The organism is Parapedobacter koreensis (genome assembly GCF_900109365.1).
In the GTDB taxonomy this organism is placed as follows: domain Bacteria; phylum Bacteroidota; class Bacteroidia; order Sphingobacteriales; family Sphingobacteriaceae; genus Parapedobacter; species Parapedobacter koreensis.
Genome location: NZ_FNZR01000001.1, coordinates 1 through 461,373, shown reverse-complemented (window position 1 = coordinate 461,373; position 461,373 = coordinate 1). Strand labels below are relative to the sequence as shown.

390 protein-coding genes, 1 tRNA gene and 2 pseudogenes (1 of these 393 only partly in view) are annotated in these 461,373 nt (G+C 48.1%); 223 read left to right on the top strand and 170 right to left on the bottom strand.

Going from position 1 to position 461,373, the window contains the following annotated elements; genetic code table 11:
* From BMW65_RS01985 to BMW65_RS01890, 20 genes are all read left to right on the top strand, one after another.
* Window positions 1-1,347, top strand: partial view of a SusD/RagB family nutrient-binding outer membrane lipoprotein gene (locus tag BMW65_RS01985; protein WP_090602348.1) — the 3' portion only. Its footprint begins 375 nt before the window's first position; only the last 1,347 of its 1,722 coding nucleotides appear in the window; the start codon falls outside the window, past its left edge; the stop codon is at window positions 1,345-1,347.
* A gap of 37 nt (window positions 1,348-1,384) precedes the next feature.
* Window positions 1,385-3,184, top strand: a complete 1,800-nt coding sequence (locus BMW65_RS01980) for a purple acid phosphatase family protein (RefSeq protein ID WP_090602347.1) — start codon at window positions 1,385-1,387, stop codon at window positions 3,182-3,184.
* Window positions 3,185-3,397: 213 nt separating this feature from the next.
* The gene (locus BMW65_RS01975) at window positions 3,398-4,576 is read left to right on the top strand and encodes a purple acid phosphatase family protein (protein WP_090602345.1); all 1,179 of its coding nucleotides are present in this window, start codon (window positions 3,398-3,400) and stop codon (window positions 4,574-4,576) included.
* A 71-nt stretch (window positions 4,577-4,647) separates the two neighbouring features.
* Complete coding sequence (locus BMW65_RS01970) at window positions 4,648-4,905, top strand: type II toxin-antitoxin system HicA family toxin (RefSeq protein WP_090602344.1); 258 nt, start codon at window positions 4,648-4,650, stop codon at window positions 4,903-4,905.
* Window positions 4,902-5,288, top strand: a complete 387-nt coding sequence (locus BMW65_RS01965; RefSeq protein ID WP_090602342.1) for a type II toxin-antitoxin system HicB family antitoxin — start codon at window positions 4,902-4,904, stop codon at window positions 5,286-5,288. The genes BMW65_RS01970 and BMW65_RS01965 overlap by 4 nt, the downstream gene beginning before the upstream one ends.
* Before the next feature lie 48 nt (window positions 5,289-5,336).
* On the top strand, window positions 5,337-5,951 hold the full coding sequence (locus BMW65_RS01960) for a sigma-70 family RNA polymerase sigma factor (RefSeq protein WP_090602341.1): 615 nt from the start codon (window positions 5,337-5,339) through the stop codon (window positions 5,949-5,951).
* Window positions 5,952-6,008: 57 nt separating this feature from the next.
* A complete protein-coding gene (locus BMW65_RS01955) occupies window positions 6,009-6,983 on the top strand; it encodes a FecR family protein (RefSeq protein WP_143053772.1) in 975 nt (324 codons plus the stop codon).
* Between the two features lie 260 nt (window positions 6,984-7,243).
* Complete coding sequence (locus tag BMW65_RS01950; RefSeq protein WP_177180953.1) at window positions 7,244-10,405, top strand: SusC/RagA family TonB-linked outer membrane protein; 3,162 nt, start codon at window positions 7,244-7,246, stop codon at window positions 10,403-10,405.
* Between the two features lie 34 nt (window positions 10,406-10,439).
* Window positions 10,440-12,104: a RagB/SusD family nutrient uptake outer membrane protein gene (locus BMW65_RS01945; protein ID WP_177180952.1), complete on the top strand. Its 1,665-nt coding sequence runs from the start codon at window positions 10,440-10,442 to the stop codon at window positions 12,102-12,104.
* Between the two features lie 12 nt (window positions 12,105-12,116).
* Window positions 12,117-13,016 (top strand): metallophosphoesterase family protein, encoded by a 900-nt coding sequence (locus tag BMW65_RS01940; RefSeq protein WP_090602335.1) that lies wholly within the window; start codon window positions 12,117-12,119, stop codon window positions 13,014-13,016.
* 126 nt (window positions 13,017-13,142) lie between these two features.
* Window positions 13,143-13,757 carry an RNA polymerase sigma factor gene (locus BMW65_RS01935; RefSeq protein WP_090602333.1) on the top strand — a complete coding sequence of 205 codons (615 nt, stop codon included), beginning with the start codon at window positions 13,143-13,145 and terminating at the stop codon, window positions 13,755-13,757.
* A 58-nt stretch (window positions 13,758-13,815) separates the two neighbouring features.
* On the top strand, window positions 13,816-14,775 hold the full coding sequence (locus tag BMW65_RS01930; RefSeq protein ID WP_090602332.1) for a FecR family protein: 960 nt from the start codon (window positions 13,816-13,818) through the stop codon (window positions 14,773-14,775).
* Window positions 14,776-14,833: 58 nt separating this feature from the next.
* The gene (locus tag BMW65_RS01925) at window positions 14,834-17,347 is read left to right on the top strand and encodes a phosphocholine-specific phospholipase C (RefSeq protein WP_090602946.1); all 2,514 of its coding nucleotides are present in this window, start codon (window positions 14,834-14,836) and stop codon (window positions 17,345-17,347) included.
* A 239-nt stretch (window positions 17,348-17,586) separates the two neighbouring features.
* Window positions 17,587-21,057, top strand: a complete 3,471-nt coding sequence (locus tag BMW65_RS01920) for a SusC/RagA family TonB-linked outer membrane protein (protein ID WP_090602330.1) — start codon at window positions 17,587-17,589, stop codon at window positions 21,055-21,057.
* An 18-nt stretch (window positions 21,058-21,075) separates the two neighbouring features.
* Window positions 21,076-22,539 (top strand): SusD/RagB family nutrient-binding outer membrane lipoprotein, encoded by a 1,464-nt coding sequence (locus tag BMW65_RS01915; protein WP_090602328.1) that lies wholly within the window; start codon window positions 21,076-21,078, stop codon window positions 22,537-22,539.
* Between the two features lie 129 nt (window positions 22,540-22,668).
* A complete protein-coding gene (locus tag BMW65_RS01910) occupies window positions 22,669-23,193 on the top strand; it encodes an RNA polymerase sigma-70 factor (protein WP_090602327.1) in 525 nt (174 codons plus the stop codon).
* A gap of 63 nt (window positions 23,194-23,256) precedes the next feature.
* Window positions 23,257-24,297 carry a FecR family protein gene (locus tag BMW65_RS01905; protein ID WP_177180951.1) on the top strand — a complete coding sequence of 347 codons (1,041 nt, stop codon included), beginning with the start codon at window positions 23,257-23,259 and terminating at the stop codon, window positions 24,295-24,297.
* Window positions 24,298-24,414: 117 nt separating this feature from the next.
* Entirely contained in the window at window positions 24,415-27,369 is a 2,955-nt protein-coding gene (locus BMW65_RS01900) for a SusC/RagA family TonB-linked outer membrane protein (protein ID WP_090602944.1), read from the top strand.
* Between the two features lie 24 nt (window positions 27,370-27,393).
* The gene (locus BMW65_RS01895; RefSeq protein ID WP_090602324.1) at window positions 27,394-28,986 is read left to right on the top strand and encodes a RagB/SusD family nutrient uptake outer membrane protein; all 1,593 of its coding nucleotides are present in this window, start codon (window positions 27,394-27,396) and stop codon (window positions 28,984-28,986) included.
* A gap of 94 nt (window positions 28,987-29,080) precedes the next feature.
* Entirely contained in the window at window positions 29,081-30,232 is a 1,152-nt protein-coding gene (locus BMW65_RS01890) for a metallophosphoesterase family protein (protein ID WP_090602322.1), read from the top strand.
* 266 nt (window positions 30,233-30,498) lie between these two features.
* Here BMW65_RS01890 and BMW65_RS01885 read toward each other — a convergent pair whose 3' ends face one another.
* The 5 genes from BMW65_RS01885 to BMW65_RS01865 form a co-directional block, all read right to left on the bottom strand.
* Window positions 30,499-31,827 (bottom strand): hypothetical protein, encoded by a 1,329-nt coding sequence (locus BMW65_RS01885; protein ID WP_090602320.1) that lies wholly within the window; start codon window positions 31,825-31,827, stop codon window positions 30,499-30,501.
* A 105-nt stretch (window positions 31,828-31,932) separates the two neighbouring features.
* Window positions 31,933-33,531 carry a SulP family inorganic anion transporter gene (locus BMW65_RS01880; RefSeq protein WP_090602943.1) on the bottom strand — a complete coding sequence of 533 codons (1,599 nt, stop codon included), beginning with the start codon at window positions 33,529-33,531 and terminating at the stop codon, window positions 31,933-31,935.
* A 42-nt stretch (window positions 33,532-33,573) separates the two neighbouring features.
* Complete coding sequence (locus BMW65_RS01875) at window positions 33,574-35,430, bottom strand: proton-conducting transporter transmembrane domain-containing protein (RefSeq protein WP_090602319.1); 1,857 nt, start codon at window positions 35,428-35,430, stop codon at window positions 33,574-33,576.
* Window positions 35,431-35,445: 15 nt separating this feature from the next.
* Window positions 35,446-37,980, bottom strand: a complete 2,535-nt coding sequence (locus tag BMW65_RS01870) for a YbcC family protein (protein WP_090602317.1) — start codon at window positions 37,978-37,980, stop codon at window positions 35,446-35,448.
* A 157-nt stretch (window positions 37,981-38,137) separates the two neighbouring features.
* Window positions 38,138-38,506, bottom strand: a complete 369-nt coding sequence (locus BMW65_RS01865) for a hypothetical protein (RefSeq protein ID WP_143053771.1) — start codon at window positions 38,504-38,506, stop codon at window positions 38,138-38,140.
* A gap of 289 nt (window positions 38,507-38,795) precedes the next feature.
* Between BMW65_RS01865 and BMW65_RS01860 the strand changes: the two genes are divergently transcribed.
* Both BMW65_RS01860 and BMW65_RS01855 read left to right on the top strand, forming a co-directional pair.
* Complete coding sequence (locus BMW65_RS01860) at window positions 38,796-40,373, top strand: calcineurin-like phosphoesterase C-terminal domain-containing protein (RefSeq protein WP_090602314.1); 1,578 nt, start codon at window positions 38,796-38,798, stop codon at window positions 40,371-40,373.
* 110 nt (window positions 40,374-40,483) lie between these two features.
* Window positions 40,484-41,467, top strand: coding sequence for a hypothetical protein (locus BMW65_RS01855; RefSeq protein WP_090602312.1), 984 nt, complete (start codon window positions 40,484-40,486; stop codon window positions 41,465-41,467).
* 35 nt (window positions 41,468-41,502) lie between these two features.
* On the opposite strand, the gene BMW65_RS01850 is transcribed toward BMW65_RS01855, so the two are convergent.
* The 10 genes from BMW65_RS01850 to BMW65_RS01805 form a co-directional block, all read right to left on the bottom strand.
* Window positions 41,503-41,964 carry a cold shock domain-containing protein gene (locus tag BMW65_RS01850; RefSeq protein WP_090602311.1) on the bottom strand — a complete coding sequence of 154 codons (462 nt, stop codon included), beginning with the start codon at window positions 41,962-41,964 and terminating at the stop codon, window positions 41,503-41,505.
* A gap of 193 nt (window positions 41,965-42,157) precedes the next feature.
* The gene (locus tag BMW65_RS01845) at window positions 42,158-42,550 is read right to left on the bottom strand and encodes a response regulator (RefSeq protein WP_090602309.1); all 393 of its coding nucleotides are present in this window, start codon (window positions 42,548-42,550) and stop codon (window positions 42,158-42,160) included.
* A gap of 123 nt (window positions 42,551-42,673) precedes the next feature.
* The gene (locus tag BMW65_RS01840) at window positions 42,674-42,865 is read right to left on the bottom strand and encodes a cold-shock protein (RefSeq protein ID WP_090602308.1); all 192 of its coding nucleotides are present in this window, start codon (window positions 42,863-42,865) and stop codon (window positions 42,674-42,676) included.
* A gap of 151 nt (window positions 42,866-43,016) precedes the next feature.
* Window positions 43,017-45,632 (bottom strand): phosphoenolpyruvate synthase, encoded by a 2,616-nt coding sequence (gene ppsA, locus BMW65_RS01835; RefSeq protein WP_090602306.1) that lies wholly within the window; start codon window positions 45,630-45,632, stop codon window positions 43,017-43,019.
* 8 nt (window positions 45,633-45,640) lie between these two features.
* Window positions 45,641-46,096 carry a MarR family winged helix-turn-helix transcriptional regulator gene (locus BMW65_RS01830; protein ID WP_090602304.1) on the bottom strand — a complete coding sequence of 152 codons (456 nt, stop codon included), beginning with the start codon at window positions 46,094-46,096 and terminating at the stop codon, window positions 45,641-45,643.
* A gap of 186 nt (window positions 46,097-46,282) precedes the next feature.
* On the bottom strand, window positions 46,283-47,263 hold the full coding sequence (locus tag BMW65_RS01825; RefSeq protein ID WP_090602303.1) for an ankyrin repeat domain-containing protein: 981 nt from the start codon (window positions 47,261-47,263) through the stop codon (window positions 46,283-46,285).
* A 126-nt stretch (window positions 47,264-47,389) separates the two neighbouring features.
* Window positions 47,390-50,329, bottom strand: a complete 2,940-nt coding sequence (locus BMW65_RS01820) for a glycoside hydrolase family 55 protein (protein WP_218145318.1) — start codon at window positions 50,327-50,329, stop codon at window positions 47,390-47,392.
* Window positions 50,330-51,016: 687 nt separating this feature from the next.
* The gene (locus tag BMW65_RS01815; protein WP_090602301.1) at window positions 51,017-52,573 is read right to left on the bottom strand and encodes a restriction endonuclease subunit S; all 1,557 of its coding nucleotides are present in this window, start codon (window positions 52,571-52,573) and stop codon (window positions 51,017-51,019) included.
* Window positions 52,567-54,591, bottom strand: a complete 2,025-nt coding sequence (locus BMW65_RS01810) for a type I restriction-modification system subunit M (protein ID WP_090602300.1) — start codon at window positions 54,589-54,591, stop codon at window positions 52,567-52,569. The genes BMW65_RS01815 and BMW65_RS01810 overlap by 7 nt, the downstream gene beginning before the upstream one ends.
* A 78-nt stretch (window positions 54,592-54,669) precedes the next feature.
* Window positions 54,670-55,083, bottom strand: coding sequence for a helix-turn-helix transcriptional regulator (locus BMW65_RS01805; RefSeq protein WP_090602298.1), 414 nt, complete (start codon window positions 55,081-55,083; stop codon window positions 54,670-54,672).
* Window positions 55,084-55,254: 171 nt separating this feature from the next.
* Here BMW65_RS01805 and BMW65_RS01800 point away from each other — a divergent pair, with 171 nt between their 5' ends.
* From BMW65_RS01800 to BMW65_RS01755, 10 genes are all read left to right on the top strand, one after another.
* A complete protein-coding gene (locus tag BMW65_RS01800) occupies window positions 55,255-55,722 on the top strand; it encodes a hypothetical protein (protein ID WP_090602296.1) in 468 nt (155 codons plus the stop codon).
* Between the two features lie 10 nt (window positions 55,723-55,732).
* Entirely contained in the window at window positions 55,733-56,386 is a 654-nt protein-coding gene (locus BMW65_RS01795; protein ID WP_143053770.1) for a GIN domain-containing protein, read from the top strand.
* A gap of 12 nt (window positions 56,387-56,398) precedes the next feature.
* Window positions 56,399-57,055, top strand: a complete 657-nt coding sequence (locus BMW65_RS01790; protein ID WP_090602293.1) for a hypothetical protein — start codon at window positions 56,399-56,401, stop codon at window positions 57,053-57,055.
* Window positions 57,056-57,061: 6 nt separating this feature from the next.
* Entirely contained in the window at window positions 57,062-57,880 is an 819-nt protein-coding gene (locus BMW65_RS01785) for a HEPN domain-containing protein (protein WP_090602291.1), read from the top strand.
* 114 nt (window positions 57,881-57,994) lie between these two features.
* Window positions 57,995-58,741: a hypothetical protein gene (locus tag BMW65_RS01780; RefSeq protein ID WP_090602289.1), complete on the top strand. Its 747-nt coding sequence runs from the start codon at window positions 57,995-57,997 to the stop codon at window positions 58,739-58,741.
* Window positions 58,742-58,766: 25 nt separating this feature from the next.
* Complete coding sequence (locus tag BMW65_RS24035; RefSeq protein WP_090602288.1) at window positions 58,767-58,958, top strand: hypothetical protein; 192 nt, start codon at window positions 58,767-58,769, stop codon at window positions 58,956-58,958.
* Window positions 58,959-59,146: 188 nt separating this feature from the next.
* On the top strand, window positions 59,147-59,422 hold the full coding sequence (locus tag BMW65_RS01770) for a helix-turn-helix domain-containing protein (RefSeq protein WP_090602939.1): 276 nt from the start codon (window positions 59,147-59,149) through the stop codon (window positions 59,420-59,422).
* Window positions 59,415-59,738, top strand: coding sequence for a hypothetical protein (locus BMW65_RS01765; RefSeq protein WP_090602286.1), 324 nt, complete (start codon window positions 59,415-59,417; stop codon window positions 59,736-59,738). Before BMW65_RS01770 ends, BMW65_RS01765 begins: the two co-directional genes overlap by 8 nt.
* Window positions 59,731-60,285, top strand: a complete 555-nt coding sequence (locus BMW65_RS01760; RefSeq protein WP_090602284.1) for a BfmA/BtgA family mobilization protein — start codon at window positions 59,731-59,733, stop codon at window positions 60,283-60,285. The genes BMW65_RS01765 and BMW65_RS01760 overlap by 8 nt, the downstream gene beginning before the upstream one ends.
* Window positions 60,286-60,293: 8 nt before the next feature.
* Window positions 60,294-61,277, top strand: a complete 984-nt coding sequence (locus BMW65_RS01755) for a DUF5712 family protein (RefSeq protein WP_090602283.1) — start codon at window positions 60,294-60,296, stop codon at window positions 61,275-61,277.
* A gap of 249 nt (window positions 61,278-61,526) precedes the next feature.
* Here BMW65_RS01755 and BMW65_RS01745 read toward each other — a convergent pair whose 3' ends face one another.
* The 3 genes from BMW65_RS01745 to BMW65_RS01735 form a co-directional block, all read right to left on the bottom strand.
* Entirely contained in the window at window positions 61,527-62,411 is an 885-nt protein-coding gene (locus tag BMW65_RS01745) for an Rpn family recombination-promoting nuclease/putative transposase (RefSeq protein WP_090602280.1), read from the bottom strand.
* A 90-nt stretch (window positions 62,412-62,501) separates the two neighbouring features.
* Window positions 62,502-63,719, bottom strand: a complete 1,218-nt coding sequence (locus BMW65_RS01740) for a site-specific integrase (protein ID WP_090602278.1) — start codon at window positions 63,717-63,719, stop codon at window positions 62,502-62,504.
* A 421-nt stretch (window positions 63,720-64,140) separates the two neighbouring features.
* Window positions 64,141-64,461, bottom strand: a complete 321-nt coding sequence (locus BMW65_RS01735) for a hypothetical protein (RefSeq protein WP_090602277.1) — start codon at window positions 64,459-64,461, stop codon at window positions 64,141-64,143.
* A 194-nt stretch (window positions 64,462-64,655) separates the two neighbouring features.
* On the opposite strand from BMW65_RS01735, the gene BMW65_RS01730 reads away from it, so the two are divergent.
* On the top strand, window positions 64,656-65,780 hold the full coding sequence (locus BMW65_RS01730; protein ID WP_090602275.1) for a HEPN domain-containing protein: 1,125 nt from the start codon (window positions 64,656-64,658) through the stop codon (window positions 65,778-65,780).
* A gap of 75 nt (window positions 65,781-65,855) precedes the next feature.
* Window positions 65,856-66,068: a hypothetical protein gene (locus tag BMW65_RS01725; protein WP_090602274.1), complete on the top strand. Its 213-nt coding sequence runs from the start codon at window positions 65,856-65,858 to the stop codon at window positions 66,066-66,068.
* A gap of 107 nt (window positions 66,069-66,175) precedes the next feature.
* Here the strand turns inward: BMW65_RS01725 and BMW65_RS01720 are convergent, their stop codons facing one another.
* Complete coding sequence (locus tag BMW65_RS01720; protein ID WP_090602272.1) at window positions 66,176-66,505, bottom strand: hypothetical protein; 330 nt, start codon at window positions 66,503-66,505, stop codon at window positions 66,176-66,178.
* A 52-nt stretch (window positions 66,506-66,557) separates the two neighbouring features.
* Between BMW65_RS01720 and BMW65_RS01715 the strand changes: the two genes are divergently transcribed.
* The 13 genes from BMW65_RS01715 to BMW65_RS24030 all read left to right on the top strand — a co-directional run bounded on the left by BMW65_RS01715 (window position 66,558) and on the right by BMW65_RS24030 (window position 78,255).
* Window positions 66,558-67,304, top strand: coding sequence for a hypothetical protein (locus BMW65_RS01715; protein ID WP_090602271.1), 747 nt, complete (start codon window positions 66,558-66,560; stop codon window positions 67,302-67,304).
* Window positions 67,305-67,412: 108 nt separating this feature from the next.
* Window positions 67,413-67,592, top strand: a complete 180-nt coding sequence (locus BMW65_RS01710; RefSeq protein ID WP_090602269.1) for a hypothetical protein — start codon at window positions 67,413-67,415, stop codon at window positions 67,590-67,592.
* A 180-nt stretch (window positions 67,593-67,772) separates the two neighbouring features.
* A complete protein-coding gene (locus BMW65_RS01705; RefSeq protein WP_090602268.1) occupies window positions 67,773-68,183 on the top strand; it encodes a mobilization protein in 411 nt (136 codons plus the stop codon).
* Window positions 68,165-69,463 carry a relaxase/mobilization nuclease domain-containing protein gene (locus BMW65_RS01700; RefSeq protein ID WP_090602266.1) on the top strand — a complete coding sequence of 433 codons (1,299 nt, stop codon included), beginning with the start codon at window positions 68,165-68,167 and terminating at the stop codon, window positions 69,461-69,463. Before BMW65_RS01705 ends, BMW65_RS01700 begins: the two co-directional genes overlap by 19 nt.
* Window positions 69,464-69,480: 17 nt before the next feature.
* Window positions 69,481-71,613, top strand: coding sequence for a conjugal transfer protein MobC (gene mobC, locus BMW65_RS01695; RefSeq protein ID WP_090602265.1), 2,133 nt, complete (start codon window positions 69,481-69,483; stop codon window positions 71,611-71,613).
* 165 nt (window positions 71,614-71,778) lie between these two features.
* Complete coding sequence (locus BMW65_RS01690; RefSeq protein WP_090602263.1) at window positions 71,779-72,366, top strand: hypothetical protein; 588 nt, start codon at window positions 71,779-71,781, stop codon at window positions 72,364-72,366.
* On the top strand, window positions 72,359-72,922 hold the full coding sequence (locus tag BMW65_RS01685) for a hypothetical protein (protein ID WP_090602262.1): 564 nt from the start codon (window positions 72,359-72,361) through the stop codon (window positions 72,920-72,922). The genes BMW65_RS01690 and BMW65_RS01685 overlap by 8 nt, the downstream gene beginning before the upstream one ends.
* A 414-nt stretch (window positions 72,923-73,336) precedes the next feature.
* On the top strand, window positions 73,337-74,209 hold the full coding sequence (locus BMW65_RS01680; protein WP_090602260.1) for a hypothetical protein: 873 nt from the start codon (window positions 73,337-73,339) through the stop codon (window positions 74,207-74,209).
* 167 nt (window positions 74,210-74,376) lie between these two features.
* A complete protein-coding gene (locus BMW65_RS01675; protein ID WP_177180950.1) occupies window positions 74,377-75,024 on the top strand; it encodes a hypothetical protein in 648 nt (215 codons plus the stop codon).
* Between the two features lie 79 nt (window positions 75,025-75,103).
* The gene (locus BMW65_RS01670) at window positions 75,104-75,784 is read left to right on the top strand and encodes a hypothetical protein (protein WP_090602257.1); all 681 of its coding nucleotides are present in this window, start codon (window positions 75,104-75,106) and stop codon (window positions 75,782-75,784) included.
* A 152-nt stretch (window positions 75,785-75,936) separates the two neighbouring features.
* Window positions 75,937-77,211, top strand: a complete 1,275-nt coding sequence (locus BMW65_RS01665; protein WP_090602256.1) for an aminotransferase class I/II-fold pyridoxal phosphate-dependent enzyme — start codon at window positions 75,937-75,939, stop codon at window positions 77,209-77,211.
* A 4-nt stretch (window positions 77,212-77,215) separates the two neighbouring features.
* The gene (locus tag BMW65_RS01660) at window positions 77,216-77,971 is read left to right on the top strand and encodes a TetR/AcrR family transcriptional regulator (protein ID WP_090602254.1); all 756 of its coding nucleotides are present in this window, start codon (window positions 77,216-77,218) and stop codon (window positions 77,969-77,971) included.
* Between the two features lie 137 nt (window positions 77,972-78,108).
* Window positions 78,109-78,255, top strand: coding sequence for a hypothetical protein (locus BMW65_RS24030; protein ID WP_177180949.1), 147 nt, complete (start codon window positions 78,109-78,111; stop codon window positions 78,253-78,255).
* Window positions 78,256-78,257: 2 nt separating this feature from the next.
* Here the strand turns inward: BMW65_RS24030 and BMW65_RS01650 are convergent, their stop codons facing one another.
* Window positions 78,258-78,527, bottom strand: a complete 270-nt coding sequence (locus BMW65_RS01650; protein ID WP_090602251.1) for a hypothetical protein — start codon at window positions 78,525-78,527, stop codon at window positions 78,258-78,260.
* 94 nt (window positions 78,528-78,621) lie between these two features.
* Here BMW65_RS01650 and BMW65_RS01645 point away from each other — a divergent pair, with 94 nt between their 5' ends.
* The 4 genes from BMW65_RS01645 to BMW65_RS01630 are packed head-to-tail and all read left to right on the top strand — an operon-like array spanning window position 78,622 to window position 81,316.
* Window positions 78,622-79,089 (top strand): LexA family protein, encoded by a 468-nt coding sequence (locus BMW65_RS01645; RefSeq protein ID WP_090602249.1) that lies wholly within the window; start codon window positions 78,622-78,624, stop codon window positions 79,087-79,089.
* Window positions 79,052-80,317: a Y-family DNA polymerase gene (locus BMW65_RS01640; RefSeq protein ID WP_090602247.1), complete on the top strand. Its 1,266-nt coding sequence runs from the start codon at window positions 79,052-79,054 to the stop codon at window positions 80,315-80,317. The genes BMW65_RS01645 and BMW65_RS01640 overlap by 38 nt, the downstream gene beginning before the upstream one ends.
* A gap of 10 nt (window positions 80,318-80,327) precedes the next feature.
* Window positions 80,328-81,032, top strand: coding sequence for an SOS response-associated peptidase (locus tag BMW65_RS01635; RefSeq protein ID WP_090602245.1), 705 nt, complete (start codon window positions 80,328-80,330; stop codon window positions 81,030-81,032).
* A gap of 5 nt (window positions 81,033-81,037) precedes the next feature.
* Window positions 81,038-81,316: a hypothetical protein gene (locus BMW65_RS01630; RefSeq protein ID WP_090602244.1), complete on the top strand. Its 279-nt coding sequence runs from the start codon at window positions 81,038-81,040 to the stop codon at window positions 81,314-81,316.
* A gap of 7 nt (window positions 81,317-81,323) precedes the next feature.
* Here the strand turns inward: BMW65_RS01630 and BMW65_RS01625 are convergent, their stop codons facing one another.
* Window positions 81,324-81,578: a hypothetical protein gene (locus BMW65_RS01625; RefSeq protein WP_090602243.1), complete on the bottom strand. Its 255-nt coding sequence runs from the start codon at window positions 81,576-81,578 to the stop codon at window positions 81,324-81,326.
* 5 nt (window positions 81,579-81,583) lie between these two features.
* Entirely contained in the window at window positions 81,584-81,853 is a 270-nt protein-coding gene (locus BMW65_RS01620) for a hypothetical protein (RefSeq protein ID WP_090602242.1), read from the bottom strand.
* Between the two features lie 84 nt (window positions 81,854-81,937).
* Between BMW65_RS01620 and BMW65_RS01615 the strand changes: the two genes are divergently transcribed.
* From BMW65_RS01615 to BMW65_RS01595, 5 genes are all read left to right on the top strand, one after another.
* The gene (locus tag BMW65_RS01615; protein WP_090602240.1) at window positions 81,938-82,147 is read left to right on the top strand and encodes a hypothetical protein; all 210 of its coding nucleotides are present in this window, start codon (window positions 81,938-81,940) and stop codon (window positions 82,145-82,147) included.
* Window positions 82,148-82,338: 191 nt separating this feature from the next.
* Complete coding sequence (locus BMW65_RS01610) at window positions 82,339-82,665, top strand: hypothetical protein (protein WP_090602239.1); 327 nt, start codon at window positions 82,339-82,341, stop codon at window positions 82,663-82,665.
* 46 nt (window positions 82,666-82,711) lie between these two features.
* On the top strand, window positions 82,712-83,596 hold the full coding sequence (locus BMW65_RS01605; RefSeq protein ID WP_090602237.1) for an RpnC/YadD family protein: 885 nt from the start codon (window positions 82,712-82,714) through the stop codon (window positions 83,594-83,596).
* Window positions 83,597-83,770: 174 nt separating this feature from the next.
* Window positions 83,771-84,508: a hypothetical protein gene (locus BMW65_RS01600; protein ID WP_090602236.1), complete on the top strand. Its 738-nt coding sequence runs from the start codon at window positions 83,771-83,773 to the stop codon at window positions 84,506-84,508.
* Between the two features lie 105 nt (window positions 84,509-84,613).
* Entirely contained in the window at window positions 84,614-84,841 is a 228-nt protein-coding gene (locus BMW65_RS01595) for a hypothetical protein (protein ID WP_090602234.1), read from the top strand.
* Between the two features lie 195 nt (window positions 84,842-85,036).
* Here the strand turns inward: BMW65_RS01595 and BMW65_RS01590 are convergent, their stop codons facing one another.
* Window positions 85,037-85,459, bottom strand: coding sequence for a helix-turn-helix domain-containing protein (locus BMW65_RS01590; protein ID WP_090602232.1), 423 nt, complete (start codon window positions 85,457-85,459; stop codon window positions 85,037-85,039).
* Window positions 85,456-85,857, bottom strand: a complete 402-nt coding sequence (locus BMW65_RS01585; protein WP_090602231.1) for a helix-turn-helix transcriptional regulator — start codon at window positions 85,855-85,857, stop codon at window positions 85,456-85,458. The genes BMW65_RS01590 and BMW65_RS01585 overlap by 4 nt, the downstream gene beginning before the upstream one ends.
* A gap of 1,008 nt (window positions 85,858-86,865) precedes the next feature.
* Here BMW65_RS01585 and BMW65_RS01580 point away from each other — a divergent pair.
* The 3 genes from BMW65_RS01580 to BMW65_RS01570 are packed head-to-tail and all read left to right on the top strand — an operon-like array spanning window position 86,866 to window position 92,962.
* Entirely contained in the window at window positions 86,866-90,024 is a 3,159-nt protein-coding gene (locus tag BMW65_RS01580) for a SusC/RagA family TonB-linked outer membrane protein (protein ID WP_090602229.1), read from the top strand.
* A 17-nt stretch (window positions 90,025-90,041) separates the two neighbouring features.
* Window positions 90,042-91,421 carry a RagB/SusD family nutrient uptake outer membrane protein gene (locus BMW65_RS01575; RefSeq protein WP_090602228.1) on the top strand — a complete coding sequence of 460 codons (1,380 nt, stop codon included), beginning with the start codon at window positions 90,042-90,044 and terminating at the stop codon, window positions 91,419-91,421.
* Window positions 91,422-91,447: 26 nt separating this feature from the next.
* Entirely contained in the window at window positions 91,448-92,962 is a 1,515-nt protein-coding gene (locus tag BMW65_RS01570; RefSeq protein WP_090602226.1) for a TlpA family protein disulfide reductase, read from the top strand.
* Between the two features lie 86 nt (window positions 92,963-93,048).
* On the opposite strand, the gene BMW65_RS01565 is transcribed toward BMW65_RS01570, so the two are convergent.
* The 3 genes from BMW65_RS01565 to BMW65_RS01555 all read right to left on the bottom strand — a co-directional run bounded on the left by BMW65_RS01565 (window position 93,049) and on the right by BMW65_RS01555 (window position 94,809).
* Window positions 93,049-93,399, bottom strand: coding sequence for a hypothetical protein (locus tag BMW65_RS01565; protein WP_090602225.1), 351 nt, complete (start codon window positions 93,397-93,399; stop codon window positions 93,049-93,051).
* 110 nt (window positions 93,400-93,509) lie between these two features.
* Entirely contained in the window at window positions 93,510-94,022 is a 513-nt protein-coding gene (locus BMW65_RS01560; RefSeq protein WP_090602223.1) for a MauE/DoxX family redox-associated membrane protein, read from the bottom strand.
* Between the two features lie 202 nt (window positions 94,023-94,224).
* A complete protein-coding gene (locus BMW65_RS01555; protein ID WP_090602222.1) occupies window positions 94,225-94,809 on the bottom strand; it encodes a cyclic nucleotide-binding domain-containing protein in 585 nt (194 codons plus the stop codon).
* A 299-nt stretch (window positions 94,810-95,108) separates the two neighbouring features.
* On the opposite strand from BMW65_RS01555, the gene BMW65_RS01550 reads away from it, so the two are divergent.
* Window positions 95,109-96,275, top strand: coding sequence for a hypothetical protein (locus BMW65_RS01550; protein ID WP_143053766.1), 1,167 nt, complete (start codon window positions 95,109-95,111; stop codon window positions 96,273-96,275).
* Window positions 96,276-96,289: 14 nt separating this feature from the next.
* Here the strand turns inward: BMW65_RS01550 and BMW65_RS23805 are convergent, their stop codons facing one another.
* Window positions 96,290-96,526, bottom strand: a complete 237-nt coding sequence (locus tag BMW65_RS23805; protein ID WP_143053765.1) for a hypothetical protein — start codon at window positions 96,524-96,526, stop codon at window positions 96,290-96,292.
* Window positions 96,527-96,830: 304 nt separating this feature from the next.
* Between BMW65_RS23805 and BMW65_RS01545 the strand changes: the two genes are divergently transcribed.
* The 23 genes from BMW65_RS01545 to BMW65_RS01430 all read left to right on the top strand — a co-directional run bounded on the left by BMW65_RS01545 (window position 96,831) and on the right by BMW65_RS01430 (window position 115,988).
* The gene (locus tag BMW65_RS01545; RefSeq protein WP_090602218.1) at window positions 96,831-97,706 is read left to right on the top strand and encodes an RteC domain-containing protein; all 876 of its coding nucleotides are present in this window, start codon (window positions 96,831-96,833) and stop codon (window positions 97,704-97,706) included.
* A 161-nt stretch (window positions 97,707-97,867) separates the two neighbouring features.
* Window positions 97,868-98,371 carry a hypothetical protein gene (locus tag BMW65_RS01540; protein WP_143053764.1) on the top strand — a complete coding sequence of 168 codons (504 nt, stop codon included), beginning with the start codon at window positions 97,868-97,870 and terminating at the stop codon, window positions 98,369-98,371.
* Between the two features lie 38 nt (window positions 98,372-98,409).
* The gene (locus tag BMW65_RS01535; RefSeq protein WP_218145317.1) at window positions 98,410-98,766 is read left to right on the top strand and encodes a DUF4134 domain-containing protein; all 357 of its coding nucleotides are present in this window, start codon (window positions 98,410-98,412) and stop codon (window positions 98,764-98,766) included.
* A 13-nt stretch (window positions 98,767-98,779) separates the two neighbouring features.
* The gene (locus BMW65_RS01530; RefSeq protein ID WP_090602216.1) at window positions 98,780-99,121 is read left to right on the top strand and encodes a hypothetical protein; all 342 of its coding nucleotides are present in this window, start codon (window positions 98,780-98,782) and stop codon (window positions 99,119-99,121) included.
* A 6-nt stretch (window positions 99,122-99,127) separates the two neighbouring features.
* A complete protein-coding gene (locus tag BMW65_RS01525) occupies window positions 99,128-99,454 on the top strand; it encodes a DUF4133 domain-containing protein (protein WP_090602214.1) in 327 nt (108 codons plus the stop codon).
* A 5-nt stretch (window positions 99,455-99,459) separates the two neighbouring features.
* Complete coding sequence (locus tag BMW65_RS01520; RefSeq protein ID WP_090602212.1) at window positions 99,460-101,916, top strand: TraG family conjugative transposon ATPase; 2,457 nt, start codon at window positions 99,460-99,462, stop codon at window positions 101,914-101,916.
* Between the two features lie 18 nt (window positions 101,917-101,934).
* A complete protein-coding gene (locus BMW65_RS01515) occupies window positions 101,935-102,627 on the top strand; it encodes a conjugal transfer protein TraI (RefSeq protein WP_090602211.1) in 693 nt (230 codons plus the stop codon).
* Window positions 102,611-103,300 carry a hypothetical protein gene (locus BMW65_RS01510; RefSeq protein WP_143053763.1) on the top strand — a complete coding sequence of 230 codons (690 nt, stop codon included), beginning with the start codon at window positions 102,611-102,613 and terminating at the stop codon, window positions 103,298-103,300. Before BMW65_RS01515 ends, BMW65_RS01510 begins: the two co-directional genes overlap by 17 nt.
* The gene (locus tag BMW65_RS01505; protein WP_090602209.1) at window positions 103,287-103,925 is read left to right on the top strand and encodes a hypothetical protein; all 639 of its coding nucleotides are present in this window, start codon (window positions 103,287-103,289) and stop codon (window positions 103,923-103,925) included. Before BMW65_RS01510 ends, BMW65_RS01505 begins: the two co-directional genes overlap by 14 nt.
* A gap of 4 nt (window positions 103,926-103,929) precedes the next feature.
* A complete protein-coding gene (traJ, locus tag BMW65_RS01500; protein WP_245747448.1) occupies window positions 103,930-105,147 on the top strand; it encodes a conjugative transposon protein TraJ in 1,218 nt (405 codons plus the stop codon).
* A gap of 21 nt (window positions 105,148-105,168) precedes the next feature.
* Window positions 105,169-105,780, top strand: coding sequence for a conjugative transposon protein TraK (traK, locus tag BMW65_RS01495; RefSeq protein WP_090602934.1), 612 nt, complete (start codon window positions 105,169-105,171; stop codon window positions 105,778-105,780).
* Window positions 105,781-105,783: 3 nt separating this feature from the next.
* Window positions 105,784-106,005: a hypothetical protein gene (locus BMW65_RS01490; protein WP_090602207.1), complete on the top strand. Its 222-nt coding sequence runs from the start codon at window positions 105,784-105,786 to the stop codon at window positions 106,003-106,005.
* Between the two features lie 33 nt (window positions 106,006-106,038).
* Window positions 106,039-107,163, top strand: coding sequence for a conjugative transposon protein TraM (gene traM, locus BMW65_RS01485; protein WP_090602206.1), 1,125 nt, complete (start codon window positions 106,039-106,041; stop codon window positions 107,161-107,163).
* 17 nt (window positions 107,164-107,180) lie between these two features.
* On the top strand, window positions 107,181-107,678 hold the full coding sequence (locus BMW65_RS01480) for a DUF4138 domain-containing protein (protein ID WP_090602204.1): 498 nt from the start codon (window positions 107,181-107,183) through the stop codon (window positions 107,676-107,678).
* A gap of 7 nt (window positions 107,679-107,685) precedes the next feature.
* Window positions 107,686-108,981, top strand: a complete 1,296-nt coding sequence (locus BMW65_RS01475) for a hypothetical protein (protein WP_090602203.1) — start codon at window positions 107,686-107,688, stop codon at window positions 108,979-108,981.
* A gap of 79 nt (window positions 108,982-109,060) precedes the next feature.
* Window positions 109,061-109,237: a histone H1 gene (locus BMW65_RS01470; protein ID WP_090602201.1), complete on the top strand. Its 177-nt coding sequence runs from the start codon at window positions 109,061-109,063 to the stop codon at window positions 109,235-109,237.
* A 106-nt stretch (window positions 109,238-109,343) separates the two neighbouring features.
* Window positions 109,344-109,790, top strand: coding sequence for a hypothetical protein (locus tag BMW65_RS01465; protein WP_090602200.1), 447 nt, complete (start codon window positions 109,344-109,346; stop codon window positions 109,788-109,790).
* Window positions 109,791-110,263: 473 nt separating this feature from the next.
* Window positions 110,264-110,821 (top strand): hypothetical protein, encoded by a 558-nt coding sequence (locus BMW65_RS01460; RefSeq protein WP_090602198.1) that lies wholly within the window; start codon window positions 110,264-110,266, stop codon window positions 110,819-110,821.
* A 241-nt stretch (window positions 110,822-111,062) separates the two neighbouring features.
* On the top strand, window positions 111,063-112,133 hold the full coding sequence (locus BMW65_RS01450) for a DUF932 domain-containing protein (protein WP_090602195.1): 1,071 nt from the start codon (window positions 111,063-111,065) through the stop codon (window positions 112,131-112,133).
* A 53-nt stretch (window positions 112,134-112,186) separates the two neighbouring features.
* Entirely contained in the window at window positions 112,187-112,972 is a 786-nt protein-coding gene (locus BMW65_RS01445; RefSeq protein WP_090602194.1) for a DUF3560 domain-containing protein, read from the top strand.
* A 52-nt stretch (window positions 112,973-113,024) separates the two neighbouring features.
* Window positions 113,025-113,402 carry a hypothetical protein gene (locus tag BMW65_RS01440; protein ID WP_090602192.1) on the top strand — a complete coding sequence of 126 codons (378 nt, stop codon included), beginning with the start codon at window positions 113,025-113,027 and terminating at the stop codon, window positions 113,400-113,402.
* Window positions 113,403-113,490: 88 nt separating this feature from the next.
* Complete coding sequence (locus tag BMW65_RS01435; protein ID WP_143053762.1) at window positions 113,491-113,871, top strand: hypothetical protein; 381 nt, start codon at window positions 113,491-113,493, stop codon at window positions 113,869-113,871.
* Between the two features lie 533 nt (window positions 113,872-114,404).
* A complete protein-coding gene (locus BMW65_RS01430) occupies window positions 114,405-115,988 on the top strand; it encodes a recombinase family protein (protein ID WP_090602933.1) in 1,584 nt (527 codons plus the stop codon).
* Here BMW65_RS01430 and BMW65_RS01425 read toward each other — a convergent pair.
* From BMW65_RS01425 to BMW65_RS01395, 7 genes are all read right to left on the bottom strand, one after another.
* Window positions 115,951-116,022, bottom strand: a tRNA-Glu gene (locus BMW65_RS01425). The two genes, BMW65_RS01430 and BMW65_RS01425, sit on opposite strands and share 38 nt — an antisense overlap.
* Window positions 116,023-116,142: 120 nt before the next feature.
* The gene (locus BMW65_RS01420; protein ID WP_090602189.1) at window positions 116,143-117,579 is read right to left on the bottom strand and encodes a TolC family protein; all 1,437 of its coding nucleotides are present in this window, start codon (window positions 117,577-117,579) and stop codon (window positions 116,143-116,145) included.
* A gap of 1 nt (window position 117,580) precedes the next feature.
* Window positions 117,581-120,799 (bottom strand): efflux RND transporter permease subunit, encoded by a 3,219-nt coding sequence (locus tag BMW65_RS01415; RefSeq protein ID WP_090602188.1) that lies wholly within the window; start codon window positions 120,797-120,799, stop codon window positions 117,581-117,583.
* 6 nt (window positions 120,800-120,805) lie between these two features.
* Entirely contained in the window at window positions 120,806-121,948 is a 1,143-nt protein-coding gene (locus BMW65_RS01410; RefSeq protein WP_090602186.1) for an efflux RND transporter periplasmic adaptor subunit, read from the bottom strand.
* Between the two features lie 180 nt (window positions 121,949-122,128).
* On the bottom strand, window positions 122,129-122,743 hold the full coding sequence (locus BMW65_RS01405; protein WP_090602185.1) for a TetR/AcrR family transcriptional regulator: 615 nt from the start codon (window positions 122,741-122,743) through the stop codon (window positions 122,129-122,131).
* Between the two features lie 96 nt (window positions 122,744-122,839).
* Window positions 122,840-123,493 carry a class I SAM-dependent methyltransferase gene (locus BMW65_RS01400; protein ID WP_090602184.1) on the bottom strand — a complete coding sequence of 218 codons (654 nt, stop codon included), beginning with the start codon at window positions 123,491-123,493 and terminating at the stop codon, window positions 122,840-122,842.
* Between the two features lie 10 nt (window positions 123,494-123,503).
* Entirely contained in the window at window positions 123,504-123,911 is a 408-nt protein-coding gene (locus BMW65_RS01395; RefSeq protein ID WP_090602182.1) for a DoxX family protein, read from the bottom strand.
* A 122-nt stretch (window positions 123,912-124,033) separates the two neighbouring features.
* On the opposite strand from BMW65_RS01395, the gene metG reads away from it, so the two are divergent.
* Complete coding sequence (gene metG, locus BMW65_RS01390) at window positions 124,034-126,109, top strand: methionine--tRNA ligase (protein WP_262497292.1); 2,076 nt, start codon at window positions 124,034-124,036, stop codon at window positions 126,107-126,109.
* Between the two features lie 6 nt (window positions 126,110-126,115).
* Here the strand turns inward: metG and folP are convergent, their stop codons facing one another.
* The 8 genes from folP to BMW65_RS01350 form a co-directional block, all read right to left on the bottom strand.
* On the bottom strand, window positions 126,116-126,922 hold the full coding sequence (gene folP / locus BMW65_RS01385) for a dihydropteroate synthase (protein WP_090602181.1): 807 nt from the start codon (window positions 126,920-126,922) through the stop codon (window positions 126,116-126,118).
* Window position 126,923: 1 nt separating this feature from the next.
* Entirely contained in the window at window positions 126,924-127,403 is a 480-nt protein-coding gene (locus BMW65_RS01380) for a DUF4920 domain-containing protein (RefSeq protein WP_090602179.1), read from the bottom strand.
* A gap of 184 nt (window positions 127,404-127,587) precedes the next feature.
* A complete protein-coding gene (locus BMW65_RS01375) occupies window positions 127,588-128,364 on the bottom strand; it encodes a leucine-rich repeat domain-containing protein (protein ID WP_143053761.1) in 777 nt (258 codons plus the stop codon).
* A gap of 28 nt (window positions 128,365-128,392) precedes the next feature.
* Complete coding sequence (locus tag BMW65_RS01370) at window positions 128,393-129,367, bottom strand: hypothetical protein (protein WP_143053760.1); 975 nt, start codon at window positions 129,365-129,367, stop codon at window positions 128,393-128,395.
* Window positions 129,368-129,477: 110 nt separating this feature from the next.
* Window positions 129,478-130,902 carry a hypothetical protein gene (locus BMW65_RS01365; RefSeq protein WP_090602174.1) on the bottom strand — a complete coding sequence of 475 codons (1,425 nt, stop codon included), beginning with the start codon at window positions 130,900-130,902 and terminating at the stop codon, window positions 129,478-129,480.
* Between the two features lie 46 nt (window positions 130,903-130,948).
* On the bottom strand, window positions 130,949-133,756 hold the full coding sequence (locus BMW65_RS01360; protein ID WP_143053759.1) for a TonB-dependent receptor: 2,808 nt from the start codon (window positions 133,754-133,756) through the stop codon (window positions 130,949-130,951).
* 200 nt (window positions 133,757-133,956) lie between these two features.
* Window positions 133,957-134,538 (bottom strand): L-threonylcarbamoyladenylate synthase, encoded by a 582-nt coding sequence (locus tag BMW65_RS01355; protein ID WP_090602171.1) that lies wholly within the window; start codon window positions 134,536-134,538, stop codon window positions 133,957-133,959.
* Window positions 134,539-134,564: 26 nt separating this feature from the next.
* A complete protein-coding gene (locus BMW65_RS01350) occupies window positions 134,565-135,383 on the bottom strand; it encodes a 2,3,4,5-tetrahydropyridine-2,6-dicarboxylate N-succinyltransferase (protein WP_090602170.1) in 819 nt (272 codons plus the stop codon).
* Between the two features lie 131 nt (window positions 135,384-135,514).
* Here BMW65_RS01350 and BMW65_RS01345 point away from each other — a divergent pair, with 131 nt between their 5' ends.
* Window positions 135,515-135,919 (top strand): RNA-binding S4 domain-containing protein, encoded by a 405-nt coding sequence (locus BMW65_RS01345; RefSeq protein ID WP_090602168.1) that lies wholly within the window; start codon window positions 135,515-135,517, stop codon window positions 135,917-135,919.
* On the opposite strand, the gene BMW65_RS01340 is transcribed toward BMW65_RS01345, so the two are convergent.
* From BMW65_RS01340 to BMW65_RS01325, 4 genes are all read right to left on the bottom strand, one after another.
* On the bottom strand, window positions 135,916-136,665 hold the full coding sequence (locus tag BMW65_RS01340) for a hypothetical protein (RefSeq protein ID WP_090602167.1): 750 nt from the start codon (window positions 136,663-136,665) through the stop codon (window positions 135,916-135,918). The two genes, BMW65_RS01345 and BMW65_RS01340, sit on opposite strands and share 4 nt — an antisense overlap.
* A gap of 227 nt (window positions 136,666-136,892) precedes the next feature.
* On the bottom strand, window positions 136,893-137,384 hold the full coding sequence (gene ribH / locus BMW65_RS01335; RefSeq protein ID WP_090602165.1) for a 6,7-dimethyl-8-ribityllumazine synthase: 492 nt from the start codon (window positions 137,382-137,384) through the stop codon (window positions 136,893-136,895).
* Between the two features lie 59 nt (window positions 137,385-137,443).
* Entirely contained in the window at window positions 137,444-138,121 is a 678-nt protein-coding gene (locus BMW65_RS01330; RefSeq protein ID WP_090602164.1) for a tetratricopeptide repeat protein, read from the bottom strand.
* 72 nt (window positions 138,122-138,193) lie between these two features.
* On the bottom strand, window positions 138,194-140,119 hold the full coding sequence (locus tag BMW65_RS01325; RefSeq protein ID WP_090602162.1) for a polysaccharide biosynthesis protein: 1,926 nt from the start codon (window positions 140,117-140,119) through the stop codon (window positions 138,194-138,196).
* A gap of 225 nt (window positions 140,120-140,344) precedes the next feature.
* On the opposite strand from BMW65_RS01325, the gene BMW65_RS01320 reads away from it, so the two are divergent.
* Together BMW65_RS01320 and BMW65_RS01315 are read left to right on the top strand one after the other, a co-directional pair.
* Window positions 140,345-141,556, top strand: coding sequence for an alanine dehydrogenase (locus BMW65_RS01320; protein WP_090602161.1), 1,212 nt, complete (start codon window positions 140,345-140,347; stop codon window positions 141,554-141,556).
* Window positions 141,557-141,607: 51 nt separating this feature from the next.
* On the top strand, window positions 141,608-142,486 hold the full coding sequence (locus BMW65_RS01315; RefSeq protein ID WP_245747446.1) for an alpha/beta hydrolase: 879 nt from the start codon (window positions 141,608-141,610) through the stop codon (window positions 142,484-142,486).
* Between the two features lie 36 nt (window positions 142,487-142,522).
* On the opposite strand, the gene BMW65_RS01310 is transcribed toward BMW65_RS01315, so the two are convergent.
* Window positions 142,523-143,500, bottom strand: coding sequence for a DUF4097 family beta strand repeat-containing protein (locus tag BMW65_RS01310; protein ID WP_090602157.1), 978 nt, complete (start codon window positions 143,498-143,500; stop codon window positions 142,523-142,525).
* 342 nt (window positions 143,501-143,842) lie between these two features.
* Between BMW65_RS01310 and BMW65_RS01305 the strand changes: the two genes are divergently transcribed.
* The gene (locus BMW65_RS01305; RefSeq protein ID WP_090602156.1) at window positions 143,843-144,679 is read left to right on the top strand and encodes a glutamate--tRNA ligase family protein; all 837 of its coding nucleotides are present in this window, start codon (window positions 143,843-143,845) and stop codon (window positions 144,677-144,679) included.
* Here the strand turns inward: BMW65_RS01305 and BMW65_RS01300 are convergent.
* Window positions 144,676-145,956: a replication-associated recombination protein A gene (locus BMW65_RS01300; protein WP_090602154.1), complete on the bottom strand. Its 1,281-nt coding sequence runs from the start codon at window positions 145,954-145,956 to the stop codon at window positions 144,676-144,678. The two genes, BMW65_RS01305 and BMW65_RS01300, sit on opposite strands and share 4 nt — an antisense overlap.
* Window positions 145,957-146,143: 187 nt before the next feature.
* Between BMW65_RS01300 and BMW65_RS01295 the strand changes: the two genes are divergently transcribed.
* Window positions 146,144-147,286, top strand: a complete 1,143-nt coding sequence (locus BMW65_RS01295) for a tetratricopeptide repeat protein (protein ID WP_143053758.1) — start codon at window positions 146,144-146,146, stop codon at window positions 147,284-147,286.
* A gap of 177 nt (window positions 147,287-147,463) precedes the next feature.
* Window positions 147,464-149,596, top strand: coding sequence for a carboxy terminal-processing peptidase (locus tag BMW65_RS01290; RefSeq protein ID WP_090602930.1), 2,133 nt, complete (start codon window positions 147,464-147,466; stop codon window positions 149,594-149,596).
* A 30-nt stretch (window positions 149,597-149,626) separates the two neighbouring features.
* Here BMW65_RS01290 and BMW65_RS01285 read toward each other — a convergent pair whose 3' ends face one another.
* Complete coding sequence (locus tag BMW65_RS01285; RefSeq protein WP_090602151.1) at window positions 149,627-150,643, bottom strand: zinc-binding alcohol dehydrogenase family protein; 1,017 nt, start codon at window positions 150,641-150,643, stop codon at window positions 149,627-149,629.
* A gap of 173 nt (window positions 150,644-150,816) precedes the next feature.
* Here BMW65_RS01285 and tpx point away from each other — a divergent pair, with 173 nt between their 5' ends.
* From tpx to BMW65_RS01185, 20 genes are all read left to right on the top strand, one after another.
* Window positions 150,817-151,314 (top strand): thiol peroxidase, encoded by a 498-nt coding sequence (tpx, locus tag BMW65_RS01280; protein WP_090602149.1) that lies wholly within the window; start codon window positions 150,817-150,819, stop codon window positions 151,312-151,314.
* Between the two features lie 511 nt (window positions 151,315-151,825).
* Window positions 151,826-153,031 (top strand): serine palmitoyltransferase, encoded by a 1,206-nt coding sequence (gene spt / locus BMW65_RS01275; protein WP_090602148.1) that lies wholly within the window; start codon window positions 151,826-151,828, stop codon window positions 153,029-153,031.
* The gene (locus BMW65_RS01270) at window positions 153,031-154,149 is read left to right on the top strand and encodes a GNAT family N-acetyltransferase (RefSeq protein ID WP_090602146.1); all 1,119 of its coding nucleotides are present in this window, start codon (window positions 153,031-153,033) and stop codon (window positions 154,147-154,149) included. Before spt ends, BMW65_RS01270 begins: the two co-directional genes overlap by 1 nt.
* On the top strand, window positions 154,146-155,147 hold the full coding sequence (locus BMW65_RS01265) for an NAD-dependent epimerase/dehydratase family protein (RefSeq protein WP_090602144.1): 1,002 nt from the start codon (window positions 154,146-154,148) through the stop codon (window positions 155,145-155,147). Before BMW65_RS01270 ends, BMW65_RS01265 begins: the two co-directional genes overlap by 4 nt.
* A gap of 27 nt (window positions 155,148-155,174) precedes the next feature.
* A complete protein-coding gene (locus tag BMW65_RS01260) occupies window positions 155,175-156,509 on the top strand; it encodes an inositol-3-phosphate synthase (RefSeq protein WP_090602143.1) in 1,335 nt (444 codons plus the stop codon).
* 153 nt (window positions 156,510-156,662) lie between these two features.
* A complete protein-coding gene (locus BMW65_RS01255) occupies window positions 156,663-159,242 on the top strand; it encodes a DUF5686 family protein (RefSeq protein WP_090602141.1) in 2,580 nt (859 codons plus the stop codon).
* A 22-nt stretch (window positions 159,243-159,264) separates the two neighbouring features.
* Window positions 159,265-159,969, top strand: coding sequence for a nucleotidyltransferase family protein (locus tag BMW65_RS01250; RefSeq protein ID WP_090602140.1), 705 nt, complete (start codon window positions 159,265-159,267; stop codon window positions 159,967-159,969).
* 29 nt (window positions 159,970-159,998) lie between these two features.
* On the top strand, window positions 159,999-160,883 hold the full coding sequence (locus BMW65_RS01245) for an ATP-grasp domain-containing protein (protein WP_090602138.1): 885 nt from the start codon (window positions 159,999-160,001) through the stop codon (window positions 160,881-160,883).
* Window positions 160,883-161,824, top strand: a complete 942-nt coding sequence (locus tag BMW65_RS01240) for a CDP-alcohol phosphatidyltransferase family protein (protein ID WP_090602137.1) — start codon at window positions 160,883-160,885, stop codon at window positions 161,822-161,824. Before BMW65_RS01245 ends, BMW65_RS01240 begins: the two co-directional genes overlap by 1 nt.
* A gap of 10 nt (window positions 161,825-161,834) precedes the next feature.
* Window positions 161,835-162,878 (top strand): lysylphosphatidylglycerol synthase transmembrane domain-containing protein, encoded by a 1,044-nt coding sequence (locus BMW65_RS01235; RefSeq protein WP_090602135.1) that lies wholly within the window; start codon window positions 161,835-161,837, stop codon window positions 162,876-162,878.
* Window positions 162,875-163,600: an HAD family hydrolase gene (locus BMW65_RS01230; RefSeq protein WP_090602134.1), complete on the top strand. Its 726-nt coding sequence runs from the start codon at window positions 162,875-162,877 to the stop codon at window positions 163,598-163,600. The genes BMW65_RS01235 and BMW65_RS01230 overlap by 4 nt, the downstream gene beginning before the upstream one ends.
* Complete coding sequence (locus tag BMW65_RS01225; RefSeq protein ID WP_090602132.1) at window positions 163,584-164,480, top strand: PfkB family carbohydrate kinase; 897 nt, start codon at window positions 163,584-163,586, stop codon at window positions 164,478-164,480. The genes BMW65_RS01230 and BMW65_RS01225 overlap by 17 nt, the downstream gene beginning before the upstream one ends.
* A gap of 7 nt (window positions 164,481-164,487) precedes the next feature.
* Window positions 164,488-165,045: a DUF4833 domain-containing protein gene (locus tag BMW65_RS01220; protein ID WP_090602131.1), complete on the top strand. Its 558-nt coding sequence runs from the start codon at window positions 164,488-164,490 to the stop codon at window positions 165,043-165,045.
* Window positions 165,046-165,049: 4 nt separating this feature from the next.
* Complete coding sequence (locus BMW65_RS01215) at window positions 165,050-165,688, top strand: sterol desaturase family protein (protein ID WP_245747444.1); 639 nt, start codon at window positions 165,050-165,052, stop codon at window positions 165,686-165,688.
* A complete protein-coding gene (locus tag BMW65_RS01210) occupies window positions 165,681-166,640 on the top strand; it encodes a helix-turn-helix domain-containing protein (RefSeq protein WP_177180948.1) in 960 nt (319 codons plus the stop codon). Before BMW65_RS01215 ends, BMW65_RS01210 begins: the two co-directional genes overlap by 8 nt.
* A gap of 230 nt (window positions 166,641-166,870) precedes the next feature.
* Window positions 166,871-168,085, top strand: a complete 1,215-nt coding sequence (locus tag BMW65_RS01205) for a Pycsar system effector family protein (protein ID WP_090602126.1) — start codon at window positions 166,871-166,873, stop codon at window positions 168,083-168,085.
* On the top strand, window positions 168,082-170,124 hold the full coding sequence (ppk1, locus tag BMW65_RS01200) for a polyphosphate kinase 1 (RefSeq protein WP_090602124.1): 2,043 nt from the start codon (window positions 168,082-168,084) through the stop codon (window positions 170,122-170,124). Before BMW65_RS01205 ends, ppk1 begins: the two co-directional genes overlap by 4 nt.
* The gene (locus BMW65_RS01195) at window positions 170,121-170,978 is read left to right on the top strand and encodes an SdiA-regulated domain-containing protein (RefSeq protein ID WP_090602123.1); all 858 of its coding nucleotides are present in this window, start codon (window positions 170,121-170,123) and stop codon (window positions 170,976-170,978) included. The genes ppk1 and BMW65_RS01195 overlap by 4 nt, the downstream gene beginning before the upstream one ends.
* Complete coding sequence (locus BMW65_RS01190) at window positions 170,975-174,601, top strand: BamA/TamA family outer membrane protein (protein ID WP_245747442.1); 3,627 nt, start codon at window positions 170,975-170,977, stop codon at window positions 174,599-174,601. Before BMW65_RS01195 ends, BMW65_RS01190 begins: the two co-directional genes overlap by 4 nt.
* A gap of 16 nt (window positions 174,602-174,617) precedes the next feature.
* The gene (locus BMW65_RS01185) at window positions 174,618-176,957 is read left to right on the top strand and encodes a hypothetical protein (protein WP_090602120.1); all 2,340 of its coding nucleotides are present in this window, start codon (window positions 174,618-174,620) and stop codon (window positions 176,955-176,957) included.
* 11 nt (window positions 176,958-176,968) lie between these two features.
* On the opposite strand, the gene BMW65_RS01180 is transcribed toward BMW65_RS01185, so the two are convergent.
* Entirely contained in the window at window positions 176,969-177,856 is an 888-nt protein-coding gene (locus tag BMW65_RS01180; protein ID WP_090602118.1) for a phosphatase PAP2 family protein, read from the bottom strand.
* A 7-nt stretch (window positions 177,857-177,863) separates the two neighbouring features.
* Window positions 177,864-179,519 (bottom strand): glucose-6-phosphate isomerase, encoded by a 1,656-nt coding sequence (gene pgi, locus BMW65_RS01175; RefSeq protein ID WP_090602117.1) that lies wholly within the window; start codon window positions 179,517-179,519, stop codon window positions 177,864-177,866.
* Between the two features lie 87 nt (window positions 179,520-179,606).
* Between pgi and prfB the strand changes: the two genes are divergently transcribed.
* Window positions 179,607-180,693, top strand: a protein-coding gene (prfB, locus tag BMW65_RS01170) for a peptide chain release factor 2 (RefSeq protein WP_143053757.1) whose coding sequence is annotated in 2 segments (ribosomal slippage) — window positions 179,607-179,666 and window positions 179,668-180,693 — 1,086 coding nt in all. Because the reading frame shifts where the segments join, the coding sequence is not laid out codon by codon here.
* On the opposite strand, the gene dcd is transcribed toward prfB, so the two are convergent.
* Window positions 180,690-181,226 (bottom strand): dCTP deaminase, encoded by a 537-nt coding sequence (gene dcd / locus BMW65_RS01165; protein WP_090602115.1) that lies wholly within the window; start codon window positions 181,224-181,226, stop codon window positions 180,690-180,692. The genes prfB and dcd overlap by 4 nt on opposite strands.
* Window positions 181,227-181,328: 102 nt before the next feature.
* On the opposite strand from dcd, the gene BMW65_RS01160 reads away from it, so the two are divergent.
* The gene (locus tag BMW65_RS01160) at window positions 181,329-181,967 is read left to right on the top strand and encodes a 4'-phosphopantetheinyl transferase family protein (protein WP_090602113.1); all 639 of its coding nucleotides are present in this window, start codon (window positions 181,329-181,331) and stop codon (window positions 181,965-181,967) included.
* Here the strand turns inward: BMW65_RS01160 and bcp are convergent, their stop codons facing one another.
* Genes bcp through BMW65_RS01145 form a run of 3 tightly spaced genes read right to left on the bottom strand, consistent with a single transcriptional unit; the run spans window position 181,968 to window position 184,771 of the window.
* Window positions 181,968-182,432 carry a thioredoxin-dependent thiol peroxidase gene (gene bcp, locus BMW65_RS01155; protein ID WP_090602112.1) on the bottom strand — a complete coding sequence of 155 codons (465 nt, stop codon included), beginning with the start codon at window positions 182,430-182,432 and terminating at the stop codon, window positions 181,968-181,970. It abuts the gene before it with no gap.
* Between the two features lie 18 nt (window positions 182,433-182,450).
* Window positions 182,451-184,151, bottom strand: coding sequence for a M23 family metallopeptidase (locus BMW65_RS01150; protein WP_090602110.1), 1,701 nt, complete (start codon window positions 184,149-184,151; stop codon window positions 182,451-182,453).
* Window positions 184,152-184,159: 8 nt separating this feature from the next.
* Window positions 184,160-184,771 carry a fumarylacetoacetate hydrolase family protein gene (locus BMW65_RS01145; protein ID WP_090602108.1) on the bottom strand — a complete coding sequence of 204 codons (612 nt, stop codon included), beginning with the start codon at window positions 184,769-184,771 and terminating at the stop codon, window positions 184,160-184,162.
* Between the two features lie 168 nt (window positions 184,772-184,939).
* On the opposite strand from BMW65_RS01145, the gene BMW65_RS01140 reads away from it, so the two are divergent.
* The 5 genes from BMW65_RS01140 to BMW65_RS01120 all read left to right on the top strand — a co-directional run bounded on the left by BMW65_RS01140 (window position 184,940) and on the right by BMW65_RS01120 (window position 195,023).
* Window positions 184,940-185,632, top strand: coding sequence for a hypothetical protein (locus BMW65_RS01140; protein ID WP_394332196.1), 693 nt, complete (start codon window positions 184,940-184,942; stop codon window positions 185,630-185,632).
* Window positions 185,633-186,072: 440 nt separating this feature from the next.
* Window positions 186,073-189,120, top strand: a complete 3,048-nt coding sequence (locus BMW65_RS01135; RefSeq protein WP_090602928.1) for a SusC/RagA family TonB-linked outer membrane protein — start codon at window positions 186,073-186,075, stop codon at window positions 189,118-189,120.
* A gap of 12 nt (window positions 189,121-189,132) precedes the next feature.
* Window positions 189,133-190,758 carry a RagB/SusD family nutrient uptake outer membrane protein gene (locus BMW65_RS01130; RefSeq protein ID WP_090602105.1) on the top strand — a complete coding sequence of 542 codons (1,626 nt, stop codon included), beginning with the start codon at window positions 189,133-189,135 and terminating at the stop codon, window positions 190,756-190,758.
* A 142-nt stretch (window positions 190,759-190,900) separates the two neighbouring features.
* Entirely contained in the window at window positions 190,901-192,346 is a 1,446-nt protein-coding gene (locus tag BMW65_RS01125; protein WP_090602104.1) for a Gfo/Idh/MocA family protein, read from the top strand.
* Between the two features lie 268 nt (window positions 192,347-192,614).
* On the top strand, window positions 192,615-195,023 hold the full coding sequence (locus BMW65_RS01120; protein WP_090602102.1) for a TonB-dependent receptor: 2,409 nt from the start codon (window positions 192,615-192,617) through the stop codon (window positions 195,021-195,023).
* 49 nt (window positions 195,024-195,072) lie between these two features.
* On the opposite strand, the gene nrdF is transcribed toward BMW65_RS01120, so the two are convergent.
* From nrdF to BMW65_RS00995, 24 genes are all read right to left on the bottom strand, one after another.
* Complete coding sequence (gene nrdF / locus BMW65_RS01115; RefSeq protein ID WP_090602101.1) at window positions 195,073-196,056, bottom strand: class 1b ribonucleoside-diphosphate reductase subunit beta; 984 nt, start codon at window positions 196,054-196,056, stop codon at window positions 195,073-195,075.
* A gap of 107 nt (window positions 196,057-196,163) precedes the next feature.
* Window positions 196,164-198,269: a class 1b ribonucleoside-diphosphate reductase subunit alpha gene (nrdE, locus tag BMW65_RS01110; RefSeq protein ID WP_090602099.1), complete on the bottom strand. Its 2,106-nt coding sequence runs from the start codon at window positions 198,267-198,269 to the stop codon at window positions 196,164-196,166.
* Window positions 198,226-198,639 carry a class Ib ribonucleoside-diphosphate reductase assembly flavoprotein NrdI gene (gene nrdI, locus BMW65_RS01105; RefSeq protein ID WP_090602098.1) on the bottom strand — a complete coding sequence of 138 codons (414 nt, stop codon included), beginning with the start codon at window positions 198,637-198,639 and terminating at the stop codon, window positions 198,226-198,228. The genes nrdE and nrdI overlap by 44 nt, the downstream gene beginning before the upstream one ends.
* A gap of 98 nt (window positions 198,640-198,737) precedes the next feature.
* Window positions 198,738-198,974 carry a glutaredoxin family protein gene (locus tag BMW65_RS01100; protein ID WP_090602096.1) on the bottom strand — a complete coding sequence of 79 codons (237 nt, stop codon included), beginning with the start codon at window positions 198,972-198,974 and terminating at the stop codon, window positions 198,738-198,740.
* Window positions 198,975-199,351: 377 nt separating this feature from the next.
* Window positions 199,352-201,037: a SusD/RagB family nutrient-binding outer membrane lipoprotein gene (locus tag BMW65_RS01095; RefSeq protein WP_090602095.1), complete on the bottom strand. Its 1,686-nt coding sequence runs from the start codon at window positions 201,035-201,037 to the stop codon at window positions 199,352-199,354.
* A gap of 13 nt (window positions 201,038-201,050) precedes the next feature.
* On the bottom strand, window positions 201,051-204,473 hold the full coding sequence (locus BMW65_RS01090; RefSeq protein WP_090602093.1) for a SusC/RagA family TonB-linked outer membrane protein: 3,423 nt from the start codon (window positions 204,471-204,473) through the stop codon (window positions 201,051-201,053).
* 161 nt (window positions 204,474-204,634) lie between these two features.
* Window positions 204,635-205,867 (bottom strand): threonine ammonia-lyase IlvA, encoded by a 1,233-nt coding sequence (gene ilvA / locus BMW65_RS01085; protein ID WP_090602091.1) that lies wholly within the window; start codon window positions 205,865-205,867, stop codon window positions 204,635-204,637.
* Window positions 205,864-206,958, bottom strand: a complete 1,095-nt coding sequence (leuB, locus tag BMW65_RS01080) for a 3-isopropylmalate dehydrogenase (RefSeq protein WP_090602090.1) — start codon at window positions 206,956-206,958, stop codon at window positions 205,864-205,866. Before leuB ends, ilvA begins: the two co-directional genes overlap by 4 nt.
* A 45-nt stretch (window positions 206,959-207,003) precedes the next feature.
* The gene (locus BMW65_RS01075; RefSeq protein WP_090602088.1) at window positions 207,004-208,590 is read right to left on the bottom strand and encodes an alpha-isopropylmalate synthase regulatory domain-containing protein; all 1,587 of its coding nucleotides are present in this window, start codon (window positions 208,588-208,590) and stop codon (window positions 207,004-207,006) included.
* A gap of 2 nt (window positions 208,591-208,592) precedes the next feature.
* Window positions 208,593-209,189, bottom strand: a complete 597-nt coding sequence (leuD, locus tag BMW65_RS01070; RefSeq protein ID WP_090602086.1) for a 3-isopropylmalate dehydratase small subunit — start codon at window positions 209,187-209,189, stop codon at window positions 208,593-208,595.
* A gap of 4 nt (window positions 209,190-209,193) precedes the next feature.
* Window positions 209,194-210,591, bottom strand: coding sequence for a 3-isopropylmalate dehydratase large subunit (gene leuC, locus BMW65_RS01065; protein WP_090602085.1), 1,398 nt, complete (start codon window positions 210,589-210,591; stop codon window positions 209,194-209,196).
* Window positions 210,592-210,632: 41 nt separating this feature from the next.
* On the bottom strand, window positions 210,633-212,141 hold the full coding sequence (locus BMW65_RS01060) for a 2-isopropylmalate synthase (RefSeq protein ID WP_090602084.1): 1,509 nt from the start codon (window positions 212,139-212,141) through the stop codon (window positions 210,633-210,635).
* Window positions 212,142-212,210: 69 nt separating this feature from the next.
* A complete protein-coding gene (gene ilvC / locus BMW65_RS01055) occupies window positions 212,211-213,269 on the bottom strand; it encodes a ketol-acid reductoisomerase (protein WP_090602082.1) in 1,059 nt (352 codons plus the stop codon).
* An 88-nt stretch (window positions 213,270-213,357) separates the two neighbouring features.
* Entirely contained in the window at window positions 213,358-213,834 is a 477-nt protein-coding gene (locus BMW65_RS01050) for a DinB family protein (RefSeq protein WP_090602081.1), read from the bottom strand.
* Window positions 213,835-213,840: 6 nt separating this feature from the next.
* Window positions 213,841-214,431, bottom strand: a complete 591-nt coding sequence (gene ilvN, locus BMW65_RS01045; protein ID WP_090602079.1) for an acetolactate synthase small subunit — start codon at window positions 214,429-214,431, stop codon at window positions 213,841-213,843.
* Window positions 214,432-214,450: 19 nt separating this feature from the next.
* Window positions 214,451-215,236 (bottom strand): class I SAM-dependent methyltransferase, encoded by a 786-nt coding sequence (locus tag BMW65_RS01040; protein ID WP_090602078.1) that lies wholly within the window; start codon window positions 215,234-215,236, stop codon window positions 214,451-214,453.
* Between the two features lie 6 nt (window positions 215,237-215,242).
* Window positions 215,243-216,991 carry a biosynthetic-type acetolactate synthase large subunit gene (ilvB, locus tag BMW65_RS01035; RefSeq protein WP_090602076.1) on the bottom strand — a complete coding sequence of 583 codons (1,749 nt, stop codon included), beginning with the start codon at window positions 216,989-216,991 and terminating at the stop codon, window positions 215,243-215,245.
* An 81-nt stretch (window positions 216,992-217,072) separates the two neighbouring features.
* Window positions 217,073-218,770, bottom strand: coding sequence for a dihydroxy-acid dehydratase (ilvD, locus tag BMW65_RS01030; RefSeq protein ID WP_090602075.1), 1,698 nt, complete (start codon window positions 218,768-218,770; stop codon window positions 217,073-217,075).
* A 2-nt stretch (window positions 218,771-218,772) separates the two neighbouring features.
* A complete protein-coding gene (gene ilvE / locus BMW65_RS01025; RefSeq protein ID WP_090602073.1) occupies window positions 218,773-219,663 on the bottom strand; it encodes a branched-chain-amino-acid transaminase in 891 nt (296 codons plus the stop codon).
* A gap of 402 nt (window positions 219,664-220,065) precedes the next feature.
* Window positions 220,066-220,314 carry an ATP synthase F1 subunit epsilon gene (atpC, locus tag BMW65_RS01020; protein ID WP_090602071.1) on the bottom strand — a complete coding sequence of 83 codons (249 nt, stop codon included), beginning with the start codon at window positions 220,312-220,314 and terminating at the stop codon, window positions 220,066-220,068.
* Window positions 220,314-221,816, bottom strand: a complete 1,503-nt coding sequence (atpD, locus tag BMW65_RS01015) for a F0F1 ATP synthase subunit beta (RefSeq protein WP_090602070.1) — start codon at window positions 221,814-221,816, stop codon at window positions 220,314-220,316. Before atpD ends, atpC begins: the two co-directional genes overlap by 1 nt.
* A 180-nt stretch (window positions 221,817-221,996) precedes the next feature.
* Window positions 221,997-223,016, bottom strand: a complete 1,020-nt coding sequence (locus tag BMW65_RS01010) for an aldo/keto reductase (RefSeq protein ID WP_090602927.1) — start codon at window positions 223,014-223,016, stop codon at window positions 221,997-221,999.
* A gap of 152 nt (window positions 223,017-223,168) precedes the next feature.
* Window positions 223,169-224,290: a redoxin family protein gene (locus tag BMW65_RS01005; protein ID WP_218145316.1), complete on the bottom strand. Its 1,122-nt coding sequence runs from the start codon at window positions 224,288-224,290 to the stop codon at window positions 223,169-223,171.
* Window positions 224,291-224,619: 329 nt separating this feature from the next.
* A complete protein-coding gene (locus BMW65_RS00995; RefSeq protein ID WP_090602067.1) occupies window positions 224,620-225,228 on the bottom strand; it encodes a hypothetical protein in 609 nt (202 codons plus the stop codon).
* Window positions 225,229-225,415: 187 nt separating this feature from the next.
* On the opposite strand from BMW65_RS00995, the gene rhaT reads away from it, so the two are divergent.
* The 8 genes from rhaT to BMW65_RS00955 all read left to right on the top strand — a co-directional run bounded on the left by rhaT (window position 225,416) and on the right by BMW65_RS00955 (window position 238,928).
* On the top strand, window positions 225,416-226,498 hold the full coding sequence (gene rhaT, locus BMW65_RS00990; protein ID WP_090602066.1) for an L-rhamnose/proton symporter RhaT: 1,083 nt from the start codon (window positions 225,416-225,418) through the stop codon (window positions 226,496-226,498).
* A 67-nt stretch (window positions 226,499-226,565) separates the two neighbouring features.
* Window positions 226,566-228,692 (top strand): bifunctional aldolase/short-chain dehydrogenase, encoded by a 2,127-nt coding sequence (locus BMW65_RS00985; protein ID WP_090602065.1) that lies wholly within the window; start codon window positions 226,566-226,568, stop codon window positions 228,690-228,692.
* Window positions 228,693-228,782: 90 nt separating this feature from the next.
* Window positions 228,783-230,057: a sugar isomerase gene (locus tag BMW65_RS00980; protein WP_090602064.1), complete on the top strand. Its 1,275-nt coding sequence runs from the start codon at window positions 228,783-228,785 to the stop codon at window positions 230,055-230,057.
* The gene (locus BMW65_RS00975; RefSeq protein ID WP_090602063.1) at window positions 230,054-231,439 is read left to right on the top strand and encodes an FGGY-family carbohydrate kinase; all 1,386 of its coding nucleotides are present in this window, start codon (window positions 230,054-230,056) and stop codon (window positions 231,437-231,439) included. The genes BMW65_RS00980 and BMW65_RS00975 overlap by 4 nt, the downstream gene beginning before the upstream one ends.
* Entirely contained in the window at window positions 231,436-232,590 is a 1,155-nt protein-coding gene (locus BMW65_RS00970) for an alpha-hydroxy acid oxidase (protein WP_090602061.1), read from the top strand. The genes BMW65_RS00975 and BMW65_RS00970 overlap by 4 nt, the downstream gene beginning before the upstream one ends.
* 215 nt (window positions 232,591-232,805) lie before the next feature.
* On the top strand, window positions 232,806-235,481 hold the full coding sequence (locus BMW65_RS00965) for an alpha-L-rhamnosidase (RefSeq protein WP_090602059.1): 2,676 nt from the start codon (window positions 232,806-232,808) through the stop codon (window positions 235,479-235,481).
* Between the two features lie 13 nt (window positions 235,482-235,494).
* Window positions 235,495-237,744, top strand: a complete 2,250-nt coding sequence (locus BMW65_RS00960; protein ID WP_090602058.1) for an alpha-L-rhamnosidase-related protein — start codon at window positions 235,495-235,497, stop codon at window positions 237,742-237,744.
* Between the two features lie 68 nt (window positions 237,745-237,812).
* Window positions 237,813-238,928 carry an NAD(P)-binding domain-containing protein gene (locus BMW65_RS00955; RefSeq protein ID WP_090602057.1) on the top strand — a complete coding sequence of 372 codons (1,116 nt, stop codon included), beginning with the start codon at window positions 237,813-237,815 and terminating at the stop codon, window positions 238,926-238,928.
* Between the two features lie 3 nt (window positions 238,929-238,931).
* Here the strand turns inward: BMW65_RS00955 and BMW65_RS00950 are convergent, their stop codons facing one another.
* From BMW65_RS00950 to BMW65_RS24795, 18 genes are all read right to left on the bottom strand, one after another.
* On the bottom strand, window positions 238,932-239,312 hold the full coding sequence (locus BMW65_RS00950; RefSeq protein WP_218145315.1) for a co-chaperone GroES: 381 nt from the start codon (window positions 239,310-239,312) through the stop codon (window positions 238,932-238,934).
* Window positions 239,313-239,392: 80 nt separating this feature from the next.
* Window positions 239,393-242,587, bottom strand: coding sequence for an efflux RND transporter permease subunit (locus BMW65_RS00945; RefSeq protein ID WP_090602055.1), 3,195 nt, complete (start codon window positions 242,585-242,587; stop codon window positions 239,393-239,395).
* A complete protein-coding gene (locus BMW65_RS00940; RefSeq protein ID WP_090602054.1) occupies window positions 242,587-244,071 on the bottom strand; it encodes a TolC family protein in 1,485 nt (494 codons plus the stop codon). The genes BMW65_RS00945 and BMW65_RS00940 overlap by 1 nt, the downstream gene beginning before the upstream one ends.
* Before the next feature lie 3 nt (window positions 244,072-244,074).
* Window positions 244,075-247,137, bottom strand: coding sequence for an efflux RND transporter permease subunit (locus BMW65_RS00935; protein ID WP_090602052.1), 3,063 nt, complete (start codon window positions 247,135-247,137; stop codon window positions 244,075-244,077).
* A 28-nt stretch (window positions 247,138-247,165) separates the two neighbouring features.
* Window positions 247,166-248,269, bottom strand: a complete 1,104-nt coding sequence (locus tag BMW65_RS00930; protein WP_218145314.1) for an efflux RND transporter periplasmic adaptor subunit — start codon at window positions 248,267-248,269, stop codon at window positions 247,166-247,168.
* Window positions 248,256-250,166, bottom strand: coding sequence for an O-antigen ligase family protein (locus tag BMW65_RS00925; RefSeq protein WP_090602050.1), 1,911 nt, complete (start codon window positions 250,164-250,166; stop codon window positions 248,256-248,258). The genes BMW65_RS00930 and BMW65_RS00925 overlap by 14 nt, the downstream gene beginning before the upstream one ends.
* A 5-nt stretch (window positions 250,167-250,171) precedes the next feature.
* Window positions 250,172-251,023: a signal peptidase I gene (gene lepB, locus BMW65_RS00920; protein ID WP_090602049.1), complete on the bottom strand. Its 852-nt coding sequence runs from the start codon at window positions 251,021-251,023 to the stop codon at window positions 250,172-250,174.
* 232 nt (window positions 251,024-251,255) lie between these two features.
* On the bottom strand, window positions 251,256-252,353 hold the full coding sequence (locus BMW65_RS00915; protein ID WP_090602047.1) for a 6-bladed beta-propeller: 1,098 nt from the start codon (window positions 252,351-252,353) through the stop codon (window positions 251,256-251,258).
* A gap of 274 nt (window positions 252,354-252,627) precedes the next feature.
* On the bottom strand, window positions 252,628-253,800 hold the full coding sequence (locus tag BMW65_RS00905) for a DUF4221 family protein (RefSeq protein ID WP_090602044.1): 1,173 nt from the start codon (window positions 253,798-253,800) through the stop codon (window positions 252,628-252,630).
* Between the two features lie 368 nt (window positions 253,801-254,168).
* On the bottom strand, window positions 254,169-255,308 hold the full coding sequence (locus tag BMW65_RS00900; RefSeq protein ID WP_090602043.1) for a 6-bladed beta-propeller: 1,140 nt from the start codon (window positions 255,306-255,308) through the stop codon (window positions 254,169-254,171).
* A 166-nt stretch (window positions 255,309-255,474) separates the two neighbouring features.
* The gene (locus BMW65_RS00895) at window positions 255,475-256,584 is read right to left on the bottom strand and encodes a TolB-like 6-bladed beta-propeller domain-containing protein (RefSeq protein WP_143053756.1); all 1,110 of its coding nucleotides are present in this window, start codon (window positions 256,582-256,584) and stop codon (window positions 255,475-255,477) included.
* Between the two features lie 118 nt (window positions 256,585-256,702).
* A complete protein-coding gene (locus BMW65_RS24805; RefSeq protein ID WP_090602040.1) occupies window positions 256,703-256,912 on the bottom strand; it encodes an NVEALA domain-containing protein in 210 nt (69 codons plus the stop codon).
* Window positions 256,913-257,178: 266 nt separating this feature from the next.
* Window positions 257,179-257,439, bottom strand: a complete 261-nt coding sequence (locus BMW65_RS24800) for a DUF4221 family protein (protein ID WP_394332194.1) — start codon at window positions 257,437-257,439, stop codon at window positions 257,179-257,181.
* 145 nt (window positions 257,440-257,584) lie between these two features.
* The gene (locus BMW65_RS00885) at window positions 257,585-258,619 is read right to left on the bottom strand and encodes a BF3164 family lipoprotein (RefSeq protein ID WP_143053755.1); all 1,035 of its coding nucleotides are present in this window, start codon (window positions 258,617-258,619) and stop codon (window positions 257,585-257,587) included.
* Between the two features lie 221 nt (window positions 258,620-258,840).
* Window positions 258,841-259,083 carry an NVEALA domain-containing protein gene (locus tag BMW65_RS00880; RefSeq protein ID WP_090602037.1) on the bottom strand — a complete coding sequence of 81 codons (243 nt, stop codon included), beginning with the start codon at window positions 259,081-259,083 and terminating at the stop codon, window positions 258,841-258,843.
* 194 nt (window positions 259,084-259,277) lie between these two features.
* Window positions 259,278-259,832 (bottom strand): hypothetical protein, encoded by a 555-nt coding sequence (locus BMW65_RS00875; protein WP_090602035.1) that lies wholly within the window; start codon window positions 259,830-259,832, stop codon window positions 259,278-259,280.
* 35 nt (window positions 259,833-259,867) lie between these two features.
* Complete coding sequence (locus BMW65_RS00870; RefSeq protein ID WP_090602034.1) at window positions 259,868-260,917, bottom strand: BF3164 family lipoprotein; 1,050 nt, start codon at window positions 260,915-260,917, stop codon at window positions 259,868-259,870.
* Between the two features lies 1 nt (window position 260,918).
* On the bottom strand, window positions 260,919-261,134 hold the full coding sequence (locus BMW65_RS24795; protein WP_177180947.1) for an NVEALA domain-containing protein: 216 nt from the start codon (window positions 261,132-261,134) through the stop codon (window positions 260,919-260,921).
* 210 nt (window positions 261,135-261,344) lie between these two features.
* Between BMW65_RS24795 and BMW65_RS00860 the strand changes: the two genes are divergently transcribed.
* Together BMW65_RS00860 and BMW65_RS00855 are read left to right on the top strand one after the other, a co-directional pair.
* Window positions 261,345-262,727 carry a sensor histidine kinase gene (locus tag BMW65_RS00860; protein ID WP_090602030.1) on the top strand — a complete coding sequence of 461 codons (1,383 nt, stop codon included), beginning with the start codon at window positions 261,345-261,347 and terminating at the stop codon, window positions 262,725-262,727.
* On the top strand, window positions 262,717-263,394 hold the full coding sequence (locus BMW65_RS00855; protein ID WP_090602029.1) for a response regulator transcription factor: 678 nt from the start codon (window positions 262,717-262,719) through the stop codon (window positions 263,392-263,394). The genes BMW65_RS00860 and BMW65_RS00855 overlap by 11 nt, the downstream gene beginning before the upstream one ends.
* A 2-nt stretch (window positions 263,395-263,396) precedes the next feature.
* On the opposite strand, the gene BMW65_RS00850 is transcribed toward BMW65_RS00855, so the two are convergent.
* Window positions 263,397-265,433, bottom strand: a complete 2,037-nt coding sequence (locus tag BMW65_RS00850) for a hypothetical protein (RefSeq protein ID WP_090602027.1) — start codon at window positions 265,431-265,433, stop codon at window positions 263,397-263,399.
* Between the two features lie 272 nt (window positions 265,434-265,705).
* Here BMW65_RS00850 and BMW65_RS00845 point away from each other — a divergent pair, with 272 nt between their 5' ends.
* The 7 genes and pseudogenes from BMW65_RS00845 to BMW65_RS00815 all read left to right on the top strand — a co-directional run.
* Complete coding sequence (locus tag BMW65_RS00845) at window positions 265,706-266,134, top strand: DUF1801 domain-containing protein (protein WP_090602921.1); 429 nt, start codon at window positions 265,706-265,708, stop codon at window positions 266,132-266,134.
* Window positions 266,135-266,192: 58 nt separating this feature from the next.
* Window positions 266,193-266,573, top strand: coding sequence for a hypothetical protein (locus tag BMW65_RS00840; protein ID WP_143053754.1), 381 nt, complete (start codon window positions 266,193-266,195; stop codon window positions 266,571-266,573).
* A 106-nt stretch (window positions 266,574-266,679) separates the two neighbouring features.
* Window positions 266,680-271,053 carry a CusA/CzcA family heavy metal efflux RND transporter gene (locus tag BMW65_RS00835; RefSeq protein ID WP_090602024.1) on the top strand — a complete coding sequence of 1,458 codons (4,374 nt, stop codon included), beginning with the start codon at window positions 266,680-266,682 and terminating at the stop codon, window positions 271,051-271,053.
* Window position 271,054: 1 nt separating this feature from the next.
* Window positions 271,055-272,218, top strand: a complete 1,164-nt coding sequence (locus tag BMW65_RS00830; RefSeq protein WP_177180946.1) for an efflux RND transporter periplasmic adaptor subunit — start codon at window positions 271,055-271,057, stop codon at window positions 272,216-272,218.
* Between the two features lie 84 nt (window positions 272,219-272,302).
* On the top strand, window positions 272,303-272,629 hold the full coding sequence (locus tag BMW65_RS00825) for a hypothetical protein (protein ID WP_090602021.1): 327 nt from the start codon (window positions 272,303-272,305) through the stop codon (window positions 272,627-272,629).
* Window positions 272,630-272,652: 23 nt separating this feature from the next.
* Entirely contained in the window at window positions 272,653-273,129 is a 477-nt protein-coding gene (locus BMW65_RS00820) for a DUF2231 domain-containing protein (protein ID WP_090602020.1), read from the top strand.
* Window positions 273,130-273,182: 53 nt separating this feature from the next.
* A pseudogene (locus BMW65_RS00815) lies at window positions 273,183-273,632 on the top strand (YceI family protein); the annotation flags it as partial.
* On the opposite strand, the gene BMW65_RS00810 reads toward BMW65_RS00815, so the two are convergent.
* The gene (locus BMW65_RS00810) at window positions 273,629-273,988 is read right to left on the bottom strand and encodes a bleomycin resistance protein (RefSeq protein WP_090602016.1); all 360 of its coding nucleotides are present in this window, start codon (window positions 273,986-273,988) and stop codon (window positions 273,629-273,631) included. The pseudogene BMW65_RS00815 and the gene BMW65_RS00810 sit on opposite strands and share 4 nt — an antisense overlap.
* A 105-nt stretch (window positions 273,989-274,093) precedes the next feature.
* Window positions 274,094-274,423: a YnfA family protein gene (locus BMW65_RS00805; protein ID WP_090602015.1), complete on the bottom strand. Its 330-nt coding sequence runs from the start codon at window positions 274,421-274,423 to the stop codon at window positions 274,094-274,096.
* A 169-nt stretch (window positions 274,424-274,592) separates the two neighbouring features.
* Here BMW65_RS00805 and BMW65_RS00800 point away from each other — a divergent pair, with 169 nt between their 5' ends.
* The 7 genes from BMW65_RS00800 to BMW65_RS00770 all read left to right on the top strand — a co-directional run bounded on the left by BMW65_RS00800 (window position 274,593) and on the right by BMW65_RS00770 (window position 280,525).
* Entirely contained in the window at window positions 274,593-274,964 is a 372-nt protein-coding gene (locus BMW65_RS00800; protein WP_090602013.1) for a hypothetical protein, read from the top strand.
* Between the two features lie 105 nt (window positions 274,965-275,069).
* Complete coding sequence (locus BMW65_RS23800) at window positions 275,070-275,459, top strand: hypothetical protein (protein WP_143053752.1); 390 nt, start codon at window positions 275,070-275,072, stop codon at window positions 275,457-275,459.
* A gap of 142 nt (window positions 275,460-275,601) precedes the next feature.
* The gene (locus BMW65_RS00790; RefSeq protein ID WP_090602010.1) at window positions 275,602-276,459 is read left to right on the top strand and encodes an MbnP family protein; all 858 of its coding nucleotides are present in this window, start codon (window positions 275,602-275,604) and stop codon (window positions 276,457-276,459) included.
* Window positions 276,460-276,472: 13 nt separating this feature from the next.
* The gene (locus tag BMW65_RS00785) at window positions 276,473-277,582 is read left to right on the top strand and encodes a cytochrome-c peroxidase (protein ID WP_245747438.1); all 1,110 of its coding nucleotides are present in this window, start codon (window positions 276,473-276,475) and stop codon (window positions 277,580-277,582) included.
* Window positions 277,583-277,606: 24 nt separating this feature from the next.
* The gene (locus BMW65_RS00780; protein ID WP_245747436.1) at window positions 277,607-278,464 is read left to right on the top strand and encodes an MbnP family protein; all 858 of its coding nucleotides are present in this window, start codon (window positions 277,607-277,609) and stop codon (window positions 278,462-278,464) included.
* A gap of 30 nt (window positions 278,465-278,494) precedes the next feature.
* Window positions 278,495-279,559, top strand: a complete 1,065-nt coding sequence (locus BMW65_RS00775; protein WP_090602007.1) for a cytochrome-c peroxidase — start codon at window positions 278,495-278,497, stop codon at window positions 279,557-279,559.
* A gap of 21 nt (window positions 279,560-279,580) precedes the next feature.
* A complete protein-coding gene (locus tag BMW65_RS00770; protein ID WP_177180945.1) occupies window positions 279,581-280,525 on the top strand; it encodes a transporter family protein in 945 nt (314 codons plus the stop codon).
* Between the two features lie 93 nt (window positions 280,526-280,618).
* Here the strand turns inward: BMW65_RS00770 and arsB are convergent, their stop codons facing one another.
* From arsB to BMW65_RS00750, 4 genes are read right to left on the bottom strand one after another with little or no spacing between them, the layout of a single operon-like run.
* Window positions 280,619-281,716, bottom strand: a complete 1,098-nt coding sequence (arsB, locus tag BMW65_RS00765) for an ACR3 family arsenite efflux transporter (RefSeq protein WP_090602006.1) — start codon at window positions 281,714-281,716, stop codon at window positions 280,619-280,621.
* 33 nt (window positions 281,717-281,749) lie between these two features.
* The gene (locus BMW65_RS00760; protein WP_090602004.1) at window positions 281,750-282,175 is read right to left on the bottom strand and encodes an arsenate reductase ArsC; all 426 of its coding nucleotides are present in this window, start codon (window positions 282,173-282,175) and stop codon (window positions 281,750-281,752) included.
* Window position 282,176: 1 nt separating this feature from the next.
* Entirely contained in the window at window positions 282,177-282,623 is a 447-nt protein-coding gene (locus tag BMW65_RS00755; RefSeq protein ID WP_090602003.1) for a DUF6428 family protein, read from the bottom strand.
* A gap of 60 nt (window positions 282,624-282,683) precedes the next feature.
* A complete protein-coding gene (locus BMW65_RS00750) occupies window positions 282,684-283,013 on the bottom strand; it encodes an ArsR/SmtB family transcription factor (protein WP_090602001.1) in 330 nt (109 codons plus the stop codon).
* A gap of 355 nt (window positions 283,014-283,368) precedes the next feature.
* On the opposite strand from BMW65_RS00750, the gene BMW65_RS00745 reads away from it, so the two are divergent.
* Window positions 283,369-283,728 (top strand): hypothetical protein, encoded by a 360-nt coding sequence (locus BMW65_RS00745; protein ID WP_090602000.1) that lies wholly within the window; start codon window positions 283,369-283,371, stop codon window positions 283,726-283,728.
* Window positions 283,725-284,747 (top strand): type II toxin-antitoxin system antitoxin SocA domain-containing protein, encoded by a 1,023-nt coding sequence (locus tag BMW65_RS00740; protein WP_090601998.1) that lies wholly within the window; start codon window positions 283,725-283,727, stop codon window positions 284,745-284,747. Before BMW65_RS00745 ends, BMW65_RS00740 begins: the two co-directional genes overlap by 4 nt.
* Window positions 284,748-284,794: 47 nt before the next feature.
* Here the strand turns inward: BMW65_RS00740 and BMW65_RS00735 are convergent, their stop codons facing one another.
* Window positions 284,795-285,694: an AraC family transcriptional regulator gene (locus BMW65_RS00735; RefSeq protein WP_090601997.1), complete on the bottom strand. Its 900-nt coding sequence runs from the start codon at window positions 285,692-285,694 to the stop codon at window positions 284,795-284,797.
* Between the two features lie 128 nt (window positions 285,695-285,822).
* On the opposite strand from BMW65_RS00735, the gene BMW65_RS00730 reads away from it, so the two are divergent.
* The 7 genes from BMW65_RS00730 to BMW65_RS00700 all read left to right on the top strand — a co-directional run bounded on the left by BMW65_RS00730 (window position 285,823) and on the right by BMW65_RS00700 (window position 296,345).
* Window positions 285,823-287,241, top strand: a complete 1,419-nt coding sequence (locus tag BMW65_RS00730) for an arabinose isomerase (protein ID WP_090601995.1) — start codon at window positions 285,823-285,825, stop codon at window positions 287,239-287,241.
* A gap of 8 nt (window positions 287,242-287,249) precedes the next feature.
* Window positions 287,250-289,883 carry a glycosyl hydrolase gene (locus BMW65_RS00725; protein WP_090601994.1) on the top strand — a complete coding sequence of 878 codons (2,634 nt, stop codon included), beginning with the start codon at window positions 287,250-287,252 and terminating at the stop codon, window positions 289,881-289,883.
* Complete coding sequence (locus BMW65_RS00720) at window positions 289,880-290,383, top strand: hypothetical protein (RefSeq protein ID WP_090601993.1); 504 nt, start codon at window positions 289,880-289,882, stop codon at window positions 290,381-290,383. Before BMW65_RS00725 ends, BMW65_RS00720 begins: the two co-directional genes overlap by 4 nt.
* 254 nt (window positions 290,384-290,637) lie before the next feature.
* Window positions 290,638-293,325, top strand: coding sequence for a c-type cytochrome (locus tag BMW65_RS00715; protein ID WP_090601991.1), 2,688 nt, complete (start codon window positions 290,638-290,640; stop codon window positions 293,323-293,325).
* 12 nt (window positions 293,326-293,337) lie between these two features.
* A complete protein-coding gene (locus BMW65_RS00710; protein WP_090601989.1) occupies window positions 293,338-294,390 on the top strand; it encodes a DUF4432 family protein in 1,053 nt (350 codons plus the stop codon).
* Between the two features lie 40 nt (window positions 294,391-294,430).
* Complete coding sequence (locus BMW65_RS00705) at window positions 294,431-295,471, top strand: ThuA domain-containing protein (RefSeq protein ID WP_090601988.1); 1,041 nt, start codon at window positions 294,431-294,433, stop codon at window positions 295,469-295,471.
* 22 nt (window positions 295,472-295,493) lie between these two features.
* Window positions 295,494-296,345: a sugar phosphate isomerase/epimerase family protein gene (locus BMW65_RS00700; RefSeq protein ID WP_090601986.1), complete on the top strand. Its 852-nt coding sequence runs from the start codon at window positions 295,494-295,496 to the stop codon at window positions 296,343-296,345.
* A gap of 80 nt (window positions 296,346-296,425) precedes the next feature.
* On the opposite strand, the gene BMW65_RS00695 is transcribed toward BMW65_RS00700, so the two are convergent.
* On the bottom strand, window positions 296,426-299,596 hold the full coding sequence (locus BMW65_RS00695; RefSeq protein WP_218145313.1) for a PVC-type heme-binding CxxCH protein: 3,171 nt from the start codon (window positions 299,594-299,596) through the stop codon (window positions 296,426-296,428).
* Between the two features lie 508 nt (window positions 299,597-300,104).
* Here BMW65_RS00695 and BMW65_RS00690 point away from each other — a divergent pair.
* The 14 genes from BMW65_RS00690 to BMW65_RS00625 all read left to right on the top strand — a co-directional run bounded on the left by BMW65_RS00690 (window position 300,105) and on the right by BMW65_RS00625 (window position 318,493).
* Window positions 300,105-301,349 carry an MFS transporter gene (locus BMW65_RS00690; protein WP_090601983.1) on the top strand — a complete coding sequence of 415 codons (1,245 nt, stop codon included), beginning with the start codon at window positions 300,105-300,107 and terminating at the stop codon, window positions 301,347-301,349.
* A gap of 269 nt (window positions 301,350-301,618) precedes the next feature.
* Window positions 301,619-304,759 (top strand): SusC/RagA family TonB-linked outer membrane protein, encoded by a 3,141-nt coding sequence (locus BMW65_RS00685; protein WP_218145312.1) that lies wholly within the window; start codon window positions 301,619-301,621, stop codon window positions 304,757-304,759.
* Window positions 304,760-304,796: 37 nt separating this feature from the next.
* Window positions 304,797-306,296, top strand: a complete 1,500-nt coding sequence (locus tag BMW65_RS00680; protein ID WP_218145311.1) for a RagB/SusD family nutrient uptake outer membrane protein — start codon at window positions 304,797-304,799, stop codon at window positions 306,294-306,296.
* Between the two features lie 41 nt (window positions 306,297-306,337).
* The gene (locus BMW65_RS00675; RefSeq protein ID WP_245747434.1) at window positions 306,338-307,591 is read left to right on the top strand and encodes a cupin domain-containing protein; all 1,254 of its coding nucleotides are present in this window, start codon (window positions 306,338-306,340) and stop codon (window positions 307,589-307,591) included.
* Window positions 307,592-307,630: 39 nt separating this feature from the next.
* Complete coding sequence (locus BMW65_RS00670) at window positions 307,631-308,665, top strand: sugar phosphate isomerase/epimerase family protein (RefSeq protein WP_090601978.1); 1,035 nt, start codon at window positions 307,631-307,633, stop codon at window positions 308,663-308,665.
* Window positions 308,666-308,695: 30 nt separating this feature from the next.
* On the top strand, window positions 308,696-309,847 hold the full coding sequence (locus tag BMW65_RS00665) for a Gfo/Idh/MocA family protein (RefSeq protein ID WP_090601977.1): 1,152 nt from the start codon (window positions 308,696-308,698) through the stop codon (window positions 309,845-309,847).
* Between the two features lies 1 nt (window position 309,848).
* A complete protein-coding gene (locus BMW65_RS00660; protein WP_090601975.1) occupies window positions 309,849-310,634 on the top strand; it encodes a 3-keto-disaccharide hydrolase in 786 nt (261 codons plus the stop codon).
* Window positions 310,635-310,653: 19 nt separating this feature from the next.
* Window positions 310,654-311,532 (top strand): EboA domain-containing protein, encoded by an 879-nt coding sequence (locus BMW65_RS00655; protein WP_090601974.1) that lies wholly within the window; start codon window positions 310,654-310,656, stop codon window positions 311,530-311,532.
* 5 nt (window positions 311,533-311,537) lie between these two features.
* Window positions 311,538-312,518 carry a TatD family hydrolase gene (locus BMW65_RS00650; RefSeq protein WP_090601972.1) on the top strand — a complete coding sequence of 327 codons (981 nt, stop codon included), beginning with the start codon at window positions 311,538-311,540 and terminating at the stop codon, window positions 312,516-312,518.
* An 8-nt stretch (window positions 312,519-312,526) separates the two neighbouring features.
* The gene (gene eboC, locus BMW65_RS00645) at window positions 312,527-313,420 is read left to right on the top strand and encodes a UbiA-like protein EboC (protein WP_090601971.1); all 894 of its coding nucleotides are present in this window, start codon (window positions 312,527-312,529) and stop codon (window positions 313,418-313,420) included.
* A 58-nt stretch (window positions 313,421-313,478) separates the two neighbouring features.
* Window positions 313,479-314,642: a 3-dehydroquinate synthase gene (locus tag BMW65_RS00640; protein ID WP_090601969.1), complete on the top strand. Its 1,164-nt coding sequence runs from the start codon at window positions 313,479-313,481 to the stop codon at window positions 314,640-314,642.
* Between the two features lie 4 nt (window positions 314,643-314,646).
* Window positions 314,647-315,864, top strand: coding sequence for a metabolite traffic protein EboE (gene eboE, locus BMW65_RS00635; RefSeq protein WP_090601967.1), 1,218 nt, complete (start codon window positions 314,647-314,649; stop codon window positions 315,862-315,864).
* The gene (locus tag BMW65_RS00630) at window positions 315,861-317,213 is read left to right on the top strand and encodes an alkaline phosphatase family protein (protein ID WP_090601966.1); all 1,353 of its coding nucleotides are present in this window, start codon (window positions 315,861-315,863) and stop codon (window positions 317,211-317,213) included. Before eboE ends, BMW65_RS00630 begins: the two co-directional genes overlap by 4 nt.
* Window positions 317,214-317,461: 248 nt before the next feature.
* Entirely contained in the window at window positions 317,462-318,493 is a 1,032-nt protein-coding gene (locus BMW65_RS00625) for a GntR family transcriptional regulator (RefSeq protein ID WP_090601965.1), read from the top strand.
* On the opposite strand, the gene BMW65_RS00620 is transcribed toward BMW65_RS00625, so the two are convergent.
* From BMW65_RS00620 to BMW65_RS00610, 3 genes are all read right to left on the bottom strand, one after another.
* Entirely contained in the window at window positions 318,490-319,071 is a 582-nt protein-coding gene (locus tag BMW65_RS00620; RefSeq protein ID WP_090601964.1) for a DUF4136 domain-containing protein, read from the bottom strand. The two genes, BMW65_RS00625 and BMW65_RS00620, sit on opposite strands and share 4 nt — an antisense overlap.
* Before the next feature lie 86 nt (window positions 319,072-319,157).
* A complete protein-coding gene (locus BMW65_RS00615; RefSeq protein WP_090601962.1) occupies window positions 319,158-320,801 on the bottom strand; it encodes an NAD+ synthase in 1,644 nt (547 codons plus the stop codon).
* A gap of 33 nt (window positions 320,802-320,834) precedes the next feature.
* Window positions 320,835-321,551, bottom strand: a complete 717-nt coding sequence (locus BMW65_RS00610) for a porin family protein (protein ID WP_090601961.1) — start codon at window positions 321,549-321,551, stop codon at window positions 320,835-320,837.
* Window positions 321,552-321,611: 60 nt separating this feature from the next.
* On the opposite strand from BMW65_RS00610, the gene gldB reads away from it, so the two are divergent.
* Window positions 321,612-322,643 carry a gliding motility lipoprotein GldB gene (gene gldB / locus BMW65_RS00605; RefSeq protein WP_090601959.1) on the top strand — a complete coding sequence of 344 codons (1,032 nt, stop codon included), beginning with the start codon at window positions 321,612-321,614 and terminating at the stop codon, window positions 322,641-322,643.
* A gap of 59 nt (window positions 322,644-322,702) precedes the next feature.
* Here gldB and BMW65_RS00600 read toward each other — a convergent pair whose 3' ends face one another.
* The 8 genes from BMW65_RS00600 to panC all read right to left on the bottom strand — a co-directional run bounded on the left by BMW65_RS00600 (window position 322,703) and on the right by panC (window position 330,095).
* On the bottom strand, window positions 322,703-323,611 hold the full coding sequence (locus BMW65_RS00600) for an FKBP-type peptidyl-prolyl cis-trans isomerase (RefSeq protein WP_177180943.1): 909 nt from the start codon (window positions 323,609-323,611) through the stop codon (window positions 322,703-322,705).
* 40 nt (window positions 323,612-323,651) lie between these two features.
* The gene (locus tag BMW65_RS00595; protein WP_090601956.1) at window positions 323,652-324,269 is read right to left on the bottom strand and encodes an FKBP-type peptidyl-prolyl cis-trans isomerase; all 618 of its coding nucleotides are present in this window, start codon (window positions 324,267-324,269) and stop codon (window positions 323,652-323,654) included.
* 203 nt (window positions 324,270-324,472) lie between these two features.
* Window positions 324,473-325,048, bottom strand: coding sequence for a CAP domain-containing protein (locus tag BMW65_RS00590; RefSeq protein ID WP_090601955.1), 576 nt, complete (start codon window positions 325,046-325,048; stop codon window positions 324,473-324,475).
* Window positions 325,049-325,108: 60 nt separating this feature from the next.
* Entirely contained in the window at window positions 325,109-325,594 is a 486-nt protein-coding gene (locus BMW65_RS00585) for a thioredoxin family protein (RefSeq protein WP_177180942.1), read from the bottom strand.
* Between the two features lie 47 nt (window positions 325,595-325,641).
* A complete protein-coding gene (locus tag BMW65_RS00580; protein WP_090601951.1) occupies window positions 325,642-327,942 on the bottom strand; it encodes a TonB-dependent receptor in 2,301 nt (766 codons plus the stop codon).
* Between the two features lie 158 nt (window positions 327,943-328,100).
* Complete coding sequence (locus BMW65_RS00575) at window positions 328,101-328,463, bottom strand: hypothetical protein (RefSeq protein ID WP_090601949.1); 363 nt, start codon at window positions 328,461-328,463, stop codon at window positions 328,101-328,103.
* A 122-nt stretch (window positions 328,464-328,585) separates the two neighbouring features.
* Window positions 328,586-328,933 carry an aspartate 1-decarboxylase gene (gene panD, locus BMW65_RS00570; protein ID WP_090601948.1) on the bottom strand — a complete coding sequence of 116 codons (348 nt, stop codon included), beginning with the start codon at window positions 328,931-328,933 and terminating at the stop codon, window positions 328,586-328,588.
* Window positions 328,934-329,228: 295 nt separating this feature from the next.
* Window positions 329,229-330,095, bottom strand: a complete 867-nt coding sequence (gene panC / locus BMW65_RS00565) for a pantoate--beta-alanine ligase (protein WP_245747432.1) — start codon at window positions 330,093-330,095, stop codon at window positions 329,229-329,231.
* A gap of 125 nt (window positions 330,096-330,220) precedes the next feature.
* Between panC and BMW65_RS00560 the strand changes: the two genes are divergently transcribed.
* The 3 genes from BMW65_RS00560 to glmS all read left to right on the top strand — a co-directional run bounded on the left by BMW65_RS00560 (window position 330,221) and on the right by glmS (window position 334,512).
* The gene (locus BMW65_RS00560) at window positions 330,221-331,051 is read left to right on the top strand and encodes a glycogen/starch synthase (protein ID WP_090601945.1); all 831 of its coding nucleotides are present in this window, start codon (window positions 330,221-330,223) and stop codon (window positions 331,049-331,051) included.
* A gap of 47 nt (window positions 331,052-331,098) precedes the next feature.
* Entirely contained in the window at window positions 331,099-332,565 is a 1,467-nt protein-coding gene (locus BMW65_RS00555; protein WP_090601944.1) for a DUF4270 family protein, read from the top strand.
* A 111-nt stretch (window positions 332,566-332,676) separates the two neighbouring features.
* Window positions 332,677-334,512: a glutamine--fructose-6-phosphate transaminase (isomerizing) gene (gene glmS / locus BMW65_RS00550; RefSeq protein WP_090601942.1), complete on the top strand. Its 1,836-nt coding sequence runs from the start codon at window positions 332,677-332,679 to the stop codon at window positions 334,510-334,512.
* Window positions 334,513-334,603: 91 nt separating this feature from the next.
* Here glmS and BMW65_RS00545 read toward each other — a convergent pair whose 3' ends face one another.
* A complete protein-coding gene (locus BMW65_RS00545) occupies window positions 334,604-336,172 on the bottom strand; it encodes an SUMF1/EgtB/PvdO family nonheme iron enzyme (protein ID WP_090601941.1) in 1,569 nt (522 codons plus the stop codon).
* A gap of 196 nt (window positions 336,173-336,368) precedes the next feature.
* On the opposite strand from BMW65_RS00545, the gene ispF reads away from it, so the two are divergent.
* Together ispF and BMW65_RS00535 are read left to right on the top strand one after the other, a co-directional pair.
* Entirely contained in the window at window positions 336,369-336,848 is a 480-nt protein-coding gene (gene ispF, locus BMW65_RS00540; protein ID WP_090601939.1) for a 2-C-methyl-D-erythritol 2,4-cyclodiphosphate synthase, read from the top strand.
* A 139-nt stretch (window positions 336,849-336,987) separates the two neighbouring features.
* Window positions 336,988-339,411, top strand: a complete 2,424-nt coding sequence (locus BMW65_RS00535) for a S9 family peptidase (protein ID WP_090601938.1) — start codon at window positions 336,988-336,990, stop codon at window positions 339,409-339,411.
* Here BMW65_RS00535 and BMW65_RS00530 read toward each other — a convergent pair.
* Both BMW65_RS00530 and BMW65_RS00525 read right to left on the bottom strand, forming a co-directional pair.
* Window positions 339,408-339,710, bottom strand: a complete 303-nt coding sequence (locus BMW65_RS00530) for a DUF2218 domain-containing protein (RefSeq protein WP_177180941.1) — start codon at window positions 339,708-339,710, stop codon at window positions 339,408-339,410. The two genes, BMW65_RS00535 and BMW65_RS00530, sit on opposite strands and share 4 nt — an antisense overlap.
* A 22-nt stretch (window positions 339,711-339,732) precedes the next feature.
* The gene (locus tag BMW65_RS00525; protein WP_090601935.1) at window positions 339,733-340,740 is read right to left on the bottom strand and encodes a helix-turn-helix transcriptional regulator; all 1,008 of its coding nucleotides are present in this window, start codon (window positions 340,738-340,740) and stop codon (window positions 339,733-339,735) included.
* A 141-nt stretch (window positions 340,741-340,881) separates the two neighbouring features.
* On the opposite strand from BMW65_RS00525, the gene BMW65_RS00520 reads away from it, so the two are divergent.
* The 4 genes from BMW65_RS00520 (at window position 340,882) to BMW65_RS00505 (ending at window position 346,004) form a co-directional block, all read left to right on the top strand.
* Entirely contained in the window at window positions 340,882-343,305 is a 2,424-nt protein-coding gene (locus BMW65_RS00520) for a TonB-dependent receptor (RefSeq protein ID WP_090601933.1), read from the top strand.
* A 25-nt stretch (window positions 343,306-343,330) separates the two neighbouring features.
* Window positions 343,331-344,593 (top strand): DUF4374 domain-containing protein, encoded by a 1,263-nt coding sequence (locus BMW65_RS00515; RefSeq protein WP_177180940.1) that lies wholly within the window; start codon window positions 343,331-343,333, stop codon window positions 344,591-344,593.
* 11 nt (window positions 344,594-344,604) lie between these two features.
* Entirely contained in the window at window positions 344,605-345,552 is a 948-nt protein-coding gene (locus BMW65_RS00510; RefSeq protein ID WP_177180939.1) for a siderophore ABC transporter substrate-binding protein, read from the top strand.
* Window positions 345,553-345,683: 131 nt separating this feature from the next.
* Window positions 345,684-346,004: a transcriptional repressor gene (locus BMW65_RS00505; RefSeq protein ID WP_090601929.1), complete on the top strand. Its 321-nt coding sequence runs from the start codon at window positions 345,684-345,686 to the stop codon at window positions 346,002-346,004.
* Here BMW65_RS00505 and BMW65_RS00500 read toward each other — a convergent pair.
* From BMW65_RS00500 to BMW65_RS00450, 11 genes are all read right to left on the bottom strand, one after another.
* Window positions 345,963-346,451 carry an anthrone oxygenase family protein gene (locus BMW65_RS00500; RefSeq protein ID WP_090601927.1) on the bottom strand — a complete coding sequence of 163 codons (489 nt, stop codon included), beginning with the start codon at window positions 346,449-346,451 and terminating at the stop codon, window positions 345,963-345,965. The genes BMW65_RS00505 and BMW65_RS00500 overlap by 42 nt on opposite strands.
* A gap of 51 nt (window positions 346,452-346,502) precedes the next feature.
* Entirely contained in the window at window positions 346,503-347,282 is a 780-nt protein-coding gene (locus BMW65_RS00495; RefSeq protein ID WP_090601925.1) for an ABC transporter ATP-binding protein, read from the bottom strand.
* A gap of 13 nt (window positions 347,283-347,295) precedes the next feature.
* Complete coding sequence (locus BMW65_RS00490; RefSeq protein WP_090601924.1) at window positions 347,296-348,342, bottom strand: FecCD family ABC transporter permease; 1,047 nt, start codon at window positions 348,340-348,342, stop codon at window positions 347,296-347,298.
* A 10-nt stretch (window positions 348,343-348,352) separates the two neighbouring features.
* Window positions 348,353-349,462 (bottom strand): ABC transporter substrate-binding protein, encoded by a 1,110-nt coding sequence (locus BMW65_RS00485; protein ID WP_090601922.1) that lies wholly within the window; start codon window positions 349,460-349,462, stop codon window positions 348,353-348,355.
* Window positions 349,463-349,499: 37 nt separating this feature from the next.
* Window positions 349,500-350,531: a YncE family protein gene (locus tag BMW65_RS00480; RefSeq protein WP_090601921.1), complete on the bottom strand. Its 1,032-nt coding sequence runs from the start codon at window positions 350,529-350,531 to the stop codon at window positions 349,500-349,502.
* A gap of 33 nt (window positions 350,532-350,564) precedes the next feature.
* Complete coding sequence (locus BMW65_RS00475) at window positions 350,565-351,617, bottom strand: YncE family protein (protein WP_090601919.1); 1,053 nt, start codon at window positions 351,615-351,617, stop codon at window positions 350,565-350,567.
* A gap of 32 nt (window positions 351,618-351,649) precedes the next feature.
* Window positions 351,650-352,837 (bottom strand): alpha/beta hydrolase, encoded by a 1,188-nt coding sequence (locus tag BMW65_RS00470; RefSeq protein ID WP_090601918.1) that lies wholly within the window; start codon window positions 352,835-352,837, stop codon window positions 351,650-351,652.
* Window positions 352,838-352,843: 6 nt separating this feature from the next.
* Window positions 352,844-354,094, bottom strand: a complete 1,251-nt coding sequence (locus BMW65_RS00465) for a hypothetical protein (RefSeq protein WP_090601916.1) — start codon at window positions 354,092-354,094, stop codon at window positions 352,844-352,846.
* Window positions 354,091-356,439, bottom strand: a complete 2,349-nt coding sequence (locus BMW65_RS00460) for a TonB-dependent receptor (protein ID WP_090601914.1) — start codon at window positions 356,437-356,439, stop codon at window positions 354,091-354,093. The genes BMW65_RS00465 and BMW65_RS00460 overlap by 4 nt, the downstream gene beginning before the upstream one ends.
* 140 nt (window positions 356,440-356,579) lie before the next feature.
* Window positions 356,580-357,764 (bottom strand): porin family protein, encoded by a 1,185-nt coding sequence (locus BMW65_RS00455; protein ID WP_090601913.1) that lies wholly within the window; start codon window positions 357,762-357,764, stop codon window positions 356,580-356,582.
* 20 nt (window positions 357,765-357,784) lie between these two features.
* Window positions 357,785-358,297 (bottom strand): RNA polymerase sigma factor, encoded by a 513-nt coding sequence (locus BMW65_RS00450; protein ID WP_262497305.1) that lies wholly within the window; start codon window positions 358,295-358,297, stop codon window positions 357,785-357,787.
* A 214-nt stretch (window positions 358,298-358,511) separates the two neighbouring features.
* Between BMW65_RS00450 and BMW65_RS00445 the strand changes: the two genes are divergently transcribed.
* From BMW65_RS00445 to BMW65_RS00430, 4 genes are read left to right on the top strand one after another with little or no spacing between them, the layout of a single operon-like run.
* Window positions 358,512-359,354 carry a hypothetical protein gene (locus BMW65_RS00445; RefSeq protein ID WP_245747429.1) on the top strand — a complete coding sequence of 281 codons (843 nt, stop codon included), beginning with the start codon at window positions 358,512-358,514 and terminating at the stop codon, window positions 359,352-359,354.
* Window positions 359,355-359,411: 57 nt separating this feature from the next.
* Window positions 359,412-359,786 (top strand): c-type cytochrome, encoded by a 375-nt coding sequence (locus BMW65_RS00440; protein ID WP_090601911.1) that lies wholly within the window; start codon window positions 359,412-359,414, stop codon window positions 359,784-359,786.
* Window positions 359,787-359,815: 29 nt separating this feature from the next.
* Entirely contained in the window at window positions 359,816-360,358 is a 543-nt protein-coding gene (locus BMW65_RS00435) for a YceI family protein (RefSeq protein ID WP_090601909.1), read from the top strand.
* Between the two features lie 12 nt (window positions 360,359-360,370).
* Window positions 360,371-361,348, top strand: coding sequence for a DUF5777 family beta-barrel protein (locus tag BMW65_RS00430; protein WP_245747427.1), 978 nt, complete (start codon window positions 360,371-360,373; stop codon window positions 361,346-361,348).
* Window positions 361,349-361,427: 79 nt separating this feature from the next.
* On the opposite strand, the gene BMW65_RS00425 is transcribed toward BMW65_RS00430, so the two are convergent.
* From BMW65_RS00425 to BMW65_RS00415, 3 genes are read right to left on the bottom strand one after another with little or no spacing between them, the layout of a single operon-like run.
* Complete coding sequence (locus tag BMW65_RS00425; RefSeq protein WP_090601907.1) at window positions 361,428-361,655, bottom strand: AtpZ/AtpI family protein; 228 nt, start codon at window positions 361,653-361,655, stop codon at window positions 361,428-361,430.
* The gene (locus BMW65_RS00420; protein ID WP_090601905.1) at window positions 361,627-362,058 is read right to left on the bottom strand and encodes a bactofilin family protein; all 432 of its coding nucleotides are present in this window, start codon (window positions 362,056-362,058) and stop codon (window positions 361,627-361,629) included. Before BMW65_RS00420 ends, BMW65_RS00425 begins: the two co-directional genes overlap by 29 nt.
* Before the next feature lie 29 nt (window positions 362,059-362,087).
* The gene (locus BMW65_RS00415; RefSeq protein ID WP_177180938.1) at window positions 362,088-362,993 is read right to left on the bottom strand and encodes a M23 family metallopeptidase; all 906 of its coding nucleotides are present in this window, start codon (window positions 362,991-362,993) and stop codon (window positions 362,088-362,090) included.
* A gap of 130 nt (window positions 362,994-363,123) precedes the next feature.
* On the opposite strand from BMW65_RS00415, the gene porW reads away from it, so the two are divergent.
* From porW to uvrC, 3 genes are read left to right on the top strand one after another with little or no spacing between them, the layout of a single operon-like run.
* On the top strand, window positions 363,124-365,991 hold the full coding sequence (gene porW / locus BMW65_RS00410) for a type IX secretion system periplasmic lipoprotein PorW/SprE (protein ID WP_177180937.1): 2,868 nt from the start codon (window positions 363,124-363,126) through the stop codon (window positions 365,989-365,991).
* A gap of 24 nt (window positions 365,992-366,015) precedes the next feature.
* Window positions 366,016-368,262 carry a transglycosylase domain-containing protein gene (locus BMW65_RS00405; protein ID WP_090601901.1) on the top strand — a complete coding sequence of 749 codons (2,247 nt, stop codon included), beginning with the start codon at window positions 366,016-366,018 and terminating at the stop codon, window positions 368,260-368,262.
* A gap of 26 nt (window positions 368,263-368,288) precedes the next feature.
* Window positions 368,289-370,097 (top strand): excinuclease ABC subunit UvrC, encoded by a 1,809-nt coding sequence (uvrC, locus tag BMW65_RS00400; RefSeq protein WP_090601899.1) that lies wholly within the window; start codon window positions 368,289-368,291, stop codon window positions 370,095-370,097.
* Here uvrC and BMW65_RS00395 read toward each other — a convergent pair.
* Window positions 370,066-371,556 carry an NAD(P)H-hydrate dehydratase gene (locus BMW65_RS00395; RefSeq protein ID WP_090601897.1) on the bottom strand — a complete coding sequence of 497 codons (1,491 nt, stop codon included), beginning with the start codon at window positions 371,554-371,556 and terminating at the stop codon, window positions 370,066-370,068. The two genes, uvrC and BMW65_RS00395, sit on opposite strands and share 32 nt — an antisense overlap.
* 118 nt (window positions 371,557-371,674) lie before the next feature.
* On the opposite strand from BMW65_RS00395, the gene BMW65_RS00390 reads away from it, so the two are divergent.
* Window positions 371,675-371,998 (top strand): iron-sulfur cluster assembly protein, encoded by a 324-nt coding sequence (locus tag BMW65_RS00390; RefSeq protein WP_317040382.1) that lies wholly within the window; start codon window positions 371,675-371,677, stop codon window positions 371,996-371,998.
* A gap of 20 nt (window positions 371,999-372,018) precedes the next feature.
* Here BMW65_RS00390 and BMW65_RS00385 read toward each other — a convergent pair whose 3' ends face one another.
* From BMW65_RS00385 to BMW65_RS00370, 3 genes are all read right to left on the bottom strand, one after another.
* Complete coding sequence (locus BMW65_RS00385) at window positions 372,019-372,624, bottom strand: hypothetical protein (RefSeq protein ID WP_143053748.1); 606 nt, start codon at window positions 372,622-372,624, stop codon at window positions 372,019-372,021.
* Window positions 372,625-372,762: 138 nt separating this feature from the next.
* A complete protein-coding gene (locus tag BMW65_RS00375; RefSeq protein ID WP_090601892.1) occupies window positions 372,763-374,001 on the bottom strand; it encodes a cation:proton antiporter in 1,239 nt (412 codons plus the stop codon).
* 25 nt (window positions 374,002-374,026) lie between these two features.
* Window positions 374,027-374,503, bottom strand: coding sequence for a cation:proton antiporter regulatory subunit (locus BMW65_RS00370; protein WP_090601890.1), 477 nt, complete (start codon window positions 374,501-374,503; stop codon window positions 374,027-374,029).
* Window positions 374,504-374,711: 208 nt separating this feature from the next.
* On the opposite strand from BMW65_RS00370, the gene BMW65_RS00365 reads away from it, so the two are divergent.
* Window positions 374,712-375,311 carry a YceI family protein gene (locus BMW65_RS00365; protein ID WP_143053747.1) on the top strand — a complete coding sequence of 200 codons (600 nt, stop codon included), beginning with the start codon at window positions 374,712-374,714 and terminating at the stop codon, window positions 375,309-375,311.
* 16 nt (window positions 375,312-375,327) lie between these two features.
* The gene (locus tag BMW65_RS00360) at window positions 375,328-375,612 is read left to right on the top strand and encodes a CBU_0592 family membrane protein (protein WP_090601887.1); all 285 of its coding nucleotides are present in this window, start codon (window positions 375,328-375,330) and stop codon (window positions 375,610-375,612) included.
* Here BMW65_RS00360 and BMW65_RS00355 read toward each other — a convergent pair.
* A complete protein-coding gene (locus tag BMW65_RS00355; RefSeq protein WP_090601886.1) occupies window positions 375,568-376,191 on the bottom strand; it encodes a TetR family transcriptional regulator in 624 nt (207 codons plus the stop codon). The two genes, BMW65_RS00360 and BMW65_RS00355, sit on opposite strands and share 45 nt — an antisense overlap.
* Window positions 376,192-376,465: 274 nt before the next feature.
* Between BMW65_RS00355 and BMW65_RS00350 the strand changes: the two genes are divergently transcribed.
* The 5 genes from BMW65_RS00350 (at window position 376,466) to BMW65_RS00330 (ending at window position 384,028) form a co-directional block, all read left to right on the top strand.
* Window positions 376,466-379,621 carry a SusC/RagA family TonB-linked outer membrane protein gene (locus tag BMW65_RS00350; RefSeq protein WP_090601884.1) on the top strand — a complete coding sequence of 1,052 codons (3,156 nt, stop codon included), beginning with the start codon at window positions 376,466-376,468 and terminating at the stop codon, window positions 379,619-379,621.
* A 19-nt stretch (window positions 379,622-379,640) separates the two neighbouring features.
* Window positions 379,641-381,098 (top strand): SusD/RagB family nutrient-binding outer membrane lipoprotein, encoded by a 1,458-nt coding sequence (locus BMW65_RS00345; protein ID WP_090601883.1) that lies wholly within the window; start codon window positions 379,641-379,643, stop codon window positions 381,096-381,098.
* Window positions 381,099-381,118: 20 nt separating this feature from the next.
* Window positions 381,119-381,985 (top strand): metallophosphoesterase family protein, encoded by an 867-nt coding sequence (locus tag BMW65_RS00340; protein WP_177180936.1) that lies wholly within the window; start codon window positions 381,119-381,121, stop codon window positions 381,983-381,985.
* Window positions 381,986-382,300: 315 nt separating this feature from the next.
* On the top strand, window positions 382,301-383,122 hold the full coding sequence (locus BMW65_RS00335; RefSeq protein ID WP_143053746.1) for a TauD/TfdA family dioxygenase: 822 nt from the start codon (window positions 382,301-382,303) through the stop codon (window positions 383,120-383,122).
* 114 nt (window positions 383,123-383,236) lie between these two features.
* On the top strand, window positions 383,237-384,028 hold the full coding sequence (locus BMW65_RS00330; protein WP_090601878.1) for a porin family protein: 792 nt from the start codon (window positions 383,237-383,239) through the stop codon (window positions 384,026-384,028).
* Window positions 384,029-384,057: 29 nt separating this feature from the next.
* On the opposite strand, the gene BMW65_RS00325 is transcribed toward BMW65_RS00330, so the two are convergent.
* Window positions 384,058-384,867, bottom strand: a complete 810-nt coding sequence (locus tag BMW65_RS00325) for a universal stress protein (protein ID WP_090601876.1) — start codon at window positions 384,865-384,867, stop codon at window positions 384,058-384,060.
* A 186-nt stretch (window positions 384,868-385,053) separates the two neighbouring features.
* Here BMW65_RS00325 and BMW65_RS00320 point away from each other — a divergent pair, with 186 nt between their 5' ends.
* From BMW65_RS00320 to BMW65_RS00300, 5 genes are all read left to right on the top strand, one after another.
* Window positions 385,054-385,680 (top strand): DinB family protein, encoded by a 627-nt coding sequence (locus BMW65_RS00320; RefSeq protein WP_090601874.1) that lies wholly within the window; start codon window positions 385,054-385,056, stop codon window positions 385,678-385,680.
* Between the two features lie 82 nt (window positions 385,681-385,762).
* Window positions 385,763-386,308, top strand: a complete 546-nt coding sequence (locus BMW65_RS00315) for a sigma-70 family RNA polymerase sigma factor (protein WP_177180935.1) — start codon at window positions 385,763-385,765, stop codon at window positions 386,306-386,308.
* Window positions 386,309-386,400: 92 nt separating this feature from the next.
* Window positions 386,401-387,072, top strand: a complete 672-nt coding sequence (locus tag BMW65_RS00310) for a hypothetical protein (protein ID WP_090601871.1) — start codon at window positions 386,401-386,403, stop codon at window positions 387,070-387,072.
* 98 nt (window positions 387,073-387,170) lie between these two features.
* Window positions 387,171-389,357, top strand: a complete 2,187-nt coding sequence (locus BMW65_RS00305) for a TonB-dependent receptor plug domain-containing protein (RefSeq protein WP_143053745.1) — start codon at window positions 387,171-387,173, stop codon at window positions 389,355-389,357.
* Between the two features lie 16 nt (window positions 389,358-389,373).
* Window positions 389,374-390,636, top strand: coding sequence for a DUF4374 domain-containing protein (locus BMW65_RS00300; protein WP_218145310.1), 1,263 nt, complete (start codon window positions 389,374-389,376; stop codon window positions 390,634-390,636).
* Window positions 390,637-390,707: 71 nt separating this feature from the next.
* Here BMW65_RS00300 and BMW65_RS00295 read toward each other — a convergent pair whose 3' ends face one another.
* Entirely contained in the window at window positions 390,708-391,088 is a 381-nt protein-coding gene (locus BMW65_RS00295; protein WP_090601868.1) for a hypothetical protein, read from the bottom strand.
* A gap of 347 nt (window positions 391,089-391,435) precedes the next feature.
* On the opposite strand from BMW65_RS00295, the gene dinB reads away from it, so the two are divergent.
* The 4 genes from dinB to BMW65_RS00275 all read left to right on the top strand — a co-directional run bounded on the left by dinB (window position 391,436) and on the right by BMW65_RS00275 (window position 401,118).
* A complete protein-coding gene (dinB, locus tag BMW65_RS00290; protein ID WP_090601866.1) occupies window positions 391,436-392,632 on the top strand; it encodes a DNA polymerase IV in 1,197 nt (398 codons plus the stop codon).
* On the top strand, window positions 392,538-395,549 hold the full coding sequence (locus BMW65_RS00285; RefSeq protein ID WP_245747425.1) for a DNA polymerase III subunit alpha: 3,012 nt from the start codon (window positions 392,538-392,540) through the stop codon (window positions 395,547-395,549). Before dinB ends, BMW65_RS00285 begins: the two co-directional genes overlap by 95 nt.
* 189 nt (window positions 395,550-395,738) lie before the next feature.
* Complete coding sequence (locus BMW65_RS00280) at window positions 395,739-400,694, top strand: hypothetical protein (RefSeq protein WP_090601863.1); 4,956 nt, start codon at window positions 395,739-395,741, stop codon at window positions 400,692-400,694.
* A gap of 13 nt (window positions 400,695-400,707) precedes the next feature.
* Complete coding sequence (locus tag BMW65_RS00275) at window positions 400,708-401,118, top strand: hypothetical protein (protein ID WP_090601861.1); 411 nt, start codon at window positions 400,708-400,710, stop codon at window positions 401,116-401,118.
* Here the strand turns inward: BMW65_RS00275 and BMW65_RS24025 are convergent.
* Window positions 401,115-401,258 carry a hypothetical protein gene (locus BMW65_RS24025; RefSeq protein WP_177180934.1) on the bottom strand — a complete coding sequence of 48 codons (144 nt, stop codon included), beginning with the start codon at window positions 401,256-401,258 and terminating at the stop codon, window positions 401,115-401,117. The genes BMW65_RS00275 and BMW65_RS24025 overlap by 4 nt on opposite strands.
* Before the next feature lie 25 nt (window positions 401,259-401,283).
* On the opposite strand from BMW65_RS24025, the gene BMW65_RS00270 reads away from it, so the two are divergent.
* Window positions 401,284-404,682 carry a hypothetical protein gene (locus BMW65_RS00270; RefSeq protein ID WP_090601860.1) on the top strand — a complete coding sequence of 1,133 codons (3,399 nt, stop codon included), beginning with the start codon at window positions 401,284-401,286 and terminating at the stop codon, window positions 404,680-404,682.
* Between the two features lie 25 nt (window positions 404,683-404,707).
* On the opposite strand, the gene BMW65_RS00265 is transcribed toward BMW65_RS00270, so the two are convergent.
* The 8 genes from BMW65_RS00265 to BMW65_RS00230 all read right to left on the bottom strand — a co-directional run bounded on the left by BMW65_RS00265 (window position 404,708) and on the right by BMW65_RS00230 (window position 418,873).
* On the bottom strand, window positions 404,708-405,724 hold the full coding sequence (locus tag BMW65_RS00265) for a nucleoside hydrolase (RefSeq protein WP_143053743.1): 1,017 nt from the start codon (window positions 405,722-405,724) through the stop codon (window positions 404,708-404,710).
* Between the two features lie 33 nt (window positions 405,725-405,757).
* Window positions 405,758-407,146 carry a glycoside hydrolase family 140 protein gene (locus tag BMW65_RS00260; RefSeq protein ID WP_090601857.1) on the bottom strand — a complete coding sequence of 463 codons (1,389 nt, stop codon included), beginning with the start codon at window positions 407,144-407,146 and terminating at the stop codon, window positions 405,758-405,760.
* 14 nt (window positions 407,147-407,160) lie between these two features.
* Complete coding sequence (locus BMW65_RS00255; protein WP_090601855.1) at window positions 407,161-409,290, bottom strand: outer membrane protein assembly factor BamB family protein; 2,130 nt, start codon at window positions 409,288-409,290, stop codon at window positions 407,161-407,163.
* Entirely contained in the window at window positions 409,290-411,512 is a 2,223-nt protein-coding gene (locus BMW65_RS00250) for a GH32 C-terminal domain-containing protein (RefSeq protein WP_143053742.1), read from the bottom strand. The genes BMW65_RS00255 and BMW65_RS00250 overlap by 1 nt, the downstream gene beginning before the upstream one ends.
* Window positions 411,513-413,285, bottom strand: a complete 1,773-nt coding sequence (locus BMW65_RS00245; RefSeq protein WP_090601853.1) for a RagB/SusD family nutrient uptake outer membrane protein — start codon at window positions 413,283-413,285, stop codon at window positions 411,513-411,515.
* A gap of 17 nt (window positions 413,286-413,302) precedes the next feature.
* On the bottom strand, window positions 413,303-416,767 hold the full coding sequence (locus BMW65_RS00240) for a SusC/RagA family TonB-linked outer membrane protein (protein WP_177180933.1): 3,465 nt from the start codon (window positions 416,765-416,767) through the stop codon (window positions 413,303-413,305).
* A gap of 211 nt (window positions 416,768-416,978) precedes the next feature.
* Window positions 416,979-418,187 carry a FecR domain-containing protein gene (locus BMW65_RS00235; protein ID WP_090601850.1) on the bottom strand — a complete coding sequence of 403 codons (1,209 nt, stop codon included), beginning with the start codon at window positions 418,185-418,187 and terminating at the stop codon, window positions 416,979-416,981.
* A 65-nt stretch (window positions 418,188-418,252) separates the two neighbouring features.
* Window positions 418,253-418,873 (bottom strand): RNA polymerase sigma factor, encoded by a 621-nt coding sequence (locus tag BMW65_RS00230; RefSeq protein ID WP_177180932.1) that lies wholly within the window; start codon window positions 418,871-418,873, stop codon window positions 418,253-418,255.
* 109 nt (window positions 418,874-418,982) lie between these two features.
* Here BMW65_RS00230 and BMW65_RS00225 point away from each other — a divergent pair, with 109 nt between their 5' ends.
* Window positions 418,983-419,300: a DUF4386 domain-containing protein gene (locus BMW65_RS00225; protein ID WP_262497288.1), complete on the top strand. Its 318-nt coding sequence runs from the start codon at window positions 418,983-418,985 to the stop codon at window positions 419,298-419,300.
* On the opposite strand, the gene BMW65_RS24790 is transcribed toward BMW65_RS00225, so the two are convergent.
* Window positions 419,269-419,505, bottom strand: coding sequence for an apiosidase-like domain-containing protein (locus BMW65_RS24790; protein ID WP_090601845.1), 237 nt, complete (start codon window positions 419,503-419,505; stop codon window positions 419,269-419,271). The two genes, BMW65_RS00225 and BMW65_RS24790, sit on opposite strands and share 32 nt — an antisense overlap.
* 128 nt (window positions 419,506-419,633) lie before the next feature.
* Between BMW65_RS24790 and BMW65_RS00215 the strand changes: the two genes are divergently transcribed.
* Window positions 419,634-422,207, top strand: a complete 2,574-nt coding sequence (locus BMW65_RS00215; protein ID WP_090601843.1) for a hypothetical protein — start codon at window positions 419,634-419,636, stop codon at window positions 422,205-422,207.
* Between the two features lie 98 nt (window positions 422,208-422,305).
* On the opposite strand, the gene BMW65_RS00210 is transcribed toward BMW65_RS00215, so the two are convergent.
* The gene (locus BMW65_RS00210) at window positions 422,306-422,854 is read right to left on the bottom strand and encodes a cupin domain-containing protein (RefSeq protein ID WP_090601842.1); all 549 of its coding nucleotides are present in this window, start codon (window positions 422,852-422,854) and stop codon (window positions 422,306-422,308) included.
* Window positions 422,855-423,154: 300 nt separating this feature from the next.
* Here BMW65_RS00210 and BMW65_RS00205 point away from each other — a divergent pair, with 300 nt between their 5' ends.
* Window positions 423,155-423,694 (top strand): lipocalin family protein, encoded by a 540-nt coding sequence (locus tag BMW65_RS00205; RefSeq protein WP_090602907.1) that lies wholly within the window; start codon window positions 423,155-423,157, stop codon window positions 423,692-423,694.
* The gene (locus BMW65_RS00200; protein WP_090601840.1) at window positions 423,694-425,040 is read left to right on the top strand and encodes a cryptochrome/photolyase family protein; all 1,347 of its coding nucleotides are present in this window, start codon (window positions 423,694-423,696) and stop codon (window positions 425,038-425,040) included. Before BMW65_RS00205 ends, BMW65_RS00200 begins: the two co-directional genes overlap by 1 nt.
* A 51-nt stretch (window positions 425,041-425,091) precedes the next feature.
* Here the strand turns inward: BMW65_RS00200 and BMW65_RS00195 are convergent, their stop codons facing one another.
* The 4 genes from BMW65_RS00195 to BMW65_RS00180 all read right to left on the bottom strand — a co-directional run bounded on the left by BMW65_RS00195 (window position 425,092) and on the right by BMW65_RS00180 (window position 430,917).
* A complete protein-coding gene (locus tag BMW65_RS00195) occupies window positions 425,092-428,316 on the bottom strand; it encodes a CHAT domain-containing tetratricopeptide repeat protein (protein ID WP_090601838.1) in 3,225 nt (1,074 codons plus the stop codon).
* A 3-nt stretch (window positions 428,317-428,319) separates the two neighbouring features.
* Window positions 428,320-429,075 (bottom strand): tetratricopeptide repeat protein, encoded by a 756-nt coding sequence (locus BMW65_RS00190; RefSeq protein WP_090601837.1) that lies wholly within the window; start codon window positions 429,073-429,075, stop codon window positions 428,320-428,322.
* Window positions 429,075-429,617 carry an RNA polymerase sigma factor gene (locus tag BMW65_RS00185; protein ID WP_177180931.1) on the bottom strand — a complete coding sequence of 181 codons (543 nt, stop codon included), beginning with the start codon at window positions 429,615-429,617 and terminating at the stop codon, window positions 429,075-429,077. Before BMW65_RS00185 ends, BMW65_RS00190 begins: the two co-directional genes overlap by 1 nt.
* Window positions 429,618-429,729: 112 nt before the next feature.
* Complete coding sequence (locus tag BMW65_RS00180; protein ID WP_090601835.1) at window positions 429,730-430,917, bottom strand: serine hydrolase domain-containing protein; 1,188 nt, start codon at window positions 430,915-430,917, stop codon at window positions 429,730-429,732.
* Between the two features lie 174 nt (window positions 430,918-431,091).
* Between BMW65_RS00180 and BMW65_RS00175 the strand changes: the two genes are divergently transcribed.
* From BMW65_RS00175 to BMW65_RS00160, 4 genes are all read left to right on the top strand, one after another.
* Complete coding sequence (locus BMW65_RS00175; protein WP_090601834.1) at window positions 431,092-431,619, top strand: hypothetical protein; 528 nt, start codon at window positions 431,092-431,094, stop codon at window positions 431,617-431,619.
* A gap of 227 nt (window positions 431,620-431,846) precedes the next feature.
* The gene (locus tag BMW65_RS24505) at window positions 431,847-432,065 is read left to right on the top strand and encodes an SDR family NAD(P)-dependent oxidoreductase (RefSeq protein ID WP_245747423.1); all 219 of its coding nucleotides are present in this window, start codon (window positions 431,847-431,849) and stop codon (window positions 432,063-432,065) included.
* Window positions 432,066-432,067: 2 nt separating this feature from the next.
* On the top strand, window positions 432,068-432,292 hold the full coding sequence (locus BMW65_RS24500; protein WP_245747420.1) for a Rossmann-fold NAD(P)-binding domain-containing protein: 225 nt from the start codon (window positions 432,068-432,070) through the stop codon (window positions 432,290-432,292).
* Window positions 432,293-432,360: 68 nt separating this feature from the next.
* Window positions 432,361-433,383, top strand: a complete 1,023-nt coding sequence (locus tag BMW65_RS00160) for an LLM class flavin-dependent oxidoreductase (protein ID WP_090601832.1) — start codon at window positions 432,361-432,363, stop codon at window positions 433,381-433,383.
* Window positions 433,384-433,480: 97 nt separating this feature from the next.
* Here BMW65_RS00160 and BMW65_RS24640 read toward each other — a convergent pair whose 3' ends face one another.
* The 5 genes from BMW65_RS24640 to BMW65_RS00140 form a co-directional block, all read right to left on the bottom strand.
* Window positions 433,481-433,603 (bottom strand): hypothetical protein, encoded by a 123-nt coding sequence (locus tag BMW65_RS24640; RefSeq protein ID WP_262497287.1) that lies wholly within the window; start codon window positions 433,601-433,603, stop codon window positions 433,481-433,483.
* A gap of 155 nt (window positions 433,604-433,758) precedes the next feature.
* Complete coding sequence (locus BMW65_RS00155; protein WP_090601831.1) at window positions 433,759-434,097, bottom strand: DUF3817 domain-containing protein; 339 nt, start codon at window positions 434,095-434,097, stop codon at window positions 433,759-433,761.
* Between the two features lie 2 nt (window positions 434,098-434,099).
* A complete protein-coding gene (locus BMW65_RS00150) occupies window positions 434,100-434,564 on the bottom strand; it encodes a hypothetical protein (protein ID WP_090601829.1) in 465 nt (154 codons plus the stop codon).
* A 74-nt stretch (window positions 434,565-434,638) separates the two neighbouring features.
* On the bottom strand, window positions 434,639-435,229 hold the full coding sequence (locus tag BMW65_RS00145) for a TetR/AcrR family transcriptional regulator (RefSeq protein WP_090601828.1): 591 nt from the start codon (window positions 435,227-435,229) through the stop codon (window positions 434,639-434,641).
* 125 nt (window positions 435,230-435,354) lie between these two features.
* Window positions 435,355-435,552, bottom strand: coding sequence for a DUF6496 domain-containing protein (locus BMW65_RS00140; RefSeq protein ID WP_090601826.1), 198 nt, complete (start codon window positions 435,550-435,552; stop codon window positions 435,355-435,357).
* 881 nt (window positions 435,553-436,433) lie between these two features.
* Here BMW65_RS00140 and BMW65_RS00135 point away from each other — a divergent pair.
* The 6 genes from BMW65_RS00135 to BMW65_RS00110 all read left to right on the top strand — a co-directional run bounded on the left by BMW65_RS00135 (window position 436,434) and on the right by BMW65_RS00110 (window position 443,793).
* The gene (locus BMW65_RS00135) at window positions 436,434-438,035 is read left to right on the top strand and encodes a hypothetical protein (RefSeq protein WP_143053741.1); all 1,602 of its coding nucleotides are present in this window, start codon (window positions 436,434-436,436) and stop codon (window positions 438,033-438,035) included.
* Window positions 438,036-438,050: 15 nt separating this feature from the next.
* On the top strand, window positions 438,051-438,602 hold the full coding sequence (locus BMW65_RS00130) for a papain-like cysteine protease family protein (protein WP_090601822.1): 552 nt from the start codon (window positions 438,051-438,053) through the stop codon (window positions 438,600-438,602).
* A gap of 11 nt (window positions 438,603-438,613) precedes the next feature.
* Entirely contained in the window at window positions 438,614-439,162 is a 549-nt protein-coding gene (locus tag BMW65_RS00125; RefSeq protein WP_090601821.1) for a hypothetical protein, read from the top strand.
* Entirely contained in the window at window positions 439,159-441,480 is a 2,322-nt protein-coding gene (locus BMW65_RS00120; protein WP_090601819.1) for a hypothetical protein, read from the top strand. The genes BMW65_RS00125 and BMW65_RS00120 overlap by 4 nt, the downstream gene beginning before the upstream one ends.
* A 275-nt stretch (window positions 441,481-441,755) precedes the next feature.
* The gene (locus BMW65_RS00115; protein WP_090601817.1) at window positions 441,756-443,006 is read left to right on the top strand and encodes a putative DNA modification/repair radical SAM protein; all 1,251 of its coding nucleotides are present in this window, start codon (window positions 441,756-441,758) and stop codon (window positions 443,004-443,006) included.
* A 1-nt stretch (window position 443,007) separates the two neighbouring features.
* Window positions 443,008-443,793 carry a TIGR03915 family putative DNA repair protein gene (locus tag BMW65_RS00110; RefSeq protein ID WP_090601816.1) on the top strand — a complete coding sequence of 262 codons (786 nt, stop codon included), beginning with the start codon at window positions 443,008-443,010 and terminating at the stop codon, window positions 443,791-443,793.
* Between the two features lie 37 nt (window positions 443,794-443,830).
* Here the strand turns inward: BMW65_RS00110 and BMW65_RS00105 are convergent, their stop codons facing one another.
* Entirely contained in the window at window positions 443,831-444,337 is a 507-nt protein-coding gene (locus BMW65_RS00105) for a pyridoxamine 5'-phosphate oxidase family protein (protein WP_090601814.1), read from the bottom strand.
* Window positions 444,338-444,533: 196 nt separating this feature from the next.
* A complete protein-coding gene (locus BMW65_RS24020) occupies window positions 444,534-444,839 on the bottom strand; it encodes a hypothetical protein (protein WP_090601813.1) in 306 nt (101 codons plus the stop codon).
* Between the two features lie 5 nt (window positions 444,840-444,844).
* On the opposite strand from BMW65_RS24020, the gene BMW65_RS00095 reads away from it, so the two are divergent.
* Complete coding sequence (locus BMW65_RS00095; RefSeq protein ID WP_177180930.1) at window positions 444,845-445,267, top strand: hypothetical protein; 423 nt, start codon at window positions 444,845-444,847, stop codon at window positions 445,265-445,267.
* 23 nt (window positions 445,268-445,290) lie between these two features.
* On the opposite strand, the gene BMW65_RS00090 is transcribed toward BMW65_RS00095, so the two are convergent.
* The 5 genes from BMW65_RS00090 to BMW65_RS00060 form a co-directional block, all read right to left on the bottom strand.
* Window positions 445,291-446,028 (bottom strand): LytR/AlgR family response regulator transcription factor, encoded by a 738-nt coding sequence (locus BMW65_RS00090; RefSeq protein WP_090601809.1) that lies wholly within the window; start codon window positions 446,026-446,028, stop codon window positions 445,291-445,293.
* Window positions 446,009-449,005, bottom strand: coding sequence for a sensor histidine kinase (locus tag BMW65_RS00085; RefSeq protein WP_090601808.1), 2,997 nt, complete (start codon window positions 449,003-449,005; stop codon window positions 446,009-446,011). Before BMW65_RS00085 ends, BMW65_RS00090 begins: the two co-directional genes overlap by 20 nt.
* A 103-nt stretch (window positions 449,006-449,108) precedes the next feature.
* A complete protein-coding gene (locus tag BMW65_RS24635; protein WP_177180929.1) occupies window positions 449,109-450,050 on the bottom strand; it encodes a collagen-like domain-containing protein in 942 nt (313 codons plus the stop codon).
* Between the two features lie 216 nt (window positions 450,051-450,266).
* On the bottom strand, window positions 450,267-450,464 hold the full coding sequence (locus BMW65_RS24010) for a hypothetical protein (RefSeq protein WP_177180928.1): 198 nt from the start codon (window positions 450,462-450,464) through the stop codon (window positions 450,267-450,269).
* A 217-nt stretch (window positions 450,465-450,681) separates the two neighbouring features.
* Window positions 450,682-451,221 carry a C40 family peptidase gene (locus tag BMW65_RS00060; protein WP_090601802.1) on the bottom strand — a complete coding sequence of 180 codons (540 nt, stop codon included), beginning with the start codon at window positions 451,219-451,221 and terminating at the stop codon, window positions 450,682-450,684.
* Between the two features lie 439 nt (window positions 451,222-451,660).
* Here BMW65_RS00060 and BMW65_RS24390 point away from each other — a divergent pair, with 439 nt between their 5' ends.
* The 4 genes from BMW65_RS24390 to BMW65_RS00040 all read left to right on the top strand — a co-directional run bounded on the left by BMW65_RS24390 (window position 451,661) and on the right by BMW65_RS00040 (window position 454,483).
* Entirely contained in the window at window positions 451,661-451,939 is a 279-nt protein-coding gene (locus BMW65_RS24390; RefSeq protein WP_218145309.1) for a VOC family protein, read from the top strand.
* A gap of 124 nt (window positions 451,940-452,063) precedes the next feature.
* Window positions 452,064-453,437 carry a serine hydrolase domain-containing protein gene (locus BMW65_RS00050; RefSeq protein ID WP_090601800.1) on the top strand — a complete coding sequence of 458 codons (1,374 nt, stop codon included), beginning with the start codon at window positions 452,064-452,066 and terminating at the stop codon, window positions 453,435-453,437.
* Between the two features lie 4 nt (window positions 453,438-453,441).
* Window positions 453,442-453,918, top strand: coding sequence for an RNA polymerase sigma factor (locus BMW65_RS00045; protein ID WP_090601799.1), 477 nt, complete (start codon window positions 453,442-453,444; stop codon window positions 453,916-453,918).
* A gap of 4 nt (window positions 453,919-453,922) precedes the next feature.
* Entirely contained in the window at window positions 453,923-454,483 is a 561-nt protein-coding gene (locus BMW65_RS00040; RefSeq protein WP_090601797.1) for a hypothetical protein, read from the top strand.
* 107 nt (window positions 454,484-454,590) lie between these two features.
* On the opposite strand, the pseudogene BMW65_RS00035 reads toward BMW65_RS00040, so the two are convergent.
* A pseudogene (locus BMW65_RS00035) lies at window positions 454,591-454,743 on the bottom strand (ORF6N domain-containing protein); the annotation flags it as partial.
* 322 nt (window positions 454,744-455,065) lie between these two features.
* Between BMW65_RS00035 and BMW65_RS00030 the strand changes: the two are divergent.
* From BMW65_RS00030 to BMW65_RS00010, 5 genes are all read left to right on the top strand, one after another.
* Window positions 455,066-455,719 (top strand): RpnC/YadD family protein, encoded by a 654-nt coding sequence (locus BMW65_RS00030; protein WP_090601793.1) that lies wholly within the window; start codon window positions 455,066-455,068, stop codon window positions 455,717-455,719.
* A gap of 95 nt (window positions 455,720-455,814) precedes the next feature.
* Complete coding sequence (locus BMW65_RS00025) at window positions 455,815-456,024, top strand: hypothetical protein (RefSeq protein ID WP_143053740.1); 210 nt, start codon at window positions 455,815-455,817, stop codon at window positions 456,022-456,024.
* A gap of 576 nt (window positions 456,025-456,600) precedes the next feature.
* Entirely contained in the window at window positions 456,601-457,764 is a 1,164-nt protein-coding gene (locus BMW65_RS00020; RefSeq protein ID WP_090601790.1) for an AAA family ATPase, read from the top strand.
* Between the two features lie 2 nt (window positions 457,765-457,766).
* On the top strand, window positions 457,767-460,361 hold the full coding sequence (locus BMW65_RS00015) for a winged-helix domain-containing protein (protein WP_177180927.1): 2,595 nt from the start codon (window positions 457,767-457,769) through the stop codon (window positions 460,359-460,361).
* A 517-nt stretch (window positions 460,362-460,878) separates the two neighbouring features.
* Entirely contained in the window at window positions 460,879-461,148 is a 270-nt protein-coding gene (locus BMW65_RS00010) for a hypothetical protein (protein WP_090601787.1), read from the top strand.
* Window positions 461,149-461,373: the final 225 nt, after the last annotated feature.

The following is a 461,373-nucleotide window of genomic DNA, read 5'->3' as shown; positions in this document are numbered from 1 at the left end:
GCCTATAATTTCGGTTATATTGCCGATTTGTGGGGCGATGCGCCTTTTTCGGAGGCGCTCCGGAACGACGAAGGAATCATGAACCCCAAATACGATTCGCAATTCGATATTTACAAGGGTATACTCGATTACCTCGATCAGGCAAATACCCTGTTGTCAAAAGACCAGGGTGCATATAACACGATCAATAACGGTCAGGATATTCTCTACGCCGGCGACGCATCTAAATGGCGTAAGTTTGCCAATTCGTTGTCGATCAGGTATAGTTTGAGACTTTCGGAAAAAGATCCGTCATTCGCCCAGGAAAATATCCGTAAAATATTGGGAGATCCTGCCACCTATCCCCTTATTTTGGAGGTTGCGGACGAAGCCGCTTTTGCCTACACCGGAAACAATCCGTCGAGTTCATGGCCCACCAACATTGTCGGAAATACCGATCTGAGCTCCGATTACCATAGAAGAAAAATGTGTGCTACGTTGGTCGAGGAGATGCGGCAATATAACGACCCCAGGTTGGGTGTATGGGCAAACCGGGTCGAGTTGCCACTGCATCTCGACGAAAGTAAAAGCGACACATACGATAATGTAGAAGATGTTGTCTTCACGATCAATGGAGAGACAACGACGGTAAGATGTCGTGTGATCGGCAAGGGAATTGTGGATGATTACATTGAAAAATACGATGAACCTGTCAACTATAACCTCGATTTTATCGGAATGCCCCCCAACTGGACAGATATTTCCCTGTTCGCCTATAACCTGAGCCCGTCAACGTATCAGGGAAGACCGAACCCCCATTGTTCGATGCTGAATGATATTTACAAACTGGCTTCTCATGAATTGTTGAAATCAAGAATGTTGTCTGCTTCCGAGGTTCACTTCGACCTTGCCGAGATCGCATTGAAAGGATGGGGCGGCAATGCCGAATCCCACTACAACGATGCGATAAGGACCTCTTTTGAAGCGTGGGGTGTGGCCGCCGATTACGCCGCCTATATTGTCCAACCCGGTGCGGCGTTTGCCAACACATTGGAACAGATCATTACACAAAAATGGGTAGCCAGTTGGAGCGCCGCATGTGAATCGTGGTTCGACTGGAGAAGAACAGGGTATCCTGTATTTGAAACCGTCGGCATGAGAGCTAAAAGGGATGTAATGCCCGTCAGATTGTATTATCCCACTAATGAAGAGACAACTAATGCTGAAAAATTAAGGGAAGCATTGCCAAATTTTGAAGATACACGTTATTCGCTCGAAGAACCTGACAACGAAGCGTTTCCTGTATTGAAAAAGAACAGTGCATGGTCAAAAATGTGGCTGTTGCAAGGTACCGGCAAGCCCTGGTAACATGTGTTTTGTAATGTTATACTAAACAAAAATTGAAATGAATACTTTTTTTCGATATCTCGCAGTTTTGATACTGCTCTCGGCGTGCAGCGCCAATGCCAATAAACAGCAAGAGGCTTTCATACCCGTTGCCGAAGTGAGGGATCAGGTATTGGAGCGTCTTATCCAACAGGAGCCGAAGGAGCGCTTAGCTAGTCTGGACGATGAGTTTGTGATGAACTTTATCACAGAGGAAGAGAAGCATGTTTTCGCCAATAATAGTTGGGTATTCACGGTCGATAAGCCTGCGATCGTGTCCATCATGCGGTTCAAGGGCCAGAAAACAGTTCCATTTTGGCTGGAAGAAAGTGGTTTTACAAATACCGGAAAAACCGTTAGTAACGATAGTTACGACTATGAGGTGTGGCAAAAACAAGTTCCTGCGGGGAAAGTAAACCTGGGAATCAATGGTTTTGACCTCCAACGAGTAGTCTATTTTGTGACGATTGGGCCCGTAGCGAAAGGCTCGGAGCTGAACATCACGGATGTCTACCCGAATCAATGGCCCGTTATCAACATGGAAAAGGGCGCATATACGTATAACGACTGGCCCAGCTTGACCCTACAGGAGCTGCCCGACGAATTGGAAGGGCACACCCTGTTTACCACCATCCGTGGTCGTGCCCGGGAAGCCAGTATGGTGAATAGCTTCCGCCCGACCATGCACCCGTCGTCCACAACTCCCGATGAGGTGGTGCTGTCGTGGGAGGGCGACCCCACTACTACGCAAGCCGTGCAATGGCGAACGAATACGGCCGTAACCGACGGGTATGTCAAGTACTGGAAGCATGGCGCATCGGAAAACAATGCACAAGAGGCAGCAGGAACTCCGCTTCGCCTTAAAGACGTTTACATCAGCAATGATATGGAGGTCAATCACTGGGGAGTCAACCTTACCGGATTGACTCCGGGTACGAAGTATGATTACAAAGTGGTGAGTAAGCAGCAGGGCACGAGCAGCGAAATGTATACATTTACAACTGCTCCTGACAAGAAAGACACACCGTTCAAATTTATTTACATTGGCGATACCCACAATGCCGATATCGTAAAGCCTACGTTGGAACAGGCTTTCAAAGCATGCCCGGATGCGGCATTCTTAACCCATACCGGCGATCACGTCAACACAGGTTTGTTCCGCAATGAATGGGATAGGCAACTTTATCTGGGCAAGGAAGTGTTCGCAAACATGTCCTATATGCCTGTGTTGGGTAATCACGACAGCCAAGATGGGCTTCCGCCGGAACTCTACACGCAGCTTTTCAGGCTGCCCGAAAATTCCGGCTGCGGCCTGACCCCCGAACGTAATTATTCATTCACTTACGGAGATGCGCGTTTCATTGTAATCGACGTTACTGGAGGAAGTGCTGAGAAAGTTAAATGTTGGCTCGACGGAGAGATGAACAAGGCAACCGAAAAATGGAAAATTGTCATGATGCATTTCCCACCGTATCATTCCGATCGTTACTCACCACAGCTTCGTGCATGGTGGGGACCGCTGTTCGACAAGTACGGGATAGATTTGGTATTATCGGGACACATCCACCAATATTTTCGCTCGTATCCCATATTTGGCAATGAGGTAATGAACACAACCGGAAAAGGGACCGTTTATGTTGCTTCGATGGTCGTGAAGGGAAACGAAAGTGAACGCGTACCGTCATCCAACTATAACGTCACGTATTCATTTAAGGGCGGGCAGTATCAGATCATTGAAATAAACGGCAATAACCTTGATTTTCTGTCGAAAAGTAACGACGGAGCGGTTATCGACAAATTTCAACTGGTAAAACCATAATCGTCTTTTGCACCATCTCCATTAATTAGTTGGAAAGCGTGAGTACGGTGCTGCACTGTACTCACGCTGTTTTCGGATAGACTTTTTCTCCTTTTTGTACGCTTCACGATTTGTTAATAGCCTGTATGCTTGGTTTTCATAGCAGATGTTTACTATTGCTAAACAAACGAATGAAACAATCTGGACGAAAAGTATTTTAATTTATTAGTGTATATGAAACGTATGATTCAATTGGTGCTATTATTGGCAACATTCCAATATGGTGTGGCCGCTGAACAACCTACCTTTGTTGTCCTCCCTTATTTGCAATGGGCTACACAGACCAGCATGGATGTCAAGTGGGAAACAGCACAGCCCACTGCCGGCTGGGTGCAGTATGGCCCTGCCGAGTTTGATGCAAAGGCACCCAATCTGTCGCTCAGGAGCGAAGCCAGCTCCGACACGGTCTTCCACACGGTACACCTGACCGGATTGCAGGTATCGACCGAATACTTCTATCGGACGGTGAGTGTGAGTCAGCAAGGAGACACCCTGTATAGCGATATTTATCCATTCAAAACTGCCGTAAAAGACGACGAACCCGTTGGCTTCATCGTTTTCACCGATTCACAGGGGCGGCCCAATCCCAATGTATGGGGCAAGATTGCTACTGTGGCCGAGGCAGAGCGGCCTAACTTTGCCATCCATGCCGGCGATCAGGTAGACAATGGGCATCGGCTTAGTGACTGGATAGGGCAGTTCCTGCCTCAGGGCCAACCCTTCATGAGCAAGTATGCCGTATATGCCACACTTGGCAACCATGAGCGCGATGCACCTGCTTTCCATAAATACCTTGGCCATCCGGAAGGGAAAAGGGTCTATGCCGTGACCTATGGCAATGTGCAGATTATCCTGTTCGATTCCAACCAGGATTTATCGGCAGGTAGTGAAAATTACAATGCATTGGAGGCCGAGTTGGCTAAGCCTTCTACTGCTAAATGGAGGATTGTGGCCCAGCACCATTGTATTTATTCTTCTGACAACGACGACCATGGCGACACCCGTGTAAGCAAATCGACCTTGGGCATCCATCGCCTCGCTCACCTGCCCGCATTGTATGATAAATATAATGTCGATTTGGTGTTTTATGGACATGTCCACACGTATGAACGGACCTGGCCACTTCGAAACAATCGGGTAGACAATCAAAACGGGACGATTTATATTCAGGTGGGAGGCAACGGCGGGGGGCTTGAGACACCCGCACCACTGCGTTCTTGGTTTACCAATAAAATCAAATACGGGCATCACTTTGGCTATGTGCGCGCAGCGGGCGATGAGTTGCATTTCCAGGCCATCGATATCGACGGTCAGGTGTTTGACCAGTTGGAGTTGAGGAAAGGCGACCGCTAATATAATCCAATGTAACTTGCATATAAACAGAACTTTATTTAAATTTGCAACTATATTATAGTCGCAAACTATTGAGCCGTTCAGAAAAAGCCATAAAACGATTTGCTGAGATTCCTAAGGATTTCACCTGGGATGAGTTCGTTAAAGTAATGGCATACTTCGGCTTCAATGAGTTAAAGACAGGAAAAACAGGCGGTTCGCGTAGAAAGTTTGTTGATGACAACAAAAATGTCATCAGCTTACACAAACCGCATCCGCAAAATATTATGAAGCGGTACGCTATTGAGGAAGCTATCGCCGTGTTAAAAAAACTGGGGCACAAATTATGAAAGACGTATTGGCATACAAAGACTATTATGGCACAGTTTCCTACAGTGCCGACGATGAGGTACTGCATGGCAAAATCATCGGAATAAACGATTTGGTCACTTACGAGGCAGCATCTACAACTGAATTAAAACAGGCATTCCATGAAGCGGTTGACGATTACATCGCTACCTGTGAGGCCATTGGAAAACAACCTCAGAAAACGTTTAAGGGAAGCTTTAATGTACGTATTCCCAGCGAGCTTCATAAAGAAGCGTCAATCGTTGCATCGCAGCGGCACATATCACTCAACGATCTGGTCAAAGCAGCTATTGCCTATGCCGTCAAACACCAGGATATGCTCTCAAGTGATAACCTGACCCAATCACCAATGCGAGAGATTTAATAATGGCTTAATGTTGTAAATCTACCTTTGTCAAGACAATCGTCTTACATGATGGATCAGACGCTGGAACTTAGGTGGTGGGAAGCCGTCCGGCAACAGGACGACAGGAAGCTGTTTGATCGGCTCTACCTTGGGCATTGGGAAAAGCTTTACGCCATCGCATGGAGCCGCACCAAGGATGAAGCCGTAGCCAAAGATATTGTGCAGGATGTCTTCGTGAGCTTCTGGGAGCGGCGGAAGGACATTACCATCCGTACAGGAGTCGGACAATACCTCACCGGAGCGTTGAAAAACCGGTTGATTGACTATTTCCAATCCGAGCAAGTCAAACAACGGGTATTTGCATATGTGCTCGGCCAGATGGAGGCCTTCCTCCGGCAGTCGGATGATGCGTGGTCGTATCAGGAAGTGGAAGACATTTTGGAAGATGAACTGGAGAAAATGCCGGACAATATGCGCAAGTCTTTCCTATTGAAGCTCGATAACCTCAGTACCCCGGACATCGCGAAACGCCTGAACCTCGCCGAACAGACCGTGAGCAACTTGCTCACCGAAGCCTCCAAGCGCCTGCGCAAAAACCTGCCTCATCGATTCCAAGACAACGCGATGCCCATCTTGATCACCTTTCTTCAGGTGATTCACGATTTGTTAACAAATAAATAACCATTTGTAGAAGTAATTCCGGCCCTTCCGGCAGACGTATCCGTAAAAGACGAATACGTGCGACCACATTTATTTAAAGGATTATTACGGAAGTATCGTGCAGGGAAAACTACCGAGCAGGAAACCAAATTAGTAGACGACTGGTATGCGTCATTCGGCGAAGTGTTTCCCGAAAAAAACGCGCAGCAGCAGAAGGCCCTCCGGAATGAATTGCACGCGCGCATCCAACGCCGGTTGTCTCCCGATGAAATGCAGCCAGCCGGTTCCGGGCGGCGGTATTTGCTGCGGGGAATGGCCGCAGCAGCTGTGGTCATGATGGCTATCGGAATTGGCGCTTGGTACCTGGCACAACGGGATGGAACATCACGGTCGCAGAAAGACAGGCAATGGGTAGCGGTGACAGCGGAACAAGGGACGCTGAAAAAAGTACAATTACCGGACAGCACCACCGTATGGCTGAATGCAGGAAGTAAGCTGGGCTTCTACACCCCATTTGGTCAGGCCGGTAGCCGGGAAGTGGTATTGGAAGAGGGAGAAGCTTTTTTTGAGGTGACGCCCGATACGGCTAAACCTTTTATCGTCCATTCCGACGTACTGAGCACACGTGTGCTGGGTACATCTTTCAATGTGAAAGCATATGCGGAACTCAATGAAATGCAGGTATCCGTATTGACTGGGCGCGTGGAAGTGTCGCAGGGAGATAGCCTTGTATTGGGGGTATTGCATCGGGGAGACGAATTGACCTACCGCAAATCAACGCAAACGGCCAGTATCCAACAGGTGGCAACTGAAAACAGCAACGGATGGATGGTAGGTAAGACAAGTCTCCGGCAAGCATCATTTGATGAACTGGCGGTGGTATTGCGCCATTCTCATGGCATGAGGCTTCGTGCGGGTGATGGTACGATCGCCAAACAACGCTATAGCATCCAATTCAGCCGGGACGTGCCCATCGATGACCTGATTAAGGCGATTTGCGAAGTTCACGGCAATCAGTATAGAAAGGAGGGGGACACGATTACGATATTTTAAGTTAAGGAAAAAATAAACCGGTAGGCGATGGCGTCGCCATACCGGTAAGGATTTGGGCCAGTAAACGTTTGGCAGCGCATCACGGGCCCTGAATAGCAATTACGTTTTAACAACTACTATTTCCATAGCAAAGATAAGACTGTCTTGCCAATAAACAAGGATGTCCTTTGGAAGTAGTTTCAATGGAAAAAGAATCAATGAATAGTTTACTACTGTATTTAAAACAGGTAATGAGAATATCCACATTAGCGGTTTTTATAATGATACTGATGACGGAAGTGCTCTCCGCAGGAGAGGCAACGGCACAGTTTCGAAAAAAGGTGAATATCCGTTTGGAGGGAGACAATGCCCTGACGGCCATCCAGCAATTGGAAAAGCAGGACGTGCAGTTTGCCTACAATGCTGAGCAATTGAAGCTCGACCAAATCCGGATAGCCGATCGGATGCTGGAAAAAACGACTGTGGAAGAGGTACTGGCGTACCTACTGGATCATACGGACGTGATGTATGAGGAAACAAATGGGTTTATCATTTTAAAACGAAAGCAGCAACCTGGCCGTCTTGTTGGCCATATCACCGATGAGCGTGGCGAACCTCTCGCTGGAGCCAGTATCCGGATTGTGGAGCTCAACCGCAGCTTCAGCACGGACGGGGATGGGTATTTTACCATTAGCCTACAGCCTGGGATATATACGGTGGAGGTAAACTACATTTCTTACCAACGGCAAACAAAGCAGGGTGTCAATGTGGGGGGAAACGGGACAGTCACCGTGGATTTCACCTTGCGGGAGTCTTTGGACGCGCTGGATGAAGTCGTAGTGGTGGGTTATGGTACGCAACGGAAAAGTGATATCACAGGGGCTGTGGCTTCGGTACCCAAAGATCGGTTGGAGATGGTGCCCAATCTCAATATTGGCCAAGCACTGCAGGGTACCGTTCCGGGCGTTGTGTTTATGCAATCCGTAGGAGGTGCTGCACCCAGCGGAGATATCATGATACGTGGCCGAAACTCCATCTTGGCGAGCAATGCTCCGCTCATCATTTTGGACGGCGTACCTTTCAATGGGCAGCTGATGGACATCAATGTAAATGACGTTGCATCGATAGAGGTGCTGAAAGACGCATCTTCTGCCGCGATTTATGGTTCGCGGGGCGCAAATGGTGTCATATTGGTCACTACCAAAAAAGGGGCCAGTGGGCAGGCCGTCATCGCATACGACGGGAAATATGCGGCCCAGAAGCCCAACATGATGCCCAGGTATATGAGCGCGGAAGAATTCTACCAATTCAAGGAGATACGCGAACCGGGGAAAGTCACAGGCAGTGAGCAAGCGCTTTATGACGCCGGGGCGTGGACGGATTGGGCTGAGTTGGCGATTCGTGATGGAAGCAGCAATCAACATAACCTGGCCGTATCGGGGACGATCAACGATACCAAATATTACTTGAGTGGAGGATATCTAAAGGTAAATGGCCAGACCATCAACAACAGTTTCGAACGCATCAGCAGCCGGGTGAACGTAGAAACTAAAGTGGCCAAATGGTTTACCATCGGTACCAATACCCAACTGACCTTTGACGACGGAGGAAATGCACCCGTCAGCTGGAGTGACCTTTTTGCTACCAATCCGCTGACAAGCGCTTACGACGAAAATGGCGATCTGACCATCTATCCATGGCCTGAATTCATTGACATTGCTAACCCACTGGCACCGTTGAACTATGAATATTTTGACAAATCCTTTCAAGTGGTAGCCAATAATTTCCTGCAAGTGGATATCCCATTTGTCCAAGGACTAAGTTATCGGCTCAACAACGGCCTGCGCAAACGCGTGGACGATTCGGGTGTATACCGGGGAAGAAATACCAGTGAGGGGCTTGCGAACAGGGGAAGTGCCAATACCAGCCGTGGGATAGGAGACAACATTTTGCTGGAAAACATCTTGACCTATCAAAAGGACATAGGCAAGCACCATATTTTTGCTACGGCACTGTACAGCTACGAAGAAAATAAGGGCACGGTAAACGGGATGGAGGCCAATGGCTTTCCCCACGATTTCTTAGGCTGGTATGCTGTGGGACAGGCGGATTTTGTGCTGCCTTCCTATGGCTACAACAAAACGGTATTGATCTCGCAAATGCTTCGATTGAACTACGCGTATGACAACCGGTACCTCCTGACGCTTACCGGACGGCGTGATGGTTATTCCGGGTTCGGGGCGGATAACAAGTGGGGATTATTCCCCTCCGTAGCCTTGGGATGGAATATCCATCGGGAGTCGTTTTTTGACCAAGATGCATGGGTCAACGAGTTGAAACTTCGGGCATCGTATGGCACGAATGGTAATCAGGCTGTTGCTGCATATGAGTCGATTTCGAGGCTGGGTGAGGAAAATTCAGTGACCGGAGGCACTTCCCTTCCGGGCTACATACCTACGAAGATTGGGCAGGGTAATTTGGGCTGGGAAACCAGCCGAACCCTGAACATTGGAATGGATTACGGCCTGTGGAAGGGGCGTGTGTCCGGCGATGTGAACCTGTACAATACCCACACGTTTGATTTGTTGCTCAACCGGACGATTTCTCCTGTACATGGCATTACATCCATCACGCAGAATATCGGCAAGACGGACAATAGAGGGGTTGAATTTTCGGTCAACGCAACGCTGATCGAAAAGAACGATTTCGGCTGGATGGCCTCGGGCAATGTGGCACTCAACCGCAATAAGATAGTCTCTTTATATGGAGAGTTGGATGCACAAGGCAATGAAATTGACGACGTGGCTAATGCTTGGTTCATTGGGCGGCCAATATTGGTCAACTACGATTTCAAGTTTGCTGGGGTATGGCAGTTGGGAGAAGAAGCCGAGGCTGAACAATGGGAGGCCCAACCCGGCTACGCCAAAATCGTGGATGTGGACGGCAGCAAATCGCGTACTGAAGCAGACCGTATGGTCATCGGGCAGCTTGACCCGAAGACGACGTGGGGGCTGACCAATACGTGGACGTATAAGGATATCGGGCTGAGTGTGTTTATGCATGGGGTGCATGGCATCACCAAGCAGAATGCGCTCTTGCAAGACGCTTCGGCAAGCTCCGAAGTGAGGCGGAATGTCATCAAGAAGAATTGGTGGACGCCTGACAATCCGACTAATGAATTTTACATGAATGCCGTGAATGTGCAGGCGGCACCCATCTATGAGAATGCGAGTTTTATCCGGATTAAGGATATCACATTGTTCTATAATTTTCCGGAACGCCTTTCAAAGACATTGGGATTGAATCGATTGCGGGTATATGCGGTAGGGCGGAACCTGTTTACGTTTACCGAATGGTCAGCCAGTGATCCCGAATTGAATTTTGGCAGGGGTAATGCCCCCCTGGCCAAGGAATTTGTCTTTGGATTGAACATTGATTTTTAACGCAAGCAACATGAATTTTTCAAAAAATAAGATAATGAAAGGCTTATATCGATTGACGGTAGTGGCATTGATGCTGGGATTCAGCATGAGCTGCTCCGATAACTATTTGGAAGAAAATCCGCCGCACCTGATTACTTCGGAAACGTTGTTTACCAGCTATTCCGGATTTGAGGCGGGCCTCAATGGTTTATATGCGTTGGTACGCCATGAACGGGAAGGGCTGGCAGGGTCGTCGTCCATGACGACAGAACTCTTTATGAACGGTACGGACAATATTGTCACGAACCATGTTGTCGGGAGTTTCAACAATGTGGCGATGTTTTGGGAAACGGAAAACAATTCCCTCGTAGGATTTTACAACGACGGTTTTTCTTGGTTATATAAGGTGGTGAATACGGCGAACACGCTGATTGTCCAAGCGGAAAAAGAAGGTGTCGATTGGGAAGGCGGCGGCCACTCCGCGGATGAGAATAAACAACTGTTGCTTGCCAATGCGCGTGCCGCGCGTGCGTGGGCATATCGGCACTTGGTGTTCGGCTGGGGGGATGTGCCCTTGAATTTGGAAGAAACTAACGGGACGACCATCAAGACCGACTGGTCAAGGACACCGATGGCCGAAGTGCGCCGACAGATGATCGCTGATTGGCGGTTTGCTGAGCAGTATGTGCCCGTAGAACCTATTCCCGGCCAAATTTCCAAAGGTGCCGTGCAGCATTACCTGGCTGAAACGTATCTCGTGCTGAATAACCTCGATAGTGCCTTGTATTGGGTAGATCAAGTGGTGAATACGCCGAATTATAAACTCGTCACCGAGCGGTACGGGGTGGATGCCGACAAGCCGGGCGTACCCTTCATGGACATGTTTAAGGGCGGTAATACTAACCGGGAAGAAGGCAATACCGAAGCGCTGTGGGTGTTCCAGTTCGAACCGCGCACCGTTGGCGGTGGAAGCAATCCCATCGAGCGCCGCCACCACATCAGCCGGTTTAGCTCGATAAATATCAACGGCGTATCGCCATTGATACTGACGGAAGAAAGGGGATATGGCCTTGGACGGATGTCATTGACGAAATGGGCCATCGAAAACTACGAGCCGCAGGACGACCGTGGATCGGAGTACGCCATCCGCAAATTCTTTATCTTGCAGGACGCTGCCCAGAATGCACCTTTCCCGGCAGACCGCCTGCCGGAAGGCTACCAGTATGGCGATACCATCTGGCTGGACTGGAGCAGTGATATCAGCTTTGAAGCCAGGGGAAGGACAAACTGGCCGTATTCCCGGAAGGTAGAGTGGAAGGATCCGACCAACGTACAAAACGACTATTCCTTTAAGGATGCCATTTATTTGCGGCTGGCCGAAACCTACTTACTGCGAGCCGAAATTTTATACCGGCTGAATCGCACCTCCGAGGCGGTCGATGTGCTCAATAGTATCCGGCGTCGCGCACACGCCAGTGAGATCGATGAAAACGATGTGGATATTGATTTCATATTGGACGAACGCTCGCGCGAACTGGTATTGGAGGAGCACCGGCGCTATACCCTGCTGCGTACGGGCAAATGGTTGGAACGCACAAGACGCTATAATCACAATGGCGGACAACGCATCGTGGAACGTGATACCTTGTTTCCCATTCCGCAGGTGGTCATCGATGCCAACCTGACAAGTCCAATGACTCAAAACCAGGGCTATAATTAAAATCTTGATCACATGAACGTTAGGCAACTCATCAGTTTTGTGCTGATTTTCTGCGGAAGTTTGGGATATGGTTTCAGCCAATCCGCCCAATCGGGAAAGACAGATTTTTCCTTTGTGTTTATGACAGACGTGCATATCCGACCGGATTCAGCCGTTGTGGCTGCGTTTAACCGGGCCATTGATACCATCAATAAGCTTGATGTGGATTTCGTGATTTCGGGTGGTGATCAGGTATATGATGTGATGCGTGGCAATAAAGCGAAAAGCGATACGCTATTCACATTGTATAAAACGCTGAGTGGGCGGATAAAGGTGCCGGTGCACAATACCGTGGGCAACCACGAATTGTTTGGTATCTACCCCGAAAGTGTAGAAGATTCCACCCATGCGGACTACAAATATGGGATGTTCAGGCGCTATTTTGGGGATACGTATTACGCATTTGACCACAAAGGCTGGCATTTTATCGTATTGAATGCATTGGATGTGGCCGACCAGAAGTATTTCGGGCAGATCGGAACGGAACAGTTGCGTTGGCTGCAACGCGACTTGGCTGCGGTATCACCTGAGACACCAATCGTAGTGACCCTGCACATCCCCTTGGTATCGGTATTCAATCAAGTGTATCCCCGGCCAGGTCAAAATAATGACGACGGCCCCGGCATCGTGGATCGGGATGAACTGCTGGCGGCTTTTAAGGGACATAAGCTCAAACTGGTCTTGCAGGGGCACTTGCATTGGCTGGAAGATCTGAACGTAGAAAGCAGGACGCATTTTATTACAGGCGGGTCCGTTGCTGGACGCCCCACATGGCGGGGAACGAATTTCGGCCCCCGTGGTTTTCTGCTTTTTGATGTCAAGGACGACCGGTTTAGCTGGGAGTATATCAAATACGAGCAACCTATGAATTAATCTGAATTTATACGGTCAAAAAAACCTGCTACAACACGTAGCAGGTTTTTTTGCATAAGCGATTATTTAACGTAAAAATAATGCCGAATAAAACCTGCTAAAAATGCAGGTGAGTAATTTTGACGCGTGAAACATGCATCGGATCAAGAGTTGCTTACTCAGGTTAGGCAAGCAAATAGCCAAGCCTTTGATGAGTTATATCAACGTTGCTGGAAACCCCTGTATGTGCATGCGTTTAAGAAAACAGGCGATAAGGACGAGGCTTTCGATTTGGTACAAGATGTTTTCGTGACATTTTGGGATAAGCGCAAACAACTTCCTGAGATTACTACCTCCCCTCAGTTTTATCTTCGTGGCATGCTGATCCACAAAATTGCCCGTTACTTTCGTGATAGGGGTTTCAAAGAAGCCCATGAAAAAAATTTTGCGGCCTTCTTGCGGCAAGAGGGAATAGCCGATCGAGAAGTGCCTGCGCTTAACAATCCCCATCTGGATATTGAAGAGACAGTGGCTGCGGTACACAGCAGCATTGAATCCATGCCCCAGCGGATGCGGAAGATTTTTCAGCTGAATAAATTTGATCACCTTTCCATAGCTGAGATTGCCGAAGCACTCAATCTATCCCCGCAAACGGTGAAAAACCAACTGGGTACCGCTATTTCCCGCATAAAAAAAGAGGTGACACTTCATCATTTTACACCTGAACAGTTATTATTGGTATACTGGTTAATAAAACCTTAACATAAATTTCACTGTAAATTTCTGGTACTTCTTGTCGGCCGTGGCACTCACTAAATGAATGGCACAGCATAACACGTTAAAAGCGCTTTTTAAGCGGATTCTCTTGGGAAGGGCCCAAGAACAGGAAAAGACATTATTCGACAGGTGGTATAATCAACTGGATCTGTCAGCAGGGGCTGCATTTGGATCACCGGAGGAGGAACAGGCGGTAATGCACCGGATGCAGGATAGCTTGCGAAAACACGCTGACGGTGTGAAACCATCCGGGCACAAGCAATCCCCATGGCGTTGGGTAGCTGCGGCAGCAATTGTCTTCCTAGCTACGGCAACTTCCCTTCTCTATTTCCTTAAAAGCACCGTACCGCAAACCATGTACACCGTCGTAGCAACGGCCGACAACACGTTGAAAAAGATTACACTGGCGGATGGTTCCATCGTGACCCTCAACAGCGGTTCGGAATTGGCGTGGGCCAAGGATGCCTTCAACCAGCGCGAACGTCGGGTACGCTTAGTGGGTGAGGGATTTTTTGAAGTAAAGCGGGATGAAATACGCCCGTTTATTGTGGAAACGGACAGCCTGGAAACCACCGTTTTGGGCACAACATTCAATATTGAATCCTATCCGGGCGAGGATCAGATCAAAGTGTCTTTGCTAGCTGGATCGGTGAAGGTGAATGCTACCGGCGAAAGTGAGCGGTCTGCATTGCTGAAACCGGGCGAGATGGCGGAATATACACGTGGCATAAGCGTAATGCAAGTCAAACCTATTGCCGCAGATCACGTTGATGTGTGGATCCGGGGCGGGCTGGTGTTTAATGAAATCGCACTGCCTTATGCGCTGGATCGGTTGGCGCAACGTTATAAGCTGGACATTGTCTACAACCGCGAACAGCTTGAGGGCAAAACAGTCACGGCATCTTTCGAGCGTGTCGGTTGGGAGGAGTCTTTGAAGGCCGTACTATTTGCGCATGGCTTGGACTATACGGTGAGCAATGGTGTCGTATATGTCAATGAATAAGCACTAAACTTAATGAACACTAAACGAGGTGGTTATCATCTTATAAACACATATGATCATGGATAATTCGCGTAGAGATTTTATCAAAAAGGCAGCACTATTGTCTGGCAGTGCTGCGCTGGCAAACGTTATGCCCCCTGTGATACAGAAAGCGCTAGCTATCCATCCGGCAGCTGGAAGTACGTTTTATGATGCCGAACACATTGTCTTTTTGATGCAGGAAAATCGGTCGTTTGACCACCTTTTCGGTACATTGCAAGGTGTACGGGGATTTAACGATCCCAGGGCAATCCAATTGCCGGATAAAAATCGTGTCTGGCTGCAATCCAATGCTATCGGTGAGACGCATGTGCCTTTCCGGCTAAATACCAAGGAAACAAAAGTACCCTGGATGGGTTCGACGCCGCACGGGTGGGCCGATCAAACAGATGCACGCAACAAAGGGAAGTATGATCGTTGGCTGGACGTGAAAAAATCCCATAACAAAGCCTATGCAGATGTACCACTCACCATGGGGTACTGCGACCGGGATGATTTCCCGTTTTATTATGCATTGGCTGACGCCTTCACGGTTTGTGACCAAAATTTCTGCTCCAGCATTACCGGAACGCATCCCAATCGCTATTATTGGTTTACGGGTACAATCCGTGAACGAAACGACCCTTCCGGCAGAGCGTATGTATGGAACAACAGCAATTGGAACCAACCGGAGCTGGATTGGAAAACCTATCCGGAACGTCTGGAAGCGGAAGGAATTTCCTGGAAGATTTACCAGAATGAGCTCACCTTCGGGTATGGACTTGGTGGGGAGGAAAGAGCTTGGTTAAGCAATTTTGGCACGAATCCGCTGGAATGGTTTAAGGCGTATAACGTGCGATTGAATGAAAGCACCATTGCCAACCTGGATATCAAGGAAACCAATATACGCCAAGAAATAGCCAGGCTGGAAAAAGAGGAACGCACGGAGGCAAATCAACAGAAGCTGGCGGCGGCCAATAAGGTTTTGGCGCTCATACGCGCAGACCGGAAGAAGTATACGGCACAGGCGTTTGAATCCTTGCCTGAATTTGCGAAGCAAATCAACCGAAAGGCGTTTACCATCAATAAAGACGACCCCGATTACCAGCAGCTCACGACGCTGCAATACAACGACCACGGCACACCACGCGAAATCAACATTCCGAAGGGAGATGTATTACATGCCTTCCGGAATGATGTGAAAAACGGCACACTGCCCCTCGTATCATGGCTTGCCCCACCTGCGAATTTCTCGGATCACCCAGGGGCACCTTGGTTTGGATCGTGGTACGTCAATGAGGTGATGGAAATTCTCACCGAAAACCCCGAGGTATGGAAAAAAACCATTTTTATACTTACCTACGATGAAAACGATGGTTTTTTTGACCATATTCCACCTTATGCCGTGCCCAACCCCTATCAGCCCGGCACCGGAAAGGTATCACCAGCTATCCGTCCCGAGCTAGATTTCGTAACGAAAGATCAGCAGGTAAATCCATCGGCTATGGAAAACCGTATCCGGGAAAGTGCCATCGGCCTTGGCTTCCGCGTGCCGATGATCATTGCTTCGCCATGGTCGCGTGGGGGCTTTGTCAATTCGCAGGTGTTTGACCATACATCGTCCCTGCAATTTCTGGAGCATTTCATTGCGAAAAAATTCAATAAACAAGTGCGTGAAGAGAATATCACAGCATGGCGGAGGGCAGTGTGTGGCGATCTGACATCGGTATTCCGGCCATATCACGGAGAGACTTTTGCCAAATTGGACGCCATTGAAAAGGATGCCTTTATCATGGATGTACACAAGGCGTTGTTTAAGGATATTCCCCGTAATTATAAGCCACTGACGCCGGATGAGATTGATCAGGTCAATGCCAACCCCAGCCAGTCGCCCTATTTTCCCCGCCAGGAAAAAGGTGTCCGGCCTGCCTGCCCGCTTCCCTATGAATTGCATGTAAATGGACGATATGACACCGAATCGGAAACCTATGCCATCCGTTTCGAAGCCGGAAACCGAGTTTTCGGAGACGAATCAGCAGGCAGCCCTTTTTTGGTCTATGCTATCAATCCCTTCGAAAACGAGGCAATGCGTACGTGGGAATATGCCGTTGTTGCTGGGGATGCCGTAGTGGATAACTGGGCGTTGCAGGCGTTTGAAAACGGTGCTTACCACTTGCGCGTTTATGCACCGAATGGATTCTACAGGGAATTTTCCGGCGACAAACACCATCCAGCTATCGAGGTTTCCTGCGCGTATGAAAGGGAACGGCAGCAGCGGGGAAAGCTTACCGGAAATGTGGTGATCATCGTGCAAAACAATGGTACGGAGCAAAAAACAGTTGAAATCAACGACAACGCCTATCATGGAGCCCTGCTCCAACGCGTGTTAGCGCCGGGTGCCCGCGAGGAGATTCTGTTGGATTTGTCCATGAGCCAAGGCTGGTACGACTTCACGGTACATACGGAGAAGGTCGGTTTTTTTGAACGTTTTGCGGGACACGTGGAGACGGGGCAAGTGTCACAGACCGACCCGTTGATGGGCGGTGTTGTCTAACAGGAAAGGAGGCATTGCTATCGGATAATAAGCATAAACGCATTTTTAAGGGACGATAAAAAGAACAAGAGGAAGGTGTATGCGGCACCCTCCTCCATTTCATAACTCGTAATAAAACAAGTATTAATTTTATGAATTACAAAACTATTAAATTTTGCATAATAAATGATGCATGCTGTCAAATAACCGGCTGGATTGTTTTTTTGGCATGCTTTCTTTTGAACTTATCTACTCCACTCATGGCGGAGCCTCAATTCAGTGGATTGGATGAAAAAATAAGTGTCCGGCTCACCAATACCAACGCTGCCACGTTGATCCGTGAATTGGGAAAACAAAGCACGTATTCATTTATCTATTCCGGCGAACAACTGGAAAAAAAGCAAATCAAGGCTGTTAATTTCCAATCGGTCGCTTTATCTACCGTGCTTCAGCAATTGGAAGAACGTGAGGGGTTTAAATTTGCTGTCCAAGCAAAAACAATTTCAGTGAAATTGTTGCATCCGCTGGATGGGGGAAATGCGGTAGGTGGCGTGCAGCAATCTGGCCGTATCGTTGGCCATGTTACCGATGCAAATGGTGCCGCATTGTCAGCAGCAAGTATCCATGTGATCGAGCTTGACCGAAATACACAAACTGATCAGGAGGGGAATTTTTCCATCGATGTCCCTCCAGGCACCTACACCGTGGAAGCCCGATATGTGTCTTTCAAAACGCAACGCGAGGAACGTATTGCGGTAGAAGCAGGGCAGCGTGCAGCATTGCGCTTTGTCCTATCGGAAGAAGAAAGCGAATTGAGCGAAGTCGTGGTGACCGCATTGGGGATAAAGCGGGCGGAGAAAGCTTTGGGCTATGCTTCGCAGCAAATTTCTGGCAATTCCATCACCAACTCCATGCCAACGAACTGGTCATCCGCGCTTGCGGGTAAAGTAGCGGGTTTAAGTGTCGTGACCGCCGGAGGACCTATATCAACCACGCGGGTGAAGCTTCGCGGCGACGTGTCTTTAAACCAGCGGGGCAACAATGCATTGATTATCCTCGATGGTGTCCCGTTGAGCAACACCATTACCAACAGCGGAAGCGCATATGCCGCTTCGGGAATGAACTCCGTGGATTATGGAAATGGTTTCGGTGACGTGAATCCGGAAGATATCGAATCCATCCAAGTGCTGAAGGGTGCCGGCGCGACGGCGCTGTACGGTACACGTGCCGCCAACGGCGTCATCATGATTACGACGAAGTCGGGCAACCAGGCGGAAAAAGGGATCGGCATTACCTTTACCAGCAGCACATCGATGGATCGTGCCTTCAACCACCCCGACTACCAATATGATTTCGGGCAGGGGATGACGCAGTCAACCGGTGGCCCCGGATCCCCTTTTGAAAACCAACGGTATTATGATTATAATGTCATGAAAATTCATGTGGCCTCCTATGGAGCGCCGTTTGTTCCGGGAGCCAGGTACATTCAATACGACCCTGTTACGCAGGCTCCCGGTACGGAACCGACAGACTGGGTGGCATATAAAGACAGCAGATTGGGGATCTTCCAGACCGGATTTACGACATCCAATACGGCGGCAGTGAACAGCAAGGGCGATCGGGGTAGTTTGCGGGCTTCGGTGACGTACGACAAAAATTCATGGATTCTTCCCAACACGGGTTTTGAGCGGCTAACGGCTACCGTGTCGGCTGCCCAGAAAGTTTCCAACTACTTGGACGTCAATTTCAGGGCCTCATACACCAATAAAGACATCCCGAATTCTCCGCTGCTGGGGTACAGCAGCAGTTCCGTGCAATACTTTTTGATTTTCCAGAATCCATCCATCAACCTGGATTGGTACCGCCCGAAGTGGTACAATGGGCAGGAACACTTGAGGCAACTGCAGCCTTTCAGCCAATATCCCGGCAATCCGTTTGTTACACTGTATGAATCTACGAATGCTTCTAAGCGAAATTCCTTGATTTCAAACCTTTCGGCTACGTTGCAGATCACACCGAAAACAAGTTTATTGCTCCGCAGTGGCATCCAGTTTTCAAATGATGAACGCGAGCAGCGCAGACCGATCAGTGATGTTGTGAAAGGGAATGGGTATTTTTCACAGCAGCCCGTTATGGAAATGGAAACGAACTCCGACGCATTATTGACCCATCGGGAGTCGTTTTCCAATGGATTGGATATGAATCTGATGGCCGGAGGAAATCTATTGTATTATCGGTACAATGCCCAGGAAGCATTTATCGAGGGGTTGGTGGTGCCGGGCATTTATAAATTATCCAATGGGAGTTCAACGCCTTTAGTGAATTCGTTGATCCAGGAAAAGGGGCTGAACAGCTTATACGGAGCTGCCAACTTCTCGTGGAAAGACAAAGTTTTTGTAGACATCACCGCCCGGAATGACTGGTCGTCGACCCTGCCGAAGGCCAATCGCTCGTTTTTCTACCCTTCTATAAACACCAGCCTCTTGGTACATGAAATGGTTCAGCTTCCACAAACCGTTTCATTCCTGAAAGTGAGGGGATCCTTGAGTCAGGTAGGAAACGATACGGAGCCGTATAAAACAGGAAAGTATTACCTCATTAGTCAATTTCCGGGGTCTGCTACCGTACCAACGACGCGGGCAAATCCGGGATTTAAACCCGAGATCTCTACCAATTACGAGGCTGGCCTCGATCTGAGGCTTTTCAATAACCGGTTAGGCATGGATTTCTCGTTTTATTACAACAAGACGCGTAATCAAATTATTGATGCACCCATGGATCCCACTACGGGATATACCCGGGCAACGATAAACGCCGGTGTCGTCCGCAACCGTGGGTACGAATTGGTTGTCAATGGCACACCTATACGGACGGATCGGTTTGTCTGGAACAGTACGTTGAACTGGTCCAGGAATGAAAACAGAATCCTCGAACTGGCTGAAGGCCTAGAAGAAAACCAGGTTATCGGCTCTGTAGGCTCGGTATCCATCATTGGCAAGGTGGGCGGTACCACCGGAGATCTATGGGGGTATAAAACCGTCAGGAATGAACACGGAGACCGCCTGATTGATCCGGATGGCAGACCAACAACAGCTACCACCATCGAGTACATTGGTACTGCCTATCCGGATTGGAAAGCTGGCTTGCACAACGAGTTTTCCTATAAAGGGGTTACGCTCGGATTTTTGGTAGATGGCCAGCTCGGTGGCATTGTGTACTCCCAATCCCACTATAAAATGATGGAACTGGGACAGCTCAACGAATCGCTGAACGGCCGCCTGCCGGGGACTGAATATTACATTGCGGGAGATGACCCCCGATTGGCGGCTGCCGGATTGCCTCCTGTGGGGGGTGTTTACATGGTGGCTCCCGGTGTTGTGCGCAACACGGATGGTAGCTATTCACCCAACACCAACCTGGTATCCATTGAAGCGTACAATACCCGGGAATTCCGGATGGCCAACATCGAGTCCAATTCTTACAGTGCCTCCTTCCTGAAATTGCGGGAAGTCCGTGTGGAATATAATGTGCCCAGCCGGTTTCTCCGAAAATTGCCATTCAATAGCCTGTCCGTGGCTTTGTATGGACGTAACCTGGCAATCTGGTCGGATTTCCCGATGTATGATCCCGAAGCTGCAGCGTTGAATGGCGGCAGCATTTTGCCGGGCATCGAAACCGGACAGTTGCCAACACCCCGCACCTTTGGATTCAATTTGAGAGTAAGTCTTTGATTTTAAACCATACTGAATATGAACACAGTCGCTTTTCGTCTTAAACTATTGAGCATACTTGGCGTATTGCTCTTTGGAGCGTGCTCCCACTTTGATGAATTGAATGTCGACCCGAACAGAATGAACATCGCTTCACCGGGCACGTTTATTAATCCTGTTTTATATAATGTGGCCTTTCACAATTGGGGGCGGGCCAATTCGTTTACCAACGATCTCATGCAGGTGACCTCGTCATCGGCCACTTCCGGCAGCATCGAACACTACGTCTATTCAGATGGGTTGGGGGACGGAACATGGAATTCCTACTATGGTAACCTGATGAATATACTGGAAATGGAAAGGCTGGCGATCGAAAGAGGTGACCGGAATTACCAGGCTATCGCCATTACACTTAAATCGTGGATGTACCATATCCTGGTTGATTGTTTTGGTAATATTCCCATGTCGGAAGCCCTACGGGCAGATGATGAGATTTTCAGGCCAAAATTTGACAACCAACAGGAGGTATATTTGGCATTGATTAATGATCTGGATAATGCCAACAGCTTGTTTGATGTACAAACGGGATTGATTTACAATAAGGAACCTGAATTATTGTTCGGGGCCAGGAATGCTGTGGATCCCATTGCCATCAACAAATGGCGGAAATTCTGCAACTCCGTGCGGCTGCGTATCTTATTGCGGGCATTGGACACGGATATCAACGCAGCGGCAGAAATCCGGGAAATGTTTGAAAACCCAGATCAATACCCCTTGATTTCCTCCAACGAGGAAGCAGCGTCCTTGGTGATCAGTGGCGTGGCACCCCAATTGGGACCCTATACGCGGCTAACCGATTTTTATATCTATGGGCGGGAAATTGCCGATTTCTTTGTAAGTTCCCTGAATACGTGGAATGATCCGCGCTGCGAAGTGTTCTGTTATCAGCAAGTAGACGATGGCAACGGAAACCTGATCTACCGCGGAAGGGAAAGCGGGCTCAATTTTGAACCGGATTACGAAACGTCAGGGATTAACCGGAATATTCCGGTAACACCATTGCGTGTAGCGCTGTTCACCTACGCGGAGATTGAGTTTATCAAAGCGGAATTGGCCTTGAAAAACATCGTCCCCTCGTTAAATTCAGCGGAGGCCTATAATAAAGGTGTGCAAGCAGCTATCGAACAATGGGGCAAAGTAATGCCTGCAGGGTACCTGGAAACACCGGGGGTAATGTTTGACGGAACGTTCGAACAGCTTATGCTACAGAAATATTATGCCCTCACTTACTGCGATTACCAACAGTGGTTTGAATATAACCGCACGGGTCTGCCGGCATTGCCCAGGGGACCAGGCGTGAGTGCAGGCAGCGAAATCGCGCATCGGTTTAAATATCCAGCCGTGATTCAACGGATGAATGCCGACAGTTATCAAGCGGCCGTAAACGCCATGGGCGGGGATGAGTTTGACATTACGCTCTTTTGGCACAAAGAAAATAACTAAGTTACCAAATTTCAATCGCCTAAATCAGAAGGGGGCAGCTCATCATAAGTGGGCTCCCCCCTGTTTATAACAATTTCATAACATCAACTTCGCGTTAACCAAATAGCTATTCCAAATTTTTGCAGTTGCATGGAAGAGGTTTTGGCTATCGTTCAAGGAGATGAGCAAGTCTTCGAAAAGGTATTCCAACAATACCATGAACGCCTTTATTACTATATCCAGAAACAGATTGGCTCGGACTTCGTCGCTGAGGAGGTGGTGCAGCTTAGCTTCATTCGCCTATGGCAACGCCGCAACAAGTTGGAACCCACCATTCCCTTGGCATCCCAGCTATTTCGTATCGCTAAATCCGTACTCGTTGATGAGCTTCGCAAGGAGCAAACCCGTTTGAAATACGCACAGGAATCGGCATATACACCGTTTACCGATAGCCTCATTGATGCGATTGAAAATAAAGATTTGCTACGCCACATCCAAGTGGCCATCGCCTCGTTGCCCTATATGCAGCAAACGATTTTTAACCTCAGCCGGGAACAGGGGCTCACCCATAAGGAGATTGCCGAGTTATTTTCCATATCACCTAAGACCGTTGAAAACCATATCGCCAAGGCGCTCCGCCACCTCAAGGAATCTTTATTGACCTTTTTGCTCTAACACGCCTGTGTTAACTAATCGTTAACCAGTAGGGGCTGGGGGGTTGGCAGCCGTATTATGGGTATGAAAGGTGAAGAACAACGGGACAACCCTGACCGGTATTCTGCAGATAAGCGGAAAAACCTGTTGCGTGCATTGCTGGATGAAAATCGGGGCCTTGCCGACCGCTTGTTGCCGGAAGATGAATGGGAAACATTCCAGCAGACGGATCGGTTGCCTGCGGTGCAACGACAGCGCATAGATGAGGCGGTAAAGCAGGGTCTGGCGGAACACCGTGGCAGGGTTTTTCAGCTTTATCTCCCCGGTTTGTATGCCATTGCGGGCATGTTGCTGGTGGTGGGCTGCCTCTCGCTCTTTTGGAAGGTGCAGAGCCACCGTTGGGCGGTACGCGAACAACAGCGCCTGGCTACCATCGAAACCTTAACCCCCTTTTGGAAAACCGTATCCAATGACACCGTCGCTGTGATGCGCGTGGTACTGGCTGATCATTCGGTGGTATCATTGCATAGGGGAAGTAATATCCGCTTTCGGGAACCGCTGGATGCCCACCGGCGCGACATCCAGCTGCAGGGGAAAGCCCGGTTCGATGTAGCTCGTGACACCACACGACCATTTACGGTATTGGTCAATGGCTTTGCTACTACGGCATTGGGTACATCGTTTACCATCGATGCTTCTGGGCATAGCCGTGTAGAAGTGTGGTTGCATAGTGGCAAAGTGAAACTGTGGCACACCGATAAGCACTATAAGGAACAATACTTGTCAATGCCGGGAGCCAAGGGGGCGTTCGAGCCGAAGCGTGGTATTACGATGCCCGCGGCAAGCAAACCGAAGCAACGTGATCCCGGACAGCCCTTCATCGAACGCAATGGAACGGTACTGTCTATCCACAACATGGCGCTGGACAACGTGATGGCGCGCCTTGCCAAGGAGTATGGTGCCCGCATTGATTGCGATCAGCAAACCTTGAGTAAGGTGTCCTATACAGGCACGATCAATATACAGCAGGAACGGCTGGAACAGGTGCTGCAGGTAATCTGTGCACTTAACCACCTCAAACTGGAACGAACAGACGAACAGCATTACCGCATAGTAAATCAATAAGCTATCCCGAATGATCGGGTGGTAAACGCCTCATTGGGGTGTATAGGGAAGATTATGGTCTATTTTTTATCATCATAAACAACGATTCGTATGCAGAAACAGCAACAAAAACGCAGTATGAGACAAATCTTTATGCTGCTCATTCTTTCGATGGCAACCCACTGGGTCTTCGCGCAACAAACCGCGGTGGTGAGTGGCATTGTACAGGACGCAACGGGCGAACCGCTCGCTGGTGTGACGGTGAGGGTCGTAAACGAGACGGCAAACATCGATCGCCAGACTTCAACAGATAAGCAGGGCCTGTTCCAGTTTGAACAACTTCCCGAAGGTGGCCCATATGCGTTTATTGTGTCTTCGCTTGGGTATGAGACGCAACGGCTTGATGGCTACCGCGTGGTCAGGGGCGAACGTATAACGCTGGCCGTAAAACTACAGGAAAGCACCACGGAGCTGGATCAAATTGTGGTAGTGGGCTATGGCAATACCAAGCGGGAAAACCTGGTAGGTGCAGTGCAATCCGTGAATGAGGAGGATTTCAACTCCGGGGTGTTCAGTTCGCCCGGGCAGCTCTTACAGGGTAAAGTAGCAGGCTTGAACATCACCAAGAGCGGCGATCCCAATAACCGGGGCGCCATCATCCTCAGGGGACCGTCTACCCTGCGTGATGGTGCACAGGAGCCGTTTTATGTGATTGATGGGGTGCCGGGGGCTTCTATTGATTTGGTCGCACCGGACGATATCGTAAGTGTGGACGTGCTGAAAGATGCTTCATCCACTGCTATCTACGGAGCGCGTGCGGCCAATGGGGTTATCATGATTACCACCAGGAAGGCCACCATGGGACAAACCCGACTTTCCTATAGTGCCTACGCAGCCACTGAGCAGGTTTCCAATGCGATTGAAATGCTCAGTGGATCGCAATTGAGGCAATACCTCGAAGCGAATGGAAGGACACTGGCTGCGAGCGACAACGACGGCAGTGACACCGATTGGCAAAAGGAAGTGAGCCGCACTGGCGTATCGCAAAACCACAACCTATCGTTCATGGGCACTTCGGCCAAGACAGCATATGGTGCGAGCATCAACTACCTGGATAATGAAGGCATCATCAAAGGTACTTCCCTGGAGCGGTTCAACCTCCGTACCAACATCCAGCATCGGCAGTTTGACGATCGCCTAAGGCTCAATTTTTCATTGGTGAACAGCATCACCAATACGGAGAATGTGCATGAGCTGGTTTATTCCAACATGCTCAAATACTTGCCCACCGTAGCGGTGAAAAGACCCGATGGCACCTACTCTGAGGATTGGTCGCGTACGCGCAATTACCTGAATCCGGTATCCCTCATTGACAACAACACGTTTGATGGCAAGGTCAAAACCCTGCTGGCAAGTGGACAGGCTGAAGTGGACATCCTCACCGGTTTGAAATATACGCTAAACATCTCAGCGCAGGATGAGCAAATCACTAACAATAACTACTATAACAGCCTATCCGGCATTTACCAAAATGCCAACGGCCGTGCCGTGCGCAACACGGTGAACAACACTAAACGGATATTAGAAACGTATTTGAATTATGATCGGCTCTTTGGTGCACATGAGGTCAAGTTGCTGGCCGGTTATTCCTGGCAGGAGGACAAGTTTGGCGATGGTTTCCAAACGTCCAATCAGGGCTTTACGAGCGACGATCTGGGGTACAACAATCCCGGATTGGGTGATCCGCCAGCTGGTGTTCCGGTAGACTACGGCAATATGCGGATACAAACCCAACGCATCATTTCATTTTACGGACGGGCAAATTATACGTTCCAAAACAAATACCTCCTGCAAGCTTCCATCCGCAGGGATGGTTCCTCTGCGTTCGGTGCAAACAACCGCTGGGGTTATTTCCCCGCCGTATCTGCGGGCTGGCTGCTGCACAATGAAGGGTTCATGCAGGGGGTCTCGGCTGTGGATTTGTTGAAATTGCGAGCTGGCTATGGCGTGTCCGGCAATTCGCAGGGATTTGATGCCTTCACGGCCACCTTGTTGTATGGTTCGGCGCAGCGGTTTTACTACAATGGCAGCTTCATCAATGCCATTGGGCCATTTCAGAATGCCAATCCCGACCTGAGGTGGGAGCGTACAGGCATGCTGAATATCGGCGTGGATTTCGGCTTGTTTAGCGGCTTGGTGTCCGGTTCGGTTGACTGGTATGACAAGCGTACATCCGATTTGATATGGACATATCCCGTATCGACGACCCAATATTTCGTCAACCAATTGACGGCCAATGCCGGGGAAGTAAAAAATACCGGCGTGGAAGTGCAGCTCAATACCGCGCCCTTGCGCAATGGCAATTTTACATGGAAAACGTCACTGAATTTCTCCCACAACACGAATGAGTTGATTTCGCTTTCGAACGACAATTTCGAGTTGCCGCTGATTTATACCGCTTACCTCGGTGGCAAGGGGCAGTCGGGCAACTCCTCGCAGATCGTACAGGAGGGCTATCCCATTGGCACGTTTTACACCTGGCGGTATGCGGGCAAGAACGAGGAAGGCGTAACGTTGATCTACGATAGGGAAGGCAATCCCACCACGGCACCGACATCGGATGATTTTACATTTGCCGGAAATGCGCAACCTAAACTTATCTACGGCTGGAACAACAGCTTCCGGTATAAAAATTTCGACTTCAACTTCTTCCTGAGGGGGGTATCGGGCAATAAAATCATGAACGCTACATTGGCCGACCTGAACAGCCCGGGTGAAGCGACATTTTCAAACATACCGGTCTTTACGTTGGATGAAGCGGCCAATGACAACAACGCCTACCTGCTGTCTGATCGGTATATCGAGAGCGGTTCGTACCTGCGGCTGGATAATGCGACGCTGGGCTATACCTTCAAATTGAAAAATGCATCCACGCTGCGTCTTTATACCTCGGGCAACAACCTTTTTGTCATCACCGATTATCGGGGTATCGATCCCGAAATCAACATGGGCGGGCTGACCCCCGGTATCGACAACGGGAATTATTATCCGAAAACCCGTTCGTTTATTTTTGGCTTGAATGTGATTTTTTAATACATAACTAAGGAGATTAATACGATGAAGAAATCGATGATAACATATGCTGCACTACTCTTGTTGGGTGTGGCTTCCTGTACGGATCTGGATGTGGCTATCGAATCGGAATATACACCGGACAACTTCCCTACCACGCCGGAGTCTTTTGTGGCGGCCACAGGCCCCATCTATACACAGCTTCGTTCGCTTTATGCGGTGGACTATTGGCGGTTGCAGGAGCACTCCACCGACGCGGCCATCATTCCGGCGAGAGGTGGCAATTATGATGACGGCGGCCGCTTCCGGACATTGCATTATCATACCTGGAACCCCGACCACATCATCGTGAAAGACGTGTGGAGCTGGGGGTTCAGCGGAATCAATACCTGTAACCGGATACTCAATCTGTTTGAATCGGCACCCGAGTCGGAGACCAAGGCAATGACGGTGGCTGAAGTACGGACGATGAAGGCCCTCTTCTACTTTTTCATGATGGATCTTTTCGGCAATATACCCATTATCCGTACATTCGGTGAAACCGATGCGCCTGCAACAGCACCCCGCGCGGAAGTATTTGCCTACATTGAAGAGGAACTTAATGCGGCACTGCCCAATTTGACCACCACGGTGGGGCAATTGACTTACGGACGCCCCACGAAGTTTGCTGCCTATGCGTTGTTGCAAAAGCTGTATTTGAATGCCGAATATTATACTGGAACTCCCCGCTATGCTGAATCAGTGGAGATAGGCGACCGTATCCTAAGCGAAGGTGGGTATAGTCTTGATGCGGACTACATGAGCATCTTTGCGCCTGAGAACGGCCCGCAAATTCAGGAAACCATCTTGGCAGTGCCTTACGATGCCAACGTGGCAGAGGGCAATCATTTCAACCGCTACGGATTGCACACATCCATTCAGGAGAAATATGAGCTGCCCTTCAGGCCCAGTATCGCATTGAGCACCATCGCCGATTATTATGCGTTGTTTAACTTGGAAGGCGATTTGCGCAATGACACGTGGCTGGCTGGCAAGCAATACAATTGGGATGGTACGCCAATCACGATCAGTGCCACAAAAAGGGGGCTGGATGAGACCTATGAAGGTGCAGATGGTACCGATGCTATTGAGTGGCACCTGGAATTTACACCGGAGATGCCGCTGCGGTTTCCAGCTACCATGGATATCGGTAATGATGTATTGGGGCAGGCACGTGGCGTACGATCCATCAAATATTATCCGGATAAAAATGCCAATCCCAGCACGCGCTATCAGAACAATGACATGCCGATATTCCGGCTGGCAGACGTGTATTTGATGAAGGCTGAGGCTATCCTGCGGGGGGCCGCCGCCACAGCGGTGAATGGCGAATTGCAGACGCCGGTGCTACTGGTCAATAAAATACGGGATCGTGTACATGCACCGTTGGTGGAAAGTATTACACTCGCTGAATTGCTGGATGAACGGGCACGGGAACTCGCATGGGAGGGCTGGCGCCGGAACGACCTGATCCGCTTCGGCAGGTTTGAAGACAGCTGGGGATATAAAACCGATAGCAACCCGAATATGCGCCTGTATCCGATACCGACGAGTGAACGGACACTTAATCCGAACCTGGAGCAAAACAATGGGTACTGATCGCGTGCAAAAATAGATACAGACGTTTAGCCGTTCGTTAACACGGGTTTAATATGCCCGTGTTAACTTTGTAATATCATGTTAACTTTGTAATATGACGAACGTGCGACGAACAGGCCCCGTTTTTTTGCGGCACATCCCGGATGATGCTCATCTATTCAAGCCGTTGCCCCACCCTACGGGCCTATACCCCTATCGATTGAATATACTTGATGTGTTGAATCATGAGCGTGAACGCTTGGCGGAGGAGATGAGTTTCCACATGATTGGTGATACCGGCAGCGTACGGCACTCGGCATTCCAATCGTTAATCGCGACAGCAATGACGCGGCAAGCTCAAGCGGATGCGCTAACCAACGAACGGCCGGCGTTTTTGTTTCACTTGGGCGATATCGTGTACAACCACGGTGAAGCCCGTGAATATGCCAAGCAGTTTTTTGTGCCTTACGAAGCCTATCCCGGACCGATATTTGCCGTAGCGGGCAACCATGACGGGGACATCAATCCGGATAGCGAACTCATCTACCAAAGCTTGGATGCATTCATGGATGTGTTTTGCGACACGTATCCGCGCAAGATTATATTTGGAAACGGTAGCAAACGGCTCAGCATGATACAGCCCAATGTGTACTGGGCTTTGGAGACCCCTATCGCCCATTTTATTGGGCTCTACGCCAATGTCACAAAACATGGCACCATTACCGCTGACCAACGGGATTGGTTTATCGAAGAACTCCGTTATGCGGACAGCCTCCGGCCCGACCGGGCGGTTATCGTCTGCATACATCATGCGCCATATTCGGCGGATACCAACCACGGTTCCAGTCCGGCAATGATTGCTTTTCTGGAAAGCGCGTTCAAAACGGCTGGGGTAAAACCAGACGTCGTCTTCAGCGGACACGTGCACAACTACCAACGGTTTACCAAGGCTTACGAAGACGGCACCCAGCTACCTTATGTGGTGGCGGGCGCAGGTGGTTATGCCGATTTGCATCCCGTTGCGCCTATTGGGGACTCACGAGTGGAAGATGTCCATCCAACTATCCATCAGGTGCGGCTGGAAAATTACTGCGACGACCGCTACGGATTCCTCAAAATCACCATCGAAAAGCAGGAACAGGGCTTACAACTGGTGGGCGAGTATTACACGCTTGCTCAGGATGCCATAACGCGGGAAGGTACAGAGGCTGCATTGTTCGAGCGGTTTGTGGTACCCCTGGGACGGATGGCGTATAGCTATTGTTGAAACAACGCAAAGGGATACCAGGGCGCCGTACCTGCTGCCAGACCGCTCCCAGACTGCTGCGCGTGGCGTTGCTGTATGCCTGCTGTGGGCTGGGTGTCTGCTGGGTGTTTGAAGCACTTTTACAGCAAGTTCACAGCACCTTGACCGCCAGCTGATCCGACCGTGATGCGGCACCTTCTGGCTACGGGTAGCCGACATATAAAATAAAAGGGGTGCCAAAATCGGCACCCCTTCCCTCATTTAATATAGCACCAACGTACAGCGCATTAGAAAAAGACCTGGTATTGGAGCAGGGCTGTGCCCTTGTGTCCGCTGCGTTCGCCGTTTCCGTTGGCAGCGGTTTCATATACCGGTCGGTTTTGGTAGGCCAGTGTCAGCTTGGAGGTTGTCCCTTTCAGCAGCCAATTGATACCGGCGTCCCAAAATAGCATGTTGTCGTTCAGCCGATCGTAATTAGCAAACTGGGCGCTGGCATAAGGCATGAGTGTAGTGCTTCCAATGAGATTTTCCTTGAATTTATACCCCACTTGAGCGTACACCAAATCGCCCGTTCCGAATGACGGATAGCCGTTGCCGCCTCCGCTGAAGGCATTGCCTGCCATGGTAGTGCCATTGGCTGGGTTCATCACAGCCTGCTGGCGGATGTATCCCGGGCCGTGATCAAAGTGGATGTAGGTGGCATAGGCACTGATGGACGGGCCGCCAGCACCTTGCAACGGTACATCATAGAATGCATCTACAGCCACGTGCTTCATGTCCGTAAGCACGGTATCGCCCGTAGCGCCGGCATGCCACATGGCATCGGGCTGGAACTGGAAGCCCACGCCCACGTTGAACACTTTTTTGGTGCCATAGTAGGAGCCGGCGCTATAGGGCGTCGTATTGTCCTCCTTGTCAAGGAAATCCCATTTGAAATATCCCTGCCATTGCATCTTGGCGGGCAGGGGTGAAAAATTGGACCGGGTGCTGATGGCATCGCTGTATCCAGCGGCCTTGTGTACGTCCATTGGGCTGCTCATGACCAACCGGTAATCCAGTCGCCCCAGTTTGCCTTTGGCATACAGGCTAAGCTTGCGGAGGAACTGGTCAGTCACGTCATTCGTGGTCTGCTCAAATAGCGGGGCATCCACCCCCAGGATGGTGGCTACGGACGGAGCGGCGAAACGCGTAAGTCCATTCCATGCCGTCAGCCCCATCCCGAAGGACAGCCGCCCTTTTACTGCTGCATATTCCCCGAGGATATCGTGGATAAAAAATCCCGCTTTGCGATCGGACAGGAAGTTGAAATTGTTCATGCCCACCTGGGTGTAGATGAATACCCGATCGGTCAGCTGACCATACGCTTGGACACGCGCCCGCCGGATGCCGATATCCGTGTAATGGTCTTTGGCGTAGCCATTGATGGTACTGCCGGGGTTGAGATCGGTACTGCGCAGCCATACCTGTGACAACAGGGTGAGTTTGAAATAGTGGCTGCCGTCGTCGTTGAGCCAAAATTTTCCGTCTTTATACGCTTGGCCATGGGAAACCGAGGCGTTGAACAGGAGTACCAACGCAAAGGCCATCCATTTGGCCCGCTGAATATATGATTTCATCTGTTTATCTTCTGTTTTTTTAGTTGTCAGATAGAACCCGATATGATTATTTTAATCATGTCGGGTTCATGCTATTTTTCTTGGGAATTCACGTATCTTATTTGTTTATGCCAATCCAACTTTTTTCCGCGCAGCGAGGTGGTGGGAAGACAACGATTTGTGCTGGTGCAGGCCAGCTAACACCACTTTGCCACCCTGCAACTCATAATCGCGCTTGAAATGGTGGAAATTTTCCATCACGCTGTGGTCAATGAGCTTGGTCTCTTCGAGGTTGATGACCACGGTGCCGCCTAATGGGATAGATTCGAGCTTGCGTTTGATGCCCAGGAAGTTGGTAAACACGGCTGCTTTGCTGATGTTGACCGTATATTGCTCTTCGGCAAAAACCACTTCGGTGGGTGCTTTGAAGATGGCTGCCAGCGGCTTGCCATGGATGGCATTGATGATGATTTCACACAGCATGCCTGCTGCGATGCCAACCAACAGGTCTTCAGCGATGGTGAAAATGATGGTTACCAAAAAGACGATGAGCTGCTCCCTCCCAATATGCAGCATGTGCTTGAATTCTTTAGGGTGAGCCAATTTGATGCCCACGGATATCAGCATCGCGGCCAGTGCGCAATTGGGGATGAGTTCGATAAATGGCGTGGCTACCAGTACAAAAGCCAAAAGGAAAAACCCGTGGAAGAAATTGGCCCAACGGGTCTTGGCACCATAGTTGACGTTGGCCGAGCTACGGGCTACTTCCGAAATCATGGGAAGGCCGCCCAGCAGACCGGCTGCAATGTTGCCGATACCCACGGCGATAAGATCTTTATTGTAATCGCTTTTGCGATGCCAAGGGTCGAGCATATCCAACGCTTTCACCGTCAGCAACGACTCCAAACTACCTACCAGTACAAACATGATCACGTATTTGACGAACAATCCGGTTTGGGCCACGCCAGCAAAACTTGCGTTCAAGGAAAGATTGCCCATAAAATTGCCGATATGAACCAAAGCGTATTCCGGCTCGGTTTCCTTGAAATTCTCGATGATTTCAGCGGGAATGGCAATGATCAGGACAATAAGCGGTGCCGGGATCTTTTTCAATACCGGATGTTTGATGAGCGGCCAAAACAGCATCAAGGCCAGCGAAACCAGTCCGATAATACCTGCTTTGGGATCCATGTTGGCAATGAAATCAGGCAACGAAGCGTACAATCCGATAACGCTTTTTCCTGCTGCCAGTTGAGGTGCGTCATTGAGGAGTACCGGAATCTGTTTGCCAATAATAATGATGCCAATGGCGGCGAGCATACCGTGTACGGCAGCCAGCGGGAAAAAATCGGTATACTTACCGAATTTGAGCAAGCCAAAGGCGATTTGGATGACGGAAGCAACGACAATGGCACCCAAGGCGAGTTTCCACCCCTGCTCACCGCCACCAAACTCGGCTACGGCCCCAGCGGCGATGACGATCAAGCCTGCAGCTGGCCCCTTGATGGTGAGCCGCGATCCGGCAAAGAAACTGACGACGATGCCACCTATGATAGCGGTAATTAATCCCATCACTGCAGGGAAATCAGATGCTTTGGCTATACCCAAGCTCAGGGGCAATGCGAGTAAGAAGACAAGCAACCCTGAGGTAGCGTCCGATTGCCAATGCGCACGTAATCCGGCAAATCCATCCTTAGGCAGTTCGCTTTGATTCGTTGTTTTCATATCGTTTACTTTTTTAAGATTCACGTTTTGTGTTTTAGCTAATTAGTAATTTACATAGGTGGGGTCTGCTGACCCCAAGAAAATCCGTGCATACATACGGATGATGGCCAACCCATTGACAACAAAGGTGAGCGCGACAAATAGCGTGAGCACCAGTTGATTGGTATGGATGTGGGTGAAGATGACATCTTCACCGATAAAGGTGGGACTGATGGGGAAGCCCGATAATCCCAGGCAACATAGCAGGAAGAGTAACGCGGTCTTGGGATAATGTGATGAATGCCCGTGGAACCGGGCTAAATCCAAGCTATTGGCCTGCTGCCTCATCCAGCGCAAGCACAGAAAGCCGATTCCGCCGGATACCACCACGCCACTCAGGTAGTAATGCACCTGGCCGAAGTCGAACGGTTCGTTGAAGGCGATGGCCAGCACGACCCAAAAATGGCTCATCATGACCATCACCCAGCTCATCGAGGCCCTGTTGCGTTCGGTAAAGGCCTTCAAAGTCAGTACCAGCCCCAACAGCGCACATAGCTCGGGTATAAAGCGGCTAATTGCATAGCTGGGTAAATAAGCCTGATTATACAAGCAGAACAACCCCACGGAGTAGGTAACCACAAACCCCCATATCGCCCGGTTGAAATTGAGGAAGTCCAGTTTCCGCCCGGCCCACTTCAGCGGGTTCCATAGTAGTCGGTATAAGTAGGAATCCAAGTTCCATTCCTTGAGGCATAGGGTGTAAATGGTGTAGGCCATTTTGCGCGGCAAGAAACGCTCTACGGTCCGATGGTGGGTCATGTCCGTGTACTGCTGCTCACGAATGAGGTAGGTGACCACCGAGGGCGAGGTGAGCAACTGGTAAGTACGCAGGCAGGCGTTGCCTACGAAATGCAGCAATGCCAAGGTCTGCCATCCGAGTGCGATTTCGATGAAGATGAGCCCAATCTGGCCAATGGAGGCATAGGCAATCTGGCTTTTGACAGCCGACTGTACGCGGGCGATGCCCGTGGCGATGACGGCACTGGCCGCTCCTATGAGCCCAATAGACAGGCGTACGGTCAATTGGTGTTCCCACATGTTGGACGTACGCATGAGCAGGAAGGCACCCATGTGTACCGATAGCGAACCATAGAAAATGGCACTGGACGGGGTGGGTCCCTCCATGGCTCTTGGTAGCCACGATGAGAATGGGAATTGGGCAGATTTAACTGCCGCAGCCAGCAAAATCATCAATGATACGAAGAGCGACACACCGCTGTGATGCTGGATATAGTTGTCTACCCAATTGTAGTCTACCAGTTTCGAAAAAGCGATGTTGTCATGCCACAGGTGGTGACTCATCCACATGGCCAGCAGGAGACCCACATCACCCATGCGGTATACCGAAAACACCTTGACCGCATTTTTCACCGGCAGATAGCGCTTACGGTAAAAGGCTATCAGCAGGAACGAAGAGATGCCCAGCATTTCCCAACCGATGAAGAGCGTCTCGAAGTTGCCCGCCAACGCGGTGAAGGTATACCCCAGGAAAAAGAATAGGATGGTATTGAAAAAACGCTTATAACCATCTTCCCGGTGGAGGTAATAGCGGCTGTAGATAGTGACCATGAAGGTAAGGAACGTGCCGAGTGATAGAAAGACGGCCGTGATCCGATCGAAATACAAGGCGATCGTGAAATGATAGCCCGGTATGCGATAGAGCGCCCAGTCACTTTCGGACAACGGTATGAAACCACCCTGTAGCCACACCCAAAAAACATAGCTCCCCATCAGCAGTTGGAGTGCCACGGAAGTAAAGGCCACCCAGGATAGGGCACCTTCATTTTTTGGAGATATCAGTAGGCTGCTGATGAAGCCAGCCAAGGGAAAGATGAATAACAAAAAAAGTGTATGATCCATAAAAAAATGAATGTCTTAATGCTTATTTTGAAGTAACATTACCGGCAGCGCATCCCGATGCTGCTCGAAGAGCGTCAGCAGATCGGGGGCGGTGGCAACAGCTTGTCCAATCGGTTCATACGGCACAAACGCATCTTCGCTGAATACATAGAACCGATGGGTACGTGGTTCGAGCGCCACAAGGTGTACCCACTCATTGCGGTACCATTCATAGACATTTTTGTCCGATTTGATGGCCTGCAATACGATTTCGGGTACCTGCTCCACCACAAAGAACATCCGGATGGGATCGTGCACCTCAATCATCTGGCTGGGCAATCCCGGCCGTAGGTCGCCGTCTGCACCATTTGCCACCCCAATAAGACCCATCACGTTGTGGGGTAACTTTGAACTGGCACCGAGCTTGTCGTTGTCTACCCGTGAGAAGTAATATTCAAGGTTTATCCCGCCGCACACAGGCGTAGCTGCACGGAGTATAGCCAGCAGCAGTGTGCCTTCCGGGTCAATGCGGTAGTCATAAGAGTTGAGGAACGAGCGCCTGTCAAGGAAGAGATCCCTGGTCAGGTAACGCCCCCCGATGACCGTCAGCGCGTTCGTGGCATGGTTCAGTTCGGGCCGGGGCTCAAATAAGGAGACCGAGCGTTTCCTCACGGCCCGGTGTACCCGCTCCGGCGACTTTTTCGTGTTGATGGATTCAAACTTGCGCGACCGCTCCTTGGCATTCAAGTCCAGTGCCCGGGTGAAGGTAGCTACATAGCTGTCATGGGATTTGCGGTTTTCGACATTGAGCAGACCCTCATCGAAGAAGACCATGTCATCCCGTGTGGTATCATGCAGTCCGCCGATGAATTGTGTCTCCGCTGGAATGTAGATACCTTTTTGTGCCAGCAATGCCCGCACTTCAGGTTTATTGGCCATGTAACTAAATACCCGGGCGTTGACAGACCCTGCACGCCCACAGCACGCGCCACAATCATATGCGGCATAGTGGGGATTATTGATACTGCTGGCGCCGTGGCCAATGACATAGACCAAGGGTGCAAACCGATAGGTGAGGCCGATGCTAAGCAACACGTTGGCCACACAGTTGGCCATTTCCGACACGGTGAATCCGACGCGCAAGCCATTTTCCATATCATCCGGATGTTCGTTTTCAATGATCAGCTCGGCAGTGGGATCCATGTGGTTCAATGAAGAAGAGGCCATAGGTGCCATGGAAGGCCTAATGATATTGTCTACCAAACGTACGGCAGACCAAAACCCCACGGTCTGTGACCATATCCATCCGCTATGGAAATTGTGCGAATGCTTGTTGAAATGGACATCCTTCTGCAATTTGATGCGCCTCTCGGATGTGCTGCGTTCCTTGATGAGGTGCCGTGGCTGTACGGGGCCGGGGGCCAATTTGGTATACGCTTGGCTTCCCTTTGGTAAGTAGTAGAACGGTACGCCGAAAAAACCCGGTGTACCAAAGGTTTCCGCATGTGGATGGCATTGCTCTACGTGGCGCCTGATGGAGCATTCCCGGTCATCGATGCAGAACAACGCCTGAAATTGGGGCGGTGTCTGGAATTGCGGGCTTTGACTTGCTGCTTCCGGGCCGTGGGAGGTCACCTTCAGTGCCGCAAGCACTTGGTCGTAATAACTCCATTCAAAAGCATCCTGCCACAGGCGGTATACTTCATCGAGCTCGGTTACTTCCATCGGATCGAAAAGCCCCAAGGATTTTCCCTGATACAGGGGAGCCAACGGAGCCCATTTGCCTTTGGTCTGGAACTCCAGGGCATCCAGTTCGAGCAGCAGCTCGAAAACGATGAGGTCATGCAGCGATACCGGCCGTTTGGCCAGCAATGTTTCCGGCTGTTGGGCGATAGCTGCTACCATACCCGACCAACCCGGATGCGCAAATTGCTGATCAAAAACGTAGCGGTCATAATACGACGTATTGCCTACCAGTTCGTCCAATAGCTGTGTGAGCGTATAAGAACCCGATCGAAACAGTTGCCTGACCTTGGTTGTACGGAAGAGGCTGCTTGCACTATTCCGCTCCAATTCGAGCAAGGCTTCCAATAAACCTGTGCACGCTACAGGAAAGCTCCAAGTGGCAATCCCCTGGTCGAGGTAATTGCTCAGCACGCGAAACAAGATGGGATGCACCAAGGCATTGAGGTCTATCTTGAGCACCTCTTTCCACAAGTTGCGAAATTGCCCGATTCGGGGTGTCTGACGGGTGTCGTATGTTTTATGTTTCATACGTTGCATCCAATCATCCACCTGTCGCGGCCCCTTTTTCTCGGCGATGATGCGGCGCAATATCCTGTCGTCAATAGTGCCTTTTTTGTACCATTGGCGGTATTCATCCAGCTCAGCGAATACTCGGTAGCCAAATACTGTACTCGCTTGGTGTATTCCCTCGAAAAAAGGCAAGTGCTGGAAGGCATGCAACGTATTGTGATGCACAAAGTCCTTTAATGGTGTTTGCGAGGGTAAATAATGTGTCAGCTGATGGAGCATTTCCTGCTCATCAAACAATAAGACTCCTGTATTCATTAAAATGAATAGTTATGGGTAAACAATAAGGTGAACTACCTAAAAAGCTTGGAAGGCTTTATCCTATAAGCTAAGCGCGCAAAAACAAAAGAAAGCAAGCCTTTTGGGCTATATGTCCCAATAAGCTATCGCTCAGATAGGATAAATATAGGGGGGATCAGATACGTAAGTTGCGCAGGGCAATGAATAGGGGCGGAAACGCTTTAGGGGCATGCCATTCTGTAAGCAGGATAGCATTCCGGGTGAATTGTGGAACAAATAAGAAAAGTAGTACCGTACACAAGATAGGGTTGGCCAGTGAATCAAATTTTTCAAGCTCTGTCCGTTCTTCTCCAAGGATTTCCATGGCTTTGTGGGAGGATGTTTGCTTTTTTATTCGTAGGAAATGACCACCGAACGCGTTTTCCAGCCGCTGTGCATTATAATCGTTGGCTGTCTGCGTGTTGTCCTCCAACGCCGCTACCATGGGGTGGTAAGTAGTCGTAAAAAGCAAAAGGCAGGTAAGTAATCTGAGAAATATTACCATTTTTCTGGTATTGGAAATTGATATTGCCTATTTATCGTGACAAATAACGGTTGCAAATATAAAATTTTGATGCAAATATTTAAAAAAAATGATTTTTTTAAGAATTGTTATATTGTTTTAATGATTTTGGGTGTAAATATGGAAATAATTTCATTTTCATCATAGAATCATTGGTTTTTCACGAAAAATGTTACATCGAATCCGACTTAACAATAATGTAGCACAGGCTTAATATTTAATTGGGTTTTACGACGTTTATTTGTCTGTCAGAAACTAAAGGGATTCAATCTTGAAAAAATTAATTGTAACTTTTCTACCGCTGGTTTGCGGCACGTTGTTGTATGGGCAGTCTGTGGTCACAGGTTATGTCTATAACGATGCCAACGGCAATGGCCAGCGTGACCGCCGCGAACAGGGCGTTGCAGGCGTGTCCGTAAGCAATGGTACACAGGTGGCGACAAGCGGCCAGGACGGGCGTTATGAATTGCCTGTGGGGCAAGACAACATCATTTTTGTCATTAAGCCGTCCGGCTATGTGGTGCCTGTAGACGAAAATAACCTACCCCAGTTTTATTATATCCATAAGCCTAATGGCTCACCTGCCCTAAAATATGGCGGAGTAGCCGCTACAGGGGCACTGCCGAAGTCAGTGGATTTTCCATTAATACAACAGGAAGAGCCTAATGACTTCACGGCGTTGATCTTTGGTGATCCCCAACCGTATACTGATGAGGATATGGAAAGCTTCAATCGCGGCGTGGTCGCCGAAGTAAAGGCTATTCAGGGTGTCGCATTCGGTTTAAGTTTGGGAGATTTGGTGGGGGACAATTTGTCTATGCACAACGCTTACTTGCGGACGGTTGCCCAGATTGGCCTTCCTTGGTACAACCTCATGGGCAACCACGATATGGACTACGATGCGACCGCTGATTCGTTGGCTGATGAGACGTTCGAAGCCAGTTTTGGTCCGGCAAATTATGCATTCAACTATGGTAATGCGCACTTCATTGTATTAGATGATATCCTATATCCCGATCCACGTGATGGTAGTGGCTATTGGGGCGGGTTCCGTAAGGAACAATTGGATTTTGTGGAAAACGATTTAAAGCAAGTCAGCAAGGACAAACTGATTGTGCTGGCATTCCACATCCCACTTTTGCATGAAAATGAAGGGTCTTTCCGTAATGCTGATCGCCAACGGCTGTTTGACTTGTTGAAAGACTTCCCTTATACGTTTTCCATGTCTGCCCATACCCACTTGCAGCGCCAGAATTTCTATGGCCGCGAAGCAGGCTGGCACCAGGACAAGCCACACCACGAATACAACGCCGGTACGACTTCAGGTGATTGGTACTCAGGTGAACTTAATGAGCAAGGAGTGCCGGTATCTACCATGCGGGACGGTACCCCCAAGGGGTATATCTTCCTCCATATCCGTGGCAATCGGTATGTCATCGATTATAAGGTAGCCAATGCGCCGAAAGAATTTCAAATCAAACTTTTCCATCCAAAAGTAGTGGCTCAGGGGCGTGGTACTTCATCAAGTATTTTTGCCAATTTTTTCATGGGACGGGAAGGGGATAAGGTAGAATACCGTGTTGACAATGACGAATGGAAGCCAATGAATCACATTGAGGAACCGGATCCCGATTTTGTATGGTCCCTATACCGTTGGGACATAACCGAGGAACTGATGCCGGGACGGCGCCCATCCAATGCGGTAACCAGCACCCACTTATGGCGGGCTAACGTTCCAACGAACTTGCCCATAGGCGTGCATCAAATTGAAGTACGTGCCACGGATATGTTCGGAAGGACGTTTACACAGCAAAGCACCTATCGGCTTGCAGAGCCGGTAACGCAATAACCGATTTAGTTAATAATCAACTTAGTACCACCCGTGTGCCTAATCGGTAGCGGGTGGTTTTTTTTTGAAATGAATGAATTACCTTTGTTTCGCAAATAACGCCTTGTCAAATGCATAACGTCTTATCCGCTTTCGCGTTGATCACATGCGTCGCAAGTGGTCTCCACGCACAGGAACATACGATTGCTATTACAGCCAATTGGAAGAAGGGAGATTACAGGAACTACGTTGTGCTGCAAGAAAAGCAAACGTTTGCCGGCGACTCACTCATCGAAACGGACACTACCCGGTATGCTGTCATGCAAATCACGGTTGCTGATTCCATCGAAAGTGTTTTTGAGCTTTCCTGTTTGACGCAGAGCGCACAACTATCCGATAAGGATGTTCGGGCGGCTAATCCTGCCTTTCAGGCCCTTATCGAGCAATATGGGCAACTTACCTATCGCTACCTTACCGATGGTACCGGTGTTTTTCTGGAGACGACCAATGCTGATGAAATTGATGCGTTCGCGGATGAACTTTTTGACCGTATTGGTGAAGGCTTGGTTGAACGGGATACCGCAGGTATCGTGGCTGAAGCCCTTGCTACATGGAAAGAAATACAGGTTGGCGGATTTGCTCAAGTTTTTACACCTGAAATCGGCCGCTTCCATTTTCCTTATGGGCGTAGGTACCAATTGGGCGATACGTTGTATTATGAAGATGAAACGTTCATTCCAGCACTTGGCACGACACTTCCTTCAAGAAGTTCTATTTGGCTCGATGGGATAGACCAGGAGAAAAAAAACTGCATCATCAAGGTTAGGATGGTGCCAGATGAGGGCGTGCTGCATGATATTTCCAGGACGGTAATCGAGGATTTTATCAAGGCGGCTGATCTCGATCAAGAAGTGGAGGATCAGCGCCTTGCAGAGATGGAGATGCAGTTGCGTGACGGATCATTGCTTACCGTGAGCAACCTTGCTGAATACGTCTTTGATTATGAAAACGGATGGCCGTTGTCCATTTCTGTCAAAATGGTGGCCACTATCCATTTTGAACAAGGAGACACGTACCGCAGTGTATTCTCAATATGCTACCAACAAATCCAGTAGCTGGTCGTTTATATTGATTATGGCTTGGCAAATCCCTAAAGCTTCCTGACCGATTCGGCCTGCCAGCCGCGTGGGCCCTTCGTTGCGGTGTATTCAACTTTGTCTCCGGCGGCCAATGTGACCTCAGGATCCGCCAGGCTTTTTACATGCACGAAAATACGTTCTTGTGACGTTGAGTTTGTGATAAATCCATATCCTTTCGATGTATCAAAGTATGATACCACGCCTGTGGGTAAGGCATCGGGGTCTGCGGGAGCCGCTCTTGGTATATCAATGACGATATCTTCTAAGGCGACTTCCTTCGCCTTCTTGGGATCCGGTGGAGTGGAAGAAAGGTTTCCATTTTCATCCACATATGCGATCATGTCGTCGAACTGTTTTCCTCTGCCAGAAGGCTCCTGTTTTTTTTCTTCCCTACGTTGTTCTTTTTCTTTTCGTTTTTGTAATTTCTTTTTTGCTCGCTCTTTTTTGTTAAATGTTTCTTGGGATTTTGCCATTGAGATTAATTAATGATTTAAAAAGTCGTGTTTTTTTGCTGCTGGACAGCTGGTTTGTGCATCCCGTCTAATGAACATTATTCGTACGGGTGGTACAAAGGTATCAAAAATTTCTTGTAATACTGCTATTCGCCGATCCTGCCATCCGAAGCTACGGATAATTGATTAAAGAAGCAAGTATTGAAATAAGATTTTAGACGGAGGATCTGGTGACACGGTCATGTAAATACCCGTCAACTTTCGTGACTAATTCCCAAATTTCAAATGGTTTGGCCACATAATTATCAGCTTTGCAATCCCTTGCTATTGATTTTATATCATGCTCTGCGGAAATTAAAATGGCAGGAAGGTATTGCAGGTATTTTTTGTCTTTTATCTCCCTGCACATTTCCGCCCCATCTTTCTCCGATCCGGCTAATCGAACGTCCAGGAGAATAAGGTCGGGATTAAGCGTGCCTACATGCTCCGTGTCAAGACTGCATCTTGACAATGCGACCTCATATCCTGAATCTTTAAAGACAATATCAAGCAGTTCGAGGATATCCTCTTCATCATCAATTATCAGTATTTTCCTTGCCCGCTCCATTCCTGATCACAAACAAATTTTAAAATTATATTAGCTTAACACGCATCTGGAAAAGTTTGTTTTAGCAAACAAAAAAAGCTGCCTTTAGGGGGCAGCTCCAAAGAGGATGGTAGCACCAATGTCCTAAATGCGTTTCACGTTTACCGCGCTTGGACCTTTCTTGCCCTGTTCGACTTCATACGATACTTTGTCGTTTTCGCGAATACGGCCGATTAAGCCGGATGAATGTACGAATACATCTTTACCACCGTCCGCTGGTGTGATAAACCCGAAACCCTTGGTTTCGTTGAAGAATTTTACTGTTCCCTGTGGCATTATAAAAATAAATTAATGATATCCGTTACTCACGAGATTGATGTCCGACGTCACACTCCGATGTCAAAAGCGAAAAGCCCGACATTTGGGATAGTCGGACTTTTCAAATCAACCTAAACCTGATTAGCTATCGACAAAAGGCATGCCAGCTTTATAAGATTTCTACATATCCCGCTGCTCCATGCACGCGAATCCGTTGCCCATCTTTGATCAATTTGGTGGCATTTTCCACACTAACGACCGCTGGTAAGCCATATTCACGTGCGATCACTGCTCCATGGGTCATCAATCCACCAACCTCGGTGACCAGGCCTTTTATGGAGACAAACAAGGGTGTCCAACTGGGGTCGGTAAAGGTGGTGACCAATATATCTCCTTCTTCCAGATTGGCATCTGCCATGTTCAAGATGACACGTGCTCGTCCCGTTACCACTCCAACGGAAACGGGTAGGCCTGCGATAGCTCCTGCAGGAAGGTACTCCCGTTTGTACGCGCCCACAATGATTTCACCGTCAGACGTGATAACACGTGGGGGAGTCAGTTTTTCGTATACGCTATGTTTGTCTTTTCGTTTAGCGATAATTCGGTAATCCAGCATATTTGTGTATACAACCTCACGGAGCTCTTCAAAAGTGAGGTAGTAGATATCTTCTTTTTTCCGAATGACGTTGGCTTGTACAAGCTGCTCAGCTTCTTTCAATAAAGCTTGCTTATAAACGAAATAGTGATTAACGATGTCGTATTTTGGATACTCACGGTAACCGGCGAGATTCCGGATCAGGTGGATCATTCTTTTGGCTTCTTTGGCTTTTTGTCTGCCATCCGGTAATGTCGCCACCCGGTCCAAAAGTTCCTGTTCTTTTTTCAACGCCTCCTGTCGCCCTTGCTCAAATTTTCGATTGCCAGCATTAGCCTCGACGTTTTTGATGTTGCTGAGGATCAGGGGGACAAGCATCGTCGGCCTTTCGATCCAGCGAGTTTTCGTGATATCGATTTCCCCGGCACATCGCATTCCGTATTTAGCAAGGTAAGCATAGATAGCATCTCTAGCTTTCTGGCCACCATTAAATTTGACCAGTTCATCCAGCAAGTCGTCATCCTTTGCATGTTTTAAATAATCAACCACTTCTGGATAAGGGCGGATCACATCTGCGACATCCAATAGCTCCAAGCCCATTTCCGAAGTAATATTGTTAGGTACCGATTGCGAAAGCGTGTTTGCTGCGTTTTTTTCACCCAACCATTCCTCCATTTTCTCATTGATCCATGATGTGGCATTCATAGCGGTCATTATCACGCCAAAACTTTGCGGATCAACCAAGCTTTTCCTTAGTAGCCCAATGTCCTCCAGAATAAACGCAATTAAATCCGGCCCCGATTTCGACTGGATATGATGCTTCAATGCTGCTATTGCGATTTGGCTACGCCTCATCAGATCAGAAACAATCGCTGGATCGTATTCGATTAGTGTTTGGAAATTCGCCATACCTTTATTGCCCTTACCATCCTGTTCTTTTTCACCATTTGGTAGTGATTTTATAAAATCCCCCCGCGCTATGATGGTCATCAACGCGTCTTTTGTGAGCGGATCGGATTTTCCCAGGACATCGATTATAACTTCTCTTCCGGCCGGCGAAGCTAAGTCTGCTGCGACGTCTACAAACAACCTTCCGCCAGCTTCATGCATGGGTCGCCCAGCTGTCAACTGCCACAGTGATATTCCCAATGGTTTCATGGCGTCGGTCATCATTTGCTGGTGCCCGACAGACACATAGACGTGGTTTTCCTGATCATTAACTTTTGGGATGGGGTATAGCGTCGTGATCGGTCGGCTTTGGACAATGTAAAATACACCATCAGCCAAGCACCATTCAATGTCCTGCGGACGGCCGAAATGTGCTTCGATGGTTCTGCCCATGTGCTCAAGCTGCAATAGCTGCTCATCCGTCAGTGCAGGGCTATACTGCCGCCCAGGCTCAATTTCCTGTGTCGCCGTGCTACCCTCTTTCAACGCATAAACAGCCAGTTTCTTAATGGCTATTTCCTTATCAGTAATCTTGCCGTTGTGCACTTTGTAATTATCGGCGTTTACCAGCCCGGAGACCAAAGTCTCACCGAGGCCGAAACAGGCATCAATGGATACCACCTTCCTCGTTGAAGTGACTGGATCAGCGGTAAACAAAACTCCTGCCACCTGTGGGAAGACCATCCGCTGGACAACCACGGACAACTGGACTTTACGGTGGTCAAAGCCGTTTTGAAGGCGGTAAATTACAGCCCGCTCGGTGAATAGCGATGCCCAGCATTTGCTGACATGTTTTAAGATGTCCGTTATTCCGATAATGTTCAAATACGTGTCCTGTTGGCCTGCAAAAGAAGCTGTCGGTAAATCCTCTGCCGTTGCACTGGATCGTACTGCATAAGCATTCTTTTCACCGAATTTGGAGAGGGTGTCGTTGATTGCTTCACTGATGTCTTGGGGGATGACTATCCCTTCGATGCTCCTGCGGATCTCATGGCTAAGTTTACTGATTTTATCCCTGTCTTCTACCTTTAGCAGCGATAACTGGTCAAGCAACTCGTTAATCGGTGGCGCTTCTCCAATGATTCTTGTGAAAGCTTCTGTGGAAATACAAAACCCATCTGGCACATGGATTCCATCGATTTTGGTAAGTTCTCCTAGGTTTGCTCCTTTGCTCCCAACGACCCCGAGTTTTGTTTTGCCAATATCCCGAATACCAAGTATGTAGGAATCTGTAGGTTTCATTTTTGCAATCATTTTTCATTGAGTTTAGTGGTTGTTTCAACCATTATTTCAATTGCTTTTGAAAAGTAGGCTTCAATGATTACAATTTCTTTGTTTGAAAATGATGCATAAAGTTTTTCTGATTTGTGTCGGAATGTTGCATAAAGCGGTTCCAAAAGCGCCATGATATTTTCAGTGTTTGGTACAATGATGACCTTTCGCCTGTCGTCTTCGGCGAATTGTCTTTTCACTAGCTTTTTCTTTTCGAATCTGTCAATTAAACCGGTAACTGCACCAGTCGTTAGACCTGTTAAATTCGAAAGTTCGCCTGCTGTCATCTGCCCTTTTTCAATTAAAAAGCCCAAATACTTATGATCAGTTCCTGAAAGTCCTGCCTTTCTGGCAACAGCTTCATGCATCTGAATGGAGGAGTATGCATAGTGTTGACTTAGTTTCCTTAGTTGTTTGACTCGATTATTACCCATATATCTTATCAGATAAATAACTTAGTCACAAAGATAGTTGTAATTTATAGGATAGCGGTGATTTTTGGTAAAAGTTGTTATATCATTGAAATAAAAAAGCCGTACTGCAACTATCCTCGGGAACAAGGGTTATGATGTTCCACATTATCAGTTTTTCTCATTACTAACGTTTTCTATTCTTTTAACTTATTTTGACCCAGCTACTATTAACGTTTCTTCAATGTCAGCAAATCCTTTTTTCTTTGCCCATGCTAGAGGCGTAGCCCATGAAGTACCGGCTTTATTGGGGTCAGCACCCTGATCGAGCAAATATTTCACCATTTCATGGCGTCCCCATCTTGCAGCCATTCCCAACGGTGTGGATTGATATTCTTCGTCAATCGGATTTAGGTCAGCACCGTATTTTATAAGTAATCCTGCCTTGTATAAATTTCCCTTTTGTGCCATGTCATGAAGGATGGTAACATGGTGCCAGCTCATGGTGTTTGGACTCATTCCTTTTTCCATCATGTAAGCCATCCCGTCGTCATGTTCAATGTAATAAAATTGCGCCCACTTTAGTATATTGGGGACTTTTGCGCCGTAAATCATCAAAAGGTCAATCATTGAACGATTGTTTTCTTTAGCAGCGAACGTTAAAATTCCTTCTCCCCAGAAATAGGTTTCATCTCTTGCAAACTCCGGATGTTGCTTCAATATGATTTCTGTTTTTGCTAAATCATTACTATCAACGGCCTTTTCAAATTCTTTTTGTAAATCGGTTCTGTCAAAAAGAATTTTTCCATTGTCACCTTTGAATAGGTGCAATAGCGGCTTAGCAGCATATTCGTTCAATAATGCAATGATTTCGCAGTTGTTCCTGTCTTGTGCAACGGTTTGCAGTGTGTCTAAAAAGGGATAAGTCCGATAGCCGGGGTCGTGCGCTCCATTGCCCAATAGGTATTTTACCAAATCCACATGTCCTTCCCGAACAGCGAAATGAATTGGCGGCGTGTAGTTATACTGGGCATAAATTAGTTCAGGACATTCAAAAACCAATTTCTTTACAGTGTCTAAATCACCATTTTTACTTGCAACTAAAATTTCCCATACTTTTATCGTGGTGGACATCACACCATTGGAAAGCTTCATTGGCAAGTTTAACTTCAATTCACCTGGACGTACCATGTCTTGGAATTCGGATCTGTTTAATGAATAAAGTTAAGACGAACGAATTGGGACTATTTGTATATGGCCCTTGCAACGCTACTGCAATAAATGCCTGGGTGCAAGTGGACTAGTTAGTTTTGGATTTCATTTCTTATCGGAAACAATATCAGATCCGTAAATCTCGCCTGATTTCGTGTTATTTTCCCTAAACCCAGAGATGTAATAGTTATTGGTGAGTTCTGTTGAGACGTTGGTCGTGTGTAGTTTCGCATGCACGTTATCCCCGTTGGCTTCCTCTGGCATTCTTTGTGCGAAGTAAGAAGAGTACACATGCGTTTTTCCGCCCCTATTGTCTATGGCGGGGGCACCGGACCGTTGGAAGTTTGCCTGTTGAAAACGTACTGTACCGCTATTGATGATAGCCCCTATGGTAGGGCTACCCCAAAATGCACTGTTATATAGGATAAGTTGAGCATCAGGATGAACTTTACTGGTGTTAGCTTCGCCGCCCATAAGAACGTATGATCGGACAGGCTCTGCTGTTCGCGTATTAACCAATTCGGAGTTGATCGCGATTAATTTGGTGTTTTTGTCGGCGTCTTCCACAAATAAAGAATACGAGCATCCGTCTGAACCGTGGCCTATAACTGTCATTTCTCCAGGATTCCTGCCGGTTATTGCATCTTTCAGGAAATGTATGCCGTAGAATGACCCGTAAACGAAATTGTTGAAAATTGTCTGATTTTTAATGTCGGCGAATTTAAGCGCGCTGCAATTTGATTGTACGAAACGTGTCAGAGAAATCTTCGGATATCCCTGTCCTCCTTGTGGAAGCCGTGATCCGTAATGCGGATTGAGCTGCATATTTCGGATAAACCCGCCTTCAGCACCTCCGCCGACCCAAATGCCCGCTCTTGCGAGTACGCCGGCAAAATAGTCAACATAATGCCTGCTCGTGTTGTATGAGGCGAGGTCTATTCCTTTATCGCCACCTCCTACGGTCACGTTAACAATATATACATCTGGACCTTGCCCTTGTATCAAGAACGGGGTCGGTCTGGGATTCTCAGCGCTATAACCATCTGAGGCTATATTAAGCTGCGAGATGGTTAATCCGCTGATACCCGCACTGGCCTCGAGTTGTATCAGCGAAGGGCCCTTTTCTCCGGTAGCGCCGCCTGTATACGTTGTAAATATACCTACACCGCCGCTTTGTGTATGGTGCTGTACATCCCATGTTCCCCGCAGTTCAACGCCCGAAGGAATTTTGATGGGATTATTCACTAAATATCTTCCTCCCGGCAGATACAGTGTACCGCCGCCGAGAGCCTTAACTTCATTAAGTGCCTTTTGCAACTGAGCCGATACATCTGCTGTCGGTTGGTCATCGTTAAAACCGGTTGCTCTCGGCAGATCAACTTTCAACACGTTGTTGGAAGCCGGTTTCGGGTGTACTTTAATATCTGTTACTACATTTTTAGGGATCGGATCAAACAGATATTCCTTGCTATTATTGATCTCAACTTTGGCCGATTTGCTGTCATTTTTGATTTCCAATTTGCCACTGTAGCCGGAGTTCACTGATTTGAGCGTATTCACGTCCGAGCCCAGAAACACGTGGCCGGCAGGTTTTTTAAATTCGCTTTGGGTGAGCAGTACATTGCCATTGTTGACTTTAAGCGCGTATTCGCTGTCGTTGCTAAACGTACAGCTTTCAAAGGATATAACCCCATCGCTGCCGTCGCTGACGACAGGTCCGGTGAAGTCTACACCGTTGAATTGGACAGAAGTTTTGAAATCGTTATCGAAATACACGGCCTTGCCATCTTTTTCAGTTCCGAATGTGGAGTTGGAAATAAGCAAGCCATATGGGTTGACGGCTTGGACATATATGCCGGTTTCGCAATTTTTGATATGAATTTCGTAAAACTGCGCATTTGGGGTATCGGAGTAGCCGGGTTCTCTACCGACCCACATGCCTGTCTTGTAATCGGATACATACAGATTAGACACATATTCCCAATCTGAGCGGTGCATATTGAATCCAGTTCCGTTTGCTTTCGTGTACCCTGCAACCTTCGCAAGGGAGGGTGAACCAGGAAGCCCTGAATTTGCCCAGTACTTCGGGTCTATTTTGACATGCTCGATACGTCCGATGTCCGTGCATACATGAACTTCGATCCCTGTATTGAGGGCGGTTATGTAGCTGTTTAAAACATAATGCAGTTCGCTGGGCGCGGAATAGAAACCGTTGTAAGAGTTTACAAGCGTGACGTTTTCAATCGTCACACAGTCGCCATCCGGCTGAAATAATGTCCATGGATAGGGTTTTACGTCGTTGATATCCTGTTCAGGATACCAAATTGACAGGTTCGTCACGCCGGTTCCCGAATTCATATCTATAAACCTGTCGGCTATACTGGTATAGGTAGTACGGAGGGCGTTGCCAGCCTGCGAGTCGTTCCACCAACTTTCAACAGTTCCGTTATAATTGGGCGCGTTTTTGCCAACGCGCACTTCAAGAATGGTTCCGAGCACTTTCCCTTTGTTTAATTCAGGATCCGCCCAGTCGCCACGGAGCTGTACACTCGATGGGATATTCAGCACATATTGGTAATTAAAATCTTTCATTACTTGTTCAGCACCCTGACGCACCCTGACGTTCCTGGTGGCAGTTTGCGTGCTGCGGAACTCATAATTACCCGTTGGTACATACACTACACCACCGCCATTGTTGTATGCGGCATCAATAGCAGCCTGGAAAGCCGATCGGTTGTCAAACCCTGGTTCGGCTTTTGCGCCAAATTCTGGATCGGTTACGACAAAATCGGATATAACCCAATCTTTCGTAGGATAAATAGTTTTTATACTTTGCTGGTCTGCTTGCTGCTCAATCCCCACTTGAGCATGAGCAGTGTTTGCAATAAATAGTACTATAATGGCGATCATAGCCATGTTGCCCAGCTTTGAAGCTGTTTTTGTAATGCTCAAATTTTCCCTATTCATATGGCATGTCAGGCTTGACCCGTTTTTGAAATGACCTTCCGTCCCTGTTACGTTGTTTGAATTACCGTGTTGCTCCATAACATTATTATTACTTTTAAAAAATTACCATTATACTGTTATGCTGTCGTTTTCGGCGTTTATTCAATAATGTAGCTCATTCTTAAAACAGCACCACTTTTGGGTATGATATAATTGGTCTAAAGTTACATTATTTTATGTCTTTCTAAATCTCGTTAGTCATTTTCTTATCCCAATACCTATTTTAGGATGAGCTATCCAATTATCCTTTCGGCCGATGGGTCGTCCAACCTGCGTCAATACGACTACTGGCAAAAAGCCAGGAGGGGAGGAGAACACACTTTATTTTAGTATGATCTGCAAATATCTAAATAACACTTAGCAGGTTGAAGGAAAAGAGGGGAAGCTATGGGGGAAACAAAACCTCTAATTTGGGCGACACTTAATGATACCCTAAAACGAAAAAAAGTTGGTGTCCAGCGGTATCGCTTTAAACCAACTTTTCTTGTTTTCTGTAGCCCGTAGGGGAATCGAACCTATTGGGCATTAATCTCTTTATCAGCATTTTACAACCATCTCTTTTCCCTACTCACCGAATCGCTCACTGGTTTGACATACGTTTTAGCTGCAATTGCTATATTAATGCTAATATAAATAATTCCATGATAATAAGAAACAAAAACTGACTACGTAACGCGAGTCAACTAACGATGAGCATTTGCGCCAATCACTACTTATTGACGCAAATCATATATTGCTGATACCATTATATCTTTTGTATCCTTGCGCGGCTTCTGCCGCCATAGAACTATGGCTGTTCGTGGTTGAATTAATAACATTTTCCATTTTCCTTACCGCCTCCTGTTCTTTTAAAAAAGCCTGGTGCCTTAATTCATTTGCTGTTAGGACCAAATTATTAATCTCATTTTGCTTCGATTGATTTTTAAGAATGGGGATTTCAATATCTGCGACATGGAAAGCTTCAATATGATCAACGACAGCACCGTAAACTAAAGATTTTAGAATAAGCTGGCCATACTCTGAATTCAGAACACAGAATAAGTAGCCTGCAATATCATTGTCTTTTGGAATTAACCTAATTAGATCGTGAGTTCCAACCCAATTTTCCCAATGCTTTGGAACTAAAACAACTTTGCCGATAGAACCAGAGCACGTGACCAGAATGGAGTTATGTTCAATTAAAAGTTGTTCTTTGATTTGTGCGGCATGCTGGTCGATAGAAAGATACTTTTTGTCAAAACCGCCCGGATTCAATTCCATGATGTGTTTCCCGGTTAGATACGGCGCTCCGTAGCTTTTATCCACATATACCCTCTTGAATCTATTGCCTGTATAGATAGTTTGAGAAATACTTTTGTCGCCGATTTTGACATTTTTTAATGAATTGGCTGTTAATGCTTTTTTGGCTAACCTTTTACGAGGCAAATGATAGGAACTGTCTAATCTTAATCCCAGTTCGCTTAATCGAGTATTATAGTTTCTCACCTCAACGGAATTGTCAAAAAAAACTTCTTTAAGCTCCTCTATTGGTTTTAGTTGCAATTCCTCGTAAAGAATCTCTTCGGCTTTGTCAATCAATTCGTTGGATTGGTCCCGTAAATCATAAGATTGGATTACCAGTTCATGTATTTCTTTTTTTAGGTGTTCCGGCGCATTAGGAATTATAACACTTTTTAAATGATCTGGTTCGATATGTTTGATAACTGCTCCATAATTATTAGATTGTAGGATATATTGGCCTGTTTCGGTCAAGAAGTAGGCATAAATATATCCCGTGTCGTGCTTCCCCTTGCCGTTTAGTCTCAACAGATCGTGGCTGAAAATTTGATCGTCGAGTTTTCTGCCCACTATAGCAACCTTCCCTATAGTGCCCGATACCGTCATCAAGAGCATGCCCTTTTTGACCTTTAAACTTTCCAAGTCCGTTTCAGTCTTGGCAGAGATGTATCTTGATGGTTTGGGATAAATTTCGGCGATCGACGATGGCTGAAAAAATGGAATTTCTTTGTGGTCAACATAGATGCGTTTAAATCGAGGTCTATGAAATGCAGATTCGACCAAACCATTTTCCGACCAGAGTTTCACCGTCCCGTATCTGTTGGCTAAGACTTTCTCGTTGGCGACTTTAGCTTCTAAATTAAAAGCATTTGCTTCTAATCTTAGTCGGTTATTTAGTACATCCGAAAGAGAAACCGATGTATACTTAAGCGGGTCAGGTAGATATGTATAGTCTATTTCCTTTTCGACCTCTTGGAACTTGTATGCCAAATTGTTCTCTACCATACTATACCTTGTTTAGTTTTCCATTTTGCAAAAATGTCTGCAACATGGACAGTTTGGTCGTTCACAATTTTTTCTTGCGTTACTTCTTTTCGCGCAACCAAATCACCGTTTACATCTTTTTCTCGAACTATTTCCTCCACTTCAAGCATGATGATATTTCCTTGTTCATCTCTCTTAAAAATTTTACCTCCACGCTTATCATGGCCAATTTGGTCAATCATGGTCATGAAAATGTCGTAATCAATAATCTCCCTTGTTTTTTCTTCCTCGTCAATCTCCGCTTGAGTCTTCTTTTGGAGAAACAGAATGGAGCATTGGGTTCCGTTGCGCGGTTGGAAGGCATCAGCGTGTAAGTCTACACTGGCTAGGATTTTCGTTTTCTTAATCAGCCAATGTCGGATGTATTCAAGACCAGGTGCGCCAAGGATAGAATCAGGAAGAACAATCGCCGTCCTACCGCCTCCCTTTAAGAGCTGTATAATGCGTTCGATAAAAAGTTGTTCCGGTGGAACACTCGACTGCAATCTGGCAGTCTTGTACCAATTGCCGTTTTCGTCCTTGTTCCAAATATATGCAAGGTCAAATTGCTCAAGTATTTGTTGATCTTTGACTGGAATTTTGGAACCGAACGGAGGATTGGTTACAATCACGTCAAAATGCCCTAAATTCCTATGATTGCGAATATCGTTGATAGAAATTCTCAAGGCTTTTGCCAACTTCCTCTTGGTCTCTTCGGGCCATTCTTGCGGTGGTAAAAGGGAGTTGAGTTGCAAAATGTTGCCGCTACCATCGTTATTCATCACCATATTCATTTTGGTGGCCTTGACAAGGTCTGGGTTGATGTCAAACCCAAAGTAGTTCTCGGAAGCAATTTCAGATATCTTTTGATTGAACAGCGAGCGAACGTCTGCACTCCATCCTTCCTTTTCACCATATTGAGCTTCAAGTTTTTTCGTAATCTTATTAATTACGACGTTCATGGCGGTCACAACAAACCCGCCCGTGCCGCAACTGCTGTCCAAAACGCGTTCGGTTTCCTTTGGATTAATCATTGCCACAGCCATTTTCATCACGTTCCTCGGTGTGAAAAACTCTCCTCTGTCACCCCTTAGATTTGAGCCGACAAGTTCTTCATAGGCCTTGCCCTTGATATCAATATCAGTAGTCAACAATGCATATTTTTGAAGTTCAGCTACCAAGTAAGTTACTGTACGTGGCAACAGTTTTATTTCGTCGTTTTTATCGAAAATTTGTCCGTGTCGCTTCTTTACTTCTTCAAAAATATTTGAGATTCGTTTGTAAACACTGGCTTGTCCGTCTTTATAGTTTCTTTCTTTGGACGTGGTGTAAAACTCAACTGGCTCAAGCAAGTTTCGTTCATCGTGAATTTTGCAAAAAATTATTTTGAGGAACTCAAAAAAGGCAGGTTGTTTTTGTAGACCCTCATTCACATAGATTATATTGTGACAAGTTCGGAACGTAAAAAGAAGATTGTCTTCGTACGCTTTTATAAGCGTATTCCTATTTGGTCGCTCCTGCTCGTCAGTTGTTCCATCTGCCGAAGGTATATCATTATATTCTTCAAAAATAGTATGGTTTTTATCGTCTTTTACTTTTCTGTAGACTGTTTTGTGAAGCCCGTTCGTCCACATTCCCCACTCACAATTGCCACAAGCAGCCATATACGATTTAAGCTGTTCCGTTCCGTTCTGTTTATCGGTCGGTTTTACCGACTCCTTTTTACATTCAATGACAATATATATATTGTGTTGATTTTTCTTTTGTTCGTCTGTGGCACCTTCTGGGAAGATAACGATGTCAGCTCTTTTTTTTCCAGAACCCATTTGAACAGCATACTCAATCTTAATTTGTTCCTTTGAATACTTATGCTCGTTTATCAGCCTTTTTTCAACAGTTTGTCTTACGTATTCTTCTGCGGTATCAATTCGGATAGTTCCATCAATATAATCCCGTAATTTCCCTTCGGGAATGGAAATGATAACCTTAGTTTCTATCATCTTTATTATTTCGACATTCGATTAGTGGATATTTTTTTGGTAAAAGCATAATAATGTTATGTGAGACTTTCTAAATAATTATTCGCTTTTGCCTTTAGTCTCTAAATAAGCAACCTTCTCCCTTTCCACCTCAATCAATCGCTCATACAGCTTTTTATTTTCCTCGTACGCTTCCATCAATTTGTCCAGAGGATTGAAGGTCATTTCACATTGATAGTTTACACCGGATGCAGAATCATGGAAAGTGCTTGAAATAATATTGATTGCCACTTCCTCATTGAAACGTTGGATAGCCTCCGGGCTTACCTTCAAAATCTTGGCCACCTGTTCCAATATATCCGCTTCGATTTTTTCCTTGGCTTCCAGTTGGGATATTTTCTTTTGTGTCCAGTCCTCACCTAATTCATAGGCAAGGGTTTCCTGCTTCATGCCGAGCATTTCCCTGAACCGTTTAATGTTTCGTCCCTCGTGTATTTGTTGTGTTCTTTCCATAATGATAAAATGATGCGACAAAGGTAGCATCGCAAGCCGCTACCGATGACGAAAATACGGAATATTTCACGGATAACATATTCCGATGGCGGGATAATTTATGCCGGCCATAGGTTTGTATATGCTTTTCCGCTTCGGGAACTTTGATAGTATAACCAAACACTGCAAGACATGAAAAAGCAAAAAACCAAGGTCAGGACGGTGGACAAGTATGAAAAGTATGCCGAAATCGGCGAAATGTATTCGTCCAAATGGAAAAAGGTAAACCTGTTCATCCCAAGCAATTTCAGGATGCTGTGCGCCATCCTCGGTGTCATGCCGAAAGACATTCTCTGCGATTTTATGCGGATGGTGTGCTATGCACCATCAGACAGGGCAACAGAAGAACAGCGAAAGGCTGCCAAGAAGTTTTTCCTTACCTGCCGATTCGGGCAACCGACATATTCGGAAAAAGACATAAACACGATGTTCAAGGAGCTAAAAGCAATGAGGGCGACCTACAACAGTACCGAAAACATGGATTGGGACGACAAAGAACTGTTTTGGAAAAACAACCATATGTATATCGAATATTGGTTCAAACGCTGGTTTGAAAAGAATAGGCGGCAGGACGATATATCCATACTTGAAAAATACTAACCACAAAACAATGAATAGCTTAACCCCTTTTCACACCATCCGCATCCTTACCCGGTGCGAGGTCTCTTTACATCAGGATAGTTCGTGTGCCATCCATGTGGATGAACCGGATGACGTTGCCGAATGGATTGATTACCACGTGGAGAACGGTGAATTAATCATCCAAACCAAGCCCATGCACTATGGTTTCCTGTTATTGCACGACAGCTACCCCAATATACAGCTTGCATGTACCCACCTAAACGGTATCCAGCTTTTTAATAGGGCAAATATTACTTCACCGGAAAGACTTCGCGTGGAGAAACTTGGTGTCATTATCCGGCAGGATGGAACGGTGGAGTTGAATGTGGATGCATTGCGTGTGGATTGCACCATACTCAAACGCGGCCACATAAAGGTTGCAGGCGAAACCATTGAAACATTCCTGCGTGTCTACCATGATGGCTGGTATGACGGCGCATCGCTCCAAGCCTCAACGGGGATGGTATATCTCACCAATAATGCCAGAGCATCCGTTTGGATAAACGGGGAAATGGAAGCCCGCATATTGGGAAGAAGCAGGTTTTCGTATCGCGGTACGCCGAGGTTTTCTTGGCTTAGTGTGGACGAGGGCTGTCGGGTCGAGCCTTTACAGGGAACAGCGGAAGAAAAACCAGCAATGTAAGGATATATGGCAATGGAAAAATACACCTATAAAGGTTTGGTCACACAGGACGACTTTAACGTGCGCTTCGGGTTCTGCCAATCGAGGATAGCCATCGGATATACACAGGAGGAAGCATCTTTCCTGATGGGCAAGCATCCCTACTTCTATGGCGAACATGAAGAGATGCGGGACGGAACCAAGTTAGCCGAATCCGAGAAAACGCTGCTCTGTTCGGTTTTCAAAACGCAGCTAAGCAGTCCAATCAATTTCGAGCGCGATGAATTCGGCTATGATTACAAACGTATCATAAAAGGCGAGCGTGAAGAAAAGCAGGGTGCTTATCATTACACGCTTAATCATCCGTGGTTGATACGTATTGAGAAAGGGGATAACGTGATAAAAAAGAATTTCCCGATTACATACAGGGAATTACCATTCCGGCTGGAAACCCAACAGCAACAGGAAGCGTTAGCTTTGTTTGATGAGGCTGTCAATTGGTTATTGCGGATTTCTTTTTTCCAGTACCCGCAATCTCCGCTACAAATCTATGAACGCATAAGGCTTACCCACCATAATCCCATTTTACGCCCCCGATACCTGAAAGAAGTACTATACCGACTAATCGCCGAAAATTGTTTTCAAATGAAAACGATAAATGGTAGTATCCATTACACCACATCAATTTAAATTCAGATGCTTTGCCCCGACACGAAAACATTCCAGCAGTTAACCGTGATTACCGAGCGGCTGGTCAATACCATTCTCGTAGACCAAATCTATTTTTCGCGGTATGAATTTCAGGGTATCTGCCATCAGGAATTTATCATTCTTCTCCCACACACGAACAAACAATTCATTACCGAGGCCAAGCCGTTGGTCGGTACGGTAATGAGCATGTATTCGCATTTCAGGCACAAACTTTACTATGCAAATGAAGTACGGCATAGTATACGAAAGGGCGGGATAGCTTTCTTTTTCCGTTGCCAGCCCGACAACCTGCTCTACATAAATTCCAAAGCAAATTATGTAGCCCTAAGTAGCAAGCTATCGCCCGAAAGGGTATTCAAACGGGCAAATGAAGCCCTCGAAATGGAAAAGCAGAAAATAAAGGCTTTCAACAATGGAGCGCAGTTTTATTTGGATAAAGGCAATTACCAGCTTTGCGCGTTTATGTTGCATCAGGTTTTTGAATTGTGCTACCGTATGGTGGAAATCGTCCTTTTTGGTAAGGAAAAGCTATCACATTCCATCCGTAACCACCATCAAATTGCGTTGGCATACCTGCCGCAGCTAAAATTGGTTTTCGACAGGAATGACGAAAACGACATGACAATTATGGAGTTGCTGGACAGCGCCTATTTGTCCGTACGATACGAAAACGGTTATTATATAACCGAAAGACAATTGCTGTACTTGGTAGACAAGTCACAGACCATACAGGAAATGGTGGAAGAGGCTTGCGGGGATATGCTTGAAGCGTTTGGGGCTGCACTCGATACGGTAACGAATTGACGTATAAAAATCGCAAATAACATAAGCGTGAAGAACGCGTTTTTAATCTTCCATCACCCCTATTTTTCCTTCGCCCGCGCCTATTCCTTATCTTTATTGGAAAAATAAGGAAGCATGGTCAAATATTTCAAAAGCAGAAAGCGCTTCGATTTTTCCCCACATCCGTTTGATGTTGGCAACATACTTGGTTTGAAGAGGGGGTATGGCAACAACCATTTTTTGCTCAAAATATATGGGTTGGACAAAACCGAATTTGTGGACTATTACACCTACCACCTGAATCATTTCCTGTCCACAGGGCAGGGTTCCGAAAAAGATTTCCTTTCCCATGTGTGGTACATCGTGCAGAAACGGATTGAACATTTCGAGCGGAAAGACCCGTTCTCATCCGAGCATCCCCGGCATTTGTTAAACATTGAGAAACTTACCGAATTCCAGCAATACCTCGGCACACGCGATAAATGGAACATCCGGCCTAACGACGTGCTGCTGAAAGAAAAAGACGGAAAGATAGCCGAACTCCAAGCCCGTATACTGGATTTGGAAGAACAGTTGAAAGCGCATACGAAATATGGGATTTCACAGAAAGTGTACGTGGAGGACGGCTACCTGCCCACGCTGATCGACCTCATCCAGCAACTGCGCGAAGCGGAACTACCAAGCGGGAGGAATCTGCTCAAAAGCGACCATCATAGCCCGTATTACAAGCTAATAGCGAAATACTTCAACCACGGCGGCAAGGAAATCCCATTGGATACGGCACGCAATTATTTCGTGGGCAAGGACGAAACCCCGATAAAGGGTTCGCAGGTGCCGGATGGCAGGAAGTTGTTCCGCATCGTCCCCGTAGACCAAGCCTAATCGTCTACCCGTTCAATCCCCGAACATGACCAAGCCGCTCCGGTTGGTCATCCATATCCCTGTCATATCCCCCAACTTTGTCCCAACGGAGCGGGTGCCGCCCGATGGAAACACCGGATATCACCCTGTTTGGCCGCAGCGCCAAACCGTGCTGTTCGCACGCTCCGCCAAATTGCCATTCCCCGATGGGAATGGAGCAAGCGGAAGTTGGGCATAGCCCTACTTGCTTGCCCCCACGCTATCGCCATGGGGGTTTCGGGTATCCTCCGGGGATACTCCAATACGCTGGCACAGCCCCAGCATAAGGTTTCGGTATACTTGGCGGTATACCACATGCTGTGTAAACGGCGCAAATCAATATCCCGCTATCGGGATATATGGATATGGAAACATAATGATAGAGATATGGAAATAGACATCGTCACACGGGAAGACCTCCGGCAGTTCAAGCGGGAAATGCTGGAGGAGTTCAAACAAATCATCGGGAGCAAGGAAAAAGACAATCTTGGCCGGGAATGGCTGAAAAGCGCAGAGGTGCGTAGACTGCTTGGCATATCGCCCGGAACATTGCAGAACCTCCGTGTCAACGGCACGTTGCCTTACCGCAAAGTGGGCGGCAGCATGTACTACCGCAGGGAGGACATCAGGAAAATGATGGAGGGAGGTAACGGCAATGGCTGAACGAATGGAATTGCCCAAGCACGCGTTCAGCGCGTTCTTTGAGCGGATTGGCGATGATAGGCGTTTACTGCCCACGCACATCGGGTTAGTGGCGGCATTGTTCTATCACCACGATTGCGACAACCCGCATGGCCATTTCCACGCCAGCCGCAGGAAGCTGATGCGCTTCTCGCGGATACGCTCCATCGCCACCTACCACAAATGCCTGTCGGAACTGGTGGCCTATGGCTACTTGGAGTACCGCCCCTCATGGCATCCGGCCAAGGGCAGCAGGTTCAGGTTCATCATCCACGGGGAGGGCGGGATAAATGGTTAGGCAGGACGAGAACACGAAATCCGTCCGTTTCCCCGAAGCGGTGGACGAGCGGCTCACGTTGCTTGCGCGGAAACTTGGCCGCACCAAGCGGGAGGTGGTCATGCAGATGGTGGATTATTTCTACAAGAGCAAAAAAGACCCCGCCGACCTGAACGATGAAGTGCTGAAAAAGGAGTTGGCAAGCGGCATCAGCCGCATCCTCTCGTTCATCCGCAAACAGGAGGGTGACATGCTGGTGCCGATGTATTCGGCGATGGAGGAACTGATGGCCATCGCCAAGATGCAAAGCCCGCTTTTGAAAAGCATCGGCAAAGGGCAGTCGGAGGCAACCATCATGGGCAGGGAAACCATCGGTTACCTGAAACTGGTGGACGGCACGCTGAAAAAGATACTTGGCAACATGCGGGAAAGGGAAACATTGAAGTCCAGGTTCCGGCAGGTACTGGACTATTACATCACCCAAAGGGAAGCCCTCGGCTGGCCTGTATCGGCGGCCAAAAAAGAAGAACTGGCTGGGCGTGCAAGGCAATCGTTGGACAACCTGTAAAGAAAGCGATGTACATCAACATCACCAAATCGGAAACGGGCGACAACAAGGGCAGCAGCGGTGCGCTGGTACACTACCTAGAAAAGGAAAACCGGATGAAGCCGGAAAATGGGATGGAGGTCAAGCCGGAGCGTTGGTTCAATGGAACGGCCAACGACATCAAACCCCACGAGGTGCGGACGGGCATCGACCGCAACGTGGCCAAGCTGGGCAGGGACGACAGCAAATTCTTCCTCATCAACGTCAGCCCCAGCCAAAAGGAACTGGCGCACCTCGTGTCCAAATACGGCGAGGACGGGGCAAGGGAAAAGTTAAAGGAATTTGCCATGAGGGTGATGGACGAATACGCCCGTAACTTCAAACGCCCCGGCATCGAAAGCCACAAAGATTTGCTTTGGTTCGGCAAGCTGGAAAACCACCGCTATTACGGCCACAACGACAGGGAAGTGAAAAGTGGGCAAAAGAGAAAAGGGGAACGCAAGGAGGGGCGGCAGATGCACGTCCAGATAATCGTGAGCCGCAAGGACATCACCAATAAAATCAAGCTAAGCCCGCAGAATACGTCACGTGGCCGGAACAAAGCCCATTCGCAGAAGCTGGGGCAGTTCGACCGCACGGCATTCAAACAGTCGGGCGAAACCCTGTTCGATGAACTGTTCGATTTCGAGCGAAACCTGGAAGACAGCCTGCAATATGCCAATACGATGAAGAACGGCACGGCACAGCAAAAGGCACAGATGCACACGCTCACGGAATTGGCGGGTCGGCATCCGCAGGGTCAGCCATTGGCAATGGAACTGGCACTCGAAGTGAGCCAAGGCATGTTCGAAAGCGTGGGCGAAATGCTGGCCACCACGGTGGGCGGTGCCGCCGAACTGCTGGGGATGCTGCTTGAACCCATCCATGAGGGCAGCCAGCAAAACCCCATTGAGGAAGAGGAAAGGCGGCGCAAGCGGAAAAAGAAAGCGCAGTCACGGGGTGTCAGGCGGTGAGTTTACAGGTGGTTGAGGACATCCGGCCTTTGCACCGCCCGGCCAAAATTACCCACGGCGTGGGAAAGGTCAAGGGTATATAAACGCCGCCGTCCGCAGGCCTTTGCCCTCCGGCGCCCTTGACCCAATTCCCCCGCCTTGCGTTCGGTGGCCTAAGCGGTGAAAATGCCTTGGTGCGTACAAGGGTGGGGGATACAAAAAAAGCCATCCGTTTTGGGGATGGCTTACTCTATAATGGTGAGCGTTCTGTTAAAGCTTTTCGATTTCCTCGATGGACAGCTTGGTAAACTTGGCAATCTGTTCAACGGAAATGCCGTCCTTTTTCATTTCGCGTGCGATTTCCATTTTTTCTTCTTGTTTGGCCTCCTTTGCTGCTTCCTTTGCCGCCTCATTTACTGCATAGTCCAACACAGCTTTGTTGTCCCATTTGCGTTTCAGACTTGTATCGTACATGGTCTTTTCCTCCTTTGTCAGATTGCTGTATTCAGCAATATTAAACAGTTTTTCAAAAATCGGTTTGCGCAGATATACCGGAATCTTATCCATGCTACTCATGTTCTTCAAAACATAGAGCCATTTGTCAAGGTCGGTATCCAGCTCCGCTTCCGTTTTTACAAATTTAATCAATTCAATGAATATATACCCCAGCCCCTCGTAAAAAACTTTACCTGTCTCCCTGTTACTTAGGCAAATATCATGCAGAAACTCTTGCTCATTACCCGCATCCAAGGAAAAATCTTCCAAGAGCGCGATGAGGTACACTTCTTTCACATTATATCCCCATTCGGAACGCTTTCCTTTGGGGGCTTGCTCGGTGACCAAGCGGCTGGTATAGAAGATTGCCCGTTGCTTGAAGTTGCCCTGTTTTCCCCGTTGTACTTCTATGATGAATTGCTCCCCATCGTTTCCGGTACAGGTTAGGTCAAATATGGCACTCCCTTCGTTTACCGTTTCGCCGGGATGCTCGTTTTTGTTGTATACCAAATCCACGATGTGTTTCCGCCCACGGAACACGCCATTGAGGAAGTCAATCAGTAAGTCCTTGTTCGGCTCGCTTCCAAAGAGCTTTTTAAATGCGAAATCGGTTAACGGGTCAATGTAAGTTCCTATTGTTGGTTGTGTTGCTTTGGACATGATTCAAATATAATGTATTTTGGGTTTATGTAATGTTTCTTATATCCGTTTGGGAAATAAGTTCCCAAACGGATATCGAGTATAGCCAGATTAAGTTCCTGCCAATTTTTGCTGTAAAGTTAGCATGTCGTTGCCTATCCGGGTATCCAGCAATTTGGCATAGTGCTGGGTGGTCTTGATGCTGGTATGCCCCAACATTTTGGAAACCGTTTCTATCGGCACGTTGTTGGCCAGTGTCACCGTGGTGGCGAATGTGTGCCGCGCCATGTGGAATGTCAGCGTCTTGGCGATGCCGCACAGGTCGGCGATCTCTTTCAGGTAGCTGTTCATCTTCTGGTTGCTCAACACGGGAAGCACCAGCCCTTTTGCCACGCATGGTGGATAGTCCGCATAGCGTCCGATGATTTCCAATGCTTGCGGCAGCAGGGGGATGTTGGAGGAAGTTTCCGTTTTCTCCCGGCTGGTCAATACCCACAACCTGCCGTCTATGCCCTTGGCGATGTCCGTCTTTTGCAATTTTCGCACATCGGCATATGACAGCCCCGTATAGCAGCAGAACACGAAGATGTCGCGCACATGGGCGAGCCTTGGTATGCCGAACTCCTTTTTCGCTACCCTGTCCAGTTCATCCGGTGTGAGAAATTCCTTTTCCCTTGGCTTGGCTTTCGTTTTGTAGAACGCAAAGGGGTTTTCCGTAATCCAACGGTGGGCGATGCACAGGTTGACGATTTTGCGCAGGTGCTTCATGTACTTGGCTGCCGACACCGCACTGCATCCCATGTCCGAGCGCAGGAAAAACTCGTAACCCGTGATAAACGCATGGTCGATGCGCCGGATGTCGATATCCGTTTCACCGAGGCATTTCGAGAGGTACGCGGTAAGATGCCCAACCGAAGTGTTGTAGCCTTTCAGTGTGTTTGGCTTGAAGCCCTTGCCCAGCAATGCTTCCATTTTCCGGTTGTGTTCGGTGAACGTTTCCATTAGGTGCCGCCGTTGCACGTCTTTGCCGAGGTATTTCAGTTTCAGCGATTCGGCGGTGATTTCCGCGCCGTCCTTTACGAGTTGCAAGTGGGCATCGGCCACCTTTCGCTCCAGCGTGTCGAGGTAGGCATTCAGGTTACGGATTTCTTCTTTCGTTCCCTTGGCACGGTTAGCCTTGGCGTTCCACCGCGCGGGGTCACACTCACGGCCAGTGGATATTTCCTTGGGTTCACCGGCCACGGTGATACGCATGTAAATGGGTTTTGCACCAACAGCATAGTTTTTTGGTTTCTTCAAGTAGAAGAGCAAGGAATAATTTGTACTCATGATAACACATCATTTAAGTGAAACAAAATTAGCCTTGCAGCCTACGGCAGTCAAGATGTTCAATGATTGAACACATTGTTTTACAATTCGTTACAACGTTTCCAGTGAGTAAAGGTATGCGGGGAATTGACTCACTGAATTACTCACTGTTTTTATGCGAATAATTGAATGAATCAGGATGCTGTAAAAAACAAAAAGCCCGCAAACATTTAATTTGCAGGCTTTTGTATGTTTTGACTTCAAGATGTGTAGGCTTTAGGGGAAGTATTACAAAACACTTCCTTGATGACTTGCGCAAATTAGCCAGTTAAAAAGTGCCTTTAAAGTCTATTTAGGACTATATAGTTGCAGTAAAATGAAATTTTTCCATCACGGTAACTTTTGTTTAAATTAATAAGTTATCCCTAATAAACTCAAAAGATTACAACGAAAGGCCGTTTAATTTACGCATCAAATCAAATATACTTTCGGCTAAGGTGATACAATCCGTTGTATCCGTTTTGCTTAAATTCTTACTGACCTCACGAGTCTCCCTGTCAATAGGATCTGTTGTTAACGATGACATTATGAAGTCCCAATCAGTCCTAAATTGCTCCGGAATATCTGAATCTCGCATTTGCAATGTCTTTAATTGGTCGTATGCCAAGGTAAGTCTACTTCTAATATCACCCGTTCCTATGGCCAATGCTTTAACTGCCATTAGAAACCGGGATTTAACATATTCAATTGTCATATCACTCATTTTGTAAAATTATAATATTTTGATCTAATCCGATAGAATAAGCATTCAAAAATTTCAGCTATCAATGGAAACGACCATTACAAAACCTCTTAAATTTTTCATTCCATTACTATAAAAGAAATCAATCACACATAACACAGGTTTAAATATTTAATACTTTTGTTGCTTGGTTCATTGAAACTTAAATAATATTTATGGCTTTTACACTCACTCACTTTATTTATCCACTTAAGGATAAAATCATACTTTCAAATTCAATGGGTTATGCTCTTGACAATCCAAGAAGCCAAGAAGAAGAAAATTTGATAAAAGAGTTTGTTATTAAAAGCGTCAATTGGGGGGGTGGTAATAACGATGATAATCCGGCGCTTGGAGTTGCTTTCGGGCTAAGAGAACTGACAGACTATCTAAAGGCAAATGATAAAACTGCGTTTGATATAATTCAAGAATACCATACCGATAATACAATAGATATAATTGTAAAAGCATGGATAATTCTACGATATCAAGATGATGGTTTCTTTGAGCAAATTTTGGAAAAGAAAACTACCCTCATACCAATTATATATGGCGGTGATAATAATCACCCATTTCTCAATTCATTTAATCAAGTCATTGGATATACAGGACTAATTTCACTTCTATTGAATAGGAATGGGCATTATTATGGGGAAAACCTAATTCCATTGAAATATCCACAGGAAATTTTCTATGAAAGTAGAGATAATGATTTGTATTATGTTTTGGAAGATTTTAAACATATTGGAATTTTTCTAAATGAGAATAAGCCAGTCCATAAGAAATGGATATGGTTCCCTTTGGTTGCTGATGATGTAAGAGATATTTCACAGCTATTAGAATCTGTTTTGACACAAACGGATGGCAATAAATCATCTAATAAAAAGCAAAGCCCAAAAGAAAAACTGTTGTTCGTCGGAAATTTGCTTAGAGTAATTCTCCATGAAACTTACGACATAAAAGTTAAATTATTACTTCTTGTCAGTATCATTGAATTTTTATTAACAAGAAACCCCGACTTTAACAGATTTAATGTTGAAGATAGTATTAGCAAACAATTTAAATTGAAAGCGACAACTTTGATATATCTTAACGATAAAACAAGGGATTTGGACGAAATTCATAATAATTTAAACTACATATATAACCAGAGATCTGATATAGCACATGGAAACTACATCAGCCATAAAGATGAGGCTACTTATTTGGAGTCTATAGATCAACTATATGATTATATAGGAGTAATTTTAATCGAATACCTTAAAGACCGAGACTTCGTGGATTATCTAAAAAGAAATTAAAACTTAGTAATCCGTTTACGGTTTCCCGTAAGAACCTAAGTTTCATGCTATGTACCTTTGAAAAAAACACAAAATATGAAAATAGTAGCGCCATCCTACGTAATCATTGCCATTTTGGAAGCAATGGAAACCAATAGCTCCGGCATAGGATTCGCCGAAACTTGCGAGTTTGACTATAAAATAGACGGTGATGAGAATTATATCGTATTCACCGCAAAAGAGGGTGTTAACTTGGAACCAAAAGACTGGTTTTGGCTCGGCTACTTTGTTCGGGAGTATGTAGAGTAATCCGTCATGTACATTTCTCTAACCCTTATTTGCCCGATTTGGGGTGTTTAGTGGGTTTTTTGTATAAATAATAATGCCGTGAATAGAACACGTGATGTAGGATATGTTTAAGATGTTGGTTTGGCTTCTTCCGTAGCTGGATCAACGGAATCCCACATCAAATTACATATAAGAGTTGCCAAATCAACGCAGGTTTCATCATCCATTTTGTCAATTACGGTTTCTCCAAAATTATCATTTTCCTTTTCGCTTTTTTTAAGATTTGAATCGATGATATTCCAACTTTCTTTTAATCGAGCTGGAAATTCTTCACTCCTTAATTTATGAAAGGTCTTGTACGCAATTTTGAGTCTACCCTTGATTTCACCTTTTCCTGTAGCTAAGTCCCTGACTACATTAAAGAGATTTATTCGGAGATTGTCCAATTGATAATTCATTTTTTTAAGTCTATATTTAGTGGTATGGAACAAAGATATTTCTTTTCTAAATATGCAAGCAATGATTTGTAAACTTTGCCTACAAGAAAAAGCGCTAATTAAAAAATCTCATATAATCCCTGATTTTATGTACAATGGACTGTTCGACCCAATCAAGCATTATGTTAACTATAAAAATCTTTCAAACGGGAGGGCAAGAAGCCTCTTTGATGGCATCTACGATAAACATATCTTATGTCAAGATTGTGATAGTAACGTTATCGGCAAGAATGAAGATTATGTTAGCAAGGTTCTCTACGGAGGAAATATTGGCAAGGAAAAACGCCCTATGTACTTTAATCAGGTCAATCAAAATGGGCTCAAATCTACTTTAATAAGCAACATTGATTATACAAAAACGAAACTCTTTTTCCTTTCCTTGCTTTGGAGGGCGCATATATCCAAACACGAGTTTTTCGAGCAAGTAGATTTAGGAAAAGAACATTCGGAAGAGATACGTAGGATGCTTCTGAACAACGACAGCAAAGAAGAAACCACCTATGAAGCATCAATGATTTACGCAAAACCTAACGACCCGCGACTTATCGATACAATAATTAGACCTTTGAAGTTTGCCAATAATAATGAGGTGGAATTTGTATTCTATATCAATGGCTTATTTTTCCATTTTAATATATCTTCAACCCATAATCATAAAATCTTTGAAGTTGCCAAGATTAAAAAAGACAATACAATGCGGATTTTTGTGTTAGAGCACGAAGTTGCCTCGGAATTTGTCAGCCGCATCCTAATTAGATAAAGAACCAACCTAATCCTAAGAGCAAACTTTAAATTTAGGTACTCCCCAAAAGTACCCAATTTCCCTCGACACGGCTGCCCAATTTTGACCCGACAAAATAGGATAGCCATGAACAACAACACACCCAAAAGGAACAAAGGCAACCGCCATCCGGCAGACAGCTTCGCCCCCCGATTCAAACGAAAGAAAGAGACACCACGGCAGCGCATCCGGCAGGTACTCCGTGCTTCTATACCGCTCACCGAGGTGGAGAGAATAGACCTAACCGACAAACCGGAACTGCCGTAGAGCAGAGCCATAAGAACAGCATTACAACGTCCGTTCCGGCACGTCCGGTAGGGAGCGGTGGCCCCCCGCGTGGGGGGAGCAAGATGTATTTTTGTCCACAAAAATTCTTGCCGACCCATTGTCGGGGGCAGCCGCTTCGAAACTTGCGACCGTCCGGAACATTCCCCAAAGGGTGAAGTTATGGGAAGGAAAAAAGCACATGACCAAGACAGTTTATTGAGGCATCTTATCCGCACACGGGTAGACGATAAGACATATAAGCGGCTCGAAAAGCTGGTCAATGACAGCGATTGCCGGAGTATCGGAGAAGTAGCCCGTAAGATCCTGTCCAATGAGCAAATAAAATGCTTTTACCGTGACGTGTCGCTAAACGGCCCAATGGAAGAACTGGCGCTAATACGCAAGGAAATAAAAGCCATCGGCATCAACATAAACCAACAGACACATAAATTCCATATTTCGGAATCGCCGACCGAGCGGGCATTCCACCACATCAAAACAACCGCAGAGTACAAACGCATCGAAGCCAAAATAGATACGCTCCTTGGCATCACCTCAAAACTTGCACAGCGATGGTTGCGAAAATCATAAGCGGTAAGGATATCGGCGGTGTGCTATACTACAACGAACACAAGGTTGAACAAGGAGAGGCACATATCATCCTTGCAAGCGGATTTGCGGGGGAAATAACGGATATGGATATGCTGCAAAAGAAGCAGCGTTTTGAAAACCTCACCATGCTCAACGGCAGGGTAAAAACCAACGCCATCCACATTTCGCTCAACTTCGACCCCACGGAGAAGTTGACCGACCAAAGGATGCAGGAGATTGCCATCGACTACATGGAGCGCATCGGTTTCGGTGACCAGCCATTCCTTGTTTACCGCCACCTCGATGCCGCCCATCCGCATATCCACATTGCGACGGTAAACATCAAGCCGGATGGCCAGCGCATCGACATCCACAATATCGGGCGTACTCTATCCGAAACGGCGCGGAAAGAAATCGAAGAAAAATACAGGCTCATCAAAGCCGAAGGCAGGGGACAGGAACAAGAGCAGGGCATCAAACCTGCAAATATCGAAGCCGCAAGCTATGGCCAATCCCCCACGAAACGGGCTATCACCAATATCGTGAATGCTATCATAAAAGAGTACAGCTTCACCAGCATCGCCGAATTGAATGCCGTCCTTAGCCAGTACAACATCGTGGCCGACCGAGGCAAAGAGGGTACGCGGATGCACGAACGCAATGGGCTGCAATATTCATTAATCGATGAAAAAGGCGAGCGGGTGGGTATCCCAATCAAGGCCAGCACCATCTATGGCAAACCCACGGTTGCCAATCTTGAAAAAAGATTCGACCGAAACACCGAAAAGCGCAAGCAGCACAAAGATGGCCTCAAACAGCGCATTGGCAACGTTATGGGAAACCACACCCAATTCACCAAAACCACCTTCATCAAGGAATTGGCAAAAGAGGGCATCCATGCAGTATTCCGGCAAAACGAACAGGGACAATTATACGGTATCACCTACGTAGACAATATCAATAAGACGGTCTTCAACGGCAGCGACTTCGGTAAAGCGTACAGCGCAAAAGCCGTCACCGACAAACTTGGTAAGCGGAACATTCCATCGGAAAAAGAGCAGCCGGCAAAAGTACTTAAACCGACCATGCGGCAAACATCCTACCTGCAACAAGCCGCAAAGGCCAAGAACTACCTGAAAATGGCTTTGGAAGCAAACCGCACACCCAAACAACGCGCAAGCGGAGACAGCCTGTTACCAAACCTGCTCAGTAAAACCGCACCCGAATATGCACCGCAGATACCCAAAAAGAAGAAAAAGCGTAAGGCAATCCACAGATAACCCCAATACAAATAACCATGAATACAGGCGAAGACATCCAAGCTCTACGAAAAATTGCGGACCTCAGCAGAATGGTTAGCATAGCCATCCTTGCGATACATGCGTACCTTACATGCTACCTTGCTTTCCGGCAATGGGGATGGACGGCAGATATCTCCGACCGCCTTTTGGCCAACCTATTGACAATGGGTTTTTTGGATGGAATGGCAAAACCGAAATTCGGGGCGCTCATATTCCTTGCCATTTCACTCATGGGAGTGAGGGGCCGCAAGGACGAAAAGATAAATTGGCGCAGCATTACCGCATACATCGTGAGCGGGCTATCCCTTTATTTCGCCAGCGCCCTCACGCTGTACCTGACCGTCGAAACCGACATGCTTGCCCTATGCTACATCGGCACAACCGCAATCGGATACCTGCTCATGGTCATCGGCGGCACCCACCTTTCACGCCTTGTCAAATTCAGCCTGCAACGAGACATATTCAATAATGACAATGAAACGTTTCCGCAGGAGGAAAGATTATTGCAAAACGAATATTCCATCAACCTACCTGCAAAGTACAACCTGAAAGGCAAACTCCGTGACAGTTGGATTAATTTCATCAATCCATTTCGCGGCCTGCTCGTGATAGGCACCCCCGGAGCGGGAAAATCCTATTTCATCATCCGGCATATCATCGACCAGCACATCAAAAAGGGCTTCGCGATGTTCGTCTACGATTTCAAATATCCCGACCTTACACACTTAGCCTACAACAAGCTATTGCAATACCGCAAAAATTACGGCATCACTCCCAAATTCTACATCATCAATTTCGACAACCTGAACCAAACACACCGTTGCAATCCGCTCGACCCCCACAGCATGACAGACATCACGGACGCGACCGAAGCAAGCCGCAGCATCATGCTCGGCCTCAACAGACAATGGTTGCAGAAAATTGGGGACTTCTTCGTGGAGTCACCAATTAGCTTCCTCACGGCCATCATTTGGTTTTTGCGGAAATACAGGGACGGCATCTATTGCACCCTACCCCACGCATTGGAGCTGATGCAGGTCGATTACGACCCACTGTTTGCAGTGCTAAGCCGAGAGGAAGAAATTAAGGCTTTAATCAGTCCCTTTTTGATGGCATTCCAAAACAACGCAAAGGAGCAACTTGAAGGGCAGATAGCATCGGCAAAAATCGGGCTTGGCCGCCTGTCCTCACCCCAACTATACTGGGTTTTGAGCGGCAGTGATTTTACGTTGGACGTGAACAACCCCGAAGACCCCAAAATCTTGGCACTTGGCAATAATCCGCAAAAGCTGCAAATCTACGGGGCGGTGTTGTCCCTGTTCGTGTCACGGATGATAAAGCTCGTCAACCAAAAGGGGAAGCAGAAATGTTCACTCATCTTCGACGAATTTCCCACGATTTATGTAGGCGGCTCGTCGGGCGTGGACGGACTTTTGGCTACCGCGAGAAGTAATTTGGTCGCTACTACCCTGGCAGTCCAAAATCAGGAACAGATCACGCGGGATTACGGCAGGGAAACCGCAGATGTCATATTCAGCGTAGTGGGCAACATCATCAGCGGACAGGCCACCGGGGAAACCGCCAAAGCACTTTCGGAGACGTTGGGGAAAATCATGCAGGAGCGAACCAGCAGCACCCTGAGCAGCAACGACACCACGTTTACCAAATCGATGCAGTTGGACTATGCTGTCCCTGCCTCAAAAATCGCCACACTTTCATCCGGCACATTCGTGGGCATGGTGGCCGACAATCCCAATGAAAAAATGGCATTAAAGATATTCCATAGCGAAATCCAAAATGACCATGAGGCCATTGCAAGCGAAGAAAGCAGATACAGACCTATTCCCTCTTTTGCGAACGTCACCGAAGACGACGTACGCGAAAACTACCTGAGAATAAAACGGGAAGTGCATGACTTAATGGTAGACGAATTACGGAAGATTGAGGCCGAAATGTCTCCTTCCGAAAACGACGAACAACCAGCGCCGACACACCACCAAAAAGCCAAGAAGCAAAAGAAACGCCGCACGGCAACTTCCCGAAATAGCGGACAACGACCCCCGATACCCCGGCAAGAGCAAAAAAACACCACAGAGCAAAGTGCAGTCAACCGCCCCACGTCCATGTGAAAATAATCGAGATTTGCCCTTTTGAGAAAGAGACAAAAGCCGCTAAAGAGACAGGATGTTTTAAAACAGGAGTTTACAAGGGAAAAATAGAAAAAACTATACTTGTATCGACAAGGTTGTTTCATATATTTGGGAGATGTAACGAACATTAACCACAACCAAAGAATGACATTAGCTTACATACTACTTCAAGCCATAAACCAAACAGCACAGCCAACCGTTACTATCTGGACAGTTATAGCAGTTGCAGCAACAATTATTTCAGCTTTCTCTGCATATCAAAGCCGAGGTTTTGCAAAAAAGTCTTACGAGTTAGCACAACAAAACTATGGTGACCGACAGGCCGATTTTAGTTTGTATTTGCATGAAGCATACAGGTGGTCAACACAAGCCGAACCTATCAAAAAAATCTTGCTATTTCATGTCGCTGTATTTAACAAGTCCGATAGCAAAAGTTCATTTAAGGCAGATTTAGAGATCGAGTATATAAGAGACGACGACTCTGTTGCCAGGGTTATCATTCACCACAATGAGAACCACAAAAGCGAAATACCTAAAGACAGTATTTCGGCATTTCCTAACGATATAAGAGTTGAAGAAAGAGGAATGATGTCAAAATGGTTGATGTTTGAACAACCTCAAAATGCTTTTGCTGGCTATAGGATTGATAAATACACTATTAAAGTAACAGATACTCAGGGTAACTGCCAAACTTCAGAATGCTCAATTATCAAAGAATTTGCAAATGGTTAGAAGGACAATCAAAGTTGTTGACCCGGTTTATAAGACAGTCGCTCAAGGAGCCTTTTCCTCAGTCGGAATAGGCGAGGGTCGAGTTATACCTGCATTAATAATTGATGTAGAGGATGACGAAAATATACCTGAGTTAATGCGGTTGCACAACGAGTTGCCCCCAGGAGATGCTAAAACTCAGTGGTCATTACCTAAAACATTTTTTGCTCCAAAGCATATTTATCTAATCGTAGAATTTCTACAACCGATGGAAATTGGCTTTGTAATCGAATTTCATTTATCATCCCAATATTCACTGGTTGATGGAATCATTCGATCGAAAGCTTTTTGTCTGATGACAGGTAAGTCAACTGATAAGGTTTCCCAAAGAATTAAAGATGGGATTGTGATTGAGGTTCCCAATTCAGAGTTTGAGAAGAAATGGAATAAATTATTGATTGATGTTTTGAAAAAGGAATTTAGGACTATGGGCGCCCCTAAAAAGGAAGTGCAGAACTTAATTCCTGAACACATAAAGTCAATGAGAGAGGTGTGGAACTTTAGGAGGGCAACATAAAAGTAGCAGCTAATAACCAACTTGATATTCTAAATAAACAGCCGATACCCCCTTTCTTTTATGTCGCCAATATTGTTTCGTAGTTCAAGTTCGTAGGGTTGTCAAATAGCCCACACCCACATCCATGTGAAAACAATCCAATTGAGTAACACAAAATTAAATTGTATAGCTTACATCGGTTTCAACAACAGAGCAATTGTGATGAGAGTATTCTTATAGCGCTTCTTGCATTACCTGTCAAAACAAGGCCAAAGAAATTATACAAAATGCGTAACAGATTAAATCTGTTAATGTTAAAACAATGCGCTTAAAAACAATTATTTATAGGGAGTAATTGAAAGACACTTGACATCCTTGCCTACAAAAGATTATTGCATATATTTGGGAGTTGCGCGTCAATATAAAGCATAAAGCATGGATAATCTTAGCGAACTTGAACAAGAAATCATTGACTACCTTATAGACGCTGACACTATTGGTGGAAATTTCGATAACGGCAAATCAGTTTGGCGCACATCTGGATTTCGTAGTCCTGACGAAAAGCCATCATTGGTACATAGGTTTACGATTAGAACTGACCCGCTCCTGATGGCCTCGCAGCACAATGATGCAAACATTGAAAATTTAATTCTAAGACTTTTTAAGCGAGACAAAGAATTAACAAATGTCGGAATAGTTATCAATGTAGATTTTGAAAAAAACGAAGCAACGATTCATCTGATGGAGAAAGAGAATGCAGACCTTTTTATAATTATCGGCAATTGGTTTGTATTCCAAAGAGTAAATTATATACTGGTGAAGGTTGCCAACTTTCTAAAACAGTTGGAAATTAATGGTTTTATCGATAAGGTTAACTTACGGAACAAATTACAGGATAGGGCTGATACATTTCCTTTTTATATCAATTGCGACAAAGACTATTTGACAACTTTAGAAATAAAAAATAAGGATGTCGTTGACAACTTCTTAAATTGTTTCAGCTATTATTATGTTCCAACGTTTAAACTTTTCGAGTTTAAAAATAATGGGTATAGTTCTCCTGAACTTTTGATAGCTAAAAATGATTTTTTAATCTCAAAACAAAATTTAAAGCTTGCAAAAGTTGGTTTATACACGGCTTTATTTAGTGCTTTGGTGTCCCTTGTTGCAATAATTCTCACGTTGTATAGTATAGGGATTCCCGCTTCTGTAAAAATCGACGAGAAGCAAATTCAGTCTATTATAGACTCAATTAAAGACGAGCGAATAAAACCTATTGTAATTGACACAGCTTTTCGAAAAGAATAGCAAACGCAAAACATACGTATTTATACAAGTGTGGCAATACGTTCTAAATTGGGCAGACGAATATAACGGCATCTGTATATTTTCAATCAGCCGGAGTGCTGCCAATCCCACACCTGTATAAATACTTAGTCGTTAGTGACAGGTATAAACAACAGAAGCCCATACAAGTGTACAGCATTACTTTACTTTCATCATTCCATAAACTCCTTGGAAAATGCAATCCCGATGAGTTGTACAAGATCATTGAGGAAATACAACCGGAAATAATATTCGAAGAGCTTTCCCCTGACACTTTTTCCTTTGTATATGCTGACGACTATATTCCAAATACAATAGAGGCAACAGCAATCAAGAAATATTTAAGGTGTTACTCTATAAAGCATTTTCCGGTTGACACTTATCCAATATATAAAACCGACCTTTTTTTTGGCGCCGATGAAATAGCAAAGCGAAGTGCTGAATACGTCAGACTGTGGAAGGAGCAGGTAGCAATGATTAAACAGGAGGGCCATAACTTTCTAAATAGTGATACCTGCTCAGAGCGTTTGGATAAAATACGTGTCGTTGAAGAAACCGTTTTATCGAGAATAAATGACCTAAAATTGCTTCGTGAACATAAATCTGAAAGTGAGCTTCATGATAAACGTGAAACTGAAATGCTTAGAAATATTTACAATTACAGCAAACAACATCTGTACAACAAAGCGATGTTTATTTGCGGAGCAGAACATAGAGAACCGATTAAAGCAAAAATACAGGAATACGAAATGGAAGGGGAATTGAAGCTGAATTGGGCATTTTACAACAACCTATGACAACAAACAGAAATTCCAAGCAGTGAGCCGTTAGCGAGCATGCAATTGACACCGTCAAAACTTCAATAAAACATCATAAATGAATTATTCCGACAATAAAAAAATCCTAAAAGCATTTTACGACAAACGAGGGCTTTCAGCATATTTTGACCAAGACTCTTTGTACTTAGAAAATGCATTTAATGAAATTACATCGATTTGGTTTGACAACTTTCAACAAATTGACAAGGTGAATTTCTTAATGATATCAGAAGCTCCGCTTTGGGGAAAAAAGAAAAAATACATCTATAATCCAAATACAAAAAACTCGCAGTTTTTCTATCGCAATGACTTAGGCGATATATTAAACAAAAACATTTTAAATAAGGAAAACTTTATCAAAGTATGTAATGATATTGGTTTTCTTATTCTTGACATTTCGCCTTTTCCTCTTAATTATAAAGACACAAAGATAAACTACGCTAAAAACAAGAATGGCAGTTTAAAACTTACTAAAAAAGAATATAGAGAATTAGTTCAACTAACAATTCCAACATTCTTTGAACAAAAAATCAAAACAATTGCCGAAAAAAAATCAACAAACATCAAAACATTCTTTCGTTATGCAAGGGTAAAAAATACCTTTGAAGACCTCGTATCAAAAGTGCTTATTGACAACAAAATTGTTAGGGATCAACAAGACATTGGTGCAATTTTCAAAAAAGGCGGAGGAATAGATAAGACAAAACTTGAAATGATAATTAAACAACAGCCTCTATAGGAATCAAGCAACCAATCGCTCCACATCCGCGTAAAAATCGGTATCTTTACATCATATTTCATGGCACTAACCTGCACGCATAAGTAGCCGATCCGTATTTCCAGTGTACTTTAAAGATGCTACTTATTTAGTTAACATCATTACACCGGATTATGGAAATAGATTTTACCAAAGCCACGTTCAAGGATTTTGAGGACATTCCCGGCCTCGATGCATTCGAGCGCGCCAAGACATTCAAACAGTTCACGGACTACATGGCCGAAAACGGCCACATGAATTACAGGCTTATCACAACCACCGGATGCGGGCCGGAAATGGACATCAAAACACCCTATGACAACAAGCCGCAACGTTGCGTTTGCTTCGTAAGCAATGACTACCTTAATTTCAGCCAGCACCCAAAAGTCAAACAAGCGGCAATAGACAGCATCGAAAAATACGGCGTAGGCAGTGGGGCGAGTCCATTGATAGGAGGTTTTTTTGAGTACCACAAAAAACTTGAAGAAAAAATAGCCGCATTCTACGGGCGCGACCCCGATGAATCGGCCACATTCACCACGGGCTATACCGCCAACAGCGCGACACTGCTATCCATGTTAAAGAAAAGTGACATTGCCATAGTGGATATGGGCGTACACGCCAGCGTCGCCGAAGGACTAAGGGGAACCAACGCAAAGACCTTTCCGCACAACAACCTCACTGCTTTGGAGCATATCCTCAAAACCGTAAAGGGCACATTCAAAACCAAGCTCGTGGTCACCGATGGCGTGTTTTCGCAGGATGGAGACGTAGCCCCGCTTGCCGAAATGTTCAAGCTCGTCAAACAGCACGGCGCATACCTCATGGTAGACGATGCCCACGGTATCGGCGTGTTGGGCCGCACAGGCCGTGGCGTGTTGGAAGATGCAGATTTGCTGGACAAGGTGGATATCATTTCCGGCACATTCAGCAAGACCCTTGGCCATATCGGGGGATACACCATTGCCAGTCCCGATGTGACCAATTTCATCCGTTTTCAATCCCGTCAGCAGATATTTTCATCGACAGCACCACCTACGGTCATGGCCATTGTCAAAGCCATCGAACTCATCGACGAGGAACCCCATTGGCGCAACAGTCTATGGCAGAATATCAACTATTTCAAAAAGGGACTGGAAGATCTTGGCATGGACACCGGAACCACTTGCAGTGCCATCATACCCGTAAAGATAGGTGATCCGCACCTCACCGGAGATGCAGGACGAATGCTGCTCAAAGCCGGAATATTCACCAATCCCATCTTGTACCCTGCCGTGCCACGGCACGATGCACGTATCCGTATGAGCGTGATGGCGACCCATACGAAAGAACACCTTGACCGAGCACTTGAAGCCTTTGCATACGTAGATAGCCAATTGAAAATCTCAAAAAAAAATAAAAAGGAGTAACGCTATGGGACCACAAAGGAAATACAACGGCCCGAAAAACAACAGCACGCGCACCATGCAAAAGTTCCTCGACGCAGTGGGAGAAATCATCACTAAATACGGGTACAGCGGATTAGTGATAAAAAATATTGCAGAAGTATCCGGATTGAGGAGAAGCCAGTTAGACCACCATTTCGGCAACATCAATAACCTCATTGAAACATACATTCGCAATAAGGATTATTGGGTAGGGTTTACTCAGCAGGTCACCGAGCTTATCAAACAACACGGCGGCAATTACGGGCGCGAGCTTGCCGAATCCATCATGATAAACCAACTGGATTATTTTTATCAGAACAGGGAAATGCAGCAGGTCATCCTTTGGCAACTGTGCGAACGGAATCCCATCCTGTTCAGGATTGGCGAGGAGAGGGAACAGCTTGGCGAGCGCCTTTTCAACATGACCGACCCGCATTTCCACGGCACCGATGTGGACATACGCGCGGTATCCGCGCTGGTCATTGCAGGGATATATCACCTCGTACTGCATAGCCAGTACAACGACAGCCTGTTCTGCGGGGTAGACATCAGCACTGACCAGGGGATGGAAAGGATAAAAAGGGCCATCAGATTGATTATGTCAAACACCTACGAATCAGCAAGAACACAAAAAGCTGAAAATAGCAACACGCAAAGTGGACGCTACCGGGCAACCAAAACGCCCGTCCGTGACCGTCGCAGACGGTCATACAGGCCATCATCGCAAATCAAAAAAAGGTGACAGAATGGACTTACCGGCCCCATCAGAACGCAAAAAGTGCCTTGCAACAGGAAAAATCTGCTTTGCTTCAAAAATGGAAGCAAGGCTTACCATCCTTAGATTACGATGGGGATTCAAAGCCTTGCACAATCGACTGGATGGCAGACGCATCAAACACCGACAGGGCAGACCCCAACAAAGGCGAGCCTATTATTGTCCCCATTGCGGAGGCTACCATCTCACCAAATGGGGCGAAAGGGATTTCAAACGATACGAAAGCAGGGAAGACCTCAGATAGTGCATAAAGTCAATCGTCAAACAACAATACCACTCCCCGCAAGTCTTCAGGAAGTATATTTTCAAGGGCATCCCTTATCACCAAAAGATTAGTCTCCTTTTCCGACAATCCGCCGCTCCACACGTTGATGCTTCCCAAATAACCCCATAAGTCAGTTATCCGCTCCGGCACGTATGTGGGATTTTCATCACACAGCCCCGATACACTGGTCAGCACGGTATAGCCCCCTGCTTCAAGCAATTGCAACAATTCGCAAGTCAGTTTTTCAAATCTCACCATCCCATCCACTACAATCAAATTGTAACATTTGTTTAAGTCATTTGCATACTAATTAATTTAGTATTTAATTTGCAGGTCTTTGAAGTTGTATTGTATGGATGTAGTATTGTATAAACGCGGTAGGTCAAGGAGTCTCATACCGCTATTCGGTGAGCGTATCCACGCAGGGTTTGAAAGCCCAGCCACAGATTATGAAGAAGAAAAAATTGATTTGAATGATTACGTCACCTCATACCCCGAAGCCACCTTTTATGCAAAGGTCACGGGCGATTGTATGGAAGGCTCCGGCATCCATGACGGTGATTTGCTTGTCGTCAATCGTTCGCTCACCCCGGCAAACGGTGATGTTGTAGTTGGGGTAATGGACGGTGATTTTATACTACGTGCATACCTGATGCATAGGAATGTTGAATATCTGATGCCGGATAATCCAGCCTACCGCCCGATCAAGCGCACGGAAACCACCCAATTCACCGTTTGGGGAGTGGTACAGCATACCATACACAATCAGCATAGGAGGAAAGATGTACGCGCTGATAGACTGCAACAACTTTTACGTTAGCTGCGAACGTGCATTTCAGCCCCAATTGCAGGACAAAGCAGGCGTAGTACTTAGCAACAACGATGGGTGTGCGATAGCCCGTAGCCAAGAGGCAAAGGATATGGGCATAAAAATGGGACATCCCTATTTTCAGTTTAGGGATACCCATCGCGATGTATGGGTACGTTCGTCCAATTATGCGTTATATCAAGACATGATGTATCGTGTTACTTCAATTATCCGCAAGTATTTTCCCGACCAAGAGATATACAGCATTGACGAGTGCTTTTGCGACCTCGCGGGTTATGCCCTGCTTGACCCGACCACATTGGCAACACGCCTACGCGGGGAGTTATTGCAATGCACAGGCATACCCGTGTGCATCGGCATCGCCCGAACGAAAACACTGGCCAAGATTGCCAACCGCATGGCCAAGAAGAAATCCAAGGATACGGGAGTCTATACCCTATCCACACCTGAGCAGGAGGCCGAGGCACTGGCTGCCACCGAAATCGGCGATGTATGGGGTATCGGCAGCCGCCATGCAACGCGGCTGGTGGATATGGGCATTACGGATGCATACAAATTCACTGCACTCCCTGCCGATTGGGTGCTAAAGCAGATGACAATAGTCGGTTTACGGATGTGGCGTGAACTCCGTGGCGAAAGCTGCATACCGATGGAGTACCACCGTAAAGCCAAGAAAGGCATAGGCACCTCACGCTCATTCGGTCGCCCCGAGACAAACCTAAAAGTCATGCTCGAAGCGTTGGCCACCTATGTGAGCATTGCAGCGGCCAAGCTACGGTCTCAGCATTGCGTCTGCAATCGTATTTATGTCTATGCGCGCACCAGCGACCACATCAAGGAGCAAGACCGTTTCGCCTGTGGATTGGAAGTGAAATTATTAACTCCGACCGCTAACGATGGGGAGCTCATACGCATTGCACAAAGCATACTACGTACCACATTCAAGCAGGGTTACCGCTACCAAAAAGTCGGTGTGATGCTATCCGACATCAGACCCGATACGCAGGTACAGCAATCACTGTTTGACACCAAACCCGATAACCGCGTCCGCATAGCAAAGGCCATACAGGCGATGGACAAGGTGAATCGTCGGGAAGGGCGTGATACTGTCCGTATGGCTGCAACGGGCAATGAAGGCCAGTGGACGATGAAGCAAGAACATCGGTCAAAAAGGTTCACCACAAAACTTTCGGAGATAATTGTTGTTGTAGCGAAATAGTCTTGACAGCATGTGTTACCATACATCCACTCCCTCTAAGAAAGCATTGAGGGAAGCATTTCCAAAATACCACGTAGATTGGGATGGAAATCTATATTCGCCGGACGAAGAATATTACCACGTAAGCGGATTTACAAGACCGTGGTTGCCTACTACGGTCAATGGAAAACCGGACGATATCGGCCTATCAAGGTGGAAGCTACTGCCCTTTTGGGTCAAGTCCGAAAGCGAAGCGGCCAAGTATGCCAACACCCTCAATGCCGAGAGTGAAAGTATTTTTCAAAAGGCCAGCTACAAAGATTACATCGGCAAGTACCGTGGCTTGCTTTACGTCAATGGTTTTTACGAACCCCACAAGGTGGCCGGACAGAAGGATACCGAAAACTATTACCTCTACCTGCCCAATAAAGAGATTTTCACCATTGGCATTGTGTACTCACCGTGGGAAGACAAGGAAACAGGCAACCGCTACAATACGTTTTCCGTCATCACCACAGCAGCCAATGAGCAATTGGAGGAAATACATAATGAGAAGAAACGCATGCCACTCATTGTACCCCCCGATAAACGGGACGATTGGCTTGCAGCCAAAGACCCCATAGAGATAAAAGAACTTATGCAACCGTGGGATGGGGAGTTTCTTACCCACCGCACGGCAAGAGTAACAGCCATGAAAGGCGATACAAATTACCCCGAAATCCAAAACGAAATATAGAAATTATGGAACCATTTGAAATAGCGCAACGCGACGACGAAACCACCATTTACGTCACCCATACCAATACAGGCAAGACCATCAAGTTTTCGCCCACGGAAGACATTCCGGAACAATTAGAGGAGCAGCAGAAATCTATCGTATACGACGACTTAGGCGGCACCTACATCGCCGAAATGGCTGACGGGACGGTGATTGACCACGATCTCATAGATATCGCTTGGGCATATTACAACCAGGATGCTTGGCGAAACGCTAATGAAAGCGACGATTCACCGGAGTAACCACCGATTATTGGATTTTCGCTTTTTCCAGTACGGTATCAAGCATCCGGTGCAGCGTGTAAACAAAATCAGCGGGCCACTTGGGTTGTTTACCAAGACCTACCCACACGTTTCTACGCTCATCGTAGAAATAGGCATGGCAACAACCCTTTTTATCCGTGAGGTGGACATTCGCTTGTCCACCGTTTTCAAAATAACTGTATGGGATGGTCTTCCGTTGACCTAAATAATCAAAATCAAGTGTACCGCTATGCCTATTCATATTGTCTATACAACTATATCCACCTTGTTTTCCGCAATACTGTTCATCATTTTCGCAATTTTATATCGCAGGTCTTCCGGCCACGTGCCAATGTCCCCCTGCAAAAGCCGCCATTTTTTTCCCACACGCATAAACTTGTACACCGCGTCATCCTTGCCAAAAAGGGTAACAGCAAGTTTACCCGCTACATACGAAGTTTCATACCTCACATGGAGATAACGGGTGAGATACCACACCCTAGCCACATTTTTCGGTTGTTCATTACTGCCAGCCATAGCAACGCAAATATATGCTAAAGTAATTAGTAAATCAAAATTATTGAACCGCCAAAATTCCCGCAATATTGTTAACTTCGCATCATGGATACCATTGAACTCATCGCATACCTGAAAGAAAAAAAATCCTCTTTCCAAGGCCCTGTCCACATAGGTGGGGGGGCTACGATCACGGTTACAGAGCAGTTCTTTAAATCCCACTTCGGGGCATTGGAAGATCCGGATATGAAGCCACAACACAAAGAGCTATATGTATTGAGGTTGCAACGTTTCTATGATTCCATCCGTAATTAAACCGTATCGCCGAACGCAGTAAAAAACCACGTCCCCAAAAACTATCCGAACGCATTATGGTGCCGCAGTCACGGATACAGAACGAATTTCGTTCAGGCTGGTTTACAGCGATTTTCATCGAGCTTTTAATTGCATATAAAAGCAACGTTGCTTAAATTTGTGTTAATTACTAACCTCAAAAGCATTAGACGATGAGAACGATTGTTTATAGTTTTCTCAAACGGCTGCCTTTTTGCTTCGTGCTTTTCGCCTCATGTCATGAAGACGAGCGGACAGGGGATGAAAATTTTTACCGCATTGCAGGAGAGTATTACCACCTCATCAATAAGTCAGAAATGGATAAATACGTGAATGACCCAACCACTGGCTGCATATATGCAATCAGCAGCGAGGAAGAACGAATACCCGTGTCAGACAATCCGAAAGTCAAACCCGTACTTATCATTTCCAAAACGCCCGACACACCGGAAATGCCGGATTGGGACTGGCAGGACAGCACTATAGGCCAAGAACGGTAGTGCGCATTAAAAGGCTGCCAACAATAATAATCCCTATCTTTGCCGCATGGCCAGTACGAAACCAACCAAACAAAACGACGAGTTACTCAAAGGGGCATTTGAAGAATGGTTCATCGAATTTCTTCGCTTCATTTATCCCAATGCAAACGACCTGTTTGACTTCGCGCGCGGATTGACCTTTATGGACAAAGAGCTTTTGGCCATCATCCCAGAGCGTGAGCGCAAAAAAGGCAAACGCGTGGCCGACCTCTTAGTAAAGGTGTATCTCAAAGACGGCGCCGAGCGGTGGATTTTGCTGCACACCGAAATAGAGGGAGGCAGCCAAGAGGATTTTGCGTTTCGCATCTTCCAATATCATTATCGGATTTTAGACCGTTATCGCGTTCCGGTTGAAACCATCGCCGTATTCACAGGTGACAAGAACCAACACAAGCCATCCGAGTACGTTCATAGGGGCATAGACACATCCATCCATTTCCGCTACCGTGCGTACCACATCTTCGACAATGACGAGGCCGAATTGCTGCAAATGGACAATGCATTTGCACTCATTGTTGTCGCTTGCCAAAAGGCGTTGCTGGAGGGCAAAGTACCGGATAAGGAATTGAGCGAGGACAGGCTCACCATCGCCAGGGCGCTGCTCCGGCACGACTATGATCACGACCGCATCATCAGCTTCTTGGTGTTCTTGAAAAATTTCTTGTATATCAAAGATTCTGAAATAAATCGTATCTTTGATGAGCATGTGATACAACTGACAGGAGGTGCAATCAATATGGGAATAATTGAAACAGTAAAAAAACAAGAAAGGCAAAAAGGCCGCCGCGAGGAGGCCATCGCCATCGCACGTGAATTGAAGAAAGAGGGGCTTTCCGTAGAATTTATTGCCAAGACCACCAAGCTCACGATTAAAGAAGTCGAAAAACTTTAATCCGTTACATTTCACCAAGGCAGAAATCGCCAAAAGTCCGTGCCTATTTTGGCAACAAGAAATAGACACTATTGCAAGATATAAGAGCAAGCCATCCGCTACGAACGGGTGGCTTTTTTAATCCCAATACCTAACCACCAACCCAAGTAAATCTATAATTTAATCTTTGATACAATGGAAAACTACAGAATCGAAGTGCGGCAGTTTTACGAAATGAAAAAAGCCGCAGGTGAATTGTCGGTAAACTTAACCTATCCATCACCGGCCAAGCTACGCAACGAGTGTCTAATCCAATTCAGAAAGAAAAAACACCACAGGGATGACGACTCAACGCTCAAATCTTTCTTCGGGCTTCTGCCCACCGAAGAATTTCATGAAATGGCCATCAAAAGGTTTGATATAGACAAATTTAAACCCCTTTGCAGTTTGTTGAAAAAAGAGTTTCGAACAGATGAAAAAAACATCGAACTCCTTGCATGGCTCATTGATTTTTGTCCACGACCCTGCGCAAAATACTGGCGTGAATCGCTCAAAAAAACACAGGCCACGGCAAATGTAGTAACAGAACCGACCACAGTTGAAAAAACCCAACAAGAATCTTGGCTACCAATGCCGAGAGTGAATAGGCCACCCCTGTCAAAGCTCTATGTGGGAGAAAGAAAAACGATGGGACGGATGGAAAGAAAGTTATACCGACTCAGCAATTATCACCGAAGCAAGCAAATCCAAGAAGAATTATTCAACGAACCGGAAATCATGGGCAATCGCCTTATGACAAGTCCGTCTTCTATCTTAGCCACCAGTGCCGTGGAAAATAAATCGAAACAAGTCACGCTTGAATATCCATCGGGCGTGAAACTTTCGGTGAATGCTCATGACATTTCACTAATCGCACAACTGGTGAAGTTATAATGCTGGTACAGGGGATACGGAAAGACTTAAAAGGGGCTTTGGATTAAAATTCAAAGCCTCTTTTTATAATTAAAACAAATCGCTTAGGCTGACTGTCACCACAATATGGAATATGAATTTAAAGATATACCTGTAGAAATTGAGGAGGGAATCCATTTCTTCAACTACCGTTATACAGAAACAAGCAAATACGGGCAAGCGTGCTATATCACTTCAGAAGGAAAAACACTTGTCATCGATGAAAATTTTGAAAAGCTTGAAAGCACCATGCCCGAAAGCTGGAAAAAACCCATTATAGATAAGTTACAGTTTCTTCTTGAGCAGAAGAAGTAAGGTTTTTTAAATGACGAAGCCGCCTAACAGGCGGCTTCTTATGCAAATTATTTGCCTTGTCAGAATCGTCTTCATGTTTTTCTCGCCCCTCATAATACCGTCAATGTCCATCCGGTGTTAGGCTTTCTGTGGATACTCATGACATTCCGCTGATTGCACAATCAGTCAAGTTATGAATGCAAAAAACCATTAAACTCATTCAGTCGGATTCGATGATGTTAAGGCAACATACTTTTCGAAATATCCTCGTAAATATTCAACTTCCTTTTGCAATTGTTCAACCAACAATTCATAACCATTAGTATGGTCATTAACAACGTATTGTTTATGGCTACTGCCAGTCGAATTTGTTTGAGTAAAATAATATATTTGAGCCAAAGCAACTTCCATAACCTGTTGCAAACTTGTGTCGAAATGATTGACTAATATTACAAGCAACTCTATTGTTAATGGATAGACACCAGCTTCAACCTTTTCCAAATCCACCGCCTTTACACCAACCGCTTTTGCAACGTCTTTTAAATCCTCGCCTTTATCGCTTCTAATTTTAGCGAGGTTTTTGCCGATGGTTTTTAGTAATTCTTCCGGTATAATTTCTTTGTTCATATTCGCTATCATGGCTTTTTCGTTGTTTCTAAATTTTTCTCAATGAAATTCCGAAGATAAGAAATTTCTGATTGAAGTTGTTTAACCAATAAATCATATCCATCAGTATGCTCATGGACAACAAACTGTTTATGGCGGTCTCCGGATTTATTCTTTTGGGTAAAATTGAAAATTTGTGAAATATCTAAATCCAGGATTTGTTCTAAACTGACTTCAAAATGATTACATAATTTTATTAGAAGGTCAAAAGTTAGGTTGTACTGACCACTTTCGATTTTGCTAACCACAGGATGAGTTACTCCAATGGATTTTGCTACACCATCCTGTGTTTCCCGCTTTGCATTTCTTATTGCAGACAGGTTTTTCCCAATGGAAATCAATAATTCGTCAATCGAAAGCCCCGTTTTCATATTTTCAATTATCAACAATAACTCGCTGCCAAGTTACCAAATTTAACATACAGGAACAAATTTTATGAGCCGTTATTTTTAAATCATTTAATGTTTGAGCATCTTTGATTACGGATAACATTGAAATTATGAAAAAAGGAAATATTCAGGATTCAACATAATTTGGTAGTTTTGTAGCCTATTAATGGGCTTAACGTCAAAGCTACTGTGGCCCTCTCCACCCAATGTTTAGGAACCTCAGTAGCGGCGAAGTGAAGCCCCCGTGTTCGCTTTTTATATTGTTATCGATATAAATATGTTTACGGCATGGGGTGCTCACTCGCTTTCCGAACCATTGGGTGGAGAGGGGGCGAGCAGAGGCCCCGTGCTATTTTAAGCCTCTCTCGCTGCATTAAAGATTTTATTAACCAGACAAAATCATGCAGCCCTTGGAAAGACATATTACAACTTTTTCCAAAAGCTTCTTAGGAAACCAAACTAACCAATCAGGCATTGGCTTTACCCCTTTTGGTGGGTGCGCGGGTAAGCGGTCGGCAACTCTCCGTTGGTCGCTTAACAATGTGCTGAAATCCCGTCTGCGCCTGCCAATAGGGGAGCCAAACCTATTCCAACTACTCAACGACCTTTCCCAAAACCGTTATCGGAATATCATCAAAGCTCCGATTTAAACTGGACGCATCCCCCCAAGATTCGGAGTAATCTTCTTTCACTAACATATAATTAACCAAACACAAAAATGAACGTTTTTTTACGTATTGGGCAGGCTATGCCCCATATCAAGCATGCAAATACAACCTACATAAAGCAATCCCGACGGTGCGATTCCGCATCACAAAAAGAGTCATGTGTGCAGACGCCGTGCGGCAGCGTTCCACGCCCGTGGAACCTGCCAACGCGGCTACCTTTTTCCATCCATACAATCGCCCCCAACCTATTTCTATTCCAAATCAAGGCCCCTCATGGGCCTTGTTTTTTTTACGTAAGTGCTAACCAGAAGGGAGGGGCACAGTGAAATACCTTTCCTTCTTATTCTTAGTCATCATCGCCTCTAACAAAGTATACGGACAACAGACCATCACCCTAAGAGGCGTTGTCAAATCTGCTACGGATGGGTCACCCCTCATCGGTGCTACCATACAGATCGTGGATAGCCCCACATCCACCAAGACAGATGATGATGGCAATTTCACCATTACCACTAACCAACAAAAAGGGCAACTCCGTATCCAGTACCTTGGCTTTAAAGTCACGGATGTGAACTTTACTTCATTTCAAACAGCACCGTTCCAAATTGATTTAGAACCCGAGGAACGTATGATTGAGGAAGTGGAAATTTCCACAGGATATCAAAGGCTTTCATCAGAAAGGACTACAGGTAGCTTCGTGCAAATTGATAACGAATTGTTAAATAGAAGCCTTTCAACTGATATACTAAGTAGACTCGATGGGGTAACAAATGGATTACTATTCGACAAAACTGCTTCATATGCTGAACCGCAATTGAGTATACGAGGGCCAAGCACAATACATGCCGATGCAAGCCCCTTAATAATATTGGACAATTTTGAATATAATGGAGACATAAGGAATATTAACCCAAATGACATTGCTAATGTCACTGTTTTGAAAGATGCCGTAGCTACTTCTATTTGGGGTGCAAGAGCAGGGAACGGGGTAATCGTAATCACCTCGAAAAGCGGACAATTTAACCAACGCCCCAATATTTCGCTAACTACAAATATCTCAGTAACCCAAAAGCCGAATCAGTTCACTCGACAACAATTAAGCAGTTCAGACTTTATCGATTTAGAGACTTTCTTATTCAGTCGGGGTCATTATTCGTATGCCTTAACGGGGCCTGAAATGCCGAGTGTAACTCCTGTCGTTTGGATGCTTGAGCAACGAAGATTGGGAAATATATCATCCGGAGATTCCTCTGCGGCAGTTGACGCTTTTAGGCAATTGGATGTCCGTAATGATATATCAAAATACTTCGATCGTAATTCGGTTGCACAACAACATGCTCTTTCCGTAAACGGAGGTGGGCAATACAACAGATACTACGCCTCAGTAGGCTGGGATAAAAATCTGAATAACAAGGTTGGTAGCGGTTTCGACCGTTTAACCATGAATTTCAATAACACTTTTTCATTTATTAATAATAAACTTGAAGTCAGCACTGGGCTTATATACACTCAATCGCAAGATGATGACAACACGCATGGCTTACTTGTTAATTATCCATATGCCCAATTAGCCGATGCAGATGGCAACAGTCTGCCCATAGCAAGGTATAGGCCGTCCTTTATAGATACTGTGGGACAAGGTAGATTACTGGATTGGAATTACCGTCCACTGGATGAATTGGGTTTTGCGGATCAGACGGTCAAAGCCACTGACTTGAAATTCAACGCCATCGCGCAATATGCGTTATTCCCTTTCCTCAAAGCCAATGTACGTTACCAATATGGTCGCGGAAACTCCAACAGGAGAAACCATCGAAGCCAGGAAACTTTCTTTACCCGTGATTTGATTAATCAATTTTCTTCAATTGCTCCTAATGGACAGGTAAGTCGACCTGTTCCCTTGGGAGGCATTTTGGACCTAAGTGCGGGTAATTACGAAGCACACCATCTTAGGGGGCAATTAGATTGGGATAAGGATTTAGGACTACATTCCATTAATGGCATTGTTGGCGCGGAATTAAGCAATATGGTTACCCAATCAAACAGCAACAGATTCTATGGCTATAATGCAGAACGTGAGACAGTAGGTAATATTGACCCAATTAATTTTTATCCAAGTATAATAACCGGTTGGAATACTCAAATCCCAACTTCGCAAAATTTGCAATATTTAACTGACCGATTCGTGTCTTTTTATGCCAATGCCAATTATACATTTAATAACAAATATAATCTCTATGGAAGCTTCCGAAGGGATGCATCCAACCTATTTGGTGTTGCTACAAATCAAAAATGGACACCACTGTGGTCAGCTGGGTTTTCATGGAAAGTCTCTGATGAAGGCTTCTATAATCTAAATTGGTTGCCCTCGCTTAAATTGCGCTCTACCTACGGTAAAAGCGGAAATGTGGATAGAAGCGTTTCGGCCTATCTAATAGCAAGTGCCATCCCCATATTTAATGATTATAATCAGCCAAATTTACGAATTGGGAGTCCAGCAAATCCAAACTTAAAATGGGAAACCATCGAAACGGTAAATGCAGCTTTAGATTTTTCAATTTTGAGATCAGGGAGGATTACGGGAAGTATAGAACAATATTGGAAATTAGGCAGCGATTTAATGGGGGATGCTGAAATGGCTCCTTCAAGTGGCAGGGTCACCTTTCGGGGTAATACAGCATCGATGGCCGGACATGGAACGGATGTGACCATAAACAGCCAAAATTTATTAACTAAACTAAAATGGACTACAACAGCATTGTACAGCTACACGTGGAATAAAGTTACACAATACTTATTAACGCCCGCTAACGTCAATAGTTACATGCTTGGCGCTTATGCCGAAGGTCGACCAATTAATGCAATTTTTGGATACAAATGGGGGGGGCTTGACGGCACTAACGGTAATCCCAATGGATACTTGGATGGCGAAATAAGCAGTGATTACACCGCTATTACCTCATCTACGGATATTAATGATTTAGTTTTCTTTGGTTCTACAAGTCCAACGCATTTTGGAAGTATTCGGAATACATTCGATTGGAAAGGTGTCTCTTTTTCATTTAATGTCCTGTTCAAATTGGGCTATTATTTCAGAAGGAATGGCTTGGACTACTCGCAGTTATTTACAGGAAACTATGCTTACGGTGATTTTGAAATGCGGTGGCGACAACCCGGCGATGAGCTTCATACAACGGTGCCTGCAATGGTATATCCAGCAATTTCTCAAAGGGAAACGTTTTACCGTTACAATGAAATACAAATATTAAATGGGAGCCATATAAGGCTACAGGATGTTAGATTAGCCTATATCATTAACCGCAACAATTTCCAAAGCATTCGTTTTAAATCGTTGCAGTTGTTTGCGATAGCAAGCAATTTAGGGTTACTATGGAATTCAAATAATAAGGGGATTGATCCCGAATCAAGAGACATTGCTGCACAATACACCGTATCCGGAGGGCTGAGGTTAGAATTTTAATACCAATTCACACAACGATGAAACTAAAAAGAATTTTTACTTTACTAATAGGCGTGATTTTTTTTTCATGCAATGACTTTCTTGACATAGTTCCCGATCGGTCACTTACCGTTGTTACCAAAATCGAGGAATATCAACAATTATTGAACTATGGATATATTTACTCTTCCGCTCCGGGTATCTCAGAATTAAGCACCGACAATGTATACCTCACGCCTGATATATGGATTTCCGGAACCGAAGTTAGACGAAATTCCTACATATGGGCCGACGACTTTTACGAAGGTAGTTCTGCTCCTTTCTCTACATTTGATTGGGTGGAACCCTATGACCGAATCTATACCGCAAATGTAGTTTTGGATGGCTTGAAGGATTTAAATGTTAGCCAATCCGAATCATTAATTTACAACGAAGTAAAAGGACAAGCACTGTTTGTTAGGGCGATATATCATTTCTTTTTACAGGAAATATATGGCATGCCATATAAACCCGAATCGATAGGTTTGGATTTAAGTATCCCCCTCAAACTTTCGTCTGACCTCACACAGTCGGTTTCGAGAGCAACTGTACAGGAGGCTTTTATTCAGATCATAGGCGATTTGGAAGAAGCTAATAATCTTTTGGCTGTTGATTACCAAGCCCAAAATAAAAACCGTGCATCTAAGGCTGCTGTACATGCATTACTAAGCAGGGTTTACTTGGCAATGCAAAATTATGAGCAATCATTGTTTCATTCAGATGAGTGTCTTAGCAAATACGATAAATTGTTAGATTTTAATCAACTAAGCCCTTCATTCAACTTACCATCACCTGATAACGGGGAGGTATTATTTAAAATTGCGCAAAACAGCCATATCTTGGCGGTGAATCCCATAATTGATGAGGCTTTGTATAATTCCTATGATGAAAATGACCTTCGGAAGAATGTTTACTTTCAGTTACACGAGGCAACAAACACACAACGAGTAAAAACCCTTTATACCGGAACAAGAACTCCATTGTCAGGCTTGGCCACTGATGAAATATATATTAACCGTGCAGAATGCCGGGCGAGATTGGGTGATATAGTTGGCGCAATGGATGACCTGAATAAATTACTTATCAATCGGTATGAAAATGGGCTTTTTGTCCCCCTTGAAACTAACTCACCCGAGGAGGCTTTGGAGCTGATACTTCGGGAACGAAGAAAAGAATTGCTTTTTAGGGGTACACGTTGGACTGACCTTAGAAGACTTAACCAAGATCCTAAATACGCGGTAACAATAAAAAGGAACCTAAATGGCGTAGAATATACGCTCCATCCTAATAGTCCGAAATATACATTCCCTATCCCACTAAATGAGGTTGCGCTAAGTGGAATACCTCAGAATGACAGGAGTACGGAAAACATCGATTAATCATCAGCTATTTAAATAAGTCGAAAATGGCAAAGCTTGCTTTATTTCCCATCATACTGATAATACTTGCTATTGAGGCAAAAACAGGATTTTCAACTGAACTTTTTAGTAACCGTGTAACAATTACTGTAAATTTTGAAGAGAAGGAGTACTTACAGGACACTTTCGTTCTTCGCTATTGGAACAGTCTTTTAGGAGTATCCGTTGCTGAATACTTACCATACGAGGAAAGTTTTGCGCTAAATGATTCAGGAAGTTTCAAGTTTACAATAAATCCCCAAAACGATTTCGGCTATTTTTGTTTAAGTAAAAAGGAGCAGGGTACTGATAAAAGCCTGCTCTATTATTATCTATTTGAACATGGAGACGACATCACGATCACCATGAAAAAAAGAGATGCTTTACTTCCGAAAGCCTATGCAAAAAGAAACCGTGAATACTTTTCAGGATTTAAAAACTTTAGCGAGTACACGCCTGAATTTAAAGGTAGGGGATTCGCAAAATATCAGTGCCGATTTAGGATGGATAGTCTCTCATACGTTTCAGAGGATTCAGGTATACTCACATCAGATTATGGGTTTTTCAAAGGGAATAGCCATGATAAAATAAAAGATGCTTGTCTCGAAATTTTATACGACTACCGACATGAGCTTTCAACGCTTGCTTATTCGCTATTGAAATCCGATATTTATGGAAAACAAGAATTGGATAAGTATTGGGAATTTAAATGGCTTGTCCTTTCAGATTCAACTATGGAAAACGGTTTTCCCAAGTTGAAAGAAATCTTCACTGAAGGATTTTCACCACTCAATGACGACTTGCTGCTACAGAACATCCAATTTCATTCCCCATTTTACTTGGAGAGCCTAATCGAATACCATAAAAACCTATTACTTATTCAAGGACTTAAAAAGCCGGAATCATTATACGATAGCATTTCAAATAAGTATTCCGCTATAGAACGCGAACGATTGCTTTGCCTACTGTTACTGACATACCGAGATAAATTTGAAAATCAATTTGCTTTTTACGACGAGATTTACTCAGGCGTCACAGATGATGGTTTGAAAGGGATTTTAAAAAATTATTCATTAAAATTCTTAAAAGGATCATCAGCATTCCCCTTTAAATTTACCGATTTGGAAGGGCATGAAATTGAATTGGGTGATTTAAAAGGTCAAGTATTGTTGATTGATTTTTGGTTTACAGGTTGCCGTGGGTGTATCACGTATTTTCAAAATACATTATCCCATGTCGAACAGTCGTTTAGGTACAATGATAAAATCAAATTCCTATCAGTATCTATTGATAAAAACGTCAATACTTGGATTAAGAGTGTAAATAGTGCCTTGTATTCTTCAAAAGAAACAATCAATGTTTTTACAAATGGAGAAGGCACATTGCACGAGTTTGTTAAGTACTACAATATAAATATATATCCAACGATTTTGATTATAGATAGCAAAGGCAATTTAGTAGGGATTTACAATGACCGACCGCCCAAAGACCAATTGATATCAATTCTTAATTCCGTAGAATAATATTCTCTAATTAAAAAGTGGCAAGAGGAAGTTAAGGTCTTCAACATCTTCTTGCCACATTACTATGCAACTTTATCGCCTTATGCTCAAGGGATAAATGGGCCAACACCATCTGTGTTGGTGACCTGACTCTTAGGGACGATAAATACTCCGGCTTCAGGCTCAGTCACAGCGGCAGTATTAACTGTACCTGTACACGGAAAGCTTGCGGTTCCATTACAGCTACTCGTTGAAACGGCTGACGGCGTAACCCGCCAATGAGTTGAGCTATAGTCTTCCAATATGCCACGGGTTTCCTGAAACGCAGCTTTTTCAGAAGGCTCTACTTTTTTAACAGGGACGACTTTTTTCACCGGTGAAAAAGCAGACAAAATAAGTCCTAATGTAAGCATGCTAACCAAAGCGAACAAATTCACTTTCTTTAATAACTTAGTCATAACATTTTTTATTAATTGAAGTATAAAATACTTCGGTTTTTTCCGTTCCGACCTTGAGACCTAATCATCACGGATATTTATAATTGTTTCTCACAGCGCAGGGGAGGTCTTTAACCCTGCATTACGTTTTTATTCAAATTCTTTTCCTCTAAATTTTTATCAGAATTTTTGTTAAACCATAGGTGTCTCATTCGTTTTGAGGGGTTCTTAGCTGCCCCGTATCTTTCAATCCAAATTCCAAGTATTGCCAATGCAATAAACAGGATATTGAGTGCCACTTGCCAGCCTAAACCAACATTGTCTAAAATTCCCCCGTAGTTGAGTTGCCCATCGACAGCTACCCTATCCATAACCAGGATTAAGTAAACATTGAAAACCACCAACAAACTGAATGAGGCCCAAAAACCAATCAACCTTGTGTGTTTGTAAACCAGTAAAATTATGGTGATAATTAGGATGGCGGGAATAAGCCAAGCCAAGATGCCAGCAGCGTTTTCCGAAAAAACATTCTTTAACTTTTCACTTAGTTTCTGTTCACTATTAAAAAGCTGAACATAGACCGCATAAAAAAACATTATGGCAATCAAGCCCGATATAATATTCAACCACGTTCCCTTTTTCATTGTCTTTTCAATTACCCTTTGATTTACATCACAAAATTAGGTTGATATTCAATCCGCAGGTATGACATATATGGCACATTTTTGGGCCAAAATTGAAAAAAAATGCATGCTGGAAGCATGTAATACCAGATAGATCAGGCATAAAAAGGAATATTTATACTGAAAATTAAACAGATGAAAAACGGAGAGGAAAATAAATGGATTAGGCTTTTTCGCGAAACACCTTTTTCTCACCGTTCTTGATGCGCATAAAATGCCGGAGACTCAGGCGAGTCGCAGAAGCAAGCACGTCATTGGGAACGCCACCGACCAATAGCTCATCATGGCCCACCACACCCCCAAACCTCGACTCCCCACGTGGCAAATGCGAAACCGATGCCCAAAATATCAATTCCTCAATGATGCAGTCATAAGACTTCATCAGCAACGATAACGAAGCACTCAGCATTTCAGGCCCAAGTGATATGACAGCATTGATGTCAAGGACATACAACTCAACGCGGGTGACTGATTCCAAAAAAATATCAGGTGGAAAACCGCCGGAGAAATTAAGCGGGGGTAGGGTTTTGCCCGGCCCCAAGACACAAAGTGTATGGTCTTCAAAACTGTGGTGGAAATAGCCGCTAAGGTATCCCGACGATATAATACCGAGATTATCCCATGAACCACGCCGAAGGGACAAATCCATGCCACGGGGCATGCGCTGTAACCTGAATAATGGCAAAAGCTGCTCGTATACAGCAGCATCACAACCAATATCGGAAAGCAGTTCCCCAAGCGTCTTCATGTTATTCAACAGGTTTTCATGGCCTTCAACAATAGAATAGGATAAAGGAAAACAAATGCAACAACATTGTCAAGTGGCACATTTTTAGGCAAAAGTTGCCACCTATAGTGAAAAACTGTGTAAACGGCATCAAAAAGCAAACAAATAGGTGGCACCTTTGTAAAAAAAATAAATTGGACATTCAGGCCAAAATTGCTTTATTTTGTGTTGGATGAACAGCACACATCCACAACCAGGGCAGTTTACCCGCAATTGCCCGGCACCCATGAAAGGAGAGTATCTAAGTGACGGGAGATTTAATGAGGCTTACCAAGTTTTTGGAAAAATATGGCAATGCCACCACTGCCCATGTAGAGGTACAACCGGACGACAGACAATCCCTTTATGAAGTACTCGACTACCTGCCAACGAAATTAGAGCAGCGCATATCGGATTCAACAACCAACGAAGCATTAGCCATCTTCATTCGGCAGACACAACTGCAACTCACAGCCAGAGCAGATACGGCGTATGCCGCTTTCCTTGAATACAGTAAACGCGGTAGCCCCTTAGCATCAGTATTTGCGGAAATAAACAGCAAGCTGATCAGTGTGCTTAAATACCTATACAAGCACTATGCAGACCATTTCGACCATTCGCTTGCGACCCCGGAAGGAATGCCACGGGAGCATATAAGCGATGGCACGGAAGTCATCGAAAAGCTGAAAGAAATAGGAGTTGACAAAGACTTAATCGAATTGGTCAACGAACTGCTTTACGACGAACAAAGTACCGACCCCGAAAATTCCACATGGGCACATTTTCATTACAGGGGCAAACTTGCCAGCCAGCTCAACACCACCATCGGCCAACACAAAAAAACAGGAGAAGATGCAACAATCTCAATCATCGAAAGCCTTGTGTGCTGCAATGTAAATAAACTCGGTTTCTACAGGTACATGGTATCTTACATCGACCGGATCACGGCTACCAATACGACATTCGAGGAAAAGGAAGAACAACTGGAAGCGCTGCTCAAAAAAATGGAACGGGTACGCATTACGCCAAAAATGGCCTACCATACAAAACCGGGACATATCCGGGATTATTTTATAGGGTGCATCATGTCCGAACTCGACAGATTAAAACGAAATCGGGACTCCGCCAACCAGCAACGGCGGGGGCCAAACGACAACAACGGAAACAGTTTTTATTTCAGCGTGTCCACCACGATTGAAGGGCTTCTGCTACTCGCGTGGCTAATGACTGAGGTAGGCTTCATCAAAACGGCCTTGCACTCCCGGCTATATGCATTCATCAGCAACCACATCCGCACCGAAAGGACGGACAACCCCTCGATAAAAAATATGCAAAACCGCTTCGGGCCGGAACACGCTACATCCAAGACAGTAAATAAAATCCGCGCGGTGCTCACGCAAATGATAAGGATACTCGATGACCATTTTGGCCGTCCGAAGAACAAATAAACACCTGCCAACTATCAGCCATCTTCCAGCATGTTGAGCAATCCATGCGCATTCATGTAGCGCACCAACTCATTGAACCAGCAATAATCAAAACCCTTCATCCGTGTCAGTTCAACCCAACCACGGTCGGTCATCTGACGGATATTATCAAATCCCAATTGCTTGCTTTTACGAATGAAATCGGGAGACAACCCGTGAAGTTCCGAAAGGGGCGAATCCAATATTGGATGCCGACAAGGTAACATAACCATCCCAAGAATATTTGAGAGACACAAGCCCCTTCAACAGCTAAATTTTTTCCCCTAAAGTTTCACCAAAGATAATGCCCAAAAGCGAATTATAAAAAAATCAAAAAAAACAAGCATTTTATTTGCCACCTAAAAACCGCTTCTTTGCGTTAAAAAAGCCAAATTCGATGCATATTTAATAAAAAGATATGCCACCTATGCCACTTGACGGATGTTGCAAAAACCCATCTCTTTGCATAACCTATTTTCCGTTAGCACAAAATCAGTGCAGATTAAATTTACCGAAAAATGAAAAGGAGCAACACCGATGGAAAACATGGCATTTTTGGACAACCTATACCAGCATTTCGAGGATGAGATCACAGCCATAGAGGTAAATGAACCATCACCCGTATTGCGCATGAAGGATGCACACGGCTGCGTGGAGAAGTATATGGAAATCCTGAAACGGCACGTCACCACCAACCCATTCACGGAAGCGGAAGAAGAAATCCGGTTTTTCAAGCACATTAAACCAAAGTTTTTCCGGTGGCATATCTATTACCACGAAATCGCCACGCTGGAAACAGGGATGCCGCTTGAAGGCAAAAATGCCCAGACCACATACCTAAAACGTGAGCTATCCCACATCGAACGGTTTTTCAGGCAATACCAATTCCAGTATCAGTATTTCAAAATGGACGCCAGTGACCTCGATGAACTTTACTTCATACGTGGAGGCCGTCACGACAGCGCGCTACTCCCACCGGGGCCGGAACCGGAGCCGCAGTTTTCCACCTATGCAGACTACCTGTTTGCCAAATTCATGGCCTACGAAATGCTCCGAGAGCGCATCATCGACCGACTTTCCATGCTGAAAAAGGGGCCAGTCAGGCCAAGGGAGTTTGCCACAGGGAGAAAGATGGGCGAAATGCGATGGACAGGGGATACCATACACCTTGCGGAACTTGGATACGGGGTTTACCTCACACGCCAACTCAACGGTGGAACTGCCACGTTGAACGAGATTTTCCAATGGCTTGAAAATAGCCTGAATGTCACCATCGGCAAGCCATCCAAACGGTTAGCCGAAATGAAAGCCAGAAAACGGCTTAGCCCCACAAAATATACCGACGAAATGCAGGATGCAATCCGCAATAGAATAACCCGTGACGACGAATACCGCCCCGGACAGGGAAAATAACAGTACTTGCATCAATCAACCTATTCCTAAACCACAAACAACCCAGCCACTTACCTAAAATCTTTGGGTACTACCCAAGAGTACCCAAAAGAGGCGCGCAATCCGTGGGAATTTTGCTTCCGTAATCCGGTGCAATGGAGTACCGGAAAAACGGAACGACCATGTTACAGCAATTCACCTGGGAACATTTCCTAATCGCGGCAGCGGCCATCACGGCAGTATGGTACATAGCCGTAATCCTGTTATTCTTCCGAATGGAAATAGGCCGCTTATTCGCCGGAAAACCGAAAGACCAACGTACGGAACCTGAACCACCGGAGCCACCCGACGAAGAGGAAGATAACCCGATAGGCAGCGTGTCTATGCCGGAAGGCATGGAAAACATAGACCCGGATGACCTTACGTTCGCCCCCAAACGAGACGCGGAAAGCAAGACACAGATGCTCGGCACCGTATCCGACTTCCTTCAGGAAATCAAGCTGCTCACAGAGGTGCTGAAGCGTGAGGAAGGGGATAAAGTGGCTTTTCATCAGATGTTTACCATCCTCAAAGCAAGATACCCTGCCATCCGCGAAAGCGGACGGCTCGAAACGCTTACCAGCTACCTTCAAGACCACCTGCCCTTTACGCTCACGGAGGAAGAAAAACAACACTTATGGGATTAGCCAACAGCAACAAAAACAAAATAATCAGAACCAGGAATATGAACACGCAACCAACACAGAAACGGAAAATCCTTGCAGGCAAACTTTTAATGGCCATTACCTGCATCACCTACTATATCCTCTATGGCATTACCGCAGCATGGGCGCAGGATTCAGGCGATGGCGACGCGGGAATACGCGAAGCCACGGACAGGGTACGCGGATACTTCGACACAGGCATTGACCTGATGTATGCCATCGGCGCGGTCGTCGGCTTGGTCGGGGCGGTCAAGGTCTTCAACAAGTGGAACGCAGGAGAGCCGGACACAAGCAAAATCGCCGCAGGATGGTTTGGAAGCTGCATTTTCCTTGTCATCGTGGCCACCGTATTAAGAAGTTTTTTCGGCATGGGCTAAAGGGAATACGGGCATGAAAAGGGAATTACCGGATTACATCATCGAAAGTACAAGATTCTATGTGGACATCCTGAACGATGAGCTACGGCAGGTATCAGACCCCACCAACCGGATACCGTTTGATGCCATGACGTTCAAAAACGGGCAATACGAATTTGACTTCGACAGGGCAACCAAAAGCATTTATCACGGTGACCCCGCCGCGAAACCGGAAAGCGTGGTCACTGTCAGGATGCCGCATCCCTACAAGCTCGACCCCCATATCATGGAAAGAATACTTGAAAAACGAAACGACCGACATCATGACACAACCGTGCAGACCGAACAACGGCAATTGGAAACACTGAAACGATAACACAAAATGGCAACGATATACCGCATCAATAAGGGCGTAAATAAACCCATCGAGTTCCGTGGCCTGAAAGGACAATACATCGGCTACCTCGCCGGAGGACTGGTGGGGCTGCTGCTGCTCTTTGCCGCTATGTACCTGATGGGTACGAGCATGTATGTATGCCTTACGGTCATTGTATTGCTCGGCTCAGCGCTGTTCATCGCAGTAAACCGACTCAGCCACCGATTCGGTCAGCACGGCCTGATGAAATACTTCGCGGCCAAGCAAATGCCCGCGTACCTTAAATTCCGGTCAAGACGGTTATTCACCACATTGAAAACAACAAAACGCTGACACCCATGAAGGAAATCGAGAAAATATTTCCCATCTACAAAGTTGAAAACGATGCCATCCTATCCGTACAGGGTGATATCACGGTAGCCTTCGAAGCCATACTGCCGGAAATTTTCACAATGGGTGAGCGGGATTACGAAGCATTTCACCAAGCGTGGGTGCGTGCTATCCGGCTGCTGCCCCCGCACAGTATCTTCCACAAACAGGATTGGTTTACGGACAGGAAGTACCGCGCGGACTTCGAAAAGGCAGGGGAAGCGTTCCTTTCATTGTCCAGCGAACGTTTCTTCAACGAGCGGCCTTACTTATCCCATAGCTGCTACATCTATCTCACCAAACAGGCAAAAGAACACAAGCCCGCAAGCTCCGCATACACAGGGCTGCTACGTAAATCCATCGTACCGCATCAGACCGTAAGTACAAGGCCATTCATGGATTTCATGGACAGCGCGGGCCAATTCCAGCGCATCCTTACCGATAGCGGATTCGTGAACCTCAAACGGTTGGATGACGATGCACTGGCAGGCACAGCCAACAAAGCAGGTATCATCGAACGCTACTGCTTCCTTTTGGATGAAGGCGAGCAACCGACCATCCGCGACATCCATTTAAAGGATGGCATGCTCATCGGCGACAAACGCTCCATGCTGTTCACACTTTCCGATGCCGAAGAATTACCAGCCCTGTGCGGCCCGCGCATAAACCACGACCGATACAGTACAGACCGCAGCAAATTCTCCGTGGGATTCGCAAGCCCGTTGGGAATGCTGCTCGACTGCAACCATGTATACAACCAATATATTTTCGTTGACGATGCCCCCAAGACCCTGAAAAGGATGGAAGCCAAGCGGCTACGCCTGCAATCACTTTCGGCCTATTCCCGTGAAAACGCCATCGCAAGGGATGCCACCAACGATTTTCTGAACGAAGCCATATCGGAGCAACGGCTTCCGGTGAAGGCGCACTTCAACGTACTGGCATGGTGCAACGACAACGAAGACCCAAACGAATTACGAAACAAGGTGTCGTCGGCAATGGCACAGATGGATGCCGTAGCTAAGCAGGAAAGGGACGGCGCACCGCAGGTCTGGTTTGCAGGAATACCGGGAGGCGAAGGGGATTTCCCCATGAATGACACGTTTGACAGCTTCTTGGAACAAACCACCTGTTTCCTTAACAAAGAGACTGGCTACCGTACATCCATTTCTCCGTTCGGCATCCGGCTGGGCGACAGGCTGCACGGCAAGCCCCTGCACGTGGATATCAGTGATGAGCCGATGAAACGGGGCCTTACGACCAATCGAAATAAATTCATATTAGGGCCTTCGGGTTCAGGAAAATCGTTCTTCACCAACCACATGGTCAGGTCTTACTACGAGCAGGGGACGCACGTGGTATTGCTGGATGTGGGCCACTCCTACAAAGGGCTATGCGACCTTGTGGATGGCTACTATTTCACGTACAGTGAAGCCAACCCCATTAAGTTCAATCCCTTCTATCTGACCGAGGGAGATGTACTGGATACGGAAAAAAAGGAAAGCCTGAAAACGTTGTTATTGGCACTTTGGAAGAAAGAAGACGAGCGGTTTACACGTTCGGAATATGTCGGACTCTCCAATGCGCTCACCGGATATTTTGTCCACCTTGAAAAAGACAAAACCATCTTCCCCTGCTTCAACACCTTCTATGAATACCTAAAGAGCGAGTACATGAAAGTATTGGAAGACGGTAATGTCAAGGAGAAAGACTTCGATATTTCCAACTTCCTGTACGTACTCAACCCTTACTATAAAGGTGGTGAATTTGACTATTTACTGAATGCCACCGAAAACCTCGACCTGCTCCACCAACGTTTTATCGTCTTTGAGTTGGATGCCATCAAAGATCACCCCATCCTTTTTCCGGCGGTCACGCTCATCATCATGGACGTATTTATCTCCAAGATGCGGAAGCTGAAAGGGGTACGCAAAGCCATCCTCATTGAAGAATGCTGGAAAGCCATTGCCAAAGAGGGCATGGCAGAATACATCAAATACCTGTTCAAGACGGTCAGAAAATTCTACGGAGAGGCCATCGTCGTGACACAGGAAGTCGAAGACATCATATCATCGCCGATAGTGAAACAGGCCATCATCAACAACGCTGACTGTAAGATTCTCTTAGACCAATCCAAATACGAAAACCGATTCGACCAATTGCAGGAAATGCTTGGGCTGAATGAACGGCAGAAAGCATTGATACTGTCCATGAACAGAGCCAACGACCCTAAAAGGATCTACAAAGAAGTCTACATCTTCCCGCCCGGCAAAGTGTACCGCACAGAAGTCTCACTTGAAGAATACCTCACCTACACGACCGAGGAAAGCGAAAAAGTGAAAGTGCAGGAATATGCGGCAAAGTACGGCAGTATCCGCAAAGGCATAGCGGAGCTTGCCAATGACATCAGAAGCAAAAGTGCATAACACCAAATACACAATACCATGAAAAAGCTAAAGACATACATGCTCATCCTGCCCATCAGCGCAATGACACTATTCGTATCACTGCCGGAGGGCGCGACCGCGCAGCTTGCCATTGCCGAGGTGATAAAGGCGGGTATCAAGAAAGTCATCAAAGCCATTGACCTCAAAATCCAACGGCTGCAAAACCAGACGATATGGCTACAGAATGCCCAAAAGACACTGGAAAACCAGCTTTCCAAACTCAAACTCACTGAAATAGCCGATTGGACGGACCGTCAGCGCAACTTGTACAAAAATTATTACGATGAATTGTGGAAAGTCAAATCGGTACTTACCTATTACCACCGGATAAAGGAAATGACAGAAAAACAAGCGGCCATACTGGAAGAATACCGCACCGCATGGCAGCTTTTCCAGCAAGACGAGCATTTCACACCGGAGGAACTTGCCTACATCGCAAAGGTCTATACGGGCATACTCGAAGCAAGCGTCGAAAATATAGACCAGATTATTCTTGTGGTCAACAGTTTCAAAACACAGATGTCCGATGCGGCACGGCTTGAAATCATTAAGGAAGCAAGCAACCGGATGGAAGAAAACCACACCGACCTCAAACAATTCAATAGGGAGAATGCCCTGCTATCCGTCCAACGGGCCAAGTCAACGGACGAAACACAACGGTTAAAGGAAATCTATGGAATCGATGATTAACGGGGCAGCTAAAAAAGCGACCGCCATCGGACGCAGGGCAAACGCATTGCTTGCCTTTGCCACGATCACGGCCATCTCAACCGCCATCGCTACCAAAGCGGAAGCACAGACATTTGCCGAATGGTTCAGGCAGAAGAAGACACAGAAACAATACCTTGCCGAGCAGATCATCGCCCTGAAAGGTTATGGCACCGTGCTGAAACGAGGATACGATGTGGTATCGTCGGGGCTTAACCTTGTCCGTGGATTCAGTGACGGGGAATTTGGGTTGCACACCGCTTTCTTTGCATCGCTTTCGGCAGTAAATCCCGCCATAAGGGATGATGTCCGCATTGCCGAAATAGTTGCCCTGCAAATCGCCATCATCGGCGCTTTCAACGGTTTGGAAAATGGAAGCCAACACTCCGACTACATCCGCAGCGTAAAAAACAAGGTACTGGAAGAATGTGCAATCGACCTTTCAGAACTGCTCGATATCGTGCTTTCCGGCAAGCTGGAAATGGATGACGATGAGCGTATCAAACGGCTTGAAAAGGTATATGCGGCCATGCGTGACAAAGCGGCATTCACCCAATACTACACCGGAGATGTGCATCTCCTTGCATTGATGCATAAACGCGAAACCGAACAGCTTTTCAAACTCAAAAGAATTTTCAAACATGAAGAAGATTAGCATCGCCATAGCTCTTGGCCTTTGCACCGCTTTCTTGCTACCGACCAAGAGCCAGGCACAAACGGATGAAGTGGTGCAACTGCTCCTGAACGTAGAAAAACTCAGCCAGCTAAAGGGTATCCTGTCAGACATGAAGCGCGGCTATGAAATCCTCACCGGAGGCTACAATGCCGTGCGTGACATTTCCAAAGGTAATTTCAACCTGCATAACCTGTTCCTCGATGGGCTGATGGCGGTCAATCCCGAAATTAAAAAATATTACCGCGTCGCGGATATCATCAAAATGCAGAAAGACATTGTAAAGGAATACAAATCGACCTACGACCGCTTCCGTGCATCGGGCAGTTTCACGGAAGCGGAGCTTGCCTATTTCGGCAGGATATACAAGCAACTGTTTGACCGGAGCGTCGCCAGCCTTGATGAGCTCATCATGGTTACCACGGCATCCCAACTCCGGATGTCTGATGACGAGCGACTACAGGCCATCGACCGCATATTCGACGATGTGCAGGACAAACTTCAATTCCTACGGTACTTTAACCGCGAAGGCAGCCTGCTCGACCTGCAACGCGAAAAAGAAAAAAGGGAAACACAGACACTCAAAGAACTTTATGAACTCAACTAAGCACATGATTAAAGCCCGTTCCGGCATGCGGCCTGCTTGCGCCCTTGCACCCCTGTTTTGCTTCCTTGCCGCGCTTGCCCTTGCCCCCGTCCCTGCATTCGGCCAGTCCGCCGCCGAAATCCGTGACCTGCAAAGCGTCCTCGATACAGTTTACTCCGACATGCTGCCCCTTTGCTCACGCCTGATTGGTGTGGGCCGTGGGATTGCCGGATTTGCCGCCCTTTGGTATATCGCGTCCCGCGTGTGGCGACAAATCGCCGCCGCCGAAGCCATCGACTTTTATCCCCTGCTACGTCCGTTTGCCATCGGCCTTGCCGTGCTTTTCTATCCGGTCGTATTGGCGGTACTTAACGGGACACTTAAACCCATCTCCGATGTCACGTTGGGCATGGTCAACGATTCCGACAGGGCTATTGCCACGCTGCTGAAACAGAAAGAAGAAGCGGTCAAAAATTCCAGCCATTGGCAGATGTACGTGGGAGAGAGCGGAAAAGGCGATATAGAAAAATGGCACAAATATACCTATCCCGACGACGGCACAGGTGGTGATGAAACTTGGTGGGACAAGGCCATCGGCAATGACATCAAATTTTGGATGGACAAGCAGTCCTACGCTTTCAGAAACAACGTGAAACAATGGCTGAGCGAAATACTACAGGTCGTTTTTGCCGCAGCATCGCTTTGCATCAACGCCATCCGTACGTTTTTCATGCTTGTGCTGGGCATACTTGGGCCACTCGTATTCGCTTTCAGTGTATTCGATGGATTACAGCATACGCTAACCGTATGGATAGGCCGCTACATCAATGTGTACCTGTGGCTTCCGGTCTGCAACCTGTTCGGGAGCATCATCGGCAAGATACAGGAAAAGATGCTCATACTCGACATAAGCGAAATCGGGCAGGAGGGAGATACGATGTTCAGCGCGACGGACACGGCTTACCTCATCTACCTTATCATCGGCATATTGGGGTATTTCTCCGTACCAAGCGTGGCCAACTACATCGTGCATGCTTCCGGTGCCAACTCGCTCATGCAGCGCGTCAATACGCTGATAGTAAACCCCGGCGATACAATCAGCCAAAAGCTAACCGATGGGGGCGATATGGCTAAAGACGTGTTCGGTGACGATGCCCGTACCATGCGCAACCACATGGCCGGGGCGGGAAGAAGCGATTATTTCACCAATGACCACCAGAGCGGCAGGATAAAAGGAGAATAGACGAATTAAATGCAATACACCATGTTCAAGCAATTCAGGAATATCGACACAGCATTCAAGCACATCAAAACATTCAGCATCATATCCAATGTATGCATCATCCTTTTATGCGGTTTTGTCATCTACAAAAGCCATGAGGCAGTTCAAACAATACTTTCAAGCATTTGGGTAGTAGTGGACGGCAGACCCCTGCAAGCAAAGATTGCTGGCAGCAAGGATGACCCCGAAGTGGAAGCAAGGCAGCATGTAACGAATTTCCACCAGCTGTTTTTCTCACTCGACCCCGACGACAAGGCAATTACGGCCAACATCACCAAGGCCCTCTACCTTGCGGACGAAAGCGCCAAACGCGAATACGACAACCTTCGCGAAAAGGGCTATTATTCGGGCCTCATCTCCGGCAACATCAGCCAGCGCATCACCGTGGACAGCATCCGACTGGACATGCGGAGCGAGCCCTACGGCTTTACCTGCCACGCCACACAACGGCTTATCCGCTCAAGCGGCACCCTCATGCGTACGCTCACCACCACCGGAACATTGAGGAACGTAAAACGGACGGACAACAACCCGCATGGCTTCCTTATCCAACGTTGGGAAACACTTGAAAATGCCGACATCCAATCAAGATAACCAATGGCAAAGAATCGCAAAAAACGGGAATGGGATAACGATGCCACGGAGCGGCTTGCACGCGGTATAGCCAAGTCAGTGAACAGCGTACAGGCTAAACTATCCGATAGGTTAAACAGGGCATTTGCCAAACTGGATAGACGTGCGCAGGTCACCGCATTCGCCGTGGCCATCATTGCAATGGCGGCTTATTCCATATACCTCATCCTTGATAACCTGCTTTAAAGCGAAATAAGATTCAATATTCAATACAATACAATGGAAACGAACAACAGAACACAGAAAGAGAAGCAACGCAGATTCCTGCTTGCCGTACCGCTTTTGGTACTACCATTTGCGGCACTTGCATTCCATGCCCTCGGAGGAGGTAAGGGGACACCGCAGCCAATAGATGCTACCTCAAAAGGTATCAACACCACACTGCCGGGTGCAAATTTCCGGAAGGAAACGCCGCGCACCAAGCTCGACCTATACGAACAGGCAAAAGCCGATTCGATGAAACGCATCCGCGACGAACAAAGTCGCAGGGCGGTGGCCGAATCGCTGTCCGAAGGATTCACAGACCCGCAGGAAGAACAGGTAATGCAAAAACTTGCGATGCTCGAAGACGAGCTTTACAGACCTGTAGAAACGCCGGAGCAGGCACCGCAACAGACACGTGCCATTCCGATTACCGCATCGGGGACGATATCCGCACAGATGCCCGACACGCAGCAGGACATCGAAAGGCTTGAAAAGATGATGGAACGGCTAAATTCGAGTGACCCAGCCGAAGACCCCGAAATGGAACAACTCAATGGAATGCTCGAAAGGATTTTGGACATCCAGCACCCCGAAAGGGTACAGGATAAACTACGGGAGCAGTCCCTTGCCAACAGGGAAAGCGTCTATCCGGTCACGCTTGCAGGTGACAGCCTGCCCGACAATGCCATACGCGCGGCTATCCACCGCGACCAGGAGGTGATAAACGGCTCATCCATCCAAATACGGCTGCTCGACAGCGTGTACATCAACGGCAGGCTTATCCCTGCTAACAGCTTTGCCTATGGTATATGCGCAATAAGCGGCGAACGGCTCACCATATCCGTGCGGACAATACGGCATGGCAATTCCATCCTTCCGGTATCGCTTACCGCATACGATTTGGATGGTATACCGGGCTTGAAGGCATCCACCGCACTGACCCGCGACGCGGTCACGGACGGAAGTAACAATGCCATACAGGGCATGCAGCTAATGTCATTTGACCCATCACTTGCTGCACAGGCCGCAACGGCAGGGGTGAATGCCGCAAAGGGGCTTTTCAACCGCAGGGTGCGGCAAGCCAAAGTCAACACGAAAGCAGGATATGACCTGCTCCTGCGCGACGATAACCAACGATAAAAATAAATAGCAAAACTATGAAACCATTAACGATCATCCCCGTATTATGCTGTCTGACGTGGCTCACATGCCATGCACAGCAACCGGATTATGAAACCGGACGCGTAGCAAAACAGCCATCAAAAGGTGCGGTAACAAAAGACCGTAACAGCAAGATGAGCGCTGCCCTGCATGGGATTTACATCCATGACGATGTGCTGTATTTCCAAATCGGATTACGAAACGGCTCACACATCCGTTTCGACATTGACTTCATCCGCTTCTACATCCGCGATAGAAAGGTCGCCAAGCGCACGGTCACGCAGGAAAAGGAAATGATGCCGCTTGACATCGACGGACTGGAAAGACCTTTGGTAGACGGCAAGTGCGGTAAAACCGTCGTAGCCGCATTGGATAAATTTACCCTTGCCAACAGCAAGCAGCTCACCATCGAAATATACGAGAAGGACGGCGGCAGGCATCTGTACCTAAAAGTGCGCAACCGCAATATCGAAAATGCGCAACCGATAAACTGAATACGCCATGCAACTTTTACGGAATGACATCGCACCCGATATTGCCAAGTACCTGAACAGCCAGTTGGAAAACGGCATGAAATGGGCAGTCTACGACACCGAAGAAGACATCACAGGTGCATGGGACATCACGTGCTTCCGGCACCAGCGTGACGCACACGCCTACGTAAACGCCGGATTTGCGGAAGCTTATTACCTTGACGTAGATACCATTCCCCGTCTACTGAAACAATTGGACGAAATAATCACAAACAAGTATCAAACGGGCATATTGCCCCATCAACAAAAGGAGGACACCATGAATCTCAACAATCTGGAGGATTTGAAAAAATACCTCACCGAACTAAAATTTGACCCAACTCACATTCAGGAATTGGAAGAAAAAATGACCAAGGGACTTCCCGCCTTTGACATTACCGACCAGTACATCGGTCAATACAAAGGCAAAACGGGTGTAATCGACCTCAATCTTCCGGTGAGGCAGTCGAACCAATCCGAAAACTACTACATGAACAAGTTTGACCTGACATTCACCAAAGCAAATCCCCTGCCGGAAGGCCAAAAATACTTTGTCATAACCAAAGACCCCGAAAACGGGAAAAAGCTATTCCGCGACTTCATCAGTCCTGCAAAGGCCATCGAATACCTCAACGAAAAAAAACAGGGGGAAAGGGAATTGGTCATCGGCACCAGTCCGAAACCCAACGAAAGCACCGTACTTGTACGGAAAGAGGACGCAAAGCTCATCTATACCGCGCAGGACTTCCGTGAAACCTACCACAGCAAGCCGCTCACGCAGCCGTTCTACATCCAGGAGGGGAAGGGCTTCACATTACCGGAGGCGTTAAAGCTCATACAGGGACAAAGCCTGTACAAAGAGAACCTGCTCACCGCGAACGGCGACCAATACAAAGCCTACGTGTCCATCAACCGCGACGACCCCATGTCCACCGGAAACGGATACCGCTACCATCAGTTCCGCGACCCCGAATATGGTTTCGATATCGAAAAAACGCTTGCGCAATACGACATAAAAGGAATCGATAACCAAGAATCAAAGAATAAATTAATTGGGTTACTTAAAGATGGCAATCAAGTACCTGTGGTTATCGAAAAGAACGGAAAACGTTACGATGTCAAGATTGAAACGGCACCGCGTTACAAAAACATCAATATCGTAAATAAAGAGGGGCAACCCCTGAGAAGGGAGTTTTTTGACCGTAACAACACGCAGGAAATTAAAAACCCAGTCCCTTTAAGGCGTGAATGGGATTTAAATCAAAAACAGGGAATGCGTTTATAAGCAAAAGAAACACTTTCTGTTTACGTTAAATTAAAAAAGGCACATTTAACCGATTTTTAAACGATTAAAAAACAACAAGATGAGTACATTCAATCAATTGAAAGACCTCATCGCTTCGGTGGAAGCCGATGCGGTCAAATTCTTTGAGAAAGGCAATGCCGCAGCAGGCACGCGCGTCAGGAAAGCCATGCAGGAAGCCAAGACACTTGCACAGTCCATCCGGAATGAGGTAACGGCCAAGAAAAGCGCCAAATAACCCTGTCCCAAATCCTGTTAGCCCGATATGAAAGCGTATCGGGCTTTTTTTGTTCCCGGCCAAATCGCTAATTTTGTGATAATCACCATATGAAAGGAGGATTCCCATGAAATCCATATCAATTATCACCGTCGCAGGCATTTCGTTTGGCTTACTAAACGGATGTTCATCAAGTCCCGATAAATCAGACCTTACCCAAGAGGTTGTCGGGAAATACGCATCAGAGAGCGAAAACGAGTTTGACCATTTCAGGGATACGCTGGAAATAAAGCCCACCGATGACGGCAGGCTGGATGTGACCATAATCGCGCGGTGGTCGGCAGCCAAGAAAGATGACCCCCAGCGGCCCAACAAAAACAAGGTAGCGGGTGTTTGGAATGACTACGGAAAAGGAAGAACCCAAGTAGCCGAATTACAGGCAAGCGACACCACGCTCCGCATCACCGAACCGATGGACGGAAGCGTAACCGTCATTCCTGTCTCCTTGGATGAAGGCACCCTAAGTTGGCCGCTGAATGACGGAACGGAAAAAACCTATAACAAAATCCCATAGATGACCACTTACCAACATCAATAATACCGAAACTCTAACCGTTTTCCACCATCCAAATCCTAAAGCTGGCATTAGTCAGCTTTAGTTTTTTCATCCCAAATACAAGACCGACTACCACCTACCTAAGACAGTACCTCAGACTCATCGGCTTTTGCCAAACAAATTTATTAAAAACACCCCCCTCACTGCAAGGCGGCTCCACTTCGTTCCGCTGGTTTTCGGGAAAAAATCTTCCCTGCTCGCTTTCGCTCGCGAGGTATTTTTTCCCGAAAAGCCTTGCCTTTGAGGGGGGTGTTTAAGGGGGGTGTTTATCAAAAGCCGGCGAGGCTACTGCCGAGACGGTTTTGAGGGAATCGCTCTTAAAAATTTTGGCTGATGGAAAAGAATAAAGCCCCCCCGTTTTGCTCCCCTGTTTGGGGGGGCAAACGCAAAAGGATTAAACGAAGTAATTTTTATCAAAAAAGTGAATTATCATGAAAACAGTAGAAACGGCCAACAAGGCCATCGAATCAAAGAACGGAGTAAACAACACGGATGTAAAGGCAGCAGAAACAAAAGCCGCAGCAAGGGTAACCAATGGAAAAGGTGCAGCAGCCAACGGCAAAACAGCCAAAACAAACGGAAAGGCAGCCGCGCCCCACACACCGGAAACGGCTAAAGTCGTTGAGTCTGTCCAAAAGCCCGAACCCACAAAAGCGGAACTTAGGGAAATGCTGGCCGACCTGCCCCCATCCAAGAATTTGGACGAAACCATTAAATGGGTTGAGAACTTGCACCGTAAAAAGCTGCAACGCGACAAACTTATTGCTACTATCGAGGAACTGGATGCATTTGAGATTGAGCAGTTGGACGAAACCGAGGAAGCAGGGGTAGACCATTTCCAAGGTTGCCAGTTGTCCATCGAGGACGACCACGGTGGGGAATTTTCTACCAAAAATCCATTCCTCATCAATGCAGTGACGCGGTATGTCAAATCACTCTGTGATGATAAACTTGCAGAAATCGAAGGGGAAATCCGTTTTCCTCAGTAATGACAGTCTGCCCCTGCACAGCGTTGCAGGGGCATTTTTTCACATAAATACCGAAGCATGAAGTACGAAACGCTTTATCTGATGGTGCGGGCTGTAGTGCAGTCCGAACACCAAGACATTAGCGAAACCGTCCACGAGGTTGAGACATCGGCAATCTGTTCGGTGAGTAACACAGGTAAGGTTACGGTTTTGGAAACGGAGATTTTACTAACAAGAGTAAGGAACACTAAAATTAAAAAACATGGCACATAACATAAATTATAATGAGTTGACCAAGAAACATAGTTTTTTCAGCGTAAAGGAAAAGGCTTGGCATGGGCTGGGACAGATCGTAGAGGAGTATCCCACGAGTGAGGAAGCTATCCGCTTTGCCGGATTGGATTACACCGTTGAAAAACGTAAGCTATTCACGTTCGACAGTGAAAACAATGCAGGTAACCCCGATACGGAAATTATCATCCCTGAAATAGAAGTACCGAATTATTACGCCACGGTACGCACCGACACAGACCAGGCTTTAGGAGTGGTGCGCAAGAACTACGGAATTGTGCAGAATACCGAAGCATTTGCATTCTTTGACAATCTGGTTGGAAGCAAAGGAGGTATAAAGTACGAAACGGCAGGAGCATTGGGCAACGGTGAAAGGGTATTTATCACCGCTAAATTACCCGACTTCTTACGTGTGGGACGTAAAGATTTGATAGAGCAATATCTGCTTCTGACGACCTCACATGATGGCTTGGGATGCATGACGGCAGCATTTACACCTATCCGAGTGGTATGTAATAATACACTCAATGCTGCATTATACGGGACGGTTAAAAGCGTGAAAATCCGGCATACTTCCAATGTGTTGGAGCGATTGAACGAAGCGCACAAGCTGTTAGGCATTACCCACAAGCTTGCAGAAGATTTGGAGGAAGTTTTCAACCATTGGACAAGGGTACGCATTACCGACCCCGCAGTAAAACGCCTCATACAAATCGCGATGGCTCACCCCAACAAGGAAACAATACAGGCATTGCAGAACGGCAACGATGACGAGCTTTCCAGCAAGTATAAAAACATGGTGGAATGTGCGTATGAGTATGCAATGGGTAACCCCACCCAACAGGACAAAAGCACAAGCGGTACGCTTTACGGTGCTTTCAATGGCGTTACCGGATATTTTCAGAACGTCAGGAAATACAGGGACGGCGAGGCCAAATTTAATTCCATCATGGGTGGAAATGCATTGCAGAAATCGGAAAAGGCATTTCAGCTATGCAGCGATTTTGCGCGTTTCGGAGCAAAAGCATTAGAGTTGAATTAATTGAGATTATTAACTAAGCGGAGGCGCAACAGCACAAAGGGCGCATTTATATCATGAAACACGATTTTGAACAACGTAGGCAAAAGCGCATAGAGAACGCAAAGAACCGAGCGAAAAAGAACGAACAGGAAGCCGAAAGCCTTTATAAAAGTGCAACGGAAATGGCCAGCGTTATCCCATTTGGGCAACCCATTTTAGTAGGTCACCATTCTGAAAAAAGGGACCGCAATTTTAGGGATAAAATACACAATACCTTTGGTAAGTCATTCGAGAAACAGGACAAAGCGAAGTATTACGAGGAAAAGGCAGAAACCATAGAAACCAATACCGACATCTTTTCGGATGACCCCGATGCTTTGCAGAAGTTGGAAGCGAGACTTAGAGAGTTGCAGGAATCACAGGAATTTATGAAGGCAGCCAATAAATGCCTAAAGAAAAAGGATAAAGAAGGCTTTTTTTCACTGCCCCATGCTTCCGAAAAGCTTTGGCAAGAAATTAACACGCCCGATGTAATGGGGGAAATCGGTTTTGCCCATTACAAGCTAAGCAACAACAATGCGAACATCAGGCGTATCAAACAGCGCATTGAGCAATTACGGAAGCTACAGGAGCGGCAGCCGTTTGACAAGACAATAAACGGTGTCCGTATTGTTGAAAATTTGGGAGCCAACCGCTTGCAAATGGTTTTCGATGGCAAGCCGAGTGCAGAGGTCAGGAAGCAACTAAAGTCGAACGGTTTCCGGTGGTCACCGAATGAGGGCGCTTGGCAACGGCATATATCAAACTGGGCGCTTTACATCGCAAAGCAGATAGCCGAGGGACTGGCTAATGATAATTGATGGTTGAACTTTGTAGGCAGCTAAGGCTGCCTACCCTTAATAACTTTGAAAAATGAACGCATTGAATCAATTGACGAACACGGAAAAGCTAAGGCTTTTGCATGACCTTTTCCCGAATGAAATACCCGAATTATTGGATGATATTTTGGGCTTCTGTACGGCTTTTAAAGAAAACGCGGCAAAGTATAAAGAAGCATGGGATTCAAACGATTTCACTTTTGAAACATGGATGCACTTATCGCAACAGACCGAAAAACTGATTAAGAAAAAGCGATTTGATATGGTTAGGAGCAGTCGCATATTTTCCGAACATCTAAGTTTCGCATATGAAGTATTTTTTGTGATTGACCGCATTGTAAAGTATGCAGAAAACAGGTGTGAAAACAGGAAGTTTAAATTGGCCGTAGATATGCTTTTTTCATACGGTTGATACTGTTAACAGAAGATTGGTTAATACGAATTGATGGTTAAACATGGTAGGCAGCCTATTGACTGCCTACCCCCTAAAATTCATTAAAATGAAAGCATTAGAAAAATTAACGGATATGGACAAGGCGAAGTTGTTACACGACCTTTTCCCAAATGAAATAAAGCCTCTTTTGGATTACATTTCAAGGTATTGCGAGGACTTGAAATTTAATCCTGACAAGCACAGCAAAGGCTGGAGTAATCGAGCAATAATGACCTTTGAATATTGGCAGGGATTGGGGGAACAGGTTGAGGAAACGATAACGCTACATTACATGGGATTGTTGAAGTTTAGCGGTACATTTTCCGCAGAGCTTTTCTATGGGATAAAGGGCGCGTTTGTCATTCAGTGTCTATTACGGTGGGCAAGAACTGAATGTAAAAACAAGAAGTTTAAATTAGCAATAGCGTTGCTATATTTAGAAAATTAAGACAAATTCCACATCCCCTTAAAACGCATTTTAAGCCGTTTTAAGGGGTGTTTTCCCAAAATAAACATTCCTTCATTGGAAGCCTAAAAGTGCCTCAAAACGGCTAAAAACGGCCTTAAATGGCTATTTTTTGCCGCGCGCTAAGAGCGGTTTAAGAGCCTTTTAAGAGTGATTTAATAGCTGTTTAACACATTCTCAAACCCCCGAATTTTTATTATTAGGGAGTACCTAAAAGTCCCTAATAATTCCGAGCTGGTCTGCCCACTATTGTAATTAAAACAGGGCAAACGGATGAATGGCAAACACTTCGAAAAACGGAACGTTTCACCCGAGCGGGCAATGCAAATTTTGCATAAAAACGGCTTGCAAGTTGATGAAAATCAAGCGAAAAAAATCTTGGATTTCATGTATATTTTGGCTAAATTAGTGGTCAAGGAATACCTTTCTGAAGATGAAAATTGATGATTTTCCAAAGATTTTCCAAAGATTTTCCAAAGGCAATTCTTTAGTTTTTTAACACAAAATTTTGTGAAATGAAAAAAGTGTATTTGTACATCCGTGTAAGCACGGATGAACAGAAAAAGAAGGGCTATTCGTTGCCTGAACAGGAAGAGCGGTTGAAGAATTACTGTGATTTTCACGGTTTGGAAATTGTGGACATTTACCGTGAGGATCATTCAGCCAAAAATTTCAATAGACCAGCATGGAAAAGACTCTTATCCATACTGAAAAAACGTGGGAAGACGAAAAGTAAAGAGGAAGTAAAAGTACTGTTTGTGAAGTGGGATAGGTTCAGCCGCAGCGTCGAGGCAGCCTATGCCATGATAGGCATCCTACGCGGCCTGTATGTAAGTGCCGATGCGATTGACCAACCGATTGACTTTGGAGTTCCTGAAAGCGCTGTTATGCTTGCCGTGTACCTATCAATTCCCGAAGCAGAGAATTTACGGCGGGGGCTCAATGTACTTGATGGAATGCGACGAGCAAGGAAACAGGGGCGATGGATGGGAGCAGCGCCTAAAGGCTATGTCAACAGGATTACGCCCGATGGAGAGCGGAAGTATATCACGCCCAAACCCGGCGAGGCAGAAATTATGAAATGGGTTTTTGAAGAACTTGCCAAAGGTGTGCAGCCCGCAGAACAGATACGTAGGGAAGCAAACGAAAAGGGGTTAAAGTGCGAACGCAACAACTTCTGGAAGCTGATAAGGAATCCTGTTTACTGTGGACTTATTATCGTACCACAATACAAAAATGAAGAAATGGATATAGTGGATGGCCAGCACGAACCGCTAATCAACAAGACGTTATTTTATAGAGTGCAGGATGTGCTGAACGGAAAAAGACGGCCAAAAACCACAAAAATTAAAGCGTCTGAACAAACGCTCGTATTAAGGGGAGTTATACGGTGCCCACAATGTACACGGATGCTAACAGGAAGTGGGTCAAAGGGAAGACATGGAGGACGTTATTATTACTACCATTGCTCATGCAATGAATGCAAATTCAGATTTAAAGCGGATGTGGTAAACAACTATTTTGAAAGGGAAGTGATGCAATATTCATTGCGTCCTGAAACTGGTGAACTGTTCAAGTTGGTTGTAAAGGATGTTTTCCAGTCCCAAAATGAGGTGGAATGGGATGACCGTCGGGATATTAGCAGACAGATAGAAGAAAAGGAAGCGATGATAGCCAAAGCGAGGCAACGGTTGATGCAAGATGAAATAGACGCAGAAGATTTCAAAATCATCAAGACAGAATGTCGCGCGGATGTTCGGGAATTAGAAGACAGACTTGCCGAATTGCCAGCCAAGACGCAGACCATGAAAACACTGGATGTCCTTTTGGATAGGGTTGTTACTAAGTTTATGAACGTGCAGCAACGGTATTACAATGCAGAGCCGCATGAGAAGCGTAAATTAGTGGCATCCCTTTATCCGGATTTCGTAACTTTCAATGGAGAGCAACATCGAACCCCTCGACCTAATGAAGCACTTGAAGTTATTTTGCTGATAAACAGGACTTTAAACGGCATAAAAAAAGGGGAAAAATCCAGTATTTTAGACTTTTCCCCTAAAGTAGCCCGTAGGGGAATCGAACCCCTGTTTCAAGAATGAAAATCTTGCGTCCTAACCCCTAGACGAACGGGCCTTTTTAATCGCCCCGAAAAACCCTATTGTTTTTTCGGTCTGCAAAGATAGGAGTATTTCCATTCCTTCCAAAAAAAATAACAGATTTTTTGCGACTACCCCTACATTATCAGCAATAGGGTTACTGCCAGCCACCGCCAACGGCACGATACAGATCGGCTAATGCCCCGAGATGCAATCGCTTGACATCTGCAAGTTCGAGCTCACTTTGGAGCATGTTGTTTTGTGCTGTGATTACTTCGAGGTAATTAGCGGCGCCATTTGTGTATAATACGTTGGCATTGTTCACGGCATTGCGGAGCCGGACTACTTTTTCTGCTGTGAGGATACTGCGCGCTTTCAGCTTCTCGATTTTGATGAGTGCATCAGCCACTTCGCCAACAGCTACCAGCATGGATTGACGAAACTGAATAACGGATTTTTCCCGTTCGATGCGCGACACCTCATAGGCGGTTTTTAACCGCCGATTTTGAAAAATGGGTTGTGTAAGCCCGCCGGCAACGGATCCGAAAAGCGACGCTGGCATGGTAAACCAGTTGCTTGCGGTAAACGAATTGACACCACCCTGGGCGGTAATGGTCAATGAAGGATACATGCTAGCTCGTGCTTGGCGCACGTAGGCATCTGCTATCCGTACACCTAATTCCGCAGAACGGACATCGGGCCGCCTGCTCAGCAGGACGGAGGGAATACCGGCAGATATGTGATCGGGAATGGCAATATCCGCGAGATGTGCCCCAGAGGATACAGCCTCTGGTACCCTGCCCATGAGAATGCTCAATGCGTTTTCTTGTATATTGATCTCCTGCTCATATAAGGGAATCAGTGTTGCTGCACTCAGTCGTTGCGCTTCGGCTTGCTCCAAAGCCAATAGGGTGGCTTCACCTACTTCGTATTGGAGCTTAATGAGGTTCAACGTAGTGTCGTTGAGGGTAAGACTGCGCTGAGCAATAGCTAATTGCGCTCGCAGTGCCAGCAAATTGTAGTAGGCATAAGCCACATTGGTAACCAATTGGGTCTCGATGGCTTTCTTGGCTTCCTCGGTCTGTAAGTAGGAAGCAAGTGCCGCCGCTTTTTGATTGCGGATTTTTCCCCAGATATCCAGCTCCCAGGAAAAAGATACCGCAGCATTATAGTCCTCAATATGTCTGTTGCCCAAGAATTGATTCAGGCTGAGTCCATTTAGGCTGTTGTTTGACGGGCGGGTGGTGCTGCCTACCGCCACCAACGCTACGGATGGCAGATAGGCCAGCTTCGCCTGTGCCAAAAGCTGGTTGGCAACTTCGATGTTTTTCACGGCCAGCTGCAAATCGTTATTGCGTGCGATGGCAGTGTCCAACAAGGCCAGCAGGGTGCTGTCACTGAAATAGTCCGTTCTGGGAAGATAGGCGATGCCTGCGGTATCGATAGTATCAACCGATGATAGGGGGGCATTGCGGTACGATTCGGGCAACGCTGCACCTGCCTGCACACCTTCTTGGGGCGCTCTGCAGGACGTGATGAACAGCGATGCGGCAAGGCAAAACGAAAAGAATATGTTAATCGAAAATGTATTCATGTTAATGATGATGTTGTAATGCTGCGTGAGTATCTTCTGGTTGGTGCGAATCCGAATGAAATGAAGATGACGGAATGTGTGTGGTACTGGGCGCGGGGCCTGTGATGCGCTCCTGCAAGTATTGGAACAGGATATATAATACAGGGATAATCAACAAACCCAGCACCACGCCGGAAATCATGCCCCCCGCCGCACCAATGCTGATGGAGTGATTGCCTTTTGCAGACGGCCCGGTAGCTGTCATCATAGGAGTGAGGCCAACGATAAACGCCAGTGAAGTCATTAGGATGGGGCGAAGCCGAAGTTTTGCGGCTTCCAGGGCTGCGGATACGAGGGATTTGCCCATCCTTCGGCGCTGTACGGCAAACTCGACAATCAGGATGGCATTTTTGGCAAGTAAGCCGATAAGCATCACCAACGCCACTTGGACATAGATGTTGTTTTCAATATCAGCGAGGCCTATTGCGGCGAAGACCCCGAATACGCCGGTGGGAATGGAGAGGATGACCGCTAAAGGCAGCAGATAGCTTTCGTACTGTGCGGCCAACAGAAAATAGACAAATACGAGGCACATCAGGAAAATAACGGTCGATTGGCCGCCTGATGTAATTTCCTCTTTCGTGATGCCCGAGAACTCATGGGAGAATCCTTGTGGTAATGCCGTGGCAGCTACCTCATCTACCGCACGTATGGCATCGCCTGAACTGAATCCCGGTGCTGGTATGGCGTTAATACCCATGGAATTGAACAGGTTGTAACGCGATGCGGTCTCAGGACCGTATACACGCTGTAGTTCGACCAAGGTATTGATTGGGACCATGTCGCCAAGCTTGTTTTTCACGTAAACACCGTCCAAGGAAGTGGGGTCTGTCCGTTCGCTTTTCTCGGCCTGCATCATCACGCGATAGTATTTGCCGAACCGATTGAAGTCTGATGCCTGTGCACTACCGAAATAGGCTTGCATGGTTTGTAGGATATCCCGGGTACGGACACCCAATTGCTCGGCTTTCACGTCATCAACCAGCAATTCATACTGTGGGTAGTCAGCTTTGAACGCGGTGAAGGCCATCGCAATTTCCGGACGTTGCATGAGGTTTTGGATGAAGCCGCCCCCGATTTGATCAAACCTGTCCAGTTTTCCGCCTGTGCGATCTTGTAAAACCATATCGAGCCCATCGATGTTGCTGAACCCCGGCACGGTGGGGAAGGTGAATACAAAAAATGAAGCGCCCTTGATGGCTGCGAGGCGTTGGTTGACGACCGTCATAATCTCCTCGATATCTTTCACGTCGCCCCGATCTTCGTTCGGCTTCAACAAGATGAAGGCTACGCCTGCCGACGGGCTGGTGGCCTGGGTAAGGATGCTGAAGCCGGAGATAACGTTCAGTGTTTTGGTAAAAGCCATGGGCTGCAGGATTTGCTCAGCCTCTTGCAAGATGGCATTGGTACGATCAAGCGAGGCACCTGCAGGTAGGTCTACCGAAATGGCGATGAACCCCTGGTCTTCTGGCGGTATGAATCCCGTGGGGGTGCGCTGGATCATGACAACCGTGCCAATGACCAATGCAGCCAATGCGCCCAATGTCAGCCACCGGAAGCGGATAAGGAAGCGCAAGCTGCCGACATACCGATTGGTAAGCCTGCTGAATGCGGTGTTGAATCCAATGAAAAACTTGTCTTTGAAGGTTAGCCGCTTGCCGTGTTGTTCGTGGGCCGGTTGATGCTGCTTTAAGAACAATGCGCATAATGCTGGACTAAGCGTCAATGCGTTGATGGCCGACAGGACAATGGCAATAGCCAGGGTAAAGGCAAATTGCTGATAAAATAATCCGGTGGAACCTTCCATGAACCCTACAGGCAGGAATACTGCAGACATGACCAAGGTGATGGACACAATGGCTCCCGTGATTTCGCTCATGGCGGAGAGGGTGGCTGCTTTGGGATCAAGGCGCCGCCTTTCCATTTTGGCATGGACTGCTTCGACGACCACAATGGCATCATCCACGACGATACCAATAGCTAATACCAAGGCAAACAACGTGAGTAAATTAATGGAAAAGCCAAATAGCTGCATAAAAAAGAAAGTACCCAAAATCGCTACGGGCACCGCGATGGCGGGAATGAGCGTAGAACGGAAATCCTGTAGGAACAGGAAAACAACAAGGAACACGAGGATAAATGCCTCGATCAGTGTGTGTTTCACTTGACCAATTGATTGATCAAGGGCATCCTTGGTGTTGTACAATATCAGGTATTCCACACCTTTGGGAAATTGGGTTTTGGCTTTTTCCAAGAGCTCCTGCAACGCAATCTGAATTTCGTTGGCGTTGGATCCAGCCAACTGCATGATGCCGATGTTCAGACCTGTCTTGCCGTCGATCCGGGTAGCACTTGCATAAGTGTATGCGCCAAGTTCGATATTGGCGACATCTTTCAGCCGCAGCATCGACCCGTCAGCATTGGCGCGGATGATGATGTTTTCGTATTCTTCTGGCTGGTTGCGCTTGCCTTTATATTTGATGACAAACTCGAAGGACTCACGGCTGCTTTCGCCAAAACGCCCGGGAGCTGCTTCAATGTTCTTATCCTGTATAGCAGCCATGATTTCATTGGGCGTAATGTTGTAGGCCGACATTTTGCTCGGTTCGAGCCATACACGCATGGCGTAGTCCTTGTTTCCACCGAAGACGATGGCCTGTCCGACGCCCGGTATGCGTTTTATCTCCGGTATGATGTTGATCTGGGCGTAGTTGGTCAGGAAGGTCTGATCATACCGTTCTTCGTCCTCGGTATAGAGGTCGACCACCATGATAAGGCTGTTCTGCTGTTTTTGTGTGGTGATGCCCGCTTGTACGACTTCGGCCGGTAGCTGGCTGGTAGCCTGTGCTACGCGGTTTTGTACATTCACGGCGGCTTGATCGGGATTAGTGCCTAATTTGAAATAGACGGTAATGACCAGGGAACCATCATTGCTCGCCGTAGAGCTCATATAACTCATGCCTTCCACGCCATTGATGGATTCCTCAAGTGAGGGCGCCACAGCGCGAAGGACAGTTTCGGCATTGGCTCCGGGGTACAAGGCGGTAACCTGAACTGCCGGAGGAGCGATGTCGGGAAATTGCTGTAACGGCAGCCGTGTCAGCCCCAATATACCGAGGATGACCAGTAGGATAGAGACTACCGTAGAGAGTACGGGTCTTTCGATAAATTTCTTGAACATATGTGATTAGTTTTTTAATGCGGTTCGTCTAATGCTATCTGCAGTTACTTCCTGGGGAACGATGGTTTGGCCCTCTTGCAGATAATCCATTCCCTTGGATACGATTCTATCGCCGGCGGCCAACCCATCGTTTATTAGGTAGTTCGGGCCACTTTTTCCAATCACAGCTATCGGCTGTTTGACCACTTTATTGCTGTCGTCGACGGCATAGACGAAGATTTTATCTTGCAATTCGACGGTGGCCGATTGCGGTACCAGTAGTGCACTGTCATGGTGCATGCTTATCCTGATTTTTCCGGTATTGCCTGCTCGCAACAACCCATGTTCGTTGGGGAATGTCGCACGTAGCGTGATTGCCCCGGTATTCCGGTCGAATTGGCCATCTACCATGTCAATTTTGCCCATATCGGGATACTCACTGTTGTCTGAGAGTACAAGGGATACCGGAGGTACGTGGCTTAGCTTGTCTTCAAGCGAATTGCCTTCGAAACGGTTTCTGAATGCTACGAAATCACGCTCAGCGAGCGCAAAATAAACATGCAGCTCATGTACATCAGAAAGCTGTGTGAGCGCTTCAGCATCCGTGGGGCCTACCAGTGATCCGTGTTTTTTGAACAGCCGGCCGATGTACCCGCTGACGGGGGCTTTGATGGTAGTATAGTCGAGGTTAATCTGGGCCGTAGCAAGGTCGGCTTTTGCCTGCTCCAAGTTGGCAAGGGCTACTTTATGCGCGGCGACGGCCGTTTTCAACTGGAAGTCAGCCAAGAGTTTATTTTCCGTGAGTCGGCTCATCTTTTCCACTTCGAGTTGGGTATGCTCCGCGTTGGCTTCTGCGGCTTGGAGGCTGGCTTTGGCTTGATTCAGTTGTTCAATGTAGGGCTTGGCATCAATCTTGAATAAGAGCTGACCCTTTTCGACTTTGGCGCCTTCATCTACATAAACGTGCTCCAAGATGCCGGATACTTGGGGCCTGATTTCGACCGTAGACAGGCCCGTTATGGATGCGGGATACTCTTGGAAGGTGATTTGCCGTCCTGTCTGGATTTCGACTACGGGTATGGTTTGCTGCTCAGGGGCAGTGCCGGCCTCTGGGTCGCTGCTGCAGCCTAAGGCTAAAATAAGGGGTAAAAGTGATGCGGGATATTTCATAACGTAATTAAACTATTTAACAGTGTTAAGTAAAAATTAATAATAAATAATGGAAATTTATCCTGATGTGTTTTTAGCTGGTAAACACATGCGGTTACTTTGCATCGTAACCAAAGCTGTTTTACGGGTTATTTAACGGTGTTAAAGAATTTATTAATGTAAAACAATGTGCAAAAAAAATTAATCGGTCAGCGACCGTGTAATGCCGTAGATGGCGTCTTTGAGAATTTGCTGATTCAATAGCTGCTGCTCTTCTTCGTCTTCAAGCCCTATGTTGACCAAATTAATGGAAATCAAGCCGTGTATAACGGACCAGAAGGTGTAATATTTGCGGCATAACACATCCGTGCTGGGGGCTTTCTCCTTCATGATTTCATAAATAACTTCATTGACCAATTCGGAATGGGTTTTTGAACATTCGCAATTGGCTCCCACTTCACAGGCACGCATGCCCACCCCAAACATGAGTTGGTAGCGTTCTTTGTGCTCAAAGGCAAAATCCCAATAGGCCAACCACATGGCCTCTAACTGTTTCTCGGGTTGTTGCTGGTGCATTTTGGCTTCGCGCATCTTTTTAGCTAATTGACGATATCCTTGTGCCGATAGCTCCGAGAGGATAGCCTCTTTGCTGGGAAAATATTCGTAAATCATGGGTGCAGTATACTCGATGATATCAGCAATCTTGCGCATGCTCAGGGCTTGCCAGCCTTCTTCCTTTACAATCTGTAATGCAGCGTCCAGGATATTGATCCTATTTTCGTCTTTCAATCGCTGTATCCGTTCTTTGCTTCCCACTATCTTCCCTCGTTTAATTATTTAACAGTGTTAGGCAAAGGTAGAAGATATTTTTTAAACAAAGTGCCATCTTAATGTAATTAAGCATTTCCAAGATTATCGGCAGCAGATAAAGACTTCTTCGCGCATGACTTCTTGTTTGCTGGCGCTGGTAGTTTTATGCTCCCTGATGGCGGTATCCATGAGCCTGAATCCATTCGCTACGAGGAGCTCCTGCGCTTCTTCTGGGCTGTACAGGGCAAAGCCAAAAGCTGTGAAGGGAAGTTGTTCCATGAATGTCTTACTGGCGATGGCGAGACAGAAAACACCTTCCGGTTTCAGTATCCGCTTGATTTCCGCCAGTAGTATTGCCGGATTTTCCCAAAAGTAAAGCGTATTGACGGTAAACACCTGGGTAAATGTATGGTCTGGAAAAGGCAAATGCAGTCCATCTATTTGCAAGAAATCAGCTTGGCCCATGTCGATTAGGTGCTTGTTTATTTCGTGAGCCGTTTGAACCATCGTGGCCGAAATGTCTGCTCCGGTGTAATGAATATCCGGCCCTTTTGATAGGACGTATTCGGCAAACCGGCCATTACCCGGGCCGATTTCCAACACGTTTTCACGGCTTTTTAAGGCTAACTGATCAATGGCATACCGTGTCATATCGGCATTACTGATATTCATTTGTTCGGCGGTCTTGATGCCTGCTTCGCCTTCCGGCTTCGCCAGTTGTGCTGCTACCGCTTTGAAATCTATGGGTTCATTCATCGTGAAAGAATTATCGTTTATCTACGCTGTATTTGCCAGGTCCGATAAAAGCGAGGCCAAAAAACACAATGCCAATCTCAATAGCATGGGATGCGCCCATCAAGCCATCTCCTGCGCCCAAATGGCGTAAAGAAGCGATCAGCATCGTAAAAGCCAAAATAAGGGCGGTGGGCCTGGAAAGAAATCCGAGCAGGAAAAACAAGCCGCCCACGGTCTCCGCTAACGCTGCCAGTAAGCCCCAGACCACGGGTAAAAAGGTAATCCCGACTTCGCCCATTGCTCCGCCTATGCCTTCCCATCGCGCAGGACCACCGAGCAACTTAGGATAACCGTGCATAATGAACATTACGCCCAATCCGATACGGATAAGTAATAATCCGGTATTCTTGTACTTGCCTAACCAAGATAATGCTGCCATTTTTTATGATTTTATCTACTTATTATTCCGCGCAAATTGATTTATCTTTGCCACAGTTGCAAACAATAGGATTCATTTTTCTGTAAAATTGAATCCATCGCCCACTAAATAACTGAAATACATTGAGTAATATAGCTTTACCTTTCAAACGTTATACGATTACTTCGGCATTACCCTATGCCAATGGCCCGCTACACATCGGACACCTCGCTGGGGCTTATATCCCTGCCGATATTTACGTGCGTTTCTTGCGCCTTAATAATAAGGATGTTGTCTATGTCTGTGGTTCGGATGAACATGGCGCTGCCATCACCATCAAGGCCAAAAAGGAGGGAACCACACCGCAGGCTATCATTGATAAATATCATGCACAGATCAAGCTGAGTTTCGAACAATTCGGCATCTCGTTTGACATCTACCACCGTACATCGGAGAAGATACATCATGAGCTCTCCCAGGAGTTTTTCCTGAACCTCTATGAAAAGGGGGAGTTCATCGAGCAGGTGACGGAGCAGTATTATGATGAGGAATACCACCAGTTTTTGGCAGATCGCTACATCACGGGGACTTGCCCCAACTGTAAAAGCGAGGGGGCTTATGGTGACCAATGTGAAAAATGCGGCACTTCACTCAATCCCACTGATTTGATAAACCCGATCTCGACGCTTAGTGGTAAACCGCCGGTGCTCCGCGAGACCAGGCATTGGTATTTGCCGCTGGATAAATACCAGCCGTGGCTGGAAGAGTGGCTGTTGGAAGGGAAGAAAGAAGTGCTGAAGCCCAACGTTTACGGGCAATGCCGCTCGTGGCTGAAATCGGGCTTGCAACCTCGTTCCATGACGCGTGATTTGGATTGGGGAGTAGACGTGCCATTGGAAGAAGCTAAAGGAAAAAAATTGTATGTATGGTTGGATGCGCCGATAGGGTATATCTCGGCCACCAAGCAATGGGCGCTGGATACCGGAAATGACTGGGAGAAATATTGGAAAAAGCAGATCAATCCTGCGGATGATGCATGTTTGATCCACTTCATCGGTAAGGACAATATCGTGTTCCATTGTATTACTTTTCCCAGCATTCTCCACGCACATGGCGAATATATATTGCCGGAAAACGTACCGGCCAATGAGTTTCTCAACCTCGAAGGGGACAAGCTCTCAACTTCGCGCAATCACGCGGTATGGTTACATGAGTACCTGGATGAATTTCCCGGTAAGCAGGATGAATTGCGATATGTGCTGACGTCTATCTTGCCGGAGACATCAGACAGTGAATTTACATGGAAAGATTTTCAAGCACGGGTGAACAACGAACTGGTGGCTATCTTTGGCAACTTCATAAACCGCGTGCTGGTACTATCTCACAAATATTTTGGTGGTAAGGTTATGGAAACCAGTCAATTGACCGATACTGATCGTTTTATTTTTTCAGAGCTTGAGCGTTATCCCAAGCATATCGCGGGCTCGGTTACCCAATTCCGATTCCGTGAAGCTTTGGCACAATTCATGAATGTGGCCCGTCTCGGCAATAAGTACTTGGCGGATTCCGAACCCTGGAAACTCGTCAAAACAGACGAAGAACGGGTGAAGTCCGTTCTGAATGTAAGCTTGCAAATTGCGGCTAATCTGGCTATCATGGCCCGACCATTCTTGCCCCATACGGCGCAACGCATGTTTGCTATGCTTAATTTTGAAGCGGCTGGTTGGCAGCAAGCCGGTCGCCATGATTTGTTGCCTGCCGGCCACCAGTTAGGGGAAGCCCAATTGTTGTTCGAAAAAATTACCGATGAACAAGTAGATGCCCAACTTGCGAAACTTTCCAAGGCAAAGGAAACCAATGCACGAGCAGCCAAAACGGTTCCCGAAGCAAAACCTAATATCAGCTTTGAAGAGTTTGTCCGGATGGATATCCGTGTAGGGAAAATTCTTGCTGCTGAAAAAGTAGCAAAAACCAAGAAATTGCTGAAGCTGACCATTGATACGGGTATCGATCGGCGTACCGTGGTATCCGGTATTGCTGAATTTTTTGCGCCCGAAGAGGTTGTCGGCAAACAGGTGGCTATCTTGGTAAATTTAGAACCTCGGGAAATCAAAGGTATTGTATCGCAGGGCATGATTCTGATGGCAGAGGACAAAGACGGACGCCTGGATTTCGTGGTACCGCAAACCGAAGTGCAGTCCGGCAGCACTATCCGATAGCTCTCTTTATCGCAACAAGGCAATGGCTTCCTTTGCCGCTTTGACATCATGCACGCGCAGTAGTTGCACCCCTTTCATCAGGAGCACGGTGTTGAGCACGGTGGTGCCGTTTAACGCGTCCGCAGCTGTAATGTTGAGTTTCTTATAGATCATTGATTTACGTGAGAGCGCACCAAGGATAGGCAAGCCATGTACATGTAATTCATCAAGCCGTTGGAGCAGTTCATAATTCTGCCCCAATGTTTTTGCGAAACCGAAGCCGGGGTCAAGGATGATGTCTTTGACACCCAATTGGCGCAAGGCGGCTACCTGGCGGCCAAAGAATACACTCACATCCTGCACGACATCTTCATAGTCCGTTAGCTGCTGCATAGTATTTGGCATGCCGCGCATATGCATGAGGATATAGGGTACTTGCAATTCGGCTATGGTGCCAAACATACTGTCATCCAATGTCCCACCGGAAATGTCGTTGATTATATGCGCCCCGGCGGCGATGCTGGCCCGAACTACGCTGGCGCGGAAGGTGTCTATCGATAGTATCGCGTCTGGAAATCTATCCGTGATGGCTGCAATGATGGGAACCAAACGTGCCGCTTCTTCTTCTGCGCTCACATCGGCCGCACCCGGGCGGGATGAATAGGCACCAATATCCAACATATCGGCACCTTCAACCAATAGCCTTTCTGCATGATGCAGAGCGGTGTCTACGGTATTATGCTGTCCACCATCGTAAAAGGAGTCTGGTGTCACATTCAGGATGCCCATCACTTTTGGCGACGAAAGATCGATCAGCCAGCCCCTGGCGTTCATCTTATTGAACGACCACTACACCGTCAGCGATGATGTTGATATCTACCTTGGGTTGGGTTATTTTGGCTATTTCCGCCGCATTTTTGCCAGCATCTCCGGCAAAGTGCTGTTGCTGGGCCACAGATACTTCCTTTACCTTGGCCTGTCCCTCAAGCACTACGGTTTTGCCGATGATGTCCTGCGGCATGAAAAAACCGTAATCCTTGAAACGTACGAGGATGGGATCACCTTCTCCCTCACGCTCCACACGGATGAAACAACCTTTCTTCTTGCATACTTCCACAACCTTGCCTTCCACTTTGCCTGTATAGGTAGAATCAACGGCCAATTTCGCTGCTAATGCATGTACATCAATAGCGCCGTCCTTGCTAATGGCCTTTCCGTATTGCACACCCGGTTGGGCGGAAGGGATTGCCTCTTGTGCCTGTGATACCGTAATCAGGCATACGATGGCTGCGAATAGTGTTGTCAATCTTTTCATAAAACTACTGTTTTAGCTGTTTCAAACTTAGATAAAGTTGCCTTGATATGCAAATTTTTAGAAGGCTATCACGCTGGTCATAAACCGAACATTACATAAAAAAGCCCGGAAGCTGCTTAAAAGCATCCTCCGGGCTTTCTTTGTGCCTGACAATAATACTAATCATCAACCGGCATCGCTTAGCTTAACATCCCTCGATATTAGAGATTTGATCTTTATAAGGTTCAATTAGCGAACAATTAATTCCTTCAAGACCTCGTAGGTCCAAATCGGCGCCACCGGCTTCCTCTGCGCCTGGCGTACTATCCAATAATGCACCTTCAGCCATCAGTTCGGCCAATACCGAAATGTCGGTTACTCCGGTACCCCGCATGTTGATGCGGTACAATCCCGTAAATGCCCGGATAGTTGCCATACCTTCATTGCCGAAAGGTACGTCGCGCAGAATAATTTCCTTCATGCCGGTATTTCCCGCCAACGGGCTGATATCGGTAATAGTGGTTACTGTATTCGCATTGAAATAGGTCAATGATGTATAATCAGCAATGGGCGACAGATCAGCTACTTCAGTATTGTTCATCCGCAAATAGGTGATGTTTTCCAAATCCTTAATGGGAGTAAGATCGGTCACCGCTGTATATCCAAAATGAAGATAGGTCAAATTTGTCGCGTATTCTAATCCGGTCAGATCAGCTATCTCGCTCAACTCGCCTGTGACATCGGTCTCCGCATCCAAATTCAATTCTTCAAGTTCCAGCATGTCTTCCACGGTGATATCCGCATCAGCTTCCAATCCCAATTGCAACCTGATCTGCGTAGCCAAAGCCGCATCTGGTATCTCCACAACCTCTGGTACCTCTTCTTCTGGAGTTACATCATCATCATCACTGCAGCCGTTCAGTTGAGCGGTAGTGACCAACATCGTTGCAAAGCACAACAAAAAGAATAGTCGTTTTTTCATGAGTTAGTTTTTAAATTAAAATTCGATATTAGTTTTTAAGAAGATAGTTATACAAGATTGGCCAGGCGTCAAAGTTAGCTTGTTCGCTTAATGTGAAATAGTTGTTTTCCGCATCGAAGCATACCGCTTCGCCTTGCGGTTCACCGCTGTAAGGTGCCTTCACCGGTGTCCTGGCAAGCAATTGTACCATGGTTTCATTAGCGCTCCGCTCCCAGTAGAAGATATCCTGCCTGTTCTTGATGAGTACACGCAGTCCATCCTTCGAACAAGTCGCTGCGGAAGCTTCCCGGAATGAAAATTCGCCAGCTTTGTAACACGTACTGGATCCATCCGTCTGCTGCGGATAGGGTAAAACATATAACATAGAAACGCGATCGCGTTTGGTGGTTAAAAATATGTCCTTCGTAAACGGATCCACAAACATAGCCTCTGTATCATGGCTTCCGTCGGGATAATTAAATTGTATACGATCGACAGCAATCGTTGAAATACGGACCAACTGTCCCTGATGAGACGCTTCGAAAAGTGGTTCTTCAAACCGGTAGATGCTATAATTCGTTCGCCGTTCGTCATTGTCGCCAGTGTCTGAGATGTACAAATACGATTTGCCTTCATCAGGCCCCACGGCGACTTCCACGTCTTCCCAATCCAGGTTGGCCGTGCCGTTTACTTGGTACCTTGCTGCGATTTCGCCGTTATGCTCGTCCAACAAAAACAAGATATTCGGATTTCCCGAATCATTATGCGCCCATATTTTCCCGGGATTGCGTACGCTGTAGGCTATTCCTGAAGCCTCGCTCATCGATACGCTGCCTTTTGGCAATGGTAGCGACTCATACCGGTCTGTATAGGGCATTCCAAACGTGTTGTAACTTGTCACGAATGGTATATGATTGCCCCAGTCATATCCCTGAGTGTCTTCCATGCCGTCTGCTTGCGGTGCATCTTTTGAACAAGATGACAACAAGACAAAAGCAACTATACAGTGGAGAATCCGTTCCATTAACAACTTTTAGAAAACCCACTAACGAGTGAATAATTGGCTCGAAAAGGAGAACAACTATTCACTCGTATGGGATATCGTGTCAAACAATCGACAACATTAGCAGCTTATTAATTTGTCCCAAAAGCTCCGAAAAATTCACTTGGTGCAGGAGGGGTGAATGTCAACTGACCATCTAACGATACATAATTTTCGTGTACCGGTCCGAAATCGGTAAAGCCTCCGGTAAGCGCAGGTGAGCCAGCACTCAGGTGGAAATCGGCCCCGTCAGGAATCGGTTCGATGTTGCTACGCAGTGGATCGGTAGCAATCGAACCATTTCCGCTAAATACGAATGTAGAAGGGTCAAAGTTGACGAATTCAGGATCGTTTTCACCGGGTCCTCCTACGATGTCCGTAGTGGGGATTGGTGCGCGGGGGTCGTTGCCGATTAAGCCTACAGAAGCTGTAGCATCAGTAGGATATACTTCATCCAATATGCTTTGGACAGCACCATAGTACCAGTTATAACCGTAGCCAATTTCTTCAACCCTTGGCTCATCTTCGCCGGAAACGAAACGAAGACCGAAGCGATTATTTACCAACAGATTGTTGTATACTTTGCCGTATGCATCAGACTCGTAGTTCAGACCAGCGCCCCGACCTGGCTCTGCGCGCCGGTAGCCGGAATTGATGATAGTGTTGTTGTAAAAATTGGTTTCCAGTGCGCCGGAAACGCCGGGTCCTGTGTCCGCAGACTTCAAACCGTTGGTTGCTAAGTTGTAGAAGAAATTGTAAGCAAAGTCACCACTTGACCCTGCCTTGATGTTCACCGCGTCTCCGCCAGTGCCGCCGGTCACCTCAAACCGGTTGTAGGTGAACAGGATCGTTCCGCCGTTGATCCGGATGGCATCATCTGGAGTAAACGCAATGTGGGAATGTGTCAGTACGAAAATACCATCTTGGCGTTGGCCGTCTTCCCGTACATAATACAGTGCGTAGCTGGCATCACCGGCGCTCAGCTCGCCACCACCGCCGGTAGCTGCTTGTGCCATCGCATTCTCTTCGCGAACTGTACCGCCAGCATGCAGGATGTCCGCATATTGGATGACGAGATCACCGGCCGTGTTTGTGCCAATGATGCCTCCCCATAGTTGACCAATGCCCTGATTCTTGCTGGAAGCGAGCAGCTCTTCAGAAGGAGTAAGTACAACACGGTCGTTTTCCTCACCGAGGATATACAATGAGCCGAATACTTCCAAAAACCAAGCTTCGCCATTAGGGCCTTCCTGAAATTCCAGTGTTACGCCTGCAGGGATCGTAACGCTTGCCCCTTCCGGAACAAAAATATCACCGACGACGTCATACGATTCGCCCGCCTGGAAACTTACTTCGGTCAGATCTCCCGAGATCCCGTCGACAACCTCCTCTTCTTCTTCCTCTTCGGGCGGATCAGAGGGGCCATCATTATTCTTGCTGCATGCAGCCACCAAAACGGCAGCTGAAAGGAAAAATACGAACAAACGTTGTGTCCGGTTTAAATACTGTTTAATCATGTTATTCCGCGTTTATGTTTATAAATAATTGTTTGCAAAAAAATTGCTATAGCGTATAGCGAACGCCCAGCCGGTAAGACTGACCGTAGCTATCCCGGCGCACATCTGCGCGATTATAGGGGTCTTCTTGGTAGGGATAAGGATCCGTAGGCACCGCCAATGGCTTTTCAACGAAAAGCTCGTAAGGCGTATTCAGCAGATTGTTCGCCTTGACGAAAACCACAAAACGCTTGAATCCTTTCTCGATAGAAAGATCCAGTTGTGTCATAGGCCGCATCAGGTGGTCTGCTCCAAGGAATGGCGAGACGACAGCAATGCGCTCTCCGGTATAGTTCAACACCAGTTGCGCGTCCAATGCACGTTTCTGATCTTTAAATAGCAAGCTTACGTTTCCGATATGTGCCGACTGTCCTTGAAGGGGCCGGGTTTGACTAACCAATGAAGCTGTCCGGTTTTCATAGACGAATTTGTTAGCCGTAATCCGTGAGTTGGTGTACGTGTAATTGAGGCGAACACCGAATTTATTGAAATATTTGGTGGCATCCAGTTCAACACCGAAATTGGTTGCGTTTTCAAAATTCTGCGGCAGGATGCGGTTTAGCGAAGGTTGCTCAGTTTCGTTGCTCGCTTGGCGAAAGCCATACTCGATTGGGTCGATTAGCCGCTTGTAAAACACACCCACAAGCAATTGATCAATAGCCGACGGAAAGTACTCGTACCGCAGGTCTGCGCTATGGCCGATCGTTGGCCGCAGATCGGCATTTCCCATTTCGCTGTAGAAGGAGTCTCCACCACCAGCCTGGCGCACTGTAGGAACGATCTCATAAAATCCCGGTCGGCTGATGCCCTTAAAATAAGTCGCTTTCAGGTTTGTTCTCGTGTTCAACAAATATTTAACACTCAACGATGGAAAGAAATCCAGGTAGTTCTGTTCCTGTTCCAATTCGATATCGTTTGAAGAGGCGGCCTGAGCATTGATCGCATAGCCCTGGATGGTTTGTTCTGCGCGGAGCCCTACTTGTATTTCCGTACGATCCAGCGCCCATGACGTGTTGATGTATCCCGCGTAGATATCTTCGTATGCATCGTATACAAGGTTGCTCCGATCCCCGCTACCCAACGGGTTTGCCATGGTTCCAAATTCAACGTCGCCGAAATCATCCCAGTCGACCCCGCGATACTGGCCGAATATCTGAGAATAGTTGTAAAAATTGAAATAATTGTCGCGTTCTTTATTACGTATGACGCCACCAATCTGGAATGTAGTTTTGTCGTTGATGATCTCCGGTTTATAGGTCAAGTTGAGATAAAGCGACAAGTCATTGTCCTGATTGCGTTCCCATGTCCGCGAATTCCGGGTTCCCTGAAAATACACAATTTCATTTGTTACCTCGCGTGTTTCGAGATTTAGCTGCCCTGCACGGGCAAACACGGCATCATCAGGCCGATCGTTTTCTGCCAAGGAATAAATTGCCGACCAATCAAACCGCAACTTTTCGGTGAAATCGTGGTTTCCCCGCAAATCCAACGTCGTGATATCTTGGTAGATATTGCTCGTACGCGTGAGGGGATAGACCGAATTTGTCGTTGTCGACACAAAGTTCTCCTGCCGTAACTGATCCCGCACCCGAAATTCATTCAACAAATACTTGCCCGCGTAAAAGCTAAATCCATGCCGGTCATTGAGATGATAGTCCAATTTACCGTGGAAAGCAATGCGCTGGAGTTGCGAACTGATATTGCGTTCAATCAATTCCCGCATCAGCAACGGATTTCCTTCGCGGGTACCGTCTACCGCCGGATCGTAGAAATAATTGGTCACCGGCCGGTAGGAATTCTGAAAACTCCCGCCAAGCATTATACCCAGCTTGTCTTTCACGAAGCGGTCGCCATAGGTCACGTTAGCAAAGATATCAGGCAATGCTTGTTTATTATCCAGAATCAGGTTTTCGACCGGAAAATCATCAGGTGTTGCCCGATAGGTATCGCCGTGGATTTCCTTTGGAGACAAACGATTTACACCGGATCGGTCGTATGTCATAAAATCTTGGTCAAAATTGGCCTGGTTATAACCCACCTGAATGTCTGCGTCCAGCAGGAAGGTCGCGGGCGCTGATTTCATCACCATGTTTACGGTACCACCGATGGCATCTGCTTCCATGTTTGCGGTTAACGACTTATACACTTCCAACCGTTCCAGAAAAACCGCCGGAAAGATATCCAGTGGCACAAACCGATTCTCGTTGTCCGGGGAAGGAATCTTGATACCATTTACCAAGGTATTGTTGTATCGCTTATCCATCCCGCGCACAATGGCGTATTGGGGGTCGCCACTGGCATTTCGTTCGATGGAGAGACCAGATACCCGTTGGATCACGTTGGCTACCGTAATATCGGGAGACAACTGGATTTGCTTCGCCGAAATCACATTCATTACCGTGGGTGATAACCTCTCCAGCGAACGGGCATGCGCGTCAGTACCGCGCCCCTCTCCCAAAATCATTACCTCATCCAGCATGCTTTGATCGGCATTCAGCGCGATGTCGAGTTCCACACCCACGGAACCCGCAGCGATTTCTACGCGATCGGTTGCAGACTCATAGCCCACGTACGCTACGGTTACCACATAAGTGCCGTCGGGCACATCATTGAAAACAAACCTGCCGTTCAATCCGGAAGCGGTTTCGAATAGCATACCGCCACCTGTTGCGCCACGGAGACTCACACGGGCGCCCACCAATAGCTCACCATTGGCTGAATCACTGATACGACCCGATATGTTGCCGGCGAAGGCTGTGGAAGCTGTAAATAGTAGGCAGAAAAAAGCGATTAGATTAGTACATGTTATTTTCAAGCTGACTCCTTTTTGCAACAAAAATGGCGTATATCCATTAATTTAATATTGCTTAAATAATACATGAATATTAAATTTAGGTGCATATGTTTGTTACGAAAAGTGCTATAGCGATTTATAGCTATAGCCTTCGAGGTTGAAGCTATAGGGAATACACCCAATGTTTCAGTGGTGTATGTATTTGGTTTTTAAGTCTTTCGTTATTTCCGGATGAATGAAAATTTCCCCCCGGGTTCAAGTTTCATGACGATGGAAGCCATGCCCTCATGTGGATCATCCTGGCCAAATTCGACGACATAATCTACACTATCGCGGATTTCCTGGGATACCTCCGAAAAATTCCGGGGAGCAGACTGTCCGCTCAAGTTGGCTGAAGTTGATACGATGGGTTTGCGGAAGCGCTGGAGCAACGGTGTGCAAAAAGGATGCTGTTGCACCACGCGTATCCCAATGCTGCCATCTTCAGCAAGTAGATTGGGCGCCAAATTTTTGGCGCCCGAGTAGACGATGGTTAGCGGTCGCTCTGTATATTCGATGAGTTGGTAGGCCATTTCAGGCACTTCCTGTACATACCCCGGCAACCGGTTTTCGCTATCGAGCAGGACAATCAGGCTCTTTCCCTTATCCCGCCCTTTTAATTGGTACACCCGTTCTATCGCCTCAGGGTTAGTTGCGTCACACCCAATGCCCCATATGGTATCGGTGGGATATAGGATAAGCCCGCCCGCACGTAGCGTGTCAAGAGCCTTGGTGATAATTGACGGGTGTGCATGGTGATCCATGTGTATTATTTTTTAACCGGTTGGCGTTATACAGCGACGTTATGCTCCCGCAAGGCGTCATTGAGCGATGTTTTCTTATCGGTCGAATCTTTACGTTTGCCAATAATCAATGCACAAGGCACTTGGTATTCGCCGGCAGCAAACCGCTTGGTATACGACCCCGGTATAACTACCGAACGAGCGGGTACCCTGCCTTTGTATTCAATCGGATCCGGTCCACTGACGTCGATAATTTTGGTCGATGCGGTCAACACGACATTGGCACCGAGCACGGCTTCCGTCTCTACATGTACGCCTTCTACCACAATGGCGCGGGAGCCTACAAACACATTGTCTTCAATAATGACCGGTGCGGCCTGTACAGGCTCCAAGACGCCTCCGATACCTACGCCACCGCTGAGGTGCACGTGCTTGCCAATCTGCGCGCATGAGCCTACCGTGGCCCAGGTATCCACCATCGTACCTTCATCTACATAAGCACCGATGTTGACGTAGGAAGGCATCATAATCACGCCTTTGGCTAGGTAAGCCCCATAGCGCGCAATCCCATGGGGTACAACACGGACCCCCAGCTCCTTATAGTTGGTCTTCAGTCTCATTTTGTCATGGAATACGAAAGGCCCGGTTTCTATCACTTCCATTTGGCGGATAGGAAAATAGAGAATGACGGCTTTTTTTATCCAATCGTTTACATGCCAGCGTGAGCCGATGGGTTCTGCGACACGCAGTTCACCGAGATCCAATTTTTGTATGACTGTCTCAATGGCCTCCTGGTATTCCTTATATTCCAAAAACTGCCTGTTTTCCCAGGCATTCTCTACGAGCTTCTGCAATTCTTTAATCATATCGATGGTGTAATAAAGATTTTATAGCCGCAAAGAAAACAAATTCTTTCGACTTCCGCTTGCTTGTTTGCCGCTTTTGCAGTTTTTCAGGGTGCTGGCGAATGCCACGCTTTTTCGCTAAGTTTGCCACTATGGCTAATGAGGGCGAAAAACTACGTATAGACAAATACTTGTGGGCTATCCGGATATTTAAAACACGGAGCCTCGCAACCGAGGCGTGCAAGGCTGGACGGGTGAAACTCAATGGACAGAACGTGAAACCTTCTGCCATCGTGAAGGTGGGCGATACCTATCATATCCAAAAAGGCATTGAACGGAAAGTGGTGAAAGTGACCGGGCTATTGGATAAGCGGGTAGATGCCAAGACCGCAGTCAGCTTTTATGAAGATCATACACCGGTAGAAGAGACCTATGGCTATAAGACCATGCATCATGCCCCATTACTTAAGCGGGATAGGGGTACCGGACGTCCCACCAAAAAAGAACGTCGGGAGATTGACGGGCTGAAAAGTGATTGGTGGGATGAAACAGACTAAGGCCTGCTGAACTTCTGTCCTTCGATGTTCACCAATGCCGCTGCAAGCGGATACGTGATGCTGGTGGTTGTATCATTACCGATGAAACGGGTGGGCAAAACCAACCCGCCACCGATATCCTTGAATCCACTGATAACAAAATAATTGGAAACCTGGCTCGGCCTCCATCGTTGGGCTTGCCCCGTTTGGGAATCGACGTACAATTGCCCATCAACAGCACCTTCAAAGCTCGTTTTACGGTTTTTGATATTGACAACGGTAAAACGTTGGGCACCGACCAGTTTTTCCTCAGCTACCGTATAGGTGGCATTATCGCCTTCCAACGCAGTCGGCAAGAATAGCAGATAAGCATCTTTTTCAAATTCGATAGCTATTTCTTTAACAATGTCTGCTGTGGTCCGTGGATTGTCCAGCTTTGTACCATTGAGGTATACCGTACCTGACGTTGTTTTGATGTTGAACAAGACAATGAGGTTTTCATCATCGGTAGTCAACCCCTCAAACCGACAATTTCCGGTTTGTTTATCCCACAAATATTTACGTTCGCCCTGAATGGCCGACTGATTGTCGCCACCAATACAGCTAAACATAAAATACCGGGCATTTAACCAGTTTTCTTTTCCCCCTATGGCCTCCCATAGCTTATTGGCAACATCGTCAACAGCGGTGATCTGCCCCCTCACGACCGTCGCGAAGCTCAATAAAGCAACGAATAGGCTTAGTTTGAATTTAATAATATAGTGCATCACCTCTCCATTTTATTCCTCAACCAGCTAAAACACTTTAGCTATATCGAAAGCGTAAAAGTACGAATGATCGCGATTACCTAACCCGTTTTGTTTTTGGATAAGTACTATAGGCCGGACAGGTCTGTTTTGAGCAGGACTGCATCACAAATGAAACCGACATAATAAGCAGGATACCGATGATGAATGTCCTTTTCATATGAACTTTTTTCAGTGAATATACAAACTTATTTTACATTGGCGCTCAATGCCGCCATTTGAATTGCTGTAACCGCTGCTTCCTCCCCTTTGTTACCATGTTTCCCGCCGGCTCTATCCATTGCCTGTTGGAGGTTGTCAGTAGTTAAAACGCCAAAAATTACGGGTTTATTGTATTTTAATGCGACGTGTGTAATTCCGTGGGCAACAGCGCTGCAGATATAGTCAAAATGTTTAGTTTCTCCTTGGATGACACATCCCAAGCATATGATGGCGTCCAACTGGCTGTTCCGAAGCAAGATATCGGCCCCGCTGGTCAGCTCATAGCTTCCGGGTACCTGTACAACGGTGATATGCTCCTCCTGTGCTCCGTGCTTTTGTAGGGAGTCATAAGCGCCCGCCAACAAACGACCGGTCACCTCCGAATTCCATTGCGATACGACAATACCGAATCGGTATGATGTGGCCGAGACCACCTCCATGTGTGAAAAATCCGATAAACTTTTATTGCGACTTGCCATGTTTAGTCAAAACAAAGGCTGCATTTTTGCAGCCAACGTAGTTGGAGCGTATAGCGGTATTATAACCGCGCTTCCGCCCGTGCAATATAGCCTTCTATGGATGTAGCCTCTTGGCTTTCTGGATAATCCGACTGTATCCGTTTGTAAGCTTCAACCGCTTGCTTGAAGTCGTTTTGTGCTTCATATACCAAGCCCAATTTTTTAAGCAATAGGGGTGAAGTGAACGTGTTTGAATTTTTTTCTGCCGCCTTCTTGTAGTAAGAAGCAGCTTTATTATAATCCTTGAGTTCGGAGTAGGCATCCCCAAGCAGGCCGATAACCAAGGGATCCAATACGGTGCTGCCTGTATTACTGTATTTTTCCAGGGCATTAATAGCTTCCTGGTATTTACCTTGGCGTAGGTATAACCCTCCTAAATAAGCGTTTGCGATATTAGCCGATTTGGTATTTTCATATTCGTCTGCAATCTCCTTGAAGCCAGGATATGAGCCATCACCATCTATCGCACGTTGTTGCAAGGAATCGATGGTAGCGTATGCTTCCGCTTTGAAAAGTTGATCTGCGGCTGTTTCTGCCCGTGGTGCCAGATAGAAGCGTTGATAGCCAATATAGAGCAGGATTAGCACGACTATTCCACCAATAATGAATACCAGACTCTTTTGGTTTTCAAGAATGAAGCTTCCGGTTCTTTTCGTTGGAGCCGTGGCTACCGTTTTATGTTTTTGATTACTTGACATTTCTGTTTTTAAATTCGGATTGCAAAAATACACTTTTACAATTTATATCCAAGGTTTTTTTACAACACCTTCTTATACATCAATGCCTCTTCTTCGCTTTTCATCCAACTCTTCGTATATGGAATTGTTGCTCTTAAATTCAGGCACCAATTCTTTCATTTTTAACACGATTTCCCGCTCATTTTGAACTTTGGTGATTCGGATAAGGTTGTCTATTTCTTGGTCTACCCAGCCAAAATCATAGTTCCTTACCTTGGCGATCATGATTTTCTGATGATGTGTAGGCAACGTGTTTTCCAAATCATTCAGTAACTCTTCGTATAATTTCTCTCCGGGTCTTAGTCCCGAGTATTCGATATTAATATCTTTGTTTGGCACGAGGCCAGACAGTTTGATCATTTTATGCGCTAATTCGACAATCTTCACCGAACTACCCATGTCGAAAACATAGATTTCGCCACCGTCTCCCATAGATCCTGCTTCTAAGACCAACTGGCATGCCTCCGGTATTGTCATGAAATAGCGGGTAATTTCGGGGTGAGTGACGGTCACAGGGCCTCCCTTCTCGATTTGGGCCTTGAAACGCGGTATCACCGAACCGTTGGATCCCAATACGTTGCCAAACCTTGTAGTGATGAAACGGGTGTATGGGAAATCATTATTACCATACGGTATCTGTTTTGACAAATGATTGAAGTAGGTTTGCACGTAGATCTCAGCGATACGCTTTGAAGCGCCCATTACATTGGTGGGATTTACTGCTTTGTCTGTTGAAATCATGACAAATTTTTCCACCCTATATGCTACGGCCAACCGTGCGATAAGCCGTGTTCCCATTACGTTGGTTCGTACGGCCTCCACGGGATGATTTTCCATCATCGGCACATGTTTATAGGCCGCCGCGTGGTATACATAGTGCGGTTTGAATGTTCGGAATAAAGCCTCCATGCGATCGGCATCCCGGATATCCCCGATGAACGCATGGTATACCTGGTTTTTCTGTAAATCTTCCAGCTCCAACTGCAACTCATGTAAAGGCGTTTCGGCCTGGTCATTCAGGATGATCATTTGTGGGGAGTATTTACCCAATTGCCGGGCGATTTCGCTGCCGATTGATCCTGCGGCCCCGGTGACCAGTATGCGTTTGCCATTGAGCTGCTGACCGATGGACTGATTGTCGATTTTTATGGGTTCGCGCTCCAGCAAATCCTCAATCCGCATCTTTTGTATTTGATTGGGAGCCACTTCACCATTAATCAGGCGATGCACGGGCGGCATTGTCAGGACTTTGATGTTTTGTTCCAAACAACGGTCTACGATGGCCGTTTTTTTTGCTACCGGGATGTTGTGGGATGAAATGATCAGCTCATCTACCTTGCCTTGTATGATCAGCTGTTCAAAATAATCAGTATGATAGATGCGTACTCCGTCAATGATTTTTCCTACCTTCTGTATGTTATCATCAATGAAACCGATGACAACGTTATTGGCATTATGGTCATGATCCAAAGCACGTTTGGCAGCAATTCCTACATCACCGGCTCCATAGATAACCGTATGCTTACGGCTAGCCTTCATGTTTTTGATGTATAAGAAGAATAACTTTACCGTAGAACGATACGTGATCAGCAATAAGAAATTCATCAAACCATAAGCAACAAGCAAACTATTGGATAATAACGGTGGATGGTTTAAGGCAATGAGAATGGTATTCAGCAAAAAAACGGTAACGATGCATAAGGATACCGATGACAAAATCCGTACAGAGTCCAGTGCGCTGGTATAGCGTACAATGCCGGCATACATCCTCAATCTATAGAAAACTACTGTACTGACGCCCAATACAACCAATAACCTGCGGCTAAAATCAGCGGAGTTGATGGTTTCGTAGTTAAAACTGTTGAGCAAAAGGGATGCAAAAAACAATGCAAAAGCACTGCAGCACAAATCGAGCGTGAAAATAATCCAACGGGGAACGATGCTAAATCTATCAAACATCCAAACTGATTTAAGGCGGCAAATGGATACTCTAATACCGTAAATGCGGTTCAAATATACTTATTTTATCCAACCAAACAAGTGTTGTGGTATTTTAAATTCTTCTTAACAAGCACCTTTGGAAATCGAATTAATCCGTTAGTTTACAATTTGCCCAATTTTTATTAAAACTTTGATTATTTTCGCATGTTGAACCCAAAATTTTGTGGATAAAGTGAGTGCATCATGAGTGAGCTATCGAAATTGGCCCGTCAGGCATTGTTGCAGCCGCAGGAAGCGATGCTCGAAACAGCAAAAAAGAAAAACAGCCTTTATATAGGGATTCCCAAGGAAATCAGTTTTCAAGAAAATCGTGTGCCGTTGACCCCGCTTTCTGTGGCGTTGCTGATTGAGAATGGTCATGAGGTTGTACTGGAGAGCGGTGCTGGCGACGCGGCGAATTTCCTGGATCATCATTATAGCGAACAAGGAGCACACATCGTACACAACAAGGAGGAGGTATACAAGGCAGATATCATCATCAAGATTGCGCCACCGACCTTGGAAGAGATCGACTTAATGCACAACGGCCAAGTGCTGCTTTCGTCCCAACAGCCTTCGCTAATGACCCTGGATCATCTTCAAGCCCTGATGAAAAAGAAGGTAACCGCATTGTCTTATGAATACCTGAGGGATGAAGGGAATACGCTTACCGTGGTGCGGGCCATGAGCGAGATTGTGGGGGCTACATCAGTGCTTATCGCGGCTGAGTACCTGAGCAATGTATTTGACGGCAAAGGATTGATGTTAGGCGGGATTACAGGGGTTCCCCCAACGGAAATGGTCATCCTGGGCGCGGGTACGGTGGGTGAATTTGCTGCACGGACAGCGATAGCATTAGGTGCGCAGGTGAAGGTATTCGACAGCTCGGTGTATCGCTTGCGGCGCTTGCAAAATAATGTGGGAAGCCGGGTATTTACATCGGTCATCCAACCCATTGTATTGCGCAAGGCAGTCATTGGCTGCGATGTGGTCATTGGGGCTATCCGGGCCAACAATGGCCGCAGCCCCTGTATTATCAGTGAAGAAACCGTTTCAAAGATGAAACCCAACTCGGTATTGATAGACGTAAGCATCGATCAGGGCGGATGCTTCGAGACTTCCGAAATCACCAATCATGAGCAGCCGGTATTCCGGAAATATGACGTCATCCATTATTGTGTGCCTAATATCGCTTCGCGGGTGGCACGTACGGCTACTTATGCGCTGACCAACATTTTTACGCCAATTTTGCTGGATATCGGCGAGATGGGAGGCATTATGAACCTGATTTGGGCCAAGCCGGGTATCCGCAATGCCATCTACCTCTACCAGGGGTATCTGACCAATAAAGATATTGCCAACAAATTCAACCTTACGCCCAAGGATTTGGATTTGCTGGTCGTTTCTAACCATTAATGATAAAATCGTTAATTTATGCAATGTTTCACAATGATGTTATGCTGCGGGATGCTAATTGTCGGAACGCTGGCCAATGGCCAGACCACCATAAACCTTTATGACGGTGACGTGCCGAACAGCAAATCTTTCCCGCTGGAAGAAACTTCAGCTACCGATGATAATGGGATAACCCGCGTTACGGGAGTAACATTACCCACATTGACGGCTTATCTCCCGGCAGCAGGCGTCGCCAATACCGGTAAGGCGGTCATCATTTGCCCTGGCGGTGGATACAGCATCCTGGCAATTGGCCATGAGGGGCACGATGTAGCAAAACAGCTCGCTACAAACGGCATTGCCGCTTTTGTATTGAAGTACCGGCTGCCGAAGGACGAAATCATGGAGGATAAACGCATCGGTCCGTTACAGGATGCGCAGCGGGCGATACAGCTGGTGAGGGAAAGGGCCGGTGAGTGGGGGATAGCAAGAGATAAAATTGGCATCGCAGGGTTTTCGGCAGGCGGGCATTTGGCTTCCACGTTGTCAACCCATTATGCAGCAGCATTGATTGATAATCCGAAAGGGACATCCCTGCGTCCGGATTTTTCGTTATTGCTTTACCCTGTCATCAGCATGCAAGAAGGAATGACCCATGGTGGTTCGCGTACCAATTTGTTGGGCAGCAATCCCAATCCGGAAGACATCAATCATTTTTCAAACGAATTGCAAGTGACCGCTGATACACCCCCGGCCTTTTTGGTGCATGCCGAAGACGATACTGTGGTACCTATCGCCAACAGTCAAGTGTATATTGAAGCCTTGCAAAAGCACGGAACAGACGCGGAGCTCATCACCTATCCGGCTGGTGGGCATGGGTTTGGCTTGAACAACAAGACCACCGCAGATAAGTGGTTTGATCATTTTTTGGTATGGCTTGGCGGCCTTTGACCGCCGCCCCACCATTGCAGACCGGCGCAAAGTAACCTAAAACGATACATTCACCGAACCACTGCCCGTGCTGGCTGTCAGTGCCACGCCTCCTCCATTCACTTGTCCCCTTAATTCATCTTTTTTCTGGCTTCCTGAAAAATTACGAAGGTTTTTTGTATTCACACGACTGCCACGCAAATCGACATCATAACCACCATTTGTGGGGAGCTCCACATTGATGCTGCCGGCACCGGTTTTGAGGCTAATGGGGCCGGACGTCTTCACCAGCGATGCCGAGATGCTGCCTCCTCCGGTATTGACATCCAGTTCGCAGGCCAAATCCGTTAATTGGATACTGCCGCCACCGGTATTGGAAGTTAATGTTCCGGCGAGTTGGGTGCCTTTAATGGAACCACCGCCGGTACGGATGTCGATGGTGCCGGAAAGATTCTCGAGATCGAACGAGCCGCCACCAGTGACGATTTTAAGCGTGCCTTCACAATCTGTAGCGGCGATGCTGCCCCCGCCGGTCTCGCCATCAATGATGCCCTTGATGCCGCTAAACTGAAGGCTCCCGCCTCCGGTCTTGAATGATTGTGTGCCTGCTAACCGTTCGAGTTTGATGGAACCACCGCCGGTATGGAGCTTGGTGTCTGCCTTCTCGGGCACCACGATATTGAAGGATACCGATAAGGATTGATTTCCCCTTAAACCGTTTTTGCGCTTGGCGTACGCCTTGAGTGTGCCGTTTTGTACAGCAAGTTCAAAATCGTATTCTTTTTTGAACCGCGCGGTGAGTTCTTCCGGCGAGCGCTCACCGGCGCGGTTATTGGCACGGAGGAACACCTCTACGGAAGCCTCGTTCGTGGCGCTCCCACTGATGGTGATTTGGCCGCCTCCTGTCACTACATCTACCTGCCTGATGCTGTTGGCCGGAAATTTCTCTGTGGTAAACAGCACTTGATCCTGTTGTGCCCAGCTATTGGTCAGTAGCAGGATAAAAAATCCTAAAGTAAGTGAACGTTTATACATTTTTTGATTTTTTTAGTACGAATCAGCTGGGAGCTGGTTAGTCGCGGGGAGCGCTACCAGCTATCCAGTGATTCACAAACACACATAATATTTTAAGTAATCCATTTTTCCGTTTATTGGGACGCACCTGCTGCTCAATCGTTCCAGTCGTACTAAGGACGCGATGGACTCAAAAACGTTGCACGCTCATGCCAAAAAATATAAAGAACGTGCCTAAATTTTAACCATCAGTAAATCAATAGAATATGTTTTTATTGATTTTCGTCGATGTTCGGAAACGGACAATCGGTGTTTCAAAACCGTGCAGTTTGCCTTGTAAAATCACTAACTTTGACGTTTAGCATGCAACAATTCGTTCGAACCCGTATTGCGCCCACACCCAGCGGCTACCTGCACTTGGGCAACGTATTTTCTTTTGCGATGACGGCTATGCTCGCGAGGCGGCACGGTGCACGGATTCTCCTACGCATCGATGATTTGGACAAAGAGCGGGTAAAACGAGAATACGTAGAAGACATCTTCGACACATTGGATTTTTTGGAACTCCCATGGGACGAAGGGCCTAAGAATTACCATGACTATCAGACGGTTTATTCGCAAGTACATCGGATGGCATTATACCAAGACGCTTTGAGCGCCTTGCGGGAAAAGGGGGCAGTGTTTGCTTGTGAATGTTCGCGTTCCGCGTTACTTCAGGAGCACCCACAAGGTATTTATAAGGGGAAATGCAAGGATAAAGGACTATCCTTGGAGGCGTTGGGATACAACTGGCGTATGCTTACCCCTGTGGGCACGCTTCCGCCAACGATGGACTATTTCGTCGTTCGCAAGAAGGATGGAATCCCAGCGTATCAACTGGCCTCCCTTGTGGATGATGTATATTATGGCGTTGATTTGGTCGTAAGGGGTGCGGATTTGTGGGAGTCCACCTTGGCCCAGCGTTACCTGGCCGAGCTGTTAGGCTATGGATCCTTCTTGGCCGCTACCTGTTACCACCATGCTTTGCTGAAAGCCGATGCCAATGAAAAATTGTCAAAATCGGCCGGGGCTACTTCCATCCAATACCTCCGCACACAGGGAAAGCACCGGAGGGATATCTATGCCCTGATGGGAAAGATGCTTGGATTGGCATACCCGATCACCCATTGGAAGGATTTAAAGGAGGAAGCATGCCGTTAGTATCCGTATTTGCCTTTCCAGTTTTGCCGCAATTTTTCCCGCATTTTCTCTTCTGCGGGATTCCTGCCGGGATCATAGAGTTTGATGCCATTCAAGCCTTCTGGCATAAATTCCTGCTCCACAAAATTTCCTTCGTAAGCATGGGCATATTGATAGTCTTTGCCGTAATTCAGCTGCTTCATCAGCTTAGTAGGCGCATTACGGATATGCAACGGAACGGACAAATCGCCAGTTTGTTTGACCAAGGCTTGGGCTTTGTTGATGGCTTCATAAGCAGCATTGCTTTTTGCGGATGAAGCAAGGTAAGTGACCGTTTGCGAAAGGATGATACGTGCCTCGGGCCAGCCAATGACATTGACGGCTTGAAAGCAATTATTGGCCAGCAACAATGCATTGGGGTTGGCATTGCCGATATCTTCTGATGCAAGAATGAGCAGCCGGCGGGCAATGAATAGCGGATCTTCCCCGCCTTCAATCATCCGCGCGAGCCAATAGACGGCAGCATTAGGATCGCTGCCGCGTATGGATTTGATGAATGCCGATATGATGTCGTAATGCTGTTCACCCGCCTTATCGTAAATGGCCATGTGCTGCTGGACCTGATGGAGCACAAATTCGTTGGTGATTTCAAGTGGTTTTCCGCCTGCGGCATTGATGACCAATTCCAGCACGTTTAACAGTTTGCGGGCATCGCCGCCGGAAAGCCGGAGTAGTGCTTCATGTTCTTTTACCGTGACGTGTTGTTTGCTTAGGTATTCGTCTGCTTTCAGTGCTTTGTCGATGATACTAACGAGCTCTTCTTCCGTCAGGTGCTCCAGTACGTATACCTGGCAGCGGGAAAGCAATGCAGAGATGACCTCAAAGGAGGGATTCTCGGTTGTGGCACCGATCAGCGTGACTACGCCCCTTTCCACGGCACCCAGAAGTGAATCTTGCTGGGACTTGGAGAAACGGTGGATTTCATCAATGAACAGGATGGGTTGTTCCTGCTGAAAATTGCGAAGTTGTTCGGCTTTATCAATGACTTCACGGACATCCTTTACCCCCGAATTAATAGCGCTCAGGCTGAAAAATGGCCTGTTCAATTGCTTGGAAATAATATAGGCGAGCGTGGTCTTCCCCACACCGGGTGGCCCCCACAAGATCATGGAGGGTATGTTGTTTTGATGGATGGCATTTCGCAGTACGGCCCCTTCGCCAATGATATGACGTTGCCCTACGTAGTCGTCGATGGAGGTGGGACGCATGCGTTCTGCTAAAGGAATCCGTGTTGCCATATTTTTTAGCAAACTTAGCAAAATAGACCTTTACATGCAAATTAAAAACAGTATATAAAACACGAATTGCTGATGGTTCATCCGCTGTCAGGTACTTGTTTTTGGTTGGCAGGAAAGTAACAGGATCGTGGAACATGAAAAAAGTAAAAAACAATTTTTGTATCTTAGTGGCGGATTGGACAATGATATGAAAGTAAAACAGGAGCTGCTGAGGTATGCAGCGTACTTGTGCTTCTGCTTATGGAGCATTCCTTCCGGCGTTATTGCCCAGCAACAGATTGACTTCTCCGGCCATATTGTCAAATACGACAGCACATTCGCAGGTATCGGGCCAAAGGTATATGTTCTTCCGCCCCCAAAGACGGCTGAAGAGTTGCTGGACGATCGGTATGCCGAAAAAGAAATTGATTCTGCCGTGGTCGTGGAGTATGTAAGCCGAATGAAATATTATCACCGGCTGGAGATGACCGGTAATGGCAGTATATCAGCCAAAAAATACATGCCCCTTACTGACACCCAAACGGCGAGTATAGAAGGCAAATTGTTGTTGGAGGCTGATCAAGCTGCTCAGTATGAGAATGTCGGCTTACTTGCAGATATTGAAAATCGCTTGGCTATGGAATATATCGCTGCGGGTGCAGTTGACTTGGCTATCGAATTTTTTGAAAAGGCAATGAAAGCAAAAGAAGAGCAGGGTAGTATGGGTGATTGGGAGATTGTCGTGCATAACTTGGCCGTGACCTATGAATCGTTAGCGCAATTGGATAAGGCTTTTGTGCTTTATCAACAATTGTATGATCGCGCAGTAAAAACACGTAACAACAGTCGCCAAGCCCAGGCGATGATGGAATTGGCATTGATAAAGGCCAAGCGGGGTTTTTCGTCTGAAGCCGAGCAGGATATCATCCGTAAGGTAGTGCCTTTGTTTCGCCGGGCAAGAAATGAGGCTGGACGGGCTTCCGCATACCGCACGCTGGCGGATATCTATACTCTGCAACACAAATACCCCGAGGCGCAGTGGTTCTTGGTACAAGCCAAATCCATTGTTGATAGGGATGGGATCGCCGAACAATTGCCCGAAATTATCTTCAATCTTGCCGAGACAAAGAAAAATTCAGGCAATCCCCGGGTGGCCATTGAAGAGTACAAGATAGCCGATGATTTGGCAAGAAAAGATCACATAATGGGCATGCAACTAGCTATCCAAGACGCATTGGGTAATTTATATCACCAAGCAGGTGACTACAGCGGGGCAGCCCTGGCCCTTAATCGGTATGATATGCTCAAAAACATGCTGTTTAGGGGAGAAGGAGGGCTTGTCGATAATTGAGCCTGGCGCAGTTTTTGTAACAAATAGGGGTCAAACAAATCCTATTGCAATTACGTAATAAAGATTAGTGGTTTTTTGAGTAAATTTAGCGGCTCAAATGAAAGCAGTGGTTGTGGGCTTATCACAATCAGGATAAAGGGATATTATAGAAGTGGATATTATAGAAGTATGGAGAATATGTTGAAGAAAGTATTTTTTGCGTTGTTTGTGGTGGCCATTGCGGCATGCGGATCTAAGCCGCGTGTCAATTTGGAAGCAGAGACCGGTGCCTTGAAACCTACCGCCCAGCATGCGGTGATTGCCAAAGATGTCGTCGGATTATTTGAATCAGTAAGTTACAAGAAGGTGCCCTTTAATGATTCCATCTCGTCCATTATCTTTGATAATCTGATCGAAGCGATGGATCAAGGCAAGAATTACCTCATGCAGGCCGATATAGACGAGTTTGAACAATATCGGAATACATTGGGCCAAGATTTTCGTGATGGCGACCTCAGTGCGGCTTATCAAATTTTCAATGTGTACATGAAGCGGTACCTCGAACGGCTTGACTATGCCTTGACCCAGGTAGATGCATCGCATGACTTTTCGGTAGATGAGCGATATGTCTATAATCGGGAACATGAAGGCTGGTTTGCCTCCGAAGCCGAGGCAAATGACCAGTGGCGTAAGCGTGTGAAATATGATTTGCTTAATCTTCGGCTCAGTGGGAATGGAAGCGACTCTGCGGTGGTAAAGCAAAAGGAGACGCTGACAAACCGCTATAAAAATTTGGTTTCGATGGCTAAAAAGACCGATAATAACGAGGCTTTTCAAATTATCATGAGCGCGCTGACGAATGCCATCGACCCCCATACCAGTTATTTCAATCCGTTTTTCGCCCAGCGGTTTAATGAAGAGATGGCCAATACGTTCGAAGGTATCGGAGCACGGCTTACCTCGGAAAATGAGGTGATAAAGGTGGCTGATGTCATTGTTGGCGGCCCGGTATATAAAGAAAAAGCACTTCAGATTGACGACCGGATTATTGGTGTTGCCCAAGGTGAAGATGGCGAGTTTGAGGATATTATTGGCTGGAAATTAGATCACGCGGTTGCTAAAATTAAAGGGCCAAAGGGTACTGTTGTGCGCTTGAAAGTCGTTCCCGCAGGGCAAGAGCTCACTACAGAGCCCAAGATCGTATCGCTTACACGGGATCGCGTGGTGATTGAGGACGAGTCGGCCAAACGTGAAATCAAAGAAGTGGTAGGAGATGATGGAAAAACGTACCGGGTAGGTATTATCAGTTTGCCGAAATTTTATATCGATTTTGACGCCTACCGCCGGAACGATCCCAATTATAAAAGCACGACGAGGGATGTCCGGCTGTTGCTTGACACCCTAAAACAGGAAAAAGTGGATGCCGTAGTCATGGATTTGCGCTTCAACGGTGGCGGGTCTTTGCAGGAATCCATTGAATTGACAGGTTTGTTCATCGATAAAGGGCCTGTTGTGCAAGTGCGTGACACACGCAACCAAGTAGAGGTAAATAGCGACAGGGAAGACGGCGTGGCATGGGATGGCCCCTTAGGTGTCATCATCAACCGGTTCAGTGCTTCTGCTTCAGAGATTTTTGCTGCGGCTATACAGGACTATGGCCGGGGTATTATTTTGGGCTCCCAATCTTATGGCAAAGGCACCGTACAGTCGGCTATTGATATGAGCCGGGTAATCAGCCCGACCGACCGCCTGTTGCTGAAAGCGCAGGCAGATGATGGGGAAAGCCTTCCAACAGGTGTGCCCCAGTTTGGCCAGATTAACATTACATTGGCCAAGTTTTATCGGATTACAGGCAGTAGCACGCAGCATAAAGGCGTCGAACCGGATATAAATTTCCCTTCGTTGTATTCTGCGGAGAAGTATGGAGAGAGCTCAGAACCATCTGCCTTGCCTTGGGATCAGATCAATGCTGCTGATTTTGCTCCAGTTGGTAATTTAAATACGGCAATTACGCAACTTACTGCCAAGCACCAATCACGTATGGACGGTTCACCAGCGTATAAATTTTTATTGGAAGATATCGATTTGATGCAGAAACAGGAAACGGAAACGAGTGTTACGCTTCAGGAAGATCAGTTGAAAAAAGAGCGTGAAGAGGGACGCTTAAAGAATAAAAGTAGGACAGACGCACTCCAACAGATGAAGATTAACCTTCCAGGCGGTGGAGCTACAACCAACTTAGACGAGGGGCTTGATTTCATTCAAGAGGAAAGTTTGGCGGTGATGGCCGATTATGTAGCATTGACGAAGAAAAATAACAGTAGTCTTTAAACGCTAAAAAGAACCACCCGCGCTTTTGCGTTAGGTGAAATTCACTGTTGCTTTTATCAGGTTTGAAGTAGGATTCAACAGGGAGTCAAAAACAATCGGAAGCTGCACATGAGGAATCCGATGTGTAATGAATGCGGTAGGAGGAATGATAGCCTGCTGCAACAGCCTGATGACATAATCAAAGTCTTCCTTCGTGGCATTGCGGCTACTCATCAATGTGGCTTCGCGCTTATGAAACTCCGGATGACCAAAGGTAACCGGGTACTGTTGAAGACCTATCAATACAAATCGCCCCGCATGGGCGAGGTAATGAAATGCCTGATTGATGGCCTTTTGGCTTCCCGTGCAGTCGATTATTACGTTAGGCATATCGCCCTGGGTATAATCGCGGAGGAGCTGTTCAACGTTTGCGTCCTTGGCATCGATGGTTGTTAGCCCGCTTATCATCGCCCGGCAATGGGCAAGTTTTTCCGAATTGATATCCATCAAGATGACATGTGCACCGGCGGCGTGTGCAAGAAACGTGGCTCCGATTCCGATAGGCCCGGCACCGACAATCAACACGTATTCGCCGGATTGGATGCCCGCCCTCCGGACACCGTGGGCACCAATGGCCAAGGGTTCAACTAATGTTAACTGGTCGAGGTCAAGCCCTTTGCCTGCAACGAGCGAGCTAATTGGTAATACAACTTGGTTACGCATGCCACCGTCTACGTGTACGCCGTATACCTGCATATGCACACAGCAGTTGGTTTTTCCCTGGCGGCAAGCCACGCATTTCCCACAATGGAAATAGGGCTTTACCGTCACGAGATCCCCCACGGCAAAGCCATGCCCAGTTGGGATCTGGAGTAGCTCGGCAGCAAGCTCATGACCCAAAATCCGCGGATAAGAAAAAAAAGGCTGCGTACCTTCATAAGCATGGAGATCCGTGCCACAGATGCCTACCTGATGGATTTTCAACAATGCTTGGTGATTCGCTGGCTGAGGTACGTCTGCTTGGATAAGTTGTAATTCCCCGGGTCTGCTGCATACAATGGCATCCATTTCTGATGTAGATTATGCTTTGATTGGCATAATTACACAATTTTTTTAATATGCGGTAATCATACTGAATTGCTTGTTAGGGCAAACTTTATGTCATTCGCCAATCATCAATTCATAAATCCTTTCAGGGTTTAGGGATATTTTGCTAATATTAACCCAAAAAAAGACAAATTATGGCAACAATTACATTCAAGGGAGCTGAAATACACACTGCAGGAACGCTTCCGGCGGCAGGAAACAAAGCTCCGGATTTCAAATTGACAGCGGGCACTCTTTCGGATAAGACACTGGCGGACTACCAGGGCAAAAAGGTAATATTAAACATTTTCCCAAGTATTGATACCGGCACTTGTGCGGCTTCGGTGCGAGCATTTAACGAAAAAGCTGCAGGGCTTGATAATACCATTGTACTTTGCATTTCCAAGGATTTGCCTTTTGCGCAAGGACGGTTCTGTGCAGCAGAAGGCATCAGCAATGTGGAGACACTTTCAGAATACAAAGACAGCAATTTTTCGGATGCCTATCAATTGCGTATTATAGACGGCCCATTGGCAGGATTGTTGAGCCGCGCAGTAATTGTAGTGGATGAGCAAGGCATTGTGCAGTATACCGAACAGGTGTCTGAAATAGCTAACGAGCCCGACTACGATAAGGCTTTGGCAGCTATTTAGGCTTTTATTCAGGCCAAGCCAAGGCGAAGCAAAAGAAAAAGACTTTTGCTTCGCCTATTGATGTTTTTGACCAAAATGCCCCAAAAAAGAGCTTCAATAGGTAGGGCCGGCGGGGCTGTATTCGACACGATGAACAACACAAAATGCACTTGCAAGAATGCATTAAATTTCGGTAGTTTGTTGTCGTAATTTCTTAAAAGTCATTATTTTAATTCGTATTTCGGCAAATTTGGATGATTATAGCTATTTCTCATATTCACGTAAAAATTTCAATTTCCAAATGAAGTTTGCCGAAATTAAAACCAATGATTCCAATAGATAGCTATATTTACAGTTTGTTAATGAATTGTCAAATAATTTTTAACCGACTTTTGTACCAATTCAGGCGAATAATAAGCCTTGTTAGGGGCCGTTTTAGCTAGTTCTTTTGCACGGACAAAAAATGCGTGTAGACTAGTTAATAATTATTTGTCAGTATTGGGCGCAAGATGTTATATCAACGAATGAATGTATGAATAGAAGACTACACGAGCGGGTAGCAGCTTTTAAAGATGCACAACTCATTAAGGACAGTGGCCTATACGCTTATTTTAGAGCCATTCAATCTGGCCAAGATACGGAGGTTGTGATTGATGGCCAAAAAGTTCTAATGTTTGGGTCGAACTCTTACCTCGGCCTTACGAACCATCCAACGATCATTGAAGCTGCCAGAAAAGCGACAGCCAAATATGGTACAGGCTGTGCCGGCTCGCGATTTTTGAATGGTACGCTCGATATTCACGAAGAGCTTGAGCACCACTTGGCCGATTATACAGGAAAAGAGGCCGCCTTGTTGTTTAGTACGGGGTTTCAGGCCAATTTGGGTGCACTATCGTGCCTTACCGGGCGCAATGATTACATCCTATTAGACGAGCGCAATCACGCTTCCATCATCGACGGCAGTCGGCTTTCATTTTCAAAGGTCATCAAATATGCCCATAATGACATGTTTGATCTGGAACGCAAACTGGCCCAATTGCCGGAAGATGCGGTCAAACTCATTGCTACGGATGGCATTTTCAGCATGGAAGGCGATATCGTAAAACTTCCCGAGCTGCAAAAGTTAGCCGACACCTATGATGCTGCCATTATGGTGGATGATGCGCATAGCTTGGGTGTGATCGGCTATCAGGGGGCTGGCACGGCGGATCACTTCGGGCTCACGGACAAGGTGGATGTTGTAATGGGTACGTTTAGCAAATCATTAGCCTCGTTGGGTGGTTTTATCGCCAGCGATGCGGCAACTATTGAGTACTTGAAGCACCGTGCTCGGTCGCTCATGTTCAGCGCAAGCATGACGCCTGGCGCTGCAGCAAGTACACTGGCGGCGTTGCAGATCATCCGGTCGGAACCTGAACACATTGAACGGCTTTGGCAAAACACCAACTATGCGAAGAAGTTGCTTGTGGAACATGGGTTCGATCTCGGAAAAACGGAAAGCCCGATTTTACCGATTTACATCCGGGACAATGAGAAGACATTTCGTGTGACCATGCTTTTACAGGAAATGGGTGTCTTCGTCAACCCCGTAGTTTCCCCGGCAGTGCCGCCTCATGAGTCATTGATCCGGTTTTCGCTCATGGCGACACATACCTTCCAACAAATTGATGAAGCGATTGACAAACTGGTAAAAGCGTATTGTTCTTTGAATATTGAATTGATTAAAGCGGTGTCATAATGCAGTTAGTGACCATCAAGAATAAATCACAATTAAAACAATTTATAGACTATCCGCATAGATTGTATCGTGACGACCCAAACTATGTGCCTGAGTTGTACGTGGCTCAGGAGGAGTTGTTATGGCCGGGGAAAAATCCGTTTTATGATCATTCAAGCAGCCAATTATTTTTAGTGGTGGATGGCGAGCAAATCAAAGGACGGGTAGCGGCCATATACAATACCAACCATAATGCATTCACGGGTAACAAAGATGGTTTTTTTGGTTTTTTTGATAGCGAAGATAACCAAGAAGCTGCAAACATCCTCTTGACAGCTGCGAAAAATTGGCTGAAAGAAAGAGGGGCAGAACGCCTTATTGGTCCAGTAAACCTATCTACGAACGATACGTGTGGATTGCTTGTTGAAGGTTTTGATAGCCCCCCCATGGTCATGATGCCACACAATAAGCCTTATTACGAGGCATTGCTGGTAAACAGCGGTTTGGTCAAGATGACCGATTTGCTAGCGTATATGGTGGAACGTGAGACAGCAAATACACGGGTAGCACAGTTTATAGACCGGATGGAAGAACGCCTGAAGAACAAGGGCATCGTCATCAGGCAAATCAACCTGAAGGACTTCAAAGGCGAAGTAGAAAAGATCCGTGAAGTGTATAATAAGGCTTGGGACAAAAACCTGGGCTTTGTGCCCATGACTGTTGAGGAATTTGACCATGCGGCCAAAAGCATGAAGCTGATTTTGGATCCCCGGTTTTGCATCGTGGCCGAAAAGGAAGGGCAGATTGTGGGATTTGCCCTGGGGCTACCCAATATCAACCAGATACAGATAGGCATCAAAAATGGACGACTGTTGCCTACCGGTATTTTCAAATTGCTCTTCCAGAAGAAAAAGATTACATCCGTCCGCGTGCTGATGCTCGGGGTGATAGCTGGTTACCGCAAATTGGGTATTGAAGCATGCCTGTATGGACGGCTTATCCGCAACAGCGATGGAACGCCGATAGAAAGGGCCGAGTGTTCATGGATGCTCGAACACAACTACCTGATGAATCACGCGATTGAACAAATAAACGGCAAATTGTATAAACGTTATCGGATTTTTGAAGAGGCAATATGAATGAACGCATGCTCATAACGGGCGGTAGTGGTTTCTTGGGATACCACCTCATCCAAGCTGCAAAGGCCGAAGGGCTGGATGTAGATGCAGGGGTACGTGGGAGCAGCCATACGGACCACTTGCGCGGTATGGGGGTGGGGCTGGTAGATTTGCCTTATGACACTAAAAGTAGCCTCTCCGCTCAGTTGGCGGAAGGCGGGTACCGCTACATCGTACACGCTGCAGCGGTGACCCGTGCCAAATCGGCTTCCGTGTACGAACAGGTGAATGTTTGCTATGCAGACCGCCTGGGGCAGGCCGCCATGGAGTCGGGCATTCCGCTGGCATCGTTCGTGTATGTAAGTAGCTTGGCGGCTATTGGGCCATTGCCCTACCAGCCTGGCTTGTTTATCAACGAGCGCACGGTGCCGCAGCCCGTCACGGAATATGGGCGTAGCAAACTGGAAGCCGAGAGGCGACTGAGGGCTATCGATGGCTTGCCTTTGCGTATTGTGCGGCCAACGGCGGTGTATGGCCCTCGGGAGCGCGATTTGTTGGTGCTCTTCAAGGCCATTGCTCGGGGCGTAGATGCCTATATCGGCAGCACGCCGCAATTACTGAGCTTTGTATATGCAACGGACTTGGCAAAAGTAATTATCAAGGCGGCCCTCGTTGCTTCTGGAAGCGGGGAAACCAGGGAATACAATATTTCTGACGGGCAAGTTTACGGACGCTATGACATGGCTGATATCCTTGCGGATATTTTCCAGAAGAAGGCGCGACGAATCCACTTGCCAACGGGCATGGTGCGCTTGGTCGCTGAGGGAATGGCCGCCGCCTACCGGAAGTCGGCAACGATGCCCGTGATCTATCCGGAGCGTATCCATGAACTGACTGCGGCCAACTGGGCATGTGATATCACCCGCGCAAAACAAGAACTGGGCTATATGCCCGCATATGACCTCGAAAAAGGACTACACAAAGCCATTGCTTGGTATAAATCGCAACGATGGTTATAAGTATACACATTTACAAACGTAACAAACATGGAAAATCAAGTAAAAAAAGCAGAAGGTAAGCTCGGTATATTAATCCCAGGGCTTGGTGCCGTGGCATCCACGCTTATCGCAGGTGTGGCTGCCATCAATAAGGGACTGTCAAAACCGATAGGTTCGGTTTCGCAAATGTCGACTATCCGGCTCGGCAAGCGTACAGAGAATCGTAATCCCTTGATCAAAGACTTTGTCCCCTTGGCTCAACTTTCCGATTTGGTATTCGGTGGCTGGGATATCTACGAAGATAATGTCTATGAAGCAGCCTCCAAAGCGAAGGTACTGGAACAATCACAGTTGGATCAAGTACGGGAAACGTTGGAAGCTATCCAACCCATGAAGGCTGTCTTTGACCGCGACTATGTCAAAAACCTGGATGGTACCCATGTAAAACAAGGCACACGCCGGGAATTGGCCAACGCGGTTATCGAAGATATCAAATCATTCAAAGAAACCAATGGATGCAACCGGGTAGTGGTGCTGTGGTGTGGTTCTACGGAAAAATACATCGAAGATTTTAAAGAGGTGGATGTGTACGCCAGCCTGATTAACTTCGAGAAAGGTTTGGACGAAGACGACAAGCGGATATCGCCAAGCATGGTCTATGCCTATGCTGCCATCAAATCCGGTGTTCCTTTTGTCAACGGCGCGCCACACTTGGCCTGCGACATTCCAGCACTGGTCGAACTGGCCATTATTGCAGAGGTAGCTATTGCGGGTAAAGACTTTAAAACCGGCCAAACATTGATGAAAACTATTGTGGCCCCCGGCTTGCAAGCCCGCGCTTTGGGCGTGTCCGGGTGGTTCTCGACCAACATCTTGGGCAACCGTGATGGTCTTGTGCTGGATAATCCGGAGAATTTCCGGAGCAAGGAGGTGACCAAAACTGGCGTACTTGAGGACATATTGGACGCTAAAAAGAGTCCCGATTTGTATAGTGACCTTTATCATAAAATCCGCATCAACTATTATCCACCGCATGGCGATAATAAGGAAAGCTGGGACAACATTGACATTTTCGGCTGGCTTGGCTACAAGATGCAGATAAAGATCAATTTCCTTTGCCGCGATTCAATATTGGCTGCGCCGGTAGCGTTGGACTTGGCCCTGTTTATCGATTTGGCACAGCGTGCGGGTTTGTTTGGCATACAGGAATGGCTATCGTTTTACCTGAAATCACCACAGACAGCTCCCGGCTTGCCGCCTGAAAACGATATTTTCAAGCAACAGATTAAATTCCAAAATACATTACGGCATATTATGGGTGAGGATTTGATTACCCATTTGGGGCTCGACTATTATCAGGAATTGGTAGAAAGTATGATTTAATTTTTCGGTAAGGAGCACCGTACATGGTGCTCCTTATTTGAAGACCACTTGGCAGGCACCGTTGATCTATTAGGCGGTTGGATGTGGCCGATGGATGCCTTGTCTCACTGATTTTTTGGTGGGGATGCTCTTGGCATCACTGTATAAAATAGCATGATAACATTTATTAGAAGAAGACGTTGTGGGAAATCAGCAGCCATGCTGCTGATGGGGATGCTGCTGGTATTGGCAGCGCATGGGCAGGTTGCCACAATTTCGGGTACCATTACCGATAAGGTAACCAAGGAGACGCTTCCTTACGTTTCGGTATCGGTAGTGGGGGGAGTTGTAGGCACGGGTACGTCCGCCAATGAAGACGGAAAGTACGAAATCAAGCTTCCAACAGGATATACTAAACTACGCTTCAGCTACATTGGATACTTGTCATTTGATGTGGATATTACATCGCGTGAAAACCAGACGATCAATGTCGAACTGGATGTAGACCCAGCCATGATGGAAGAAGTGGTGGTCGTAGGCAGACGGGGGCGGTATCGCAACCGCGATAATCCAGCCGTCCAACTGATCCGCAAGGTGATTGAACATAAAGCGGAAAACAGGATGGATGGCCAGGAATATGTGCAATATGAACAATACGAAAAAATATCGCTGGCACTGAGCAATCTTTCGGATAAATTCCGCAATAGGCGCATTTTCAGGAATTATCAATTCCTTTTTGAAGAGCAGGACACGACGGCCATCGGTGGAAAGAATATGCTTCCGGCTTACATGCATGAAAAACTCTCACAGGTATACTTCCGCAAGAATCCCTATAAGAAGAAACAATACGTGACCGCCGAAAAACGGGCAGAGTTTGATGAGAAATTCATTGATAATGAAGGTCTTAATGATTACTTCAATAGGCTTTATGAAGATATAGACATTTATGACAGCAACATCTCGCTGGTGACGAACTTGTTTTTGAGTCCCACGGCTGCTACGTCACCTACATTTTATAAGTTTTTTATCACGGATACCATCAAGACGGAACAGCCGTGGTTGATAGAACTTAGCTTTGTCCCGCGCAATCGGACGGACATGTTGTTTTCGGGCAAACTGTATATTACCCATGATGGTAAATATGCGGTGAAACGTGCGGAGCTTAGCGTGAGCGACGAGATAAACCTCAATTTCGTACGGGGTATGGAATCGACGCTGACGTACCGGGCGGATGGCGAAGGACGCTATTACCTGGATAGAAGTGAGCTGGCTATGGAATTTGCGTTGACTAATCGAGGTGGTGGCATGTATGGGAAGCGGACGGTAGATTATAATAGCTACCGTGTCGGCGTGGCTCAACCGGACAGCATCTATGCGGGGCCTGCAGAAGAAATCGCTTATGAAGAAGGCAAGCGGTTTGAAGAGGATTTCTGGACTGCCGCACGGCATATACCCTTGGAAAATCGGGAATTGAATATCTATAAGAATGTGGATACCCTACAGACCATCCCTTCTTTCCGGCGGTTTATGGATATCACTACCCTTTTATTGGCAGGTTACAAATCGTTTGGTCCGGTAGAAGTAGGCCCTGTGAATACCTTCTACAGCTTCAACCCGGTAGAGGGATTCCGGCTGCGGGTAGGCGGCCGTACGACACCCGATTTCAGCAAGCGGTTTTACGCAGAAACGTACGCCGCCTACGGTTTCAGGGACGAGAAGTGGAAGTATTTCCTTAGTGGAACTTATTCCTTCAACAATAAGTCGATTTATAACTTTCCCCAGCACTACCTGCGGGTAAGCTATCAAAAAGATACAAAAATACCCGGTCAGGAACTCCAGTTTGTCCAGGAAGATAATTTTCTCCTGTCCTTTAAACGCGGCGACAATCATCGGTGGCTATACAATGATATTTATCGTGTGGAATACCAGCATGAGCTGAATAATCATTTCTCTTACGGTGTAGACTTCACGAAATGGCGGCAATTGCCAGCGGGTATTCTCTCGTATCAGCATGCTGATGGTGCAGGCAACCTGATAAACCATCCGGAATTGAATACCACCGAGGTGACTGTAAGGCTGCGTTATGCACCGTATGAGCAGTTTTATCAATCAAAGCTCTATCGGGTACCCATTGAAAATAAATATCCCATCTTTTCCTTGAATTATACCGCTGGCCTCAAAGGGGTACTGGATGGCGAGTATGACTACCATAAGGTCGCGGGAGGTATCTTTAAGCGTGTCTACCTGTCACAATTGGGCTATGCCGATGTCAATGTGGAAGGCACCTATATCTTTGGAAATGGCTTGCCGTTTCCGGTGCTGACCATCCACCGCGCGAACCAGACGTATGCTTACCAGCTCAATTCGTACAATCTGATGAACTTTCTGGAGTTTGTGAGCGACCACCATGCAGGCGTGAATGTGCAGTATTACATGAATGGTTTTCTGTTCAATAAAATTCCGTTGCTAAAGCGGCTGAAATTGCGCGAAGTTTTCAGCTTCAAGGGCATCTGGGGAGGCTTGCGTGATGAAAATAACCCGGCATACAATGGCCAGGTGTTCCGCTTCCAACAAAATGAAGATGGTGTTCCGATTTCATATACCTTGCATCGTGAACCATATATCGAAGCCAGCGCTGGTGTCGCCAATATTTTCAAACTCTTCCGGGTGGATTTGGTGAAACGTTTTACATACCTCGATAATCCGGATGTACCGGAATGGGGCGTGCGTGCACGGTTTAAATTTGATTTTTAATAATATAATAACCTCTTGCAGGATGGAATATGCAATCATAGCGGCGGGAGAAGGCTCCCGATTGAAGTCTGAGGGGTGGCAACTGCCCAAACCACTGGTGACGATTGGCGGCGTGCCATTGATTGATAGGCTCATCGGCCAATTTACCCAGGCGGGAGCTCATGCTGTTCATGTCATCATCAATGCGCAATCCCCCGAGTTGGCCGATCACCTGCAACAAGCTGGCTTTGCCGTTCCGGTGCACGTGTTGCAAAAAACCACACCCAGTTCGCTACATAGCTTCCATGAGCTGCTGCAGCGCTACCCCCATATCCGGGAATGTTGCTTGGCCACGACCGATACAGTGTTTCAAGGCAATGAATTTTGTCGCTATGTGGAGGCTTTTCAACAAGACCATGCGCTGGATGCCTTGATGGCCGTGACACCCTATATTGATGATGAGAGCCCGTTGTATGTTGCCGTGGATGACGCGTATCGTATTGGCTCGTTTTCTGATATTCCGCTGCAAGGACGCCAATATGCCTCGGGGGGGATCTATTGCCTTAGACGGCGAGCCATTGACATCGTTGGTGAAGTGATAGCAACAGGAGTGTCGCGTATGCGTAATTTCCAGCGGGCACTTGTTGATGAAGGGTTAGCCGTGGCTGCATTTCCTTTCGGGAAGATCATCGATGTAGATCATGTGACCGACATCGATAAAGCAGAAGCATTTATTTTAACGGATTAATTTTTATAGTTATACATTATTGTTCATTCATGTCAAAACCCCATATTATCGGTATCAAGCGCGATAACCTTTTTTCGCCAAACCATATTGGCAACGACCGTTTTATTTTTGAACTGGTTGTCAACGAATTGCAAAATCGGGATTTCAACGTATCGGTGTGCAGTGAAGGAACCTACTGCAATGAAAAGCGGTTGGAGATCGACGGTATTTTTTCCATGGGGCGCAATAAGGATCTGGTAGCGTGTTTGAAGGAAGACGAGTTGCGCGGCGTGAAAGTATACAATTCGGCCTTTGGCGTGGAACGTTGCTATCGCACCAACATGGTTTCCGGGCTGATACAAAGCGGGATACCTTATCCACGGAGCTTTTTCTTAACGACGGAAGAGCCTATCGGCCATGTGTATGACCACATGGGCAGCCAAGGGGTATGGATCAAGCGGGGTGATTTCCATGCAATTCACAAAGAAGATGTCTCCTTCGTGGCTTCGCGGGAAGAAGCCGAACATATCATCAGCGAATATGCCCTGCGCGGGATTGCAAATGTGGTGGTATCCGAACATTTACCCGGCGATCTGGTCAAGTTTTATGGCGTGCGGGGTACGGACTTCTTTTATTGGTTTTATCCCTATGACCACAACCACCATAAGTATGAGTTGTATGCGGAAATCAACGGAAAGTCTTCGTATTATCCGTTTGACGCGGCGCTGTTGAAACAAGTTGCCACCAAATCAGCCGAGAGCTTGGGGGTACATATATATGGCGGCGATGCTATTATCGGTAGAGATGGAACGTTTCATGTGATTGACCTCAATGATTGGCCCAGCTTTGCCCCCTGCCGGGAGGAAGCGGCACAAGCGATAACGGAAATCCTGACGGCAGCGTATGCGGCAGACGAAATCAAAGTAAGACAATAATGGAAGAGATATTGGTAGATAACAAAAATAAGGAGGCGGCGAAGCCGGATATTTTCGAAGCATCCCTGAAATCCAATGATACCGAAGAGCGGATCGATATCTGGTTTTATCGTCCGATAGGGCTCCGCATTGCAACTATCTGCGCAAAAGTGGGGATTACGCCCAATGCAGTGACCATTACGAGTATTTTCTTTGGCGTGGCAGCAGGGGTATTGTTTTATTATCCTGCCTTATGGATCAATGTCATCGGGATGCTTTTGCTGATGTTTGCCAATTCTCTTGATAGTGCGGATGGGCAATTGGCCCGGCTGACCAACAATAAAAGTCGACTTGGACGTATCTTGGATGGCTTTGCTGGTGATTTTTGGTTTGCAGCCATCCATATTGCGCTATGCCTGCGGCTCACGGACGCCGGTTGGTCGGCTTGGGTGTGGCTGCCGGGTGTGTTGGCCGGCGTATCGCACGTATTCCAATCAGCCATGGCTGATTATTACCGGAATGTGCATTTATATTTCATCAAAGGTAAAGCAGGTAGCGAATTGGACAACAGTGCGGAGCTACAGCGGGAATTTGATCGGATGACTTGGTCCCAGCATTTCTTTGACAAGTTTGTGCTGAATGGTTACCTAGGCTATACCCGGCTGCAGGAACGCTTATCGCCGAATTTGCAACGCCTGCTGAAAGAAGTGAAGGCACGCTTCAAGGACGATCTGCCTGCAAATTTGGTCACGGAATTCCGGGCGATGAATAAGCCACTGATGAAATACACCAATATCGTGCAGTTCAATACGCGTGTGATTTTTCTCTTTTTATGGCTTTTCATCGATCAGGTGTGGCTATATTTTGCCTTTGACATTTTGGTGCTCAATCCCATCCTTATTTACATGTGCCGCCGCCAGGAGAAAGTAAGCAAGCATTTTTACCACCAGTTGACCACGTAGCATACAACACATGAACTCCAAAACGTATAAAATGATATTCCTGCTCATCGGTGTGGCCACCGTGGGCTACATGGTCTATCAACTGGGTGTTGGGGTGATTTGGGAAAATATCCGGAAAACGGGCTTATGGTTTATTCCCATCATCGGTAGCTGGCTGGCCATCTATATCATGAATGCTTTGGGATTTCAGGCCATCATCGTGGAAGACGACAAGCCCGATACACGTTTGCCTTTCCTGCGTATCCTTCGGCTCACCATCAGTGGGTACGCTATTAACTACGTTACTCCGTTTGTAGCGCTGGGTGGTGAACCCTATCGGATTATGGAGCTGAAGCCTTCCCTCGGTGCAGCTAAGGCTTCTTCATCGGTGCTGTTATACAGTTTGATGCACATGTTTTCGCACATTGTGTTTTGGCTGCTTTCTATTCTGCTTATCGTGGCACTTTTGCCATTGAATGCATTGCTGATAAGCTGTAGTGCGGTGATCTTGGTAATAGGCGGCGGTTTGTGTATTTGGTTTTCCAGGGTATACAAGAAAGGTTTTACCATGAGCATCCTTCGTCAACTGAGCAGGTTGCCTTTGGTCGGGCAGTCTATCAATCGGTTTGCCATTGACCAAGCCATCGTATTGCAGGAAATCGACCAACATATCATTACCCTGTACAGTCACCGCCGGGCTGCTTTTTACCGATCACTTGTCTGGGAGTTTGCGGCCCGTGTGGTAGGTTGCGCAGAGATCTATTTTACAGCCAAAGCTATCGGATTGGGCATGGACATGGGCGAAGCGCTGGTCGTAAGCTCAACCTCGTCATTGTTTGCCAATGTGTTGTTCTTTTTCCCGATGCAATTGGGCACGCGGGAAGGCGGACTAGCCTTGGCATTGAAAGCCATCGGGCTAGCCGGGAGTGCGGGTATCTTTATCGGGATAGTCACACGTATCCGGGAAATCATCTGGATATTTATCGGGTTGGCACTCATGGGTTCTTCCAGAAAGGCGAATAAGGTGGCCGCATTGGCATTGGCTGACAGCGGTATAAACGAAAAAATAGTATGATAAAGGGATTACTTTTTGACTATGGCGGTACATTGGATACCAACGGCCGTCATTGGGCGGCCGTCATTTGGGATGCCTATCAGACACATCATATCGAAATCGACAAGCACTTGTTTTCAAAAGCGTATGTCCATGGCGAACGCATGCTGGCGATAAACCCGATTGTCAAGCCGGATCATTCATTTCTGGACGTGATATCCGTTAAAGTGGAGCAGCAGTTTGATTATCTTGAGGCCAACGGTGCTAAGGTGGAGCGAACGCGTATCCCGGGCATCGCGCTGATGTGCGAAGACATCGCCCGTAATACCGTGCGCTTGGCCGAAGTGATGCTCAGTAAATTGCGACCCGATTACCGAATGGTCATTGTTTCCAATTTCTACGGTAACCTCAAGACGGTATTGGCCGACTTCGGTATTCTGCGTTTTTTTGATGATGTTGTCGAATCTGCACTGGTAGGTGTGCGGAAGCCCGATGCGCAGATTTATCGGCTGGGGGTAGAGGCGCTTGGTTGTGATCCGGAGGAATGCTTGGTCATCGGTGATTCGTATGAGAAAGATATGATCCCAGCAAAACGAGCCGGATGCAAGACCGTGTGGTTGAACGTGGAAGGATGGGAAGAATCGGGTATCGATGACTATAAGATTGTAAACGCTGAGATCGACGATTTGGGAAAATTACTTGGTGTTTTAGCAAAAATGAACTACAATGGGCAAACCGCATAATGATATCTGCTGCATCGGCCATGCCACCGTCGATCGGGTGATCACGCCGGAAAGCGTACATGTAATGCCCGGCGGGACCGCTTATTACTTTTCGTCCGCCTTGAAGGCATTTGATATCTCGCTATCGGTGGCTACGTCTTTTGCCCAGCACGATAGTGCTGTATTTGATGCGTACGGCTTCGATGGAGAAGGGTGGGTCATTTCACCGGGACGGTACTCGCATTTTTTTGAGAATGAATACAATGCCAATCGTGACTACCGTAAGCAACGGGTGCTCAGCCAGGGTGATCCGTTGCGTTTGGAAGACATATCGGCAATTAGGGCATCGTGGTATCATTTCGGCCCGTTGCTGGCTGGCGATATATCCGAAGACTTGGTGGATTGGGCAGCCGGGCAAGGAAAGGTTTCCTTGGACATACAGGGTTGTATCCGGAAGGTAGAAGGTGTGCAAGTGGTGCATAACCAGTGGGATAAAGCAAGCAGCATTTTGCCCTTGGTGACCACGTTGAAGGCAAATTATGAGGAAGCACGTTTGCTCACCGGATTCAAGCGCATAAAAGACAGTATCAAGTACTTGGAGCAATTTGGTGTGGAAGAAATCATCATTACACTGGGCAGCAATGGTGCGATTATCCATGAAAAGGGGCAAAGTCGTTTTATACCCGCCTTCTTCGTGCAAACACCGGCTGATACCACCGGTTGCGGCGATACCTTCATGGCAGGATACCTGTACAGCAAACTGAAGGGCGCGAATACCTGCGAAGCAGGGCGGTTTGCGGCTGCTATGGCTGCATTGAAAACCCATCGGCATGGCCCGTTTGTGGGGTCGCCGGCTGATGTACAAGCGTGGTGCAATACCGCGGATTCGGTAATTGGTTAAAAAAATCATGTTGTCAATTTATAAATATATCAGTTGCCTGGCTATCATTGTGTTGCCTTGTTTTGCCTGGGCAATTCCTACGGCAAACGAAGGTACAATAGATACCACGGCATTTCCCATTCCAAAAGGGGTAAACAACCTGATGTTTTACATTCAACGCGATCCAAATGCAAATACCGTTTGCTATGCGTTGAATCTCGACAAACAAGGAAGGCTCGATAAGAGCAAACCGCTTGACATTTTCTGGATGCGGTATGCAGAAGATGGTAGGCGGCAAGATTTGAATTATATCCAGCGGGTATTTGCCTATGGGATAAAAGTCAAAAAAATTGCATCAAATGAAATTGAATTCAGGTCAGTAGCCTACGATAAACTGCCTTTGTATCTGCGCAGGGGAGCGACAGGGTACTACGTGCAGACACGCATTGATGGCGAAACGTGTGTGCTGAGGCGCATCTACGTACGCATTGAAGGTGGGAGCCTATTCAGCCCCAATGTGCTGTATGTGCAGATAGAAGGTGTCAATCGTCAAGGCAAGGCCAAGGTCGAACAAATAAAACCATGAAGCTATGGCAAAGCGGAATTTCGTTTCAAACAGTTCGGAGTCGACCCGGATGTTCAAAAGTGATTTCCTGGAGTCGCTGACCAAAGTACACTTCAGTGTACCATTGTTTATTTACCTTCCAGTAGTGGGATACTTTTCATGGAAGGCGTTAGGCCCGGAGGATATGCCAATATTAAATTTTATTGGTTATTTTCTGCTGGGGCTGTCAGTATGGACCATCTCCGAGTATTTGCTCCATCGTTTTGTCTTCCATTTCGAACCCAAAGGCAAGTTTATGGAACGCATCCATTTCATTTTTCATGGTGTACACCATGACTATCCAAAAGACCGGCTACGGCTGGTAATGCCACCATCGGCAAGTATTCCGATGGCGATTGTCATTTATTTCATTTTCCGGTTGTTTTTCAGTGTTTATGTGATGAATGCATTCTTCCCCGGATTCATGTTGGGATACCTCTTCTATGATATGACCCATTATGCGATCCACCATGCCAATTTCAGGGGTGGGATTTGGAAAAAGATTAAACAGCACCACATGTTGCATCACTATTCCGATCCCGAGAAAGGCTTTGGCGTGAGTTCGGCATTTTGGGATGGTATTTTCGGAACGGGTTTTAAACAGAAAGGAGCGGCTGATGAGTGATGCTGCATTGGCGAAAGCCCCTAAGACGGATCACTGGTTGAATGACTGCTTTCAGGATATACGTCATTATATCGTGGATAGTATCCGCAAGCATGACATCGCAGTAGCTACCTTTGACCATACGAAGCAATCACCCTATCTCAAAGAGGCGATATATTCGTTGGAAACGCGGTCGGATATCTTTTGTGTAGCGCTTCTTTTGGAAGGGGAGACGACATTGCAAATCGATTTGGAGCAATTTACATTCCGGGAAAATGATGTCATCATTGCACTGCCGGACGCTTCCAAATCCGTGACGCATATCAAAAGCACGGCAGTCATCCAATTGGTGGCCTTTAGTGCAGATCTGCCTATTAAACTGAATATACCGGAGTATTTTTTTGATTATGTCCAATATTACTTTACTTCGGAGTTTAAACCGATGTGGAGCCTCGCGAAGGAAGAGGCTGCGCACCTCAGGCATGTCATCAATAGCTTGGCGTATTATTTGAACCACGTGGAGGAACGGACGTTCGGCAAGGATCTCTTGATGGGAATGTTCAGCGTATTCATGTATGAACTGGGAGCATTGGCCACCACATATGCCGAGCCTCTACCCAATACGTCTTCCCGCAAAAAACAGCTGTTTCTAAGCTTCTACCGATTGGCTAAAAAATACTTTAGGCAACATCGAGAACTCACCCACTATGCAGATCGGTTATTTGTGACGCCAAAATATTTATCTGAAGTGGTGAAAGAACTGGGAGGCGTGACAGCTACCAAAGTGATTGAGACCTTTGTGATCAATGAAGCAAAGATTCTATTGGCCACACCGTCATTGACCATCGCACAGGTGGCAGACCTATTGAATTTCAGTGACCAATCTTTTTTTGGCAAATACTTCAAAAGAATGGTGGGCATATCGCCGAAGGCATATCGCGAAAATAGGGGTACAATTGAGGGGGTGTTGTAGTCGCTCGCCGCGGGCGTTACTTCCTTCCACAGACAGTAACCAAAGACTCCCTGCTTGGATCTCCTGCTACAAGGGTAGTGCTTCAACCTGCAAGCCGCAGCATCTCCTATGCAGGATTTGACGGTGTACGGAGGATTTCTGCTCGCAGCCGTACTGACGGCTCAATGTTGCCCTGTAGCGATACGTACATATTATGCAAATTGTTGTAAATTGGCAGAAATATTAACGCTATGGATTACAACGTAATTTTGACGGATGCTGAGCGTTGGGTGAAGGCGTATATGGCAGACCAGCAGGGACATGGTTATTGTTTTCATGATCTGGCACATACCCAGGATGTCGTTGAAGCCGTGGCGATGATGGCTGATCATTATCACTTGCCAGCTCGTGATCGATTCATCGTCCTCATTGCGGCTTATTTTCACGATTTAGGGTATTTTAGCGGTGGCCCGGCTGAGCATGAGCAACGTGGTGCCGAGCTTGCAGCAGATTTTTTGGCCAGCTATCAAGTAGAGGCTACCATCATTGAAGCCGTCAAAGCTTGCATCTATGCTACCCGGCTGCCGCAAAATCCCAAAAACCTGCTGGAGGAAATCGTCAGTGATGCAGACCTCTTTCATTTAGGTGGTGATAATTTCCGGGAGCGAAACGATCTGATGCGAAGGGAACGCGGCGGCAATGAATGCTTGGAACAAGACTGGCGCAACCAGACCCTGGCACTGCTGGAAAATCATAAATACCATACCGACTATGCCAAACAAAGACTGAACGATAAAAAGCAGAAAAACATCGATTTTTTAAAACAACAGCAAACCGAAGAAGCACTGCCAATGCCTGAAACGGAAACCATAAAGGAAGAGACTAAAAAAAAGAAAAAGGAGCGAAACAACCGACCGGATCGGGGTATTGAAACGATGTTTCGCGTGACGTCAACCAATAACCAGCGTCTCAGCGATATGGCAGACAATAAGGCCAACATTTTGTTGACTGTCAATTCCATCATTCTTTCCGTGGTCATCGCATTGTTGGTGAGAAAACTCGAAGACGCCGAGCACCTCGCTGCGCCGACGTTCGTATTGCTGCTAGTAAGCTTATCAACCATTGTGGTAGCCATACTGGCTACACGGCCCAAGATCCCGGGGGGCACGTTTAGTCAGGAGGATGTGGATAAGAAAGCGGTGAACCTCCTTTTTTTTGGCAATTTTTATAAAATGGGCCTGGATCAATACGCGGAGAGCATGCGGAAAGTGATGGACGACCGCGATTTTTTATATGGCACGCTCACCAGAGACGTCTATTCCCAAGGAGTCGTATTGGGAAGAAAATACCGCTTATTGCGGCTGGCTTACAATATTTTCATGTACGGTATGATTTTTTCCGTATTGACGTTTCTGTTGGCGAGCATCGTTCACGATGCTGCTGATATTTATTGGATGACCCGATGATACCAAAATACATCCATCGTGATTTAAGTTGGTTGCGGTTCAACGGCCGCGTATTAGACGAGGCTGCACGAGGTTACGTGCCCCTGCTGGAGCGGCTAAAGTTTATGGGCATATTCTCTTCCAACCTGGACGAGTTTTATAGGGTCAGGATACCTGTGCTCACCGCGTTGAAAAAACTCGGAAAACAACAACAGGATGATGACTTCCTGCTGGACAATGCGAATGTGCTGAAAGCAGCCAAACATATCATCCGTCAACAGCAGGAGGGATTCGGCCAGCTGTTGCAGCAACAGGTACTGCCAAAGCTTGCCGCAGAAGGAATCAAGCTGTGGTATAATGAGCCGATACCAACGATGCTGGTACCTGAAGCCAAACATTATTTTTTTTCGGCGATAGCGACATTCTTGGAAATCGATCGCCTCGGACAGCATGCGGATTTCTTCCCATTGAATAATCGCCTGTATTTCGTTGTGTTTATGAAGGGGGAATCTGATATGCGAATTGTCAGCATTCCTTCGCATCGGATGCCAAGGTTTTATACACGGCAAAAAAATGGTGTCAAACACGTGCTGTTTATCGATGACATTATCAGGCAAGAAATACCCCCGCTATTTGGCGCAGAACGTGTTGAAGGCATATTCAGCTTTAAAATCACGCGTGATGCCGATATTCCCATTGATGATGGATTTGGGGATGATATGGCCGATCGGATTGAACGGCAAATCCGGAAACGGGATTTTGGTTTGGCCACGCGTCTGCTGTACCAACCGGGTATCCCGAAGGCAGGCCTTGCACGGCTGATGGAAGCGTTTTCGTTGCATAAAGAAAATCGGACAAAAGGAGGTCCATACCACAACCTGAAGGACTTGATGGATTTTCCCGTTAAACAGCTGGATCTCATGTATCCGCCACAGTCGCCCGCCGTGGTGGTACCTACCGGAAACCGATCGTTGTATGATGAAATCAGGCACCGGGATGTTTTGGTAAGCACACCGTATGAGTCTTTCGATGCCGTGGTACGGTTTTTTAATGAAGCGGCCATCGACGCGATGGTACTCGAAATTAAAACAACGATTTATCGTGTAGCTGCCGACTCACGGATACTGCATGCGTTGATGACGGCTGCAAAAAATGGGAAGTCGGTGACCGTCTTTGTGGAGCTAAAGGCTCGTTTCGATGAAGAGAATAACATCAAATGGGCAAAACGGCTGCAAGAAGCAGGTATCAATATCATTTACAGTATACCTGGATTAAAGGTACATGCCAAAGTCGCATTGGTTAAGAAAAATGCGGAAGTACCGTATTTCCTGGGATTGCTGGCCACAGGCAACCTGAATGAAAACACGGCTAAGGTTTATGCCGATCATTTTCTGATGACCGCCAATCAAGCGCTTTTGGCCGAACTCGGTCTACTTTTTGACTTCTTACAGCTACGCAGGAAGCCACGTGAGGAAGACTTGGTACAGCTAAAACTAAATCACCTGCTCATTTCCCAGTTCAACCTTAAGGCTCATTTCATGCACCTTATTGATGCGGAAATAGCCAACATAGCCCAAGGATTACCCGCTTCGATAACCATCAAGTTGAACAACTTGGAAGAAGAGGAGTTGATTGATAAATTGTATGAAGCCAGCCAGGCTGGCGTACCCATAACGCTTATTATACGGGGTATATGCCGCTTGAGGCCGGGAGTCCCGGGACTTAGCGAACGGATTACAGTGAAGCGCATCGTAGGACGCTACCTCGAACACGCACGTATTTTTATATTCGGCAATGGGGGACAGGAATTCATATACATGGGATCCGCTGACTGGATGAACCGGAGCGTGCGGCACCGGATCGAAGTGTGCTTTCCGATCTATGATGATGAGGTCTGCCAAATGGTTAGACGGATTGTCGAATTGCAATGCGCAGACGGGATCTCGGCAGTCCTGGTCGATGAAAATGGATTGAACAGGCCGGTGGCCAATTCCAATCGCTTGCAAGCGCAACTGGCCGTGGAAGATTTTTTTTGTGAAAAATTGCTGGAAACGCGATGAACAGGAGTGATCTATTGGTGGTATTAATGATTGTCGGGATGGGTTGTAGCCAAGCCCAACGCGTCGATTATACGGATAATCCACCGGGTTACGATTTGACTAACCCGGACGTATATAAGCTGAGCGAGGTGCTCCACGAGATATCGGGCATTTCCTTTAATAAAGGCAATCCAGATACCATTTATGCACAGCAAGATGAAGACGGACAGTTGTTTTATTTCGCTTGGGGCGACCCGAAACCCCGGTATGCTGAATTTGGAAAAGGCGGCGATTACGAGGATATTGCCATTCTTCAAGATCAAGTAATTATCCTGCGCAGTGATGGCAACCTCTATCGATTCTCAGTGGCTGGAAAGCAAGGAAAGAACGTGGGGCCTGTGGAAATGTGGAAGAAACCATTTCCCGAAGGGGAGTACGAAAGCTTGGCGGCAACAGGTCATGACAGCCTGCTTTATGTGCTTTGTAAAAATTGCAAGGAAGACAAGAAACGATCGGCCGCAACGGGATACGCCGTTCGCTTGGAACGTGATGGATCATTAGGTCACCAGTTCACGTTTGCTATCCATTTCGATCAGATTGAACGGTTTGTTTCGCTGAAAGGGAAGGCTTTTCAGCCGTCCGCCATGACCTGGAATCCGTATACGGGCCAATGGTTTGTAATTTCGTCCATCAACAAGCTGCTTGTCGTCTTGGATGATCAGTGGAAGGTCATAAGTGCCTACCGCCTAGATCCAGCATTATATACACAGCCGGAAGGAATTGCTTTTGACGGCAACCGTAATTTGTATATTAGTAACGAAGGTGGAAGAAAAGGGAATCGGGCAACCATTTTTAAGTTTCAATTCAATAAATGATGTGGAAAGAACGGTTGATAATCATCTTTGCGCTCTCATTTGCCACTGCTTGGGGGCATGCACAGGATAGCATTTCCCATCGTATTATTTTCATCGGCGATGCGGGCGAAATCAATCATAAACAGGAAACGGTTGTGCCGCGTGCGGCTGATTTGGTCATACCAGGAAAGACCACAGCGATATTCTTGGGAGACAACATCTACCCAAAGGGCATGGGACTGCCCGGGAGCAAGGAGGAGCCTGAGACACAAGCGATCCTGCGATCGCAGTTTGTACCCATGCGTGCAAAGGGAGCTCCGGTTTATTTCATCCCCGGCAACCATGATTGGGATAGAATGGGTAAGCAGGGGCTTGCCAAGATCAGGGCCCAAGGCCGGTTTTTGGCGAACCAGCAGGATTCCTTGCTCAAACTATTGCCACCAGAAGGCTGCCCCGATCCACAGGTCATCAATATTTCGGATAGCTTGGTTGTCATTGCATTTGATAGCGAATGGTGGGTATTCCCCCATGAGCGGTACAGCGGCGATGCCGATTGTGAATGCGAAACGGAAGCACAGGTGACCGAAAAACTACAGGAACTGTTTTATGATCATCAGGATAAGACCATTTTATTGGCCATACACCATCCGTTGCGTTCTTATGGGACGCATGGGGGATATTATTCATGGAAAGATCACCTTTTCCCGCTGACGCTGTTGAATAAAGGACTATATGTTCCATTGCCGGGCCTTGGCTCGTTATACCCGCTATTGCGGCGCACGGTGTTTTTGAATCCGGAGGACATTCCTCATCCCCGTTATCAGGCGTTGATTGAAGCGGTTGATGGGGTGTCATCGCAATACCCTAATGTTATTCACGTGGCTGGGCACGACCACGGTTTGCAGTTTATTAAGGACGGCGATTTTTACCAAGTGGTGAGTGGGGCCGGGTCGAAAGATTCGTATACGAAGCAAGGTGCCCATGCACTATTTACGCATGCTGCACAAGGCTTTGTAGTGATTGACCACCTGATGAATAAAAGCAGCAAGGTGACCTTTTATACCTATGCCGATGACACAGTGAAGGAAGCCTTCAGCTATCGGATACCCCACCGGGTGGTCTTGCCTTTTGTGGATCAGGTGGGCGACCTTGCTGCCGGAAAAGATAGCGTGGTGGTGCAGGCCAACGTCAAGTATGATGAAGTTGGGAGTTTTCACCGTAAATTGTTTGGCGAGAACTACCGGAAAGAGTGGGCGACGGAAACCGAGGTGCCCGTGATCAGGCTTTCTGAACTGCATGGGGGGCTCAGACCTGTCAAACGGGGAGGTGGCATGCAGACGGTATCGCTACGGTTGGTTGATCCGACAGGTAAGGAATGGGTGCTTCGATCGGTCAACAAACAAGCAGATGCATTGCTTCCCGAAGCACTGCGTCACACCATTGCCCATGACTTTTTGGATGATGCTAACAGTGCGCAGCATCCATATTCGGCACTGATCTTCCCCCCATTGGCCAAGGCTGCTGGGGTGCCCCATACCCATCCCATAATTGGCTTGGTGGCACCCGATACGCTATTGGGCCATTACAACGAATCGTTTGCCAATACGCTATGTTTGCTTGAAGAACGTGAGCCACTGGGCGAATCGGACAACACGGTGAAAATGCTGCGCCATGTGAATAACGACAACGATGATAGCTACAAGGCTAAGACTTTTCTGCGTGCACGCATGCTTGATTTATTGGTGAATGATTGGGACCGCCATGCCGACCAATGGCGTTGGCGCGACGAGAATAAAGCAGAAAAAGGAGCCGACCGTGATTACTTGGGCATACCGCGTGATCGTGACCAAGCCCTGCGAAAGATGGAAGGGCTATTTCCCAGTATCGTGTCCATGCCTTTTGCCCTGCCGCTTATCCAAGGGTTCGCGCCGGAAATCCACCGTGTAAATTATAGCCTGCGCAAATCTGACTTTTTGAATGCCCATCCTAAAAATCAATTCACCCATGAGGAATGGATGGAGGAAGTAGCTGATTTTGTAACGGCGATGACAGATAGCACGCTGGAAGCGGGCCTTAGGCTATTGCCGAAGTCGGTCTATGCATTGCGCCATGATGAACTCCTACACAGCTTGAAAGCGCGGCGTGATGCATTGCCCGCAGCGATGAACGACTACTACCAATTTGCTAACCGTATCGTGGATGTAAAATTGAGTAACAAGCATGAGCAGGTTGTCATTGAGGACGCTCCCGGGGAATCATTGCGTGTGACCGTTCGCAAAATCAACAAAGAGGGAGAGGTAAAACGTAAACTGATGGAAAAGGTATACCCGTCGGAATTGACCAAGGAAGTCCGGGTATACTTGGCTTCGGGAGATGATAGCGTGCAGGTAGATGCTGCAGCGTCGCCCGTGGCGGTTCGTGTGATAGGTGGTGTGGGAACCAAGCACTATGACATCCGGTCAGCCAGACGAAAGGTAGCCATTTACGATCAAGGAACGCAATCGTCTTTCTCCCCATCGTCCACGGATTATACCGTGCATTATGGCACGGATAGTGTGCATACCGCATTTGTACCGGTAAATCTATATAACGTGTGGGCACCGTTGCTTAACGCCGGGTATAATGCAGATGATGGCCTGCTATTGGGCGCAGGCTTTCACTATACCCACCAACGTGGATTCCGCAAAGAACCATTCAACCATACGCAGCAATTTTTATTATCTGGATCCTTTGCCACGGGAGCACTCCGTATGCACTATCGGGGGCATTGGAAAGAAGTGCTGGGCAAGGCGGACGTAGTAGTAGCGGCACATGCACTGATTCCCCAGACCCAGAATTATTTCGGTCTGGGCAATGGTACGGAGTATGACCGGGATGGGCGAGACATGCGGTATTACCGGACTCGTTTCGAGCTATACCAATTGGAACCGCACTTGGCGTGGAATCCCAACGCGACGACAACGTTCGCCATCGGCCCAAGCCTGCAATGGTACCGGCTTGCGGCTGATCGGAATGAGGGGCGGTTGATTGTGCAACCCGGCACGGTCCATACCTATGATAGCCTCATCGTCCAGGAAGACAAGGGACATGTGGGGCTTTTTGCAGGCTTCATGAAAGACAATCGAAACAATAAACTGCGCCCCAGCAGGGGCGGATATTTCCAGGCGAGGGTGGGGGCTTATGGTGGCATCAGTGACTACGCAAAATCCTACGCGCAGGCGAATGCAGAAATGGCGGTTTACGCTGGATTGGCACAAGATGCCGTAGTGGTTTCAAACCGTATAGGCGGCGGGGTGACGTTTGGCCATCCAGCATTCTACCAATCACAATTTATCGGCGGGCAGGGAAACCTCAGGGGATTTCGCCAATACCGCTTTGCCGGGGATCACAGCATTTTCAATAATCTGGAGTTGCGGGCAAGGGCGGCTTATATCGGCAATTATATTCTTCCGGGTGAGCTGGGAGTTATTGCTTTTTATGATGTTGGCAAAGTATGGTCAGATGTCCGCCAAAGTGACCGTATTCAGCAGGGCATAGGTGGCGGATTATATTATATTGCTGCAAATATAGCAGTTTTGCAGGTTGTGGTAGGCCATTCGCGGGAAGGTTGGTACCCTTACTTCGGTATAGGTTTTAGGTTTTGAACCTTATTAGTTGCGCATGCAGGTACGACCATTCAATATCTTTGATGAGCGGCAGGAAGCCTCGGAACCCGAGCGCGTCTTATCGTTCGATCAATTCTTTGCCCATTTGACAAAGCACTGCCAAGATCACGCGGGCAGGCAGGAAATATTCGCTTTTGTGCTGAGCCGCTTCCACGAAGCACAGCAGCTGCATGGTCCGATAAGCGAAGAAAACATCTCCAAATTTAACAAAGAACTGTATTTTGTATATAACCTGCTAGTGCCATTGCTTACCGATGAAACGGATAGGTTGTGGGGATTGGCTGCCCCCCTATCTGGAAATGTGTTCTATGGCACGGATGCTTTTTATCGATTTTTGGACAAAGAGCGCGATGCCGGCCAGGTGATGGATAAGATGAAGGCCATGAATGGAACCGAAGTGGGGCGCTTGCTTATCTACCAGCTCATTTTGGAGCGGCTGTACGGATTTGTAGACTTTGGCCTGGATAATTTGGTCTATGCTTTTCAGGATGAAGCCACTGAACTGCCAAGGTATTATGCCTTGCGGCTGGATAATACATTTGTGCATGTGACGGCTAAAGGCCAATTGCCGCCGATTAACTATCAAGCACTCCGGCGAAAAAAAATGACCGAGGTTCGGGAAAGTGATTTGGAGAATCTATTGGATTTGACAAGTTTCCGCATCGAAGGCTTCTCCATTATTTCTTTGGAGGATATCACCCATGAGCATGTCGTAGAGAAACTGAAGAACATCGTTATCGTTGGGGGGGATTATGACTACCATCGATACCACCAGGCCATCGAAAATAACCTGAAATTGTTAACGGGAAATCCCAACTTGAAGATCGGTATTAGCCCCGTTTTAAAGCTCAACGGCAGGCCATTGTTGCATCACCAGCTCGCAGAGAACAGCGTGTTGTATCAATTTATCAAAGGGGTAGCAATCGATGAGCGCTTGCGCAAGGAATGGCTGGGCTACCTGGAAGACCCCTATCCGGTAACGTATAAGGTGGATGCCGGTTTGCCGTTGGTTTCGGAGCCTTTAGCGGCGTTGGCTGCTCAATCGGGCTTGGACAGTTTGGCTGTCATTCCGCTTTTTTACAATCAGGAGGTCGTGGGCCTGCTGGAAGTGTATACCGAGCGGGGTTCCCAGATTAGTAAGCACGAACTGCCACGCTTGCGGGTCGCTATCCCTTTGCTGTCGCAATTCGCGAATGACGTTTGCGTGGATTTTAAGAGTAAGTTGGATCGCATTATCAAGAAGCGGTTTACGGCGATACAACCTGCTGTGCAATGGAAGTTCAATGAGGCTGCGTGGCGTTATTTGCAGACGGAAAATGGCGATGGCCAAGCCAAGTTGCCGCTCAATAGTGTGGAAATACGCTTCAATCAGGTATATCCAATCTATGGGGCGGTGGATATCCGCAATAGTACATTGCAGCGCAATGATGCGTTGCTTGCTGATTTGACCTGGCAAATGGAAACATTGGGAATCGCCTTGCTGCGGCTAAATGCCATTCAGCCACTGCCGTATGCGCTGATGGATAAATTTAGCCAATTGAACAGTAGGCTTAGCAACAGCCAATTGGACTATAGCCAAGTAGCCATATCAGAATTTCAGCATGGTGAGATTAGAAAGGCCTTTGATGAACTCAAACAAGCCGATGAGCGGTTGGCGGAGATTATTTTGGCCTACGAATACCAAATGAACCCTGCTGTCGGGGTAGCACACCAGCATCGGTATGCATTTGAGACTGCTGTCAAAACAATCAATCAGGAGATAAACCAACACCTCGATGCATTTAATAGCAAATTGCAAACAATCTACCCCAGCTATTTTGAAAAATTCAGGACAGACGGTATCGAGTTTGACTGCTACATCGGACAATCAATTGCGCCCCACATTCCATTCCAAGAAGCGAAGCTGGCTGCGATAAAACATGTACAATTAGAGACCATGGTTGCCATTACGCGGGGAACTCACCAGTTGGTGGAAATATTGCCCATCGCATTGGAAACCACGCAGCTTATTTTCATTAATAATGCTGAGATTGATATCAGCTTTCGTGAAGACGAGCGTAGATTTGATGTCGAGGGAGCCTATAACATCAGGTATCATATTGTCAAAAAGCGGATAGACAAGGCGCTGATAAAGGGTACGACCGAGCGGGTGACGCAGCCCGGAAAAATCACATTGATTTATTGGCACGAAGAATCCCTTCATGACTATCTACGCCACATTGAGACGTTGCAGCAAAAAGGACTATTGGGCAAAACGCTTGAATACTTGGAGCTCGAAGAATTACAGGGTGTAAGCGGGCTTCACGCATTGCGGATACCTGTCATGCTGTCATAAAGTTGCAGCCGCTAGAGCGTGCCTACGAGCGAAAACCCATTAAACGTGGGAGTAAAATTCCAAGTGATTTCTTGCTTTTTCCTCCTGAACATATGCCCGCCGGATTTGGTTCGCTCCATTCGCTTGAGCACAGCCTTGGCACTGAAATAAGAAATCGCTCCGCCAAAGGCGAGATCTGAAACCCAATGAGCGTCAGAATACATACGGCTGACGAGTGTCAGGCCGGCGGTGGAATAAAATACACCTTTCAGCCACGGTTGTTTCACACGCTCTGCGAGTACCACCGCGCTGACCATCGCGATTTGTATGTGTCCGGATGGGAACGAATGATAACCTGCATCCGGTGACCATGGTTTGAATGCCCAAGGGCCCACATTAGTGGCGGGCCTTGCCCTTCCAAACGCGGTTTTCATGAAGGATTGCACGGCGCCACTTGTCAGGTACGCAGCACCTAAGGCGATGGCCGTCTCCCGTGCCCAGTCGCTTTTGATGACCAAGCCAGCGAGGTAGAAACCGCCCATCCCATAAAATGCGGCATAGGGCTTTCCGTAGTGGAACCCTACGCGTTCAATGCCATCAAGCAACTTGGAGTCTTGGTCCATCCAGAAGTTCCTAACCGGCTTGTCCACCAAGGTTAGCAATGCCGTTCCGGCAACTACCCCACCAGCTTTCAACCAATCGTTTCCTTTCCATCTCACCGGCGAGGAAACCGTATAGAGGAAGCCGTCACCAAATCTTAAAAAATCCTGAGCGACTCCTCCTAAAAACGTAGTGCTATCACTTGGAATCGAATCAATTGCGTTGGTAGGGTGCTCCAAAGGCTGTGCTGCGTGGAGGTGTGTTCCTGAAACAGTGAAGATAGCAACGAGAGCCAGCACCAAACGAAAGTTTAACATCATATTCAAACTATCCCTGCACTTTCCATCGTTTATATCGATTGATTAGCCCATTGGTAGAAGCATCGTGCGTGTCGATGGCTTCGTCGTTCCGCAATTCGGGAAGGATTTTTCCGGCTAATTGCTTGCCGAGTTCTACCCCCCACTGGTCGAAACTAAAAATGTTCCAAATAACTCCTTGGACGAATATTTTGTGTTCATAAAGCGCAATGAGTGACCCCAATGTGTAAGGTGTAATTTTTTTGATGAGAAATGAGTTGCTTGGGCGATTGCCTTCAAATACCTTGAAGGTTTTGAGGCGTTCGATTGCCTCCTCGGACTTACCGGATGCTTCCAGTTCAGCTACCACTGCTGACTCGTCTTTTCCATTCATAAGCGCTTCGGTCTGCGCGAAAAAATTAGAGAGCAACAAGGTGTGATGCTCGCCGATGGGATTATGTGTTTGTGCCGGTGCAATGAAGTCGCAGGGAATCAGTTTAGTGCCTTGATGGATAAGCTGGTAGAAGGCATGTTGGCCGTTCGTACCCGGTTCACCCCAAATGATTGGCCCTGTTTGGTAATCCACGGCATAGCCGTTACGATCTACATATTTGCCGTTGCTTTCCATATCGCCCTGCTGGAAATAAGCTGCAAACCGATGCAGGTATTGATCATAAGGTAGGATGGCCTGTGTTTCTGCATCGAAGAAATTGTTGTACCAGATGCCAAGCAAAGCCATGATGACGGGGATGTTTTCCTCGAAGGGTGTGTGGCGGAAATGCTCATCCGTAGCGTAAGCGCCCTGGAGGAGCTGTTCGAAATGCGTGAAGCCAATGCTCAATACGATGGATAAGCCAATGGCGCTCCACAAGGAGTAGCGTCCGCCCACCCAATCCCAGAATTCGAACATGTTTTCCGTGTCGATACCAAACGCCGCCACGGCACTGGTATTGGTAGACAACGCAGCAAAATGCTTGGCGATATCGCTTTCCGAAGCACCGCCAGCTAAAAACCATTGCCGGGCAGTGTGGGCATTGGCCATAGTTTCCTGCGTGGTGAACGTTTTGGAGGCGATGAGGAAAAGTGTAGTCTCGGGATTGAGCTGCTTGAGCGTTTCCGCGATATGCGTGCCATCCACATTGGATACAAAGTGGATGTTGAGGTGGTTTTTATAAGGTTTGAGCGCTTCCGTGACCATCACCGGCCCCAAGTCTGACCCGCCAATACCGATGTTGACCACATCGGCGATTGGTTTCCCCGTATAACCTTTCCAGGTACCGTTGATGATGCGATCTGAAAAGGATTTCATTTTTGCCAATACAGCCTGCACATCGGGCATCACATCCTTTCCTTCCACCAGTATGGGGGTATTGCTTTGATTGCGCAGTGCAGTATGCAATACGGCACGGCTTTCGGTTTCATTGATGGGTGTTCCGGAAAACATAGCCTCAATAGCAGCTTCCAATTTACATTCCCGAGCCAGCTGTAGCAGTAGGGCTTTGGTTGTGTCGTCTATCCTATTTTTGGAATAATCAAAAAGGATGTCGCCAAAAGCGATGGAAAACTTGTCAAACCGATTGGTGTCTTCCGCAAACAAATCCCTGAGGTGTTTTTGAGCAATGTCGATATAATGGTTGCTAAGGTATTTGTATGCTGCGGTTTCTGTAAAATTTATACGGGGTAGCATAGCTGTGTTTTTTGTTTGTGCGAAGTTAAGTGTTTTTTGGATTAAGTAGCGGTAATCTGATGGTATAAATTCCTTACCTTTGCGCCCATGACCAAAGAACAGATACAGGATTTGAGGGATAGAACAGCTTCCCTGAGGAGGCATCTTTGACATCGATGCACGGAAAGAAGAGATAGAAAAAGAGCAAGCAGTCACGCTGCAACCCGACTTTTGGGACGATTCCAAGGCGGCTGAGAAAATGCTGCAGTCCATCAAAAGCAAAAAGGTATGGACGGACCACTTCGACGAAGTGGCTGCTGCTGTAGACGACGCGGTAGTGATGTACGAGTTTTTCCAATCCGGGGACGCATCTGAAGTAGATTTGAGAGAGCAGTATGAGACCGCAGCGCGCAAAGTAGAAGAACTGGAATTCAAAAACATGCTGAGCGCAGAAGAAGACCAGTTGGACGCTGTGCTGCAAATCACTGCCGGTGCCGGCGGTACTGAAAGCTGTGACTGGGCCGGTATGCTGATGCGGATGTATATCATGTGGGGAGAAAGCAATGGTTATAAAGTGACCGAACAAGACTATCAAGAAGGCGACGTAGCGGGAATTAAAAGTGTAACCTTGCAATTTTCCGGGGACTTTGCCTATGGATACCTTAAGGGAGAGAATGGTGTGCATCGGCTGGTGCGCATATCGCCTTTCGATTCCAATGCCAAGCGGCATACGTCTTTTGCCTCCGTCTATGTATATCCATTGGTAGACGACAACATCGAGATTGAGGTCAAAGACGCCGATATTGAATGGGATACTTTCCGTTCCGGGGGAGCTGGCGGACAAAACGTAAACAAGGTGGAAACGGCCGTACGCTTGCATCACAAACCCACGGGTATTATCATCAAAAACCAAGAGTCGCGCTCGCAACTGCAAAATAAAGAGAATGCCCTTCGGTTATTGAAGTCGCAGCTCTATGAAATCGAAATGCGCAAACGGCAGGAGGCAACGGCAGCGATAGAAGGCAGCAAGAAAAAAATCGAATGGGGTTCGCAAATCAGGAATTATGTGTTGCACCCGTATAAGCTGGTGAAAGACTTGCGTACCAATATAGAAACTTCCAATACGCAAGCGGTATTGGATGGCGAAATCGACGAATTTCTGAAGGCTTACCTGATGGAGTTCGGCAGAAGCTAAAACGCATTCTTCCACATCATGCTCTCCACGGGGCGTGTGGTCTTATTGTTGTACTTCGCATTGGTTTTGCTATCGTAGCGCGTCTCAATATCGCCTTCCACAGCAAAATAAATCAGCTGCCCAATCGGCATGCCCATATACACCCTTACAGGTTGTGCTACGGATATTTCAAGCGTCCAAGTGTTGCAGAATCCGACATCGCCCTTACCTGCCGTGGCGTGAATATCGATGCCCAGGCGCCCGGTGCTGGATTTGCCTTCCAGAAACGGCACATGGTTGTGTGTTTCGGTGTATTCAAGCGTGACGCCCAAGTACAGCGTGTTGGGTTCCAGAAGAAAGCCTGTTTTGGGAATTTCAAAATGTATAATTTCATTGTGCTTTTTAGCATCAAGTACCCGGTCTTTATAGGTGGCCAGGTATTTGCCGAGGTGGACATCGTATGAATTGGTGCCCAAGCACTCCCTACGGAAAGGCTCAATAATGATGGAGCCGCTCTCAATTTCTTCCAGTATACGTTTGTCGGATAGAATCATTTTTTTAGACAACAGACGTCAGACAACAGACGCAGTGGGCAAAAATACGTTAATGAATCAGATTTTTAAGGACTATTTTGCAATAAATAGCTAACTTTGACTATGGCATTGGTATACCTGCGCGAGTTGGATAATAATGTACGGTTTGCCATTTGGCGCATCGAAGAGTCCGCTGAAGAGCTTATCGGTAGGTTGCAGTTGGATGATCGTGAAAAAACTGTGTTGGGCCGGCTGAATAAGGGCAAGCGGACATTGCATTGGCTGGCTACACGTGTGCTATTGCGCAAAATGCTGGATACTCCCGGCTTTATCGACTGTCCTTCGGACGAAAACGGCAAACCTTACCTCGCTAATTTCCCCCAACGGATATCGCTCACACATTCCTTTGACTATGCTGCGGTGATGATGAGTGATAATGGAGAGGTGGGTATTGATCTGGAACTGGTGAAGCCCAAAATCCTGCGCATTGCGGACAAATTCATGAAAATGGATGAGCTTGAAGCTATCGGGAGAGCGGAGATTGAAAAACTCTATGCCTGTTGGTGTGCCAAGGAAGCGGTGTACAAATTGCAAGGCAACAAGGGCGTTTCATTCAAAGATAACATGACGATTCGCCCGTTTGATTTTCAGGATCAGGGTGTGTTGTTTTTGGACTTGGACGCCCCGCATCGCCAAGAGCGATTCAAAGTATATTACGAAAAATTCCAGGAATATATGCTTGGATACGTCATGGAAAACTAGTTATCCCCTGAGCAACTCCCTGACCTGCTGCGAGGCGTTTGCATTGTCTACTTTGTCGATGATGTGGGTGATGGTACCCTGCTCGTCGATGATAAACGTAGTACGGAGGGTTCCCATAAATTTTTTCCCATAAAGCATTTTCTCTCCCCACACGTGATAATCATTCACGATTTTTTGGTCTGCGTCTACCAGGAGATTGAAGGGAAGGTCGAATTTGTTGGTGAAATTGCGGTGCGAACGTTCGGTATTTATGCTCACGCCGATGACTTCAAACCCTTCGGCCAGCAATGACTGGTAATTGTCGCGGAAGTTACAAGCCTCGGCCGTGCAGCCCGGTGTATTGTCTTTGGGATAAAAATAAAGAATGACTTTTTTTCCCATGAAATCACTTAACGATAGCGTTTCGCCATATTGGTTTTTTGCGGTGATTGCCGGAGCTTTGTCGCCCACGTTCAGTTTTGCCATATCGGAATTTGTCTCTGCTTACCTGATAAAATTTACTTCATACATCCGCTTGTTGTCTTTCCAGTCAATAACCTCTAGACGAAGGCGGTGTTTACCTTTTGAAAGCGTGCTGTCAAAAGTATGCCATAGCGATCGCGTTTTCGGATCGTATTCCATCAGTATCCAACGGTCATCCATATACCCATTGAACGACTGTATGCCGGAGAGGTTATCAGAAATCTTGAAATTTACCCGATTGACCGCAGCCATATTTTTACCCGCGCTGATGTTTTGGGGTACTATCGTGGGAGGAACGGTGTCTACCGTGATGTAAAAACTGCCGAAAGCGCGGGTCATCGTGCGTACCCAGCCCTCCTCAAAGTTGCCTCCTTGGGAGCTGCCCTCGACGTTGACGATGATCGCTTTGGGTTTCAGCGCGTCAGGCAATGTGCTGTCGGGTTTGATTTTCAGTTCGTAGCTTTCGCGGAGCGGTATAAAACGGTTGTGTATATGTTGCACCATGGAGTATCCCCCGCTGGGCCGTGTGCCCTGATGATAGTTGAAGTGCAGATGGTCATACAGGACATTTTGCGGCATGATGACCTCCGCATTTTCAGCGGTGAAGCGATTTTCGCGATCAAACCGAAACATGGCTGTGCCGGGTGTTCGTTGCCATGCAGGGGTATAAGATGGTGTATTCTTTACCTTGAATGTGTGTGTACTCGTGTTGCCATGCACATCGCGCACCCGGTAGGAGAGCGTATGTTCATTGTTGTCTGTCAAGGTGATGCTGCCGTCGCCCTCAAGAAAATGGAAGATGTTGATGGGATTGTTTGGATCTTTAAAGCTTTTCTGGATCCTGACTTTTTTCAGTATATAATACGGATAATCGATATAAGAATGGATGGTGCCTGAAGTGGCATATGACAACTCTTCGAATAGCACTGTACTGATGGATTTGCCGTCAAGCGAGAGCTCGATGGAATAGACACCGTTATTGAAGGAAGTGCCGTTGTGGCGATCTACCGTATTGATACCCACGCCGAAGCGGCCATTAACCGGTATGATTTGGCTGCCACTCAAGGCGAGGTGCCTCCTTGGTATATGCTCGCTGAATGGCTCGTCAGCCAGATCATAGACGGTGATACCCCGGATAAGTGGCGCCAGATTATCCGGGAAAGCCAGCCCGAACAACTGGGGGTTCAGCGGTGCTTCGGTCTGGGTGTCACGTATTTCAAAGTGCAGGTGTGGGCCTTCGGAGCTGCCTGAATTGCCCGTCAAACCGATGCGATCACCCTTCTTGACGGATACGGTAGTCTCTTCAAGCGGGATATCCACGTCGAAGCGTTGCAGCTCGTATTGCTTGGCTTTCACGATGGCGGCCAACTGCGCATTGAACTCCTGCATGTGTAAGTACACACTAGTGAATCCATTGGGGTGACTGATATAAACGGAATTTCCCCCGCCGCCGATTTGTACACGTACACGGGATACGTATCCATCAGCCACCGCAAAGAGCGGCAGTCCCACCCGCTGCTGGGTACGGTAATCGTCGCCAGCATGAAAATGCGTGGAGCGCAGTTCGCCGAATGTGCCGGAAGCCTGTGGCGGAATGGCCAGGGGAGGACTGAAATAACATTGGGGATATTCCCTGTTTTTGATGATGGGATGCTGAGCCTTTACATGGACAAGTGTAAGGAAAAAAACAAAACAAAGAAATAAGACGTGGTTAACCTTCATGTATCGTGCTACTTCACATAAAAATGGAACATCCGCTGGTCACCGATGAAACCTTCCAAATAGTCGCCAGGGACTACGGGGCCGACACCTGCCGGCGTGCCAGTAAAAATCAAGTCACCCTTACGTAGCGTGATGTATTGAGAGACAAAGACCAGGATATCTTCAAATGAAAAGAGCAAATCTTTTGTGTTGCCCTCTTGTACAGTTTCCCCATTTTTATCCAATCGGAATGCAATATCATACACATCCTCAAAAGTCTCTTTGGGCAGCAACTCACTCACTGGAGCTGAACCATCGAATGCTTTGGCCAATTCCCAGGGCAAGGATTTTTCCTTATGCGCCTGCTGGATGTCCCGGGCTGTAAAATCCACTCCCAGGCCAATGGCATCGTAGTAGCTGCTTGCAAATTTCGCGCCGATGTGTTTTCCTTCCTTGCAAACGCGAAGTACGATTTCTACTTCATGGTGGATGTTTTTCGAAAAGTCCGGATAATAAAAGTCGCGGTTTTCCTTCAATACGGCGGTATCCGGTTTAAGAAAGATGACCGGCTTTTCCGGTACCGGGTTGTGAAGTTCTTTGGCGTGTTCGGTGTAATTGCGACCAATGGCGATAATTTTCATGTATTCGTAATGTTTATAATGGACAAAAATAATGTTATTGCATTAAAATCGGGCTGCCCTCGCGTAATAATCTAACCGATACCAGTTTTTATATCGTTAATTTTTTGTATATTCACCGTTAACAAATCAAGGAGGTGCTTTATGCGTACATTAAATGCCAATTGGTTTATCGAGGTTCCTATCGATTTTGAACACAAACAATATCAGTTGCTTGCTTATTTGCAGCAAATCAATGCGCATTTCAACAGAACCCAGCTTTATCCCAATCTGAACGATTTAATCTTTCATTATAACAACCTTAAGAAATTCAAGCAGGATAAGACCACGCTCGAAACGGGATTCCCGGTGAGATTAAGCAACATGGACGTTGCTGCCGTGAAAATTACTTATGAAAAAATCGTGAATGACGATGCGATGATGCAGGAAATTGAACAGATCATCAATTATGCGGTGAGCAGAATAATGCCTGCCATCAAGGAAGGGCGCGAGATCCATGACTTTGTCTCAAGTCACCTGGCTATTTCCGAAGTGGGCATGCAACCGTTGTATCCTTATCAAGGCTATCTCTTGTTGCGTAATGGCGATGAAAAAGGAATACGGGTGTATGAATATCAAGTGACCCTTTTTGAAAGCCAGCATGAAAAGTACCGGGGCATACATACTACCTACATCGCCAAATATGAGCGGCATTTTGTTTACAATACACCGGAAGCTATCCGGAAAGATCTCATCCATGCCCGACGGGAATTGCCCAACCCAGCGGTTTATCAAGTAGAAAGTGACATTACGTTTCCGGTGGAAAACACATTGCTGCCTTTGGCTAAAAAAACCTTAGTCAAGGCCATTTCGGCATTGAATTGACGGATAAAAGTGGTAACATTTGGAGTCGAATCGGCCGTGTTTTTTACCGGCGGTAGGTGATTTTACTTGCAAGTAAATCTTTTATTGTATATCTTAGCATCCGTAATGCTTGTATTTGTATTACAAAAACGAACCAAAAATTAAATAAACTAATTTATTCACCTGTTAAAACACACAAACATGCCAAAAAAGCAAAACTATTTCCTTTCTAGCTAAAATATTTTAGCTTCTTTCCTTGTTGTTCATGCCATTTGAGCGCATGGGCAAGGTTATGCGTATTGTTTTCACAATGCCATGTCCCTTTATTGTTTTTCCAAAACTTCAGCTTTAAACGGAATTGAAGCTTGGACGGGGGCGATCATGTCCTAATTGACCATGCTAAATGGCCACAAGGGAATGCCAATGAACCAAAAATTAGTAACAAACCAAAAATCAAAAAAATGAACCAACATTCAACAAGAACAAAATGCGGCAAGATGCGTTTTTCGTTTCTGCCCTTGGTGGCAGTGTTGCTGGCGAGTCCTGTTTATGGCAAAGGATACGCAGACCCCGCTGATGTTCTACCCAACGAAATCGTGCAACAAACAATTGTGGGAACAGTGACCAGCACAGCAGACAACGCCCCATTGTCCGGTGTCTCTGTGACCGTGAAAGAAACGTCTCGGGGTGCGGCTACAGATGACAATGGCCGGTATACGATCACTGCAGCCGTGGGCGAAATTCTGGTATTTTCCTACTTAGGCTATGTAAGTCAGGAAATCGTTGTGGGCCAAAATGCAATTATCAATGTACAGTTAGCGGACGATGCGGAAAGCTTAGAAGAAGTGGTCGTTGTGGGATACGGTACGCAGAAACGTAAGGAAGTAACCTCAGCAGTGGCCACCGTCCGCGCCGAAGATTTCAATGCTGGCGGTGCGCGATCGCCGATGGATTTGATTCAGGGTAAGGTCGCAGGGTTGAACATCACGCGGACACAAGGGAATAATCCCAATTCAAGTGCTGCTATCCAATTGCGTGGGGTTACGTCGCTTACTGGTTCGCGTACCCCCCTGATTGTCATTGATGGTATACCAGGCGGAAGCCTCGATTTGTTGCAACAAGATGATATCGAATCTTTTGACGTGTTGAAAGATGGTTCCGCGGCCGCTATCTACGGTACACGAGGTAATGCGGGAGTTATCTTGATTACCACAAAGAAAGGCAAAGCCGGAGAGGCACGTTTTGATTACTCAACCTATGTCCAGCGCGAAGTCATCGACCGCAAACCTGATTACTTAACAGCTGTAGATTTCCGGAACCTGATTGCCCAGGGGGTAATCAACGAGACACAGGATTTGGGCTCATCCACTGACCTTTACGATGAGTTAATTGACCGCCAGAATACCAGCCAATACCACAACCTGGCGGCTTCTGGAGGTACCACAAACACCAATTACCGAGCATCCATTTATTTTAACGATGCGAATGGTGTTGCCAAGCAAAGCGGTCGCGAACAGTTTGGGGGACGGCTGAATATTAATCAAAAAGGGTTGCAGGAACGGCTGACCTTATCGATGAATCTCGCAACGAATTTCAATAAGGCCAATATGCTGGGAGGAGGATTTAACCCGGATAACCGTACAACCACCGGGACTGACTTCGAGCAGGCCATCCAACGGAATCCCACAGCCCCAATATACAATCCAGACGGCACGTTTTACGAAACGCAGGCTTATAACAATTATAACCCGCTTGGACGTTTGGCACACCGCATTGCAGAACGAAACCAGCAAACCATTTCAGCCGATGCGCGGCTGCGGTTGGAAATCATAGAGGGGTTGTCGGCTTCCGCGTTTGGATCCTACGTGCGCGATAATTTTAATGACCGCTTTTACCGGTCTACCTTGGATTGGGATCAACGCGTAGGTACCTCATACCAAGGAATGGCTTATGCTTCCAAGCGCAATGAAGTGCGGTGGACCCAAACGTTTGAGTCGACCATCGATTATAACAAAACGTTTAACGAGGATCATGCCATCACGGGCTTGCTGGGATACAGCTATCAATACGCTACCAATGAGAATTTCAATGTAAATAACAACGGTTTTACGACCGACGGTTTCTTGGATTGGAATCTCAGCGAAGGGAGTGCTATCACCAATACCCAATTGCCACGGCCGGGGATGGACAGTTTCAAGGAAGATAATACCTTGATTGCCTTTTTTGGACGGGTAAACTATGCCTTCAAAGGTAAGTACTTCGCACAGGCCATTCTCCGCCGGGAAGGCTCATCGCGGTTCGGTGCCAACCATAAATGGGGTAATTTTCCAGCAGCTTCCGTGGGTTGGACGCTGAGCGAGGAAGAATTCATTCAAAATATACCGCAAATCAATGAGTTGAAGCTACGGGTAGGGTATGGTGTGACGGGTAATCAGGATATTTCCAACTATCAGTCCTTGGTGACGTTGAGTGGCGGTGGTGTTTACCCGCAGGATGGGGTCTATTACCAAACTTACGGGCCCGCGCGTAACCCAAATCCCGACCTCCGCTGGGAGCAGAAAGCCGAATGGAACTTTGGATTGGATTTCGGGTTGTTCAACAATCGGATTAGTGGAGCATTGGACGTCTACAATCGGGAGACAAAAGATCTGCTTTACGAATATAATGCACAGCAACCGGCGTTTGCGCGAGACAAAATCTATACAAACGTAGGATCCATTCGCAATCACGGGGTGGAATTGCAAATTTCGGCCGTAGCCATTCAGCGCGACGATTTCCGCTGGAACATTGATTTTGCCGGCAATTCCCAGTATAACGAGCTGACCAAGTTATCAAGTGACGTATTCAAAGCAAATTGGCTGGAATTCTATGGCCTACCCTCTCCGGGAGCCTTAGGAAATGCGTTTCGCTTAGAAGAGGGGGGAGAAGTTGGTAATTTTTACGGTAAGCGGTTTGCCGGATTCACAGATGACGGCAAGTGGCAATTTTACAAAGCAGATGGTTCTGTTGCCGGGACAAGTGGGATGAACAATGATGACCTGGCCATTATTGGCAATGGCGTACCTAAATACCAGGCTTCGTTGAGCAATACCTTTAGCTACAAAGGATTTGACCTGACCATTTTATTTCGGGGCAAATTTGCTTATGATATCCTGAATACCCAAGACCTCTATTTTGGAAATAAACGCTGGTTGCCCAATAACTTGCTCCGAAGTGCAGTGACCACGCATAACCAACTGGATGACGATCCGCAGTATTCGGATTATTACCTCGAAAAAGGTGATTTCGTCAAACTGGACAACTTGACCCTGGGTTATAATTTCCGGCTCAATACGGCTTATATCCGTAACCTACGTGTCTATGTAACGGGAAGGAATATTGCCACCATAACGGGATATAGTGGCATCGATCCGGAACTACAAGACACCGGTTTTGAGGCAGGTGTCGATGCCCGTGGGTTTTATCCCCGCACACAATCATGGGCGATAGGGTTGAATGTTGGATTTTAAACTGAAACAAACATGAAAAATCACATAAAGAAAGCATTGTATTTTACAGCGGTTTCCCTGTTCAGCGGAATGAGTGCCTGCACAAACCTGGATGAGACCTTGTACAATGAATTGAATGAAAATAACTTTTATAACAATCGGGTAGAAGTATTGCAAGCGGCATTAAGACCATTTACACATATGCAGGCCTGGCTGGCACCCACTGGGCAAACCAATTATTACTACCATTCCGAATTGTCTTCGGACCAATTGGCTTGGCCCCAGAAAGGAAGGCATGGTTATGACGGGGGCGACCACATCCGGCAACACTACCATACCTGGAATGACAATGAGAACCCGCTGCGCAATACATGGGTATTGATGTGGACAGGGGTAGGGTACATCAATGCGGCGCTGGAAGATTTGGAGCCGCTTGATAATGTAGCATTGGGAATTCCGGACGAGGAAATGGCAGCCATCTTGGCGGAACTCCGGGTGCTGCGCGCATACCATTACATGAAGCTTATGGAGCTTTGGGGAAACGTTCCGATTGTTACCACCGTGGGCGAGCCGCTAAATCCACCGACACAATCCAGGGAAGAGGTATTCAATTTTGTCCGGTCGGAGCTGGAGGCGAATGTTCCCCTTTTGCTGCCGTACTCGGCTGAATTGGTCGGGCGCGTATCGGCGACAGCGGGTTATGCCATGTTATCCGAACTTTACCTGAATGCAGAGTACTTCGTGGGTACGCCCATGTGGGATGAGTGTATTGCCGCATGCGATAGGATTATCAATGGCGAAGCAGGCGGTATCGGAGGTACGCCTGCATTGGCGGATGACCTCCTCGAGAGTTTCGCTAATACCAACCGGTCGGCAAGCGAAGCACTTTTTCAATTTGCATTTAGCCAAAAGGCTGGATTTGCTTTTGGGTATGGTGGTTGGATGCTCGGGTATAGCAATATCAGTGATGTATTGGGTATTGGATTCAGCGGAAATAACGCATATGTGGTTATTCCGACCGCTTTCGATGCGTATGCAGAGAATGATTTGCGAAAATCAACGTGGTTTTTGTTTGGCCCGCAATATAAGTACGGCACTACCGAACCAATTTTAGGAACGGAAGAGTGGTCCGGTCGGCCGTTTGTCTACGTCAATACCATTCGTAGGGAAAGTGAAGGTGATTTGACATCCGAAGGCAGCATGACGGAAGGGGAGGAAAATAGTGGCGCACGTTTCTTCAAATATAAGCCCGGAACCTTAGACGATGAAAACTACCACGAGGAACATTATTTAATCTATCGGCTCACTGAAATCTATTTCAATAAGGCCGAAGCGATTATGCGCAAAAACAACGGCGTAGCCACGCAGGAAGCCGTCGATTTGATCAATGCGAGCCGACAAAGGGCATTCTCCGAAGCCGATTGGCCAAATGAAAGGTATACAACGGCTACACTTACCATGGACGAATTTTTGGCGGAGAAAGGAAGGGAATTTATTTTTGAGGGCAAAAGACGTGCGGACCTTATCCGGTTTGGTAAATATACGACGGCCTCCTGGTGGGACCATGAGCCAACGAATGATCCCAATCGGGAGTTATACCCGATTCCAAATACGCAAATCGCGGCTAACCCCAGTCTGGTACAAAATCCCGGATACTAAGCTTCCTTAAAATTGCCAGCAAGTTGTTACGCAACTGCTGGCAATTTTTTTATATATTAGCCGCGTGCAATCAATGTAGGTATTGCGCTAACCAACTTACATACTAAGGATAAACACTCATACGCTAAAACAATTTATTTAAATGAAAAAGAATAATAAGTCAGAAGCGGGTGCGACCCGCAGGGATTTCATCAAGACGGGAGCTGCGGCAGCAGCAGGTTTTATGGTGGTACCACGGCATGTATTGGGCGGTGCCGGTTTTGTGGCGCCCAGTGACAAGCTGATCGTAGCAGGCATCGGCGTTGGTGGCAAAGGAGATTCGGATTTAAGGGCCTTTCATGAAAGCGGTAAGGCAGAGGTTGCCTACCTCTGCGATGTAGACGATCGTCGTGCCGCAAATTCGGTAAAACGGTTTCCGAAGGCAAAGTATTACAAAGATTTCAGGGAAATGCTCGATAAAGAGCATAGCCATATAGACGCAGTATCCGTATCCACCCCAGATCATAACCATGCTATACAGGCATTGGCTGCTATGCAGCTTGGTAAGCATGTATATGTACAAAAACCACTAACGCACGATGTGTTCGAAGCCCGTGCGCTGACGCAGGCTGCAAAAAAATATAAAGTGGTCACCCAGATGGGCAACCAAGGTTCTTCCGGAGACGGCGTGCGTATCATGCGCGAATGGTTCGATGCAGGCCTCCTCGGTGATGTGCATACCATTTACACGTGGACAGATAGGCCGGTATGGCCCCAAGGAATCCAGTGGCCAGCACAAAAAATAGCGGTGCCAAGTGAGCTGGATTGGAATCTTTGGCTGGGTACAGCACCCCAAAAAGATTACATCGATAAATTAGTGCCCTTCAACTGGCGTGGATGGTGGGATTACGGTACCGGTGCTTTGGGCGATATGGGTTGCCACATCATGGAGGCGCCGTTCAGCATATTGGGACTTCAATATGTGAAAGATGTGCAGGCCAGTGTTGGATCGGTGTATGTGGATGAGTTCAAAAGGGGATATTTCCCCGAAAGCTGCCCGCCTTCAAGCTACGCGGTGATGACGTTCCCCAAGACCGATAAAACCGCAGGTGATGTAAAAATCCACTGGATGGACGGTGGTATCCAGCCGCAGCGCCCTGAAGAACTGGGACCAAACGAAGTGTTCGGTGATGGTGGAAACGGTATTCTGTTTATCGGCACAAAAGGTAAAATGATGGCCGGATGTTATGCGGAAAACCCCCGCTTATTGCCTACTTCGCTGACCGATCAGCATAAGCTGCCGGTGAAATACGAACGCGTACCGGGTGGTGCTGGTGGCCATTATGCACAATGGGTAGAAGCTGCCATCGCCGGGTACGGCAATAAAGAAGTGAGCTCTCCATTTGAGATCGCTGGCCCATTGACCGAAGCCCTGCTGATGTCTAATTTGGCTATCCGGGGTTCGGATTTACGGATTGACAACAAATATCCCGGCCGGAATTTGAAGCTCATTTGGGATAACAATGCCATGAAAGTAACGAACTTTGATGAGGTCAACCAATTTGTGAAGCGGCAATACCGCGCAGGTTGGGAGTTGCCCACCGTTTAACCAGGCGTAAATAATACGGCTCTTAGTAAGCAGGATATCCTCAACAGGATATCCTGCTTTTTTTATGCCCGGCTCGTATCCTTTTGCGGGCAGTAGCATGGAATTATTTTAAATAATTTAGACTTATTATAAACAAGTGTCTATATTTGCCGCTGTAAAATAAATAGCCGTACAGTTCGCACCTGTTCGCGTTAGCCTACCAATACTCCCACCGTATCGCTATGCCGAACATCGAATTGGATTAATAAATGAATAACAAATAGGAATAATGAAAACAATTAGACATTTAGCAATTTCCCTTTTGATTGCCTTTGCCTGTATACCGCTGGCACAGGCCCAAAATAGACCTGCCGTCATTACAGGAAAGGTGACGACATCCAACGGCTTGCCTGCTGAGCATGTGTCCGTCACAGTGCAAGGCACCCAGATAGGTGCGCAGACCGATGATAATGGCGCTTACCGGATCGAGCTGAGCCTTACGGGAGACATTGTGCTCGAAATAAGTGCTTTGGGTGTGGCTAAACAGGCAGCTTCGCTCACCATTAATCCCGGAAATACCTATACACAGGACTTTACCATCAATATCACCAGCCAACAACTGGAGGAAGTATTGATCAGCAAGAACAGGGGCAATTATAATATCCTGACCCCGTCTCCCACCTTGCGCCTGGATGCTCCGCTCATCGAAATCCCACAGAATATCCAAGTGGTTTCCAGCAAGACATTGGCTGACCAACAGGTCATCAGCATGGGTGACGGTTTGATCAGGAACGTCAGCGGCGCCGTGCGGTTGGAACATTGGGGAAACCTATACACCAATATCAGTATGCGGGGGACGCAGATACAGGCTTTCCGCAACGGTTTTAATGTCGTTTCTTCGTATTGGGGGCCGTTGACCGAAGACATGAGTTTTGTCGATCACATTGAATTTGTGAAAGGCCCTGCGGGATTCATGCTGGCAAATGGCGATCCTTCGGGGTCATACAACGTGGTGACCAAGAAACCTACCGGGGAGACCAAGGGAGAGGCCTCCTTGACGATAGGGGAATATAATTTATACCGCGCTACGCTTGATTTGGATGGCAAGCTCAATAAAAGCGGTAAGTTGTTGTATCGGTTCAATGCTTCCGCACAGACCAAAGGGTCGCATCGTGCCAATGAGTTTGACAATCGGTATGTGCTGGCCCCGGTCGTATCGTATCAAGTAGACGACAAAACCAAGGTGACCGCCGAATATACTTTGCAATACGCCAACATGTCTGATGTAGGTTCCTACTATGTATTCGGCCCTACACCGGATGGCTATGCCAGCCTGCCGCGGGATTTCAGTATGGTGCCAGCAGGTTTGGATCCTACCAACATCAAGGATCAGACCTTCCTGGTGAGCCTCACGCATGACATCGATACCAATTGGAAGATAACGGCTCAGGGCTACTACCTGCATTATGACCAGGTCGGCTCGTCTATGTGGCCTTTATCTAACATGACGGATGATGGGAAGATTATCCGTGGAGTAGGTATATGGGATGCGCTTAGCGAAATGAGCTTGGGGCAGGTATTTGCCAATGGGAAGCTGACCACGGGCAATGTGCAGCACCGTATTTTGGTGGGCATCGATGTAGGCAAGAAAAACTACCTCGCCGATTGGGGCCAGACGCATGCGCTGGATTCTGCCAACGGGGGTGAGTTTGATATGCACAATCCCAATTTGGGCATACCTGTTAATGGTTATCCTGTATTTGACCGGACGACCAGCATCGAAGCCCGTGCAGCATTGGCTGGTGGTGCGATTACGCAGGAATATAAGGGCATTTATATACAGGATGAGCTTGGCTTTTTTGAAAACCGGCTACGCCTTACCTTGGCTGGGCGCTATTCATCGGCAAGCCAAAGTGCATATGGCGGATCTCCGTATAGTGCCAGTCGTTTTACGCCTCGCCTTGGCCTGAGCTGGAGTATCGATAAGCACACGGCAGTATATGCCCTGTATGATCAGGCATTCGTGCCGCAGTCGGGGCGGATATACGGTGGTGGCGAAGTGAAGCCAATTACCGGAAATAACCAGGAACTTGGGTTCAAGCGCGATTGGGCGGATGGGGCATGGAACACGTCAATTTCCGTCTATCGCATCCTGAAAGAAAATGAACTCACTACCGATCCTTTGCACAGTACACCCAGCGAAAGCTATAGCATCGTATTGGGACAGAAGGTGGCCAGGGGGATAGAATTTGATGTGCACGGCCGCTTGGCACCCGGACTTGATTTGGTGGCTAACTATGCCTATACCAATGCGGAAGTTACCGAAGTAGCCGAAGGGGTGACGGACTACGAAGTGGGCGATGATCTGCTGGGGTATGCCGCCAACACGGCGAATACGTGGCTGACTTATCGCATTCAGCGGGGTGCCCTGAAAAATTTGGGCGCTGCAGCAGGCTTCACCTGGCTCTGGGATCGGAAGACCGATAGCTGGGACGTGAGTGATGTGCGGTTGCCAGCTTATTTTAAGTTGGATGCCGGGCTGTTTTGGGAGAATGACAAACTTCGGATCACGGCAAATGTCTTCAACCTCCTGGATGAGTACCTCTATTCCGGCTCGTATTATTCATTTAACAATGCATTCTATTGGCAATCGGAGACGCCCCGTAATTTAAGGCTCAGTATAGGCTATAAATTTTAATGTGGAATAATAAATAAGAAAGGGGCCCCAGAGCCCCTTTTTTTGTCAATCAGATGGCGATTGATGTATCCATCACGAAGTCCTCATCCCGGAGATGCACAATCTCTGTTGCTTTTTCATAGTTGGTTGATTTCTTGGAAAAGAAATCATGCTGGGTTGTTTCAACGTTTAGCCCATTCAATACGATTGGATTCACCCGTTTGACCTCGAAGGCGGGTTCGAATCCCAGATTCATGAGTGCCTTGTTGGCGTTATAACGTACATACTCTTTCACCTCAGCGGTAAGTCCCACATCGGTGTAAATTTCTTCGGTATATTTCAATTCATTTTCGTACAGGTCGTTGAGCAGGTCCAGCAACTTTTCTTTGGCTTTGTCTGGATTAGGCAGTTTTTTATAAACATCCTGCGCCAATAGACCTACAAACACCCCATGTATTGATTCATCTGCGATGATTTTTTTGATGATGTCTGCACTGGCCACCATATGCCCCTGCCCGCATAACCACAACGGAATGAAGAAACCGCTATAGAACAAAAAGGATTCCAGCAACACCGAAGCGCATAGCCCCATAAACAAATCTTCTTTGCTGATATCCGTATCGGCAAGTTTGCGGTAATACTTATCAATCATCGAGGCCTTGAATTGCAGGTACTTATTGTTCTGTACCCAATTAAAGATGTCTTCGATATCTTGTGAAGTAGCTACCGTGGTGAAGATCGTCGAGTAAGATTTAGCATGGATGGCTTCCATCATGCACATGTAGGCCAACACCGATTTATTTTGCAACGAATCGATATGATCCATGATCTTGGGCATCCCGGTATTGCTTTGCAGGGTATCAAGGAGTGTAAGGCCGCCCAATGCTTTTTTGTAGCATTCGCGCATTTGCGGCGACAGCGATTTCCAGCTGTCTATATCCTTCGAAGGAATGTATTCCGTGTCAATCCAAAATTGTTTGATGTTCTGTTCCCAGAACATCAATGCATAGTCATTTTCTGGCTCATTCCAGTTGACGGCTTTATATTGTTTCATGGTTTGGTAAGATTAATGGTACGTTTGATGTTAGACAAAAATACGAAGCGATTCTTGGTGGCCAAGCAGCGCTTCGCATTTTTGTCGTATTATTGATTTTCTATGTTTTATGCCGAGCATGATACACACTCATCGATGGTTGATTTGCGTGTACGCGTATAATACAGTGATTTCAATCCCACTTTATGGGCGTAAATATAGTACCGGGCCAAGTCGCGCGTATTATCCCGGGAGTTGGTATGCAGGATGGTGGATATCCCCTGATCCACATGCCGTTGGATGACCGAGACAAGCCGGAGTACCTTCATCTGATCCATATCATAGGCCGATTTGTAGTAGAAGTAGTTTTCATTGGTGAGGTATGGCATTGGATAATAGGTCGTACTATCACCATATTCACGTACTTCGATGGTATCCACTATCGGCATCACCGATGCAGTAGCATTCATGATATACGACGTCGACTGGTTAGGGGCGATGGCGATGCGGTAAGCGTGGTAAACGCCGTGTTCCACGACCTGTTGTTTCAACGCTTTCCAATCGTCTTTGGTAGGAATGTCTATACCGGCAAACAATTCGCTTACTTTAATGGTTGTGGGGAAGTAATCTTGGCTGACATATTTGTCAAAATAGGTGCCATCGGCATAAGCCGTTTTTTCGAATCCCTCGAAGGTAGTTTTCCGCTCGCGGGCAATCTCCATGGATGCCTGTAAGGAATAATAGTTGACCATCATGAAGAATACGTTGGCAAAATCCAACGCCTCTTCGCTTTCATACATGATGAAGTTCTTGGCAAGGTAGCCGTGCAGGTTCATCGCACCCAGACCCACACTATGTAATTCGCGGTTGGCCTTTTGGATAGATGGCACCATGGCTATGTCTGTGACATCCGATACCATGGTGAGCGCGCGCATTGCTGTTTTCACAGCTTGCTCTATCCGTTGGTTGTCCATTACCGTAGCAACGTTTAGCGAGCCCAGGTTGCAGGAAATACCATAGCGGATGGTGTCTTCCTGCCCGTATATATTGATGTCGGACACTTCGGACACTTGCATGATCTCCGTACATAGGTTGGAGAATTTGACTTTCCCGATCCCGTTCAATGCATGCTGGCGGTTGGCGTTCTCCTTAAAAAAGATATATGGATATCCACTTTCCTTTTGCGTTTGGGCGATTTTGACCAACAGGTGGCGGGCATTGATTTTTTTCTTCTTGATTTTAGGGTTGGTGATGAGTTCATCGTACATCGCATCCATATCCAGCTCATCAAGGTATTTGCCGTATTCTTGCATCACCGTATGCGGATGGATAAGGTAGCAAGGCTCGTCTTTCGACGCCAATTCCATGAATTTATCCGGTACAATCACACCAATGGAAAGCGATTTGATCCGGACTTTCTCATCTACGTTGATTTTCTTACAATCCAGAAACTCTTCGATATCCGAGTGGAAGATATTGAGGTATACGGCACCGGCTCCCGGACGTTGGCCAAGCTGGTTGGCATAGGAGAACGTATCTTCGAGGATTTTCATGATGGGCAGCACGCCACCGGCACGACCTTCCACACCTTTGATGGCTTCGCCACGTGCGCGTATTTTGGAAATATTGAATGACACCCCGCCACCGATAGACGAAAGTTTCATCGCTGAATCCACCGCATATCCGATGCCGTTGAGGTTATCGCCGATTTCATCGAGAAAGCATGAAACCAATTCTCCCGAACGTTTTTTGCCTGCGTTGAGGAAGGTGGGCGTAGCTGGCTGGTATTCCTGGTTGATGAGCAGCTCGGCGTATTGCAGTGCGCGATCTACCCCTTCATGGCGGGCAAGAAACAAAGACACCGCCGCGACGCGATCTTCATAGCGCTCCAGAAACTTCTCGCCAGAATCATCGCGCAGGGCATAGCTCTGGAAAAACTTGAACGCACTCATAAACGAAGGGAAACGGAATTTCTTGGCAGCGATGAAATTGTATACCTTTTCCATTTCTTCGAATGTAAACCACTCATAGAAATTGATGTAGTAGTTGTTTTCGATGAGATAGTCTATCTTTTCCTTTAATGTATAAAAGAAAACGGTGTTTTTATTTACATATTCCAGGAAGTAAGCGCGTACAGCTTCCTTATCCTTATGCAGGCTAAACTCATCATCATGTTTGATCATGATTTCATTATTGAGCAAAATCCAGCTCTTTGCTACGTCGTTTGTTATCATGGTGTTTCCTTGCTTTAATAATAGCGATAAATTCATTAACATCCTCGTTGGTTCCCGATAGCTCAAATTTCAACGCCAGCGGTATCCCATATTCGGTTGCAATTTTGTCCCCGGCCACAGCAAAATTCCGTCCCCAGTTCTGGTTCCCGCTTGAAGATACAGAAAGCAGGTATGAGCTTGCATGCTGCAGGAAAGCCTTTGTTGTGTCCGGTATTTCCCCAAACCGTGTGGTGAATGTCACCAGGTGCCCTGCCTGCTCCACATCCATTCCCGGTTGTATTTTTTGGACGGTCCATCCGGTCAATTCGGATACTTTCTGCATAAACCGCTCCACGTTCCCCGTTTTGCTGTCATAATATATCCGCTCCATTTGCAAACCTTTTTAGATGGTAAACCCCCACAATATCGAGGGGGTCCGTATGTTTTTGTTTTGTATTCCGTTTTGGTCTTCGGCTCCGATCCTCCGACTTATTGTACAACCAATGCTGATAACTCGTCAGGCTTGAATCCGATGATGCGCTGGGTCTCCTGATTCTGGTTCAGTACAATGACCGTGGGCACGGTACGTACTTTATACTGAATGGCCAATTCCGGTTTGTCAAACGGATTTACTTTTTCATAGGCAATACCCTTGCGGTCGAGAAATTCCGACACTTGGTTGCAAGGTGCACAATCATTTTTTTCGAATTTAATAATCCGTGTCATAGCAATAAGAGTTTAATGTTCAAAACTGCCGGATTCTGAAATGGTAGAACTCCGATAATTATTGTCGTGATGGTTGGTAAGTTGTAGCCTTAGAACAAATATCAGCTATTTCGGTTCAGTTAGGTAGCAATTGTTATCAACAGATGTTGAATTATTCACATTGTGAATAAATATTGTGGGCTTTGTTGATTTTATATTTCTGTTAATCAGTATGTTATATCAATTATGAGGGTTGTTTGACCTGTGGATGTGGATAATCCAGGGTATATTTCGGTATGCTTCTTGATAAAACAACAGGATCTACGTGCTGCTGCTAAAACTGTCCGAAAGACCGGTGTCAGTACCAGCCCTTCGGACAGTCTTATTAAAATTGAGATTTAATTGCCTTCTCCAAATCCGGGTGCAGCTTTATCATACCATACGCGTTCCTGGCTCAGCGTCTGGGCGTCCATCGCGCGTAGCGTAAAACCTTGATCCTGGTAGGCAGCCTCCCAATTTGCACGGTTTACCTCCCCGGGGTCATTGATCCAGAAACGCCGGGGGATCGGTTCATTAAAGGGTTCCATGGGGTAATAGGCCGAGGCTGTCCGGGGATAGCCCGTTCTCCGGCACAATACATAGGCTTCATTCGGCAAGCGGAAAAATGCCAGGTATTGCTGGATGTAAATACGTTCCAAGTCATTAGCTGCTCCCAAAGCTACCTGGGGATGCTGTTGGTAGGCGAGGATTTCCGCTTCCCCATCGCCGGTAAACGCGGTTGTCGAGCCGGCCTCTTGCGCTACTTCATTCATCGTGCGGATGGACGAGGCGATACCTTTGTCATACCACTCCGCAGCAGATCCCTTGGTATCTATGCCTGTGCCATAGCCTTTCTGGATAAATTCCGCAATGTAAAAACAAGTCTCTGCATACGATACCAGCACATGTAATGCATTGCCCGTAGCCCCATTGAGCTTTGGCGATAAAAACAGGCGGTTGACCGGAGAAATCAGGAAGTAACGGCTGTACTGGCTCACCTGGAAAGAATTGCCCATCCATTGGGCTACGTCTTGGTCCGTTGTCCAATCCGCAGGGCCGCCCTGGTACATGATGAGCGGGTCGTTGGGTTCGATAAAGTCAGGTAACTGCACGCTGTATTTTGCAAGCGTATCCCGGAATGCGCCCACCAGGTCATTTTGGTCGAAATATATCCGGATACGGGGATCGGCGGCCCGTTTCATGAAACCCACCATTTGCCTGTTGGCGAAGCGGCGGCTCCGGTAGTCTACATCGGCGCCCAGGAAAGCCTGTGTGGGATTCATGTATTGCAGCTGTTCATCATCCCCATCTATCGGTCCAGTGGCATCTTGCATCACTTCCTGGAAAATCCGCCTTGTTGTTTCGCCATCCTGGTTCTCAAGGCGTACGGCAATTCGCAGCTTTAAGGTATTGGCCAGTTTTACCCATTTTATCCAGTCGCCTTGGTAATAGATATCAGCATCTCCGTAACTTTCTTGATTAGGGATGTTGGGGTCGGCAAGTACCTGAATGGCATTGTCCAGTTCACTGAGCCATAGGGTAAACAGCTGTTGTTGCGGGTCAAATACCGGATTGAACTTGTCTTCGTAACGTGCCAGGGCAGCTTCGGTATAGGGAATCGAGCCGTTTAGGTCGGTCACCCTGATGCCATAGTATGCACCCACGATGTAGGTAAGTGCCCGCATTTTCTGGTAGCGTTCCTTATCAGTCTTTTGGTCGATCTGATGCCTGATTTCTACCAGGTTGGGGAGGACATCGGCATAATAGTCGCGGTAGCGGCTGTTTACATTGCCCGATAGTTCGTATGGGCTTGCGCTGACCTGTTGCGTATACCGCATCAGCTGTTCCAGGCTTTCCCATATCCATTCCGTAGTGGAGGAAGGGAGCCTATCGGCTGCGTAGGTAAACAAGAATTTCACATCGGGCGTGGTAACCAACTTGGGATCGGTATTTAATTCGCCAAAGTTTTTGGTACAGGCATTCAGCGCGAACACAGCTGCAAAGAGGCAGATGGCGGTTTTATAGTGATTGATGATTGTTTTCATGGTTGCTAACGATTTAAAATCCTACCTTCAACGTAAATGCCCACGACCGCATCATGGGTAAAAATCCCTCTTCGCCATAGAATGCCGTGTTATTGGAATTGTTTGAGGCCGGGTTGTAATTGTAGGGTAAGCTGTTGTACAGATACAGCAAATCACGGCCCACCACAGCAAGACTCAGCGCGTTTAATTTTAATTTTTGGCAAACGGCTTGCGGAAAACTGTAATTGAGGGCTACTTGGCGTAGCGATACCCATGAGTTTTCAAATACCCAGTAGTCTGACACACCCGTAGACGAGGAGCCATAGCGGTAATAGTAATGCGGTGCATGGGTGGGCTCTACCAACCCTTGGTCATAAGCCTCTTGGTAAGTCATGCCGCCAACATTGGCTTGTCCACCCCCGGCAACGGGTACTTGGAAACCTTGGGGAAACACACCATCGGGAATAATCCCGTCATCATATTGCTTGCCATCCCAGGCGCTCACCCAGGTAATGCCGCCATATTCTGGGTCCCTGCCAGCCAGTGTATTGGGCAACACGCCGGTATGTGTGCCATAGCGGTAGGTAGCCAGCACGAAATCCCCACCTATCTTGGCATCCACCAACACGTTGAGGCTAAAGTTTTTGTAGCGAAACGTGTTGTCCCAGCCGCCCCTGAATTTGGGGTTGATGTCGCCGACGTCCTGGATGGTGTTGCTGCGCGCAGGGAAAGCTGCGCGTGCATCGGTACGGTATTCCAATACGTCCTTGCCATTATTGGGATGGTCTATCGGGTTTCCGGAAGCATCTGTCGCTTGGAATTTACGAGCCTGGATGGAACTTCGCAGGGTGCCGTACGATTTCCCGACAATGGCCCAACTGCTGATTTCCGCTATATTGGCGCCGAGGTTGTATTCACTCCGCCCTTCATACAATTCTACAATCAGGTTGCGGTTTCGCGAATAATTGAGGGCGGTAGACCACGAAAAATTGTCCGTACGTACGGGTACGGCGTCTACGGCGATTTCAATCCCTTGGTTTTGGATATTTCCAGCATTAATTAGAATGGCGTCGACGCCCGACTCAAACGGCGTGGTGATGTCAATGATCTGGTTATGTGTATTGTCCCGATACCAGCTGAAGTCAAAGCCGACGCGGCTATTGAGGAAACGAGCCTCCAAGCCGATTTCTTTGGCAATCTTCCGTTCAGGTTTCAGGTTTGCTGCCCGTACCCGGCGGTCGCTAAATGTAGATATGGGAAGTGTCTGGCCATTGCTATTGGTATAGCCGGAGAATGCAAACCCCGGGTTGAGCACAAACGGATCGGCACCGCTACCCAGCGCCGCAATATTGGCCCTCAGTTTACCGTAAGAAAGCCACTCGGGAAGCTGGAAGGTTTCCGTGAAAATCCACGACAAGCTTGCCGAAGGGTAATTGAAAAAGTTGTTGCCCGTACCGTTTGAATACGTCAGCGCGGAAGCCCAGTCGCCGCGCCAGGTTCCCTGCAAATAGAATTGGTTTTTGTAGGACAAATCTACGCTGGCATATAACGAATTGAACGCCCGGCGGAATGTTATCCCCCCCTCACTGCGTGGCTGGTTCACCGAATTGGCGAGGAAATAGTTGCCGGGATAGCTCAATCCACCATCTGTGGTGCCTTTTGTGTACGAGTTTTCCGCCCGTTGGATTTCACCGCCGATATAGCCGCTAAGCGCAAGGTCGGGTGTGAGCGAACGATCCACGGTAAGCATGCCTTTGAGGAAATAGCTTTCTTTTACCTCATTGCCCAATGCATATAGGCCACCGGTGAAACCCCGTCCTTGTCCCAGCTCTTTTTCTTCCGTTTTGGTATAAATGTTATTGAAGTTTCCTTCGAGTATCAATTTTGACCAATCGGTGAGTGAGGCTGTCACGGCGAGCCGCCCGCGGATCATCTGCTCGCGCTGGAGGTATTCGTTTTCAAAGAGGTTAAACCAAAAGCGGCTTTCGGGGGCCCTGTTGGTTTCTTCAAGGTCGCCCCGGTTCGGGGCGCCACCGAAGGCACTGGTGTAGTGCTCACGCTGCATCCAATAGTTGGTGTCGTAGTTGCGGGGCATCATCCAGGTGAATAGTTTTCCGTAGTTGTAGGAGGCAAACGCATCAAGGCCGCCCAACCGGGGCGGGTTGAGCCCTTTGAAACTGGTATAGTCGGCGCTGCCATCCAAGCTTATCCAATCATTGAGCTCATGGGTAGCCCGTAGGCTGAAGGCATGTTTTTCGAGGTTGTTGTTATAGACGACCCCTTTACTTTCGTTGCGGTTATACGAAAAGCGGAGTGTGGAACGATCCGAGCCGCCGCTTACGGCTACATTGGTGTTATAGCCCGCCCCATTGCGGAATGCATCCAGGAAGTTGTTCGGCTGGGGCAGGTAGCGGGTAAGCGTTCCGTCGTAGTTCAGCACTTCCTGCCCTTCCATCCGTGGCCCCCAGTTTTCCAGCTCACGGTTGATGCCGGGGTCGATATAAGGCCGGCCTGTAGTGGGGTCGGTTGGAAATACCTTGGTGTAGTACGATTCATCAGCCTGGTAATTCGGTTCGCGGTAGTCGGTAAAAAACGGGCCGTTTGTTCCACCGCCAAACACATTCTGGAAATCCGGCCCCGCATAAGGTTCGAATATATTGACTGTCTGGCTGAACTCCACGCCTAATCCAGCGCGTTTTTGCCCCTTTTTGCTGGTGATGAGTACAACGCCATTGATGGCCCGCGATCCATATAATGCAGCAGCAGCCGATCCTTTCAAGATGGATACACTTTCGAAATCCTCCATGTTGAGGTTTTTCAAGTCATTACCGAAATCACGACCATTTCCGTTAAAGGTGTCATTATCCATGATCACACCATCAATGACGAAGATGGGCTGGTTGTTGTTGCGCAAGGTAGAATTCCCGCGGATCAGGATTTTGGAGTTGCCGAACAATCCACCGGCCCCTTGGTCAATTTGTACCCCCGCTACTCGGCCTTGTAGTGCATTGATGGGATTTACCTCGTTGGTAATGGCCAAATCGCTCCCCTTGATATCCGTCACCGAATAGCCCAGGCTTTTCTTTTCTTTCGTGATGCCCAGTGCCGTCACGACCACCTCGCCCAATTGGGCTTGGTCTGCCTGCAGCCGGATGGTTAGCAAATTTTGCCCATTTACGGCAATTTCCTGCGGGAGGTAGCCCAGGAAAGAAAATGATAAGGTAGCGTTGCTGGCTGCCGTGAGGGTAAAACTTCCCGATGCGTCGGTGTTCGTGCCGGTATTGGTGCCTTTCACCACGACCGAGACACCGGTCAGCGGACTGTTGTCGGTAGCATCAAGCACCCGACCGCTAATTTGGATGTTTTGGGCAAAAAGGTCTGCGCCTAAACTTAATCCTGCCAGCAACAACAGGATTTTTGGGGCGAGTACCCATCCAGGGAGTAAAGCCTTTTTCATAACTTGTATTTTGATGGTTAATCTTTAACAAAAGTATACAAATTACGAGCATTAATCCAACTACTTTTTATAAAATTTTAAAAACTTCAGAAAAGTTCAAAAAAAACAGGCGTAACTCTGGTGGAAGAATTGAGTTAAAACGATTTAGGGGTAGCAATTAGCTACACCAAGTATTCAAACAGGGTTGAATCGTTGTTTACTTCCTTGAATTCAAAGCGATGCTCATGCAGGCGTGCTATCAATGCGGGATAGTCGGAGGCTGTTTGTAATTCGATGCCCACCAGAGCCGGACCACGTTCGCGCTGTGTCTTCTTGATAAACTCAAAGCGGGTGATGTCATCGGTTGGGCCGAGTACTTCATTGACAAAGAGCTTGAGTGCACCGGGGCGCTGCGGGAAGCGGACAATGAAATAATGCTTCAGCCCTTCATACAGTAAGGAGAGCTCCTTGATTTCGCCCATCCGGTCGATATCGTTGTTGCCACCACTTAGGATACACACCACGTTCTTGCCTTTGATGTCGTCTTTATAAAAATCAAGGGCAGCGATGGCCAGTGCTCCTGCTGGTTCGGCAACGATGGCATCCTTATTATACAATTCCAGGATAGTCGTGCATATTTTGCCTTCGGGGATAAGGCGTACATCGTCCAGTAGGCGGCTGCAATATTGGTAGGTGAGGTCGCCGATTCGTTTCACGGCAGCACCATCCACAAATCGGTTGATTTCGTTGAGGACTACAGGACCACCATGGGCCAAGGCGGCTTTCATGGAAGGCGCACCTTCGGGCTCTACACCATAAATCCGGATGTCCGGCGTAGTTTCCCGCAAGTAGGAAGCTGCCCCTGATGCCAGTCCGCCACCGCCTATCGGTAGGATGACCACGTCGGTATCGGGTTGGTCGTTTATGATTTCCAGGCCCACCGTACCTTGTCCTTCGATAATATCCAGGTCGTCAAACGGGTGGACGAACGTCATACCCTGCGCGGCACAATATGCTAAGGCCACCTGTTGGCAATCGTCAAATGTATCGCCAGTAAGTACGATTTCAATATAGCCATTGCCGAACATTTCAGTCTGGCTGATTTTCTGCCTTGGTGTAGGGCCGGGCATGAAAATGACTCCATTGATACCCAGTCTTTTGCAGGAATAAGCCACCCCTTGGGCATGGTTGCCTGCGCTGGCACAGACTACTCCTTTGGCCCGTTGTGCATCGGTGAGTTTGCTGATTTTGTTGAATGCGCCCCGCAGTTTATAAGAGCGTACGACCTGCAGATCTTCTCGTTTGAGGAATATGGAAGCATGATACTTTTCCGATAGCCGTTGGTTATATTGCAAGGGGGTGTGGGTCACCACCCCCTTGAAGCGTTCAGCAACGGCTTCTATTGCTTGTTTCATTGAGCAGCTGTTGTCGTGGCCTCTTCGAGGAGGCTGACCTGGCTGGCCAGCCAATCACCCACTTCACTGGTTTTATAGGCCTTCCCCTTGCCGGCAAGATCTTCGGTTACAATGCCTTCTGCCAATGATTTATTGACGACCGCACGGATGAGGGCGGCTTCTTCCTTCAATCCGAAGGCATCTTCAAAGAGCATCGCAGCCGAAAGTACGGTTGCCAGCGGATTGGCGATATCTTTTCCTGCCGCCTGCGGATACGAGCCATGGATCGGCTCGAAAAGGGAAGTATGGACGCCAATGGATGCAGAAGGCATCAACCCCATGGATCCGGAAATTACGGAAGCTTCATCGGTGAGGATATCGCCAAACAGGTTTTCCGTGATGAGGACGTCGTAAGCCGACGGCCATTGCACCAGGCGCATAGCCACGGCATCCACAAACTCGTAGCTGACCTCTACCTCGGGAAAATCTTTCTCCATGTCCTGCACGGTTTCCCGCCACAAGCGGGAGCTTTCCAGCACATTGGCCTTATCTACACAGCACAGTTTTTTTCGTCGGCCCATGGCCATCTCAAATCCCAGTTTGGCTAGCCGTTTCACTTCGTCACGGGTGTATGTACAGGTATCAAAGGCCGTGTCGCCACCATCTTTGCGGCCGCGCTCGCCAAAGTAAATGCCTCCGGTGAGTTCACGCAGGATGATTAAGTCTGTTCCTTCAATGCGCTCACGTTTCAGAGGCGAATTGTCAATCAGGGAGGGAAATGTAAATGTTGGGCGTACATTGGCAAAAAGGCCAAGCTGCTTGCGCATCTTCAGCAATCCTTGCTCGGGGCGCACCGGTGCCTTGGGGTCGTTGTCATAACGGGGATGGCCAATGGCACCGAAAAGTACGGCATCCGCAGCCATGCAAATCGCATGGGTCGATTCTGGATAGGGGTCGCCCACCGCATCGATGGCGGCCGCACCCGTCAATCCGAACGTCCAGTTTACCTTGTGGCCAAATTTTCCAGCCACGGCATCCACAACCTTTACTGCTTGTCCAACCACCTCGGGCCCGATGCCATCACCGGGCAAAAGCGCTATATTCAATTCCATCGTATGTTAGTTATAAATCGTAAGCTATTAGCTAATGTCTGTTGTCTAATGTCTAATGTCTGTTGTCTGTTGTCTAATGTCCAACGCCTCAAATCCCATCGCCTGTTCCGCATGCAAGATAATATTCAGCATTTTTTGGGTAGCTTTGATAGCAGACACCGTCTGGTCGGAATCCAATCCGCGGGTCGAAAACGTGCGGTCGTCCGTCTCCCAGGTAATGGTGGTTTCGCAGAGCGCATCTGAGCTGCTCCCCGGGGCGATGCGCACGTTATAATCGATTAAACCGGGCAGATGGATATTGTTTTTGGCATAAGCCATGCTCAGGGCATTCATGAAGGCATCGAATTGGCCATCACCCTGCGCATGCTCTTCAAACAGCTCGCCGTTGATCCGCACGGCGATGGTAGCCGATGGGCGCAGGCCCTTGGCATGGGTGAGTACATACGATTCCACCAAGATTCGCTCCTCGTGGGCCTTAGTAGCGAGCACGTCCGAAATGATGTAAGGCAAATCTTCGGTGGTTACGGTTTCTTTCTTGTCACCGAGTTCAATGACCCGTTGCGTTACCTTTTTCAGATCTTCTTCGTTTAGCTTGAGGCCAAGTTCCTGCAGGTTTTTTTCAATGTTTGCTTTGCCCGAAGTTTTGCCCAATGCATATTTCCGTTTCCGGCCGAATCGTTCGGGGAGCAGATCGTTGAAATAGAGATTGTTTTTATTGTCGCCATCGGCATGTATGCCCGCCGTCTGGGTAAACACATTATCCCCTACGATGGGTTTATTTGCCGGTATCCGCACGCCAGAAAAATTTTCCACCAGTTTGCTCACGGTATAGATGGCAGATTCGTTGATACCGATTTCAGCGTCGGTCAGAAAATCATTGATGGCAGCTACGGCACTGGCCAATGGCGCATTACCCGCGCGCTCGCCCATGCCGTTTACCGTCAGATGCAAGCCATTTATGCCAGCCCTTACCGCTTCAAGCACATTCGCCGTGCCCAGGTCATAGTCGTTGTGGGCATGGAAATCGAAATGGATCTGTGGGTAGCGCGTCCGCAGCGTGGTAATATATTGAAATGTTTCACCGGGGGTAAGCACGCCGAGGGTGTCTGGCAGCATGATCCGGTTGACAGGTTGCAATCCCAAAAAATCGAGGTATTGCAACACATATTCAGGTGAATGGCGCATGCCGTTGCTCCAATCTTCCAAATATACATTCGTAGCGATTCCCTGTTGCGCCGCCTGCGCTATGGCACTTGCAATTTCATCAAAATGCTGCTCTGGTGTTTTCCGCAGTTGGTGGGTGAGGTGGTTTAGCGAGCCTTTGGTCAGCAAGTTTTGCACCTTGATACCCGCCCGTTGCATCCAGGCGATGGAAATGCCGTTATCGACGAAAGACAGCACCTCGATATGATTCAAATGCCCGTTATGGGAAGCCCAGTCCGCGATGGTTTTTACCGCTTCAAATTCCCCTTGGGAAACCCGTGCAGAGGCAACCTCCACCCGGTCTACCCGAAGCTCCTCCAGCAACAGTTGCGCAATGGTTAATTTCTCCGAAACCGAGAACGACACACCCGAGGTTTGTTCGCCATCGCGCAGTGTCGTGTCCATGATTTCTAATTTCCTGCTTTCCATGGCTACAAGGGAAGGGTCTTTGCAAATTCCTGGATATCCGATTTGATGTTGAGTAAATAGTCAATGTCATCAAAGCCGTTCATCATGTTACTTTTTTTGTAGCTGTTGATGTCGAACGACTCCTGCTCGCCGGTGGCCAGCAACGTGATGGTCTGCTCGGGCAGGTTTACCTCCAGATCGGTATCCGGGTTGGCATAGATTTCCGCGAAAACCCGCTCCAGGAACCCAGCGCTTACCTGCACAGGCAATACGCCGATGTTCAGGCAGTTATTTCGAAAAATATCAGCGAAAAAGCTGGATACCACGCACCTGAACCCATAGTCATAGATAGCCCATGCGGCGTGTTCACGGGATGAGCCCGAACCGAAATTTTTGCCGCCTACCAGGATTTTGCCTTTGTAAGTCGGGTTGTTCAGCACGAAATCCGCTTTAGGGGTATTGTCCGGGTTGTACCGCCAATCGCGGAAGAGGTTGTCGCCAAAGCCCACCCGCTCGGTAGCTTTCAAAAACCGGGCAGGAATGATCTGGTCCGTGTCTACGTTCTCAATGGGAAGCGGCACCGCCGTGCTTTTCAAGATATTAAAACTGTCGTATGCCATGGTATTATTGTAAAAGGGTTCTCGGATCGGTTACTTTTCCGGTGACGGCCGCGGCCGCCGCGACTAATGGACTGGCGAGCAAGGTACGCGCTCCGGGGCCTTGGCGCCCTTCGAAATTCCGGTTGGAGGTACTTACCGCATATTTGCCTGCGGGGATTTTATCTTCGTTCATCGCGAGGCAGGCCGAACATCCCGGCTGGCGTAGCGAGAAACCCGCTTCGGTAAGGACATCAAGGATGCCTTCCCTTTTAATCTGCTCTTCCACCACATGCGAGCCAGGCACCAACCATACGGTTACATCGTCGGCCTTGCGTTTCCCTTTTACCAAGGAAGCGAAGGCGCGAAAATCTTCGATGCGGCCATTGGTGCAACTGCCCACGAAGACATAATCTACCTTTTTACCTTCCATGGGTTCGCCCTCGTGGAAACCCATATACCCGAGGGATTTCGCAAAGGTAGCCTCTGCTTCTTCCGCCTGTTTGGCATCGGGTATTTCCTTGGTGATGCCAATCCCCATACCGGGGTTGGTGCCGTAGGTAATCATCGGCTCGATTTCCGCGCCCTCGAATACAAATTCTTTGTCAAAGACGGCACCCTCATCGGTTTTCAGTGTTTCCCAATAAGCCATCGCTTTGTCCCAGTCAGCGCCTTTGGGGCTGAATTCACGGTCTTTAATATAGTCAAACGTCACCTGATCGGGAGCGATCATTCCGCCACGGGCACCCATCTCGATGCTCAAGTTGCAAACGGTCATCCGGCCTTCCATGCTCATCTGTGCGAATACGCTACCTGCATACTCCACGAAGTAACCGGTAGCCCCCGACGTGGTAAGCTTGGAAATGATAAACAAGGCAACGTCCTTGGGCAACACCCCCTTGCCCAATGCGCCATTGATCGTGATGCGCATTTTTTTGGGCTTTGGCTGCATGATGCACTGGGAGGAAAGCACCATCTCCACCTCGGATGTGCCGATGCCAAAGGCAATGGCACCGAATGCACCGTGTGTAGACGTATGGGAATCGCCGCAGACAATGGTTGCTCCTGGTTGGGTAATACCATTTTCCGGGCCAATCACGTGTACAATGCCGTTCTTGTAATGCCCCAGGCCCCAATGCCGGATACCGTATTCCTTGGTGTTTTCTTCCAATGCTTTCAGTTGGTTGGCAGATAATGGATCTTGCACGGGCAAATGCTGATTGATCGTCGGCGTATTGTGGTCCGCCGTGGCGAACGTCCGCTCGGGGTACAATACGCGGATATCGCGCTGCCTAAGTCCCAAAAACGCCACCGGGCTGGTTACCTCGTGGATTAAATGCCGATCAATAAATAACACATCAGGCCCCCCTTCTATCTTACGCACGACGTGCGTATCCCATACCTTGTCAAATAATGTCTTACTCATTTTTATAGTTGTTGTTTCGTGTTATGCGTTTTATGCTACGGCTAAATAAACTTATTCAATGCATCCAAATAAGCATTTGCCGATGCCCGTACGATATCCGTGCTAAAACCGTAGCCCATATAGGATTTATCGTCATATACGACGCGCATATCTACTTTGCTGACGTCGTCGCTACCCCCATGGATGGAATGGATATTAAATTCTTTGATTTCTATATGTTTGCCGATAATCTCTTCGATGGCTTTAATCGTAGCGCTTACGGGGCCGTTGCCAATGGCAGTAGCGGCATGTTCCACGCCATTATAACTTAGCGTGATGGTTGCTTCCGGAGCCTCTTGGTCGCCTGTGGTGACCTGTAAGGTATTGATGGCTAACCCATTTTTGAAGTTCTCTTCCGTTTTGGCTCCCATCAGTTGCAGTAGATCATCGTCCTTCAGTTCTTTTTTCGCGTCGGCCAACTCCAAAAAGCGTTGGTATACCTGATCCAGGTCAATGCGATCAATGGTATAGCCCAGGCGTTCTAAGTGGTGCTTCAAGGCATGCCTGCCACTGCGGGCAGTCAATATGATTTCCGATTGGTCGATTCCGACATCTTCGGGATTCATGATTTCATAGTTCTCCCGGTGTTTAAGCACCCCATCTTGGTGGATGCCCGAGCTGTGTGCAAAGGCATTGCGTCCCACAATCGCTTTGTTGGGCTGTACGGGCATGCGCATCATGCGACTCACCATGCCACTCAGCGGGTAGAGCTGTTTGGTATTGATGTGGGTGTGTAAGCCAATGGATGGATGGGTTTTCAGGATCATGACCACCTCTTCCAACGACGTATTGCCAGCCCGTTCGCCGATGCCATTGATGGTGCATTCCACTTGCCTTGCCCCGTTTTGCAGGCCAGCGATGCTATTTGCCGTCGCCAGTCCGAGGTCGTTGTGGCAATGCACGGAGATGATGGCGTTGTCGATATTTTTTACGTTTTCCTTCAGGAACCGGATTTTTGCACCATACTGCTCGGGCAGGCAATAGCCGTTGGTATCGGGGATATTGACGACTGTTGCACCGGCGGCAATCACCGCTTCAATCATCCGGGCGAGGTATTCATTGTCAGCCCTACCGGCGTCTTCCGCGTAAAACTCGATGTCTTCTACAAAGCGCTTGGCATATTTCACAGCTTCCACAGCCCGTTCGAGGATAGCTTCGCGTGTGCTGTTGAATTTATATTTGATGTGCGTATCAGATGATCCGATACCCGTATGGATGCGGGGTCTTTTGGCGTGCTTCAATGCTTCCGCCGCACAGTCGATGTCGCCTTTATTCGCACGTGTAAGTGCGCAGATAACGGGTTCGCGGACCAATTTTGAAAGTTCCACCACACTGGTGAAATCTCCCGGACTGGATATCGGAAAGCCAGCCTCGATGACGTCCACACCCAGGGACTCCAGCGCTTCGCCGATGATGAGTTTCTCGGGGGTAGTCAGCTGCGAGCCGGGCACCTGTTCGCCGTCGCGAAGAGTGGTGTCAAAAACATATATGCGGTTTGGATCGTGTAACATGGTTTTCCACTATTTTTTATAAGCGGCACTTTTTATGAAAGTGCCGCTATTGGTGATATTTTAGCGCTATTAAACTTCCGAAGGCTGGTTTTCAGGACGCAAGCTCCTCACTGCGGCTCCTGCCTGCCACATTTCACTTTCCCGAAGCTCTTTCAGCTCCTCTTCCAGTTTTACCCGGTAATCCGGTTGGCTATTGCTATCGATGGAGCGTTGTGATTCCTTGCCGGAAGCAACGCTTTCGTAAAGTTCTTTAAAGACCGGAGCGGTAGCATCGCGGAATTTCTTCCACCAGTCCAATGCACCGCGCTGTGCCGTGGTAGAACAATTGGCGTACATCCAATCCATGCCGTTTTCGGCTACCAACGGCATCAACGACTGCGTGAGCTCTTCCACGGTTTCGTTGAACGCCTCGGAAGGGGAGTGCCCTTTGTCGCGGAGCACCTGGTATTGTGCGGCAAAGATGCCTTGGATGGCACCCATCAGTGTGCCGCGTTCGCCGGTGAGGTCGGAATATACCTCTTTCTTGAAATCGGTCTCGAACAAGTAACCGCTGCCTACGGCAATGCCAAGTGCAATGACGCGGTCACGTGCTTTACCGGTAGCATCTTGGTAGATGGCAAAGCTGGAATTGAGTCCACGCCCTTCGAGAAACATGCGGCGCAGCGAAGTACCCGATCCTTTGGGTGCTACAAGGAACACATCCACGTCGGCAGGTGGGATGATGTCCGTTTGCTCGTTGAAGGTGATGCCAAATCCGTGTGAGAAATATAGGGCCTTGCCTGCGGTGAGGTGCTCCTTTACTGTTGGCCACAACGCAATCTGTGCAGCGTCGCTCAGCAGGTAACAAATAATGGTTCCTTTTTCAAGGGCCTCTTCGATTTCAAACAACGTTTCACCAGGTACCCAGCCATCAGCAACAGCTTTGTCCCATGTTTTTGAATCTTTCCGCTGGCCAATGATGACATTAATGCCATTATCTTTCTGGTTCAATGCTTGTCCAGGGCCTTGTACACCGTATCCGATGACCGCTACGGTTTCATTCTTCAGTACTTCCTGAGCTTTTTCCAAAGGAAATTCTTCACGGGTTACCACGTTTTCCACGACTCCCCCAAAATTGATTTTTGCCATTTTCTGCTTTTTGTTTTTTTACTTATTTAAACTGTTGATTTATAATAGCAAGCACGTTTGGAAATGCATTGCTAAGGTACGATTTTTTTTAACTACTTCCGACCAGTGCCCGTCTGATGGCCATGGCGTATCCATAGTGGAGATTGTCATGCGCCAATGTGGCGGTAAAAACTTCTTCAATCGTGTTTATTTCCAGGCCGTAAGTGGATGTGGCATAAGGGCTGATGCGGGCAAATACCCCGTTGTTGTAGTCCGTTTCAATCTGTTGGATGGATGAAACAAGCTGCCCTTTCAGGGTATCCAATTCTGCTGCGCCTATCCACCTTTCGGGCTTGGTGCCTTTTCCATAATCGCTGGCGAAAGGGATGTCATAAGCAGGCATCACTTGTGTGCGCCGATAGCAAAGCCCGGGTGTACTCACCACGATGTGGCCAAAATTCCATCCGATATTGTTCCGGAATCCCTGGGGTATTTTATTGATTTCCTCCAGACTCAGTTGTTCCAGCAATTGGACGAACACCGCCCTGGTCTGTTTGATATAGTCAAAGATGATGTGTTGTTCCATTTGGGCTTACATCGTAAATACTTTATCCTGTTTGTCGAGGTACCTGTTTTCCACGACTTCTGCAGCAGGTTCGGCTTCCTCAAACTCTTTAAGCTTTTTGTGGAAGCCTTCACTATCCTTGATGATGGCAATCCGGGCACTGCGTACAAACTCGATGAGGTTGTATTCCGCCAATGCTTCTGTAAGCGCATCGATTTCCTCCCGGTGCCCCGCGGTTTCGAATACCGTATAATCATTGCGTATGACCACGGCACTTGCACCATATTGCCGCAGGAGCCGTTCTACAGGAGCCTTTTGGGTCACGATTTCCGTCGGCACTTTATACAGCGCCTGTTCCTGCCAGATGACCTCATCGTTTGTGTTGTAGTATGCCTTTAGTACCTCCACCTGCTTTTCAATCTGGCGGCAGAGTTTGCGTACCACATCTTCCGTTTCATGGATCACAATGGTAAAGCGATGGATGCCTTCCGCTTCTGATGGAGATGTATTGAGGCTCTCAATGTTGATCTTGCGTCGTGAAAAGATGGTGGAGATGCGGCCGATCATGCCGATGCTGTTCTCCGTATAAAGTGTGATGGTATATTCCTGCTTTTCCATGACTTTAATTTGCTATCGTTTAATTTTTTGTGGCCAATATGCGCAGCCGTTTATAATCTGCATACCATTTTCCATCGCGGAAGTGTGTGGGGTATAGGCGTTGCTGTACCTCTTCCAGGATGCTATCGGTATCAGTGACGCCGTCCAGGTAAGAAACGGCAAACATGCGCAACCAGTCCTTGATGCCATTTTCATTGTCTTTCAGCTCCGTTTCGCGGTCAAAATGCGAGGCGAAATTTACCCTGAACCCATGTTCTTCCAATAAGGAGCAATATGCCCCGAGGGTAGGGAAGTACCATTGCACGGTATGGGCCTGGTGGGTGTAGCCGTATGTTGAAAGGGTCTGTTTCAGGGCCGTGGTAATCCCGGCCACATTGCCAGCTCCGCCCATCTCCAGCACCAACCTTCCGCCTGTTGCCAGGTTGGCGGCCATCTTGGCCACAGCCTTTTCCTTCTCCAGTATCCAGTGAAGTGCGGCATTTGAAAAAACCGCATCAAACGGTAACACTGATAGGTATTCGGTAGCCGATGCCTGCACAAACTGTACATTGCGGTAAGTAGCTTGCGCCTTTTTGATCATGCTTTCCGAATTATCAATGCCAGTCACCCGGGCTCCGGATAGGCTGATTTCATGCGTCAACTGCCCACTGCCGCAGCCCAAGTCCAGGATGCGTTCACCCTGCTGAGGCTTCAACAGGGCTACGAGGTCTTCACCGTACTGGGATACAAAGCCGTGGCTTGTATCGTACAGATCCGGATTCCAGTGGATGGTTAAGCTACTCGTTTCGGTTCTTATAGCGCCCATGTCCGCTTATTTTAATCGTATTTCCGACACGCTGCTACCTTGTGGTACCATTGGGAACACATTGTTTTCCTTGCCCACCATCACTTCAAGCAAAAAAGCACCGTCGTGATCGACCATCTCCTGCAAGGCTTGTTGGAGATCGCTACGCTCCTTGACGCTACGCCCGGGGATATTATAGCCCTTGGCCACCGTCACGAAATCGGGGCTGGTGATGTTTACAAACGAGTACCGTTTGTCATGGAAGAGTTGTTGCCATTGGCGCACCATTCCCAGAAAGGAGTTGTTGAGGATAAGTATCTTCACTTTGGCGCCGAACTGCATGATGGTACCCAATTCCTGGATGGTCATCTGGATGCCGCCATCGCCGATGATGGCCACTACCGTCCTATCAGGGGTACCGTGCCAAGCACCTATAGCGGCAGGCAATCCAAAGCCCATGGTACCGAGCCCGCCGGAGGTGACATTGCTCTTTGATCGGTTGAACTTCGCATAGCGGCAGGCTACCATCTGGTGTTGGCCCACGTCAGTCACGATCACTGCGTCGCCGCCGGTAAGCTCATTCAGTATTTTGATGACTTCACCCATGGTCATGACGTCCGTTGTAGGGTTCAGTTCTTCATGGATGACCTCATTGATTTCTTCCTGCTCCAGCTGGCGGAAGCGGGCTAGCCATTCGGTATGCTCCCTGTGTGCTACCAGCTTGGTGAGCAAGGGGAGCGTCTCTTTGCAATCACCCCATACCGGCACCGTAGCTTTTACATTTTTATCGATCTCGGCGGGGTCGATGTCAAGGTGGATGACCTTGGCCTGTTTGGCGTATTTATCCAATCGGCCTGTCACGCGGTCGTCGAAACGCATCCCAATAGCGATAAGGACGTCACATTCGTTGGTCAGCACGTTTGGCGCATAATTGCCGTGCATGCCCAGCATGCCTACATGCAATGGGTGGTCGGTTTCCAACGCGCTGAGGCCCATCACTGTGGCGGCGGCGGGGATTCCCGCTTTTTCAATAAAAGCCTTCAAATCGGCTTCCGCCTTGCCCAGGATGACACCCTGTCCAAAAAGCACAAATGGTTTCTGTGCTTCGTTGATGAGTGCCGCCGCCTGTTCGACATATTCTTTCCGTACGATGGGTTTCGGCCGGTAGCTGCGGATATGGTTACACACATTATACCCTTCGTATGCAAACAGTTGGAGCTGTGCATTTTTCGTAATATCTATCAATACCGGCCCCGGCCTGCCCGTTCGGGCAATATGGAAGGCCTTGGCCAGTGCTGTAGGGATTTCACAGGCGTCCGTCACCTGGTAATTCCATTTGGTCACGGGTGTGGTGATGTTGATGACATCCGTTTCCTGGAAAGCATCGGTGCCCAATAGATGGGCAAACACTTGGCCCGTTATGCAGACGATGGGATTGCTATCAATCTGCGCATCCGCTAATCCGGTCACCAGGTTGGTGGCACCGGGACCACTGGTTGCGAATACCACACCCACGCGGCCTGACGTACGCGCATAACCCTGAGCGGCATGGACGCCGCCTTGCTCATGGCGCACAAGGATGTGCTTGAGCCTGTCATTGTAGTCGTACAGCGCGTCATATATCGGCATGATAGCTCCACCCGGATAACCGAATATGGTATCCACACCTTCTGCCAACAACGCCTCAAGCACCGCTTGCGAACCGCTTAATTGTGTTGTTGCCTTTTCTTCCTGTTGAGATGATGCGATGTTTGTTGTGATTTCCAGCGTATTCATCGTTTTCTGTATTTTTGTTTCCTGCTTATTGGTACTGCGTATAGTGTATGGCGTACTGCGTATTGCGACCTTCGACTTTTCCTAACACTCGTCCGTCACGCAGCCAGCGGCGGCGTCAGCTACTGTCTTTGCATATTTGTAGAGCACCCCTTTGGTTACTTTCAGCGTTGGTTTTTGCCATTTTGCCCGGCGTTCGGCGATGATCTCATCGGACACCTGAAGGGTGATGGCGTTGTTTACCGCATCGATGATGATCACATCATCATCCGCTACCAAGCCAATAAGCCCACCTTCATAGGCTTCTGGCGTAATGTGCCCCACCACAAACCCGTGTGTTCCGCCGCTGAAGCGGCCGTCGGTGATGAGCGCCACACTTTTTCCCAATCCTGCGCCGATGATGGCCGAAGTAGGCTTCAGCATTTCCGGCATGCCGGGTGCACCTTTGGGCCCTTCATTTTTAATGACCACCACATCGCCGCGCTTTACACGGCCGGAAGCAAGGCCGGCAATCAGATCTTTTTCCCCGTCGAATACACGGGCGGGGCCTACGAAACGTTCGCCCTCTTTGCCCGATATTTTGGCCACGCTGCCCTTTTCGGCCAAATTGCCATAAAGGATCTGTAGGTGGCCTGTTGGCTTGATGGGGTTGTCCAGTGTTTGCACAATGGGTTGGTCGATTTCATTAATCGGGGTTACACCCGACAGGTTTTCTGCCAAGGTCTGCCCGGTCACCGTCAGGCAATCGCCATGGAGCAAACCCTCATTGAGGAGGTATTTCATCACGGCAGGCACGCCACCGTATTGGTGCAGATCCTGCATGAGGTATTTGCCGCTGGGCTTGAAGTCTGCCAGCACGGGCGTGGTGTCACTCATCCGTTGGAAGTCGTCCTGTGTAATGTTGATGCCCACGCTTTTACCAATGGCAATGAAATGCAGCACCGCGTTGGTGCTTCCACCGAGCACAATGATGACACGCAGGGCATTTTCAAAGGCTTCCCGTGTCATAATGTCTGAAGGCTTGATGTCCCGTTCGAGCAGGATGTGGATATACTTTCCGGCTTCGAGGCATTCTTTGCGTTTTTCCTCACTCACCGCGGGGTTGGAAGACGAGTAGGGGAGACTCATGCCCAATGCTTCGATAGCGGCAGCCATCGTGTTTGCCGTATACATGCCACCGCAAGCACCGGCACCGGGGCAACTGTTTTTGACGATGCCAATAAAGTCTTCTTCCGATAGGTTTCCAGCTATCTTTTGTCCAAGTGCTTCGAATGAAGAGATGATGTTGAGGTCCTGGCCCTTATAGTGGCCGGGTGCAATAGTGCCGCCGTATACCATAATGGCAGGCCGATTGAGGCGACCCATCGCCATGATGGAGCCCGGCATGTTTTTATCACAACCGGGGATGGCGATGATCCCGTCGTAATATTGGCCGCCGCAGATGGCTTCAATGCTGTCCGCAATGATATCACGGCTTACCAGCGAATAGCGCATGCCGTCGGTACCGTTGCTCATCCCGTCGCTCACGCCGATGGTATTGAAGACGAGACCCACCAGGTTATTGGCCCATACGCCTTCCTTGACCACTTTGGCGAGGTCATTGAGGTGCATGTTGCAGGTGTTGCCATCGTAGCCCATACTGGCAATGCCCACCTGGGCTTTTTGCATATCGTCATCGGTTAACCCTATGCCATAAAGCATTGCCTGGGCAGCAGGCTGGGTTTTGTCTTGCGTAAGTACCTTGCTGTATTTGTTCAGCGTTGTTGTTTGTTCGGTTAGCATCGTTATATAATCACTTGATAATTTTCTTTTTCCAATGTCAGGTTTTTATAGGCCCGTTGTATGGTGGCACCGAGTGTATCCACCCAATTCTCGGGGAAGACCGTGCCGTCTACCGCTGCGATACCCACAATGCCCGTGGCAGTACCGGTAAGGAAGGCGCTGTCGGCAGCCAATAAATCTTCTGGCGAAAGTGGTTTCTCTACGATGTCGATATTAAGGGCCTTGCCGAGTTCCAACACGGTCTGCCGGGTAATGCCCGGAAAAATATGCCCTACGGAAGGCGTATACAACGTTGCGTCCTTTTCGATGAATAGGTTGTTGCTTGACGCCTGTGCCACGTAGCCGTTGCTATCCAGCAGGATGGCCTCATCAAATCCCCGTTTGGTAGCTTCGGTAGTCGCGACAATGGAAGCCACATATTGACCTGCGATTTTGGCATCGGGGGGGATGGAGTTGGGATTTGGCCGTTGATGTGGAGACAAGGATACCCGGATAAGATCCGTACCAAGAAAAGGCCCCCACTCCCAGGCAGCAATAATGATACTTGATTCCGTGGCCGGTGTCAGATACATGTTGTGGCCTGTGGTGACCAATGGCCTTACGTACGCACTTCTCAGGTTATTCTTGTCCAGCAGTTGGTAGGTTTTCGCTACGAGATCGTCGGTTTTCCAGGGGAATGCAATCCCTACGAGCTCACATGATCGGCGGAGCCGATCATAGTGCGGCTCCGCTTTAAAGAGACGGGTGCCGTTGTGCGTGTTATACGCCCGTATGCCCTCAATGGCTGAATACCCATAATGTAGCGATTGGCTGAAAAAGTCCACTTTCGTGCTGTCGGCTTTCACGAATTCGCCGTCCAGATAGACCCATGTATCGTTGCCGAAATATCGCATATCCCTTTGCTTGAGCGTTGCCTATTTGTGCCTTTTTTACCGTCGGATTTCTTTCTCAAACCCACTATAGGTTCTTGTCTTTTTTTGACTTTATCAAGGTAGGATCTTTCTTTTTAACAGGCAATAGCTACTCCGTGTTTTTTAAAAAAATAATAAAATTCTGTATTTATTGTATTTTCAAATTTTTATTTCATTTATATATGTGATTTTAGAATTATATTGTTTTATTAATATACTAAAATCAATTTTGGTATTCGGTTCATTTTAGTGTGAAGGTACAAAGCTTGGGCAAATTCTGCGTAAAACGGATCCAACGGGCTGAAAAGTTGTCAAAAAGTTGTCAAAAAAAAGCCCCCCGATGATGCTTACCGGGAGGCTCTGTTCGTTGTTTTTTTATTTTTTTTATGACGTTGTTATTCCCTCGGCGAGCACGGTGACCTTGTTGCGAATGACTTCCACAACACCACCAATGATGTTAATAATCTCTTCGCTTTTGCCGGTTCGGATAATGACTTTTCCGTCTTCCAACGTGGATACGATTGGGGCATGGTTCTCTAACACTTCAAAGGAACCTGCTGTGCCGGGTACCGTCACGGATGTGACTTCACCTTCGAAAATGGGCTTATCCGGGGTAATGATTGTAAGCTTCATTAGACAGCCTCCGCCAACAGTTTCTTGCCTTTTTCGATAGCGTCTTCAATGGTGCCTACCAAGTTGAAGGCTGCTTCGGGATATTCATCCACCTCGCCATCAATAATCATGTTGAATCCTTTGATGGTGTCCTTGATATCTACCAATACACCTTTGAGGCCGGTAAATTGCTCCGCCACATGGAAAGGCTGCGACAAGAAGCGCTGTACACGGCGTGCGCGATGTACGGTTAGTTTGTCCTCTTCTGATAGCTCGTCCATCCCCAAAATAGCAATGATATCTTGAAGCTCTTTGTATTTCTGCAATAACATTTTGACTCTTTGGGCACAATCGTAATGGTCATTCCCAAGTATAGCCGCAGTCATAATCCTTGAAGTAGAATCAAGTGGGTCAACAGCTGGATATATCCCTAATTCAGCTATTTTCCGGGATAGGGATGTAGTAGCATCCAAGTGGGCAAATGTAGTTGCCGGAGCAGGGTCTGTCAAGTCATCTGCTGGTACATACACTGCCTGTACGGAAGTGATGGAACCGCGCTTCGTGGATGTGATACGCTCCTGCATAAGGCCCATTTCGGTAGCCAGCGTAGGCTGGTAACCTACTGCGGATGGCATCCGTCCCAATAGGGCTGATACTTCCGAGCCCGCCTGGGTAAAGCGGAAAATGTTGTCGATGAAGAACAGGATATCACGGCCAGCACCCTCGCCATCGCCATCACGGAAATATTCAGCAATGGTCAGTCCGGAAAGGGCCACACGGGCACGCGCTCCGGGAGGCTCATTCATCTGTCCGAATACGAAGGTAGCTTTCGAATCTTTCAATTCTTCGGCGTTTACCTTTTCTAACGGCCATTCGCCTTTTTCCATGCCCTCCATAAATTCCTCGCCATATTTGATGATTCCGGATTCCAGCATCTCGCGAAGCAGGTCATTGCCCTCACGGGTACGTTCACCCACGCCTGCGAATACGGAAAGTCCGGAATACGCTTTTGCAATATTATTGATGAGTTCCTGAATCAACACCGTTTTACCCACACCCGCGCCACCGAACAAACCGATTTTACCACCTTTGGCATAAGGTTCCAACAGGTCGATCACTTTGATGCCCGTAAAAAGTACTTCGGTTTCCGTGGAAAGATCCTCAAATTTCGGCGGGGTATTGTGGATACTGCGTCCTGCGGATTTATCGAGTTCTTGAATGCCGTCAATAGCATTGCCCACCACATTAAATACACGTCCTTTGATACCCTCGCCTACGGGCATTTTGATGGGCGCACCGGTATCAACCACTTTCATACCGCGGGTCAAGCCCTCCGTGCCATCCATGGCGATGGTGCGCACGCGCTCTTCACCCAGGTGTTGCTGAACTTCCAACACAATGCGTTGACCGTTTTCTTTCTCGATTTCCAACGCATCGTAAATCTTCGGAAGTCTGGCGTTTTCAGCGAAACTCACATCGACCACGGGGCCGATAATTTGGGCTATTTTTCCAATATTGGACATATTATCAGGAACTAAAATTTTATAAACCAATGTAATAAAGGCAAAATACGGGCCTTAATTTTGGACTGCAAAAATACGCTTTAAAGAATTAAAAGCAAATTTAAATGTAAAGAAATGTTACATAAAACAAAGCGTCCGGCTAAGGGATGCCGGACGCTATAACGGGGGAAATGTGTATTGTCAGTCCGCTTGGCGATCCGCTCCTTGCCGCGCTAGCATCCAGCCCGGATATTCCGGGGCAAGCTTGCTTACTTCGCCAAGCTGGTTTAACTCTTCCGGAGTGAGTACCACGTCTACAGCGTTCAGGTTATCTTCCAACTGATCGGGTTTTTTGGCACCAATGATTACCGAGGTAACTACGGGCTGGTGGAGCAGCCAGGCGAGGGCTATCTGGGGAATACTGGCACCCTTACTTGCCGCAATTTCGCGCATGGTTTCTATGACATCAAAGGCTTTGTCCTTATCAACGGGTGGGAAGTCAAAGCTGGTTCGTCTGCCGTCGTCAGGGCCGGTATGCCGACCATACTTCCCGCTAAGCAGCCCTCCGGCCAACGGACTCCATACCATCAACCCAAGGTGTTGGTCGGCTAATAAAGGGACGATTTCACGTTCGATATCCCTTCCGGCAATCGTATAATAAGCCTGCAGGGATACAAATTTGGCGAGGTGCTCTTTAGCCGATATACCCAAAGCTTTCATGATATGCCAGGCTGCCAGGTTGCTGCAGCCGATATAGCGTACCTTGCCGGAGCTCACCAAGCTATCCAGGGCAGCTAGCGTCTCTTCTAATGGTGTCAATGCGTCATAACCATGGATTTGATACAAATCAATGTAATCAATATCCAACCGCTTGAGGCTTTCGTCGGCTTGCTGTAAAATATGTTTGCGGGACAGGCCTATCTGATTGGGGCCATCTCCCATCTTTCCCCTTACCTTGGTTGCGATGACGAGATCATCCCGGTGAAGGCCGAGGTTGCGGATGGCCTTGCCGGTCAATTGTTCGCTCAGCCCTTCGCTGTATACATTAGCCGTATCGATGAAATTAATGCCTGCATCGACGGATTTTTTAACCAACAGGTCTACCTCCTCCTGAGGCAGTGTGCCAATGGCGGTCCACACGCCCTTTCCTCCGAAGGTCATTGTGCCAAGGCAAAGTTCAGATACTTTCAAACCCGTGTTTCCTAATAAGTTGTACTTCATGTTTTTAATGTTTTTACGTTGATGATAATAAACGCTGGGCTTCCGCCATTCCGATTGGTTTAGCAGGTTGTCGTTGGGCAACGACGTCGGCTGTTGCATACAAATATACACGTCGTATCCGCAAATAACGTTAAGCGGACGTAAAATTTTGGTTAGGGATAGTACCGCCCGATGCGTTCCACGATGGCTTTCCGGAGCGCCAAGGGTTCAATAATACCCATCTGCCGGTATACGATTTCACCCGCAGGTGAAACAAGTATCGTATAAGGCAGGGCGCCTTGCCATTCGGCATCTACGGCTTCGATAAGATCATATTTGTTTTCGTCGCCAAAAAGGAGGTTCCGATTACTGGCGTATTTTTGCTGCAAGAATGCACGCACCTTATCGGTGGATTGCTTGGCATCCAATGAAACCGTGATAAAATCAAAATCACGTTGGCGGTACATTTTGTCCGTTTCCACAAGAGCCGAAAATTCGGCAACACAGGGTCCGCACCAGGTGGCCCAAAAATTAATCAAGCGGTATTTTCCAGAATTATTGCTGAGTACGGCTTTCAGCGTATCCAACGTAGCCGTTTCCAGTGTCACTGGCTCTTTTTTCCAGTCCGCTACTTCGCGGGTTTTCCAATCCGTTTTGGATTTCCATTTTACCGAGCATCCAAATGTCCTTGTGGTAGCCGTAGTGACCGGTTTTTCGGCAAGCAGTTCGTCCACCGCATTTTTTAGATCAAATGTCTTGGCCCTGCCGATGTGTTCGTCGTCGTCGATACGCCCCACATACCGCAGGGTACGTTCCTGATCGAAAACAAACGCGTGGGGAGTGGTAGCGGGGCCGTACTGCGTCGATACCTGCTGGGTTTCGCCGTCATAGAGGTACGGAAAATTATAGCCCTTTTCCTGATGACGCATTTTCATCTCATCGAAACTGTCACTCAGATCGGTGTAGCCCAATTCGTCTAACCGGATGGCAGCGTCCGAATTGGGGCTGATGGCAACGACCTGCACGCCCTTGGATTTGTAGGCGGCTGTAAATTCGATGATGCGATCTTCATAAGCCTGGGCTGTAGGACAATGATTGCACGTAAAAATGATGACCAACAACTTGGCGTCCTTAAAACTGGCTAACGTATAGGTTTTATCGTCCACGCCCTTCAGGCTGAAGTCGGGTGCTTTGGCACCGATAGGTAGCGGCTTGGGGTCTTCCGCACGGACCTGAACAATCAGCATACTTAATAACACCAATAGCAAAATAGTTTTTTGGAGCAGCTTCATCATCACATACGGTTTATAAATAATGGATACACTGTTAATTGTATGCAAGTTACAAAAGTGGCATATAAAAAGCAAATCATCGGCCACTTAGCTGCACTCAAAATCGTTCACGCTTTACGCTTACAACGACCAAAGAAAGACCAATGTGCTACCAATTGCTCATATGCCCTGATAGTTTCCAGTAGCTACTACATAAGTAATAGGAAGATTATAGGGATTTTTCCCTATAAAGTCCCTACTATTTCCCTAGTATATCCCTATAAAGTCACCATAACAAGGAGCGTTGATAAGAAGCAAATGTGAAGGATTTGCATGGTTAAATGGTGGCTGGCTTAGCCCAATCGTTTGTTGATCTCGTCCTGCAATTGCCGTTTGAGTTTCTGCTCTTTTTCCATTGCCTTTTTACGGTGTTGGTCAAATTCTGTTTGAAGCTCTTCGATAGCTTTTTGGATATCCTGTGTCACCACGTGGCTTTGGTTATACCGATAAATATAAAGGATCAAGGCAATGGCTAAGATGAGAACAATGCCCCACATGATTAAACTGTAGGTGTTTTTCTGAAGTGATATGCCCACAACGGAAAAACTGTCTTTTTGCTGCTGGGCACTGCGCAGTTCATCCTTGACCTGTGTAAGTGAATCAGCTATCGCACTTACCTGGGCTTCCTGACTGTCGTCTTTGGCTTTCAAATCGGCAATGGCTTGGGTCAGCGTCTTGATGGTGTCAGCAACATTTTGCCGTATCCGATCCAAGTTCGCTTGGCGCACATGCTCAAATCCATCCTGCGTCTTTGAAATTGCGTAGAGGTAAACAAACTGGCTATCAATGGTTCCACTTGAAAGCGAGCCCTTCGGTGGTTCTCTTCGTGCTGGCGCCTGGCTAAACACATCTCCTACTGAAATTAAAGCAACCAGCATGGTCAGCAATGCAATGTTTTTCATGTTCGTTAGCTGTTGGTAAATTCTATTTTTAACTATAAGAACACGATATTACGGTAATTATTGTTAAATCGGAAATCGAATAGCACAAAAATGGAAAATGGCAGCGATAAACATGACAGCCCATAACAGTTCATTTTTTCATCTTTTCTAACTTGCGCCGTCATTAATGCCAATTAACCATATTGTTATGCAAGTATTAGCGGGGGTAGTTTTTCACTTCATAGGCGGCTTTGCGTCGGGGAGTTTTTACGTGCCCTATAAAAAGGTAAAGGGGTGGGCCTGGGAGAGTTTCTGGATTGTCGGGGGCGTGTTTTCTTGGCTCATCGTTCCTCCGTTGGCGGCATACCTTACTATTCCTGGTTTCGCTGCCATTATTCGGCAAGCGGATAGTGATACGATTGGCTATTCCTACCTTTTCGGTTTGCTTTGGGGCATTGGTGGGCTTACGTATGGGTTCGGCGTACGGTATTTAGGTGTATCGCTTGGCAGCAGTATCATCCTTGGACTGACCATGGTGTTCGGTTCGTTAGTTCCGTCGATATTTTATTACTTCAATGGCACGGAAGGCAAGGAGACCATCGATTTGTTTTTTTCCACGGCCCCGGGCCGGACTATTTTGCTGGGCTTGGCCATTTGTGTGCTGGGCATCTACCTATGTGGCAGGGCGGGTGTGCTGAAAGAGAAAGAACTAACGGGAGCAATAGCGGATGCCAGCGGCAATAAAGACTACCAATTTGGTTTGGGATTGATGGTGGCCATCGTTTCAGGTATATTGAGTGCTTGTTTTAATTTTGGATTGGAAGCCGGAAAACCCATGGCACACGTAGCCAGCGATCTTTGGAAGTCCGGGCATCCCGGACAGGGGGAGTTCTTGTTCCAAAACAACGTGACGTATGTTGTTGTGCTTTGGGGGGGGCTTACGACCAATTTTTTGTGGTGTATGTTTCTCAACACGAAGAACAAAACATTTGGCGATTACGTAAACCCCAGGGTACCCATTGCCCGAAACATTTTTTTCTGCGCATTGGCGGGCACAACCTGGTACCTGCAATTTTTCTTTTACGGTATGGGAGAAAGCCGGCTCGGAAACGGCGCGAGTTCATGGATATTGCATATGGCGTTTATTATTCTGATTGCCAATGCCTGGGGGGTTATTTTGAAAGAATGGAAGGGAGTGAGCAAAAAAACCTATGCGACGATTATCGGAGGCATTGCGGTCATTACCTTGTCGATCCTGTTGGTAGGGTTTGCGCGGACGTTGGAGCCGTAGGTCATAAGCCGGCAGCCGAAAACGAACAACAATGAAGTAAATTAATGAAAAAACAATATAAAAGCGTATGTCTGGAACTATCGGAAAAGAATCATTCAAGCATGTCAGTTATTTGTGGGATGATGCCAAAGCCGCTGAATTAGCGGGGGATGAGGTAGCACTGTTGCTTTATCGCTCCAACTTACTGGGGGCCGATTTAAGGCTTACTAACTATGGCGGCGGCAATACGTCGTGTAAAGCCATCGCCAAAGATCCGTTGACAGGGTTGGATACGGAAGTGATGTGGATTAAAGGATCGGGTGGCGACATCGGCACCCTCACGCGGAGCGGACTCGCCGCGCTTTATGTCGATCGGTTGAGAAGCCTTGAGCACATCTATCGGGGTCTTGAACAAGAGGATGAAATGGTTGAATTGTTTAACCATTGCATCTATGACCTCGCCTCCAAAGCGCCATCCATTGATACGCCACTGCATGGCTTTTTGCCTTTCAAGCACATTGATCACCTGCATCCGGATGCAGCGATAGCCATTGCAGCAGCCAAAGACGGCAAGCGCATTACCCAAGAGCTGTTCAATGGCGAAATCGGTTGGGTGGGTTGGCAGCGGCCAGGGTTTGATCTCGGCTTGCAGTTGCGGCAGTGCCTAGCTGAAAATCCCGGTATCCGGGGCATCATGCTGGGCTCGCATGGGCTATTCACCTGGGGCGACACGGCTTACGAAAGCTATGTCAATACGCTTACCGTCATTGAGCGCTGTGCGGAATATTTGGAAGCAAATTACGGCAAGGAACGTCCGGTTTTCGGGGGCGCTAAAATTGTCGCCACTCCTGAAGCAGATCGGAAAAAACAGGCGGCTGCATTGGCACCCATTCTTCGGGGTTTTTGCTCGTCTGAACGTGCTATGGTAGGGCATTTTACAGATGACGAACGGGTACTGGAATTTATCAATTCTAATGATTTGGAGCGGTTGGCACCCCTGGGTACCAGTTGCCCTGACCATTTCCTGCGCACCAAAATAAGCCCGTTGGTATTGGATTTGGCTCCCGATGCCGATTTGGCGGATGCGGAGTCCGTGAAAAGCGGGTTGGCTCCTGCGTTTGAAGCGTACCGCGCCTTATACAAGGAATACTACGAAACCTGCAAGCATCCCAACAGCCCCGCCATGCGCGATCCCAATCCGGTCATTATCCTTTATCCTGGCATCGGTCTGTTTTCATTTTCCAAGGACAAGCAGACCGCGCGTGTTGCTGCCGAATTTTACATCAATGCCATCAATGTGATGAAAGGTGCGGAGGCGATATCCGAATACACCGCATTGCCCCGTCAGGAGGCCTTCAATATTGAATACTGGCTGCTGGAAGAGGCCAAGTTGCAGCGTATGCCCAAACCCAAGCCCTTATCGGGCCGGATAGCATTGATCACGGGCAGTGCCGGCGGTATCGGCAAGGCCATTGCCCGCAAGTTTGTCCAGGAAGGGGCCGTAGTTGTACTTAATGACTTGAATGCAGAAAGGCTGCAAAGTACCGGTGACGAGTTTAAGACTGCCTTTGGAAAAGATGCCTATGCGACGGCGGTTTTGGATGTGACCAATGCCGAACAAATCCAGCAAGCCTTTGACACGGCAGCGCTCGCTTTTGGCGGGGTAGATATCGTGGTGAACAATGCCGGATTGTCCATTTCCAAATCCATAGAAGAGCATACCCAACAGGATTGGGATTTGTTATATGATGTATTGGTCAAAGGGCAGTTTTTGATTACCCAAGCTGCGGTAAACATATTGAAAAAACAGGCTATTGGTGGGGATATTATCAACATCGTCAGCAAAAATGCGTTGGTAAGCGGCCCGAACAATGCAGGTTATGGTTCGGCAAAGGCCGCCCAACTGCACCTTAGCCGATTGAACGCTGCTGAATTGGGCGCTGCCAAAATCCGGGTAAATGTCGTAAACCCGGATGCCGTGATCAGCGATAGCAACATTTGGGCTGGTGGATGGGCTGAAGGACGTGCCAAAGCTTATGGCGTCACCGTGGAGGAATTGCCGGCATATTACGCCAAGCGTACGCTGTTGAATGAAATGATTCTTCCCGACGACATTGCCAACGCTTGTTTTGTGTTGGTCAGCGGGTTGATGAACAAATCCACCGGCAACGTGCTCAATGTGGATGGCGGGGTAGCGATGGCATTCGTGCGTTAGGATTATCTTTTTTTAACAGAATTGTCAATTAAATCGTCCCAAAGGATGCGAGTTGGCAATTCTGTTTTACCTTTGACAAGTAGACCTGTTATGCATATTGATAAACATCAAATCGCGCAACATAATCAACGGTTGGAGGCTTCCCATGGGCGCAGGTTTGCGCAGCTGGCGGAAGATCTGCCCAACGTTGAAAAGATTGTACAACAATTGAACGATTTTCAGGTGGCCATTCCCAGCTGGGCGCTCGGCACCGGCGGCACACGGTTTGGCCGCTTCTCCGGCGGGGGCGAACCCCGCAATCTCGAAGAAAAAATCGCCGATATCGGTATATTGCATGCACTCAACCGATCTAGCGGTTCCATATCGCTGCATATCCCATGGGATATCCCTGAAGATTATGCGGCTATCCGTACCTTGGCGGCGCACTATGGTTTGGTATTCGATGCCATGAATTCCAATACCTTCCAGGATCAATCCGGACAGCCGCTCAGCTACAAGTTTGGCTCCATGCAGCATGTAGATAGGGCCGTGCGTCAGCAAGCCATCGACCACAACATCGACGTGATTAAACAAGGCATGGAACTGGGATCCAAATCACTCACCGTGTGGCTGGCCGATGGATCGAGTTTTCCCGGGCAATTGAATTTCCGCAAGGCTTTTCAAAACACGTTGGAATGTTTGCGGGAAGTATACGAAGCATTGCCTGACGATTGGAAAATGTTTGTCGAATACAAGGCCTTCGAACCGAACTTTTATTCCACTACTGTGGGGGACTGGGGGCAGTCCTTGCTGTATGCCAGCAAGCTTGGCGAAAAAGCCTATACACTGGTCGATTTGGGGCATCACCTGCCCAATGCAAATATCGAACAGATTGTCGCCTTGCTGCTGATGGAAGGCAAGCTTGGCGGATTTCATTTCAACGATTCCAAATATGGAGATGACGACCTGACCACCGGAAGCATAAAACCCTACCAGCTATTCCTCATCTTCAATGAATTGGTGGAAGGGATGGATAGCCGTGGAATGGATCATACGAAGGATTTGGGCTGGATGATTGACGCTTCGCATAACCTCAAGGATCCCCTTGAAGATTTGGTGCAGTCCGTGGAAGCCATTCTTGTGGCCTATGCACAAGCATTGCTCGTTGATCGTGAAGCGCTTATCGAGGCACAAGCGAGCAATGATGTTGTACAAGCCCAGGAGGTATTGCAGCACGCATTCCGTACAGATGTGCGGCCGCTGGTTGCGGAGGCACGTAAGCGTGCGGGTGCAGCATTGGATCCGTTGGCACTATTCAGGGATCTGGATGTGCGCGGCAAGTTAATTAAAGAGCGAGGCACGAAAGCCGTAGCTACGGGGTTATGAAAACGCCTGTCATAGCCATATTCGACGTAGGGAAGACCAACAAGAAACTGTTCCTCTTCAACGAGCAGTACAAGATTGTCTTTGAACGTTCGGCGCGGTTTACCGAAACCGTGGATGAAGATGGCGATCCTTGCGAAAATCTTGAAAGCCTGCGTTTATCGGTATTCGACTCCTTGCATGAAGTATTCCGGAAAGCCGAATTTGAAGTACGGGCGATTAACTTTGCGGCGTATGGGGCAAGCTTGGTCTACGTCGATGAAGACGGCAGGCCATTGGCACCGTTATACAACTATTTGAAACCCTATCCGGAGGCATTGCAACGCAAGTTTTATGAAGACTACGGCGGTGCGGAGACCGTGGCTTTTACCACGGCGTCCCCGGTATTGGGCAGCCTTAATTCGGGGATGCAGCTGTACCGTACCAAATATGAGCATCCCGAGCTTTTCGATCAGATTCATTACGCGCTGCACCTTCCGCAATACTTGAGTTTCCTTGTTTCGGGCCGCATGTATTCCGATAAGACGAGTATTGGCTGCCATACTCATCTTTGGGACTTCACGAAAAACGACTACCACGAATGGGTATACCGGGAAGGCATCATCGACAAGCTGGCACCGTTGGCACGGACAGACGAGCTGTATCCGGCATCCTTTCCCGGCAACGGGTATGGTGTTGGTGTCGGATTACACGATAGTTCGGCCGCACTGATCCCTTACTTGGTCAGCTTCTACGAACCCTTTGTGTTGATTTCAACAGGCACGTGGTGCATCAGCCTCAATCCGTTCAATCATTCGCCGCTTACCAAAGCAGAGCTGGAGGCCGATTGCCTTTGTTATATGCATTATCAGGGTACACCGGTAAAGGCGTCCCGCCTATTTGCCGGTTATGAACATGAACAACAAGTCAAGCGGATTGCCGAGCATTTCGGGCAACCCTCCAGCCGATACCGGAATATGGCCTATGATCGGGGCCTTGTAGATAGGCTGCGAAAAGGGGGGGATCCGGAGCCGATCGGTGGCAAGGTATCTGCCTTTGCGCAGCGCAAGCTATCGGACTACGCCTCCTTCGAGGAAGCTTATCACCGCTTGATTATGGATTTGGTGGCTTTACAGCAGGTATCCACCCAACTGGTCATTAAAGGCTCACGCGTAAAACGTATTTTTGTAGATGGCGGATTTAGCAAAAATGCCCTTTACATGAACCTGCTGGCTGATGCTTTTCCGGAAATGGAAGTCTTTGCAGCGTCCATGGCACAGGCTACGGCAATAGGCGCCGCATTGGCCATCCACCAATCGTGGAACAGCAAGCCCATACCGAATGATCTCATTGAATTGCGGTTTTACGCACGTCCAGACGAAAAAGAAAAAAAAGAAAATAAATGAACCCTGATTTATTAAAGTACAACCCGCAATACCCCTCCGTACAGGATTTGAAGCGTAAAGCCAAACGCCGCATTCCGAAATTTGCTTTTGACTACCTTGAAGGCGGATGTAACGATGAATTGAACCTGTGGCGCAACGAGGCTGATTTCCAGGATATCCAACTCATGCCGAGGTACCTTAAAAAGCATCACGGTGTAGATATGCGCACCGAATTGTTTGGCCATGTGTATGATGCCCCCTTCGGAATATCACCCATCGGCTTGCAGGGATTGATGTGGCCCAATGCGCCGGAGATATTGGCGAAGGCAGCATTGAAGCACAACATCCCGTATACCTTGAGTACCGTCTCTACCAGCAGCATTGAACGCATCGCAGAGGTGACCGAGTCGCAATTTTGGTTCCAACTATACCATCCCACTGAAAATAAACTACGGGACGATATCCTTCGTAGGCTTGAAGCCGTGCATTGCCCGGTATTGGTCGTATTGGTAGACGTACCGTCGTTCGGGTTGAGGTACCGCGAGATCAAGGCGGGACTTTCCATGCCACCCCGGATGACCATCAATAATTTTCTTCAGGCGGCGGCCCGCCCTGCTTGGTCATTCGAAACCCTAAGGGTAGGCATTCCCGAGTTTGCCACGCTGAAACCTTACATGAGCAAGGATCTCAACCTGAGCCAACTGGGCAAGTTTATGAATGCCACGTTTACTGGCCGGGTAGACGCTGATAAGATAAAGGCGATCCGTGATCTGTGGAAGGGCAAGCTGGTCATCAAGGGCGTAGTGTGTGAGGAAGATATGGAGGAAAGCATCCGTTTGGGCGCAGACGGGATTATCGTTTCCAACCATGGCGGACGGCAGATTGATGCTGGTGAGTCTACCATCAAGCCACTGAAAGGTTTGGCTGACAAATATGGTGATAAGCTGAAAGTAATGATCGACAGCGGATTGCGCTCGGGTCCCGATATTGGGCGGGCATTGGCTTGCGGCGCCCACTTTACGTTCATGGGCCGCCCGTTTATGTATGGTGTATCGGCATTGGGCCAGCAAGGCGGGGATCATACCATCGGCATGTTCAAGACGCAACTGAAGCAGGTGATGGAGCAGGTGTGCTGTGAGCAGGTGTCGGATTTTCCGGCAGCGCTGATCTAAGGCGCTAAACTACTTTTTGACGAATACCCTTTTTTGGAGGCGGGTAGCCTGTTCCTCCCATTAGCGAATGCCGAGCCCTGCGACGCGGATGTGATTGCGGGGTATATTCCGATTTCTACAATCGGAGAAAATCCATGTCCATGGACTAACGAGGCAATACGGTTATCCGTGTTTTTTGCTTAAATTGACACCGTCTAATAAACCCTATTTTTAAATTGAAAACACAAAGATTAGTTTTATCTTGGGTCATCGCATTGTTATGCTGCCTAAATAGCTACGCCCAGTCTGGGGTGGAAATCTACGATTTGCGCTGCGAATACTTGGTTGATCCGCTTGGCATTGATGGCGCCGCCCCCCGGCTTACTTGGAAAATAGCCGACAATCGCCCGGGCGCCAGGCAAACGGCATACCGTGTCATTGTAGGGGTCGATTCCTTGGCAATAGCCCGGGGAGAGGGGCAAAGCTGGGATACCGATGAAGTGGCCTCGGAGGCTAATTTGGTAGTTTACGGCGGGGCGCCGTTAAAACCATTTACCCGTTATTATTGGATGGTAGAAAGCAAAGGTATCCAAGGCGTAAGCTACCGGCCACGGAAAGTGGCTTTTTTTGAGACCGGGATGATGGGCACAGGGCATTGGCAGGGCGCTTGGATCGCCGATGGGCAGGATATCCACTACCGGCCGGCACCTTATTTCCGGAAACAATTCGATGCTGCTAAGCGGGTAAAGGAAGCCCGTGCATATATTGCCGTGGCGGGACTATACGAGTTATATATCAACGGCATGCGCGTAGGTACCCATCGCTTGGATCCGATATACACCCGTTTTGACAGACGGATACTCTACGTCACGCACGACGTCACCGAGTTGGTTCAGCAAGGGGCAAATGCAATCGGTGTTGTGCTTGGCAACGGGTGGTACAACCATCAGGCCATGGCCGTTTGGAATTTTGATAAAGCCCCTTGGCGAAACCGGCCAGCATTCTGCCTTGATCTGCGCATTACCTACGAGGATGGAACGGTGGAAACCATCGCTTCAGAACGGGATTGGAGAGCAGGCAGCGGGGCGATTACCTCCAATAACATCTATACTGCGGAGCATTACGATGCCAGATTGGAACAAGCCGGATGGAATAACGTGGGATTTGACGACAGCGATTGGCGGCACGTTTCTTATCGTTCGGCACCTTCCAGCCATATCGTGGCACAGACCATGCATCCCATCCGCAATGTGGAGGAAATCAAGCCAAAATCACTGATGCGCGTCAATGATTCGACTTATTTATTCGATTTGGGGCGCAATATTGCGGGAGTTAGCCAGTTGACGGTATCTGGTGCCGCAGGCACGGTACTGCGGCTCAAGCACGGCGAACGCCTGGGCAAAGACGGGCGGGTGGATCTTTCGAATATCGATGTGTACTATCGGCCGGCAGACGACCAAGATCCCTTCCAGACCGATGTCATTACGCTCAACGGGGGTGGTTCCGAAACGTTCATGCCGAGGTTCAACTACAAGGGTTTCCGGTATGTCGAAGTAAGCAGTAGCCAGCCTGTACAGCTCGATACGACCAGCTTGGTAGGTTATTTCATGCACAGTGATGTCCCTGCCATCGGGCAGATCCATTCGTCCAATCCGTTGGTAGACCGCATCGCGTGGGCGGCCAATAATTCCTATTTATCTAATCTGTTCGGCTATCCGACAGATTGCCCCCAACGGGAGAAGAATGGCTGGACCGGCGATGGGCATTTTGCCATCGAAACGGCGCTGTACAACTTTGATGGGATTACCATATACGAAAAATGGCTGGCGGATCATCGCGACGAACAGCAACCCAACGGTGTGCTGCCGGATATTATCCCAACGGGTGGCTGGGGTTACGGGACGGCCAACGGAACGGATTGGACGAGTACCATTGCCATCATTCCGTGGAATCTGTATCTGTTTTATGGTGATATCAAGCCCCTTTCGGACAATTATGAAGCCATCAAGCGTTACGTCAACTATGTCACGCAGATCAGTCCAGCTGGGTTGACCACCTGGGGCAGGGGCGATTGGGTACCCGTCAAATCCAAGTCGTCGTTGGAACTTACTTCGTCCATTTATTATTATGTGGATGCGGTTATCTTGTCGAAGGCGGCCGATCTGCTGGAAAAACCGGAAGACCACGAGCACTATAGCCGGTTGGCCGTCTTTATCAAAAAGGCCATTAATGATAAGTATCTAAACCGTGAAACAGGCGTTTACGCATCGGGGACGCAGACCGAGCTGAGCATGCCATTGATGTGGGATGTAGTACCGGAATCGTTGGCCGGAAAGGTAGCTGCCCGACTGGCCGCGCGTGTGGAGGCCGATGGAAATCATATCGATGTAGGGGTATTGGGAGCGAAGGCTTTGCTGAATGCGCTTAGCGAAAATGGTTATGCCGACCTTGCCTACAAGCTGGCTGCACGGGATAGCTACCCATCTTGGGGCTGGTGGATAGTAAACGGCGCAACCACCCTTTTGGAAAACTGGGACATCAATGCTACGCGCGATATTTCGGATAACCACATGATGTTCGGTGAAATCGGTGCCTGGTTTTTCAAGGGACTGGGTGGCATCAAGCCGGATGAGCACCGGCCGGGATTCAAACATGTGCTGATAGAACCGCACTTTGCGGAAGGGCTGGAGCATTTCGAGGCGGCATTCGAGGGCCCCTATGGAGAAATCCGGTCGTCATGGAAACGTACCGGTAGTGACGTGGCGCTTGCCATCACCGTGCCAGCGAATAGTACGGCCACGTTTAACTGGGATGTGGAAAAACGGAGCGGTGCAGTCTTTGCAGGCAATACGTATCGGACGGGAACGGTTCTTTTGCCTGCTGGGCGACATGAACTGGTATTAAAAAAATAGCGGATTGCGAAGCATGAAAAAAATGCTTTTCCTATGTGTGTGGTTAAATATCGTTTTTAACGTGGATGCCCAGGATATCAGGGTGTCCAAGCTTATGGTTGAACACCTGTATCATCCGGATTTGCAGGTGATCAATGGATATCCGGCAAGTGATGGCAACATCCAGCATGGTCAACATGTGCGCATCGCGAACAAAAGACCCGCACTAGGCTGGGAATTGACGGGCATGGGACAAGGCGCAAACCAATCTGCATACCGCATTATCATGTCCGGCAGCCGGGATAGCCTCATCAACGGTGTTGGCGATGTGTGGGATTCCGGCATGGTGACGTCGGATGAAACCACCAATGTGCTATATAGCGGACCGCCACTGAAATCCAATACCTACTACCTATGGCGGGTAATGGTATGGGATGGGGGCGGCAGGCCATCGCCGTGGTCGACTATCAGCCGGTTCTGGACGGCCGATGCGTTGGTAAACTATCAAACGGCTTTTTATCCGCTACTGAAGACCGATGAAGTCCCCAGACAGGCAACGCATGCCGGAAGTACCATGCGGATAGACTTCGGTAGGGCGGCCTTCGGCCAATTGCGCCTGACCTTGGAGTCCCCTAATGGGGCCGGTGCCGTAGTCGTCAGGCTTGGAGAAGCCATCCATCCCGATGGCAGCATCAACCGCAAACCTGGCGGATCCATCCGATATGCTGAATATCGGATATCACTGAAAAAAGGAAGGCACATTTACCATGTACAGTTCCGACCTAATAAACGCAACACCGGATCGCAAGCCATCAAAATGCCCGGGTACATTGGAGAGGTATTGCCCTTTCGTTATGTGGAATTGGAAGGTTATCAGGGGAACGTGAAGGGGACAGACATTGTCCGATCCACCGTGCACTATCCGTTTAACGACGCTGCATCCCGGTTCGAGAGTTCGGATGCTGTACTGAATGCAGTATGGGAGCTAAGCAAATACAGTGTCAAAGCTACCTCGTTTGCCGGCATTTATGTAGACGGCGATCGGGAGCGCATACCCTATGAAGCGGATGCTTACATCAACCAGCTTTGCCATTACAGCGTGGACAATGAATACAGTATGGCACGCCGTTCCCACGAATACCTGCTCCACCATGCCACCTGGCCCACCGAGTGGATATTGCAATCGGTGCTGATGGCATACAATGACTACCTCTACACGGGAGATATACGATGGGTGAATCACCATTATGGCGATCTACGGGCCAAATTATTGCTTCCCCTGCGCGAAGCCAATGGCCTCATCAGTACCAAGAGTGGCAAGCAAACCAAGGCGTTGATGCAGGCCGTTCACTACCCGGGCGATTCGCTGCGTGACATCGTAGACTGGCCGCATACCGGGGACTTCGGTATGGCGGGCAACGGGGAAACTGACGGATTTGTATTTACTGCCTACAATGCCGTGGTAAATGCGTTTCATTACAAAGCGTTAACGGACATGGCCAAATTGGCCGGAGCGCTGGGGCGACGGGATGATGCCGCCTTGTTTTCAGAAAAGGCGGCCCAGACTTACCAAGCATTCCAATCCCTCCTTTGGGATAGGAGCAGGCGCGTATTCCGCGATGGGGTGGATACTGACCATGCCGCTTTGCACACCAACATGATGGCGCTGGTCTTCGGCTTGGTGCCGGAAGAACATAAACGTGCGGTAATGGATTTCATCCGATCACGAGGTATGGCTTGCAGCGTGTATGGCAGCCAATTTTTGATGGATGCCACCTATGAAGCGGGTGATGGCGATTACGGACTTTCGTTGCTCACGTCGCAGAGCGACCGCAGTTGGTACAACATGATCCGGGCGGGAAGTACCATCACCATGGAAGCTTGGGACAACAAGTATAAGCCCAACCAGGATTGGAACCATGTCTGGGGAGCAGTTCCTGCCAATGCGATTCCGCGCAAACTGATGGGAGTTGAGCCATTGGAGCCGGGTTGGAAGCTCTTCAGGGTGCGGCCCCAGCTGGGATCGCTGGAATGGGCAACCGTCAATGTTCCTACCATCAAGGGTACTGTTGTAGTTTCGTGTAGGCGGGAAAAAGCTGCTTACACCGTGGAACTTTCGGTGCCGGTGAATACGAAGGCAGTAGTGGAATTGCCGTTAGAATTAGCAATCGAGCCGAATATCACCATAAATGGTGAGCCCGTAAGCACCAACATAAAAGACGGTCGGATACAATTTCCACCCTTTGTTGCCGGAACCTATAAACTTGTTGTCGCGCTCCCATAGGATGGGAAGCCGTTCATGGTATTTGGGGCATATGAGGTTTCTTTCGTTTTCCCTTGCTACCTTTGAGCATGGAACGTCCTTTGCAATCCTCATCGCGGCTATTGTACAAAACCGGTATCGCCGTTATCGGCGCTGGCCAGGCAGGCTTATCCTCGGCTTACTACCTCAAGAAACAAGGACTTGAAGTAGGTCGTGATTTTATTGTACTTGACCAATCGCCCTATCCGGGTGGTGCTTGGCAATACCGGTGGCCGTCGCTCACATTGAGTACCGTAAACCGTATCCATGATTTGCCCGGACTTTCCTTTTCGGACACCGTAAGCGGCAATTCACCGGAAGTACAGGCCAACATTGCCGTACCCCACTATTTCGAGGTGTATGAGCAGACATTCGGCCTCACCGTCTACCGTCCCGTGAAAGTAACCGTTGTATGCGAGCGTGATGGGCGGTTCCGCATGGAGACCGATCGCGGTTTCTTTTCGGCACAGGGCATTATCAATGCCACGGGCACATGGGAAACTCCCTATATTCCAGCATATCCGGGGGCGGAGCTGTTTGGGGGCATTCAGCTGCATACCAAAGATTACCAAGCGGCCGATACCTTCATCGGTAAGCATGTCGTTATTGTCGGCGGTGGAATATCGGCCATCCAGCTGCTTGACGAAATTTCACAGGTGACCACCACTACGTGGGTCACCCGAAAGGAACCAAGTTTCCGCAGTGGCCCATTTGGAGAAGAAGCAGGCCGTGCCGCGGTGGCCATGGTGGAAGACCGTGTACGCAAGGGGTTGCCACCCGGCTCTGTAGTGTCCGTCACCGGACTGCCGGTGACCCCCGCTATTGAGGCGATGAAAGCCCGGGGTGTGCTGAATAGGCAGCCGATGTTTAGTGAAATCACGGCACACGGTGTGCGGTGGCCCAATGGTCGCGAAGTGGCGGCGGACATCATCCTGTGGTGTACCGGGTTTCGGAGTTCATTGGATCACCTCATGCCGCTGATGTTACGGGAGGAAAACGGGGGTATCGTCATGGGGGGCAGGCTGGCCACTATGGTTGCGAAAGATCCACGGATCCACTTGGTAGGTTACGGCCCTTCGGCATCTACCATTGGGGCCAATCGTGCCGGGAGGGCTGCAGCAACAGAACTGATGGATTATTTGGGGTTAAGGAGTGCAGGGAAATAAACGTTATAGCTCCTCTTCCCGCTCCAGCATCAGGATAGCGCTCTGTGGTACGATGAAATACTTTTCGCCCTGATATTGGATTTCCGTGGACGCACCGATATGAAAAATGGCTAAATCACCTTCCTTGGTTTGTAAAGGGATGTATTTCACTTTTTCTTCTTGGGGTTTCCAAGCGTCTTCCTCTTCCGCAGGTACGGGCAATGCATATCCAGGGCCGGTCTTCAGCACGTATCCCCATTGCACTTTTTCTTTCTCTTGTACACCGGGGGGGAGGTACAGTCCGCTTTCGGTCCGTTCGTTGGGCTTGGTTGGTTTAATCAACACACGGTCGCCCACAACGATGAGTTTTTTTAGCTTGTTATCCTGTGTGAGTTGAATCGTCATAAAAATGCTTTTGCAACTCATAACAAAAGCTGTGCAGCAATGGTCGTTCGTGCCAATATGGCATTTTTTGTATCAGTATATCATAATTTATGGCTAAGAAAAGATTTCCCAATGCCCATGAATAGCGGTAAAAAAAGAAACGTTCCGAGGGTAGAAACTGTCAACCCCCCAATTGTGCCCACAGCTAAAGGGAACCAAAAAGCCTCTTTTGAATCGCCTATCAAAAAGGGAATAAATCCCAATATGGTGGACAATACCGTGAGCAAGATGGGGCGGGCTTTGGCATTCCATGCTTTTAGGTATATCTTCATGTTAGGGAGATAGTGTTGCATCTTTCTGATATTGTTGTACTCGTTGATGATATAAATATTGGCATTAATCGTAAGGCCGGACAATAGGATAAATGAGGCAAATCCTCCCTGATCAAAATTGAGCCCAAATAAATAAAACGACAAAAAGATACCGATAAAAGAAACCGGGATAACGAAGATGATGTACAGCGGTTGAGTAAGCGAATTGAACAGTATACTTGATACAAAATAGATGATCACGAAGATGAGCAACAATAACCAATATTGCTGTGATTTCCCATCTCCCCACCAATCAAAATCATATGCATTTGCATTGATTATGGTATACCCGGTAGGCAATTCTTCACGATATTCTTCGATATAGCTATCCAGCAACTTTTTTCCCTGTTCATTTGCCCCAATATACTCGTATTGCAAACAAAGACGGTATTGTTGATCTATCTTTCCTACCTCGCGGGGCAGTTGCCCTTTATTTATCTGCGCGAGTTCGGCCAACTTGTATATTTTTCCATTGTTTTCAACGGGCATATGGAGCAAACTCCATCTATCGTAGTTGTCTGATTGTGTCGAACTTAAATAAAGCCGTTCAGGCCCTTTTGGCATCATGAGACTCCCAACATTGATATCCCGCCCGAAAACCAAACTCAGTTTGTCATACAATTGATAAGGTTGGATATCTTCCTCTGCGAGTTTTTCCTTATTGAAATCAACGCGAAACTCCTCGTACTCATCCTTGAACCAGCTAAATTCGGATTCGATGATTACGTCCTTAATCCGGCGGTGTTCCAACAGCTTACTTTTGAATCCCTCTGCAAAAGCCATCAGATCATCGTAATTAAATCCATACATCTCAACGCGGAATGATCCGGCACTCTCCCTTACATCATTGCTAAATCCGTCTCCTAAGCCATACACGCCCCAACTGCCGCCGCCCAACTCAAGGGATTTAGTGATGAGTCTGGCCTTCAGCATGTGCGGAAAGCCGCTATTGGCGTATGCTTCCGTGAAAAGGATATTAATCGTCGCTTGCCGGGCATTGTGGATCTGGGTCTGGAATTGTTTGATTTCTGAAAACTGGCTCAGAAAACTCTCCATTTGCTGTATTAGGCCATTCATTTCCTTGATAGTGGAGTTGCTTGGCAACGAGGCGCTGACCAATAAGGTAGTTTCTTCTTGCCTGGAAAAGTAGGATCCATTATAGACCTTTTGGACGAAAAGCCTCAATGTACCGCCTAAAATAGTATTCACGTATGTGCTTAAGTTCTCTTTGTAATAAGCGCTTCCGAGACTTTTATTATATAATGCTGTCCATTTTGACTCGCCTTCCATTTTATCGGGTATCAGAAAGACAGGCAGGCCAAACGTAAGGACAAGGACCGCAATAACGACTGCTCTCCAACGCTGCATGAAGCGGATGACATTGCTATAAGGGCGGGCAAAATAAACATAGACGCTCCTTTTCTTCCTGAAGAACACTCCGTTTCGGCTATGCCGAATGCGTTTTGATTTTTGGTTCATCTTCAATTTATCGACCAGTGCAGGGACCAAGAACAATGCGATCAATAATGATATCAGTAGGTTTATGATGATCACGGCTGCAAAATCTTGCAGGCTGAGACGTAGTTTTTCGTCCAAAAAGAAAATGATTGACAACGAACCAATGGTTGTCATTGTGGCCGCCAGGACCGCCATGAATGAAAGGCTGTTGTTCTTGCGGATGAGGTGATCCGCCATCACGATGGTATTGTCAATAATCAAGGTTAGTGAAATCGTAATGCCGGCCAAAGCGTAGAGTTGTATTTCCAGTTTCAGCAGGTAATAGCCTATCATCGCAATCGCCAGGTTGCAGCCCAGCGTTACGACAATCAGTACCATGTATTTCAGGTTGCGGTAGCTTACGAAGATGAAGATCAGGAGTATAATAAGCGTCAAGCCAGCCCTGAAATAGATTTTTTGCAATTCAGACTTGATATATTCCGTAGCGTCATAAGCCGTATGCACTTCATAGCCGGATGGCAGGGCCGTGTGCATTTCTGTTATTTTTTTGTGTATTTTTTTTCCTAATTCCAGTTGATTACTACTTTCATCCGCTGTGATAGTAAGGTAGATGGAATTAAGTCCATTTATCCGATAATACGATTGGGGCTGCGATTCGATCCTGTTGATTTTAACAATTTTCCCGAGTGGGACAATTACACCATCAACGCGTTTGATGCCAACGCTTTTTAATACATCCTCCTGATGCGTTTCCGATGGGCTTAGCATCACGCTGATCCACGATTTATCGTCTTCTCCTGATTGTGCAAAGGCCATATCCAGGAAATCTTTTTGCAGCGAATTCGTGATAGCCTCCTGAATATCCCTTATAAGGATGCCGTGGGTGTTTAGCTGGTCGGCATCGTATAGCAGTTGCCATACCATTGGGGTTGACCCGCTAACGGCTACGCTATTTACTCCCGCTATCATGGAGAGCTGGGGTCTGAGGGTGCTCTCTACCAGATCTTGTATGTCTTGTGGCGGCGCCGAGGCATTTATCGTAAAACTCAAGAATGCTTTTTCTGCATTTTGATCAGCCCGGCTTTGTGATATACGGGGATAGGAGACGTTCTCCGGCAAGCGTGGCCATAGCTGCCTCACGATGGTAGACACTTCAAATCGGGCGATGTCCATGTCTGTATGCTTATCAAACTCAATGCTGATTCGGCCCCATCCATTTCCAGACGTTGATGAGATATGTCTGATGCCACTCATCCGATTGAACATAGCTTCCAGTTTTGAAGTAGCTTCGATTTCGACGGTCCGTGGCCCGCTGCCATACATCGAAAACTCAACGCTTATCTGAGGCAACGTTTGAGCAGGAGATAGTTTGACGGACAGCATGGGAAGCAGTGCCAACCCGACAAACGAAAGGCAGACAAAGGTCAGTATGATGGAAAATGATGATATTTTCTTTTTTATTTCCATCAATAGACACCATTCATTTTATCAAAAAGATAAGAAAGCGGAGCTTGCTGTTCAAAGTCGTACAGTGTCAATTTCCTAATCCGGTAATAACTTAGCCAGTAATTTTTCAATACCGATATATAGTTTTTCTGGGCATCCTTCTGCCTGTTCAATGACAACGTCAAGCTATTGATGTCGGATTTGCCGATGATAAAGCGCTGTCTGGTGGCGTTGTATGCAGCCACCGCCAAATCCAATGCTTCCTCTGCACTGTTTATCATATCTTGTTGGATATTGAAGTCGCTGACGGTAACGATGACCTCCTGCTCCAAGCTCTGCTCTTTCTGTTGCACGGATATGCGTGCCACGTTCAGGTTATTCTTCGCCATATTGACCTGCCCCTTTCTTACTCCCCAATCCAGGATGGGTACACTTAAACCGATACGGACAATGTTTTGCTGCAGCGGATTTCGGTAAGCAGCACCTATTGTACTCGCTACTTGGTTAAATCCTGCACTGAGCGACAGGTCGGCATTGAATGCCGCTCCTTTGCTGGTCCGTTCTACTTCCATCTCGGCTTCCATGATTTCTTGTTGATTGCTCAAGTAATCGGGATTGTTTTCATAGGCCTGATCCAGCGCTTTTTCAATCGGTATGGACAGGTTCCTTGGCCGCTGGGGAAGGACGATTTCGATCGGGCTCTCTTCCTTTAGGTTAAGGAAAGAGGTAAGGCCAAAAGTTGCTTTCTTTAGTTCGATTTCGATATTCTTTAACGTATTCTTGGCATTGATGGCATCCAGCTTCAACGTCATCATATCCGCTTGCGATATTGATGCTATTTTGAATCGTTCCTGTCCGATATGGAAAAGCGTATCCGCAGATTTTACATTATCGATGGCCATTTCGTGTTCGGCTTGCGCCAAGGCAAGTGTGAAAAAGTATTCGATGACCGACTCGGAGACTTCCTCCCTTGAACGGATGTATTGCTTTTGCGCTTTATCGTATTTGAGCGGCGCTATCTTTTTTTGCCAACGGAAAGTATTGAACCCCATTAGTGACTGTATATATCCCACTCGGATGGGTACAGTGGAATATTGGGTGAAAGCCGCCTGCCCGAAATTACGGAGAAAGCCCAGTTCAGAATCGATGAAAAATGTTCCACCTGTAATATCCAGGTTCTGATTAATGGCAATATTAGCCGACGAGTATAGCGATTGCTGCGTCCTGTAGACATCAATATTGTTGTCGGGATCATAGCGTTGAATAAATTCGCGATTGTATTGAAGCGGCGTCATGTTTAAGACCAGCGATGGGAATCGGGCCGCCCTGAATGCCCGATATTCCCAAAAGCTGGCCAGGTAGAGATTTTGTGCGCCGAATGACTGCAAGGAGCTGTCACTTGCAATTTGAATGCTTTCCTGAAGGGTCAGTCTTTGCGTGGTTTGCGCTTTAGCCAACACAGCCAAGAATGATGCGATCAAAACGATTAGCCATTTGTACGTCATATGTTATACCTTGTTTTCCTTTTTCCTATATATAAACCAGTACACCAAAGGCACTACAAAAAGACTAATGGGCGTGCCGATCAACATGCCACCGATGGTGGCGATAGCCAGTGGTTTTTCTAATTCCGATCCCATATCATGGCTGAAAAACAGCGGCAGCATGCACACAATGGATGTAAGACTTGTCATAAGAATAGCATTGAGGCGTCTTCTTCCCGCTTCGTGTATGGCCGCTATCAATTCGATCCCTTGCCGACGAAGCTGGTTCATGATGTCAAGTTTGAGGATGCTATCGTTGATAATGATTCCACAGGTGACAATGATGCCGATGGCAGACATGAGATTCAAGCTATGTCCAAAAAGAATTAGCAGGCCCAATGCGGCAGCGATGGCTATCGGAATTTCCAGCAACACGATGAGTGGCTGTATAAAGCTTTCAAATTGAGCGGCAAGTATAAAATACATCAATAGGATGGATACTACTAAGATGACCAACAGCTCGTCCAGCATCTTTCTGTTTGAAAAAAACGACCCCGATAGCTGGATGTCCCGCTCGTTGTTGGGTGTTATATTGTCTTTAAGCAGCGCCAGTGTACGATCAGGATCCTGCACCTCGTGAAAATCAAAGGGAATGTATTCGCCATTACGGCCCCCGACGATTGTTTTCATGCCCTGGGCCGGATAGGTAGAAATAAATGTATTAAGCGGCAATTTCCTGGCGCGGCCATCACCGCCTGGTGGGGATTCCTGAATCGATGTATGGTTGATGACTTCACTGACTTCGTTGTTTCTCTGTCCGATGATGACAGGCAAGTACTGTTGATAAGACCGCAGTGTTGTGATCTCTTCTTGTTTAAAACCCGCTTTCAGCGCTTGATACACGTGATCATACGATACATCGTACAACAGCAACTTTTCCTTGTCGATCCGAAGATCCAACTGTTTTCGAAATGATATACTTTTCGGATGATAGCCCGTTATTTTATATAATTGCGCTTGGAAGGCTTGCACGGAGTCCATGGATAAGATATCCTTTCCTTTTCCGGTATAGTATTCCAGTCTCAGATCAGGGTCTGCTGTCACAAAAATCCGCTCAAATAGTGTCCCCGCAGGGGCATACGAAACGATAGACAGCGGATATTGCTGCCGCATGTAAGCATCGATGATCTTTTTCAGTTTAGGGATGTCCTCCGTTTGTTCGGTTTTCAGGTAAAACTCCGATTCCGAAAATGTCTGTTCGCCTTTTCTATTGAGCACAAATTGCTGCCGGCCAATGAGCGCAGCATTTTCTTCGACGTGCGCTTGGACATGCCGGAGGAGGTCCGTAGACCGTTGCTGATTCTCCCAGAGATGAATATTTTCATTCCACTCCACGTTTACGATCAGTTCCTGCTGGCTTATTTCCGGCATTTTTTCCTTGCGGATGCCAAAGAACAGGAACACACAAAGTGGAAAAATCAATAGCACCCCTGCTATGGTGAGCATCTTATTGCCAAATACCCAATCAGCAACGTGATGATAGACCCTTTCCGGGAGAGACTCCGAAGATAGCCGCTTAGTGCGTGCTTGGGGAAATTTAATCGAATAGACAAGTTTATACAGCACAGGTAATAGCATGATGCCCGTCAAATAGGACACCAGCAACCCAACAGTCACCGAAAACGCTTGGTCGAAGAAGACGGCTCCGGCTATACCACTCATAAAAATCAAGGGAACAAAAACAGAAATCGTGGTAAACGAAGAACTCAGCATTGGCACAATGACTTCATTGGTGCCTCTGATGCACGATTCGTCAATATCCATCCCCTTTCTTCGGTGTTGCCCGATGTTATCGGTGACGATAATGGAATTGTCAATCATCATGCCCAGCGCAAGTATCAGCCCCGTCAGCGAAACGATATTAAGCGAGACGTTGCACACGAAAAAGAAAAGTAGGCTTACGATCAATGAAACAAACATACTGACGCCGATAATCAACGGTGATCGTACATCCCGCATAAAAAGCGCCGATACCAGGCAAACGAAGATAAAAGCCAGGATGAGGTTTTGTTGTAAGTTTGAAATGGTGTATTCCAACAACTCAGTTTGATTTTGCGACTGGGAGAATTCGATCTCAGGATATTGGCCTTGCAGATTGTGGAGCGTATTGGCCATTGCATCGGCTAAACTGGACATGTTCTCGTCTGCCTGTTTGATGATACCCAAGGTAATGGCCCGCTTGCCGTTGTAGAGCGAAATTCCTTCTTCCGGCCTGCTCACTAAACTGATATCGGCAAGATCCCGGAGTTGGAAAATCCGACCATTCTTCTTGAAATAAATATCCTGCACATCTTCCAATGTACGTATGACGGAAGAGAAGCTGATGTTATACTGATAGTGGCCGTCTTTTACGATCATTGTGCCGGGCTCGATGTTGTTGTTTTGTAGGACAGCACTGATGTCTGACAGGGTGATCCCGGTTATCTCCAATGTATTATTGTTTGGGATAACCTGTATCTGCTTGTCTACTACTCCTGTCATATCGACCATGGCGACCTGGGGGAGCTGTTCGATCCGCCGCTTGATGATGGATTGGGCGAGTTCGCTTACGTTGAGGAAGTCACTTTCCTGACCTTTTTTAAAGGGTTCATCGTCCTTTAAAGTCAGATGGAGAAAAAAAACTGGAATATCCGTTGCGCTCGCTTTCACTGCACGGGGACGCTCGATTGCCCTGGGGAGATTGTTCATGGCGGCGTCTATCTTTTCATTGACTTCGATAAAAGCCAGATCCGTATTCACGCCATATTCAAAGCTTAGGCGAACTACTGCACTGCCATCACGTGTCTCGCTGTGCATATCACGTAATTTAGCTACCTGCAGGAGTTGCTGGCGGATAGGAGATACCACGGTATTTTCCAGTTCCCGGGCGGAGAGATTCCCTCCGGCCACTTGTACAGTTATTTCCGGTATGGGAATATCGGGCAGTAGAGACACAGGAATATTCATGTATGTAATGATGCCCAATATAAAGAACGCCAAAAAGGCCATCGATACCGCCACCGGCCTATGAATGAGAAATCTGATCATGTAGTTGTATCCCGCAATTCGTGTTTAATTAAAGCCTGTCGGTAGTTTGTGCTACCCGTATTGGCGTTTCATGGGCAAGGTTCAGGTTGCCGTCATAAATTACGCTATCGCCCGATTGCAAACCCTCCGTGATGACATAGCCGGTTGAGTTTTCAATACCTGTCTGGACATAATTCCAAAAGGCTTTTCCATTCTTGACCGTAAAAATCACCTTTCTGTTGTTTCTCAGCACTAATGCCGATTTAGGTATTACCAATTGTTTTCCCATGGAGCGCTGTATCCTTACTTTTATATTCATGCCGTCGTATAAGCTATCCGTTGCCCCATGAATACGCGCCTTTATCCTTATCATCCCGTTTTCATCGACTACCGGGTTGATTTCGTCTACCTTTCCCGCTATGTTATAATTGCTGAGGGCAAATGGCGATAGCTGGACCTGATCGCCTTGGTTGACAAGGCTGAGTTCGCTCTCCAGTACCTTAAAATCAGCCTCCAGTATATGACTGCCGATAACGGTACAGAACGGGTCTGAACTGGGAGGCATGTTGTATTTTTTTGAAAAAAGATTGGCAACGACGCCATCAAAAGGTGCATAAAGAACCGACTGACTCAGATTATATCGGGCCAACTCATATTGGATTACACTGTTTTCATAGTTACTTTTGATTTTGGCGATTTTCATGATGTCCGCTGGTACGTTCAGTGAGTCCTTTACGGCGTATCCTTGGCTAATCAATACATCCTGCAATTCCAATTTGGATTTTTCAAGGTTATCGTGTGCCTGACGCATGGCATTCTGTAATTTAAACTGGACCAGTGCCGCTATTTTTTGCCCTTTTAAGACCCGTTGCCCATTCCTGACATAAATTTCCTCCACGACCTCAGGGGTTTCAAAGTGTAGATCAGCTTTTTCTGCGGCAGCTATTGTTCCATTTGAAATCAACTCATGGCTAAAATCCGCACGTTGCAGCACTATAGCCTTTACGTAGCTACTGTCGCTGGGGAGTACTGTTTGCACGTGCTCCTCCGTTTGCCCTTTTTCGGCGGTGGTACAGGCTATCAGTGTGATTGCGTACAGTGCCACGCCTATCCATAAAAGCAGTGTCGTATTTGTCAATTCATTCATCATCATTTACTGGTTCTATTGTAGTATTTTCAATTTCCATGCTATCGATCATGGCTGTCATTTCTGCTTTCATTTCCCGGGTGGCTGGAGAATCCACCTTTACCTGTTTCGCGAGTACATGCGTGGCCATTCGCTTGGCTTTGTCCAGATCACCCGCTTCTTGGTAAGCTTTGGCCATCATGTAGTAGGGATAGAGCCTATGGGGCACCCTTTGGGCGGCCCGTTTGAAATAAATATCGGCATACCTGTAATCGTGCATGCCCATGAAATTTTTTCCCTGAATGACAAAAAGCATGGGATCTCCGCTAATCCAGGTGGCTTGGTCAATCACCTCGATGCTTTCTTCATACCTTGCTGTTTTTGAGAGCGCTTGGCTATACTCAAAGAGGTAATGTACTTGATCGCCAAGGTGCGGCAACAAGCCGCGGTAACGCTTCACCGCCTCTTCATAGGCGTTGGCATGATAGTATATTCGTGCTTGGCTCCATTGTTTATGAGCGAGATAGACCGGATATCGATTGGATAAGCAATAGGCAACTACGACCCAGCTTGCCAACAATGAAATGATGATCGCCGCACTGTTCCAACGCCGCCGCAGGCGGTAATCAAAAAGGTACATATTCCTAAAGTCATTGATATAAGTAAATTGGTAGCTCACCGAGACGCAACCGGTGATGAGCAAGGTCAGCGCCACAAGAAAAGGCAGTAGGCTGAACGGGTAGGACATCGAAGAAAAAACAAGCAGAGAACCGAGGCTTGCAACCACTGCCAATTTTCCTCGCCGGACACCGACAACACACGCGTAGCTAAAGACAATCAATAGGAGGAGAAATGGGAGTACGCCCAGCTCTACTGCGATCTGGATAAACTCATTAAATGCATATTCAGGCTCCCCGGCAATGAATTTTTCCGGCTCCGTAGCACGGCCCGAAGCGAAATATTTGCCCTGCGCCTCGCCATACCGGCCCGAAAAATAACCAAGCCCCACACCAAGCCATTGCTCTTCGATGATATCCATGGACACTTTCCAGATTAATGCCCGGCCATCGGCCGAATCTTTCTTTAAGTGATATAATCCCACCAGTCCTATCCCGATAACTAACGCAGCGGTGGCCAATACAACGATACCCTTCTTGGTGTACAAGCTAAGGTAAGCGCCGATAAGGTGTTTTTTGTGCTTGGACAAGTGGCTCAATATCACCACGATGCCGCCTATCCCTCCGGCAATCCAGGCGGCCCGGCTCATTGTAGCCGGTAAAATCAGGACGATGCCAATCAAGGTCGATAGCGCAAGCTCCCATCGAAGATAATAATACCGCATTCTTCTTCGGAATGGGGCATGGATTACCTTGCTATCCCGTATGGCATAGTACACCGCCATGGGCAGTATCATGGCCAAATAACCGGCATAAGGACCTGGATTAAAAAACGAACCGGTCACCCGAAAAAGCACGTGCTGGGACGGAACCTGCCCGTAAAGCTGCAACAGCCCCCAAAGGGCTTCGACGAGCCCTGTACCCATAAAGGCCAAAAGCAGCACATGCAGGTTGGCCTTATGCTGCACCAGAAAAATACGCAATGAGAAGTATAGCACCACCAGTAGCACCAAGGACACCATCTTGGTATTCCATACCGGATGATTGAGATACGTGATTGCAAGGCCCAACGCTGCGAATAGCGGAACCAACCAGTCCGTTGTGCAGTATTTCAGGCTCTGTCGGTTGTTCCAATAAGAAAGTGACGTTGCCAGGGGAATCAATCCCATGATAGCGTAAAAGGCAACCGTCTTTCCTGCACCTGTGCCATCTGTAACGTGTTCATCCAAGACCAATACACCCCCCAATAGACCGATGAAAGGCAATAAGCACAGGCAGTTGATGAATGTCTTGAATGTGTTTTTCATAAGGATTATAGGGGTTTAAAAAATCGGTCGAACCGGTATTTTTTGGTGTCGGGATCCGTAGATCGCCATATGTAAGCGGCCTTGCCGACAATATGATCTTCGGGCAACAGGCCCCAGTAGCGTGAATCTTCGGAGTCTACGGCATAATCCCCCGCCATAAAGTAATAGTTTTGCCTGAATGAATGATAGGGATACGGCTTGCCATCGAGATAGCACCTGTTAGCGGAAAAAGAAACTTCCCCGCCGGTCTCATATTCGATTAGGTTTTCATAAAGGTATATATTGACGGAATCCAATCGGATTTTGTCTCCTTCTCGAGGGATGTAGGCCGGGCCCAAGGAAGCCAGTGTCCAATCCAATTCCTTAAACCTATCCGGCTTTTGGCTATCCATCCAAGCATCTACCAATTTGTTCGCCGGTACTGAAACCTTGAACGCGCCTGCCTTATTTTTTATCCAATACGCATTTTCTTTTATCTGTAGCGTATCACCGGGAACCCCCATACAGCGTTTGACGTAATAGATTTCCCAATTTTTCGCTATTTTGTCAGAAAGGTGATAAGGTGCGTTGAATACCAACACATCCCCACGTGTGACGGGCCTGTGTCCTTTGATACGATAACGATGGTTATCGCTGACGTCTGCCGCGTTGCATAGCCAGTCCATACGCGGGCCTGGTACCAATTTATTAATCAATATATGGTCGCCCGGTAGGATGGTAGGCTGCATAGAAGGTGTTGGGATACTAAACGAAGCAAATAGAAATATGCGTAGGCTTCCGACAACGAGTACGGTGAAGATGGCCGTTAGCGCAATCCCTCGCGAGGTTTTCCATATTTTACGTAGCCATACACCCATATCACTTTATGCCATCGCCTCTGATTGGTTAACCTCATTAAATTTCATCATTATAAATCAACAGCTGATCCAGCGAAGCGTATAACTTGCTTGTTTTTTCTCAATCCAAAGAAATAAAACCAGAGGGAGCTATGGAAAGGAATTGGGCTAACAATTCTTACTCAATTCTTTTAGGGATAATCGGATATAGCGTTTGTATGTTCAATTGCCGGTGATGAATGAGATGGAGTCATCATTTTAAATATACAACTTGTAAAATAGGATTGGCATCATCTGTCAGTGTGTTTTCCATTTTTGTATAAACCGGATGAACTAATTGTACCACACTATTTTTTTGATTATTAGAAGACAACATTGGCCAAAATTTTCCAGAATTATTTAAATCGTTGTCAATGCCGCCCCCTGCTCTCGGATTTTCTATTTCTTGATTATAAACTACCTTGTTGTTGTCTTTGTCAACGATAACACCATTCAGTTTTTCATTCATGATTATGAGTAGAAACAGATAGTTTTCAGATTCGACAATATCAACTATTTGCGCGTATTTTGACAAGAGCTCGTTTTTCTTATCTACATTTTCAATCAGATCTCTTGAAGGAGAAAGTCTCCCAAGATTTAAAATTTTGTGAGGGGTTAATTGTAGCTTATTATAGCTAAAGAGTGTGTCATTATATAAGGATTTGAATTTAATGCTGTTGTTCGTGTTAAACATTAAGGAAACGGTTTGTAATGATCGGCTAAAATTTAAATTGTCTTTTTCTATTTCAATTTTTTTAATTACAGCACCGTCTTTATCAAATTGAATTAATGATGAACGATAACTATCATTGTAATCTCTAACTTCGCAGACAAACGAATTGTCATTGAGGCTATTTATGGCGCTAATCTCCCCTTCAAGGTGAAGTTTCTTAACAAAATTTCCGTCGTAGCCATATATATAGACATGCCCACTTTGGGAAAGCAATAAAAGCTGTTTGTTGTAAGGGTCTATTGACACTTCCTGTAAGCTAGGGTACTCTTTAGGGCCCATCCCTACTGCCCCTATTCGATTTAAGAATTTTCCAATACCGGAAAATCTATACACATAATTTCCACCTCGAACAAATATGTCGTTCGAATCAAGGTAAACAATTGCACTTATATTAGGTAACAACGAATTATCGCTCGTTTCTAAAAAGATATAAGAAATAGAGTCCGCAAGGTCACTAAGCGTGCATCTCTGATTACTTTGTAGCTGATTCTCTAAGTCTATCAAATAGGGGTTGTCATTTTTGTGTTGACAGCTTATCAAAACAAAAATGAAAATAATTGATTTCCACCAAATTTTCATCTGTTCTCCTGATTAATTAAGTGCTCAAGTTTTGCAAAGGTTTCAGGTGAGTCAGGGCTTTGATATTGAATGTCTTCAAAATCTCCATTTTGGAAATAGAGTACGGCAGGATATATGCCCCACACCCCACGGACGGCATTATTATACAAATCTCTACCTCTTCTGGTATTTCTACCCCCCTTTTTTCAAACTCTTCCGTTATTGTATTCGTAGGCTTTTCTTGACAGCTGTATAGCAAAAGTATAAATAGGCTGTAATAAATATATTTCATCGATTATATAATTGTAAACACTTCAAAATGGATGATATTTTCGTCTTCTGTATATTTTTGAACCAGTAATCCTTCAGGAGCTATGTGCATATTGCCTAAATTGTATTGTTGAGGATTTTGAAACACGGGTGTTTCCGAAAGAATCTTCCCAGACTCGTTTATTGTTATTATAGAGAAAGGCTTTTCAAATTTACTGTCTGTCGGTTTCCAGTTGAGGAGAGGTATCGTGGCTATTCGGTAATATACTCTTCGATATTTATCGTAGAGTATGTTAGCATAGGAAGGTTGGCTTATGAAATACTCAATTCTCTTATTTTTGTCCTGAAATAATTCAAAAAAATTGTCTGAGGATGACTGTATTTCATTAACGTAACGACTGCCGGCATATATCTTTTCTTTTTTTGAAAAACCTGCATCATAGCTGTAAACATGATGATCCGCAGGAAAACTATAAATAGCTTTGCCGTTGTATGAATCAACAGTATGGTATACAGTATTGAAGTATAGTCCTCCAAAATTCCCCTCTCTGTACTGGTTTGGATAACCCACACGATAATCAACTGCTCCATCTTGGAGATTGATAAGACAGCTGACTGGTTTATTATCTTCTGTAGCATCCTCAGGTTGTCCTAAACTTGTTCCGGACAGTAAAATTTTGCCTTTAATACAAGAAATGGGGGATGATGTCAAAGCTTCAATATCTACTGGATATTTTGCTAATGTGTGGTCAACGGTATTCCACGTCTTTTTGATGGCAGACAAAGAATCTATTAAAAAGAGATTTTTAGATTTATAATTGTAAATAAATATAGAGTCGGGTGAATGGTAATAAAATCCGGAATAATTATTTAATACTCCGCAACCTTTTTCCTCGGATGAATTAATGGATATTCTTTTTTTTTGAAGACCTGTATTATAATCAAAAATATTCAAGTCATTTCCGTCAAGAAAAATATAATACAACTGTTCACCTGTTTCAAATAATTGAGACACTAATGGGGCTGGTGTTAATTGCTCTCCTATAGAAATATATTTGGGGAATTCTTTTGCGACAAGTAATGTTGAATCCTTAGTTGATTTTTCCGTAGGGTTCGTTACTGCAACGATTTTTTCCTTACAGGAATAAGTGATCAACGATATTACGGATAGTGTTGTTATAGAAATAAGTCTTTTCATTTCTTTCTATTTTTTATAGTGTAATCTGCTCAAGGATTTTACAATCCTGAACAGATTACTAAGATTATTCTACATCTTACAGTCTATAAATGAATCCCAACTGTCTGTTTTACAAAAGTAAGTTCCGCTACTATTGCTTACACAATTTCCATCATTGTCCCACCAGCCTACGCTTTCGCAAGCTCCTAAGGCTTCTACCTCTCCTAAAAAATTCAACAGCTTGTATCCTTCCTCAGGACATGGTCAATAAATTCTATCTTTGCCGACGTACCTCGTTCTGCCGCCTTTATCCATTCCAAAGAAATAAAACCAAAGGGAACTATAGAAAGGAATCCCGCTAGCAATTCTTACTCAATTCTGCTGGCAACTTAGCTTCCATTATCGGACTGGATGTTTTTTTGCTTATAAAAAATGAGAATAGGATTGTCGTCTTCCTTGATTTTTAAAGGAGTAGCGCTACTCTTTGGATTAGATTGCATATGTTGTGTATATACTTCAGCCGGAAGTATGAACATGATTTTGTCATCATCTCCATCATGTGGATAGTAGTAAGTCAGGTCCATGCCTAATAAGGTTTCTTCAACGTAACTATCCCAATAAATCTTGTTTTCATTTTTATTAATAATGAAAATACCCCCTTGATTAGAGCGAAAGACTAAATGATCGGTTGTTTCTCGGATGGAATTTACAGCATAAATAAGGTTATTACCCGTCACCTCTTCGAAAAATCTTTGCGGATTGGATGTTGATTCTTTTATCAAACGCTCGTCTGTAACAGTGTTAGAAAGGGATAATTCATAAGGGATTTGGACTTGATTTTTATTGAAATGGAATAAATTAAAGTCAAGTGGCGCGGTAAACCATAATTGTTTACTCTTTACCATTTGCCTTCCAAGGGTTCTTATTGGAAAATCTACCCTTCTATCGTGGCCTATCTCTCGCCATGTATTGGTCTTCAGTCTTAAAATTTTAACAAGATATGGATAGCAGGAATAACCTTGCAATTTATTATGGAAGAATACTTCGCCATCATACCAACTGATCCCCTCATACGTCCCGTCCACCTTTATTTCAGACAAGAATTTTCCCTGGATGTCAAAAAAGAGGAGTTTGTAGTAATCGTTGTAAATCAATAACTGCTCTGACGATTCATCAAAGGAGATATCTATTATTGTTTTAGATTCCCCGGGGCCTGTGCCTATCTTGTTTATGCGTGTTTCAATATTTCCGTTTTTTGCATTGATAATAAAAACAGTATTATTCGTGCCTGAAAATAAAATAACGTTGTCTTTATGCCTGATTAGCTTTTTGATATCTGATATAAGAAAATCATCGCTTGTCTGAATCTGGATGATCTCGGCTAGTTCGAAATGATTTTTGAAGTAACCTGTTTCAGAAGGTTTGTCAGGTGCGGTCAATAATTGTTTTTCGCTTTCCAGAATCGCTTGATTCGATGTGCACGACAGCAGCAGAAAAAATAAGGCACAGAAAAAAGTAATTGTTCTCATAATTGAGTTTTTTCTTGGCAAGTTGAAAATGGCAATTTAGAAGCCGGATGTGCATCACAAGCGCGTGCTATTAGAGGCGATCAATGTATTACTCTTACGATAATCAAACAATACTGGTCACCTCAGGTCGCTGACTGTCTAGCATTCTCTTGACTTAAACAGTTCACTATTGTATCTCATCTAAGATGTGTTTGATGTCGTACTTGTATAATTCGTCAGCGTGAACGTCAAATGTATAAAGTTCCCCCTGATTGAAATCAATATCAAAAGAGGTGATATGATGGCTCAGTTTAAGTTCTGCCAGCGGGTTGCCGTCCCAGTCGAAAAGTAATATAGTTGGAATTCTCTTACGCCCAGTTTGATAGGTTTTCTCATCTTCATTTATATACACAACTCCAAAGAAGTTATCAAATACTCTTAGGTCAGCAAATGTATATATCCGGTTCCATCGAAACTTATCTTGTATATCGCTTAGCTTATCTGATTGTTCTCCGATATTGATGGTTCTTGAAAAAGTTCCATCGAGTGAATAAATATTTATATGCCTAAGGCCAATCGGCATTTCGACAATGCGGTTTATCTTATCATTTCGCTTGGCAATTGTTGATAGAATGTTGATATCTTCGCCATCCCTAATTTGGGCCCTATTTAAAGGAGTAAGAAATGTAGGTTCGATCTTACTATTAAGTTTCTTTATATACCTAATTTGTTGCGTTAGGTGAGGACTAGTCTCTTTACAAAAGAACGTCGTGCTATCTATCATAATAAAATTGAATAAGAAAGGTGGGAGAGAATCGTTGACGACATTGATATTCAGCTTGTTCAATTCTAAGGATCTCGCTATATTTAATCGCAGTAGTTCTCCCCTTTGAAAATCATAGATATATGAGACAGTACTGTCATTTTCGTTCGTAAATATTACTTTATTGCTAACGCTCGGTGATTCAATAAACTGAAAAGGCCCCTGACCCCTTGTCAAGAAGCTGCCTAGATATTTGCCTGTTTTTAAACAAATAAATGACCACAAGCCATCCGCATTGCTTGTAGAAATAATCAGTAAAGAATCATGAATTGCGAAATTTTTCATCCCAATTAAATCAATATTGGTTTTTTTCTTATTCTTAAGCGTATATGTACGAGAAAATTCATCCACGTATTTTACATCTTGGAAAGACATATTCCCCGATAGATCGGATGGGTGAAAAAATTGTTTGCAATTCGTTAACGAGCAAACAAATAGTAGCGCCGTAATTTTCGAAAATAGCTTTAATTTCATATATAATTTGTTAATCTGCCACGATCCGATAGAATCGCGGCAGATAATTTTAAGAAATAGCAGACTATACTAACATGTTGAGGACGGAGCATACCAAGGATCCGTCCCAGAGACCCAGCTACAGGTTGGGGCAATACATTACCTGGCTTCCCTCTTTAGAAGTCACTGTATTATAACATGTTTTACCACCACCCCCACTTTCACTCTGTGCCAATGCCTCTACATTCGCAAGGCTTACAGTAGAAAGTTCATTACTTTCATTCATATTAAAATTGATGTTAAACGTGGTCACGGCAGCGATGGTTGCTACAGCCAGACCACCTAAAATTTTCTTTTTTACTTAATTTTAATCGTTCAAAAAAATTGTTTTCACTGTATTTATCATTTCAACAGTCGATATCCCACCCTGAGGATTTCGTGCCTAATCGTTATCTTTGCCAATATACCTCCTTTCTTACTAAGGTGGATACTGGGTGGATAGGCTGTGTCTCACGGAACGAAGTGTACAGCCTGCCGCTTTTTCCTCGATCCAAAGAAATAAAACCAAAGGGAGCTATGGAGAAGAATTGAGCTAACAATTCTTACTCAATTCTTTTAGGGATAAGCGAATATAGCGTTTGTATCTTGAGGATTTTGAAACACGGGCGATTCCGAAAGAATTTTCCCAGGTTCGTCTATTGTTATTATGGAGAGAGGCTTTTCAAATTTGCTATCTGTTGGTTCCCAGTTCAGAAGAGGTACTGTGGATATTCGATAATATACTTTTCGATATTTATCATAGAGTATCAGAAAGATGAAGTCGTGGGGGCGGCAACAGATATGCTGTCGTTGCGACCGCCAATAAAATGGCGCCATCTATTACAACATGGTCAGGGACAAGGTTAAATTCATCCCGGACAAAATAACCCATATGGAAAAGAGACTGGCAGAGTTCAAAAGAACAACCCGTGTAATTCGTTAATACATAACGAAAATATTTTAATTATATGGCGGTTTGTATTTAATTCAAGATTATATTAATATTATCTATATAACACACATTATAGCCGTAACTATCCTCCTCATATCCGATTAAGTACAAAGTATCAGATCCTATATTATATGATATAGATCGAACCTTTTTATCAAGATTTAATACCCCGATAGGATCTCCTTCCCAATTATAAACCAATATTTTATTCGATAAAAGACCTAAATCTTTGGACATCATTATTTCCTCTAATGTTGATCCATTATAAAGAGCGAAAATATACCTATCACTTTTTGTTAAAGAGGTTATACCTATTTTTGAGTCTTTGTCAAATACATATCGCTCATTGACTAAGGGCAGTGCCCCGGTATGTTGTTTCAAACAATGTACTTTTGTTGTGTCACTATAATCATAGAACTCCGCTGCTTCACCATAAAAAGAAAACCACGCAATTTTTTTTGTTTCAGGTGAGCCTACACACAACCCCTGCAAAATATTCGATGCCATGTCTTGGGAAAATGATCCGATGTTTTCTCCAAATTCTTTTTTGTATTCGTTATTGTCCAAGTCAGAAATAGTAAAACGACTTTCTCCTTTACTTGAACCTATAATCATGCTGCCGTCAACCGTGACAGAGACAAAATCTGATAATATCTCTTTAATTGCAGTCGAGGCTATATCTTTATTGCGATTAGTTCCATAAAGATGGAGTTTACTTCCAGATGTACTTTTAACGAAGAATCTATTCTCATCCATGGCACCTAATTGTTGTATATCAATCAATTCATTTGGCCCTCCTCCTTTTTCAATGAAACGATAAAACTGATTTGAATCAAGATCATACGCGGAAAGTAAATAGTTGTCAATAAGATCAGACACAATAATATAGTTTCTCCAGCTATATATGTATTCGGGTTTTCCCAAAGAGTCAACTGGATATTCATTAAGTACTTTCGGAGAACAGTTATAGTGGTTAGAAAATGAATCTAAAAAAGATTCCTTTTGGTTATCTTGGCAAGATACCATACAAACCAATAATAATAAAAGGGAAAATGTACGTTTCATATATATGTGTTTTTTCACAAAAACTCCCTCTAATGGATCAAGATTATAAATCAAGAGCAAAAAATATAAGCATTCACGCACTTACAACAGCATAGCGGTAAATTGAGTCATGCTTACTCGTTACAAAAGATTGGGGAAATTGTTGTTGCTTAACTTATGCTTAAAATTAATTCCTTCGATAGAATCAGTTCGCAAATCTGCGAACTGATTCTAGTCGTTAGCTAGTTTGGTCTTACACAAACAAGCGGAGCTTTAGCAGTAGCCCCAGTTGATGTAGTACAGTCCCCCCAAAGCGCCAAACAAGTTTCTACACATACGCCTCCTTCACTCTGTGCCAAAGCCTCTACATTAGCAAGACTAATAGTAGACAGTTCATTGCCTTCATTCACGTTAAAATTGACATTAAATGCGGCTACGGCGGCAATAACAGCTACTGCGAAACCGCCTAAGATCTTCTTTTTCATTTGATTTAATTTTTTTGAATCATAAAAATTGTTTTCACTGTATTTATCATTTCAACAGTCTATATCCTACCCTGAGGATTTCGTACCTAATCATTATCTTTGCCGCTGTACCTCCTTTCTTGTAAAGGTGGGATAAGAGGCGGACAGGCAACGTTCAGGCATCGAAGCATATAGCCTGCCGCCTTTCCTCCCATTTACTCATGCGTGCTCGTAATCACTTGTTTATATACCTCCCACATTTTGGTGTTCATGACCGGATTCCCGACGGATAGCACGTTATTTTCACGATCCAAAAGAAAGCTTTGGTACTCCATCTCTTCAGGAAAATTGTTGATTTGGCTTATTTCGCCTTTCTCGTCGATAAATACGGTGTGTTCAAATTTATCGCGTTTCAAAAGATGATCCAGCTCCTTTCGGTTCTTAGGTTGAAAATAGAACAAGAAGTCTACCTTTCCGGATGCAAGAGTGTCTATTTCTTCCATATACGCCTTCCATACGTGCAGGTTGAGCCTACAGCTTGTACAACCGACCGAATCGGTATAGACCAGCACCTTATATGGGGTGTGGCTAAGATTGGGACAGGGTGTATCTTCCCCCATTTTGGAACAATCTGATCCGGGGGGAAAGATGATTTCTTTTCCAATCCATTCCGTTACCAGTTTTTCTGCGGAGGCTTTCTTGCTGTCCTTACATGCTGCGAATCCTACGAAGAGTACAACTACCGTCCAACTTATATAACCTATCTTCATTTTTTGGTGTGTTAATTTTTAGCTAATGTTTGATATTACGGTAAATAGGTATATTCAACGATGGGTTGGTCTGCGTTCACATCCAGCCCGATAATCTTTCTATTCTCTTCATCAACATGGAATCCCGTGATATACCTGTCCAATAGGTATTGTCTGATCGGGTTGCCCTGTAGGTCAAAAACATGAATGTATCGCCCGCCTTCCTTTGTCTGTTTTTGCCGCTTAATGTCGTCAAACGAATGTCCCCAGAATACGGCGTAGATATGCGCTCGGCCTACGTGGATGTCGCTGTAACCCATGATTCCCGTGGGTACAGCATAATTTCCCTTCGTCACGAAATGTGGCTCCATCCCAATTGGTTTGACGATATTGACGATACGTTCGTTCCGAATATCATAGATTTCCAAAACTTGCCCAAGTTGTGTCACCAAGACTGCGATTCCATGCTGAGAATTATACCTCAAAAAAGGCCGCCACGCCTGCGCCAGTGGAACATTGGAATCGCTCATATCACCGCCACCCGAGGAAGCAGGAATACTGAACAAATTGCGGACAAACTTGCCGTCCAAATTAACCAAGGACAAGCGATGCAATCCAGTGTAGTCCGGAACAATAAAGGTGGAGTCATCCAATAAGTCGAAATCCAACGTCCGGATGAATGCTTCATCTAACATAATGGTTTCCTGCGGAGTAGATGTGTTATCCTTACCGAAATGAACTATTTTTTTTCGATTGGCATCTAATACCCAAAACCGTCCTTGATGATCCAAGCGAATATTCTCAGCATCCAGAAACTCATTGGGAGCTTCCCCCCGTTTTGCAAAACTGCGCTTGTGTTCCATAGCGGGATAGCTAAACTCATGGCAGTAGTAGTCAATGGGATGGATATCCATCACATAAAGGGAAGTATCGTTGAGCCGTACCCGAAATGGATATTTAAGATATACATCGGGCATTGCCCTTTCTTCGCTTACCAATGGGACTGTTTTAGGGAATTCGATCGGGTTTGAGCCGATAGCCCTACTGCACGAAACCAAACACAGCAATGGAAATACGGCAAATACATGGTTGATAAGGATTCTCATTTTAGAATAGGTATTGGACTTTTATTGTTGATACCGGGCAATCAAGACTCCCAGCATACAAACACTTGGTATTAGGATCCTCTGTATTTGCCAGCGCTTCAATGTTGTCCAAGCTGATTTCGATTCTGTTTGATCGTGTTTTATTGTGTTTTAGATTCACGTTTAGACTGATGCCAGCCACTAAACATACAATCAATACAATCAGGTGTTTTTTCATGTTTCTATTTGGTTTTATGGTCATATATCTCTTGCGAAAATAAACCGAAGACGTGCGACTCAACGAAAATAGGCGGCTCTCAATTCTTACTCAAATCTTTTGGAATAAGCTTCAGCCTCATAAAAAGGCTATTCATAAATCGTATTAGCTGCTTATTATTTTGTACCTTTACATTGGCGATTGAAAACCTGTCACAATTTTAGTGCAACCATGAAGTTAGGCCGTTGGCAAGTAAGATTAAGTATCGTGATAACCCTCCTTATCATCATTATCGGACAAGGAATATGGGTATATAACATGGATCGGGCATATCGGTCGCAAGTTGAAATATCCATCAACAAATCCATTGAAACGTCCATATTGAGAGAGGCATCCAGCCGGCATGAGCAAAAAGGAGGATATATTGCATATGTGCCGTTGACCGACGCCAAAGATACCGCACGATACATTACCAAAACACTCCAATCTCAGGATACATCGTTTCAAGTGACCTTGGACCGTTATGACCCCAATTCTGAAAAAAAGCTTATCCAGTTTTTGTTAAGAGACATTTTGCCTGTAAATGTGGTGAGTTTAGATAGTATATTTCGGGAAGAACTCCAGTCTAATGCGCTCCCTTTGACAGAGACGGCCGTTGAATATATTGACTTAAAGACTAATAAGGTATTGGACCATTCTTATAAAGGAAAAAGGAATATAGAAATGATTTCAACCGAGTTGATTCCCATAGATATATTCAATACAATTGGAATTAAAGCTTACGCACAAATTCCCGCTCTGCTTATTTTGCAAAGGATGACCTTTCAGCTCATCTTATCCGCGATCCTGATTTCAATATGCGTATTTCTTCTTTTTATTGTCATCCGAACATTCTTTTGGCGAGAGCGGATAGAATTGATGCGGCAAGATTCGGTCAATGCCATGACGCATGAATTCAAACGGCCTATTTCCAGTGCCGTGGCCCAAGCGGCATTGATTCCTTATTACTTGCAAAAAGAGCAGACGGAAAAAGTCAAGCGGTATGCAGATAATGTGCTCCTGGAATTGAATAAGCTGACAGCCTATACCGAAAGAGTACAGAAACTGAGCAACAACAGTGGGGAACGTATTCCCCTGAACAGGGAAAATATCGAGATTGGGGACTTTTTTGAGGCTATTATCAGCAAATATCGTGGAGCCGAGGAAAAACAGGTAGATGTCACGCTGTTGCTGACGACTACTCAGAAATATATTGAGGCTGATAGGATTCACTTTTCCAACATTATCGAAAACCTCATCGAAAATGCTATCAAGTATTCAGCGGAGGCGGTATCCATTGTGATCACTGTATCGGAATCCAAACATGCCGACAAACTGAAAATCAGTATAAACGACAATGGCCTTGGTATACCGGATGCAGATATCGCTCATATTTTCGACAGGTTTTATCGGAGTCCTAATAAGGTGATTCAGCAACGGGTGGGCTTCGGACTCGGGCTCACCTATGTCAAAGCCATCGTGGTGGCCCATAATGGAGAAATAAAAGTGGAAAGTAAATTTGGCATAGGCACTGAATTTACCTTATATTTCCCTGTAAAAAACAATGCGCAATAAAATTCTGCTGATAGAGGATGACTGGGGGCTGGCGACGACGCTAAGGGATTTTTTTGAGGATAATGGTCTTGAAGTACGCCATGCTGCAACAGGTGACGAGGGGCTATCACTGTATCGAGAGCAATCTCCCGATCTGATTGTCCTGGATATCGTGCTGCCCCGTAAGAATGGTTTTGAGGTCATATCCGAAATCAGGGATACAGACCTCAAAATACCCATTGTATTGATGACCGGTACGGAGGTCAGCCCGGAGAGCCAAATAAAAGGATACCGATTGGGAGCCATAAACTACATGCAAAAACCGATATTGCCGCAAGCGTTGCTATCCTTGATTCAAAATATCCTGTCGCTTCCCATTGATCTCAAGCAATTCCATTTGGAGGGGCACCGTATCCGTATTCATTCGCAAGCGGTAGATATCGATGCGGAAACGTATACGCTAAGGGATAAGGATGCGATTTTATTGGAGTTGTTGTTGAGAAGGAAAAATCAAATTGTTGCGCGATCAACCTTGCTTAAACAGATTTGGTATGATGACCATCCCGACAGAAACAACCTGTTGGATGGGGCCATACTAAGAATCCGGCGTGTGCTCTCAAGCTATCCCACGCTCCAAATCAAGACCGTCTATGGTGAGGGGTATATCCTTGAAGCAAAAAACAAGTAAGGCTAATGCCACACCTGTGTATTATCCACATATTGAAAAATCCGATGCTCCCTTCCTTTCTCTGCATTTTTTAAGAGATATAATGCGCCTTCGGGTGCCGTGTAGGTAAGGTGTGTATCGGTAGCAATCTTTTTTCCTAAAGAATTCCAACCCTCGTTGCCCCAATAAAAGAGCTCGTAGGTTTCGCCAACGTTGATATCGTTGTCATCCGTCCTTGGACTAATCTCCAGGCTGGCAATATCTTGCTCGGTGCCGAAATCCAGCCCTACCCAAAACGGTTGATTGTCCGGAATTACAAGGCTCTCACCATCGTAAAACTGCTGGAAATCCGCATATTTTTTTGCCAAGAGGCGTACAAAGGTAAACGGCGAATTGTCAAATACATGCCTGTAGAATGTTGGTGATCCCGCGATAGTGCTTACCGGTGTGCCTTTCAATTGTGTTCCTTCCGTGTTATATAGCTGTATTCCGCCAAGGGCTTCGTTTTTGCGTTCAATGTCCGCAAAAACAAACCGTATATACCGATAGCGGGCATGTTCGACGGATTTATGCATTTTATGCAGGGATGATAGGCTGTCTATTGTCCAAAGTGTCGCGGCATCACTGAAATCGGCCCTGTTGGCCCCTTGGAAATAGCTTCCAGCCAAGGTAGGAACGAAGCTGATCAACTCTTCATTGGGTGGGTATTTCCGATCCAACGTAAGTGTGATTTGGCTATCCAATGCATCGAGATTTACCGTCTTTCCTTCGTCATTCAGCAAAAAGGGTTGTCCGTGTACGGTGAGACTGCCGTCTTTGAGGATCCCTTTCATATAAACGACACCCTTTCCAACCGCAGGGAACCGTATCCCGCGTCCGGATAAGCTTTTGCATACGATAGGAATCCATTCCGCATTATTGAAAACGCAAAGGCATCCTTGGCTGTTTGAGCGCGGCGCGTTGAACGAAACCTCCACATCCGACACTTCGGCGACAGATCCGGTCGCATCCTTGTAGTGTTGTATCATGGCATATTGGCCTCCCGATACCCCAACCGCGCTCGTTTCTTGATCATAACTATACGTTTCGGCAAAGGCCTTGGCTATTTTAAATTGCCGGGGAGGGACATATCGATCAGGGTTCGTGCCCTGAGAAAGGGGAAACCATTCTTTTTCCAAGGTAAGCACACCGTTGATATCGTGACCGGACCCCCAGTTACCCCAATTGGGAAACCGAAGTCTTGCAATTGGTATCCCCAATGCTCTCAGTCGCAACATCACACCTCCTGTTTCGTCTTGGCATGACGTAGTGGTATTGATCCGGATCAAATCGAGCGGCTTGATGGCGTTCCCCAGTGCCTTTAGCTCTGCTATCTCCGAGCGCGTGATGTCATGTAATCCCTTAATCGCCATGCATACGGGCAACGGGTCACGTTCTTGTTTAAATGAATCAAGGAGATGGAGGTTTTCTTCGAAATAAGCCTTTCGCCAGGGGGTTAGTTCTTCGTTTCCATATCGGTAAGGGAGGATGTACTCACAAAAGTCGGAGAAGGATAACGTTTTGTTCCAAGGCAAGTCCCAGGCCTTGAAGGCATATTCTATGTTTTCGATGAGGTAATCTGCCGTAATTGTTTTGATATCTTCCTTAATGAAATAGGGTAGGTTTCCATCCAATTTAATGCTGTGACTTCGCACAAAATCGTTGAATACTGTGTGTTTATAGTATTTATAGAACTCCAGGTTTGTGTTATTTCCTCCATATTCGTAGGCTTCGTTTAATGCGGCCAGCGTGTCAAAGGCAGGTTTGAAACTGTCATAAGCTGGAAATATCTTTGCAAATTTCCCTGGCATATAGTTAATGAGAAAGATTGCTGCTTCCTTTTTGAGCGAATCCGCCGGGCTGGCGTAATGCTGCAAAACTTTCTCAAGCGCTGTCCTATTCTCTCCGGCCATTGCCAATGCATGGGTCAAAAGAGAACCGTTATCCTGCTTGCCTGTCTTGCAAGAACCAAAAAATGCAATCAGCGCACAAAAGTTGAACCACAATATCAGTATTTTCATCGTTAAATGATTGGAGTTTTAGGTTTGTATGTACGGCTATAGTGCTCTTGAAAATTCCTAATTTTTTGTTTATAATGGTCACTAAAATAAAAGAATGATGGTGTATCTGTCAATTATGATACACAGTCAATTCTTACTCAAATCTTTCGGGGCAATCGCTTACGCTCAAAACCGGTTACAGATAAAGGAAATTTTCGTTAGCTTTATACACAGGATACAGGGCTGTCGTCCGGCGTGTTACGGAAGACCCTGTCTTGAAAATGAAGGGCACTATGGCAGAAATAAAAACCAAACAGACCGATGCGGACGTGGATGTATTCATCAATGCGTTTGCCGATACCGAACAGAAGCGCAAAGACAGTTTCGAACTACTGGAGCTGATGCGGGACTTCACGGGCTATGAACCACGGATGTGGGGCCCATCCATCATCGGCTTTGGCTCTTATCACTACAAATCTGACCGGAGCCGACAGGAAGGGGATATGCCGCTCGTCGGCTTTTCACCACGGAAGGCAGCGATATCGTTGTATGTCTACACGGGCGCAGCGGAGCACGAGCATCTGCTCAAGGATCTGGGGAAATTCAAGATGGGCAAGGCTTGTATCTACGTCAAGAAGATGGTAGACATCGATCAGGAAGCACTCAAGAGGCTGATGAGAGCGACCATTGATTTCCTGCAATCGAAATATGGGAAAAATTAACCGAGGAAATCAGGGATAAGGCTTCTTTTTCTTTAAAATTTGCCATAAGTTTGCACAAGTGAAAAGTCTATTCACATATCCATTGCTGATTTCCATCACGTTCAATGTGTTTTTACTTGAACAGCTGTTGAAGATTCCGGTGTTATTTGAACATTTTCAGGAGCACCAACAACGTGAGACAGACATTTCATTTCTGAATTTTCTCACGCATCACTATTCCTTCGAAAAGCATACGGATAAGGACGAAAGCCGTGACATGCAACTGCCTTTCAAAAGCCACACGTCCCATGCAGGCGGTTTTGACTTCCACGCTGCGACAAGATTCACTTATCTTCCAAAAGCGGCAGAATTGTCCGGTGGTTATTCGTTTTCGTATTATTATTTGCTCCACATCCCTACACCTTACCAGCAATCCCAGTTCAGACCCCCACGGGCCTAACCGTTTCTTCTTTTCATGATATACGTCTGGTTTGATTCCTCACTTTTTGAAGGTTTCGCACGGTCGGTTGTATGTAATATCATTTAAAATTAACGGTTATTGAACTATGCTGAATAAAATCATCGGCTTTTCTATACAGAATAAGCTGATAATCGGGCTATTCACCATTGCCCTTATCCTTTGGGGTGGCTATGAGGCCACCCGCCTACCCATTGATGCCCTGCCTGACATCACGGACAACCAGGTGCAGGTATTGACGGTATCACCTTCCCTGGGCGCCCCCGACGTGGAACGCCTCATCACCTTTCCCATTGAGCAGGCCTGCAGCAGCATCCCTGGCCTGCGGCAAATCCGGAGTTTTTCGCGTTTCGGGCTATCCTTGGTTACGGTAGTCTTTGACCAAGATACCGACCTCTACTGGGCCAGGCAGCAGATCAGCGAACGGCTCCAGCAGGTCACGCGTGACCTGCCGGAGGGCATTGGCACGCCAGATCTTGCGCCAGTTTCCACGGGGTTGGGTGAAATCTACCAGTACGTGGTGCGCCCCTTGCCGGGGTATGAAAAGCAATACTCCGCCATGGAGTTGCGCACCATCCAGGACTGGATCGTGCGCAGGCGACTATTGGGTACGCCAGGTGTAGCCGATGTCTCCAGCTTCGGCGGCCACTTGAAGCAGTACGAAATCGCCATCCGTCAGGATCGGCTCAAAGCCCATGGTATGGGTATCACCGACTTGTTCGACGCCTTGGAGCGGAACAACCAGAATACCGGCGGTGCCTATATCGAAAAAGGACCCACTGTGCTGTATATCCGGAGTGAAGGGTTGACCGGTAGTCTCGAAGACATTGGGGACATCGTCGTGAAAACACAGGACAACGGCATGCCGCTGCTGGTGCGCAATGTAGCGACAGTGGGCATCGGCTCAGCCATTCGGTATGGCGCCATGACCTACAATGACCAAGGCGAAGTGGCCGGTGCCGTGGTGATGATGCTGAAGGGCGAGAACGCGGCAAACGTCGTAAAACGGATCAAAGAACGCGTGGCCGAGATACAGCAAGATCTCCCCGAAGGCGTTACCATCGAACCGTTCCTCGACCGGACAAAGATGGTGGACAATGCCATCTCCACGGTGGAAACCAACCTTATCGAAGGGGCGCTCATCGTGGTCTTTGTACTGGTCTTTTTCCTGGGCAGCCTCCGGGCAGGACTCATTGTCTCCTCGGTTATCCCGCTGTCCATGCTGTTTGCCATTATCCTGATGAACCGCTTTGGCGTGGGTGGCAACTTGATGAGCCTTGGTGCCATCGACTTTGGCCTCATCGTGGACGGATCGGTTATCGTCGTGGAGGCGATCATGCACCGCCTATCACATTCCAAGCTGTTCAGGGGGATATCCCGCATCAGCCAGCAGGATATGGATCGGGAGGTCGGGCATTCCGCTGGCCATACCATCAAATCTGCCGTATTCAGCCAGATCATTATCCTCATCGTGTACCTGCCCATCCTTTCCCTGCAGGGTATCGAAGGTAAGATGTTCCAGCCAATGGCGCTCACCATCGCCTTCGCGATACTGGGCGCATTTGTGCTGTCAGTCACCTACGTGCCGATGATGAGTGCCCTATTCCTCCAGAAGAAGCTGAACCATAAGCAGACCGCCGCAGACCGGATGATGACCTGGCTGGAGCGCAGGTATCAGCCTCTACTCCGAGGAGCGTTGTCTCGTCCGAAGGCCATTATCTTGACCGTACTGGCACTATTCGCACTGTCGTTATGGATACTCCGCGGGATGGGCGGCGAGTTCATACCCGAAATCGAAGAGGGTGATTTTGCCGTGGAAACCCGGTTGCTCACGGGAGCCAGCCTGAATAACACCATTCGTACGACCCAGCAGGCCAGCGGCATCCTGCTGGAAAAATTCCCCGAGGTGGAAAAGATTGTCACCAAGATAGGCAGCGCGGAAATCCCCACGGATCCCATGCCGTTGGAGGCAGGTGACATGGTGGTTATCCTAAAGGATAAAAAGGAATGGACTAGTGCAGCTTCGTTTCCCGAGCTGGCGGATCGGATGACCGAGGAACTGCGGGCCGTACCGGGCATCACCGTCGGGTTCCAGTTTCCGGTGCAGATGCGTTTCAACGAGCTGATGACCGGAGCCCGTCAGGACGTGGTCTGCAAAATATTCGGTGAGAACCTGGATTCCCTCACCCACTATGCCCATCGGCTCAACCGCATTATCCAGACGGTGCCGGGGGCCATCAATAGCTACGAGGAAACGGTGACGGGCATGCCCCAGGTGGTCATCCGCTATGACCGGAAGGCCATGGCCACCTACGGGCTGGATGTGGGCAATGTCAACCGGGTGGTCAACACGGCCTTCGCGGGGCAAAGCGCCGGACAGGTATTTGAGGGGGAGCGGCGCTTCGACATGGTCGTCCGGCTGGAGGGAGAAATCCGCAAGAGTATCAATGACATCCGCAACCTATTGGTCACCGCCGCCAACGGGCAGCAGATACCATTGTCCCATGTCGCATCCGTAGTCGAAGAGGAAGGTGTGAACCAGATCCAGCGCGAAGATACCCGTAGGCGCATCGTGCTGGGCTTTAATGTGTCCGGCCGTGACGTGCAGAGCATCGTAGAGGAATTGCAGGCCAAGGTGGCTCGCCAGCTACCGCTGCCCGCTGGTTACAGCATTGTCTACGGTGGTTCATTTGAAAATATGAATGCCGCCAAGGCCCGCCTGGGTATCGTAGTGCCCGTGGCACTGCTGCTCATTTTCCTGCTCCTGTATTTCGCATTTAATTCGGTGAAGCAGGGTTTGCTGATTTATACCGCCATCCCGCTGTCGGCCATCGGTGGCATACTGGCCCTTTGGGTGCGGGGATTCCCATTCAGCATTTCGGCAGGTGTCGGTTTCATTGCCCTCTTCGGGGTGGCCGTGCTCAACGGGATCCTACTGGTCGCCGAGTTTAACCGGCTGCGGAAGGAAGGTTGGGACGACCTCACGCGGGTAGTCATCCATGCCACCAAGTCCAAACTACGGGCGGTATTGATGACTGCGCTGGTTCCCTCCTTGGGTTTCATCCCGATGGCCATCAGCACTGGCGCGGGTGGAGCCGTACAGAAGCCGCTTGCCACGGTGGTCATCGGCGGACTGATCGTGTCCACGCTCCTGACCCTGTTCGTGCTGCCCATTTTCTACATCCTTTTTGAACGGGGATTCGGTCACTTCAGACCGAAGAAAGCACTGTTGCTGCTTATCGGTTTTTTTGCCTTGCCGTTGGCACAGGCACAGCAGCCGATTACCCTTAATGAAGCCCTTGGCATGGCTCTTTCCAGACATCCGGGCATGGAAGCAGCGCGGTTGAATGATGCCTATTACCGCGAATTGGTCAGCAGTGCCTACGACATCGGCAAAACTGATTTGGGCATGGAATACGGGCAGTTGAACAGCGGTGCCAATGACACGCGGTTCAGCATTTCCCAGGGCTTTGAGTTTCCCACGGTTTATACCCGGCAGAAGGCGGTCTACCGGGCACAGCTTGAGCGGAGCATGGCGGGCACGATGGTCTGGCAGAAAGCCCTTGAAGCCGAGGTGAAATCGGTGTTCTATGAGTTGATTTTGCTGCAATCGAAAAAGCAGGTGCTGGAACAGGCAGACAGCGTCTACGGTGCCTTCCTCCGGAAGACCGAAGATCGCTTTGCCGCGGGCGATGTGGATATTCTTGAACGGACAACCGCCGCCAACCAGCGGCTGCAAGTGCGGGCACAGTTGGAACAACTGCTCGCCGAGGAACAGGTACAGTCCAACAGGCTGGGATTCCTGCTGCAATCGGACAAAAAGTTGCTGCCTGTTGCAGATACCCTGTGCTACCGCAACGCGCTGCCCGTTGCAGACACTGCTGAGGTGCGTTCGGCTCCGGCTGTCCTGGAAAAACAGGCGGAAACCATTCTTCGGGAAACGGCCCTCGCGCTGGAACGGAGCAAGCTGCTACCCACCATCCAGCTTGGTTATGGCAACATGAGCATCATTGGCTGGCAGACCGATGATCAGGGTACCGAGACCTACATGGGCAGGAGAGATCGCTTCGGTGCCGTCAGCGTGGGCTTGGGCATACCCATCTTCACTGGTGCCCAGCATGCCCGCATCAGGGCAGCGAGGGTAGCGGTGCGCGGCGCAGAAAAAGCGGAAGAAACTGTACGCAAGTCGTTGTACAATCAATGGGAAAATCTGCTGCTGCAATACCGCCAACTGCGCGGCCGTCTGGCATTGTACGGCGACGAAATACTGCCCAACCAGGATGAAATGTTGGCTGCAGCCAGCAGGAAATTAGAAGCCGGGGAAATCGATTACCTGCAATGGACGCTGCTCACCAACCAGGTATTTACCACCAAGGCCGACTACCTCGAAACCATCCGCGAGCTCAACCGGGCAGCGATAGCAATAGAAGCATTAACAGCCATCAACAATGACAAGAAATAACATGAAAACAGAAAAAACCACGGCATTTGCGTTCCTGCTTGCACTATCCTGTGGCATATGCGCCTGTATAGGCGAAAATGGGCCATCGGCAGAGCAGGACAGCAAAACTGTCACGGCCGACAGCACACGAGGGCAAGAAATCGTCGAACTCACCGAAGCTCAACTGCAACATGCCGATATCGAGACAGGCAAAGCAGCACAGAAGGCATCCTCTGCGGCCATCACAGTGAATGGCTTGGCGGTGGCCCCGCCGGAAAACCGCCACACCGTAGGCTTCCCCATGGGTGGATACCTAAGCAGCGTCCGGCTCGTCAACGGTGCCCCGGTTCGAAAAGGGACGGTGATGGCCACGTTGGAAGACATGGCATTTATCCAGCTTCAGGAAGACTACCTGATGGCCAAAAGTCGGTTAGTGGCAGCGCAGGCGGACTACAAACGACAGCAGGTGCTGAACAGCACACAGTCTGCCAGTGACAAGGTTTTCCAGCAGGCACGTGCCGAATACGAAAACCAGCGGATACTGGTGGCCTCACAAGGCGAAAAGCTGCGGCTTATCGGGATAGACCCAGCCACCCTGGATGAAAGCCACATCACGCGGGAAGTGGAACTGCGCTCACCCATCAACGGGATTGTGAGCAACGTACTCGCAAATCCCGGTAAATACACCGCCCCGGAAGACGTGCTGTTCGAACTGGTGGATCCCTCAAAGGTCTATCTTGCCCTTTCCGTTTACGAAAAAGACGCCCGGTTATTGAAACAGGGACAGCGGGTATCGTGTTATGCCAATACGGATCCCCGCAAGCGATACGAGGCGACTGTGGAACTGATCAACGGGAGTATCAACGAAAACCGGGCTGTGGAAGTGTGGTGTTCATTCACATCCTCCCCGGCACCATTGATGCCCGGGACATTCGTGACGGCGGAAATCCAGCTAAGCGACGAGGCCGGGCAGACCTTGCCCGAGGAGGCGGTGGTGCGCTGGCAGAACAAACATTACGTGTTCAGCGCCGAGGGAGAACGGCGGTTTGCGATGCGGGCCGTTGAGATCGGACATACAGCAGATGGATACGTCCAAATCGTTTCCGGGCTGCCGGAAAACGACATCGTGCTTAAAAACGCCTACTCGCTGCTGATGATGCTGAAAAATGGGGAAGAAGGAGGATAAGATTCAAAAAACATTTCTAGTAGGGCATTGTTAAATAATGTAACTTATTAATAATTAATTTTTTAACTATTTAATGCATGTAAGATGAAAAAATTGATCATTGTTATGACCGTCGCGATATGCGGACTATTCGTTTTCCAATCCTGTGGTGAAGCAAGCCGGGACACGGATATTGTTGAATCCGGAACTTATCAGGGCGTTGCTGAGGAAGTGGATCCCGGTGAACAGGAAATCTACGTGCGAACTGCCGACGGCAAGCTGCTCGAACTGTACTTCACCGAACAAACAACCTTGACTCGGGCAGATGGCTCGTCTGCGGAATTCGGCGAGCTTACCGAAGGCGGAAATGTCGAGGTACAGGTCGAGAAGACAGGAAACAAATTGGAACCCATCGCGGTCAAAATCCTGTGATACCGTTGCAGCAGCTACCGTCCATGTGGCGGAAAGAACTGTGGCACCCGATGGTAGTCCATTTCCCGATTGCCCTATTACTGTTGGCTGCATTGGTCGGGATTTTTCTGCTGTTCAGTACGAATAAAGAGAACGGGCCGTTTCTGGTCCGTTCTTTTTCATGGCTGCTGGGTATCGGTACCGCCATGGCATGGCTGGCCATTTATACCGGTCTGTGGTCTTACAATACCGAGGTACGCCGCATCTGCGATCCTGATGTACTGAAGTCGCATCTGTGGTGGGGGTATTGCGCCGCTATCCTGTATACCGTAGGCCTTGGATTGTACAAGCTACGGCACTTGGTACCCTTTAAACGCCTGTTCGCTTTGCTGGCTATTATCTTTGTGCTGGGCGGTGCGGGTGCGCTGGTTTATACCGGACATCTCGGGGCCTCCCTTGTCTACCAGCAAGGTGCGGGCGTACGGCAGCCCGCTGCCGATTGCGGGGAGTTTAGGCGGTGATTTGATAAAAATTCAAATTCACTGCCACTTATTTAACCGGATGGCAAGTAAAAGATGACGACTATACTATTAAATTCAGCACCAAGGGCGCTTCGGGTACATTGAAAGGCTTGAAAGGCACCATCGATTTCGACAGGACGGATTTGCAGAACTCCCGGTTCGATGTCACCGTCGATGTGAACACGATCAGCACAGGCCTTGGCCTTAAGAACAGGCACGCGAAGGCCGAAGACTTTCTGGACGCGGAACAATATCCGACCATACGATTTGCTTCCTCCAAGATTACTCCTTCCAATGACGGTTTCATCGCTCAAGGCACACTCACCATAAAGAATGTCTCGAAAGAAATGACAATACCTTTCACCTTTGATGACACGGGTAGCGAAGGCGTTTTCAGGGGGAATTTCAAACTAAACAGGAAAGATTATAATCTGGAAAAGAACCGGATTGGCGAAGTCATCGATGTTGAACTGGTTGTGCCGGTAATAAAACGTTCATATTAAGCCATAGATTGCCCAAAGGTCAGCAAATTATTGTCCGGGTCGAGCATCGAAAATTCTTTTTGCCCCCAAGGCTTTGTCTGTAAATGTCCGGCGGGGTGTATACTTAGATTTTTGTCCAGCATCGACTGATACAACCCGTCAATATCATCCGTTCTGATATAGACCTGCCCATAATTTTCTTTCGGGTCAAGCGCCTCGAATAGGAAGAAATGGATTTGGATGTTGTCCCGTTGGATCATCAGGTAGTCGTTGTAGTCGCCACTGCCGAACAGTTGGAAACCCATCTGGTCGATGTAAAAGTCCAATGTCGCAGCCTTGTTGCGCATGGGCAATTTGGGGATAATGTCGCTAAGCATGTCTGTCAGGGTTTAATAGCTATTGTTTTATGTTCATCAGTACATTAATCACAGTCATTGTCAACGTGCAGCTCCATCAGCGGCAAGACACCACGTTATTTTCACTCACGATCTCGGCGCATAATAAATAATGCAAACGCCCAGTAAAGCTACTAAAGCGCCGACGATGTCGTATTTATCTGGCGAATAGTTATCAAACTTCATGGACCAAAGAATAGACATGACAATGAAAAATCCACCATATGTCGCATATACCCTCGCGAAGTTCGAGGTTTGCCAAGTCGCCACAATACCGTAACATGCAAGTGCCAGACCACCAAGCAAGCCAAACCACCACGGCTTGCCTTCCTTCAGCCAAAGCCACACGAGGTAACCGCCGCCTATTTCACATAGTCCCGCGAGTATGAAGATTGGTATTGATCGAGCTACATCCATTCGTGTTATCGTCCAAGTTCCGCAGGCCTGGAAATGCTTACTTTTATCAGCGCTGACGGATAAGCCAAAGATAAAGAAATCGCAGCATTCCTGTGTTGGGATATTGCGACCGATAATGAAAGCATCACAGGATTTGCCCTAAAACAAAAAATCATTACATTTGCCTGCAATGAATAAGCCTTTTGCATTGATTTTAGCCCTTGCCATGCTTTCGCAGAGCCTTTCGGCCCTGTGGGTTACAGCGGGTTTCTATGCAAACCGGGATTTCATCGCCAAAAACCAATGCGAAAACCGCTTTGTCCTGGACAGTCCCTGCAAAGGTCAATGCGTGCTAATGAAGAAGTTGAAGGAACAACAGGAGAAAGAACAGCAGCAACCTGACCTCAAACTCAAAGAGATCATCTTGTTTTCGCAGGCTTCGGAACGCATAGACACGGAAGGGCTCCCCCATTTTGAGCATATCGTCCGCTATTATCCACAACCGGAGCCACACTACCTGTTCCAAACGGAACAAGCCATTTTCCACCCCCCGATTTCCTGACAGACGCCAACCTTGCAATGCCGTACTGATCTGCAGTTTTGGTTTCTCCAAAACAAGGTGGATTCGTGGGCTTTATGATTATTGAGAAACTGCTCAAATAGGAGTTTGACAAAGACTATTTCCATACTGATTCTGCTTTCACTGGTGTACCAATGCCTCGGCTGCCTTGGTGTGTTCGCCTGGTACGGTGCCAATAAGCAGCGTATCGCGGAAGAACTGTGCGAAAACCGTGGCAGGCCCGAACTGCACTGCAACGGCCAGTGCATACTGATGGAAAAACTGAAGGCGCTGGAAGACAAGGAAACTCAGCGCACGGGTGACAGCCACGCGAACCCCAAATCGGAAACGGTAGCTTTCTTGCTACCGGAATCATTCGTCCTCCACGCACCCACTGTATCCAGGACCACTACACCCTTCCCGCGGGAAGCATCCTACCAATACCTATATTCAGCGGACAATTTCCGTCCCCCGTGCCCATCATCTCCATTCGCCTGACAAAATAACCCAAGATTATACACACCGTTGCATTTGATGCGGCGGAAGAGGGAAGGTATGCAGGGGATTCAAGATGGATGCCGTCGGTTGACGGAGAACTATTCAATTAATTGAAATAAAAGAAACTGAAAAAACAAGAATAATGAAAGCCAATGTAATGCAACATTTCTGGATTTATGGGATAGCCGGCATGGCCCTCATCGCGGTGTCCTGCGAAAAGACCGAATACGTGGAGGCAGAACCCATCCACCAGGAGGGTATGACGACACTCGTCTTCGATGCGCGCTACGGTGATGCCGATTTCGAACTGAATAAAGCCTACGACTACAAGCTCACCAATCCGGATGGGGAGTTTGACCTGCAATACACCTTCACGAGGCTCCGCTACTGGGTGAGCAATGTAAAATTCATCAATGCAGCCGGAGAAGAGGTACTCATTCCCGATTCGTATTACCTTATCGAGGAAAACAATGAAATACCCGTGCAAGACGGTACCCATGGCAAGATATACCCGGCCAACAAAAGGGAAGCTATAGCGATACGGGGTATCCCCGCCGGTGATTACGTGGGAGTGAAGTTTTCCATAGGCGTAGCCCCAAAGTACAACGACAACCTGACGTTGCAGGCTGGGGAGCTCACCCCGCTGAACGGCATGGCGTCCGATAGCTGGATGTGGTTTACTAGCTACATCTTCACCTCGCTGTCGGGCGAGATGACATGGGTAAAGGAAACGCCGGAATCCAAGACGTTCTTCTGGGAGACGGGATCAAACGAACAGTACAAGGAAAAGACCGTCACGTTCGAATCGTCCATCACCATCAATTCGCAGGCAGCATCCAACGTGGAACTGGAGGTGGACGTGGAGCAGCTCATCGGCTTCGAATACCCTTGGAGCAACAGCGTGATAGGCGCAACCACGCCGGATTTGATGGAAGAATTGACAGCCAACTACCTCGACAAAGCCATCAGCCTGCGCGCGGCGGTTTCATCGGCCAAATAGGGAGACGGTGGGGATGGCAGTTAAACGGAACCGGAAAAAGGAGTGGGTATATCCCGTCGCGGCGGCACTATTAGCCATGCTGACCGCGCAGGGCTGCCGCAAGGAAACGCCCATGCCCGAACCGGAGCCCTTCGGCCGGGAACCTTATACCCTTGCCATCCCTTCCCATTTCCCGTTGCCGGAATCGGCTGCCGACAATCCGCTGACCGTGCAGGGCGTGGCGCTGGGCCGGAAACTCTTTTACGACGGTTTGCTGTCGGCCAACGGCAAGGTTTCCTGCGCCACCTGCCACCGGCAGGAGCTTGCATTTTCGGATGGTGTGGCCATTGCCGCGCATGGCGTGTCCGGCAAGCCGCTGGAAAGGCATGCCCCGGCGCTGTTCAACCTTGCCTGGCATGACACCGGGTTGTTCTGGGACGGCGGTTCCAAGAACCTCGAATCGCAGGCATTTGGGCCGCTCACCCATGTCGACGAGATGGGCATGGATCTCGGCTTGCTGGAAGCAAGGCTGCGCGAGGATGCCACCTATCCCAGCCTTTTTGGAGAGGCGTTCACCGACGGGGTTACCGCGGCAAATGTTGCCAAAGCCCTTGCCCAATTCCAACGGACGCTGGTATCGGGAAATTCCCACTATGACCGCTATATCCTGAATGACACAGGCACGTCAGCACTCAGCGAAAAGGAGCTTCACGGACTATCCCTCGTCAGGCAGAAATGCGGGGGGTGCCACAGCGGTGAATTGTTCACGGACAACGGGTACCATAACAACGGCATAGATGATGATTTCAGCGACGGCTCCCACGAATGGATACACCGTGGCCGCTACCGCATCACATTGAACCCGATGGATCTCGGTGCGTTCAAGACGCCGTCCCTGCGGAATGTGATGGTCAGTGCCCCCTACATGCACGATGGACGGTTTGCCACCATCGGGGGGGTACTTGATCATTACGCCAAGGGGATAAGGGACACGGAAGTGACCGATAGGCTGCTGTACCAAAACGGTGACGGGCCGGGCATCCCGATGACCGGCGAGGAAAGAACGGCCATCATCGCTTTCCTGCACACGCTGACAGATGAGGTGTTCCTCAATAACAGGGATTTTTCAAATCCAAACAACTAAGAAAAAATGAAAACGAACAGAAAAATGAGAATTATAGGAAAAGCGGCACTGCTTATAGCTGCCGTGCTGATGGCTACGGCTTGCAGCAAGAAGGATACTCCTGAACCGGATGCCGGAAAGACAGGGGCGTTTTCCATCGAATTTGACAACATCGCGGGCGAGGAAACACTTGGCTTCCACCCGCGTGAATACACCAATGCAAAGGGCGAGAAATTCAGCATCAAGCTGCTGTACTATTTCATCAGCAATATCAAGCTGTACAAAGCGGACGGAAGCGAATACACGGTGCCGCAGGAGGATAGTTATTTTCTGGTCAACGGCGGAGATCGCACCACGCGGTTCACCAAAGTGGAGGCGCCGGAGGGCGATTACACGAAGGTGTCCTTCATCCTCGGCGTGGATGCCGAGCGCAGTAAGATGCCGGTCGAAGAGCGGAAGGGTGTGCTTTCCTTCAACCCGGATGAGGGCCACGAGGGCGGCGGTATGTACTGGGGGTGGAACAGCGGGTATATCTTCTTCAAGTTCGAGGGATATTGCAACCTGATTTCGGACGACCAGCAGGGCGACCCCACGGGCAACAAGCAGTTCAAGTACCACATCGGCGGTTTCGGTGGGTACAGTGCGCCCACTATCAACAACATCAAGGTCATCACAGTGGACCTTGCGCAGGCAGGAACCGCACAGGTACGCGAAGGGCTACGCAGCAACGTGCACCTGTTCGTGGACATCATGGAGGTGTTCAATGGGCCGCATACGTTCAGCATCCCTGAACACCCTAATGTGATGTTCAGCGAATACAGCGTGAACATTGCGAACAATTTCCCCTCGATGTTCACCCACGACCATACGGAAAACTTCGTCCGGAGCGAAGACGAACTTTAAGGCAATGGAGACTACTAAACGGAAACAACGATGAAAAAGCTGTTGGTACTGGGGATACTGGTCGGGCTGGTATTTGCGTGCAAAAAGGGAAATGATGTGCTGCCCGATATTTTTGGCGGTTTCGCAAGACCGGCCAACTTCCCCGAACCGGAATACGATTTTTCCCGCAATCCGGTGACGGAGGCGGGCTTTGAGCTGGGCAAGCGGCTTTTTTACGAACCCCGGCTGTCGCGCAACAACACGATTGCCTGCGGGAGCTGCCACATCCAGTCGGCTTCCTTCACCCACCATGGGCATGACGTGAGCCACGGCATCGATGATCGGCTGGGCACGCGCAATCCCATGCCGATTGTCAACATGGCATGGCAGCGGGAGTTTTTCTGGGACGGTGGCGTATTCGACCTCGACCTTTCGCCCATCAATGCTATCACCAGCCCGGTGGAAATGGATGAGACGGTACCCAACGTCATCCGTAAACTGCGCGAGCATCCTGACTATCCGGCCCTGTTCAAAAAAGCGTTCGGCACGGATGAAATCACCGATGCGCGGATGTTCATGGCGCTGTCGCAGTTCATGCTGATGGCCGTGAGCGCAAACTCCAAATACGACAAGGTGATGCGGGGCGAAGATGGGGCAGCCTTTACCGAATCAGAGCAAAGGGGGTACCTGTTTTTCCAGGAAAACTGCGTCGCCTGCCACAGCGAACCGCTGTTCACCGACCGCAGCTACCGCAACAACGGAATCGGGCCCAACCGGATGAATGACATCGGCCGCGATTCGGTGACGCTCAACCCGCAGGACAGGTACAGATTCAAGGTGCCCAGCCTGCGCAACTGGCAGTACACCGCGCCGTACATGCACGACGGGCGCTTCCTCACCCTGAACAGGGTATTGGAGCATTACCGCAACGGCATGGTCGATTCGGAGACGCTCGACCCCGTGTTCAGGCAACCGGACGGAAGCATCGGCATTCCCATGACCAACGCGGAAAAAGAAGACCTCACGGCCTTCCTGCAAACATTGAACGACCGGGAGTTTGTCACTAACCCATTGTTTGCCGAACCCGAACTGGGCGGGGACATGATTGTGAATTGATGATTAATAATTGGAAAATAGATGAAATACACTCGGAAAATAGTTATTACATGCATATTGGTGTCGGCAACAACGCTTGCCACCAAAGCCTGCGACATCTGCGGATGCGGCGTGGGCAGCTACTACCTCGGCATACTGCCCGATTTCAACAAACGTTTTATCGGATTGCGTTACCAGCACAAGCTGCTCACCACGCACCTCGGCGCCTCAGGCAACCGTACACCCATCACTGCTGACGAAACTTACGAGAGCATGGAACTCTGGGGAGCATGGAACTTCGGCACCCGCTGGCGGGCGATGGCCATCCTGCCCTACAACTTCAACACCCGCCATGTGCCGGGCAGTGGACAGACCGGACATAAGGACGGTATGGGCGATGTCGCGCTGATGGGATTCTATAAGATCTTCGAACAGGCGGCTGCCACGAACGGCAGCAAACTGCTTGTGCATTCGCTTTGGGCGGGTATCGGTGTCAAGGCGCCCACGGGCAAATACGACGATGGTGAACGGACATCGGTATCGCAGGATGCACCGAATAATTTCCAGTTGGGAACAGCCAGCACGGACTTTATGGCCAACCTTGCATACGACATCCGCTTAATGGATTTGGGTCTGAATGCCAATGTGAGCTACAAGATCAATACGGAGAACAGGTATGAATACCGCTACGGAAATAAATTCACTGCCAACGTGCTTGCGTATTATAAATTCAATATCAAGAACAAGGTGCGCATCGCGCCCAATGCGGGGGCAATGTATGAAACACAGACCAAGGACGTGATATACGGCAGGTATGATGTGGCACAGTCCGGAGGTAATTCGCTGACCGGCGTAGCGGGTGTGGAAGTGAATGCCGGGCGTGTCTCTTTCGGGGGCAATTACCAGTCACCCCTGTCACAGAACCTCGCAGATGGCAGGGTCAAGGCAGGTGACCGGTGGATGGCACATGTTTCATTCAGTTTTTAAACTATTCAGGCAAGCGCAAAGATCTATACCCCAAAGCCGTCCATCCTTGGGCGGCTTTTTGTCTTTCCAAGCCAAATCATTCTTTTTACAGCATTATCCTTTTGTTTTTAGCTGATTAACCGCAACGTTGGTGCCGTAATACTTCTTCCTGAACCAGAAAGCGAGGTTGACCAATGCAATCAATGCCGGTACTTCCACGAGTGGGCCAATGACCCCCGCAAAAGCTTGCCCACTGTTGATACCAAAGACACCGATGGCCACAGCGATTGCCAGCTCAAAATTATTGCCAGTTGCTGTAAAGGCAATGGCCGTATTTTTTGAGTAATCCGTGCCAACGCGTTTCCCGACGAGAAAACTGAACACGAACATGAATACGAAATAGATCACCAATGGGATAGCAATACGTACCACGTCCATGGGAATCTGAACAATCAATTCCCCTTTGAGGCTGAACATCACAACGATGGTAAATAGCAATGCAATCAACGTGATTGGCGAGATAAACGGCATGTAGGTTTTGGTAAACCATTCTTCCCCTTTCCAGGCAATGAGTGCATACCGGCTGATTACGCCCAATGCGAAAGGGATTCCAAGGTAAATGCCCACGCTTTCCGCAATCTGTCCAACTGTAATGTTAATCTCCGTGGTTTCGATGCCAAACAGGGGAGGCAGTACCGTGATGAATAAATAAGCAAACACACTGTAGAACAAGACTTGGAAAATGCTATTCAAGGCAATCAGGCCCGCTCCATACTCCCGGTTTCCCTCGGCCAGTTCATTCCACACCACCACCATGGCAATGCATCTTGCAAGCCCAATGAGTATCAGTCCGACCATGTATTCCGGATAGTCCCGCAGGAATGTCAAGGCAAGGATGAACATCAGTATGGGGCCAAGTACCCAATTAAGCAACAATGAAAGACCAAGGATTCTAACATCCTTGAAAACCTTTCCCAGCTGTTCGTACCTGACCTTGGCCAATGGAGGATACATCATAAGGATGAGGCCGATGGCCAGGGGAATATTTGTAGTCCCACTGGAAAAGGAATCAATAAAATCTGCAGAAGCGGGGATAAAATAACCTATCCCGACGCCAAGGGCCATGGCAAGGAAAATCCATAAGGTCAGGTATCTATCCAAGAAGCTCAATTTTTTTCTTTTTGCCGCAGGCGCATAGTTATTTGCAAACATATTCTTCTTTTGCGTGATGGCTCTTCGTCTATGTTAATTCAACTGTTCTCGGACAAAGCGTTCTGCATAATCCCGAATCATATCCCTCACATGATGGAATACTCCATTTATTTCCTCTTCAGTACCCACAGCTTTGGCCGGATCGGGGAAATTATGATGAAACTTTTGCGCCTTTGTGGGGAAATAAGGGCAGCTTTCCTTTGCGTTGTCACATACCGTAATCACATAGTCGAAATCAACGTCACGATATTCATCGACATGGTTGGAGGTATGGCCCGAAATATCTATCCCATCTTCCGCCATCACTTGTACGGCCTTTGGATTGACACCGTGTGTTTCGATACCTGCACTGTAGATGTCAGCACGATCGCCAGCGAAATGCCGCAGGTATCCTTCAGCCAATTGGCTTCGGCAGCTGTTGCCAGTGCACAATACCAGGATATTCTTTTTCCGTTCCATATTAGCAGTTGCCTCCCGGGGTACAGCAAGAAGATGCAGCCACCGATATCTCCTTAAAATTACCACAGGCGTCCTGCGCCAAACAGGCCGTAGTCTTACTTTTCAATACGAAATGACTGCCATTGAAACTAAGATCATACCTGCCTATCGTATTGCTTTGGTATTCTACTTCCACTTCGGCATCCTTTATGTCCAGTTTATCCTCCGAAAGCGAGATAATCCGGAGTAGTTTTGCAGGCTTCAGCCGATGCTCGTAATCCTCGGCATTCCACAATTGGAAATTGACCGCTTCCTCACTACGGATGATCCCGCCACAGTCGATGAAATGTTTGGTTGTCACCCCCACCTCGGTGACATGGAAATGTTCGGGGACAAACGTACCGTCTTCCAATTGAAACGCTACATTGTCCAACGTGGGCAAAAGCTGTTTTACTTCGGATAGTTTCATAATTTAATGGACTCTATTTATTGTTTTAATGCTTTATTACGATGAATCAGAATAAAAAAATCAGCAGCACTTTTCAACGGATACATTCTGCGAAAAGAAAGCAGTTAGCTCGTTTTTCACGGAATGCCATACCACTTCGTCAATGCAGTAGCATATACTGGTGCCCTCAATACTACCCTTGATGATACCGATATTCTTCAATTCGCGGAGATGCTGCGATATGGTTGGCTGGGCCAATCCGAGTTCCTGCACCAAATCATTGCAGATGCAGGCTTGCTGCTTGATAATGTGCTGCAAAATGGCAATCCGTGCGGGATGAGCCAATGCCTTAAATGTGATGGCCAGCTCATTTTGCTTTTCGCTGAATATTTCTGTTTTGGTAATCCCCATTACTATATAAATGTATTGCAATATTACGATTAATAATTAATGCAAGGAAATTTTATAATAAATTGTGAGCTTCCAAATATATCGGGCATGATTTTACCGCCTTTCCCGGTCATTAATTAACACCTACTTTCCTTTACACTTTTTAGTTGAATAAATACCATTTAGTGTATGAAAAATAAACTAATAAGTTTAAAAAATTGATAAAATATTTTATAATTCAACTTATTAGTTATATTTTTGTGACCGCATAAAAGATGTAAAAACGTCTATCGCCAAACAACCTTATCACGAATAAGTTGTTTGTTTGCGAAGAGATGGGATAATGTTCGATGTATTTATTTAATTCCGTATTGCCGTGGCGACAAGAGACGACGTTTCCCATTTCCTACAAGCGTTCTTTGCCAAGTACCGGGTATTTGATATCATTTTCAGGGACAGCAGGCCAAAGAATGCACAGACACTGTTGGGTTTGGAAATCACTCCGGTCAAGCGGCGCGAAATCGTGGAGTCCATTACGATTACTGACTATAGCGAAGGCCCGCTGGACGATCAGTTGTACGGAATAGCCAGCATGTGGGTATTCGGCAAAATATATAAGGATAACGAACTGTATATAAAAATATCAATGGGGACATCAGGCAATCCGGTCATTTGCATCTCATTCCATCCGGCAGCGCATCCTATCAGCTATCCCTTCAAAAAGGAAAAAATATGAACAGCCCAATCACAGGAAAACCAATGAAATTGGTCCGCGAGGCGGACACCCTCACGTTCCGTAAGGAAACGTTCAACATCATGTACCATTATTACCTGTGCGAAAGCAGTGGCGAGCGGTTTACCGACGACCGGCTGGATGCACTCAATACGGTGCAGGCCACCAACCAATACCGGGAAAAATACGGTATCCCGTTTCCGGAGGAAATCCGGCAGATCCGCGGGCAGTACGGCGTATCGGCCAGCAAGATGTCGGAGATATTGGGATTGGGAGCCAATACCTACCGGCTTTACGAAGCGGGGGAAATGCCCACGGTAGCCAATGGGCGGCTCATCCTGTCCGTACGCGAGCCGGAGGAATTCATCAAGCAGGTAAAGGCAAGCAGCCATTTTTTAGAAGAGCAGGAGGCAAACAAGTTTATCGCAAAGGCAGAGGCATTGATTGAGCGCCGTCGTGATATACTATATGATATTGGACTTTCGCAGATTGTGTTGCGTGAGGAGCCCCCCAATTCTTACAATGGATACCGACGCCTTAGCCTGCCGCGTGTCGCCCAAGCCATCGCCTATTTTGAACAGCACATCGGCAACCTGTATAAGACCAAGCTCAACAAGCTGTTGTTTTACATGGATTTTTTTGCATACAGGAATCATGGCTACTCTATTACCGGTTTGCAATACCGTGCCATCCCGTTCGGGCCGGTGCCAGCCGAATACGGGCGGCTTTTCCTTCGGCTACAGGATGAAGGAAAGGTTTCCATAGAAGAACGCAAGGGCAAGGATGACCAGTACGTGGAGGTTTATCATCCCAATATCTCGTTTGACGGTGGTCAATTTTCGGAGGAGGAGAATCGCATTCTACAGTCCGTTGCCAAGCTGTTCAGCGACAAGAATACTGGCGACATTGTTCGCCTTAGCCACGAGGAGCAGGCATGGAAAGCTAATGAAGGCGACCGGCAGCTTATCGATTACCAGCGTTATGCGTTTGGCGTACGCGGCAGTGGTGGTTTGTCGGATTAACGAGCCTAACTCGACGCCTGCATGATGTTGCTTTAAGCAAAGGATTGCTAACGGCCCGATACGGGTCGCATGTATCGATCACGATAGTTGGCGGGCGACAATCCCGTTTTCTCCTTAAACAGCTTGGAGAAATAAAAGCATGAATCGAATCCCAGGTCATAGGCTACTTCCTTGATGAGCTTATTCGGAAATGTCAGCAATAATTTGGCTTTTTCGATTTTGAGCTGGATCAAGTATTGTCCCGGGGAGATGCCGGTGTATTTTTTGAACACCTTCCTGAACTGGGAATAACTCAAGCCTAAATCTTGGGCAACTTGCTCGGCTGATATGGAAGTCTCGACATTTTCGCGGAATATTATCCGGGCTTTATTTACTATGCTGTCTTCATAATCCCTATTGGCATGCAGTGCATTTTCTTTGGAGATGGCATGCACGGATCCCAAGAGATGCAGGATTTCCCCGGAAATGAGTGGTTGGTAGCCGGTAAGCTCGGTATTGGTGCGCGCACAGATATCATTGAAGAAAGCAACGATTTCTTCCCGGAACCCGATGCGTATAATCGGGTTTTGCCTACTAAAAAATTTATTTTTCACCAGTTGGTCTGCTATGGGGCCCTTGAACCCAACCCAATACTCATTCCACCCCGTGTTTTCATTCGGTTTATAACGGTGCCATTCATCCGGAAACAACAAAATGATGGAACCTTCCTGGATGGCTATTGCTCCACTGGTTTTTGATTCGAATAAGCCTTCACCGTGTGTGATGTAAATCAATTGGTATTCATCCAGTACACGGCCGTGCTGCCAATCGAAATAATAAGTAGCCGGGTGGTCTCTACTGGGGTAGGCAGAAGACAGTGGGATTTGGCCGAATCCCGTATTTAACGTATATAAACCCCATTGCTCATCGCGGGTGCTCACGGGTAGGTATTTATGGTATGTCTTCATATGTTATCATTCCTAATTGGTTCAAAATGTACATCGATAATGTCAAATCGTGTATGGATGTTAAAATTATAAAAAATAACTTAGCCTACCATTAATACAGTTATAAGCACGTATAAAACATCATTTCAATGCGGTTAAAGATAGGTTTGTTCGGCATAGGGCTCGACGTTTACTGGGAGCAGTTCGAAGGGTTGAAAAATCGGTTGCTGACTTATTTGCATCAGGTGCACCATCGCTTGGAGGCTTATGATGCAGCTATCATCAACCTGGGCCTCATTGATACCGTCGGTAAAGCCATGGATGCAGGCCATCGTTTTCGGCAGGCGGATGTGGATATCATTTTTCTGTATGTGACTACCTATGCATTATCCGCCACAGTGCTTCCTGTGGTACAACGCGCCAAGGTTCCTGTTATCGTATTGAACCTTTCGCCCGAATCGGCTATTGACTATCGATATTTCAATAGCCTCGATAGACACGACATGACGGGTGAATGGCTGGCCTACTGCTCGGCTTGTCCGGTGCCCGAGCTGGCCAACGTATTTAACCGGGCCGGTATTCAGTTTTATCAGGTGACGGGCTTGTTGGGTGAAGAAGATGAATGCTGGCAAGAAGTGGCGGGGTGGGTGGAGGCCGCGAAGGTAGCCAACACGATGGCGCATAACCGACTGGGTGCAATGGGGACGTATTATTCGGGTATGCTGGATATTTATACCGACTTGACCCTCCAGCTATCCACTTTTGGAGGCCATATTGAACATCTTGAGGTAGACGAGCTGTCATCCCTACGAACCTATGTAACGGCGGCGCAAATCGAGGAACGGGTAAGGGATTTTTATGCGGCTTTTGATGTCTGGCCGGATTGCAGCCTTGCTGAATTGGAACGGGCTGCCCGCACGTCTGTGGCGCTTGACGAGTTAGCGGCCAAGTATCACTTGGGTTCGTTGGCCTATTACTACAAAGGACGTGGCATCGCCGAAAATGAAAATACCATGAGCTCGATTATCCTCGGGAGCACGTATCTGACGGCCAGGGGTATTCCGGTGGCGGGTGAATACGAAATCAAGAATGCCCAAGCGATGAAAATACTGGACGGTTTCGGTGCCGGAGGGTCATTTACCGAATACTATGCCATGGATTTTGACGCTGATGTGGTACTGATGGGACATGATGGTCCGGGACATTTCCGGATTGCTGAGGGAAAGATCAAGGTAAAACCATTGCAAGTTTATCACGGAAAGGTAGGCAACGGGCTATCCGTGGAAATGTCGGTAAAGCATGGGCCGGTTACCTTATTATCGGTGGTGGAAGATGGCAGGGGAAAACTGGCTTTTCTGGTAGCTGAAGCCGAATCGGTATCAGGCCCTATCCTGGAAATCGGCAATACCAATAGCCGTTACCGTTTTCCCATCGGGGCCCGCCGATTTGTAGAAAACTGGAATACGTATGGCCCGGCACACCATTGTGCCGTGGGGACTGGCCATGTTGCAGGCAAGATTGAAAAATTGGGAAAATTACTTCGTATGGAAACCATTAAGATTTGTTGATTAGCACGATGAAAACACAACGTTATACCAGCGGGATGTGCTGCTTGGTGATCCTTGCAGTATTATGCCATAGCCAATTGGGGCATGCCCAGCAAAAAGCGGAAATCGCTACCATTCGGCAATTGGCAGAAGCGTTCAAGCAACCAGATAAGTCCTTTGGGAGTGCCCCGCTGTGGGTATGGCATACGGATGTCACCGAAGCCATCATCGATAGCATGATGCAAGACTTCAAGGACAAGGCATTTGGTGGTGTGTTTGTCCATCCGCGCCCGGGACTCATCACCCCGTACCTTTCCGACGAATGGCACCGGCTTTTTACCTATACCGTGGCCAAAGGAAAAGCATTGGGGCTGCACGTATGGATTTATGACGAGAATTCATATCCCAGCGGCTTCGCAGGGGGACATGTGCCGGCGGAAATGCCCGAATCTTACAACCAAGGGCAGATGCTCAACCTGACAAAGACGGATCGGCTGCCGCATAACATGAGCCCGTATTTCGTTGTCCTCCGCGAAACTTCCAACGGCTACCTTGATATTTCAGGCCGTGCTGATCGATATGCGGATAGTTTGGGGACGTATTTTTTGTTTAAAAAAGCTTTTTATGACCAGTCTCCGTGGTATGCCGGGTTTTCCTATGTGGATTTGTTGAAAGCAGGGGTGACGGAAAAGTTCATTGAAGTAACCATGGCCGGATATGAACGGCATTTCGGAAAGGAATTTGGACATACTGTACCCGGTGTATTTACGGACGAACCCAATATCGAAGTGCAGGGTGAAAATAATATCCGCTGGACGCCTGACTTATTTGAGCAGTTCAAGCAACGGTGGGGATACGATTTAGTGCCTCATCTTCCATCCCTGTATGAAGAGGTGGGCGCATGGCGGAAAATCAGGCATAATTACTACCAGGTGCTGCTCCAGCTGTTTATCGACCGGTGGTCCAAACCATGGTACGCCTATACCGAGAAGAACGGCTTGGAATGGACGGGGCACTATTGGGAGCACGGCTGGCCCAGCCCGAACCATGGCGGCGATAACATGGCGATGTACGCCTGGCACCAACGTCCGGCAATCGATATGCTATTCAACCAATTTGACGAGACAAGTCCCAATGCCCAGTTTGGGAATATCCGGGCAGTCAAGGAGCTGGCCAGCGTAGCCAATCAACTCGGGCGGAAGCGTACCCTGAGCGAGACCTATGGAGGCGGAGGATGGGAGTTGACGATGACGGACATGAAACGCCTGAGGGATTGGCAGTATGCGCTGGGCGTCAATACGTTAAACCAGCACTTGGCTGACATGACGCTATTGGGTGCCCGCAAATATGACTATCCGCAGTCATTCTCCTACCACAACCCGTGGTGGCCGTATTATTGGGTGCAAAACAGCTATTTCGCCAGGCTGTCGCTGGCGCTTTCGGCGGGCAAGCAGATCAACGATATCTTGGTTATCGAACCGACCACCTCGGCTTGGCTGTATTCTGCCTTCCAATCGGCCAATCCCCGCCGGGATACGATTGGCCGACAATTCCAGGCGTTTATAACCACCTTGGAGCGCGCCCAATCGGAATACGATCTCGGCTCGGAAAATATCATCAAGGATCACGGGAGCGTGCGTGGAACGCGGTTCGTCATTGGCGAGCGTGGATACCGTACCGTGGTCATCCCACCGGGCATGGAGAATATCGACAGGTCTACCTTTAGCCTGTTGCTACAATATGCCAAGCAAGGGGGGCAAATCTTACTTTTCGAAGCCATGAGATACATTGATGGCGCAGCTGCCGAAACGGAAATTGCACAACTGCAAGCCTTTGGCGATGTGCGTGCGGTTGAAACGCTGGACGAGCACGTGATACGCGATTATTTCTTGCCGGAAGATGTGGTATTCAAAGGGAAAGATCTCCTGCAACCGCAGCTATACCACCACAGGAGGAGGCTACAAGATGGGCAATTGCTGTTTTTGGCTAATTCCAGCCTGGATGAAGCCAGGGACGTTGCCGTAGCGGTACAGGGCAAGCAGGTGCTTTTTTTGGATACGGAAACCGGTGATGTGCTCGATTTCCCGGGTGCCCGCTCGGATTCCACCCAACTGCTACGGTATCATCTTCCGGCGGCTGGCAGCGCCTTATTTTTTATCGCAGACGAGGCCCGGGATGCCTATCCGGCTTGGAAGGCCCCGGCAACGCAGGCACGGGCGATTGCCACCCGGCAGAGCCGGGTGAAGCGGCTACGGCCGAATGTATTGACCATTGACTTCTGCGATGTTGCTATCGGCGATACGTTGCTGAAGGACGTCAACACATTTTATGCGGCAGATACGGTTTTCAAGCATTATGGGTTTGCGGATGGCAATCCGTGGAATACATCCGTCCAATATAAAGACCACACTATCCGAAGGGATACCTTCGGCCAAGGGACGGGTTTTGCCGCAAGTTACCATTTTCAGCTGGCCGCCGGAACGGCGACGGTTGGATTACAGGCCGTGGTGGAACGGCCACATCTTTGGCAGGTGGCTATCAATGGGCAGGTGATCCATCCAATTCCCGATCAATGGTGGCTGGATCGTGATTTTGCCGTGTTTGACATCGGCAGGTATGCAAAGCAGGGAATAATACCATTGAACTGCGGGCAAACCGGATGAGCGTCCATGCGGAAATCGAACCTGTATATGTCTTAGGCGATTTTGCACTCCATCCGCTGGAGAAAGGGTGGGGCCTATCGGCCAGTACGCCGCTGTCATTGGGTAGTTGGAAGGAAGCAGGCATGCCGTTTTATGGGCATGAGGTGTCCTACACCAAGCAGTTTGAAGGCAAAGCCGGCGAACACTACCTCGTGAAGCTCGGCGCGTGGAAGGGTACTGCTGCCATCGTCAAGCTGAATGGCAAAACGGTTGGTTACCTGCACTACCCTCCCCATCAACTGGAATTAGGCAAAGGCATACGAGATGGTAGGAATGAGCTGGAAATTATCATCGTCGGTAGCCTCAAAAACACATTAGGCCCCCATCACGGCAGTCCACGGCCGGGCATGGTATCGCCATGGCATTGGCGCAATGTCAAAAACTACCCTGCTGGCGATGCGTATGATAGTTATGACTATGGGCTAATGGAAGATGTAGAAGTATATTTGTTCTACGAATGAATCATTTAACGGAGGTAACGTCGCCCACGCAGGACAGCACAGGTTGCCTCTTTGTAAGAAAGCTAGTAGTATTGCAATACACCAGTTATTGCAATTTGGGTTACCTATACTCCAACTTATAGCGCTGAATAGACGATGCAACGAAGCAGATCCGGCTTAATGATTTTGAACAAAATCCAGGATGGTAACCACTGCCAGAATCGTTACATTCGCATAAACAAAACAATTGTACTAACAGATATATGCAAACTTTTATGAAAAAACCCGCCGGTCTAGTAGCAGGACTCCAGCTATTGCTGCTCGCTTCGGCATGCCAGACCGAAAAGGAAGATGGATCGGCTAACGTAGATACGGGCCCAAAAGTGGAAAAAATCACCATCGCCCCGGATTTCGTTGTGGAACACCTTTACAGCCCTTCTGAAAATAAAGAGGGTTCGTGGGTGGCGATGACATTCGATGACAAAGGACGGATGATCGTATCCGATCAGTATGGATCCCTATACCGGCTGGATATGCCCGAAATCGGGATGGACACGCTGGCGGTTAAGCCACAGCGGCTTGCTTTTCCGGGGGACGAGTGGAAGGATGATACCACCCAGACCAAAGTGGGGATGGGGTATGCGCAAGGGTTACTTTGGGCGTTCAATAGCCTGTATGTGATGGTGAATCACAAGAGCGATACCACATTTGAAAAGAGCAGTGGGCTGTATCGGCTGAAGGATAATGACGGTGATGACCAATTTGATGAAATTACGTTATTAAAGTCGTTCGAAGGGGAAGGCGAGCATGGGCCGCACAGCATCATTTTGGCTCCCGACGGGCAGTCAATCTACCTTGTATGCGGCAACCATACCGACGTACCTAAGATGGACAGCTACTTGCTGCCCTCTAACTGGGATGAAGACAATGTGTTCCAATCGATTAAAGATCCGCGTGGCCATGCCGTGGATCGCATGGCTCCGGGCGGATGGATAGCCGAAACTGATTCGTTGGGACGACATTGGCAATTCGTGGCCGGCGGATTCCGGAATACGTTTGATATCGCGTTTAATGATGAGGGCGAATTATTTGCCTATGATTCGGATATGGAATGGGACTTCGGGATGCCTTGGTACCGGCCAACCCGGCTGTTGCATGTGACGAAGGGAGCAGAGTTTGGCTGGCGTACGGGTACGGAAAAATGGGCAACCTACTATCCGGACAACCTGCCCCCCTTGCTCAATATCGGGCAGGGATCGCCGACGAACCTGGTTCATGCCGGCAAAGCCGCATTTCCGGACAAATACCGCAACAGCTTGCTGGCCTTTGACTGGAGTTTCGGCATCATCTATGCCGTACACCTGGAACAGCAGGGCGCAACCTATCATGCTTCAGCGGAAGAATTTCTCTCCGGAGCTCCCTTGCCACTTACCGATGGTGAAATTGGTCCGGACGGTGCCCTTTATTTCCTCACGGGTGGCCGGAAGCTGGACTCTGATCTATACCGGGTATATTACCGCAATCACGGTGAAGTGAAGGAAGAACCAAATCGGGAAGCGGGTGATATCACCGAAGAGATGGCTGTGCGTAGGCAGCTTGAGGGATATTTTGAACACGCGGCTGATTCCAACGTAGTCAATGGAATTTGGCCCTATCTCAACCATGATGATCGGCATGTCCGGTATGCGGCAACCGTCGCGCTGATGCACCAGCCGCTCAAATTGTGGGGAAGGAAAGCCTTCCGCGAACGGAATATTCGCACGGTGACACAAGCCATGATTGCCATGGCCAAGATGGGCGACCCGGCACTGCAATCCGTTGTTTTGCGTAAGCTCATGACGGTGGATATCAATCGGATTTCAAGGGAAAACAAGCTGGGCTTGTTGCGGGCATTTGAGCTGGCCTTGTACCGCATGGGGGATCCCGAACCTGTGCTCGCGAACCGATTGACGGCTTATCTATCGGATTCCTATCCTGCAGCGGACAATGCCCTGAACCGGGAACTCAGTAAAATATTAATTCAGGTAGACGCCCCTTATGTGGTAGCGCGCACATTAGCCTTGTTGGACAGCGCAAAGGATGATTCGACCGTGGTGGCCGCAACATTAACCAGTTCGTCCGATTTGATACTGCGGAATCCGCAATATGGGTTGGACATTGCCAATACATTAGTCAAGACACCTCCGGCTCAGCAGATTTATTTTGCGACGGCATTGAGCAAGGCAACGACAGGATGGACCCCGGAGTTGTATGAACGTTATTTCAAGTGGTACTATGATGCGTTTGGCTACAAAGGCGGCAACAGTTTCATTGGTTTCCTTGATGCAGCGCGGAAGCTGGCGTTGGAAAACGTGCCCAAAGAACAATTTGCCCATTATAATGCCATATCCGGGGATTCGCTCCTCGCCGAGTCCGGTAAAGCCTTGCTTGAAAATGTGGAGCCGCCCAAAGGACCGGGTAGAAACTGGGAAATCGATACGGCGTTGAAAGCCGTCGAAAAAGACAAAGGAAAGCGCGATTTTGAGCGTGGAAAATCCTTATTTGCAGCTATACGCTGCATTTCATGTCACACCATGCGTGGCGAAGGCGGAGCGATAGGGCCTGATCTTACGCAACTGGGCACACGGTTTTCCGTGCGCGATATGCTGGAATCCATTATTGAACCCAACGAGGTGATTTCCGACCAATATGAATCCAAAGTTTTGGTGTTAAAAGATGGTTCGTCTGTGTTGGGCAGGCTGGTGAGTGAAGAGGGCGATGTATATTCGGTATCCCAAAATCCTTATGCACCGCAGGTATTGCGGGAGATACCTAAAAATGATGTCAAGGAAATGCGGGTATCTAAGGTTTCTACAATGCCGCCGGGGACGCTGAATGTGTTGAACGAAGAAGAGCTGAAGGATTTGATAGCCTATCTGATGGCCGGCGGAAATGAGAGCAGTCCGGCCTACAAGACAAAATAAGCGTACAACGATATGGGTGACTGGAAAGATAAATTATCAAATCCCTTGCAGGTAGGTGGGATAGAAACCGCCATCCTCGACAACGGACCGGGCAAGGGTACACGCATCGCCTGGATAAATACCGGTACGGGCCTCCGATACAAAGTGATTATCGATCGCGGGCTCGACATCGCCGAGGCATTCTACAATGCCCATGGTTTAGCATGGATAAGCCACCAGGGGGTGACAGCACCCCGGTCCGGCGGATATCGCGGCATTGAATGGTTGAATGCATTCGGCGGCGGGTTGGTGACTACCTGTGGACTGGATCATGTGGGTGGCCCGGAGTCGGATGAATATGGTGAAAGAGGCCTTCACAGCCAGTTCAGTGGGTTATCGGCCACGATTGAGTCTATTGTCCAGCCGGATCTGCTGACGGGGCGTTTGGACATGCATATCACCGGTATTGTCAAACAATCCCAGCCGTTGGGCGCACAGCTTGTGCTGAAACGCACGATTTCGGGTAAGCTGGGCGAGTCGACGATTCGTATCCAAGACGAAGTCGTCAACTACGGTAACATACCTGCTCCCCATATGCTCCTTTACCACATCAATTTGGGTTGGCCGTTGGTTGACGAGGGGGTGGATATTTGTTGGAAAGGGCCATGGACTTCGAGGGAAGGGGACGACAAGGCGCGAATTTTCCGAGAAGGGCAGCCTTTCCGGAAAGGGCGCCCACCGCTGGCAGATCATGTGGGAGACGGTGAAGAAGCGGCGTTCATTGATGTGGAAGCCGATGCTGAGGGAACATGTCTATGCGGAATCCACAATCCGGAGCTTGGCATCGCCTTGACGGTTGCTTTTGAAAAAGCGCAGTTGCCTTGGTTGACCAACTGGCAGCATTGGGGGCCGGGGGAATATGTGGTGGGGTTGGAACCCGGCACGCATCCCCCCATCGGCCAGTCCCAAGCCCGGAGCGATGGCTCCCTTATCTTCTTGCAGCCGAAGGAACGGCGGGATTACGGTGTGACCATCCAGGTATTGGATCAACCGGCCGACATCGCTGCTTTTTTACGTGTCACCTGAAATAAATAATACCGATTGAAAACCAATAATTTATGATCATATGAAGAGGAAAAATCGAATAGTATCATTACCGCTGCTACTGGCTGCACTCGTCAGTTTTGCCTGTTGCTCAGCGACAGAACGCCCTGAGGTATCCGAACCACAATGGGTTACCTATACGGGTTATGAGGGACCTGGGAAGGGCAAGCATATCGTGCTGATCAGCGGGGACGAAGAGTACCGCTCTGAAGAAGCATTGCCCATGCTGGGCCAGCTCCTTGCCAAGAAGTTTGGGTTTACCTGTACCGTGCTTTTTTCCGTTGACCCGTCGACGGGAGAAATCGACGCCATGCAGCAGGCCAACATACCAGGCCTGGCCAACCTGGAATCCGCCGACTTGATGGTCATGTTTACGCGCTTCCGCGAATTGCCGCCTGACCAGATGCGTTATATCGACGACTACCTGAAAGCAGGGAAACCCGTGGTAGGCTTACGCACTGCTACGCATGCTTTCCATTATGCGAAGAATCCTAATGATGCCTTGGCTAACTATGATTTCCAGAGCAAGGTGCCCGGCTGGGAAGGAGGATTCGGCAAACTGGTGCTGGGGGAAACCTGGGTAAGCCACCACGGTGACCATGGCAAAGAGGGGACACGTGGTGTTTTTAACGAAGAGCACGCAGCCAATCCCATCCTGAATGGTGTGAAGGACATCTGGGGACCTACCGATGTCTATACCGTGGGCTCATTGGCCGACGCCGACATCCTGATGTATGGCCAGTCTACCAATGGGATGACGGCTGATTCGCCCATCAATGAAAATAAGGCTGCGTTGCCCGTCGCTTGGACCAGGACCTACAAGCTCCCGGAAGGTAAGGAGGGAAAAGCCTTTACCACAACGATGGGCGCATCGGTCGATTTGTTGAACGAAGATTTAAGAAGATTACTTGTGAATGCATGCTTTTGGGCCATGAACCTTGAAAATCAAATCCCTGAACGTGCTGATGTGGCATTCGTGTCCCCTTATGAACCTACCATGTTCGGTTTCAATAGCTTCAAAAAGGGAAAGCGTCCGGCAGACTACCAGTTGCAAGAAGATTAATTATTTATTAATAAAAAAGACTATGTTAAAAATCGGCGTCAATACATTCTTACTTACCTCTCCGTTTACCAACGAACGCATTGATATTATCCGGCAATTCAAAGCATGGGGCTGCGATGCAGTGGAAATTGCGCTTGAGGATGCCTCGCATATCGATGCACATTTAATCAAGCAAGCGTTGGATGACAACGATATTGTTTGTTCTTCCATTTGTGCCGCTATGGGGCCTGGACGTGATCTCCGTGGCACCAAAGCCGAGCAACAAAATTCAATAGATTACATCACTCAAGTATTGGAAGCCATGGCCATCTTGGACTGCCCGGTCATGGTAGGGCCGCTTTATTCCACGGTAGGCCGGGCAGAGCAAACGGGGGAAGATGCGTATAAAGCACAGTGGGATACCGTGGCAGCACATCTGAAAACACTGGCATCCCGCGCGGATAGCTTGGGAAGAAAACTGGCAATCGAGCCATTGAACCGTTATGAAACGGATTTTATCAATACCTGCGACCAAGCTTTGGAGTTAATCCAAGCGATAGATCACCCCGCAGTTGGCCTGCTTTTGGATACTTACCACATGAATATCGAAGAAAAAGACTCGGCGGTAGCTATCCGTAAAGCGGGCAAACACCTGTTGCATGTTCATGCGTGCGGCTGCGATCGCGGTGCGCCCGGGGGCGACCATATCAATTGGGAGGGCATCCGGGATGCGCTGCAAGCGATCGATTATTCAGGTAGCTTGGTCATTGAATCGTTTACGCCCGAAGTCAAGGTGGTAGCCAAAGCGGCATCCATCTGGCGTAGCTTCGAACCTTCACTTGAAGCCATCGCGCTGAAGGGGATCCCTTTCCTGCGATCCCACTTCGGTGGATAGTACCGCGTTTTGCTTAAAAAAAGGAAACCGGGGAATTCGTTGCATTCCCCGGTTTTTTTATGGTTTTATTTCGGTTTCGGTCACTTCGATAAGGGGTGTTCCTTGAGCAATTCTTCGGGTGTATAGAAGCTCTTTTTATCCGCTATCGCAGCTCGTATTGCCTTCACCTTTTCGGGATCCACGGCCGCCCCCTTGTTGCCAAAGGAGTTTTTTACGTAGGTGAGCACGGCGGCAACTCCCTCATCATCCAGCAGCCCCCCAAACGGCGTCATCGGTACCTGCCCGGCATATTGTTGGCCCGATACTTCCATGGGGCCCTGGAGGCCGTTCAGTGTCAGCTTAATCAACCGCTCGTCGTTATCCAACCACGGGCTGGCAGCCAGGGGTGGGAAGCCGGAGCTGGGTAATCCCTTTCCGTTTGGCTGGTGGCAGGTGGAGCAGAACCCATCTTGCGCATAGAGCAGTTGGCCTTTTTTGTATAGTTCAAGGTCGCGCCCCTTTAGGTCGGTCACCGTAGTTTCTTCCTTTTTCGCTACAATGACGTCTCCGGTCAAACGGGCGAGTGCCGCGCCGTAGGCATTGGCCATCCAATCATCAAGCGGTTTCTTTGCCGCTTCTTCCAAAACGGGCAATCCCTGATCCTCGTCCAGCCAGGATGCCGCTACCAGCGCTTCCAGGCGGACACGCCCATGTTCATCCGTGGCAGCCTCCTTCAGCAGTTGAGCCTGGTCCGCGACCTGGTGACCGGTATAGCGCACCACGCGGACGGCTGCGGCACGCACACGGTAATCCTTGGCATGGAGGAGCTGGCGGAGCAACGATTGGTCGACGTGGTTGAGCCCCCAGCTTACCCACAGCCCTTCCAGGAGGTGGTGCTCATAGTGGGGATCGGTTGCATCCAACTTCCCGATCCAGGTTTTCAGGTGTGCCAGCACTTCCGATGAATCCCGCCCGCGGAGTTCGCGGCGCGTACGGTACCGGGTGCGGTATTCCGGCAGCTTCAGGTTGTCCAGCAGCGTGTCGATTGGGGCATCGGCTACCTGGGCGGGCTTTACCAATGGCCGGGAAGGGTAGGTGACCCGGTAAATGCGCCCATGGGTATGATCCCGCAGGGGATCGCGCTGATTATGTTGCATATGGCCAATCAGCACATTGTGCCAATCAATCAGGTAAAGGGAGCCATCGGGGGCAAATTCCAGATCCACCGGCCGGAAATTGGGGTCTTCGGAGCGCAGCAAATCCTGGCGGTGGCGGCTTTTGTACCCCGTCCCGTCGTCTTCCAGCGTATGCTCCTTGGTGCCCAGGAAGCCGATGGTGTTGTTGATGAGGAAATCGCCCTGCACCTCGTCAGGGAAGTGGCGGCTCGAAATGAATTCCAGCCCCGATGTGGGGCGTACCCGGTGGGCATCCTCGACGAGATTCCTCGATTTCGGGGTGAATTTGCCGTATATGGGTTTGACAGACCCGGGCATCATCCAGCTCACGTCGGGACTGGAGGTTTCGGCATAGAAATTCTGGCCCCAGTCGTCAAAGGCGATGCCCCATGGGTTCGGGATGGAAAGCTGCGTGAATTCCAGCTTGCGGCGGTTAGGGTCGTAACGGAAGAAGCCACCGTTGGTGGTGCGGACCGTGCCATAGGGTGTTTCGACGTCGCTGATGAGGAACACGCCGGTGCCCATGTAGATGGCACCCGATGGATCTACTGTATAGGCATGGTGGGCATGGTGCGTGTCGTGGTCGTCAAAACCGCTGAGCAGGACTTCCTTTTTGTCCGCCTTGCCATCGCCGTCCGTGTCGTTGAGCAAGACGAAATTGGTGCCCTGTGAGACATAGACCCCCTCGGGGGCTAATTCGAACCCGACGGGCAGGTGCAAGCTGTCGGCAAACACCGTTTGCTTATCGGCCTTGCCGTCGTTGTCCGTATCCTCAAAGATGAGGATCTTGTCATTGGGTTTGGGATCCCCCGGTTTCCAGTGTGGGTAGGTGGGCATGATGGCCACCCAGAGACGCCCTTGGTTGTCAAAGGATAGTTGCATGGGTTTCTCCAGATCGGGGAAATCTTCTTCGGAAGCAAAGAGTTCTATCTTATAACCCGGTGCCATCCGGAATTTACTAAGTGCTTCCTCCCCGTACAAGTACCTTGGGTTACCGTTTTTGTTGCTCGGCACGTAGTTTGTCTCCACTTCGGGGAGTTTGGACGTCAGCGCGTCGGCGCTGTCCAGATCCATGCGTTCGCCCTTGAGCGCCTTCCAGATAGCTTCGTCGCGTACGGCGGTCATTTCCCTGATTTTAGTGATTTCCGCTGGATAATTATCGGGCCCGAACGGATCGTAGCGGCGGCCGTAAGCCTGCACACCGTTAGGCATTTTGAAGTCCTTGTGCCACATCCAGTTTTTTTCCATGACCGCTTCGTGCACCAATGTGCGGTGGGAATCATCCCGCACCTTTTCCTTGCCAAAGACCGCATCGGTCAGGAGCAACGAAAATTTCTGGTAGCCCTCGTCATTGAGCTGCAAGCCGTCAATGGTCCATTGCTGGTCGCCCTTGTCGAACAATTTCTTGAACGGCGTGTACATATCCACGAAAAGCACCTTGTTGGTTTCCGCGACTTCCTTCATCGCTTGGGTATACAGAGCGAGGTTTTGGTTTTCGCGTTTGCCGTCTGGCAGGTCATATTTGGCTGAAAGGTCCTCGAAAGCGATGGGCGAGACGATGGCCAACTGAGGCGCGGAGACTCCGTTGTAATGCTGCTGCAAGGTGTATTTGATAAATGCGTCGAGCTCGTCTTTGTAGCGCTGGAGCCCCGCTTCGCCATCGAACGACTCCACCGATCCGAAAAAGGCGATGATGATGTCCGCCTTGTGCCGTGTGATCCACTGGTCGGGCGTCTCAAAGTGTCCCTGGGTATTGGGGTCATTGGCCAGTTCGGTCTGGAACTTTTCGGCACCAGGGAATGCCCAGGGCGTACGGCGGCCGGAATGGGGTCGGAATCCAGGCGTGTTGCCCCCGTCGCTCATGTTGCGGATATACAGCAGGCTGTCCGGGTACCTGAGCTGCATTTCCGTTTCAAAGTAACCGTAATCCATCATCCTTGAACCCAGGTTATTGCCAATCAGGATAATGTGCGCATCTTTTTTGATTTTTAATGTGTTTGAGTTTGAAGTACATTGAAGCGCATATACCAGGGTCAAGGTTGCTCCAAATAAGGTAAGTAATCGAACGACGTTCATTCTTGGATGTCTCTTTTTCATAGTACCTATTTAAAAAAAGCTGTTTGTTTAGTGGATAAACTACTTGTTGTATTCTTGATTTTCTTTAAGGTACCTAAATAACTAAACAGTTGCGTAGAGTTCATTAGGTTATATCATAATTGGCCGTTATTAAAACTGAAGCCAATGTTAATTATTGTTTTCTTGCTAACCATCATGGTCTGTCCTTATCTATCCTTAGCCGTCGGGTATGGATTTGTGTAGGTAAATGCCGTTTCCTTTTCAAAAAGGGCTTTTTTTATACCCGAATTTTTTTTTATTTTGGGCTGCCATGAAAGTTCAGGATAGGACAGGATAGCCGTGTATTGCCGATGCGATATCTTTGTGTACGTTCCATGGAAGACACGGGACGAATCGGCATTTGAATATCCGAAATGGTTTTTTAAAATATTCGGCTTTTTTGGCAGACAAGGGCAAGACAGAAAAACGAAGCATTAAAACTATCGATACAAATAGCTAATTATAAAACCAATTAAAAACCTTTAGTACTATGAACGAAAACATTAATAGGACTGCTTTGTTCAACGGGTCATGCTTTGCCCTCATTACCACTGCATTTACATTTTCCATCCGGGCGGGGATTTTACCGCAACTTGGAGAAGAATTCGGCTTGAGTGCTACCCAGCTTGGGGTCATTAATTCCATGTTCTTTTTTGGGTTTCCTATTTCCATGATTATTGGAGGGATAGTCTACCATTCCTTTGGTGCAAGAAATATCATGCGGGTGGCCTTTATAGCACATACGATAGGAATTATCATGACCATTTATGCTGGAGGCTACTCAACACTCCTAATTTCCACATTGTTTATCGGTTTCGGGAACGGATGTACAGAGGCGGCCTGTAATCCGATGATCGCAGATATGTATTCAGGGGTGAAAATGGACAAAATGCTAAACAGGTTCCACATGTGGTTTCCCGGGGGTATTTTTTTGGGCTCCCTGCTTTCCCAAGCGATGACAAGTATCGGCTTCAGCTGGCAGGTCCAAATTTGGGTGACCATGATTCCTACGGTAATATACGCTATTCTGTTTTACGGGAAAGCCTTTCCTAAACCTAAAATTGAAGGGGTTACTTCTCTGGCTGAAAACTTCCGGGCGATGTTCACGCCTACTTTTGGGTTTTTGTTTGTTTGCATGTTCCTCACGGCGATTTCGGAGTTTGGTCCAAACCAATGGGTCAGTGTGATAATGAGTAACAGCGGTGCCCAACCGATGCTGATTTTGGCGTTAACAAGTGGTCTGATGGCCGCGGGAAGGTTTTTCGCCGGACCGGTTGTCCGGGTGCTGGGACAGACAGGCGTGCTTTTGGGCGGCGCTATCTTGACCGCGATTGGTATCTACATGTTTAGTACAGTTACGGGTCCGTTAGCTTACGTGGCAACGGTTATATTCGCACTTGGAATTTGTTATTTCTGGCCCGTGATGGTAGGAGCGACGGCGCAACGCGTTCCCAAAAGCGGTGCACTGGGCATGTCAATTATCGGGGGTGCCGGCATGTTTTCTTCCGCGATTTTCCAACCCATAATTGGTGGGTGGATTGACAGTGCGCGGGCAAAAAATATGGCTGCGGGACTAACAGATTCTGCTCTGGAGCTTGCTACAGGACAGGATGCCTTAGTCAAGATGATTTCATTCCCTGCGATTTTGATCGTATTGTTTATCATTTTCTTCTTTTGGCAAAAGCGTTTAAAAGATAAAGCTGCACCAACGATAGCAGCGCAGCCGTTGCATTGACACGGCCAACAGTAACACCGTTTTCATGAAGTATAGCTAGGGAGCGTATGCACTCCCTAGCCTTGCCGGACATGCTTCAGAAATGGGGTGTGTGACTAAGAAATAAATCTGACATCAGGAACTATTAAACATTAATCGAATCACCGGGCGAAATAGCGCTATCGTGATTCAAGGGAAATCACATGTCTATAATTAACTACTACAATAATATGTAAACTATTTAAAAAACAATCAATTAACCAATTAATTTAATTAACCAAGTTATGAATATGTGTAATGATAAACCAATCAACCAACATGGTTCTGTCGGAAAAAGACGGCAGCTTCGAAGGGTTGCGAGCAGCTACCTGCTTGTGACATTGATGATAGCGATGGTTCAGACGGTATGGGCCGGACCCAACCGCCAACAAACCGTTAACGGCCGGGTGACCGATACCGGGCAAGTGCCAATCAGTGGCGTGACCGTGACCGAGAAGGGGACGAATAACAGTTCCAGCACGAATGACCAGGGCGAATACACGATCACCTTACAACAAAGCCAAGGGGCTATCTTGGTGTTCAGCGGTGTAGGTTACGACTCGCAGGAGGTGCGTGTTGCCGGTGCTTCGCTAAACGTAGTGATGGAGCATAGCCAAACCGACCTGGATGAAGTGGTGGTAGTGGGCTATGGAACCCAGCGGAAGTCCGACCTGACCGGTGCGGTAGGGACGGTGCGTGCCGAAGCCCTTCAGGAACGACCTGCATCCTCGCTGAATCAGGGATTGGCAGGCCGGGTAACCGGTGTCAACGTTTCGTCAAGCTCTGGACGGCCTGGTGGAAGGACCAATGTCCGTATCCGTGGGGCCAGCTCCGTCAGTGTGTCCAACAACCCATTGTATGTCATTGATGGAGTCATTTTAAACGCGGCCGGACTGCAAAATGGCAGTACGCCCATTGACTACCTCAACCCTAACGATATTGCTTCCATCGAAGTGCTGAAGGATGCTTCCTCAACAGCTATTTACGGCGCCCGTGGCGCAAACGGCGTTATTTTGGTGACGACCAAACGGGGGACGTCCGGCGGCGGTGGATTGACCTACGATGCTGATTTCAGCATGGGGACGGCTCCCAAATTGTTGCCCGTGCTCAATGCAAGGGAATTTTTGGAAGTGGAGGAGATTGCTTACGCCAATGCGCAGAAATACGACCCGGTCGGCTGGGCAACGGGCACGAAATATGTGGATCCCCGTACTAAACGTACCAACCCCCTGCTTTTTGATGGGCAAGGAAACCCATTATATGACATCAACTGGCAGGAGGAAGCGTTCCAGGATGCTTTTACGCAAAACCATCAGCTCGGTTTTACCAATGGCAACGAAAAGGGAACCTATGGGGCATTCCTGAGCTACCGTAACGAGAATGGCATTATATATGGTTCGTGGCAAAAACGCTATGCCGGGCGCTTTGTATTCGACACGGAGATTAAGGATTGGTTGAAAGTAGGTGGATCGCTCAGTTATAACGACCAAGATGAGAAGCAGGTGGATCAGTTGGATGGTGGCGGCATCACCATGGTGCGACAGATCCTGGAGGCCTTGCCTATCATACCCGTGCGGTATGCCGACGGTTCATGGGCAAGCAACCGGGATTATCCGGGTATGGAGGGGGGTGATAATCCTTTCCGCATAGCCGAAGAACGGCTGTATTTTCTGCGTACACAGACCATGCTGGGAAATATGTATGCCAATATCCGGTTGATGGAAGGCCTCGAACTTCGGTCTACGCTTGGAACGAACATCATCAATCAGCGTAATGATTATTTTGCCGCCGCGGGGCTGCAATACATTTCTACCAATGGTAATGCATACGTTGCCAACAACCGATTTAATTCGTGGCAGTTTGAAAACTACCTGACTTATAATAAGGAATTTGGGAGTATCCATTCGTTGAATGCAATGCTGGGCCTTTCGTGGCAGCATGTTGGCAGTTTCAACAGCCAAGCCAATGCCGAGGGCTTCTCCGATGTGTACTTCCAGTATAATAACCTGGGTGCCGGGGCTACGGCATTGGCTCCCAGCTCCGGGGCGTCAGCCTATGGCTTGAACTCCTATTTTACGCGGATAAATTATTCCCTCATGGGCAAATACCTCGTGACCTTTACCGGACGGATGGACGGATCGTCGAAATTTGGTGAGCAAAACCAATATGCGTTTTTCCCGTCGGCGGCATTGGCGTGGCGGATAAGCGATGAGGAGTTCATGAAGGATATACCCGCTATCTCAAACCTGAAACTCCGTACAAGCTACGGGGCTACCGGCAACTCCGAAATTCCCTCATACCGGGCGTTGGCTGGCATGAGCAATTATTCGGTCATCTTTAATGGGGCCCGCGAAATCGGAATCGGATCGGGACGGATGGCTAATTCGGCACTTCAATGGGAAAAAACCCATCAAGTAGACGTCGGGCTGGAACTGGGACTTTTCGCAAACCGCGTAAACCTCGAAGTGGACCTCTACCGCAGAAAAGTGGACGACATGTTGTTGGATGCACCGCTGCCGCTGAGCAGTGGATATGGAAGCATATTCACGAATATTGGCAGCATGGAAAACAAAGGGATCGAGATTGGTTTGAATACCACCAATTTGCAGTCGGACAATTTCTCCTGGAGTACGACATTCAACATTTCGATTAATAAGAACAAGGTGCTGGCACTTTCCGGGGGCAGCGATATTTTTCCGGGAGCAGCCACGATCATCCGGGTAGGCGAGCCTGTGGGATCGTTCTTCGGACGGGAACACTTGGGCACATGGTCTACGGCCGAAGCCGAGCAAGCAGCAATCTATAACAAATTGCCGGGCGACGTAAAGTTCTTGGACCTGAATAATGATGGCATTATCAATGACAACGACCGTACAATTATCGGAAAAGGTATCCCGGATGGATTTGGCACCTTCCTGAACACATTCCAATACAAAGCCTGGTCGTTGACGGTAGATTTGCAATACATGTACGGCAATGACGTGCTTGACCGAAGCATCCACTCGATCGAGGACCGGCAGGGTATTGCCAATAGTTACAAAACGGTGCTGAATGCGTGGACCGAAACGAACCAGAATACGCCCATTGCACAGGTACGGCCCATTCCAGCCGGTTATGACACGTATGACGATAGCCACAAAGTGCAGGATGGGTCATTTATCCGGGGCCGGAATCTCTTGTTGGCTTACGCATTCCCCGCACAGCTCGCTTCGCGATTGAAATTGCAACGGGTGCGGTTGTACGGATCGGTACAAAACTTCTTCGTATCCACCAAGTACCGTGGTTTCGATCCCGAAGTTTCCAATTCCGGATCCGCCTTCGGTCAGGGATACGGCCTCTACGATTATCCACGGCCAAGGGTATTTATGTTGGGCGTGAACATCGGGTTGTAGGAACAAGGTAACAAGGTACTATCAAAACTAAGAAGCGATGAAAACAATAGCAATAAAATACATGACAATGACCCTCAGTGTTGGGGTGTTATTGACCAGCTGCTCCGAATTTCTGAATGAGTCGGATCCCAGTAACTTTACCGTAGAGAATTATTTTACCCAACCGGCGCATGCCCGAAGCTCGGTGAATGCGATTTATGCGAGCATGCGGGATCCGCTATCAAGCGGTTTTGGGGGTGGTGCTTGGGCAATGACCGAGTTTGCCACCGGTCTGGCTGCTACAGATTTAGGGCAAGCGGTCAACAGTTATTTCGTCAAGGATTTGAACAATACATCCGACAATGGATATGGCCAGACTTTTTGGGCATCTTATTATCGGGGAATAGGCAACGCGAACCTGTCCATTGCCAAAATCCCGGAGATTACCATGGACAGCGAAGAAGCGACGAGGCTGTTGGGCGAAGCCCATTTTTTGAGAGCCTGGTATTATTTTGAGCTGATCAGGATGTTTGGCCACATTCCATTGGTCACCGAACCCATGTCCTTGCAATCGGAGCAATTGCGTCCGGCACAAGCTGATCCGGAGGCGGTTTATAACTTAATCATCGATGATCTTACCATCGCAGAAGCTGCGGGGTTGGCATGGAAAAACGCATCGGGAAGGGTGAGCCTGGGGGCTGTAAAATCATTGATGGCGGAAGTATACCTGACGATGGCAGGCTATCCATTGCAGAAGGGCGAAGCTTACTATAGCCTGGCGGCTGAAAAGGCGGAAGAGGTTATCAATTCCGGGGAGTTTGAACTGTTTGATGACTACGCTGCATTGCATGACCCCAGTATGAAGAACATCATCGAGAATATTTTCATGATCCAGTTCAAAACCCAGCTGATTGTCCCGAATTGGCAGGTATTGATTATCCCTTACAATAAAAACATTTCGCAATATTCCGATGAAACGGGTGGCATTTATGCGACGGCAGACTTCGTGGAATCGTATGAACCGGGTGACTTGCGCGCCGAGGAAAAGCAATTTTTCTTTACCCAATTTACCCACGAATCCAACCGGAATCAGGTGGTGGATCTTGGTGGGTATTTCATCTGGAAGCTTTTTGACGAGGTGGCCCAAACCACCACGGCCAACAGCGACCTGAATTGGCCGGTAATACGCTACGCCAATGTGCTGTTGACGTATGCGGAAGCATCCAATGAGGTGAACGGGCCTACAACGGCAGCGTATGATGCCGTCAATGCTATCCGGTCGCGGGCGGAATTGGACGATCTCGAAGGCCTCTCGAAAGAGCAGCTACGGGAAGCCATTTGGCGGGAACGCTGGTATGAGCTGTGCTTCGAAAACAAAACTTGGTATGATATGGTGCGCTTACGCAAGGCGTATAATGTAGCAACCAAACAATTTGAGGACTACGTAGGACATCGGTTTACCTATGGGCCGGTATTGAAGGAGCGGGAGTTGCTGTTTCCCATACCGACCAGCGAAGTGCGGAATAACACAAACTTAACACAAAATAGTGGCTATTAATCAAACAATTTAATGCCTGTTTACGGCTGAAATTTTTAAATTTGAAGGTAATAACCAAATATCAAATCAATCAACATATGGAAACAAGCAAGCTATCGAAGCAAGCAATTGAAGAGGGCGAGGGCATTTTACGGTTGGCACCGACGTGGGTCCCGCGTTCGTTCTGTGTGCCGGGGCGTCGGATCAAGCTCCACCCGGATGATTATTATGTATTGGGGGGCATACGTGGGGGTATAGACGAACGTTGGCTATCCTCCACGACGCCTGCGAAGAACGGCCCGCTGACGGGGGAAGACGAGGGCTTGAGCAAGGTGGTGCTGGGCGCCGGGAGTGGGGAGCAGCAATTTTTGCTGCGGGATGCGGTGGATGAGCTGAAGGGCGAACTCATTGGCGCGCGCCTGTGGGAGGCCTACGGGGCCTGGCCGATGTACTCGAAGTTTTTCGACAACATGGGGCCCTTGCCACACCACGTCCACCACAACGACGAGAAAGCGGCGTTGATTGGGCAGCAGGGGAAACCGGAGGCGTATTATTTTCCGCCGCAGCTGAACAACCACGGCGGGGATTTCCCATACACGTTCATCGGGATTGCGCCTGGGACAAGCCGGGATCAGATAAGGGACTGCCTGGTGAACTTCACGAAGGGGGACAACAAGATAACGAACTACTCGCAGGCGTACCGCTTGGAGCCAGGAACAGGCTGGGACGTCCCACCGGGGCTGCTTCATGCGCCGGGAAGCCTATGTACATACGAGCCCCAGAAGGCTTCGGACGTATTTGCGATGTACCAGTCGCTGGTAAACGAGGCGGTAATACCAGAAGAGCTGCTGTGGAACGGTACACCCCAGGACAGGATTGGGGACTACGACGAGCTGATAGCTGTGCTGGATTGGGAGCTGAACGTGGATCCGTATACGATGGCGAACCGTTTCATGGCACCGCTTCCCGTGCGTTCGGAGTTGGAGATGCTGGAGTCAGGTTACGTGGAGAAGTGGGTGTGCTACAAATCGGAGGCGTTTAGCGCGAAGGAGCTGACGGTGCTGCCGGGGGCGACGGTGACGATCCATGACGGAGCGGCCTACGGCCTGATCATGATGCAGGGCCGAGGGAAGCTGGGTGTATGGGACATCGAGACACCGTCGCTTATCCGCTACGGGCAGCTGACGCACGACGAGTATTTCGTGAGCGAGGCTGCGGCGGTGTCGGGTGTACGGATAACGAACCTATCGAAGACAGATCCCATCGTGATGCTGAAGCATTTCGGCCCGGGCAACCCGGACCTCGTATTGGCATAGCCTACGGAAAAGCATGTGTAATCAATAAAAACAGTGAATATGAGTACAACGAATAATTTCCCGAAACTGCACAACGCCACTTGGCCTGGTATCGTGGGCAAGGGTCCGGATTCCGAACCCGTGATACCTTTTGACGATTTGCTGGCTTATACGGCGGCAGCGGAGGTCAATGGTGTGAAGTTTGACGGCGTGGATATTGGCCTGTTGGAGCCACACGTCAACATCAATGGGGGCACGGACGAAGTGAAGCGATTGGCCGACAAGGTAGCTGGGCATGGCTTGAAAATCGGTTCGCTGGTGGCACCTATTTGGGCTGGGTCGGCGCTTGGAAGCAAGGAAAGCCGGACGGTTTTCGTTGACATGGTGCGCAAAGCCTGCCAGTTCGGTCAGCAGTTGAGGGAATTGGGTATCCGCCCCTATGGGGTGGTTCGCATCGATTCTTCCTGCTCTCCTGCCGCTTGGGCGGAAGACCCTGCTGGAAATACCAAAATTATTGCCGAGACATTCCGCGAAGCATGTGACGTGGCGGCCGATTATGGGGAGCGATTGGCAGCGGAAGGGGAAATCTGCTGGGGGGGTATGCACAGTTGGAAAGCCATGATAGCTACGCTGGAAGCGGTAGACCGGCCGAATATTGGTTTTCAGGCTGATATGTCCCACACGTTTCTTTACCTGCTCGGCTACAATAAACCAGAAGATCGTATCCTGCCTGAAAACTTCCAATGGGGCGATCGCGCGGCAATTACCGAAGGGCTACGGGTGCTTACCAAGGCATTGCGTCCATGGACGATAGATTTCCACGTGGCACAGAATGACGGGACGGTTTTCGGCTCCGGCTCGCACGACAAGACCGGTAGGCACTGCTTGCCCAATGATCCGAACGGCAAATTGGATATTCCCAAAGACGCCGGGCATTGGCTGCGTGATGAGCAGGGGCAGCTGACCAAGGCGTTCAACCACATCTGCTGGGATGGGTGCATGTTTCCCAATGCGGTATTGAACCAACAACAGACATGGAATGATATTTTGGCAGCACTAATCAGTGTTCGTGAAGCGCATGGATGGCAGGAATAATCACAGCACGATATAATAAAGGAGAAAAATATGAGTAATAAGCAGAAACTGAGAATAGGATTAATTGGTTGCGGCTTCATGGGCCGTACCCATTCAAACGGATACAATCGAGTGCCCAATTTCTTCCCCGAATTGCAGTACCAACCGGTTTTGCAGGCGGTATGTTCGCGGCGGGAGGAAAAAGTAAAGGCCTTCGCAGACCAATGGGGCTTTGCCTCGTATGAAACGGATTGGCGGAAGCTCATTGCCCGTGACGACATCGATGCCGTGGATATTTGTACGCCCAACCACCTGCATGCCGAAATCGCCGTGGCAGCTGCTGAGGCCGGAAAAATGGTGCTTACGGAAAAACCACTCGCACGGAACCTGGACGAAGCCAAAAAGATGGTTGACGCCGTTTCAAAAGCGGGTGTGACCAACACGGTATGGTATAATTATCGGCGCCTGCCTGCTGTCACCTTGGCCAAAAAAATCATTGCCTCGGGCAAGTTGGGCAAGATTTTTCACTACCGCGCAAATTTCCTGCAAGATTGGACCATCAATGCTGACCTTCCGCAAGGTGGGGATGCCGCTTGGCGGATGGATGTCGACGTGGCGGGATCTGGCGTAACCGGGGATCTGCTTGCGCATTGCATCGATACCGCGATGTGGCTGAATGGCGGAATTACGGAAGTTTCGGCCGTTACTGAAACATTCGTGAAACAACGTGTCCACCTGGATACCGGTAAATTGCAGGAAGTGGGGATAGACGATGCGTGTATTTTCCATTGCCGCTTTGCAAATGGCTCACTGGGATTGTTTGAATCCACCCGCTATGCGCGCGGACATAAGGCCCTCTATACCTTTGAAATTAATGGAGAACATGCCTCCATCCGTTGGGATTTGCATGATTTGAACCGACTGGAATATTTCGATAACGGGGTAGACTCGGATGTCAAAGGTTGGAGTTCCATCCACGTGACAAATGGGGACCATCCCTATATGGAAAAATGGTGGGTTCCGGGCTTGGGCATTGGCTATGAACACAGCTTCGTCCACCAAGCAGCCGATTTCCTGAAAAGCCTGGAGACGGGTGAGCCTTGTCAGCCCGACTTCAAAAATGCATATGAAACACAAAAGGTCTGTGAAGCGGTCATCGAGTCGGCCAAATCGCGCAGTTGGAAAGATACAGCGGTAGAATAAGATGTTAAGATCAGGAAATTGCCTCCGGAGCTGGATAAGCGCCGGAGGATTTGTGTTGTTGGTTTCGGCGTTCATAAGCTGTACTTCAGGGGGCAACCAGCAGGAGGTGAGCACAATGGGCCAAGAGGAGTTTGTAGCGCTCTTTGACGGAACCAGTCTGGCTGGATGGCGTGGCGATTCGACACTTTGGCGCGTGGAAGATGGTGCCATCGTCGGCGAAATTGTACCGGGTAAAGAACTGGAAAGAAATTCATTTATCATCTGGGAGGGTGGTCGGCCAGCAGACTTTGAATTGATAGCCGAGTATCGTTTGACCGGGCAAGGTAATAGCGGGTTTAACTACCGGAGCGAAGAGCTGCCCGACGTCCCTTTTGCCTTGCGGGGATACCAAGCGGATATTGATGCTGCGAATACGTATACCGGACAGAATTATGAAGAACGTGGCCGTACGATATTGGCCTTTCCGGGCCAACAAATGCATCTCCCACCGGTAGAAGGGGAAATCAGTGATTATGCCAAGGGCAATATTTGGACGGCAGGGGTAGAAACCGGCTCATTAGGGGGGCGCGATTCGCTGAAGACACTTATCAAACACGAGGACTGGAATGAACTCCGCATTGTGGCAACAGGAAACCGCTTACAGCATTACATCAATGGAACATTAATGAGTGAAGTGGTTGACGATGACGAGAAAAATCGTAAATTTGAAGGCTTGATGGGATTTCAGGTGCACGTTGGTCCGCCGATGAAAATTGCCTTCAGGAATATACGATTGAAAAACCTTTAACAGGAATCTCATAACCCCTATGAACGATGTAAACGCCAGCTTTGCCAATCAAGTGGCTTCCTATGTCGCTGACGGCGAATGGAAAGCTTTGCGCGATCAGGTAGGCCATTTTATTGCCGACCCGCAGCCAAATACCTTGGCAAGGATCTTTACAGCGATTCCCCGAACGGTCAAATCCGCCGGTAAAGCGGAATTTATTACGTTGGATGGACCAACCCATACAGAAACCGCTCCATTGCCTTTGGTGGTAAAGGATTGGCCGTTGGTACGGCTGGTACGGGTCTGGGTACTGACGAGGGTTCCTGCGTTGGAACAGCCAAGCTACCTATCGCTGATAGAGCGGCTGTTTAGCTACGGCGACGTGGAAGAACTGGCGGCGCTCTATGCGGCATTGCCTATCTACCACTATCCAGCGGCATGGCAGCTTCGTTGCATGGAAGGCATCCGAAGTAATATGGCTCCGGTAAGGCAGGCTATCATCGTCAACAACCACTACCCAAGCCAGTTTTTGGATGAAGGGGCATGGAACCAGCTGGTGCTGAAGGCATTTTTCACAGATGAGGACATCCCCAACATCATTGGACTAAAACGACGTAACAACCTTCGGCTGGCGCAGGCGTTGGTAGACTATGCCTATGAGCTCCATGCTGCCAAAAGGAATATCAATCCCATGCTATGGATATTGGCTGCCCCATACCTGGATGACCGTGCGCACCAGCTGATGGTGCAGATCTTGCAGGAAGATATGGCGCTTTTGACGCACAAGGCGATTGTGTATGCTTTCCGGCAAAGCAACTTTGGCCCGGCAGCTGATTTTATAACAAGGAATAGCGAATTAACGGATTTATTGGATACAGCAGGTACACCGTGGGATGACTGGCTGGATCAAACTAATTGAAGCATATGTGTAATTATAACGAGCGCGATCGGGCATCGATGGGACAGCGGGTAGCGTTGGAACTGGATTTGGTGAAAGGGCTGCGGTTTTTCGATCCGCACATCCATATGGTTTCGCGGACGACAGACGATTACCAGGCGATGGCCGATGCCGGGGTAATTGCGGTCATCGAACCGGCTTTCTGGGTAGGACAACCCCGTACGGGTATTGATACTTTTAGGGATTATTACAGCAGCCTGATTGGCTGGGAGCGGTTTAGGGCTTCCCAGTTCGGGATAAAACATTTCTGTACGATTGGATTGAATTCCCGCGAAGCCAACAATGAAGCATTGGCTGAACAGGTCATGGAATTACTGCCTTTTTTCATTTACAAGGAGGGGGTAGTGGGTGTCGGTGAAATTGGCTTTGATGACCAGACTGCGGCTGAAGAGAAATATTACCGGCTGCAACTGGAACTTGCCAAAGAAGCGGGGCTTCCCGTACAGGTGCATACCCCCCACCGTGACAAAACCAAAGGCACTTCCCGGAGTATGGATATTGCCCTCGAACATGGGCTGGATCCAGGAATGGTGATCATTGACCACAATACGGAAGAAACGGTCAAAGAAGTATTAGATAGAGGTTTTTGGGCTGCTTTTACGATATACCCCTTTACCAAGATGGGCAATGAACGAATGGTGGAACTTGTCAGGCAGTATGGGCCGGAACGTATCATGGTCAACTCAGCGGCCGACTGGGGAATCAGCGACCCGTTGGCGGTACCCAAAACCGCTGCACTGATGGTCAAAAGCGGGATACCCAAGGAAACCATTGAGCAGGTGTGCTACCAAAACGCCTTGGCAGCATTTTCCCAAAGCGGGCAGCTGGACGAAGCCCTGCTTGACGAAAAGACAAGCATTGATCAGGGCAAGAAGTTTGCAGGCAACTCGATACTGCGGGGTGGGCAACAACCCCGGCGGGATACCGATTCTATTATCATCTCCTAACCGTGCAAATGGGCATTGTGTGGAAAGCATATATCCAGCTTGCGCGGCCTGCAAATGTCGTCACGGCCGTATCGGATGTGATAGCAGGGGCTGCTATTGCTACGCTTTACCTGGCTGATGGTGCGTGGCAACACCCCGCTGCGTCATGGATGCTGCTTGTATTGGCTACGATAGGGCTATACGGTGGCGGCGTAGTATTCAACGATGTGTTCGATGCCAAGCTGGATGCCATGGAACGGCCGGAACGCCCCATCCCAAGTGGAAAGGTACCGCGGAAGCACGCTGCTTTGCTTGGCGTTGCCTTGTTTGCATTGGGGGTGTTTGCAGCGGGTTTCTTGGGCTGCATTTCATGCTTGATAGCGATCTCCATCGTATTGATGTGCATGTTGTACGACAAATGGGCCAAGCACCACGTCGTGGTAGGCCCTATTGCTATGGGATTGTGCAGGGGATTGAATCTCCTATTGGGGATGAGCCTGTTTTCCACTGCCCTGCCCGAAACCTGGATGCTGGCGGGCATACCGGTCATCTACATTGCGGCAGTCACCACCATCAGCCGGGGAGAAGTGCATGGCGGCAAAAAAAGTCCGCTGTTGTTTTCGGCCGTGCTATACGCCGTCGTCATCGGGCTCATTGCCTATTTCGGCATCCTGAAAAGCGAGCGTTGGTTAGGCGTGGTCGTGCTGATGCTCTTTGCCGTGATGATATACCTGCCATTGCTGAAGGCTATCCGAACGACCGCCGCACTGGATATCCGCAAGTCCGTTAAATATGGTGTGCTCGCACTGATTTTCATGAATGCTGTTTGGGTCGCTGCCGCTGGTTTATGGGGGCTTACCGTCGTCGTATTGTCACTTTTTCCGATATCCATTTGGTTGTCAAAAATGTTTTCGGTTACTTAACGGACTTTTTTGGGGATTTGAACGCAATAAGCGTGATGAATAGTGAATAATGTGTCATATGATTAAGGAATCGATTAATCAATCGTTTACGGTGGCCTACCGGTATCAGGTACATTTTACCAAGGCCTTGTTTTCCATAGCCAATCCTGTGCTGGCCCGTTTTTTTGCAAGCCATGCTACGGACATCATGGCCAAAGCCCTGGTGGTGGTGGATGATGGCGTGGTGGAGCACCATGTAAATCTTTTGCAGGAGATCCGTGCGTATTTTGAATCGCTGCAGGGCATCGTGTTGGCCGATGAACTGATGGTGGTAAATGGTGGGGAGCAGGCTAAAAATGATCATACCCTTGTCGACCGAATTATCGATGCGGTAGATAGGCATGGTATAGACCGTCATTCTTATGTCATCGGCATCGGCGGCGGGGCTGTATTGGACGCGGTAGGCTATGCGGCTGCTATTTCCCACCGGGGGATCCGGCATATCCGTATCCCGACTACGGTACTGTCCCAGAATGACTCAGGGATAGGCGTAAAAAATGGCATCAACTATTTAGGTAAAAAGAACTTCATCGGTACGTTCAGTCCGCCGTTTGCCGTGTTTAATGACTTTTCTTTTTTGCAGTCTTTGTCGGATCGGGCATGGCGTTCGGGGATATCCGAAGCGGTAAAAGTGGCATTGATAAAGGACGCCGTTTTTTTTGAATGGATTGCCGAACATGCGGGCGCATTAACTAACCGGGATGCCGACGCGATGGAATACCTCGTCTATCGGTGTGCAGAATTGCACCTTCAACATATTGCAGGTGCAGATCCGTTTGAGTTCGGCTCATCCCGGCCGTTGGACTTTGGTCACTGGAGCGCCCACAAGTTGGAGCAACTCTCCGGTTTTGAAGTCATGCATGGCGAAGCCGTGGCCATCGGCATCGCCTTGGATAGTAGCTATTCCTATTTAATGGGCTACCTGACCCATGCCGATGCACAACGCATTGTGCAACTGCTGCAAGCCTTGGGCTTGCCGGTGTTCCATCCGCTGCTGGATGCAGAAGGTACTGATCATCCGTTGCTTATCGGGCTGGATGAATTTAGGGAACACCTGGGGGGAAGACTCACCATTATGCTACTGCAAGGCATCGGGAAGGGGATGGAGGTCCATACGATGGATGCCAGCAGGGTGCTTGCCGCTGCTTCTATGCTGCAAAACGATTTTGAAGTTCAATTGTAAAGCCATGCTGACGAAATACGGACACCTTACCTATTGTACCAATATCCATGGCGGGGAAAGCTGGCAAGACCATTTCGACATCCTGAAAGCAACCTTTCCGCTGATCAAGCAACAAGTGTCGCCAAGCGACCCCTTGGGAATCGGTTTGCGGCTGTCGGACTTGGCGAGCCGGGATTTGCAAGAGCCGTCGCAATTGCGCGCTTTCAAGGATTGGCTTTTGAGCCAGGATGCCTATGTCTTCACGATGAATGGTTTCCCTTTTGGTGCGTTCCATGGTGACGTGGTGAAGGCGCATGTGCATACGCCCGACTGGATGACAGCGGAGCGGCTGAGTTATACCCTGAGGCTGTTTGACATCCTCGAACAGCTGGTTCCCGGTGGCATGGATGGGGGTATTTCCACGTCGCCTTTGGGATACCGCCACGGGTATGCGGACACGGCAAGCCAGTGGACGGATATGCGGAAGCGTGCTACGCAACAAATCGTCGATGTAGCGGCTTACCTGATTGACATAAGGCAACGATCGGGCAAGACCTTGCATTTGGATATCGAGCCGGAACCCGACGGGGTGTTGGAAACCGGTCCGGAATTCATTGCCTGGTTTACGCAGGAATTGGTCCCCATGGGCGCGGCCAGCCTGACGGAACGACTGGGGATGACATACGCTGAAGCGGAAGACGCACTGAAAGACCACATAAGGCTCTGTTATGACGTTTGCCATTTTGCCTTGGGGTATGAAAGCCATCAAGAAGTTGCTGACCAACTCCACCGCCATGGCATAAAAATAGGTAAGTTCCAAATCAGCGCAGCCATCAAGGCCGAGTTGCCAGTGGATAAGAGCGAGCGGCTCGCCATCGGCGAGGCATTCATGGCTTTTGATGAGCCTACCTACCTCCACCAAGTACTTGCAAAGCAGCGGGATGGCAATGTGCACCGTTTTAGGGACTTGCCTGAAGCACAGGGGGCTTTATACGAGGACGGTGCCGTGGAGTGGCGGTCACATTTCCATGTGCCGGTATTTCTGGAAGACCTTGGGCTGCTAAAATCTACGCAGTCCGATATTATCGAAGTGTTGCACATGCAGCATGATCGGCAACTGACCCACCACCTGGAAGTAGAAACCTATACGTGGGGCGTGCTGCCCAGGGATTTACAATTGCCCATTGCGGATTCGATCTCCCGGGAGTTGCTTTGGGTGATCCATGAATTTGAAGTAGTATGAACAAAACCGTTGTTTTGGATGTCGTAGGCCTGTCGTCGGCATTGATTGGCGATAAGACTCCTTTTTTGACAGCCTACCTGAAAAGAAACCACTTGACGAAGATAAGGCCGATGTTGCCGGCAGTCACTACGGCTGTGCAATCTACTTACGTGACAGGGCGTTGGCCAGCCGGACATGGCATCGTGGGCAACGGCTGGTATGATCAGGCAGACAGTGAAATAAAATTCTGGAAGCAATCCAACAAACTTGTGCAGGGGGTATCCATTTGGGATGAAGCCAAGCGGCTTAATCCCGATTTTACCTGCGCACAGCTTTTCTGGTGGTACAATATGTATTGCGGGGCCGACTATTCCGTGACGCCCCGCCCGAATTACTTGGCCGACGGCAGGAAGATCCCCGATTGTTATTCGTATCCGGCGTCGCTGCGTGACGAGTTGCAAGCGAGGTTCGGTCCGTTTCCGCTGTTTAGTTTTTGGGGGCCGGGAGCGAATATCGCGTCGTCGCAATGGATTGCCGAGGCAGCGATGTATACCGAGGAGAAATACAACCCCACCCTGAGCTTGGTCTACTTGCCGCACTTGGATTACTGCCAGCAAAAGTTTGGCCCGGACTTGACGAAGATCGGTAAGGAAGTGACGGAAATCGATACGTTGCTGGAGCGGTTAGTGAGTTTTTACGAGCGACGGGGGGCAAACATCATCATCCTTTCAGAATATGGCATCGTACCGGTATCGCGCCCGGTGCACATCAACCGGATATTGCGTGAGGCAGGCCTTCTGGACATCCGTATTGAGCGTGGATTGGAATTGTTGGATGCGGGAGCTTCACAGGCGTTTGCCGTATCCGACCACCAGATCGCCCACATCTATACCAAGGATGAGAAAGTGAAGCAGCGCGTGATGGCGCTTTTAGCAAATGTGGAGGGTATTGACCAATTGTTGGACAATGCCGGAAAAAAAGCGGAACACATTGACCACGAACGGACAGGAGACCTGGTTGCCATTGCCAGGCCCGACAGCTGGTTTACCTACTACTTCTGGCTGGATGACAACCTTGCACCGGACTATGCCCGGGTGGTGGATATCCACAAGAAACCGGGCTATGACCCCGTGGAGATGTTCATGACCTCCAAGCTACGGGCAGCATACAAATTGCTGCGGAAAAAATTAGGATTCCGCTACGTGCTGGATGTCATTCCTTTGGATGCCACGTTGGTGAAGGGTTCGCACGGGACAACGCATATTCCGGAAACCTACTATCCGGTGCTGATCACAAACACGCAACAGGAAGGGGGCGAGATGGAGGCGGTCGCTGTTAAAGATTTGATTTTGAACAGCGTTTTTGCATGATATCCATCCCCCATGTAAGCACAGGACACTTCTTTCGGCTATCCTCCCTATCTTGCGTACTATTGTATGCCACACAGCATTACGATGATTAGGAGGTTATATAGCGGCAATGGCCAAGCCGACTTGACCAATGTCAGGACGCGTGAAATTAACTAAATAAATTAATGACAATATCGATTTAACGTTTTATTTTTAACGATGAGAACGCTATAGCCCCTGTCCTAATTTATGCTACGAATTAAATCGGTATGAAACTTTCAGGCATGTTTGAGCACATTCACATTAACGAATATTCCGCCACCCCGAAATACCTGCAATTGGCGAATGCGATTGTCACGGCAGTAGAAACGGGCAAGATCAAAAAGGACGATATGCTTCCGTCCATCAATGAGTTGAGTTACGTATTGGAAATATCCCGTGATACGGCAGAAAAAGGGTATAAATACCTCAAACAACTCGGCGTGCTGGGTTCAGTCCCGGGCAAGGGCTACTACATCACCAATGCAGATTTTAAACGCAAACTTCAAATCGTGTTGTTTTTTAACAAATTGAGTGCGCATAAGAAGATTGTTTACGATGCGTTTGTACAAGCTATTGGCAGCGATGCCGCTGTAGACTTTTATGTATATAACAATGACCTCTCGCTTTTCAGAAAATTACTGCAAAACCTCAGGCAGGAATATACACATTATGTCATCATCCCTCATTTTATTGAAGGGCGTGACAAGGCTTCGGAAATTATTAATACAATTCCCAAAGATAAGCTGGTATTGTTGGACAAATTGGTGCCGGATGTCGATGGCGAATATGCTGCTGTATATGAGGATTTTGAAAAAGACATCTACCATGCGTTGGAGCAGGCAAAAGAACAGCTTAGCAAATATCATACGCTGAAACTCATTTTCCCCGACAAAAGCTATTTTCCTAAGGGCATCATTAAGGGGTTTTACCGCTTCTGCCAACAATATGCATTTAATCACCTATTGGTCAGCGACATTTTGGAAGAGCCGATATCGGAGGGGGAAGTTTATATCAATCTTATGGAAGATGATCTGGTAAAATTGCTCGACCGGGTGATATCCCTGAAACTGCAGATTGGCAGACAAGTGGGGATTATTTCGTACAACGAGACGCCATTAAAAAAATTCATTCTCAATGGCATTACTACGATATCCACGGATTTCAAACGCATGGGTGAGGTGGCCGCGCAGCTTATTCTGGACAATTCCAAGCGCCACGAAGGCGTGCCCTTTTACCTCACCCTGAGGCCTTCGATTTAGCGATCAATCGCCTTTAGAGGAAGCTGGTTCATCACGCCGGTGATTACTTCAGGTAATTTATTGATTGCCTGTTCGGGGTTTCTCACTTCTCCGGTGCCACGCGCTTGCCAGATCACGGTATTCGTTCGCCTATCTTTCGCTTCAATGATGATATGGCCAGCCCGGTAGCGTTCTTGGCCAACCGGCCGGTTCCAGCCATATCCGTAACCGAAGCCCCATCCCGGGCCCCACATCCACGGATTATAACCCCAGAAGCCCCATGGTCCGTAAGGGTATCCGCCGTATAGCGGACGGTTTTTGTTGTTTACGATGGCGATATACCGGAATAATAAATCCGGATTATCCTTTGAATAGGTCAATCCTCGGGCTTCCAACTCGCGGTTTGCTGTCTCCATAATGTTTGCTTGCGCGATGTCGTTATCGAAATAAGACTTAGACAGTGAATCTACCGGAGGAAGCCATCCGTATGTGTGATATTGGGAAAAATCAGTGCCCTGTATTTTGGTCGTATGGTACTTGTAAGACGAACAAGATGCCAATACCAATAAAGGGACAATATATAACAATGACCGTTTCATGGCTACAATCTCCTATAATCAGTTTTTATAACTATTAGACTGTGGATTGGGGCGATGGTTTAATCAATAGAGGCCTTGTTTGTCGACTACAACGGGTATTTGGCTACCAAAGGCATGGCCCGCCCGGCACCGAAGGCTTTACTGCTTACGCGCAATATCGGAGGTGCTTGGTAGCGCTTAAACTCGGCTTTATCTACCAGGTTGAGTACCCGGTGCACCAGCGTTTCATCAAACCCCAAAGTGATGATTTGCGCCGCGCTTTTTTCATTTTCAATGTACTGGAAAAGTACGGCATCCAATAGTTCGTATTCCGGTAGCGAGTCGCTATCCTTTTGTCCGGGGCGTAATTCTGCAGACGGTGGTTTACTAATGGTATGTTCGGGTATAACGGTCTTTTCGCGGTTGATATATCCGGCCAGTCGATAAACCTGCGTTTTATAGATATCGCCAATGACACCCAACGCCCCGGCCATGTCGCCATATAAGGTGCCATACCCCACGGCAGCCTCGCTTTTGTTGGATGTATTGAGCAGGATATAACCCAGCTTATTGGAAAACGCCATCAATAAGGTCCCACGGATGCGTGCCTGGATATTTTCTTCCGTCAGATCAGGAGCCAATCCACCGAACGTTTTTTCAAGGCTGTCGTTGAATGCATCTGCCATGGGTTGGATAGGGATGACTTCGTGATGGCACCCTGTATTGCGCACCAACTCCAAGGCGTCGGCAATGGAGTGGTCGCTTGAATAAACCGATGGCATGAGCACGGCCATTACATTTTCAGGGCCGAGCGCTTCGCACGCAAGCGCGGCCACTACGGCAGAATCTATCCCGCCGGATAATCCAACGACGGCTTTTTTGAAACCCGATTTGCTGAAATAATCACGGATACCCAGCAACAGGGCCTGGTGGATGAGCGGCGTATCGAGCGGGGGCTGTACCGTGTGCGTCTCATGCAAGGGAGTGATGGTCTTGCCCTTCAGTTCATAGCATTGCAGGTCTTCTTGGAATGAAACCATCAGATCTACACATTCACCGGACGCATCGAGTATGATGGATCGCCCATCAAAAATGATATCGGCATGTGCCCCTACATGATTGAGGTATAAAAGCGGCGCCTGTGTTTGCTGTGCATGTGCAGCCAATACGGCCATGCGCTCACGCAGGTGGTTATACGAAAACGGGGAAGCGGCAATATTGATGATAATATCCGGATTTTCCTCGCGTAGCGCATCCATAGGGCTTCTGCGATACAGCTTCGGCGTGGCAATGTTCCAAAGATCCTCGCAGATGGTGAGCGCGATGGTATGCCCGCCGTAGCGGATGCATCCGAATGTTTCGGCCGGCTGGAAATATCGGTACTCGTCGAACACGTCGTAATCGGGCAGCAAGCCCTTGTGCACGATGTGTTGTACCGTACCCTCGGCGATGAACAGCGCCGCATTGAAAAGCGGCTTGCCCTTGCCCGTGGTGTTGCGCACTGGGGCTCCGATGATGCAGGCAATGCCTTGGCAATGGGCAGCGACTTCGGCAACGGCCGCTTCGCATCGATCCAGAAATGCGTCCGAGCGCAGCAGATCTTTTGCCGGATACCCACCGATGGCCAATTCAGCGAATACGACGATGTCGGCACCGTGGTCTTTGGCTTCCTGTATCGCCCAGGTAATGGCCGAGGTATTGCAATCAAAATTGCCGATGTGGTAGTTGAGCTGAGCTAAGGCGATGATCATGCCGTTGTTTGCGTTTGGTACGTTTGGTAATACTTAGAAAAAGATGCCGAAATTGAAGGCTACGTATGAATTTCGTGGATCACCTTCCTTGATGGTGCGGGTAAATCCGTTATTGAAACTCAAACCGGTCATCATAGTCAAATTGTGATCGAGCTGCCATTCTATCCCACCTCCGATCTGTAAGGCCAGGCGGAAGAAATCTGCATCGTCGCCCATGGAAGTACGGCGTGAAGCATCTTCCGGTTTTTCCTTCGCATTGAGCTTGACCCCACCTGTGAAGCCAAATTGTCCGTAGTAGCTACGGAAATACCGCATGGTGCTCTTCAGCTTAAGGGATAGGGGGATTTCGACATATTGGAGTCGGTATGCGGTCTTGATGGTGGTATTCGGGACACTTGATATCGGATTCGGATAGGAGGCTTCGCTATTGAGGGTATTGATGAGCAGCCCCGTGGAAAAATAATAATTCTCCGTAAAAGCAAAGTCGGCAAGCAAACCATATGCGTACCCGAATTTGGGGCTGCTTTCGTAGCCGTCGTTATCGCCGTAGCGCATCCAACTCACGTTGGGCGAAAACGTAATCCCCAAGGATACGGGTTTATACTGATAGGTAGAGCTGTAGTAGTCCTGCGCTAAACTTTGCTGGTTGAAAGCAAAAATGAAAAACGATAACGCCCAAAAAAAGCGTGGTAAAATCTTGTGCTGCATATTGTCTGGTATATCCGTATAAATCTGTTCAATCCGCGTCATCCGCGTTCCATCATACCCACTAAAATCATTAACTTCGCTGCCGGCTAACGAACAAAAATAATGCTCAAAAACCCTGCACCGCAAATTTATTGCTTTTTTTTGATTGTCGTGCTGTTTTCGTGCAGTAGGCGCGAACGTGTGGATGTCAGTCACATCAATGTTAAGGTCAGTATCGAACGGTTCGATAAGGCATTGGACAGCCTTAACTCCGGCAATATACTTCAAAAAAACAGTGAATGGCTTAATTATTATGGCACTTTCTATGCCGATTACATGCAATATATACTGGAGGCGGGCGATCCGCGGGACACTGTTCAATTGGCGTCGGTGCTGGAACGGGTAATTGCAACGGATGATTTTAAGGCATTAAAAGCCAGCGTGTATGATACCTATCCAAGCATGGAGGCACAGGAAACTGGGTTGACCGATGCATTCAAACACCTTAAGTATTATTTTCCGGCTATCGATATCCCGCGATTTGTCGCTTTCTTTTCCGGGTTTGCGGTGCAGACCCCCATCGGCGAGGATTATATCGGCATTGGGTTGGATATGTTTCTTGGGGCCGATTCAAAATTTTATCCCGCTCTGCGGGAAAGTATCCCTTATTACCTTGCCCGGCGGTTCACACCGGAAAATATCGTGCCGAGGGTGACGGAGAGCTACATTCGTGAAGAGCTGTTTCCCCAGCAAGAATTGGATGTATCCCTGCTGCAGCACATGGTTTACCAAGGCAAAGTGCTGTATGTGATGGAAAGGGCGATGCCCGATGTGGCAGATAGCCTGAAAATCGGTTATACAAGCCAGCAGTGGGAATGGGCCAATCGTTTCGAACGGGATATCTGGGCGTGGATCCTACAGGAGAACCTGCTCTACGAGACCGATTATAACCGTATCCAAAAGTATTTGGGTGAAGCGCCTTTTACACCTGAACTGGGCGATCAAAACGAATCGGCCCCTAAGCTTGGTATATTTATCGGCTGGCAGATTGTGCGGAAATACATGGAACGACATCCGGAAACGACATTGACGGAATTGCTCGGTATTACGGACGCCCAGGCTGTGCTCGATGGGGGGAGGTATAGGGGAAGGTAAATGAAAAAGCCCACGGGGTGTTAAGTCCGCGGGCTTTAAGGTTCTTTTATTTTTTTGTTTTATTCGTCTTTCACTTCCACTTCGAAATCAAGTGATGCATATGATGGAATATTGGAAGATCCTGAAGCACCGTATGCTTGTGTACTTGGTGTAAAGAAACGTATTTTGCCACCTTTATTCAACAACGGAATAACTTTGTTCCACGCTGGAATCAAATCGGTCAATTTAGCCTCGTAATCCGTGTTGGATTCCGCTATGCTGCCGTCTGGCCTTTTTAGTGTGTAGTTTAAGGTGAGTGTTGAATCAACATGAACTGCGTCTCCTGTGCCTTGCGTCAATATGTTGTAGTAGATGCCGTCTTCCGTTTTTGTGAACTCGTCAATAGCCAATCCAGCACGTTTGATCATATTTGGAATAACCCAATCGTCCTCGAAATCCTCAAAATTATCATGCACAGTCACCACATAATCCAGCGATGCATTTGGGGGAATCCCTTGGCTGGGTACGCCATTACGGCCATACATGATACGGGAAGGGACGATAATACGGATTTTACCATTTGTCTTTTGGAGGATTTCACGGATGACTTCCTTGAAATCGCCTGTCCGTTCTACAGTGGCTGTACCAGCAGCAGAAGATCCGAACGGAAAGTACCCGAAATAGTCTGCATATCGGTTATTGAAGCTCAACGTATCGCCCGAATTATACGCGCCATCCAGGCTTTTTACGGTATACACTACTGGGAACGTTTTAGTGAAGTCAATCGGATTGCCTGTACCTTCCTCCAATACTTGGTAAAACAAGTCAGTCTCCTTGTATTGGCTTACGTTGAGGTTGTTTCGTTGGATATACTCAAGGATATTGGCATTGTCCAGTTCTTCAAACGATTGGTATTCTTTCTTTTCGCACCCCATTAAAAATGCGATGGCGGCGAAACCTGCTACAAGACAAGGAGTTGATTTGATCATCAGTATATAAGGGATAACTATTTTATGTATCGTAAACGATTTATGGATTGTTTGAGCTTGGTTCGCTAATGTCAAGGACAGTAATCTCAAAATATAATGGCGCATTGGCAGGCACTGTTCCTTGTCCCCTATTTTGGTAAGCCCATCTCGAAGGCGTCACGATACGGAATACTGCACCAGCCTTCAGGCCATCCTGCGTAATTCCCCCAAAATCAACAGGTTCGTCCAATAATTCTCCGTCTTCACCAAAGATAATTTCTTTCGGAAAAAAGATAGCTTGCCATGCAAGAATGACATTGGCTAAGGAAATTTCTGCGCCATCTTCATCATCGTTAGAATCAAAGACTGTGTTGGTCTGAACAAGCCTCCCCGTATAGTTTACATGTACAGTAGGAGCTTCTATGACCAATTGAGAGGGATTGTCTTGACGTGGTACTACTTTATATTGATAGGAAGCTGGATCGCCAGGTTGGATAATTTCATACCATATTCCCGTTGGTTCATGGAATCGTGGTACATTCAGGTGTTCATTGGCATATGCTTCTATGATGGGTTTTTCAATCTCTTGTTGTGCAGCAGGGTCGAAATCATCCTCCCGTAAGCATGAAGACATTCCAACTGCCACCAATCCCACCAGTAATACGTTTATCTTTTTCATAATTTTCACATTCAACCTTGCGAGCTGCAAAGTTATTTAAATAAATCAATTAATTAATTCCTTAACACTATTTAACAAACCATGGAAACAAAGGTTTGGCTAACATATTGACAACCAATGAGCCATAAAGTCTACTTTTCCTAAACGGAAAAGGGCGGCTGGTTGCTACACGGGAGGGAAAAATTTCGATGGGTTTTACGGTTTTATTCCCTCTTTGCGCCAAAGACCTGTACCCAATAGTTGCCATCGTGAGCGATGGCCATTTCTTTGTACGTGTCACGCATGAGGTTTGCACAGTGGCTCGGGCTTTCAAACCATTTCTGTACGGCTGTTTCCGTATCGAACTTGCCAAAAGCAATGTTTTCACCATAGGCCAGCACTGCGCTGCTCGTGGAGATGTAACCTGCTTTGATGAGGCGATGGTATACATTTTCACCGGATGGGCTGGTGTGGTTGAAATAGTCGTTTAGTTGCATGTCTTTTGCGTGGGCTAATGCCGCAGCGTAAAGCGCAGCATTCCAGGTCACCTTGGATGTGGACGGCATGGTTTGATCTCCACAATTACAGCCTTTTTGCCGTAATGCATTGACCTCAGCTAATGCTAAAATGATGGTGGAATCGGTTTCTATTAACGTATCTGATGAGTCATCGTCTTCCTTTCCCGAAGGAATATCCTTAGGCTCCGTTGGAACAGGCTCCAACGATTCACTACTGTTCGGCTCGCAGGCAGACACCAATACAAACAAGCAGATCGCTGCTTGCGTCAAATATTTTAACATAGGTAGCTGTTAAATTCGTTGCAAGAAACGCAATTTTTCTCTTTATTCCAAATATTTGTTTTATTTTTTATCGTTTCGCGTTAAATTATTGCTTTGTGCTTGTGAAATGGTTATGGCATCAAGCAGGCTATTCAGGTCTTCTGGATTTAATAGACCTGGATATTTGAGGCGTATTTCAAAATTTTCATCGATAAGTACCCAAGTAGGGAGTGTTAGTTTGTTAGCCAGATTTCCCAAGACAAAAGCGAGATCGTGGGTTCCGGTAGCTATCCCCGTGCTTTTAAACCGGTAAGTGGTGCCGTTGAACGGAATGTCTTCTTTAAACTCGGCGTCAAACTCCGTAAAATAGAATTGACGGGAGGCGGACTGGAAAGCCTTATTTTTTCGTAACTGCGCTTTTTGCATCTGGCAATAAGTGCACCAAGTGGTGGAAATCAGGATAAGCGCCGGTTTCGGATGGAGGCGCATGCTATCAGTCAATTCATGAATAGGAGTCGCAATGATTTGCCCCATTGCGTGGTCCGCAAAGGGTATGTAAAGTAGCAACAAAATGATTTTTTTGATGAATAACATGCGCCTTTTTCCGATGTTGTTTAATAAAAACTATACCTGATGCCCACGAATCCTCTCGCACCTTGATTTGGCCCAAAGACATAAGAAGGGTCGAAGGTAAGGCCGTAAGGATTTTCGGGCGTAATCAAGGCCTGTCCGCTTTCATCAAATTCGACCGATTTGTCAAACGGATCGTGCGAGCGGGCGATGATAAATGGATTGCCTTTGTTGGGCGTCCAGTTTAACAGGTTTTTGATCCCGCCATAAAGCTCGATGCCATTGCGGAATGCCCTGCTCACCTGAATATTCTGGATGCTCCACCACGGCGATTTGGAACTCCTTGGATCGTTGTCGCTTAATAGGGGCAGGCGCATCGGTCCATACAAATTTCCGGTGTAATCGATGGTAAGACCCGTACCTTTGTGGGTGTAGCTGGCACTCCATACGCCGGTAGACCGTTCGGTAAACAACTGTTGGATTTTTTGGCCGTCTTCCTCGCTATAGACGTCCATGACGGTAGCGCCGGCCATCAGCTTGAGGCCATTCATAAAGGCGAAATCTACATTAAGCGAGATACCCTGTGAAATGGCATGGCCATCCAGGTTATCATAGATGACCTGATTGGCATCGGTGTCGTAGTCGGCAATGATTTTATTGCTGAAATAGGTGTAAAATACCGTCGCGTCGAACCCAACGATGCCACCGTTTGAGAAGGGTACTTTCTTCACAAAATTGAGGTTGCCGTTCCAGGAGGTTTCTGGGTTGAGATCTGCCGCAAAAACCACTTCCCGTGCCCCTGTTAGGGCCGAATGATCTTCCGTAAACACGTTGGCTACACGATAGCCGTTTCCGAAGCTGAGGCGAAGGACGTTGTTGTTGTTTAGGGAGTTCCATTTGTAGTTGACACGGGGGGTGAGGATGCTCCCGTGGATGGAATTGTAGTCGTACCGCATGCCCAACAGCAATTTGTTGTTGTCGTTGAGGCTGATTTCATCCTGCACAAATGCACCCGGCAACCGGGTGTGCGTTGGCTTATTGATGCCCAGATCGTTCGGATCGGCTGTAACCGGCGTATTATCGTCGTAGTAGGTGTACCGATAGGTCAGCCCCGCCAACAAATCATGATTGCTAAGCGGTTTGTTCCATGTCAATTGCCCGAATCCGATGTACTGGTCGGCCAGAAAAGGCGTGTCTCCATAGACGCTGTTTTGGTCATGTCCGTTTGCGCTAAACATCAATATAATATGTTCTTTGACAGGTAGTTGATAGGTGCCAAACAATTCCCACCTACTGGTATAAATGCTTTCACCGTATACTTCATCGCCGCCCCGGTATTGTGGGCTCCAATTCATCTCGCCGCCCCAGCGATCTTCATAAATGTAACGGGCCGCAAATGAGAAAACACGGTTGTCCTCGCGTTCGATGTTCCATTTGTTGAACACAGATATGCGATGTTGCAGCGTCACATCAGTAAAATTGTCGTGGTTGTTGTCTGTAGGATGCTGGTAGTTGAAGTAATTGGCTCCCAGTAGCGATTGCACTTTCCGGCCAGCGTTGAGCTTTACAGCGACATCCGCATTGATTTCGCCCCAACTAGTTCCGAATGCATCCACGGCAAGGGTAGGAGTGGTCCTCGGGTTTTTGGTGATGATATTGATAAGGCCACCTACGGCTTCGCTACCATAAAGCGTTGATGCAGGGCCTTTGACGATTTCCACCCGCTCGATGAGCGATTGTGGAATGCCACTTAGACCGTATACCGTAGATAGGCCGCTGACGATAGGCATGCCGTCTATCAATACCATGGTGTAAGGGCCTTCAAGGCCATTGATGTGGATATCCCCCGTATTACAGATGTTGCAGTTGAGCTGGGGGCGCACGCCGTTGATGTTTTGCAGTGCGTCGAACACGGATGGGACCGGATTGGCCTTGAAAAATTTGGCAGTGTATACTTCCACAGGTACAGGGCTGTTCAGCTTTGATACCTCCTTCATGGTGCCGGATACCACCACTTCATCCAGTGATGAACTTTCATCGGTCAATACGATGTCTTTCGTGGCCGGTGCGGCGCCGTTGGTATGCACTTTTGTGCTATGCGGCTGGTAACCCACATATTTCACTTCCATCTCCCAGTTGCCGGCGGGAATCCCGGTTAATAGATAGCCACCCACACTATCCGCTGTGGTGCCGATTTTCAGTGAAGGGATGGCGACAGTGGCATAAGGAACGGCGTTGCCGTACCGATCAGTAATGGATCCACGGATGGTTGATGTCTGGCCATAGGCAATGGCGGTAAAAAACGTCATTGCAAGGATATATATAAGCGTCAATTTTTTACGCATGGGAATTAAATTATTAAAAACGTCTAACCTGTTATAGCGCCATGGCATGAAGTTGGTGATCCATTGATGACCAAGTTTCCACGAATGGCTTATTGCCCCGGAAATAGCCTGCGGGACAAGTTTCACATTAAATTTTATGTAAGAAAAAAGGTATAGGATTAGACGCTTTGGGGAGGTCCCCTCAAATAAGCATAGTGCAGCTTATTGAACTGCCAACTTGGTGTTCGGTAGGGAAGGTAAACCAAACAGGCAGGGGTAAATACGGGCTGTGTATAATGCACGGGCTGCACCTGGATGAGGTTGCCATGGAAGGCAATATCCAATAAGTGTATTTCGGTATCCGATTGATGGTGCCTATTGGTGTCCGGATCTTTTTTTAGGTTGTAAGGGTGTGTGTGGATAATAATCCGTCCGTCAGCCGTCTTATGCTTATGCATGAAGACTGTTCCACTTGCAACAAGCAGGCAGAACAGGATGGCTTGAAACCGGGCAAGCCTCGAACGGATGGTGCTATTCCACATCGTAACTTATTAAAGCTTGTTTTACCCTTATTGGATACGATGTAGCAAAGTTAATCGAAAAAGTTTGATTAATCTAACATTTTTTTGGATTTCCGGCAATGACACTGCTGCGCAGTTGTGAACTATATTAGCTGGTTATTTTCATCAGGGAATACCAATATCGGTTCGTATTTCTTGGCTTCCTCAAAGTCCATGAGCGCATACGAAATGACAATGATTACATCGCCTACTTGCACCAAGCGTGCCGCTGCGCCGTTAAGGCAAACCGTGCCTGAGCCTCGCTCACCCTTGATGACATAGGTTTCAAAACGTGCGCCATTATTGTTATTGACGATTTGCACCTTCTCATTGGCAATGATATTTGCCGCATCCATCAAATCCTCATCAATCGTGATGCTTCCCACATAATTCAATTCCGCCTGTGTGACACGCACCCGATGAATCTTGGATTTTAATACCTCGATAACCATGGTGCAAAGATACGGAAAATAAATAAGGATTGTTTTTGGTTTCGGTGCCGTTTACTTATCTTTACGCTATCCTGACGGCCATTCCCTCTTTATCTGCATAGAGCACTTATCTGAATACGCACCGGACGCGTACCCTGTCCTAATCCTGTTCGCCATGACAAAATGGTGACACCGCTTTGCGTCCATAATGAGTCCATCTTTTTATCGGAAAACATGGGCTCATTATGGACTGTTTATGGACTCATCCCGAAGAAGGTATGAAATAGATATGGAGTCGGTATTTAATGTTCCCGATTTACAACAACATATTGTCAATCAGTCGCACGCCGTCTACCCAAGCGGCTACCAATGCCACGAGCCGTTGCCCGGTTACGGTGCTGTCTGCTTCCACGAACGTGTCTGCATCGTAGACGACGAAATACTCCAACCGGATTCCGGGGCTGTTTTCCAGCGTTTGACGGGCGGCTTCCTGCAAGCTGTGTATGCCCTCTTTGCCCAAGTCGGCTTTGGCTTGTAATAGCGTACGATAGAGGGCCAGGGCTTGTGTCCGTCCCTGCGGTGTCAGCCGTATATTGCGTGAGCTCATGGCCAGGCCATCCGGCTCCCTTACTGTTGGGCACATCTCCAATGCCACGGGCAGATGAAGACTGGCAATCATGTACGCTACCACTTTGTACTGCTGGAAATCTTTTTGGCCGAAGCAAGCGACATCAGGCTGTACGGCATCGAAGAGTTTTTTCACAATCTGTGTGACGCCTTGGAAATGTCCCGGACGGTGGAGACCTTCCAGCACATCGTCCAAACCGCCCAGCTCGATATGCCAGTGCTCGCCCGGTTGATACATCTCCGTCACCTCCGGGAGGAAAAGCACATCGCAGCGTGCGTCTTGCAGTAGGGCGATATCCTTTTCAATGGGGCGGGGATACTTCTCCAAATCGGCGGGATCATTGAATTGGGTAGGATTGACAAAGATACTGCATACTACGACATCGGCTAGCTTTTTTGCATGGCTAACGAGCGCTATGTGACCGGCATGCAGTGCACCCATGGTGGGGACAAATGCAATGCGCAATTGCTGGGTACGATAATGTTGCAGTTGGCTGCGCAACGAATGTTTGGTCTTAACGATTTCCAACAGACTAACTCCTTTTTTGTTTGGCAAAAATGATAAATTTTTAGGTTATCTCATTGATGAATTGGGTAACTAATTGGTATAATGATAAAAAATGATTATCTTTGCAAACCGATTTTACTTTTCTAATAAAAATTAAAAACAAGAAATTGGAGATGGCAAAAACGAAGATTCTGTTTGTTACCCACGAGATGTCGCCTTTCCTCGAACTAAGTAAAATTTCTGAAATCACCCGCCAGCTGCCTCAGGCCATGCAAGAAAAAGGTTACGAAATCCGTATCTTGATGCCGCGCTTCGGGAACATCAACGAACGCCGAAACCGTTTGCATGAAGTAATCAGGCTTTCAGGGATGAATATTGTTGTAGATAACAATGACAACCCGTTGATTATTAAAGTCGCTTCTATCCCGGCGGCACGTATGCAGGTGTATTTCTTGGATAATGAGGAATATTTCCAGCGTAAGCATGTATTCTGTGATGAATGCGGCAAATTTTTCGAAGACAACAATGAGCGCACGGTGTTTTTCTGCAAGGGAGCCTTGGAGACGGTGAAGAAATTGGGATGGTCCCCTGATGTGGTGCATTGCCATGGATGGATGAGTGCGTTGGTTCCGGCGTATATAAAGACGGCTTATAAGGACGACCCGACTTTCAAGGACGCTAAAGTAATCTATTCGCTCTATAAGGAAGATTTCGGTGCTTCCCTGGGGGCGAATTTTGCGGAAATTGCCCGTACGGGCAATATGACTGCCGATGATGTAGCAGCCTATGGGGCCGGTGATTATGCCGACTTATATCAAGGGGCTTTGGCCTATTCTGATGCCGTAGTTTTGGCGGGTAATGATGTGGATGAGCAACTGTTAAATATTGTTAAAAAGAGCGATATTCCTGCATTCGAAGTGGAAAACAATGCGGAATTCGAAAATTATTGCAACCTTTACGAACAATTTTCAAGCGTAGAACTTGAAACGGAATTGGAAGCGTAGTTTTGGATTGGCTGTTTCCATCAGCTTTTTAAATTAACAATATTCAAATGAGATGTCATATTAAGGACTTATTGACACTGTTGATAAGTCTTTTTGTTTTAGGAAGTTGTACGAATCCGTCGGGGATTGGGCTGGATGTAAATCCGGAAGATGAGATCGTGGGGGTATTGACAGATACACTTACGCTACAGGCAGTGACGGTATTGGATGATAGTGCCCGTTCTTCCTCCTTCAATCAAACCGCCTTCGGTTGGTTTGACGATCCGACAATCGGGAAGACCGTTGCTGATATCGCATTGGCTATTGGTAGACCGGCAACGGTACCCCGTATCCGGCCCGATGCAACGATTGATTCGGTCATTCTGGTGCTTCCCTATGGAACGGAATATTTTGGTGATACGCTTAATGCTTCCTTTTCCTTGCAGGTGCGCCAATTGGATGAAGTCTATACCGATGGTAATTTTTCCTCAAAACAATGGGCAGTACGGGAGCCAATCGTTGGCGCTAAAACCATTAATCGGTTTGCTTATAAACAAACGGATAGCGTAAGCATCACTAAATACATCGATGGCAAGGATTCGTTGGTGAAAGAAATCCCCCAATTGCGCTTGGCCCTTTCAGCGGAGTTTTTCAAGGAATTGCTCAGCGAGTCGATCGACTCAACGACCCTTTCCACTGAAGCTGGGTTTAACAATCATGTAAAGGGGCTTTACTTAAGTGTTGATGAGGGAGCAATGACCAGTGTCGGCGGTTTGGTTACCCTCCGTGGTATAACCAATATGACCGGTATCGAACTTACTTACCGACAGCCGAACGGTGAGGAGGGGGATGACGCCGGTATTGATACGGTACGCGCATTTTTGCCTACGACAATACAAGATAGCTATAGCGGAAGTACCTACCAACGGCTGTCCACAAGCATTAAACGGACGTATACGGCCGACGTACAGGCCCAATTGGAAAACCCGGGAGGCAATTATGAGCAATTGTATCTCCAGGCACCTACTGGACTCCGTGGCCGGTTGCGCATTCCGTATATCGATGCATTGAAAGGCCGCAATATCGCGGTAAATAAGGCCGAATTGGTGTTATATGTCGATACGGAAACGCCGGATGGTGGTTTTTCGCTCCAAGCGCCACGCCTCACGTTATATCGGGAAGACATCGCGGGGCAGCGCCAACCGATTCCTGATGGGGATTCCCGTACGAGCAGCAGCAACTTTATCGGTGATGGGCGTAGCCTGTGGTATCGGTATGGCAACTGGCGGGCTTTTGGTGGCAATATCGATGAGGATAAGCAGCGTTATGTCTTCCATCTGACATCATTTGTCCAGGATTTGCTTTTGGGGAAAATAAACAGCAATGAATTTTTTATTGCCCCAGCGGCCGTTTCTGACAATACAGTGCCTTATTATCCCCTATTGAACGCAGGTGGCAGAACAATCATCAGCAATATGGATAACCCCAATTTGAGGATGAAATTGAATATCTATTATACGCAGGTGGGCGATTAGTATCGCGCGCTTTATCGTATATATATATCGGAAAAGCATCCGCAGGCTTGTGGATGCTTTTCTCATTTTAATAAATTATCGTATGTTTGGCGGGTAAATTATAGCGATATTATGTGTGGAATTGTAGGATACATCGGCCATAAAGACGCTTGGCCTATTATTGTCAAGGGGTTGAAACGCCTTGAATATCGGGGATATGACAGTGCAGGTATTGCACTGGTTTCCCAGGAGATAAGCTGTTATAAGAAGATTGGAAAGGTGGCCGATTTGGAGGCCTTTGCCAAGGGTAAAACATTGGCTGGCCGTGTAGGAATCGGCCATACCCGTTGGGCTACGCATGGCGAACCTTCTGATCGCAATGCCCACCCGCATCTCTCGGGAGATGGGCGTCTGGCCATCGTGCATAACGGGATCATCGAAAACTATGCGCCCCTAAAGGAGGAGCTGGCAAGCAGGGGCCATGTTTTCCGTAGTGATACCGATACGGAGGTCCTCGTTCACCTTATTGCGGATATCTTGAAGGAAGAGAAAACGGATTTATTGGAAGCTGTCCGGCTTGCGCTTACCCAGGTGGTGGGAGCCTATGCCATCGTCGTGGCCGATCGGGAGCATCCAGATCAATTGGTTGCTGCACGCAAGGGCAGCCCGATGGTCATTGGAATCGGGGAGGAAGAATATTTCATTGCTTCTGATGCTTCCCCGATTATCGAATATACCCGCAATGTAGTCTACCTCAAAGATCAGGAAATCGCATTTATCAATGCAGATGGAATGCTGATAAAGACCATTCATAACGAGGTGCAAACGCCTTACGTGCAGCAACTGGAAATGCAATTGGAGATGCTTGAAAAAGCGGGGTATGACCACTTCATGCTCAAGGAAATCCATGAACAGCCCCGTTCGATACGGGATTGCATGCGTGGGCGGATCTATCCACAGGCGGGTCAGGTGCAGTTGGGCGGGATAAAGGAATATGCCGAGAAACTCCGCAATGCTGACCGGATTATTATTGTAGCCTGCGGTACATCATGGCATGCTGGACTGGTGGGCGAGTATCTCATTGAGGAATATGCACGTGTACCGGTAGGTGTGGAATATGCTTCTGAATTCAGGTACCGTAATCCGATCATTACAGAACGCGATATTGTCATTGCGATTTCGCAATCCGGGGAGACAGCCGATACCATGGCTGCCATAGAACTTGCCAAAGAACGTGGCGCGACCATATTGGGAATATGCAATGTGGTGGGTTCGTCCATTCCCAGGCTGACCCACGGCGGGGTGTATACCCATGCTGGCCCGGAGATTGGAGTGGCATCTACCAAAGCTTTCACGGCACAGGTGACGGTATTGACCTTAATGGCACTGTATATTGCACAATTGCGGGGTACGCTGCCTCAAAGCAAGCTCGTGGAATTGCTGTCCTCCCTTCAGGACATCCCTGTACTTGTTGAAAAAGCATTGCAATGTGACGGTGCTGCTAAGTATATTGCTTCTGAAATAAAGGATAAAACCAACGCGATTTTTTTGGGCAGGGGTATCGGGTTTCCCGTGGCCCTGGAGGGTGCATTGAAACTTAAGGAAATATCTTACATCCACGCAGAGGGATACCCAGCGGCCGAAATGAAACATGGCCCCATTGCGCTGATTGATGAGGAAATGCCTGTGGTCGTGATCGCTACCCAAAACTCATCCTATGAGAAGGTCATCAGCAACATCCAAGAGGTGAAAGCCCGCAAGGGGCGCATCATAGCCATTGTCACCGAAGGGGATACCGCAGTAAAGGCTTTGGCCGACTATGTGATTGAAATTCCTGACGCTGATGAAGCATTCCTGCCATTGCTGGCTACTATCCCACTTCAATTGCTGTCGTATTATACGGCATGCATGCGGGGATGTAATGTGGACCAACCCCGTAACTTGGCCAAATCCGTGACCGTCGAATAGGCTGCTTGTTAGCGGTCGGTAATAAAAGAAATGGCTGCGTTCCTTCTGGGTACGCAGCCATTTCTTTTATTATTGATATCCCGTTCAGGGATTAAAAGATGCCCAGTATTTTTTTGTTATTGCCTTGTGATCGGGTTCGGTTGGCCGGGAAGCTTGGTTTTGTTTTGGTGTAAACCTCCGGAGAACCAACCAATGTCATGGCACAACGGAAACCCGTCATGGCGCTGGATTCGTCTTGTTGCATAAAGCGCCTTGTCGCGGGGTTCAACCAGTAAGCACGGTCATTCCAGGAGCCTCCCTTATATACCCGGGATTTGTCATTGATCAAGGAAGTAACGCCATACAGCTCATTATTCGTCTCATCGGCATGTCCGCGTACATCGTGGTCAAAGCCTGTTTGTGCGGAGTCCGGAGCGGTGGACGCAGCTTGTAATTCCTCCCATGTCTGTTTTCTGGGGGACTTGGCCGGCACCCGGATGGGGCGGCCATATTTATCTTTGGCAATGACACCTTCTTCGGCATCTTCATATTGTTTGTCCAGGTATACGTTGCCGCGGAAAGGGTTAAAATCCTCAAAGTCTTCGAAGGACAGTTGCCTGTATACGTCACTCACCCATTCATTGACATTGCCGGCCATATTATAAAGCCCGTAATCGTTGGGAAGGTAATTGGTGACGGGCACGGTAATGTCCCCTGCGTCGTTGAGATAACCAGCCACGCCCATGTTGTCCCCACTGGTAGGTTTGAAGTTGGCCATCATCAAACCCTGCGTGCGCCTCTTGCCTGAGCGGACACCCAACCCATTCCAAGGATATACCCTGCTCGTTTCTATGTTTCCAAATTCGGTATTGCCTACTAATCCCAGTGCTGCGTATTCCCATTCTGCTTCGGTGGGCAAACGGTAGGGCTGTTTAAGCACACCATCTTCCATCCGTACGGGGCGGCGCGCACCATCTTCAGCGCCGGGTCTATTATCTTCGGGCATCCGTTCACCATCGATGCCTTCGCCACGATATTGGCCATTGAGGTAAATGTCCGTGTTAAACGGTTCATTTGGACGCGCTTGTGCCTCAGCCAGCTGACGGTAGTCTACCAAAGCCCCGCGCTGGCGAAGGATGTGTTCATTGACGCGATCGGTACGCCATACGCAATAGCCATTGGCCTGCTCCCAGGTGACGCCTACCACCGGATAATCTTGGTAGGCAGGATGCCGCAGGTAAAGATCCACATAAGGCTCATTGTAGGAGAGTGGCTGACGCCATACCAGCGTGTCCGGGAGGGCATTATAATAGGCTTCTTTGTCGTCTGGGAAACTTTGGCGAATCCATTGCAGGTATTCCAGCCAATCGGCATTGGATACTTCGGTCTCATCCATGTAGAATGAGGCCACCGTTACCCTACGCTTGAGGTTGTCATGGGCGTATGTGATGTCTTCGTTAAGGCTACCCCCCATGACGAAGGTACCCCCTTCGATAACAACCAAGCCCGGGCCGGGCCCTTCTTTCACTTTCCGGTTGATTTGCAATCCGCCGTTATACGGATCGTTATAGGCAACCCCGGTTTTTGATGAGACTCCGCTTCGGTTTCTACAGGAACTCAATAAGGCCCCACAGCAGAGCAGTACGAGGCAATAAGAGAAATACGTAGTTGTCGTTTTCATTCGGTACATCAGAAAGACACAATTCTTTTCCAAGAACCAAAAATAGATAAATTATCGAAGTTATCACAATCAAAATAAAATAACTTTTGTTTTTCGGCAATTGAAATACGGCGTATCCTTTGAGATTACGGGGGCATTTGCCTAAGTTTGGCTGGTGATGGGTGCTCAGTGATGGGGTTGATACCAAAAATACGATATGAAGATAAAAGTAGGATTCGGTTTTGATGTACATCAACTTAAAGAAGGCCATCCCTTTGTTTTGGGTGGGGTACTTGTACAACACCATGCTGGTGCATTTGGGCATTCCGATGCCGACGTGTTGGTGCATGCGATATGCGACGCGCTGTTAGGGGCGGCAAATTTGGGAGATATCGGGCACCACTTTCCCAACACGGACGACCGTTGGAAAGGGATAAGCAGCCTTATATTGTTGGAGGAATGTGTAAAACTGCTGGGCGAACGTGGCTGGGTATTGGGCAATATCGACGCGATGTTATGCTTAGAAGCGCCGAAAATAAAACCTTATCTGCCGGAAATGAAACAAAAAATTGGCATTGCTGCCCGTATCGCCGAAGATGACATTTCCATTAAGGCGACTACCAACGAAACAATGGGTTTTATCGGCAGAAAAGAAGGTGTCGTGGCGTATGCTGTTTGCCTGATTGAACGAAAATAGGCGAATAGCAAAGGAAAATGATCGGAATGTTGTGAATTTAAACGTAACTTGATGGTTACCCTGGTGTATTTTACTTGAAAAAAAGGCATATTTGACAGTAATACGTTGAATAGCTATCGCATTGAACAATTATTTACGCATGAAAAGAATATTTACCCCATTCGGCGGCATCTTGGCGTTATTCCTGTTGCCATTTTTCTCAGCAGTATTCGCCCAAGACAACCTGGTTTATCAGGCACCGCCAGCAAGTATCCGCGAATTGGTGGATGCGCCTACCACACCATCGGTGTTATTTACTAAAAACAGGGATAAGATGCTGTTGCTTGAACGGCCGGATTTTCCTACGATTGTGGATGTTTCGCAGCCCGTATTGGGGCTGGCAGGCATACGGTTAAATCCGGCCAACAATGCAGCGGAAGGTGCCGGCTTCACGGGCATTACGGTAAAAGATGTAAAAAGCGGCCAGGAAAGCCCTATCACTGGGCTGCCACCTGAAGCACGCATTGGCAACGTGGCCATAAGCCCCGATGAAAAATGGGTAGCTTTCAGCAATAGTACGAAGACAGGCGTTGAGCTTTGGATAGCGGATATGCAGCAGTTCTCGGCGAGGAAATTGACAGAAGCGCCGCTAAACGATGCGTTCGGCGCTACGCTTCTCTGGACGCCAAGCGGGACACACATCTTAGCCAAGTTTATCCCCGACGGACGAGGAGAAGCCCCCAAAGCAAGCGACGTGCCGACTGGGCCCGTTGTGCAGGAAAGCCTCGGCAAAACGGCCCCATCACGAACGTATCAGAATTTGCTGGAAAATCCGCACGACGAAGCGCTCTTTGACTATTACATGACCGCCCAACTGGGGTTGGTGGATCTACAGGGTGGCATCACCAACCTCGGCGCTCCGGCTGTATATCGTTCGTTGAACTACTCACCCGATGGAAATTACCTATTGGTGCAACGGACAGAACATCCTTACTCTTATCTTGTGCCGGTATTTTCCTTTCCCTACCACGTGCTTGTTTGGGATAGCAAGGGCAACGAAGTAAAGAAATTTTATGAAGCTCCCTTGGCAGACAATGTACCTATTGGTTTCGACAACGTTTCTCCCGGTCCACGGGGATATAGCTGGCGTCCGGACAAGGCGGCCACCTTATATTGGGTGGAAGCGTTGGACGGCGGCTTGGCTCGCAAAAGCGCGGACAAGCGCGATGCGGTGTATCAATTGGATGCACCATTTACGGCGCAACCTACCAACCTCATCAGCACCACATTGCGGTTTGGGGGCATTACGTGGGCCGATAAGGAATATGCCATCCTGAGTGAGCGGTGGCGGCAGTCGCGCGCCGAAAAGATGACGTTGTTTGATTCGAACAACGGCGATACCATCAAAACCATTACCAACCGCTCTTCAGAAGACACGTACACGGATCCCGGTCGATTTGTATACGCGCCCAATGCCTATGACCGTTCGGTGCTTTTGCTGGACAAGGGCAAGCAGCCGACGGTATTTACCATCTCCGAAGGGGCATCTCCCGAAGGGGATCGGCCTTTTTTGATGCGTTGGAATTTGATTTCCGGGAAGACAGATACGCTGTTCCGGTCACAGGCGCCCTATTATGAGTCACCGGTGTTCTTTGATAATACGGGCACGCTTATCGTTTCCCGTGAATCGGTTGAAGAACCGCCAAACTACTACGCTGTCAATCTCAAAGACCGGGCATTGACGGCCATTACGGCATTTCCGCATCCGTATCCGTCACTCAAGGGCGTCCAGAAACAACAATTGTCATATCCCAGGAATGATGGATTGACGCTTACGGGTACACTTTACCTGCCGAAAGGCTACAAAAAGGAAGACGGCCCACTCCCCATGCTGATGTGGGCGTATCCAAGGGAATTTAAAACCGCTGCCGCGGCAAGCCAGATTAAGGGGTCGCCATACCGTTTTACGCGGATAGCATGGGGCTCGCCCATTTATTGGGTGACCAGGGGCTATGCCGTGCTTGATAATGCGGACATGCCGATCGTTGGCGAAGGTGATGATGAGCCCAATGACACCTTTGTGCCCCAGGTGCAGGCCAATGCCAAGGCCGCTATTGACTATGTAGCTTCGTTGGGCGTGGCTGATCCAAAGCGGATAGGCGTCGGCGGGCATTCATACGGGGCATTCATGACGGCCAACCTGCTTGCGCATACTAATTTATTTGCCGCTGGAATTGCCAGAAGCGGGGCCTATAACCGCACATTGACACCATTCGGCTTTCAAGCGGAACCCCGCACGTATTGGGAGGCTCCTGAGGTATACTACCAGATGTCGCCATTCAGTTTTGCTGATAAAATCAAAACGCCGATTTTGCTTATCCACGGCATGGATGATGACAATTCAGGAACGTTTCCGATCAACAGTGAGCGCCTATATGCCGCCATCAAAGGGCACGGCGGCACCATACGCCTGGTGTTCCTTCCCAAGGAACTGCATGGCTACCGCGCAAAGGAATCGGTATTCCACACCTTATGGGAAATGGATCAATGGCTGGAAAAGTATGTAAAAAATAAAGCCGACTAATCGGTGGAAGACGTAATGCCGTCTTGCCATTCGATGTGCAACGTTTCTTTATAGGAAAATTTTAGAAGGTGTCTCACAAGGACACCTTTTATTTTTTCGACATTTTCGGTGTCGGATGCGGTAATATCAAAAATAAGTTGGTCGGGCATAGCCAGCATTTCACATGTCCCGGATGGGAACACGGCGCGTCCCGTAGTCGGCGTATACTCGGCTTCGATTTTATGCCGGAAGTGGCGGCATAATTTGCCGATGTAATTGCTGGCTTCCTGTGTCTTGATGGTGCTTGTTGATTTCTCCACGATATGCTCGTTTTTTATGGGCTTATTCGCCACCATGCCGATGCATGATGCCTTTCGGACGATAGCCGTAATATTTTAAGAATGCATTTGAAAAATGGGAAATATCCCGGTAGCCGACTTGGTAGGCAACTTCGCTGATGGTATAGTTTCCTTCTTTCAGCAGCGAAAGGGCCAGCCGCATCTTTTTATGGATGACGTATTGATAAACGGTTTGTTGATAATAGGCTTTAAAACCTATTTTTAGCTTGTACTCATTCAACATAACGGTCTTGGCCAGTGTTGGGATGAGTGGCGGCTTGACGAACTGCTCATCAAGGATACGCTTGGCTTCGGCCAGTTTGGGGACATCGGCGGCTTGGAGGGGAGGATTGTCCAATACCGGCTGATCATTATAAAGAAACTGCTCCAGCTGGACAACTAATATCTCCTTTATTTTGGTTTCCAAAAGTAGTCGTGGCAATCGGCCCTGCTTGTTGGCGGCAACGATTTCGGAGAGCACACATTTCACGCTGGGGGTTACCTTCAGCGGTCCCGGTGAAAAATAAGTGTGTTCTTTTTTCAACATCTTATGGACAAAATCTTTGTGTAATGTCGATTCTTTGCTAATCAAATTGAAATAAAAACTTTCTGAAAGGATAATGCAAACATAGTGAATTTGTTGTTCCGCGGGCATGAGGAAGCGCCCGTGGAAGTACGGTGTATACGATATGGCATGGTTGGTCAAGACTGCCGGGTGCAACGGGATAAGCTTATCCACTTCAAATGCGATTGAACCGCTCAAACCAAAGTTGAGCATGATGTTGCTTCCTTCAATCCGGAAGAGATCTTCGGTATCCTCGCTGAAGCTCATCCGGCAATTGGCAATGATAAGCCCGGATGTCGTTAGGTAATGTGCCTCCATATACCGGATGGCTGGATGATCAATCGTGTTAACCCCTTCTTCCAACACGCTGTCGGGCTGATAATCATCTCCAACCTCCAGATCGTAAATCCAGCCCGGTATGCTCGTTATGCGTGACGTCAACTTCATGTTCGCGATGCTGATTCCGTGAGTGGAATGCCCCAGCTAATCCAACTTTTTTTACCAATAATAATACCGATGACACAAGCGCAGTCTCTCCGTAGCGCCTATTTTTGCAGCAAAAATATTTATAATTAGTCTAAATAGTTAATGATAGCTGAAAAAATTTACATAAACCTTTTTTTGCAGTATGCATTTATAGCCACGTTTGTCTTATGCGTCACCACATTTGCCGCATATGCGCAACAGCCCGTGGTCCATTTGCGTGGGGTGGTAACGAATGACGATGGGGAGCCGCTGCAGCAAGCTACGGTATATATTGCAGGCAGTTCCTTTTCAGCAACCACTGATGCAAACGGGGCATTCCAATTACGGATATCCACAGGAAGGCACCGCGTGCTCTGTGCGTTGGTGGGTTACCAATCGCAGGAGGCTAATTTGGTCGTCCATGACGACAGGGATTACCGGCTGGATTTCCAGCTGGTAAGGGGTGACAATTATCACTTGCAGGAAGTGGAGGTAGTGGGAAAGTCGGCCATTACGGAGGTGCGTGAATCACCGTTCAACGTAGTGGCGCTTGACGCCAAATCGCTCTATAACTCCACCTTGGATTTGGGGCACATGCTGGATAGGGCATCGGGCGTGAAAATCCGGGAGACCGGCGGCATGGGGTCGAACATGTCGATTTCGCTGAACGGCTTTACAGGTAGGCACATCAAATTGTTTATGGACGGCGTGCCCATGGAGGGATTCGGATCGGCTTTCCAGCTCAATAATATTCCCGTGAATATCGCTGATCGCATCGAAGTGTACAAAGGTGTCGTGCCCATCGAGTTTGGCGCGGATGCCATGGGGGGTGTCATCAATATCGTGACCAACCAAAGTGCCAATAGTTATTTGGATGTTTCGTATTCCTACGGTTCATTCAACACGCATAAGACCAACATCAGCGTAGGGCATACGACCAAAGCGGGCTTTACTTTCCAGCTCAATGCGTTCCAAAACTATTCAGACAACGATTATAACGTGCGTACCAACGTGCTGGATGTGCAGACCGGTAATTTTTCGTGGGAAGAATATTGGGTACGCCGTTTCAACGATGCTTACCATAATGAAACCATTATGGCAAAGGTAGGCGTTGTCAATAAACCTTGGGCGGATCGGTTGCTACTGGGCATTACACTCGGACAGGAGAAAGCCGAAATCCAGCATGCCAACCTGATGAAGATTGTTTTCGGCATGCGGGAGCGGAGCGGCACCACCGTATTGCCCTCGTTGTCCTATGAGAAGAAAAACCTGTTCGTAGACAACCTGCATGTACGGCTTACAGCCAATTACAACCGGAATTACAACCATAACATCGACACGGCTGCCCGCCAATACAATTGGTTTGGCGAGTACCGCCCTACCCGGTATCTTGGCGAATCAAGCTACACCCTGGGAAAGTTTTATAACGACAATGCATCGGCCACTGCCAACGTGAATTACCGCTTCAATGAAAAGCATTCCCTGGCGTTCAATGATGTCATCACGGGCTATGAGCGTAAAAATGCCGATCGCGTGGCGGTTACTGATGTCTATTCGGCTATCGATACCATGCGGCGCGCGAATCTTAAAAATGTTTTGGGGGCTTCATATCGCTACCAGCACAATAAAAATTGGAATACCAACCTCTTCGGCAAATACTACTACCAACGCGTCATCGGTCCGGTAGATACGTCAAATGTAGCGGGCAGTACCGCCTATACCGAGCGTACGGAATCGTTTAGCACCACAGGGTACGGGGTAGCCTCTACCTATTTCTTCCATGATTTCCAATTCAAAGCTTCCATCGAGAAAGCCTTCCGGCTGCCTGCGGACAATGAATTGTTTGGGGATGAAGTGCTGGAGACGGGCAATACGTCGTTGCGGGCTGAAAATTCCCTCAATTACAACGTGGGCGTTACATTGAACAGCACCATTCAGGATGACCATACGCTGTATGCGGATGTAAACGGCTATTACCGCGATATCAATGATTATATCCAACGGCTGGTCGAGCAACGCTATGGTACGGCTGGATACAGCAACCACGGTAAGGTACGCAATATCGGTGTCGATGCAGAATTGCGCTACTACTACAAAAACCGGTTGATGGTAGGCGGCAACGTGACTTACCAGGATATGCGGAATAAAGAGCGCTATGCTTCGTCTACGGGCGATCGGCTGAGTGTAACCTACAACAACCGCATGCGCAATGTGCCTTATTTCTTCGGCAATGCTGACGCGGCCTATTATGTGCACGATTTATGGGGCATGGGCAACGTCTTGAGCTTGGGGTACACGTTTAATTTCGTGGGCGAGTTTTTCCTCGATTGGGAAAGCTTGGGCAACCAGAACACCAAAGCAACATTGCCCCAGCAGTTGTACCACGATTTCAACATGTCATACATGATGGGAAATGGACGATATAACGTTGCTTTCGAAGCACGCAACTTCACCAACTCGATGCTGTATGACAATTTCAGCTTGCAAAAACCGGGAAGGAGTTTCTCGCTTAAACTACGCTATTTCCTAATCAAGCGCAACGGATAAATCAGCAAATAAAAACAGAATGGATATGAAACACTTAAAAACAATGAATGGCAGCGCATGGGCCATGGGCTTGGCGCTTTTGGCAGTCGTGGGCTGCAGCAAAAATGATGGTCCGGGGCCGGATGATGGCAATGGGGGAAGCGGTGAAAAGTATTTTATCGCCGCTACGGCAGGATCCAGTACGTACTTGCTTACGGCAGATGATTTGGAATCGGGTACGGCGACCATCGTGGGGCAGGGTGTCGAAATTCCCCGTAGCTATACCATGTGGGTCAACAACGGCACCAAAGCATCGGTAGGGCTTATTTACGCACAGGGGGATCCCGGTATTGGCATCTCGTACGGCTTGGATGCCAGCGGCAACTTGGCACCTGTCGGCAATGAATTCCAAATCACCTCCCGCTTTACGACCTACGGGGCATTTGACAAATACGTTATCACGAGTGTGAGCGGCCAGACGCTGACCGACGGCAAGACCGGGTCTATCTTTAATTTCATCGATCTGGAAAACCACAATACCATGACGCAAAAGGATATCGTAACGGAAAACTTTACCGGCAATGGCCAGCTTGCGACGTTTTCCGGTATCGTTGACTTAGGCAATGGCGAGTTTCTCACGGGATTGGTGGTATCGGAGCCGAAAGATCCCAGCCAGGGCGGGGGCGGTAGCACAGGCCCGGTCACCCATCCGGATAGTGTGTGGGTAGCGGCGTTGGATGCCAATCTCAACGTAAAGCGGATCTATCGTGATGATCGCATCAGCTATGCTTCTGGCCGTTTCCGCTCGCAATATTACTCGCAGATCGATAGCGATGACCAAGGCAATGTCTACGTATTCTCCGGTGCATTCGAAAGCAGCACGACCAAACCCGCTGGTGCATTGCGCATCAATAAAGGCGCTACGGATTTTGACCAGGGCTACTACTTCAATATTCAGGAAAAATCAGGTGGTTATCGCTTTCGCAAAGTGTGGCATATTACCGAGGACTATTTCCTGTTGGAAGTATACAACGATTTGGAATACGGTTCGCAAACTCCTGCTACGCAATATGCCGTGGTGAAAATGGAAGATAAGACGTTCAATTGGGTGACTTCGGGTTTCCCCGGTAAGGATGAAATCACGGCTACCGGGCTTCCTTTTGCTGATAACGGCAAGATATATTTCCCGGTGACGACGGCCTCTGCACAACCCACCGTGTATGTCATCGATCCGAAAACGGCAACGGCAAAAGCAGGGCTGGTGGTAGAAGCAGAAGGGGTAGCAGCCTTATCGAGGTTCGAATATTAAGAGGGATGATTATGCAACGAAATACCTTTATCCAAAAAGTGGCGGGCATTATGCTCGCTGCTTTTATTAGTATGTCCAGCCTCGGCATGGCGGATGGCAGGGATGAACTGGTGACGATTAAGCACCGGCTCGGTGAAACCCAGGTCAAGAAGAACCCCCAACGGGTAGTCGTCTTCGATATCGGTTCGTTGGAGACGTATCACGAACTGGGCATACCGGTTGTTGGTGTGACCAACAGTGTACCGGCCTATCTGGCTGAATACAAAAGCGATAAATATGCCAAGTTAGGTGGCATCAAGGGCCCGGATATCCAAGCGATTACTGCATTCGCACCTGATCTGATCATCATCTCCGGCAGGCAGTCGAGCGCCTATGATTCGCTATCAGCTATCGCGCCAACGATATTCCTCGGTGTGGATACGGAAAACTATTGGAGCAGCTTCGAGACCAACGTGCGCCATATTGCCAAGATACATGGCAAAGAAGCGCTGGCTGAGCAGAAGCTCGCCGCATTGCGCCAGAAACGGGATTTAGTGACCGCCAAGACGAAAGATGATGACCACACAGGTTTCGTTATCTTACACGTGCGGGGCGGCCATACGTCATATGGCAGCGGATCGCGGTTCGGTTTCATCCATGATGTGCTGGGGGTGCGCCAGTCATTGACCGACTTGGATGATGCCACCCATACCGGCCACCGGTTTAAAGAAGGCGACGGATTGGTGAAGAAAGCAAATCCGGATTACCTCTTCCTGATCGACCGTGATTCAGCAGTGGGTGGCGAAGAGAAGCAAACCGATGAATTGCTGAGCGTTGAATTGAAGCAGACACCGGCTTATCGGAACAAAAAAGTTGTGACGCTGCCCGGGAATATCTGGTATGTATCCGGCGGGGGATTGATCTCAGTCGACAAAAAGATTACGGATGTGGGCGAACAATTGTACGGGCTGACATTCTAAGTACAAGGAGAGATCACCACGGTCTCTCCTTTTTGCTTTCGTCCGAAATTCACAAAAAATAATCCGTTTATTGAAAGAAAGGACAACCCTTACAATCGTACTTTAGTAGATGAGCCGAATATAAAGGGATTATGGAAGGATATACCAATGTAGTGGATAATGATGCAGGGCTTGCCGCCCAAATCTGCTCCCTCATACAAGCCAGGGGATTGCACCTGAATCCACCCCGCAAGGAAGTGATTTGTGCACTGTGCCGCCAACAGGAGCCTGTTACAGCCGAGACGCTATGGCTGGATATCTGCGCCATGAAACGAATCAGCATTTCGGCTGTATATACCAACTTGAATATGCTTGTCCGCGAAGGGATAGCGAAACGGATCCATCGCCCGCGGGCCAAGTCTCATTACGCCCTACGCTTGCAAACCAGCCCAAACAGCTCCGGCAAATGCTAACGCATTGAAGACGCTGCGGATCAGGTGAAACCGGTTCCAGGGTCCTTCAAAGGCCAGCCGTTGTTGCCGGATGTCCGCTTCGGTCGCTGCCTCGATATCGAACTGCGCCAATGCGTCGTTGAGCGGCACATTGCCCATAGCCGTGACCAGAAAGACACCAAAAAAATACAACAGACTGCTGACCAAAAGCCCATAGAATGTATTGGTAGTGCCCACCAGCCGGAACTCCAGCCATGTCACAACGGGAAGGAGCACCAGCGTGCCAAAAAAGGTGAGGAAAAACAACGGATTAAGTACCGCGCGGTTAATGGACTGCATGGCCTTGAGGTAAACAGCGTCGTTGAGCCGGCCGAGTCCGGTATTCACTGAACAGGAATAAGCGTAGAAAAATCCGCTTATCAATCCGGTAGCCAAGATCGCAAGTAGTAAAGCAAGTTGTAATACCATAGTTGCGTTAAAGATACGCGTTTGGTGCCCGATTGCAACTGTTTTTTTGAATTACAGCTCCCTATCGACGATCAGGTTGGGCAGTCCCAATGAACAGGTTTCCACGCGTATTGCCACGCCATACACCTGGGCGATGATTTCGGGCGTGATGGCCGCTGTGGGGCGGCCGTGGCTGGCAATGATTCCTTTATCCATGACGATGACGTGGTCGGCCCATCGCAACGCTAAGTTCAGATCATGCAACACCATGACCACGATGCGGCCATCGGCAGCAAACGATCGGGCCAGCCGCATGACCTTCAGTTGGTGGTTGAGGTCAAGGGCGCTGGTCGGTTCATCCAGCAACAGCACCTTCGGCTCACGTACCACACTACGCGCCAAACTGGCCATCTGCCGTTGCCCGCCGGAAAGCTGGTTTAGCGGCTCCAATGCCAAGTGCGCTATGCCGATGCGTTCAAGCACCGCAATTGCACGTTTGTACAACTGCTCATTGCCGCTCGTAGCAGCATCTAAGGGGGAGGCTTTCAATGCGCTGATTACCGCTTCGATGACCGACAGGTTGATGTCTGTAGGGACACTTTGCGGCATGAAGCTGACCACCTCAGCCCGTTTTTGTGAAGATAATGCTTCCAGCTCCTGGCCTTCATAGGCCATGGAACCTTTTATGCGGAGTAAGCCCGCTATAGCACGTAGCAAAGTAGATTTTCCCGCAGCATTCGGCCCCGTCAGTACCGTTACCTCGCCGCTGGTTAAAGGCGGGAGGGTAAGCCCGCTGATGATGGGTTTCCCTGGGTAGCCCGTGTGGAGATTATCGATGAGTAGTATTGCCATGATCTGCCTACGGTTAGCGTTTCCGCTTGTTTAAGATGAGCGCAATAAATACCGGTACTCCGATGAGGGAGGTGACAATCCCCACCGGAATGATGGCGCCGACCACAATGGCCTTGCTGGCCAATGATGCCAGTGACATGATGAGTGCACCGGAAAGGATGCTTGCTGGCAAGGAAAAACGGTGGTCTTCGCCGATCAAGAGCTTGGCAATGTGCGGTCCCACCAGCCCGATGAAGCCGATGGTGCCCACGAAAGCAACCGATCCAGCCGTGAGCAGACTGATGCGCAGCAAGGACAGGAACCGGAGGCGCCGTACGGCCACACCAAAGCTCCGTGCACTATCTTCGCCCAATCGCAAAGCGGTGAGCGGCCATGCCGAGGCTAACGAGAAGGGCACGATGATCACAAATAGGGCAAAAAGCAAGGGAATATTGTCCCAGTTGGCCTTCGTCAGCGAGCCAAGGCTCCAAAAGATAAACTGCTGCAAAGCTTCGGCACTGGCGATATATTGCATAATGCCCGTAAAGGCATTGAAGGTAAACACCAACGCAATGCCGAAGAGCACCAAACCTTCCGGTCCTGCTCCGCGTGTGGATGAAAGCGCTTGCAGGAGAAGTGTAGCGCCGAAGGCAAATACAAAAGCATTGACGATGACCATCCAATCTCCGGCTACGCCGGGGAGGCTTACCCCGATGATGATGGCGAGCGCTGCTCCGAAAGAAGCAGCCGCCGAGACACCCAGGGTAAAGGGGCTGGCCATGGCATTGTTCATGATGGTCTGCATCTCGCAGCCAGCGAGGGAGAGCGATGCGCCCACCAGCAGCGCCATGATGGAATACGGCATGCGTACTTCCCAGATGATGATCCTGCTGGATAGTTCTACGGCATCGGGCGAAAAGATGGCTTGGAAAACCTCCGCGACGGAGAGCATGGAGGGCCCAACAACCATATCAAAGAAAAAGGATAACGTAGTGGCAAGGCCTAAGGCAACGAGTAATACGATGCGTTTGGCAAATTGCTTGCGATATCCTTTTTCAATGGCCGCGGTTGTCGTCGACAAATTCTGCTCCTTATTGTTTTAATTCGGCAAAGTAAACACCTTTCAGCGGTACCGCCAAAAATCTTTCATTTATTTCCTTCAGTACCCCATGCGGTTGCAGTTTGCCGAACAGTTCGGGGTGGGTCCATTTGGCAAGGGCCTCTACAGCCGCAATGTTGAGCGGGGAGTCGTAAAAGAGGTGCCACATGCCGTAGACCTTGCTCTGCTTGATGGCGTTGAGCGGGCTCACCACGGGGCGGGCGGCCAGCTGCGCTAAGCTTTGCTGGGTTTGGGGGGTATATACGTCTTGTCCGATGACCAGCCCCGGCTCACCGGGTGTCGCAATGCCGGTAGCGATGTATACATCAGGTTGCTCGCTGATGACGTATTCCATGTTGAGTGTGCCCACTTCACCGGGCAGAATGGTGCCGATGTTGTTGCCGCCTACAAACTCAATAAACTCGCCCAGATTGCCTTTACCCGGTGATCCGGGAGGCGCCCCGCCGCGAATCATTTCCATATACACTTTGGGCTTTTTCAGGTCATTTTGCCTGGCTAATGTACCTTGGATATGGTTCATCCGACGGTTGTAAAATGCTACGAACTCAGCTGCTTTTTGTTCCTGGCCCAACACTTTGCCCAGCACTTCGATACTGGGAACCGTATTGGTAAATGGGTGTAGCCGGAAGTCGATGAATACAATAGGGATGCCCGCCGCTTCCAGCTGGCGGATGATGTCCGTAGATTTTGCATCCGGTCCGTGGGAGCCTGCGCCGAAAATCGCCAGATCGGGCTTCAATGCGATGATTTGCTCCGTGGAGACGGTTTCCTTGCCGGAGGTGCCTATCAGCGGGATCTTGTCCATAGCCGGGAAACGTTTGCGGTACTCATTGTACAGCAGGCCGCCGGATTTGGCAAAATCACCCGTCCAGCCGGCGATGATGGCTACGGGGTCAGGTACAAGCAAGCCCAAGGTAATCAATTGCCGTCCTTCGCCGAGGATAATCCGTTTGGCTGGGGCGGGGATGGTCACCTCACGACCTACGACATCCGTCACGGTGATAGGCTGGGCGTATAGCTGCATGACGCCAAAGACGCCGAGAAAGACGGCAATCCATTTGGTTTTTATGTGTCTGTTCATGGAGTTTTTTCTACAAAGTTTGAAAAATGGGCCGTGGCTACAGTTTGATGAGGCTCACGGAGTCCGCGTTCGGTGCAGGTACCGGCTCCGGCGCGTTTTCACCGCGCTCGCTTACCGCTTCTTTATTGGTGACATATACATCGCCCGTTTGGTGGTTGATAGCCACCGTGTTGGGCAGGGCACCGATTTCAAACGTTTTGATGATTTCCAGCGATGTGCCATCAATTACATTGACAGTGCGTCCATGGCGATTGGCCACGTAGATACGGTCGCGCTGGGGGTCGTGATTCACACCTAAGGCACCTGCCGCTGTCGGTATAGCCTTGATCAGTGCTCCGGTTTCGGCATCCAGCACGGTGATGTTTTCCGTGGTCTGGTTGGCTACGAAAAGTCGGTTGCCTTTGGCGTCATGATGTACGTTGGTAGGCCGTTCGCCATGGGCAGGGAATTTTTTGAGCACCTTGCCGGTGGCGCCGTCTACGACGACGACCTCATTGTCGCCCATTGCCGTAGCGTAGATGATGTTGTTTTGCTCATCAATGTAATGGCCGGTGATGGCATTGCCAAGGTCACCGTAGAATTTCAGGAATTTGTTGGTCTTGGCGTCGATGACCCACAAGCCACGTCCACGCACGCTGCTTGCATACACCAAGTCACGGGTTTCATCCACCCGGATTTCACGCGGTGCCCGTCCTTCTCCGTCAGCCTCAATGAGGGTTTTCTTTCCGGTAGGAATGTGGATAGCCACTACAAGCCCTGTCCGGCTGTTGGTGGTATAAAGCGTTTGCGTGTTCTGGCTGATTCCCAAGCCCATGGGGGCAGATTCGGGAGTGGATATACTGTCTACCGCCTTTAGCGTCGTCGGATCCAGTTTATACACCATGCTGGTGCCCGCAGACGAGATGAAGACAGATCCATCTTTTTGATTAACAACGGGCTGATAGATGTTGGCACCTACTTTTTCGGTCTTTACAAGCGTCTGTGCCGCAAGCGGGGTGATGGAAATTGCTGATAAAGCGACCGCGGCCATGGTCAACACCGCCGCAGGACGATTGGTTGTTACTTTCATTTCTTTTTACTGTTTAACGTTCTTCTGTTTCAGCTAAGGGGTGATTAAACTGACCGTATCGCCATTGGGTAGAGGAGCCGGAGGAGTTTGTCCTTCACGTACCCGGGTGCCCACTTGTTTATTGGTGACGTACACCGCGCCGGTTTTGGGATGTACAGCCACTGTATTGGATAAACCTTCCGTAGGGAGGGTCTTAATGACCGCATAGCTACTGCCATCAACCACAGTAAGTGACTGGCCTTGGCGGTTGGCGGTATAAATGCGGTTGCGCCCGGCATCGAAGCTGACGCCGATGGGGTTTTCGCCAACGGTGACTTTTTGTAGCAGCTCCCCGGATGAAGCTTTCAATACGGTGAGTACGCTGTTTTTGGAATCGGTGACAAACAGCCTATCGCCCTTTTTGTCAAACGCAATGTTGATGGGGCTTTCCGATCCAGAAGGGAAAGATTTTACCTTTTCGCGGGTCTTCGTGTTGTATACCAGTATTTCATTATCCCCCATGGCCGTGACGTACAACAACTCGTTATCACCGTCGACTGCCAATCCGGTTGCTGTTTTTCCGGCACCTTCCAACGAATATAGGTATTGGTTGGTTTTGCCATCGATGACCCAGATGGTGCTGGGGTCGCCTACATCAGAGACATATACTTTGTTGGCCTTTTCATCCACGATCACTTCCCGCGTATGGCTACTTTCGGCACCATTGGTAATGGTAGCCAGTATGCTGCCTGTTTTCAGGTCGATGGCATGAACGGAGTTTGACCGCGTATTGGTGGTATACAGGGTGCGGGTCTTTTGGTTGATGCCCAGACCGAAACCCGGAGCTTCACCCAGTGCAATGCTATCGACAGCGGCCAACGTCTGTGCGTCGAGCTTGTAGATGAACGGACCGGGATTGCCTTGCTGGCCTACCGAGGCTACATATACGGCGCCATCGCTGTGATCGACTGCGATTTCATATAAGCTGGCGCCTACTTTGGCAGATTTGGAAAGCCTCTGGGCATGCGACATGCCGGTAGCAGCAACGACAAGGGCAGCCAATGCCCCGGCTTTGAAATGTGAACTGTGGATTTTGATAGTAGACATGTGAATAGAATTTAAGGGGTTAAACATCCTAATTAATGAACACTCTTTTGGGTACCTGCTATGAACCAGTCATAAAATGCGGGAAAGGCTTCGCGCCAATACAGCGCGCCATGCCTACCGTCTTCCCGTGCTGACAGCTTGATTTCGGGGTCGGCCGCTTTTTGCAGCAGGCCGATCGTCCGTTGTACATCATCATGCATGTGTACAAAGGTGCTGTCGGGCTTGAGGCGGTTTTCGCTCATGCCGGCATAGAAATAGTACCGTTGGGTATGGATGTTTGCTATGGTTGTTAGTGCAGTTAATTCCTTTTCGATATTGCCGTAGTCCAGCCAGATGGAAGGGGAGAAGACCCCAAGGGTGCCAAAGACATCCGGGTAAGCCAGTCCACCATAGAAGGTGATAAGCCCGCCCATGGAGCTGCCCGCCAAGCCCGTGTGGGCTTTGTCGGGCAATGTGCGGTAATGGCTATCGATGTAGGGCTTCAGCGTTTTTGCAATGAATTCCAGGTAGCGGGGGCCTTCCACTTCGGGATATTCCGCGTTGGTGTGGAAATAATATTCCGGCACACGGTCTTTATAATCTGTTTGGTGGTTGATGGCCACCACGATGCATTTTTCTTTCGCGGTGTCGATGACTTCGTCCACACCCCATTCGATGGGGCCAATGCGGCCTTGAGAGGTAGCTTCGTCAAAAAGATGCTGCCCATCTTGCATGTACAGCACCGGATACCGCTTGCCGGAAGCCGCATAATCTTCCGGAAGGTATATCCAGATTTTGCGTTGCCGATCGAGCTGCGGGATGTAGAATGCGGAATCAAGGAGATGTACATTGGGTGATGCGGTAGAAGCCGGGAAGTCATCGCGCCAGCCCTCGATTTGGCAGGTGATGGTGGTGTCACGGTCGAGCGTTGCAAGCCGGGGACCTTCTAAACGCCCCTCGGTTGTACATTCGGAAGTATGCCAATCGCCACGGGTAAATTTAAACTCCAGCCGGTCACTGGGCACATCCTTGAGCAACACGCTGATGCCGTAAGTGCCATCCGTGTTTTTTTTCAATGCCATGGTTTCCTCGGCGGGATTCCAACGGTTGAAATTGCCGGTGATGTAGATAGGCTCTCCGGCATGGGCGTTGGGAATGTTCGTCACCTGCACGGTAAGGGTATGTTGCCCGATGGTGCACAAAGGAAAAACCAAGCCCAATATCATCAACAAGCGAGTCATCACGGATTAATTGTTTACGTTGATTTTGGTAAACCCTGCGGCATGGCCTTCGGCCACGCGGAACAACTGGGTGGCGGTATTGCCATTCAGTTCATAGAAACCACTGATGCCTTTGCTGGGCGCATTTACGCGGAGAATGGTCTTGCCATCCAACTCGAATGCGGCGTAAGATCCCCCGGCATTTGTAGAAAGCTCTACACCTTCTACCGCTGTAAAGGCCTTGCTGGCGATGTCGACGGTATAGAATTTCCAGATTTCGCCGGCATTGATGTTGCCAGTGGGTCCGCCGACCAACGGCTCCTGATTGACCGTAAGAATAAGCTTGCCGTTTTTGGCAAATACACCGGTAAATTTACCAGCATCTGAAGCATTATAATCGGAGAATTTAAGTTCCCAAGATGCATCAATATCGGTTTCGTTAGCTTTGATACGCGCAATTTTGGACAATCCGCCCAACGCTGTCCTACCTTGGAACACAATGTATAAGTCTCCATTGGAGTCAAAAGAAAACATCTCGTTGTCATTGATGTAGGCAATACCTCCGGTATTTTCGACGGTAATGGTTTTTTCATAAGTCCCGGTGTTGAGATCGATGACGGCGATGTAAACGTCTTCGAAAAAATCATTGAACATGCCGCTTTGTCCACCGCTACCTTTGCTGTATACAATGTCTGCATAAAGTTTTCCTTGCTTAATGGCTAAGAAATGCTGGCCTATGCCTTGGAAATTAATGCCCTCGTCATCCCGTTTTAATGCACTTTCAAAATCATCATCCAACTGGCCCGTCCGTTGCATGGTGGTCGGGTTGAATGTCTGGATGATCCATGGAGCATCGGCATCCCAATAGTAACCCCTGGTATCGCTTTCGATGACAAAATTGCCGGAACCATTGATGGTATTGTTGGTTTTGATGGACGAAGGGTCATAAGAAATCCGTCCGTCTGCTGTCACATTCAACTTGTAAATGCCCCGCTCAAATGACGCATTGAACATTTTGAATACCATCCCATTATATGTACGCCAGCCCTCATTGGCTGAACCCTGTAAAGCATTCGGTTGAGAAACATTAGAAATCGTTCCTGACGGAAATTCAGAATAGGCAGCCGTGAATCCCGGTTTTACCTGTTCAATGGCACTCATCGTTTGCACAAGGTATTGGGCGGTAGCGTTCTCCGGTGGGGTAGGATCGTCGTCCGAACAGGCGGCGAACGCTAATAGTGCAGTCGGTATCACTGCGAAAAGAAATTGCTTTTTCATGTCTTGTCTGTGATTTGGTATGTCAATTTTAAATGGAAACTCCTTCCAGCGCGTTGTACGCGGAAATAATCGTATAGTCGTGTGTTAGCTAAGTTTTTTACTTCTATGCCCAAGGTATATCGGTTTGCTGGAAACTGGTAATTGATGCCGCCGCTGAGCAAATGCTGATTGGGAATAATTACCGCCGATTCGACGCCTGCTTCTCCCCATAGGCCCAGAGGACCGTCTGGTTCAGCGTCTTTCGGTATAGTCTGCAAGTAAAACTCCCTAACGAAGTTGTAGTGCAGATACGTGTTGAGCTGGCCGTGGTTGGCAAATGGTTCGAGCCGGTTCATTAGGCCAGCATTGGCAAAGAAAAAGGGAGTGTTCTGCAGGCGGGTGCCGTTGCGCCACAGGTCTTGAGGTGAAGTAAAGCCAAATAGACGTAGGCTTTGCCACGTGACATTAGCCGTAGCTTGGAGGTAATTGGTCAAGGTTACCATAGCGTCGGCTTCTACACCAAAACCACGCACGTTGTTAATATTGCGATATTGCGCGTAGGGGGCAATGGTGGGGACCAATAGGATGAGACCCTTGGTCTCCCGATAGAAGGCGTTGACCTCATAACGGACAAGGCGTTGCCGTGTGTTGAAACCCAGGTTGACATTCAGACTCCGCTCGGGGTTTAACGAAAAGTTGGGTACTACCCACATGGCATCGCCAAACAATTCCTCGCTTTCGGGAAGCCGATAAGCGTATTCTGTAGAAAAGCGGGCAAATGTATTCGGCGCATATTGGTATTTTAATGAGCCGCCCACCCCACCGTAGGTTTTTGATACGGAAGCCTCTTCATCAAGGTTAATGGGCCTGTTGGCCCAGGATTCGGTACCGCGCGACTGATAACGGTAACCTTTACCCATTATCGAAAATTGCAATTGGTCGGTAAACGCCCCTGACCAATCTACGCCTACTACCTGTTTAGCGTAGTTGGCGGGAATGGATAGTACGTCGATGTCCGTACCCGAGAAACGCGGACCATACGGATCTTCACCTTCACGCCTGCTGCGCATATACACATAATTGATGGATAGTGCATGGCGTTCGTTGAAGCTCCACCTGGCATATGTGCGCGATGTGAGCTGCCAGATATCCACATTAGATAGGGACGGACGTGAGCTTTCGCCCACCCTGCCCGTTACGGGTGTGAACTGCCCGAACCAATCGTAATAACCACGTGCGGTATCGACCGTATGAAGATCTAAATTATTTGCTACCGCAAATTGGTCGATTGTTAGCTTATCATTGAAGAAACTCGATTGGTAGTGCAATGAAGGCACAAATGACGATTGTTTGCCCAGCACAGCACCATATGGATCGGTCATGAGTGCGGGATGCTGTTGCTGACGTTCTGTATCGAAATAAGCAAGGCTAAGACGGAGGTCGTCGGCCCAAGGACGGTTCCTTAATCCGATATGTCCTTCAGTATAATATCCTTTATAGGCATTATGGAACAATTCGATGTTTTGTTCCGTTTGATTTCGGGTATCGGGGTCGGTCACCATCACCGCCGCGGTGTAGTTGTTTTTGGAATAGTTATAAAAAGCTTCCACACCACCGTACCAACCGTGGTTGAAGTCGGCACCGGCATTCACCGTCAACCGGTGCGTATTGAACGAAGCAATTTCGTAGCTGGCGTTAAGCTGGTTACCTGTTTGCCTTTGCGATATCAAGTTGACCGCTCCACCAAGTGCATCGGCGCCCAAAGCAATAGGCAATACACCCTTATATACTTCCACGCGCTCCAAGGTATTTACAGGGATATTGTGTATGCCGTAGCCTGCCCCCAAGTAGGAGAGGGGTATGCCATCTTTGAAATAGCGAACCGCACGTCCTTGAAAGCCGTTCATGGAAATATCAGGCTGGCTCCCCAATCCGCCACTCTGCCTGATTCTCACACCCGGTGCCCGGTTCATCAGTTCAGCCAGCGTAGCGGGCTGTTCGGCTACGGCGCGGGTATCTACCACCACCGCCCGTATGGCCTGCTCACGTGCTTGTTGGGTTTCGGTCTTTCCGGTGACGGTTACATCGTCCAGTATGGTCGATTGGGCGATCAATTGGATGACGACACTGGTCTTTGGGCGCTCCAACGTGATCGCCTCGGCGTATGCAACGTATCCTACATGTGTTACCTTCAAGGTGTAATTGCCAAAGCGAAGACCGGAAAATGAAAACCTACCGGATTGATCAGTAATTTGTGAGGCGAATTGATTACCAATGCTCACCGAAGCTCCCGGTATTGCCTGTCCCTGCTCATCCTGGACAACACCGGACAACAGAGCGGATTGCCCATAGACGTGCATGGTCATGATCAATAAATACGTAAACAAACGAAAGTGCTTTCCCACCGTGGACGATCTGTAAAACCGCTGCTAATTTAGATTAATTATAGATTAATACCAAATTACAGGACAAAAAGGAGCGCACTTACAGGAATATGGCCGGGTCTTTATGGTTTCCGGCGGCGGGTAAGGTCAATATCTGCCGAAATGGCTATACCCGATGAATAAAGTTTAAGGTTGCCGTTGCCGATGCCGGTCAGGGGTACTTTTACAAACGGTTGTACCGTAAGTGCCAACGAGGGCATGAGCTTGCGGCGGTAGCCTACCGACAGGTTGCCGATACCCAGGATATGGCGGTTTTGGTTGTATAAGGTAATCTGCTTAGGGTATCCATATTCGTGCGGTGGATAAATATAATCATACGTTTCGCGTAGCATGAGGTAGCTGGATATGCCAGCAGACACAAACCAAGATGATTGTTCAGCCCGGCTGATGTCAACCCCGATATTAAGGGGAATATCGAGCACGCCACAGTCAGCTATCACAAGGCTCGGTGAGCCTGTGCCGCCGCTCCAACGGAGGCCGGGGCGATAGTTGGCAAAGTCGGTTTCATAGCGTTTTTTTGCGTAAAGGGCACCTGTGCTTGCCGTGAGCCAGTGGTTGAGGCGATAGGTCACCATCAGGCCCGCGTTGCCACTGAGCTTACCACCCAGCGGTTGCGTACCGGAGAAGTCCGGGGCGGCCAATATGCTGAACGTCCAACTGCGTTCGCGCACGCTGGTGAGGGCGTCACGGTCTTGTCGCAGCGTGGCATTCGGACTGGCCACGTGTGCAAAGGAGATGCCGTGTAGGCTATCTGTATATGGAGTTAGGTGAGGGGCTATGGGTCGGGTGTATAATGCGTATGGCAAAGCTGTGTTTGGGCGTGGTAGCGCTGGAGTCTGATTACGCTCCGGCGGTGTGAGGGATACATGTTGCGTAGCATTGACCAGTCGTGGGGTTGGCTTGCCACTTCGGCCTTCGGCAGCAATAGCCGGTACACCATGCTGTTTGTTATTGGGTGTTGTCGTGGAATCATCGCCTGCCGCCGCCGATGGTGCAGTTCGCGGTATTTCCCGCGCATATTCTGCAGCATCTTCCGTGGGCGTCTGGCGATCCATAACTAATAACATGGCAACAAGTATCACCGCTGCAACTGCACCGCTTCCTACCCAAATCCACAGCGGTATTTTGCGCTCCTTACGTACATGTAGTTTTTTTGACAGCGCCCGCCATTCCTTTTTTTCAAAAGGGATATGCGGGTCGGCAAGCCCGTCCTTGAAAAGTTTATCTATGGGGTGTTTATCTTGCATTATCCATTCCTTTTACTTGGTTACTCACCGCTTGTCACCTGTTTTTGTGCCCGGGCGGTCCCTTCCGTTTTGGCCGCTTCATCCAATAATTCCTGAAGCCTTTTGCGTGCCTTATGCAGGTTTGACTTGGAAGTGTTTACGGTAATGCCCAACAATTCCGCGATTTCGTTGTGGCTATACCCATCTATTGCATAAAGATTGAATACGGCTTGATAGGCTGGGCTGAGTGATCGTACCAACGCCAATAAATCGTCGTAGGCTAATTTACCATAGACGCTTGCTTCATCACTGATGTTTTCATGGTCTTTTACATCCTCCTGCTGGCTAAATTTAAGGTTTGCACGGTAAGCGTCAATCGCTGTATTGGTAACGATTTTCCCAAGCCACGATTTGAAAGGTTTTGAGGTGTCATAGTGTTCGATATGGTTGAATACTTTCAGGAAACTTTCGCTCAAAATGTCTGATGCTTCGTCCGAATTTTGGGCATAACGCCTGCATACTCCCATAGCATAGCTATAGAAATGCTTGAACAAAGCATATTGACTTTCCTTATCGTGTTTTTGGCAACCGGCAATATACTTTTGTATTACTTCTTCATTAACCGTCGGCAAGCGTTTCTCTTTATCTAACAATAATACGGAGGATCGTCGCTAAAGGTTGCCTTGATGCAACTAAATTTTTTATTCTGCTAGCTGTGGCAACCTCCTGCTGTTTTTCCCCGTATTTCCGATTATAACATAAACAACAATGAAGGATCTTTTTCCCACCCGAATGATTGGAGTGGTGACCGTAGCGGTCTCGCTCTCCATCCTTTCCTGCAATGACGATGAGCCCGAGCCGGAACCGGAAATCACCGGTATCCGTTTGCAAGCCCACGCAACTTTCGGACAAGTGCTGACCGATGGAGCGGGGCGGGCACTTTATTTTTTTTCGCTTGATGCCGATGGTACCTCAGCCTGTAGTGGCAATTGCCTGTCGCTGTGGCCACCCTATCATAGCGAGGCGGCATCCGGCGAAGGTATCGACAGCGAAGATGTCAGCACGATTACCCTTGCCAATGGTTCCTTGCAGACCACGTATAAAGGCTGGCCGTTATATTACTATTCAGGCGATGACAATCCGGGTGAAATCACGGGAGATGGCGTAGGCGGCAATTGGTTTGTAGCTAAGCCCGATTATACGGTCATGTTGGTGAGCCATCAGCTTGTCGGCGGTGATGGCACGGCCTATACCGCTGATTTGATACCGGGTGAGGGACTGACCCCTTATTTGGTCGATGCATACGGCCGTACGTTGTATGGGTTTCGGAACGATCGCTACAATACAAACAATTTTACGAATCCGGATTTCAGCAATGATGGCGTCTGGCCGATATATGGAGCCACGCCCGGGGCTGTTCCGTCAGCTGTCACCCGAGATGATTTCGCTGAAATTACAGTGCACGGCCGCACACAATTGACTTATAAAGGGTGGCCGCTCTACTATTTCGGACAGGATGCTGTAAGGGGGGAGACGAAGGGAATCAACTTCCCGGCAGTGGGCGTATGGCCCGTATTGGGCCCCAATTCGCCGGATGCCACAGCACCGTAACCAATCGATATGCATATTATTTTATTAACTAGCTATACGAATAACGAACACAACAGTATGAAACAGTATGTATCGAAAGCAGCATTACTTGTGATAGTGATGCTTGGTTTTGCCGGATGTGGAAAGGACAATGACAGCCCCACGCCTGAGCCGCCGCCGCCGGGGGGTGGAAATGATGTCACGGTGGAGAACGTGACTTATGCCAACTTTGTGGGAGGATTGTTCCAATCGCGTTGCAGCAGCTGCCACACGGGTGCCGGTGCTGGCACCTCCCGATGGGTCTTTTCGGGCTACGCTTCCGTAAATGACAACCTGGATCGCATCAATGATGTGGTGGTTGTACGTCGGATCATGCCACAGAATGGGAGCTTATCCGCCCGCGAATTGCAGTTGCTTGAGGCCTGGATAGACAAGGGAGCACCCCAAAATTAAAAAGGCTGGTATTTGATGTATCAATAGTTATGAAGAGATATTATGTTTGGTTTTTCGTTATGATCCTGTGCTTCCATGCGGAAGCGCAGGATATATGGGTTGATAGAGGGAGCCACATTTCTTTTTTTTCGGCAGCTCCTTTAGAAGATATCGCAGCAGCCACCGAACATGCAAGCTCCGCGCTTCATACAAAAACCAATGAAATCGCTTTTAAAGTTCCCATAAAATCCTTTGTGTTCAACAAGCGCTTGATGCAGGAACACTTCAATGAAAACTACCTGGAAAGCGACAAATTTCCTTACGCCACGTTTGGCGGCAAGATTACTGAGCCGATAGACTGGAGCAGCGACGGCAGCTATCCAGTGACCGTCATGGGTTTTTTGGAAATCCATGGCGTGAAGAAGCCGTATGCGGTGAAAACGACCGTCGAAATCAAAGGTACCACGGTGACAGCCCATGCCAAATTCGACGTGAAGCTGGCCGACCATGACATCAAGATACCGCGAGTGGTGATCAAAAACATTGCAGAAGTAGTGGCGGTGGACGTCTCATCTACTTATCAAAAGCAATAAATTATTTCATTTATGTGTATTTCAACATTAAACGGGCGTAAATTACTTATGGTGGCAGCCATGTTGGCCATCGGCTGCCGATTGCTGGCGCAAACCGATTTGGAAAAGGCATTGGCCGGTGATAGCACAGGTCTTGAACGTGAAGAGGTAGCGGCTACATTCAAAACAACACGGATCATCAATGGCCAATCCATCGAGACCATTCACAAACATGAACTTGACTTCAAGGTAGATCACCGCTTCGGTGATATTGCAGGAGCCAATGGCGGCGGCAGGAACTTCTTCGGGCTGGACAATTCCACGGATATCAAGATTGGCTTTGAATATGGAATAACGGACTACCTGAATGTAGGCATTGCACGTGCCAAGGGAGCCACGCGGGTATCGCAATTGTACGAGGCTAACCTGAAATACCGACTACTGCGACAGACACTTGATGGGAAGGCGCCACTTTCCATCACGTTCTATACCAGCATGACCATCCCCGGGGTCGAGGCCGATCGGCAGAATGAAGGTGAAGCCATATCGTATCGACAGTTTTCGGATAGGTTAAACTTTGTGGGCCAATTTATCCTTGCGCGTAAGTTTGGCGCTAATTTTTCCTTGGCGTTGCATCCCACATATATCCGGCGCAATATGACTGCGTACTACGATGATAGCAATGACCTGTTTGCCATGGGGATTGGTGGGAGACTGAAGGTAAGCAGGCGTATGGCGCTTGTGATGGATTATTTCCTGCCTTTCCGCTCTACGGCAAGCAAGGAGAGGTATGCGGATGCCATCACGGCGCTATACAACCCATTGGGCGTGGGCCTTGAAATCGAAACGGGTGGCCACGTGTTCAACCTGAACTTTACCAATGCTACCGCGATACAGGAAATGCAGTACATCCCCGAAACCACCTCGTCATGGACGAAGGGTCAATTTAGGTGGGGATTTACCATTTCGAGGCGGTTTTCACTAGGAAATAAAGTGGAAAAGCACCCTTGATGCAACGGCATATTCAAGGTATTGCCCACAGTAGTAGCCATCAGTTGCTGCTGTGGGCATTGGTATGGCCAAACCACCCTTATTTTCCCCTGCGCGTCAGCGCACGTATCACGGTATAGATGCTAATGCATACACCTGCCAGTGCAAACAAAGCGGTCCAAAGGGAGTTTTCGGTATTTCTCGATTCGTCTATACGGTACCCCACATAAGTAAATATACCAATAATGGCAAGCATTTGGAATCCCACACCGGTAAAATAGGCATACTTGCTTAGCTCATTATCGGGTAACGGCCTGTTTTTTTTCATAGCCAATCAATTTCACTTCCGGCAGGTGATCGGGCAGGCTTAAACTTTTGCTCGTTGTGCATCTTCCATTGATAGATGCTCCGTCCTCAACAACAAACCGCATGGCCTTGATGTCTCCTTGTATCGTCGCCGATTGATTGAGCTGGAGGATCTCCTTCGCCACAATCTGTCCCTGGACGGTGCCTGAGATTTCACCGGAATGGCAATTGATATTACCGTTGACCTCTCCATTTTCGCCAATAATCAGCTTGGCGGTACAGGTGATATCACCGATAATTTGGCCATCAATGCGTAAGTCACCCGAGGTATTGATGTCTCCGGTGATTTCTGTGCCATTGGCAATCAGGTTAAAGCTGCTTCCTCGTTGTTCCTGTAGTTTTTCATTTTTTTTGTTTACAAACATGCTGGTTTTGCTTAGGTAATCACGGTTTTTCAAAAAGCGATGTAGTCGGTAGGGTTTACTGGATTGCCGTTGTACCACAGTTCGAAATGAAGGTGTGGGCCTGTACTCAATTCTCCTGTATCACCGGCAAATGCAATAACTTCCCCGCCGCGTACAAAACTACCAACTTTTTTGATAATCGAGGCGCAATGTTTATAAAGTGATAGTAAATTATTACTGTGTTGGACGATGGCAACGTATCCTGTCTCGGGCGTATAGGAGGCAAACACCACATTTCCACTTAACGTAGCCCGCACGGGTTCGTTCAGTTTCACGGCGATATCCACCGCATAATGTTGTTCTTTGGCGCTGAAACTGGAACTAATGATGCCCTTGATGGGACTATAAAATGTATAGGAAGAAATGCCGGTACTGGTGTTTCCCGGATTTTCAGGCAGGTCATAAGGGGCACCGGATTCGACCAGTTCACGGAGTGCCAGTTCATCTTTGGAAAGCCCGATGTCGGCCGTGGCGGGGATCACGGCATTTGTCGCTTTTCCAGCGGCCTGTTGCCCTGCGGCTTGTTCCAAGGTCTCACCAACCTGGCCGCCGATAACTTGCTGGAGGTTGGTGAGGTAAATGGTATTGGCTTGCGCTGCTTGCTCCATGGAATCAATGCGTGTGTAGGCCTCGATAAGGCGGCTCCGCTCAAAACCATTCAACGACATGCCCATCACATACTCGCGCAGTGGCGTGGCACGGATAAAAACAATCGTAAAAATTATCAATACAACCGCCGCCGAGCTGGCTCCGGTAATCCAATACCACAATTTTCCGGTAAATGAAGCTTTTTCTTCAAAGGTTTCTTCCTGGAGTATGACGACCTTATAGCGTACATTGAGCGCCTTGGCAAGTCTCTTTTTCTGTTTAGTCAACGCTCCTCCTTTTTTTATCATGTGGCTGGTAGCCAATCCTTGTTGTTCGCATTGCTTTCCAATGAAAGTATAAAAATAAATGATATTTTTGCAGATGTGTTCCCAGCAAAGATATTTATTTTTATGGCACATCCTCTAAGAAATAGCGGCATTGAAACGTAATCTATATTCTCTTTCATTTTTTCGCCCAGCTGCTTTAGCCTTGTTGTCTTTCGTGATTGTAGCCTGCGCCGTAAACAGGCAAGCAGACAAAGGGCCTGAGTATGATATGATGGAGAACCTTACCGCAAGGTATAATATTGTTTATCATGGCCGCAAAATCATTGCTGACGTCGAACGTGATAATTTTGAATCGCATAAAGAAAACTACCAGCAATTGCTTCCCGTGCTGATTGAGCCTACGGAAGCTACGGCTGCGGCCAATGTTCAATTGATGGATTCGGTCATCGAAAAGGCGTTGAACATCATCAATCGGAAAACGAAAAGCAAGTACATCAATGAAGCTTACCTGCTTACGGGTAAAGCCAATTATTTAAAGGGGAATTATTACAATGCGGCTGAGTTTTTTACCTATGTTGCCGAGGCATTCGCTGATATGCCCGCATACCGGCAGGCTGCCTTGGTTGAGAAGGCCCGCTCGCTGATGCAATTGGGGAATCTGCATGAGGCCGGATTGGTATTGGATACCGCGTTTATGCAACTGGAGTCGGATAAAAAATCCCAAGGGCTGGCTTTTGCCTCGCAAGCCAAGTACTACCTGCTTAACCATGATGAGGAATCCGCAATCTCCATGCTGCAACAGGCCATAGCACATACCCGGCATAGGCCTACCCGGCTGCGCTGGCACTTCCTGTTGGGACAACTTTTGCAAAAACATGACCGAGCAGAAGAAGCATACCAACATTATAGCCGGGTAGTAAACAGCAATGCACCGTATGAAATGTCGTTTTATGCAGACTTGAACCGTATCTTCCTCGCGACAGCAGGCAGCACAACGGGCGTGGATCGCGTAAAGTTGCTGCGGCGCATGTTGCGTGATGGCAAAAACGTAGCGTTCAAGGATCAAATTTATTATCAGATCGCTGACGTGTTTTATGCCGAGGGCCACCTGTCTGAAGCCTTGGCTAATTACGATTTGGCATTGCGCCAGCAAAGCGATAATCGCTATCAAACGGCACTCACTTACCTGAAATTGGCTGATCACTATTTTAACGTTGCAAATTACCAAACGGCCAAGCACTACTACGACAGCGTAGGCATGTCGCTGCCTGCGGATTTTCCCGACGTAGGGGCTGTACAACGCAAAATAGCCAACCTGGATGATTTGATAGCTCAATTGCAAGTGGTGGCCTACCAAGACAGCTTACACTATCTTGTTGGATTGGACGAAGCACAGCGCAGGGTAGCGCTTGACAGCATTATCAGCCATGCTTATGCCCAGTTGGAGACCAATAAAAGTGAGGTAAAGGAAGCCGGGCGGCAATCCGCGCAGCGGCTGCCGTTTGATGATATGATCACCGAGACAGTCACGTATACGGACAATCGGTTTTACTTCAACAATCCGGATGCCATGGGTATGGGGCAAGCAGAATTTCGGCGACGGTGGGGCAATCGTCAACTGCGCGACAATTGGCGGTTTAGCGATATGCTGAGCCAGCCATCGACCACGGGCGGCAGCGGCCCCGCAGCTTTCGGGGAGGGTGCGGCCGTATTGGCAGATACCCTGGCATTTGACAGCACGGCATGGGCATCGAAGCTTCGGGAACGTTATGTAAATGCATTGCCCGATACCGAAGAGAAACTGGCCGCTTCGCATGGCCAGATACAGGATGCTTTGCTCCGCGTTGGAAACACGTATCGCGATGAATTGCGCGATACTAAAGAAGCTGCCAATACGTATGAAGACTTATTGAAACGCTATCCGGATAGCAAAGATGCGGCACTGCTTTATTACAACCTGTACCGGCTATACACGGATGTGGATGAACCGCGCGCGGCATATTACAAAGACAAATTGTTGAAGGACTTTCCAGATGTGTTGTATAGCCACCTGATCCGCGATCCTTCATACATGGCGAAGCTCGAACAACAAAAGCGGGTGCTGGATCAAGCGTATGAAAAGATATATACGCGATACACGCAAGCGCAATACCGGGAGGTCATTGAAGAGGTAGAACGGCTACTTCGCCAAAAGCCCGAGCGGCAACAACTCATCAGCCAATTGGGCTATTTGCGGGCTTTGGCGCTGGGGCGCACCGCACCGCTGGATACGTTTGAAAATGCGTTGCAGCAGCTTGTCAACGATTTTCCCGCTGATAGCTTGATTACGCCGTTGGCCAACCAGCACCTTGCCTTTATAGCAGCAAACAGGGACACGCTGGCGGCCCGGACGTACGCGTTGCAAGCTGCCGACGAAAGCCGGGAGCGGTTTGTAGACGAGCCAACGATGACCCTATGGCCGCAATTGGTGATCAATAGCGGGCCGGAACGGCCCAGGCCACGTAGGCAACTGGCCGTCAATGCCGCCGGACAAACCGGAATAAGTGGCCGGAATGCCATCGGCAACACGTCTGGCGTATCCAGGCAGCAGCTGGCAAGGACAGCCGAAGTTGGTGAGATCGCGCCGAATGCCTACCGGGATATTGAATTGCTTCCCGATTCGGCTACCTATTATTTTGTTGTCAATGTGATGAATGAACGGGTGAACCTAGCCCCCTCGCGATTCGGCATTGGCCAGTTCAACCGCACCCGGTATACGGGGAATGCCATCAGCCACCAACTGAAAATCGTAAATGGCGAAAATCAATTGGTCTATATCGGCCCATTTTACAGCTATGATGAGGTCAGGCGGTATGAAACACAATTATTACCATTGTTACCCGATGTGATGAAAATCCCGGGAGATATCTATAACACATTTGTAATTACTGAAACGCATTTTGGCACGTTATCTGATTTTGATAAAATTGATGATTACCACGCCATTTACCAAGAACAGCGCGAACGGGGCAAGGAGTAGCTCAGTACTTAGTACTAGAAAATAATGAAGAAACAGACAAAGAAAACGAATACGTTAGCAAAAGCAGAAGTCAGCCGATATACCCGCAATTTTTGGAAAATACTGATAGGCCTCATCTTATTAGGCTTTTTATTCATTTTCAGTGTCGGGATGGGGCTTTTTGGAAAACTACCAACTTTCCGTGATTTGGAAAACCCGAAAAGCAACCTTGCGTCTGAAGTGATCTCGGATGATGGTGTGGTACTGGGTACCTATTTTGTACAAAACCGTTCCAATGTGCGGTATGACGAATTGTCACCCTACTTGATACAGGCGCTCATTGCCACGGAAGACAAACGCTTCTACCAACATTCCGGCATTGACTACCGGCGCACCTTTACCATTATTTTTTATAACCTGGTGGGCAATCGACAGGGGGCCAGTACCATTACACAGCAATTGGCGCTCAACCTGTTTTCGGAAGGCCGCGCCCGCAATACCGCCAAACGTATCATCCAGAAATTCCAGGAATGGATTACCGCCGTACGCCTGGAGCGCAATTACACCAAGGAAGAAATCATTACGATGTACTTCAATACCGTGGATTTCGGAGCTTATAATACGTATGGCATTAAATCGGCGGCACGTACTTATTTCAATACCACGCCGGATAAGCTGAATGTGCAGCAAGCGGCCCTATTGGTGGGGATGCTCAAGGGGCCGGGTATTTATTCCCCGGTACGGTACCCGCAGAATGCCATTGCGCGCCGTAATGTGGTCATCGATAATATGCGAAAAGAAGGTTTCCTTGCCCGGGAGGATGCTGAAAAGCTGAAAAAGGAACCGTTAGTTACGGATTTGAGGCTAATATCGAATTACGGTGAGGGGCTCGCCCCTTATTTAAGGGCGGTATTGAAGCGTGACATCCAGCAGGAATTTAACAAGCTGTCAATTACCAAGGCAGATGGCACGCCGTGGGATCTGGATAGGGACGGGCTCAGAATCTATACCACCATCAACTCCAAAATGCAACAATATGCTGAGGAAGCACAGAAAGAATGGATGAAAACCATTCAGGCGAATTTCGATCGGCAATGGCGCAACCGGAATCCGTTCCAAGGTGACAAAGCCAAGTTATTGGAAACGGGTATGCGGCGCTCCGATCGCTACCGGGTGCTTAAGCAGGCTGGCAAATCGGATGAGGAGATCCGGAAAGATTTCGATACGCCCGTGCCGATGACGATATTTACATGGGAAGGCAATAAGGACACCACCATGACGCCCATGGACTCCATCCGTTACAACAAACTCGTCCTCCGGAACGCATTCATGTCCATGGAGCCGCATACAGGTTACGTGCGTGCTTGGGTGGGTGGCATTAATTTCGAGCACTATAAATATGACCAAGTAAAGATGGGTACCCGGCAGGTGGGCTCTACGGCCAAGCCATTTACCTATGCGGTAGCGATTGATAATGATTTTTCACCATGCTTTCAAGTCCCGAATGTGCCGTTGACCGTAGGTACTGGCCAGTATGCATGGACGCCGCGTGGCGAATCCGTGGGGAGCCCCATCACGTTACGCAAGGCATTGGCCAATTCGCAGAATTTTGCCACGGCCTATATGATCAATGAAGTGGGTGCCAGGGCAGTCGCTACACTGACCAAGCGCATGGGGATTACTTCCGAAGTACCGGAGTACCCGTCCATCGCGCTGGGGGCTTATGAGGCCTCCGTATACGACATGGTGGGGGCTTATTCCTCGTTTGTAAACCAAGGCGTGTGGGTAGAACCTACGTATATCCTGCGCATAGAAGACAAAAATGGAATGCCCATCTATGAAAAGGCGCCCCGTGTAACCAAGGTGCTGAATAGCGAGAGTGCCTACATTATGGTGGATATGCTGCGGAGTGTGGTGGACGAAGGTTCAGGACAGCGATTGCGCTTCCGGTACAACTTTACGAATCCCATCGGCGGGAAGACCGGTACGACCAATGACAATGCGGATGCCTGGTTTATCGGCATCACCCCGGAATTGGTGAGTGGGGTGTGGACGGGTGCTGAAGATCGCGGCATCAGTTTTTATTCGATGGCCGAAGGGCAGGGGGCACAGGCCGCATTGCCGGTTTTTGCTATCTACATGCAAAAAGTCTATGCCGATACCTCACTCCACTACTCCAAAGGTGATTTTCCCTTACCGGAAGGGGGGCTTACCCGCGAACTGGATTGCAGCAAATTTGAGCGGTTTTTAGGGGAAGACGAAGAAAAATTGGACGACCGATTGGGATTTTGAGTTGGTTTAGTTTGGGGCTATAAGCGATGACCAAATTTGATTACCGTAAGGCACTTGAAGAAATACCGCATCGGCCGGGCGTATACCAGTATTGGGACGCCAGCGGGGAGCTCATGTACATCGGTAAAGCCAAGGATCTCAAAAACCGGGTTAGTTCTTATTTCGTAAAGACCAACCTGCTCAACGGAAAAACCCGCGTGCTGGTGCGCAAGATCAATCGCATCACATTTACCATCGTCGATACCGAAATCGATGCATGGCTGCTTGAAAATAGCCTCATCAAAAAGCACCAGCCCCGGTATAACGTCATGCTCAAAGATGACAAGACGTATCCGTGGATTGTCATTAAAAACGAGCCTTTCCCGCGTGTTTTCCCTACCCGGAAATACATCAAGGATGGTTCGAAATACTTTGGCCCTTATGCGTCGGTGGGCATGATGCACGCGATCATGGAAACGATCCGTGAGCTTTTCCCATTGCGTACCTGCAACCTCGCGCTTACCGAGGAAAATATCAGCAGGGGAAAGTTCAAGGTGTGTTTGGAATACCAGATAGGCAATTGCAAGGGGCCATGCGAGGGGTATCAAACGGAGGATGATTATGAGCAAAACCTCAATGACATCCGCGATATTCTCAACGGCAAAATCGGCGTGGTCATCCGGCGGCTGAAAGATCAGCTGGATGGTGCCGTAGTCGGCTTGAATTTTGAATATGCCCACCACCTGAAAAGCAAGCTCGACCTACTGGATCGTTACCAAAGCAAGTCCACCGTGGTCAATTCCTCCATCACCAATGTGGATGTATTCAGCATTGCGTCCGATCAAGGCCATGCGTTTGTCAATTACCTCAAGGTCATGAATGGCGTGATTATCCAAACGCAGACCGTAGAACTTAAGAAAAGGCTTGACGAAGCCGATGGCGAGCTGCTCAGCCTGGCTATTCCTGAAATCCGGAGCCGCTTCAACAGTACATCCAAGGAAATTATCGTTCCTTTTGCCATTGGCATCAAATCGGAGGATATCAAATTTACCATACCCAAACTGGGTGAGAAGAAAAACCTGTTGGATCTTTCCTTGAAGAATGCGCTTTATTTCAAAAAAGAACGGCTGGACCAGTATGAAAAGCTGAATCCTGAACTGAAGACCGAGCGCATCCTTACCCAGATGCAGAAAGACCTTCGGATGAATGTGCTACCACGGCATATCGAGTGTTTTGATAATTCCAATTTCCAAGGGAAATATCCGGTATCGGCCATCGTGGTGTTCAAAGACGCCAAGCCGTCAAAAAAAGACTATCGGCATTTCAATGTCAAAACGGTTGAGGGACCCAATGACTTTGCCACCATGGAAGAAGCGGTACATCGGCGATATCGGCGGCTGTTGGATGAAGGGCAGACCCTCCCGCAACTTATCGTCATTGATGGCGGTAAGGGCCAGCTTTCCGCTGCACTCAAAAGTCTCAAGCTATTGGGTATAGACAAGCAGGTCACCGTCATCGGCATTGCCAAACGGTTGGAAGAGCTGTATTATCCCGGTGACCAGTATCCGTTGTATTTAGATAAAAAATCAGAGACATTGAAAATCATCCAGCACCTGCGGGATGAAGCCCACCGCTTTGGCATCACCTTCCACCGTAAGCAACGCAGCCTGAAAACCTTCCGTACCGAACTCGAGAATATTCCCGGCATCGGCAAGACCTCTGCTGAAAAACTGCTCAAAGCATTTAAGTCGGTCAAAAAAATACGGGAAGCCACTGCGGACCAATTGCGGGAAGTACTGAACGAACGCCAAACCCGTGAGATCATTAGCTATTTTGCTGGTTCAGCGTTCCAATAGCCCTCGGTATGTTTTCCAATAATCTTCCCGCCGGTACCACAGCCATACCTTCGTTAGCCAGCAGATCACCAGCAGCGCCATGTAAATAGCACGCCAGTATAGCCGCCTCTTCGGGCGTGTAGTGCTGTGCGAGGAATGACGTGAGCATTCCCGTCAGCACATCGCCCGTGCCTCCGCTGGCCATCGCCGGATTACCAGTGGGGTTGATGTATACCTTGCCATCAGGCGTCACGATAAAGGTATAGCGATTTTTCAATACCAAGATGATGTGGCGGGCTTCGGCCTGTTCCCTCGCCGTGCATAGCCGGTCCCACCAAGTGCGGTGCGTGCCAAACAAGCGGTCAAATTCTTTCATGTGCGGGGTGAGGATACATTGCCCGGGGAGGCGGCCCATCAGTGGGGATGCTCGGGCAAGCAGGTTAATGGCATCTGCATCGATCACCAGGGGCTTCGCTACGTATGTCAGGCATTCGGCAAGGAGTTTTTCCCGCTGGCCCAACCCCGGCCCGATGCCCACCGCGTCAAACTTGTCCCACGCCTCAGGCAAGTCGGCCGCCGGGCAGTACATCACTTCCGGATGGCTTGTATTTAGTGCCACAAGCCCTTCTGGCGGGATGCAAGCCGAAGTAAGGCCAGCGCCGCTGTATAGGCTTGCCCCACAACTCAACAAGGCGGCGCCCATGGTACGGCTGTCTCCGGCGATGAGCAGGGCATGCCCATACGTACCCTTATGGGTAAACGGTTTCCTTTTGTGGTAGATCCGTTGGATGTCCGCTGCGGTGATGAGGCTGAAATCGCTGGGCAACCGCTCAATGAAGGACTCGTCAAGGCCAATGTCTACGACGTGGAAACGTTCGATGGCCTTTGCCGATTCTGGAAAAAAAAAGCTCAGCTTAGGCCGCTGAAACGAAATCACGTCGTGCGTATACACCGTATATTGCGCTTCTGGGATGATGCCATCTGGCGGTAGTCCAGTGGGAATGTCTACAGCTACCCTTCGGCTTGCTGCCTCATTGATATGTTGCACCAGCCGCAGCCAGTCCCCCGTTAAGGGTTTGTTCAGTCCGGATCCCAGCAGGGCATCGATGACGACCGCTTGGTGAATGACGGGAAGCTCGTCACCCGGAAAAAACTCGGTGATGGGGATAGGAGTGTTATGCAGGCGGGCGAGGTTTGCCGAAAAATCGTCACTTTCCCTGTCGCTAAACCGCGCTATCCATACCGCAATCTCGTCATACCCGTGCGCTTGCAGGAGGCGTGCGATGGCCAGTCCGTCGCCACCGTTATTGCCTGTGCCGCAGCAAACCAGTATGCTGGTGTTTCTGTCGGGATACAGCTGCATGAATACCGTTACAAAAGTGCCGGAAGCCCTTTCCATCAAATCGATGGAAGCAATAGGATCGGTTTCGATGGTATGCCGATCGGCATCCCGTGTCTGTGCTGCGGTAATAATGTTCATCTTCTGATATGGATGGTTAGCTAAAGGTACGGCTTTGCGATGGCAATGTCAAGATGAAAGACCAACTGCCGTTTGTGCAAAAAAAGCATTAACTTTGTCTTATCACAATTGGAGGAAAATGATGATTATCAATGATCCGTTGAATCTCGCGCCGGCCATTACGGAGGTGCTGGAGACCGTATTTGATCCGGAAATACCGGTCAATATCGTAGAGTTGGGCTTGGTATACGAGATCATTACGAAAGAAGACGGCTCGGCCAAGGTGGTCATGACGCTTACTGCACCTGGCTGTCCCGTGGCGGGCAATATCATGGATGAAGTTCAGCGCAAGGTAGAAGGGGTGGATGGTGTAAGCCGGGCGTTGGTAGAATTGACCTTTGACCCACCATGGGACAAAAGCATGATGAGTGAGGTCGCCCAATTAGAGCTCGGCTTTATGTGATAGCGCTCCTATACCCGTAGCTATTCCGCAAAAGCATGGACAATTTGCGATCGGTATTGCGCGTTCTTTTCTTGGAATTGCACAAGGTGTTTGTACGTGTCCAAGGTAAAGAACAGCTCACCGGGAATCGGTGCCTCCTCATCAAAGAACAGCTTGAAATTATTGGTAGAAGGCTTGTCCTCATTAAAAGCCTTCTTATTGGACGAAAATACCAAGGGTTCGATGGCTGATTTCATGGCGGCTACATCGTTGACTTGCCAAAGTTCGCCGAGCGCAGCTACAAAGCGATCGCTTTCGGCACCTGATTTTATGAATTTAATGGCCCCCTTTTTGAACCCGGCCGCTTCATTTACCGATCCATCCGCGTTGATGCCCGCAGGGATGTCTTTATCCACTTCAATAAGCAAGCCTACCGTGTCATTCTTGTAAATACCCTTTGCCACGTAGGAGATGGTGGTCGCATTCACTGTCTTATCGAGCAAGGTGAGGAAAATTGACGTGGGGTTTTCGGTGTCATGGGTCATTGATGACAGCTTCTTGGTGCGCTCGTCGCCCGATTGGGAAACGTTGTTGCAGGAAGCCATCAGGCTTACCGAGCACAGCAGCATGAGGATAGAACGGTTCATTGCTTTGTTTTTTTAAGTGTATACCCTGGTTTACTTACCAACAACCTCGCATGGAGCTTGTTCCCCAAAAATCCACAATATTTTCAATGCCTGCAACAAAAGGGACAACAATCATCGGAATAAGTGACCAATAGCACGTCACCCTTGCCGATTTTCCAGGTCGCTGAGTGTTTTCACCGGTTTCTTTTCCACCTTGTCTTTTCCAAATAGCGCATTCCAGATTTTACGCGATTCCTTGGTCAATAGCGGTGCCACGATGGACAAAATCAATACATACACCACCACGAACGATTGGATGACGGGCAGCAGTTTGCCCGCTTTGCCAATGTTGGCCATGATGATGGAAAATTCGCCCCTGGCAGCGAGCGTAAAGCCGATGTCTACGGAATTCCGCTTTTTTAATCCAGCGAAGCGTGATGCAAAATAGCCGGATGCTACATTGCCCGCCACGGTGACCACTGCGGCGATGGCTGCCCAGCTAACGGCTCCTCCCAATGTCATGGGGTCAATCGACAGCCCGAAACTGAAGAAAAACATGGCACCGAAGAAATCCTTGAAAGGTAGCACGAGCTGTTCGATACGTTTGATGTATTGCGAATCTGCCAATACCAATCCGGCCATTAAGGCACCGATGGCTTCGGCCACATGGATGGTTTCAGAAAAACCGGCTACGATGAATAGGAGGGCGAATATGACGAGGATAAACAGTTCGGAAGACTTGTCCTGGAGTACCTTATCGATGGCCGGAACCAATCTCCGGCCCAAGATGAGAAAGGCCAAAATGAATCCTAAGGCAAGCAACGATGTGCCCGCCACTGTCCAGAAAGAGCTACTTCCAGTCAAGATAAGGCCCGAGAGAAACGAAATGTGCATGGCAATGAAGAGGTCGTCAAACATGATCATGCCCATGATGACTTCCGTTTCCGGATTGGCGGTGCGTTTCAGGTCGGTAAGTACTTTGGCCACGATAGCCGTAGAAGAGCTTGTCATGATGCCGCAAAGTACCATGGTTTCCTTGAATGGCAAGTCCATCAACCAGCCCATCAGCAAGCCCGAGCAAAAGTTGAGGACGACGTAAAAAGTACCCCCCGTGAGGATGGATTTTCCGGACTTGATAAGCCGGCCTACCGAAAACTCCAATCCCAGGTAGAAAAGCAAATACAATACGCCAAGCCGTCCCATGAAATCGATGAAAGGTTTGCTTTCCGTAAAAGCAAGGTCGATATTGCCGATTTTAGGGGCATGTTGGCCGAGCACCATCCCGATGAGAATGAAGAAAGGAATGACCGAAAAGCGGAGCCTATTGGATATCAGTCCAACGGCGGCTACCAACCCTACGGCAATGCCTATTTCTAATATCAGGGTATGTGACAGCATATGGTTCTGCTAGCGTTATGGAATGCTACAAAATTTCTTTCAACAGTTTAATGTGGCTTCTCTTGCCTGCCACTACCAATGTGGTGTCTGCCGTGATGACGTATTCCGGTCCTGGATTGATGATGCTATCGCCACCTTTGATAGCAGCGATGATGGATGCACCGGTACGTTTACGCACTTCCAGTTCGCCGATGGATTTGCCAATGCTGGAGGCATTGGCTTCCACCTTATACCATTCGATGATCAAGTCGTCCAACGCAACTTCAATGGTTTCAAGGGCCTTTGGCTTGTAAGACAGGCCACCGATGATGCCAGCCACTTGACGCGATTCTTCATCAGACAAAGTCATCACACATTTGGATTCACTTTCTTCCTGGTCATAGCGGTAGAGCTCCCGCCGGCCGTCGTCGTGAATAACCACAACCATGTAATCCCCGGCTTCGGTCTCAATTTGATATTTTTTACCGATACCAATCAGGTCTGATTCTCTAACAATTGACATAGTAGTCTCTCCCTATAGTTAAAAGTCGCACAAAGGTACGACTTTATTCACGAAGTGCGCCAGGCAGCTTCATGACCGATGAAAATAGGTAAACAAATTTTAATGAAAAAATTACAGCATCAATTGGCGCAAACAACCGTTCCAACACTTATCTTTGAATCCGGATAAAAACAGCCAGCGGCAATTCACTACATTAATCAGACTTAATATGAAAAAAACCATCTCATCGATACTTTTTGTTGCAGCATCATTATTGGCGTTTTATGCGTTTACACGGCCAGCAGCGGATGTGTTCAAGGTTGATGCCAGCAAATCAAAGATAGGTTGGATTGGGTATAACGTAGCCGGTGGCAAACATACCGGTGAAATCGGTGTCAGCCAGGGCAGCCTGGCATTTGATGGTAATACGCTTGTAAGCGGTAGTTTTACCGTCGATATCAACTCCATCAGTGTGACCGATTTGACGGGCGACCGTGCCACAAGACTTGAGACTCACCTCAAGAGCGAAGATTTTTTCGATGCCCCTAAGTTTGGGACGGCCGTATTTAAAGTGACCAAGATCAGCGGAACGGGAAGCAACCTGTCCATCACCGGTGATTTGACCATCAAGGGGATAACAAAACCCATCACCTTCCCTGCAACAGTCCACCAGTCTGGCAGTACGGTACATGCCACAGCGAAGGGCATTAAGATCGACCGCACACAGTTTGATATCAAATACCGCTCGGGAAACTTTTTCAGTGGATTGGGCGATAGGGCGATTTCAGATGAATTCCAGTTGGATATCGAAATCGTCGCCGCGAAATAGATCATTCAGGAATGCGATGACGGAATCTACGATTACCATTATTGGATGGCTGGGATTTGTTTTTTGCACGGTGGCTTACCTGCTGTTGAACCTCCGGAAAATACGCTTTGATGGCGTAGGATATCAAGTATTGAACGCCATTGGAGGTTTGGGGTTAGTGATAAGCGCCATTTATTTCCGCGATCATCCCAATATAGCGGCCAATAGCGTGTGGGTGCTTATCGCGCTATTCGGAATACTCAGCTATTCAAAAAAATCACGTAGTTTGCGGAAAAAGCGAAGCGTCACGGATTCCCAATAATCGATAAGCTTCCATTTTATAATCGGCAATCTTCAAGTCAAATTCCTTATTGTTGTCGGCCAGGCTTAGGTAAAAATAAGCCCCGTCTACCAACGCAAAAATAAGGTCTGCCGTGCGCCTGGGGTTTGGCACATCCAATTCGTTTTCCTGTTGGCAGCGTTGGATAAGCACCGTCAGCTTTTCCCGGAGCGAGTCCGTCAGGTTTTTGTACATCGTCTTTACCTTGTCCTCACGAAATGCCAGCGCGTAGCAGCTGTAAAATAAGCCATCGTCAAACAATTTATTCCATTTCTTTGAAAAGAGGTCATCAATGACCGTAACCAATGCTTCATGCAGCGGCACATTGTTGTCACGGCTTATTTTATAAATAAGCAAGTACTTTTCCAGGATATAATCTATCAACGCATAAGTAAGTTCCTCTTTGGTTTGGAAGTAGTGGATGATCAAACTCGGATTAATATCCATCACCTTGGCTATTTTGGCAATGGATGTGTTTTCAAGCCCCTCTTTCTTGGCCACTTTATAAAAAACCTTCACAATTTCACGTTGTCGGATTTCTTTTAAGCTTTTCCTACCCATAATGGATTTTTAATCGAATTGACGAAAATAATCATTTGTTTCGAGATAGAAAATTGATTGCATTAATTGACTGTACAGTTATTCAATTTATTTAATTAAATATCTGATTTGTAACAAATTATGTTTGTTTAGGCTTGCAGTGTATTCCCTGCTTTTAGTAAAGCTTAATGAATAGATAATACTGCGGTTAACTAACCTTTAACCCGCCTTACTATTTTTGTTTATTGACTAAATGTTCAATTAATATATACATAATAACCCTAAAAAATTAATTATGGAAAAACAACGACAACGAGTCACATGCTGCCGTCACCTCCCACAGTTGTTGGTGAGCCTATTAGTGGCGCTATTGCTGATTCCTGTTTTATCAGCTGCCCAGGGCAATCAGGTGACGGGTACGGTCACCGATGTATCGGGCGGGCCCTTAGCGGGTGTGAGCATTCGGGTGCAGGGGAAATTAGCCGGTACATCCACAGACGCCAACGGCTTGTTTCAGCTAATTGCAGAAGCGGGGGATGTGCTGAGTGTTTCGATGGTTGGCTATGTACTTCAAGAAGTGGAGGTCACAGATACCATTACCTATCAGATAGTTCTACAGGAAGACAGCGAGAGTCTTTCAGAAGTTGTGGTGACCGCTTTGGGTGTAAAAAAGGAGAAAGTAAAATTAGGGTATGCGGTACAAGAGGTGCAAGGATCCGATCTGAACAAGGCAAGAGAACCCAATTTAGTCAATTCGTTGACGGGTAAAGTCGCCGGTCTTAATATTCGGAACACCACCGATCTTTTTCAGGATCCCGGTATTTCATTGCGTGGCCGTACACCGCTGATTGTCATTGACGGTATTCCTGACCAAACGGCCGACCTTTGGCGGATTAATGCGGATGACGTCGAAAGCATGAACGTGCTTAAAGGCCCAACAGCTTCTGCGCTCTATGGCTCCATTGGTCAAAACGGTGCCATTATGATCACGACAAAGCGGGGTAAGGGAAAAGCAATCAACCTGGAAGTCAATTCATCTACCCAGTTCCAGACTGGTTTTATTCGGGTACCGGAAGTGCAGACTATTTATGGCAATGGCAACTTTGGGCAATACGCTTATGTTGACGGTTCGGGGGGAGGTACGGAAGGCGCAGGCTGGATTTGGGGGCCGAAGCTAGATCAGCCGGATCCCACTACGCCCAGTGGCTATTGGGAGACACCGCAATTCAACAGCCCTGTCGACCCTAATACCGGCGAATTAGTGCCGTTACCCTTTTTGAGCCGTGGAAAAGACAATATCCGTAATTTTTTCGAAACAGGATTGATTTCCACGAACAACGTGAGTCTTACGCAGGCCTCCGAACGTGGTAGTTTCCGGGCTTCAGCGTCCCATATTTATCAAAAAGGAGTTGTTCCCAATACGGATTTGAACAATACGTCATTCAACGTAGCGGGAAACTATCAATTGACCGAACGCTTATTGATGGATGCCCGCATCAGTTACAATAAAGAATACACGGAAAATTTTCCGGTGGTAGGGTATGGGCCTACCAATTATTTGTACAACCTCGTACTGTGGACCGGCCCTGATATCGATGTGCGCGACTTGCGGAATTATTGGCGGGAAGGACAAGAAGGCATACAGCAACGGCACTATAACATCTCTTGGTATAACAACCCCTATTTCCAGGCGTATGAATATTTGCAGGGATACGATAAAGACAATGTGTTCGGCTCGGTATCCTTTGACTATAGGTTTACCGATCAGTTCAGTGTGAGCCTCCGCAATGGTATCAATGAGTACGGCCTCCGGCGCAATTGGAAAGAGCCAAAAAGCTATGTTGGGTATAGCAGCTTCTCCCGTGGCAACTACACCGAACGCGCCACCAGCTATTTTGATATCGCGAGCGACCTGATCTTGAAATACAATCAATCTTTTTCCGACAATTTTGCTATCCATGCAGAACTAGGTGGATACAATTATTACCGGAACATACGTCAGTTAGAAAGCAATACGGATGGGCTCAATGTTGCCGGGTTCTACAACCTGGACAATTCCATCAGCCCGATATTGGCTACCAATAGTATCGAACAGCGGAGGACGACCAGTGCTTATGGTTTTGTGGATTTTGAGCTTTACAATGCCCTGTACCTGACGGTCACAGGCCGGCAGGATAAAGTGTCTACCCTTCCGGTGCAAAACAACAGCTATTTTTATCCATCAGTAGCGGGTTCATTGGCGTTGTCGAGGTTTTTGCCCCTGCCGGAGTGGACCAATTTCCTCAAACTAAGGGGTTCATGGGCACGGGTGACCAGCGGGATTATACTGGATGCCAGCGATAATGAAGATCCGTACGGCTTCATTGCCTCATACGATAGGGGTACCATCTGGAATGGCAGGCCCGCTGTCAATTTCGGCAATGTTCAAATCAATCCCAATATCAAACCCCAGACGTCAGACACGTGGGAAGCCGGTCTGGAATGGCGACTGCTTGCCGACAGGTTGAGTATCGACGTGGCTTATTTCCGTTCGAATGATTTTAATCAAATCGTGCGGTTGCCCACACCCATCAGCAGCGGCTATCTCGAGCGCCTTGAAAATGGCAACAGGTACCGTAGGGAGGGGTGGGAGTTTATGGTCAATGCCACGCCCGTGCGGGGCACCTTCACGTGGGACATGTTGTTGAACCTGAGTACCTACCGGCGTACGCTTACCGAAATCTATGGTGATGAACCTTACTTAGATAGGTTGCAGGTAGGCGATCGGGCAGATGCCATCTATACCAGTATGTTTGAAACATCACCTGCTGGCGAAGTGGTATACCAAAGCAACGGCATGCCCAAAAGTGACCCATTTTCAAGGCTTATCGGCTACAGGGATCCAGACTTAGTTTATGGTTTCACGAACAACTTCAGGTTCAAGGATTTTTCCTTGGGCATTCAGGTCGATGGTCGCATCGGTGGATCCATGTTTTCAGAGACCAACCAAAAAATGTGGTGGGGTGGTTCCCATCCAGGTACGGTCAATCCATTCCGGGAGGATGCCAACGACGGCCTATCAAATTATGTAGGGCAGGGGGTTGTCGTTACTTCGGGCGAAATCACCTACGATAGTTATGGTAATGTGACCAGCGATACCCGGCAATTTGCACCCAATACACAGGAGGTTAGTTATATTGATTACATGACGACGACCAGCAATTACGCACATACCAACTACAGCTACTTCTCGCAAACGTTTCTGAAATTGCGCGAGGTCAGCCTCGGTTGGCAGTTGCCCCGCAAATGGCTTAATGAGATTGGATTTGTCAGCAATGTCGGTGTCAATATTGTGGGGAGGAACCTCTTACTGTTTTCCAAATTGCCCAATGTAGATCCGGATTCAGGAAGAGACAATTTGCAAACCCCATCGACCCGGAATATTGGGTTCAATATCAATGTTCAATTTTAAACTACCACGAATTTTGCATATGAAAAGGTTATATATTCTCCTCGTACTGTCAGGGCTTTTCGGCGCCTGCAAAAAATTTGATTCGTTCGGTACGGATCCCAACAAAACGACCCAAGCCTCACCGGATTTGCTGCTCAATACCATATCCCAGCATGTATTCAATCAAGTCGACTTAAATGTTGCGCTTGCCTCACGCCAGATGGTCTATACCGATGGGGTGAGCAATGTCCAGTATTATGGATGGCAGCGTGGTGGATTTGATGAATATAATGATTTGCGGTTGGTTTACCGAATGGAGCAAGAGGCAAATCGTGTCGGCAGGCCGGAGTACGTCGCGCTGGCCAAGTTTTTCAAAAGCTGGCTTACGTACGAGCTTACCTTGCGGTTCGGCGATGTGCCCTATACCGATGCGGCCAAGGGCGATGAGCAGCTTTATACGCCGGCATATGACCAGCAAGCGGATATTTTTGCGGGTATCCTGGCGGCACTGGAAGAAGCCAATGCCATGTTGGGCACGGAATCTTTGCCTGTACTGAATGACATCATCTATGATGGGGACATCATGAAATGGAAGAAACTCATCAATACGTTTTCATTGCGCGTGCTGATGTCATTGTCCCGGAAAGAAGGCAGCATGACACTTAATATCAAACAAAAATTTGCACAGATTATCAATAATCCGGGTCAATATCCGATTTTTGAAAGCAATGCGGACAATGCATCCTTGCGGTATTATGATTTGGTCGGCAACCGCTATCCGTATTTCAACAACAATGATATCCAGACCGCTGAATACATGGAAGAGTCGTTTGTCAACTTGCTCAAGGAACTCCGGGATCCGCGATTGTTCCGCTATGCTGCAAAAACACCCAATGCGGCGGCATTAGCTGATGACGATTTCAACGCGTATGCCGGGGTATTGGGAAGTGGCATATTGAGCGCTAATCGTGAAAAAGTTATCGCCGGAGATGTTTCTAAAATCAATGCCCGTTATTACAACAGCGCTACAAACGAACCTTGCAAAACCGTAAGCTATGCAGAATTGCAATTGTTGATTGCCGAAGCGATTTTGCGGGGATGGGTTGGTGGAAATGCCAGCGATTATTATATCAATGGGATTGCAGCGGCGGTGGAAGAAATTCAGGTGCCAGCCGAGCAGGCTGCGGCCTACGTTGCATCCATCGCGCAGACCGGGCTGGTTGCAGGCCGGGAAATCGAACAGATTATCATGCAGAAATACATCGCGTCGTTCATGAACAATGGTTGGCATCCTTTTTATGAGCAGCGCCGTACAGGCTTTCCGGTGTTCAACGTAGCTGGTGGAGGCGTGGTAAACAATGGACGGATCCCCAAACGATGGATGTATCCAGATGGTGAATTGACCAACAACAGTGAGCACATCATGGAAGCCATCACGCGCCAGTTTCCACAAGGCGATGATATTAATGCGGAAATGTGGTTATTGACAATCGAATAATGAAAATTAAAAAAGCGAACATGTTGAAAATGAAATTTCTTTTTGTATCCATACTCGCTGGTTTATGCAGCGTTCAATTCAGCCCAGCCCAAGAAAAGTTCAGTTTCGCTTTTCTTACGGACATCCACATGAATGTCAATCCGGTGAGCCGGAGTGTAGAAGGGTTCAAGCAAGCTGTCAGCCATGCAGAAGGGAGCGGAGCCGATTTTATACTCACCGGCGGGGACAATGTAGACGTGGATGGCATCAAGCACGATCAGCGGGAGATTGCTTTCCAATTGTACCGCGATTACAAAGCCATTACCGATGCGGCTCGGCTGCCCTTCCATTATACGATAGGCAATCATGACCGCTATTGGGCTGATGGGCAGGAGAGCGAACTGGCGGGCAGCGGCCTATTCCAGTCCCAATTTGGTGATTCGTACTATTCCTTTGAATACAAAGGTTGGCTTTTCATCGTGCTCAATTCGGTGCAAATCTGTGATGGCAAATACTGCGTAGGCGACGCCCAAAAAAAATGGTTGGCTGATTTGCTAGCTGCTACACCAACAAGCCAACCAATTATCGTGTCTACGCATGTACCATTCCTGTCATTGTATTACCCTGTTTTGGAAGGCCGCTACACCGATGCGGATACCTTTGTAAACCAAAAAGAGATCTTCGATATGTTTGCCGATCACAAGCTGAAACTTGTCCTGCAAGGCCACCAGCACCTATACGAAGAAATCAAGGTAAAAGGAGTGCAATTCATTACCGCAGGTGCCGTGAGCGCCAATTGGTGGAGTGGCGCATTCCATGGTACAGAAGAAGGGTACTTGAAAGTAACCACGGATGGTGATGATTTCAGCTGGGAATACGTGGATTATGGATGGGAGGTAAAACGATGAAGGGTGTTGCAATTTTGATTTTTTTCTTACCTTTGCATTAGGTTTAGGTTGATAGCCCCTATCCCCATTGGGGCGGAACCCCGTTTCTTTTTTATGGAACGGGGTTCTTTTTTTGCCGGATATTCACCACTGTGGATAAGACTGTTGAAAAATACCCATTTTGGTGTATTTACAACGTTGATTTGTATTACGAAATTTGTCACCGAACAGCTATAAAAAACTAAGTTATGTGCTTGACCCTATTATCTACTTCACTTAAAGAAATTAATGCTTCCTCCGGCAATTGGGAGGTTTGTTTCACATTTTAAAACCAATATGATGATAACCGAAATTCAACAACCTTATTATACCTTGACCAGCGAAGAAAAACGATACATTCGGGAAATGGTAGACGATGTTGTCATTCCGTATAGCACGGAAAATTTCGATGCATTTATACACAGCTGCCAACAGGCCGCTAAACTAATGCCAGCGCGTTTGATCGGATGGAAGCAGGAAACCGAACAATTCGATTTGGGGCTACTGCGCAATCTCCCAACAGAAGACTTCTTGGTGGATACGCCCAAAAGGCAATTTGTCGCCGATCACATCCCGATGTTTTCTGATGGCCTGGTAGGAGCCATCGCCGCATTATTCGGACAGACTTATCTTTTTGAAAGACCGTGCAATCGGCACATCCAGAATATCTATCCGGTTCGCGGCGAGTCCGCTGCTCAGTTTCCCTACAGCACCAATGAGCTGGACTGGCACGTCGAAAATGGAGCCTATTCCGCACGGGCAGACTGGGTGGGGTTACTCTGTATCCGGGAAGACAAGCAGGCCATCACCAAGATTGCACGCTATGACGATATCGAATGGTATCAGGAGCAGTTATCCTCATTGATCGGGACGATTTATAGCCATGGGATTGATGGTTTGTTCCATGAAGAATACGCTGCTTCTGCTAAAATGGCCATGCTGGATAACAGCTGGCAAGAGTCCGCAGAGCAAGTGTATATCCGGGTAGTGCTCGAAAAGGGAGATATGCTCATGTTTAACAACCGGAATACTATTCATGCGCGATCTGCCATCACGCCCAAGATGGATGGCACAGATCGGTGGCTCAAGCGTGTTTTGGTAGCCAGTGGCACCATTTAGATCACATAAGGCGTCAGTTTAAGGCGTACACAGTTGGTTTATGACAATTCTTGGACGAAATATGTGCTATCAATTGCGCACTTTTGTCAATCGTTATAACTAATCACGCCTTAAATGAAGAAAATTACGTTTATCCTGCTCGCTTTTGTAATTTGTGGCATTGCCAAAGCCCAAACAGTCAGTATAGGAGCCCGTGGAGGCCTCAGTATACCCAATCTTACATCAAGTGGTGATGATGCTACACCGTTGAGTGAAGGCTACAGCTCCAGACTCGGCCCCGGTTTTGCCGTCTTTGCCGAATTTAAGCTGTCCAAACGGTTTTCCTTGCAGCCTGCCATTGAGTATTCGGCGCAGGGGGGAAAAAAGGATAAGTTCCAAGCGCTTGAAGTGCCCGCTGAATTAGCCCCGCTCCTGCAAGCCGGCCTACCCGAGGGCGTACCCGCTCCTTCCTTGCTCTATGCCGATTTCAAAAGCGAAGCAAAATTCGACTACCTGTTGGTGCCCGTGCTTGCCAAATTCGGTTGGGATTTAGGGGCTAATAGCCCATTCCGGGTCTATGTGGATGGGGGGCCGTTTGTAGGCTTCCTGCTCAACGCCAAGCAAGTGACCACCGGCACCAGTGAGTTGTACCTGGATGAAGGCGGTCAAATGCCGCTTCGCATGGATCCCTCCACACCATTCCCGCAAAACCTTACGGATGAGACAGACATCAAGGATCGGCTGAACAAGGTCAACGTTGGATTCGAGGGCAATGTCGGTATCGCCTATTCATTTGGTCGCAGCAGCGTATTCCTTGAAGGGGGTGGCAATTATGGTTTCATCAAGATCCAAAAAGGCGATGGTGTCATTGGCAAAAATAACACCGGAGCCGGTACGGTCATGCTTGGGTACACCTTTTCGCTATAATATCTTAGGTTGCAAGTAAGGTTGCCTGGTCATGTTGGCATGACCAGCATGGGTATTTCTTTATAGATTACCGCTTCTTCGGTGGGATGTTCCATGAAGATGTGGCCAAAGAAATGGTGCTCACGGTGTGCAACGGCCAATACATCTTGTCCATGCTTCACAAAAAGTTCACGGATGATCATTTCGGGATTACTGCCTTCATTGCGGATCAAAAACCGCGGTGCCTGGCCGGGTATATTGGCCATGAAATCGTTGAATAGCGATTGGGCATGGTCTGCAGGTAATTCCGGACGACCCGAAACCCCTACGTGCAATACCGAAAAATTGGCCCTTAATAGCTGCACGAGCCGCATGAGGCGTGCAATCACTTGGGGACTGGCATAGCGGATATCCGTCACATAAAACACATTCTCGATTTTTTTGAAGCTTGCCGCGGGCGGCACCAGCAAGATAGGGTGGGATACCCAGTCGATAATTTCTCTCACCCGTTTACCAAATAGAAAACCCGTCTTGTTTTCCCCATCAGTAGCACCGATGACCACCAGGTCGATTTCTTTTTCCTTTAAGACTTTTGCAATGCCTTCCTTCAGTTGTCCCTTTACAATGATATCCATCAAGACGGGTTGGAGGTAGTCCTTGCCAGGGTTCATTGCGCTGATGCTGTTTTTCAAATCGTCGAATTTGCGTAAGGTATCGTTAGCGATGGCCCCATCGCTGCCGACATCCTTTACGTGCAATAAAATTAAATCAAACCCAAGCTGCCAGGCGAGTTTCAAGGCATATGCTGCAGCGTTATTGGCTCCCACTGAAAAGTCCGTGAGCAAAAGTATATTTCCCATGCTTAAAGCTACTTAAAGGATAAGAATGTTCCAAAAATAGTTTATTTTAGGCAACAACTTGTCTCAAATCCCCATTGAATATGTCGCATTCCGCATCGTTGTTTTTCCTGGTGACCAGCTAATTTTGTCTATAGGTGCTGTAATGCGCGACGAAAGCATTGGGCACATCATCAAACTTCAGACGATATGAAACGATTTTTCATCTTATTCATTGCAACAAGTACGGCAGCTCCCCTCCTGGTTGGACAATCGGCTGCACAAGAAGCCCAGCACGACAAGGCCTTTTTGCTCAACTATTGCCAGCAGACGTATGACGATCTGGAGAACGCTGTGGCTGGGCTTAGTGAAGAGCAGCTTAAATTCAAATCCGCACCGGACCGTTGGTCGATAAGCCAATGCCTGGAGCACATTATCCTTACCGAAAAAATGCTACTTGGCTTTAACCAAGAGACCCTGTCGCAGGCACCAAATCCCGAGCGCAGGAACGAGGTCAAGCTGACGGATGAAGACATTATCAACGGAATAACAGACCGGAGTTTCAAGGCGCAGGCATCGAAAGAATTGACGCCTGCGGAGGCGGGCAAATACACGGATGCGGCAGTGGCACTAGCGGAGCTGCGCAGCCAGCGTACCGTGCTGATTGATTACATCAACAGCCTCTCCGAAGAAGATATGCGCAATCGGGTTACCGACTCGCCCTTCGGGCCTGTGGATGGTTACCACTCCCTCCTTTATATTCCCGGCCATACAGCCAGGCACACCCTACAAATAGCCGAAGTAAAGGCAGATGCACACTTTCCCAAAGATGAATGACAAAAATACCCGCTATGACAATCAGGCTTTTCATCCCTGATTTCAATTGAAATTATTTTTATTCATTCTAAATAAAGTATATTTGGAGCGATTACCAAGTCGGTCCAAGAAAGTGAGTCACCTCAAACTAGACGAAAAGACATTTGTGCAGGCCTATGAAGATCATTGGAAGGCATTGTACCTAACTTGTTTGCGTGATACCGAAGATGCGGAGCTCGCCAAGGAACTGGTGCAAGAGCTTTTCCGTGATTTATGGGAACGTCGGGAAGCCTTGACCATCCGTACCACGCTAAAAGATTATTTACATGGTGGATTGCGGCTCAAAATCTTCGAGTATTACCGCAAACAGGCTGTTCGTATCAAATACTTAGAACAGCACCTGCTCGCGGATTTGCCTCATGAGCGCAGCGCTGAACATTATGTGGAAGGAAAAGAGCTTGTGCATCACATTCAGCAAAGCATCGGTGATCTCACCCCGCGTTGCCGCGAGGTGTACCGCCTGAGCCGTGAGGATGGCCTGAGCAATAAAGCCATTGCTGGCATGCTGGGCATCTCCGAGAAAGCGGTAGAAAGCAACATCACGCGCGCCTTGGCCTTTCTGCGGGCCAGGCTCAGCATTTTTCGTTAGCCAACAAAAAAATCATTTTTCAATATAGGGTTACCGTTACCCAGCGCAACTTAATACGTATACAGCGTTTGCTGGGGATTGGGACAGTTTATATGAAGATTACACCTGCATTACTTACAAAATATCATTTAGGCTGCTGCTCTGCGGCCGAAGAGGCTTTTGTAAGGCAATGGCTGGATGGGGCAGTAGACGCGCAGACTTCGTTGTCATTTGGTGACGAAAATGAAGAAGATGTGCGACGCCAGCTTTGGAAAGGGATAGCACCGGTCATGTACCCGAGCGATACCATGCCCAAGAGGCGATCGCATATGTGGCGAAGTATCCGGCTGGCCGCGGCTGCAAGTATGATCTTCGTGATGGGTGGCATCCTGGCAATAGCTCATTATGCGCATAGCCGGGTGGTGATAGACAACCGTTCGGGCGAGTCTGCGCAGCTGGTGTATGTTGGCGGGCTACAGATTGAGGTGGCTGCCCACAGCAGTTGTGCCGTATCCCTGCCTTGGTTTGGCAGGGAGGGCAGCTTGGATTTTCAGGGAGCGGTGGCTGTGACCAACCCAACCTCACGGTCAAGGAACCTTCGCATCTCCACCGGCATGGAAAATGGTGACCGCCAGGGCAAAGATCGGGTGCATCTCCATGGAGGGCAGCGTTATTTGGCGGTAGACGATGTAGATTGCCAGTTTGTGGCAGCGACTGATGACGAACTCCTTGATGGCATACCCATGGGGTTCAAGTCGAAGCTGGCGCAGCGATTTAGTTTATAGTGATAAGCTTACAGGTAAAAAAAGGGGTACATAGTGGCGCTACGTACCCCGGATCCCTGCAAGCAGGAAATGCTTCATGTGCGATTACACGAAAAGCGATGCAAATTAGGGAAATTTTTCCGATAGGCCTCCTATGGATGCTCAGTTTTTATGCCGTAGCCCAGCCACCTCGCCGGGATACCCGGGCTGATACAGCCATACGCTCTGTACAACTGGATGAGGCCGTGGTAGCAGGCAAGCTGGCGACAACGCTCCTGCAACAGCAACCCTATGCGATAGATGTGGTAGACGTGGGGGCTATCCGCGGGCAGAATGCCGCACTCAATCGGCTGCTCGATCGCGTGCCGGGTGTGCGTGTACGGGAAACGGGCGGTCTGGGCTCCGATGCGTCTTATACCATCCATGGCCTCTCGGGCAAATCCGTGAAGTTTTTCATAGACGGTATTCCCGCCGAACAGCTGGGCGGCGCTTTCGGGATTTCCAATTTTCCGGTAAACACCGTGGAGCGCATCGAAGTGTATAAGGGTGTAGTGCCCGTGCACCTGAGCAGCGATGCCTTGGGTGGCGCTATCAATATCGTTACCCGGCAAGACCCCCAGCCTTATCTCGATCTGTCTTATGCTTACGGGTCATTCAATACCCATCGGGCTGCTGTTTCCGGCAAGTGGTACCACACCGCCAGTGGCTTCACCGTACAGGGCAATGCCTTTTTCAACCGATCGGACAATGACTACCGTGTGTGGGGCACGGGTGTAGAGGTGGCTGATGTGACGGGCCGGCCGATACCGGGATTCTCCGCCAGGCGGTTCAACGATGATTATACGTCCTACTTGCTGCGCACCGAAATCGGTGTTGCCGGCAAACGCTGGGCGGACAAATTGCTGTTCGGAACCAGCCTTTCGTCCATAGACCGCGGCATCCAGACGGGCCGTACCATGGCTTTCGTATTCGGTAGCGTACGCTATGATGAGCAAACGGTAATGCCCTCGCTCACCTACGCCAAGACAGGCTTGCTGCGGGGAAAGCTCGATGTGGAGATTTACGGCTCATACAGCCATGTGGAAGGCCATACGCTCGATACCAGCTCGGTCAAGTACAATTGGGAAGGGCGTGGCATCAGCACGGGCGTGCACGGTGAGATGGGCGGCATCTATGCCCAGAAATCCAGTTACCGCTTCCGTGATGGCACCGCGCTATGGCGGGCGTTGGTCACTTACCGGCCCAGTGAGCGCCAATTGCTTCGGCTGGCCTACAACAGCCAGGCACTTTCACGGCGCGGCAGTGATGCGCTGGCCCTCGCCGAGTGGACCATTCCGCTGCGTTTCCCGCAGCACCTGTACAAGCAAGTGGCCGGTGTAGCCTACGAACTCAATCATGGCCCGTTCAAGCACATCCTCGCTGCAAAATACTATCACTATAGGGGGCGGTCAAACGCGTACGATTACGTGGATACCGACCAAAGGGAATTGATACCTGTACACCGTGCCGCACAGGATTGGGGTCTTAGTTATGCTGGCCGGGCGATGCTGGCCTCGGGGACATTGCTGAAAGCCTCGGCCGAGCAGACCATGCGCATGCCCGACCCGGTTGAACTCTTTGGAGACGGCACCAGCATACTCAATGCGCCCGGCTTGCAGCCGGAGCGCAGCTTCAATGCAAATGCGGCCGTCCAGCATCATTTTCTCCTTGGCGGCGATATGCTGAGCATCATGGGCGGATTGTTTTTCCGCGATACCAAAGACCTGATCTGGCTGGGCGAAGGCACCCACCTGGGCACGGCACGCTATGAAAACCTCAGTAGGATCCGTACCGTGGGCACCGAGGCTTCGGCAACCTACCACCTGGCGCAATTGCTGGAAATTACGACCAACGCTACCTACCAGGATATACGCAATAGGCAGCGCTATACCGCTGCTGGAACCCCCAACCTCGTTTACAACGATCGCCTGCGCAACATGCCGAGCTTCTTGGCCAGCGGCGAAGTGCGTATAAAAAGCACGGGTGGTCTGCTGGATGCTGGAGCAGCATCGCTCTACCTAAGCACACACTACGTGCCGGAATACTACTTGTGGTGGCCGAGCCTGGGCACCCCTTCCCTCAAAACCACCATACCTGCCCAATTTGTGCAGGATGTCGGGGTATCCTATCGGCTGAAGCGGTTGCCCTGCCAGCTTACGGCAGACTGCCACAACCTCTTTAATCGCCAGGTCTATGACAACTACCTCTTGCAAAAGCCGGGGCGGTTTATCAGTATGAAAATTAATTATCAACTCACATCAAAATAAGTAATACACGATGACAATGATTCCATTCAACACAACAATGCAACGTTTCAGGAAAAGAACCGCCATGGGCATGCTGGCCATGACCGTAATGACCATCATGGCCTGTACAGTTTCCTGCAATAAGGACGATTCCGGCACACCACCGCCAGCCAGCGAACAGTACTATACCCTTGCCGCGTGGGCGGATGAGCCGCAATACCTGGCTTCTGCACCTTCGCTCACCGAAGGCACGCTTTCGTTCGTGGGCAATGGGCTGGAGGCCGAAGGCTCCCGCTACCTCTGGCACAAAAACTACGTCTACCTCATGAACCTTCCGCAGAAGCGCTTCATCCAGTACGAGCTCGGCACGGACGGCAGCATTACGGAGAAAGCCTATATCCTTACGGATGGGGTGGTACCCAATTACTTTCAATCCTTGAACGTAGTGGATGACAATACCCTGCTGGTGCTTGGTGCCGTGGATGGCAACCGGGGAACGGCCGGTTGGGCCCGCATCAAGGTGCCGGAGTTTGAGGTGGTAGATAAAGGCACGCTGGAAGTGCCCTTTGATGAAGCCAACCCGGGCGTGGAATTTTTTGTAGGCCGTGGCTATGCGGACAATGGGCACTTCATCCTCGGCGGTTATTTCTATGACAATGCAAGCGGCGCATATGCCTCCGATGGTGTGAAAGCGCTGGTGTACGATTATCCAGCGATGACCAATATGCGTGTCATCCAGACGGATGTCACCTCTGGAGGCATCGGCTATGACTACCTGTCTTCGTTGGATACCGACGAAGCAGGCAACCATTATTTTGTGGCCAGCGCTGGCAAGTACTGGACCGGCAACGGGGGCAATTCAGGGATAGTGCGCATCAAAAAGGGCGAAACGCAGTTTGACCCCGATTACTTCTTTGATGTGACGAGCCAGGTTGGGCGAGCGGCATGCCTAATGGGTATCAACTACGTGGGCGACGGTATCGCCTTCGGTACGGTGCAGTACGAGGAGCTGATGACGCATGTGCGCGATCGCCTGCAAAACGTAGGTCAGGTAGTGAAACTCGACTTGGTAAATAAAATCGCAACGGTAATGAATACACCCCTCAGCCCCGTAGCCATGGTTCGTTCGCCCCTTGTGCAAGACGGCAAATACTATACAGCACTCTGCATTGCCGATGGCGAAGCCGCCTTGTATGAGTTTGACCCAAGTGGCGGTGCCGATTCGTTTAAGAAAGGACTGGCCTTAGATGCCGGAGGTTGGGTTCAAGTACAGCTTATCGCACCACACCCGGCCAATTAAGCAATTTTTATGTTGAGGCGTGTTCGCGCCTGCCGCTATCCGATAGCCTGTCGGCGTCGGGTAGCGGTATCTTACTTTATCCGCGTGATGACCACACTGATTTTTCCCGAGTTGTTGAAATAAAATCGTGGTGCATCATTTGCATACAGGTATAAAAAGCCTGAAGCTTTCATTTCCACCGTGTTGGTCTTCCCGATTTCGAAGTCGCGGCTTTTGTCAATGGAGCCAATCAATGAAAACCAATTGGCGTTTTGAAACCGTTTATAGCCATCAAATAGCCGCATATAAGATGCGGTATACCCATTCGCCCCAGTCTTGACGATAAAATCACGCCAGCGGCCTTTTGCGACAAATCGATAGGTCTGATTGGCGGAAACCTCCAGATCCGTTGCGTTCCACAGCTTCTTCGCTTCAACTTCTATTATCATGGCTTGGTTTACGGACAGTATCATAGTTGCCAGTTTTTCGGTAAGAATGCAAGGTTTAGTTTAATTTTACTGCTAAAATAGCAATACGAATTAAAAAATCAATGTATAAATTGAAAAAGTGTACAAAAGTGATAAGGTATGTAAGAAAGTAGTTAAAAAAATTACGTTTTTTTAATAAAAAACTAACCTTGGGCAAGGTAATAGGTTACGAACCACAAGTCAGCAAGCACCTTTACCGATTTGAAAGACGAGCGACCGAACTGCCTGTGAAAATTTTCGGGCTGTACCTCAGGATATTATCAACTATTTTTTGCTAAATATATTAGTATTTAGTAATATTGTACGCTGGATAAAAAGGAGGTTAGCAGTCCATGGAGCGACATATCATACATTGTGATCTGGATACGTTTTTCGTATCGGTGGAGCGGCTGCTGAATAGCGAGCTCGTGGGCAAACCGGTGCTGATCGGCGGAAGCAGCGATCGGGGTGTGGTGGCTTCCTGTTCGTATGAGGCCAGGCGTTTCGGGGTACATAGTGCCATGCCCATGAAGCTGGCATTGCGGCTATGCCCGGAAGCGGTGATTGTGCGCGGCGATCACGATAGGTATGCCAAATATTCGGGCACCGTCACCGAAATCATCGAAGAAAGTACGCCGGTGGTCGAAAAAGCCAGTATCGACGAACATTACCTCGATATATCGGGCATGGATAAGTATTTCGGCTGCTGGAAGTGGGCGCGCGAACTCCGGCAGCGCATCATGAAAGAAACCGGGCTCCCGCTCTCTTTTGGCTTGTCGGCCAATAAGACCGTCAGTAAGATTGCCACGGGAGAGGCCAAGCCCTGTGGCGAGTGGCTGGTCGAAGGGGGTACCGAAAAGCCTTTCCTGGCTCCGCTATCCATCCGCAAGATCCCCATGGTAGGCGAGAAGTCGTATGTGTTGTTGCGCAACATGGGCATCCACCGCATCCACACGTTGCAAGCGATGGAGCCATTCACCATGCGTCGCGTGTTGGGCGAGAATGGGGTGACCATCTGGCGCAAAGCCAACGGGTTGGATGATAGCCCGGTGGTGCCGTTTCGCGAGCAGAAGTCCATGAGCAAGGAGACGACCTTCCAGCAGGATACCATCGATGTCGGCATGTTGCGGCGCATCCTGATCAGTATGGTTGATGCGTTGGCATTCGACCTCCGCACAGACCAGAAACTTACGGGCTGTATCACCCTTAAAATCCGGTACTCCAATTTTGACACCCACACCCAGCAGGTGCGCATCCCCTATACCAATTCCGATCGCGCCATCACCGATAAGGTGATGGAATTGTTCGGCAAGTTATATAGCCGCCGGATGCTGATACGGTTGGTAGGGGTCAAATTTTCCAACCTCATCCATGGAGCCTACCAGGTTGATCTATTCAATGATACCCAGGAAGAAATCAACCTGATGCAGGCGATGGATCGCATCCGTCTGCGCTATGGTGAGCAGTATATCGGCAGGGGTATCTATTTGCCGGAAGGGGACTGCGACGGGCAGGCGAAAGGAGGGCACCATGCTGCTCAACCTGCATAGCTATTTTAGCCTTCGGTATGGCACCATGAGCTTGGATGACCTCATACAGGGCATGCTGCTCGGTGGGCATGATACGGCAGTACTCACCGATATCAACAATTCTTCCGGCTCGCTGGATTTCCTGCGCAAGGGACGGGAGCATGGGCTGAATATCTTGGCCGGCATGGAACTGCGCAATGGGGACACCTTGTTGTATGTAGGTGTAGCACGCAACCAAGCGGGCTTTCGTGAGCTGAATGAGTTCCGCACCCGTTACAATCAGGAGGGTAGGCTACTGCCCGATCGGGCACCCGAGTTTAAGGATGTCTTTGTAGTATACCCACATGGGACGACGCCTATCACGGCGTTGCGGGATTTCGAATACATCGGTATCCGACCCGCTCAATTAAACCAAATCCGCATGGAGCCCGTCGCCAATTTCGGGCGTTACGTCATCCTGGCCCCGGTCACCTTTGCACCGCAAGATTACAAGCTGCATCAGCAGCTCCGGGCCATCGACCACAACCTGCTGTTCTCCCAACTGGATAAATCGATGATCGCCGCGCCGGACGAAGTATTCGTCCCCCATGCCCAGCTGATGGCTTGGTATCGCGATTTCCCGCAGCTTATCCAGCATACAAACCGGTTGCTGGGGCAATGTTCCTTTGATTTTGATTTCAGCGTGGTCAAAAACAAGGCAACCTTCACCGACCACCACCAGCGCGACCGGGAGATGCTGCACCAATACACGATGGATGGTTTTGGCTGCCGCTATGGCAAGCATGATCATGCTGCACTGGAGCGCGTGACGCGCGAACTGGCGATCATCGAGAAGCTGCATTTTTCAAGCTATTTCCTCATTACCGACGATATCTGCCGCCATGCCCGTGGGCGTGGGTTTCACTACGTAGGGCGCGGCAGCGGTGCCAACAGTGCCGTCGCGTATTGCCTGGGTATCACCGATGTCGATCCCATCGCATTGCACCTGCCTTTCGAGCGTTTTCTCAATCCCAAGCGGCAGCGGCCGCCCGATTTCGATATCGATTTTTCCTGGAACGAGCGCGACACCATCTATGACTACATTTTCAACCGCTATCAATCGGGTCATACTGCACTCATGGGTGCCATGAGCACCTTCCGCAGCCGCAGTATCCTGCGGGAGTTGGGCAAGGTATACGGGCTTCCCAAGGCCGAGATAGACCGCTTGGTGAATGAGCCGGAAAACATGCTCAACAAAAACGAGGTGACCGATACCATCCTGAGCGTATATAACCGCATGACCGATTTTCCCAACCAGCGCACCATCCATGCATCCGGGGTATTGATTGCCGAGCTGCCGCTCACCAATTATTCTGCCATGGACTATTCCGCCAAGGGGCTGCCCACCATGCAGTTGGATATGCATGTGGCCGAGGATATCGGCTTTGAGAAGTTTGATATCCTCTCGCAGCGGGGGATCGGCCACATCAGGGATTGCCGGGAGATTGTTCGGCAGCGCACGGGCCAGGTTATCGATACGTCCAATCCCAGCCGGTTTTTTACCGATCCGAATATTGCCGCACAGCTCAAGTGCGCCAATACCATCGGTTGTTTTTACCTGGAATCGCCCGCCATGCGGCAGTTGCTCATCAAACTGCAGTGCGACAATTACCTCACGCTCGTGGCCGCCTCATCCATCATCCGGCCGGGGGTGGCCAGCAGCGGCATGATGGCCGAGTATATCAAGCGGCATCATCGCCCCGGCGACGTTGAGTACCCACATCCGGTATTCAAGGAGCAATTGGAAGAAACCTATGGCGTGATGGTCTATCAGGAAGACGTGATGAAGATCGCCAATGCGTACGGGGGCCTGGATATGGCTGATGCCGACGTGCTGCGCCGCATGATGAGTGGCAAGTCCCGTAGCCGGGATCAGCTAATGGAGATTGAGGGCAGGTTCTTTACAAATTGCCGGGCACGAGGATACGACGAAAAGGTGAGCCGTGACATTTGGCGGCAGATGGAAAGCTTTGCCGGCTATAGCTTCAACAAGGCACACAGTGCCAGTTTCGCCGTGGAGAGCTACCAGAGCCTCTACCTGAAAACCTACTTCCCTAAAGAATTCATGGTGGCCGTATTGAACAATTATGGCGGTTTCTACAACCGCAAGGTCTATGTCAATGAAGCCAAAAGGGCAGGTGCCCGGGTGGTCCTACCCTGTGTCAACCGCAGCGCCTTCAATGCCACGATCCATGGCGATGACATTTACCTCGGCTTCGATTGCCTGCTGCACCTGGAGGAAAGGCTGGCCCACCGCATTCCGGAAGAGCGCAAGGCCAATGGCCCGTATACCAGCTTGGAGAATTTCCACCTGCGCACGGGAGCAAGGCTGGAGCAGCTGGTGATCTTGATACGGGCAGGTGCCATGCGCTTCATGGGCACGGGCAAGAAGGAGTTGCTGTGGGAAGCACACCTGCTCTTATCCGGCGACAAAAAAGCCGTACGCAGCCCGGTGCTTTTTGAAACCATGAGCAGCAAGCCCGTGCTACCCAAGCTGGATACCTCGCCCATCGAGGATCTGTATGACGAGTTGGAACTCATCGGTTTCCCCGTGTCGGGCAGCTTGTTCGATTTGGCCAAGAGCACCTACCGGGGCGAAGCAGGGGCTGTTGATTTATTGCAGCACAAGGGCAAGACGATACGTATGGTAGGCGATTTCGTGATGGACAAGACCTTGAAGACCAAGCGTGGCGACGCCATGAAATTCGGTACCTTTCTCGATAAGGATGGTGTGTTTTTTGACACCGTGCATTTCCCGCAAACGTTGGGTCACTACCCCCTGCGCGGGGCAGGCCTGTACCTGATCGAAGGCAAGGTCATCGAAGATTTTGGTTGCCTGTCCATTGAGGTTGCCCGCTGCGGCAAGATGCCCCTCAAGCTGGATCCCCGGAGCGAATGAAATACAGGTTTTTATGTAACGTGCTGTAAAATACCTATTTATAGGTATTGCTATTCCTGTCCTTGGCTACTACTTTTGCTCTATATAAACAGCTACCAGTTAGACGCACTGCTGATACTACGGTTCATTACACGAATCACACACATATAAAATAGTAGTATTAACGTATAAACTCCAACATACAAGATCATGGCAAAAACACCCCAACCCCATATTTTGCAGCAGCTACTGCACAACCTGGATGTTTCCACCGGAGCCACACGGCAATCCGTCGCCGAGTTAGCCGGATTGCTGGAAAAATCTGTTGTAAACCGCCGTTCCGTGCAAGTCCTGGAACCCGGGGAAGCCATCGAAGTCGACTCGCCGGAGTATGAAGTCCTGAAGCGGGAAGTTGCTGTGCCGTCGCTGGGTGCCATCCGCGACTTCCGGTTTGCCGATTTGTCCGTGAAGCCCGACCATTCGCTGGGGCCGTTTATCACCGATTTGGGCCAGCAGGTATGGTTTGATTTCGTGAAATTCATCAAGGTGGGCAGCATCAGCGTGGCGGGCGACAGTGTGCCGATTTTGTATCTTTCGCTGAATACCTTGCTGTTGCGGTCCGTCACCGAACTAGCAATACCCAAGGGCAGCATTTGGATCCGTGCAAACTTATTGAACACCCAGGCACCAACGGATGGTTTTATCGGCTTTAAGATAAAAGGGGGTAAGATCACGTTTCGGACAGCTGTGCGACCATCGGCCACGGGCATCACCCTTACCGGCCAAAACACGTTTGCGCTCAGCCTCGAACTGGACAACGAGGTAGCAGCCACACCGGACGATACCTATGGCAAAGATGCGCAGCATGTGGAGTTGGATTTGCCCGAAACGTTGAACTTTGCCTATGCCGGCAAAAAACTTACCCTCAATCCCTTGGCATCGGGAATTGAGCTGACCGCTTTTGGCGATAAGCAGGCATTCTCCATGGCCAATACCACCTTTGGATACGACAGTGCGGAAAGCCTCCTTTACCTCGGCATTGCCCCGGTGGGCGAAAATGATTTTGCAATCGTGGAAAGTGCCTCGCCGTTTTTCTCCTTACAGGGCAAAACCAAAATCCTGAAAAGCTACTGGAAATTCAATAGCAGGCGGCTACCTGAAAACAAGGCCATCCCCGTGAGCCACAACGGCTTCCTGGAGGTGCAGTTTGCCGAAGGGCTTTCCTGTAGCTGGAGCGGACTGGAAAAGGCCCCTGAGCGCGTGCTTTTGCAAAAGGCGGTAGCCTACTTCCTGAAAGGAACGATACAAATCAAAGATTCGGCGGCCAAATTCGGCCCGCTGAGCGAGACACTTTACCTGTGGCAATACCCGGGCGACGACCGTTATACCGAAGAAAATGAGCCGCTGAATACCGAAGTCCGTGCCGATTTCGGTAAGCATCCTGATTTTCTCTTGCTAAGCTTGGGCCAGGGTACGGAAATTGTCGCGGCAAAGGCCGATCTGGATTTTCACATCAATAAACCCTTGCGTGCAGACGGCACACCGCTTTCGCCCGAGTCGCAGGGCAGTATGTATGTCAAGATGGTCAACAAAGCCAATAAATCGGTATCCCTCTTAGCGTATCCCGATGGTTTCAAAGACACCGCCGAGCAACAGCACCAGTTTGCCATTGAAAATGCATTCTTCACGACGGGTGGCCTAAACGGCCTGGCGCTTACAGGTACTCTTGATGCCGATAACCACGTGACGAAAGGAACCCTGGCGTTGAATTTTGACCTGTACCGACTGATCCCGTCGCTACCCCATCCCTATACAGGACGAATCAATTTTACCGATAAACACCAGTGGGACATTTACAGAAACCAATACCGTGGGATACCATCTGCCAACGGGTCGCTGCAAGCCATCTGCAGCTGGGAGCCTGCAGCAAACGGACGGGAAGTAGACGTCGATTTCACCATCAAGGAAAAGGTTTTACATCCAACTAACCTGGATAATCACCGCTTTTTGCTGGCCAAAGACGAACAATTATATAAGCTGGATTTCCGGCAGCATCAGCAGCTATTCCTGTTTGAGGATGAAGAAAACAAAAGGAGGAGCACGGAAGCTTTCACGCTCTTTGACGTAAGCACCAATTATGACCACCTTGGCATTTCCATGTCGTTCAACAACCTGCGGGCGCTACGCGAAAAACGGGCCGAAGGGATCAGTGTAGATGGTGAAAACATCGTCACCATCAGCCGGATGAACCTACAGGCACCGATGACCTTGCTCAACGGGATGACGCTGCCACACATCACCTGGGAGCCGTTTATCAACGAAACGGAAATACGCAATCCGGACGGAACCCTCAACACGGCGGAGCCCGTGCCCGGCTACCTGACGCAGGAGAACAACAGCTACCCGACGGTCTTCTCGCAGGTAGACAACCTGCCGGTTAACATCAATCCGCTGGATTACATCACCCGTTTCAAACAAAACCTAAATCCAGAGGAAGGCACATTTTACAATCAGGAAGCTGCGGACAGCCGGATATTTTTCACCTTGCCCAACGGGAAATTGTCCATCGCGAGCATCGAAAAATTTGACCCGGATAACCCTACGTTAGCGCAGAAACATTTGGAGTTCATTGTTCCTACATTCAAATCCGGTACACCGGCAGCGTTGACAGGGGGTACGCAATTCCGGATCGCGGCGTTTCAGCCGGAGACTGCGTTTGCGCCACCAAAAATGACCGGCTATACCCGGCAACTAAGGAGCATAAAAAATGATGCCGGGAAAACCGTACTGGGCGAATCGGTGCACTACATCTTCAACAATGTTTTTGCAAAGGACATCCATTATGAGCTGGGTGTGCCGCTCACGCATATCGACTTTTCGGGCTATGGTGCCTCCACATACAGCGATTGGCGTCGGCCATTGGCCAAATATGCATCCATCGCCCAAGCCAAATTCGACATCCTGCGTGGCCGCACGGCGCATGAGATCGTGCAGGCCGTGAGCATGATTTATCCGTATGGCATCTGTGCTACACGCACCATTTCATTTTTCAGGAAAAACAATGCGGTTATCTACCGGGAAGACTCCGGCTGGATAGCCCAAAGCGACGGCTTGTTCAGTTTTACGGTGCAGAATGAAGAAGACGGCACGAATTTGCCGAGCCGCTTTTCGTTTCACCCCGGCCTTTTCCTTGGCGCATACAACGTCAGGAATATTCAGGAAATCCAGGGTGATTACATCGATTTCGATTACAACCTGAGAGCGGGCGACTATTATAAGTTGGATACCGACCCGCTGAACATTTTTGAATACCAGCCGGGTGACAGTGTGCCGCAGCAACATGCACGCTTCATCGGTGTCACGTTTGACGCCGATGCGGCCATAGACGGCGTGGCCAATGAAGACGGCAGCAATCGCGTCGTCGGCAGGAAGTTCAAAGGCTATTTGCAGCTTGCTCCCGAAGGGGTGCCCATTCCTGCACACGCCCTGCGGGAGCTGATGCAGGGAAATAACGCTTCGCTTGGTGGAAATGTGGATTGCTTGGTAAATATTGCTGGAAGTGGGCAAATCCTGAAAGCCAGCCGCGTGGATATCACGGCTTCCTACCAGGAAGATAATGCCGCCGATCCGGCATTCATCGGTACGGTCAGGGGGTCGGTACAGTTGCCCGATGAAGGCAGCTGGAGCATGGTGGAGGTAGATGCCGACGGCGATGTAGGCACACTGCAAAATGACAAAAACATTTCGGTCATCAGAAAAGGCTTGAGGCAGCGGGGAGAAGACAAACTGATCATTGTTTATGCAGACGATCGATCCAAAATCGCTTTTCCCGATGCATTGCTTAATAATGGCTTCAAAAAGGTATATGGCATACTGCAAAATACCGGCACGCAAAAGATGTTATTCCGCGACCCGCTGCTGAAAAAAGGGCAACCCAGCAAACTATTTGCTGCTAATCCCCTATTGGCCGATGCATTCCGGCTGCTGGACAGCAAAGGACCATTCCCGAATATCAGCAAAGGGATTGAGATCCTTGATTCTGATGGCATCAATCCCGAATCCGCGATTGACATCCTACCCGGTATTGGCGGGCTGAAGAAGAAAATCGAAAATTACGAACTGCCCGATGCGATGAGCTTCAACATTTTCGGCGATGAGGACAGCGGCTTCAGGATATACGTCCACTATAAAAATGAAACCAGTAATCAGCAAACCAAAAAAACGCTCATCAATTACATCACCGATTCCTCACAGTCCCCTGCGGAGAAGATGAACAACCAGCTGGATAACCTGAGTATTTTGGTGGATCTGGCGTTCTTCAAACCGCTGCTTACCATTACCGGAGACTTCAAGTCCGGCATCAGCGTGAAACCGTCCTTGGACAAAGGGATCGGCCCACAGCTAAAGTTAGCCGAACCGCTGGAGAAGATAGCCCAAATACTCGAATTCCTGAGCGAGCTGAACATGAACAAACCCGTGGAGGCGATCCAAAAGGGCCTGAAAATCGCGATGAGCAACAGCGCCGATTCCTGGGAATACAAGTTCAAAGCCGATAAAGAACTGCCCGTTGTGCAATTTCCGTTTGATCCGATCAGTTATAATTCGCCTACCACGCCGCTCAAACTGGACGCCTACTTCAAGGTCGGTTGTTATTTCAACCAGCCCATTACCATTCCCAACACCATCAACCAGCTGGTGCCATCCGTTGGCGCATACCTGGAGCTTGGCGCAGAAATCAGGGTGATGTGTGTATCGCTTGCCGCAGCCACGATATATGCGGTGGGCAAAGCACAGGTGGGCCTTGCTGCCGACCTGAACAACCCGCCCACCCTGTACTTCAAATTCGGCTTCGGTGTAGAACTGGCCGTTGGACTGCCCGTCATCGGCAGTGTAGCCGTCACCTATATGGTAGGCATAGACATGGCCATCAACAGCGATGCGCTCGTCGTGGGCGCCTTCCTGTATTTCAGGGGAAGGGTAGAAATATTCGGTGGCATTGTCACCGTCACCATCGCCATTGAGGCCAAAGGAAGCATTGAAAAACAAAGTGGCAACGCGCCGACCAACATGGTGGCTTCCTGCACCTTTGCATTGGACATCAGCATCGCATTCGTCATCAATATAGACTTCACCGAAACGTGGACAGAAACCAGACAAATCGCTTAAAATCCTTACAATTATGAACAACGCATTGCTTAGCATATTGACCTTTCCGCAACGGTTTGAAAACGGAAAACTGTACTTCAACGTGCTGTTGATACCGCGGAATGTCAACCCATTGGCCAATTCCTTTGGCAGCGCCTTCCCGGATTTACCGGCATTTGCCGATGCGGAGGTATCCTTCACGGCCAAAATCATCGACAGCCTGGACGGATTGCCAGCGGCTACTCAGGTGACCGCCGAACGGTCGCCATACGCCGAATCGTCACATGCCGATTTCAGACCGGTATGGGAAGCCCTGAAAGCGCAAATCGAAAAAAGCGAGCAGATCACCGTGGATGACGTGGGCAACACGACGGAAAAAAAGTTTGAAGACACACGGGACAAATTCAAAAACGTTTCCATCAAAAAATATTTGCCGCTGAGCTAACTGAAATCGTTCAATTTCACCAAACCGAAAACCCGGTTTGCCATCATTGACGACGAATACGAATGCGCCATAAAAAACAAATCCATATCGCCCCAAGACGCATCCAGCCACCGCAACAGCATTTCCTGGGGGAAGCTCATTGCCTACTGCCTGAGAAATCCGAAGTTGGCCGAAAAAGCAGGGTTGATTTACCGATTTTCCATTGATCTCAGCCAGCACGAATTCGATGGAGGCGGCTGGTTATACACCGAACTTGCCGACACGTCAGACCTTTATGTCCTACAGCAGCCCGGATCGGGCAGCGGGTCAGCCATTGGCCATGTACTGCGGTATGCCACCCGGATTCCTGCGCTGAAGGCATTCCGTGAGGCCGCAGATCCCGCGGCGCGGAGAAGAAACCTCTTCGCCGCCGTGCTTTTCCCGATAGCTGATGCCAATCCCACGGCCGGTTACGACGAGCTAATCGCCGAATCCATCTTATATGACGATGGGTTTGCCAAGATTGTGCATGCCAACCAGCCGGTCAACCAAGACCTGTTGCAGGAGACGGACAAAACCAACCCGCCCATGAAAGACGCAGGCATCCGCCTTGGCTGGGACGATGAGCAGCTATCCATCTGGTACAACCGCCAGCTGGACCAGAAAAATGAAAATGGCACCGCCGTGGATTCGCCACTGGGCGTATTTGCTTATGCGGTAGATGTACGGAAAGCGGATGACACAACTTGGCATCCGCAAAACCGGGTGATGGCCAATGCCAACATCCTACTCAACGGGCAGGTGGCTATCCTGGCGGCCGGTGACGATCTCGAACTGGGTACGGAAGTACACCCCGTATCGCATGGCCATGCCGCAGCAGATGGCTTCTGGCTCCCGATGTATTATGCCGGCTGGATTGGCAAGTCGCTGGCCATTCCCGACAAGGATGCCGAAGAAATCTCGCAGCTGCCGCTCAAACAAACCTTCCATCCCTATCGGCAACATCCGGATGACCGGGTTGAACTGTTATACGGAAATAAGTATCATTTCCGTGTGCGCCTTTTGGACGTCAGCGGCGGCGGTGCCACGGCGACGGACGAACCCCTGAATGGTGGGCAAAAGCCCGAAGCAAGCCTGCATTTCAAAAGGCACACCGCCGCTGGGACCTTGCATATCCTCAATGTAAAAGAAACTTTCGCTAAGCAACATTATGAAACGGATGCCGACGGCCAGATCATCGATTCCCCGGCGAATGTTTCCATTGATACGGGCGTGTTGGAAAACCTATTGGATGCTGATCAAGTGCTACGTATCAAACGGCCGTTGCTTTCCTATCCCGCCGTAGCCTTCACTGGCAAATATGCGCAAGTCACGGATAAATTGAAGGCTATTTTGCAGGATTTGGATCCAGCAGTAAAATCGGTCGAACTTGGCTTGCCCGACCCCGATGTGGATTATTTCAAGGTCAAGGTGGAGGTGAAATCGCTGGAAATGGACAATGTGGGAAAAGAGCCATATTTCCTCTTGTACGAAAAGCTGTTCAGGCTGGATGAAGCACCGGATGATTACAGCCAGACCTTTGGATTGGAGATCGTTTACAAAGACTTCGCCCAGCTGACATATGCAAGCTTTGACGATACTGGCTCTTCCCGCCAGCTCGTGCTGCCCACCTCCCGCAATCTACGAATTTCCCTCATCCCCGTCATCAGCCAAGCCCAAGCCGGTGAAGGCGCCGCAAGCCACGATTATGCAGACGAGTCCGTTTATGAAGGAAAGGCAGTCCTGTTGTCGGCATTCAAGGCCGCTGCCGATGAGCGTCACCTGCTATCGCCCATCAATGGCGGTTTCCGTGCCTTTTACCTGCAGCCAGACCATCATACTGAAGCCCATACCGTCGGGCAAAAGAAACAAACAGCGATTGGTTATCAAGCCATCCCCCTTAGCATCCAACTGCCCAAGACATCCGTGGAGCTGGCCAGGCTTGCCAATCAGCTGGATTTGGTGGCCAGGAACCTGACGCTGGAAGCACCACGCGGGTACCGCATACAGTTTGGCTGCTCCAAAGAGATCCGGCATTCGCTTGCTCCAGAGGCCTCTTCACTGACGCTTTCTGAAAATTCCGAACTGTTCAACCAATGGATTGTCGCCGTGGATTTCAGTATTTTACGGGATTGGGCTTGGGACGCGCTCGACGTCAGGTCTATCCACATATTCCGGAAATTAAAAAACGAAAAAGACGAAAAATTTGGGGATGAAGCGCTTGCCGGCACAGTAGATTTGATTGACACGGCAAACATCAAATCGTTGCTGGATGACGTCCAACGGGATCACACCCGCTTCATATTCCTGGACGCCATCGACCCGAAGAAAGTCAATAAAACATTTCCCGATGAAATTTTAGCTACCTACCGGATTCAACTGAACTTCAAGAAAGGATACGAACATACGCAACTCGATGACGATATCGCAGCAACCCTGCATCTACCAATCACCATCATCCCCAGGCAAGTTCCGAAGCTGGTTTCCGCTGGGACGGCCTTGTCGCCGTATACCTATGATGAGGCAAAGTATACCTATACCAACCCCAGGCAAAAATTCCTTTGGCTGGAGTTTGAAGAGCCACCACAAGATCCGGACGATGCCTACTTCGTCCGGGTGCTCAACCATGCACCGGATCCCTTGCTATGCCGCGTAGATGCCGAGCTGCTGGGTGTTGACTACCAGGACGCGTCTTTCACTATCGATGATGAAAAAATACGCACCATTATTCCGGGGATGAACAACGACTATGTCGGCATGGGCGCCATGCAGGAAATGATTCCCGAAGATACGGTGGACGGAAAGCCGGGCAGGATATACATGGTGCCGCTCCCGCAAGGATTACATGCCAATAGTGACGAACTATTTGGATTCTTCACGTATGAAATCCGGGTAGGGCACAAGCGGACATCCTGGAGCACCGCCCAGGGCCGATACGGCAGGCCCTTGCGTGTCAATGGCGTGCAGCATCCCGCTCCGGAGCTTGTTTGCAGTGCTTTCAGGCGATCCAAGGTGGAAAAGCTTGCACCCATGTTTAGCGAAATCGTCATTTCAGCACCCTTTGCCGCGGCGGTGTCAAATGGGAAAAACGTTGCCGCCTATCCACCCCAGACGTCCCTATGGTACCTGTTGTATACCCAAGTCGTGCAGGCAGACGGTAAAAGCTACCGCAACCTGCTGATCGAATCCGGCCACCTTCCGTACCAGGTCAAGCTGGACAAAGCCACCAACCGATATCTTAAAGCCGATCACGTCCGCTTGGGTTCTACCATGCTGAACTTAAAAACAATCCGTGAAAAGCTGAAAACACTCGGTTTGCCCACCAACAGCAGCCTGAGTGTACTTGCCGTAGAAATGTTTCCCTTGGAAAACGAATGGCAATACAATGTGTACCGGGAAAAGATTCATAACGATGACGAGCTGTTTGTCAATGAACACGCAAGGCGCACGATCGCCAATCCGCTGACCGATCAGCTGTCCAAATTCAGGATTTACCGGTCGTCGGCTTTGGTGTCCATAGCTGATTTCTGCTGCGATGATTGCTGATCGTGCCGGAGGCAAATGGTGCGGGCTATTTCTCAGGAACGTGCAACATCAATGTTTCGATAACCGCTTCAATGTGGGCATACGGGTATTTATGCGTTAAAAAATAGTGCTCCTTGTTTGCCAATGGATTCCACGTGTTGAATCCGTTGTTATCCACAACAAACTGTCCCGGTCCATTGACATAGAAATAATCTTCCGGATTGCGCACAGCGGCCAATACGGTGGTTTGATCCCACGATGGCCGGCTCGTTTTCGCTTCGTCTTCGTAGGTCTTCAAATTATAGGCATAGGCAGCCGCTACCGGACCTGCTTTATCGCCCTTTTCGTTCAATGCACCACCGGTGAAGATTTTTGATCCGATTTCAAAGCCGCTGATCAATAGCGGTTTAGGCCATTGGCTGACGGCATCATAAGCGGCCTGTGCATCTTCGACGACGTTAAATTCTTTGCCTTCGGGCAGGTTCCCTGCCATGGCCACCCATTGTTTTACTTTCGCTTTTACCAATTCCATGCCGGTCAATGCTGAATATGCATCCGGGGGAGACGCCAACAGGTCACTGATGTTCGATAAGAAGCCCACGGTGACGATGACTACACTGTTGTCCGGCTGTGCGGCAAGCACCTTGCGGTACACATTCACGGCGCCGGGATAGGTACGGTTGATGAGATCCGGTGCATACTGTTTTAAGATCAATTCATTCCAATTGTTTTTGGCGGTATAGTCAGGGGCATCGTCAGCAGGTATCCCTATTGGTAGTTCAGGCCGACCGAAATACCGGTTGAACAGTTCAATAGTCGGCGCAATGGTGGCATGCCCGGCACTGGCCACGGTTGCCAGTATTTCGCACTCGCCACTATCCGCCAGGGCGTGTAGCACAGCAATAGCGCCTACATCATCATAATCCGGACCCATATCGGTGTCAAAAATAATCTTCGGGATTTCCTTTCCTGGTTTGATCTGCGCTGTCCCTTGCAGGGATACACCGGCCATCGCTATTACCACGGTTAGGCAGTACGGTAAATAAATAATTTTGTTCTTCACGTTTAATAAATTAAATAGTAAACAGTAATTTTCTTAATTCAGCACATAGTCCAACATCAAAACCCAATCATTTCCGCGGCCCCGGGTTGGCGGAGAAAATTTGGTCACTCCATGGGCTGCCATGCGTCCCGCATGTTCCTGATCGCCCGTGCGGGGATTAAACCAGGATGCACGGATCTCCTCGGCATCGCATAAGGCTAGATTCAGCAGGGCGTCTGAGCCGGTAGGAATGTATACCAATACGTAGTTATCGCCGCGTGCCGCTACAATCCAATCCGTTTCCGGCACGTACGTATTGGTTATCAACTCGGGAAATGGACGCATTTGGCTGACCGGCCGCGACGACAGCAAGTTGCGTGCGTGAATAATATCCCAGGCACCGGGCAAATCCAAATCTTGGTGCCAATAACTCCTTGCCAGTCCTACGGGTTCTTTCGTTTCGTCCCGCATCTGCCAGATGGAATGGCATCCGTAGGTATAGCCGAACCCCCCGGAAAACAGTGACCAGTACAGCGTTTGCCTGACGTCTGCATCATCAAACCATCCGAAGACATCCGGTGCCCAATTGACGGGATGGTTTTCGTATCGGGGTTCCGCATCCATGACGGGTTTAATGGGGGTACGGTGGTAGTCCGGCAGGAACAACCGTTTGTAGATTGCAAAAGACCGCTGTGCATGACCGGTTTGTACCATGTTGAAATCGAGCCAATCCGACTCGTGGAACCATTCGGCAGAACTCCGTTCACCCTGTGGATGGAAAGTCATCAGATGTACATTATCCACCGACCTGATGCCGCAGGCCATTGCATCCCAGATTTCGAAATTCTTTCCTCCGCCGGATCGGTCGCCACCGATGATCCAGATGATGTTCGGGCAAGCCCTGTAGCGTTCGCCAAGGAATTTTCCGTATGCGAAAGCATTTTCCGGCGTGAAGATTTCCGGGCCTACGCCCCATTGTTTGTCCACTTTATCGCCCCATGTAGGCAGCATGCCGATAAATAATCCCTTTTCCCGGGCTTTTTGCACCACCCAATCCACATGGGCAAAATACGGTTCGTTGGGAAATAAGGGATTATTGTCCATGAGCGGAGTAGCCCCTTCTGGGGTAGGTGTACCAAGACCATCCAATTCGGCTAATACGACGGCCTGGATGACCGTAAATCCCTTTTCACGCCTGTTTTCAAGGTATCGTTCGGTATTTTTCTTGTCCAGCCGGTGGAACAGTTCCCACGCCGTATCCCCAAAATAGGGGAAGGGCTCACCGTTTTCAAATACGATATGCCGTTTTGATGTATCGACCATCAACCTTCCGTGGTTGAAATCCACAGAAGGCCCAGTCCACCTGGCCTCCTGCGCATGGAGTTGCTGTGTAAGCGAGCAGCACATCAACATAAAAGCAAAAAATAAACTATTGGTTTTCATCTTCTTATAGTTGATTAATCGGGTAATGAATAGGCTACATAAGCGTCGCCCTTCGGTGTGCCCAGTTTCGTTCCACCCGCCGCGACGACGATGTATTGTTTTCCGTTTACGGCATAGGTACTGGGGGTTGCAAAGCCGGGAGCAGGTAGGCTCGCTTCCCAGAGCAGTTTTCCGGTTGTCTTATCAAACGCCCTGAACATGCCGTCTTTTGTTGCGGCGATAAATAGCAGCCCGCCTGCCGTGACCACCGGCCCGCCGTAGTTTTCGGTTCCCGTTGGGGCATATCCACGGGCGGAGAGTTCCTTGAATTCCCCCAGTGGCCGCTGCCACACGTGCTCGCCCGTATTCAGGTCAATGGCGGTCAGCGTTCCCCACGGCGGGGCTATCGCCGGGTAACCCTGGTTATCCAAAAACTTGTTGTAGCCATCAAATCGGTATGGCGATTGGGACTGCAGCGCGCTGGTAACAGTTGTTGCCTCTTGGGCTTCTTTTTTTTCAGCGCCGAGTAAGAAATCAATAATCGCCTGCCTGTCCAAAGCAGTTAAGTGGCCGAATCCGGGCATCATTCCCTTTCCATTTATTACGATTTTTTCGAGTTCCGGGCGCCGGAAGGATTTCTTCACATCCACTAATGCCGGGTATCCGCTGCTGGGATAACCTGTTAAATCCACGCCATGGCAGGCTGCACAGTGTTTATTAAATAATAGGTTTCCGGTCGTAAGTCCAGCAGATTCGTCGTCTTCTTCCTTGGGCGACAAGCTGAACAGCCAGGCCATCTCATTGGCGTTGACGTACATTATGCCCTGGTCATCCACTGCCGCTCCGCCCCACTCTGCGCCGCCATCCGCGCCCGGAAACAAAATCGTCTGCTTACCCACCGCCAGTGGCTGAAATACTCCTTTGTTTGCGGCATGGTAGACGGCCACCAATTCCTCCCGGTTTTCGGCCAGGCCGCTGATATCCGTTTCAGCCAGTTGCTGCCTGGCAAAGGGCTTGGGCTGGGTAGGGACGGGTTGTGTAGGCCAGGCCGTCTCGCCCGCCACGCTGGAAGCGGGGAACGCCTGCTCTTCAATCGGGAATATCGGTGTTCCCGATTCCCGGTCAAACACGAATACATGGCCAGACTTCGTCACTTGGGCCACGGCATCCGTTTTTTTGCCCTGGCGGCTCAGGGTCACCAAGTTTGGCGGAGCGGGCAAGTCCCTGTCCCAAATATCGTGGTGGACAAACTGATAGTACCAAATCAACTTTCCCGTGCGCGCTTCCAATGCAAGCAGGCAATTGGCATACAGGTTTTTCCCGTGCCGTCCGCCGCCGTAAAAATCGAACGCCGGCGACCCTGTAGGTACATAAAGGATACCGCGTTTGCGGTCTACTGCCATACCGGCCCAACTATTTGCTCCGCCGATGGTTTCGTGTTGTTCGAACCCCTCCGGCCAGGTCTCATACCCTGGCTCGCCCGGCCGGGGAATCGTGTGGAACACCCAGGCCAATTCGCCGGTTTTTACGTCAAAAGCCTGGATATGGCCCGGCGCGGCGCCATCCCCTTCGCCCACGCGAGTGGGCATCACGATCAGGTTTTCGTACAGCGTGCCGGGCGTGGTGGAACCCACGAATTTGTCTTTGGCTGCCGGTCCGAGACCGGATTTCAAGCTTACCCTACCGCCTTCGCCAAATGCTTGGACAACGGCACCGGTACGCGCATCCAGGGCCGTCAGCCACTCCCCGTACGCAAATAGGATCCGTTTATCGCTGCCCGATTCCCAGTAGGTGACACCCCGGTTTACATTGCCCGAGAAGCCGGTGCTGGATTTGTTGATCCACAACTCCTGTCCGGTGGCTGCGTTGAGCGCAAAGACAAAGTTTGACGCGGTCACACCATACAGCACATCGCCTACGATGATGGGGTTGCATTGCACTTGCCCCGAATCGCCCGTGTGGTAAACCCATGCTGGCTGCAAGTCGGCCACATTGGACGTGTCTATCTGGCTGAGACGGGAAAAGTGGTTCCGTTCCGGGCCGCCCAGGTACTCGCCCCACTCGATATAGTTGGCAGGCGTATGTCCGCATCCCGCCACAAACAGCTGGCAAATGCCTAGTACCGTGGCGATCGCAGGAACCGCTAGTTTTCCAAGTTTTTTCATTACATTTTCGGTTGGATATTCCAAATGGTTAATGAACCGACATCAATCGTCCCGGTACTGCAGAACGGCCGGATGGCAATCGTGCTGCAATCGCCGTTGAGTACCCCCGTGCAAGACTGTCCGTTGACAAATACCTCTATTAATGAACCGTCAATAATCACGCGCATAGACGCTGATCGGCTGTCTTGCGGCAGGAAAGCGGGTGCGTCTCCCAGTTCGGGATAGTCCACCGGTACCTTTATACCACCCTTCACGCCGAATCGGTTTGATGTCAAATCAAAAAAGACGACCGCGGTATCCGCCGAATTTGTACCCGAGGCAATGTGAAACCCAAAAATCCCTCGCTGGCCATTTGGCACTTCGATCACGACATCTGCCCTTCCGTCTTCCAATGTTACGAATTTTTTCTGGACAGCCGCATCCAGCCGAAAATTAACGCTGCTGCTGTGGAGTTTCCGTAACTTATCGAGTTCAGGAACCGGCGTTTGTGTCAATCGCCCATCGACGAGCTCCAGCACCCGCGGTGTAACGTGGGTGCCGGACCACCGGATGCCGCCTACTTCGCCCGAAGCATAGAGCTGCAGCGCGTGGATAATCCGCCGTTGGCTGCCTTGTGGCCCGGCGGCATCCACCGTCAACGGATTGAAGCAATGAAACGGATTCAGGTAATCAAGTAACATGCCCTCGGCATTGTCCGGTATAAATGCCGGCTTATCGCTATCAAACGTACCTACCCAGTATCGTGCAGGTCTGGTGCCCAGCATCAATACGTATTTATCACCAAAAGGCAATAGATAGGGGTATTCCGCAAAGCCCCATTGCTGTTGGTTGTCTTTCGGTTCGCGGTGTTTACGCGCATTGAATATGGTCCCACGCGTTTCCCAACGCAACAGGTCGGTCGAGGCCAGTAGGACGATATCATCGCCTAAGCTGTCCGCAGATCGCCCCCAGTGCTGCCGTGTGGTCAGCGCGTAGTAGGTATCTTCGTCTTTCCACACATGGCCATCGTGATGTTCCATATCCGACATGACCAGTTTCTTGTTTCCGAAAGTTATCAAGTCATCGTCGCTTTCCGCCATTACGCCATATTTTCCTGTTTGGCCTAAAGCCGTATAGAACATCCGGGGCCGCTGCTGGTCCGCTAGCCATATATTGCCAAGCCATATGCCGTAGGTATCCAGCGAATCGTCCGGCCAAAGCGCTATTGGATAATCATCCCAATGCAGCAAGTCGTCGCTCACGAAATGCGCCAATGGCGTATAAGCCAGTAGCGATATCATATTCCGGTAGCTGTACAGGTGGTATTTTCCGCCATGGTATACTGCTCCGGCAGGATCCAGGATAGCGTCCATTGGCGCCGTAAGGTGAAAAGACGGCCGCCGCGGATCCTGGGCCATGTAGTGCCGCATGGTCTTTCCAATCTCGCGTACCTGTTTCACGTCACCTGCACGCGATCGCTCAAAAAATGCATCGTAGTGCCTGTACATCGTGCTGGCCGCGTCTTCTTGGGCTCCATCGATGCGCTGCACATGGCAAAGGTCGGCTACGGCGCGCTCGCTGAACGGGTAATCCCAATAGGCTACATAGCGTATATAGCCTCTGAAACGCCTTTCGAAGAGAAAGTCCTGCACGGCTTTCGGAAAATTCCCGACCGGCGGATCAGCCGCTTTCCATGCACCGATGAGTACCGCACCCGGCACCTGTGGCTGAATAACCCCCTGTAGCTGTTTGGTCAACAACCGGACGCCATTGACTACCACGTCCAACTGCCTGTCTCCATAGCTGACCACCACCTGATGCCATTGCCCCATGGCCATCTTTCCGATCGGTATTTCCCGGTACATACTGCCCCGCTTGTCCCCTACACTCGCCATCAGTACCAGGGTGCCGCCATCGGTGATGGCCATGGACAGGGTGGGGGTCCAAAAAATCCCCCCGGCCTGCTCGGGCTTAATTTCCAATGCAAGTGTGCCGGATACCGGTAGTCGGCTGCCAAACCGGCGATGGGCTACCTCTAAGTAGCCGTTACCGGTGAATAATGCGCCGTCGTTGCTGTCAAAGCTTATCCCGTCGCCAACGAACCTGTCCCATGCCCGCTCTTCGGTATGCAAGTTGGTGAATACACACCGGTATGTGGCTCCGGCCAGTGCATCGGACGTCGTAAGACCTGCCCATGCATAAGCGTAGCCACACACCAAACAAACGATCAACGACGTCCTCACTTAATACCCGGGATTTTGTATCAGCGTCGGCATTCCACCGATCGAACTGTTAATGATTTCCGTCTGTGGCACGGGCAGGTATTCGCTCTTGCCCGGTGTGAATGACGCGCCGTTGAGGTACGTCCGCTTTTCTTTTTCAGCTTGGAGGTAGGTGTTCAACACCTGATCGGCGATGTCCCAACGGACGAGGTCGTAAAACCGGTGGCCTTCCATGGCCAATTCCAACCGCCGTTCAAACCGGATGGCCTGGATAGCGTAGTCTTTCGAAGGCCAGGGTGCAGTGTACGGTTCGACATGATAATTAGCCGCTGGGGCAGCCGTTTCCATACCATTCGCATCCAACTTTTTGACAGCACAACCATTCTTAGCACGATTCCGGATTTGGTTGACATACTGGCGTGCTTTTTCCAAATCACCCAGTTCGGCTTCGCACTCGGCAGCCCATAGCAACACGTCCGCAAAACGGATGACCGTGTAATTATTCGCGTTAGGGCCACCAGCCCATCCCGTGGTAGTCGATTGCGTGCCCTGTTCCTCTTTTCGGTACGAACGTTTTTTTGGCGAATAAGGCCCACCGTCTCCGGCTGGATTTACCCAGGTTTCGCCGCCGTGAAGCCCCCAGTCGAGGTAGGCGATACCCCGTCTCCCAACGGTATGATCCAGCCGAGGGTCAAGGGGTGTCTCCCCGTCAGGTTCGAACGGGTCGGAAGACCGGATGCCCTCATCATTTTTCAGGTCATTGTTATTAAATGAATCAAACATCGGAAGGCCGTCGGCTGAAGTTTTAAAGGCATTCACCAGGTTTTGTGAGGGCTGGAAAAAACCACAGCATTGGCCCGGCCCCACCAGTGGAAAATTCAGATGCTCGCCATAGTTGGCATTCAACGGTCCACCGCTGCCATCATTGACCGACATTTGCACGGCGAATACCGATTCTTTTGAATTTTTGGTTGCAATGCGGAAATTGTCATAGTAGCAGTCATTCAGGCCGTACTTCAGGCCATTGGCCGTAATCCCATTGGCAATAATATCATCAAGTAATGGCTTCGCTTCCACAAATTTACGCTGGAAAAGATAGCATTTGGCCAGAAAAGCTTTGGCTGCCCATGTGTTTGCCCGGCCCACCTCCGCCTGGGTTGGCGGTAGGTTATCTGCTGCAAACTGCAGGTCGGCCTCAATGAACGGCCACGCTTCCTGATCGTTTGCTACGCGCGTATCAAACATCGTTTCGTCGATGATCGGGACGCGGAAATAGATTTTCCGGAGTTCAAACAGGTAATAGCCCCGCAGGAAACGTGCCTCGGCCGTTTTGCGGCTTGCAAAATCCGGGTCGAGGCCTTCCGTTTTGGCGATTACCCGCAACACTTCATTTGACCGTGAAATACCGTCATAAAGCGCAATCCACTTATCCGGAACGAAATTATTGGCAGGCAAGATGCTGTTGCGTTCGAATGCGTTCATCTCCGCCTGATCGGATTGCGTAGATCCCTTGTATGCATCGTCGGATGCGACATCGCCAATCAACCAGTTGGTCACTGCGGAGGCCCTGCCTTCGTTTCGACCGGTCCACCCGTCGGTACTGGCCCCCACGCCATCGAGCAATGAATATGCACCGATGAGCAATTTGTCAATACCTTCGGGGTTCTGCATCTGTACCTGGCTGGCTGTTCCTAATGGTGGTGTGCTGAAAAAATCTTCCGAACACGCTGTAAATAGTGCCGCTATCAGGATTCCTTTGCCTACACGGCTTATATTGATGAGGTTGTACTTCATTTTTATGATATGTTATGCTAAAAACCAACGGTTAAACCAAAATTAAAAGATTGAGCAAGCGGATAAATCCCACGGTCTACGCCGATATCGCGGTCGGCGCCGCTGCCGTATTGCGATAGGTTAACCTCCGGATCCAAACCACTGTACTTCGTCAATGTGAAAAAGTTGGTCGCCTGTATGTAGAGGCGTAATTGCTGCATGTTGAGCCGGTTTGTCCACTTGGAGGGAAACGTATAGCCAATCATCACGTTTTTCCCGCGCAGGTACGACCCGTCTTCGATGAAATAGGTCGATGCCTGCGATTCGAAACCCGTAGCGATTGAATTCGTCTTTGGCAGCATGGCATTGGGATTTTCTGGGCTCCAGCTGTCCAGCATCCGGACACTCCGGTTGCCGGTGAGGTTCTGGAAATCCGTCCACCACTTTTGGTAATTGTAGATATCGTTGCCCTGTACGCCCTGCACAAACACGGACAGGTCAAACGACTTATAGCTTACGCTGATATTCAATCCATACGTAAAATCGGGGTGTGGGTTTCCGATAAAGGTTTGGTCGTTCGCATCGATTACACCGTTTTGGTCCACATCACGGAATTTAAATCGCCCGGGCTGGTTGTACAACGCCCGATCACCGCCTTGCGTGGCATGAGCGTCAGCCTCTTCCTGGGTCTGTAAGATACCATCGATGGTGTATCCGTAGAAAGCAGAGATTGGTTTGCCCACCGCCGTGCGTGTAAAGGGAGCCTGTCTGGTGGAAAATCCCGGGATGAATGTTTCCGGTCCGCCATACAGCTCGGTTACCCGGTTGCGGTAAACCGACCAGTTGAGTCCCACGTCATATTGCCAATCGTTGTTTTGCGGCCTGCCACGGTAATTGAGGGCAATATCCAGGCCTTTGTTTTGAATTCCACCGATATTTACGGCAGGCCTGCGGTTCTGGCCATCCGTAGCCGGGCTTGGTATCACCAGCAGCAGATCGGAAGATTTCCGGTCATAGGCATCAACAGTGACCGCGAATTTACCGTTAAAAATACTCAGGTCTACACCCAGGTTAGTCATGGTCTGCGCTTCCCAACGTGCATCAGGATTTCCTTGCGCTCCGATGTAAAATCCGGGTACCAGCGCGTTATTCTGGCCATCAATAGCGTAGGACGAGGTATGTAGGTTTGTTGCATACGTTGTAAATTGATTATAGCTGTCCACCTCTTGGTTGCCGGTTTGTCCCCAGCCGCCCCTCAACTTCAGTTCGTCAATAAAGGCCACCGTTTCCAGGAATGGCTCTTCACTGAGCCGCCATCCGACACTGAAAGCCGGAAATGTACCCCAGCGGTGGGAAGGCGAAAAACGGGATGAGGCATCCCGTCGGATTGTTGCCGATACCAGGTACTTCTCGCCATAATTGTAGTCTACCTTACCGAAATAGGAAAACAGCCTGGAGTCCGATCCGCCGCCCGTGGCATTCAACAGCGTTGTCCCGGCGCTGAGGTAGCGGTAGTCGATATCTTCGAAGGCAAAGTCCGCTTTTTCCGTAATCGTATTTCTGAACGTACTTTTCACCGCTTCGGTGCCTGCCAGCACGTTCAGGTTATGTTGGTCGCCAAATGCCTTCCGGTAGTTCAGCGTATTGGTCCATATCACGTTCGTCGTATAGCTGTTGGTCACGCTAAGCTGGGCTTGCTGCGGCAGGAGGAACGACTCGGGCGCGCTGGGCGAAAAGTTGGAAAAATTGAAATTAGCGTAGTCAATACCTAAGCTGGTTTTAAGCGCAATGCCATGGCCCAGGTTCGCTTCGGCAAAGGTATTGCCAAACAACCGCGCATTGTAAGCATGGTTATCCTTATTACGGTATTGCCGGGTGTAGGGATGATCGGCCAAGGCGCGCCCTCCCGCAAAGTTGCCCCCCACATCATATACCGGCATGAACGGGGCCATTTGGTAGGCCAATGCCGGACTATTTTCTGCGCGGATGATGGCCGACACATTATCTGTATAGGCGAATTGCAAGTTTTCACCTACCGTAATGATATCCATGATGTTAAATGTCGTATTCGCCCTTGCCGAGTAGCGCTTAAAGCCCGTATGCTTGAAAATACCTTGCTGGTCATAGTATCCGCCGGTAATGGCATAGGTGTTTTTATTGCTGCCTCCTGATACACTGAGGTTGTGGCTTTGAATATGCCCGAGCTGGGTAACCACGTCCCACCAGTCGGTACCTTGTTTGTTTGTTTTAGCAAACATGAATCTTGTGGTACCAAATCCGGGAACGGTCGGGTCATTTGTATAATTTTCCAGGGCCACTCGTGGGTCGCCTTCCATGGCACCTCCCTGCAGTAGCAGGTAGTCCGGTATGACCGGATTAGCGCCGTTGCCGAATGTGGCGTCGGCCGGATTTCCCGTTGTCGGGTTTACGTTGCCGATATTGCGGTAATTCTCCCATACCAGGTCAGCAAACTGTTGCGGTGTGAGCATACTTGGGCCGGCCGATGGCCGCTGGACGCCATAAAAAGACTCAACAGTCAATCTGGACTTTCCTTCCTTACCTTTTTTGGTCGTTATGATGACCACCCCGTTACTGGCGCGCGCACCGTATATGGAAGCCGATGAGGCGTCTTTCAAAATCTGCATAGACTCGATATCGTTCGGATTGATCTGATTCAATCCCCCTTGCGTGGGCACGCCGTCTATGATATATAAGGGGTCGTTGCCTCCTGTAATCGACCCCACTCCCCGGATACGAACCATCACATTGCCTCCCGGTGAGCCATCGTTTCCGATAGTTACACCAGCTACCCGGCCCTGTAATTGCTGAGCAAAGTTGTTGGCAGGCACCTGCTTGAGGTCATCGACCGCCACCACGGCGACAGCCCCTGTGATGCTCGCCTTTTTTTGGGTGGTATAACCCACGACCACCACTTCATCCAGGTCGCTCACTGTAGCGTTCATCGTCACGTTTAAAACCCGTTGGTCAGCTACGGTAAGTTCGGCCGTTTCATACCCCAGTATGGTAAATAGGAGTACCGAAGCCCGGTCAGGTACGGTGATCCGGTAATTTCCACCGGCGTCGCTTGTCGTCGCGGCCGACGTGCCTTTTGCCGTTATCGTCACGCCCTCCAGTGCTGCGCCGGATTGGTCGGTCACCCGTCCGGAAACCTCCCTGTTTTGTTGCGGGGGCTCACGTTGAAGCATTGCCGGCGGCTCATGCGCGATAACGATGGTCCCTTCTTCGATGGACCAGGCAAGGCCATGGCCCGCCAGGATTCTATCCATCACGTGCCGCAGTTCGGTCTGTTTTACGGCCACATTGACACGCGTAGTAGCGATATCGTCGCCGCGGAAGAAAAACGAGTAACCTTGTTGCCGTTGGATTTCTTTCATTACCTCACGCAGTGTGGTATTTTTGACGTTGAGCGTGATCTTTTGCGCTTTGCTCTCCCCGATTGCGTGGAAAGTAAACGCAATACTCAAGAAAATCACTAATTTCATAATCAGCAATAATCGATAAATCATATATTTGTCTTGTTTGGATGGTGAATAAATGGATTAAAGGGAGTGTTTATTACACTCCGTAGCACTAGCCAGACAGTATATTCGGATGGTGTCGCGAGCATCATCCGTTTTTTGTTGGTCTGGGATACACATTAGTTTTTAATTTGTCATATTGTCATTGTTGTTTTAAGGTTTAATTATCAATTGGTTATTCACTTAATACGATTAATTGGTTTCTGCCTTTGACTTGGTTTACTTTAAACTGGACACCACTTTTTTCCAGAATCGTCAGGATGGAGGCCAGCGATTTATCCCGTCCAATCATACCGAAGAAACGTACCGTGGGTATACGCCCCTCATACACCACATCGATATCATACCATCGGCCCAACTGGGCAAATGCTGCCTGCGGTGATAAGCCATCGAAGTAGAATAAGCCGTCTTTCCAGGCGGTAAACAGATCGGTGTCTACTTGCTGAATATCGATAGCAGCCCCGCGCCTGGTGACCTGTTCTCCGGGAGCAAGTCGATAAACAGTGTTGCGGGCTGTCCGGTTACCTGTTGCTGAAAGATTGGTTAGTTGGATTGCCCCTTCCACCAGCGTAGTTTTCGTTTCGGGATCATCCGGGTATGCGGAGATATTGAACGCTGTGCCGAGTACCTGGATTTCCTGGCCTTCACTGATCACCTTAAACGGCCTATTGACATCTTTTGCTACGGAGAAATACGCTTCACCGGAAATAGCTACGATGCGTTCGTCGCCGACGAATTTACTGGGATATTTCAGCGTGCTATTGGCGTTGAGCCATACCGCCGAACCATCCGGAAGGATTACCTGATAGGTGCCGCCCCTGGGGGTAGCTAAGATCAGTGGTTCAGAAAGCGCTGAAGCTCCGCTGCTTTCGACAGCACGCATGTCGATCGCCGTAGTGCCATTGGTGTAGGTGATGTTATCTTCGCCGACAACGATTCCTGCCTGTGATTCGCTCAGCGTAATCTTTCTGCCGTCTGCCAGGGTCAGGGTAGCCCGGTTCCCACCGGGATTTATCGCCTCCGGTATCCCATCCGCAACGGCTTCCGTCCGTTGTTGCGGCTGTCTGTCGGGGAGCAGTCCGTCACTGAAAAAGGCCAAGGCACCAACCAGTCCGATGATCAGGGCCGCCGCATAAGGTAACCATAGCCGCCTGCGCGGACGCGCATAATGCTGGTTTCCGGAGCCAACGGCTTCCTGTATCCGTGCCAGCATGCGCTGCCGCAGTTCTTCGGCATCGGCAGCAAATGACGTTTCCAGTTCATACGAATCTTTGGCCATCTGCTCATTAAGCCATGCATTAAGCTGATCCTGCTCCGCAGACGTGATGCGGCCATCGATCAGTTTTGCAGCCAGGGTTTCTATTTCAGCGCGAGACAATGCCATTTATAACCGGTTTTGGTTATATAGTCGCACATTTTTGGCAAACGGGTGTATCCGCTTAAAAAAAATTACAGATTGCGCTCCACCATCAACGCAAGCATGACGGGCAAGAAGGCCAATAAATCATCCCGGAGCTTTTTATTGGCATTTTTCAGGTGCATCTTTACGGTGTTTTCAGACAGGTTTAGTGCCTCGGCGACGGCCTTTACGCTCATGTCCTGCTCACGGCTCATTCGGAACACAAGCTGGCATTGCGGGGGTAGGCGATTAATGCTCTGCTCGATACGCTGTCGTAATTCCTTGGCCATAAACGCGCTTTCCGGAGATAGCAGTTCCACAGGGTCTGTCCACTGTTCGCCGCGCGCAGCCTCCCTGCGCCGGTGGTTCCTTGCCATAGCGCTCAGCGACTGGTACTTGACGGCAACCGAAAGATACGTGTTTAAGGTGTGATTGATTTGGAGGGTTTCCCGGCGGTTCCACAGGCCAACAAATACGTTTTGTACACATTCCTCGGCTTCTTCTGCACTACCTAACAGATTGGCCGATGTGACAAATAGCTTGTCCCAATACCGGTTATAGATAGCTGCCAAAGCTTGTTGTTTGCTCTGTCTCAGCAGCACCACCAGCTCATCATCATGATAATTGGTATAGTTATAATCGGCGTCCACACCCTCCAATTTGTAGCGCAAGTTAATCATATTTTAGAAATGAACAAACGTTGCCCGTGCTGAAGCACGGAGTGCACCTTCTTTACCGTAACAAAACAGCACCAACGTTGTCTAAACCGAACAGCCTCAATTGGATGCTATGGCGCTATTTTCAATCCGGTTGCATAGCGCCGGATACAATATTAGCCTCCTTTTTTTCGCCGTCCACCTCATGTTGCTGGGCTATTTGGTTTACCGGTCGGCATTGTTGCCAAAAATAGTAGGGGTGTTGCTAGTGCTGGCAGGACTTTGCTATGCCATCAACAGCCTTTCGGCCTTTCTTTTCCCCGCCTTTGCGAATGCAATTTTCCCCGCGATTCTGGTACCCTGTTTCTTGGCAGAGCTGTTGTTTAGCCTCGTATTGCTTATCCGGGGCGTCAGGCACAACGAGTTGCATACACATTCTTGAAGTTGTAGCCCTGCTTAATAATATGGCATCTTTCCCGTCGATTTTCAAAGTATATTTCGGCGTTTTCTTTGTCCAGCCGGTGGAACAATTCCCAAGCCGTATCCCCAAAATACAAGAACGGCGTACCATCTTCAAAGACGATGTGGCGTTTTGAGGTATCAACGACTAACTTTCCATGGTTAAAATCCACGGAGGCACAGTCCATCTGATCTCCTGTGCATAAGGGTACTTTGCAACCAAGCAGGGTTTGATGACCTTTTTTTTATCCACCGATAAGATGGTAGCTATCCTACGATGGGATGCGATTAACTGCATTAATCCAAGTATATTAAGATGAAAACCAATCGAGTACTTTTTTTTTATTTTTTAGTGAGCATTTTGCTCGTCGGGTCCTGTAAGAAAGATCCGATAGATCAGGATGATATTGCTGACCCGGTCAACAAGGAATACGTATGGGTAGATGCCAAAATAAGTCTTCCAGGCAATGTAAATTATTCACTTGCTGACCACGAGCTGAATGCGGTAGGCGAGGTGGTGGCTATCCGCAGTGACGGAACGACGAAGGTACCCAAAATGACGCAGTCAGTGTCGGTTTATTCCGTGACAAACGGATCGGAAGCGCCCGTCATGCTGGGATTTTCGACACCAAACAAAACGGAAATATCGCCAGAAGCCACTGCCAAAGTGACGTTGTTTACACTTTATCGAATCGCTGCATTACCTGTCCAAGCGCAGATTAAGTTTTTGGAAGGATTTGATACAGACGGTGCAGCACAATCGTATATCAGCGAATTTGTGAAACTGTGGAAGACCGATCAGCACATTTTGGTAAATAAACGATATGTTGATCTACTGAAGAAATACCATGCGGCTTACCATAAAGCTGTCCCGACACCTTCCTTGGCGATGGCAACATCGACGGCAGCGGGCGGGCGCTATTATTTCGTGGAAGCCGAAACGGGCGAACTGGAAGATGGTTATTCGTTGGAATTGGAAGATCCCAATAAATTCTATATGTTAAATAAGGGACCACGTACGGCTACGGCATTCATTTATAAAACACAAGTCAAAAGAAACAATGCCGTGCAGCCGCAGACGCTGATCAGCGCCTTCGAGCGCGCCACAAAATCAGACAAGCAGTGGTTTGTGGAAAACGGCACCTATATCCCCCAGCAGCATCCGTTTGGCTTTGAAGTAGACTACAGGAAGTTTCTGCTGGGTAAGACACTTTTTGCTGAAGTTAAAAGTGGTCCGCATGAATTGCCGTTGGCAGACGACGAGGAAATGGCCGAATATACCATCAGGCTTGTAAATGCAGGTGTGAATGTGCAGGAGGATCTGCTCACCGATGACGAGCGAGCCGCTTATAGTAAACATATGCATGCAGCGCTTATCGTTGATTTTTACCTGCCATTCATGGGAATCAACCTGGGATTGGATATAAATGACTTTTACGCAATGGGAGCCGAGGAACGGGCGGATAAGCTCGATGCCGCGGTTCGCGAAGCAGGTGTGCACACCTTGATAGGCGGGCATCTCTCAGGTGGGCGCTTGCATGAACTGCTGAAAACGCTGGAAACGTATTTCCAATCCGAATCGACCGGCTATGGCCTGAAACTGCACGAGGCCGTTTTCAAGGCGGTAGGAAGAGCGGTACCCCAACGTCTTGCAGGCGCCGCGAAGCGAAATGGTTATTTAAGTTATTACTTTGACAGTGAGTCGTTCTGGAATACGGAGCGGGAAGAGCGGTTGTTCATGGATTACTATTGGGAGACTTACGGCCTGATCACGTTGAAAGCTACGGCCCGCGCTGGCGTGGTGCGCGTTTCACCCCGCAGGGCCAACATTACGGCGTTGGCGCCGAACAATTCAGTAGCATTGAGTGCGGTCATCGAAACCGAGGAATTTCATCAGCTCGAGGTGACCTATCGTTGGCGGACACCGGGCAATTTCGGAAGTCTCAGCACGGATGGCTACAGTGGTACAAGCCAGCTGGAAACCAAATCGGACAACGTCGTATACAAAGCGGATTATGCCGTGGGAAGAACCACTTCGGTCGTTGAACGTGTCTACGTAGATGTGCTTAAGGACAATCAGGTCGTCGGGACGGACTCTGCAGAAATAACAATCGGCCCATCGAATTACCGGATTGTGCCCGATGGCATTACGCTGACCGGCAATGGCGATCGCGGACCGAACATCGCTAATCTGCGCATCGAGAAGCGAAGCCAAGAGGCTCCCGCCATCGGAAATCATCCAGACTATGACTTTAAAGTGGTGTGGAGAACCGCCGGGAAGCACGGTGGGCTGCGTTGGGATGGACGCTACGCTTCTTATTGGACGACGGAAATGGAGGCGTTTAACAGCGCAAATGCGCAGTATAGGTGTTCAGATGAAGACGTAAAGGAAAGTGTGGAAGACGTAGAGGCCACGATTTTTTCAAAGCCTAAAGGGGCACCCGAAAGTGATTATGAACTAGTGGATATTATAAAAGGCTCGATTAATATTAATAACGATGAGAACAAGCGCATCATCCATCAGCCCATGACTTACTACAGTGGAGCGTGGGCGGAAGGCAACTGGTTTACGTATCCGCTGGTTATTTTCCCGGTCGATGAAGATGCGAAGCGGTACAGCGTAAAATTCTATAATTTCAGCGGTACCGCTGCGAATCCGCCGGAAGGGGCTACTTATACATGGAGCGCTGGACAAAGTCCGCCTACTTATTACGCAGTTTTTCCGGATACCAAAGACATTTCCGGAGGCAGCTATTATGTATCACTCAGCCGTACTTGGTGTGCTGGTCCTCCGAGTGGCTGCAACGCAGGCAACGCGGCCGAATGGGAAGCGCGTTACCGAGAGATGTATGGCACAGGGGTGATGGCCGAGATTATTTATTTTTATTAATATCCTTCTACCTACTTGAAGTTGTCATCTGTGACTTCAAGTAGGTTTCCTAAGCAATACCATCACGTGCTGTTTGGATGCATCTTGCAAGGGTATCGCTATATACAATATTTTGCTATCAGTTTTTGTTCAATTCCGGTTTTTCTCGCCAAGGCTGCAAATAACTTGATAAGCGGGGTCGTGACAGCTCCTTTCAGGCCGGTGAGTCGCATATCGCTCATTGCACCGCAGACCGCCATGTGAAAAATGTTTCTAGGAATGTGCTGCTTGTTGTTGTATAGGCCGTCCGCAGCGAGACCGCATAAAATCCGAAGGGTATTTTCTAATCCCGTTGAGCCCGGCGTCACCTGGTTGGTGAATGTAATGCTGGAACTGCCTGGATTGAAAAAGCGATGCACTTCCCCTTTCTTGACCAAATAGGATTCGCCGGGTTTAAGAATTAACTTTTTTTTGTTTTTAAGTTCAAGGCCCAACTCGCCGTTTACTGCGGTAAACAGTTCGGTATAGGAGCGATGAAGATGCAAGGGATTTCCTCCTCCGGGCTCCAAAGAAATTTTCAGCTCAGAAAAAGCCCCTCCAGTCTCCAGCGAAGTTTTGACGAAAACGATTGTTTCTTTTAATGCAGGGTTATAGATTATCTGATTCATGTTCTTTTTTCATGCCGCAAATTAAAATAATTTACCCATTCTAAGTTCTTTTTTAATGCCCAGATGATTCCGGGTGGCCAAGAAAACTGGTTTGAAGACAACAAGTAATGAGATAGCCGCAGAAGGATTCATGACAGGCTATAGGCGACAAGGAAGATTACGGACCATGAGTTGCGTCAACCATTGACCCATTTGATGATTGTCACTTTCGTCATCACAGTCCATCGTGCATATCAGCTTGACGTAAACAGGACCGTTTTCAAAAACATTTAGGACACACGTCGGTTGACTAAAGACTATATGAGCAAGAGAACTAATATTATCGGTCTGATGGCGATCGCGATGCTTTATTCGTGTGCGAGCATCCCTGAAAATGTCCAGCCTATAAAACATTTTGAGGTTCGCCGGTATTTAGGGAAATGGTACGAAGTCGCGCGCTTGGATCACAAGCAGGAGCGAAATCTTAACAACGTAACCGCTGAGTACCGTTTCAACGAGTACGGAACGATAAGCGTGTTCAACAGCGGCTATAACTACATCGATCGCAAATGGGAGTCGGCTACGGGAAAGGCTAAATTCAGCGGGGATAGCAGCGTCGGTGCACTGAAGGTGTCTTTCTTTGGCCCATTCTATTCGGGTTACTATGTAATCGCCTTGGGCGAAGGCTATCAGTATGCCCTGGTGGCTGGAGACAACCTAAAATACCTTTGGATTTTATCGAGAACGACGACAATTCCCGACAGTGTCAGGAAAGACTACCTTCAAAAAGCCGGGCAAATCGGCTATGACACGTCGCAACTCATTTGGGTCGAACACGACAAACAGCATACGGATCACTGATGGAGCATACCGTTGTCATATTCTGGTTCAGACGCGACTTGCGCTTGGAAGACAATGCGGGTCTGCAACGTGCGCTATCCTCAGGGTACCCTGTTTTGCCCATCTTCATCTTTGATACCGACATGCTCAATCGCCTGAATAACCGATACGATCGCCGGGTCGATTATATCCAGCAAGCACTTGCGCACCTGCACTTACAATTGCAAAAGCAACACGCGGGGCTGAAAACCTATTACGGCAAACCGATAACCCTATTCCACGAAATAACGGCACACTATGCGATAAATGCGGTCTATTGCAACCGGGATTATGAGCCGCAGGCAATTAAAAGGGACAACGAGGTAAAAGCCTATCTGGCGGCAAAGGGGATTGCTTTTTACCACATTAAAGATCAGGTGATTTTCGAGCAATCGGAGGTCATCAAGCAAAACGGCACACCGTACACGGTATACACACCATATTCGAATGCATGGAAAGCAACCTTACAGTCGCAGCACTATGCACCGGTGCCGACGGCCCAGCACAGCTTTGAGTACTTGCCTTTTGAAGAAATACACACGTTGGAAGCTATCGGTTTCCGGCCTACAGATATCCGATTCCGCCCACCGGAGCTCGATGTCGGGATCGTAGAGGCATATGACCGGTATCGCGATTTTCCGGCAATGGACCATTCGACACACCTGGGCATGGCATTACGTTTCGGTACCATTTCCATCCGGCGTTGCGTTGCTTTCGCATTGCAGCACAACGCGGTCTGGCTCCAAGCATTGATATGGAGAGAATTTTTTATGCAGATCCTCTATCATTTTCCGCACGTGGTTAGCCATAGCTTCAAACCAGCGTACGACCTAATCCAATGGCAGAACAACGAGACCGAATTCAGGCGATGGTGTGAGGGACAAACGGGCTATGCCATGGTTGACGCGGGCATGCACCAGCTCAATTCAACGGGGTTCATACCCAACAGAGTACGGATGATTACCGCAAGTTTTCTATGTAAACACCTGCTGATAGACTGGCGGTGGGGAGAAGCGTACTTTGCGGATAAACTGAACGACTATGACCTGGCGGCAAACAATGGCAACTGGCAATGGGCTGCGGGTTGTGGCTGCGATGCGGCACCCTATTTCAGGATTTTCAATCCTACCGTTCAGGCGCAGAAATTTGACAAGGCGCAGCACTATACCAAAGCTTGGATTCCGGATGTAGCTACCCGTACCATCAAACCGATCGTCGAACACCGGTACGCGCGTGAAAGAGCGTTGAAGGTCTATAGCGAAGGATTGAACCGAATGCGGTCACTTGATCGGCTATCGTGCTACATTGATAAAAGTTCGAAATTTTGATGGCCTAAATTAGTCTTCAGACGGGCATAAGTAACATCGATTCACAAACCATCACTTGTCCCCATTCCTTGATCGGCGAAATACGAAAATAACCATTCCCAATAGCATGGCAGTCGCAAGCCCGGCCGTCCAATAGTATGTGGTGACACTGCCGTACACCGGCGCGTTATCGCCTATCAACGCCAATCCCGCCCAATAGTACGGATGGGCCAGCCGCTCGTCACCCTTTTCCATCAGGTGCAGCTTGGCGTTCCGCAGCGCCGTACTTTTGCTGTCGCCCTTGGCGAGCCGATCGTAAAACCGGGCGATGATGTCCATGCTCGCCTTTTCGTCAATCTTCCATAGGCTCATCACCACGCTCGGACAACCGGCATGCATAAAGCTGTGAGCGAGTGAGATCACACCTTCCCCATTACGCCACGCGCCGGCACCCGTCTCGCAGGCGGTCAGCACGGCCAGTTCGGCCCGTAGTTGCATGGCATAGATTTCGTAGGCATGCAGGTAGCCATCTTCCCTATTCAGCGTGTCGCCCGGAGATGCCTTGGCTAGGAACAGCCGTGACAGTAGCGGCGCCTCATCGTTCAGCTCGGCATGGGTACCGAGGTGCAATATCCGGTAGTCGGGAGCCACTTGCTTAAATACTTGCTCCTGTGCATCCTGTTCGGCATATAAGTCATGCGCAACCACACTGCCAATTTGCCGAGCGGCCTGCAATGCAAAAGGTTGCCGGTAGAGGTATAGGTAATCGCTATCTTCGAGCCCATGCTGCTTGAGGTTCTTCCGATACATGGCCTTCATCTCGTCCGTGAATACCGGGGTAAAAAGCAATGCCCGCTCCTTCGTCTTAGCACGATGAGCAGCCTTGAATTGTACGGCACTTGCCGCAGACAGCAAGTAGGAGAGGTCATAGGTGTGGATGAGATAAGGCATACGCGAAAACCGTTTCTCCTGCTGGTCAGCCAGTAGCACTTCAAAGTTGAGTAGATACAGTTCCGCGTCCGGCACAATAAGCAGCCGGTTGGAAGTAAAATAAGGTTCCACCGGTTTGATGAGTGCTTGATACAATCGGTGCGCGGGTGCTACGAACGCTGCGGCCGTGAGCCCATGAAGCTCCCGTAGGCTTTTGGCATCGTCGAGTACTTCACGGCCGATGCGAAGGGCGCGGAAGGTCTGGGGCGTCAACACGAATATCAGGATAGCTTGTTCGGTCACCGCGTAAGCCACCAATGTTTCCTTGTTGGTGAGCAACGTGTTCCGGATATCCGCAAGAGAAGGCGGTTCGAGCGCATGCTTGGCCCAAAACAAGTCGTTGCGGGTTTTTTTGAGGCTATCCTGAAAAACGCGGTAGCCCTCCATGGTGGCAGACAGTAGGGTCAGTAACGAATCATCACGACGGCTATTCAAGTATTGCAGGTTTAGCGTGTTTATCCGTCTGCGGAAGTCGTGGTCGCGCCGGGCCACGATATCTTTTTCCGTTTGCTGCGCATCCACCAGCATGCCATTGGCCGCCAGTCGCATCAGCAGGGCTTTGCTGCGCTCGGCGTAGGCGAATGCCCGTTCGAGGTACGATTGATCGCCGTTTGCTAGTTCCCAGCTCACCTCGATGGCCACCGAATAGATTTTCTTATTGATGGCGGCCAAATCAATCAGGGCAGCCTGCGTACGGAAGGCATGCAGATTATCCGATACGAAACGGGTATATTGATCCGTAAGCGCCAGCACCTCATCCAGCCGGTGCCGCTCACTGGATTGGCTAGCCAATTGATACAGGATTTGCGTCCGCTGCTGGATGTATACCATGGTAGCGTAGCTGAATGGTAGATGATGAAACCAGTCGGCGACGTTCAGCGGCAACGGCGTATGCAATGTGAGCTCGGCGAAGACACTGTCCGAAAACGCAAGCGCTTGCTCCGTCTGGCCCATTTGCAGGTACAGCATACTGAGGTGATGCAGTTTATCCGCAATGGCATCGTTTCCGGGCGGGTAAAGCTTGCGGAAGCTGGCCAAAACCGAGCGCTGCATAGCAATCGCCGCTTGCTGTTGCCCCGTGGCGGCCATTATTACCGCCAAGTTGCGTTGGATCAGCAAGGCCAGTTCCAAGTGCATTGCATTGGCTCGTTTATACCGCTCCAGCGCCCGGGTATACCAGTCGGCCGCCGCTTCGTACCGTTGCTGGTCGAAGTACAGATCACCGAAAAAATTCTCCACATAAGCCATGCCCATCTGGTCGTCGGGGGCATGCTGCTTTTGTAGTGCATACGCCTGTTGGAAGCGCTTTTCGGCCTCGTCATACTGCCCGATTCTGGATTTGTTTACCGCTAAATCCACCAGTACCTTTACCATGCCCAGTCCGTCTTCGCCGTAGGTTTGCATTAGCAACCTACTCCCTTTGCCCAGGTACTCTTGCGCCAAGAAGGGTTCATTGATATAACCATAGAGGTTGCCCAGATTCTGGTAGGCCGCAGCCAGCGAAAAGCTGTTGTCGACATGAAGGTAATTGTTGAATTGGATATTCACCGCCTGTTGGCGATGGTAGAGGGCCTCTTCGTAGCGGCGCAACGTCTCGTAAATAATGGCCAGGCTATTGTGCATGGTACCCACATTGGGATGGTCTGGCGGGTAAAGCCGTTGGATGGCCTGCTGAAAAGCCAACCCATCCACCAACGCCTGTTCATAGTCCTCGCTGTACCGGCTGATGAAATAGCGGGTTTGCAAGATACTGGGCATATCCCAGCCATTTATCCCCTCCAGTTGCAGGTTTAGCGTATAGGCGCGCTGGGCATATTGTTTAGCGGGTTCATAGCCCTCCAGCATGAGGTGCCGGATGGCTATGTAGTTGTACAGCAGCACATCATGCCTACTGGGCGCTCGTTTGGCGTCCATGACAGCCTCTGCTTTGCTGAAGTAGCGGGCTGCCGCCTCAAATGCATATTGCTGGGTGAGCAACTGGCCCATTCTGCCGTAGGCTGCTACTACGGCTGCATGTGATCTGGGCAGTTGTTCAGCAATGGCCACGGCCGTGTCTGTCAGGCGTAGCGCCTCTTCTAAGCCGTGCTGTGACCAAGTGATGAGTGCCTGCTGCACATATGCAAAGACCAAACTATCTCGCTGGTCGGTTGCCCGATAGCGGTGCAGGGCGTTGCCAATATAATAAGCCGCACTATCCAGCTTATTCTCCCGGTAGGTACGGGTAGCCTTTTCATAGTCGTTTTCCTGCCGCGGGGCCGAGAAGGCAAAGCAACTGATCAGGCATACGGATAGTAAGGTTAGTTTCATGGTTCATTCCAGCTTTTCCAGCAGTTGACGCGCCTGTTCGTGGTCCGGTATACGCCGCAGCAGCGAAGCCACGGTCTTCACTTCACCCATTTTCAGGTAGCACAGCGCTAGGTACCAGGTAGCCGCTTCTTCGAATGCCGATTTCCGTTCATTTGCCACAGGCAGCAGGTACTCCATCGCCTTTTCAATATCATCAAGTCCCATATACGCCATGCCCCGGTAGTATAGGAGCGTATCCGTATCGGCTATATCGCCGGTTACCGATGCCCATTTTGTCAACGCCTCGGTATAGTTTCCCTCTTGGTAGCTAATCATGCCGTCATAAAATAGATAGCGGCTGGTATCCCCCGCACTGCTCATTGCTACGGGTAGTCCAGCATCAGGCACAAAGTACGTGCTGTACAAACGATCAGGAGCAGGCGTGGAAGACAGTACCCACCAAACGCCAAAGACCGCTACTACCATTGCCGCCGCTACCCACCACTTGCGGTAAAGCGGGACGACCTTACGCGGCACATGGCCTGACGGCTGTTGCACGTCCACCGCCCGATGGAAGCTATCGAGCTGCGCTGCAAGGTGTACCTCCCTGACGCCCGTTAGCAATGCATTTACCTCCTCCACTTTCAGGTGTAGGTCCGGCTCCAACGCAAGTCGTGCTTCAAAGCGTTCGCGGTCCGCTTTCTCCAGTTCGTTTTGTAAGTACCGGACGATGTAGCCCAGTTCATTCTCGGGCAGTTCATAGGATGATTTCCGTGGCATTAGTTCCCTCCTTCCTTGATTACCAGTTCGCGCAATTGCTTGAGACACCGGTATTTGTTGTTCTTTGCGCTCGCTTCCGTCCAGCCAAAGTCATCGGCTATTTTCCGGAGGCGCTGCCTCCGGAAATAAAACCGGTGGAGCAATTCCCGGCAACGCGTACCCAAGTGCCGATAGTTTCTTTTCACAGCATCAATGTAGGTGTCGATTTCATCGGTAGTGTCCGGCACCGCACTAGCTGACGCCTGTTCGTCCGTTACCGGCATGCGCCTGCTCCGTCGCCGTCGCAGTTCGTCTATCCACTTATTTTTGCACACACGCGCAAGGTAAGCACCAAATTCCTGCTCATCGGCCGGCACAAACCGTCCCAATTGCACATTGCGCCACACCGCGAGAAATGCCTCTTGGTAAATATCTTTGGCATCATCTTCAGACCCCGCATGTTGCAGCACATAGTGCACCGATGTCCGGTAATATTGCACATACAAGGCATTTAAAGTCGCCGTTTCATCATACCGCAATCGTTCAATTATCGTGCGGTTCATTTGCCGAAAATCAGATTGATCCATCAGGAGGCCAATTGCTTTCGGCTAATTTAATGCATTATATCTATTCTTTAAATTTTATGGCACAAATAACCAATCAATCACCGGATCATCAGAATTGATCGATATCCTGCCAGGGAATAGTTTCCTCGAACGCGATGTAATTGATGATGTTGATGAAGCCATACAATCCGTTTTCAGGCGTCGGTTGCCGACGCCCGTTTGCCGCTGCGGCAATACAAATGCCATTGCCGTTGCGATATAAGATGGCAAACGTGCCGGGCAGGCTTCCCCACCAAAACCATTCATCGCCCTGCACGACCCAGCCACACCCGAAGTCGAATCCAAATCCCTTGCTTGCCGGCGTCACCGTGGTCATCGTTTCAATGGTCGCTTGGGTTAGGATGTCCGGCCGCGTACCTGCGCCATCCACCGCTGTCGCAAAGCGGAGCAGGTCCGTCGGTGTACTCAGCCAGCCGAACGCGCCGGCTGCCCGGGCAAACTGGGTGTAGTCATACACAAAGTTGACGTCGCCACCTTGGCCGTAGTACTTCACCTCCTGTTCCAGCCTACCGGCCAATGAAGTACTAGCGATGGCCGTTTGCGTTGCACCCACTTCATTCAGGATTTCTTCCTGCACATACTGTGCATACGGCTTGCCACTGGTCTTTTCGATGACGCTGGCCAGCAGCATATAGCCGAAATTGCTATACGCAAAAGCACTGCCAGGCGCATTGGCGAGCGGCAGATTGTCGACGGTCCAATTGATTACACCATCGGCGTCCAGGCTGCGATCGAAAAAAGCAGGGTCATTATCCTGGCCCCAGCCACCAATCGTGTGGTGTAACAGATCACTCAAGGTGATATCCGTGATATAGGGCTTATACGGTTGTGTACCATAGTCGGTAGCCAGTATCCCATCCGGTCCGAACACTTTTTGGTCCATGGCCAATCTACCATCCTGAATCAGTTGCATTACCGCCACCGAAGTAAACAGCTTACTCACGCTGGCCACGCGAAATCGCGAGTCGGCGGTTACTTCCTCCCCGCTCTCCACATCTGCCTGGCCGTAGCCTTTGCGGTATACCAGTTGGCCGTCCTTGCTGACCGCCAAGGATGCTCCCGGAAAACCATGGTCGGTGATGAAATTTTCCATCCGTTCGTCGATTCCGCTGATATCCTCTTGTGTCAGTTCAGGTGGTTCTGGCTGCGGTTCATCCGTATCTTTCGAACAAGCAGCCGTCAGCGCAAATACTACAAGATTAATTACGAGCCATTTTCCAACATACATTTTTTTCATTGTTCAATTGTTTTAAGCGACTATTCAAGTTTTACCGGCAGACCGATTGCACGGCTTTTACTGTTAAATCGAAATGAAAAGAAAAAGGTCATCAAAGTGGATGAAGCCTTTATTCACGTTAAGATTTAATGCCCGTTTAATTCTGGTTTAATACGCCGTTCTTTGCTTTGAAGTATGAAACGATTCATACCCGTTCTACCCCTTCTTTTTTTGGCTAACTGGTTGACAATCGGCGTACAAGGCCAGCCTCGGGAAGATTACCGGCTTATTGCCGGCACATCCTTTACACAAGCTAAAAACGTTTACTTACTTACCTTGATTGAAGCAGATCAATTAGTGAGGAAAGTCATCGAATCGGATGCCGTTTTGGCTGGACTCGGACAGGCAAAGCGGCAACGGTTAGCCGAGTCATTGACTGCCTGTGGCGATAGTGCAGCGTGTTATGCTGCTGCCATGCCGTTTACGTCCGCAGAAATAGATAGTGTGGCCATGCGGCTGGCTGAGCTCGCTCGGCGTGAAGCGGTGCTGCAGCAATTGGTTGAAAATCACCTCATGCCTTCGGGTGCTTATCAGCGTTACGTGAATGACGACCTCGCAGAATGGTTTGCAGCCGCTTGGCGTCAGGACGCGCGGACCGTAAACCACATCATCGCCGTGTATGCACAGGGGAAGAAATCTTGCTTAGAAACTGGAAAGAATTAGTCCCTTGGTCTCACAGGGTGCTACAACCCGTTACCTGGAATTCATGAAAAAATATCCAAATCTGGCAAACCGGATTCCTTTGTCCTACATAGCGTCATATTTGGGAATAGCCCCTCAATCCCTAAGTAGGATACGGAGAAATATACGGTGAATGCTCTTTTAACAAATGTTCAGTGGTTTCATAGCGGCGTACGCGAACTTTGCAATAGCAAATAACTAATAAAGATATGAAATCAGCATTAATTACAGGTGCCAATAACAGCATTGGGTTTGAAGTAGCCCGGGCGTTGTTGAAACGGGGATACTTTGTTTTTCTTGGAAGCAGAAACCTTGAAAATGGTTTGAAAGCGGTTGAGAAACTTAAGTCCGATGGGTTGACCAAAGTGGAAGCTGTTCAACTGGATGTAACCGACGAATTTTCCATAAAAGCCGCCCATGAGCATTAAACATGTATACCATCGTTTTAGCATATGAGTTGTGTGGTACGTCCTTTAAGATTAATGCGGTTGATCCGGGTTTCACCTCCACAGATTTTAACAATCATAATGGGACTGGAACTGCCGAAGAAGCCGCAAAGCGAGTGGTTAAATATGCCACAATTGGGGCTGATGGCCCCAGTGGAAAATTTTTCAGTGACGAATATAACCCGGAAAACGGCGAAATACTTTGGTAAGGGATTGAAAGTGCCTGACGTCATTGACGTGTGCCTTTAATGATAATCATTACCTTTGTAAACGATTTATGAAGAAAATAGGATTTTTATCGTTCGGACATTGGTCCAATCATCCGGCTTATAAAACCCGTACAGCAAGTGATACGTTGCTTCAGTCCATCGATTTGGCTGTTGCCGCTGAAGAAATTGGTTTGGATGGGGCGTATTTTCGGGTGCATCATTTTGCGGCCCAGTTAGCCTCGCCATTTCCCTTGCTTTCGGCTGTTGGTGCCAAAACAAGCCAAATAGAGATCGGAACCGCTGTCATTGATATGCGTTATGAAAATCCACTGTATATGGTGGAAGATGCCGGAGCAGCTGATTTAATTTCGGAGGGGCGATTACAGCTGGGCATCAGTAGAGGTTCGCCAGAGCAAGTAATCGATGGCTGGCGCTATTTCGGTTACGAACCAGGAGAAGGAGAAACCGATGCCAATATGGGACGCCGCAAAGCGTTGGAGTTTTTGGATAAGCTACAAGGCGTCGGATTTGCCCAGCCAAACCCGTACCCTATGTTTCCGAATCCACCGGGCCTGTTACGGTTGGAGCCACACTCCGAAGGGCTGCGCGAACGTATTTGGTGGGGAGCTGCTTCCAATGCAACAGCGGTCTGGGCCGCCGAAAACGGCATGTACCTGCAGAGCTCCACCCTGAAATACGACGAAAGCGGTAAGCCTTTCCATGTACAGCAAGCAGAACAGATCAGGCTGTACAAAGAAGCGTGGAAAAAAGCAGGGCACCAGCGCGAGCCAAGGGTTTCGGTGAGTCGGTCTATTTTTGCGTTAGTCACCGAGCAAGACCACTATTTCTTTGGTCAGGAGACGGGTAGGGTAGATAAAATCGGATTTATTGAACAGGATAAACGCGCCATTTTTGGAAGAAGTTATGCTGCTGAGCCGGATCAACTCATCAAGGAACTGGCCCAGGACGAAGCCATCCAGGAAGCGGATACCCTGCTGTTGACGATACCCAATACGTTAGGTGTTGATTACAATGTACACGTGCTCTCCGCTATTCTGGAGCATGTTGCACCCGGACTGGGCTGGCGTTAAAAAAATATTTTTTGAAAGGCCTAAAAATTGATTGATAGGTTATGTTACGCCTTTCTGTTACAATAATAAGGCTTTACTCATCATAGCGAATGTACTGTTATCTGAATACATAACCCAACAGGTAGTAAAGTATAATGAATACGATGATGGTTCCGATGCACCCCAACCCGAGTTTTCTCGCTCCCCATCCTGCAATCAATGCCCTGAATAATTTGTTCATAGCCTTCTTCTATTTTTATTTCGAAACTTTTGACAGGTTTACAACAAGATAGGGCCAGACAATGTTTTCGGGCGCTCACCATTTCCGTAAATTCATCATGAACTTTATCCACCCAAGAATGGAAGAATATAGGTAACTTGATTGCGCATACACCCCTAATTGGGTGTTTTACCACTCTGTTGTTCCCTGGCATGCAGCTTACGGAGCAGGGTATAATCAATATAAAAGGTGCCGAATGGAATGAAACAAGCTAAGAGCACCTTCCACGTGGTTTCCCTGAATTTCCATCGCTGTTCCACGCCGACTCGCAGCGCACTAAATACAAATAGCAGGAACAGTGCGCCATGGATTGGACCGATGGTTTTGACCAACGCAGGCTGGTCAAATCCGTATTTCAGCGGCACGGCGATAAAAACGAGGACAAGCAGGGATAAGCCCTCTATGAAGGCACAGAGCCTTAGCCGTCCGATGGTGGTGGTAAAAAACGTTTTCATGATTAAAATGTTCGAAGATAGGGCCTGCCCGACAGGGGCGAAAATGGCCAGGGAATAGCAATGAAAATGATAAGTAGCGCGACGGAGAACCAGACTAACATGGTACGGAATTTCTCTACGTCGGTGGGTTTCCGTTTTGCCATGGCCGAGCCGATGGTCAACAGGACAATGGCGGCCAGCATAAGGGCGGAGTGGATTAAACCGTAGAATGTCAGGTTCAAATCGTGAAAGGCGGTTCGGTAGTGGTGCCAAAAAGACGACACGAGCGGGCTTTGCGTGTAAAGCAGCATGCCGATCATCAACTGGATGTGTGCCGCCGTCGCCGTCCAATGACGGAAGGCATTGTCGGTTTTAGCGAACGGTCGGTTACTAATCAAGCCAGCCGCTGCCCGGTAAATGGAATACACGATCAGGATCAAGACCGCCCAGCGGGCAAACGAATGCAGTAGCAATAATGTCGGATACATATGACGCGGTGATGATTTTTCTGCGCCAAAGGTAATCTAAAAACATACTAATCGGTATGTTTTAAAGGGAAAAATTAAGATAAACTATGTAGGTAGTTTTTAAGCTCCTGTAAGTAAGGTAAATAGATGGATTTGCTGTTTTCAAGTTTCCCGAAATTCCGGATTCCCCAGTAGCCCGACATGACGAATAGTGTGACCTGTTTGCTATTGACGTCCTTCCGGATGAATCCCTTTTCCTTCCCGTTTTCCAGGGCTGTAGCCATGGCCGTTTCCCATTCCCGGGTGATTTCGTCCAGTACCTTTCGGAAATCCGCGTTCCAGGGAGTCATCTCATGGGTGAAATTGGCAGCCGGGCAGCCGTACTCCACTTTCAGGAATTCATTTTCCATCAGAAGCCCGTGCATGAGATCGTATATAGCAACTACCGGATTGGCTTGGAGCTGCAAGGGTTGGATAAAGCTGTTGGCGAGTGCAGGCTTCAGGATTTCGTGCAAGATGGCAAGTCCCATTTCATCCTTGGTTTTGAAATGGTAATAAAATGCTCCCTTTGTCACTTTCGTCGTCGCAATGATCTCGTCTACACTTGTCGTTTGGTAGCTCTTGATGTAAATCAGCTCGAAAGCTTTCTCCAGGATCATCAATCGGGTCGCTGCTGCCTTTTTCATAGAAGATACCGCTCGGTCTGTTTGCAAAGAAACGAAAAATCGGCGGGTATTCCACGTGCAACCCGATCCGTTGCCGGAGCTTTATCCAGTGAGTTCCCGTGAACGGACCTGAATCATCCTTGATCCTAGCTCTTTTTCGCAGCAGTCTCCTTTTTCTTTTTGGGGACTTTAGCACCCTCTTTCCGGGCTTCCGATAGCCCGATGGCAATGGCCTGTTTCTTGGAGGTCACTTTCTTCCCGCTGCCGCTTTTCAGCGTTCCTTCTTTCTTTTCATGCAAAGCCTGCTCAACTTTCTCGCCTGCTTTTTTCGAATACTTTGCCATAATTCCATGTATTAATTTGCCTGTGATATTTTTGATAACAAACCTCGTATCAAATGGTTCTTAAGGTTTAAAAAACTAAATAAATTAGTTTTTGTTATGTCTGCCGTATGCCTAATGAAAAGAATAAGATAATCGAAGCCACTATCGACCCGGGATTGGATGATGTGGCTACTGCAGGAGTGGCCGAGGTACCAATCGATTCTGTGCAAAAAATTTGCGCTGATCTGGACAAGAGAAAGAAATAACGGAGCCAGTTTACCAGTAACTGATAACCGCATAGGCGGACTTGTTGGCATTGGTGATTCCTAATAAAAAATTAATCAAGGGATTGGATTTTTGGTTTAAATTGTGTTATTTTGATCAGGTAGTTACCGTGCCGGTCGGAAAGAGTTGTTTCATATTGTCGTTCTTTCGAATAAAATCCAATAACATCCTAAAAAAATCAACCTAAAATGAATTTTTTATATTCCACAGTCACTCGGTTTGGTGGTTTTATATTGATCTTATCACTCATCCATTCGGTCAATGTCACCTGTGGCAATGACCTAATTCGTTTTCGCATTTCGGATACCATCCGTATAGACGATAGCAAAAAACCGACGATTCTGGAAATTCCCCTTTTACTGAATCCGGCAATTACTTTTAAGGACGTTGTACTCAAATATAATAGGCCTTCATATATCAGCCATAATAACTACTCGGACAAAAGCTTTGTAGACGCGTTCAAAATCACCAAATCGGAGGGGGATATCCCTTGTATCACCGTTGAGGTCAATGTTGGCTCCCTTCGGAAACATGGGACATATAAGGGAGAGATTGTTTTTTCGGTAAATCAGGTAGATATCCCGGTGCCGTTTACTATCATAAAACCTGCGGTGGCCTTGACTTTTATTGATACTGTTCGCGTGGAAATCGTAGCAGGGAAACTGAAGCTCAACCCGCTGCTGATTAAGGAAACCGGATTGCAAGCAGGAATCGACAGCCTTATTATAGCAGTGCCTTATTTTAAAAAAGCAAACACCAGTGCCACATTGACAGTTACAAATCCTCACCGAATCCCTGCGGGTTCGGTTATCGGGGTGACATATGATGTCCCAGACGAGTTTAAGAAGGATTTACCCTTGGGTGTGACAGTCGGTAGTTTTGAACTCTTTTCGCCGGAGATGAAAGAGCAATTGGTTGTCCCCATCAAAATAGTCAAAAAACGTGGCGGTTTTTGCTTGTTATTCTGTTTGTTTTCCGGCCTATTGTTGGGATGGGTGGTAAGGCACTATTTGCAAAATAAAAAGGACTCGGAAGAGTCAAAATTAAGTGCCTTGGCGTTGCTGGAGAAAATGACGCAGGAAAAGGATCGTGTAAAGGATGGTAAATTCAGAACAGAGGTAGCAAAACTGATAAATGATTTGGACACCAAACTACAGAAACATACCTTCTTTGCGGATATGTTGAAGTCTACCAACACCCTTGAAAATGAAATGAATTCGACTCTTCAACAGTTTGAAGCGTGCAAATCGGATTTTGAACAAAGAATAGCCGGAGCGAAAAAGGAATGGATGGAAATTTCCAGCTGTTTTGAGTCCGTAGGTTATGCGCCTTTTATAAAAGAAAAGCTAGCTGAGGCTGAAAACGACTACCATTCGGCAAAAGCCAACCTGGAAGAGGGGGATTCGGAAAACGCGAAGGCGAATATCAAAAATGCGACCAATAGGATGAAAGGATTTCTTAGCGAATTTGCAGGTAAGCTTGACGGGTTGGTATTAGCAATTGAAGAGTATGACGTATATCCGCAAATAAACCCTGATCCGATCAAGGATAGCATATCACCTGCTATGCAAGGGATCAAAGCCGATTTGACACAGCTCCTAACGGTTGAAACCCCGGTCTCCATCGGAGTAGCGTTGGCAGACAAGATTAAGCGAAACTTTGACAATATATTACAACTTATAAAGAGAAGATTGACCAAACGATTCTATGAACTGGAAATCGAGAGCGGAGGATCCGGGTCATGGCAATCGTTTTACCAAAGTTTTGAAGCTTGGAAGCAATCAATTGATGGTATCTTGAGAGACCCTTATCGCGAAATGGACAGCAACGTATTGGTGACATTGGCTAAACATTGGAGCGTATTCGAGCAAGAACCAAAAGTAGCCTTATTAGATGGGACAATGACTGGGGTCGACATGGAAGTGTTGACTGTTTATGAGCATGATCCATTACCGGTCGGAATCCAATTTACAGGCCAAATCCCAGGAATTGCACCGGTTTCCGTCAGGTTGCACCAGGCCAGGAAGCACTGGCTTGTTTATTCGTTAGTGCAAACATTTTTACTGTGGTTTGTTTTGGCGCTTATTGCTTTTAAGTTTTATGCCCCTGATTTTATTGGTAAAACAGATGAATTGATTGTGATCTTTCTTTTCGCCTTTGGCGTTGACATCACGGTAGACAATGTCATGCAGCTACGGGATAAGATAAAGTTCCCTTAAGGGAGGAGGTGCATTATGGAATTAAACCCGGCGTTGTTTATACCAGCAGAAATGGTAGGGATCGGAAATCGATCGGTCACCTTGCTTGATTTTCCGATTGAAAAACAGGGTATGTCAAACTTGTGCTGGGCAGCTGTGACAGCAAGCGTGTGCAAGTATTATGGCAGCCCATCGCTGAGTCAAAAACAAATTGTGGCCAAAGTAACCGGTAAACCGATCTGCGCCACTAGTCCTCCTGTTCCTTATTGCAACGACACCGCTGATCTTGGCGTAGCACTCAATTCAATCAATCACTTGGGACAATCGTTTAATGGTTCCTTGTCGCAGGAGGACGTAGTCAGTTACCTGAATGACGGACATCTTATCGGGTGCCAGTTATACCTGCCTCACCTTGGAGGTGGCCATGCAGTTATTATCTATGGCGCGTTCAACGATACCACCGGAAATTTGATGCTACGGATTGCAGACCCAAATGATCCAATTTTATTGTCGATGACTTATCCGCAGTTTTTGAATAATTACAGAAATGTTAAGGGGCAATGGATTCGTTCATACCTCACTGTATAATTCTTTTAATTATGGCTATTACCTCCGACCAGTATCCGCCGGCAATTATCATCCGCTTAAAGCGGCAGACACGCGGATTAATCAAAAAGCAGGCAATTCCTTTACCCCAAACGGAACACAAACAGTTTTATATCGCAGGCGTCATCCAAATACAGCAGATTAGAGATTACAATGAGCCTGAAATCAGCGCTTCGGATCCGGAAGGTTACCGCGTGTTAATCAGTCAGGGCAAGGAGGTGGTTCAGGGCCTCGATTTTTATTTCCGGGGCCAACGCCTGTTTTTTTTACATGCCTTTTCCGGTGCTAAATTAGGGGAATTTGTCGAAGCGCTCAATGCAATAGAAGAAAAGTACAGGCATAAACGAGGTAAACAGAAAATTTGTTTCGTTGAATTTCTTCATGCCGAGCAAACCTATCTGTCTGTTTTCACAGATTTAGGCCTTTCCTTTTACACTTATCGGGATCATCAACTGAAGAAAACCAGTAACGCGCAAATCAAAAAAAAGTTATTCAAGTTGCAGTCAAACCTCCAGCCATTGGCCAGCATAGACAAGTTATGAAATCACCCCTTTACTTCTGGATTTTATTGGTCCATATGTTTTTTACCGGGCCTTCGGCACTTGCGCAGCATAGCCAGTCCGCCATATACGATGCCATTGCACTGATGAATGCTAAACACGGCATAAATGTCATCATGATGCCCGATGCGAGAGGTTATCACACCATTGATCCATTGACCGGAGTATTAGGGGGTGTCGGGCAAACAGCACCGTTGCCTGCTACGTTTACAGATTCTGCAGACTCAGAAGGAATCATTATTAGGATACTCGCCCGCAATGTGGGCCTGCCAGACACGGCTTCCCGTGACGAAATTAAAACCGCATATGCGAGCAACCCCTTTTTAAAGGATATCTTGGATGTTGCTCCAAAGCGTTTTGGATCTGGCTCAATCTTATTAAACCAAATTGAGAAGCTTTTTGTAGATTCCCAATCCGGACTTGGGACGACCAGCGTATTTAGCAACCTGAGTAATGGGACAGCAGATTTCCTCATTAAACGTGCCCAAGGAGAACTTTCGGTGGCCGTCATCCAGCGGCTGAAAGATTTCACGAAACATTATTCCGAATTTGATGTGCTTTTTCCCCGGACAATGAATCTGATTAAGCCAGTTGCAGCGTATGACTATGCCAAAACCCTGAATGCGATGAAGAGCGCCTTGCAGGAAGATTTCAGCCACTTTCCGGCGCATTTACCGGGGTTATATTCGATACCCAGGTATCAGGAGTATAATAAAAGGGTTCCACTGATGACCTTGCTGTTTACCGCATCGGAAATGCTGACAGCGCTGGATGGGAAAAAGAACATTAGCAGAAGCATCCATGATTTGGATACCTGCCGGTTTTTGGAAGCACAGAACAATTATTCAGGTTTTGTACGCGTGGTGGTGCTAGCTTCTGATAACCTGCGTAAGAAAACGCTGGCACAGGCTGAGGGTAGCGAGTTTGATTATATTTCAACCAGTGAGATCGAAAAAATAACAAATGGTAAATTAGCCAACAAAGCCGAATTGGCCCGTTACTTTTTAGGGCTATTATACCAAAAGGGTAAGAATATTCCGTTCTGGTCCGTTTCCGGGAATGTGACGGCGTCGGCGTTACTAGAAGGGTGGGAGGGATCCAGTGATATTGAATTCGGTGATTTGCTTGATAAGGTTTCGGTTGCATCCGAAACCATTCAGAAACTAGCGATGGAATTACCAAAAATTAAAGAGGCTGACAACGGAACCAGCCCGTTGTGGGGCAAGCCGTTTTTTTCTCCGGAAAGATATGTCATCTACAACCAGGTCATTATGAATACGATCTTGCTCTGTGAACCGTTTATAGCAGATCGAGGAACCAACACGTTGGTTCAACAGGAACTACAGCGGATAAGCGGATATTGGCCAACCTTTTCCGGGCATACGATCAACATGATTAAGGCACTCTCGCAGCAAGAATACAGCCTTGCTATTGACGACTTGGTTCATTTGCTGGATCTTGTTAGCCGGTATATGGAAGACAGAAAGGGAGAAGCCGATTTTAAGAAGGATTTGGTTAATGACGTTAATGGAAGGATAGATCAGGATGTCAAAGCAATCAACAATCGCATTATGACTATTAAAAAGGAACTCAATGCAATAAACGGTTTAAGCCCCACCACACTTTTGGAAAAGGCAACGGTTTATGACCAAAAGGAAAGCTTATCGCGTGAGCAGGATTACCTGGAGCAACAGCTGAAAGAATTGGATTGGCAGAAAAAAAACGCAGATAAATATGTTTTTAAGTTGTACAAGGTGACTGAATATTATAAACTTTTTGCAGCACTGGGTCAAGCCGAAAATGGGCAGCAGGTAGAGTCGTTACTGGAATCTTATGCACTCCCATCCGGCAGTTCCAGAATTAAAAAAGAAACAGATTTCAATCTCGCATTCAATGCGTACGTGGGAGGTTACTTCGCCAGAAATAAGACAGGGGGTACTGGGTTCAGTAATCAATATGGATTGACCGCACCGATTGGACTCGCTTTGAGTCGCGGCTGGCGGAAGGCCGGTAGTGCAAGTCTGTTAGCTGGAATGTTTGATATCGGCGGTATTATCCGTTATAAGCTGGACAACGAGGGAGCGTATCAGCAGGATGTAAACCTGGTGGGCCTTATTTCCCCCAGCCTTCAAGTTGTCTATGGATTTCCGTTCTACCTGCCCCTTTCCTTCGGAGCGGGTTGGCAATGGACGACACCGGTAACAGCCAGTAGTAACAAAATCCATTTAAAACCGCACTTCAACCTTTTTCTCGCTGTCGACATTCCGATGTTTAACCTGAGTGTCGTCCGGAAAAAATGAAAAAGCTAACTTTTTTTAAAGTTTTTCACGAAGTATATTTAGTTCCAGTTGCAAGAGATACTGTGACCTTCCCCTTTCTGTCGGGCCGCTATTGAATGTCCTATTTTTTTGTGAACCTAATTCAACTTGTCCACAATATCTTATCTTACACCCCCAAGGTCGTCGATAAATTAGCTAGCTGTATGAAATTAAATGAGCTGATCGGAAGTTTAAAACATTTTGTTCAATTGTATTTATTTTGCTAATTTTGTTATCATATATATAGCAAGTAAACATTGGAAATAACGGAAAAACTCAACATATTAGCTGATGCGGCCAAGTACGATGTATCCTGCGCATCAAGCGGCGGCACAAGGAAAAACACCAAAGGCGGTTTGGGAAACAGCCATATTTCAGGCATATGCCACAGTTACACGGAAGATGGGCGGTGCGTGTCATTGCTCAAGATCCTATTGACCAACCATTGCATCTACGATTGTGCATTCTGCGTATCCCGCCGGAGCAATGACATCAAACGGGCGGCCTTCAAGGTACAGGAGGTCGTCGATCTGACCATCAATTTCTACCGCCGCAACTATATCGAGGGGTTGTTCCTCAGCTCGGGTATTTTCAAGGATGCCGATTACACCATGGAGCGCTTACTGCGCATCGTCAAAAAGCTACGCACCGAGGAGCGGTTCAATGGATATATCCACCTGAAGACCATACCCGGCGCGAGCGAAGCGCTCATCCGCGAGGCCGGGTTATATGCCGATCGGATGAGCATCAACCTGGAGATGCCCACCGAGCAGGGCCTCAGACTGCTCGCGCCCGAAAAGTCGCATGCGCCCGTAAAGCATTCCCTGCAATTGGTTAGCCAGTCCATTGCCCAATTCAAGGAAGAGCGCAAGCTCCTCCGGCATGTGCCACGCTTCGTGCCCGCCGGGCAGAGCACCCAGATGGTCGTTGGGGCCACCCCTGAAACTGACATGGACATTATGCATACGGCCCATCATTACTACAAGACATATAACCTGAAACGCGTGTACTACGCCGGTTATATTCCCATCAGCTACGATAGCCGGTTGCCAGCCATGGGTACACAGCCCCCGCTGCTGCGCGAAAACCGGTTGTACCAAACCGATTGGCTGATGCGGTTTTATGGTTTTGAAGTGCATGAACTATTGAATCCCTTGCATCCTCACCTGGATGTCGAAATCGATCCAAAGCTAAGTTGGGCACTCCGCCATATGGAGCAATTTCCCGTAGACATCAATACGGCCGACTACCGCCTCATCCTCCGTGTGCCCGGCATCGGTGTCGGATCGGCAAAAAAAATCGTGCAAGCCCGCAAATTCGGCAGCCTGCGGTTTGACCAACTGAAGCAAATCGGTGTAGCGGTGAATCGCGCGAGGCATTTTATCCGATGTGCAGACAGTCCCTTTTCAATCGGCGACCCCACCGCCAATGTTATACGCGCCCAGATACTGGCCTCAACCACCAGCAAGTATATCGAAAAGTCCGTGCTTCAACTATCCTTGTTCTGAGATGTGGGTATACCTGTTTGACGGCACGTTCATCGGTCTGTTAACCGCTGTTTTTGAGCGCTACGACCGGAAGCAACATCCGGTACGGATCGCGCCGCAACAGCGATATGCCCCGGGGCTGATGGATGAGCCCGTTGCGGTCGTGTCTGATGATACGAAAGCCCGCCGGGTGTGGCAAGGCCTTGGAAAACGGCTGAACACGGATTGGATGTCGCGTCTTTATGCCGCCTTTTTGGGCGAACAGCCGGAAGGGTTTCAGCATCTTTTTGATTTGGCCTGTTACATCATCAACCATGGTGGTGATGTCATTGCCAACTACGGCAATCCACATGTGCTGTATGTGGCCCAGCTCCACCGGAAAGTGCACCGCGAAAAGCACCGTATGGAAGCCTTTGTGCGGTTTCAGCAATTGGCTGACGGCATATTTTTCGCGTTGGTGGAGCCTGATTTCAACGTATTACCCTTAATCAGCCGCCATTTCAAAAACCGCTACGCAGACCAGCGATGGACGATTTACGACCGCCGCCGCGACTATGGCATCCACTACGACGGCAGCGGCGTGAGCGAGGTGACGATTGATTTCATCCAGCACACAGGCAAGCATCGAGGCGTACTCCCCGCCGATCTCCTGGCAGAACAGGAAGTCTTGTACCAAACCCTGTGGCAAGGTTATTTCAAGAATGCCACGATCCCATCGCGCAAAAACACCACGTTGCACATCCGGCACGTCCCCCGGCGATATTGGAAGCACCTTACCGAGAAGGCTTTCCTCCCTTTAGCGCTTTGAGCGGTAGGCCGCTAAATCCGTCCAGTGGTTCCGTGCATCATACCTTTAACTCGCCTTCCCGGCCCTCGTCGTTTTTAGCGCCGGTAAACGCGCTGAAAAGTGTTTTGGCGTAGGCAATCATCTTGTTGCTTTTGGTATCCCAGTAATGAGCTTCTTCGGGATTCACCTTGAGCAGAATGATGTTGGGGTCGTCTATGCCTTTTTCAAACCATCCCTCCACAAACTTGTTCCAGTATTTTTCGATGCGCCGCCGATCGTACAGCGCTTCGGCCCTGCCGTAGACCGTGAGGTACTTGAAATCGCCCGGCGCAGCGTAAAAAAGCTGTACGTGCGGGTCCTTATGGATATTGCGGTACTTCGTACTGTCTTTGCTGGCAAGAAACCAGCAATTGCCGTCTTCATCCACCTCCTGCGTACTCATGGGTGACGATTCGATGGGGGTCGAGGCGAGATCGGTGCAGAAAATGCAAAAATCGATGTCTTTTACCAAGCGCATCAACTTTTCGACAGCCTCTTGGCGGTCATGGATGTGTTCTGTGCTCATGATGCTACGTTTGTGGGAGAAACAGCCGATATGGAAAAAAGTTTTCGGCCCGTTGAGTGCGGCTGCAAGCGGACCACTTGCAGTAAGCGCCTTTTAATAATCAGTGAATCGTGCGGTTCTTTCTTTTAAGAACGCGATAACAGTCTCCTCTGACGCAAATCGGTTCCCGATGTTCACAAAATTCCTGGCCAACGGATCATATCGCTTTGCGAGCAAGAGCACGGCAACCATCATCAATTTTTTCCGGTTTCTCTTTTTCAAATAGGCAGCGAGGTCGTATAACCAAGAAGCTCTTCAGCGAGTCACGTTGGTAAGACATGGTGGAGCTTTTGTCGTCTTTGAGATTGTTTTCGGCATGGTGCATACCCACATGGTGCGCATAGTAGGTATCGGCCATATGCCCGAAAAAGCGGCATTGATTAGCATATAAAAGATTGCCGCTGCCAGCCAGTCCCACCAGCAAATGGCTAAACAATAATACGGCATACGGAATCAGGAACAAAAGAATTGTGGATAGCGGTTTACAATGACCCGGTGTTCCTTGTAATCAGCAATAGTTTTATCCCTAAAAAAAACGAATTATTATTCAACGGGGGTCGGATTAAACAATTTAATGAACCGTTACCAACTTCTATTTGCCCAGCATATCGTCATCGAAAAAAATTCAACCCTATTTACCGTAAAGTTGCCAGTGATAAAGTCATGAAAATTTTGATCATAGAAGATGAAATAAATGCCGCAAAAGAGCTGGAAAGGATCTTGCTTGATCAGGATAGACCAAATGAGGTTCTTGCTATTCTCGACACCGTTGAAACGAATGCGGTCAGCTATATATTGAAACCCATCACGGAAGAGGCGATGGCGCGGATTATTACATCAAGCTCAGGGAAAAATAACAAAGTACCGATTACTGCCATTGCCATAAAGTAGGATATTATCGAGGACAATTGAAGCTATATTTTTTTGAAAAGCTGTAGGAATTCTTGTTTTTTATGGCGGCTCAGCGTGATATAAGTGCCATCTTGCATCACAATATCACCTCCTTCGCCACGGATGTAGTTTTTGATGTAGGTCAAATTGACCAGATGCGATTTATGGGCGCGAAAGAACAGGCCGTTATCTTGCAGGATCTCTTCAAACATGGATATATTCTTGCTAACGAGGTATTTTTCTGCTGAAGTCATCATGACGTGCGTATAAGAGCCGTTAGCCTCAAAATAAAGAATGTCGGGTATCTTGATAAAGTGTAGGCCTTTTTGCGTGGATAAAGCAAGTGTATCTGGAATCTGGCCGTTTTTAAATTGACTTACTTGGGCAATTTGTTCCCACGTAGCCAGCAATTCTTTGCGTTCATACTTTTGAATGGCTTGCGCCAATTCCTCGGCGTCAATAGGTTTTAAAAGATAGTCCAGCGCGTTTATTTTCAACGCGCGAATGGCGTATCGGTCATAAGCGGTGGTAAAGATTACCTGAAAGGGAATTTCATCGAATTGATTCAATACCTCGAAGCCATGCATATGAGGCATTTCGATGTCCAACAACAATAAATCGGGTTGTAGATTTTCAATCTGTGCTTTAGCCAATGTGCTATCTTGTACAGCGCCCACCAACTCTACTCCCTCGAGTTGTTCCAGTAGATAAGTTAATGTGACGATGGCATGTTTCTCGTCGTCAATAATCATTACGCGCATAGTTCAAATCAAAATAAATATATAAAATCACTTTGGTGCCCATAGGCTCTTGCTGCTCATTGTCATACAGATCGTGAATTTCCAACCGATTGGCCGGATGGTGCAATAGGAGGCGCTCTTCGACAATTTTTATACCGTGGGAAGGTAAATTTTTTTGAAACGACTGTTTCTTGGCTTTTGCTCGCCCGATACCATCGTCGCTAATGACGACAGTCAAGCGACCTTCTTCTTCCGATGTGAAATAAAGCGCTATGGTACCCTGTTCTTTCTTTGTGGCTATCCCATGCCAAATGGCATTTTCGACGAAAGGCTGGATAAGCATAGGGGGAAGACAGGTGTTGGACAGATCCAGATCGGAATCCATTTTTATCAGGTAGTCAAAACGATGCTCCAGTCTGACAGATTCAAGTTCGAGATACAAGCGCAATGTCTGTATTTCTTTTTCTAAAGGTATAAGCTGCTTGGTCGAATTATCCAAGATATTCCGCATCAACTTGGAAAAGGAAGTAAGGTAACGGCTTGCATCCTGGCTGTGGTTTTGAATGATATAGCTGTTGATTGAGTTCAGCGTGTTGAACATGAAATGGGGGTTCATCTGTGCCCGCAGCATTTGCATTTCCCGTTCCTTGATTTGCCGCTTGTAGGCTTCCTCTTTTCTTTGGCGATTTAGCAGGTAGCGATGGATGGCAAGTGCGAAAGCAATCAAGAGCAGGATAAGTAGGCCATAAAAGAGTTTTGATTCCACAAAGGTGGGGGGGACGATAAGGGAAATATGCAATTGTTTTTGTTGTGTAAACCCCAGGTTGTCATAACATAAAATATCAATGGTATAGTCACCGGGCGATAGTTGATTGAAGGATATTTCGGGGTTGTTGCCTATCGTTATCCATTCGTCGGCCGGCGAAATACGATACCTGTAGAATACCTTGTTTGGATCAGTATAATTTAGATCCGAGAAGTACACCATGATGTTTCGTTCACGTTGGTTCAGCTCGATGCGGTCGCTTTCGGGATAGCGCCACAGCCCATTGACCATAATCTTGGTGATCGCTAAGCGATTGGACAGCGTCCTGCTTAGCATATCTTTTGGGGTGATTCGGACCAGTCCATTCGCTATGCCCAAAACGATGTCTTTATTTTGTAAGACCTGATAGGCATGTAGGAGATCGTTGGTCGGCAAGCCATCCCAAAGTGAAATCTGGTCAACCTTGTCTCTCGATGGCAGATAAATATGAAGCCCTTCGGCGGTAGCAAAGAAAACGTTGCCCAGGCTGTCTTCTGAAATACCCTGTAGGTGGTTATTGGCAAAATGGTATTTGGTAGCATCTATTTGTTGGACGATGTGTCCCTCGTGGTCTACCGCATTCCAGCCGCCAAAGGCGGTGAAGAGAATAGCCGGCCGGTAAGGCGATACGAATATCCGATTGTAATAGTCGCCCACGAACTTGTTGTGGTCGGGGTTGATATGGCGGTCAGAAACCTCCACGAATGTTTCTTGCCGATCATCATAATAAGCGATGCCATATCCTTTCTGCACCCATCCCCCTAGCCATACACGGCCATTGCCATCCACTGCGATGTCGTTCCAAAGGTTGTCGGACCAAAAAGATTGCTGGTTTTTGAAGGGCCGAGAGATGGGACGCAAGCTAGGCCATTCATAGCGCACGATGTTGTGCGGAAAAAGTAACCAGAATTCGTTGGTCGACGCCAGGATGCTCTTTATTGGAGCGATGTCGGTTGCTGACGGTTCTATGGGAAGCCGAACCGGGTTTCCGTTTTGCCATTGAAAGATTCCTTGGTTGGACAGCAACAGCAGCTTACCATCTACTTGCTGGAGCGTCGTATAGGTCCTGTTTTCGCGGTTGCGGTAGATTTGCTCCCAGGAGTCCCCGTTCGTCGTTGTTCGCCAAAGCCTGCCTTGATTATCCAGGCATAGCAGGCTTTCTCCGTCCTCAACAATGGACTGGACAACTGCCGGACGGACTCCTTCTTGGTTATCCCATCGGGATATCCGGATACCCCGGCGGGGCGGAATGAGCTGAATCAGGCCCGAGGAACATCCGACCCAGAATTGTTGGGATAGGCTATCCATTTGTACATGGAGGATGGGCTGGTCGAATTGATGGACGGGAACAAAATTACCGCTTCGCAAGTGAAGTTCCCAGATGGTGGTTTCAGAATGACTATACAAGTGACTTTCATCGTGTTTGATAAAGCCCGTTATGGTTTCTTCATGAGGGCTTTGCAGCACGGTTAAGATTGATCCCTCCTTTGGGTTTATCCAAATCAATTTTTTATCCGTTGTAGCAAGGCATACTTGCCCGGCAGGGCCAAGGGACATGGAGGTCGTCAGTATGGCATGAATGTTTAAGTTAGGATGGGGGAAAACCCGGTTTGATGCCGCTGTCCAAAGAAAAATACCCGCCGGCGTGCCGATCCACACTTCGTCGGGAGCGATTTCCAAGAACGTGACCGTGTTAAACAGCCGTTTGTTGTCAGGGAAAAGCGGGTAAGTATACAGCTTGCCCTGCGGGGCAACATATTTTACCTGTGTAAAATCATGGCACCATATCCTGTTCTTACTGTCTACATACAGCGCATGGAAATGATCATTGTCAGGATCTGCATCGGTGTAATTTTTGGCCTGTACGGTAATGGGCTCGTCCGATAGATTCAGTACGCTCACTTTCTTTAGCGCTTGGCTATCTTCAAAATAGAGGGTGTCGCCTTTCACAAATTGAGCCGTGATTTGATGGCTTACGCGTTCTACGGGCGAGAAACGATACCCGTCGAACATGGTGAGCCCCTTGGAGCCGACGCAAAACAGAAAATGGTTTTCGTTGAAAAAGCTGTGCTGTATAAAATTGGAAGGTAACCCTTCGAAGTAGGTATATCGTTTTTCCCGATAAATAGACTGACCCGTGGTGTGCAGAGACAGGCAAACTAAAGCGAAAATCAAGCTGTACAAACATTTCATTTTCAGTCTGTAATCGGGATTTGTGTTGGTCAAATATAGGGATAAAAAGAAATGGATTCAGTTGATGTTCCCTGAATCCATTTTTTTCTGTCGGCCATTCGGGTTAATCCTGAATCCTGAAAAAGCGGGATAGTTGAGCTTGGTCCGTGACGTCCACCCCACTGTTTTGTGCCATCGCTACTGCCGGCCTGGGCACGATAACCACTCTGAATTGTATCCCCGGCGCGGTAGGTGCGGCATTGGTGCTGTAGTGCATTCGTAGGGTTACACTTCCTTGCCTGATGCCGTAGGAAAAATGCACGGTTCTGCCGGATTCAAAATAAGAGATGGGCAGCGCTGACCACGGATCTCCCCAAAAAAAGCCGCCGTACACAGCCACCAATCCGTTGTTGACCACGTCGGTTGTGATTTCGGATGTTGAAAGCGTAGCGGTCACATAATTTGTCCCGAATAGGGTTGTCTGGCGCCACGTGATATTTCCGGGCGTGAAAACAATGGAGGTTACATTCGCATTTCCGGTATCGCCTTTGGGCCCTTTTAGGCTGACTGGCGTACCCCACGCGTTATTGGTTTTGGGACCATATAGATTACCTAATTCCCGATCGATGTAAAAATCCCCATTGGCGCCCAGGGAAGCTGCCGGGGCGGTAGTACCGCTTAGTATCTTGCTGCCGGCGGCACCTGTCGCACCCGTGGGGCCTGCGGGCCCTGTTGCGCCTCGAGGACCTGCGGGCCCTGTTGCCCCCTTGGGCCCTGTTGCCCCTGTCGCCCCCTTTAAGTTGAGTGCGGTGCCCCATCCATCAGCTGATTTGGGGCCATACAACAGGCTGTTTGTGCGATCGAGGTACATGTCGCCGATTTTTCCGAGTGCTGTGGCAGGCTGGCCGCCCCCGCTGTAAAACATCGATCCATCTTCGCCGGCGATGCCTTGAATGCCTTGTTCTCCCTTTTCGCCTGGAGGACCTTCCGGGCCGTCCTTGCCACAAGCTATTATGGTGATACTGAACAACAGAAAAAGATGCTTAAGCAATGCAGATGTTTTCATAATTAAGTAATTATTGTGAATAATAGTGCGAAGGTAGGCGTAGGTAGTATCGTCTTGTGACGGAATTTTATGAACGGCGGGTTTGGGTTATTGACTGGCAGTTTCAAACTTAACAGCGGAGGAACTCATGGCGTACAATGCACGCATATAAGCCAAGTGAGATTGGAAAAACGCGATGAAAACTTTCGGTTTTTATGTAGATTCGCCTACGATTAGTTAATCCGATAAATTGTAATGGAAACAATGAAAGCAAAACTTATTTCCCTGTTCGCTGCGGCCGCTATTTTCGCCGCTTGTGGAGGCAGCAGTTCTAATGATGATCACAACCATGATGGTCACGATCATGAACACGCTGACCATGACCATGACCACGCCGATTCCACCAAAGTGGAAGACCATGAAGGACACAACCATTAGTTGTCCTGCGTTTTGCTTTGTTTGGCGAAGGCATTTTTAATACACTCAATTTCCAACTTCAGTTCGGTGTGGCCTGTTCGCTTTTCAATACGTTGTAGAGCATGAGAATGCCGTGTCCGGCGAAAGCCAACGGCAAGTATTTGGAATAGTACCATGCCCTAAGGTCGCAATTTCCGTTGGATGCAGTTAAACTTTCGATTGGAAATGAATTGGATTATATGACCCGGATCACCTTCATAAACCGGTTTTTGTAGCTGCCTTCCAGCGCCGTTTCTGTAACGGCCTTGGCCTTGCCTGAGCTGGCGTGGATAAAGCGCAGCGCCTTGTCGTTGTTTGACAAGACAATGCCTACATGCCCGATTGTCCTCCTTGCAGGATTGGTGCCGGTAAATAGGATGATATCGCCTGCTTTGGCGTCCGATAAAGGGACGTTTTGCCCGGTCTTACCGATGGCGGAAGAACTTCTTGGTAACGTAATGCCGAACCGTCCGAATACATAGTGGACAAAGCCGGAACAGTCGAAACCCCGGGACGGGTTCGCCTCGCCATATTTGTATTTGACCCCAAGCAGTTTCTTGGCAAAAGAAATAAGATCCTGCTCAGACCAGTCATCCACGGATAGTAAAGAATTTTTCCGAAGGGGAACCCCTTGATCGCTATCGGTTTTAGTGATAGGGATAGCCTGTAATGAAATGGTTGTGATCAGAAGAAAAACCATAAGGCAGGAGCTCCTTACACGTTTGGCTGCATTCATGTTGGCAAAGATACGGAAAATAAGGTAACTGTTACATAAAGTGGATCTACAGGCAATAGCGGCAATCCATCAAATGATATCGAGCCATACCTTCACGGGTATGGCTTTTTCATTAAGATATCTGTTTTTACTGTTTTCCAATGCGATGAATTTAATAGGGCGAAAAAAGAGAAGCCAACGACTTGGCTGGAATACACCGGTTCCATCGGCAATCGTCAGTACGATCTACCGCCCGATTTAGTATCAGAAGCCACGCACATAGCAGAAAAGACCAAAGCCGAAACTATACAGTTTGAATTGAAAGTAAACAACACTTTGGTACATAAAAGCCGTGTAGAAAACAGGAAACCGGATATTGACGGGCTAAAAGTTCCTTCTTGGGATGACGTGATCAAGCGGGAGTATGAAGAATGGGATATAAGCTTGGACGGGTAACACAATGAAATTGGGTTTACTACTGCGTGGCATGATAGCCAACAATAACGCCGACCATTGGTGGGAAAAGATCAATGAAATCAATAGTAATAAAGATGATAACATCCAATTGACCGCGCCGGAAGACCGCGCGTGGGGAATACGGGACTTTACGTTGCTAGACCCATCGGGCGTAATGTGGAGGATAGGAAATCGACTCAGGCTCCTCAAGGTAAAATTCCAAGTTCATTCCCTGTTCGGTTACAATTCGGGCGATAAAATAGGCCACGCCGAGTTTTTGTAATTCCATCGAGAAGAGCCTTCAATATCACCCATATCTCCGTTTCCGTCGACTTTTATTGAAGTGGCTTCTTGATTTTCCTAGCTTGTTTATGTAAGTTTTTTTTCGCCTTCGCGACTAATGCGGTATGATGATTAGAAAAATAACATGCGCTGCCTTACTAATGCTGGTAGGGTTCATGGGGGTTGGGCAGCCCGTCATTGATACGGCTGCTGTACATGCCTATTTTTCCATGCAGCAGGAGCAAATTGGATTCAATGGTGTGGTTCGTATCACGCGCCGGGATCGTGTCCTCTACGAAATGGCCTACGGGTTGGCTTCCCATGAGTTGGGAACGCCCATGAAGACAACGGATGTTTTCAGGATCGCCTCCATCAGCAAACCTTTCACAGCCATACTTACATTGCTCGCATGCAAAGAGGGGTTGCTCCGCGAGGATGATTCGATTGGACGGTTCTATCCGCAGTTTACCGATCCGGTTTGGCAAGGAATTACCATCCGGCAGTTGCTTACCCATCAGTCAGGGATTCCGCACAATGAAGGTATCGCTGATTACTGGCGAGAAAAGGCATTCTTGCCGCTGGATCGGGAACGGTGCCTTTCCGAACTTTTTGCTATGGAGCTCCTGTTTGCCCCCGGTGAAAACAGCCACTATTCCAGCCCTGGTTATTTCCTGCTTGCCGATATACTGGAGCAGGTTTATAATCAATCATACGCCGCATTGGTAAGCGAGAAAATTACCGCCCCACTGTCAATGGGCAGCACAGGTGTGTATGACGGGCGTACCATCGTTCCCGGTATGGTCACCGGATATCACCAGATTGGCAACCGTCTTATAGCCGCTCCCTACCGCGACCCCAGCCTCATGAAGGGTTCGGGCAACCTGTACACGTCGGCAGCAGATCTTGCCGATTGGCTATTTTCATTGGGCAATGGCCGATGGCCTGAAGACGTGGTTTCGAAGCTGTTTGAAGTAGAATCTACTGTACCGATGGCAAATGCCGATCGCTATGGCTATGGATTTTACTACCGTCAAGGGGCAGACCACCAAAAAGCAGCCTGGTACCATGGTGGCGGTACGTTTGGCTGTTCTGCGATCGCGGTATGGTACCCGGAAGACCAGGCATCGATTGTGGTGCTCAGCAACGTATCCGTCCTGCCCGTCAATCGGCTATGGGTAGATTTAGAGGGCATCCTAAGCGGGTTCGTGCCCGACATGCCCCGGCAATATAGCAATATCCAGCTAACCGATTCGGCGCTGAATCGGTTAGCTGGTACATATGCCGCCCAGGGGGCGGAGCTATCCGTTATCGCTCACCAAGGTCAGCTGTATGCGAAGCTCGGTGCCAATCCTCCTTTTGAACTTAAAGCCACGGGAACCATGACGTTTTTCGGGCCCAAAGCGGGTGTCCGTATCACCTTCCGGACTGGTCCACTCGGGAACATCACCGGCTTGATCGCCGAACGCGACGGCAAACCCCTTACCTTTGAAAGAAAATAGGCTGATGGACGAAATACAATTTTCGGCATTGATTGATCAGCACCAAGCGATGATCTGGCGGGTGTGCCGACTCTATTGCAACCACGCAGAAGACCGCGAAGACCTTTTCCAGGAAATCGCCATCAAGCTTTGGCAGTCGCGGGCATCATTCCGTGGAGACGCCAAATTCACCACGTGGATGTACCGCATCGCACTGAATACCGCCATTACATCACTGCGCCGCAGGCACCCTGCCATAAGCTACACGGGTGAAATGCCTGATGTCGCAGCCGAGCAGCCGGATGAAGAAGCGGCTGGCCGGTATGAAAAGCTTTCCAGCGCCATCCGCCTGCTGGATGACACGGAGAAAGCCCTCATCACGCTTTATCTGGAAGGGCTGAGCTATGCAGAGATGGCCGAAGCGTTGGGTATCACGGAGAATTATACCGGCGTAAAACTCAGCCGGATTAAAGACAAACTGAAAACGATGGTTAACTGTTAGTATTATGGATTTATATGAATTGAAAAACCTGCTGGAAAGTGAGGAGCGTCCTAAAAAGGACCGTTCGGAAATCCGAACCCTATTGAGCGCCAAGCCCCATCCCGTGCTGCGCAATGTACGCAGGCAGGTCATCATTGAAGCGATAGCATGGGGTGGTTTTCTGTTCTTGGTTTACACGGCATTTGATGCAGACACGAAACCGCTTTGGCTCGGGTTATTGATCGTATTGACGGTATCGGCTTACCTGATTCACCTCTTAGCAGGCTACGCCCAGATCGTTGCTATGCCGGCCGACAAACCGCTTGCCGAGTCGTTGTCATTCGCCTACCGGCGAATGCGGCGGTTTGCCATGCGCAATTTGTTGCTCAGATCCCTATTGCTTGCGGCTGTGCTGTTCTTTTTTGGCTACGGGATCAGCTTCACCCCCGGAAAATATGGGGCGTTGCTTGGAATTGCCGTTGTTTTTATTGTCCAGTTACTACTCAATCGTGGGCTGTGGCTGCGGCGATTAAGGCGATTACGTGACGCCGTCGCCGGTTTGACGCTATGGAATAAACAATTTTGAATATCAATCTTGGAAAGAGAGTGAGTGCCATCGGGTACAGATACCCCCAAAAAGGTCAAGTCGACCGGAATAGATGATAAGATAATTAGTATTTCTGATTTCTTATTTTACTTTGATGAGCATCCAAACAAACTATAGTACTCCCCATGCTCTGTGAACACATATGGTTCGTTCCGTCGTTCTCCCCAACTTGCGGTCACAATTTGTGACCGCAAGTTGTCCCGTTCCTCCTTTGTCAATTGAAACATAAAGTCGCTGGGAAATCGCTCTTTTTACAGGATACTTTTCAATATAGTCTTTCATCATTTCATCCGGCTCTTTGCCGGCAGCCTTTTCTATAAGCAGGAACTCGTAAGGCTCCAGTGCGTCGGTGTTGAAATAGATGTATTTCGATCGCTGCTCCGCAATTCCTGTCTTAGCACGAATATTTTCAAAGCTATTTTCGTTGTCTATAATAGCTATGTATATTTTGTAAAGATGGGAATTTAGGATCCCAAAAAACTGTTGGCGGATTGGAAAGATAAAATAATTAGCAATTTCCGGCAGTTTGTTTTATATTTGCCTCCGCATCGACTATGAAACATGGCTGAACCTAAAAAGACCAACGGCAATGGCAGGCAGGATGATCGGCTCTGGAAAGCTGTGCTGGAGCATGTGTTCCGCTATTTCCTGAAATTCTTCTTTCCAGGTGCGCATCGGATGTTCGATTTCAATAGGGATTTTGAGTACTGGGACAAAGAATTGGACGAGCTTTTTCCCGAACACCGGCAGGGGGGCAATAAAGGCGTTCGTTACGTGGATAAGCTGGTCAAGGTTTTCCTCAGGGATGGCGGCGAGCAATTCATCCTTTGCCACATAGAGGTCCAGTCGCAGAAAGGCAGGGGTGATTTAGCCAGGCGCATGGCAGATTATTACATCAAACTCAGGGAAAAGTACAGGGTACCCGTCACGGCCATTGCCATACTTGGGGATGGCAATAAGGACTACCGGCCATCGGGTTACGAGGAAGGGCTGCTGGGCACCAGGCTCACGTATGAGTTCACCATGAACCCCTTTGCTGTGGTGGTGCTTACGGCTTTGATGGCCATCAAGCAGAAGGATGCAGACGACGATACACTGCTGGGCGTCAAGCGCGACCTGTATTCCGAGATGAAGGCCCGTAAGATGCCAAAGCACACGCGCGCAGGGAGATCCGAATCAATTCGTTATGTTTCATCTGTCACGATTTGTTTTTAATGGCAGATGAGCGATCGAAAAGTTTGCTTTCCTCTTCAAACTTTTCTAAGTTTGAAAGTGAAACAGCTCAACTAGAAGGAAGGAGCACCGAAACTATGGGAACAACGGAATATTTACTGGACAAGGCTGAACGGAAAGGTATCGAAAAAGGCATTGAAAAAGGCGCAGAAGCCAAAAGTTATAAGGTGGTGGCCAATCTAATCCAGCAATTGGGATTGGATGATGCGGGTGCAGCAGGAGTGGCTGAAGTACCAATCGATTTCGTGCAAAAAGTCCGGACCGATTTGGCCAAGGAAAAGAAATAACGGTAATGTTTTACCAGTAACGATAACGAGCCATACCTTTACGGGTGTGGCTTTTTCCATTACTTCTTCTCCGCCGCGATATCGGTTTTCCCGCGGAGATCCGCATAGGCGGCTTGGTTGGTAGCTTTCTCTATGAACCGAATCGCCACGACAAGAATTTGCCGTTTCGCAATGTTACGGCGATTTTACCGATTTCAATGCTGTGTTGGCCCAGTTCAGATTCAGGGGTGTCAGGATTTAGTTTCATGAAAGTGTCTTTTCCGGTTCGTGGCTTTTTGAAGAATCCAGCGGATAGGAGCGCATGTAACTTTTCAGCTCGGTTCGGTACACCTTTCTCTTTATTTACGTATGCGTAATGAAAAGAACAAGATACCGATTTGGCACCGATGGGAAAACCTTTTATTCATATCCTTTTTCATGAATCATACCGCTTTGGCGCTCAGTATCACTTTGCAAGCAGCTTTAAGGGCCTTTGCTTATGAGGGAGACCAGCACCGTGGTTAACAACAAAAAAATTGTCAACTATTTTGGCAATAAAAATTTTGTCATTATATTTGGCAATAAATTTATTGTCAAATGAAGAATAGTTTAGGGAATCCGGCAAGAGGCGATGCATTTTATCCGCGGGGCGTCGAGGTCAGAAAGATATACCGAGTGTTGGGTAAAGGAACAAGTATTTATCTCTCTGCTCCAAGAAGAGTTGGCAAAACATCCATTCTTAAATACATCGAGGAGTTTCCTGAAGATGGCTATTATTTCATATACGTCATTACTGAATCCGTTGATTCGGAAAATGAGTTTTTCAAGGTGATTTTTGAAGAGTTGGTTCGCAGTGAAGCAATTGGCCGGTTGAGTAAATTGTACGATGCCATTAAAGGAGGGTTTGAAGCTGTATTAGGTAAGGTCAAGAAAGTTTATAATATCGAATTCCGAGAGACGGGTGAGACAGATTATCACCAGATATTAGTCGATCTCTTTGGGCATCTCAAACCAGAATACGGACATGTGGTCGTACTTATTGACGAGTTTCCACAAACCATCCAGAACATTCTGAACAAAGACGGGGCACAAGCTGCCGAGCATTTTATTCAACGCAATCGGGAGTTGCGGCATCATCGGAATGTGATTGATAAAGTCCATTTCATTTATACGGGATCCATGTCGCTCTACCCTATGGTTGAAAAAGTGACAGCGCTTACAGCGGTAAACGACCTGCGGACAGTAGAAGTGGCGCCTTTGTCCTACGGTGAAGCCTTGGATTTCATTACCAAGTTGCTTGGTACGGACGACGTTGTTGTTGAAGAGGAAATACTTAAGTATACGCTTGACAAAATGCGTTGGCTTATCCCATTTCACTTGCAGCTTATCGCGCAGGAAATCGTGGAGGTGTACGAGACAACCGGCAACAAAGTTGATCGGGAAGCTGTTGATCAAGCGTTCGACCAGATTGTACACTCCAGGAATAAACCCCAATTCGAGCCATACTTTGCAAGGTTGGCTACGCTATTCAAGGGAGGTGAGCATGCTTTCGTGTTTGAAGTGTTGGAGTACATCGCCGAAAATGACAACATTGATCATGATGTATTGAATGATAAGCGTGTTAAGCATCATGTTGAAGAAGTAAAACGCATCATGGATATATTGGAAGGAGATGGGTATCTGTTTAAAGGAGAAGGCCATATTTATCGCTATACTTCGCCGATTCTCCAACTATGGTGCCGCAAACATATATGCAAATAGCTATGAGTGTAAAAACGTTATATAATCCGGCGACATTGTCAAAAGATGAGTTGGTAGCTAATTTTGTCGTTCGAACTAAGGTGTTTGACAAGATATTCAAGGATATCAAATCGAGCACCATGAAATATCCGGAAAAACACTACCTCATACAAGGGCAGCGTGGGATGGGAAAGACGACCTTACTGCTGCGACTAAAATACGAGATAGAAAACACTCCGGCGCTAAACAGTTGGCTTATACCGGTATTTTTCGGTGAAGAGAATTATGATTTAACTTCACTTTCAAGGCTATGGGAGAAGCTGCTGGAATATCTCGACGATGAATGGGACACTGGAGGTATTCACTACGAGCATACCGAAGCCTTTGTTGATTTCGATGACTACGAGAAGCGATGCTTTGAATACCTGATAGAAACATTAAGGGCCAACGAAAGAAAAATCATTCTATTCTTTGATAATTTTGGGCAATTGTTTTTGGACAACCTTAAAGAGAAAGAAAAAAGGCGGTTACGAGAAGTGCTAATGCACTGCAAGGACATTCGAATAATTGGAGCATCTGCTATTGTATTGCAGGATTTGCATAACTATTCTGAACCGTTCTATGAATTTTTCGACATCATTCACCTAAACGGTCTTAGCAAGGAAGAAACCTTTCAACTTATCGAGCGGCTACAAGAGCATTGCGAAAATAAAATAGATCTGAAGAAGAGTAAGGCAAAGATCGAGACGCTCTCCGTACTTACCGGTGGGGTGATCCGCACATTGATGATGGTCTATCAGTTATTATTAGATGACCAGGACGGATCCGCATTGAACGATTTGGAGATAGTACTTGACCAAGTAACGCCCCTATACAAGCATCGCATTGAGGATCTGCCAGTGCAACAGCGTCGAATTGTAGATGTTATTGCGAGACGTTGGGACGCGGTTAGTGCTAAAGATATTGCCGGTCAGATTCGCGAAGATGGCAAATCGATGTCTACTAAGTTGATATCAGCACACTTACAGCAATTAGAAAAAAACAATGTCATAGAAAAAAAACAGACTGATACGAAAAATAATCTCTATCAGCTTAAAGAGCGTTTTTTCAATATTTGGTATTTAATGCGGAATGGTGATCGCAGAGACAAAATGCGCGTCATCTGGCTTACAAAATTTTTGGAATTGTGGTATGAAGATGAAGAAGCATTAGATGTCTTTTTGCAACGGCATTTAAAACAATTGAGGTCTGGAAAATATCATGCGAAATCTGCGCTTTTGATAGCTGAAGCACTTTTCAATTCTGACAAATTAAATCTAGAAAGACAAAACTTACTTTACAAAGAAACCGCGGCCATCCTGAATTCGAAGGAAAAAAAACTATTAGACAGTCCTAGGAAACGTAAAATGCTAAAGGCATATGCATATTATAAAAAAGGTCAATTTATCGAAGCAGCCAAAGTTTTAGAAGAGATTAAAAACAAGAATGTAGACGAAATTGCCCTGTACGCATGGAGTCTTGTAGGCAAGCAAGATTACGAAGGTGCTATTAATACGATTTCTCAAATAAATCCAAGTGAGAAAGAAGATGTTATTAATATCGCTATTTTGTATTTTGTAGCTGGAGCGCCAGAAAAGACTTTCCGTTTGCTAAACGAAAAATCGATTAAAGATGAGCCTAAAGTAGCCCTCTTAAAAGGAGATGCATATCTTAAACTTGGAAACATCAAATTGTCAGAAAAATACTATCGATTGGCCGCAAAAGGGGATTCAGATTATAAGGTATTTGCCCTAGAGCACCTTTCATCTATTTTAATCGAAACGAAACGTTATGAAGAAGCGGAAAAAGCATTGTTAAGTGCTTTGAAGCTAACGCCACAAATAACATTATACAAAAAGTTGCTGGATTTGTATTTGTTTGTCAAAGAACGGGATGAAGCTAGTTATAAAAAATCGGCAGCGATTTTGGAATTAAATACAATTCAACCTGAAAAATCTAAAGACGCCGATCTGTTATTATATCAAGGAATTGTGGAGTTATATGAGACAAGTGCTAACAAATACAGTACCGAAGCCTTCAAGCGAGTAAGTAATATATTTGAAAAAGCGTGTGCAGCCTATATAAAAGGGGGATTAGAGAACTATAATCCGTCAAACTTGTTAGTTGCTTTCTATGTCTGTATGATGTTTTATAAAGATTTTTTAAGGGATAAAGGGAAGGCGATTCACTTGTTCAATAGTGGGGAGGCGCTTTTCGATACCTTGTTGTGGAAGCTGTACGGCCTATTTATTAGTGTTTGGACAGGTGAATATGAGAATATTGAAAAAGAACTAATTGATATTCAGAGAGATGACTTATTCAAAGATAATGGGAGAGAGCATTTAGTATTTAACGAAATCCTTTTGTTGTTAATGTCTAGGAAACAATACCATATCGCACTAAATGTTTTTAACAATTTTAAGAACTTGGAAGGACTTTTTAAACCCACATATTATGCTTTGATGACGTTTTTGAAGGACGAGTACCCTAATGAAATCATAAAAATGGGGAATGAACTTAAGGAACCAGTGGACGATATTTTAAAAACCATATCAGAGATGGAAAACGACTATAAGTAGAACACTAAGGCTGATTTATCTGCACAACTGTTAAAAACTTATGTCACTAACTTAAGACAAAATATAAGTATATTTGTACTAAGTAATTTGGATTACAATCAATTGATTATATTGAGGTAATAAAAATACAATAAAAATAATAGTAATGGATAGCAGTTAGAATAGATGGGATGGTTTTATAAAAAATAAGGTCCGGGTGTTGGTAGCGCCCGAACCCTATTAAACCATCTGCACTTGGGATGAACCAAGGCCACTGATGTTGAATATTTACTTTTAGAACGGGCGAAATTAAGAATTGTTTTAAATAATACGGTTTTTATTTCGTCACAATATCGTAGCCTTACCTTCCTCCGTGCTGCAGGGTCGGTTTTTGCCCTGCGCCTCATGACCATCAAAAACAAGTTTTTGGATTTAACGCGACCGATCATCGTCAGCCATTGCTATTGATCCTTTCACTGGATCTGGTGGATTCATGGTAGATGCTTGGTCGGGATTGGAAAAATAACGAAAAAATAAAATGGCAGTTTATATTGTAAGCTACGACCTCAATAAAGGAGGTCAAGACTATGAAGGACTATATAAGGAGCTTAAGAATTCGCCCTCCTGGTGGCATTATCTAGATTCGACATGGTTGATTTCTACTTCCGAGACCGCTGAGCAGCTTTATGCCAGAATAGGAAAACACATCGATAAAAATGATTACGCGCTCACGATTGAAGTCCGGAGAAATTATGAAGGCTGGTTGCCCAAAAAAGCATGGGAATGGATTCGGGAACATATAGGATAACGATAACAATAACTAAGAAGAAAAGAATGAAAAGAAATAGAACTTTTAAAATACTTTCAATAGACGGCGGGGGAATCAAAGGTTTATATTCGGCATCTATTTTAAAGAAATTCGAAGATACTTTCGGATGTATGATACTCCCTATTTGCTGGACAACTTTTGCACTAAGTTAAGATATAATCACGACACATTTTTAATTTGCTGATAGAACCTTTCATCGGGTGT

Excerpts from the sequence above, each read along its gene's own strand:
- BMW65_RS00210 (WP_090601842.1), bottom strand. The coding sequence starts at position 422,854 with ATGAATCAGATAATCTATAACCCTGCATTAAAAGAAACAATCGTTTTC.
- BMW65_RS00110 (WP_090601816.1), top strand. The coding sequence starts at position 443,008 with ATGTGGGTATACCTGTTTGACGGCACGTTCATCGGTCTGTTAACCGCT.
- nrdF (WP_090602101.1), bottom strand. The coding sequence starts at position 196,056 with ATGAAACAATATAAAGCCGTCAACTGGAATGAGCCAGAAAATGACTAT.
- BMW65_RS01745 (WP_090602280.1), bottom strand. The coding sequence starts at position 62,411 with ATGTCCAAAGCAACACAACCAACAATAGGAACTTACATTGACCCGTTA.
- BMW65_RS00190 (WP_090601837.1), bottom strand. The coding sequence starts at position 429,075 with ATGCCACGGAAATCATCCTATGAACTGCCCGAGAATGAACTGGGCTAC.
- BMW65_RS01480 (WP_090602204.1), top strand. The coding sequence starts at position 107,181 with ATGAAACCATTAACGATCATCCCCGTATTATGCTGTCTGACGTGGCTC.
- BMW65_RS01925 (WP_090602946.1), top strand. The coding sequence starts at position 14,834 with ATGGATAATTCGCGTAGAGATTTTATCAAAAAGGCAGCACTATTGTCT.
- BMW65_RS01905 (WP_177180951.1), top strand. The coding sequence starts at position 23,257 with ATGAAAGGTGAAGAACAACGGGACAACCCTGACCGGTATTCTGCAGAT.
- BMW65_RS01625 (WP_090602243.1), bottom strand. The coding sequence starts at position 81,578 with ATGAATAGGCATAGCGGTACACTTGATTTTGATTATTTAGGTCAACGG.
- BMW65_RS01090 (WP_090602093.1), bottom strand. The coding sequence starts at position 204,473 with ATGAAAAAGGCTTTACTCCCTGGATGGGTACTCGCCCCAAAAATCCTG.
- BMW65_RS00085 (WP_090601808.1), bottom strand. The coding sequence starts at position 449,005 with ATGAAATGTTTGTACAGCTTGATTTTCGCTTTAGTTTGCCTGTCTCTG.
- ilvE (WP_090602073.1), bottom strand. The coding sequence starts at position 219,663 with ATGCGATATTTCGGCAACGATACATGGGTCTATCTGGACGGCGAATTC.
- BMW65_RS00940 (WP_090602054.1), bottom strand. The coding sequence starts at position 244,071 with ATGACGTACAAATGGCTAATCGTTTTGATCGCATCATTCTTGGCTGTG.
- spt (WP_090602148.1), top strand. The coding sequence starts at position 151,826 with ATGAATAGAAGACTACACGAGCGGGTAGCAGCTTTTAAAGATGCACAA.
- BMW65_RS01040 (WP_090602078.1), bottom strand. The coding sequence starts at position 215,236 with ATGGGCGCTATAAGAACCGAAACGAGTAGCTTAACCATCCACTGGAAT.
- BMW65_RS00155 (WP_090601831.1), bottom strand. The coding sequence starts at position 434,097 with ATGAAAACGTTTTTTACCACCACCATCGGACGGCTAAGGCTCTGTGCC.
- BMW65_RS00995 (WP_090602067.1), bottom strand. The coding sequence starts at position 225,228 with ATGAAAAACATTGCATTGCTGACCATGCTGGTTGCTTTAATTTCAGTA.
- ppk1 (WP_090602124.1), top strand. The coding sequence starts at position 168,082 with ATGATACCAAAATACATCCATCGTGATTTAAGTTGGTTGCGGTTCAAC.
- BMW65_RS00545 (WP_090601941.1), bottom strand. The coding sequence starts at position 336,172 with ATGAAAACGACAACTACGTATTTCTCTTATTGCCTCGTACTGCTCTGC.
- BMW65_RS01355 (WP_090602171.1), bottom strand. The coding sequence starts at position 134,538 with ATGGATCACCATGCACACCCGTCAATTATCACCAAGGCTCTTGACACG.
- BMW65_RS01290 (WP_090602930.1), top strand. The coding sequence starts at position 147,464 with ATGTTGAAGAAAGTATTTTTTGCGTTGTTTGTGGTGGCCATTGCGGCA.
- BMW65_RS00185 (WP_177180931.1), bottom strand. The coding sequence starts at position 429,617 with ATGAACCGCACGATAATTGAACGATTGCGGTATGATGAAACGGCGACT.
- BMW65_RS00510 (WP_177180939.1), top strand. The coding sequence starts at position 344,605 with ATGCAACGAAATACCTTTATCCAAAAAGTGGCGGGCATTATGCTCGCT.
- BMW65_RS01265 (WP_090602144.1), top strand. The coding sequence starts at position 154,146 with ATGAATGAACGCATGCTCATAACGGGCGGTAGTGGTTTCTTGGGATAC.
- BMW65_RS00090 (WP_090601809.1), bottom strand. The coding sequence starts at position 446,028 with ATGCGCGTAATGATTATTGACGACGAGAAACATGCCATCGTCACATTA.
- BMW65_RS01555 (WP_090602222.1), bottom strand. The coding sequence starts at position 94,809 with ATGAAGACGCTTGGGGAACTGCTTTCCGATATTGGTTGTGATGCTGCT.
- BMW65_RS01685 (WP_090602262.1), top strand. The coding sequence starts at position 72,359 with ATGGTTAGAAGGACAATCAAAGTTGTTGACCCGGTTTATAAGACAGTC.
- BMW65_RS01300 (WP_090602154.1), bottom strand. The coding sequence starts at position 145,956 with ATGGCAACACGGATTCCTTTAGCAGAACGCATGCGTCCCACCTCCATC.
- nrdE (WP_090602099.1), bottom strand. The coding sequence starts at position 198,269 with ATGATAACAAACGACGTAGCAAAGAGCTGGATTTTGCTCAATAATGAA.
- BMW65_RS01535 (WP_218145317.1), top strand. The coding sequence starts at position 98,410 with ATGAACACGCAACCAACACAGAAACGGAAAATCCTTGCAGGCAAACTT.
- BMW65_RS01900 (WP_090602944.1), top strand. The coding sequence starts at position 24,415 with ATGAGACAAATCTTTATGCTGCTCATTCTTTCGATGGCAACCCACTGG.
- BMW65_RS00255 (WP_090601855.1), bottom strand. The coding sequence starts at position 409,290 with ATGAAAAAACTTGGAAAACTAGCGGTTCCTGCGATCGCCACGGTACTA.
- BMW65_RS01960 (WP_090602341.1), top strand. The coding sequence starts at position 5,337 with ATGATGGATCAGACGCTGGAACTTAGGTGGTGGGAAGCCGTCCGGCAA.
- BMW65_RS00820 (WP_090602020.1), top strand. The coding sequence starts at position 272,653 with ATGTGGCGGAAAGAACTGTGGCACCCGATGGTAGTCCATTTCCCGATT.
- BMW65_RS00750 (WP_090602001.1), bottom strand. The coding sequence starts at position 283,013 with ATGGGGATTACCAAAACAGAAATATTCAGCGAAAAGCAAAATGAGCTG.
- BMW65_RS00845 (WP_090602921.1), top strand. The coding sequence starts at position 265,706 with ATGGCAGAAATAAAAACCAAACAGACCGATGCGGACGTGGATGTATTC.
- BMW65_RS00150 (WP_090601829.1), bottom strand. The coding sequence starts at position 434,564 with ATGTATCCGACATTATTGCTACTGCATTCGTTTGCCCGCTGGGCGGTC.
- BMW65_RS00915 (WP_090602047.1), bottom strand. The coding sequence starts at position 252,353 with ATGAAAATTTGGTGGAAATCAATTATTTTCATTTTTGTTTTGATAAGC.
- BMW65_RS00485 (WP_090601922.1), bottom strand. The coding sequence starts at position 349,462 with ATGAACAGACACATAAAAACCAAATGGATTGCCGTCTTTCTCGGCGTC.
- BMW65_RS00785 (WP_245747438.1), top strand. The coding sequence starts at position 276,473 with ATGGCAGTTAAACGGAACCGGAAAAAGGAGTGGGTATATCCCGTCGCG.
- BMW65_RS01720 (WP_090602272.1), bottom strand. The coding sequence starts at position 66,505 with ATGAATTATCAATTGGACAATCTCCGAATAAATCTCTTTAATGTAGTC.
- BMW65_RS00630 (WP_090601966.1), top strand. The coding sequence starts at position 315,861 with ATGAACAAAACCGTTGTTTTGGATGTCGTAGGCCTGTCGTCGGCATTG.
- BMW65_RS01050 (WP_090602081.1), bottom strand. The coding sequence starts at position 213,834 with ATGGAACAACACATCATCTTTGACTATATCAAACAGACCAGGGCGGTG.
- BMW65_RS01605 (WP_090602237.1), top strand. The coding sequence starts at position 82,712 with ATGGCCAGTACGAAACCAACCAAACAAAACGACGAGTTACTCAAAGGG.
- BMW65_RS00880 (WP_090602037.1), bottom strand. The coding sequence starts at position 259,083 with ATGAAAAAGAAGATCTTAGGCGGTTTCGCAGTAGCTGTTATTGCCGCC.
- BMW65_RS01885 (WP_090602320.1), bottom strand. The coding sequence starts at position 31,827 with ATGAAATCATATATTCAGCGGGCCAAATGGATGGCCTTTGCGTTGGTA.
- BMW65_RS24795 (WP_177180947.1), bottom strand. The coding sequence starts at position 261,134 with ATGAAAAAACACCTGATTGTATTGATTGTATGTTTAGTGGCTGGCATC.
- BMW65_RS00175 (WP_090601834.1), top strand. The coding sequence starts at position 431,092 with ATGAAACGATTCATACCCGTTCTACCCCTTCTTTTTTTGGCTAACTGG.
- BMW65_RS01235 (WP_090602135.1), top strand. The coding sequence starts at position 161,835 with ATGAACTCCAAAACGTATAAAATGATATTCCTGCTCATCGGTGTGGCC.
- BMW65_RS01570 (WP_090602226.1), top strand. The coding sequence starts at position 91,448 with ATGGCAAAGCTTGCTTTATTTCCCATCATACTGATAATACTTGCTATT.
- BMW65_RS01260 (WP_090602143.1), top strand. The coding sequence starts at position 155,175 with ATGGAAAATCAAGTAAAAAAAGCAGAAGGTAAGCTCGGTATATTAATC.
- BMW65_RS24390 (WP_218145309.1), top strand. The coding sequence starts at position 451,661 with ATGAAATTGGGTTTACTACTGCGTGGCATGATAGCCAACAATAACGCC.
- BMW65_RS00030 (WP_090601793.1), top strand. The coding sequence starts at position 455,066 with ATGGCTGAACCTAAAAAGACCAACGGCAATGGCAGGCAGGATGATCGG.
- BMW65_RS00810 (WP_090602016.1), bottom strand. The coding sequence starts at position 273,988 with ATGCTTAGCGACATTATCCCCAAATTGCCCATGCGCAACAAGGCTGCG.
- BMW65_RS00700 (WP_090601986.1), top strand. The coding sequence starts at position 295,494 with ATGTTAAAAATCGGCGTCAATACATTCTTACTTACCTCTCCGTTTACC.
- BMW65_RS01095 (WP_090602095.1), bottom strand. The coding sequence starts at position 201,037 with ATGAAAACAATCATCAATCACTATAAAACCGCCATCTGCCTCTTTGCA.
- BMW65_RS00625 (WP_090601965.1), top strand. The coding sequence starts at position 317,462 with ATGAAACTTTCAGGCATGTTTGAGCACATTCACATTAACGAATATTCC.
- glmS (WP_090601942.1), top strand. The coding sequence starts at position 332,677 with ATGTGTGGAATTGTAGGATACATCGGCCATAAAGACGCTTGGCCTATT.
- BMW65_RS01145 (WP_090602108.1), bottom strand. The coding sequence starts at position 184,771 with ATGAAAATTATCGCCATTGGTCGCAATTACACCGAACACGCCAAAGAA.
- BMW65_RS01295 (WP_143053758.1), top strand. The coding sequence starts at position 146,144 with ATGAAAGTAAAACAGGAGCTGCTGAGGTATGCAGCGTACTTGTGCTTC.
- BMW65_RS24035 (WP_090602288.1), top strand. The coding sequence starts at position 58,767 with ATGACCAAGCCGCTCCGGTTGGTCATCCATATCCCTGTCATATCCCCC.
- BMW65_RS01380 (WP_090602179.1), bottom strand. The coding sequence starts at position 127,403 with ATGAAAAGATTGACAACACTATTCGCAGCCATCGTATGCCTGATTACG.
- ilvA (WP_090602091.1), bottom strand. The coding sequence starts at position 205,867 with ATGAAACAAGCAATAGAAGCCGTTGCTGAACGCTTCAAGGGGGTGGTG.
- BMW65_RS01060 (WP_090602084.1), bottom strand. The coding sequence starts at position 212,141 with ATGTTACACGATCCAAACCGCATATATGTTTTTGACACCACTCTTCGC.
- BMW65_RS00140 (WP_090601826.1), bottom strand. The coding sequence starts at position 435,552 with ATGGCAAAGTATTCGAAAAAAGCAGGCGAGAAAGTTGAGCAGGCTTTG.
- BMW65_RS00345 (WP_090601883.1), top strand. The coding sequence starts at position 379,641 with ATGAAAAGGTTATATATTCTCCTCGTACTGTCAGGGCTTTTCGGCGCC.
- BMW65_RS00870 (WP_090602034.1), bottom strand. The coding sequence starts at position 260,917 with ATGAGAATCCTTATCAACCATGTATTTGCCGTATTTCCATTGCTGTGT.
- BMW65_RS01825 (WP_090602303.1), bottom strand. The coding sequence starts at position 47,263 with ATGGTACGTCCAGGTGAATTGAAGTTAAACTTGCCAATGAAGCTTTCC.
- BMW65_RS00935 (WP_090602052.1), bottom strand. The coding sequence starts at position 247,137 with ATGATCAGATTTCTCATTCATAGGCCGGTGGCGGTATCGATGGCCTTT.
- ilvD (WP_090602075.1), bottom strand. The coding sequence starts at position 218,770 with ATGCTAACCGAACAAACAACAACGCTGAACAAATACAGCAAGGTACTT.
- BMW65_RS01620 (WP_090602242.1), bottom strand. The coding sequence starts at position 81,853 with ATGGCTGGCAGTAATGAACAACCGAAAAATGTGGCTAGGGTGTGGTAT.
- BMW65_RS01215 (WP_245747444.1), top strand. The coding sequence starts at position 165,050 with ATGGCAAAGCGGAATTTCGTTTCAAACAGTTCGGAGTCGACCCGGATG.
- leuC (WP_090602085.1), bottom strand. The coding sequence starts at position 210,591 with ATGAGTAAGACATTATTTGACAAGGTATGGGATACGCACGTCGTGCGT.
- BMW65_RS01365 (WP_090602174.1), bottom strand. The coding sequence starts at position 130,902 with ATGATTAAACAGTATTTAAACCGGACACAACGTTTGTTCGTATTTTTC.
- BMW65_RS00495 (WP_090601925.1), bottom strand. The coding sequence starts at position 347,282 with ATGGCAATACTACTCATCGATAATCTCCACACGGGCTACCCAGGGAAA.
- BMW65_RS01440 (WP_090602192.1), top strand. The coding sequence starts at position 113,025 with ATGAACGCATTGAATCAATTGACGAACACGGAAAAGCTAAGGCTTTTG.
- BMW65_RS01415 (WP_090602188.1), bottom strand. The coding sequence starts at position 120,799 with ATGTTCAAGAAATTTATCGAAAGACCCGTACTCTCTACGGTAGTCTCT.
- BMW65_RS00130 (WP_090601822.1), top strand. The coding sequence starts at position 438,051 with ATGGAATTAAACCCGGCGTTGTTTATACCAGCAGAAATGGTAGGGATC.
- BMW65_RS01895 (WP_090602324.1), top strand. The coding sequence starts at position 27,394 with ATGAAGAAATCGATGATAACATATGCTGCACTACTCTTGTTGGGTGTG.
- lepB (WP_090602049.1), bottom strand. The coding sequence starts at position 251,023 with ATGGGTGTATGGCTACGTAAAATATGGAAAACCTCGCGAGGGATTGCG.
- BMW65_RS00305 (WP_143053745.1), top strand. The coding sequence starts at position 387,171 with ATGCAAATTAGGGAAATTTTTCCGATAGGCCTCCTATGGATGCTCAGT.
- BMW65_RS00395 (WP_090601897.1), bottom strand. The coding sequence starts at position 371,556 with ATGAACATTATTACCGCAGCACAGACACGGGATGCCGATCGGCATACC.
- BMW65_RS00755 (WP_090602003.1), bottom strand. The coding sequence starts at position 282,623 with ATGAAACTATCCGAAGTAAAACAGCTTTTGCCCACGTTGGACAATGTA.
- BMW65_RS01845 (WP_090602309.1), bottom strand. The coding sequence starts at position 42,550 with ATGGAGCGGGCAAGGAAAATACTGATAATTGATGATGAAGAGGATATC.
- BMW65_RS00615 (WP_090601962.1), bottom strand. The coding sequence starts at position 320,801 with ATGATCATCGCCTTAGCTCAGCTCAACTACCACATCGGCAATTTTGAT.
- BMW65_RS00420 (WP_090601905.1), bottom strand. The coding sequence starts at position 362,058 with ATGTTTGTAAACAAAAAAAATGAAAAACTACAGGAACAACGAGGAAGC.
- BMW65_RS01565 (WP_090602225.1), bottom strand. The coding sequence starts at position 93,399 with ATGACTAAGTTATTAAAGAAAGTGAATTTGTTCGCTTTGGTTAGCATG.
- BMW65_RS00240 (WP_177180933.1), bottom strand. The coding sequence starts at position 416,767 with ATGAAATTAGTGATTTTCTTGAGTATTGCGTTTACTTTCCACGCAATC.
- BMW65_RS01190 (WP_245747442.1), top strand. The coding sequence starts at position 170,975 with ATGATGTGGAAAGAACGGTTGATAATCATCTTTGCGCTCTCATTTGCC.
- BMW65_RS00480 (WP_090601921.1), bottom strand. The coding sequence starts at position 350,531 with ATGAAAGTAACAACCAATCGTCCTGCGGCGGTGTTGACCATGGCCGCG.
- eboE (WP_090601967.1), top strand. The coding sequence starts at position 314,647 with ATGCTGACGAAATACGGACACCTTACCTATTGTACCAATATCCATGGC.
- BMW65_RS24010 (WP_177180928.1), bottom strand. The coding sequence starts at position 450,464 with ATGGTTGTGTCCTTCATGGTCTTCCACTTTGGTGGAATCGGCGTGGTC.
- ribH (WP_090602165.1), bottom strand. The coding sequence starts at position 137,384 with ATGGCAAGTCGCAATAAAAGTTTATCGGATTTTTCACACATGGAGGTG.
- BMW65_RS00720 (WP_090601993.1), top strand. The coding sequence starts at position 289,880 with ATGAGCGTCCATGCGGAAATCGAACCTGTATATGTCTTAGGCGATTTT.
- BMW65_RS01770 (WP_090602939.1), top strand. The coding sequence starts at position 59,147 with ATGGAAATAGACATCGTCACACGGGAAGACCTCCGGCAGTTCAAGCGG.
- BMW65_RS01515 (WP_090602211.1), top strand. The coding sequence starts at position 101,935 with ATGAAAAAGCTAAAGACATACATGCTCATCCTGCCCATCAGCGCAATG.
- BMW65_RS01640 (WP_090602247.1), top strand. The coding sequence starts at position 79,052 with ATGTACGCGCTGATAGACTGCAACAACTTTTACGTTAGCTGCGAACGT.
- BMW65_RS00125 (WP_090601821.1), top strand. The coding sequence starts at position 438,614 with ATGGCTATTACCTCCGACCAGTATCCGCCGGCAATTATCATCCGCTTA.
- BMW65_RS01210 (WP_177180948.1), top strand. The coding sequence starts at position 165,681 with ATGAGTGATGCTGCATTGGCGAAAGCCCCTAAGACGGATCACTGGTTG.
- BMW65_RS01520 (WP_090602212.1), top strand. The coding sequence starts at position 99,460 with ATGAAGGAAATCGAGAAAATATTTCCCATCTACAAAGTTGAAAACGAT.
- atpD (WP_090602070.1), bottom strand. The coding sequence starts at position 221,816 with ATGTCCAATATTGGAAAAATAGCCCAAATTATCGGCCCCGTGGTCGAT.
- BMW65_RS00180 (WP_090601835.1), bottom strand. The coding sequence starts at position 430,917 with ATGAAAAAAATGTATGTTGGAAAATGGCTCGTAATTAATCTTGTAGTA.
- BMW65_RS00430 (WP_245747427.1), top strand. The coding sequence starts at position 360,371 with ATGTGTATTTCAACATTAAACGGGCGTAAATTACTTATGGTGGCAGCC.
- BMW65_RS01975 (WP_090602345.1), top strand. The coding sequence starts at position 3,398 with ATGAAACGTATGATTCAATTGGTGCTATTATTGGCAACATTCCAATAT.
- BMW65_RS01610 (WP_090602239.1), top strand. The coding sequence starts at position 82,339 with ATGAGAACGATTGTTTATAGTTTTCTCAAACGGCTGCCTTTTTGCTTC.
- BMW65_RS01540 (WP_143053764.1), top strand. The coding sequence starts at position 97,868 with ATGTTACAGCAATTCACCTGGGAACATTTCCTAATCGCGGCAGCGGCC.
- BMW65_RS01950 (WP_177180953.1), top strand. The coding sequence starts at position 7,244 with ATGATACTGATGACGGAAGTGCTCTCCGCAGGAGAGGCAACGGCACAG.
- BMW65_RS24030 (WP_177180949.1), top strand. The coding sequence starts at position 78,109 with ATGGCAGACGCATCAAACACCGACAGGGCAGACCCCAACAAAGGCGAG.
- BMW65_RS00660 (WP_090601975.1), top strand. The coding sequence starts at position 309,849 with ATGTTAAGATCAGGAAATTGCCTCCGGAGCTGGATAAGCGCCGGAGGA.
- BMW65_RS00535 (WP_090601938.1), top strand. The coding sequence starts at position 336,988 with ATGAAAAGAATATTTACCCCATTCGGCGGCATCTTGGCGTTATTCCTG.
- BMW65_RS00575 (WP_090601949.1), bottom strand. The coding sequence starts at position 328,463 with ATGTGGAATAGCACCATCCGTTCGAGGCTTGCCCGGTTTCAAGCCATC.
- BMW65_RS01135 (WP_090602928.1), top strand. The coding sequence starts at position 186,073 with ATGAACCAACATTCAACAAGAACAAAATGCGGCAAGATGCGTTTTTCG.
- BMW65_RS00195 (WP_090601838.1), bottom strand. The coding sequence starts at position 428,316 with ATGAAACTAACCTTACTATCCGTATGCCTGATCAGTTGCTTTGCCTTC.
- BMW65_RS01595 (WP_090602234.1), top strand. The coding sequence starts at position 84,614 with ATGGAATATGAATTTAAAGATATACCTGTAGAAATTGAGGAGGGAATC.
- BMW65_RS00960 (WP_090602058.1), top strand. The coding sequence starts at position 235,495 with ATGAAAAAAATGCTTTTCCTATGTGTGTGGTTAAATATCGTTTTTAAC.
- BMW65_RS00330 (WP_090601878.1), top strand. The coding sequence starts at position 383,237 with ATGAAGAAAATTACGTTTATCCTGCTCGCTTTTGTAATTTGTGGCATT.
- BMW65_RS01800 (WP_090602296.1), top strand. The coding sequence starts at position 55,255 with ATGAAAAAGCAAAAAACCAAGGTCAGGACGGTGGACAAGTATGAAAAG.
- BMW65_RS01725 (WP_090602274.1), top strand. The coding sequence starts at position 65,856 with ATGAAAATAGTAGCGCCATCCTACGTAATCATTGCCATTTTGGAAGCA.
- BMW65_RS00610 (WP_090601961.1), bottom strand. The coding sequence starts at position 321,551 with ATGACGCGGATTGAACAGATTTATACGGATATACCAGACAATATGCAG.
- BMW65_RS00040 (WP_090601797.1), top strand. The coding sequence starts at position 453,923 with ATGGATTTATATGAATTGAAAAACCTGCTGGAAAGTGAGGAGCGTCCT.
- BMW65_RS01670 (WP_090602257.1), top strand. The coding sequence starts at position 75,104 with ATGAATTATTCCGACAATAAAAAAATCCTAAAAGCATTTTACGACAAA.
- BMW65_RS01160 (WP_090602113.1), top strand. The coding sequence starts at position 181,329 with ATGGCATTGGTATACCTGCGCGAGTTGGATAATAATGTACGGTTTGCC.
- BMW65_RS00200 (WP_090601840.1), top strand. The coding sequence starts at position 423,694 with ATGGAGCATACCGTTGTCATATTCTGGTTCAGACGCGACTTGCGCTTG.
- BMW65_RS00120 (WP_090601819.1), top strand. The coding sequence starts at position 439,159 with ATGAAATCACCCCTTTACTTCTGGATTTTATTGGTCCATATGTTTTTT.
- BMW65_RS01180 (WP_090602118.1), bottom strand. The coding sequence starts at position 177,856 with ATGATGTTAAACTTTCGTTTGGTGCTGGCTCTCGTTGCTATCTTCACT.
- BMW65_RS00580 (WP_090601951.1), bottom strand. The coding sequence starts at position 327,942 with ATGCGTAAAAAATTGACGCTTATATATATCCTTGCAATGACGTTTTTT.
- nrdI (WP_090602098.1), bottom strand. The coding sequence starts at position 198,639 with ATGGAGCGGATATATTATGACAGCAAAACGGGGAACGTGGAGCGGTTT.
- BMW65_RS00280 (WP_090601863.1), top strand. The coding sequence starts at position 395,739 with ATGGCAAAAACACCCCAACCCCATATTTTGCAGCAGCTACTGCACAAC.
- BMW65_RS00435 (WP_090601909.1), top strand. The coding sequence starts at position 359,816 with ATGAAGAGATATTATGTTTGGTTTTTCGTTATGATCCTGTGCTTCCAT.
- BMW65_RS00885 (WP_143053755.1), bottom strand. The coding sequence starts at position 258,619 with ATGAAACGTACATTTTCCCTTTTATTATTATTGGTTTGTATGGTATCT.
- panD (WP_090601948.1), bottom strand. The coding sequence starts at position 328,933 with ATGGTTATCGAGGTATTAAAATCCAAGATTCATCGGGTGCGTGTCACA.
- BMW65_RS00445 (WP_245747429.1), top strand. The coding sequence starts at position 358,512 with ATGAAGGATCTTTTTCCCACCCGAATGATTGGAGTGGTGACCGTAGCG.
- BMW65_RS24790 (WP_090601845.1), bottom strand. The coding sequence starts at position 419,505 with ATGGACTGTGCCTCCGTGGATTTTAACCATGGAAAGTTAGTCGTTGAT.
- BMW65_RS01185 (WP_090602120.1), top strand. The coding sequence starts at position 174,618 with ATGCAGGTACGACCATTCAATATCTTTGATGAGCGGCAGGAAGCCTCG.
- BMW65_RS01585 (WP_090602231.1), bottom strand. The coding sequence starts at position 85,857 with ATGAAAACGGGGCTTTCGATTGACGAATTATTGATTTCCATTGGGAAA.
- BMW65_RS01760 (WP_090602284.1), top strand. The coding sequence starts at position 59,731 with ATGGTTAGGCAGGACGAGAACACGAAATCCGTCCGTTTCCCCGAAGCG.
- BMW65_RS01600 (WP_090602236.1), top strand. The coding sequence starts at position 83,771 with ATGGAAAACTACAGAATCGAAGTGCGGCAGTTTTACGAAATGAAAAAA.
- eboC (WP_090601971.1), top strand. The coding sequence starts at position 312,527 with ATGGGCATTGTGTGGAAAGCATATATCCAGCTTGCGCGGCCTGCAAAT.
- BMW65_RS01220 (WP_090602131.1), top strand. The coding sequence starts at position 164,488 with ATGTTGTCAATTTATAAATATATCAGTTGCCTGGCTATCATTGTGTTG.
- BMW65_RS01680 (WP_090602260.1), top strand. The coding sequence starts at position 73,337 with ATGGATAATCTTAGCGAACTTGAACAAGAAATCATTGACTACCTTATA.
- BMW65_RS00905 (WP_090602044.1), bottom strand. The coding sequence starts at position 253,800 with ATGAAAAGACTTATTTCTATAACAACACTATCCGTAATATCGTTGATC.
- BMW65_RS00665 (WP_090601977.1), top strand. The coding sequence starts at position 308,696 with ATGAGTAATAAGCAGAAACTGAGAATAGGATTAATTGGTTGCGGCTTC.
- BMW65_RS01795 (WP_143053770.1), top strand. The coding sequence starts at position 55,733 with ATGAATAGCTTAACCCCTTTTCACACCATCCGCATCCTTACCCGGTGC.
- BMW65_RS01965 (WP_090602342.1), top strand. The coding sequence starts at position 4,902 with ATGAAAGACGTATTGGCATACAAAGACTATTATGGCACAGTTTCCTAC.
- bcp (WP_090602112.1), bottom strand. The coding sequence starts at position 182,432 with ATGGCAAAACTGAACGTGGGCGACAAAGCTCCGGCAATCACCGCAAAA.
- BMW65_RS01195 (WP_090602123.1), top strand. The coding sequence starts at position 170,121 with ATGAACAGGAGTGATCTATTGGTGGTATTAATGATTGTCGGGATGGGT.
- BMW65_RS01230 (WP_090602134.1), top strand. The coding sequence starts at position 162,875 with ATGATAAAGGGATTACTTTTTGACTATGGCGGTACATTGGATACCAAC.
- BMW65_RS00715 (WP_090601991.1), top strand. The coding sequence starts at position 290,638 with ATGAAAAAACCCGCCGGTCTAGTAGCAGGACTCCAGCTATTGCTGCTC.
- BMW65_RS00505 (WP_090601929.1), top strand. The coding sequence starts at position 345,684 with ATGGAAGGATATACCAATGTAGTGGATAATGATGCAGGGCTTGCCGCC.
- BMW65_RS01715 (WP_090602271.1), top strand. The coding sequence starts at position 66,558 with ATGCAAGCAATGATTTGTAAACTTTGCCTACAAGAAAAAGCGCTAATT.
- BMW65_RS00975 (WP_090602063.1), top strand. The coding sequence starts at position 230,054 with ATGAAAACGCCTGTCATAGCCATATTCGACGTAGGGAAGACCAACAAG.
- BMW65_RS01945 (WP_177180952.1), top strand. The coding sequence starts at position 10,440 with ATGAAAGGCTTATATCGATTGACGGTAGTGGCATTGATGCTGGGATTC.
- BMW65_RS00275 (WP_090601861.1), top strand. The coding sequence starts at position 400,708 with ATGAACAACGCATTGCTTAGCATATTGACCTTTCCGCAACGGTTTGAA.
- BMW65_RS00145 (WP_090601828.1), bottom strand. The coding sequence starts at position 435,229 with ATGAAAAAGGCAGCAGCGACCCGATTGATGATCCTGGAGAAAGCTTTC.
- tpx (WP_090602149.1), top strand. The coding sequence starts at position 150,817 with ATGGCAACAATTACATTCAAGGGAGCTGAAATACACACTGCAGGAACG.
- BMW65_RS01575 (WP_090602228.1), top strand. The coding sequence starts at position 90,042 with ATGAAACTAAAAAGAATTTTTACTTTACTAATAGGCGTGATTTTTTTT.
- BMW65_RS01075 (WP_090602088.1), bottom strand. The coding sequence starts at position 208,590 with ATGGAAAGCAGGAAATTAGAAATCATGGACACGACACTGCGCGATGGC.
- traK (WP_090602934.1), top strand. The coding sequence starts at position 105,169 with ATGTTCAAGCAATTCAGGAATATCGACACAGCATTCAAGCACATCAAA.
- BMW65_RS01660 (WP_090602254.1), top strand. The coding sequence starts at position 77,216 with ATGGGACCACAAAGGAAATACAACGGCCCGAAAAACAACAGCACGCGC.
- arsB (WP_090602006.1), bottom strand. The coding sequence starts at position 281,716 with ATGTTTGCAAATAACTATGCGCCTGCGGCAAAAAGAAAAAAATTGAGC.
- BMW65_RS00440 (WP_090601911.1), top strand. The coding sequence starts at position 359,412 with ATGAAACAGTATGTATCGAAAGCAGCATTACTTGTGATAGTGATGCTT.
- BMW65_RS01460 (WP_090602198.1), top strand. The coding sequence starts at position 110,264 with ATGAAAACAGTAGAAACGGCCAACAAGGCCATCGAATCAAAGAACGGA.
- BMW65_RS00285 (WP_245747425.1), top strand. The coding sequence starts at position 392,538 with ATGGTGAGCAGTATATCGGCAGGGGTATCTATTTGCCGGAAGGGGACT.
- BMW65_RS00850 (WP_090602027.1), bottom strand. The coding sequence starts at position 265,433 with ATGAAAATACTGATATTGTGGTTCAACTTTTGTGCGCTGATTGCATTT.
- BMW65_RS01450 (WP_090602195.1), top strand. The coding sequence starts at position 111,063 with ATGGCACATAACATAAATTATAATGAGTTGACCAAGAAACATAGTTTT.
- BMW65_RS00365 (WP_143053747.1), top strand. The coding sequence starts at position 374,712 with ATGAAAAAAACCATCTCATCGATACTTTTTGTTGCAGCATCATTATTG.
- BMW65_RS01855 (WP_090602312.1), top strand. The coding sequence starts at position 40,484 with ATGCATAACGTCTTATCCGCTTTCGCGTTGATCACATGCGTCGCAAGT.
- BMW65_RS00725 (WP_090601994.1), top strand. The coding sequence starts at position 287,250 with ATGAAAACACAACGTTATACCAGCGGGATGTGCTGCTTGGTGATCCTT.
- BMW65_RS00340 (WP_177180936.1), top strand. The coding sequence starts at position 381,119 with ATGTTGAAAATGAAATTTCTTTTTGTATCCATACTCGCTGGTTTATGC.
- BMW65_RS00205 (WP_090602907.1), top strand. The coding sequence starts at position 423,155 with ATGAGCAAGAGAACTAATATTATCGGTCTGATGGCGATCGCGATGCTT.
- BMW65_RS01755 (WP_090602283.1), top strand. The coding sequence starts at position 60,294 with ATGTACATCAACATCACCAAATCGGAAACGGGCGACAACAAGGGCAGC.
- BMW65_RS23805 (WP_143053765.1), bottom strand. The coding sequence starts at position 96,526 with ATGGTTATGTTACCTTGTCGGCATCCAATATTGGATTCGCCCCTTTCG.
- BMW65_RS01705 (WP_090602268.1), top strand. The coding sequence starts at position 67,773 with ATGGGAAGGAAAAAAGCACATGACCAAGACAGTTTATTGAGGCATCTT.
- BMW65_RS00860 (WP_090602030.1), top strand. The coding sequence starts at position 261,345 with ATGAAGTTAGGCCGTTGGCAAGTAAGATTAAGTATCGTGATAACCCTC.
- BMW65_RS01545 (WP_090602218.1), top strand. The coding sequence starts at position 96,831 with ATGGAAAACATGGCATTTTTGGACAACCTATACCAGCATTTCGAGGAT.
- BMW65_RS01325 (WP_090602162.1), bottom strand. The coding sequence starts at position 140,119 with ATGTTTGATAGATTTAGCATCGTTCCCCGTTGGATTATTTTCACGCTC.
- BMW65_RS24025 (WP_177180934.1), bottom strand. The coding sequence starts at position 401,258 with ATGAGCTTCCCCCAGGAAATGCTGTTGCGGTGGCTGGATGCGTCTTGG.
- BMW65_RS01910 (WP_090602327.1), top strand. The coding sequence starts at position 22,669 with ATGGAAGAGGTTTTGGCTATCGTTCAAGGAGATGAGCAAGTCTTCGAA.
- BMW65_RS00705 (WP_090601988.1), top strand. The coding sequence starts at position 294,431 with ATGAAGAGGAAAAATCGAATAGTATCATTACCGCTGCTACTGGCTGCA.
- BMW65_RS01245 (WP_090602138.1), top strand. The coding sequence starts at position 159,999 with ATGTCAAAACCCCATATTATCGGTATCAAGCGCGATAACCTTTTTTCG.
- BMW65_RS01790 (WP_090602293.1), top strand. The coding sequence starts at position 56,399 with ATGGAAAAATACACCTATAAAGGTTTGGTCACACAGGACGACTTTAAC.
- traJ (WP_245747448.1), top strand. The coding sequence starts at position 103,930 with ATGATTAAAGCCCGTTCCGGCATGCGGCCTGCTTGCGCCCTTGCACCC.
- BMW65_RS00985 (WP_090602065.1), top strand. The coding sequence starts at position 226,566 with ATGTCTGGAACTATCGGAAAAGAATCATTCAAGCATGTCAGTTATTTG.
- BMW65_RS00980 (WP_090602064.1), top strand. The coding sequence starts at position 228,783 with ATGCATATTGATAAACATCAAATCGCGCAACATAATCAACGGTTGGAG.
- BMW65_RS00160 (WP_090601832.1), top strand. The coding sequence starts at position 432,361 with ATGAAGAAAATAGGATTTTTATCGTTCGGACATTGGTCCAATCATCCG.
- BMW65_RS00320 (WP_090601874.1), top strand. The coding sequence starts at position 385,054 with ATGAAACGATTTTTCATCTTATTCATTGCAACAAGTACGGCAGCTCCC.
- BMW65_RS01930 (WP_090602332.1), top strand. The coding sequence starts at position 13,816 with ATGGCACAGCATAACACGTTAAAAGCGCTTTTTAAGCGGATTCTCTTG.
- BMW65_RS01510 (WP_143053763.1), top strand. The coding sequence starts at position 102,611 with ATGGAATCGATGATTAACGGGGCAGCTAAAAAAGCGACCGCCATCGGA.
- BMW65_RS01345 (WP_090602168.1), top strand. The coding sequence starts at position 135,515 with ATGGCTAATGAGGGCGAAAAACTACGTATAGACAAATACTTGTGGGCT.
- BMW65_RS00465 (WP_090601916.1), bottom strand. The coding sequence starts at position 354,094 with ATGAAAAAGCAATTTCTTTTCGCAGTGATACCGACTGCACTATTAGCG.
- BMW65_RS00520 (WP_090601933.1), top strand. The coding sequence starts at position 340,882 with ATGATAGCTGAAAAAATTTACATAAACCTTTTTTTGCAGTATGCATTT.
- BMW65_RS01650 (WP_090602251.1), bottom strand. The coding sequence starts at position 78,527 with ATGGTGAGATTTGAAAAACTGACTTGCGAATTGTTGCAATTGCTTGAA.
- atpC (WP_090602071.1), bottom strand. The coding sequence starts at position 220,314 with ATGAAGCTTACAATCATTACCCCGGATAAGCCCATTTTCGAAGGTGAA.
- BMW65_RS00355 (WP_090601886.1), bottom strand. The coding sequence starts at position 376,191 with ATGGGTAGGAAAAGCTTAAAAGAAATCCGACAACGTGAAATTGTGAAG.
- BMW65_RS00830 (WP_177180946.1), top strand. The coding sequence starts at position 271,055 with ATGAAAACAGAAAAAACCACGGCATTTGCGTTCCTGCTTGCACTATCC.
- BMW65_RS00390 (WP_317040382.1), top strand. The coding sequence starts at position 371,675 with ATGATGATTATCAATGATCCGTTGAATCTCGCGCCGGCCATTACGGAG.
- BMW65_RS00050 (WP_090601800.1), top strand. The coding sequence starts at position 452,064 with ATGATGATTAGAAAAATAACATGCGCTGCCTTACTAATGCTGGTAGGG.
- BMW65_RS01850 (WP_090602311.1), bottom strand. The coding sequence starts at position 41,964 with ATGGCAAAATCCCAAGAAACATTTAACAAAAAAGAGCGAGCAAAAAAG.
- BMW65_RS00555 (WP_090601944.1), top strand. The coding sequence starts at position 331,099 with ATGAGATGTCATATTAAGGACTTATTGACACTGTTGATAAGTCTTTTT.
- BMW65_RS24800 (WP_394332194.1), bottom strand. The coding sequence starts at position 257,439 with ATGGCGCCATTTTATTGGCGGTCGCAACGACAGCATATCTGTTGCCGC.
- BMW65_RS01120 (WP_090602102.1), top strand. The coding sequence starts at position 192,615 with ATGAAAACAATTAGACATTTAGCAATTTCCCTTTTGATTGCCTTTGCC.
- BMW65_RS00835 (WP_090602024.1), top strand. The coding sequence starts at position 266,680 with ATGCTGAATAAAATCATCGGCTTTTCTATACAGAATAAGCTGATAATC.
- BMW65_RS01980 (WP_090602347.1), top strand. The coding sequence starts at position 1,385 with ATGAATACTTTTTTTCGATATCTCGCAGTTTTGATACTGCTCTCGGCG.
- BMW65_RS01780 (WP_090602289.1), top strand. The coding sequence starts at position 57,995 with ATGGTCAAATATTTCAAAAGCAGAAAGCGCTTCGATTTTTCCCCACAT.
- BMW65_RS01340 (WP_090602167.1), bottom strand. The coding sequence starts at position 136,665 with ATGCACTATATTATTAAATTCAAACTAAGCCTATTCGTTGCTTTATTG.
- BMW65_RS00690 (WP_090601983.1), top strand. The coding sequence starts at position 300,105 with ATGAACGAAAACATTAATAGGACTGCTTTGTTCAACGGGTCATGCTTT.
- BMW65_RS01395 (WP_090602182.1), bottom strand. The coding sequence starts at position 123,911 with ATGGCAGCATTATCTTGGTTAGGCAAGTACAAGAATACCGGATTATTA.
- uvrC (WP_090601899.1), top strand. The coding sequence starts at position 368,289 with ATGACCAAATTTGATTACCGTAAGGCACTTGAAGAAATACCGCATCGG.
- BMW65_RS00335 (WP_143053746.1), top strand. The coding sequence starts at position 382,301 with ATGATGATAACCGAAATTCAACAACCTTATTATACCTTGACCAGCGAA.
- BMW65_RS00775 (WP_090602007.1), top strand. The coding sequence starts at position 278,495 with ATGAAAAAGCTGTTGGTACTGGGGATACTGGTCGGGCTGGTATTTGCG.
- BMW65_RS01875 (WP_090602319.1), bottom strand. The coding sequence starts at position 35,430 with ATGGATCATACACTTTTTTTGTTATTCATCTTTCCCTTGGCTGGCTTC.
- BMW65_RS01590 (WP_090602232.1), bottom strand. The coding sequence starts at position 85,459 with ATGATAGCGAATATGAACAAAGAAATTATACCGGAAGAATTACTAAAA.
- BMW65_RS01785 (WP_090602291.1), top strand. The coding sequence starts at position 57,062 with ATGCTTTGCCCCGACACGAAAACATTCCAGCAGTTAACCGTGATTACC.
- BMW65_RS00670 (WP_090601978.1), top strand. The coding sequence starts at position 307,631 with ATGAGTACAACGAATAATTTCCCGAAACTGCACAACGCCACTTGGCCT.
- BMW65_RS01350 (WP_090602170.1), bottom strand. The coding sequence starts at position 135,383 with ATGATTAAAGAATTGCAGAAGCTCGTAGAGAATGCCTGGGAAAACAGG.
- BMW65_RS01315 (WP_245747446.1), top strand. The coding sequence starts at position 141,608 with ATGCTAATTGTCGGAACGCTGGCCAATGGCCAGACCACCATAAACCTT.
- BMW65_RS01250 (WP_090602140.1), top strand. The coding sequence starts at position 159,265 with ATGGAATATGCAATCATAGCGGCGGGAGAAGGCTCCCGATTGAAGTCT.
- BMW65_RS01205 (WP_090602126.1), top strand. The coding sequence starts at position 166,871 with ATGGATTACAACGTAATTTTGACGGATGCTGAGCGTTGGGTGAAGGCG.
- BMW65_RS01530 (WP_090602216.1), top strand. The coding sequence starts at position 98,780 with ATGAAAAGGGAATTACCGGATTACATCATCGAAAGTACAAGATTCTAT.
- BMW65_RS01890 (WP_090602322.1), top strand. The coding sequence starts at position 29,081 with ATGACGAACGTGCGACGAACAGGCCCCGTTTTTTTGCGGCACATCCCG.
- BMW65_RS00060 (WP_090601802.1), bottom strand. The coding sequence starts at position 451,221 with ATGAATGCAGCCAAACGTGTAAGGAGCTCCTGCCTTATGGTTTTTCTT.
- BMW65_RS00955 (WP_090602057.1), top strand. The coding sequence starts at position 237,813 with ATGGAACGTCCTTTGCAATCCTCATCGCGGCTATTGTACAAAACCGGT.
- BMW65_RS01445 (WP_090602194.1), top strand. The coding sequence starts at position 112,187 with ATGAAACACGATTTTGAACAACGTAGGCAAAAGCGCATAGAGAACGCA.
- BMW65_RS00460 (WP_090601914.1), bottom strand. The coding sequence starts at position 356,439 with ATGACCATGCACGTCTATGGGCAATCCGCTCTGTTGTCCGGTGTTGTC.
- BMW65_RS00710 (WP_090601989.1), top strand. The coding sequence starts at position 293,338 with ATGGGTGACTGGAAAGATAAATTATCAAATCCCTTGCAGGTAGGTGGG.
- BMW65_RS01920 (WP_090602330.1), top strand. The coding sequence starts at position 17,587 with ATGGCGGAGCCTCAATTCAGTGGATTGGATGAAAAAATAAGTGTCCGG.
- BMW65_RS00370 (WP_090601890.1), bottom strand. The coding sequence starts at position 374,503 with ATGTCAATTGTTAGAGAATCAGACCTGATTGGTATCGGTAAAAAATAT.
- BMW65_RS01840 (WP_090602308.1), bottom strand. The coding sequence starts at position 42,865 with ATGCCACAGGGAACAGTAAAATTCTTCAACGAAACCAAGGGTTTCGGG.
- BMW65_RS00805 (WP_090602015.1), bottom strand. The coding sequence starts at position 274,423 with ATGGATGTAGCTCGATCAATACCAATCTTCATACTCGCGGGACTATGT.
- BMW65_RS01635 (WP_090602245.1), top strand. The coding sequence starts at position 80,328 with ATGTGTTACCATACATCCACTCCCTCTAAGAAAGCATTGAGGGAAGCA.
- BMW65_RS01735 (WP_090602277.1), bottom strand. The coding sequence starts at position 64,461 with ATGAGTGATATGACAATTGAATATGTTAAATCCCGGTTTCTAATGGCA.
- BMW65_RS01255 (WP_090602141.1), top strand. The coding sequence starts at position 156,663 with ATGATAACATTTATTAGAAGAAGACGTTGTGGGAAATCAGCAGCCATG.
- BMW65_RS01700 (WP_090602266.1), top strand. The coding sequence starts at position 68,165 with ATGGTTGCGAAAATCATAAGCGGTAAGGATATCGGCGGTGTGCTATAC.
- BMW65_RS01820 (WP_218145318.1), bottom strand. The coding sequence starts at position 50,329 with ATGGAGCAACACGGTAATTCAAACAACGTAACAGGGACGGAAGGTCAT.
- BMW65_RS01305 (WP_090602156.1), top strand. The coding sequence starts at position 143,843 with ATGCAACAATTCGTTCGAACCCGTATTGCGCCCACACCCAGCGGCTAC.
- BMW65_RS01150 (WP_090602110.1), bottom strand. The coding sequence starts at position 184,151 with ATGAAGGTTAACCACGTCTTATTTCTTTGTTTTGTTTTTTTCCTTACA.
- BMW65_RS01430 (WP_090602933.1), top strand. The coding sequence starts at position 114,405 with ATGAAAAAAGTGTATTTGTACATCCGTGTAAGCACGGATGAACAGAAA.
- BMW65_RS01130 (WP_090602105.1), top strand. The coding sequence starts at position 189,133 with ATGAAAAATCACATAAAGAAAGCATTGTATTTTACAGCGGTTTCCCTG.
- BMW65_RS00855 (WP_090602029.1), top strand. The coding sequence starts at position 262,717 with ATGCGCAATAAAATTCTGCTGATAGAGGATGACTGGGGGCTGGCGACG.
- BMW65_RS01240 (WP_090602137.1), top strand. The coding sequence starts at position 160,883 with ATGGAAGAGATATTGGTAGATAACAAAAATAAGGAGGCGGCGAAGCCG.
- BMW65_RS00455 (WP_090601913.1), bottom strand. The coding sequence starts at position 357,764 with ATGCAAGATAAACACCCCATAGATAAACTTTTCAAGGACGGGCTTGCC.
- ilvN (WP_090602079.1), bottom strand. The coding sequence starts at position 214,431 with ATGGAAAAGCAGGAATATACCATCACACTTTATACGGAGAACAGCATC.
- BMW65_RS00020 (WP_090601790.1), top strand. The coding sequence starts at position 456,601 with ATGAAGAATAGTTTAGGGAATCCGGCAAGAGGCGATGCATTTTATCCG.
- BMW65_RS00695 (WP_218145313.1), bottom strand. The coding sequence starts at position 299,596 with ATGAAAAAGAGACATCCAAGAATGAACGTCGTTCGATTACTTACCTTA.
- BMW65_RS00325 (WP_090601876.1), bottom strand. The coding sequence starts at position 384,867 with ATGGGAAATATACTTTTGCTCACGGACTTTTCAGTGGGAGCCAATAAC.
- BMW65_RS00425 (WP_090601907.1), bottom strand. The coding sequence starts at position 361,655 with ATGAAAAAAAACAGGCCGTTACCCGATAATGAGCTAAGCAAGTATGCC.
- folP (WP_090602181.1), bottom strand. The coding sequence starts at position 126,922 with ATGAACGCCAGGGGCTGGCTGATCGATCTTTCGTCGCCAAAAGTGATG.
- BMW65_RS00470 (WP_090601918.1), bottom strand. The coding sequence starts at position 352,837 with ATGACTCGCTTGTTGATGATATTGGGCTTGGTTTTTCCTTTGTGCACC.
- BMW65_RS01505 (WP_090602209.1), top strand. The coding sequence starts at position 103,287 with ATGAAGAAGATTAGCATCGCCATAGCTCTTGGCCTTTGCACCGCTTTC.
- BMW65_RS00260 (WP_090601857.1), bottom strand. The coding sequence starts at position 407,146 with ATGAAAACCAATAGTTTATTTTTTGCTTTTATGTTGATGTGCTGCTCG.
- BMW65_RS01310 (WP_090602157.1), bottom strand. The coding sequence starts at position 143,500 with ATGTATAAACGTTCACTTACTTTAGGATTTTTTATCCTGCTACTGACC.
- BMW65_RS01915 (WP_090602328.1), top strand. The coding sequence starts at position 21,076 with ATGAACACAGTCGCTTTTCGTCTTAAACTATTGAGCATACTTGGCGTA.
- BMW65_RS01805 (WP_090602298.1), bottom strand. The coding sequence starts at position 55,083 with ATGGAAAGAACACAACAAATACACGAGGGACGAAACATTAAACGGTTC.
- BMW65_RS00385 (WP_143053748.1), bottom strand. The coding sequence starts at position 372,624 with ATGAACCGTTCTATCCTCATGCTGCTGTGCTCGGTAAGCCTGATGGCT.
- BMW65_RS00025 (WP_143053740.1), top strand. The coding sequence starts at position 455,815 with ATGGGAACAACGGAATATTTACTGGACAAGGCTGAACGGAAAGGTATC.
- BMW65_RS01005 (WP_218145316.1), bottom strand. The coding sequence starts at position 224,290 with ATGATGAAGCTGCTCCAAAAAACTATTTTGCTATTGGTGTTATTAAGT.
- BMW65_RS00310 (WP_090601871.1), top strand. The coding sequence starts at position 386,401 with ATGAAGATTACACCTGCATTACTTACAAAATATCATTTAGGCTGCTGC.
- leuB (WP_090602090.1), bottom strand. The coding sequence starts at position 206,958 with ATGGAATTGAATATAGCGCTTTTGCCCGGTGATGGCATCGGGCCCGAG.
- BMW65_RS00945 (WP_090602055.1), bottom strand. The coding sequence starts at position 242,587 with ATGGAAATAAAAAAGAAAATATCATCATTTTCCATCATACTGACCTTT.
- BMW65_RS00525 (WP_090601935.1), bottom strand. The coding sequence starts at position 340,740 with ATGAAGTTGACGTCACGCATAACGAGCATACCGGGCTGGATTTACGAT.
- BMW65_RS00825 (WP_090602021.1), top strand. The coding sequence starts at position 272,303 with ATGAAAAAATTGATCATTGTTATGACCGTCGCGATATGCGGACTATTC.
- BMW65_RS00790 (WP_090602010.1), top strand. The coding sequence starts at position 275,602 with ATGAAAGCCAATGTAATGCAACATTTCTGGATTTATGGGATAGCCGGC.
- BMW65_RS01830 (WP_090602304.1), bottom strand. The coding sequence starts at position 46,096 with ATGGGTAATAATCGAGTCAAACAACTAAGGAAACTAAGTCAACACTAT.
- BMW65_RS00760 (WP_090602004.1), bottom strand. The coding sequence starts at position 282,175 with ATGGAACGGAAAAAGAATATCCTGGTATTGTGCACTGGCAACAGCTGC.
- BMW65_RS00900 (WP_090602043.1), bottom strand. The coding sequence starts at position 255,308 with ATGAGAACAATTACTTTTTTCTGTGCCTTATTTTTTCTGCTGCTGTCG.
- mobC (WP_090602265.1), top strand. The coding sequence starts at position 69,481 with ATGAATACAGGCGAAGACATCCAAGCTCTACGAAAAATTGCGGACCTC.
- BMW65_RS01865 (WP_143053771.1), bottom strand. The coding sequence starts at position 38,506 with ATGGTAATATTTCTCAGATTACTTACCTGCCTTTTGCTTTTTACGACT.
- BMW65_RS00515 (WP_177180940.1), top strand. The coding sequence starts at position 343,331 with ATGAAACACTTAAAAACAATGAATGGCAGCGCATGGGCCATGGGCTTG.
- BMW65_RS01615 (WP_090602240.1), top strand. The coding sequence starts at position 81,938 with ATGGATACCATTGAACTCATCGCATACCTGAAAGAAAAAAAATCCTCT.
- BMW65_RS01665 (WP_090602256.1), top strand. The coding sequence starts at position 75,937 with ATGGAAATAGATTTTACCAAAGCCACGTTCAAGGATTTTGAGGACATT.
- BMW65_RS00405 (WP_090601901.1), top strand. The coding sequence starts at position 366,016 with ATGAAGAAACAGACAAAGAAAACGAATACGTTAGCAAAAGCAGAAGTC.
- BMW65_RS01645 (WP_090602249.1), top strand. The coding sequence starts at position 78,622 with ATGGATGTAGTATTGTATAAACGCGGTAGGTCAAGGAGTCTCATACCG.
- BMW65_RS01435 (WP_143053762.1), top strand. The coding sequence starts at position 113,491 with ATGAAAGCATTAGAAAAATTAACGGATATGGACAAGGCGAAGTTGTTA.
- BMW65_RS01880 (WP_090602943.1), bottom strand. The coding sequence starts at position 33,531 with ATGAAAACAACGAATCAAAGCGAACTGCCTAAGGATGGATTTGCCGGA.
- BMW65_RS01330 (WP_090602164.1), bottom strand. The coding sequence starts at position 138,121 with ATGTCAAGTAATCAAAAACATAAAACGGTAGCCACGGCTCCAACGAAA.
- dinB (WP_090601866.1), top strand. The coding sequence starts at position 391,436 with ATGGAGCGACATATCATACATTGTGATCTGGATACGTTTTTCGTATCG.
- BMW65_RS00655 (WP_090601974.1), top strand. The coding sequence starts at position 310,654 with ATGAACGATGTAAACGCCAGCTTTGCCAATCAAGTGGCTTCCTATGTC.
- BMW65_RS01375 (WP_143053761.1), bottom strand. The coding sequence starts at position 128,364 with ATGAAAAAACGACTATTCTTTTTGTTGTGCTTTGCAACGATGTTGGTC.
- BMW65_RS24635 (WP_177180929.1), bottom strand. The coding sequence starts at position 450,050 with ATGAAAACATCTGCATTGCTTAAGCATCTTTTTCTGTTGTTCAGTATC.
- BMW65_RS00780 (WP_245747436.1), top strand. The coding sequence starts at position 277,607 with ATGAGAATTATAGGAAAAGCGGCACTGCTTATAGCTGCCGTGCTGATG.
- BMW65_RS01630 (WP_090602244.1), top strand. The coding sequence starts at position 81,038 with ATGGAACCATTTGAAATAGCGCAACGCGACGACGAAACCACCATTTAC.
- BMW65_RS00640 (WP_090601969.1), top strand. The coding sequence starts at position 313,479 with ATGATTAAGGAATCGATTAATCAATCGTTTACGGTGGCCTACCGGTAT.
- BMW65_RS00560 (WP_090601945.1), top strand. The coding sequence starts at position 330,221 with ATGGCAAAAACGAAGATTCTGTTTGTTACCCACGAGATGTCGCCTTTC.
- BMW65_RS01710 (WP_090602269.1), top strand. The coding sequence starts at position 67,413 with ATGAACAACAACACACCCAAAAGGAACAAAGGCAACCGCCATCCGGCA.
- BMW65_RS00875 (WP_090602035.1), bottom strand. The coding sequence starts at position 259,832 with ATGAAGATAGGTTATATAAGTTGGACGGTAGTTGTACTCTTCGTAGGA.
- BMW65_RS00235 (WP_090601850.1), bottom strand. The coding sequence starts at position 418,187 with ATGGCATTGTCTCGCGCTGAAATAGAAACCCTGGCTGCAAAACTGATC.
- BMW65_RS00415 (WP_177180938.1), bottom strand. The coding sequence starts at position 362,993 with ATGATAAAAAAAGGAGGAGCGTTGACTAAACAGAAAAAGAGACTTGCC.
- BMW65_RS01740 (WP_090602278.1), bottom strand. The coding sequence starts at position 63,719 with ATGAGTACAAATTATTCCTTGCTCTTCTACTTGAAGAAACCAAAAAAC.
- BMW65_RS01370 (WP_143053760.1), bottom strand. The coding sequence starts at position 129,367 with ATGGAACGGATTCTCCACTGTATAGTTGCTTTTGTCTTGTTGTCATCT.
- BMW65_RS00680 (WP_218145311.1), top strand. The coding sequence starts at position 304,797 with ATGAAAACAATAGCAATAAAATACATGACAATGACCCTCAGTGTTGGG.
- BMW65_RS01465 (WP_090602200.1), top strand. The coding sequence starts at position 109,344 with ATGAAATCCATATCAATTATCACCGTCGCAGGCATTTCGTTTGGCTTA.
- BMW65_RS01420 (WP_090602189.1), bottom strand. The coding sequence starts at position 117,579 with ATGAATACATTTTCGATTAACATATTCTTTTCGTTTTGCCTTGCCGCA.
- pgi (WP_090602117.1), bottom strand. The coding sequence starts at position 179,519 with ATGCTACCCCGTATAAATTTTACAGAAACCGCAGCATACAAATACCTT.
- BMW65_RS00595 (WP_090601956.1), bottom strand. The coding sequence starts at position 324,269 with ATGAAAAAGATAAACGTATTACTGGTGGGATTGGTGGCAGTTGGAATG.
- BMW65_RS01810 (WP_090602300.1), bottom strand. The coding sequence starts at position 54,591 with ATGATAGAAACTAAGGTTATCATTTCCATTCCCGAAGGGAAATTACGG.
- BMW65_RS01475 (WP_090602203.1), top strand. The coding sequence starts at position 107,686 with ATGCAACTTTTACGGAATGACATCGCACCCGATATTGCCAAGTACCTG.
- BMW65_RS24640 (WP_262497287.1), bottom strand. The coding sequence starts at position 433,603 with ATGAACAAATTATTCAGGGCATTGATTGCAGGATGGGGAGCGAGAAAA.
- BMW65_RS00925 (WP_090602050.1), bottom strand. The coding sequence starts at position 250,166 with ATGAAAAACACATTCAAGACATTCATCAACTGCCTGTGCTTATTGCCT.
- gldB (WP_090601959.1), top strand. The coding sequence starts at position 321,612 with ATGCTCAAAAACCCTGCACCGCAAATTTATTGCTTTTTTTTGATTGTC.
- BMW65_RS00730 (WP_090601995.1), top strand. The coding sequence starts at position 285,823 with ATGCGGTTAAAGATAGGTTTGTTCGGCATAGGGCTCGACGTTTACTGG.
- BMW65_RS00650 (WP_090601972.1), top strand. The coding sequence starts at position 311,538 with ATGTGTAATTATAACGAGCGCGATCGGGCATCGATGGGACAGCGGGTA.
- BMW65_RS00970 (WP_090602061.1), top strand. The coding sequence starts at position 231,436 with ATGAACCCTGATTTATTAAAGTACAACCCGCAATACCCCTCCGTACAG.
- BMW65_RS00350 (WP_090601884.1), top strand. The coding sequence starts at position 376,466 with ATGGAAAAACAACGACAACGAGTCACATGCTGCCGTCACCTCCCACAG.
- BMW65_RS00010 (WP_090601787.1), top strand. The coding sequence starts at position 460,879 with ATGGCAGTTTATATTGTAAGCTACGACCTCAATAAAGGAGGTCAAGAC.
- traM (WP_090602206.1), top strand. The coding sequence starts at position 106,039 with ATGGAAACGAACAACAGAACACAGAAAGAGAAGCAACGCAGATTCCTG.
- BMW65_RS00375 (WP_090601892.1), bottom strand. The coding sequence starts at position 374,001 with ATGCTGTCACATACCCTGATATTAGAAATAGGCATTGCCGTAGGGTTG.
- BMW65_RS01125 (WP_090602104.1), top strand. The coding sequence starts at position 190,901 with ATGAAAAAGAATAATAAGTCAGAAGCGGGTGCGACCCGCAGGGATTTC.
- BMW65_RS00685 (WP_218145312.1), top strand. The coding sequence starts at position 301,619 with ATGTGTAATGATAAACCAATCAACCAACATGGTTCTGTCGGAAAAAGA.
- BMW65_RS00015 (WP_177180927.1), top strand. The coding sequence starts at position 457,767 with ATGAGTGTAAAAACGTTATATAATCCGGCGACATTGTCAAAAGATGAG.
- BMW65_RS24505 (WP_245747423.1), top strand. The coding sequence starts at position 431,847 with ATGAAATCAGCATTAATTACAGGTGCCAATAACAGCATTGGGTTTGAA.
- BMW65_RS00800 (WP_090602013.1), top strand. The coding sequence starts at position 274,593 with ATGAATAAGCCTTTTGCATTGATTTTAGCCCTTGCCATGCTTTCGCAG.
- BMW65_RS00895 (WP_143053756.1), bottom strand. The coding sequence starts at position 256,584 with ATGAAATTAAAGCTATTTTCGAAAATTACGGCGCTACTATTTGTTTGC.
- BMW65_RS01765 (WP_090602286.1), top strand. The coding sequence starts at position 59,415 with ATGGCTGAACGAATGGAATTGCCCAAGCACGCGTTCAGCGCGTTCTTT.
- BMW65_RS01815 (WP_090602301.1), bottom strand. The coding sequence starts at position 52,573 with ATGGTAGAGAACAATTTGGCATACAAGTTCCAAGAGGTCGAAAAGGAA.
- BMW65_RS00590 (WP_090601955.1), bottom strand. The coding sequence starts at position 325,048 with ATGTTAAAATATTTGACGCAAGCAGCGATCTGCTTGTTTGTATTGGTG.
- BMW65_RS01490 (WP_090602207.1), top strand. The coding sequence starts at position 105,784 with ATGGCAAAGAATCGCAAAAAACGGGAATGGGATAACGATGCCACGGAG.
- BMW65_RS00735 (WP_090601997.1), bottom strand. The coding sequence starts at position 285,694 with ATGAAGACATACCATAAATACCTACCCGTGAGCACCCGCGATGAGCAA.
- BMW65_RS01285 (WP_090602151.1), bottom strand. The coding sequence starts at position 150,643 with ATGGATGCCATTGTATGCAGCAGACCCGGGGAATTACAACTTATCCAA.
- BMW65_RS00600 (WP_177180943.1), bottom strand. The coding sequence starts at position 323,611 with ATGATCAAATCAACTCCTTGTCTTGTAGCAGGTTTCGCCGCCATCGCA.
- BMW65_RS00770 (WP_177180945.1), top strand. The coding sequence starts at position 279,581 with ATGAAATACACTCGGAAAATAGTTATTACATGCATATTGGTGTCGGCA.
- ispF (WP_090601939.1), top strand. The coding sequence starts at position 336,369 with ATGAAGATAAAAGTAGGATTCGGTTTTGATGTACATCAACTTAAAGAA.
- BMW65_RS00215 (WP_090601843.1), top strand. The coding sequence starts at position 419,634 with ATGAAAACCAATCGAGTACTTTTTTTTTATTTTTTAGTGAGCATTTTG.
- BMW65_RS00930 (WP_218145314.1), bottom strand. The coding sequence starts at position 248,269 with ATGATGATGAATGAATTGACAAATACGACACTGCTTTTATGGATAGGC.
- BMW65_RS00105 (WP_090601814.1), bottom strand. The coding sequence starts at position 444,337 with ATGAGCACAGAACACATCCATGACCGCCAAGAGGCTGTCGAAAAGTTG.
- leuD (WP_090602086.1), bottom strand. The coding sequence starts at position 209,189 with ATGGCATACGACAGTTTTAATATCTTGAAAAGCACGGCGGTGCCGCTT.
- BMW65_RS01870 (WP_090602317.1), bottom strand. The coding sequence starts at position 37,980 with ATGAATACAGGAGTCTTATTGTTTGATGAGCAGGAAATGCTCCATCAG.
- BMW65_RS01010 (WP_090602927.1), bottom strand. The coding sequence starts at position 223,016 with ATGAAGTACAACTTATTAGGAAACACGGGTTTGAAAGTATCTGAACTT.
- ilvC (WP_090602082.1), bottom strand. The coding sequence starts at position 213,269 with ATGGCAAAAATCAATTTTGGGGGAGTCGTGGAAAACGTGGTAACCCGT.
- BMW65_RS01560 (WP_090602223.1), bottom strand. The coding sequence starts at position 94,022 with ATGAAAAAGGGAACGTGGTTGAATATTATATCGGGCTTGATTGCCATA.
- BMW65_RS00475 (WP_090601919.1), bottom strand. The coding sequence starts at position 351,617 with ATGTCTACTATCAAAATCCACAGTTCACATTTCAAAGCCGGGGCATTG.
- BMW65_RS01470 (WP_090602201.1), top strand. The coding sequence starts at position 109,061 with ATGAGTACATTCAATCAATTGAAAGACCTCATCGCTTCGGTGGAAGCC.
- BMW65_RS00950 (WP_218145315.1), bottom strand. The coding sequence starts at position 239,312 with ATGACGATTCAACTCACACAGGATAACAAGCTAAAAAAACTCATCGTT.
- BMW65_RS00295 (WP_090601868.1), bottom strand. The coding sequence starts at position 391,088 with ATGATACTGTCCGTAAACCAAGCCATGATAATAGAAGTTGAAGCGAAG.
- dcd (WP_090602115.1), bottom strand. The coding sequence starts at position 181,226 with ATGATTCTATCCGACAAACGTATACTGGAAGAAATTGAGAGCGGCTCC.
- ppsA (WP_090602306.1), bottom strand. The coding sequence starts at position 45,632 with ATGAAACCTACAGATTCCTACATACTTGGTATTCGGGATATTGGCAAA.
- BMW65_RS01690 (WP_090602263.1), top strand. The coding sequence starts at position 71,779 with ATGACATTAGCTTACATACTACTTCAAGCCATAAACCAAACAGCACAG.
- BMW65_RS01320 (WP_090602161.1), top strand. The coding sequence starts at position 140,345 with ATGAGTGAGCTATCGAAATTGGCCCGTCAGGCATTGTTGCAGCCGCAG.
- BMW65_RS01400 (WP_090602184.1), bottom strand. The coding sequence starts at position 123,493 with ATGAATGAACCCATAGATTTCAAAGCGGTAGCAGCACAACTGGCGAAG.
- BMW65_RS00045 (WP_090601799.1), top strand. The coding sequence starts at position 453,442 with ATGGACGAAATACAATTTTCGGCATTGATTGATCAGCACCAAGCGATG.
- BMW65_RS24500 (WP_245747420.1), top strand. The coding sequence starts at position 432,068 with ATGTATACCATCGTTTTAGCATATGAGTTGTGTGGTACGTCCTTTAAG.
- BMW65_RS00740 (WP_090601998.1), top strand. The coding sequence starts at position 283,725 with ATGAACAGCCCAATCACAGGAAAACCAATGAAATTGGTCCGCGAGGCG.
- BMW65_RS01100 (WP_090602096.1), bottom strand. The coding sequence starts at position 198,974 with ATGACACGGATTATTAAATTCGAAAAAAATGATTGTGCACCTTGCAAC.
- ilvB (WP_090602076.1), bottom strand. The coding sequence starts at position 216,991 with ATGAATACGCTGGAAATCACAACAAACATCGCATCATCTCAACAGGAA.
- BMW65_RS01410 (WP_090602186.1), bottom strand. The coding sequence starts at position 121,948 with ATGAAATATCCCGCATCACTTTTACCCCTTATTTTAGCCTTAGGCTGC.
- BMW65_RS00620 (WP_090601964.1), bottom strand. The coding sequence starts at position 319,071 with ATGAAACGGTCATTGTTATATATTGTCCCTTTATTGGTATTGGCATCT.
- BMW65_RS01270 (WP_090602146.1), top strand. The coding sequence starts at position 153,031 with ATGCAGTTAGTGACCATCAAGAATAAATCACAATTAAAACAATTTATA.
- BMW65_RS01730 (WP_090602275.1), top strand. The coding sequence starts at position 64,656 with ATGGCTTTTACACTCACTCACTTTATTTATCCACTTAAGGATAAAATC.
- BMW65_RS01940 (WP_090602335.1), top strand. The coding sequence starts at position 12,117 with ATGAACGTTAGGCAACTCATCAGTTTTGTGCTGATTTTCTGCGGAAGT.
- rhaT (WP_090602066.1), top strand. The coding sequence starts at position 225,416 with ATGCAAGTATTAGCGGGGGTAGTTTTTCACTTCATAGGCGGCTTTGCG.
- BMW65_RS01225 (WP_090602132.1), top strand. The coding sequence starts at position 163,584 with ATGGGCAAACCGCATAATGATATCTGCTGCATCGGCCATGCCACCGTC.
- BMW65_RS01550 (WP_143053766.1), top strand. The coding sequence starts at position 95,109 with ATGAGGCTTACCAAGTTTTTGGAAAAATATGGCAATGCCACCACTGCC.
- BMW65_RS00300 (WP_218145310.1), top strand. The coding sequence starts at position 389,374 with ATGATTCCATTCAACACAACAATGCAACGTTTCAGGAAAAGAACCGCC.
- BMW65_RS00360 (WP_090601887.1), top strand. The coding sequence starts at position 375,328 with ATGACGGAATCTACGATTACCATTATTGGATGGCTGGGATTTGTTTTT.
- BMW65_RS00500 (WP_090601927.1), bottom strand. The coding sequence starts at position 346,451 with ATGGTATTACAACTTGCTTTACTACTTGCGATCTTGGCTACCGGATTG.
- BMW65_RS01525 (WP_090602214.1), top strand. The coding sequence starts at position 99,128 with ATGGCAACGATATACCGCATCAATAAGGGCGTAAATAAACCCATCGAG.
- BMW65_RS00245 (WP_090601853.1), bottom strand. The coding sequence starts at position 413,285 with ATGAAGTACAACCTCATCAATATAAGCCGTGTAGGCAAAGGAATCCTG.